This is a genomic window from Serratia sp. AXJ-M (genome assembly GCF_046531865.1).
GTDB lineage: Bacteria > Pseudomonadota > Gammaproteobacteria > Enterobacterales > Enterobacteriaceae > Serratia > Serratia liquefaciens.
The window spans coordinates 4,768,748-5,230,120 of the sequence record NZ_CP059394.1 but is presented as its reverse complement, the minus strand read 5'-3'; the positions used below and the strand labels follow the sequence as shown (position 1 = coordinate 5,230,120).

Genomic DNA, 461,373 nt, shown 5'->3' with positions numbered 1-461,373 from the left:
CGGATTACCGCTGGCCTCATAGATAAGCTGGTGGAACTGGGTATCAACCTGGATCCAGTGCTCGCGGTCAAACTGAACATGCAGTGCCCGCATTTCCGCCATCAGTTCAGCCAACCGCGCAGTTTGCTGCGTGCTGGCGTTGGCTGCCGCCAATGAGCAGGCCTGAGGTTCCAGCGAGGTTCGCAGGATAAGGAAATGCTGCATCACCTGATCGAAGTTCTCTTTGGTCATCCACCAGGTCAGTAAATCCTGATCGAGAAAGTTCCACTGGCTTTGCGGCATGACCCGAGTGCCGATGCGCGGACGGGGGAGCAGCATGCCTTTGGCGGCCAGCATCTTCACCGCTTCACGTACCGCGGTGCGGCTCACGCCAAATTGTTCCCCGAGTTCCATCTCCCCGGGCAGGATACTGCCGGCCTGATAATCGCCTGCCAGAATTTGTTGGCCGAGTTTTTCTGCAAGTAGATAAGAAAGATTGCGTTGGGCGGCCTGTTGTTGAGCATTAAATTGCATGGCTGCGAGTCCTTACTGACATTGTTACTCTTATTTTACTCTACGGATCGCCAGCTTTTGTCGCTGATTTCCGGAAAAAGTGACGAAAACGCTGGCTTGTGCAGCGTTTTGTCGAAAAATACCGCGCTTGAAAAGTTTTTTGCATTTAGGGGTTGCGGCCTTCTGAGAACTCCCTATAATGCGCCTCCACTGACCGGGAACAACGACTCCTCTAACGAGAACCAGTCGCCCAGCCAGAAAGATTCAAGCCGGTGAAAACGCCGTTTCTTAATAAGAAAAAAGCTTGACTCTTCAGGTGAAAAGCGTAATATACGCCACCTCGAGTTAGCAACCTAACTCACTGCTCTTTAACAATTTATCAGACAATCTGTGTGGGCACTCCACAAGACGATATCCAGAACCTTCGGGTTCAAAAAAATATCAAGTCTTGAAGAGTGACCAAGCAATAATTCATTTAGTTGACGTGTTTAACTGATGAATATTACGAAAGTTAATTTTCGAGCATCGCTTCACGAGTTGAAGCAAATCAAGCTTTTAATTGAAGAGTTTGATCATGGCTCAGATTGAACGCTGGCGGCAGGCCTAACACATGCAAGTCGAGCGGTAGCACAGGAGAGCTTGCTCTCTGGGTGACGAGCGGCGGACGGGTGAGTAATGTCTGGGAAACTGCCTGATGGAGGGGGATAACTACTGGAAACGGTAGCTAATACCGCATAACGTCTACGGACCAAAGTGGGGGACCTTCGGGCCTCATGCCATCAGATGTGCCCAGATGGGATTAGCTAGTAGGTGGGGTAATGGCTCACCTAGGCGACGATCCCTAGCTGGTCTGAGAGGATGACCAGCCACACTGGAACTGAGACACGGTCCAGACTCCTACGGGAGGCAGCAGTGGGGAATATTGCACAATGGGCGCAAGCCTGATGCAGCCATGCCGCGTGTGTGAAGAAGGCCTTCGGGTTGTAAAGCACTTTCAGCGAGGAGGAAGGGTTCAGTGTTAATAGCACTGTTCATTGACGTTACTCGCAGAAGAAGCACCGGCTAACTCCGTGCCAGCAGCCGCGGTAATACGGAGGGTGCAAGCGTTAATCGGAATTACTGGGCGTAAAGCGCACGCAGGCGGTTTGTTAAGTCAGATGTGAAATCCCCGCGCTTAACGTGGGAACTGCATTTGAAACTGGCAAGCTAGAGTCTTGTAGAGGGGGGTAGAATTCCAGGTGTAGCGGTGAAATGCGTAGAGATCTGGAGGAATACCGGTGGCGAAGGCGGCCCCCTGGACAAAGACTGACGCTCAGGTGCGAAAGCGTGGGGAGCAAACAGGATTAGATACCCTGGTAGTCCACGCTGTAAACGATGTCGACTTGGAGGTTGTGCCCTTGAGGCGTGGCTTCCGGAGCTAACGCGTTAAGTCGACCGCCTGGGGAGTACGGCCGCAAGGTTAAAACTCAAATGAATTGACGGGGGCCCGCACAAGCGGTGGAGCATGTGGTTTAATTCGATGCAACGCGAAGAACCTTACCTACTCTTGACATCCAGAGAATTCGCTAGAGATAGCTTAGTGCCTTCGGGAACTCTGAGACAGGTGCTGCATGGCTGTCGTCAGCTCGTGTTGTGAAATGTTGGGTTAAGTCCCGCAACGAGCGCAACCCTTATCCTTTGTTGCCAGCGCGTAATGGTGGGAACTCAAAGGAGACTGCCGGTGATAAACCGGAGGAAGGTGGGGATGACGTCAAGTCATCATGGCCCTTACGAGTAGGGCTACACACGTGCTACAATGGCGTATACAAAGAGAAGCGAACTCGCGAGAGCAAGCGGACCTCATAAAGTACGTCGTAGTCCGGATCGGAGTCTGCAACTCGACTCCGTGAAGTCGGAATCGCTAGTAATCGTAGATCAGAATGCTACGGTGAATACGTTCCCGGGCCTTGTACACACCGCCCGTCACACCATGGGAGTGGGTTGCAAAAGAAGTAGGTAGCTTAACCTTCGGGAGGGCGCTTACCACTTTGTGATTCATGACTGGGGTGAAGTCGTAACAAGGTAACCGTAGGGGAACCTGCGGTTGGATCACCTCCTTACCTAATGATATTGATTCGCGTGAAGTGCTCACACAGATTGTCTGATAGAAACGTAATGAGCAAAAGCGCTACCTGTTGATGTAATGAGTCACTGACTCATGCTGATACGAACCGATTAAGACAGTCAGTTTAATCGGATTTTCGTGTCCCCATCGTCTAGAGGCCTAGGACACTGCCCTTTCACGGCTGTAACAGGGGTTCGAATCCCCTTGGGGACGCCAATCCGATAATGAGTGAAAGACATTATCACCGGTTCTTGGAACCGAAAACATCTTAAAGATGACTCTTGCGAGTCGTGTTTAAGATATTGCTCTTTAACAATCTGGAACAAGCTGAAAATTGAAACATGACAGCTGAAACTTATCCCTCCGTAGAAGTATTGGGGTAAGGATTAACCTGTCATAGAGTCTCTCAAATGTAGCAGCGCGATGTGTTCTCTGTTTACAGAAACACCTTCGGGTTGTGAGGTTAAGTGACTAAGCGTACACGGTGGATGCCTAGGCAGTCAGAGGCGATGAAGGGCGTGCTAATCTGCGATAAGCGTCGGTAAGGTGATATGAACCGTAATAACCGGCGATACCCGAATGGGGAAACCCAGTGCAATTCGTTGCACTATCATACGATGAATACATAGTCGTATGAGGCGAACCGGGGGAACTGAAACATCTAAGTACCCCGAGGAAAAGAAATCAACCGAGATTCCCCCAGTAGCGGCGAGCGAACGGGGAGGAGCCCAGAACCTGAATCAGTTCTTGTGTTAGTGGAAGCGTCTGGAAAGTCGCACAGTAAAGGGTGATAGTCCCGTACACTAAAATGCATTAATTGTGAGTTCGATGAGTAGGGCGGGACACGTGACATCCTGTCTGAATATGGGGGGACCATCCTCCAAGGCTAAATACTCCTGACTGACCGATAGTGAACCAGTACCGTGAGGGAAAGGCGAAAAGAACCCCGGCGAGGGGAGTGAAATAGAACCTGAAACCGTGTACGTACAAGCAGTGGGAGCACCTTCGTGGTGTGACTGCGTACCTTTTGTATAATGGGTCAGCGACTTATATTTTGTAGCAAGGTTAACCGTATAGGGGAGCCGTAGGGAAACCGAGTCTTAACTGGGCGAATAGTTGCAAGGTATAGACCCGAAACCCGGTGATCTAGCCATGGGCAGGTTGAAGGTTGGGTAACACTAACTGGAGGACCGAACCGACTAATGTTGAAAAATTAGCGGATGACTTGTGGCTGGGGGTGAAAGGCCAATCAAACCGGGAGATAGCTGGTTCTCCCCGAAAGCTATTTAGGTAGCGCCTCGTGAACTCATCTTCGGGGGTAGAGCACTGTTTCGGCTAGGGGGCCATCCCGGCTTACCAAACCGATGCAAACTCCGAATACCGAAGAATGTTATCACGGGAGACACACGGCGGGTGCTAACGTCCGTCGTGAAGAGGGAAACAACCCAGACCGCCAGCTAAGGTCCCAAAGTCATGGTTAAGTGGGAAACGATGTGGGAAGGCATAGACAGCCAGGATGTTGGCTTAGAAGCAGCCATCATTTAAAGAAAGCGTAATAGCTCACTGGTCGAGTCGGCCTGCGCGGAAGATGTAACGGGGCTAAACCATGCACCGAAGCTGCGGCAGCGACGCTTAGGCGTTGTTGGGTAGGGGAGCGTTCTGTAAGCCGTTGAAGGTGGCCTGTGAGGGTTGCTGGAGGTATCAGAAGTGCGAATGCTGACATAAGTAACGATAAAGCGGGTGAAAAGCCCGCTCGCCGGAAGACCAAGGGTTCCTGTCCAACGTTAATCGGGGCAGGGTGAGTCGACCCCTAAGGCGAGGCCGAAAGGCGTAGTCGATGGGAAACAGGTTAATATTCCTGTACTCGGTGTTACTGCGAAGGGGGGACGGAGAAGGCTAGGCTAGCCGGGCGACGGTTGTCCCGGTTTAAGCGTGTAGGGGGAGTGACCTGGTAAATCCGGTTACTTATCAACCCTGAGGCGTGATGACGATGCACTACGGTGCAGAAGTAGTTGATGCCAAGCTTCCAGGAAAAGCCTCTAAGCATCAGGTAACACAGAATCGTACCCCAAACCGACACAGGTGGTCAGGTAGAGAATACCAAGGCGCTTGAGAGAACTCGGGTGAAGGAACTAGGCAAAATGGTGCCGTAACTTCGGGAGAAGGCACGCTGGCGCGTAGGTGAAGAGACTTGCTCTCGGAGCTGAAGCCAGTCGCAGATACCAGCTGGCTGCAACTGTTTAATAAAAACACAGCACTGTGCAAACACGAAAGTGGACGTATACGGTGTGACGCCTGCCCGGTGCTGGAAGGTTAATTGATGGGGTCAGCCGCAAGGCGAAGCTCTTGATCGAAGCCCCAGTAAACGGCGGCCGTAACTATAACGGTCCTAAGGTAGCGAAATTCCTTGTCGGGTAAGTTCCGACCTGCACGAATGGCGTAATGATGGCCAGGCTGTCTCCACCCGAGACTCAGTGAAATTGAACTCGCTGTGAAGATGCAGTGTACCCGCGGCAAGACGGAAAGACCCCGTGAACCTTTACTATAGCTTGACACTGAACATTGAGCCTTGATGTGTAGGATAGGTGGGAGGCTTTGAAGCGTGGACGCCAGTCTGCGTGGAGCCAACCTTGAAATACCACCCTTTAATGTTTGATGTTCTAACTCGGCCCCATAATCTGGGGTGAGGACAGTGTCTGGTGGGTAGTTTGACTGGGGCGGTCTCCTCCCAAAGAGTAACGGAGGAGCACGAAGGTTAGCTAATCACGGTCGGACATCGTGAGGTTAGTGCAAAGGCATAAGCTAGCTTGACTGCGAGAGTGACGGCTCGAGCAGGTACGAAAGTAGGTCTTAGTGATCCGGTGGTTCTGAATGGAAGGGCCATCGCTCAACGGATAAAAGGTACTCCGGGGATAACAGGCTGATACCGCCCAAGAGTTCATATCGACGGCGGTGTTTGGCACCTCGATGTCGGCTCATCACATCCTGGGGCTGAAGTAGGTCCCAAGGGTATGGCTGTTCGCCATTTAAAGTGGTACGCGAGCTGGGTTTAGAACGTCGTGAGACAGTTCGGTCCCTATCTGCCGTGGGCGTTGGAAGATTGAGAGGGGTTGCTCCTAGTACGAGAGGACCGGAGTGAACGCACCACTGGTGTTCGGGTTGTCATGCCAATGGCACTGCCCGGTAGCTAAGTGCGGAAAAGATAAGCGCTGAAAGCATCTAAGCGCGAAACTTGCCTCGAGATGAGTCTTCCCTGGGCCTTTAAGGTCCCTGAAGGAACGTTTAAGACTAAGACGTTGATAGGCTGGGTGTGTAAGTGCAGCGATGCATTGAGCTAACCAGTACTAATGATCCGTGAGGCTTAACCTTACAACACCAAAGGTGTTTTAGAGAGATTGTAGAGATTTTCAGCGAGTTCCGAGATTGGTTTCAATGGCTGCGGGAGTAGCGGTTGGAATGAAACAGAATTTGCCTGGCGGCAATAGCGCGGTGGTCCCACCTGACCCCATGCCGAACTCAGAAGTGAAACGCCGTAGCGCCGATGGTAGTGTGGGGTCTCCCCATGCGAGAGTAGGACACTGCCAGGCATCAAATAAGCCAAGAGGCCATCCGCAAGGATGGCCTTTTTGCTGTGTGCGAAAGAAAAAAGCGCAGCTAGGCTGCGCTTTTTAACCAGTCCCCGATAAAGTCAGCGATGCACTCTGGGTCATTAAGATCCAACAGTGGGGCATTGCCAGTGATTGATCGATCGCTGGCAATGGCGATCACAAACTCGTCCAGCATATCCTCCAGTGGTTTACCCACCTCTTCACGATAGAGAATGATTTTACTGATGGGCTCATGCTTGAACCCTTCGACTAAAATGATATCCACCTTGCCAGTATCAAAACGACTCGCCAAATATTGCAGATCCAGTGGGGGTTGTTCCGGCGTTTCTGTCATTAATGCCCAGCGGTTATTGCTGGCGACCAACGTTTGGTCGGCACCGGCTTTGCGCAGTTCATAACTGTCTTTGCCGGGGGTATCGACATCCATATCATGGTGAGTATGTTTGATCAGCCCTACGCGGATTTGCCGCTGCTTTAATAAAGGAATCAATTGTTTAAGCAGAGTGGTTTTGCCCGTGCCGCTATAGGCAGCAATGGCCAGTAGAGGGGGTTGGGAAGGGCTATTCATGGATAATTCCTTTTTCTTTTACCCAACGTTGGCAGTCCTCAAGGGTATTAAGATTGTGGAAGGCCGATTGTTGCCCTTTGAACTCCACCTGCTGTGCACGCGCAGCGTCCAGGAACAGCATCAGCTTGCGTTCCCCGCGGGCCAGATAATGCTCCAACGGAGTCGCCAGACTGGTGTGCAATAGCGCTAGCGTTGGGTGAGCCCGTTCCCCATCACTGGCATAGGCGGCTATCGCACTTCCTTTTTGTTGCCAGAGTTTCTCGATAAGCGTTGCAGGAAAGTCAGGAACATCACAGGGGACAAAGGCCACCCACTCGGTCGTTGCGTATTTCAGGCCGGCCAGCATACCGGCGAGCGGGCCTGAAAAGTCAGGGATCAGATCGCCAATTATCGGCAGGCCACTTTCCCTATACCGTGCTTGATTGCGATTGGCGTTGATGGCTATCGGCCCGACCTGCGGCCGTAGCCGGGCAAGCACATACTGATACAGGGGGATGTCGGCAATGGGAACCAGACCTTTATCTTCCCCACCCATGCGAGTGGCACGCCCTCCGGCCAGAATAATGCCGGTAATCTCTTCATGCATATTTCAAATTCCACATTGTGACTAACGCCATGATTGTAGCGCTAAAGCCGGTGTGGCATCAGGATTTACCTTTATTGACAAGCTGCTTCTTTCACTGCGTTGGCAAGCCTGTTACTTTGTGTGTTTATTGATTCTATTGGACAATATTGCGATGAAAACGCACCGCGTAAACGAGCTGATTGAGCTTCTGCACCCGGCCTGGCAGGAAGATCCAGATCTTAATCTGATCCAGTTTTTACAGAAGTTGGCGCAAGAAGCTGGCTTTCAGGGCAATCTGACTGAATTGAGCGATGATATCCTGATCTACCATTTGAAAATGCGCGGCAGCGCCGGCAACGAACAGATCCCTGGTCTGAAAAAGGATTATGAGGAAGATTTCAAAACGGCACTGCTACGCGCCCGTGGTGTGATCAAAGATTAGCATTCGTGCGCCGGGGTGAAGCCGTTGCTCGTGCAGCCCGTCATTAATGCTACTATTTCTCAATCCCGGCATTGTGATGTCGCCCAAACGAAACCGAATGTTGTTATGAACAACTCAGCTTTTAATTTTCAGACCCTGTCGCCCGACCTGATTATGGACGCGCTGGAAGGGGTTGGCCTGCGTGTAGACTCCGGGCTAACGGCGCTTAACAGTTATGAAAACCGCGTCTATCAGTTTATGGACGAGGATCGTAAGCGTTATGTGGTGAAGTTTTATCGGCCAGAGCGTTGGAGCGCGAAACAAATTGGTGAAGAACACCAGTTCTCCCATGATCTTGCTCTGGCGGAGATCCCTGCAGTTGCCCCATTAGTTCTGCAGGGCAATACGCTGCATACGCACAACGGTTTCTTTTTTACGGTTTTTCCCAGCGTTGGCGGGCGGCAGTATGAGATCGACAATCTCGATCAACTGGAGTGGGTTGGCCGTTTTCTGGGGCGCATTCATCAGGTGGGCAGCGAAAGCCTGTTTGTTGAACGTCCGACGATGGGCATCGAGGAGTACCTCACTTTACCACGTCAGGTTTTGGCGGGCTGCGCGCTGTTGCCCAAAGCGCAGCGTGACAGCTTTCTTGCAGCGACTGACAAGCTGATTGAGGCGATCAAACAGCATTGGCATCAGGATTGGCAGCCGCGGCGTTTGCACGGTGACTGCCATCCGGGCAATATCCTGTGGCGTGATGGCCCACTGTTTGTTGATCTTGATGACGCGCGTAACGGACCGGCGATACAGGATCTGTGGATGTTGTTGCACGGTGAGCGTCGCGATCGTTTGATGCAGTTAGATATTTTGTTGGAAGCGTACTCAGAGTTTGCTGAGTTTGATCAAAGTGAGTTGGCGTTGATCGAGCCGCTGCGTGCTATGCGTATGGTTTACTACCTGGCATGGGTTGCTCGCCGCTGGCAAGATCCTGCGTTCCCTAAAAGTTTTCCGTGGATGGCGGAGTCTGATTTTTGGTTGTCTCAGACGGCGGCATTCACCGAACAGGTTAAGCTGTTGCAGGAGCCCCCTCTGCAGCTGATGCCAATGTATTGAAGCTTTAACACAATGGAGAGTTTAGTCTTATGAAGAAAATTTGGTTGGCGCTCGTTGGCATGGTAATGGCATTCAGTGCCTCGGCTGCGCAGTTTAGCGATGGTACCCAGTATGTCACCCTGGACAAGCCAGTGACGGGTGAACCTCAGGTACTGGAGTTCTTCTCCTTCTATTGCCCACACTGCTATCAGTTCGAGCAGGTTTATCACGTTTCCGAAAATGTGAAAAAAGCGCTGCCTGCGGGCACTAAAATGACCAAGTACCACGTTGAGTTCCTGGGGCCGTTGGGTAAGCAACTGACTCAGGCATGGGCTGTTGCAATGGCGCTGGGTGTGGAAGATAAAGTCAGCCCGCTGATGTTCGAAGCGGTGCAGAAAACTCAGACCGTACAAACGCCTGATGATATCCGCAACGTGTTTGTGAAAGCAGGCGTGAGCGCGGCTGATTATGACGGGGCTCTGAACAGCTTCGTAGTTAAATCCCTGGTGGTTCAACAGGAGAAAGCTGCAGAAGATCTGCAACTGCGTGGCGTACCGGCGGTATTTGTTAACGGCAAATACATGGTCAAAAATGACGGCCTGGACACCAGTTCGATGGATGCTTACGTGAAGCAATTCGCCGACGTGGTTAAATTCCTCAGCGAGCAGAAGTAACCGAAATTTAAAGTAAAAAAGCCGGCTTAGCCGGCTTTTTTTTTAACTTCTATTGCCGTTTCAATCTATCCAGCAATCTGTCTTTATCCTGCCACAGCGTGTTCAGCCAAAGCTGGAAACGTCGCTTAAACTGCTTATCGTTAAAGTAATCGCCATGCATGCTTTCCTCGATTGGCAGCAATTCAACCCTTACCACAATGCGTTTTAACCGGCCGCACAGCATATCCATAAAAGGCCGCTCAGTATTATCTGGATAAAGCAGGGTGACGTTTAACACCTTATCGAACTGCTTACCTAATGCACTGAGTGTAAAAGCAATACCGGCAGCTTTAGGGGCTAATAAATTACGGTAGGGCGAACGAGTTTTAATTTTCTTGGCTTCGGTAAAACGCGAGCCCTCTACAAAATTAACGATGGTGGTCGGGCGTTTACGAAACTTCTCGCAGGAACGGCGTGTGGTCTCGATATCATTACCGCGCTTTTCCGGGTGTTTGAGCAAATAGGCGCGCGAATAGCGTTTCATGAAGGGCATATCCAGTGCCCAGCAGGCCAGACCGACAAAAGGGACCCAGGCCAATTGCTGTTTAAGAAAGTACTTATTCATTGGAATATGGTTACGGAACAATACGCACAGCACCACAATATCCGACCAGCTTTCGTGATTACTGATCAGCAGATACCAGTTTTTTCGATCCAGGCCTTCCAACCCTTCTATATCCCAGCGCAGTTGGCCGTTAATACGTAATAGCAGCGATAACCCCAGGCACCAGCACCACATCATAAAGTCGGCGAAGGCGGAGATACGTCGCCATACGGCAGGAAAGGGCACCAGTAACTTAATGACGCCGGCGATCGTAATGGGGATCGAACACAGTACGGTGACCAAAATGGCGAGCAGGCTGGAAACGATAAAAATAACAGGGGATAGCAATCTTGGCATGGTTATAGGCTGACGGTTGGTGAGAACAGCGTTACATGCCAGTATGCATGAACAAAAAATATTTTAGCGACATTATAGGGGGAAAATGCCTGCCAGCAGTAGCTGTTTTAAAGCGGAAAAAATGGGCATTTGCTGCGTTTTCGTGCAACTTGCTCATCTTGTGCTATGGTAATTGAGGCGCCAAATTTGATTAATAGTGCGATTAAAATCTGGCGCAAGTTATATCCACAAATTGTGTAAAAGTCGATAATAACCTTCAGTTAAAATAGCACTGTTTAACGCAGTGATTTCAATAGGATTTTTATTTCTCATTATAACGATAAACTCATCGTTATAATTTGTTGTCTTTTCTATGCACAAAGTTATCCACAGGCAGGATCTTGCGGATCGCTTTGCAGAATCACATGATTTTCGCCCTTAATGCACGCTAAGGTTCGTCTCAGGCGGCCAGCTATGGCATGCTTACCGTCATGTCCGATCACGATAAAGAAACGCTATGGCCCAGATTGCAGAAAACCCATTAATCCTGGTTGACGGTTCCTCGTACCTCTACCGCGCTTATCACGCCTTCCCTCCGCTGACCAACTCTGCGGGTGAACCTACCGGGGCAATGTATGGCGTGCTGAACATGCTGCGCAGTCTATTGCTGCAGTACCAGCCAAGCCATGTTGCGGTGGTGTTTGATGCCAAAGGAAAAACCTTCCGCGATGAGCTGTTCGCAGAATACAAATCGCACCGGCCGCCGATGCCGGACGACCTGCGCGCGCAAATCGAACCGTTGCACAAAATGGTCAAGGCGATGGGGTTGCCGCTGCTGGTCACGCCCGGCGTAGAAGCCGACGATGTGATTGGCACTTTGGCACTGGAGGCAGAAAAAGCCGGCCATGCGGTGCTGATCAGCACCGGCGATAAAGACATGGCGCAGTTGGTCACACCGAACGTCACCCTGATCAACACCATGAACAACACCATCCTTGGTCCACAGGAAGTGTGCGACAAGTACGGCATTCCGCCGGAGCTGATTATCGACTTCCTGGCGTTGATGGGTGATTCCTCGGATAACATCCCTGGCGTACCCGGTGTGGGCGAGAAAACCGCGCAGGCGCTGCTACAGGGGCTTGGGGGGCTGGATGCGCTCTATGCCAACCTCGACAGTATCGCCACGCTCAGCTTCCGCGGCGCCAAGACCATGGCGGCCAAGCTGGAACAGAACAAAGAGGTGGCTTACCTCTCCTACAAGCTGGCGACCATCAAAACCGACGTCGAACTGGATCTTACCTGCGCCGATCTCGAAGTATCAGCGCTGGATGTCGATGTGCTGCAGCAGTTGTTTAAACAATACGAATTTAAACGCTGGCTGGCGGATGTCGAAGCCGGTATTTGGCTGGAAGGTAAAAAGGGTGCCGGCGTGAAAGCTGCCAGTGCGCCAAAGGCGACGGCAGTCGCTGCCGTAACAGACAAAGCACCTGCCGAAGCGACGTTATCGCAAGAAGGTTATGTCACCATCCTGGATGAAGATACTTTCGCGCAGTGGCTGGAAAAGCTGAAAAAAGCCGAGGTATTTGCGTTTGATACCGAAACCGACGGTTTGGACACCCTGACCGCCAATTTGATTGGCCTGTCGTTTGCCATTGCACCGGGCGAAGCCGCCTATTTGCCGGTAGCGCATGACTATCTCGATGCCCCGGCACAGCTGGATCGCGATTATGTGCTGGCCACCTTGAAGCCGCTGCTGGAAGACGAGAAAGCGCTCAAGGTCGGGCAAAATCTGAAGTTCGATATGGGCCTGCTGGCGCGTTACGACATTACCCTGCGCGGCATTGCCTTCGACACCATGCTGGAATCTTATGTGCTGGACAGCGTGGGCGGTCGTCACGATATGGACAGCTTGTCCGATCGTTACCTCGGCCATAAAACCGTGACCTTCGAAGAGATCGCCGGCAAGGGGAAAAAACAGCTCACCTTCAACCAGATTGCACTGGAGCAGGCGGCTCCTTACGCTGCCGAAGATGCCGACGTTACCTTGCAATTGCATTTGGCGATGTGGCCGCAATTGAAGGAAAGCGCCGAGCTGCTGAAAGTATTCAATGAGATTGAAATGCCGCTGTTGCCGGTGTTGTCGCACATCGAACGCACCGGGGTGCTGATTGATCAAAGCATTCTGGCCACGCACTCCATCGAATTGACCAAACGCCTGGCCGAGCTGGAAATTCAGGCCCATGAACTGGCGGAAGAGCCTTTCAATCTGGCGTCAACCAAACAGCTGCAGGCGATCCTCTACGAAAAGCAGAAGCTGCCGGTACTGAAGAAAACACCGGGTGGTGCCCCATCTACTAACGAAGAAGTGTTGGCCGAATTGGCGTTGGATTACCCGTTGCCTAAGGTGATCCTGGAATACCGTGGCTTGGCGAAGCTGAAGACGACCTACACCGACAAGCTGCCGCTGATGATCAATCCGGTCAGTGGCCGGGTGCATACCTCTTATCATCAGGCGGTGACGGCTACTGGACGTCTCTCCTCGAGCGATCCTAACCTGCAGAATATCCCGGTGCGTAACGACGAAGGGCGCCGGATCCGCCAGGCCTTTATTGCTCCTGAGGGTTACCGCATCGTTGCGGCCGACTATTCGCAAATCGAACTGCGCATTATGGCCCATCTGTCACAGGATGAAGGGTTACTGAAGGCCTTTGCGGCCGGTGAAGATATCCACCGTGCCACCGCAGCCGAGGTATTTGGCCTGCCGCTTGATAAAGTGACCCACGAACAGCGTCGCAGCGCCAAGGCAATTAACTTTGGCCTGATTTATGGCATGAGCGCGTTTGGTCTGTCACGCCAATTGGGCATTCCGCGTGGTGAAGCGCAGCGCTACATGGATCTCTACTTCGAGCGCTACCCGGGCGTATTGGAATATATGGAGCGTACCCGCCAGCAGGCTGCCAGTCAGGGCTATGTAAGCACGCTGGACGGCCGCCGTCTCTATCTGCCGGATGTCAGCTCCAGTAATGGCATGCGTCGCAAGGCGGCCGAGCGCGCGGCGATTAACGCCCCTATGCAAGGGACTGCCGCCGATATCATCAAACGTGCGATGATCGAGGTGGACGCCTGGTTGCAAGCTCAGGAAGAGCCGCTGGTGCGTATGATCATGCAGGTACACGATGAATTGGTGTTCGAGGTGCATGAATCGGTGCTGGAAACCTCCAACCAACGCATTCGCGAGCTGATGGAAAATAGCATGACGCTGGCTGTCCCACTGAAAGTGGATGTCGGCGTGGGAGCCAACTGGGACGAAGCCCACTGATTGCGCGGCCGTTCGCTGGCCTCGTTCTTAAAGGATGGGCTAACTGGCGATAACCTAAGCAGTTTTTGTAATTAAGCTACAGGATACGGCGATTGTTTCCCCAACCTCGCCGTTATTACGCGCCAAACTGTGTAAGTAAACTACAAAAAATTCTTTTGCACTGCGAAAAAATCATGTAGAGTTACTGGCGTAGGGTACAGAGGTAAGATGTTCTATCTTTCAGACCTTTTACTTCACGTAATCGGATTTGGCTGAATATTTAGCCGCCCCAGTCAGTATTGACTGGGGCGTTTTTTATTGTAAAAACAAAGCCAAACCATAGGTTCTTCTTATTCGTCCCGCGACCTCTTTCCTTCAGATTTTCCCCCGAAATGGCCCGCTCATCGGATTCTCAATATCAAGTCATCATAAGTATTTGTGATGGATTTCAGTCAGAACTGTAATTAGATAACGAAAATGGCCTGCGCCCGAATAACGTGCATAAAAAAGCCGATGCGTTTCCACATCGGCTGTTGCAGCGCAGCGGCTTTTTATTCGCCGGCGGCTTCATCATCTTCCGGTAGCACTTCCGGCGGGATCTCGTTAAACCAGGTGTTCAGTTTCTGGCTCAGTTTGTCGACGCCCATCTTTTTTGGCGAGGAGAAGGCCTCAACCTGGATATCACCCATAAACGGCACTACCGCTTCACGCACCATATTCAGTTGCGCCTTACGTGCGCCGGATGCCAGTTTGTCCGCTTTGGTCAGCAGAACCAGAACCGGGGTGCCGACATCGACAGCCCATTGGATCATCTGCTGGTCGAGATCTTTCAACGGATGGCGGATGTCCATCAGCACCACCAGGCCTTTCAGGCAGTTGCGCATTTGCAGGTATTCACCCAGCGCCCGCTGCCATTTGCGTTTCATCTCTTCAGGCACTTCGGCGTAGCCATAACCCGGCAGGTCGACCAGGCGAATGCCTTCTTCCACTTCAAACAGGTTGATAAGCTGGGTACGCCCCGGCGTTTTACTGGTACGCGCCAGGCTTTTCTGGTTGGTCAGGGTATTTAACGCGCTGGACTTACCGGCGTTAGAACGGCCGGCGAACGCAACTTCAATACCTTCATCCCCCGGCAGATGGCGAATATCGGGCGCACTGGTGACGAAATGGGTCACATGATAATTGTAATTCTTGCTGGTCAAAATTTTTCGTCTCCGTGAGGATGGCTAACTGGTTGGCGATTATAACTGCATCAGCGCTAAAAATGGTGTGTTTCTCTGTTTTTAAGCGCCGGGCCAGTTGGGTGTGGCAATTTATGTGGGGCAGTCTTGTGAGACATTTGCCATTCGAATAGGGGGTAATGTCGCTTTTATTCGAAAGTTGTTTTTATTCTTTTTTTTATAAAACATGTATTTAATTCTCCGATGCGTATTTTTATCAGCCTATTACAGGGCAGGTGCCTTGAGCCTGACCCGTGATAGCGTAAAGTAAGTTGCAGCACAGGGCTTTGCAGGATTAAGGAACATCCGGGAAGGGTGATAAATCTCAGGGAGAGCACGGGACGTGCTAATGAGTGCTAGGACGAATAACCGAAGGAATGGGTCTATTTGCATCGGAATTTGCAAATAGCACAGGGATGGTGAAGTTACCGCAATTGGGATGCCCGCAGGAAGCAAACTCAGGAAGAGTGGACACGAACGGATTTCGCCATGGATGATTTTCCCTTCAGGATGAAGGAAGTAGTGCGGCAGGGAATGCGCTTATAGCAAAAGGAAAAACCTGGATGTTGAGTGTGCGCACGGAATGCGTAGCAGGAATATCCTTCGAAAGAGGGTGCAAAAAGGCGGCGGGTTTAACCTGCCGCCTTTTTTCTTTGTTCGCTTTCTGCTAGATTCCGCCGCAATCGTATAGCATCTATCTCTATACTGAATCTACATACCTAAGAGCATACGCTATGAACCAGCCATCAAAAGCACCTCGCGCCCCACGCAGCAGCGCGGCGACGTCGAAAACCAAAAAGAAAAGCCGTGTGGAGCTCGATCAGGAAGCCCGTGAGCGCAAGCGTCTGAAAAAGCGCCGTGGTCTTGCTTCCGGTTCTCGCACCCAGGTTGAGTCTGCCAATCAAAAGAACAAGGCCGACGCGCAGACCAAAGATCCGCGCATTGGCAGTAAAGTGCCGGTAGCGCTGGTGGTCGAAGCCAAGCCAAAAACTAAGCCGCAGCCAAAACCTAAGGCCGAAGCCAAACCACGTCTGTCCCCGGAAGAAGAACTGGCGAAGCTGGAAAATGATGAGCGTCTGGACGCACTGCTGGATCGTATTGACGACGGTGAGACGCTGAGCGCAGAAGATCAGAGTTATGTTGACCAGACTCTGGATCGCATTGATGCCCTGATGGAACAACTGGGCATTGAGCTGGGCGACGATGAAGACGACGAAGAAGAAGAGAAAAAGGAAGATATCCTGAAACTGCTGAAAGGCGGTAACCCGAAAGACGTAATTTAACGCGTCATGTGGCTGATCCTGTCAATAGCCCTACTCTTGATGTGTTATCTGCTGTGGTTATTCGGTAAACTATGGCGGCTGTCTAAACGCAAAAAGCGTTTTCGCAGCGCTTCCGCGGCCAGACAGCGTAGACAACTGCCCATCTCCCGGCCCGGTAGGAAAAAATATCGGAAGGAGTGAGCATGTCAGAGCAGGCAATTGTCTGGGATCTGGCCCTGATCCAGAAATATAACTATTCAGGGCCGCGTTACACCTCATACCCCACAGCGCTGGAATTCAACCAGAGCTACGACGAAGCGGCGTTTCAACGCGCCGCGGCGCGTTATCCTGAGCGCCCTTTATCGCTGTACGTGCATATCCCTTTCTGCCACAAGCTCTGCTATTTCTGTGGTTGCAACAAGCTGGTGACGCGTCAAACGCACAAGGCCGATGAATATCTGGCGGTGCTGGCGCAAGAGATTGCTCAACGTGCACCGTTGTTTGCCGGGCGTAAGGTCGGCCAGATGCACTGGGGCGGCGGTACGCCAACCTATCTGAGCAAGGCACAAATCAGCCAGCTGGTAACGATGCTGCGCCAACACTTTGATTTCCTTCCCGATGCCGAAATGTCGATCGAAGTCGATCCGCGTGAGATTGAGCTGGATGTGCTCGATCATTTACGCAGCGAAGGTTTTAATCGCCTGAGCATGGGGGTGCAGGACTTCAATAAAGAGGTGCAGCGGCTGGTGAACCGCGAGCAGGATGAAGCCTTTATCTTTGCCCTGATTGCTCGCGCTAAAGCGCTTGGCTTTAATTCCACCAATATCGATCTAATCTACGGCTTGCCAAAGCAAACGCCGGAGAGCTTTGCCTACACTCTGCAGCGTGTGGCAGAGCTAAGCCCCGATCGCCTGAGCGTATTTAACTATGCCCATATGCCGAACCTGTTTGCTGCCCAGCGCAAAATCAAAGACGCAGATCTGCCGAGCGCGCAGCAGAAACTGGATATCTTGCAGCACACCATAGCCTCCCTGACCGAATCGGGTTATCAGTTTATCGGCATGGATCATTTCGCACGACCGGACGATGAGTTGGCGGTGGCACAGCGCGAAGGAAAACTTCATCGTAACTTCCAGGGGTACACCACCCAGGGCGACAGTGATTTGCTGGGGCTGGGTGTCTCCGCCATCAGCATGCTGGGGGACAGCTATGCGCAGAACCAGAAAGAGCTGAAGGTTTATTACAACAGCGTTGAAGCGCAAGGTCATGCACTGTGGCGAGGCCTGGCGATGACCGAAGACGACTGCTTGCGGCGTGAGGTGATCAAAACGCTGATCTGCAATTTCAAACTGGACTATCTGGCCATAGAACGTCAGTTCGACATCAACTTTGCCGATTATTTTGCCGAGGATTTGCAATTGTTGGCGCCGTTTGAACGCGATGGGCTGGTGGAGCGTGACGAGCAGGGAATTCAGGTTACGCCGCGTGGCCGGTTACTGATCCGCAATATTTGCATGTGCTTTGATATCTACCTGCGTCAACAGGCCCGCACTCAGCAATTCTCTCGGGTTATTTAATGAGTAAAACATCGGCCGCTTTCGCGGCCGTTGTTTTAACTGAAGAAATTAATCAGTGCGGCACACAATACCGCAGCAACGGCTGCCTGCGGCGTGTGGCTGGCGGCAGAACCAAGTTCTGCGCCTTGAGAAATGAATGCGATTAACGAATCCAGCATGGAAGCCTCCAGGGTGTGCGCCCCGATCATACTGCGGCCTCTTCGGCTGTAAAGCCTGAAATAGCCGTTTTTTTGTGCGCTTGATTGTATTTTCTATAATCAATGCCGCAAACTATTCCATTCCCAATTCTTTCAACTTACGCGTTAACGTATTGCGCCCCCACCCCAGCAAACGGGCGGCTTCCTGCTTATGCCCCTGGGTATGACGCAGTGCAGTGGTGAGCAAGGTGCGCTCCATCTCCGGTTGCGCTTCCGACAGCAGGTTTTGATGACCGGAACGCAGCGCGCGGTCTGCCCACTGTGCCAGCAGCGTGGCCCAACTGTCGGGCAGGCTATGCCCGGTCGTTTCCGGCGCAGAGGTTTCAAACAGCTCGCTCGGCAGATCCTGAATCAGCACCTCCTGACCAGCGGCCATCACGGTTAACCAACGGCAGGTGTTCTCCAACTGGCGAACGTTACCTGGCCATGGCAGGCGCGTCAGTGCAGTTTCAGTCTCCGGGTGGAGGTTTTTCGCTTCCACACCCAGCTCCTTTGCCGCCACCTGCAGGAAGTAACGCGCCAGACGCGGAATATCCTCACGGCGTTCACGCAACGGCGGAAGGTGCACGCGGATCACGTTCAGGCGGTGGAACAAATCCTCACGGAATTTACCTTCCTGTACCCGCATTTCCAGGTTCTGGTGGGTGGCGGCGATGATGCGTACGTCAACCTTCACCGGGGCATAACCACCGACCCGATAGAATTGGCCATCTGCCAGCACCCGCAGCAAGCGGGTTTGCACATCCAGCGGCATATCGCCGATTTCATCCAGGAACAAGGTCCCGCCGTCGGCCTGCTCAAAGCGACCCTGACGGATTTGGTTGGCGCCGGTAAAGGCCCCTTTTTCATGCCCGAAAAGTTCGGACTCGATCAGGTCTTTGGGGATCGCCGCCATATTCAGCGCGATAAAAGGCGATTTGGCGCGCGGACTGTGACGGTGCAGGGCATGGGCAACCAGCTCTTTACCGGTACCTGATTCGCCGTTGATCAGTACGCTGATCGACGAACGCGACAGGCGCCCGATGATGCGGAACACGTCCTGCATCGCCGGGGCTTCACCGATGATGTCTGCCACCGGATCGTTGGCCGGTTGGCTGCGTGCAGGCTGCTGCTGCTCCTGATAATGGCTGATGGCGCGTTCTACCAGCGCTACGGCTTCATCGATATCAAAGGGTTTCGGCAGGTAATCGAACGCCCCTTGCTGGTAGGCGCTGACGGCGGCGTCGAGATCCGAATGTGCGGTCATTATGATGACCGGAAGCATCGGATGACGCTGTTTGATCTGCTTGAGCAACGCAAGGCCATCCATACCCGGCATGCGGATGTCAGACAGCAACACGTCAGGAGTTTGCGTGGCCAGGGCTTCGAGCACCGCATTGCCACTGTCGAAGGTCACGCAGCTCACACCGGCTCCAGTGAGCGCACGTTCAAGCACCCAGCGGATGGAGCTATCGTCATCGACGATCCAGACTATCCCTCGTTGCATAGAAAACCTCACTGGCGAATAGGCAGGTAAACCGAGAATTCGGTATGTCCTGGCCAACTGTTAAATTCAATTTTTCCGCAATGCTGATCGATAAGATTACGGGCGATGGATAACCCCAGGCCGGTCCCGCCTTCGCGGCCGCTGACCATCGGGTAAAATAGCGTGTCCTGCAACTGCGCCGGCACACCGGGGCCGTCATCTTCTACGTCGATACGTGCCGCTAACCGGTAGCGGGTGCCGTGCAGGGTGATCTGGAAAGCGGTACGAGTGCGCAGCGTGATGGTGCCGCCCGTTTCTCCCAGCGCCTGCAGCGCATTGCGGGTGATGTTCAGCAATACCTGTTCGATTTGATCCGGGTCGTGCGCCATTTCAGGCAGGCTCGGGTCGTAGTCCCGCACCAGCGTCACGTTATCCGGCTTCTCAAGCGACACCAGTTGGCACACACGCTCTGCCACCTGATGAATGCTTTGGGTTATGTGCTGGCCCGGTCGCTGCGGGCCGAGCAGGCGATCGACCAGGTTGCGCAGGCGATCGGCCTGCTCAATGATCACCTTGGTGTATTCGGTCAGCGACGGATCGGGTAGCGCCTTGGCCAGCAATTGAGCCGCACCGCGCAACCCGCCAAGCGGGTTTTTAATTTCATGCGCCAGGCCTCGGACCAGATCGCGGGCTGCCACCTGCTGGGCGTGCTGAAGTTGTTCCTGGCTCAAACGGCGTTGGTTATCCATTGGCGCCAGCTCGATCAGGATATAGCCATCAGGCAGCGCCTGTGCGGTCAGGGAGAGGATATGCGCACGCCCGTCAACCACCAGGGTCACTTCGTTATCGGTAAAGCCCTGACCGGCATGCAGGCTCTCACGCATCAGATCGACGTTCAGTGAGAAATAACCGAGCAAATCGGGTAACGGTGTACCGAAAAGTTTACGAGAACTTTGTGCCAGCAGTTGTTGTGCTGCCGGATTGGCGTAATGAACCGCCAGCGAGTCATCCAACAGCAGGATACTGTTGATGAGAGAATTGAGGATCTGCCCTGCGTCGGGCAGCTTGCCAGTTGCCATATATGCCCTTTATCTTTCAAGACGCAGCGTTGTTGGCTGCTCTTACTCACACCAGTCACTTGGCAGACCAAGCTCCTGTCGGTTCGCTCGGTTGCCGCCTAGCTGCACCGTGAAATCTCTTGGGCATAGCAGACGACTGCACCTTTTTAGTGCATTTATCCTACTCCATCCGTTATGCACGCGGTATGGAATAGTTTTGCAGAAAATACGGTGGAGAAAAAAACCCATCCGAAGATGGGCTGAAAGTTTCCACGGCAACAAAAAAAGACAACTAAATCTGGGCGCCGCCCGCAGACGGCGCGGTAAAACTTAAACGCTGTAGTACAGTTCGAATTCAACCGGGTGTGGCGTCATGCGAACGCGGTCCATCTCTTCTTTGCGCAGATCGATGTAAGCATCGATAGCGTCGTCAGTGAATACGCCGCCACGGGTCAGGAACTCGCGGTCTTCGCTCAGTGCTGCCAGCGCTTCATCCAGGGAGCCTGCAACTTTTGGAATTTCAGCTTCTTCTTCCGGTGGCAGGTCATACAGGTTTTTGTCCATGGCGTCGCCAGGGTGGATTTTGTTAATCACACCGTCCAGGCCTGCCATCAGCAGGGCCGCGAAGCACAGGTACGGGTTAGCCGCTGGATCCGGGAAACGGGCTTCGATACGGCGCGCTTTCGGGCTGGCAACCACTGGAATACGGATGGAAGCGGAACGGTTACGGGCAGAATAAGCCAGCATGACCGGAGCTTCGTAGCCTGGGACCAGACGCTTGTAAGAGTTGGTGGTCGGGTTGGCCAGGGCGTTGATCGCTTTAGCGTGCTTGATGATACCGCCGATGTAGAACAGGGCAGTCTCAGACAGGCCGCCGTATTTGTCGCCGGCGAACAGGTTAGTCCCATTCTTGGACAGCGACATGTGGCAGTGCATGCCGGAACCGTTATCACCGAACATTGGCTTCGGCATGAAGGTCGCGGTTTTGCCAAATGCGTGAGCCACGTTGTGAACCACGTACTTGTAGATTTGGATTTCGTCGGCTTTCTTGGTCATGGTGTTGAAGCGGGTTGCCACTTCGTTCTGACCTGCGGTTGCCACTTCGTGGTGGTGCGCTTCAACGACCAGGCCCATTTCTTCCATGGTCAGACACATGGTAGAACGGATGTCCTGTGAAGAATCGACCGGAGGAACCGGGAAGTAACCGCCTTTGACTGCCGGACGGTGGCCTTTGTTGCCGCCATCGTATTGGGTGCCGGAGTTCCATGCGCCTTCGATATCGTCGATGGCCACGTGGGAACCGCGGATGCTGCTGCCGAAACGAATGTCGTCAAACAGGAAGAATTCTGGCTCAGGTCCGAACAGAACGGTGTCTGCGATGCCGGAAGAGCGCAGGAAATCTTCTGCACGCTTGGAGATTGAGCGCGGGTCACGATCGTAGCCCTGCATGGTGCCTGGCTCGAGGATGTCGCAGCGAATGATCAGGGTAGATTCTTCGAAGAACGGATCCAGTACCGCAGTGCTGGCGTCTGGCATCAGCACCATGTCAGATTCGTTGATGCCCTTCCAACCGCCGATCGAGGAACCGTCAAACATTTTACCTTCTTCGAAGAAGTCGGCATTTACCTGATGAGCAGGGATGGTGACGTGTTGTTCTTTACCCTTGGTGTCAGTGAAACGCAGGTCTACGAATTTCACTTCATGCTCATTCAGCATCGTCAAAACGTGTTCAGCGGACATACTTAACTCTCCCGGATTTATCATTGTCGTCGTCGTGGAACGAATCTGTGAAACTGGCTTTTTTTGCCTTGAAAAGACTAAAGCGAAAACTGTGCCAACTTTGCTAAAGCGCTTTAATCGCCTTTCTGCTTGGGTTTTGCACAGAATCAGTATGCACCATCAGTGACGTTTTGCACTTAAATGGTGCAATCGGTGCGGGGTGGGGCACTGTAATGGTGCAAAAGTGCACCGGATGCTGCTTTTTGCACCGTGAAAGGGATCACATACTGACCTGTACACAGTTGTTTATAAGAGACTGTTGTGATCTTGTTTAGTCCCTCGCTTAATACGTGTACAATAGCGCGCTATTTCTAATGCCTGAGGCAAAGCTGTGATCGAAAATTTGCGTAACATCGCCATTATTGCCCACGTTGACCATGGTAAGACCACCCTGGTTGATAAGCTGCTGCAACAATCCGGTACTTTCGGAGAGCGTGTAGAAGCCACCGAACGCGTAATGGACTCCAACGATTTGGAGAAAGAGCGTGGGATTACCATCCTCGCAAAAAACACCGCCATTAATTGGAAAGACTACCGCATCAACATCGTGGATACCCCAGGACACGCCGACTTCGGCGGTGAGGTTGAGCGTGTGATGTCAATGGTTGACTCGGTGCTGCTGGTTGTGGATGCAATGGATGGCCCAATGCCGCAAACCCGCTTCGTGACCAAAAAAGCCTTCGCTAATGGTCTGAAGCCGATCGTGGTAATCAACAAGGTTGACCGTCCGGGCGCACGTCCTGATTGGGTTGTTGATCAGGTCTTCGACCTGTTCGTTAACCTCGACGCAACCGACGAGCAGCTCGACTTCCCAATCATCTATGCTTCTGCATTGATGGGGATCGCCGGTACTGACCACAATGAGATGGCGGAAGACATGACCCCGCTGTATCAAGCGATCGTAGACCACGTGTCTGCACCGCAGGTTGAGCTCGAAGCGCCATTCCAGATGCAAATCTCCCAGTTGGACTACAACAACTACCTGGGCGTGATCGGTATCGGCCGTATCAAGCGTGGTAAAGTGAAGCCAAACCAGCAGGTCACCATCATCGATAGCGAAGGTAAAACTCGCAACGGTAAAGTGGGCAAAGTGCTGGGCCACATGGGTCTGGAGCGTATCGAGTCTACCCTGGCTGAAGCGGGCGACATCATCGCTATCACCGGTCTGGGCGAGCTGAACATTTCCGACACCATCTGTGACACCTCTGCAGTGGAAGCACTGCCGGCGCTGTCTGTAGATGAGCCGACCGTAACCATGTTCTTCAACGTCAACACCTCACCTTTCTGTGGTAAAGAAGGTAAGTTTGTGACTTCGCGTCAAATCCTTGAGCGTCTGAACAAGGAACTGGTGCACAACGTGGCACTGCGCGTTGAAGAAACTGAAGATGCTGATGCATTCCGCGTATCTGGCCGTGGTGAACTTCACCTGTCGGTTCTGATCGAAAACATGCGTCGTGAAGGTTTCGAACTGGCGGTATCCCGTCCGAAAGTAATCTTCCGTGAAATCGATGGTCGTAAACAAGAGCCGTTCGAAAACGTGACCTTGGACATCGAAGAACAGCACCAGGGTTCAGTCATGCAAGCCATGGGTGAGCGTAAAGCTGACCTGAAAAACATGGATCCAGACGGTAAAGGCCGTGTGCGTCTCGACTACGTGATCCCAAGCCGCGGCTTGATTGGCTTCCGTAACGAGTTCATGACCATGACTTCCGGTACCGGTCTGCTGTACTCCACCTTCAGCCACTACGACGACGTGCGTCCGGGTGAAGTTGGCCAGCGCCAGAACGGCGTGCTGATCTCTAACGGCCAGGGTAAAGCGGTAGCGTTCGCCCTGTTCGGTCTGCAAGATCGCGGCAAGCTGTTCCTGGGTCACGGTGCGGAAGTGTATGAAGGCCAGATCATCGGTATTCACTCACGTTCCAACGACCTGACCGTGAACTGCCTGACCGGTAAGAAGCTGACCAACATGCGTGCTTCCGGTACTGACGAAGCCACTACCCTGGTTCCGGCTATCAAAATGACTCTGGAGCAAGCTCTGGAATTCATCGATGATGACGAACTGGTAGAAGTCACGCCAACCTCGATCCGTATCCGTAAGCGTCACCTGACGGAAAACGATCGTAAGCGTGCAAGCCGCGGTCCTAAAGAAGCTTAATCGCCGATTTAGTCTGCAACACTTAGGGCGCGCCAGCGCCCTGAGTTTTTTCCTCTGTCTTTTCTCATTTCTGCCGCGTGCTATATGCTTTTCCATTCGCTCTCTATTCAGCCTCTGCTTTTCCCGCTACAGTAAAATCTCACCGGCCCATCAGGAGAGGACTATGCTGTATATCTTTGATTTAGGTAATGTGATCGTCGATATCGATTTCAAACGTGTACTGGGTGTATGGAGCAGTTTGAGCGGTACGCCATTGGCGGTCTTGTCCGAACGTTTTGCTATGGGCGAATTGTTTCAGCAGCACGAGCGCGGTGAAATCAGCGATGAAGACTTTGCCGAAGGGCTGAGTGCCGAAATGGGGATTGCCCTCAGTTTCGAGCAGTTCGCTACCGGTTGGCAGGCGGTGTTTGTCGCCCTGCGTCCAGAAGTGATCGACATCATGAAGCGCCTGCGCAGCGAAGGTCACCGGGTGGTGGTGTTATCGAACACCAACCGCTTGCACTGCAATTACTGGCCGCAGCACTACCCGCAGGTGGCCGAAGCCGCCGATCATCTCTATTTGTCGCAGGATCTTGGCATGCGTAAGCCGGACGCCAATATTTATCTGCACGTACTGGATGCAGAAAATACCTCGCCGGATGACGCGGTGTTCTTTGACGATCACCCGGATAACGTCGCCGCGGCACAGGCGCTTGGCATCAAAACGGTTCACGTGACCGACCGCGACGTAGTACCGGCTTATTTTGCCCAATGACCGCAAAGGGTTAAGCTTAAGGCGTACAAACTGACATCAAGGAGTGGCCATGTCGTTTTTCCGCCGCAAGAAGCTGCCCGCTTCGATCAAACCCAGCGTCACCTTTTTACGACTGCTGATTAAACGCGTCGACAGCGATGGCCTGACCATGTTGGCGGGCCACCTGGCCTACGTATCACTGCTGTCACTGGTACCTCTGGTGACCGTGGTGTTTGCGCTGTTTGCCGCGTTCCCCATGTTCTCCGACATCAGCGTTCAACTGAAAAGCTTTATCTTTTCCAACTTCATGCCGGCCGCCGGCAACGTGATCCAAAGTTATCTGGAGCAGTTTGTCGCCAACTCCAACAAGATGACCGCCGTCGGGACCTGCGGCCTGATAGTCACTGCGCTGTTGCTGATCTCGTCGGTGGACAGCGTGCTCAACACCATCTGGCGCAGCAAGAATCAGCGTCCTATCGTGTTTTCTTTCGCCGTGTACTGGATGGTGCTGACCCTGGGGCCGCTGTTGGTGGGGGCCAGTATGGCGATCAGTTCCTATCTGCTGTCGCTTAACTGGCTGGCGCAGACCGGCGTCAACAGCCTGGTGGATCAGGTGCTGCGTATTTTCCCGCTGATCCTGTCGTGGATATCGTTCTGGCTGCTGTATTGCATCGTGCCGACGGTTAGGGTGCCACCCAAGGATGCGTTGATTGGCGCACTGGTGGCCGGTTTGCTGTTTGAGCTGGGCAAGAAGGGGTTTGCGCTGTATGTCACCATGTTCCCGTCTTATCAGCTGATTTACGGCGTGTTGGCGGTGATCCCCATTTTATTCCTTTGGGTCTACTGGAGCTGGTGTATCGTGTTACTCGGCGCGGAAATCACGGTTACCATTGGGGAATACCGCGACTACCGACAGCAAAAGGCACAACAACAGGAACAGTCATCAGAAGGGCAGTTATGATTGCGTTAATTCAACGGGTATTAAATGCCAGCGTCACGGTGGAAGGCCAGACGGTAGGCAACATAGGCCCCGGTTTGTTAGTGTTATTGGGCGTGGAGCAGGACGATAACGAACAGAAGGCCGAGCGCCTGTGTGAGCGCGTATTGGGCTACCGCATCTTTGGCGATGAGAACGACAAAATGAATCTCAACGTCCAACAGGCAGGGGGCAGTTTGCTGGTGGTCTCGCAATTCACGCTGGTGGCCGACACGCAAAAGGGGATGCGTCCGAGTTTCTCTCGTGGCGCGGTACCGCAAGAGGCCGATCGGTTATACCAATATTTTGTTGGCCAATGCCGCGAACGCGGTATCGAAACCCAAACCGGTGAGTTTGCGGCCGACATGAAAGTCGCGCTGGTGAACGACGGGCCGGTGACGTTTTGGCTTCAAGTCTAAGAATTCTGAGAGAGAAGGCGTCTATGTATCACCTACGAGTACCGGTAACAGAGCAAGAACTGAAAGAGTATTACCAGTTCCGCTGGGAAATGCTGCGCAAGCCGTTGCACCAGCCGGTGGGGTCGGAAAAGGATGCCTACGACGCCATGGCACATCACCAGATGGTGGTGGACGAGAGCGGAAAAATTGTCGCCATTGGGCGGCTGTACATCAATGCCGATAACGAAGCCGCGATTCGTTTTCTGGCGGTAGACCCGACGGTGCAGGACAAAGGCCTGGGGACGCTGGTAGCCATGACGCTGGAATCCGTGGCGCGCCAGGAGGGCGTGAAGCGCGTAGTCTGTAGCGCCCGTGAAGACGCGGTAGATTTCTTTGCCAAGCTGGGTTTCATTAATCAGGGTGAGATCACCGCGCCGCAAACCACGCCGATTCGCCATTTCCTGATGATCAAACCGGTGGCGACGCTGGACGACATCCTGCATCGGCCCGACTGGTGCGGTCAGCTGCAGCAGGCCTGGTACGATCACATTCCGCTCAGCGAGAAGATGGGGGTGCGCATCAGCCAATATACCGGCCAGCGTTTTGTCACCACCATGCCGGAAATTGGCAACCAGAACCCGCACCACACGTTGTTTGCCGGCAGCCTGTTCTCTCTGGCCACCTTGACCGCCTGGGGCCTGATCTGGCTATTGCTGCGTGAGCGCCATCTCGGTGGCACCATCATTTTAGCCGATGCCCATATTCGTTACAGCAAGCCCATCACAGGCCGACCGCGTGCAGTGGCGGATCTCAGCTCGTTGAGCGGCGATCTGGCCCGTTTGGCCCGTGGCCGCCGCGCTCGCGTACAGGCGGAAGTCCATCTGTTCGGTGACGACGACAAAGGTGCGGTATTTGAAGGCACTTATATGGTGTTGCCGGCCGAGCCGGAAGTGCCCCTGGATCAGGGCGGCTGTGAGGCGATAGACAGTTAACACCCAGGCCCTCTCTATGCGGAGAGGGCCTATCCAGGATTAAGGCAGTTGCTGGTTGACCGTTTGGCCATCGGCGGCAGTGGCCTGCAACCTGCCCTGCAATGAAGCCTTAAATGGCCCATCGCTGTTCAACAAACCTTTCAACTGTAATTGCAGATTACCGTCGCCTTCCAGCGGCACCGCTTGCCATCCCCACTGTTGTAGCGTATTCAGCGGTACCGAACGCCCATTCAGCGACAGCGTAAAAGGCTTGCCCGGCAGCTGCTCGACGGTGGCTTTGGCATCCAACAACCCCTGCGGCATAAAGGCGCTGAGCTCGGTGACGTTGATCTGCCCGTCATTGGCGTTCAGCGCCAGCGATGGTCGGCGCACGTCAATTTTGTTGAAGGTAGCTTCACTGCCGTTCAAATTCAGCGTGCCGGACCAGATGCCCCACTGGTGATCGCGCGCCAGCAACAGGTTGCTGCCATAACCGTCCAGTGCGGTGATCTGGAAAGGGAAGGCCGGGTTGATATCGATGATCAGGTTACGGTTGGTGGTCAGTTTATTGACATACACCTCCGCCAGCCAGTTCGGCAGCGGTTGTAACCACAATGCGCGCCAGTCTATAGGCAACGTATATTCCAACGCAGCGACCGCGACCTCATCCAGCTGCAGGCGGTTGTTGGCACGCAGCCAGTTGCCAGAGGTGCGCAATAACCCACCTTCCCAGCGGGTGGTGAACTGCTGAATGGCGATCCCAGCCGGCGAGAGTCGCATATTCATGATCGGATCAATCAGATGGAAACTGCCATTGATCAGGTCGCTGGCGTTAAAGTTCAGCGAACCGTCCTGGCTGCTCCAGTCGCCCTGTTGGAAGGTGACATTTTGCAGTGACAGGTCGAGATCGTTAAATGCCCACTCCTTGCCTTCCAGCCGTGCATCTATCAGATCAAAACGTTTGAGCGTGACGGGGGGCAGAGCGGTAAAACGTTGCCAGAACTGTTCCAGTGTCAGGGGAGTTTGCATGCGCACGCCGCTGAGCCTCAGTCGCTCTACCTGCCAACTGCCGTCGGCGGCGCGAGTGGCTACGCCGGTCAAATCCCCCTGCGCCAGGTCGGCGCCGAAATTGCTGAGCAGCAGCTGATTTTGTTTCAGCTCGCCCTGAACCAGGACCTGAGAGGCCGGGATGCCATTGAGCGTCATCGAGCCAGCGCTGAACTGGAACTGATTGTTATCACCCAGCGGATGGCCGGCTTTGGGTTGCCATGGCGTGATGCCGGCGTTGACCTGCTGCGCGTTGAGCTGCCAGGTTTCATCGTTGGATTGCAGCGCCATATTGCTCAGTTGCAGCACGTCGGCCTGTATTGGCATTGCTGCGTCCTGCTGCTGCAGATTCAGCGTGCCGTCACGCAGCGTGACGCTATGGAAATGACGAGGTTCGGTAATTTGGCGCAGGCTGAGACCGAGGTCCAGACGTTTGGCCACCAGTGATTGAGGCTGATTTTTTTTGGCCAACTGAACGTCTTCCAGGCTGATTTGGCCCGGCTGGTTCCATGAGTGCGAGATTGCCGCCACCGACAGGCGGTAGTCGCTGTTATCGCTGACCCAGCGGCTGACCCAGCCCGCGGCCCAACGGGTTTGCCCTATGACGTACAACAGTGCAACGGCCAGCACGACCAGCAGCAGCAACGTCAGCAACAGTTTTCCGATAAATTTCATCGTCTACATCCGCGTCGGTCAAAAAAGATACCCTGTTTATGCCGCAATTGGCCGGGCATCTCAAGTGCAATGGTCTGATAGGCAATAAAAAACGGCCGCAAGCGGCCGTTTGTCACAAGGCAGTTCGATGGATTATTGTTTCTCGTGTTCCTGCGGGAACAGCAGGTTCAGCACGATGGCAGTGATGCCGCCGGCAGCAATGCCTGAGGAGAGTAATGTTTTCAGCCAGTCCGGTGCGAACTGCAAGATCAACGGTTGCTGGGAAACGCCCATCCCCACGGCCAACGACAGCGCCATGATCATGATTGCACGGCGGTTCAGACGCTCTCGCGACACGATGCGCACACCGGATGCGGCGATGGTGCCGAACATCACCAGGGTGGCGCCGCCCAATACCGGCTCAGGAATGTGTTGTACGAAGCCGGCCACCGCCGGGAACAGCCCCAGCGCGATCAGCATCAGTGCCACCACGAAGCCGACGTAGCGGCTGGCGACGCCGGTCAGTTGGATCACGCCATTGTTTTGACCGAAGCAGGAGTTAGGGAAGGTATTAAACACCGCCGACAGCATGGAGTTCAGGCCGTTGGCCAGTACGCCGCCCTTAAGGCGCTTCATATACAGTGGGCCACTGACAGGTTGTTCCGACACGTCAGAGGTCGCGGTGATATCGCCGATAGTTTCCAGCGAGGTGACCATAAAGATAAGCATCAGCGGCAGCAGCAGATTCCAGTCAAAACCCAGACCGTAATACAGCGGGGTCGGGATGATGATCGCCGCCGTCTCGGGGGTGGGCTGGCTTTCTGGCAGCATGCCCATGGCCCAGGCCAGCAGATAACCCACCGCCATGGCAATCACCAGTGAGGCGACGCGCAGGTAGGGATTGCGCTGACGGTTAAGCAGAATAATGACCAGTAATACCGCGCCGGCCAGCAGCAGATTTTTGGGGGCGCCGAAGGTACCTCCGTTCATCGCAGCATAGCCACCGCCGATGGAAGTCAAACCGACCTGAATCAGAGACAAACCGATAATCATCACCACAATGCCGGAGACCAGCGGGGTGATGATGCGCCGTGCCAAGTGCAACACGCGTGACAGCAGGATCTCGGTGCAGGAGGCAACCATCAGCGTACCGAACAGCGCAGCCATCATGGTGGGAACGTCCGCGCCGCCATTTTTCAGCGCCAGCCCGCCCATGATCAGCGGCGAAACAAAGTTAAAGCTGGTGCCCTGAATAGACAGCAAGCCCGAGCCGACGGGTCCCCAGGTTTTGATTTGTAAAATCGAGGCCAGGCCGGAGGCGAACAGCGACATGCTGATAATGTGCTGAGTGTCCTGCGCCGGCAGACCCAGTGCCTGACAAATCAACAGGGCCGGTGTGATCACGGCAACGAACATCGCCAGCAGGTGCTGACCGGCGGCGAACAGCGTTTGCGGCAGCGGTGGGCGATCTTCCAGGCGATAAATCAGTTCACTGTTGCGGGGAGTGGCGGATGCTTTTTGCGCAGCATCGAACTCGGCGGATGGCTGGGTCATGGTGTGGCATTTCCAGAAACGGCAAAGCAGGCATTTTAATGATTTGGCCCATAAAAGCAAACGGTTGCGCGTTAATGCTTTGTTAGCAGTATCGTCACTTATGTCGCATTTTCGTTCATTTTTTCTTGTGTTATCAGCGTTTTTTACTTCTAATCCTGCACTCATCAAGTTTTAAAAACTAAGCGGTTTTCTCTAACTTATTATTTATTAATTGGATCTTTTCCCTTACATGGAGTAACTGGATGTTTCATCTTGATACTTATGGCACGTTAGTCGCAGCAACATTGGTTCTGCTCCTTGGGGGCAAATGCGTCACCAGCATCCCCCTGTTGAGGAAATACACCATTCCCGCTCCTGTCGCCGGTGGTTTACTGGTGGCACTCCTGTTGTTAGCCCTGAAAAAGTTCGTTAACTGGGAAATCAGCTTCGATATGTCGCTGAAAGACCCGTTAATGTTGGCCTTCTTCGCCACCATCGGTTTGAACGCCAACCTGTCGCGGTTGCGCGCGGGTGGCAAGGCATTAATGGTATTCCTGTTTGTGGTGCTGGGCCTGCTGCTGGTGCAGAACGCTATCGGCATCGGCATGGCGAAAATGCTGGGTCTGGACCCGTTGATGGGCCTGATCGCCGGCTCGATTACCCTGTCCGGCGGTCACGGTACCGGGGCGGCCTGGAGCAAGCTGTTTATCGAACGCTACGGCTTTGAAAACGCCACGGAAGTGGCGATGGCCTGTGCCACCTTCGGTCTGGTTCTGGGTGGCCTGATCGGCGGTCCGGTGGCGCGTTACCTGGTGAAGCACTCTTCCACCCCGGAAGGCTCGCCGGATGACAGCGTCCAGCCAAGCGGTTTTGAAAAACCGGAGAGCGGCCGTTTGATCACCTCGCTGATCATGATTGAAACCATCGCGATGATCGCCATCTGCCTGAGCCTGGGGCAGTTTATCTCCGGCTTGCTGAGCGGTACGGTATTTGAATTACCCAACTTTGTTTGCGTGCTGTTCGTTGGGGTGATCCTCAGCAACACCCTGGCCTTCACCGGGTTCTATACCGTGTTTGAGCGTGCGGTGTCGGTGCTGGGCAACGTTAGCCTGTCGCTGTTCCTGGCGATGGCGTTGATGAGCCTGCGTTTGTGGGAGCTGGCTTCTCTGGCGCTGCCAATGCTGGCGATCCTGGCCGTACAGACGCTGGTGATGGCACTGTACGCAATTTTCGTTACCTACCGGGTGATGGGTAAAAATTACGATGCAGCGGTGTTGGCTGCGGGCCACTGCGGTTTCGGCATGGGGGCCACGCCTACGGCGATCGCCAACATGCAGGCGATTACCGATCGCTTCGGTCCATCGCACCTGGCGTTTCTGGTGGTGCCTATGGTGGGGGCGTTCTTTATCGATATCGCCAACGCGATTGTGATTAAGCTGTATCTGCTGTTGCCGGTGTTTCCGACGATTGGCTGATTAAGCGGTCGTAATAACGAAAAAGGCGCCTATCTGGCGCCTTTTCTCTGCCTGAAAATCAGGCGTTGGAGTAACGTGCTTTCTCCGGTAGCCAGCGTTCAATCAGGGCTCTGGCATGCTCCGGGTACTGCTGGTGTATATGGCGGGCGACGCGTTGTACTTCCGGGATCATCGCCTGATCGCGCAGCAAATCCGCCACTTTGAACTCCGCACTGCCGGTTTGGCGGGTGCCCAACAGTTCACCTGGACCGCGGATCTCCAGATCGCGCTGGGCAATAACGAAACCGTCATTACTGTCGCGCAGCACCTGCAGGCGCTTTTGCGCCGTTTTGCTCAACGGGGTTTTGTACAACAACACGCAGTGAGACGCTACGGCGCCACGACCCACGCGCCCCCGCAACTGATGCAGCTGAGCCAGCCCCAGTCGCTCGGGGTTTTCGATGATCATCAGGCTGGCGTTGGGCACGTCGACCCCCACCTCGATCACCGTCGTCGCCACCAACAACTGCAGCTCACCCTGTTTAAAGGCCTGCATTACCGCCTGTTTCTCTTGTGCTTTCATGCGACCGTGCACCAGCGCCACTTTCAGCTCTGGCAGCGCGGTTTTCAATTCTTCCCAGGTGGCTTCGGCTGCCTGGGCTTCCAGCAGTTCGGATTCTTCGATCAGCGTACAAACCCAGTACGCCTGGCGGCCTTCTTCCATGCAGGCGCTTTTCACCCGCTGAATAATATCGGCGCGCCGGGTGTCTGGAATGGCAACGGTAGTGACGGGCGTTCTGCCCGGTGGCAGTTCGTCGATCACCGAGGTGTCGAGATCGGCATAGGCGGTCATTGCCAGCGTGCGTGGGATTGGCGTGGCGGTCATGATCAACTGATGGGCATGGAAGCCTTGTTCTTCGCCTTTCTCCCACAGTGCCAGCCGCTGGTGTACGCCAAAACGGTGCTGTTCATCGATGATCACCAGCGCCAGACCGGAAAATTGCACCTGTTCCTGGAAGATGGCGTGGGTACCGACCACCATGGAGACCTGCCCGCTGGCAATTGCCTCTTGCTGTGCGATACGCGCCTTGCCTTTTTGCTTGCCAGCCAGCCAGCCAACCTCTAACCCCAGCGGTTCAAACCACTGACGGAAGTTATTGGCGTGCTGTTCGGCCAGCAGTTCCGTTGGGGCCATTAACGCCACCTGCTTGCCGCGAGCGATAGCGCGCAGTGCTGCCAGCGCGGCCACCAGCGTTTTGCCGGAGCCAACGTCGCCTTGCACCAGGCGCATCATCGGGAAGCCTTTTTGCATATCGGCTTCGATATCGGCCACTACGCGATCTTGCGCGCCGGTGGGGGCAAAGGGCAACTGGGCGAGGAATTGCTTTTTAAGCCGGTCGTCGGGCATTAACGGCAGGGCCTGATAGCTCTGCGCACCGGCTCGTACCGCCAGCATGCTGAGGTTATGCGCCAACAGTTCTTCCAGGATCAGGCGTTTTTGCGCCGGATGCTTGCCCTGTTCCAAATCCGCCAATTGGATATCCGGCGGCGGGCGGTGCAGGGTATGCAGCGCCTGTGGCAGGCTCATCAGACCGCCGCTCAGTTCCGGCGGCAGCAGTTCGGCAATAGCGCAGGTATCCAGCAACTCCAGCGCCTGATCGGTCAGCTTGCGCAGCGTGGCCTGGCGTATGCCTTCGGTGGTGGGATAAACCGGTGTCAATGACTCTTGCAGCTCAACTTCGCTGCTTTCCCCTTGAATGCGATATTCAGGGTGAATAATTTCGGCGCCGTGGTTACCGCGTTTGACTTCACCGTAGGCGGTCACGCGACGGCCGGTGGCCAGGCTGTTTTTCATCGCAGCGTTGAAATTGAAGAAACGCAGGGTGAGCAGGCCGGTACCGTCGCTGATCTGGCAGGTTAGCATGCGCCTGCGTCCAAAACTGATGTCGGTACGCAGCACTTCGCCTTCCACCGTGGCAAAAATGCCAGGCTGCAGATCGTTTATCGGGTAGAGGCGGGTGCGGTCTTCATAGCGCAGCGGCAGGTGCAGCAGCAGATCTTGAATGGTTTCCAGACCAATCTTGGCCAGTTTGCCCGCCTGGCTGGCGCCAACCCCGGAAAGCGTAGTGAGTGGGACAGCATCCAGCAGACGGCCTTTCATTTGCGTACCGTCGCCTGCATGGCCGCCCACCATTCGGCATCGGCGACCACCTGGCCCTGTTGATCGATATGAGGACGCGGCAGCTTTTTACGCTTGGCCACGTTGGCCAGCACCGGGTAGCCGCCTTCAAACAGCAGACGTTGTTGCTCTTCTGCGTCGAGCATACTGTGCTCACGGCGATACAGGCCGGCATTTTGCCGCTGGCGTTGCGCTTCGTACAGGATCAAGGCTGAGGCAACCGACACGTTGAGTGACTGCACCATACCGATCATCGGAATAATGATGTCCTGATCGGCAAGCGCCAGCGCTTCTTCGGTAATGCCGGTTTTTTCCTGGCCCAGCAGGACGCAGGTAGGGCGAGTGTAATCCACTTCGCGAAAGTCTACCGCCCGGGCGGAAAGGTTAGTCGCCAGGATCTGCATGCCCTGGCCTTTCAGATGAGTTACGGCGTCGCCGATAGTGCGATGGGTTTGAACATTGACCCAGCTGTTGCTGCCGGCGGCGGAGGAAACCAGGGTTCGCATGCGTGTAGTTGGCCACACGGCATGCACCTGATGCACGCCGACAGCGTCGGCGGTGCGGATAATGGCGGAGACGTTATGCGGTTTGTGAACCTGTTCCAGGCAGACGGTTAAATCCGGCTGCCGGGTGGCCAGCATTTCACAAATCCGCGCATAGCGTTCAGGGCTCATAAGCGCTAATTTCGGTTACGGTTAACTTTAATGACATCCGGCATGATACGGATTTTACGCATAATATTTGCCAGATGGATGCGATCGCGGGTGGTCAAGCGGATAAAGGCGCTATAAACCCGGCCGTCTTTCTCTTCGGTATTCAGGCTTTGAATATTGGACTCAGCCGCATTGATGGCTGCCGTCAGGTTGGCCAGCGCCCCCTGATGGTTAAACATGTCCACTTTGATCTCGGCAATGAATTCCTGCTCGATGTCTTTATCCCACTCTACCGCCATGAACTTTTCAGGTTCTTTCTGGTAGCCGCGGATATTGCGACAGGATTCATGGTGGATCACCAGGCCTTTACCTGGGCTGACGTGGGCGATAATCGGGTCACCCGGAATAGGTCGGCAGCATTTGGCAAAGGTGATCAGCACGCCGTCTGCACCCTTGATCGCCAGATTACGAACGCCGGAAGAGGTGCCCAGATTGGACTGATCGCCCTGCAGGTTTTTCGCGACCACGACGCTCATGGCATTGCCCAGGCCGATTTCAGCCAGCAGATCGTCCAGCGTCGCCAGCTTCATGCGATCCAACTCGTGTTGGATATTTTCCGGCGGGATCTCGGCCAGTTTGCGACTGCCGCCCAACGCATGGTTTAACAAACGGCGGCCGAGACCAACCGAATCATCGCGCTTGAGGTTTTTCAACATCTGGCGAATTTTAGCGCGCGCTTTGGAACTGACGACAAAGTTCAGCCAGGCGGCGTTTGGCCGTGCGCCCGGGGCAGTGATGATTTCGACCGTCTGGCCGCTGGTCAGTGACTGCGACAGCGGGTATGGCTGACGATCAACCCGTGCGCCAACGCAAGCGTGGCCGATATCGGTATGCACCGCGTAGGCGAAATCGACCGGGGTGGCGCCCGCAGGCAATTCAACGATGCGGCCTTCCGGGGTGAAAACGTAAATCTCATCCGGGAACAGATCGGATTTGACGCTCTCAATAAATTCAAACGAGCTACCGGCGCTCTGTTGCAGCTCCAGCAGGCTCTGCATCCAGCGCTGGGCTCGGATTTGCGCGGTGGTGCCGGTTTCGCCCTGTTCTTTTTCTTTATAAGCCCAGTGCGCGGCGACCCCCATTTCGGCCATCTGATCCATATCTTCGGTACGGATCTGCACCTCTACCGGAACGCCATGCGGGCCGATAAGTGAAGTGTGCAGCGATTGATAGCCGTTGGCCTTGGGAATGGCGATATAGTCTTTGACCCTGCCAGGGCGCGGTTTATACAGGCTGTGAGCCTGACCCAGCACGCGGTAGCAGGTATCCACCTCTTTCACGATCACCCGGAACGCATAGATATCCATAATCGAATGGAAGCGCTGTTCTTTCAGGTGCATCTTGAGGTAGATGGAATACAGATGTTTTTCTCGCCCGCTGACGCGGCAGGGGATGCCGGCTTCGGTCAATCGCCCCTCGATTTCGGCGAGAATCTTCTGGATCATCTCTTTACGATTACCGCGTGCGGCTTTCACCACTTCTTTGATTACGCGATAACGGTTCGGATACAACGCCTCGAAACCCAGCTCTTCCAGCTCGGTTTTCAGGTGGTGAATACCCAGACGATGGGCCAGTGGGCTGTAGATTTCCAGGGTTTCACGCGCAATACGCCGCCGTTTGTCGGGGCGCAGCGAACCTAAGGTACGCATGTTGTGCGTGCGGTCGGCCAGTTTAATCAACACGACGCGGATATCCTGCACCATCGCCATGATCATCTTGCGGAAGTTTTCCGCCTGGGCTTCTTTTTTGTCCTGGAATTTCAGCTTGTCGAGCTTGGATACGCCCTCAACCAATTCGGCGACGCTTTTGCCGAACAGCTGTTCCATATCCTGATAGGTGGCCGGGGTGTCTTCGATGACGTCGTGCAGCAGGGCTGCCATCAGCGTCTCATGATCGAGACGCATTTCCGCCAGAATACAGGCCACGGCAACCGGGTGAGTAATGTAGGGCTCACCGCTGGAGCGTGTCTGTCCCTCGTGAGCATCACGTGCAACGAGGTATGCCTGTTTGAGGCGCTTAATCTGCTCCTCAGGCAGGTAACGTTGAATCAGCAGATTCAGGCTTTCAAACAGGTACAAGGCAGGCTCGCAGTCTAATTAATTAACGACGACCTTCAGCAATCGCGGTAACCGCTTGAATTTCTGCGGCTTCCTGCTCTTGCTGCTCCTGACGATCGCGAACATCGAGGATCTGGCTGGTGATCAGGCCTTCTTCGATTTCGCGCAGCGCGATAACGGTGTACTTGTCGTTTTCTTCCGGAACAAGTGCATCTTTACCGCCAGTCTGGATTTGACGTGCCCGACGAGCAGCGACCAACACCAGGTCAAAACGGTTACCAATTTTCTCTACAGCGTCTTGAACAGTTACGCGTGCCATATTTGTGCTACTCCACAGGTGACGAAAAGACTGGGCATAATACTGAAACTGTCTTCAGTCTGCCAATAGTTTGCTGATTAAAGCGTCATGCCGCAGTAATTGGCGGCCTAAACGCAGGCGTTCGGCGCGAATTATGGTTTTCAGATCGGACAGGGCCAGATCGAAATCATCATTCACGATTAAATAGTCATACTCCGCGTAGTGCGTCATTTCCGCCACGGCTTGCGCCATGCGTTTGGCGATCACTTCATCAGAGTCTTGTCCGCGTCCACGAAGGCGACGGCCAAGTTCTTCCTTCGACGGCGGCAAAATAAAGATGCTGCGCGCCTGGGGCATTTTGGCACGAATTTGTTGCGCGCCCTGCCAGTCGATATCCAGGAAAACGTCTACCCCGGTCGACAGCACCTGCTCAATGGCAGCGCGTGAGGTACCGTAATAGTTGCCGAACACTTCGGCGTGCTCAAGAAACGCATCCTGCTCAATCATTCGGCAGAATTCTTCTTTTGAGACGAAGAAATAATGATCGCCATGCTGTTCACCCGGGCGGCTGTCGCGCGTGGTGTGCGAAACCGAAACCTGCGTGTCGTACAGCGGTTGCGTCTTTAACAAAGCCTGAATCAGACTTGATTTCCCTGCGCCACTAGGGGCAGAGACAATATAAAGCGTGCCTTGAGCCATGATGATATTCGTTGATATGCCAATAACAGCGGATGTGTATTTTCTCCGCACAGTATACACGGCTAACGTGCCGGATGCAGCGTTAGCTCGCATTTTGCCCGCCCCTTTATGCTGAAAAAACCTCAAACAGGGTGGTTTGCGCAGCGTATCGCCAAATTTTGACGGTTTTCTGCAATGCGAGCGGGCTTTCTCGAGCCGCTGCGCAGAACGCCACATGGGCCATTGTCGTGCTTTCCTCTTCCGGTTTTACTGCCGGTTATCAGGGAGGTGAAAGATGCGCAAAAGTGTCATGAGAATAGGGATGATGCTGCTGTTCGGTTTGCTGTGCAGTGAGACTGTTCGGGCGCAAGCCTGTCCGGCGTGGCGCCCGGTGCGGATGCAACTGGAGATAACCGCCTTAAAAAACCAGCTTGAACGCTGGGACGTAGCTTATTACCAGCAGGGCAGCAGTTTAATTGAAGATGAAGTCTACGACAGTCTGCGCGAAAAGCTGCGGTTATGGCAGCGTTGCGCCGGGGCAGCGCCGGAGGAGGGGGCTGGCCCGCTTTTACCCGAAGGCAAGGTGCCGCACCCGGTGGCGCATACCGGGTTGCGGAAATTGCCGGATCTTGCCGCCGTCGACCAATGGTTAAAGGGGCGCAGTGATCTCTGGGTTCAACCCAAAGTGGACGGTGTCGCCATCACGCTGGTTTATCACCACGGAAAACTGACGTCGGCGATCAGCCGAGGGAACGGGCTGAAAGGCGAGAACTGGCTGGAAAAAGTGCGGACTATTCCTGCGGTGCCGGTCAGTATTAAGGGGGCCCCGCCAACGTTGATTCTGCAGGGCGAGCTGTTTCTGATGGTGAACGGTCATCAACAAAAGGTCAGCGGCGGCATCAACGCCCGTGCCAAGGTCGCCGGCGCGCTGATGAAAAATAAGCCTTCGCCGCTACTCCAGCAGATCGGGCTGTTTGTCTGGGCCTGGCCGAACGGTCCGCAGGAGATGGCGCAGCGTTTACGCCAGCTTGCTGAAATGGGTTTTCCTCTTGCCCTGACTTTTTCGCAGCCGGTGAAATCCTCGGCGGAGGTGCAACAATGGCGAGAGCATTGGCATAAAACCGCTTTGCCTTTCGTCACCGATGGTGTGGTGATCCATCAGGCACACTCACCCCAGGGGCTCTACTGGCAAGCCAGGCCCGGTGATTGGGCCGTTGCCTGGAAGTATCCGCCCGTGCAGCAAGTGGCGAGGGTCAATGGTATTGATTTCAATATTGGTCGCACCGGAAAAATCGCCGTGGTACTGCGGCTTGAACCCGTCAGGATGGACGATAAATGGGTGACAAGAGTTAACCTCGGCTCGCTACCACGTTGGCGAAAATGGGCGGTTGTGCCCGGAGATCAGGTAACCATCAGCCTGATGGGACACGGCATTCCACATCTCAATAATGTGGTCTGGCGTGGAACGGACCGGTCGCTGCCCAGTGCGCCGTCTGCTGAACGTTACCACGCGTTGAGTTGTTTCAGTTGGCGACCGGATTGCCGTCAGCAGTTTCTTGCCCGACTGGTGTGGTTGAGCGGCCCGCAGGGGTTAAGTTTGCGCGGCGTCAGTGAATCCACCTGGCAGACGCTGATCGATCAGGGGTTAGTGTGGAATTTGCTGGATTGGCTGTTGCTGACGCCGGAACAACTGATGGCCGCGCCCGGGATCGGCGGTAAGCGAGGGCAAAGCATTCACCGGCAATTTCAGCAGGCGCGACAACAACCGTTCGCGCGTTGGCTGCTCGCTTTGGGTATACCGCTCTCCCCGCAGCAAACGATGGCGCTGACAAACTGGCATCAGGTCCAGCAAATGTCCCCCGTGGCGTGGCGGAAAATCGTCGGTATTGGTGCAAAAAGGGCACAACAGATTGCCGATTTTCTCCAGCACCAGCCAGTCCTGGCGCTGGTCAGCACCCTGGGCTCACAAGGGATTGTGGGTTTTGCCGGCGCGCCTTGATGTGATGTTCCTCTTGAAGTCCATCAACAACGGGATTGCCTATGCTGTTATGGTGTCCTTATTAATGATCCGGATGCTGATAGTTAAACACCGGCAGACCCAGCCGAAAGCGCAGAGCAATCAGTCGGGCGCTGAGGCCGGCTACCAAAGTGATGATCACCACCATATTATGTGGCAGGCTGAAGTGTTGCAGACCGATGTACAGCCAGGCGGCGGCGAAGGAGATACCGGCGTAGATTTCTTTCTGGAATACCAAGGGAATGCGGTTGCAGAGCATATCGCGCAGAACGCCGCCGAATACGCCGGTGATCACCGCGGCAATCGCGGCAATGATGGCACCGTGGCCCATGTCCAGCGCGACCTGTGCGCCGATGATTGAAAATACAATCAGCCCAACGGCATCCAACACCAGAAAAAGACGGCGCAGGTGACGCATCAAGGGGGCCAGCCAGGTGGTGACGATCGCGGCAATGGCAACGATAACGATATATTCAGGATGTTTGACCCACCCCAGGGGGAAATGCCCGAGCAACATGTCGCGTACCGAACCGCCACCGATTGCCGTGGCAGAGGCAATAATAATGACGCCAAACATGTCCATTTGGCGGCGGCCGGCAGCCAGTGCGCCAGTCATGGCTTCGGCAGTAATACCGATGATATAAAGAATGCTCAATAACATAAGATATTCACAGGGTGGGCGGGAATGAGTGTCATGGTGGCAGGGTAATAGCCGCGAGGACATAGCACCACTGAGTTTTTCTAACCGATGGAAATTCGGATTACTTTAGTTAATCCATTTTTTGTTTTATTTGCTTATCCATTGCCTTTTGTAACCTTATTTTATTCAAGAAAGCATTAGATATTTCGCATTGGTTTCTATTGCTGACTATGCTTTTTGCATGCGATCCCGAGGCCGCTTGGCGGTGAGGGATCTCTGGCTGATGATGGCGTTTACTGAGGAACATGAAGATAAATGAAAGCTACTTCCCTACTGGCGGCGGCTGCCGCTGTGACCATCCTGTTGAGCGGTTGCGTTGCGCCGGTTCAGAACACCGGGCCGCAAAAATCGGCGACCTGCCAGGTTGGCGATCCTATGATCCAAACTACGCTTTATTTTGGCCTTAATCGCCCTGCGGGGCCAGCGATCGGTGCTGCCGAATGGCAGAGTTTTGTCGATCGGCAAGTGACGCCGCGTTTTAAAGATGGGTTATCGGTATTTGATGCCAAAGGACAGTGGTTGGGTAATGACGGCAAGCTGGCGCGCGAAAACAGCAAAGCGCTGATGCTGATTCATGCGCCGGGCAAGGAAAGTGAAACCCATATTGAGGCATTGCGCAGCAGCTATAAACAACAGTTTGCACAGGATTCCGTGATGCGGGTTGATGCGCCCGTGTGCGTCGCGTTCTGATAAGCTCCCGGCCCGCAGGCCGGGATAGTGTTTACAGTACCAGTCCGGCGATGGCTGCCGAAAGCAGGCTGACCAGCGTGGAACCATAAACCAGCTTCAAACCAAAACGAGAAACCACGTTACCTTGTCGCTCGTTAAGCCCTTTGATTGCCCCGGCGACGATGCCGATAGAGGCAAAGTTGGCGAAAGACACCAGGAATACCGACAGAATGCCCAGGCCGCGCGGTGACAGCTCCGTAGCGATTTTCTTCAGTTCGATCATTGCCACAAACTCATTGGCCACCAGTTTGGTCGCCATAATGCTGCCTGCTCGTAGCGCATCCGGTGCCGGGATACCGATCAGCCAGGCCAGTGGATAGAATACATAGCCCAGGATTTGCTGGAAGCTGATGCCGAACACGGCGGAGAACAGAGCGTTTACCGCTGAAATCAGCGCAATAAAGCCAATCAGCATGGCGGCGATAATCATCGCGATTTTGAAGCCCGCCAGGATGTACTCGCCCAGCATTTCAAAGAAGCTCTGGTCTTCATGCAGCTTGCTCAGTTTCAGTTCGGGTTCATCGTCCAACTGATAAGGGTTGATGATCGACAATATGATAAAGGTACTGAACATATTGAGGATCAGCGCGGCTACCACGTATTGCGCATCGATCATCGACATGTAGGCACCGACGATGGACATGGATACCGTCGACATGGCGGTGGCTGCCATGGTGTACATGCGACGCGGCGAGATATCGCCGATGATGCCCTTGTAGGCGATAAAGTTTTCAGACTGGCCGAGCACCAGCGTGCTGACGGCGTTGAAAGATTCCAGTTTGCCCATGCCGTTAACCTTGGACAGCAGGGTGCCGACCAGACGGATAATCAGCGGCAGAATGCGGAAATGCTGCAAAATACCGATCAGCGCGGAAATAAAGATAATCGGGCATAACACGCCCAGGAAGATAAACGCCAGCCCGTCTTTACTCATGCCACCAAACACAAAGTCGGAACCCTGTGCGGCGTAGGTCAGCAGCGTTTCAAAGAAACCTGCAACGTGCTTGATGACGCTCAGGCCGCTCTCTGAATGCAGGAAGAAATAGGCGAGTGCGCCTTCAATGACTAAAAGCTGAATAATATAACGCAGGCGGATTTTCTTGCGGTCATTACTGACCAGTAGTGCCAGGGCGATGATCACCACCAGGGCAAAAATAAATTGCAGAATTTGCGGCATAAAGAGTCCGTACGGCTAAACGGGCAGGAAAAAACACATTTAGCCACAGCTCTCCCGGCCTTTCATTACATTACGTGATAATTAGAACAAAATACTTTCGGTAAGCCGGGTAAGTTGCCGATTGTCATCCTCTCTTACTTATCGGCAGTTTTTCATAAATAAATTCAACGCGAATTTCACGGCGAGAGTCGCTTGTGAGCCGGATTTTTACGGCAGTACTATACTTCAGCCTTTGCGATGGCTTATAAATCGCAGGGTTATTTTGGGCTTCACGACACATCGCGACATCCGGTTCTATAACGGAGGCTTTATGGCCTTTTTGCTGAGGAGAAGTGTATGAGCCAGATTTCAGGCAAGGTTGTAATTATTACCGGCGCCAGTAGCGGATTGGGCGAGGCGACAGCTCGCCATCTCGCCGCTCGGGGCGCAACGGTGGTATTGGCAGCGCGTCGCAAAACGCGTCTTGATGCATTGGCGAATGAAATCATCTCGGCCGGGGGTAAAGCGCTCGCGGTAGCGGTAGATGTCACTCGCCGTAACGACGTGGAGGCAATGGTCGATGCCGCAATAACGGAATTTGGGCGCGTTGATGTGTTGGTGAATAACGCAGGGTTAATGGCGATAGCCCCGCTGAGCGCCACCCGGGTCGACGAATGGGAACGGATGATCGATATCAACCTCAAAGGCGTGCTGTATGGCATTGCCGCTGCGCTACCGGTGTTTGAGCAACAGCAGAGCGGTCACTTTATCAATGTCGCCTCCGTCGCCGGTCTGAAGGTACTTAGCCCGGGCGGCGCCGTTTACAGCGGCACCAAGTTTGCGGTACGCGCTATCTCCGAAGGCTTGCGTTATGAGGTGGGGGCACATATTCGCACCACCATTATCTGTCCGGGAGCCGTGGATTCCGAACTGAAGCTTGGCACCTCGGACCGGGAAAGCGTGAAGTTCGTTGAGGCGTTTTATCAACAGGCCATCCCGGCGGATTCCGTAGCGCGTGCCATCGCCTATGCCATCGAGCAACCGGCGGAGGTGGATATCAACGAAATTGTTTTGCGGCCAACCCAAGAGCTGTATTAAGCCGCATACCATCGCCGCGCCTTTTCAGGTGCGGTCTTCTGCGCCATAAAAAAAGCCCGCGGGTGCGGGCTTAAACGAATGAAGCAATGTATTACTCGATATTCTGGATCTGTTCGCGCATCTGCTCGATCAACACTTTCAGCTCGATGGCTGAAGTGGTCACTTCGGCATTGATGGACTTGGATGCCAGCGTGTTGGATTCGCGGTTGAACTCCTGCATCATAAAGTCGAGGCGACGGCCCACGGCTTCTTTCTTCTTCAGGATGTTGTGCGTTTCTTTTACGTGAGCTTCCAGGCGATCCAGCTCTTCGGCAACGTCAATACGCTGCGCCATCAGCACCAGCTCCTGCTCCAGGCGGGTGTTTTCCAGCTGCACCTGGGCTTCTTCCAGTTTGCTGACCAGACGCTCACGCTGCCATTGCAGAATGTTGGGCATTTGGGCGCGAACCTTGATTACTTCAGCGCTCACGCCTTCCAGACGCTGTTCGATCAGCGCTTTCAGTGCGGTGCCTTCGCTTTCGCGAGCCACAATGAAGTCATCCAGTGCACCATCCAGCGCTTGCATCAGCTGTGCGCTGATGGCGTCCAGATCCTGCTCTTGAGCAGACATCACGCCAGGCCAACGCAGGACGTCGATAGGATCGATTTCGCCTTCGTCGCTCTGCATTTTTACCCAGTTGGCGGCTTCAACCAGCTGCTTGGCCAGTTTTTCGTTCAGGATCATCGAGCTTTGCGCGCTCGGATCCAGCTCAAAGCGCAGGTTGCACTCCACTTTGCCGCGGGTCAAACGACCACGAATGCGTTCGCGGATCACCGGTTCCAGGCTGCGGAATTGTTCCGGCAGACGGATGTAGGTTTCCAGATAGCGTTGGTTAACGGAACGCAGCTCCCAAGCTGCGCTGCCCCATTCACCCTTGATTTCTCGCCGAGCGTAGGCTGTCATGCTGCGGATCATTGATGCGTACCCGTAATAGGAAAAGATGGAGCGATTATAGCGTTGGACCTTCGGGCAGGATAGGCATTACGTCACGAAGCCCGTATAATGCGCAGCCAATCGTTGATAAGAAGCCGGAGAGAGCCCATGCGTCCTGCAGGCAGAGCACCACAACAAGTTCGCCCACTGACACTGACCCGTCATTATACCAAACACGCAGAAGGCTCAGTGCTGGTTGAGTTTGGCGATACCAAAGTTTTGTGCACCGCCACGGTAGAAGAGGGTGTGCCGCGCTTCCTGAAAGGTCAGGGCCAGGGTTGGATCACCGCTGAGTACGGCATGTTGCCGCGTTCCACCCACAGCCGTAACGCCCGCGAGGCCGCAAAAGGCAAGCAGGGTGGCCGCACGCTGGAGATCCAGCGCCTGATCGCCCGTTCGCTCCGTGCAGCGGTAGATCTGAAAAAACTCGGTGAGTTCACCATCACTCTCGACTGTGACGTATTGCAGGCCGATGGCGGTACCCGTACCGCGTCCATTTCCGGCGCCTGCGTTGCGCTGGCCGATGCGTTGAATGCGCTGGTGGCCAACGGCAAGCTGAAAGCCAACCCGATGAAAGGGCTGGTGGCGGCGGTTTCCGTCGGTATCGTTAACGGCGAAGCGCTGTGCGATTTGGAGTACGTTGAAGACTCTGCAGCAGAAACCGACATGAACGTGGTGATGATGGAAGATGGCCGTATGATCGAGGTGCAGGGCACCGCCGAGGGCGAGCCGTTCAGCCATGATGAACTGTTGGCGTTATTGGCGCTGGCTCGAGGGGGCATCGATACCATCTTCCAGGCGCAGAAAGCGGCGCTGGCAGACTAATTTTTTAAGGCGACTCAAGAGTCGCCTTTTTTACGCCCGGCGATCGGGCGGCAGTATTAACAGATCTAACCGACCAGACGAGGAGAAGCAGTAATGAAAGCCTATCAGCGCCAGTTTATCGAGTTCGCGCTTAACAAGCAGGTATTGAAATTCGGCGAGTTCACCCTGAAATCCGGCCGCACCAGCCCATATTTCTTTAATGCCGGCCTGTTTAATACCGGGCGTGATCTTGCGCTACTCGGGCGTTTCTACGCTGAAGCTCTGATGGATTCCGGTATTGAGTTTGATCTGCTGTTTGGTCCTGCTTACAAAGGTATCCCGATTGCCACCACCACGGCGGTGGCTTTGGCAGAGCACCATGAGCGCGACGTGCCTTACTGCTTTAACCGTAAGGAAGCCAAGACCCATGGCGAAGGTGGCACGCTGGTAGGCAGCCCGCTACAGGGCCGCGTGATGCTGGTGGACGATGTGATCACTGCCGGTACGGCTATCCGTGAATCCATGGAAATCATCGGTGCCAGCGGCGCAACGTTGGCCGGCGTGCTGATTTCACTCGATCGTCAGGAACGAGGTCGTGCGGATATTTCGGCCATTCAAGAAGTTGAGCGTGACTATCACTGCAAGGTGATTTCCATCGTGACGCTGAAGGATTTGATTGTTTATCTCGAAGAAAAGCCAGAAATGGCGGATCACCTGGCGGCGGTGCGCGCCTATCGTGAGCAGTACGGGGTCTAACTCAGTATCTACGTTACCGGGCGCGTAAAATGCGCCCGGTAACGGGTTTATTGCAGCTGTGCCGCCAGCAGTGGCCAGCGGCCATCGAACTCTTGGGTTGGGCGATAGCGGAATTCAGATCGCACGTAGCGCGACAGCATCCCCTCGCAGAACGCCAGCAGCTGGCTTGCCAGCAGCGTTTCGTCCACGATAAAGCCTTTGCCTTCCCGCAGTTTTCGCTCTTTCAGTACCTGACGCAATTGCGCTTCAATGCGTTCAAACAGCTGGTTGATGCGGCCTTGCAGGCGATCCTGTTCAAACATCAGCGCATGGCCGGTCATGATTCGCGTCAGGCCAGGGTTGCGTTCGGCGAACCCCAATACCAGCAGCAAAATCAGGCGCAGACGGTTAAAGGTCTCTTTTTCATCCTGCAAAATCAGGTTGATGCGCGTGATCAGGCTGTCTTCAATAAACTCGATCAGGCTGTCGAACATCCGTGTTTTGCTGGGAAAGTGCCGGTACAGTGCAGCTTCGGAGACTCCGACGTTAGCGGCAAGTTTAGCGGTGGTAATACGCTGGCTACCGTCGCTGGACTCCAGCATCTGGGCTAAGGCCTGCAGTATTTCCTCGCGCCGATTCCTTTTGATATTTTCTTTTTCTGCCATGTCTGATTAGACCCTTGCTAAAACTGCTTAGACTTTCGGAAACCCGGGCACCGGCCGTTGCAGAGAAAGCTCTGTGCGGCTTATGTGATAGCTTTTTTTACGATGCTGGGGTCAGCGGCCTTAACGACCTGTATTCTCCGTGCGCCCTGGTGTGCGCTGTAATCGTAGTCGGCCAAATCTTGCCATGGAGCCGTCCTTCTCTCCGGGGTAGCAAGATTTAAGGCGACAATTCCTTGTCGTCGGTCAGGTATCAGGCAGCGCTTAGTGGCGGCCGGAGTGGCCAAAGCCACCGGCACCGCGTTCGCTGCTGTCGAACTCTTCTACCAGATTGAATTCAGCCTGAACTACCGGCACGAACACCATCTGCGCGATACGTTCACCTGGCTCAATAGTGAAGGATTTCTGACCACGGTTCCAGACGGAAACCATCAGCTGGCCCTGGTAGTCGGAGTCGATCAGGCCGACCAGATTGCCCAGTACCACACCGTGTTTATGGCCCAGACCGGAACGCGGCAGGATCACTGCGGCAAGATCGGTGTCGGCAATATGAATAGCCAGGCCCGTTGGCAGCAGCGTGGTTTCACCCGGCGCCAACTCGACAGCGCTGTCCAGGCAGGCACGTAGATCAAGGCCTGCGGAACCTGGGGTGGCGTAGGTCGGTAAAGGGAAGTCCTTCCCGATACGCGGGTCGAGGATTTTAACGTCGATTTTTTTCATCATAACGGCTGACTATCTCGTCTATTAAACGTTGGCCAAGGAGTGCCTTGTCGCTCAGCGGCAGGCGCTTTTCTCCATTCTGCCAAAAAAGGTGCAAGGCATTGGTGTCACTGTTAAACCCATGCTCTGCAAGCGATACATCGTTAGCGCAAATTAAATCCAGTTTCTTACGCGCCAGTTTTTGTCGCGCGTATTCTTCCACATTCTGGGTTTCGGCAGCAAACCCCACGACAAAAGGCCGATTTTTGGTCATCGCGGCGACGCCGGCAACGATATCGGGGTTTTTTACCATTTTGAGGATGATTTCATCACCCTGTTTTTTTATTTTTTCATCGGAAATCTGCTCGGCGCGGTAATCGGCCACGGCAGCGCAAGATATAAAAATATCCTGTTGGCCGGCGCTTTGCTGGACCGCCTGCTCCATTTCCAATGCGCTGATCACATCTACACGGGTGACCGATGGCGGCGTCGGCAGAGTGACCGGCCCTGCGATCAGCGTGACCTGCGCACCGCGTGCGGCGGCGGCGGCGGCGATGGCAAAGCCCATCTTGCCGGAGCTGTGGTTGCTGATGAAACGAACCGGATCCAGCGCTTCGCGCGTGGGGCCGGCGGTGAGCATAATCTTTAAATGTTTCAGATCTTGCGGTGCGGAGAAATGGCTGTTCGCCAGTTCGACGATTTCCAGCGGATCGAGCATGCGGCCTGGGCCGACGTCGCCACAGGCTTGACTGCCGCTGTCAGGCCCCCAGAGCAGCATACCGCGCGCTTGTAGCGTCTGCAGATTGGCCTGGGTGGCGACGGCGCGGTACATTTGCTGGTTCATGGCGGGTGCGGCAGCGATCGGTGCCGCCGTGGCCAGGCAGACGGTGGTCAGCAGATCGTTGGCCATTCCGGCGGCGACGCGCGCCAGCAGATCGGCGGTAGCCGGCGCCAGAATCACCAGGTCCGCCCATTTGCCGAGCTCAATATGACCCATTGCAGCTTCGGCGGCGGGATCCAGCAGATCGTCCGAGACCGGGTAGCCGGAAACGGCCTGCAGCGTCAGCGGCGTGATAAAGGCTCTCGCCGCGCCTGTCATTATCACACGCACTTCCGCGCCTCTGTCACGCAGGCGGCGTACCAGTTCTGGGCATTTGTATGCGGCGATACCGCCACTGATGCCAAGCACAATATGTTTGCCGGAAAGTCCCGTCATCATGATTGTCCGATTGAATCCGAAAGATGTGCCATTTTAGCATAACCGTCCGACAGGTGAGTGATTCCGCTGCGCCTGCAACGCGTTACATTGTGCTTTGCGCAGCACTTCGCAATGTTATCAAACACCTGTCGTGAGCTGCTTCGCTGCGTGGCATGCTGTGGCGTTTTCGGGAGGGTGTTAATGAGCAGTCAGGTAATCACCCTGTGGCAGGATACATTGGCGCCACGGGAAAAATTGTTGCGTTACGGGGCGTCGGCATTGTCCGATGCGGAGCTGCTGGCCATTTTCCTGCGCACCGGCTTTCCCGGCGTGCACGTTATGCAACTGGCAGAGCAATTATTGGCGCAGTTTGGCTCGCTGTATCACCTGATGTCGGCAGACCATTCGGTTTTTTGCAGTCACAAGGGGCTGGGTAATTCCAGTTATGCCCAACTGCAGGCGATTTCGGAGCTGGCGTTCCGCTTCTTTTCCAGTCATCTGGCACAGGAAAATGCCATGCTCAACCCCAGGATGACCCAGCATTATCTGCAAAGTTTGCTGGCGCACCATGAGCGGGAAGTGTTTTTGGTATTGTTTTTAGACAATCAGCACCGTGTTATTCGCCATCAGGAGATGTTTGCTGGTACCATCAGCAGCGTCGTCGTACACCCGAGAGAAATTGTGCGTGAAGCGTTGAAGGCTAATGCGGCCGCCATTATTCTGGCGCATAATCATCCTTCGGGTAAGGCTGAACCCAGCCACGCCGACCGTTTGATAACTGAGCAAGTGGTTAATGCCTGCCTGTTATTGGAGATCCGAGTGCTCGATCATTTGGTTATAGGTCGGGGTGAATGCGTCTCTTTTGCCGAACGCGGATGGCTTTAAGCGATTTTTTCGCGATCCTTATGGGATCTTTAGCTGTTCGGGACTTGAGCACTTACGCTTCAGAGCGTATACTACGCCACCTTTGAGAATCTTGGGTTTGGCGCAAGAGCCTATCTCAGCAGGTTTCTAACCTGATGTGTGGTTTCTGACCTGATGACGAGAGTCTCCTCAGTATGAAGTTTGCTGAGATGGGCTCTAAAAGCCTGACGAGGCGGCCATACCCTATACGAAGCTCGAGCTGATTTGATTTTTGGAGAATAGACATGTCCCGAGTCTGCCAAGTTACTGGCAAGCGCCCGGTGAGCGGTAACAACCGTTCCCACGCAATGAACGCGACCAAACGCCGTTTTCTGCCGAACCTGCACTCACACCGTTTTTGGGTTGAGGCTGAGAAGCGCTTTGTAACTCTGCGTGTATCTGCTAAAGGTATGCGTGTTATCGATAAGAAGGGTATTGAGACGGTCTTGGCCGATCTGCGTGCCCGTGGTGAGAAGTATTAAGGAACTGAATCATGGCTAAAGGTGTTCGCGAGAAGATCAAGCTGGTTTCTTCTGCTGGTACTGGTCACTTCTATACCACCACGAAGAACAAGCGTACTAAGCCGGAAAAATTGGAACTGAAGAAATTCGATCCAGTTGTCCGTCAACACGTACTGTACAAAGAAGCTAAAATTAAATAATTTTAGTGGATTAATAAAAACCCGGCCTCGGCCGGGTTTTTTGTTTTATAAAGGTAGGAAATCAACGGGAGAGCGCCAGATGCCTGAATTACCAGAAGTTGAAACCAGCCGACGCGGGATTGAACCTTATCTCGTCGGTCACAGCATTCAATATGCGGTGGTGCGGAATGCCCGTCTGCGCTGGCCGGTTTCCGAGCAAATTCTGGCGCTGAGCGACCAACCGGTGCGCAGCGTGCAACGCCGTGCCAAGTATCTGCTGATTGAACTGGACCACGGTTGGATTATCGTTCACCTGGGCATGTCCGGCAGCCTGCGCATGCTGGCTGAGGAAACCGAAGCCGGCAAGCACGACCACGTCGATCTGGTGATCAGCAATGGCATGACACTGCGCTATACCGATCCCCGCCGTTTTGGCGCCTGGTTATGGTGCGAGGATCTGGCGGCCAGCAACGTGCTGGCGCACCTGGGGCCGGAACCGCTAAGCGAAGCCTTTAACGGCGCTTACCTGTACGAAAAGTCACGCAGCAAGCGCACGCTGATCAAACCCTGGTTGATGGATAACAAGTTGGTGGTCGGGGTAGGCAACATCTACGCCAGTGAATCGCTGTTTACCGCCGGGATCTTGCCAGACCGTCCAGCGGGCTCGCTGAGCAAAGCAGAGGCGGAGTTATTGGCGGAGACCATCAAGGCGGTGTTGCTGCGTTCAATCGAACAGGGGGGCACCACGCTGCGCGATTTCCTGCAGTCAGACGGTAAACCGGGTTATTTCGCGCAGGAGTTGCAGGTGTACGGCCGTGCGGGGGAGCCTTGTCGCGCATGCGGCACGCCGATTGAGTCTGCGAAACACGGGCAGCGCAGCACATTTTTCTGCCGTCGCTGCCAGCGCTGATTAGTGTTCGGCGAGCTTTTCGAACAGTGCCTGAGTGACTACGGCCGGCAGGAAAGGTGAGATATCGCCGCCGTGCCGTGCGACTTCCTTCACCAGGGTGGAGGAGATGAACGACCACTCTTCGGAAGGCATCAGAAACACGCTTTCCAATGTCGGCATTAAATGGCGGTTCATGTTCGCCAACTGCAATTCATATTCAAAATCAGAGACCGCACGCAAGCCGCGTACCAGAATATTGGCATTCTGATGGGCGGCAAAGTGTGCCATCAGTTCACTGAACCCCAGCACTTCCACGTTATCCAGATGCGACGTCACCTGGCTGGCCAAGGCTACGCGCTCATCCAGCGTGAACAGCGGCTTTTTGCTCGGGCTGGCGGCGATGGCCAGGATGACGTGATCGAACATCAAAGATGCGCGTGTCACCAAATCCAGGTGGCCGTTAGTCATGGGATCGAAAGTACCGGGATAAATGGCTTTACGGGTCATGATTCACTTCTCTGAATAGTTGCGGCCCAATGCCCAGAGTGCGGCATATTTATTGAAGGTATATTGCGCGTTGACCACGGCTAACAGCAACCCCTGTTTACCGTCCAGGAAGCCGGCACGCAGCAGCCAGGTTTTGCAGAAGGCGCCAAGGGTGTGGGTCAGTATCGACAGATAGCCGCAGCGCTTGCCTGCCTGGTGGCGTTGAATGGCCCACTCTTCGGCATAACGCAGCTGTTTGCGTTGAAAGGCAAAGAAGTCACGGCAGGTCAGGTGCAGCAGATCGCCGCTAAGGGGCACCACTTTCGCCCCGTCAGTATTGAGCGACTCGTGCACCAGATTGTCGTTATAGCGATAACGCCGATTGGCATACAGGCGGTTGACGCGATCGGGATACCAGCCGCTGTGGCGCATAAAGCGCCCCAGGAACAGGTTGCGGCGTGCGCAGCTGTAGACCTTATTCTCATCCGGCGCGGCCAGCGCTTGTTCAATAGACTGGCGCAATTCCGGCGTAACGCGTTCGTCGGCGTCAATCATCAGAATATAGTCGTGGCTGGCGTAACTTTGAGCCAGTTGGCGCTGTTTGCCGAAGCCCTGCCAGTCGGTATGGGTGAATACTTTGGCACCCAGGCTTTTGGCAACGGCGACGCTGTCATCCTGGCTGCCAGAGTCGAGCATGATGATTTCGTCTGCCCAGGCAACGGAGTGCAGGCAATCCGGCAGCAGCCCGGCCTCGTTCTTGGCGATAATCACCACCGACAGGCTTTTACGGTCGCTCATTTAATGGCTCCGAGGCGGCAGGTGCGGTTCCAACAGTTGCAGCAGGCGTTGCAGCGCTCCCTGGTTTTGATACAGCACTTCCACCGCGTGGCGGCCGTAATAGCGACGATAGTCTTCATCGGTGAGCAATGTAGCCACTTCCTTGACCAGCGATTCCTCGTCGGTCACGGTGATCAACCCCTCGGCTTGCGACAGTTTGGCGCAAATGTCCTTGAAGTTGAAGGTATGTGGCCCCATCAGTACCGGAATGGCGTGTGCCGCGGCTTCCAGCGGGTTATGCCCGCCGCGTTCCACCAGGCTGCCGCCAACGAAGGCCAGATCGGCAATGCCGTACAGCAGCATCAGCTCGCCCATGGTATCGCCGATCACCACCTGAGTGCCGCCGGAAGGGATTTCACCGCTGCTGCGAAGGGTGTAACTGAAACCAGCTTTTTGTACCAGATCTTTGGCCGTCGCGAAGCGTTCCGGGTGGCGAGGCACCAGGATCAACAGCAGGTCAGGGTGTTTCTCCAGCAGTTTTCGGTGTGCAGCCAGCAGAATGCTTTCTTCGCCTTCATGGGTGCTGGTGGCGATCCACACCGGGCGACGCGGCGCCCATTGACGGCGTAATGTGACCGCGCGTGCAGCCAGTTCCGGAGTAACGGAAATATCGAATTTCAGGCTACCGGTAACGGTAAGCTGTGAGCGTTTCAGGCCAAGCTCGATAAAGCGCTCGCCATCTTCCTGATTTTGCGCGGCGATCAGCGTAATACGGCGCAGCATATCGCGGACAAAACCGCCGATTTTTTTATAACCGGCGGCTGAGCGGGCAGAGAGACGGGCGTTGGCGATCACCAGCGGAATTTGGCGCTGATGCAATGCGTTAATCAGGTTGGGCCACAGCTCGGTTTCCATGATGATGACCAGCTTGGGATTCACCTGATCCAGGAAACGGCGCATCGAGCCAGGCAGATCGTAAGGCAGATAAACGTGATGAACGTCTTTACCGAAGGCGGACTGCACGCGTTCTGAACCTGTCGGGGTCATCGTGGTCACAGTAATCGGTAAATAGGGGTAGCGGTGGCGTAGCGCGCGGACCAAGGGGATGGCGGCCAGCGTTTCACCCACGGAGACGGAATGCAGCATGATCCCGCCCGGCACGACTTTACCGGCGCAGAAGCCATAGCGTTCTGCCCAGCGTTTACGGTAGGCTGGAGCTTTGCGGCTGCGCAACAGTAAGCGGAGCCAGATCAGGGGTTGGATAAGGTAGAGTAGTACCTGATATAAACGCAGCAACATTCTATCAATTTCATTTATATGGGTTATTCAGAATAGTACCATAACTGGAAGGGAAAGGCGCTAATTTGGTAACCTTGGGTGTCAGTTTCAGACAACAGGCGAGAGATTTCGCTGATAGGCTTGGAATGAAGAATATTTTAATTATTCGCCGTGACAATATTGGCGATCTTGTTTGTACAACCCCGTTGATCGAAGGGGTGAAAATTGCCTATCCGGACGCCAAACTTTATCTGTTAATCAATAAAGTTAGCCAGGATGTCGTTAAAAATAACCCGCATCTGGAAAAAGTCTTTGTCTATAAAAAAGCAAAGCATAAGGCGAAAAATGAAACCACGCTGGGGGTTTATTTCGAACGGCTGATGATTTTTCTTCAGCTGCGTAAAATAAAATTCGACGCGGCCATCCTGGCCAATCCGGTACCCTGCAAGTACAGCCTGCGATTGGCAAAAATGGCCGGGGTCAGCAATATCATTGGTGCAGATTTAGGTACGCCTGATATTCATCATCCTTTCCGCAAGGCGAATTTCAGCGGAAAACATCAGGTAGAACATACCTTCAGCTACCTCTCGGCTATTACCGAACAATCCATCCCTATCCCGCCGGTGCGGGTGTTTCTGACCGCGGAAGAGCGTCAACAGGCAGCGCAGCGGTTGCAAGCCAGCTTACCGTCGGTCGAGCGGATTTGTGCCGTTCATATCAGCAGCCGCAGCCCTAAGCGGCGCTGGCCGATCGAACGCTATGCTGAAATTATCAATCGCTTACTTGCTGAACCCAACACGGGAGTCCTGATTTTTTGGTCGCCTCAGGGCACGCTGACGCCGGATGATATTGGCGATCAGAAACGGGCCGAGCAACTGTTGGCGCTGTGCCAGAACGAGCGTGTGGCGCTGTACCCAACGGCGTCAGTGCGGGAATTACTGGCCGGTTTTGATTTATGCGACAGGGTGCTGTGCAGCGATGGTGGGCAGATGCATCTGGCTGCCGCGTTGAATAAAGATATGGTGGTGTTCTTTGGCGATACGGATAAAGAATCCTGGCATCCCTGGTCCGGCCGCTATCACATTTTGCAGACCGAATCGGGTGACTGTATTGATGTGCCCGTTGATGATGTGTGGGAAAAAATACAGGCGTTCAATTAATTAAAAATAAGGCAGGGTTTCCCCTGCCTTAATTATTTTTTGAGCGATAAATATTGCTGACAAATAGGCTGTAACCCATAGCTCAGCAGCTGTTGGTGATTAATCTCCGGGGGCGAGGCATACATTTCCGCCATTTTTTCCGCCAGCGATTTTTCATTGAGCTCCGCCAATGCGTTTTCCATTCCCGCTTTTTCCAGAATTTCCGCAGGACCGCCCGGGCAACGGGTGCTGACCACCGGCGTATCGCACAGCAGCGCTTCAACCAGTACGTTGCCAAAGCCCTCACTGTCGGAGCTCAGCACCAGCAGGGATGCGTGGCGAATAAACGGGTAGGGATTGGCCTGGAAGCCGAGAAACAGCACGCGCTCGGCAATGCCCAACTGGTTCGCCAGTTGCTTCACCTGTGCGATATGGGATTCGCTGCCGGTGCCGATCAGCGCCAACGGCGCCTGTATACCCGATTGGGCATAGGCTTTCAGCAGGCGATCGTGCCGTTTGTGCGGATGAAAACGCCCAACGTGCACCAGGTAATCTTTGCCCGCCAACTCGCAGGGCTCTGCCGCCTGCTGCTCGATGCTGGCAATGTCGAACGGATTATTGATCACTTCCAGTCTGCTTGGCTGGATCGGCAGGTTCCGCTGTAAATCGTCCCCGACGGCCTTTGATACCGCAACGATATTTCTGCCTTGGTAAACCGCCGCGATTTTTCGCTGTTTCAACCAGCGATCCAGCCCCTTGCGGTGGCCCAGATAAGAGGTTGAAAGGATGCCGTGAATGCAAAACCACAGGCGATCTGACGAGAGCAGTTTGCTGCGGCTGACGATGCGATCGGTTTTATGCAGGTTGGAGAACACCAGATCATAGGCGCCCTGTTGGCGTTCGTTATCTGCGATGGCCTTGTCCAACGCGGCGGCGCGGCGAGACAGTTCGGTCAGTTTACGCCATGGCGAACGGCTGCTGTCCGCCACCACCTGGTAGTGAATGCCGGTAGGAATAGGGTAGTTACAGACATCGCGCAATGAAATCAGACTGACGTCATTGCCCATTTGCTGCATGCCCTGGCACAGCGTCAGCACCACTTTTTCTGCGCCGCCGCCGGGCAGGCCGTCAATAATCATCAGAATACGCATAGTTAATCCAGCAGCCGGTTATAAAGGGATATCAGCTGTTCCGACAGGTGTGCCGGGGTAGCCGACATGATACGTAATCTTGCGGCTTCACCCATGGTGGAACCCTGAGCCTGACGTGGCAACGCGGTGATCGCCTCGATCAGCGCCGGTACGTCGAGGGCATCGGTCACAAACCCATTTTGCCCCTGAGTGATAAACTCGGCACCGCCACAGGTGGTGCTGGTGATCACCGGAAGGCCACAGGACATGGCTTCCAGAATCACATTGGGGAACGGGTCGTACAACGTCGGTAATAACAGCGCATCGGCGGCCTGGTAGAAGGGCAGCGTTTGTTTCTGCACTCCCATAAACCGCACCCGTTCGCTGCAACCGAGCGACTGCGCCAGCGCCTGATAGCGTTTTTCGGCCTTATCCTTGCCTACCACCAGCAGATAGCTGTCGGTGGCTGCGACGGCGCGAATGGCGGCGGCCAGCCCTTTGCGTTCAAAACCTGAGCCGACAAAAATCAGGCAGTGCGCCTGTTGCGGGATCTGGTATTGCTGACGTAGCTGCTGTCGCTGTTCGGCATTGGCGGGCAGAAATTTTTGATTATCAATGGCGTTGTAGATCACCGTAATTTTATCGGCGGGAACGCCGAAATCATCGATGATTTCCTGTTTAATCATTTCGGCGTTGCAGATGACCGCTTTCAGCTCCGGAGCGGCGTACATCGCCCGTTCCGCACACATAACGTAGCGGTGGTAGCGGTTGGAGAACAGCCACTTGCGGCGCCATTCCGGCAGCAGGCGCGCCCGCTGCAATAACCAGCGGCGATGCACGCCATCGCCGGCGCGATAAATATCGCAGCCCGGAATGCGCTCATGGCTTTGCACCAAATCGAAGCGTTCCTTTTGCCACAGGGCTCTGGCCGCGTCGGCAAAGCCGCGTTCACGGCTGATGCGGCCAAATTTCAGCGGATTGCACAGGTGAATGTGCCAGTTCGGGTTGGCATCACCCTGCCATTCGCGGGTGATGACGTTAAGATCCAGGTCCTGCTGTTCCAGCGCCTCCAGGGCGCGTGAGACGAAACGCTCAGCTCCACCGTCCGGGCGGTATTTTTGGCGAACGATCGCCAAACGAAATGCTTTCATGCCAGCGTGCTCCGCGCGGCTGCAATCACCGCGTCTGTAGGAATAAGGTCCAGATAACGTTCATCGGTGCCGGTATCAATGGCGTCTGGATCGGGCAAGGTGCCATAATCACCGGCCCATATCACATGGCCAATGACCTGCCATGGACGCCAGAACACCAGCTTGGAAGGGCCAAACAGCGCGACGCAAGGGGTCTGCAGCGCGGCGGCCATGTGCATAGGAACCGAGTCTACGCCGATAAACAGTTTAGCGTGGTCGATCAGGGCGGCCAGTTGCCGCAGCGTCAGTTGCCCAGCCAGGGACACTACGCCCTGTGGCGGACAGAGCGCCAGAATGCGCGCCACCATTTCGCGTTCCTTTGGATCCGGGCCAGAGGTGATCACCAATGAGTGACCGTCGGCCTGCAACGCGCTGATGGTGGCGGCCATTTTTTCTTCGCTCCAGCATTTGAAGAACCAGCGGGAAGTGGGTTGCACCACAATGTAATCGCCGGTAATGCCCTGTTGCTGCAACAGTTGCTCGCAGGCTTGCCAGTCCTGCGATGGATAGCTCATGGTGACCTGCTGACTGACGCCTGGCAGGCCAAGCGGCTGTAACAGCGACAGGTTTTGTTCAACGGTGTGCAACCGGGCATGATCGCTGACCGGTACCAAATGCGTGTGGCAGTGCCGCCATAAGAAGCCCTGACGCTTGGGGAAATCGAACCCCAGCCGGATACGTGCACCGGTCAGCCGGGCGAGAATAGCGCTGCGCCACTGATCGGCCAGGTTGACCACCAGATCGTAATGCCGGGCCTTAAGCTGTCGGATCAGATTCAGTTCATGACTCAGGTGCGCTTTCGTACCCTGTTTTTTCCATTGACGATCGATCACGAAGATGTTCGACAAGGCCGGATGGCTGACCAGCATTTCCTGGGTTTCTTTATACAGCAGTACGTCGATCTGCGCCTGCGGGTAGTTTTGCTGCAGGGTATTGATGACCGGCGTGATCAGCAACATGTCGCCGTGGTGGCGAAGTTTAACGATCAAAATACGCTGTATCGAGGTATCAGGAGCAAGGGCTGGCGCGTCGTTCATCATGAGTCGCTTTCAGGGAAACCAATCTTTGATTCTAAATGACCCGATCGCATGTGGCTACTGTTGCACGGTTTTCTTGCCGTGAAGAGAAAAAATCGCCTTGGGAAGTGACAAAATGCCTTCAACGTTGTCAAAACCAGGCACTAAAGTCGTTTGCCCTGGCGAAACGCCCTGCGTAACATAATGCATTCTGTTGATATCAGGCCCGATATTTATGACCAAACCGGCATTTCTCATCACCATTGATACCGAAGGCGACAATCTGTGGCAAAACCACGATCGCATTTCGACCGATAACACGCGCTTTTTGCCGCGCTTTCAGGCGCTGTGTGAGAAATATGGCTTTAAGCCGGTGTACCTCACCAACTATGAAATGGCGATGGATGCAGAATATGTCGAGTTCGCTCGCGATGTGATTGCCCGCGGTACCGGCGAAGTGGGAATGCATCTGCATGCCTGGAACAGCCCGCCGCTGACGCCGTTGACCGAAGATGACTGGCGACACAAACCCTATCTGATCGAATACCCGGCCGAGCAAATCCGCGCCAAGGTCGATCACATGACCAAACTGTTGGAAGACAGCTTCCAGACAAAAATGCTCAGCCATCGCGCCGGGCGTTGGGCGTTTAACGAATACTATGCCGCCTTGCTGCTGGAGTATGGTTATCAGGTGGATTGCTCGGTTACGCCGCGCGTTAACTGGCAGTACTCACCGGGCAACCCGCAGGGTAACGGCGGCACTGACTATCGCCATTTCCCATCGCAGGCCTATTTTATCGATCCGGAAAATATCGCCAGAGCGGGTTCCTCATCTCTGCTGGAAGTGCCGATGAGCATTCAATATAAACATTCTGCGCTGATGAATACGCTGAAGCAGGGTTACGATCGGCTGCGTGGCAAACAACGTTCGCCGTCGGTTAACTGGCTGCGCCCAAGCGGCGGCAACCTGGAAAAAATGAAGCTTGTGGCTGAGCGCTGTTTGGCGCAGGGGCATGATTACGTGGAATTTATGCTCCACTCTTCCGAGTTTATGCCGGGGGGCAGCCCAACCTTTAAGACCGAACAGGATATTGAAGTGTTGTACCGTGATTTAGAGCAGCTGTTCGCCTGGCTGCAGCAGCGTACGGTTGGCATGACGCTGGCCGAGTATTATCAACTTAAAGTGAACTGACATGTCGAAAAAATGGAAAATTAAGGTCGCGGATTGGTTTTTGCGACGTTATACCGCAAAGTCCGGCCGTTTCCAGGATAAGGCGACTTTCGACAGTCGGCTTCAATTTGACAATATCGTCATCTATTCCACGACGGCGTTGGGCGACTTTATGTTTAACACGCCTGCGCTGCGGGCGATGCGTGAACGCTATCCGAACGCGCATATTACTCTGGTGGTTCACAAGAAGAATCAGGAGCTGGTGGAAAACGGCCGCTACTACAATCGCGTGGTGTATTGGGACAGCAAAATCAAAAGTCTACGTCCGCTGTTGAAATCGCTGCGCGAACATCAGCCGGATTTGGCGCTGATCCTGCACTCACATCTGCCGTACGACATTATCAGCGCCGTCTTATCCGGGGCTAAATACATTATCCGGGATAACTACAGCTCCGGAATTTGCGGGCTGGAACCTTGGTTGACCAACTATATCTTCCATTACTACGGCCATTTTATTCGCCGCAAGTTGGAGCTGATTTCCATTTTGGGTTGCCGCAGCGACGATCCCACCATGGAAATTCCCGCGCCGTATCAACCGGGCGTCAAAAGCAGCGAGCACTGTACGATAGGCTTTCAGTTGGGCGCGTCTACCGAATCGCGCTGTTGGCCGGTATCGCATTTTGCCCGGTTGGCCGATGAGCTGGTGGCCAGGCATGCCAATGTGCGCATCGTACTGATTGGCGGGCCTTTCGACGAAGGGAAAGCGCAGCAGTTTCTGAGCCAGGTTAGCCCTCAAACCCGGGAGTGTGTAGACAACCGCATCGGCAAAACGGGGCTGCAGACGTTGCTGACGCTGATCGACAGCTTCCATGTGTTGGTTACCGGCGATACCGGCCCACTGCATTTAGCCGTGGCGCTGAAGGTAAAAACCATCAGCCTGTTTGTCACCGCGGATTCGCGTTCTACCGGACCGATTCAGGATCCGGAGCTGCATCGGATCATTCAGGTTTCCCGTACCGGCTATACTATGCCGCTGGAGGCTGAAAGCCCGATGGGCGTGATCCAACCACAGCGTATTTACGCTGAAGTGGTGGATCATTTATCGCTGAATAAAGAGTGAGTTAGCGCTTTTTCAGTTGCCAGCGCATTTTTGACAGCCAGGTGTCCACACGTGCATACCGCATTTGCCGGATCTTTTTTCGCGGTACGCCGCTGTTGCTGCAGACTTCAGCCAGGCGTTTGAAGGCACGTAGTGTTTCCGGTTCATAGTGATAGTAACCGTACAGCGCTTTCGACATCGCTCTGATTTCTGAAAAACAGTTCCCGAGCATCAGAGCCGCCAGCTGGCGCAGTGGCTCGTCATCTCGGTGCTGTTCGACAAAACTCAACATTTTCCCCGTCGCAAAAAGCATGTCCTCAATATCCTTGGATTTGATATTGCGGGTGATCCCCTGACTGTTATCTCGATAGAAATAGAGCACGTGGTCGAGATGAGTAATTTTGCGCGTTTTGAAATATTGAAAAGGCGTGAAAATGACATCTTCATAGCGTCGACCGTCTTCGAATCGGTCACCTTCCAACAATGAGCGTCGATAGACACGGCTCCACAGGTGCCACATTGAGTGGGAAAATAACGGGGTGAGACAGGCCAGGCCCTGGCCAGCAAAGTCATAAGTGCTGCTGCGGATCGCGGTGCCAACAGGCTGTACCGGCGGACTGTCAGCAAACTTCTGATAATTAAAATCGATCAGGTCGTCTTCGTTTGCCAGCAGCAATGGCCGCAGAATGGCCAGATAGTCGCTGCTCAGCAAGTCGTCGCCGTCGAGGAAGGTGACATAGCGCCCGGTAGCCAGCTGCAAGCCGACGTTGCGGGCGTGGGCGATACCGCTATTTTCTTGCGAAATAAAGACCACCTGGGGATGCCGGCGTTCGGCTAACAGTTGGCGCACCAGCGAGGCGGACTTGTCGGTCGAGCCGTCATCAATGATGACCACCTCGATATCATCGCCGATCTGGTTAAACAGCGAGCTCAGGCTGGCAACGACGAAATTTTCGTTGTTGTAAAATGGCACGATAACGCTGAGCAGAGGCGGCGATGAGTTCATGAGGTTAATCCTGAGCGACCGACGTTTTTTTCACTGAAAGCACGCTGGCAACGATCGCCAGGCAAAAAATCGCCGTACCTTCAGTGCTAAAGAATATGACGTCACTGAGCCCATAAACAAACAGGCTGAAGGTCACACCCAGCAACAGTGCATTGCGGTGAGGCTTTAATGAGGAAACAAATAAGCCGATGTACAGCGCCAGTAAAAACAGGGCCCCCCAGACGCCTTTGAGCGAGTAGGTTTCCAGCAGCTCATTGTGCATATGAACATTGATATAAGGCATTACGCCATACAGTTCGGGCTGCTTGGCAACTATAGCTTTGATTTCCTCTCCGCGCTGTTCTGCCGATTGTCCCATCGGGGCCAGGTTTCCGGTACGCACCCCGATTATTTGCATCGTAAGGCGTGACATAATGGAATTGTCGATTTCTGGATTATTCGCTTGCTGCATGTTGGTTTTAAAATCGGCAATACGCTGTTCAATTTGTGGTTTAAAGATGAACCCGCAGGCGACCAACAATAAAGGTACTGAAGCTATCAGCAGGATTTTGTGCTTATGGGAAATCAGGTTTTTTGTCGCCAGTATCGACAGGCCTACCGCGACCGGGTAGACCAGCATCGCCGCCCGGGTGCCGGTCAGCACCAGCGTGGATAAGGTGACCAGAAAGCCGATGATATAGAGCGGAATGCGGTATTTCGTTCGCAGCATCAGAATTGCCTGCAGCATGACCAGATTGATGGCGGTAATCAAATAGGCGGCAACGGTAGCGCGATCGAAGTTAATCTCTACGCGGCCAATATCCAGCCACAAGCCCTGATAAAGGGAATAACCGTTGACCGCAATACCCGTCACCAACGCAATAACAATAAAGGCGCGTTGCATGCAAAGGCGTTCATTTAACGCAATCAGCAGAATAAAGGCGGTGGCGATCTGCAGCTTGCCGGTCGACATGTATGAGCGGTAAATATTGATGTAATCGCCCGGTTGTTTAAAGTGCTGCAACCAGAAAATGCTCCCCATGCCTACGCAGAAAAACAGAACGGGTACGATAAGGTTTTTTTTGTTTTTAAAGTAATACTTCAGGTTTAAACACACGGCGATAAATGAGATATAGCTGGCGACATAAAAAAGATTGCGCCCGGTGTCGGAACCGAAGGGGATAGTACAAAACGCGATAGCGCATCCCAAATAGATCAGATAACTGAAGACAGGGTGCGGTGTGGTTTCTTTGAGTAGTTGCATGGGGCTGGGTTTCCGGCTCGCATTAATGTTAAGCAGTAAATGATTTCAGCGCGTCGTCAAATTCTGTTTTGAACATAGCGTAGCTGAAATGTTCAACCGGGTAACGCTGCGCATTTTGACTCATACTTTGATATGTTTCCGGCACTATCAGCTTTTCCACTGCATCTGCGCACTCAAGATGTGACAGCAGTTTCGGCATGACCAAGGTATCGCTGAGTGGATCATAGACATCGTGAGGGAAATCCACCTTGATACCCGTTAGCCGTTGATGTTCATCAATCGTTACCGAGGGGAGCAAGCCAATACCGCAGTGCCCATCTTTGATCACCTCTGGCTGACCATCGACCTGCGGGAATATGACCGGCACGCCGAAATACAACGCTTCCATACAGGATAAGCCGAAGGGCTCGGTGATCGGCGTACTCATATAGATATGTGTGCGGTTGAAGAAATCCGCAACGTTATCCTGAAAACCGCTGAAGATGACCCGGTCGCCCAGCTCGAGCTTTTCCGCCAAGGCTTCAAATTCTGCCCTGTCGGGTCCCTTGCCTGCAATTTCCAGAGTGACATCATGCCCGCGGCGCAGCAGTTCCTGCATCATCAGTAACGACACGCTGATGCCTTTCAGGCTGACCAGGCGAGAGGCGGTGCCTATTCTGATCGGCTTGCTGAGTGGTTTCAGGCTATCGCTGATACCGGAGGGCGTTTTCAGTCGGTTGATCACCACGTGATTCGGACAGGGCAAATTAAAGCGCAGTTCCATCACCCGTTTTGAGGCAAATGAAGCCGATATCACCCCGTCCAGCATGGCGAGAAAACGCAAGGTTTTGTGATTCTTCGGGTAGCGCCATGAACAACCGTGATCGTAGTAAACCAGCTTACCGCGTTTCGGTTTGGCGGCCAGACCGGGTACCAGATCCCAAACGATGACCACGTCGGCATTGGCCTTTTCGATTTTGCTTTTCAGCAGGTATTTGCGTAAAAACTGCGGGCAGCGCAGTGGCAAAGCGTTCACCAGCCGGTTGGCAAAGGTAACTTTTTGGTCAGGCATTTGCCGGCGGATCTCTTCACCGACCTCGCTACTGATGCAAATCACCTCGTTACTGCCGTCGGTAGTGTCGTTGATATACTGCAGGAACAGGCGTTCGACGCCACCCATCTTCCCTAAATTGATAACGTGCAGCTTTTTCATCCAATAACCTTTTGCAACTCGGCCCAGACTGAACCGGCGGAGAGCGTCGCCATGCTTTTTTCTGGGGAAATCAGAGAATGTTGATTCTGACCGTAACCACCGATCAATCCTGGATCGGTGGGACCAAACAGCGTGATATTCGGCCTGTCTAGCGCGGCGGTCAGGTGGCTAAGGCCGGTATCAACCGAGACCACGCATTTCGCACCGGCCAGCACTTCGGCCACCTGCTGCAGACTGAGCTTGGGTAAAACCTCGACGTGCGGGAAACCTTCCGCCAGACGCAGTGCGCGTTGACGCTCGTGCTCTGCGCCCCACGGTAGTTTGATCTTCAAACCGGTTGGCTCAGTTAACGCGATCAGATCGCGCCAGTGTGTTTCCGGCCAGTGCTTCTCATCGCGGGTGGTAGCATGCAAAAACACCAGATACTGGCCAGCATCGGCCGGCAGATGGCTGAGAAAGCGGGCCGCAATGGCGTAATCGCCGACGCTGTCGGGTTTTTCATAGCCCAGGCTTTTGGCAAACAGCTCGCGCGTACGCTCAACGGCATGTTGCTGTTTGTCGATATCGTAGCGGTGGTTGTAGAACCAGCTGGCGAAGGGCTCACGGGCGCTTTTGCTGTCCTGACCGTGTTTGCTGCCTTTGGCGATGCGAGTGATCAGCGCGGCGCTTTTGATTAACCCCTGGGCGTCGATCACCGCGTCGTAATTTCGCTCCTGCACCACGCGTTTAAAGTCGCAGCGTTGCTGGCGAGTTTCACTGCCAAACCAGTTTTTGCGCCAGCGGCGTATCGCCACTGGGATCACACGGTCCACCGCCGGATGCCAGGTGGGGATTTGGCTGAAGTTTTCCTCAACCACCCAATCAAAGCGAATACCGGGAATGGCCTGCATGGCGTCGGTGAGCGCAGGTAGCGTGTGGAGTACATCTCCCATGGAAGAGGTTTTTACAATCAACACCTGCATGCTTATTCCTCGCTGGCGGCAAGTAACGGCGTCAGCGCGTCCAACACCTGCTGTGGCTGAATATCGATCAGGCTTTGATGGTAACCCTGATCGGCATCGCCTTTGCGTATCTTATGGTAACCGCTAATTAAGCGGATCACTTTGGCCTTGTCGGACAGCGGCGGCGTGAAGTCCGGGCTGCTCGGGCCGTACAAGGCTATCAGCGGTTTATTCAACGCCGCCGCAACGTGCATCAAACCTGAGTCGTTACTGACCACGGCCGAACAGGAGGCCAACAGGATCACCGCTTGCTCCAGCTGAGTTTCCCCAGCCAGGTTCATGCAAAAGCCGCGGGCGTCGTCATCCAGCGCAGCGCGGATCTGTTCGCCCGCCTCGTTATCCTTGGCGGAACCGAACAGGGCGATTTGATAACCCTGATCGATCAGCTTCTGTGCCAGAGCGGCATAGTGATAATGCGGCCAGCGTTTGGCCGGACCGAACTCGGCGCCGGGGCAAAAGCCGATGATCGGCCGATGATCGGTCAGGTTGAAGGCGGCGGTAGTTTCGGCAATCTCTTCGTCGCTGACCTGCAGTTGCGGCCACAGTAGCGGCTGCGGCAGATCTTCTGCGCGTTGAATACGTTGCTTGTCATAGGCTAGCGCGACATAACGCTGCACCATCAGCGGGAAGGCGGCCTTGTCCAGTACGCGAATATCATTCAGCAGGCCATAGCGCATTTCCCCGCGCCAACCAACGCGCCGTGGCACCTGGGCAAAGAAGGGCACCAGCGCAGATTTGAAGGAGTTCGGCAGCACATAAGCGCGATCGTATCCGTTAGCGCGCAGGGCATGCCCGAGACGTCGACGCTCACCGAGTGCCAATGCGCCGTGGCCTAACGGCATCGACAGGGCCTGGTTGACCTCCGGCATACGCGCCAGCAATGGACGGCACCAGGCCGGCGCCATCACATCAATTTCTGCCGTCGGGTGCTCGGCCTTCAGGGTGCGGTAGAGACTTTGCGACATCATCATATCGCCAACCCATGAAGGGCCGATAACCAGTATTTTCATACCCTACGTTTGTTCCTTCAGCTTAGGCGGTGCGGTTCAACCAGGCCATGTACTCTTTCACGCCTTCGGCGACCGTTTTGAACGGTGCGTCATAGCCGGCGGCGCGCAGCTTGGTCAGGTCGGCCTGGGTAAACGCCTGATAACGACCTTTGAGTTTTTCCGGGAACGGGATGTTTTCCACTGCGCCTTTCTGATGGAAGTCGACTACCGCGTCGGCCACCGCCTGGAAGGTTTCCGCACGGCCGGTGCCGCAGTTGAAGATGCCGGAGACGCCGCTTTTCCAGAACCACAGGTTCACTGCCGCTACGTCGCCGACGTAGATGAAATCACGCTTGAAGTTCTGGCTGCCGTCGAACAGTTTCGGGTTCTCGCCGCGGTTGATCTGGCTGTTCAGGTGGAATGCCACGCTGGCCATGCTGCCCTTGTGGCCTTCGCGCGGGCCGTAGACGTTGAAGTAACGGAAGCCGCAGATCTGTGAGTCTGCCTCCGGCAGAATTTCACGCACGTACTGGTCGAACAGGAATTTCGAGTAGCCGTAGACGTTCAGCGGCTCTTCAAACTGGCGCTCTTCGATAAACTCTTCACGACCGCCGTAGGTGGCTGCAGAAGAGGCGTACAGGAACGGAATTTCGCGATCCAGGCAGTAGTGCAGCAGATCTTTAGAGTACTGATAGTTGTTGTCCATCATGTACTTGCCGTCCCACTCGGTGGTGGACGAGCAGGCACCTTCGTGGAAAACCGCGTCGATTTCACCCAGATCGTCACCGGCCACGATATTGGCGATGAAATCTTCTTTGTCGATATAGTCGGCGATGTCGAGATCGACCAGGTTGGCGAATTTGGTGCCATCTTTCAGGTTATCTACCACCAGGATATCGCGATACCCTGTGTCATTCAGCGCTTTAATGATATTGCTGCCGATCATGCCGGCGCCACCAGTGACGATAATCATTGGGTTACCCCTGTTATTCTGCCCGGTGGGACACGGTGTCCCACGCTCAATGCCGCTTATAATAGCATTTCATGCCGCTGCAAACATCGGACGGGCTCTGAATATCCCGTGATGTCGAGCACTGCAGTACTTTGCCGTGATATCTGCTGCAATTTTCATATTCTCTCCCGCTGATTCTCGTCAGTTTGGTTACAAATCAGTAAAATATGTTGAAAACAGCCCAATCCTGGAGATAACCGAATGTCCGCGTCTTTTTATCAGCAGTTGGAACAACAACTTGAGACCACCCGTAGCGAGGGATTGTTCAAAGAAGAGCGCATTATTACTACCGCTCAGCAGGCTGATATCGCCGTAGCCGACGGCAGCCATGTGATCAATTTCTGCGCCAACAACTACCTGGGCCTGGCTAACCACCCGGCGATGATCGCGGCGGCCAAGGCCGGTATGGACAGCCACGGTTTCGGCATGGCGTCGGTGCGCTTTATTTGTGGCACCCAGGATAGCCATAAACAGCTGGAAAAAAAGCTGGCCGATTTCCTCGGGATGGAAGACGCCATCCTGTATTCCTCTTGTTTTGACGCCAACGGGGGTCTGTTCGAAACCCTGCTGGGTCCGGAAGACGCCATTATCTCTGATGCGTTGAACCATGCTTCGATCATCGACGGTGTCCGCTTGTGCAAGGCGAAGCGCTATCGCTACGCCAACAACGATATGACTGAATTGGCCGCACAGCTGAAGCAGGCCAAGGCTGATGGCGCACGGCACATCATGATCGCCACCGACGGCGTGTTCTCCATGGACGGCGTGATCGCCAACCTGAAAGGCGTGTGCGATCTGGCGGACCAATATCAGGCGTTGGTGATGGTGGATGACTCCCACGCGGTTGGTTTCGTTGGCGCCAACGGGCGTGGCACCCACGAGTATTGCGAAGTGATGGGGCGCGTCGACATCATTACCGGTACCTTGGGCAAGGCGTTGGGCGGCGCTTCCGGCGGCTATACCGCGGCGAAGAAAGAGGTTGTGGAGTGGCTGCGTCAGCGGTCGCGCCCTTATCTGTTCTCCAACTCGCTGGCGCCGGCGATTGTTGCAGCGTCGATCAAAGTATTGGAATTGCTGGAAGAGGGCGATGCACTGCGCGATCGCCTGTGGGCCAATGCGAGCCTGTTCCGTGAAAAAATGACCGCGGCGGGCTTTGAGCTGGCCGGGGCCGATCACGCCATCATCCCGGTGATGTTGGGTGAAGCAAAACTGGCGCAGGAATTCGCCAATGCGTTGCTCAAGGAAGGCATCTATGTAACAGGTTTCTTCTATCCGGTGGTGCCGAAAGGCCAGGCACGCATCCGTACCCAGATGTCTGCCGATCATACCCCGGAGCAAATTGAGCGTGCTGTTGCGGCGTTCATTCGTATCGGTAAAGATCTTGGCGTTATTGCATAAGGTAAAACCATGAAAGCATTGTCAAAACTGAAAGCGGAAGAAGGGATTTGGATGACCGATGTGCCTCAGCCGGAGCTGGGTCATAACGACATCATGATTAAAATCCGTAAAACCGCGATCTGCGGTACCGATGTTCATATCTATAACTGGGATGAATGGTCACAGAAAACCATCCCGGTGCCTATGGTCGTCGGCCACGAATACGTGGGTGAAGTGGTTGCCATCGGCCAGGAAGTCAAAGGGTTCAACGTCGGCGACCGCGTTTCAGGCGAAGGCCATATCACCTGCGGCCATTGCCGCAACTGCCGGGGTGGCCGCACGCACCTGTGTCGCAACACCACCGGTGTGGGCGTGAACCGTCCAGGGTCGTTTGCTGAGTATCTGGTGATCCCGGCGTTCAATGCCTTCAAGATCCCGGACAATATCTCCGATGAACTGGCGTCAATCTTCGACCCGTTCGGCAATGCGGTGCACACCGCGCTGTCGTTTGATTTGGTGGGCGAAGACGTGCTGGTTTCCGGCGCCGGCCCGATTGGCATCATGGCCGCAGCGGTATGTAAGCACGTTGGCGCTCGCCACGTGGTGATTACCGACGTTAACGAATACCGTTTGGATCTGGCGCGTAAAATGGGCGTGACCCGTGCGGTGAACGTCAGCAAAGAAAACCTGAACGACGTGATGGCCGAGTTGGGCATGACCGAAGGGTTTGACGTTGGGCTGGAAATGTCCGGTGCGCCACCGGCGTTTCGTTCGTTGCTCAATGCGATGAACCACGGTGGGCGTATTGCCATGCTGGGTATTCCACCGTCGGATATGTCGATCGACTGGAATCAGGTGATCTTCAAAGGGCTGTTTATCAAAGGGATTTACGGTCGTGAGATGTTTGAAACCTGGTATAAGATGGCGGCGCTGATTCAGTCTGGTTTGGATCTGACGCCTATCATTACTCACCGTTTCTCGATCGACCAATTCCAGCAGGGCTTTGATGCCATGCGTTCCGGCCAGTCCGGGAAAGTGATTTTGAGCTGGGATTAACAGTAAAAAGGGCCGGAATTCCGGCCCTGATTTTATGCTTTAGGTTTGTCTGGCGTTGAGTCCGTCCAGCGTTGCCACTGACGTTTAATGAAGGTCACGGCCGGCGACTGGGTCACGCTTTCGCCGATCACACTCATGACCTTGCCCGCGTTGACTTTTTCCTTCGGCAACTTGACCTTACACTGCTTGATCCCGCCATTGAACGGGTTCTTCGGCTGCGGTTTCTGCGGTTTGACCGGTGGTGGAACATAGCTGCCGCCACTACCGCCGCCCTGTGGTTCGTTCAGCAGCGAGCTGGGTTTCACCAGCACGATGTCGCTTGGCAGCGTAGGCAGCATTTGCTGCAGCACTTTCACCGTCGCCGGCCGCGGGTGGCCAATGGCAATAGCGGAACCGTTGCGCCGTGCCAATTCGACCGCCCGGTTGAACTGGCGGCGAATATCGGCTTCGCTGGCCGTATCGTCCAGGAACACCTTACGCTTGATCACCTTCACATGGGTGCCGGCCGCCGCTCGGGTGGCCTGGCTGTTGCCGATGGTCATGCTGTCGAGGAAATAGAGCTGATAGCTGTCGAGCGCCTGCATGACTTTTTGCATGCCGGGCAAGCTGGAGGTCATGGCGCTGCCCATGTGGTTATTCATACCTACCGCATAGGGCACATTATTGACCGCATTGCGGATAATGCGCTGGATCTCTTCGCTGCTCATGGAAGGCTGTAGCGTGTCACGCTCCAGCGGTTGCTTACTGAGCGGCGCCATCGGCATATGGATCAGTACTTCCCGGCCCTGACTGTGGGCGCGGGTGGCCATTAAGCGGGCATGGGGGGCGTTGGGCAGCACTGCAACGGAGATGGCCGTCGGCATTTGCAGCACCGCACCTTCTTCGTGCGGGCGGTAGCCCACGTCATCGATGACGATGGAGAGTTTCCCTGCCTGTGCGGCGCAGACCTGCAGCAGACAGCCAATCAAGACGGCAGTATGGATTTTGTTATAGCGCAAATCTATCTTCCCAACCACGGTAGTGGGTTAACGGCCTGACCCTGGCGACGAATTTCGAAATAGAGCGATGGCGTTCCCTGGCCTCCGCTGGTGCCTACCAGGGCTATCGGTTGGCCGGCGCGCACCTGTGCCCCGACGTTGACCAGTGCACTTTGGTTGTAGCCGTACAGGCTCATGTCACCCTTACCGTGTTCGATGACGACAACCAGGCCATAGCCCTGCAGCCAGTCGGCCAGCAGCACGCGGCCGTCGGCGATAGCTTTCACTTCGCTGCCTTCGGCGGCGGAGATCACCATGCCTTTCCAGCGTAGTTCACCTTGCAGCTGTTCACCGAAACCATGCAATGTGCGGCCGCGGACCGGCCAGATTGCCTGCCCCCCCGGTCTGCCAAGACCGCCGGTACGGGCCATCAGTGAGCGGTCGGCTTCGCTTGGCTTATAGCTGGTGCCGGTTTTCTTCGCCTGCTGTTCTTTGACGCGAACCTGCTCGCGAACCTTGGCGGCCTCACGCGCTTCGCGTTCCGCTCGGGCACGGGCTTCTCGTTCGGCCCGGGCAATCTTGTCGCGCATGCGGGTTTCGTTCTGGCGCAGTTCCACCAGACGCTGCTGATCTTTTTCCAGCGAGGCTTCCAGCGCGGTCAGCGTTTTCTTACGTGCACCGCGTGCCTGCTCCAGCTTCTGCTGCTGCGTTTGTTGTTCGCCTAGCAGCGATTTCTGTTGGCCCTGCTTGGCCACCAGCGTGGTTTTTTGCTTTGCCAGCTCGGCGCGGGTTTGCTTCAGTTCTTCAATGGTTTGCTGACGCGCGTCGTTCAGGTAGCCGAAGTAAGCCAAAATACGCTCGCTACGCTGGCTCTCCTCACCACTGAGGATCAATTGCACGGCGCTGTGCTGGCCCTGGCGGAAGGCGGCATCGAGCTGTTTTGCGAGGATTTCCTGCTGGGTGGATTGCTGCTTTTGCAGCTTGGCGATTGAGGCATTCAGGCCGGAGATATCTTTCCCCAGTTGGCTCAATGTGCTTTGGGTGTCACGCAGCAGGCGGCTGGCCTGCGCGATGGTTTTTTCTTGCTGCTTAAGCTGATCCTGCAATGAGCTGCGCTGTTGCTGCTGCTGCTTAACCGCCTTTTCTTTCTCGGCGATGCTTTGCTGGATGTCTTTGAGCTGGGATTTATTGTCTTCCGCCGCCTGGCTGGCTAACGGCAACAACAAGACGCCAGCGTAAAATACGCTGGCGCACAGGGTGGTTAACTTCCTTGGCGCGGTGCGTTCAGGCAGCGGCTGGCTGCCTGGGTTTGCGCTTCGGGTTACCCTTGATAGTGCAAAAAACGCCTTTTCCCTCATAGGGAAGGATTATTCCACGATGAACAGCGGCTTACCAGTCATCTCTTGCGGGATTTCCATTCCCATCAGCGTCAGCATGGTCGGCGCGATGTCCGAAAGCTTGCCGCCGTTGACTGCGCGGGCAGGCTTGCCGATGTAAATCAGCGGTACCGGAAGGCTGGTGTGGGCGGTGTGCGCCTGACCGGTCGCCGGATCGCGCATTTGCTCGGCATTACCGTGGTCGGCGGTGATCAGCAGTTGCCCGTCGACGGCTTTCACCGCTTCGACGACCTGGGCGATGCAGCCGTCCAGCGTTTCCACCGCTTTCACTGCCGCGTCGTAAACCCCGGTATGACCCACCATATCGCCATTTGGATAGTTGCAGATGATGGCGTCGTACTTGCCGCTGTTAATGGCGGTCAGCAGTTTGTCGGTCAGTTCGGCGGCGCTCATTTCTGGCTGCAGATCGTAGGTCGCGACCTTCGGTGAGTTGATCAGCACACGTTCTTCCCCGGCAAACGGCTCTTCAACGCCGCCATTATAGAAGAAGGTGACGTGGGCGTATTTTTCGGTTTCCGAAATGCGCAGCTGGGTTTTGTCGTGCTTCATTAACCATTCGCCGAAGGTGTTGTTCAACGATGCCGGCGGATAGGCGCAGGGAACTTTGATGTCGGCCGCGTATTCGGTCAGCATCACGAAATCACCAAAGTTGATGACTTTGGCGCGTGGGAAACCGTCGAAATCCGCATTTACGAAGGCACGAACGATCTGGCGTGCGCGATCGGCGCGGAAGTTCATGAAAATCAGTGCGTCGCCGTCGTGCAGTTCGGCCGTGGCCTCCCCGGCAGTCTGGAGAACGGTCGGCTTGACGAACTCGTCGTTCTCGCCGCGCTGGTAAGCGGCCTGCAGGGCAGCAACGGCGTTGTCGGCGACAAAGTCGCCCTTGGCCTGGGTCAGTAAATCATAAGCCAGTTGAACGCGATCCCAGCGGTTGTCGCGGTCCATGGCGTAGTAACGGCCGATCAGCGATGCGATACGCCCGCAGCCGAGGCTGGCAAAGGCATCGCTAAAGCGTTGCAAGGAGGGTTCAGCACTGCGTGGCGGGGTATCGCGACCGTCGAGGAAGGCATGCAGGTAAACGGCTTTGGCACCGCGCTGCGCAGCCAGTTCAATCATGGCCAGAATATGGTCTTCGTGGCTGTGCACGCCGCCCGGCGACAGCAACCCCATGATATGCACTGCTTTGCCGGCCTGCACGGCCTTGTCGACCGCCGCCGTCAGCGTTGGGTTAACGAAGAAATCGCCTTCTTTGATTTCTTTATCCAACCGGGTCAGATCCTGATAAACGATGCGCCCGGCCCCCAGGTTGACGTGGCCGACTTCCGAGTTGCCCATCTGACCGTCAGGCAGGCCGACATCCAGCCCGGATGCGGCGATAAGAGTATGCGGCTGTTGTTGCCACAGGCGATCCATCACCGGCGTTTTGGCGTTCACAATGGCGTTGTCCTGTTGCTCCTCACGGTGGCCGTAGCCGTCCAGGATCACCAGTACCATCGGTTTTTTGTTGCTCGACATTGCATTAACCTCGTTATGAATTTTAAGTTGTGAATAGCCATCTGCCCGATGCCGGAGTGATGGCTATTCACCCTAAAAACCGACCGATTTTACAACGCCGACGGTTAAAAAGAGCCCAGAGAGATCAAAGTTGCGGTCAACAAGGGCGGCTTTTAGGCTGTGGCGCAGAGAATTTCTCAGCGTAGCCCGCAGTTTCTGCACTAGCGCTTGCTTATTGGCTGTATTTGCTGCACTCGGCAGGTATACTCTGGAACCTTGAGTTATTTTTTCCTTAAACTGACGGGAGTTGTTACACCCCATGCTGCAAGAAATTATGCAATTCGTTAGCAAGCATCCCATACTGAGCCTGGCCTGGATCGCCCTGCTGGTTGCGGTGATCGTCATGACCTTCAAGAGCAGTTTCTCCAAGGTGAAAGAGATCACCCGTGGTGAAGCCACCCGACTGATTAATAAAGAAGATGCCGTTGTGGTGGATACCCGCAGCCGTGATGATTTCCGCAGAGGCCACTTGGCCAACGCGATTAACCTGACCGCCAGCGAAATCAAAAGCGGCAACCTGGGCGAGCTGGAAAAACACAAGGCTCAGCCGATCATCGTGGTGTGTGCCAACGGCACCACTTCCCGCGAGCCGGCAGAAAACCTGCACAAGGCGGGTTTCGAAAATGTCACCACGCTGAAGGACGGGATTGCCGGCTGGAGCGGGGAAAACCTGCCATTAGTACGCGGTAAGTAATTGTTTAACGTAGTTGAGGTGGTAATCCATGGCTAACATTGATATCTACACCAAAGCGACCTGCCCGTTCTGCCATCGCGCTAAAGCGCTGCTGAACAGCAAGGGCGCCGCGTTTAACGAAATCGCCATCGATGGCGATAATGAAAAACGCGAAGCGATGATTGCGCGCAGTGGGCGCACCACCGTGCCTCAGATTTTCATCGATGGCCAACATATCGGCGGCTGCGATGATTTATATGAACTCGATGCTCGTGGTGGTCTGGATCCGCTGCTTTAAGCGGGCCGCTACCAGTTACTGAGTGTCAATAAGGACGTTTAACCAAGGGTATTACACACATGTCAGAACAAAACAGCACAGAGATGGCTTTCCAGATTCAGCGCATTTACACCAAGGATATCTCCTTCGAAGCGCCAAAAGCGCCGCAGGTTTTCCAGCAGGAATGGCAGCCAGAAGTTAAACTGGATCTAGATACCGCTTCCAGCCAGTTGGCTGACGAAGTGTATGAGGTTGTACTGCGCGTAACCGTGACGGCGTCTCTGGGCGAAGAAACTGCGTTCCTGTGTGAAGTGCAGCAGGCGGGCATCTTCTCCGTAGCGGGCATCGACGGCACGCAGCTGGCGCATTGCCTGGGCGCATACTGCCCGAACATTCTGTTCCCGTATGCGCGTGAGTGCATCACCAGCCTGGTTTCTCGCGGTACATTCCCGCAGCTGAACCTGGCACCGGTTAACTTTGACGCGCTGTTCATGAACTATCTGCAGCAGCAGGCGGAAGGCGAAGGTGCCGCACCACATCAGGATGCCTGATGAACAGCGTCAATGCTTCAATGACAGTGATCGGTGCCGGCTCGTACGGCACCGCATTAGCTATTACGCTGGCGCGTAACGGCCACTCCGTGGTGCTCTGGGGCCATAACCCCGAGCAGATTCAAAAAATGCAGCACGATCGCTGCAATCAGGCCTTTCTTCCCGACGTCACCTTCCCCGATACGCTGTTGCTTGAAGCCGATTTGGCCCGTGCGCTGGCGGCCAGCCGCGACGTGCTGGTGGTGGTGCCAAGCCATGTATTCGGTGATGTGCTACGCCAGTTGAAACCGCATTTGCGGCCGGATGCCCGTATCGTTTGGGCGACCAAAGGGCTGGAGGCAGAAACCGGTCGGCTGTTGCAGGACGTGGCGCGCGAAGCACTGGGCGAAGCCATTCCGCTGGCGGTGGTCTCCGGACCGACGTTCGCCAAAGAGCTGGCTGCCGGGCTGCCTACCGCCATTGCGTTGGCCTCTACCGATGCGCAGTTCGCCGATGACTTGCAGCAGTTGCTGCACTGCGGAAAAAGTTTCCGCGTCTACAGCAACCCCGATTTTATCGGCGTGCAGTTGGGCGGGGCAGTGAAAAACGTGATTGCCATTGGCGCTGGGATGTCAGACGGTATCGGGTTTGGTGCCAATGCCCGTACCGCATTGATTACCCGCGGCTTGACGGAAATGACACGCCTTGGCTCTGCGCTGGGTGCCGATCCTTCGACCTTCATGGGCATGGCAGGGCTGGGCGATCTGGTGTTAACCTGCACCGATAACCAATCGCGCAACCGCCGCTTCGGTATTATGCTGGGGCAGGGAAAAGGCGTGCAGGAAGCGCAGGACAGTATAGGTCAGGTGGTCGAAGGCTATCGTAATACCAAAGAGGTATTGGCGTTGGCGCAGCGGCACGGCGTTGAAATGCCGATTACCGAACAGATTTACCAGGTGCTGTACTGCCATAAAGATGCCCGCGAGGCTGCACTAAGCCTGTTGGGGCGGACCAGAAAAGACGAAAAACACAACGCTTGACCTATAAAATAGAATGCGGGGCGGCATGCTGACCCCGGCAACTGAATTGGGCTGCCTGATTGCTATGCGATGAGGCAGCCTGTTTTGCAAGGCGGAGAGGAACCTGATGTCGTCAGAAGAGTTAGAGCAGGTCTGGAATAGCATTAAATCAGAGGCGAGAGAGCTGGCTGAGTGTGAACCGATGCTGGCTAGCTTTTATCATGCGACGTTGCTCAAGCACGATAACCTGGGCGGTGCGCTCAGCTATATTCTGGCAAACAAGCTGGCAAATCCCATTATGCCGGCCATTGCGGTGCGTGAAGTGGTGGAAGACGCCTACTTAGCCGACCAGCAAATGATCGCTTCGGCCGCCCGTGACATCCTGGCCGTGCGCCTGCGAGACCCGGCGGTAGATAAATATTCAACGCCGCTGCTGTACCTGAAAGGTTTTCATGCGCTGCAGGCCTACCGTATCGGCCACTGGCTGTGGCTGCAGGGGCGGCAGGCATTGGCGATATATCTGCAGAATCAGATTTCGGTCGCTTTCGGCGTGGACATCCACCCGGCGGCCACGATTGGCTGCGGCATTATGCTTGACCACGCTACTGGTATCGTGATCGGTGAAACTGCCGTAGTAGAAAATAACGTGTCTATTCTGCAGTCGGTTACCCTTGGTGGTACCGGAAAGACCAGCGGCGATCGCCATCCGAAGATCCGTGAGGGCGTAATGATTGGCGCCGGGGCTAAAATTCTCGGCAATATCGAAGTGGGTAAAGGCGCTAAAATCGGTGCTGGCTCGGTGGTGCTGCAGTCTGTACCTGCGCATACGACCGCCGCGGGCGTGCCTGCACGCCTCGTCGGCCGGCCAGAAAGCGATACGCCGTCGATGGATATGGACCAGTACTTCAACGGTACCAATCACGGCTTTGAATACGGTGACGGGATTTAATCCGCTGAGTTGACGAATAAAATCGGGGGAGCTTTGGCTCCCCTGATTTGTTTCTTCGCAGGGTTAACCCTGTTTAGGGAAGTTGGTGATGTCTTTAACCATGTCGTCGATCGCTGCTTTGACGTCTTCCGCTGTTACCGGTGAGCTGTCGTTGCTGACGGTTTTACCATAGGCTTTACGAGCGACTTCCAGCACCGTTTTGCCGGTGTCCTGATCGATCAATTCACCTTCGATATACAGCGTGGTGTTTTGGGTTCTGTGACCGCTGGCCGCCATGGTGCTGGCAACCACAGCCGCGACCGGTACCACCTCATAGAATTTCATATCTTCGTTTTCTGCAGACACTGCGGTGATGGCGAGTTTAGCCACCAGCACGCGTGATCCGGCCGGACTATTGAGTACGGTAAAGCGATCTTGAAGCGCGGTTTTAATCCGCTGAGAAGCGTAAGCCTTTATTTTATTCAGCGTATCTTGGCTAACGCGCGTCGTCGGTTTTTCAGCAGGGAAATAGACTACTGGCTCAAAATACAGGCCGCGGTAGTTGGACTCTTTGTAGCTTGGGTCGATCCAGCGCAGCGTTTTGTGGCCGCTTGGTGATGTGGTTTCCTGCAGTTTGCTGTAGTCAGACAGGAATCCCGAGTACTGATCCGTTTTGGTTACTTTGGACGAACAGCCCGCCAGTAACAGGCCCGCTGCCAAAACCGCCATGGCAACGCCCAAACGTTGTTTTTTCATACGATTTCCTATGATGAATGTCGATTACCCTTACAAAACATAGCTTATTATCCTCCGGGGCAGTGAATGTTTTCGGCGCTCGCCGTGCCCTGTTTCTGCATTCTTTTGACAGTATCGTGATACGCCGCTGGTTTTAGGCACTCAGCGTTCGCGAAAGTGAAAGCAGTGCCTTTTCTGCTTGCTCCCGCGTCGTCTCCAGCGCCATTTGCCACTGCGGCAACAGCGGCCAGAGATCTTGCTGGTTTTCGGCCTGCTGGCACCAGACAAAACGATCGTGCCAATCTCCGAGTGCGCTTTGTGCCGTTTTCAGGCTGGCGACGGTTTCAGGCGTGATGAGGGAGAGTTGAGAATAGGCTTCGGCAACATAACGCAGACGCTTAACCAGCAGGCGCAGTTGGTGCCGATCGTAATGTATGTCGGCCAATGCCAGGCGTAGCTGTTTTACCTGGAGGCGCAGGCGGAGGGCAACACGACGTTTGATGTGTCGGGGTTGAGTTCGGTGAAAGATTTTTGGCCAGGTATGTAGCAGAGTGGGAAAATGGGTCAGCAACGGGTGTGACATCAGCGCGAGTTTGCGGCGGTACAGCTCGGTTTTGCGCGTATTGGCCTGCCATGCCAACTGATGCAGTTCCAGTTCGGCGATCAGCACTTCCAGATCGCGTATCGGCGTAGTGATTTTTCCCAAGTCGGCAGCAGCGCTGCTGAGGCCAGTTACGCCAGGGATACCGCGTAATGGTCGCAGCAGACTTCTGATACGCTGCAGGTTGATGCGTACGTCGTGCAAGGCCTCAACGTCTGAGGGGGCCTGCAAACGCAGCAGCGCCTGATTCAGCGCGCGCTCGAGCCTGCGTATCTGCGCAATAATGCTCTTAGCCAAAGCCATGCGATGTCCCCGGAGAGGAAACCTTTCAGTATTATCGTCTCCGCAGGAGCGGTTGTCATTGATTAAGACTTAATCAGCGCGCCCGCGTAGTCCAACTGCCGCCAGGCTTCGTACACGACTACCGCGACAGCATTGGACAGGTTCATGCTGCGGCTTTGTGCCTGCATGGGGATGCGGATTTTCTGCTGTGCCGGCAAGGCGTCAAGGATCTCGGCGGGCAGACCGCGAGTTTCCGGTCCGAACAACAGGTAGTCGCCAGCCTGGTAGCTGACTGCGCTGTGTGCCGGGGTGCCTTTGGTGGTCAGGGCAAACAGACGCTGCGGATTTTCGCTGGCGATAAAGGCGGCGTAGTCGGCATGACGTCGGATACTGGCGAATTCATGGTAGTCCAGCCCGGCGCGGCGCAGGCGTTTATCATCCCACGGGAAGCCCATTGGCTCTATCAGATGCAGTTGAAAACCGGTATTGGCGCACAGACGGATGATATTGCCGGTATTGGGTGGAATTTCAGGTTCGAATAAAACGATGTTCAGCATGTAAAAAGCCCCTCATGACGAGGGGCGCAGAATAGCAAAATCTTACCGGCCTGTCTTAGGCTATCAGCGTTGGTGGAGCGGTAACCACAGCACCAGACGCAGGCCGCCGAGCGGACTGTCTTCCGCTTTCACCCAGCCACGGTGCTGGTTAACCGCCGCCTCTACGATGGCCAGGCCCAGACCTGTCCCGCCGGATGCGCGATCGCGTGCTTCATCGGTTCGATAGAACGGTCGGAATATTTGCTCGCGATCTTCCGCGCTGACACCGGGACCGTCGTCGTCGACCACAATGGTGATGCCTTGGTTGTCTGCGCTGAACGCCACGGCAATATGGGTGTTCGAATAACGCAGGGCATTACGCACGATATTTTCCAGCGCGCTATCCAGCGCACCGGCGTTACCGTACAGGGTCCACGGGCCGGGAGGGGAGGTGATCTCCAGCTGTTTGCCCATTTGTTCGGCTTCGAAGCTGGCGTCGTCCAGCACGTCGGCCCACAGTTCGTTGGCCAGCAAGCGCTCACGCACCAACTCACTTTTCTGTTGCCCACGCGACAACACCAGTAAATCGTTAATCATCGAGTCCAGGCGCTGTGCTTCGGTTTCGATACGTGCCAGCTCGTGCCCTTCGCCGTGGCGACGGCGCATTAATGCGGTGGCCAGCTGCAAACGGGTCAGCGGCGTGCGCAACTCATGCGAAATATCGGAGATCAGCCGTTGCTGAGCGGTCATCATGCGTTCCAACGCGCTGACCATTTGGTTAAAACTGGCGCCGGTCGCCAGGAACTCTTGTGGCCCGGCCTCCAGCTCAGGATGCTGTTTCAGGTTGCCACGTGCGACATCGTCCGCCGCATTCTTCAGCTTGCGCGCCGGTTTTGCCAGGCTCCAGGCCAGCCATAGCAGCAAGGGGGCGCTGATCAGCATAGTGACGATCAGCAGCAGCAGCGGCCGGTCGAACATCAGGTTGATAAAATCGGATTGTGGGCTGTTGGCAGGGCGGATCAGGTACAGCTGGTAGTTGTCTTCACCATCCCGCACCGAGAAAGGGCCGACCAGTTCGACACGGCCATATTTCTTCTTCTTCGGATGATCGGCGTTATCGGATTGGCCGATAAAATTGCGCACCAACTGCATTTCGTTGCGCTGCATGTTGCCAATCACCCGGCCTTCGCTGGTGACCAGCAGCAGGCGCTGCCCTGGCGGGGCCCATTTTTCAATGGCGCGGAATAAGCGTCGCCACCACATCAGATCGTTGGCCGGATCGTTTTGCAACTCGGCCTCGACGTGTTGTTCCAGCATCAGCCCCTGCCGCTGTTCGCTGTCCAGCAGCGAGGTCATTTGGCGGGAGTCTAACTTGGGCACCATCAACACCAACATCAGCACCAGGGCCAATGTGAACCAGAAAATGGCGAAGATGCGTGCCGTCAAACTGTTGATCATGTTGCAGATACCATTAAGTAACCCCGACCACGCAGCGTTTTGAACCACGGATGACCGTCTTTGCGGTTCGGCAACTTACGTCGCAGGTTGGAGATGTGCATATCGATAGCGCGATCAAAAGGCGTCAGCCGTTTACCCAGTACTTCCTGGCTCAGCAGTTCGCGTGACACCACTTGACCAAGGTGCTGCGCCAGCAGGTACAGCAGGGTAAATTCGGTGCCGGTGAGATCCAGCGTTTGGCCGTCGAAACTGGCTTCCTGGCGACCTGGATTGAGCTGCAGGCCGTCTACGTCCAGCGTTGGTGCGCCGGTATCGACATTCTGCTGTTGTTCGCTCCAGTTGGAACGGCGCAGAATTGCACGGATACGTGCCACCAGTTCGCGATCGTTAAAGGGTTTTGGCAGGTAGTCATCGGCGCCCAGTTCGAGGCCCAATACGCGGTCAAGTTCACTGCCGCGGGCGGTCAGCATGATGACCGGCGTCTGGTGGTGCTGACGCAGCTCTTTCAACGTATCGATACCGTTTTTCTTCGGCATCATGATATCGAGCAGTAGCAGATCGATGGAGCTGTCCAGTAGCGACAACGCCTGTTCGCCATCGTAAGCAACCACGATGGTAAAGCCTTCCATTTCAAGCAGTTCTTTTAACAGCGAGGTCAGCTCGCGGTCGTCGTCAACTAACAGAATTTTATTCATTATGTTTTACCTCCTGACGCAAAATACGTCATCAACTGTTGGCATTCCATGACTTTACGTAGTTTTACATGCACTGACGCATGTTTGCAGGTGCAGCAGTACACTGCTCCTCGTTGATTCGCAAAGTGAGAAAGCACGAGGAGTTGAAATGCGTAAGGTGACCGCATTAGTTATGGCATCAATGCTGGCAATAGGTTCTACCGCTGCGTTCGCTGCCGACACTACATCGGAAACTGCACCGACTCCCGGAAACGATGCGACCACCAGAACACCTGGCCAACACCACATGTTTGACGGTGTCAGCCTGACTGAGCAACAGCGCCAGCAAATGCGCGATTTAATGCGCCAGGCGCGCCACGATCTGCCAGGTGTCAATGTAGCTGAAATGGAAGCCATGCATAAGCTGGTGACCGCAGACAAATTTGATGAAGCCGCCGTGTATGCCCAGGCGGAACAGATGGCCCAGCAGCAGGTTAAGCGTCAGGTCGAAATGGCCCGGGTACGCAACCAAATGTATAACCTGCTGACACCACAGCAAAAAAGCGTTTTAGACCAGAAACATCAGCAGCGCATGCAGCAGATGGAGCAACAGATTTCTGGTTTGCAGCAAACTTCTGCCCAGAAGTTAAGTACGACTGAGTAGTCCCCTGTTTTTTCCTTGCCATAGACACCATCCCTGTCTTCCCCCGCCATGATGGCGGGGTTTTTTTTATCCATCAATTACAGCTTGATAGCCCGCCAGGCAACTCTGCAAGGTTAAACCACAGAGTATGGACCATGACGACGTTTAGCGCCGGTCGCACGGATTGTTTGCATCGATATGGCGACATCCCTTCGCGATATGCACTACGTTGGCGGCGGTTATCTGAAGGGCTTTTTTGCTCATCATTCCGTTATACTGACCCTCTGAACGTTTAACCGGGATGGGTTATGGAACCGCAATATGCGCGTTTGGTTAAATCCGCCGCGTTAGCGGCCACCGTTTTGGCCTCAACGCTGTTACTGATCAAAATTGTCGCCTGGTACCGCACCGGTTCGGTGAGCCTGTTGGCCGCGCTGGTGGATTCGCTGGTGGATATTGCCGCGTCGCTGACCAACCTGCTGGTGGTACGTTACTCACTGCAGCCGGCCGATGAGGAGCACACTTTCGGGCACGGCAAGGCCGAATCGTTGGCGGCGCTGGCGCAAAGCATGTTCATTTCTGGCTCGGCGTTGTTTTTATTTCTGACCGGTTTTCAGCATCTGTACTCACCGGAAACCTTGCGTGACCCTGGCATCGGTATTGCCGTGACGATAGTGGCGTTGGTCAGCACCCTGCTGTTGGTCACCTATCAGCGTTGGGTGGTAAGAAAAACTCGCAGTCAGGCCGTCCGAGCAGATATGCTGCATTATCAGTCAGATGTCATGATGAATGGTGCTATTCTTATAGCGCTTGCGCTAAGCTGGTACGGTTTTCACCGGGCAGATGCGCTGTTTGCACTGGGAATCGGCGTCTACATTCTTTATAGCGCGCTGCGAATGGGCAATGAAGCTGTGCAATCGCTGCTGGACCGGGCATTGCCGGACGACGAGCGCCAGGCGATTATCGACGTGATCTCCTCATGGCCTGGGGTCAAAGGCGCGCATGACCTGCGTACCCGTCAGTCCGGACCGACGCGCTTTATTCAGTTGCACCTGGAGATGGACGATGCGTTACCGCTGATGCAGGCGCATATTCTGGCTGAACAGGTGGAACAGGCGCTGTTGCACCGTTTCCCGGGGGCTGATGTTCTTATCCATCAGGATCCTTGTTCTGTAGTGCCCGCGGGCCGACAGGGGCGTTGGGAGCTATAATTAATGCAGGACAACGGGAACTCGCACAGCGGATAGATAACGGCATTAGCTCCGCGTGCCATGACGCTTTTTTACCGCAATATTGCGTGACTTGAATCAATTCAGCTGGGTGTTTTTGCTATAATATCCAGCAATAAAGCCGTAAAGCTGGTTTTCTGCAGCCGGAGAGGTTTCAAGACAATCGGCGAATACAGAATTCTTAAGAAATTGCATCTACAGTTCAGAGGTAGTCATGATCAAGAAAATCGGTGTACTGACGAGTGGCGGTGATTCGCCGGGTATGAACGCTGCAATCCGCGGCGTTGTGCGTGCTGCACTTTCGGAAGGTCTGGAAGTTTTTGGTATTTACGATGGCTACCTTGGCTTGTACGAAGATCGCATGGAACAATTGGACCGCTATAGCGTGTCCGATATGATCAATCGCGGCGGCACTTTCCTCGGTTCAGCCCGCTTCCCTGAGTTCAGAGACGACAGCGTACGCGCCAAGGCAATTGAGAATCTGAAAAACCGCGGTATTGACGCGCTGGTGGTGATCGGCGGCGACGGTTCCTATATGGGCGCCAAACGCCTGACGGAAGAAGGTTTCCCTTGTATCGGCCTGCCAGGCACCATCGATAACGATGTGGCCGGTACCGACTACACCATCGGCTTCTTCACCGCGCTAGAAACCGTCGTGGAAGCTATTGACCGTCTGCGCGATACCTCATCTTCTCATCAGCGTATTTCCATCGTTGAAGTGATGGGGCGCTACTGTGGCGATCTGACCCTGGCGGCGGCGATTGCCGGTGGTTGTGAATTTATCGTATTGCCTGAAACCGAGTTCAACCGCGAAGACCTGGTCTGCGAAATCAAGGCTGGTATTGCCAAAGGCAAAAAACACGCGATTGTGGCGATCACCGAACACATCTGCGATATCGATGAGTTGGCTCGCCATATCGAACAAGAAACCAAGCGTGAAACCCGCGCGACCGTGCTGGGCCACATTCAGCGCGGCGGCTCGCCGGTAGCTTATGACCGTATTCTGGCTTCCCGCATGGGCGCTTACGCGATTGAGTTGCTGCTGCAGGGCTACGGCGGTCGTTGCGTCGGTATCCAGAACGAGAAGATGGTGCACCACGACATCATCGATGCGATCGAAAACATGAAGCGTCCGTTCAAGGGCGACTGGCTGGATACAGCGAAAAAGCTGTACTGATCCCGCATTAATTCAGCTCGAGAAGCCTCCGCACGCGGAGGCTTTTTTTATGCCCGTGGTAGTTATATTCCATAATCGTCTAGCCCAACATTTTTTATTCTTTAATTGGCGGGAAAGTTTCTGGCAGGCTCTGATGCTAAATCAACCGATTGAGGTTGTGATTAATTTTCCTGGGAGAGCGAGTCGATGCGTATGCGTAAATGGGGTGTAGGTCTGACAATAATGCTGTTGGCGTCCGGCGCCATGGCGAAAGATATCCAATTGCTGAACGTTTCGTACGACCCGACACGCGAGTTCTATCAGGAATATAACACCGCATTCGGTAAATATTGGCAGCAGCAGACCGGCGATAAAGTGACGGTACGTCAGTCACATGGCGGCTCCGGCAAGCAGGCGACCTCGGTGATTAACGGCATTGAAGCCGATGTGGTCACGCTGGCGCTAGCCTATGACGTGGATGCCATTGCCGAACGCGGACGCATCGATAAAGATTGGATCAAACGCCTGCCGGACAACTCGGCACCTTATACCTCGACCATTGTATTTCTGGTGCGTAAAGGCAACCCAAAACAAATTCACGACTGGCCAGATCTGATTAAGCCGGGCGTCTCGGTGATCACCCCGAACCCGAAAACTTCCGGGGGTGCACGCTGGAACTATCTGGCGGCCTGGGGTTACGCACTACACCAGAACAATAACGATCAGGCCAAAGCGCAGGAGTTCGTTAAAAACCTGTATAAGAACGTCGAAGTGCTGGATTCCGGCGCACGCGGTTCAACCAATACCTTCGTTGAGCGTGGTATTGGCGATGTGCTGATCGCCTGGGAAAACGAAGCTTTGCTGGCGGAGAAAGAGCTGGGTAAAGACAAGTTTGAAATTATCACCCCAAGTGAATCGATTTTGGCGGAGCCGACCGTCTCGGTGGTGGATAAAGTGGTTGATAAGCGCGGTACCCGTGATGTGGCGACGGCTTACCTGAAATATCTGTATACGCCGGAAGGACAAACCATCGCGGCGAAAAACTACTACCGTCCGCGTGACGCGGCTGTGGCGGCCAAGTTTGCCGAGCAATTCCCGAAACTGAAGCTGTTCACGGTGGATGATACCTTCGGCGGTTGGACTCAGGCACAGAAGGTACACTTCGCCACCGGCGGTGTGTTCGACGAAATCAGCAAACGCTGATGCCTTGATGACAATAATAAAAAACCCCGGCAAGCCGGGGTTTTTTATTTAGCAGTGACCCGTCCTGAATAGCGTTGACACATTTTACTCACGCACAGAGGAAAATGTGATGAACCAGTATGTTAAACGCACACAACGCGATTATTCTCTATCCTTTAAATTAGCCGTCGTCGAACAGGTCGAAAAAGGCGAGATGACTTACCGTCAGGCGCAAGACCGCTACGGTATTCAGGGCAGCCACACGGTTATGAACTGGCTGCGTAAATACGGTCAGTTTGACTGGCGGACCTCCCCTGCCACCAGAACGTGCGGAGACAACATGCCTAAACTCCCTCTGACGCCCGAACAGCGCATTAAGGAACTCGAACAGCAATTGGCTGAATCCGAGGTTAAAGCCCAGTTCTTCGAAGCCGTCGTCAAAGTGATGAATACCGAGTTCGGTGCCACGCTGACAAAAAAGCAGTTAGCCGCCTTATCGCGCAAACACAAACGCCGCGACTCACAGTAACGCGCGCTTGCCGATGGATGGGTATCAGCCGACAGGCGTGGTATCAGTCCCTGCAACGCGAAGCAGGCAGAGAGGAGCAGGCCCGGCATCTCATCGAACAGGTGATGGCTATCCGCTTGCACCAGCCCCGGTTAGGGGCGCGTAAGCTGCATCACCTGTTGCGACGACGCCCCGAACCAGCGTTGCATGTGGGGCGAGACCGGCTGTTCAGTATCCTGCGTTGTGCACGGTTACTGGTGATGCCCAAACGGGCGTATCACAAGACGACGCAGAGTCATCATCGTTTTTATCGCCATCCCAACTTGCTGAAGGCGGGGGATAATCAGGTAATAGCCAGCCGTCCGGAACAAGTATGGGTGGCAGATATCACCTACCTGCCGCTGAGAACGGGAACGGCGTATGTCAGCCTGATAACGGATGCCTGGTCGAGAAAAATCGTGGGGTATCACGTGCATGACAGTCTGCATACACGACATGTCGCCTGCGCGTTCAAAATGGCGCTGGCCAGCAGACGCTCGGCGCTGCCGTTGGTGCATCACTCGGACAGGGGTATCCAGTACTGCTCGCAAGAATATCAGGCGTTACATCAGAAGTATGGTGTCACTTGCTCGATGACGGACGGGTATGACTGTTATCAGAATGCGCTGGCGGAACGGGTAAACGGGATACTTAAAACGGAATACCTGCTCGGCAGGCCAGAAGACATCGCGCAGGCAAGAAAGATGGTCAGGGAATCGGTGAACATCTACAACACACGGCGGCCGCACCTGTCGCTAAAATATAAAACGCCCGATGAGGTTCATCGGGCGTTATCCGGCTGAAAAGTGTCAACCTATATCAGGACTAGTCACAGCCAGAGAAAGAAATCAGGCTTTTTTAGCAGCGGCAGCGGCTTTGACGATCACAGCGAAAGCATCGGCTTTCAGTGAGGCGCCGCCAACCAGCGCGCCGTCGATGTCCGGCTGGGTGAACAGCTCGGCGGCATTTTTATCGTTCACAGAACCGCCGTACTGGATGATCACTTCTGCAGCTACTGCAGCGTCCTGTTTGGCGATGTGATCGCGGATAAATTTGTGTACTGCCTGAGCCTGCGCAGGGGTGGCGGATTTACCGGTACCGATAGCCCAGATTGGCTCATAAGCGATAACGGCGCCTTTGAAGGCTTCTGCGCCCTGAGTTTTCAGCACGGCGTCGATCTGGCGTGCACAAACTTCTTCGGTTTTACCCGCTTCGTTTTCTGCGTCGGTTTCACCGATGCACAGCACTGGGATCAGGCCGGCTTTTTTCAGCACGGCAAATTTCTCGGCGATCGCTGCATCGGTTTCTTTGTGGTAAGTACGACGCTCGGAGTGGCCGATGATGATGTATTGCGCACCGATATCTTTCAGCATGTCGGCGGAAACTTCACCGGTGAATGCGCCGGACAGGTTCACGTCTACGTTTTGAGCGCCCAGAGCAATGCGGCTGCCGGCCAGTGCGTGTTTCGCCTGGTCCAGGTACATCACAGGCGGTGCGATAGCGACGCCACAGCCGTCTACGCTGCTCAGCTCATTGCGCAGAGCGGCGATCAGTTCGTTAACCATGTGAGTGCTGCCGTTAAGCTTCCAGTTACCCATAACTAATGGATGACGCATGTTTTTTCCTCCAACAAGGGAACGCGAGAGTCGAAATAACCACTGCCGGACCGGCAGTTTACCTGCCCAACAGTATAGAGATGATTAAGCGCGAAGGCTTTGCTTTTTGTCATTAAATAGCCTGCCGTTACGGCTCGGATAACGTCAGCTTAACCGGTTCAACAGCGAAAGTTACTCCTTTATCGCCGTTGTCTGCCACTACATAGCGGATCGCGCCGACCTGCTGTTGGTAAAAGCGCTGGCCTTTGCCTTTTTCCAGCAGGTTGGCCACTTTACTCAGGCTTTTTTCCACCGTCAGCGTCGGTTCAAACTGGCGCATCAACGCGGCCATATAGCTGATGGCAATGGTGCGAGCGGCTTTTTCTTCGTTGCTCTGCTGTAGCGGCAGGTGGGTAATTTGCAGCGTTTTGATTTTTCCGGTGCCTTTTTCCAGCGCGGTTGAGGCATAGAGATTTTCATTTAGCTTGCTGGCAGCGCGCGTCAACAGCGGCGTATCGTCTTCGGTGGTGGCAATAGCGCGGAATTCGCCGATCGGTAGCGTCGGGTTATCGCGATTGTATTTCTCGCGGAACTTCACCACCGTCAGATCAAACGTTGGCGCTCCGGCCAGCAGGTAGGGCGCGGTAGGCGAAGCGTTGGCGGGGGCATCCGGCGGATCGGCCCAGGCGCTGCCGATGCCCAGCAACAGGCAGGCAATGGCGATGGTTTTTCTCAGCATGGTATACACGGCATCAATGACAAAGATGGCTCCGATTAAAGCGAGAACAGAGGGGGGTGTCAAAGATCCCGCGCCATTATCGCTCACTGACAAGAAAGCTGTGCGTTACTCCGCGTAATGCAGGGCAGAAATCTTCGCCCGGCAGCGCCTATGTTACACTGCACGGCAGAATATGGGCAGGCAAACAACGCAGGATTCAATGACAATACAACAGTGGTGTTTTTCGTTTAAGGGCCGAATTGGGCGGCGTGATTTCTGGATTTGGATGGTGCTGTGGGTAGTGCTGATGGCGGTGGCTTTTTCACTCGCCAGCAATAAGCTGGTGGATATCCAAACCATCGCCTTTTTTATCGTTGGGCTGCTGTGGCCAACGGCGGCGGTGCTGGTGAAGCGTTTGCATGACCGCAATAAAGCCGGTTGGTGGGCGTTGTTACTGATTGTGGCTTGGCTGCTGGCGGCGGGTAACTGGCAAATGCTGGCGCCGGTTTGGCAGTGGGGCGTGGGGCGTTTTATCCCGACGCTGATCATTGTGATGATGATGATCGATTTGGGCGCGTTTGTCGGCACGCCCGAGGATAATCGTTTTGGTCCGCCGGCCAAACCCGTCAAGTTCGGCGCGGATTAAAACCAGAGGCTATCAATTACCAATAGTGTTCGCTGGTGATATGGCCCGGTTTGCGGCGCAGGTGCTTGCGCATCTGGCGCTGATCTTTCAGCGTTTGCTGGGTATCGCGCACCATTTGCGGGTTACCGCACAGCATGACGTGGTCAGTTTCGGCATCGAGGGTCAAGCCTACCGCCGCTTCCAGCCGGCCATCCTCAATCAGCGCGGGTACGCGTCCCGTCAGCGAGCCGGGGACTTCTTCACGGCTGACGATGGTTTGAATGCGCAGTTTGCCATTGTAACGCTGTTGCAACTGCTGCATCAGCGGCAGGTAGCTGAGATCGCGCGCAAAGCGTGCGGCATGCACCAGCACCAGGTTTTTGAAGCGCTCCAGGCCTTTGCCTTCCTGCAGAATCGACAGGTAAGGGCCGATGGCGGTACCGGTGGCCAACATCCACAGGGTGTCGCATTCCGGCACCTCGTCCAGCACGAAAAATCCGGCGGCCTCTTTGGTCACCATCACGTCCGAACCCGGCCGTAGCTGATTGAGCCGTGGGCTCAGTTTGCCTTCCGGCACGGTAACCAGGTAAAACTCCAGATTCGGATCGCTGGGGGCGTTGACGTAAGAATAGGCGCGCTGCACGCGTTCGCCGTCAACTTCCAGCGCCAGCTTGGCAAACTGCCCGGCAATAAAGGGATCTATGGGGGCGTCGACGATAATGCTGAACAGCCCGTCGGTCCATTGTTTGACTTGCGTAACCTTGCCATTAACCCAATCAGCCATACTCTAAAGCTCCAATGGTCGAATCAAATAAGCGCAATGTCGTGAGCCGGAAATAGCATGCGCAGTACGCTCTATACGATAGCCGTGGCCAAACAGGCGGTGAAACAGCTGCAGCTCCGAGTTGCACAGGCTGCTGCAGGCGGTGGCCGCTACGCCGATGGGGCAGTGGTTTTCCACCAGCAATGTGCCCTCCGGATGCTCAAGCAGTTCGGCCATATAGCCATCGTGTTGCCGCAGACGCACTAACCGGGCGAGTTTCGCCTGATGACAAGTCTCTTCCGACAGCTCTTCGGCATAGCGCTGATAAAGTTTTTCTTCGCGCGCACTGAGTAACTGTTCAACCGCTTCAGTGCCAAACAGCTGATGGGCGGAATCCAACAACGTCGTCGCCAAAGTATCGTGACCATCGGCGAACCGGCTGTGTCCCTCATGGGTTAGCGACCAGTAGCGCGTCGGACGGCCCACTTTGGTGCGAGCTTCCTCGTAACAAACCAGCTCACGTTTTTCCAGGGATTGCAGATGCTGACGAATGCCCATGGGGGTGATATCCAGATGCTCGGCCAGCATTTTGGCGGAGTGTGGCCCCAGGGTTTTTAACTGCAATAAAATCAACTCTGGTGTCTTCATAATCCAAATCCCTATGGTGTTATTTTATTTCAAGATGATGAAAATAATTATCGATTAAATGCTAAAGCTAAACTACTGAAAATTTACCCTTTTTAACCCTTAAGCGGTAGACGTACAGTTTAATTTACGAGGCTGGTTGCCTTTGCTGCCACTGTGACGCAGATCAATATCTGTCTGAAACTCGCTAAAAAAATCAGATTTGTTAGCTTATGCCGCCATAGAGGGCTGCTCGCCGTTCTGGCTGAAAGTGGGGCCATACCGGGACGCTGTGACGAGTTAAAACGTTAACGAAGATAATGAGAAAAATAGAAAACTTTCACCTGCTGGTGATGCTTATCCTGTTGGTGGCCGTCGGTCAGATGGCACAAACCATTTATGTTCCTGTTATTGCTGATATCGCCAAGGATCTGTCGGTGCGCTCCGGCGCAGTGCAGCGCGTGATGGCGGCGTATCTGATGACCTACGGGTTCTCGCAGCTGATTTACGGCCCGTTGTCGGACCGCATAGGCCGCCGTCCGGTGATCCTGGCCGGGATGATGATCTTCCTGATGGGGGCCCTGGGCGCGCTGTTGTCCAACAGCCTGACGATGCTGGTTGCTGCCAGCGCCATTCAGGGTATGGGCACCGGCGTGGCGGGGGTGATGGCGCGTACCATGCCGCGTGACCTGTATGCCGGCACTTCGCTGCGGTATGCCAATAGCCTGCTTAACATGGGCATCCTGGTGAGTCCGCTGCTGGCGCCGATCATCGGCGGGGCTTTGGCGATGGTCTTTGGTTGGCGCGCCTGTTATGCCTTCCTGTTGGTATTGTGCGCCGGTGTAGCCTTCTCCATGTTCCGCTGGCTGCCGGAAACCCGGCCGCAGCAAACCGAAAAGCGGCGTATGCTGGCAAGTTTCCGCAAGCTGCTGGCTGACGGCACGTTCAGTTGTTATCTGGTCATGCTGATTGGTGCGCTGGCGGGGATCGCCGTATTTGAAGCCAGCTGTGGCGTGTTGATGGGTGGCGTGCTGGGTCTGAGTGGCCTGACCGTCAGTCTGCTGTTTATTCTGCCGATCCCGGCGGCGTTCTTTGGCGCCTGGTATGCTGGTCGCGACGGTAAAACCTTCCATACTCTGGTGTGGCATTCGGTTATCAGCTGCCTGTTGGCGGGTCTGATGATGTGGATCCCGGGCTGGTTTGGGGTGATGAACATCTGGACGCTGATTGTGCCGGCTGCGCTGTTCTTCTTCGGCGCGGGGATGATGTTCCCGTTGGCCACCACCGGTGCGATGGAGCCGTTCCCCTATCTGGCCGGCGCGGCGGGGGCATTGGTCGGTGGTATGCAGAATATGGGGTCTGGCCTGGCGACCTGGCTTTCCGCCATGCTGCCGCAAACCGGGCAGTTCAGCCTCGGTCTGCTGATGTTTGCCATGGCGCTGCTGATATTGCTGTGCTGGTGGCCGCTGTCGAATCGAATGCAGCATCAGGGCCATACCGCATAAAGCGTGTAGGGAGTTTGATGACAAAGTGGTCTGTGGACCCGAGATACTCGGGCCTAGCGCACCGAGGGGCCATTATGGGACACATCCTTGTGTCCCACCCTACGGGCCGACTGGAAGTCGTTCCCATTTGCTCCCGGCAAATGGGTCGGCGGGCAAGCCGCTACGACCCCATCGGCACGCTCTCCCTAATAACGGGCTTTGTCAGCAGTCTGAGGGCGCCAATCGGCGCCCTGTTTCATTACAGCAGGAACTCGTGCAGCGCCGGGTCTTTGCGATCCAGATAATGGGTCGAACGAATGCGGCGGATAGTGCGTGATTTACCGCGGATCAGCAGGGTTTCCGTGGTGGCCATATTTCCCTGGCGGCTGATGCCTTCCAACAGATCGCCCTTGGTGATGCCGGTTGCGGAGAAAATAACGTTGTCGTTGCGCGCCATGTCATCCAACACCAGCACTTTGCCGGCTTCGATGCCCATCGCTTTGCAGCGTGCCAACTCTTCTTCGCCAATACGGCGATTTTCGGCGCTGTCGCCTTTCACCTGATGGCGTGGCAGCAGGCGAGCCTGCATATCGCCATCTAATGCGCGGATCACCGCGGCAGAAATCACCCCTTCAGGCGCGCCGCCGATGCCGTACATCACGTCGACTTCGCTGTCCGGCATACAGGTCAGAATAGAAGCCGCTACGTCACCGTCAGGAATGGCAAATACGCGAACCCCGAGTTGTTGCATCTGGGCGATAACGCCGTCGTGACGCGGCTTGGCCAGAATGACCACGGTCAGTTGAGTCAGCGGTTTGCCCAGGCAGGCCGCCACCTTATTCAGATTTTCCGCCAGCGGCAGGTTAAGATCGATAGCGCCGCGTGCCGCCGGGCCAACCACCAGTTTTTCCATATACATGTCCGGCGCGTGCAGGAAGGTGCCGCGATCGCCGACCGCCAGCACCGCCAATGCATTGGGCTGGCCCATGGCGGTCATGCGGGTACCTTCAATCGGGTCGACCGCGATATCTACCGCATCGCCCTGACCGCTGCCGACCTGCTCGCCGATATACAGCATCGGTGCTTCATCAATCTCGCCTTCACCGATCACGATGCGGCCATCGATATCCACTTTGTTGAGCATAATGCGCATTGCGTTGACCGCGGCGCCGTCGGCGGCATTCTTGTCGCCGCGTCCCAGCCATTTGTAGCCCGCCAGCGCGGCGGCTTCGGTAACACGGGAAAATTCGATGGCTAATTCACGTTTCATGGCAAAACCTGTCTGTGAGAAAGGAAGAAAATATCGGCAAAGTTTATCACAGCGGGCGACGGCGAGGGCGGGGCAAAAAAAACGCGCCGCCCGAAGGCAGCGCGTGATCAGGGTAACAAAGCAAAACAGCGTTAGTCGTGCTCTTCCCACGCTTGTGCGCGGGCAACCGCTTTTTTCCAGCCGCTATAACGGAAGTTACGCTCGGTGGTTTCAATGCTTGGACGGAACTCGCGTTCGATAACCGCCTTGCTCTTCACTTCATCCAGGTCATTCCAGTAGCCGATAGCCAGGCCTGCCAGGAATGCGGCACCCAGCGCAGTCGATTCACGCACTTCAGGGCGCTCGACACGGGTACCGAGGATGTCTGACTGGAACTGCATCAGGAAGTTGTTGGCGACCGCGCCACCGTCCACACGCAGCGATTGCAGACGGGTATTGGAGTCTGCCTGCATGGCATCCAGCACGTCGCGCGTCTGATACGCAATGGATTCCAGCGTTGCACGGATGATGTGGTTGCTGTTCGCGCCGCGGGTCAGGCCGAAGATCGCGCCACGGGCATACGGGTCCCAGTAAGGAGCGCCCAGGCCGGTGAAGGCCGGGACCACATACACGCCATTGCTGTCTTTCACCTTGGTGGCGAAGTACTCGGAGTCGGCCGCATCGCTGATCAGTTTCAGTTCGTCGCGCAACCACTGGATAGAAGCACCGCCGATGAACACAGCACCTTCCAGTGCGTAATTCACTTCGCCGCGTGGGCCGCAGGCGATGGTGGTCAACAGGCCGTGGCTTGAGCGTACCGCTTCTTTACCGGTGTTCATCAGCAGGAAGCAGCCGGTACCGTAGGTGTTTTTCGCCATGCCCGGTTGAACACACAGTTGGCCGTACAGCGCCGCCTGCTGGTCACCGGCGATACCGGCGATAGGAATACGCGTACCGCCTTTACCACCGATGTTGGTCTGGCCATACACTTCAGAAGAAGGACGGACTTTAGGCAGCATGGCGCGTGGGATATCCAGCGCTTCCAGCATGCGGTCATCCCAATCCAGCTCATGGATGTTGAACATCATGGTACGTGAGGCGTTGGTGTAATCGGTCACATGCACCCGCCCTTGGGTCATTTTCCACACCAGCCAGGTATCGACGGTACCGAACAGCAGCTCGCCGCGTTTGGCGCGTTCGCGGGCGCCTTCAACGTTGTCGAGGATCCATTTTACCTTGGTGCCGGAGAAGTACGGGTCAACCACTAGGCCGGTATTGTGACGGATGTACTCTTCCAGGCCGTCACGCTTGAGCTTTTCGCAGATGTCGGCGGTGCGGCGGCATTGCCAGACGATGGCGTTGTAAATCGGTTTGCCGGTCTCTTTTTCCCAGACGATGGTGGTTTCACGCTGGTTGGTGATGCCGATACCGGCGATCTGATCGGAATTGATATCGGCTTTCGCCAGCACTTCCACCAGCGTGGAGCTCTGTGATGACCAGATCTCCATAGGATCATGCTCAACCCAGCCGGCTTTTGGGTAAATCTGCGTGAACTCGCGCTGGGATACCGCAACAATGTTGGCATCGTGGTCGAGCACTACGGCACGTGAACTGGTGGTACCCTGGTCGAGAGCGACAATGTATTTTTTTTCTACAGTCATGATCTTAGTCCTGCTGTTGTTAACCGTTTTAAAACTGTGCCAATCACGCTTTACGCTGCTGGGCCTTGGCGGCGGGTTGCTCTTCGTCTACACAAACGTCACACGGCAGATTGCGGCCAATGAGCATGCGGTAGCCGAAGGCACCCAGGCAGGCACCGATGATTGGACCAAAGATTGGCACCAGGAAGTACGGAATATCACGTGCACCGGTGAAGGCCACTTTGCCCCAGCCGGCCAGATAAGCGAACATTTTCGGGCCGAAGTCACGCGCCGGGTTCAGCGCAAAGCCGGTTAATGGTCCCATAGAGGCGCCGATCACGGCAATCAGAATACCGATCAACAGCGGGGCCAGCGGGCCGCGCGGGATGCCGTTGCCGTCATCGGTCAGTGCCAGGATCAGGCACATCAGGATTGCGGTAATGACCGTTTCAACCAGGAACGCCTGGCCAACGGAAATGTGCGCATTCGGGTAGGTAGAGAAGATGCCGGCCAGGGCCAGGCTTTCGTCGCTGCCGCGTACCATATGATTGGCCGCTTCGAAATCGAAGAACAGGTTGTAGTACAACCCGTAGACCAGGGCTGCTGCACAGAAGGCTCCGGCGATCTGCGCGACAATGTAAGGCAGTACTTTGCGTCCGTCAAAGCAGGCGAACAACCACAGCGCAATGGTCACGGCCGGGTTGAGGTGCGCGCCGGAGATGGCAGCGGTCAGATAGATGGCCATGGCGACGCCCAGGCCCCAAATGATACTGATTTCCCATTGGCCGAAGCTGGCGCCTGCCAGTTTCAGCGCGGCAACGCAGCCTACGCCAAAAAAGATCAACAGACCGGTGCCGAGGAACTCAGCGATGCACTGGCCTTTTAGGGTCGGACTGGTGGTTTGGCTCATAATGTTGTTGTCCTGCAAAACGGCGGTTATAGGTTTATAGGCTCGGAAGGTGTATCGATCCGTCCTAGGGGTACAGTTTTTTTCATCTCGTCCAATTATTAATTGAGGACGTGATGTAAATTTATCGTTAACGAACATAAACGAGAAATAGCGAAATCAAAATGTGTGTGCTTCGTCATAAAATTGAGCGAATTCGCGTCGTTTTGTGTTCTTTCTGCTCCATAAAACTGTGATCTGACCAGTGCTTTTATCCCCGACTGTTAACAAATCAATTTATGACCGAGAGGCATTTTCGGTTTTTGCTGATGGTGGGGGCAGGAAAATTGCAACAGACTGCGCGATGAGCCGGATGTTGCTAGACAGCCGGGGACAGGCTACTTACAATCGTTTTTATCGAAAGAAGCGTTTTATCGAGACAGGCGCGTTATTTTCAATAAAAGCGTGTGTCACTTGGCGCGATGCATATTCGCAGCAGTTGCAACCTGAGTTGCGGCCGTTACCTATAGATGTACGCCTTGCTATCATGAGGGGACTGAAGAATGTCATTTGAAGTATTTGAGAAATTGGAATCAAAAGTTCAGCAGGCGATCGATACCATCACCCTGCTGCAGATGGAAATTGAAGAGCTGAAAGAAAAAAACAATACTCTGTCTCAGGAAGTTCAGGCTGCCTCCGGCAACCAGGAATCGCTGGTACGCGAGAACCAGCAACTGAAAGAAGAGCAGCACGTATGGCAAGACCGCCTGCGCGCGCTGTTGGGCAAAATGGAAGAAGTCTGATTCCGTATTGCACGATCGAAAAGGGCGCCTGAGGCGCCCTTTTTCATGTCGGAAGATTACTCGATATCGAGCGGGTCTTCGGACAGAATAATACCGGTGTTGTCGGCATACAGATGATCGCCGGAGAAGAAGGTCACGCCGCCAAAGTTTACGCGGATGTCGCTTTCGCCGATGCTTTCACTGGCTGCGCCGACCGGAATGGCCGCCATCGCCTGAATGCCGATGTCCAGTTCTTCCAGATCGTCCACCTGGCGTACCGCACCGTAAACCACGATGCCTTCCCATTCGTTCTGGGTAGCCAGGCGCGCCAGTTCTGCGTTGATCAGGGCACGGCGAACCGAACCACCGCCATCAATCACCAGAACACGGCCGCGACCGTTTTCTTCAAGCAGCTCGAATAACAGGCCGTTATCCTCAAAGCATTTCACCGTAGTGATTTGCCCGCCAAATGAAGTACGCCCGCCAAAATTGGAGAATAGAGGTTCAACAACGTTTACCTCTTCATGATAGATGTCGCAAAGTTCGGAAGTATCGTATTTCATAGGATTTTACGTCTGTTTGCCGCTGGAATAACCAGTATATCCCTTTATCCGCCCTGTTGGCAAAATCATCAGTTCGATGGCTAACTGAGCACCACGCCAATCGCGAACAACACATTGGCCAACAGCGCCGCTTTGACCATATGTTCCAGCATCGGGCGCATGCCTGCCGGCGTTGGATCGCGTAACACGCGCAGGCCGTGGCGCACCAGTAACGGGATAGCCAGGACAAACAGCCAGCCCCACGGGCTATGCAGGTTAAGCAGCGTGAACAGCGCGAAGCAGGCTACTGCGCCGATCAGCAGCGCCACGTGGTAATAGCGTGCATTCTGTGGCCCAAGGCGTACCGCCAGCGTATTTTTGCCGTTGGCGCGGTCGCTTTCGATATCGCGCAAATTATTGATGTTCAGCACCGCGGTGGCCAGCAGGCCGCAGGCCGTGGCCGGCAACATCACGATACTGTCGAACGCATGGGTTTGCAGGTAGTAGGTGCCTGCCACGCTCAGCCAGCCAAAGAACACCAGCACCGAAATGTCACCCAGCCCCAGATAGCCATAGGGTTTGGTGCCGACGGTATAGGTAATGGCGGCGACGATAGACAGCCCGCCCAGCACCAGGAAGCCCACCACGTCGCTGGGTTGTTCGCAGGCCACGGCGATCAATGAACAGCCGGCAATCGCGATCAACACTACCGTCACCACCAGCGCGCGCTTCATTTGTGCCTGGGTGATCATGCCTTTCTGCATGCCGCGCAACGGCCCGATGCGATCTTCTTTATCGCTGCCTTTTACCGCATCGCCATAGTCGTTCGCCAGGTTGGAGAGGATTTGCAGCAGGCCAGCAGTCAGGAGTGCCAGCAGCGCCACGCCGGGTTTCAGGCTGCCTTGCCAGGCGGCAATGGCGGAACCGACGACGATCGAGGCAAAGGCCAGCGGCAGGGTGCGCGGTCGTAAACTTTCAAGCCAGGCTCTGGCCGGGGAGGTGGTAGTTGATGAGCTCATTTTTCGCTTCAGAGTTAGTGGCTGTGTCCGTTAGAAATAATTGTGGGAGGCAATGCCTCCCACAGATGACTGACTGGACATGATTGAGCGATTATAGGATAAAACGACTCAAATCTTCATCCGCTACCAGTTCATCCAGATGATTACGTACGTAATCCGCATCAATTGTAATGGATTGACCATTAATTTCACTCGCATCATAGGAAATATCTTCCATCAGACGCTCAAGCACGGTGTGCAAACGACGCGCGCCGATGTTTTCGGTGCTTTCGTTAACCTGCCATGCGGCTTCTGCGATGCGGCGGATGCCATCGGCGGTGAAGTCGATATTGACGCCTTCGGTACCCATCAGCGCTTTGTACTGCTCGGTCAGCGACGCGCTTGGCTCGGTCAGGATGCGCTCGAAATCTTCGGTGGTCAGCGCCTGCAATTCAACGCGGATCGGCAGGCGGCCCTGCAGTTCCGGGATCAAATCTGACGGGCTGGCGGTCTGGAATGCGCCGGAGGCGATAAACAGAATGTGATCGGTTTTCACCATGCCGTGCTTGGTGGAGACGGTACAGCCTTCCACCAGCGGCAGCAGATCGCGCTGAACGCCTTCACGTGACACGTCCGGGCCGGAGCTCTGGCCACCGCGCTTACAGATTTTGTCGATCTCGTCGATAAACACGATGCCGTGCTGTTCAACCGCTTCAATCGCCTGTTCTTTCAGCTCTTCCGGGTTCACCAGTTTGGCCGCTTCTTCTTCCACCAGCAGTTTGAAGGCTTCTTTAATCTTCAGCTTGCGCGGTTTCTGCTTTTGGCCGCCGAGGTTCTGGAACATCGACTGCAGCTGGTTGGTCATCTCTTCCATGCCCGGAGGAGCCATGATCTCCACGCCCATCGGCGCGGCAGCCAGATCGATCTCGATTTCTTTATCGTCCAACTGGCCTTCACGCAGTTTCTTGCGGAATGCCTGACGTGCAGCAGAAGGCTCTTGATGCTCTTCCGCCTGGCCCCAGTTGTTCTTGGCCGGCGGGATCAGCACATCGAGGATACGCTCTTCGGCCAGCTCTTCGGCACGGGTGCGGTTCTTGTCGATTGACTGCAGGCGCACCATTTTGATCGCGGCATCGGTCAGATCGCGGATGATGGAATCCACTTCTTTACCGACGTAGCCCACTTCGGTGAACTTGGTGGCTTCAACCTTGATGAACGGCGCGTTGGCCAGCTTCGCCAGACGGCGGGCGATTTCGGTTTTACCGACGCCGGTCGGGCCGATCATCAGAATGTTCTTTGGTGTGACTTCATGGCGCAGCATCTCGTTGAGCTGCATCCGGCGCCAGCGGTTACGCAGGGCGATGGCAACGGCACGTTTGGCTTTGTTCTGGCCAATGATGTAGCTGTCCAGTTCGCTGACGATCTCGCGCGGGGTCATTTCAGACATAGTATTCGATCCTTACGCTTTGGAAGGCAATTCTTCAATGGTGTGGAAATGGTTGGTGTAAATACAGATGTCGCCGGCGATGTTGAGGGATTTATCAACAATTTCGCGGGCGCTCAGTTCGGTATTTTCCAACATCGCACGAGCGGCTGCCTGGGCGTACGGACCGCCGGAGCCAATCGCAATCAAATCGTTTTCAGGCTGGATCACGTCACCGTTACCGGTGATGATCAGCGATGAGTTTTCATCCGCGACGGCCAGCAGCGCTTCGAGCTTGCGCAGCATGCGGTCGGTACGCCAGTCTTTCGCCAATTCAACGGCTGCTTTCACCAGGTGACCCTGGTGCATTTCCAGCTTGCGCTCGAACAGCTCAAATAGCGTGAAGGCATCCGCGGTGCCACCGGCAAAACCGGCAATCACTTTATCGTTATACAGGCGACGTACTTTCTTGACGTTGCCCTTCATTACCGTATTGCCCAAGGTGGCCTGGCCATCGCCACCGATCACTACCTGGCCGTTGCGGCGTACGCTTACAATTGTTGTCACGAGCAGACCCTCGTTGAAGACGGAAAGAAGCCCTCGCAGCATCTGCTTGCGCAGACACTACGAGGCATATTGAGAGTATAGATGGGGGGGGATTGACGCTTTTCAACCCCCAACGGAGAGGGGAATGCAACTTGACATGCCTACGCCCTTCAGGCGCGACAGGGTTTTGTCCGCAGCAGCCCGGCTGCTGTATGGGCCAAGAACCACGCGATTCCAGCCTCCGCCGGCGGTGATACGGCTTTCGATGCCTTCAAACGCCAGGCGCGCACGTACGGATTCTGCCTGATCGGTGGCGCGGAACGAGCCGCACTGCACCATCCACTTCTGCTTCGATTCTGGCTTGGTTTCCGTTTCCTGCTTGGCCGTTTCCTGTTTCACTTCCGGCTTCGGCTGCGGTTTTGGCTCAGGATGCTTAACCTGCGCAGGCGGCGGTGTGACCGGCTGCGGTTTGGGTTGCGGCTTAGGCTGTTGCTGCACTGGCTGTGTCGTCGCACCGTTGTTAAATGGATTACGCGGCTGAGTCACCTGCGGCTGCTGTTGGACCTGTTGCTGCTGGATTGGCTGCTGTTGCATCTGCTGTTGCTGCTGGCGGTTGTTACGCGCAGCGGCTTGTGAAGGGTCGTTATACGGCACTTCATTGAGCTGCGTCGGGCGCTGTTGCATATCCGCCTGCATTTGATCCAGCAGTTGGCGCTGCTCGGCGGTCAGCTGAGTCTTGGAGTTGGCTTCGCCGCCGGCCGTCGGTTCGGTCGGGGTTTGTACGCCAATCTGGCGATTCTCCAGCTCTTTGATATAACGCCAACGTTCTTCCGGCTTCGGCGGTAGGCCATTGCCCGGACGATTGGTGTGCGCAGGCAGCAGCGGCACGTCATCCGGCTTGTTGTGCGTAATGAAATAGAGGCCACCGACAAATATCACCAGAAGTGCGACGGCCAGCGCCAACACGGTTTTGGAGACCTTCGGAGAACTGCGTTTTTTACGGCTGGGGGTTTTTCGCTTAGCTCCTGCTGCGCGCCCACGGCTTACATAGTCTTTTTGTGCCACTATTATTCCGCTGTGTCCTGATGAGGGGATAAGTCCGTCATGTTACTGAACCCTAAAATGTTTGACTAGCGTTTAGGGGCAGCCGTGCTGCCTCTGATAATCAATTCACTGTCCAAAAGCCGGGAGCCGCTGGCCACGTTCTGTCCGTGCAACTGCTCCAACAGCAACAGCATTGCCTGCTGGCCAATCTGGTAGCGCGGTTGAGCCACCGTGGTTAACGGCGGATCGCAATACTGCGCCAGTTTAATGTCGTCAAAGCCGACGATGGAGAGGTCCTGCGGTACCCGCAGCCCCATTTTTTTCGCCTGCGACAGCACGCCAATCGCCATTACGTCGCTATGGCAGAAGACTGCCGTCGGTGGTTTTGGTTGCGCCATTAGCGCCGCCAGCGCCTGCGCGCCAGCTTCGTAGGTGAAATCACCTCGGGTAATATAGCTGCTTTCGACGCTAATGCCATTACGACGTAGCGCCTGAATGTAACCTTGCAGCCGATAATGGCTCAACGGCATCTGTTCAGGCCCGGCGACACAGGCGATTTGCTTGTGTCCGAGCTGATGTAAATAATGCACGGCCTCGAAGGCGGCGGTCAGGTTATCGATGTGTACCGTCGGCAGTTCCAGCTCCGGGGCAAACTCGTTGGCCATCACCATCGGCGGCAGATTGCGTTGTTCTTCCTTGCTGGCGTCGAACGGCAGGTTGGAGCCGAGCAGCAGCATGCCATCGATTTGCTTGGTGATAATCAAATTGACGAAGGTGCGTTCCTGTTGGTTTTGCTGCGCGCAGTCGCCAATCAGCACCAGATAACCCTGTTGTGCCGCGGTTTGCTCGATCCCCTGGATCACATCGGCGAAAAAGGGATCGCAAATGTCGGGGACGATCACCAGGATGGTGCGGGATTCGTTGCGTTTGATATTACGGGAGAGGGCATGAGGAGAATAGCCTACGGCCAGCACGGCCTGTTCCACTTTCTGACGCGTCGGCGTTGACACCTTTTCCGGATTCATCAACGCACGCGACACGGTTGCCGTTGAAACGCCCGCCATTTCGGCAACGTCTTTCATGGTTGCCATGGATAATTCTTTCTTGTGTTCCAACGCCTTTCTCCTTGCGTTAGCCCCATGCCAACGCGACTACTTCAGTTTGCTCACAAATTCTGGCGTGCGGTGGAGTTGTTATGATTTAGCGCCATCCGCGCTTAAACATTCGGTCACGGTAGTGCAGCGGTGACAAAATTGCCTTCACAGACATTCTAAACAGAATATGTCCTGCCTTTGTTACCTAATTTGCATAAAAAGTGTGACCTGAGGAGGTTTTTTAGCGTTCGCTCGCAATTTCAAGGGTAAACGTTTGCCTGGCAGGAACTGAATCAGACTTTTCTGGGTTCAGCTGTCTATCGGGTCGATGTCCAGCGTCCATTTCACCTTGCGTGCCTGCGGCAGGGTACCGACTAACGGCAGGGTGCTCTTCATCAGCCGTTGTAACACCTGCCGTGAAGGGTGCTGCAACAGTAACTGCCAACGAAAACGGCCGCCGCGTTTTGACTGTAGCGCGGGAACCGGCCCCATCACCCACAGGGAATCGTCCTTCAGCGGGCTGGCTTCCAGCAGATTGCGCAATTGCTGCAGGAATTGCGGAGCCTGTTGGTTGTCGTGATCTTCCGAACGGACAATGATGTGGCTGGTATAGGGTGGCAGGAATACGCTGTTGCGCTCTGCCAGCGTCTGTTTGGCAAAGGCGTCGTAGCCCTGTTGCAACAGAATTTGCAGCAGCGGATGTTCCGGATGATGGGTTTGCAGCAACACTTCGCCGGCTTTACCTGCCCGGCCGGCACGACCGGAAACCTGGGTATACAACTGGGCAAAACGCTCGGCGGAACGGAAGTCGGCCGAGAACAGCGCACCGTCAACATCCAGCAAGGCCACCAGCGTGACATCCGGGAAATGGTGCCCTTTTGCCAGCATCTGGGTACCGATCAAAATACGCGCACCGCCGCGGTGAATATCCGCCAGGTGCTGTTCCAGCGAGCCCTTGCGGCTGGTGGTGTCGCGATCGATGCGGGTGATGGGCGTTTCCGGGAACAGCGGCGCCAGTTCGTTTTCCAACTGTTCGGTGCCGACGCCCACCGACACCAGATGCGTCGAACCGCACTGCGGACACTGGTGCGGTACCGGGCGCTGGCTGTCGCAGTGGTGGCAGCGCAGTTGACGTTGGTTTTGGTGGAAGGTGTAGTAATGATCGCAGCGCTGGCATTCGGCAATCCAGCCGCATTCGTGACACAGCAACGCCGGGGCGTAGCCACGACGGTTAAGGAACAGCATCACCTGGTTACCGGCCTTCAAATGGTGCTGCATGCTTTTCAGCAACGGCTGCGACAACCCTACCTTCAGCGGCAGGCCTTTCAGATCGATCAGGTGCTGAGCCGCCGGTTTGGCGTTGCCCGCACGCTGGGTGAGTTTCAACTGGCGATATTTGCCCAATTGCACGTTGTGCAACGTTTCCAGCGCCGGTGTCGCGGAGCCCATCACCATCGGGATGTTTTCCTCGCGGGCGCGGAACACCGCCAGATCGCGTGCGTGGTAGCGCCAGCCTTCCTGCTGTTTATAAGAGCTGTCGTGCTCTTCGTCGATGATGATCACGCCCAGGCGTGCAAACGGGGTAAACAGCGCCGAGCGGGTGCCGATGACAATCGCCGCTTCGCCGCTGCGGGCGCGCAACCACACCGACAGCCGTTCGCTGTCGTTAAGACCGGAGTGCAGCACCTCTACCGGCGCATTGAAGCGTTCGCGAAAGCGGGCGATGGTTTGCGGCGTCAGGCCGATTTCCGGCACCAGCACCAGCGCCTGTTTGCCGGCAGCCAGAATGTTTTCCAGCACGCTGAGATAGACCTCGGTTTTGCCGGAGCCGGTGACCCCGGCCAGCAGCCAGGCGGCGAACTGAGTATCTTCGCTGCGGATGGCGCCCACGGCGGTTGCCTGCTCGGTGTTCAACCGTAACCGTTCGCCCAGCACTTCAAAGCCGGGCCGCCAGTCTTGCGTTGCTACCGTCTGGGCCCGTAAATCGACCAGCCCCTTGGTGCGCAAGGCCTGCAAAGCGCTCTCGGTTAACGCCAGTTCATTGACCTGGTGGCGATAAACCGGGCGTTGCAGCAATGCCGCCAGCGCCTGCTGTTGTTTGGGGGCGCGCTTCAGGCTTTCCGGCGGCGTGGCGCGGCCCTGTTCGGTCGCGAACCATTGCCACAGCGGGGCCGTTTCCGCCGCTTTCCCCTGACGCAGCAGGATGGGAAGCGCGTGGAACAGCACTTCGCCGATCGGGTAATGGTAATAGTCGCTGGCCCAGCGAAGAATACGCCACAGGCTGGAGGAAAATAAGGAGGCGTCGTCGATCACGCTGTCGATCGGTTTGAGCTTATCCAGCGGCAATTCGCTGGTTTCGCTGCAGCCGGTGACGATACCGATCGCCCGCTGCTTGCCCCAGGGAACGCCTACGCGCGCGCCGACCGCAGGCTGCAGGCCTTGCGGCAGCAGATAGTCGAAGGTGCGGGCGAGGGGTACCGGCAAAGCAACGTGAACAACAGGCATTGAGGTCATCCAGAGTAAAAAAACAGTCCATCAGTTTACACGGCGCATCGGCAAATGTACGGTTCCGATTGCGTGGTACTTTTAATTCTGTATAATTTGCCGCCTTTGGTATAATTCGATACCAAATTTTATTATCAACCACGTGTGGTGTCTGGCGAAACAGGGCTGGATAGCGACACGGCCTTAACTGAGGTTTCCCATGAAACAAGGTATCCACCCAAAATACGAAGAAGTTACTGCTAACTGCTCTTGCGGTAACGTGATCAAAATCCGCTCTACCGTGGGTCACGATCTGAACCTGGACGTTTGTGGCGAATGCCACCCGTTCTACACTGGCAAGCAGCGTGACGTTGCTACCGGTGGCCGCGTTGACCGCTTCAACAAGCGTTTCAGCGTGCCAGGCGCTAAGAAATAAGATTTCTTATCGTCAGATGAAAAAGGCGCCTTCGGCGCCTTTTTTCGTTTCTACCGTCTGCTTTCGCAGACCGGCGCTTAGTATTCCCAGGTATCGGGATCCACACCCAATTCACGCATCAACAGCTTCGCGGCTTCCGGGATTTCATCGCTGCGTTCTTTGCGCAGGTCTTCGTCGTTCGGCAGCGGCTGGCCGGTAAAGGCGTGCAGAAACGCTTCACACAGCAATTCGCTGTTGGTGGCGTGGCGCAGGTTATTGACCTGGCGACGGGTCCGTTCATCGGTGAGGATTTTCAGGACCTTCAGCGGAATGGATACCGTGATCTTTTTGACTTGCTCGCTTTTTTTACCGTGTTCAGCGTAAGGGCTGACATACTCGCCGTTCCACTCAGCCATGGGACACCTTAAATTTGTCAGAAAAATTACAAAATTCTAAAAACCGGCCAATTATGCCCGATCTTCACTGTTCTCACTAAATAAATGTCAATTATACGCGACCAGGGTCACTGAATGCGGACGATCAATAGGTGTCGCCTATGCATTCCGGGTTAACATCGTATCGTTATATCAAACCGGCATAATTTTAGCGGGTATTAGGGCATTGCTCAATCTATACGCAAAGAAGTTTAGATGTCCAGATGTATTGACGTCTATCCTCGCTGCGATTAATCTTTAGGCCTCATTCATCCGAATCCCGAGAGCCGAGCGACCCTATGACGCGTAAACCTGCCACGATTGCCGTACGTAGCGGCCTGAACGATGACGAACAGTACGGCTGCGTTGTTCCGCCGATCCACCTTTCCAGCACCTATAATTTTACCGACTTCAATCAGCCTCGCGCTCATGACTACTCGCGCCGCGGTAACCCGACGCGTGACGTGGTCCAGCGTGCGCTGGCGGAACTGGAAGGCGGTGCCGGTGCGGTGATGACCAGCAGCGGGATGTCGGCGATCCATCTGGTGACCACCGTATTGCTGCAGCCCGGCGATCTGCTGGTGGCGCCGCATGATTGCTACGGCGGCAGCTACCGGTTGTTCGATAGCCTCAGCAAGCGTGGCGCTTACCGCGTGCTGTTTGTCGATCAGGGGAATGAAGAAGCGCTGCAGCAGGCGTTGGCGCAAAAGCCCAAGCTGGTGCTGATTGAAAGTCCAAGTAACCCGCTGCTGCGGGTGGTGGATATTGCGGCGATATGCGATGCGGCACACGCAGTGGGGGCCTTGACGGTGGTGGACAACACCTTCCTCAGCCCGGCGCTGCAGCAACCCATCGGGCTGGGTGCCGATCTGGTGGTGCATTCCTGCACCAAATATCTTAACGGCCATTCCGACGTGGTCGCCGGCGCGGTGATCGCCAAAGATAAAGATCTGGCGGTGGAGCTGGCGTGGTGGGCCAATAATATCGGCGTGACCGGCGGCGCGTTCGACAGCTATTTGTTGCTGCGCGGCATGCGTACCCTGTCGCCGCGTATCAAGGCGGCGCAACAAAACGCCGAAGCTATTGTCAGTTATTTACAGCAGCAACCCTTGGTGAAAAAGCTGTATCATCCTTCTCTGCCACAGAACCCTGGGCACGAGATTGCACGTCGTCAGCAACGCGGTTTTGGCGCGATGCTCAGCTTTGAACTGGACGGTGATGAAGCGCTATTGCGCCGTTTTCTGTCTGCCCTTGAGCTGTTTACTCTGGCAGAATCGTTGGGCGGCGTAGAAAGCCTGATCTCGCATGCAGCGACCATGACCCATGCAGGTATGGCGGCAGAAGCCCGTGCGGCGGCCGGTATTTCCGAGAGCCTGCTGCGTATCTCCGTGGGTATTGAAGACAGTGAAGATTTGATTGCCGATCTGGAACGTGCCTTCCAGGCGGCGGCAACGAGGTAAGCATGAATGCAATTGCGGTAGCAGGGCCGGTGAGCGGGCGTCAACTGCACAAGTTTGGCGGCAGCAGCCTGGCGGACGTGAAGTGTTATCTGCGGGTGGCCGGGATCATGGCCGAATACAGCCAGCCAGGCGACATGATGGTGGTGTCGGCTGCCGGCAGCACCACCAACCAACTGATTAGCTGGTTGAAGCTTAGTCAGAGCGATCGCCTTTCTGCGCATCAGGTTCAGCAGACGCTGCGTCGTTATCACAGCGATTTGATTAGCGGTCTGTTACCGCCGGAAACCGCTGAACCCTTGATCGCCGAGTTTATTCAGGATCTGGAGCGTCTGGCCGTGTTGCTGGACGAAAAGCTCGACGACGTCATCTATGCCGAGGTGGTTGGTCACGGCGAGATCTGGTCGGCGCGCCTGATGGCGGCGGTACTGAACAAACTGGATATGCAGGCGGCCTGGTTGGACGCGCGCGATTTCCTGCGGGCGGAACGTGCTGCCCAGCCGCAGGTTGATGAAGGCCGTTCTTATCCTCTGCTGCAACAATTGCTGGCACAGCATCCGGGCAAACGCCTGGTGGTGACCGGTTTTATTTCACGCAATGACGCCGGTGAAACCGTGCTGTTAGGGCGTAACGGCAGTGACTACTCCGCCACGCAGGTCGGTGCGTTGGCCGGTGCGGAGCGCGTGACCATCTGGAGCGACGTGGCTGGGGTCTACAGCGCCGATCCCCGCAAGGTGAAAGACGCCTGCCTGCTGCCGCTGCTGCGCCTGGACGAAGCCAGTGAACTGGCGCGTTTGGCGGCTCCGGTGCTGCACACCCGTACTTTGCAGCCGGTATCCGGCAGCGATATCGATCTTCAACTGCGTTGCAGTTATCAGCCGGAACAGGGTTCAACGCGTATCGAACGCGTGCTGGCCTCGGGCACCGGTGCGAAGATCGTCACCAGCCATGACGACGTGTGTTTGATTGAGCTGCAGGTTGCCAGTCAGCATGATTTTAAACTGGCGCAGCAAGAGTTGGATTTGGTGCTTAAGCGCGCGCAGATCAAACCGTTGGCGGTAGGGGTTCATCCGGACCGCAGTCTGGTTCAGCTGTGCTACACCTCCGAAGTGGTGAACAGCGTCCTGCACACGCTGCAAAACGCGGGGCTGCCGGGGGAGCTGCAACTGCGCGAAGGCTTGGCGCTGGTGGCGCTGGTAGGTGCCGGCGTTTGTAAAAACCCGCTGCACAGCCATCGCTTCTATCAGCAACTGAAAGACCAGCCGGTAGAGTTTATCTGGCAGGCTGAAGACGGCATCAGCATGGTGGCGGTGCTGCGTCAGGGGCCAACCGCGCTGCTGATTCAGGGCCTGCATCAGACCCTGTTCCGCGCTGAAAAACGTATTGGTCTGGTGCTGTTCGGCAAAGGCAATATCGGCGCACGCTGGCTGGAGCTGTTTGCCCGCGAGCAGAAAAACATCTCCGCCCGCAGCGGCTTCGAATTCAGCCTGGCGGGCGTGGTGGACAGTCGCCGCAGCCTGCTCAATTACGACGGGCTGGACGCCAGCCGCGTATTGGCCTTCTTCGAGGACGAAGCGCAGGAACTGGACGAGGAGTCGTTGTTCTTGTGGATGCGCGCGCACCCGTTTGACGATCTGGTGGTGCTGGACGTGACCGCCAGTGAAAATCTGGCCGAGCAGTATCTGGACTTCGCCAGCTACGGTTTCCATGTGATCAGCGCCAACAAACTGGCGGGAGCGTCGTGCAGCGCCAACTATCGCCAAATTCGCGATGCCTTTGCCAAGACCGGCCGCCACTGGCTGTATAACGCTACCGTCGGTGCCGGTCTGCCGGTCAACCACACGGTACGCGATCTGCGCGACAGTGGTGACAGCATTCTGGCCATTAGCGGCATCTTCTCCGGTACGCTGTCCTGGCTGTTCCTGCAGTTCGACGGCACGGTGCCGTTCACCGACCTGGTGGATCAGGCCTGGCAACAGGGGCTGACAGAACCGGATCCCCGCGTCGATCTCTCCGGTCAGGATGTGATGCGCAAGCTGGTGATCCTGGCGCGCGAAGCGGGCTACGACATTGAGCCGAATCAGGTGCGGGTGGAGTCGCTGGTGCCTGCGGGCGCAGAGCTTGGCTCCGTGGATCAGTTCTTTGAAAATGGTGATGCGTTGAACCAACAGATGTTGCAGCGCTTTGAGGCCGCCAGTGAAATGGGGCTGGTGTTGCGCCATGTTGCGCGTTTCGATGCCAACGGCAAGGCGCGGGTCGGTGTTGAAGCGGTCCGCCCTGAACATCCGCTGGCGTCGTTGCTGCCTTGCGATAACGTATTCGCTATCGAAAGCCGCTGGTATCGTGACAATCCGCTGGTGATCCGTGGACCCGGGGCCGGGCGCGACGTCACTGCCGGCGCGATCCAGTCAGACCTTAACCGTTTGGCGCAGCTGCTTTAATTTTCTTGTGGGCGCGCATCCGTCGCGCCCCTCGTTTTTCCTGCCATAATTCTCTGTGTTGCGAACATGAAATTCCTTCTCTTTACGGGTGAGGATTAATCATCGTATTCCCCTCACTTTCCTGTTGACTCTTTAGCCAACATACGGCATTTTCTATCTAGACGTCTAAACGTATAGACGCTTATCAAAACAAGCAGAACAGCGATCGATAAGAGGCGGGCAGGGTATGAGTTTTTTCCACGCAAACCAGCGGGAAGCGCTGAATCAGAGTCTGGCGGAGTTAAACGGCCAGATTAACGTATCATTTGAATTCTTCCCGCCGCGCACCAGCGAGATGGAAGACACCCTGTGGCAATCCATTGACCGCCTGAGCAGCCTGAAGCCAAAATTTGTTTCCGTGACCTATGGCGCTAACTCCGGCGAGCGCGATCGCACCCACAGCATCATCAAAGGGATTAAGGATCGCACCGGTCTGGATGCGGCCCCACACCTGACCTGCATCGACGCCAGCCCGGCTCAGCTGCGTGAGATTGCGACCGATTACTGGAACAGCGGCATCCGGCATATAGTGGCACTGCGTGGCGACTTGCCACCGGGCAGCGGCAAGCCGGACATGTACGCGACCGATTTGGTGGCCTTGCTGAAGGAGGTTGGCGATTTCGATATCTCGGTTGCCGCTTACCCTGAAGTGCATCCGGAAGCGAAAAGCCCGCAGGCGGACCTGATTAACCTGAAACGTAAAATCGATGCCGGCGCCAACCGGGCGATTACCCAGTTCTTTTTCGATGTGGAAAGCTACCTGCGCTTCCGCGATCGTTGCGTCGCTACCGGCATTGATGTGGAAATCGTCCCGGGCATTCTGCCGGTATCCAACTTCAAGCAGCTGCAGCGTTTTGCCACCATGACCAACGTACGCGTACCGAGCTGGATGACCAGCATGTTTGAAGGGCTGGATGACGACGCGGAAACCCGCAAAATGGTCGGCGCCAATATCGCGATGGATATGGTGAAGATCCTCAGCCGCGAAGGGGTAAAGGATTTCCACTTCTATACGCTCAACCGTGCAGAGATGAGCTACGCCATTTGCCATACGCTGGGTGTGCGTCCGGTCGCGGCCTGATTCACTCTATTCATCATCATCGGGAAGGGCGCTGGGTCAATACAGCGCCCTTTTTGTTGGGCGCAATTTCCTCCAATACCGCTACCGCTGCTGGGCAACCCGTTGAGATGAAGCATCCGTCAGCGGGGGATAAAAAAAAAGGCCCCTGCAAGCAGGAGCCGTGCTTTTGGCGCTTAACCTAGCCGGTATTGCGCATCCCGGCAGCAACGCCGGCAATGGTGACCATCAGCGCCTGCTCAACGCGGGCGTCCGGGTGCTCCTGCTGGCGCGAACGGTGCAGCAGCTCAGCCTGCAGGACGTTCAACGGGTCGGTGTACACGTTACGCAGCGCAATGGATTCGGCGATCCACGGCAGGTCTTCCATCAGGTGCGCGTCATTGGCGATGGTCAGCACCACCTTGATGTCGCTTTCCAACTGATCGCGCAGCTGCTGGCCCAGTGGCCACAGCGATTTGTCTACCAGGCGTTGGTCGTAATATTCCGCCAGCCACAGGTCGGCCTTGGCGAACACCATTTCCAGCATCGCAATACGGGTGGAGAAGAACGGCCAGTCGCGGCACATGGCTTCCAGCTGATCCTGCTTGCCGGCTTTTACCGCTTCCTGCAAACCGGCACCGGCGCCCAGCCAGGCCGGTAACATCAGACGGTTCTGCGTCCAGGCGAAGATCCACGGAATGGCGCGCAGGCTCTCTACGCCGCCGTTTGGCTTGCGCTTGGCAGGGCGGGAGCCCAGCGGCAGTTTGCCCAGCTCCAGTTCCGGCGTGGCGGCGCGGAAATAAGGCACAAAATCCGGGTTTTCGCGCACGTAGCCACGGTACATTTTGCATGAGGTGTCTGACAGCTCATCCATCAGCGTACGCCACTCTTTTTTCGGCTCTGGCGGCGGCAGCAGGTTGGCTTCCAGGATGGCACCGGCATACAGCGCCAGGCTGCTGATGGTGACTTCCGGCAGACCGAATTTGAAGCGGATCATCTCGCCTTGCTCGGTCACGCGCAGGCCGCCTTTCAGGCTGCCCGGCGGTTGCGACAGCAGTGCCGCATGCGCAGGTGCGCCGCCGCGGCCAATCGAACCGCCACGGCCGTGGAACAGAGTCAGCGCTACACCAGCCTTTTCGCAGGTTTTGATCAGTGCGTCTTGAGCGCGGTATTGCGCCCAGGAGGCGGCCATCACCCCGGCGTCTTTCGCCGAGTCGGAATAGCCGATCATCACCATCTGTTTGCCCTGGATAAAGCCGCGGTACCAGTCAATATTCAGCAACTGGGTCATCACGTCGTCGGCGTTATTCAGGTCATCGAGGGTTTCGAACAGCGGCGCGACCGGCAGCGGGAACGGACAACCGGCTTCTTTCAGCAGCAGGTGAACCGCCAGCACGTCCGAAGGCGTGCGCGCCATGGAGATCACGTAGGCGGCAATCGAACCTTCTGGCGCCTCGGCGATCACCCGGCAGGTTTCCAGCACTTCCTGGGTGTCGGCGCTCGGTTCCCACTTCAACGGCACCAGCGGGCGTTTGGAATTCAGTTCACGGATCAGGAACGCCTGCTTGTCGGCTTCTGACCAGCTTTCGTAGTCGCCAAGGCCCAGATAGCGGGTCAGTTCGGCGATGGCTTCGGTGTGGCGCGTGCTTTCCTGGCGAACGTCGATGCGTACCAGTGGCACACCAAAGCAGCGCACGCGACGCAGGGTATCCAGCAATTGACCGTTGGCGATGATGCTCATGCCGCAGGCTTGCAGCGACTGGTAACAGGCGAACAGCGGTTCCCACAGCTGTTCGTTATTCACCAGCAGATCGTGCGGCTTCAGTACGCGCTCGCCTTTCAGGCGGCCTTCCAGATAAGCCTGAGAGCTCATCAACTGGCTGCGTAGCTGCTTCATGATTTCGCGGTACGGCTCTTGAACCTCGTCGCCACCGGCCCGTGCGCGCAGTTCCGGAGTACATTCGGTCATCGACAGTTCGGACACCAGCACCTGAATATCGCGGGTGAACAGATCGCAGGCTTTCCAGCGGCTCAGCAGCAGCACGTGGCGGGTGATCTCGGCCGTGACGTTCGGGTTACCGTCGCGGTCACCGCCCATCCAGGACGTGAAACGCACCGGCACCGCTTCCGCCGGCAGGCTGTAATCAATGGAGTTTTCCAGCTGTTCGTTGAATTCGCGCAGGAAGGCAGGCACCCCTTCCCACAGGCTGTTTTCCACCACCGCAAAGCCCCACTTGGCTTCGTCAACCGGGGACGGACGGTGTTTGCGGATCTCGTCGGTATGCCACGATTGAGCCACCAACTGACGCAGGCGGCGCATGATCTTGTTGCGCTCGTAGTCGGCCAGATCGTTATGGTCGAGCTGGCTGAGGCAGGTGTTCACCTCTACCAGTTTGTGGATCAGGGTGCGGCGGGTGATTTCCGTCGGGTGCGCAGTCAGCACCAGCTCGATAGAAAGTTGAGACACCGCATTCTGCAGCTCTTTGGTGCTGAGCTTTTTGTCTTTCAGCCGTGTGAACAGTTGAGCCAGCGCTTCCGGGTTGCTGGCGGCTTCACCGTTGGGTGAAATGCTGTGGTACTGCTCGGCGGTATTGGTCAGATTGAGAAACTGACTGAAGGCGCGTGCGACCGGCAGCAACTCGTCGTTGGACAGGTTTTGCAAGGTGGAAAGCAGCTCCTGACGGTGCGCTTCATTGCCTGCACGTGAAGATTTGGAAAGCTTACGGATAGTTTCAACGCGATCGAGAATATGCTCGCCCAGCGCTTCTTTGATGGTATCGCCGAGCAATTTGCCGAGCATACTGACATTACTTCGCATTGCCGAATATTGTTCGTTCATATAACCCCTGACCCAGTTCTGTATTTACCCTTCATCTTTCAAGCCACAGCGGTGTTGGCTTCGCGCTCTCACCCCGTTCACTTGGTTGATCCAAGCTCCCGGGGATTCAAGCGTTCGCCGCCTAGCTGCAACTTGAAATCTATTGGGTAGATGATTTTTATCTTGTAAGTAAGTTTCACATGTCAGGCGAAGAGCGCCTGTTTTATCTCGCCACGTTCCTGTCCAATCGTCAATTGACACTATTTTTAGCAAAAAAACATCAAAATCGGCGCATTTTCTGAAATTTAATTACGGCACGCCGGTTATCAGTCTGGCTTATTTCATTGGTTTAATACGTATTTTGAGGTAGGGGAAATGATAAATCATAACCCCTACTTTGTATCAGGTTTATTGACGGCAGAAATGATCGACCAGTTGGCCCAGCAGTTTGCGCGTGGGTTCGATAAAGCCGGTATCGATGTATTCATCCGGCTGATGCGCCTGGTCGATAGAGCCGGGGCCCAGCACCAGGGTCGGACAGACCTGCTGGACGAACGGCGCCTCGGTGCAATAGTTGACCACCTGTGTACGGGTGCCCAGCAGTTTCTCAATCACCGCCACCATCTGATGATCGGTCGGACACTCGTAGCCCGGTACCGAGGCATGCAGTTCTTCAATGCTCAGGCGGCCCGGCCAGCGTTGGCTGATGGGTTCCAGCGTTTGGTGCATCAGTTCGTTGATATTGTCGAGCGTCATGCCCGGCAGCGGACGGATATCCAGATGCAGTTCACAGCAGGCGCAGATGCGGTTAGCGGCATCGCCGCCGCTGATATGGCCGAAGTTCATGGTGGGATAAGGCACGGCGAATGCCGGGTTGTTGTAGCGCTCCTGCAGCGTTTTACGCAGCTCCATCAAACGGCCGATGGTGTCATGCATCAGATCGATGGCGTTCACGCCGCGCGCCGGGTCGCTCGAATGGCCAGATTGGCCGACAATGCGAATGGCGTTGGCCATATGGCCTTTGTGCGCACGCACCGGCTGCAATGAGGTCGGTTCGCCGATAATCGCGAAGTCAGGGCGGATGCTGGTCGAGGCGGCGAAGTAACGTGCGCCGGCCATCGTCGTTTCTTCATCTGCGGTGGCCAAAATGTACAGCGGCTTGGTCAGCTGGCTGGCATCGATGTCACGCACCGCATCCAAAATAAAGGCAAAGAAGCCCTTCATGTCGGCGGTACCCAGTCCATACAGCTTATTGTCGTGCTCGGTCAGGGTGAAAGGATCGCGTGTCCAACGACCTTCATCATAAGGCACGGTATCGGTGTGGCCCGCCAGCAGCAGGCCGCCACTGCCTTCGCCAATGCTTGCCAGCAGGTTGAATTTGTTGCGGCTGTCCGGCACCGGCTGCACGTCGACGCGGAAACCCAAATCGGCAAACCAGCCGGCCAGCAAGTTGATTAACGCTTCATTACTCTGATCGAGGGCACCATCGGTGGCGCTGATCGACGGAGTGGCGATCAACGCCCGGTACAGCTCAATAAATGGAGGTAATTTCATCTTCACTGTTGACAGCCTTTGGTTAGGTTGGTATCAATATTCATGCAATTATTGTGAATAAAAATACAATAAGCTGGAGCGTAAGGGAACCCGATTCCCGGATGATTATAAAAACATCAACGCTCGACCTCGTGGGTGAACGGCGAAACAACGCTGGTGAGCCTGGAAACCTGAGTCGAAAACGACCAAACGCAAGTCAAGAAGGTGAAAGGCCCCATGTTGAATACGCTGATTGTCGGTGCCAGCGGTTATGCCGGAGCGGAGCTCACGGCGTACCTTAATCGTCACCCACACATGAACATAACCGCTTTAGCGGTTTCAGCGCAAAGTGCAGATGCAGGAAAATTGCTTTCCGATTTACACCCTCAGTTAAAAGGTATCGTCGATCTGCCGTTGCAACCACTGGTTGACGTTGCGAAAGCGGCTGAAGGTATCGACGTGGTGTTTTTGGCCACGGCGCATGAGGTCAGCCACGATATCGCGCCGGCATTCCTGGCCGCAGGTTGTGTGGTGTTCGATCTTTCCGGTGCATTCCGCGTAAAAGATACCGCTTTCTACAGCCAGTACTACGGTTTTGAACATCAGCATGCCGAGCTGCTGGAGCAGGCGGTATATGGCCTGGCGGAGTGGCAGAGCGACGAAATCAAACGGGCGCAGCTGATAGCCGTGCCAGGCTGTTACCCAACGGCAGCGCAGCTGGCACTGAAACCGCTGATCGACCAAGGTTTGCTGAACCTCGACCAGTGGCCGGTCATCAACGCCACTAGCGGCGTTAGCGGCGCGGGCCGCAAGGCCAGCGTTACCACCAGCTTCTGTGAGGTGAGCCTGCAGCCGTACGGAATTTTCAACCACCGTCATCATCCGGAAATCGTCGCGCATCTAGGGGCTCCGGTCATCTTTACGCCACATTTGGGTAACTTCCCGCGTGGTATTCTCGAAACCATCACCTGTCGCCTTAAAGCCGGCGTGACCGCGCAGGACGTGGCCGCCGTTTATCACGCTGCCTATGACGACAAACCGCTGGTGCGGCTGTACGACAAAGGCGTGCCGGCGCTGAAGTCAGTGGTTGGGTTGCCGTTTTGCGATATCGGCTTTGCCGTGCAGGGCGAACACCTGATTGCCGTGGCGGTGGAAGACAACCTGTTGAAAGGCGCAGCCGCTCAGGCGGTGCAATGCCTGAATATCCGTTTTGGGTTCCCGGAAACCCAGTCATTACTTTAATAAATCACCAGCGTGGGATGTAAACAGCGATGAACCCGTTAATTATCAAGTTAGGTGGCGTGTTATTAGACAGTGAAGAAGCGCTGGAGCGTTTGTTTACCGCGCTGGACAGCTACCGCCAGCAGCATCAGCGCCCACTGGTTATCGTCCACGGCGGCGGTTGCGTGGTGGACGAACTGATGAAGCAGCTTTCCCTGCCGGTGGTGAAGAAAAATGGGCTGCGGGTTACCCCGGCCGATCAGATCGACATTATCACTGGCGCACTGGCCGGTACGGCCAACAAAACCTTGCTGGCATGGGCGATCAAACACCAGATTAATGCCGTAGGCCTGAGCCTGGCGGACGGCGGCAGCGTCACCGTCACCCCGCTCGATCCGGCGCTTGGCCACGTAGGCAACGCGCAGCCGGGGTCGCCGGCGTTGCTCAATACCCTGCTGGGTGCCGGCTACCTGCCGGTGATCAGCTCTATCGGTATTACCGCCGATGGGAAGTTAATGAATGTAAACGCCGATCAGGCGGCGACCGCGTTGGCCGCCACGCTGGGTGCGGATTTGATCCTGCTGTCGGATGTCAGTGGCATCCTCGACGGAAAAGGGCAGCGCATCGCAGAAATGACGGCGCAAAAAGCGGAACAACTGATTGCCCAGGGCATCATCACTGATGGTATGGTGGTGAAGGTGAATGCGGCGCTCGATGCGGCCCGCACCCTCGGTCGCCCGGTAGATATCGCCAGTTGGCGCCATGCCGATCAGCTTCCTGCACTGTTTAACGGCGTGTCGATTGGCACCCGGATCCTCGCTTAAATTTAGAATTAAAAAGGAAAAGACCATGCAAAACCAAGGCATCAAAAAAATCGTTCTGGCGTACTCTGGCGGCCTGGATACTTCGGCCATCATTCCCTGGCTGAAAGAAAACTACGGCGGCTGCGAAGTGGTGGCGTTCGTGGCAGATATCGGCCAGGAGCGCAGCGATCTGGAAGGCGTGGAGCAAAAAGCCCTGCAATCCGGTGCCTCTGAGTGTCACGTTGTTGATCTGCGTGAAGAATTCATCAGTGATTATGTTTACCCCGTGCTGCAAACCGGTGCTCTGTATGAAGGCAGCTACCTGCTGGGGACCTCAATGGCCCGTCCGATCATCGCCAAGGCGCAGGTTGAGCTGGCGCTGAAGGTCGGTGCTGACGCGCTGTGCCACGGCGCAACCGGTAAAGGTAACGACCAGGTGCGTTTCGAAACCACCTATACCGCACTGGCGCCGCACCTGAAAGTGGTAGCCCCTTGGCGCGAGTGGAACCTGCGTTCCCGTGAAGCGCTGCTGGACTACCTGAAAGAGCGCAACATCCCGACCACGGCGTCGCTGGAAAAAATCTACAGCCGTGACGAAAACGCCTGGCATATCTCTACCGAAGGCGGCGTGCTGGAAAGCCCGTGGAATGCACCGAATAAAGACTGCTGGGTCTGGACCGTCGATCCGCAGGAAGCTCCGGATCAGCCAGAGCAGGTGACTGTCACCGTCGAGAAAGGTCGGGTAGTGGCGGTAAACGGCGAAGCGTTGAGCCCGTACAAATGCCTGGAAACCCTGAACGTGCTGGGCGCCAAACATGGTGTGGGCCGTATCGATATCGTGGAAAACCGTTTGGTGGGTATCAAATCCCGCGGTTGCTACGAAACCCCGGGCGGCACCATCATGGTGGCGGCACTGCGTGGCGTTGAGCAGCTGGTTCTGGATCGCGATAGCTTCAAATGGCGTGAGCAGCTGGGCCTGGAAATGGCTTACGTAGTGTACGATGGCCGTTGGTTCGCGCCGCTGCGTCGTTCACTGCAAGCATCTGCTGAGGCACTGGCCGAAGAAGTGAACGGCGAAGTGGTGCTGCAGCTGTACAAAGGCCAGGTAACGGCAATTCAGAAGAAATCTGCCAATAGCCTGTACTCTGAAGAGTTCGCCACCTTTGGCGAAGACGAAGTTTACGATCACAGCCATGCCGGTGGCTTTATCCGCCTGTTCTCGCTCTCTTCACGCATCCGTGCGCTGAACGAGAAAAAGAACAAGTAACTTTATTGATTATTCGGCGTGACTTGATAAGGGCGCAGCGTGCTGCGCCCTTATTCGCATAAAATTCAGGAGTAAGGTATGGCACTTTGGGGCGGACGGTTCAGTCAGGCGGCAGATCAGCGGTTCAAGCAGTTAAATGATTCTTTGCGCTTCGATTATCGCCTGGCGGAACAGGACATCGTAGGGTCAGTGGCCTGGTCGAAAGCGCTGGTGACCGTCAACGTATTGACGGCGACCGAGCAGCAACAGCTGGAACAGGCGTTGAGCGTGCTGTTGGAAGAGGTACAGGCCGATCCGCAGGCGATTGTCAGCAGCGATGCGGAAGATATTCACAGCTGGGTGGAGCAAAAGCTGATCGACAAGGTCGGCGATCTCGGTAAAAAGCTGCACACCGGCCGTAGCCGTAACGATCAGGTCGCGACCGATCTGAAATTGTGGTGCAAACACCAAATTGGTGAACTGCATCAGGCCATCGTGCAACTGCAACAGGCGCTGGTGGAAACCGCCGAAGCCAACCAGGATGCGGTGATGCCGGGTTATACCCACCTGCAGCGTGCGCAGCCGGTGACCTTCGCGCACTGGTGTCTGGCCTATGTTGAAATGCTGGCGCGTGATGAAAGCCGCCTGCAGGATACGCTGAAACGCCTGGACGTCAGCCCGCTGGGCAGTGGCGCACTGGCCGGTACTGCGTACCCGATCGACCGTGAGCAATTGGCCGGTTGGCTGGGCTTTGCGTCGGCAACCCGTAATAGCCTGGACAGCGTTTCGGATCGTGACCACGTGCTGGAACTGTTGTCTAACGCCTCCATCAGCATGGTGCACCTGTCGCGCTTTGCCGAAGACCTGATCTTCTTCAACAGCGGTGAAGCGGCCTTTGTCGATCTGTCCGACCGCGTGACTTCCGGCTCCTCGCTGATGCCGCAGAAGAAAAACCCGGATGCGCTGGAGCTGATCCGCGGTAAATGCGGGCGTGTACAGGGTGCATTGACGGGCATGATGATGACGCTGAAAGGCCTGCCGCTGGCGTACAACAAAGATATGCAGGAAGACAAGGAAGGGTTGTTCGACGCGTTGGATACCTGGATGGACTGTCTGCAGATGGCGGCGCTGGTGCTGGATGGCATCCAGGTGAAACGTCCGCGTTGTAAGGAAGCGGCAGAGCAGGGCTACGCCAACTCGACCGAACTGGCGGATTATCTGGTCGCCAAAGGCGTGCCATTCCGTGAGGCGCACCATATCGTCGGTGAGGCGGTGGTAGAGGCGATTCGCAAGGGTAAGGCGTTGGAAGCCCTGCCGTTGGCTGATTTGCAGAAATTCAGCGCGGTGATTGGCGACGACGTATACCCAATTCTGGCACTTCAATCATGCCTGGATAAACGTTCCGCCAAGGGCGGTGTTTCTCCTCAGCAGGTCGCCAGTGCGATAGCCGCAGCGAAACAGCGTTTGGCTTGAGTGGCGTAAGGGCAGCCCGGTGCTGCCCTTTATCGATTATCCCGCCAGCCGTGCGCAAAGATAGCGGTTCAGGCTGACACCTTCCTCTATAGCGTTGATCGCCAGACGTCGATGTTGTTCCGGTGTCATACGCAATACCAGTTTGCCGCTGAAAACTCTCTCGGCCAGCGCCTGTGGCGGTGTTTCACCCTGTGCCAACAGGTCATTGATCATCTCACTAACCAGTTTTTCAATACCTTCAAGCGCTGCGCTACGCGTTGCGGCCAGCCACGACAGGGAAGGAAATTCTGTGCAGAGGCCGACATATTCGTTGTCCTCTTCCGACCAGGTGATGCGATAAGTGTAATGCTCATGCTTTTCCATGTTCATCCTCCATTTTGACCAATGCGGCAATGACCTGTTTAACCTGATATACCTTTGCCGTGCCTCCATTTCCGCGTTGTATATTAATCCGGGGATCGCCTTGCCAGGGCATGCGGTAAACGTGATGACTGCCGCCGTTCAAACGCGGTGGGCCGAACCAGCGCGTACAAATTGTTACCAACTCAGTGAATCTGATGCTGTTCTGCCGTTGTTGCAGATCTTCAATGGCACTCCTGATTCCTTTCATGCATGCATCTTATTTTAGTATCATTATTGATATCATTTCAATGTGGCGACATAAAAATGACCTGACATGCGCTGAGCGGCAAGCAGCAAGCGACAAGAGTGGAATTCGAAGCGCAAAAAAAACCGGGCACGAAGGCCCGGTGGGGATAGATAGCAGGGGGAAGAACTACTCGCCCGGACAGCGTTGGCAGCGTTCCGCCTCGGCTTCGCCCAGTTTCAGTTTTGACTGCAAGTCACGCAGTGCGGTACGCAGGCCTTCTTCGATCACCGGGTGATAGAACGGCATGTCCAGCATCTGGTTGATGGTCATTTTCTGCTGATGTGCCCAGGCTAACAGGTGAGCAATGTGCTCGACGTCCGGCCCCATCATTTCTGCGCCGAGGAAACGCCCGGTACCTTGTTCGCCGTAGACGTGCAGGATGCCTTTATTACGCAGCATCACCCGTGAACGGCCCTGATTTTCGAATGACACTTCACCGATTTCGAAACAGCCGCAGGCGCTGAATTTTTCATTCAGCTCGCGGAAGGTGGAACCGACCATGGCAATCTGCGGGTCGGAAAATACCACCGAGATCGCACTGCGGCGCAGGCCCGGGGTCACTTCCGGGAAGCTCCCGGCGTTGGTTCCGGCAATGCGCGCCTGATCGCTGGCTTCGTGCAATAACGGCAGCTGGTTGCTGGCGTCACCGGCGATAAAGATATGCGGCACGTTGGTTTGCATCGTCAGGCGATCGGCCTGAGGCACGCCCCTGGCATCGAGCACCAGACGGGTGTTCTCAAGACCCAGATTATCGACGTTCGGTCGACGACCGGTGGCAGCCAGGACGTAATCCACCATGATCTCCTGCAGTAAGCCGTTCAGACCCTGATAGCGGATAAAGACCTTGTCGCCTTCGCGCTGCATCATGTCCACTTTCACATCGGCATCAAGATAGAACTCTTCGCCCAACGCTTTGGCGGCATAGTTGCGTACCGTACTGTCGGTTAGCGGCCCGACGGCACCACCAACGCCAAATACTTTGGTTTCGACGCCGAGGCGATGCAGCGCCTGACCCAACTCCAGGCCAATTACGCCGGGCCCGAACACGGCCACCGAGTCTGGCAAATCAGTCCAGTTGAACACGTCATCATTGACGATCAAGCGGTCGCCCAGCGCATTCCATGCTGCCGGCCAGCTTGGGCGGGACCCGGTGGCGATAACGATGCGTTGCGCCACAATGCGGGTGTGATCGTCCACCTGCAAAGTATTGTCGTCGATGAAACGGGCGTAACCCTGAATTTTGTCGGTGGCCGGGATTTCGTCGACACCTTCCAGCACGAAGCCGACGAAACGGTCGCGCTCGCGTTTAACACGGTCCATGACTTCACGGCCGTTAATGGTAGTTTTTCCGGCGGGATACACGCCAAAACCCGGTGCCCGCTCGATTTGATGCACCGCCTCGGCGGCGGCAATCAGCAATTTTGATGGCATGCAGCCAACGCGGGCACAGGTGGTGCCATAAGCTCCGCCTTCGATCATCACCACGCTTGGGGTGGCAAGCTTGGCGGCGCGATAGGCGCCCAGACCGGCGGTGCCGCCGCCGATGACCGCGACGTCAACATTCAACTGTTTCATATCCGCTCCTGAAAGCTAAAAAAAGGGCGGGCCGAAGCCCGCCAAAAGTTCACGTTGGCTTTGTTATTACTTATAAATCAGGCTGACAGGAAGTTTTCCAGGTCATCGCTGCCGCCGATATGACGGCCGCCGATGAAGACCTGAGGTACGGTTGCGCGGCCGGTGACGGCGCGCAGGCTGACGGTGGTGGCGTCCTGACCCAGTACGATCTCTTCATACTGGATGCCACGTTCCTGCAGCATTTGTTTGGCTTTGGCGCAGAATGGGCAGCCCGGTTTGGTGAACAGGGAAACCGACTCCTGTACTTTGAATTCCGGCGCCAGGTATTTCAGCATGGTGTCGGCGTCAGACACTTCAAACGGGTCGCCCGGCTTGTTAGGTTCGACGAACATTTTTTCCACCACGCCGTTGCGCACCAGCATGGAATAACGCCATGAGCGCGGGCCAAAACCCAGATCCGCTTTCTCGACCAGCATGTCCATGCCTTTGGTGAACTCGCCGTTGCCGTCTGGAATGAAGGTGATGTTCTCTGCGTGCTGATCGGCCTTCCAGGCGTTCATTACGAAGGTGTCGTTCACTGAAACGCACAGAATGCTGTCAACGCCGTGCTGTTTGAATACGCTGGACAGTTCGTTGTAGCGCGGCAGATGGCTGGAAGAACAGGTTGGGGTAAACGCGCCCGGCAGTGAAAACACGATGACGGTTTTGTCTTTGAACAGGTCGTCGGTGGTGACGTCAATCCATTGGTCGCCCTGACGGGTGTGGAAGGTAACCTGAGGGACTTTTTTGCCTTCTTGACTGGTAAACATGAATTAACCCCTTAATTAGGAAAAATAATTTTTAGCTGTTAGCGCGGTATCGCTTCGTTGGGTGACATTATTGACGTCGGGGCTTGATAGATCTAATCGCTCATTGCTATCTTATCTATCGCCATGAGCTATCGTGGTCTGGAGGGAAACAATGAATATTCGTGATTTAGAGTACCTGGTCGCTTTGGCCGAGCACCGGCATTTCCGCCGTGCCGCCGATTCTTGCCATGTTAGCCAACCCACGCTGAGTGGGCAGATCCGTAAGCTGGAAGACGAACTGGGTGTGATGCTGCTCGAACGTACCAGTCGCAAGGTGTTATTCACCCAGGCGGGCCTGTTGCTGGTGGAACAGGCGCGTACCGTGCTGCGCGAAGTCAAAGTTCTGAAAGAGATGGCCAGCCAGCAAGGTGAAGCCATGTCGGGGCCGCTGCATATCGGCCTGATCCCCACCGTCGGGCCTTATCTGCTGCCGCAGATCATTCCTACGCTGCACAAAACCTTTCCCAAGCTGGAAATGTACCTGCATGAAGCGCAAACCCAACAGCTGCTGGCGCAGCTCGACAGCGGTAAACTTGACTGCGCCATTCTGGCGCTGGTGAAAGAAACCGAAGCCTTTATTGAAGTGCCGCTGTTTGACGAACCGATGAAGCTGGCGGTGTATTCCGATCATCCATGGTCGCAGCGTGACCGCGTGGCGATGCCGGATCTGGCCGGTGAAAAGTTGTTGATGCTGGAAGATGGCCACTGTCTGCGCGATCAGGCGATGGGCTTTTGTTTCCAGGCCGGGGCCGACGAAGATACTCATTTCCGGGCGACCAGCCTGGAAACGCTGCGTAATATGGTTGCAGCCGGCAGTGGGATCACTTTGTTGCCTTCACTGGCGGTACCGCCGCAGCGTGAGCGCGACGGCGTGTGTTACCTGGACTGTTTCAAACCTGAACCCAAGCGCACCATTGCGCTGGTGTACCGCCCCGGCTCCCCATTGCGCAGTCGTTATGAGCAATTGGCCGAGGCGATCCGCGAGCACATGCAAAGCTACATGGGCACCACGTTAAAACAGGCGGTTTAAGCCGTTCAGCGCTGCCACCCGGTAGGCTTCGGCCATGGTCGGATAGTTGAAGGTCGTATTAACGAAGTATTCGATAGTATTGCCTTCACCTTTCTGTTCCATGATCGCCTGGCCGATGTGGATGATCTCTGCCGCACGCTCGCCGAAGCAGTGGATCCCAAGGATCTGCAGGGTGTCGCGATGGAACAGGATCTTCAGGCTGCCGACGTTCATGCCGGCAATCTGCGCGCGGGCCAGATGCTTGAACTGTGCACGACCCACTTCATACGGCACTTTCATCGCCGTCAATTCCTGCTCGGTTTTACCGACGGAGCTGATTTCCGGAATGGTGTAGATACCGGTCGGGATATCTTCAATCAAATGTCCGCTGGCTTCGCCGGAGGAAATCGCCTGTGCGGCAATGCGGCCCTGATCGTAGGCGGCAGATGCCAGACTCGGGTAGCCAATCACGTCACCCACGGCATAAATGTGCGGCAGCGCGGTCTGGTACATGCTGTTCACTTTCAGCAGGCCACGGCTGTCTGACTCCAGACCGACGTTCTCCAGCCCCAGCGAGTCGGTATTACCGGTGCGGCCGTTGGCGTACAGCAGGCAATCTGCCTTCACTTTCTTGCCGGATTTCAGGTGAACAATCACGCCGTCTTCGGTGCCTTCTATCTTCTCGAACTCTTCGTTGTGGCGGATCACCACGCCGTTGTTCCAGAAGTGATATGACAGCGAGTCCGACATTTCCTGATCGAGGAACGCCAGCAGACGATCGCGGGTGTTGATCAGATCCACCTTCACGTTCAAACCGCGGAAGATAGATGCATATTCACAGCCGATCACCCCGGCGCCATAGATGATGACGTGACGCGGTTCGTGGTTCAGTTCGAGAATGGAATCACTGTTATAAATACGCGGATGGTTAAAATCGACGCTCGACGGGTTGTACGGGCGTGAGCCGCAGGCAATAACGATGTGATCGGCGCGGATGGTGTCCTGGGTGCCGTCCATATAGCTGACGCTAACGGTGTTGGCGTCGATAAAGCGCGCATCGCCGGCAAACAGCTTGCACTGGTTGCGCTCATAGAATCCCTGACGCATCCGGGTTTGCTGATTTATGACGTTATCGGCGTGGCGTAAAATGTCAGGGAATGTCGCGCTGAGCGTGCGTGAATTGTTATAAAGCGGGTTCTGGTTGAATTCGATAATGCGGCTAACGGCGTGGCGGAGGGCTTTGGATGGGATGGTGCCCCAATGGGTACATCCACCGCCTACGTTATTGTACCGTTCTATCACGGCCACGCGGGCGCCCTGCTTCACCAACCCCATAGCGGCACCTTCACCACCTGGGCCCGAGCCAATGACTATGGCATCAAATTGATAGTGCTGTTGCATAGGGGAGAGACCTGTCTTATACAAAATTACAACGGTATCTTAACATCATAGCGCTGAGTGCCCAATCACCATTAGGCTTTTTGAGGCAAAGCACAAATGGTGCAGGCTGAAACTGTGACAGGGCGCGTTTGTATAAATGCTGTTGCAATAAAATTTGCTATATTGCCGGGTCTACGGCGTTAGACTGAGAAAATGGATCTTATCTGGATATGCATATGGGCGTCAGAGCACAACAAAAAGAACGGACTCGTCGTTCCCTCATCGAAGCGGCCTTCAGCCAACTGAGCGCTGAACGCAGCTTTGCCAGTCTGAGCCTGCGCGAGGTCTCGCGTGAAGCGGGCATCGCGCCGACGTCATTTTATCGCCACTTCCGTGATGTGGACGAGCTGGGGTTAACCATGGTGGATGAGAGCGGCCTGATGCTGCGTCAACTGATGCGGCAGGCGCGGCAGCGTATCGCCAAGGGGGGCAGCGTGATCCGCACCTCGGTCTCCACCTTTATGGAGTTTATCGGCAATAATCCCAACGCCTTCCGCCTGCTGTTGCGTGAACGTTCCGGGACCTCGGCGGCCTTTCGTGCGGCGGTGGCGCGTGAGATCCAACATTTTATCGCCGAACTGGCGGATTACCTCGAGCTGGAAAACCATATGCCGCGCAGTTTCACCGAAGCGCAGGCGGAAGCTATGGTCACCATCGTTTTCAGCGCCGGTGCTGAAGCGCTGGATATCGACATCGATCAACGGCGTCGGCTTGAGGAGCGCTTAGTGTTGCAACTGCGGATGATTTCCAAAGGCGCTTATTATTGGTATCGCCGCGAACAAGAAAAAACTTCTGTATCCCACGTATAAAAAGGTAGAAAGCGATGGAAAAACCAGGCCGTGAGAATGGCACCTTACTGCTGGCGTTGATTGCCGGCCTTTCAATCAACGGTTCGTTCGCCGCGCTGTTCAGCTCGGTGGTGCCGTTTTCGATTTTCCCGATTATTGCTTTGGTGTTGGCGGTGTATTGCCTGCATCAACGGTATCTGCACCGCGCGATGCCGGATGGCATACCTAAGCTGGCGGCGGCGACCTTCCTGCTGGGGGTGCTGCTGTACAGTGCGATAGTGCGTGCCGAATACCCGCAGATCGGCTCTAACTTCCTGCCGGCGATTATTTCCGTGGCGCTGGTGTTCTGGATTGGCATGAAGCTGAAGGCGCGCAAGGCGCTGGATGAGAATACCCCGGCGTAAGGGGAAAACCAGGGGCGCAGCAAGCGCGGCGCCCCTGTGAGATTAAACGCGTTTTTCCAACAGTACGCCGCATTCCATGTGATGGGTATACGGGAACTGATCGAACAATGCCAGACGGCTGATTTGATGAGTTTCCTGCAACGTCTCCAGATTGGCGCACAGCGTTTCCGGGTTGCATGAGATATACAAAATTCGCGGATAAGCCTGCACCATTTTTACCGTTTCATCATCCAGTCCGCTGCGCGGCGGATCGACAAAAATGGTTTCGCAGTTATAGCTGCTCAGATCGATACCCTTCAAACGATTAAACTCGCGTACTCCGTTCATCGCCTGGGTAAAGTCTTCCGCCGCCATACGGATAATCTGTACGTTGTCGATATGATTGGCGGCAATGTTGTACTGCGCCGCGGCAACGGAAGGCTTGGCGATTTCAGTGGCCAGCACCCGCTCGAAGTTACGCGCCAGCGCCAGGGAGAAGTTGCCGTTGCCGCAATACAGCTCCAGCAGATCGCCTTTAGAGCCGGCGGTCACGTCCAGCGCCCATTCCAGCATCTGTATGTTCATCGCCGCATTCGGCTGGGTGAAGCTGTTTTCCACCTGACGGTAAATCATGTCGCGGCCGGCGACCGGCAGGACTTCATCGACGTAATCCTGATCCAGCATGATTTTCATCTTCGACGCACGACCAATCAACTGCAGGTCAAAGCCCTGGGCGCGGAGATCATCCCGCAGCTTTTCTGCCTGCTGCTGCCAGGCGTCGTCCAGCTTACGGTGATACAGCAGCGAGGCGATGATTTTGCCGCTGCGGGTCGACAGGTAATCAATCTGGAACAGCTTGCGGCGCAAAATAGGATCCGGCTTGATGGCGGCGATCAGTGCGCTCATCAGGCGGTTAATCAATTCGCTGGCGGCAGGAAACTGCTCGACGCGGATGCGTTGCTTGGTCTGCTGGTCAAACATGATGTGGTACATCTCGTCCTCATCATGCCAGATGCGGAATTCTGCGCGCATGCGGTAGTGTTCGACTTGCGAGCGGAACACTTCCGGCTCGGGTGCCGTGAACGGTGACATCAGCGTCTTCAGCCGGGCAGTTTTTTCCGCCAGTTGGTCATCGTAACGTTCAATAGGCAAATTCTCGGGCGTCATGTTTCTTCTCGTCAGGCAAATTTGATCAGCGGGGATTGTAGGGAATCAGTCCGTGAAGTCCAGTTTTGTCGTGTTTATTATTTGTAACATTGATAGCAGTCTAGACATCTATTTACATTGATCGTAGCATTGTCGTCCGGCCTCAAGCAGTGAGTGAAAAGGGAATCCGGTGTGAATCCGGAGCTGACGCGCAGCGGTAAGGGGAAGTCACGGCGATAGCGTTTTACGCAGACACTGTCCATTGCAGGACGGGAAGTCATCGCCCGGTGCTGGTAGCTAAGAGGCCGCCCGCAACTCCCAAGCCCGAAGACCTGCCGGTGTTACGTCGCAATGTCCGTGGCCGTCGCGAAATACCGGCCATGATCCTGCGGCATCCGCCAATTAAGTTTGGATGCTTTTTCATGACAATTACAAAAAATACGCTGCTGGCGGTGGTTTCTTCCGTCACGGCTTTTTCTGGCTGGGCGCAAGACAACACCACAGCGAATAACAGCGAAAATCTGGTGGTTTCCGCCAACCGCTTCCCGCAGCCGGTTTCTTCCGTGCTGGCACCCACTTCCGTCGTCACCCGTGATGAAATCGACCGCTGGCAGGCAAAAAGCCTGACCGATGTGATGCGCCGCCTGCCGGGTGTAGACGTTGGGCAGAACGGTGGCCTGGGGCAAAAAAGCTCGCTGTTCATTCGCGGCACCAATTCCAGTCATGTGCTGGTGCTGATCGACGGTATCCGTCTTAATCAGGCCGGTATCAGCGGCTCTTCCGATCTCAGCCAGATCCCGATTTCGCTGGTGCAGAAAGTTGAATATATTCGTGGCCCACGTTCGGCGGTTTATGGCTCCGATGCCATCGGCGGCGTGGTTAACATTATTACCACCCGCGAAAAGAACGGCACTACGCTTTCCGCCGGTGTGGGGTCTAACGGCTACCAGGCCTATGACGCGTCTACTCAACAACAGCTGGGCGACAGCACGGTTGCCACGGTCGCCGGTAACTACACCTATACCAAAGGTTATGATGTGGTGGCCTACGGCAGCACCGGCATGCAAAGCCAGCAGGATCGCGACGGCTTTATGAGCAAGTCGTTGTACGGCGCTGTTGATCATCAGTTCAACGAGGCTATCAGCGGTTTTGTTCGTGGTTACGGTTACGATAACCGCACGGCTTACGACGCGTATTACTCTTCGCCTACCAGCGCGCTGGTTGATACCCGCAAACTCTATAGTCAAACCTGGGATACCGGCCTGCGTTATAAGGAAGGCATCTACGCGACGCAGTTGATTGGCAGCTACAGCCACAGCAAGGATTATGATTACGATCCTCGTCGCGGCATGTATGACAGCTCAGCCAGCCTGGTGGACTCCGAGCAGTACAACCTGCAATGGGGAAATACTCTTCAGGTAGGTCAGGGTACGGTCAGTTCGGGGATTGACTGGCAGCATCAGCAAATCAAGCCAGACTCCACCACGGTTAACGGTGAAAAAACCCAACGCAACGCCGGTGTTTATCTGACTGCGCAGCAGTTGGTCGGGCCGGTCACTCTGGAAGGGGCGGTTCGCGGCGACGATCATTCCGAATTTGGCTGGCATGGCACTTGGCAAACCAGTGCGGGCTGGGAGTTTATTGAAGGGTACCGTTTCATCGCTTCCTACGGCACGGCATTCAAAGCCCCTAATATGGGTCAGCTGTATGGCAACTTCGGCAATAATACCGATCTAAAACCGGAAGAAAGCAAACAGTGGGAAGGGGGCTTTGAAGGTTTGACCGGGCCGGTAACCTGGCGCGTGTCCGGCTACCGCAACGATATTGATAACCTGATTGATTCCACCGGCGAGACCAACTACGTCTATTACAATGTTGGCAAGGCCACAATTAAAGGTATTGAAGCTACAGCTTCATTCGACACGGGTCCGTTAACCCATCACATTGGTTACGACTATGTCGATCCGCGTAATGCCAAAACCAATGAAGTGCTGCTGCGCCGTGCCAAACAGCAGGTAAAGTATGAGCTGGATTGGCAGGTCTATGATTTTGACTGGGCAGTGACCTATCAATACCTGGGTGAGCGTTATGATAAAGACTACAGCACCTATCCAGAGCAAAGCGTCAAACTTGGCGGTGTCAGCCTGTGGGATCTCGCAGTTTCGTATCCGGTCACATCTCATCTGACAGTTCGTGGTAGAATCGCCAACCTGTTTGATAAAGATTATGAGACGGCTTATGGCTACGCTACTCCAGGAAGAGAATACTACCTCACTGGAAGCTATACCTTCTAACACCCCTGCTACGGCCCGTCCGACGGTGCTGGTATTTGATTCCGGCGTCGGCGGGTTATCGGTGTATCAAGAGGTTCGGCAACTGCTGCCGGACCTCCACTATATATACGCCTTCGATAATGTGGCGTTTCCCTACGGCGAGAAATCCGAAGAGTTTATTGTTGAGCGCGTGCTGGAGATTGTCAGCGCGGTGCAGCAACGGCATCCTCTGGCGATAGTCATCATCGCTTGTAACACGGCCAGTACGGTCTCCCTGCCGGCCCTGCGCGAACGCTTTACCTTCCCGGTTGTCGGCGTGGTGCCTGCCATCAAGCCTGCTGCCCGCCTGACCGCCAATGGTGTGGTGGGCCTGCTGGCTACCCGCGGTACCGTACAGCGTACTTATACCCATGAGCTGATCGCCCGTTTCGCTACCGATTGCAAGATCGAGCTGCTTGGCTCCTCTGAGCTGGTGGAACTGGCAGAAGCCAAGCTGCATGGTGAAGCCGTACCGCTGCCGGCGCTGAAGAAAATTCTCCATCCATGGCTGAGCATGCGCGAGCCACCGGATACCGTGGTACTCGGTTGCACCCATTTCCCTTTATTAGCAGAAGAGCTAATGCAGGTGTTGCCTGAGGGAACCCGACTGATCGATTCCGGCGCGGCGATTGCCCGTCGTACCGCATGGCTGATTTCGACGCAGGAAAATCTGGTGTCGACGCAGGAAGAGAATCTGGCGTATTGCATGGCGTTAAATGAAGATACTGACGCTTTATTGCCCGTCCTACAGGGATATGGCTTTAAATCGTTGAAAAAACTGCCTCTTTAAGGCTGTTTTGGTTAAATGTTCAACGGTCGGAAAAAATATTGAAATTAGGGGTTGCGGCCTTCTGAGAACTCCCTATAATGCGCCTCCACTGACCGGGAACAACGACTCCTCTAACGAGAACCAGTCGCCCAGCCAGGAAGAAGCAAGTCGGTGAAAACACCGTTTCTTAATAAGAAAAAAGCTTGACTCTTCAGCGGGAAAGCGTAATATGCACCTCCCGCGTTACCGAGAAACATCTTAGTAACGAACGCTCTTTAACAATTTATCAGACAATCTGTGTGGGCACTCCACAAGACGATATCCAGAACCTTCGGGTTCAAAAAAATATCAAGTCTTGAAGAGTGACCAAGCAATAATTCATTTAGTTGACGTGTTTAACTGATGAATATTACGAAAGTTAATTTTCGAGCATCGCTTCACGAGTTGAAGCAAATCAAGCTTTTAATTGAAGAGTTTGATCATGGCTCAGATTGAACGCTGGCGGCAGGCCTAACACATGCAAGTCGAGCGGTAGCACAGGAGAGCTTGCTCTCTGGGTGACGAGCGGCGGACGGGTGAGTAATGTCTGGGAAACTGCCTGATGGAGGGGGATAACTACTGGAAACGGTAGCTAATACCGCATAACGTCTACGGACCAAAGTGGGGGACCTTCGGGCCTCATGCCATCAGATGTGCCCAGATGGGATTAGCTAGTAGGTGGGGTAATGGCTCACCTAGGCGACGATCCCTAGCTGGTCTGAGAGGATGACCAGCCACACTGGAACTGAGACACGGTCCAGACTCCTACGGGAGGCAGCAGTGGGGAATATTGCACAATGGGCGCAAGCCTGATGCAGCCATGCCGCGTGTGTGAAGAAGGCCTTCGGGTTGTAAAGCACTTTCAGCGAGGAGGAAGGGTTCAGTGTTAATAGCACTGTGCATTGACGTTACTCGCAGAAGAAGCACCGGCTAACTCCGTGCCAGCAGCCGCGGTAATACGGAGGGTGCAAGCGTTAATCGGAATTACTGGGCGTAAAGCGCACGCAGGCGGTTTGTTAAGTCAGATGTGAAATCCCCGCGCTTAACGTGGGAACTGCATTTGAAACTGGCAAGCTAGAGTCTTGTAGAGGGGGGTAGAATTCCAGGTGTAGCGGTGAAATGCGTAGAGATCTGGAGGAATACCGGTGGCGAAGGCGGCCCCCTGGACAAAGACTGACGCTCAGGTGCGAAAGCGTGGGGAGCAAACAGGATTAGATACCCTGGTAGTCCACGCTGTAAACGATGTCGACTTGGAGGTTGTGCCCTTGAGGCGTGGCTTCCGGAGCTAACGCGTTAAGTCGACCGCCTGGGGAGTACGGCCGCAAGGTTAAAACTCAAATGAATTGACGGGGGCCCGCACAAGCGGTGGAGCATGTGGTTTAATTCGATGCAACGCGAAGAACCTTACCTACTCTTGACATCCAGAGAATTCGCTAGAGATAGCTTAGTGCCTTCGGGAACTCTGAGACAGGTGCTGCATGGCTGTCGTCAGCTCGTGTTGTGAAATGTTGGGTTAAGTCCCGCAACGAGCGCAACCCTTATCCTTTGTTGCCAGCGCGTAATGGCGGGAACTCAAAGGAGACTGCCGGTGATAAACCGGAGGAAGGTGGGGATGACGTCAAGTCATCATGGCCCTTACGAGTAGGGCTACACACGTGCTACAATGGCGTATACAAAGAGAAGCGAACTCGCGAGAGCAAGCGGACCTCATAAAGTACGTCGTAGTCCGGATCGGAGTCTGCAACTCGACTCCGTGAAGTCGGAATCGCTAGTAATCGTAGATCAGAATGCTACGGTGAATACGTTCCCGGGCCTTGTACACACCGCCCGTCACACCATGGGAGTGGGTTGCAAAAGAAGTAGGTAGCTTAACCTTCGGGAGGGCGCTTACCACTTTGTGATTCATGACTGGGGTGAAGTCGTAACAAGGTAACCGTAGGGGAACCTGCGGTTGGATCACCTCCTTACCTAATGATATTGATTCGCGTGAAGTGCTCACACAGATTGTCTGATGAAAAAGTAACGAGCAGAAATACCTTTATAGGCTTGTAGCTCAGGTGGTTAGAGCGCACCCCTGATAAGGGTGAGGTCGGTGGTTCAAGTCCACTCAGGCCTACCACTTCTTGAAGTGGAAAAGGTACTGCACGTGACTGTATGGGGCTATAGCTCAGCTGGGAGAGCGCCTGCCTTGCACGCAGGAGGTCAGCGGTTCGATCCCGCTTAGCTCCACCATATAGTCCTGTATTTCAATACTTCAGAGTGTACTGGCAACAGTATGCTGCGAAGTATTTTGCTCTTTAACAATCTGGAACAAGCTGAAAATTGAAACATGACAGCTGAAACTTATCCCTCCGTAGATGTATTGGGGTAAGGATTAACCTGTCATAGAGTCTCTCAAATGTAGCAGCACGAAAGTGGAAACACCTTCGGGTTGTGAGGTTAAGTGACTAAGCGTACACGGTGGATGCCTAGGCAGTCAGAGGCGATGAAGGGCGTGCTAATCTGCGATAAGCGTCGGTAAGGTGATATGAACCGTAATAACCGGCGATACCCGAATGGGGAAACCCAGTGCAATTCGTTGCACTATCATACGATGAATACATAGTCGTATGAGGCGAACCGGGGGAACTGAAACATCTAAGTACCCCGAGGAAAAGAAATCAACCGAGATTCCCCCAGTAGCGGCGAGCGAACGGGGAGGAGCCCAGAACCTGAATCAGTTCTTGTGTTAGTGGAAGCGTCTGGAAAGTCGCACAGTAAAGGGTGATAGTCCCGTACACTAAAATACATTAATTGTGAGTTCGATGAGTAGGGCGGGACACGTGACATCCTGTCTGAATATGGGGGGACCATCCTCCAAGGCTAAATACTCCTGACTGACCGATAGTGAACCAGTACCGTGAGGGAAAGGCGAAAAGAACCCCGGCGAGGGGAGTGAAATAGAACCTGAAACCGTGTACGTACAAGCAGTGGGAGCACCTTCGTGGTGTGACTGCGTACCTTTTGTATAATGGGTCAGCGACTTATATTTTGTAGCAAGGTTAACCGTATAGGGGAGCCGTAGGGAAACCGAGTCTTAACTGGGCGAATAGTTGCAAGGTATAGACCCGAAACCCGGTGATCTAGCCATGGGCAGGTTGAAGGTTGGGTAACACTAACTGGAGGACCGAACCGACTAATGTTGAAAAATTAGCGGATGACTTGTGGCTGGGGGTGAAAGGCCAATCAAACCGGGAGATAGCTGGTTCTCCCCGAAAGCTATTTAGGTAGCGCCTCGTGAACTCATCTTCGGGGGTAGAGCACTGTTTCGGCTAGGGGGCCATCCCGGCTTACCAAACCGATGCAAACTCCGAATACCGAAGAATGTTATCACGGGAGACACACGGCGGGTGCTAACGTCCGTCGTGAAGAGGGAAACAACCCAGACCGCCAGCTAAGGTCCCAAAGTCATGGTTAAGTGGGAAACGATGTGGGAAGGCATAGACAGCCAGGATGTTGGCTTAGAAGCAGCCATCATTTAAAGAAAGCGTAATAGCTCACTGGTCGAGTCGGCCTGCGCGGAAGATGTAACGGGGCTAAACCATGCACCGAAGCTGCGGCAGCGACGCTTAGGCGTTGTTGGGTAGGGGAGCGTTCTGTAAGCCGTTGAAGGTGGCCTGTGAGGGTTGCTGGAGGTATCAGAAGTGCGAATGCTGACATAAGTAACGATAAAGCGGGTGAAAAACCCGCTCGCCGGAAGACCAAGGGTTCCTGTCCAACGTTAATCGGGGCAGGGTGAGTCGACCCCTAAGGCGAGGCCGAAAGGCGTAGTCGATGGGAAACAGGTTAATATTCCTGTACTCGGTGTTACTGCGAAGGGGGGACGGAGAAGGCTAGGCTAGCCGGGCGACGGTTGTCCCGGTTTAAGCGTGTAGGGGGAGTGACCTGGTAAATCCGGTTACTTATCAACCCTGAGGCGTGATGACGATGCACTACGGTGCAGAAGTAGTTGATGCCAAGCTTCCAGGAAAAGCCTCTAAGCATCAGGTAACACAGAATCGTACCCCAAACCGACACAGGTGGTCAGGTAGAGAATACCAAGGCGCTTGAGAGAACTCGGGTGAAGGAACTAGGCAAAATGGTGCCGTAACTTCGGGAGAAGGCACGCTGGCGCGTAGGTGAAGAGACTTGCTCTCGGAGCTGAAGCCAGTCGCAGATACCAGCTGGCTGCAACTGTTTAATAAAAACACAGCACTGTGCAAACACGAAAGTGGACGTATACGGTGTGACGCCTGCCCGGTGCTGGAAGGTTAATTGATGGGGTCAGCCGCAAGGCGAAGCTCTTGATCGAAGCCCCAGTAAACGGCGGCCGTAACTATAACGGTCCTAAGGTAGCGAAATTCCTTGTCGGGTAAGTTCCGACCTGCACGAATGGCGTAATGATGGCCAGGCTGTCTCCACCCGAGACTCAGTGAAATTGAACTCGCTGTGAAGATGCAGTGTACCCGCGGCAAGACGGAAAGACCCCGTGAACCTTTACTATAGCTTGACACTGAACATTGAGCCTTGATGTGTAGGATAGGTGGGAGGCTTTGAAGCGTGGACGCCAGTCTGCGTGGAGCCAACCTTGAAATACCACCCTTTAATGTTTGATGTTCTAACTCGGCCCCGTAATCTGGGGTGAGGACAGTGTCTGGTGGGTAGTTTGACTGGGGCGGTCTCCTCCCAAAGAGTAACGGAGGAGCACGAAGGTTAGCTAATCACGGTCGGACATCGTGAGGTTAGTGCAAAGGCATAAGCTAGCTTGACTGCGAGAGTGACGGCTCGAGCAGGTACGAAAGTAGGTCTTAGTGATCCGGTGGTTCTGAATGGAAGGGCCATCGCTCAACGGATAAAAGGTACTCCGGGGATAACAGGCTGATACCGCCCAAGAGTTCATATCGACGGCGGTGTTTGGCACCTCGATGTCGGCTCATCACATCCTGGGGCTGAAGTAGGTCCCAAGGGTATGGCTGTTCGCCATTTAAAGTGGTACGCGAGCTGGGTTTAGAACGTCGTGAGACAGTTCGGTCCCTATCTGCCGTGGGCGTTGGAAGATTGAGAGGGGTTGCTCCTAGTACGAGAGGACCGGAGTGAACGCACCACTGGTGTTCGGGTTGTCATGCCAATGGCACTGCCCGGTAGCTAAGTGCGGAAAAGATAAGCGCTGAAAGCATCTAAGCGCGAAACTTGCCTCGAGATGAGTCTTCCCTGGGCCTTTAAGGTCCCTGAAGGAACGTTTAAGACTAAGACGTTGATAGGCTGGGTGTGTAAGTGCAGCGATGCATTGAGCTAACCAGTACTAATGATCCGTGAGGCTTAACCTTACAACACCAAAGGTGTTTTTAGAGAGATTGTAGAGATTTTCAGCGAGTTCCGAGATTGGTTTCAATGGCTACGGGAGTGGCGGTTGGAATGAAACAGAATTTGCCTGGCGGCAATAGCGCGGTGGTCCCACCTGACCCCATGCCGAACTCAGAAGTGAAACGCCGTAGCGCCGATGGTAGTGTGGGGTCTCCCCATGCGAGAGTAGGACACTGCCAGGCATCAAATAAACGTTATCAGCCTGACAACTGGTAATGAGCAGGATCGCCAAGCGCGGTTTTGCCCACATCGAAAGATGTGACGTAAAAGAATCGGTGGAGCGGTAGTTCAGTTGGTTAGAATACCTGCCTGTCACGCAGGGGGTCGCGGGTTCGAGCCCCGTCCGTTCCGCCACTTATTTAAATTATGCCTGCTATCTTAGCGGGCATAATGTTAAGCGAGATTTAGGGGCGTAGCTCAGTTGGTAGAGCACCGGTCTCCAAAACCGGGTGTCGCGAGTTCGAGTCTCTCCGCCCCTGCCATATTAGAAACCCTTTGCGAAAGCGAAGGGTTTTTTTTTGCGTGAAATTTCCCCATCTCCCCTAATTCCCCTGAAAGATCGCTTAAAACTCCCACCGAAATCGTTCCCAATTTAGACATTTTTAGCTGGATCCATGTACAAAATGGTTGTTCTGCCGTGATGTGATGCCGCGCATTATTCCTGCCCGATTTTCGACTACACCTAATGTGTGTCCAACCCTAAGGACACCCACTTCACCAGAAAAAAATGCAGCATACACAACAACGATAATCCCTGCCCGGCGTGGTTCCATGCCAAGGCAACGCGAGGAGAACAACATGGTTAGACGTCTGCTGTTAGCGGCCGCCATTACTGGCGCTTTGGTAGGTACGGGACAGGCGGCACCGCTGGTCGTCGGCTTTTCACAGATTGGTTCCGAATCGGGTTGGCGTTCGGCGGAAACCAAGGTTTCGAAACAGGAAGCGGAAAAGCGGGGTATCACGCTGAAAATCGCCGATGCGCAGCAAAAACAGGAAAACCAAATCAAAGCGGTCAGATCTTTCCTTGCTCAGGGTGTTGACGCCATTTTCATTGCACCGGTTGTCGCCACCGGCTGGACGCCTGTGCTGCAGGAAGCCAAAGAAGCCAAGATCCCGGTATTCCTGCTCGACCGAATGATTGAGGTAAACGACCCTTCGCTGTATACCGCGGCGGTGGCTTCTGACAGCGTGCACGAAGGTAAAGTCGCAGGAGAATGGTTGGTGAAAGAGGTCGCCGGCAAGCCTTGCAACGTAGTCGAGCTACAGGGCACCGTGGGCGCCAGCGTTGCCCTCAACCGTAAGAAAGGTTTTGCTGACGGCATAGCCTCCGCCGCCAACGTTAAGATCATCCGCTCGCAATCTGGTGATTTTACGCGCAGCAAAGGTAAAGAAGTGATGGAAAGCTTCATCAAGGCTGAGCAAAACGGCAAAAATATTTGCGCCGTTTATGCACATAACGACGACATGGCAATCGGCGCCATCCAGGCGATCAAAGAGGCGGGTTTAAAGCCGGGCTCACAGATCAAAATCGTTTCTATCGACGGTGTGCCTGACATATTTAAGGCAATGATGAACGGTGAAGCCAATGCCACGGTCGAGCTAACCCCGAATATGGCCGGGCCGGCGTTTGATGCGCTGCTGGCGATGAAGAAAGACGGTACCCCGCCGCCGAAGTTTATCCAGACCGAGTCCAAGCTGCTGCAACCGGATACGGCTAAACAGGAGTTCGAGCTGAAGAAAAGCATGGGCTATTAATCTACTCACCGGCGGAGCAGCAGATGGCTAACTCTCAGACGACATTATTGACGATTAAGGGATTATCCGTTGAATTTCCTGGCGTAAAAGCGCTGGAGCAGGTTGATGTCACGTTGCAGCGCGGAGAGATCATGGCGCTGCTGGGCGAAAATGGCGCGGGGAAATCCACGCTGATCAAAGCGTTGACCGGGGTTTATCAGCGTTCCGCCGGCGAGGTATTACTGGAAGGCATCGCCATTGCCCCGCAGAGCACCGCGCAGGCGCAGACACTGGGCATTGGTACGGTTTATCAGGAAGTTAACCTGCTGGCGAACATCTCGGTGGCCGCCAACCTGTTCATCGGGCGAGAGCCTACGCGCTTCGGCCTGATCGATCAAAAAAAACTGCTGCGTCAGGCTCAGCAGCTTTTACTGGGGTATGGGCTGCAGTTGGACGTCAGCCAGCCGCTGGGTAATTACTCCATTGCCATCCAGCAGATTATCGCTATCGCGCGGGCCGTCGATCTGTCCGCCAAAGTCTTGATTCTTGATGAGCCAACCGCCAGCCTGGATGCCAAAGAGGTCAGCATGCTGCTGGACATTCTCAGCCAGCTCCGTAGTCAGGGAATGGGAATGATCTTTGTTACCCATTTTCTCGATCAGGTTTACCGCATCAGCGATCGCATCACCGTACTGCGCAACGGCAAGTTAGTGGGAACGAAAGCCACCGGCGACTTACCGCGTATGGAACTGGTACAGATGATGCTCGGCCACGCGTTTGATGAGTCATTACTGAAACGCAGCGAGCATACGCCCTCAAAGGCGCCATCGTTGGTTGAATTCAGCGGTTATGGGCGGCGCGGGATGGTTGAGCCCTTTGATCTGCAGATTCGCCCGGGTGAGATTGTAGGGCTGGCCGGGCTGCTGGGATCGGGGCGTACCGAAACGGCCCAGCTCATATTCGGTATCAAACCGCGCGACAACGGCAGTGTAAAAGTCGAAGGGCGTGCGGTGAACATCCGAACGCCACGTAACGCTGCCAGCCTCGGCTTCGGGTATTGCCCCGAAGATCGTAAGACCGATGGAATCATCGGCGCTGCGACCGTGCGGGAAAATATCATTTTGGCCCTGCAGGCTCAACGCGGCTGGCTAAGGCCGCTCTCGCTGAAAGAGCAAACCCGCATTACTGAAAGCTATATCCAACTGTTGGGCATTCGTACTCCTGGGCCAGAACAGCAAATCCAGTATCTGTCCGGCGGTAATCAGCAGAAGGTGCTGTTGTCACGTTGGCTGGCGACGAAACCCCGTTTTCTGATCCTGGATGAACCGACGCGCGGCATTGACGTTGGTGCGCATGCCGAAATCATTCGCTTGATCGAAAAGCTCTGTGACGAAGGTCTGGCATTGTTGGTGATCTCCTCCGAACTGGAAGAACTGGTGGGTTATGCCGATCGCATCGTTGTGCTTCGAGACCGGAAACACGTAGCGCAGCTTGAACATAACGCCATTACGGTGCCTGCAATCATGCAGGTAATAGCCGCACAACAGGGGGCAGGATGAACCTCAGGAGTTTCTCCATGACCAGTGGGCCGCGTAAAGTCAGGTGGGTCATCCCTGCCGGAGCAACGCAACTGGGGGCGCTGGCGGTGATTTTGCTTATCGACAGTCTGGTCGCCCCGAATTTCTTTTCCCTGCATATTCAAGACGGTCGACTGTTTGGCAGCGTAATCGACATTGTTAATCGCGGCGCACCGGTCGCGTTATTGGCATTGGGCATGACGTTGGTAATCGCCACCGGTGGTATCGACCTTTCGGTGGGAGCGGTGATGGCGATAGCCGGTGCCACGGCGGCAACGCTGACCAGTGCCGGTTATCCGCTGAGCTATGTACTGGCAGCCGCCCTGGCGGTTGGCGCACTGTGTGGCCTGTGGAACGGTTTTTTGGTGGCGGTGCTGCAGATACAGCCGATTGTTGCCACGCTGATGCTGATGGTGGCTGGGCGCGGCATTGCCCAACTGATTACCGAAGGGCAAATCGTCACCTTTGAGCGAGAGGGGTTGGCGTGGCTCGGCAGCGGTACGCTGATGTATTTGCCGATGCCGGCGATCATTGCTGCGGTCATGCTGCTGTTGATCTGGCTGTTAACGCGTAAAACGGCGTTGGGACTGTTTATCGAAGCCGTAGGCATCAATCTGCGTTCCGCGCGTAATGCAGGTGTCAGCACCGGCTGGGTGGTGATGGCGGTGTATGTGATCTGCGGGCTGTGCGCCGCCGTTGCCGGCGTTATCGTCACGGCGGACATCCGTGGCGCTGATGCCAACAATGCCGGGTTGTGGTTGGAGCTGGATGCGATCCTGGCGGTTGTGATTGGCGGCGGTTCACTGTTGGGCGGTCGTTTTAACCTGTTGCTGTCGGTAGTGGGGGCATTAATTATTCAGGGGATGAATACCGGCATTCTGCTGTCCGGCTATCGGCCTGAGTTTAATCTGGTGTTGAAGGCGATTGTAGTGTTGGCGGTGTTGATGGTGCAATCGCCCAGCTTCACGCTGCGCCACCTGCTTGGGAGAAGAAAACCATGATCAAACGTAATCTTCCGCTGCTGATTACCGTCCTGGTGTTCCTTCTGGGCTACACTTTTTGTCTTACGCAGTTTCCCGGCTTTGCCTCAACGCGGGTGTGGTGCGATTTGCTGACCGACAACGCCTTTCTGGGCATCGTCGCGGTCGGCATGACGTTTGTGATCCTTTCCGGCGGTATCGATCTGTCAGTCGGCTCGGTGATCGCCTTCACCGGGGTGCTGCTGGCCAAGTTGATCGGAACTTACGGTATTGCACCGGGTTATGCGTTCATCATCGCGCTGTTGATGGGGGCGTCGTTCGGCGCGCTGATGGGTTGGATCATTGATGTGCTGAAGCTACCGGCGTTTATTATTACGCTGGCCGGAATGTTCTTCGTACGGGGCATGAGTTTTATTGTTTCAGAGGAGTCGATTCCCATCGATCATCCGCTGTATGTGACGCTGGCGAACTATGCCTGGAAAATGCCGGGCGGTGGGCGCTTTACATTGTTGGCGCTGGTGATGCTATTGGTTGTGGCGGTCGGCATGGTGCTGGCGCACCGTACGCGCTTTGGGCATAACGTCTACGCCATCGGCGGTAATCGGGTCTCTGCCGCGCTGATGGGCGTACCGGTACAGCGTACCACCGTGCTGATTTATATGCTCTCAAGCACGCTGGCGGCACTGTCCGGGATCATTTTCTCGCTGTATACCTCGGCAGGTTATGCCTTGGCGGCCAGCGGCGTGGAGTTGGATGCCATTGCTGCCGTCGTGATTGGCGGTACCTTGTTGACCGGTGGCGTGGGCACCGTTTTGGGCACGCTGTTTGGCGTGCTGATCCAGGGATTGATTCAGAGCTACATTACCTTCGACGGCACGCTCAGTTCGTGGTGGACCAAAATCGTTATCGGTATTCTGCTGTTCTGCTTTATCGGCCTTCAGAAGGCGATAAGCGCGTTTTGGCTCAGCAGGCGAACCCAACCCCGGCATCCTCGTTTGAAGCCGTTATAGCGCCTCATGCTGAGGTTTTCAAAGGTATTTTCAGCAGTTGCCGGATCAGCGGCTGCTGGTCGCTATTTTGCAGCCAGACGGCGTACAGCGGGCGGATAATGGCCGGGATCTCGGCGATGGCGGTTAACTGCGGGTAATCATTCTCCCACTGACTGGGCAGGAAGGCGCAGCCACCGGTGGTTTCCAGCAGTTGCCGGGTCAGATGCGCAGAGGTAGTGGTGAGCACCGGAAGAGTGTCGCTCTCCAGCATGCGGCTTTCCTGCTGATGGAAATCAGCCCCCCATTCCAGCTTGATATAGGGCATCGGCGCATGTTGATCGCGCAGGGTGGAAGAGAACAGCCGCAACGAGAAATTCCCCAACAGCTGGCTGGCCAGTTCATCCATCTTTGGCGGCTCGGTGGTGATGAGCAAATCGAGCTGTCTTTCATGCAGCTGTTTTACCAAAGAGTGCCGTAGCGCCACCCTGGCCTCCAGCTGCAACGCCTCACGCTGCTGATAGAGCGACTGCAGCCAGGGGGTCAAATAAGCCTCCCACAATGACGCCGTGGCACCGATGGATAACTCGGTATGTTGCAGTGAACGCACCACCTCTTTTTTCGCCAGTTGCCAGGTCATCATCAGGCTCTCTGCATAGGGCAAAAGCCGCTCTCCAGCAGGCGTCAGGCGGATATTGTTGCGGTGACGGGTGAACAGATTCGCGCCTAATTGGTTTTCTAACTGGCGGATGCGGAAACTGACGGCGGACTGCGTTAAGTACAAGGATTCTGCGGCTCGGCCAAAGTGACGCGTTCTACTGACCTCCAAAAAGGTTTTCAGTAATTCGGTATCCACACCCATCTCCAGTAATTTTTATCGTTAAGATTTAAATGTTTTGTTTTACACAATGTCAAGCCTATCTAATACTCCGCGCCATAAACAGCACGGCCATGAGAGAATTAGGAGCGTGTCAGATGGCGGATAGCTTCACCACGACCAGTCGATTTTTTGATAATAAACATTACCCTCGCGGGTTCTCCCGTCACGGCGATTTCACCATTAAAGAAGCGCAATTGCTAGAGCGTTTCGGGTATGCGTTCAACGAGCTGGATACGGGTAAACGCCAGCCGGCCACTGAAGAAGAACAGTTGTTCGTCGCAGTGTGCCACGGTGAGCGCGAGCCGGTTACCGAGCAGGAAAAAGTATGGGCTAAATATCTGGCGCGCACACGTCGCCCGAAAAAATTCCATACTCTGTCCGGCGGTAAGCCGCAGGCTGATGCGGTGGAAGATTACACCGACAGCGAGGATTGATTTTAATGGGGCCTTTGGGCCCCATTATTATTCAAGGCTGCGGTGCAGCTGCAGTAGCAGGCGATCCATACTGCGGTAGCCAAGCGCTTCACTCAAGTGTCGCTTATCAATAGTCCGATCTCCTGCCAAATCCGCCAGCGTGCGAGCCACTTTCAGGATCCGCTGCCAGGCGCGAACCGATAATCCCAACCTGTTTAACGTCGCTTCAAGAAAATCCGCGTCCGCGTCGTTAAGTCGACAATCCCGTTCGACCTCATGATTGTTCAGCAGGGCATTAATCTTCCCCGCTCGACTGAGCTGCCTTTCACGCGCCAACAGCACTCGTTCCCGTACCTGAGCGCTGTTTTCACCGGCAATGCGCTTTTTGCTAAGCAAGCCTGGTGGCAACAATGGCACCTCAATCGAGAGATCGAAACGATCGAGAAAGGGCCCTGAAAGCCGCCCCAGATAGCGCAGGACCTGCTGTGGCGATACGCGGTTATGCATGCCCTGGTAATGCCCGGTAGGGCTGGGGTTCATGGCGGCGATCAGCTGTACCCGTGCCGGGAAGCAGACTTTGGCGCTGGCGCGTGAAACCACGATCTCGCCGGACTCCAGCGGTTCGCGCAGCGCATCCAGTACCCGCCTTTCGAATTCGGGCAGTTCATCCAGAAACAGGACACCATTGTGCGCCATGGAAATTTCACCCGGCCTCGGCAGCGAACCCCCGCCGACCAGAGCGGCCATCGAGGCGCTATGGTGCGGTGCGCGAAACGGCCGCTGTCGCCACGGCAGCGCTTGCGCAGCATGATGCAGCAGGCTGGCCACCGCGATGCTTTCCAGTGCTTCCTGATCGGTCAGCGGCGGGAGAAGGCCATTCAGGCGGCTGGCCAACATGGTTTTCCCGGTCCCTGGCGGGCCAACCAGCAGCAGGTTGTGGCCACCGGCCGCGGCGATTTCCAGCGCGCGCTTTGCCTGTTCCTGACCCAGAATATCCTGCAGATCGGCCGGTTCGGGCGCGTTGTTCATTGCCGGCGGCGCATGGGCTACCGGTAAATCCTCTTTACCCAACACAAAGGCGCACACCTCCAACAGGTGGTCCGCCACCAGGGTTTTGCTCTGCGTAATTAGCCCCACCTCCGGCCCATTGGCGGCCGCCAAAACCAATTGCCGTCCTGACTCCATGGCGGCCAGCGCGGCGGGGATGGCTCCGCTGACGCCCCGTAGAGCGCCAGATAATGCCAGTTCGCCAAGGAATTCATAGTGAGCCAGCTTATCGGCTGGCAGCTGTTCGGAAGCCGCCAGGATAGCCAGCGCAATCGGTAGATCATAGCGACCGCCTTCCTTGGGCAGATCGGCCGGTGCCAGATTGACGGTAATACGCCGTGCGGGAAAGGTGAAACCGTTATTGATCAAGGCGCTGCGCACTCGATCACGCGCCTCTTTAACCGTAGTTTCCGGCAGGCCGACCATCGTCAGGCCGGGCAGCCCATTGCTGATATGCACTTCCACCGTAACCGAAGGGGCCTGAACACCCAGTGTGGCCCGGGTATAGATCACTGCCAGTGACATATTGCTCTCCTTGCTGAAGGCAACATGATGCGGGATGTGTTGCGACGTCGCGCTTTACCCTTGGAATATTTGCGCGATAAGCCGTAATTAAAATTATTGGTTTCAGATAGATAGCCGTTTTTTGTGCAGGGCTTCGCAAAGGGCGGCAATACCCCTTAACAATTACGCGAACGCTGCAACACATTAGCAGGCTAACCATGTTGCGACCGGAGGGGAAATGGGTGTATTTAACAATTGATTAAAATAAAAATCACCTAGTTAACACAATCCGACCGCCGCTGCATTCTGCTGCGGCAGCCGCTAAACCTCATGACTTCGTACTCTACGGTAGGGATAACATTATGTTTGGTTGGACACCGCTGCAACGCAATGCAGCTATCGCCAGCTTTTCAAGCTGGACGCTTGATGCTTTCGATTTCTTCGTGCTGGTCTTTCTGCTCAGCGATATCGCGCAATCTTTCCATGTCGGTATGGAAGAGGTCACGCTGGCGATCCTGCTGACGCTGGCGGTACGCCCGATTGGTGCGCTGATCTTTGGCCGTGCGGCGGAAAAATATGGCCGCAAACCGATTTTGATGCTGAATATCGTGTTCTTCTCGGTGTTTGAACTGCTGTCCGCGGCGGCACCCTCGTTGACGATATTCCTGCTGCTGCGGGTACTGTACGGCGTGGCGATGGGCGGGATCTGGGGTGTGGCCTCATCGCTGGCGATGGAAACCATTCCCGATCGTTCGCGTGGCCTGATGTCGGGGATTTTCCAGGCCGGCTACCCCTTTGGTTATCTGTTGGCGGCGGTAGTGTATGGCCTGCTGTTTGAAATTATCGGCTGGCGCGGCATGTTCGTGATCGGCGCGGCACCCATTTTATTGCTGCCGTTTATTTACTACTGCGTGCAGGAATCGCCGGTGTGGCTGGCGGCCCGAGAACGCAAGGAAAGCAGCGCATTGCTGCCAGTGCTGAAGAGCCATTGGAAGCTGTGCGGCTACCTGGTGCTGCTGATGGCGGCGTTCAATTTCTTCTCGCACGGCACTCAGGATATGTATCCGGTGTTTTTGAAAGTTCAGCACGGTTTCGACCCTAAAACCGTCAGTATCATTGCCATTAGCTACAATATTGCGTCAATCATTGGTGGCGTTTTCTTTGGGGCACTGTCGGAAAAAATCGGCCGTAAGAAGGCGATCATCATTGCCGCCTTGCTGGCGTTGCCGGTGATCCCGCTGTGGGCGTTTTCCAGCGGTTCGCTGATGCTGGGGATTGGCGCATTCCTGATGCAGTTCATGGTGCAGGGGGCCTGGGGCGTGGTGCCGACTTACCTTACCGAATTGGTGCCGGCCAATACCCGCGCGGTACTGCCGGGGTTTGTTTATCAATTGGGTAATCTGATTGCTTCGGTCAACGCCACGCTGCAAGCGACGATAGCCGAGCATCATGGCCATAATTATGGGCTGGCAATGGCGATTATTGCCGGTACGGTGGCGATCGTGATTGCGTTGTTGGTGTTCTTCGGCAAGGACACGCGCGGTAAAGCGATCTCGGGTGCCGTGAAGTCCTCAGGCGTGCAGGCTAACGTTTGAATACCGGACATTTTGCGCGAGGTATGACCAGATTGCGCCGAATAATAACGCAAAAAAAGTGTTGTCATGCCGCGCGGGACTATGGTAACTCTGTAGGTATTAGTTCGAAACGAGCACAGTGAACAAACCCATTATGAAAGCCTTTGCCCAAGTGATTAGCCTAGTCGTGATTAGCGTGGTGGTGATTATTATCCCACCGTGCGGGGCTGCACTTGGACGAAGAATGGCTTAGAAAACAAGCCGGAATCGCAAGAGAACCCCCGCACCGAAAGGTCCGGGGGTTTTTTATTGGCAAGAGAAAAGTGAAGCGAGGATAAGAATATGAATAACAGAACAAAATCCTGCAGTTGTCGAAGTAAGGCGGGGAAATAACTATGAACGGGGCTCAGTGGGTAGTACAAGCATTGCGTGCACAGGGAGTTGATAAGGTATTCGGCTATCCAGGTGGCGCAATCATGCCGGTCTACGATGCATTGTATGACGGTGGGGTAGAACACCTACTGTGCCGCCACGAACAAGGCGCCGCAATGGCTGCCATTGGTTATGCCCGCGCAACCGGCAAAGTCGGTGTTTGTATCGCCACCTCTGGTCCCGGTGCCACCAATTTGATCACCGGCCTGGCCGATGCGCTGCTGGATTCGGTTCCGGTAGTGGCCATCACCGGCCAGGTGGGTTCCGCGCTGATTGGCACCGATGCCTTTCAGGAGATCGATGTTCTCGGCCTGTCTCTGGCCTGCACCAAACACAGCTTCCTGGTGGAATCACTGGACGCGCTGCCGGGCATCATGGCAGAAGCCTTTGCCATCGCCTGTAGCGGCCGCCCTGGCCCGGTGCTGATCGACATCCCGAAAGACATCCAACTGGCCCACGGCGAGCTGCACCCGCACCTGGTGCCGGTCGTCGAAGAGTTGCATTACCCGGCGGCGGAGGTGGCGCAGGCCGCCGAGTTGCTGGCGCAGGCTCACAAACCGATGTTATACATCGGCGGCGGCGTAGGCATGGCGCAGGCGGTACCGGCACTGCGTGAGTTTATCGCGGTGACTCAAATGCCCAACGTTGTCACGCTGAAAGGGTTGGGCGCGGCGGATGCTGCTCACCCGTATTACCTCGGTATGCTGGGCATGCACGGTACCAAGGGCGCCAACCTGGCGGTGCAGGAGTGCGATCTGCTGATCGCTGTCGGCGCGCGTTTCGACGATCGCGTGACCGGGAAACTGAATGCGTTTGCGCCGCATGCAAAAGTGATCCACATGGATATCGATCCGGCGGAAATGAGCAAATTGCGTCAGGCACACGTCGCGCTGGAGGGCGACTTGAAGGCCTTGCTGCCGGCGTTGCAGCAGCCGCTGAAGATTGCCGCCTGGCAGCAGCGGGTGGTTGAGCTGAAGGAAGCCCACACCTGGCGTTATGATCATCCGGGCCAGCCGATCTACGCGCCGCTGTTGTTGAAACAGCTGTCCGAGCGCAAGCCGGCCAACAGCGTGGTGACTACCGACGTGGGCCAGCACCAGATGTGGAGTGCGCAGCACATGACCTTCGAGCGCCCGGAGAATTTCATCACTTCCAGCGGTCTGGGCACTATGGGGTTCGGCGTGCCGGCCGCGGTTGGCGCCCAGATGGCGCGCCCTGAGGATACGGTGATCTGCGTATCGGGCGACGGTTCCTTCATGATGAACGTACAGGAACTGGGCACCATAAAACGCAAACAGCTGCCGCTGAAAATCGTATTACTGGATAACCAGCGTTTAGGCATGGTTCGCCAGTGGCAGCAGCTGTTTTTTGACGGGCGTTACAGCGAAACCAATCTCTCCGATAACCCCGATTTCCTGATGTTGGCCAACGCCTTTGGCATTCCCGGCCAGCGTATCACCCGTAAAGACCAGGTGGCAGACGCGCTCGACGCCTTATTCAACAGCGAAGGGCCTTACCTGCTGCACGTGTCGATCGATGAACTCGAAAACGTCTGGCCGCTGGTGCCGCCGGGTGCCGGTAACGAAACCATGTTGGAGAAAATCTCATGATGCAGCATCAACTCTCAATCCAGGCCCGTTTTCGCCCTGAAATGTTAGAGCGCGTATTGCGCGTCGTGCGTCATCGTGGCTTTCAGGTTTGTGCTATGAATATGGTTTCGGCGTCAAATACCGACAAGATTAATATTGAATTGACCGTTGCCAGCCAGCGCCCGGTGGATCTACTGTCATCTCAGTTGAGCAAACTGATGGACGTCTCCTGCGTTGAGATCCAACAGCAAACATCACAACAAATAAGCGCCTGATGCGTGAGAAGGATAAAGAACAATGACGAAGAAAGCCGATTACATTTGGTTCAATGGTGAGATGGTTCCCTGGGCTGACGCCAAAGTGCACGTGATGTCGCATGCGCTGCACTACGGCACTTCGGTGTTTGAAGGCGTTCGTTGCTATGACTCCCATAAAGGCCCGGTGGTGTTCCGTCACCGCGAGCATATGCAACGCCTGCACGACTCGGCAAAAATCTACCGCATGCCGGTATCACAAAGCGTTGATGAGCTGATGGAAGCCTGTCGCGCTACGCTGCGTAAAAACAACCTGGTCAGCGCTTATATTCGCCCGCTGGTGTTTGTGGGCGACGTCGGCATGGGGGTTAACCCGCCGGCCGGCTACAAGACAGACGTGATTATCGCGGCGTTTCCTTGGGGCGCGTACCTGGGTGAAGAGGCGCTGGAGCAAGGCATCGATGCGATGGTTTCGTCCTGGCACCGCGTGGCGCCAAATACCATCCCCACCGCGGCCAAAGCCGGTGGTAACTACCTTTCCTCCCTGCTGGTGGGCAGCGAAGCGCGCCGCCACGGTTATCAGGAAGGGATTGCGCTCGACGTGCACGGCTATATTTCCGAAGGGGCAGGCGAGAACCTGTTTGAAGTGAAAGACGGCGTGTTGTTCACCCCGCCGTTCACCTCTTCCGCGCTGCCGGGCATTACCCGCGACGCCATCATCAAACTGGCGAGAGACATGGGCTTCGAAGTGCGTGAGCAGGTGCTGTCCCGCGAATCGCTGTACCTGGCCGACGAAGTGTTCATGTCCGGCACCGCGGCGGAAATCACCCCGGTGCGCAGCGTCGACGGCATCCAGGTCGGCATTGGCAAATGTGGCCCGGTGACCAAACAAATTCAACAGGCGTTCTTTGGCCTGTTTACCGGCAAGACCGAAGACAAATACGGCTGGCTGGATCCGGTAAACCCATAAATAACGACGTTACCTGTTAGGGTAAAACGACAGACAGACAAGAATATCCAGGCGGTTCGTTCGCCGCCTGTAATAAATACATTTGGAGTGAAGAGCATGCCTAAGTACCGTTCCGCCACCACCACCCACGGCCGCAACATGGCGGGTGCCCGCGCATTATGGCGCGCGACCGGAATGACCGACGACGATTTTGGCAAACCCATTATTGCGGTGGTCAACTCTTTTACCCAGTTCGTTCCGGGCCATGTGCATCTGCGTGATTTGGGCAAGCTGGTTGCAGAACAGATCGAAGCCTCAGGCGGCGTTGCCAAAGAGTTCAACACCATTGCGGTGGATGACGGTATCGCCATGGGCCACGGCGGTATGCTCTATTCCTTGCCGTCACGCGAACTGATCGCCGACTCGGTGGAATACATGGTGAATGCCCACTGCGCGGATGCGATGGTGTGCATTTCCAACTGCGACAAAATCACCCCGGGCATGCTGATGGCGTCATTGCGCCTGAACATTCCGGTGATCTTCGTTTCCGGCGGCCCGATGGAGGCCGGTAAAACCAAGCTCTCCAATCAAATCATCAAGCTGGATCTGGTGGACGCAATGATCCAGGGGGCTAACCCGAACGTCAGCGACGCCGACAGCGAACAAATCGAACGCTCCGCCTGCCCGACCTGCGGTTCCTGTTCCGGCATGTTCACCGCCAACTCAATGAACTGTTTGACCGAAGCGCTGGGCCTGTCGCAACCGGGCAACGGCTCGCTGCTGGCGACCCATGCCGACCGTAAGGATCTGTTCCTCAACGCAGGTAAACGCATCGTTGCCCTGACCAAGCGCTATTACGAACAGGACGATGAAAGCGCACTGCCGCGCAGCATCGCCAACAAGGCGGCGTTTGAAAACGCCATGACGCTGGATATCGCCATGGGCGGCTCGACCAACACCGTGCTGCACCTGTTGGCTGCAGCGCAGGAGGGCGAAATTGATTTCACCATGGAAGATATCGACCGCCTGTCACGCAAGGTACCGCACCTGTGTAAAGTGGCGCCAAGCACCCCGAAATACCATATGGAAGACGTGCACCGTGCCGGTGGCGTGCTGGCGATCCTCGGTGAGCTGGATCGCGCAGGCCTGTTGAACCGCGATGTGAACAACATACTGGGCCTGACCCTGCCACAGACGCTGGAGCGGTATGACATCATGCTGACCAAAGATGAGGCGGTGAAAAAAATGTTCCGCGCCGGCCCGGCGGGCATTCGTACCACCCAGGCGTTCTCGCAGGACTGCCGCTGGGATACGCTGGACGACGATCGCGCAGAGGGCTGTATCCGCTCGCTGGAAAATGCGTTCAGCCAGGATGGCGGCTTGGCCGTGCTGTACGGCAACATGGCGCAGGACGGCAGCATCGTTAAGACCGCCGGCGTCGATAAAGACAACCTGACCTTCCGCGGTCCGGCCAAAGTGTACGAAAGCCAGGACTCGGCGGTGGACGCTATCCTCGGCGGCAAAGTGGTTGCCGGTGACGTGGTGGTGATCCGCTACGAAGGGCCGAAAGGCGGGCCGGGCATGCAGGAAATGCTTTACCCAACCACCTACCTGAAATCCATGGGCCTGGGCAAAGCCTGTGCGCTGATCACCGACGGACGTTTTTCCGGCGGCACCTCGGGCCTGTCAATCGGCCACGTTTCACCGGAAGCGGGCAGCGGCGGCCTGATTGCGCTGATCGAAGATGGCGACATGATCGACATCAATATTCCTCAACGCAGCATGGTGCTGGACGTTTCGGACAGCGAACTGGCGGCACGCCGTGAAGTTGAGCTGGCACGTGGCGATCGCGCCTGGACACCGAAAAACCGTGAGCGTCAGGTTTCCTTGGCGCTGCGTGCCTATGCCATGTTGGCAACCAGCGCTGACAAAGGTGCAGTACGCGACAAGAGCAAGCTGGGAGGCTAAGCATCATGGCGGTATCGCAACCCCTACCCGACGCCCCCTGCGGCGCGGAGTATTTGCGAGCGGTGCTCCGCTCGCCGGTATACGAGGTGGCTCAGGTCACTCCGTTACAGGCCATGAGCAAAATTTCTTCGCGCCTCGGCAACACCATTCTGGTGAAGCGCGAAGATCGTCAGCCGGTGCACAGCTTCAAGCTGCGCGGGGCCTATGCCATGATCGCCAGCCTGAACGAAGAGCAGAAAGCGCGCGGCGTGGTAACGGCTTCGGCCGGCAACCATGCGCAGGGCGTGGCCTACTCCGGAAAACGTCTGGGGATCAAAACGCTGATCGTCATGCCGGTGTCCACCGCAGACATCAAAGTGGATGCGGTACGCGGTTTCGGCGGCGAAGTACTGTTGCACGGCGCCAACTTTGATGAAGCCAAGGCCAGGGCAATTGAGCTTTCGCACAAGCAGGGCATGACCTTCGTTCCCCCGTTCGATCACCCAACGGTGATCGCCGGGCAGGGCACGTTGGCGATGGAGCTTCTGCAACAGGACGCGCATCTCGACCGGGTGTTTGTTCCGGTTGGCGGTGGTGGTCTGGCGGCGGGTGTTGCGGTGTTAATCAAACAGCTGATGCCGCAGATCAAAGTGATCGGCGTGGAGGCGGAAGACTCCGCCTGCCTGCGCGCGGCGCTGGATGCCGGGCATCCGGTAGATTTGGCGCGAGTCGGACTGTTTGCCGAAGGCGTGGCGGTGAAGCGCATCGGTGATGAAACCTTCCGCCTGTGCCGGGAATATCTGGACGACGTGATCACCGTCGACAGCGACGCTATCTGCGCGGCGGTCAAAGATTTGTTTGAAGACGTGCGTGCCATTGCCGAACCCTCCGGCGCGCTGGCACTGGCCGGGCTGAAGAAATACGTTCAGCAGCACAACATCCAGGGCGAGCGTCTGGCGCACGTGCTGTCCGGTGCCAACCTGAACTTCCACGGCTTGCGTTATGTATCTGAACGCTGCGAATTGGGCGAACAACGCGAAGCCCTGCTGGCAGTGACCATTCCTGAGCAGAAAGGCAGCTTCCTGAAGTTTTGCCAACTGCTGGGCGGCCGGTCGGTGACCGAGTTCAACTACCGTTACGCCGATGCGGACAACGCGTGCATCTTCGTCGGTGTCCGCCTGACGCGTGGCCATGCCGAACGTCTGGAAATCATCGACGAGCTGAACGCCGACGGTTATCAGGTGGTGGATCTGTCCGATGACGAAATGGCCAAACTGCATGTGCGATACATGGTCGGTGGGCGTCCTTCGAAACCCCTGCGCGAGCGGCTGTACAGCTTTGAGTTCCCGGAGTCGCCGGGCGCGCTGCTGAAGTTCCTGCAAACTCTGGGCACCCATTGGAACATCTCGCTGTTCCATTACCGCAGCCACGGCACCGATTTTGGCCGCGTGTTGGCCGGTTTTGAGCTGTCGCAGACCGAACCTGAGTTTGAGCAGCATTTGCAGGCGCTGGGTTACGACTGCCACGATGAAACCGATAACCCGGCGTTCCGCTTCTTTTTGCAGGGCTGAGGGAACCGACAAGGACGGCGCATGACGGATAAATTTAACGGCTTTAGCCAGCAGGGCCTGAATTTTCTTCAGCAGGTGCGGATCGAGAACGACAAGGAATGGTTTGAAGGCAACCGCGGCGTTTACGATCGTGAGCTGCTGACGCCGTTCCGCTCACTGGTGGCTGAGCTTGCCCCGACGATGCTGGCGATTGATCCGCAGTTTGAAACCCGCCCGGCGATCGGTAAAACGCTGTCGCGTATACACCGCGACACGCGTTTTTCTCATGATAAATCACGTTATCGCAGCCGCATGTGGTTGACGTTCAAACGGCCGAGCAAAGACTGGAAGGATGCCCCGGTTTATTTCTTCGAACTGGGGCCGGACATGTTGCGCTATGGGCTGGGTTATTACAGTGCCAACAAGCAAACCATGGATCTGTTTCGTCATACGCTGCAGCGTCGGCCGCAGCCTTTTCTCGAGGTCGCGGCCTGTTGTCAGCCGCCGTTCGAGCTGGTGGGAGAAAGCTACAAACGCCCGCTGGTTAAAGAGCAGGCGGCAGACATTGCCACCTGGTACAACCGCAAATCTTTTGCGGTGATGGCTACCGACAGCCAGGTGGAGACGTTATTCAACGCCGGGCTGACGCAGACGCTGGCGCAAGCTTTTCAGCAGTTGGAGCCGCTTTACCATTGGTTGATGCAGGTAGAGGCGATGAAACAAGTCGATCCGGCAGATCTCTAAATACCCGTCGTCTTTCAAGCTGCAGCGTTGTTGGCTGCACTAGCTGCAACATGAAATCTTTGGGGTATTTCTATCTCGCATTTCAAATGATCGTGTTTAAAAGCAATGGTGTCGTGTTAAGGATTTTTGACCGTTAATAACAAGCGCCAGAAAGCGTCGATCAGCGGATCGCTGAGGCGTTTTTTCTGCACGCAGACGCCCAGTTCGAACGGTTCGACCATAGAGATATTTTCTAACTGTGAGATGCGGTTACGTACCGGCTCCGGGCTGTTGTCCACCACCACGCCGGGGATCAGTGCGATGCCGCAGCCCAGTGCCACCATGGAAACAATCGCCTCGTGGCCGCCGACGGTGGCGTAAATCAGCGGATTGGCGATGCGCTGGCGACGGAACCACAGCTCGATACGTTTTCGCGACGGGCCATGCTCCGGCAGGATAAACGGAATATTGGCCCAGTCGGGCTGCTCGGCAAATGCCTGGCTGCGCACGGCGCAGGGCAGCGCCGGGGCAATCAATACCAGCGGGATCTCGCCGATTTTGGTGAAGGCTACGCTGGTGGGCAGGGTTTCAGGCCGGCCGGCAATGCCCAGATCGGCTTCGTTGGACTGAACCTTATCGACGGCGTCGGCAGCGTCACCGGTGGTGAGTTTAATTTCCACCAGCGGATGTTGCGCGCGGAAGCGGTCCAGGATCGGCGGCAGGTGGCTGTAGGCGGCGGTGACCGAGCAGAACAGCCGCAGCTCGCCGCTCAGCGAAGGGCCGTGCTGGCCGAGAGAATGCTTCAGTTGCTGGTATTGCAACAGCGTCTGCTGGGCAAAGTCTTTTAGCTGCTCGCCGGCATCGGTGAGCTGCACGGTGCGGTTATCGCGTAAAAACAGCGGCTGCCCGAGGATCTCTTCCAGCCGTTGGATCTGGCGGGAAAGCGTCGACGGACTGACGTGCATCGCCTTGGCGGTGCGGCCAAAATGGTGGCTTTCGGCCAGATGAAGGAACAGCTTTAAATCACGCAAATCCATATCAGTACGCTCGCAGCAAGAGTGTTGCATAAATTGCAATATCACATTCGTAATATATCAATTTAAGCAACGCGTTTCCTGTTATACATTGAGTTTAACGAATCTCCGCACAGACAGGCGGGGAATGAAAATAACATGCAAGACACAACATCTAACTGGAGTACCACCATGGCTAACTATTTCAACACATTGAACCTGCGTCAGCAGTTGGCGCAATTGGGTAAATGCCGTTTTATGGCACGTGAAGAATTCGCTGATGAAGCCGGCTACCTGAAAGGCAAAAAAGTGGTGATTGTCGGCTGTGGCGCACAGGGCCTGAACCAAGGCTTGAACATGCGTGACTCGGGGCTGGATGTGGCTTATGCCCTGCGTAAAGAAGCTATCGACGAAAAGCGTCCTTCATGGCGTAAAGCGACCGAAAACGGCTTTAAAGTAGGGACTTACGAAGACTTGATCCCGCAGGCCGACCTGGTGGTTAACCTGACGCCGGACAAGCAGCACACCTCGGTAGTGCGTGCCGTACAGCCGCTGATGAAAGACGGCGCGGCGCTGGGCTACTCTCACGGCTTCAACATCGTTGAAGTGGGTGAGCAAGTACGTAAAGACATTACCGTGGTGATGGTTGCGCCAAAATGTCCGGGCACCGAAGTGCGTGAAGAATACAAACGTGGTTTCGGCGTACCGACCCTGATTGCGGTTCACCCGGAAAACGACCCTAAAGGTGAAGGCATGGCGATTGCCAAGGCATGGGCTGCCGCGACCGGCGGTCACCGCGCCGGCGTTCTGGAGTCTTCCTTCGTCGCTGAAGTGAAGTCTGACCTGATGGGCGAGCAGACCATTCTGTGCGGCATGCTGCAGGCGGGTTCACTGCTGTGCTTCGATAAACTGGTTGCTGAAGGTACCGACCCGGCTTATGCAGAAAAACTGATCCAGTTCGGTTGGGAAACCATCACCGAAGCGCTGAAGCAGGGCGGTATCACCCTGATGATGGACCGTCTGTCCAACCCGGCTAAACTGCGTGCTTATGCGCTGTCCGAGCAACTGAAAGAGATCATGGCGCCGCTGTTCCAGAAGCACATGGACGACATCATCTCCGGTGCCTTCTCCAGCGGCATGATGGCCGACTGGGCAGAAGATGACGTGAAGCTGCTGAACTGGCGTGAAGAGACCGGCAAGTCGGCGTTCGAAAACGCGCCGCAGTTCGAAGGCAAAATCAGCGAGCAGGAATACTTTGACCACGGCGTACTGATGGTGGCAATGGTGAAAGCCGGTGTTGAGCTGGCGTTTGAAACCATGGTTGACGCAGGTATCATCGAAGAATCCGCTTACTACGAATCACTGCACGAGCTGCCGCTGATCGCCAACACCATTGCGCGTAAGCGTCTGTACGAAATGAACGTGGTTATCTCTGATACCGCCGAGTACGGCAACTACCTGTTTGCCAATGCGGCAGTGCCATTGCTGAAAGAGTTCATGACTACCCTGCAGGCGGGTGATCTGGGCAAATCCGTGGCCGGGACTTCCGTAGATAACGCGCAACTGCGTGACGTGAACGAAGCGGTGCGCAATCACCCAATCGAATCCGTTGGCCGTAAGCTGCGTGGTTATATGACGGATATGAAACGTATCGCGGTAGCAGGCTAAATACCCGTCGTCTTTCAGGCTGTAGCGTTGTTACCTGTACTATCACACCCCAGTCGCTGACTAAGGTAAGCTCCTGGGGATGAGATAGCTTGGCGCCTGGCTACAACCTGAAATCCATAGGGTATTAAGATGGGTTTTCGAGCCCAATAAAAAGGCCAGCATTATTGCTGGCCTCAGATCGCTGACAAAGTCCTATGCAGTTAAAAGCCCTGATCTGAGGACAAATAAAAACAAAGGATTATGTCTTCTGATTTACCCCAAACATCCGAAAACCACGTTTTTCGGGTGTTTGTCATCAGACTAAGGCCAGCATTATTGCTGGCCTTTCGCATTTCTACGGAACCGGATTCATTGCGGCATGGCGGCGAGTGGGATAATGGCGCCACGATGCTGGATCACCGTGCTGGCGGTGAGATGACCGCGCTGAGCCGCCTGCACGGCATCGCCGCCGGTTAAGCGTACCGCCAGGTAACCTGCGCTGAAAGAGTCCCCGGCCGCCGTGGTATCCACTATTTTTTCTTTCGGCAGCCGTACCGCCGGGATTTCAAATTCGGTGCCTTCGGCGCTGAACACCAGGCAGGCCTCTGCCCCGCGTTTGATCACAATCTCCATTACGCCCAACTGCTGTGTGCGCTGCACCACCTGTTCCACCGGCTGTTTGCCCCACAGCAAATCCTCGTCATCCAGCGTCAGGAAGGCGATATCGGTGCAGGCCAGCACCTCGCGATAAGCCTGCTGCGTTTCTTCCCGGTTTTGCCACAGCCGCGGGCGATAGTTGTTATCGAAAATGACTTTGCCACCGTTGGCGCGGCACTGGCGCAGTAATGCCAGCAGCTTGGTGCGGCTGGCCGCGTCGAGGATCGCCACGCTGATGCCGCTAAGGTATAGATAATCGAAGTGGGCCAGTTGTTCGCATAACGTCTCCGCCTGTGGGCTGGCCAGCCAGTAACGGGCGGCGGCGTCATTGCGCCAGTAATAGAAAGTGCGTTCGCCGGCCTCATCGGTTTCGATCACGTACAGGCCCGGCAGCTTGTTTTCCAGCCGTTGAACCAGGCGCGTATTGACCTTCTCCTGTTGCCAGGCGTGCAGCATCTCATCGCTGAAACTGTCGGTGCCGAGCGCGGTAACGTAATGCACCTGCAGCGTGCTTTCTGCCACCTGGCGGGCAACGTAAACGGCGGTGTTTAGCGTATCGCCGCCAAAGCCGCGGCTAAGGTCCGCGCCTTTTTGCGACAGTTCAATCATGCATTCGCCGATCACGGCAAGATTCTGGGTGGTCATAGTCAACGAGCCCTGGCTGAAAGAAGAAGGTGAATGAATGCGAAACCCATCCAGTCTCAAGGCAAGGGGCGAGGGAGTCAACGAAAATAAAACAACGTTTTAATTTAATTATGACGACGATCGGGAAACTGAAAAATTTCCCGATCCGCAGACAAGAGTCCGCCGTTATTTAGCGGCTGCGCGCAGCTCGGTGACGCATTTGCCGCCGATACCCCAGTTGTCGGTTTCTACTTCATCGATGACGACCACGGTGGTGGCCGGATTCTTCCCCAGCGTATCCACCAGCAGTTGTGTCACGCCGGCGATCAGCTGTTTCTTTTGCTCCGCTGTCGCACCTTCACGGGTAATTTTGATATTTACGTAGGGCATGTTTTTTTCCTTGGTTTTTTGTTATCGCTATTCACTGTAGAAGGCTTTTGCCGCCGCTTAAAGTTTTATCGCCTGCTGCCGATAAACCCAGGGAAGCAATCACGCAGACTGAGCGTTTTCATGTCCCTTCGATGGCGATAGTCCCAATGACAACCAAGATGATTTCTGGTCTGCTGGCGCCATTCCTTGCCGTATGCACACATATAAAAGCACAGCATTTTTGGCGGCAATGCCGGCGGCAGTATACTTTTCAGCCGATCTACCGCACCTGTGGCACTCTGCTGGCACTCGAACTGCTGACGGCGGTGTCTCATCCTGACGCACCGGACAAACCGCTGTCGCCGGAGCACTATTTTGCTGCCCTTGACGTGCGCAAGCGCCTGCAGATCATTCAGGAACAGCTGACGTTGCTCCAGCACTGGCAGCCGTTGTTGACCCGTCACTCGTTGATGGTATCGGTCAATATCGACGGCATAGCACTGCAGGCGCTTCAGCGGCACGACGTGTTGCAACGACAGATTGCCAGCATGCCTTATCTGCGCTTCGAGCTGGTGGAGCACGCGGGAATGGCGTTGAACGGCCCGTTGCAGCAAATTGCCGGGGCCGAGCGGCTGTGGTTGGATGACTTCGGTAGCGGGTTGGCGAATTTCTCCGCCGTCAGTACCTGGCGCTATCAATACATCAAGGTGGCGCGTGAATTGTTCACCCTGCTTAAGCAGACGGAGGATGGCATTCAACTGCTCTCCACGCTGGTCAGAATAATGAACCAGCACAGCGAAGGAGTGATTGTTGAAGGGGTGGAAACCGAGCAGGAATGGCTGCTGGTGCAGCGCTCTGGTGCCCTGGCGGCGCAGGGGTACTACCTTTCCCGTCCGGCCCATTTCGACACTCTGCAAACCTTGCCCAGATTGTTTTCCGTGCCGACTGCCTGATCCTCGTCCCCTAAAGCGTGAACTCTGGCCTATCCTCGGCTAGGCTTGATAACAGTTGCTTATCAATTGTTGGCAAGTTTCGCGTTCAGGGAGCCATTATGACAAAAACAGGAAAGGCGTTCACTTGGGTGGGCGGTATTGTGCTGCTGATCATCGTCGCGTTGGTGATCTTTGCGCTGGCCTTCGACTGGAATCGCCTCAAGCCGACCATTAACGACAAGGTGTCTGCCGAGCTGCACCGTCCGTTCGCTATCCGTGGCGACTTGGGTGTGGCCTGGACGCGCGACAAAGATGAAGGCGGTTGGCGTGCCTGGGTGCCATGGCCGCATATTCATGCCGAAGATATCGTGCTGGGTAACCCGGAAAACATCCCGGGCGACACTATGGTCCAGTTGCAGCGTGTCGAAGCCAGCATCTCGCCATTGGCGTTGTTGGGCAAAGAGGTGCTGATCCCGCGTATTTGGCTGAAGCAGCCGAACGCGAGCCTGCGGCGTCTGGCCAATGGCGAGAATAACTGGACCTTTAACCTGGCCGGCGATCCCAATCAGCCCCCGTCCGACTGGACGGTGAACGTTCATGACATCGTATTCGATAAGGGTCAGATTGCTTTTAAAGACGCCACGCTGAAGGCCGATTTCCGCGCTGAGATTGACCCGCTCGGCAAACCTTTGCCGTTCAGCGAAGTGACGGGCAAAAAAGACGCCAGCAAAGCCATCACGCCTGACTATGTTTTCGGTTGGAAGGTGAAGGGGACCTATAACGGTGAGCCGCTGGCGGGCAGCGGCAAGATCGGCGGTATGCTGTCGTTACAAAGTGCCGACTTGCCATTCCCGCTGCAGGCAGATGTGCGTTCCGGCTCAACCCGGGTAGTGGTAGCAGGTACGCTGTCCGACCCGATGAACCTCGGCGGGCTGGACTTGCAGCTTAAATTCTCCGGTGACAGCCTGGGGAATCTGTATGGCCTTACCGGCGTGCTGCTGCCGAATACTCCGCCTTACTCCACCGATGGTCATCTGAGTGCTCGCCTGCACGAGAAAGGCGGAGCCGTATTCCAGTACCAAAAATTCGACGGCAAAATCGGCGACAGCGATATTCACGGTGATTTGACCTATGTCGCCAGCAAACCCCGGCCGAAGCTAAGCGGTGAGGTACTGTCGAAGCAGCTGCGCTTCGCCGATCTGGCGCCGTTGATTGGCGCGGACTCCAACACCGAAAAAGCCGGACGCGGCGAAAAAAGCCGTCAGCCGGCCGGCAAGGTGCTGCCGGTAGAAAAGTTTGAAACCCAAAGCTGGAAGGTGATGGATGCGGACGTCAAATTCACCGCCAAGCGCATTGAGCACGGCAGCTCACTGCCGCTGAGCGACCTCTATACCCATCTGCAGTTGAACAACGGCGCCATCCTGATGGATCCGCTGCGGTTCGGCGTGGCGGGCGGTAACCTCAACGCCACCCTGCGCCTCGACGGCAGCAAGAATCCGATGCAGGGTCGGGTGGATATGCACGCGCGGAAATTCCAGCTCAAGCAGCTGTTGCCGAACGTGGGATCGATGAAACGTAGCCTGGGGCAGCTGAACGGCGATGCCAAGCTCACCGGCACGGGCAACTCGGTGGCGGACTTGCTGGCGACCAGCAGCGGCGATCTGCGGATGGTGATTAACAATGGGGTTATCAGCCGTAGCCTGATGGAAATTCTCGGGCTCAACGTCGGTAACTATCTGGTAGCGCAGCTTTTTGGCGACGACGTCGTGGGCATTAACTGTGCGGCGGCGGACATCGGGATCAGCACCGGCGTGGCGGCACCGCGGCTGTTTGTGTTCGATACCGAGAACGCGATTATCAATATCAGCGGCAATACCAATCTGGCCACGGAGCGGCTGGACCTGTCCATCGATCCGGAAAGTAAGGGGATGCGCGTGCTGACGCTGCGTTCGCCGCTGTATGTGAAAGGCACCTTCGCACATCCGGACGCTGGGGTGAAGGCTGGTCCGCTGATTGCGCGCGGTGCGGCTGCGGTAGCGCTGGGCGTGGTGTTGACGCCGGCAGCGGCATTGTTGGCGCTGGTTTCGCCGAGCGAAGGCGGTGAGGAGAACCAGTGCGGACAAATTCTGCAGCAGATGAAGAAGAAAAAATGACCGTTAATGGCCCGCACTGCGGGCCATTTTTATTGCAGAACCCGGCAGTCGTGATCCTGAATTTCTTCCGCCGAGGCCAGGGTAAACGGCAGCAAACTGCGCTCGGTGGCCAGCAGCAGGAAGTCGCCGCCCGGCAAAGCGGTCATTGCCAGGCCAAAACTGCCCATGCGGCCTTCGGATCGTGGTACCCCTTCTGCCAGCAGGCGGAAAGCCCCCTGTTTTTTCAGATCACTAGCGGTGACCTTACGTACCAGATAGTCGTGCCCCAGCAAGCCGCCGGGCATGGGTTCCCACTGTTCACTGTATTCTGTCGCATATCGCGCCAACTGCGTTTTTACCGCCGGTAACAGGCAGGAGATATGAATATGCAACTGATTCTGCGTTCGGCCATATTGCGAGTTAATCGCCAGCGAAATATCGGCGTCATCAATCTCTTTGCCGTATTTATCCGCCATAAAATGCCGTGCGGCCCAGGCTTGCTCAAAGAAGTTTGGGGTGGTGGCTTCCAGCACCTGCGGGCTTTCAATGCCGGTGATTTTGGCCGTTGGCATCAGTAAATACTGCAGTGGCCCGTTGCGATCCTTAAACACCACAAAACCGGCCTGTGGGTCTACCTGCGCGCAAGGTGCTGGGTTGTTATGCGTTTGTTGGTTGGGCAGGCACTGTTGGCTGACGATACGCCATAGCGCGTTTGAATTGGAGGGTATTAGCCAGAACCAGCCAGCCAGCGCAATGGCGATCACCACCAATGGCACAACGTACCAAAACAGTCTGCGGCGCAGAGACATTATTGATTTCCATTTCTGTCAAAGAGGAAGGGTTCAGCATAGTCCGATTTTATGACAGGAGACAATACGGGAAGTGCGGCCCGCCTGATGGGGGCCGCGTAAGCGGGGTTACAGCGACTTGTCTCGGGTCTCTTTCATCAACAACAGGGCGATCAGCGTCAGGCTGGCCATGGCCGCCAGGTACAGACCGACATAGAACAGGCCGTAGTGCGTTGCCAGCCAGGTGGCGATATAAGGCGCTACCGCAGCCCCGAGGATTGACGCGACGTTATAGGAGAAGGATGCGCCGGTATAGCGCACCTCCGTCGGGAACAGCTCCGGCAGCAGCGCGCCCATCGGGCCGAAGGTCAACCCCATGATGCTCAGGCCGCACAGCAGGAAGCCCATCACCAGAGCCTGGTTTCCGGAACCCAGCATGCTCGGGAACAGGAAAGCGAAGGCGATCATCAGCAGAGTAATGACGATCATGGTCTTGCGACGGCCAAAGGCATCAGCCAGCAGACCGGCAATCGGTACCATAACGCCAAAGCCGATCACCGCCACCATCAGCATCCACAGGAAGCTGTTGCGCGAATAGCCCAAGCCCAGCGGCTGCGGCGTGGTGCCGTAGGTCATCGAGTAGACCGTCATCAGGTAGAACAGCGTATAGGTTGCCAGCATGATGAAGGTGCCGAGGATCGTCACCTTCAGGTGCTTGCTGAGCAGGGTGCCGAGCGGAATTTTCACCTGCTTGCCGGCTTTTGCCACCTTGGCGAATACCGGTGTTTCATGCAGTGACACTCGTACGTACAGCCCGATCAGCACCAGCGCGGCGGACAGAATAAACGGCACGCGCCAGCCCCATTCCATAAACTGCTGGTCAGTCAGCAACCAGGAGAGCAGCAGGAAGGTCCCGTTGGCGAAGAAGAAGCCGATAGGCGCACCCAGCTGCGGGAAGGAACCGTACAGCGCCCGTTTTCTGGCCGGGGCATTCTCGGTGGCCAGCAAGGCTGCGCCGCCCCATTCCCCGCCCAGGCCCAGACCCTGACCGAAGCGCGCCAGCGCCAGCAGGATTGGTGCGAAGATACCAATGGTTTCGTAGCTTGGCAGCAGGCCGATCAGCACGGTGGAAATCCCCATGGTCAGCAGTGAGGCGACCAGGGTCACCTTACGCCCAACGCGATCGCCGAAGTGGCCGAACAGCGCCGAACCAATAGGGCGCGCAACGAAAGCGACGGCGAAAGTGGCCAGCGACTGCAGCGTGGCGGTGGTGGGATCACCCTGTGGGAAGAAGATATGCGGGAAAACGATCACCGCAGCGGTGGCGTAAATGTAAAAATCGAAAAACTCGATAGCGGTCCCGACCAGCGAGGCGACAATCACTTTTCCGCGTGAGTTAACCGGTGTTGACGCGTCGTCGGCGTCCAGAGTTGGTGCGATGGAGGCTTGCATAATATTTCTTATATTTTGAATTTGTAAAAATCCATCTTAGTCACAGCAAAATGCCTTTTCAATGACGAAACTTTGTACAATGCGGCGATTAACCGGTTAAAAAGCTTAATGTTTCATCACTGCGTTTCTGCATAGATTTTAACGTTGCCAAATGAATGATTCGCAGACTGAACATCTGTAAAAGGTGAAAAGAAAAGTTAGGCTGTAGTTTGTTATGCTGATTCTGGCAGGTAAGTTGGTTTCTTATTAGTTTTATATGCTGGTTTAATTGCTTAAATGCAAAATAAAAAACCGGCCACATGAAAGTGGCCGGTATGATTGCGTTGATTTACGGCGCGGATTGTTCTGAGGTTGGCAGGGTTTTATCCTCTTTATATTGCGCGGTGGCGATCCAGGCGGCGCAAAACAGCGTCAGTCTGGCGAAGAAATAGAAAAACGCCATCAGCCCAATCACCGAACCAAAGGCGGCCCCGGAAGGGGATTTAGCCACCTGTGGCAGCGTCATGGTCATCACAAACTTAATCACTTCGAAACCGATAGCGGCAAGCAGCGTGCCCCGCAGCAACGCCTTTTTCTTCGGCTTATGCCGTGGCAGCATCCAGAAGATCCACAAAAACAGCAGGTAGTTGGCAAAGATGGAGATCGACAGCGCAATCAGCGTCATGGCCGGTCGCAGCCATTCTATGCCTTCCAGACCCAGCGCCTGCACGATTGCCGCCTGCGCCGAACCGGCAATGGAGGTCAACGTCAGGGTGATAATCAGCGCCACCACCAGACCGGTCAGCGAGATAAAATCGCGGGTGTATTTGAAATAGATTTTTTCCTGATCCTGCGGATTGCGCTCCCAGACGTCACGCGACTGTGCACGGATCGCCTCTCGCAGGTTGCCCATCCAACTGATCCCCGAATACAGCGCCAGCGCCAGGCCGGTCAGCCCCACGGTGGTACGTTGCTGAATGGCGGTATTGACGGTGTTTTTCAGCGTGCCGGCCAGGGTCGGATCGCTGATGCTGCCGACGATTTTATTGATCAGCCCGGTGAGCAGGTCCGGATTGGATGCCAACACAAAACCGACGGCGGCAAACGACACCATCAGAATCGGGATCAGCGAAAGAAACGAGAAATAGGTGATGGCGGCGCCGAATTGGCTGCCCAGGCGATCGTTAAAGCGCTCGGTGGCGCGCAGCAGGTGAGCGATGCTTGGCCAGGCCTTGATGCGTTCGACCAGGCGTGAAAATCCGGAAATGCGCCGGTCAAGGGTCTGGTGGCCGGTCTTGATGTCGATCAGCGGTTTTTGCGGCGCTTCACTGTTGGGCTGACGGGGGTCTTTATCTGATCCTGTAGGCATTACGTCACGATATCCTTAACGATAAATAGGCTGTCTCAATGTGATTATAGCCAAAAGGCTTGCCGTTTTGGCCGCCGGGGCCGGTAACCGGCTAATTTGTGAGCTTAGCGCGTTCACTCCCCCGGTGAAATGTTGCAGCCTGCCGATGGGTAAAATTCTTATGTCAGCCGCGTTCCAGCGCGGTTTTTTTCATTCTCCGACCTTCAATTTTTATCTGTTTCATCACCAAGAAAGCGTTTACTCATGATGTGGCGCGGCGGTTTACCAGTCGCCGCGCAACTGCAGCCGTAGGGGCTGGAACGGTTTCAACTGTTAACACGAGAGAAAATGGAAGGTCATATGAAATTACTTAATCACCCCACCTGTCGCCCGTTTACCGAAGCGGGCAATTTGACCCAGATATCCGCCTACTATGAGGAGGAACGGCACATCATGTGGATGCTGCTGCGTGCTGAACCGCGCCCTTGCTTCAATCAGGCGTTAATCGAAGACATCATGACGCTGGCGCAGGCAGCAAAAGAGTCTTCATTGCAGTTTGATTTTTGGGTCACCGGATCGCTGGTGCCCAATATGTTCAACGTCGGTGGCGATCTGCAGTTCTTTGCCGAGGCCATTAAAAACCGCAAGCGCGAGGCGATGATGGCTTACGCACGTGCCTGCATTGACTGCGTGCATGCGGCGGCGCGCGGGTTTGATACCGGTGCGGTCAGCATTGCGATGGTGGAGGGCAGCGCCCTGGGGGGCGGCTTCGAAGCGGCGTTGGCACACCATTTCGTGCTGGCACAGAACAACGCGCGGATGGGTTTTCCGGAAATTGCGTTCAACCTGTTCCCCGGCATGGGGGGATATTCGCTGGTGGCACGCAAGGCAGGTATGCGCCTGGCGGAAGAGCTAATCTGGGGGGGCGAGTCGCACACCGCTGAATGGTTTGAAAGCCGTGGCCTGGTCGATCAGTTGTTCCAGCCCGGCGATGCTTATGTGGCGACCCGCACCTTCATCGATACCATCCGGCCCAAATTGAACGGGATGCGCGCCATGCTACGCGCCCGTCAGCGGGTGCTGCAGCTCACGCGTTCGGAGCTGATGGATATTACCGAGGATTGGGTGCATTCGGCCTTCACCATCGAGGAGAAAGATCGTGCCTATATCGAGCGTCTGGTTATGCTACAAGACCGCCACACGCTAAACCTGCGTCGTGCAGGCTAACATTACCTGGCCCGCATCAGGCTGAGGAGGGATGCGGGCAATAAGATTGCAGCCAATGTTCCAACTGGTCCGGGAGCATTGGCCGCGCAAACAGAAATCCTTGTTTCTCATCCACACCGACTTCATCCAGAAACTGATTTTCGCTTTCGGTCTCTACACCTTCGGCAATCACCCGGAACCTGAGCGCTTCGGCCGCCGCGACGATGGCGCGTACCAGCGACTGCGAAACCGGATTGCAATTCACCCCACGCACGAAGCTTTTATCCAGCTTGATGGCATCCAGCGGAATGCGGGCCAACTGGGCCAAAGAAGAGTAGCCGGTGCCAAAATCATCGAGATGCACCTGCGCTCCCAGATCGCGTAACCGCGTGATCACTTCGCGGGCACGTTTTTCATCCTCAATCAGGCTGCTTTCCGTGAGTTCGAAGTCGAGCAGGCAGGGGGCCAGGTGATTGCACTGCAATACCTGAGCGAGATCTTCAACGATGGAATCATCAACCAACTGCCGTGCGGAAAGATTCACTGCCACCCGCAGATTCAAGCCTTGTCGCTGCCACTGTGCGGCCTGTCTGGCGGCGGTTTGCAGCACCCAGCGCCCGAGTGGGCCTATCAGACCGGATTCTTCGGCATAAGAGATAAACTGCAACGGTGGGATCAGGCCGCGCTCGGGTGAATCCCAACGCACCAAAGCTTCTACGCTGCACACCTTGCCGCTGAGCGCCTCGATTTTGGGCTGGTAGTACACCACCAGTTGATCTTGTTCCAACCCCTTTCGCAGGTTGGTATCCAGCCACATGTATTCCGCGACGCGTTTGTTCATTTCCGGCGAGAACACGGTATAGGTGCGTTTGCCGTGCTCTTTGGCGACGTACATGGCGGTATCAGCACTGCGGATCAGGCTGTCGAGATCGTTGCCATGTTCGGGGCATAGCGCAATGCCAATCGAACAGCCGGTATAGACCTCGATAAGGCCGATACGAAAGGGGGTCTTCAAGCGGTCGATAATGCGCTGGGCCAGCCGTTGCAGCATCTCGCGATCGGCCTGCTGGGCAAGCACCAGAAACTCATCGCCCCCCAGACGGGCCAGGGTTTGGTCTGGCGCGAGACAGCCAAGCACCGCCAACGACACCTCCACCAATAAACGGTCGCCGAACATATGGCCGTAGGCGTCATTCACTTTTTTAAAGTTGTCGAGATCGAGATACACCAGACCGACATGATTGCCGTCGCGTGCGGCGATTGCCTGGGTGATTTTGTCCTGAATGGCATTGCGATTGGGCAGGCCGGTAATAATGTCGGTATTGGCCAATACCCGCAGTCGTTCCTGAGCGCGACGCTCTTCGGTGATGTCGGTGCCGGAGCAAATCAGGAACACCTCATTTTTACCGCTGCCGCTGTGGACGAACTTGTTGCGAAACAAGAACAGCCGTTCCCCCTTCACCGTTTTGATCCAACGTTCCACCTCATAGGATGATCCGTTGCGAAAAAAACCGGCGATGTTTCGCCGCGATGCCGCCGCTTCTTCCGGGCTCATAAACAGCTGAAAGACGTTTTTACCAATAACATCATGTTCGTGCAGGCCGGTGTACTCTTCGCTCAGTCGGTTAAAGCGCTGAATACGGCCGTGCTGGTCAACAATCACAATCACCGAATTGGCTTCTGACACCACCTGTTCGGCAAAAGACAGGCCGTGTACCAGGTCGCGGGCGACCGATTGGGTGTCGCTGAAGGCCGAGGCGGTACCCGCCCATTCCTGATTATTGATCCTGCGCCCGACCAGATGCAGATGTATCGGCTCACCCCCCAGCGTGATGGTGATATCAAGGCTGGCGGTAATGCCGGTCAGACGGCGGATTTTGGCTGCCTGCATGGCGCTGAGCGCCACGGCCATATGGGTTTTGCCTTTCACTGCCGACAGCGCCAGGGCATTGCTGTCAAACGCCAACCGCCAATATGGGCTGTTGGTGCCGAAGTGGGCATTAAGAAGCATAGGGCCTTGGTCTGCGAACATGATGATTCCTCAAAATGGCACGACAGCCAGCCTGTGCGATGGGCACAGCAGCAAATTCTGGCTCGGTAGTGGCCGTAGTGCACGTATCTCCATCATATAACACGTTTTTCACGGGCAGAGGATGAAACTATTATATAACCAATAATTAGTTTTGCAGTGTAAACGTCGCGTTGCCGCCGCTGCAGAAGGCTGCGTTGCGCACCGGATCCTGACGATCTCACTGGGGGTGGATACAATCTTAAGTGTAAGTGAGAACCTGCGCTTTCGAGAGATTCGTACGATTGCTGCTTTCGATGCCGTCGTCATCTTGTTGCAGGACGGTTGCAGTGGATAAGCCTAAATTATAATAAAGACGGGCTTTGACAGGAATAACCCCATCGGGGGGAAAGCAAAATCAGGTGATCGTCAGGCCAGGGGAAACCAAAATTTCCAGATAATAAACAACATCTCCATAATTCATTCATTATTGTCGAATAAACCTGTTTCGGGCTTTAATAAATTTACACACCATCGCATTACTATATGTTTATCGGCCTATTATTATCTCCGACGAAAGATGAGCCTGTTCACGTACAGCGCTCCTGATGAAGAATAATTTTAAGGAAATGATCATGCGTAAACTGACCGCTTTATTTGTCGCTTCTACTCTGGCTCTGGGTTCTGCTTCCATGGCTTTCGCTGCAGATACGACAGCGGCACCTGCGACGACAGATGCCACTCCGATGAAAATGATGCACCACAAGGGCGAGGGTAAAGGCGGGCCATTCGCCGGTCTGAACCTGACTGAACAGCAGCGCCAACAAATGCGCGATATCATGAAAGAGTCGCATCAGAAACGCGGTGCGGGCATGAAAGAGGAGCGTCAGGCCTTGCATAGCCTGGTCGCCTCCGACAGCTTCGATGAAGCCAAAGCGAAAGCCCAAATTGACGCCATCAGCAAAACTCAGTCCGAGCATATGCTGGAGCGCGCCAAAGCTGAAAATAAAATGTACAACCTGCTGACCCCAGAGCAGAAAAAACAATACAATGAGAATTATCAGAAACGCGAACAGAAAATGATGGACCACATGAATAACATGAAGTCGAAAATGACGACTGAACAGAAATAATTTCATGCGGTAAGTAAAAAGGGCCAGATTAATTATCTGGCCTTTTTTTTGGATTAAAGAACCTTTCCGTTGATAAGGCCCGTGGAAGAAACTCATTCGGCACGCCAGTAACCGAGCGGAATTGTTCGATCACGATCTGGGCAAAATGCGGATCGTTAATATGATAAGCGGTTTTTACCAACACATCTTTTGCTGGTGGGCAGCACAGTGGTTCCCGGCGCATCGATAAAAGCGGCCAGTGCCTGTGGATCCCGAAACGGCTGCCGCGGCGCGTCCAATGTGGGTACACCGCCACCCGGGATCATGAAGCGCACTTCGCCTGTGCAGGCATTCATTACTGGCGAAAGTCATTATTCCGCAGGCTGAAGAAGATGCGATGAACAGCAAAAAACCGTTAGCATGATAATCCAATTTTCAATGGTCTGCTCCGTGTAAACCAGCATATTTCACTGAGTGAATATTGATAATTCTTATAATTAAAAGAAATAATAAACGCATTTTATGCTTTTTTTTAATGATCGACGGAGGCGAGTTTGTCGGCTTTTGTTATTTGATTTATTTCTATTTATCATTTAATTAGCTTTTCATCTCGCCAGGAGGGGCTCATTCTTCTCGCCCGTTTTCGGTCATTCAAAATCCTTATGTCTTTCCTTCCTTTTTTCTAACAATGACGTTCCCCCGTTAGGCGTTTGCCTTATTGACCCATAAGGCGCGCTTGAGATTGTTGTGCTTTATTTATTTGGTGTTACGAAACTGTTACACAAAAAAACCAATAAAACATTTGCAAACAACAATGGACGGTATCTGGGATGGAAAATAAACGTAGAGGAGTCAAGCCTGTTCAGGCGGCCTTCGGCTGGCCTGAAATTGGCGTTAGCCGCGCCCAGTGGAGCGCGATGCTTTTTTGCCTGGCAACCATCGGTGGGGCGCAGGCTGCGCCCTATGTAGAGAGCGGAAAGCAGGGCGATCCCGCCAGTTGGCGCAGTAAGGAATTTAATGCCGAATGGGGGCTGGGGGCCATCCACGCCGATCAGGCCTACGCCGCCGGTTATACCGGCAAAGGCGTTAAGCTCGGCATTTTCGATCAGCCGGTATATGCCAAACACCCGGAGTTCGGCAGTCAGGACAAAGTGATCAACCTGGTCACGACGGGGATCCGCGAATATACCGATCCCTATATCCCGGTGAAGAAAGGCGATGCATTTCGCTATGACGGCACGCCAAGCGTGGATTCCGACGGCACTCTCGGCTCGCACGGGACCCACGTAGGCGGCATCGCCGCCGGTAACCGCGACGGCGGCGAGATGCACGGTGTGGCGTTTAACGCGCAAATCATCAGTGCGGAGAACGGGGATCCGGGGCCGGAAGACGGCATCATTCTCGGCAACGATGGCGCGGTATATCAGGCCGGTTGGAACGCGTTGATCGCCAGCGGTGCGCGTATCATCAATAACAGCTGGGGTATCGGCATTACCGAGAAATTTGATCAGGGTGGTAAAGATCCAGCCTATCCGCATTTCACCCTGGCCGACGCGCAGAAACAGTTCGACCAAATCAAACAGATCCTCGGTACTAAAGCCGGTGGTGCTTATCAGGGGGCGATCGATGCGGCGCGCAGCGGCATTGTCACCATCTTTGCCGCCGGTAACGATTACAACCTGAATAACCCGGACGCGATGGCCGGTTTGGCCTATTTCGTGCCGGAGATCGCGCCGAATTGGCTGTCGGTCGCCAGCCTGCAGGATCCGAATAACACCGGTGATTACAGCATCAGCAGCTTCTCCTCCCGCTGTGGCTATACCGCCAGCTTCTGTGTTTCCGCTCCGGGCAGCAAGGTGTACAGCTCGATTATCGAAGGCAATAGCGTAGATAACCTGACCACCGGCTATGCCAAATACAGCGGAACCTCAATGGCCGCACCGCACGTGGCAGGCAGCATTGCAGTGCTGATGGAACGCTTCCCCTATATGACCGGCGCACAGGTGGCTTCGGTGCTGAAGACCACCACGGTTGATATGGGCGCGCCGGGCATCGATGCGCTTTACGGCTGGGGGATGATTGATCTGGGCAAAGCGATCCACGGCCCGGGGATGTTTGTCACCGAACAGGATATCCCGGAGGAGTTCCGCGTGAGCGGTGCCTACGGCCCGGAGCAATTTGTGGTGAATCTGCCAGGCATCGGTGCAGTACTGGACAAAGGCAAACCTACCGAGCGTGTGTGTGACGATATTCATTGTGGGTTGGATGTCTGGAGCAACGATATTTCCGGCCATGGCGGCCTGACCAAATTGGGCATCGGCACACTGGTGCTGACCGGCAATAACAGCTACGCAGGGCCAACCCTGGTCAATCAAGGCCTGCTGGCGGTAAATGGTTCGGTGACTTCGGACGTGACGGTGCAAAGCGCCGGCGTGCTGGGCGGTTCCGGTACGCTGGGTTCGTTGACCGCGCGCAGAGGCGGTACCGTGGCGCCGGGCAATTCGATCGGCACGCTGAACGTGACTCGTGACGTCAGCTTCGAACCAGGCTCCCGTTACGCGGTGGAAGTGGCGGCGAACGGCCAGAGCGATCGGATCCAAAGTAACGGATCGGCGACGATCGGCGGCGGTGAGGTGGCGGTGTTGCAAGAAAAAAACGTCAATCTGCTTTCGCAGGGCAACGCAGGCAGTCTGATCGGCCGGCAGTTCAACATTCTCACCGCCCAGCAGGGTATCAGTGGGCAGTTTACCTCCACATCTACCTTCTCTCCCTTCCTGGGGGCCGGACTGACCTATCAGCCAAATCAGGTAACGCTCAACGTCGGCCGTAATGACACCAGTTTCGCCAGCGTGGCAGCAACGCAGAACGAGCGGGCGGTGGCGGCAGCGGCAGATGCGCTGGCGGCGGGTAATCCGGTGTTTGAAAGCATCCTCAACGCCGGTTCGGCGGGGGAAGCGCGGCAGGCGTTCCGCCAACTGTCGGGGCAGATCCACGCGGATATCGCTTCGGCACAGGTCAACGACAGCCGCTACCTGCGCGACGCGCTGAACGGCCGTTTGCGTCAGGCGGAAGGGCTGGCGACCTCGCCGGACATCAAGGCTGACGACGACGGTGGCGCCTGGGCGCAGCTGTTGGGGGCCTGGGACCACGCGTCGGGCGATGCCAATGCTACGGGCTATCAGGCATCCACCTACGGCGTGCTGGTGGGGCTGGACTCGGCGCTGGCGGACGAATGGCGGTTAGGGGTCGCGACCGGTTATACCCGCACCTCGCTGGACGGCGGTTATGGCTCGAATGCTGACAGCGACAACTACCACCTGGCGGTGTACGGCGGCAAACAGTTCGGTGAACTGGCGCTGCGTGCCGGCGGGGGTTACACCTGGCACCGTTTCGATACCTCACGCTCGGTGAACTACGGCATGCAGTCAGATCGCGAAACCGCGAAGTACAGTGCGCGCACCGAGCAGGTGTTCGCCGAAGCGGGATACAGCATAAAAGCGGCCTGGGTGAATCTGGAGCCGTTCGCCAACCTGGCGTACATCAACTTCCAGAACAACGGCATTGCGGAAGACGGTGGGGCAGCGGCGCTGCACGGTGACAAGCAACACACCGACGCGACGGTCTCGACGCTGGGGCTGCGTGCGGACACCGAGTGGCAGGCGAGCAAAACCACCGCGGTGGCGCTGCGCAGCGAGCTGGGTTGGCAGCATCAGTACGGCGATCTGGATCGCGGTACCGGGCTGAAGTTCAACGGCGGCAGCTCACCGTTCGTGGTGAACAGCGTGTCGGCATCGCGTGACGGTGCGGTGCTGAAAGCCAGTGCGGAAGTGGCGGTGAACAAGAACGCCACGCTGTCGCTGGGCTACGGCGGGTTGCTGTCGCAAAACTACCAGGACAACAGCGTTAACGCCGGTTTTACCTGGCATTTCTGATCTTAAAAAACAAACGGAACAACCGTCCCGCTGGGGCGGTTTTTACCAAAAACAACAAGGGATAAGGGAATGAAGCAATCTGCAGGAAACAACAAACCGGCATTGGCGCCGACATGGAAACTGAACGCCCTGTTATGCGCGTTGTTGGCCGCCGGTGGTGCACAGGCCGCGACCTATACCGAAGGGGGGAAGAGCGGCGATCCGGCCAGTTGGCGCAGCAATGAATTCAATGCTAACTGGGGGTTGGGGGCTATCCATGCCGACGAGGCTTACGCGGCAGGTTATACCGGCAAAGGGCAAAAGGTGGGGATCTTCGATACCCCGGTGAACCAGCATCCGGAATTTGCCGGTGACGGCAAGCTGACTAACGTTGTCACCGAAGGCTATCGCGCCTATACCGATCCGCATCGTGAGGGGATTAAGGCCGGCGATCGTTTTTACTTTGACGGTACTTTCCATTTTTACAGTGGTTCACAGGGGCAGTTAAGTAACCACGGTGTCCACGTTGCCGGTATCAGCGGTGCCAACCGTGACGGCACCGGCATGCACGGCGTCGCCTTTGATTCGCAAATCATCAGCGTCGATAACGACAATGACGGCCCGGCCTACGGTGAGTTCCTCGGGCTGGATGGCAGCGTGACCAACGCGGGCTGGCAGGCGATGATCAACAACGGCGTGCGGGTGATCAACAACAGTTGGGGCGTCAGCATTCCGGATTTTCTTTCGGATAATGGCAAGAAACCCGATGCGCTGCATTTCGAGCTGAAGGACGCGCAGGAACAGTTTGATCAGGTGAAACCCTTGCTGGGCAGCCTTGCGGGGGCGGGTTATCAGGGGGCTATCGATGCGGCACGTAAAAATATTCTGGTGCTGTTCGCCGCCGGTAACGACGGTAACTACAACCAACCGGATGTGATCAGCGGCCTGGCCTATTTTGTGCCGGATATTGCGCCTAACTGGCTGTCGGTTGCCAGCGTCGCGCAGGATGACGCCTCCACCAACAGCGTGCCTTACACCATCAGCAGCTTCTCTTCGCGTTGCGGCTATACCGCCAGCTTCTGCGTCTCCTCGCCGGGCAGTAAAATCTACAGCACCGTAGCCAACGGTTCAGATCCGAACCAGTTGGTCTCCGACTATGGCAATAAAAACGGTACCTCAATGGCGACGCCGCACGTGACCGGCGCAGTCGCCGTATTGCTGCAGCGTTTCCCGTACATGACGTCGGCGCAAATTGCCGATGTGCTTAAAACGACCGCGACCGATATGGGGGCTCCGGGCATCGATGCCTTGTATGGCTGGGGGATGATCAATCTGGGCAAGGCGATTAACGGTCCGGGCATGTTCTATACCGTCGATGATATCCCCGAGGAGTTTCGTATTCCGGACCCGACGGGCGTGGCTTATGGCTCGTCGCAATTTGTCGCCAACATTCCTGGCATGGGGGCGATCATCGATGAGGGTACGTTGCATGCCAGAGTCTGCGATGACTACCACTGCTCGCTTGAAGTGTATTCCAATGATATCAACGGCCATGGCGGCCTGACCAAAGAGGGCCAGGGGGCGTTGGTACTGACCGGTAACAACACCTACTCCGGCCCGACGTGGGTCAATACCGGCCTGCTGGCGGTGAATGGCTCGGTGACTTCGGACGTGACGGTACAAAACGCCGGCGTGCTGGGCGGCACCGGTACGCTAGGGTCGTTAACTGCCCGCAGCGGTGGTACCGTGGCACCGGGCAATTCGATCGGCACGCTGAACGTGACTCGTGACGTCCGCTTCGAACCAGGCTCCCGTTACGCGGTGGAAGTGGCGGCGAACGGCCAAAGCGATCGGATCCAAAGTAACGGATCGGCGACGATCGGCGGCGGTGAAGTGACCGTATCGCTGGAAAACAGCAGCAACCTGCTGTCGCAAAACGAGGTTCGCAGCCTGCTGGGTCAGCAGTACAACATTCTGACCGCCCAGCAGGGTATCCGTGGGCAGTTTGATTCCGTGGCGCCGAACTACCTGTTCCTGGGCACCGGGCTGACCTATCAGCCAAATCAGGTAACGCTTAACGTCGGCCGTAATGACACCAGCTTCGCCAGCGTGGCGGCAACGCAGAACGAGCGGGCGGTGGCGGCAGCAGCAGATGCGCTGGCGGCGGGTAATCCGGTGTTTGAAAGCATCCTCAACGCCGGTTCGGCGGGGGAAGCGCGGCAGGCGTTCCGCCAACTGTCGGGGCAGATCCACGCGGATATCGCTTCGGCACAGGTCAACGACAGCCGCTACCTGCGCGACGCGCTGAACGGCCGTTTGCGTCAGGCGGAAGGGCTGGCGACCTCGCCGGACATCAAGGCTGACGACGACGGTGGCGCCTGGGCGCAGCTGTTGGGGGCCTGGGACCACGCGTCGGGCGATGCCAATGCCACGGGCTATCAGGCATCCACCTACGGCGTGCTGGTGGGGCTGGACTCGGCGCTGGCGGACGAATGGCGGTTAGGGGTCGCGACCGGTTATACCCGCACTTCGCTGGACGGCGGTTATGGCTCGAATGCTGATAGCGACAACTACCACCTGGCGGTGTACGGCGGCAAACAGTTCGGTGAACTGGCGCTGCGTGCCGGCGGGGGTTACACCTGGCACCGTTTCGATACCTCACGCTCGGTGAACTACGGCATGCAGTCAGATCGCGAAACCGCGAAGTACAGTGCGCGCACCGAGCAGGTGTTCGCCGAAGCGGGATACAGCATAAAAGCGGCCTGGGTGAATCTGGAGCCGTTTGCCAACCTGGCGTACATCAACTTCCAGAACAACGGCATCGCGGAAGACGGTGGGGCAGCGGCGCTGCACGGTGACAAACAACACACCGACGCGACGGTCTCGACGCTGGGGCTGCGTGCGGACACCGAGTGGCAGGCGAGCAAAACCACCGCGGTGGCGCTGCGCAGCGAGCTGGGTTGGCAGCATCAGTACGGCGATCTGGATCGCGGTACCGGGCTGAAGTTCAACGGCGGTAGCTCACCGTTCGTGGTGAACAGCGTGTCGGCGTCGCGTGACGGTGCGGTGCTGAAAGCCAGTGCGGAAGTGGCGGTCAACAAGAACGCCACGCTGTCGCTGGGCTACGGCGGGCTGCTGTCGCAAAACTACCAGGACAACAGCGTCAACGCCGGTTTTATCTGGAAGTTCTGATCCAACACATTTCACTTTCGGGATTTAAACCCACAGGGCCAGCTTGCTGGCCCTATTTTTTTGCATGGTTTCCCCGCAGGCGGCGGTGTGGAGCGGCAGGGTTAAGGTAAAAATAAGGCAAGAAAAAACCGAGACCCTTGCGGATCTCGGTTCAAATGCGGGTAAAACAGATTAGCGCTACGGCTCAAGTTTCGGTGAGGGTCTGTTGCATACATTCTCTCAGTACAGCAACCGAAATGAGCTTTCCCTGGTGTTATTGTGATTATTGGTGATGCGATTTCACTATTGTTATATTTTTATTGTGGTGTTGCTGTGTGTCTCTTCTGATACCATGTTTGACTATATAATGTGGTATGTCAAGCAATGTTTAGATAATACATTGTACCATATACCAGTTTTAGATCGCTTTTTTGCACGGCAAGTATGAAAACGACTGAAAAAACAGCAAAAAAAATCGAAGGAAAAAATGGATAACAATCATCAGAAATTCGATTCACAGTCGATTGCAAACCGGGTCAGGGAACTGTTTGTACATTATGGGATTGGTAAGCGGCAGCATGCCAAGGAGCTCAGCCGTATTCTGGATCTGAGTTTTTCGCATGCGCATCGCAAGCTGAAAGGGCAAAGTCCCTGGACTCTGGAGCAGATTAACGACGTCGCGGCGGCATTAGGGGAAACGCCGGCTGCGATCGTAGATACCGGTGCTGAACATGACGTCTCCGCGCAAACTATTGCACGTGATGCCATCTTTTACGTGGGCGGGGTGGAATTAGCCTGCGTCGGTTATATCGGCCATGAGCTGATTGGCGGGCGGATTGCGGAATATGTCGCACTGCAGCAGGCTGGGCAATGGGGCATTTATCGCGCGGATGATGCACCGCAGGGGCAACGCTATTGTGTGGAACTGATAGAGGTTCGCCCCGCCGCCGTCGAAGACGAGCGTTTGAGCATTGCGGTGCTCGATGATTCGCATCTGGCGGCCGATGAGCTGACCAAATACCTAAACGGGCGCGGTTTCCATGCCGTGGCATTCTACGACGTCAGCAGCTTTTGTCAGGCACTGCAGCAAAGCCTGTTCGATGGTTACGTGGTCGACTGGTTGATTGGTCAGGAAACGGCAGATCGCTGTATTGAAACCATCCGCGCGTCGGATAACCCAGACGCGCCGGTTTTAGTGCTTACCGGTCAGTTGGGTACCGACCAGAGGGAGTCTGAAATCGCCAGGGCGATGCGTGACTATGATGTGCTGGGCCCTTATGAAAAACCCGTGCGGCTTCACGTTATCGAAGCCGCACTGTTGCGGTGCTTCAACCTTTAGTAGCGAGCAGTGAAGCCAGTGCGGATGACAGGGCGTCCAGCCGAACCGGTTTCATTAAATAGTTGTCGAACAGCGCCCGCTGTTCGACAGACAGTTGCTCAGGGGTGTAGGCGCTGATGCCGATAATCGGGATATGGCGGTTGGGGCCACGTTGGTCACGCAGTTTTTTAGCCAGTGCGGCCCCATCGATTCCCGGCATTTGCAGATCCAGCAGCAACGCGTCGTAAGGACGCCGTAGCAGTTTTTGCAGCGCTCTTTCAGACGAGTTGCACAGCTCATGCTGATAGCCGAGCTTGTCCAGCAGCGCCGAGAAGGCGTCACTCACCGATTTATTGTCATCGACGACCAAGATATGCTGCTGTTTCTGCGGCAAACTTTGCTGGTGGAGCGGTGTTTCACCCAACTCCTCCTCGTGACTGACTTCTACCGGAATGCTGACGATAAAGGTGCTGCCTTTTTTGATTTCGCTGTAGACGGTAATGGTGCCGTTGAGCAGCGTCACCAGCCCGTGCACAATCGCCAACCCCATGCCGACGCCCCCATACTGGCGGGTATGTGATTGATCAAGCTGGGTGAAGGGCCGGAATATCTGATCCAGCATTCCCTTTTCGATACCAATCCCGGTATCGGTGACCTCAATAATCAGCGAACTGCCGGTAGCCTGGCTGCGCAAGCAACTATGCAGCGTGATGGTGCCGCTTTCGGTGTATTTGAACGCATTGGTCAGCAGATTGACGATAATTTGCCGGATGCGCAGCGGATCGGAATGTATCTGCAGATGGCCGCATTCCACTTCACACAGCAAAGTGACCTGATCTTTCTGGCGCAGCGTTTTGATTTCATTCGCCGTTTCTTCAACCAGCCGCTGGGCATCGAAGGGAGCGATACGCAGTTCCATCATACCGCTGTCGAGATGGGCGTAATCGGTCAGGTCTTTCATCTGACTTTCAATTTGCTGTGCGGCGGTTTCCAGCCTTTGGAAAGTATCCGCGTGCTCGGCCGATACCTGGGTATTCACCAGCACATCAATGGCGGACATGATGCTCTGTAGCGAGGTGCGTAGCTCGTGACCGATGGCGCCAAGAAAGGCATTTTTGGTGCGGGTGGCTTTTTCCGCCTCAATGGCCTTGGCCTGCTGGCGGATAGTCAGGCGCTGCTGACGCAGCACAATCAGCGTGATGGCGATCAGCGCGATCACTGAAAACATCACGATCACCAGACCATAGAAAATGATGTGTCGTTTCTCGATATAGTCTTCGTAGGCAGCGGTGCGCTGCTTCACTTCGGCATGATCGGTCAGGTTAGCCATCTCAATCGCATAGGGCTTGATTTGCTTCATCGCCTGCGAAATCAGAGAGAAATCAATTTTCGGGCTGTTCAGCAAATTATCAATCTGATCCATTTTCTCGCGCATGTGCGTGACCACTTCGGGATAACCCGGTTCGGCATACAGCGGCTGGGTGGATTCGGAGACCGTTTCCAGCACGTAAAAACGCGAATAAAGGATTTCAAATTTGAGCCGAAGGTCTTCGCTATCCACCTGCGGTGCGTTTTTCAACTGTTCGACCAGCGTGTCGAATTCCGCCAGCTTGATCGAGAATTTGGCGATCGACCAGGAGTAATTTTCCTGCGTGCCGGCGATAGCATACAACCCTTTTTTCGACAGGGTCGCGCTGTAGTAATACAGCGTCACCGTAGAGGCAACCAGAAACAGTGCGGCAAAGATAGCCGGGATCGCCAGCCTGCTGCCGCTTTTAAACCCTGTGAGCTTCATTTGATTACGATCCTGTCCACTTGCCAGATGAAGCGCGAGTTGTAGAGCGGAGAATTTAACTCAGGCCCGGCGGCATCCCTCGGGTAAACCAAAAACAGCGGGCCGAAGTTTCTGATCTTCAGCATGACGCCGTCCATTTTGTAAGCCAAAATCATGTTGTATTTTTCGACATCTGACAGCGGCACGTCGATGTAATAATCGTTCAGCGCATAAAATGTCAGCGTGCTGCCTTTGGCGCCGACGCGCGCCAAAATGTCCGCCACGCCAATCCCTTCGAACTTTCTTTGCGGCGTCCAGGAGGTAGAGGTGGTGATGCTGCGCACCGGCATTGCCAACAGTTGTTTATCGGTAAACAGATAGCTTTTCTTTACCGGATCGGTGGTGTTTTCGATGTTTCCCGCGACTTCCAGGGTGAAACTTAGCGCGCTGGTTTGAAGGATGGCCAGCGCAAAAAATGCCCACAGCGTGTTTTTAAACAGATTGAACAGCATCAATGTTCTCCAGAGTCGCGGATGCTTGCATGAGCCTTGCCCATATATCAGGCAAAATAATGGCAGAAAATGAAGGTTTGTGTCGAAGTAAAGGGTAAAGAGGACCAAAAGAAAAGGCCAGGGGGTTAACCTGGCCTGAGTTTTAGCGGGTGCCCAAGCTTAGCGCATGGTCACAAACTCTTCTGCGGCGGTCGGGTGGATCGCCACGGTGTTGTCGAAGTCTTTCTTGGTTGCACCCATTTTAATGGCTACGGCAAAGCCCTGCAGGATCTCGTCCATGCCGAAACCGATGCCGTGCAAGCCGACGATTTTCTCTTCTTTACCCACGCAGACCAGCTTCATGCGGCACGGTTGACGGTGCTGCGTTACGGCGCTGTACATGGCGGTGAAGGAAGATTTGTACACTTTCACGTTGTCCGCACCGAATTTCTCAATCGCTTCCGGTTCGGTCAGGCCAATGGTGCCGATCGGCGGGTGGCTGAACACCACGGTGGCGATGTTGCTGTAATCCAGGTGCTCTTCCGGCTTGTTGTTGAACAGGCGTTCGGACAGGCGACGGCCTGCGGCTACGGCAACCGGAGTCAGTTCGACGGCGCCGGTGTTGTCGCCTACGGCGTAAATCCCTTTTACGTTGGTGTTTTGGTATTTATCGACGTCGATGTAGCCTTTTTCGTTGGTTTTCACCCCGGTAACGGCCAGGTTCAGGTTATCGGTCGCCGGTTCGCGGCCAATCGCCCACACCAGGCTGTCGACGGTGAATTCCTTGCCGTTTTCCAACTGTAACGTCAGGCTGCCGTCGGCGTTTTTGACGATGGCTTTTGGCACGGATTCCGTGTGCAGGCTTGGCCCTTCGGTGTTCATCACTTCCACCAGGGTCTCGACAACCATCGGGTCGAAAGTCCGCAGTGGCGCGTGTTTACGCACGAACAGGTGGGTTTCAGCCCCCAGCGCGTTCAGCACGCCGGCGATTTCTACAGCGATATAACCAGCACCCACCACCGCAACGCGTTTTGGCATGGCGTCCAGATCGAAGAAACCGTCTGAATCGATGCCGTATTCTGCACCCGGAATGTCAGGGTGGCTTGGACGGCCGCCGGTGGCGATCAGGATATGGTCGGCAGTGATTTTTTCACCGTTCACTTCCACCGTGTGGGCGTCGACAAAGCGCGCGAAGCCTTTGATCACGTCGACTTTGTTTTTACCCAGCACGTTGTCGTAGGAATTATGAATGCGGTCGATATAAGCGGTGCGGTTGGCGACCAGCTTCTTCCAGTCAAACGCGTTGACGGTGGTATCGAAACCGTAATCCGGGCCGTACAGGTGGATGGCCTCGGCGATTTGCGCCGCATGCCACATAACTTTTTTCGGTACACAACCCACGTTTACGCAGGTGCCGCCCAGTTCTTTGGCTTCAATCAGTGCGCATTTCTGGCCGTACATGGCTGCCCGGTTGATCGATGCGATGCCGCCGCTGCCGCCGCCAATTGCTAGATAATCGTAATGTTTGGTCATCTGGGATTTCCATGAATTGTGTGAATCGAAGAGCGTAAGAGTTTAACGCCTGATGCAGGTTTGTCGCAAAGATTGCGTCAATGGCTGTGATAGGTGGGGTAAAGGCGCGGCAGGCCGCGCCCCGGAAGCTTATTCCGGCACTACCCAGTTCACCAAATGGTGGCCATTGCCTGACGGCACCAGGATTTTGTGCAGCCATGGCAGCACATTTTTCATCTGCTGTTCCAGCTTCCACGGCGGGTTAATCACAATCATGCCTGAGGCGGTCATGCCGCGCTGGTCGCTGTCGGGTCTTACCGCCAGTTCGATCTGCAGAATATTGCGGATGCCGGTGGCTTCCAGGTCTTTCAGCATGCGCTTGATTTGCTGGCGCATCACCACCGGGTACCACAGCGCGTAGGTGCCGGTGGCAAAGCGCTTGTAGCCTTCCTGCAGGCCTTTTACCACGTCCTGGTAATCGGTTTTCATTTCGTACGGCGGGTCCATCAGGATCAGCCCGCGGCGCGACAGCGGCGGCAGTTGGGATTTCAACTGCTGGTAGCCATCGGCGCGTTGCACCTTGGCACGCTCGTCCTTCTGGAACTCACTGCGCAGCAACGGGAAGTCGCTCGGGTGCAGTTCGGTCAGGTGAATTTTATCCTGCGGACGCAGCAGCTGACGGGCAATCAGTGGCGAGCCAGGGTAGTAACGCAGCCTTTCGGTGCGGTTAAAGTTGTGCACTACGCTCATGTAGGCTGCCAGCTCTTGCGGCAGGTCATCACGTTGCCACAGCAGACCGATGCCTTCCAGGTATTCCCCGGTGCGCTCGGCGTGTTCACCGCTCAGCTGATAGCGACCTGCGCCGGAGTGGGTATCCAGGTACAGGAACGGCTTCTCTTTTTCTTTCAGCGATTCGATGATCAGGCTTTGAACGGTGTGCTTAAGCACGTCGGCGTGGTTGCCGGCGTGGAAACTGTGGCGGTAACTTAACATGGCTTGTGGTAATTCCTTGTGCTCCCGACGGAGCCTGCTGAACAGAATAAAGGCTTATATTCTGCACAGTATAAACTGTCTGGGCGGGAAAAAGTGAAATGCGTGACCTCAGCCCTTCAATCAAGGAGAAAGGCGATGACTAAAGCGGCCATTTTGGCTAAATACCCTGGCGCGTCTCGCTGGGCGTTCGGCGACAGCCCCATGCTGGCGGACGAGCTGTTGCAACGGGTGCTCGAGGGGCAAAAAACCGCCACCTGCTGTTCTTATCTTGCATATCGGCAAGAGCAAGAGCCGATGCTCGGGGATTACAACGTCGTGCTTGACGGTCGCGGCGAACCGGCCTGCGTCATCAGGATCCTGTCATTGAAGCTGACTCGCTATTGCGACGTTACGGCCGAGATGGCGGCACAGGAAGGTGAGGGGGATAAGAGCCTGGCGTTCTGGCGGCAGGGGCACCAGGATTTTTTTACGCGTGAAGGCACGTTCTCGCCCCAGATGTGGCTGGTGTTTCAACAGTTTGAGCTGGTTGAAGTTTTACAGTGATATCGACGGGGCCTCCAGGGCGTTGACCACCTGCTCACGCAACCAGCCATGGGCCGGATCCAGGTGCGAGCGTTCATGCCACACCATTACCATGTCATAGCCGGGTATTGCCAAGGGGGCCGGCCAGGTGCGCAGGTCGCCAAGCAGTTCGCCCAGCATGCGTGAAGGCAGCATCGCGACCATATCGGATCTCGCCAGCAGTGCGGGGATGAACAAGAAGTGCGGTAGCGACATCACTACACGCCGCGCTAATCCCTGCGCTTCCAACAGCGTGTCAATCAGGGTGCGAAAACCGCCGCCGTCTTGCGAAACCATCACGAACTCCAACTGACAAAACTGCTCCAGCGAAGGGGGGCTTTGCAACAACGGATGGTCACGGCGGCTTACCAGCAGGTACTCCTCGCGAAACAACTGCCGGTGGCGCAGCTCGGCGGGGGCTTCTTCCCGGGACAAAAAACCGAGGTCGATCACGCCGTCCGCCAGATCGCGACTCATGTGTTTCGGCGATGCTTCGCGGATCGCCAGGCGGGATTGGGGTGCTGCCTGCCGCAGTTTGGGCAGCATCGGCAACAGGATGGCATATTCGGCGGCGTCGGCGGCGGCCAGTTGCCAGGTCATTTCAGCCAGCAGCGGATCAAAGGGGTGTTCCGGCGCCAGCAGGCGGCCGAGGTCGGCCAGCGTCTGGCGCAGAGGCGTCAACAGGCTTAGCGCGCGCGCCGTGGGCAACATCCCTCGCGGGCCGGGCAGCAGCAGGGGATCATGGTAAATCTCGCGCAGTTTGGCCAGTTGAATGCTGACCGACGGCTGACTCAGATTGAGGCGTGCCGCCGCCCGCGTCACGTTGCGTTCGCTGAGCAGCGCTTCCAGCGTGACCAGCAAGTTGAGATCGACCCGCTTTAAATTGTTGATAACTATTCCTCGTATTAAATCTATCAATTTCAACTATAGCGCCAATCCTCCTACCGTGGAACGGACGTCGGAAAAGCCGGCGAAACCATAACGGATGAAGGAAGAGACGATGAAACTGAGCGAGTACGTTAGCTACGACGCGCTGGGGTTGGCAGCATTGGTACAGGCGGGTGAAGTCAGTGCACAAGAGCTGCAGCAAACGGCGAGGGCTGCGGTTGAGGCGGTAAACCCGGCGATCAACGCGGTGGTGGAGCATTGGCCACAACCTCTGTGGGAGAGGCGCGGCCCGCTGTCAGGCGTTCCCTTTCTGATCAAGGATATCGCCATCAGCATGGCCGGCAAGCGTCTTGAATTGGGAAGCCGGTTGGCGCAGGGGCAGATTGCCGCGGAAGACAGTTATCTGATGCGCAATATCCATCGCGCGGGGCTGGTGACCTTTGGCCGAACCACCACGCCGGAGATGGCGTTCAGCACCACCACCGAAGCGGTGCTTTACGGTGCTACGCGCAATCCCTGGAACCTTGATTTCAGCGCGGGAGGTTCCAGCGGCGGTGCTGGCGCGGCGGTTGCTGCCGGGGTCGTGCCTATGGCGCATGCCACTGATGCTGCAGGCTCTATTCGCGTGCCTGCTTCGTCCAATGGGTTGTTCGGCCTTAAACCGACGCGCGGCCGGGTATCACATGGTCCGGCGATGGATGAAGTGTTCAACGGCTTTGGCGTTCAATTGGGGCTGAGTCGCACGGTACGCGACAGTGCCGCTTTACTGGATGCGCTACAACATCCCCATCCCGGCGAACCTTATTACACGGCACCGCAGCCAGAAAGCTGGCTGTCACAGGTCACCCGCGAGCCTGGTCGGTTGCGTATTGGCATGATGACTCAGGCGTGGAATGGCGGGAAAACTGCACCGCAAATCGTTCAGGCCACCAACGACACCGCAGTGCTGCTGAGCGAGCTGGGCCATCAGGTCACTGAGGCGGAGATGCCGATCGGCGTCAGCTGGCAGGAACTGGTATTCGCCAATGCGCAGATCTGGTGCGCCAATCTGGTCGGTTGGGTTGAGGGGTTGAGCCAAACCACCGGACGCGCGATTTCAACCGACATGCTGGAGCCGGAAACGCTGGCCTGTTACCGCTACGGGTTGGCCGCCAGGGCGGTGGATATGGTTGCGGCGCTTGAGGTGCGTAACCGGGTGACTCGTGCCGTGGGCACCTATTTCCAGCAGTACGATCTGTTGTTGACCCCGACCATACCTGGCTTGCCCTGGCGCATTGGTCGCTACGGTACCGGAACGGCGGATATGAGTGGCCTGGAGTGGACCGCGCATTTATTCGATCATTCACCGTTCACGCCGGTGTTTAATGTGGCAGGCGTGCCGGCGATGTCGGTGCCGCTGGCGCATGATGCGCAGCATAATCTGCCGATAGGCATGCAATTTGTTGCCGGTTTTGGCCGCGAAGCTCAACTGCTGCGGTTGGCAGGGCAGCTGGAACGGGCAGCGCCGTGGCATCAACGGCGTCCGGCTGTTTGGGCGGGAAATGCAGGGGAATAGCAGTCAAAAGGCAAAATATCCGCTATGTTGCTGAAAGGCTTTTTACGGCGAGCTCTAGGCTCGCCGTCCCATTAAGGAGGAGACGATGAGCTGCATCTTTTGCGAAATGGTGGCGGGCAGAGTGCCGTGCCATAAAATTTGGGAAGACGAGAGTCATATGGCGTTCCTTTCCATTTATCCGAATACCGAGGGTTTCAGCGTAGTGATCCCCAAGGCGCACTATGAGAGCTATGCCTTTGCGTTGCCGGACGAGGTACTCAGCGAGCTGATGTTGGCGACCAAGCGGGTAGCGCAGTTGCTCGACCGGGCGTTTGACGACGTGGGCCGCTGCGGCATGGTGTTCGAAGGTTTTGGCGTCGACCATGTGCATGCCAAGCTGATCCCGATGCACGGTACCGCTGCGCTGGAACAGTGGCAGCCTATCGAATCGACCTCGGCGAAATTCTTCGACCGCTATGAGGGTTACCTTTCGTCCCACGACGCGGCGCGCGCTGACGACGAGCATCTGGCCGTGCTGGCCGCGAAGATCCGTCAGAGTGCGGTTTAAGGCACTATCTATCAACGCCGGGCCATTGATTTTCCTGCCGCTTGGCACCATGTTAGATATTCATACGCATTTTAAGGCCTGCCCGTCGTGGCGGGCCCCAACGCTAATCAGGACTGCCCTATGACAAATCCGTTGCTGACTCCGTTTTCCCTGCCGCCGTTTTCCGCCATTCGCCCAGAAGATATCGTGCCTGCGGTGCAATCCGCCTTGGACGACTGTCGCGCTGCGGTAGAGCGCGTTGTCGCGCAACCGGGGCCATTTACCTGGGATAACCTGTGTCAGCCGCTGGCGGAGTCTGACGATCGCCTGTCGCGCATCTGGTCGCCGGTCGGCCATCTGAACTCGGTGAAAAACAGCCCGGAACTGCGTGCCGCCTATGAGCAGGCGCTGCCGTTGCTGTCTGAGTACGGCACCTGGGTAGGGCAACACGAAGGGCTATACCAGGCTTACCGTAGCCTGAAAGAAGGCGAAGCCTTCAATCAACTGACGGTACCGCAGCGCAAGTCGGTAGAAAACGCGCTGCGTGATTTCGAACTGTCGGGCATTGGGCTGTCGCCGGAAAAACAGCGTCGCTATGGCGAGATTGTCGCTCGCCTTTCCGAACTGGGTTCCACTTACAGCAACAACGTGCTCGACGCCACCATGGGCTGGAGCAAGTTGATCACCGATCAAGCCGAACTGAGCGGCCTGCCGGAAAGCGCGCTGGCTCAGGCTCAGGCGATGGCGCAGGCCAAAGAGCAGGAAGGCTGGTTGCTGACGCTGGATATGCCAAGCTATCTGCCGGTGCTGACCTATGGCGATAACCGCGCGCTGCGTGAAGAAATGTATCGTGCTTTCGCTACCCGCGCCTCCGATCAGGGGCCAAATGCCGGCAAATGGGACAACAGTGAAGTGATGGCGGAAACGCTGGCGTTGCGTCACGAATTGGCCCAGTTGCTGGGCTTTGACAGCTACGCCGACAAGTCGCTGGCGACCAAAATGGCTGAAAACCCGGAGCAGGTACTGGGTTTCCTGAGTGATTTGGCCAAACGCGCCCGTCCGCAGGCCGAGCAGGAACTGGCGCAGCTGCGTGCCTTTGCCAAACAGCATTACGGTGTGGATGAGCTGGAAGCCTGGGACATCACCTATTACGGCGAAAAACAAAAACAGCACCTGTTCTCGATCAGCGACGAGCAACTGCGCCCCTACTTCCCGGAACAGCGTGTGGTACAAGGCCTGTTCGAAGTGGTGAAACGCATTTATGGCATCACTGCCAAAGAGCGTAAGGATGTGGATACCTGGCATCCAGAAGTGCGCTTCTTTGATCTGTTCGACGCTAACGGTGAGCTGCGCGGCAGCTTCTACCTCGACCTGTATGCCCGCGAAAACAAGCGCGGCGGGGCCTGGATGGATGACTGTGTCGGTAGCCTGCGCAAGGCCAACGGCGAGCTGCAAAAACCGGTCGCCTATCTGACCTGTAACTTCAACCGCCCGCTGGGCGACAAGCCGGCGCTGTTCACCCATAACGAAGTGACCACGCTGTTCCACGAGTTCGGCCACGGTCTGCACCATATGCTGACCCAAATCGACACCGCCGGTGTTTCCGGTATTAGCGGTGTGCCATGGGATGCGGTCGAACTGCCGAGCCAGTTTATGGAAAACTGGTGCTGGGAGCCGGAAGCGCTGGCGTTTATCTCCGGCCATTATCAAAGCGGTGAGCCGCTGCCGAAGGAGATGCTGGACAAGTTGCTGGCCGCCAAAAACTACCAGGCTGCGCTGTTCATCCTGCGTCAGTTGGAGTTTGGCCTGTTCGACTTCCGCATGCACGCCGAATACAGCCCGGAGAAAGGTGCGCAGATCCTGCCGACGTTGGCAGAAGTGAAAAAAATGGTGGCGGTTGTGCCTTCTCCAAGCTGGGGCCGTTTCCCGCACGCTTTCAGCCACATCTTTGCCGGCGGTTACGCGGCGGGTTACTACAGCTACCTGTGGGCAGAAGTGTTGTCGGCAGATGCCTATTCGCGCTTTGAAGAAGAGGGGATTTTCAACGCCGAAACCGGTAAATCCTTCCTCGACAACATCCTGTCGCGTGGCGGTTCCGAAGAGCCGATGGAACTGTTCAAACGCTTCCGTGGCCGTGAGCCGCAGCTGGATGCTATGCTGCGCCATTACGGCATTAAAGGATAACCCCACCGGTGAGCGTGTGTTTATTGTGTGAAGAAGGCGCCGATCCCGGCGCCTTGTCTATTCTGGCGGAACGCTGGCAGTTGGTTTCGGACGACGACGCGACGATGGCGCTGGTGCTGACGCCGCAACGTCTGGAGTTGCGTAAGCGTGACGAACCCAAGCTGGGGGCGATCTACGTCGATTTCATTTCCGGCACTATGGCGCACCGACGCCGCTTTGGCGGCGGGCGTGGCGAAGCGGTGGCGAAAGCGGTCGGCATCAAGGGCAGCTATCGGCCAAACGTGGTGGATGCTACGGCAGGGCTGGGGCGCGATGCCTTTGTGCTGGCATCGCTGGGCTGCCGGGTGAGGATGCTGGAGCGTAATCCGGTGGTGGCTGCCTTGCTGGACGATGGACTGCAACGCGGCTATCAGGATGCGGAAATCGGCCCATGGCTGCGCGAGCGCATGACTCTGCTGCATGCCTCCAGTCTGACGGCGTTAGCCGAGCTCGACTCACCCCCCGAGGTGGTGTACCTGGATCCTATGTACCCGCACAAGCAGAAAAGCGCGCTGGTGAAGAAAGAGATGCGGGTGTTCCAGTCGCTGGTGGGCAGCGACGACGATGCCGATGGTCTGCTGGAGCCGGCACGCCGTCTGGCGACCAAGCGCGTGGTGGTTAAACGGCCGGATTACGCTCCACCATTGGCTAACGTGCCCGCGCATGCGGCCTCGACCACCAAGAGTCACCGTTTCGATATTTATATGCCCTATCCCCTTCATACTTGAGGCTGTATCTGTGTTGGCTGCATTACTCGGCCCGGCCACGGGCCTCGCCCCTTAACGGGGCCAACGCAAACGTTGTTCAAATCTGTTCCCGACAGATTTGTTGTGCGCCCCAGTCACTTACTTGAGTAAGCTCCTGGGGACTGACAAACTTGCCGCCTTGATACAACGCCAATTATTTAGGGCATAGAGGGCGAAATAGGGAGGTATTCATTGATCCACCTCCCAATTTTATTTTTTACCTTGCAAAGATACTGGCAAGCTTGTGTTCCAGATCGCATGATTCCTGTTCGTTCCCCTCCCTATAATTAGATGATAATGAAGAAGACACTCCTTGCTGTTTTGCTTTGCCTGGGTACCTCTGCAATGGCTTCTGAACCAGTCAATATCACCATCCTCGGCACGTCCGATCTGCACGGTACCTTTGTGCCCTGGGATTATTCGACCGACACCGAAAACCTGGCCGGCAGCCTGAGCCAAATCGCCACTCAGGTGCAACAGGTACGCGCGAAGCAGCCCAACGTGATCCTGGTCGATGCCGGCGACACCATCCAGGGCAACTTTGTCGAGACTTTTAAAAACGACAAAACCAGCCCGATGATCCTCGGGTTTAACGCGCTGGACTATGACGTCTGGGTGATGGGTAACCATGAGTTCGATTTCGGCCTCAAACCGCTTTCCACCTCACTGAACCAGTTCAAGGGCACGGCATTGGCCGGCAATATTCTGTGGGAGAGCGGCAAACCCTACCTGCCGGCGTATAAAATCATTGAACGTCAGGGAGTGAAAATCGGCATTATTGGCATGGATACGCCGATGACCGCAGAGTTCGCCAAAGGCACCGACCGGGTGAAAGGGCTGAACTTTACCGATCCGGTACAGGCGGTGAAGCAGGTCATTCAGCAAATTCAGGGTGAAGTGGACGCTATCGTGCTGGTGGCGCACATGGGCATCGACAACGAGAACCAGCGCCCTGGCACCGGCGTTGGCGATATCGCTCGTGCGAACCCGGAACTGGCGGCGATCGTCGCCGGGCACATGCACGTAAAAGTCGATAAAGAAGTGATTAACGGCGTGATCGTTACCGAACCGGACAAATATGGCCGTGCGCTGTCGCGCATCGATTTGCAGTTTGAGCAGCACAACGGCAAGTACGTGCTGATCAACAAAGACAGCTATACCTATCCAATCAAAGGCATCGCGTCGGATAAAAAGCTGGAAGAGATTTATCAGCCTTATCACAAGATTTTGCGCGCCAACGCCAACCGGCCGATTGCCCAGCTCAGCGGCCAGGATCTGGTGCCGCCGGATGCGGTGAAGGGGATCCCGCAGGTACACGTGCAGGATACCGGCATCAGCAAACTGTATCAGGAAGCCAGCCGTTACTATGCGCCGAAGGCGCAGGTGATCGCGCTGCAGATTGATAATGACCGGCCGAAATTAAACGTCGGCACCATCACGGCCAAAGATATCGCCTTCAATTATCAATATGCCGGCGGCGAGATCACCGTGTACCAACTCAGTGGCAAAGAGCTGAAGAAGTACATGGAATGGTCGGCGGGCTACTTCAATCAGCTGCAGGACGGCGATGTCACCTACAGCTTCAACCCGCAGCGCCGCGCGTCCAAGTATTCCACCAATGATTTCTTCGATGGCGTGACCTATAAAATCGACCTGCGCCAACCGGTCGGGCAGCGCATCCGTGATTTGCGCATGGCCGACGGCACGCCGGTGACTGACAGCACGCCGATCCGTCTGGGCATGAACAGCTATCGCATGGGGCACCTGACGCAAAAAGGCGGCGCACTGGAAGGTATGCAGTTCCCGGTATTGTCGGACAGCAAGGCTGAATATGGCGAAGAGGCCGGAACCATCCGCAACCTGACTATCCGTTATCTGACCGAAGTGAAAAAAGGCCAGTATCAGGGACAGGCGGTGCAGCGCTGGCAGTTGGTTGGGTTGGAAGGCTACGAACGTGAGCGTAAAATCGTCGAAAAACTGCTGAACGACGGCAAAATCAGCGTACCTACCAGTGAAGATGGGCGCTACGGTAATGTCGCGTCGTTCAACGTGAAGCCACTGCTGATCGGCGAGCCGAAGGCCCGTCAGCAGCAACAGGCGGCATTGAAGGCAGAATTGGCCGCCGCCAGCGATCCGGTGGCAAAAAAACGCCTGAGCGATCGGTTAGTGATTCTCGAGGCGATTAACAAAGCCTGATAGAGATAATGGGCTCGGCGTAGGTATGCTGAGCCCTACCAACAACACCCGTGGATTACTTCCCCTGCAGCAAGCGCTTGCCGACGTCACCGCCTGGGTGTACCGCCAGCAACGTTTCTTTGTCGTAGCCACTGCGTTCCATCAGGCAGGCACAGGCCGCGTCGAAGATTGCCAATACCAGCACGATAGACGTCGTTGCCAGCATATTCAGTGGATCTATCTCATTTTCTACCCCGGTGCGGATCACCAACCGTGCTGCTTTGGCGATCGCCGAATCCGGATTTTCCGTCACGCCGATCAGCGGCACACCCTTGGCCTGCAGCGTTGGCAGCAGGCGGGTCAATTCGTCGGAATTTCCGCCGCGCGAAATCAGAATCATCAAATCGTCGCTGCGCAAAAAGCCCAGATCGCCGTGGGCTGCATCGGTGGCGTTCAGGTAGATGGCTGGCCGTTCCACGCAGGCCAGCATATGGGCTATCTTGCGTGCCGCAATACCGGAAGTCCCGACGCCGGTAACCACGATTTTCCCCCGGCACTCGGCCAATGCCGTCAGCAACCGTTGCCAGCTTTGTGCGTCGATGCGCTGGCTCAGCTGTGCCAGTTCCCGGCTGTAGATTGCCCAGGCTTCAGTGGCCCGCTGCCATTCCTGCTGCATCAGGCTTCCTCCTGCATCAGTTGGCGGTATTTCATGTGGTCGTTATACAGCTCATGGAACACGCGGTATTTACGGTCGTAATAGCGTTTGATTTTGTTGGTCTGTGGCGTCACGGTTTTACCTATGCGACTCATGGCGCTCATGGCTTCCGGCAGCGTGTCGTATACCCCGGCCGCCACCGTGCCCATCATCGCTCCCCCCAACAGCATCGCCTCGCTCTCTTCCGGTAACAGCATGGCGCAGCCGGTGGCATTGGCATGTTCCTGCACGAAAATCGGGTTTTTGGTACCGCCGCCGCTGGCCATGATGGTGTCGATGCTGTAGCCACTTTGGTTCATGGTTTCAATAATATGGCGGGTACCCAGCGCAATCGCCTGGATGGTCGCCAGATAATGCAAGGCCATATCTTCCGGGGTACGCGACAGCTTCAGCCCGGTCAGAGTACCGGTCAGCGTCGGGTTGGCACGTGGTGAACGGTTGCCGTGGAAATACGGCAGCATATGAATATCCTGGGTGAGGAAGGCAATCTCCTCCGGCTCACCTGCCATGCGGCGCAGCAGGGCATTCAGCACTTCATAAATCGTCTGTCCCTGGGTTTTTGCCTGTGCCAGCAGCTCCGGGTAACAAGGATGCGACTGGATCACGTGGTCAATCAGCGCACCGGTGGCGGACTGGCCGCCCTCGTTCAGCCAGTATTCCGGCAGGATCGCCGAGTAATACGGCCCCCATACGCCGCCAATAAAACGCGCGGTACGGGACATCGCCATATGGCCGGTGGAAGTACCGCCAATCAGCGCAACGCGGCGGTTAAAATCTGCCACTTCACCGGAAACCCCGGTAGCGCCAAGCGTGCCTAGCGTCCCGGCGTGGGCGTCAATGATCGAGACGCTGACCGCCGTGCCGGCAATCAGGCCCATTTCACTGGCGGCACGCTGGGTGAGGCCGTGGCCGAGCGGTTCGCCCATCATTTTGACGTCGCTGCCGATCTTGGCGGCATCGTGCTCCAGCACGTCTTCCAATCCAATCTGTTTGAAATAGCTTTTGTCCCAGCGCTGTTCATGGCCGAGATAGGTCCATTTGCACACCGTCGAACACAGTGAACGGGTGGCGTCCTGGGTGGCCCGCCAGGTGAGGAAGTCCGGCAGGTCAAACAGGTAACCGGCATTGGCCCAGGTGGTCGGCATATGCTGTTTCAACCACAGCATTTTGGGGGTCTGCATTTCCGGCGAAATGATGCCGCCGACGAAATCCAGCACCCGGTGTTTGGTGGCGTTGATGCGTTCGGCCTGGGTGATGGCCCGGTGATCCATCCACACGATGATGTTCTGCTCGGTGCGGCCGGACGGGCTGACGGTCAGCGGTTGGCCCTCTTTGTCCAACACCACCAGAGAACAGGTGGCGTCAAAACCCAGTCCTTTAACCTGAATCGGGTTGATGTCGGCCTGGTTGACCGCATCGCGCACCGCGTTGCACACCGCCTGCCAGATATTGTCCGAAGACTGCTCAACGAAGTCCGCTTTCGGACGATACAGGTCGATGGTTCGGCTGGCCTGCCCGACCATGTGACCGTTGAGATCGAATACCCCTGCGCGCGCACTTCCGGTGCCTACATCTACGCCAATAAAATAGCTCGCCATTGTTTTTCTCCAGTCAGGCTTTTCGATTCTGTAATGCGATAAACAGGATCAGCACACCGCCCCACAGGGCCATGGTCAGATAGCTGCTGACGCCCAGCAGGTTGAGGCCGCTTTCCAGCATTTGCAGCACAATCAGCGCCAGCACCAGACCCAGCACCCGGCCAAACCCACCGTCCGGGTTAATGCCGCCCAGCACCGAGGCCAAAATGGTCACCAGCAGATAGGATTCGCCGTAACCGGCCTTGGCCGAGTTGAATTTGGCCATCATCAGCAGCGCCGCACCCCAGCCGAGCAGGGCGGACAAAATATAGACCGCAATCTGTACCCGGGCGGTGTTTACGCCGCTAAAACGGGTGGCTTGCTCGTTGGAGCCAATCAGATACAGGCTGCGTCCGAGCGTGGTGTGCTCCAGCAATAGCCACAGGCCAACGGATACCAGCAGGAACAGCAGCAGCGCTACCGGAATGCCGAGCAGACTACCGTTGCCGAGATACTGAATCGCCGCCGGGAAGCCGGAGATCACCGCGCCGTTGGACAGCAGAATATTCAGGCCGGTGATCAGCGTCATGGTGCCGAGCGAAGCGAGGATGGGCGAAACGCCAATCCAGGCGACCAGCACGCCGTTAAGCGCGCCAATGGCGACGGCGACCAGCAGCCCGGCCAGCAGTGCCAGCGCCAGAAACAGCGGTTGGTCCGGGTGGCTGACGATAATGGCTGCCATCACCAGCGAGCAGGCGTTGGCACCGGCGATAATCGACAGATTGATGCCGCCGGTCAGCATGGTGATGCCCATACCGAGCGCCAGCATGCCGAGGATCGGAAGCTGCGAGGCGATCGACTGGAAATTGCCGAGGCTGAAGAAGCGCGATCCGAGCAGCCCGGCGAACAGCAGCGCCACGGCGATAATGATCGCGCTCTGCAGGCGGATGATCCGATCGTTGGGGATCAGACGGGTTAACTGGATCATGTCATAGCTCCTTGGCCAGCTTGCGTTTTTCATTCCAGGCGGTGCTGCTGATGCTGATCAAAATGATCGCGCCGCTGAACACCTGGTGCCAATAGGCCGACACGCTGAGCAGCGTCAGGCCGTTTTGCAGGAAGGCCAACAGCACCACGCCCAGCAGCGTGCCGGTCAAGGAGCCGCGCCCACCGGTCATGCTGGTGCCGCCCAGCACCACCGCAGCCAGCACCGTCAGCTCAAAACCGAGCAGGGAGTTGGGGGCTACCGACTGGGTTATCTGCGCCTGCACCACCGCGGCGATACCCGCCAGAATGCCCATGTAGCCGTAAACGTAGAAGTGCAGCCGCAGCAGGTTCAGCCCCAGGCGTGACGCCGCATCGCGGTTGCCGCCCATGGCGAAAATTTGGCGGCCGAGGCGAGTAAAGTTCATCAGCACACCGGTGACGATAATCACCGCCAGCAGGCACAGCAGCGGCAGCGTCAGGCCGTAGTCATAACCGTCGGCCCCCTGGAATGAGAACCAGCTGATGCCATCCATAAACCAGTCGGGGAAACCGTACAGCCAGGTGCCGTTGGTGGCGTAAACCAGTAAGCCGTAGAACAGGTTCAGCGTGGCGATGGTGATGATGATCGCCGGCACCTTCAGCCAGTAGACCAGAAAACCGTTCACCAGCCCGAGCAGCAGGCCGACGCCCATTGCCAGTGCGAACGCCAGCGGGAAGCCGCCACCGTGTTGAATGACCCAACTGGCCATCACGTACTGCGCGATGGCGGTGATCGCCGGGAATGAAATGTCGATGCCGCCGGCTATCAGCACCACGAACAGGCCGCAGGCGAGAATGCCGAGAATGGCGTAGCTGGTGGCGACATCCGTCAGGTTACCCAGCGTCAGAAACTCGCTGGTGCTGACGCTCAGGCCTATTGCCAGCAACAACACCAGCAGGCCCAGGTAAAACTCGTGCCGGCCGGCCAGGCGGGCCAATAATGACTTATCCATTCACCACCTCGGCGATCTGTTGTTCGGTGCTGTGGTGCGGCGAAAACTCGGCGATCAGCTCGCCCTTGCGCATCACCATCACCCGATGGCTGTTGTAATAGGCTTCCGGGATTTCGTCGCAGATCATCAGCACCGCCATGCCGAGCGCGGCCAGATCTTTGGCGATCTGGTAGATCCCCTCTTTGTTGGCGATGTCCACTCCGACGGTAGGCGAATCAAGGATCAGGATCTTCGGCTGCGTTGCCACCCACTTGGCGATGGCGATACGTTGCGCATTGCCGCCCGACAGGGTTTTTACCGGCAGCGCGCTGTCGGAAACCTTGATGTTCAGATCGCGAATCAGCCGGTTAACCAGCTCGGTCGCTTTGGCATGGTCCAGCAGCCCGAGCGAGGTGTGCAGTTGATCGAAGACCGTGACGATGGTGTTGTCGTAGATCGACTGCTCCATGATCAGCCCTTGCGTAAGACGATCCTCCGACACATAGCCGATACCCTGGCGCACCGCTTCACGGTTGTTGTGCAGTTGGACCGGATGGCCGTCGATGCGAATTTCTCCGCTGTCGGGACGGGTCATGCCGAACAGGCTGAGGCACAGCTCGGTACGGCCCGCGCCAAGCAGCCCGACGATCGAGACGATCTCGCCGCCGTGCAGTGAAAGATTGATGTCCTGGTATTTTCCGCGTCGGCTGAGATTGCGAACCTCGAGCAGCGGTGCGCTGTCGGTGGACGCCAGCGCCGGCAGTTGGCTGTAATGGAAGCGTTGGCCGGTCATCAGGAACGCCAGTTCATGGCTGTCCAACTGGCTGGCGGGATAAGTGCCGACCAGCTTGCCGTCGCGCATCACGCTGATGCGGTCGGCGACCTCCATCACTTCATCCAGTCGGTGGCTGACGAACACCACGCAGATGCCCGCCGCTTTCAGTTCGTTGACCACCCGCAGCAGGCCGTCGACCTCTTGCCGCGTCAGCGAAGCGGTTGGCTCATCCATGATCACCAGCCGTGCGTCGGCGGCAATGGCACGGCATATGGCCACCAGTTGGCGATCGGCAATCGACAGTTTTTCGACTTTCTTGTCGGGATCGATACGCACGCCGACGCGCGCCATGGCATCCAGCGCCGTCTGGCGCATCACCTGCTTGCGCACCCAGAAATGGCCGCCGGGCAGGTAGCGGTGAATGGCGATATTTTCCGCCACGGTCAGGTTGGGGAATAACGACAGATCCTGATAAATTACCTGAATACCGTAATAGCCGGACAGCTGCGGCGTCAGAGAATGAAAAAGTTTACCCTCAAGCGAAATATTGGCGCCTTTTTCCGGCTGATAAACGCCGGAAATAATTTTAATGATGGTGCTTTTTCCGCAGCCATTTTGCCCGGCCAGGCAATGCACTTCGCCAATATTTAGCGTCAGGTTGATCTGGTCCAAGGCCAGCACGCCTGGGAATCTCTTACTGATATTTTCCAGGGTGATAAATGCGGTGGATGTGGTCATAGCGTTAACCTGTGCAGGTTTTTATTATGGTAGTGACTGAAACTCGGGGCGCACTATATTGCGCCCTTCGTTGTTTCATGACTTTCCCGGTGTGGCGTAATATTACTGAAAATTAAAATCCTAGCGATTTGGCATTATCTTTGGTGACTTCAAGAATTTTATTAAACCGAATCACTTTTTTATCCATGTCGACGTCGGCTTTACCCAAACCTTCGATCGACAAATCTTTGGTCACTTCTTTGCCCTGCAAGAGTTGATCGGCCACCGTCACCAGGGCATAACCGGCGTCTTTCGGGTCCCACAACAGGGCTTTCTTGATGTCGCCGCGTGCCAGGTAAGGCGCGGCCTGTGCCGGCATGGCAATACCGACTACGGCGATCTTGTCCTTGGCGCGTTTCTTGGCGACTGCCTGGCCGGCACCGATCGGGCCGAGGGAGCCGAAGCCGATAATGCCTTTCATCTGCGGATAGGTTTTCATCAAATCCAGCGTGGTGGCGTAGGACTTGTCGATGCTTTCCGCCACCGGCAGGCGCGAAGTGACTTCGAACATGTCCGGATATTTGGCTTTCTGGTACTTGATGGCGGAATCCGCCCAGGCGTTGTGCAACGGCACGGTCAGCGAGCCGACATAAATGGCATAGCCGCCTTTGCCGCCCATGTCTTTCGCCAGCTCATCGACGTTGGCCTGCGCATACTTCTCGCTGTCGATGGTTTCAATGTCCCACTGGCCAATCTGCTGGTCCGGGGATTCATGCGTCAGCACCACGATGCCTTTCTCGCGCGCCTTCTTCAGCACCGGCTCCAGCACCTTGGCGTCGTTAGGCACCACGATGATGGCGTTGACGTTCTTGGCGATCAGGTCTTCAATCACTTTCACCTGTGCGGCCGGGTCTGGGGTGGACGGCCCGGTCTGGTAGGCATTGACGTCGAGCTTTTTGGCCGCGTCGTTAACGCCGACTTCCATACGGTTGAACCAGGGAATGCCGGTCACTTTGGCAACCACGGCAATCTCGTACTTTTCAGCAGCAAAGGCAGGTGTTGTCGATAACATGCACGCAGAAACCACACATGCATTTAATAATGCGAGGTTAAATTTCATTCGCTGTACCTTTTTTATCTGTAGGGGTGGCTGTTTTTCCACCTGAGCAGATTACAAAGGAATGGAAGAGGGGACGTAACGAGAGTTGGGAAATTGTGATCTGTGCACATTGGAGTAAAAATATGACGGTTTTAATGTTAATTAATTGTTTAATAATTCAGTGGTGGTAATTTTACCACGAAAAATCATCATAAAATTAACAATAAAAACCATAATTATTTACATATATAAAACAAATGAGGCGGGGCAATCGGGTTTTGCAGGGGTAAAAATGCCGGACTGAGCGCCGGCATTGAAGCATTTTAGCAATGTGTGAACAAGATCACCTTATGAACCTGTTACAACACGCCCTGCGCCAGCATGGCGTCGGCTACCTTGACGAATCCGGCGATATTGGCGCCGTGTACGTAGTGGGTTTGCTTACCCTCGCCGCCGTATTCCACGCAGGCGTGATGAATATCCGCCATGATATGTTGTAAACGTACATCCACTTTCTCGGCGCGCCAGCCGATGCGCGCGGCGTTCTGCGCCATCTCCAGCCCGGAGGTAGCAACCCCACCGGCGTTGGCCGCCTTGCCCGGCGCAAACAGCACCCCGGCGTCCAGGAATGCATCGGTCGCCTGAATGGTGGTCGGCATATTTGCGCCTTCCGCCACAGCTTTGACCCCGTTGCGGATCAGCGTCTGTGCGGCAGCCAAATCCAGCTCGTTTTGGGTGGCGCACGGCAGGGCGATATCCACCGGCACGTTCCAGGGCTGCTGGCCGGCCAGATAGGTCAGGCCACGTTCGCGGGCATAATCTTCCACGCGACCATAGCGCTGATTCTTGATCTCCACCAAATGGGCCAGTTTTTCGGTGGTAAAGCCGGCTTCATCGACCAGAGTACCGCCAGAGTCTGATACGGTGATCACACGCGCATCCAGCTCCAGTGCCTTCTCAATGGTGTATTGCGCCACGTTACCTGAACCAGAAACCGCAACCCGCATGCCTTCAAAACCCAGCCCGTGACGTTGCAGCATGGCGTCGGTGAAATAGACCAGCCCATAGCCGGTGGCCTCTGGACGGATCAGGCTACCGCCGAATGAAAGCCCCTTGCCGGTGAACACGCAGGCGGTGTTGTTGGACAGCTTTTTCATCATGCCGCTCATAAAGCCGACCTCACGACCGCCAACGCCGATATCGCCGGCGGGCACGTCGGTATCCGGCCCGAGGTGACGGTACAGTTCCGTCATCAGCGCCTGGCAGAAACGCATGATCTCCGCCTGGCTTTTCCCCTTGGGATCAAAGTCCGAACCGCCTTTTCCGCCGCCCATCGGCAGGGTGGTCAGGGCGTTTTTAAACGTCTGTTCGAAGCCGAGGAACTTCAGAATCGACAAATTGACCGAAGGATGAAAGCGCATGCCGCCTTTATAAGGCCCGATGGCTGAGTTGAACTGCACGCGCCAGGCGCGGTTAACCTGCACCTGGCCGCGATCGTCGACCCAACTGACGCGGAACTGGATGGTACGCTCGGGCTCTACCAAACGCTCCAGCAGCGCATATTCGCGATAGCGCGGATTACGCTCGATAAAAGGCCACAGCGAAGTGAAGACTTCCCTGACCGCCTGTAGAAATTCCGGCTGATGGGGATTATGTTGTTGAAGCGAGGACAAGAAAGACTCTACCGATACGGTATTTTCCATGGATAACTCCTTTATACCCGTCGTCTTTCAAGCTGCAGCGTTGTTGCCCGGCTACAGCCCGAAATTCATAGGGTAATACTATTAATTTCCCCCATTATTTTTATAAATATTGGTATGGATAAAACCTGGGGGAGGATGTTGTGTCTTTAGCGACTATATCACTGGAGGGCGGTTGATTATCAAGCGATTATTGATGTCGGCGGAATGAAAAACGCCCGCAATCGCGGGCGTTGGGCAAGTCTGTTTAGCGGCGCCGACTTAATCTTCGGCTTTTTCGTCTTCGTCACGCAGCGGCACAATCAGCATGTCGATGTGCACGGTGTTGATCAACTGACGTGCGGAGGACATCAGCTTGCTCCAGAAATCCTGATGGTGGCCGCACAGGACCAGGTCCATATCGTATTTCTTGATGGCATCAACCAATACCTGCGCCAAATCGCCGCTGCCGCTCAGGGTTTCGGTGATCGGATAGCCGGCATTCTGCGACAGTTCGGTCAATGCGTGGTGAGTTTCTTCGGAAATGCGTTTTTGCATATCGCCGAGATTAACGTCGATCAGGCCGGTATACAGGTCGGAATAGTTAACATCTACGTGGATCAGGGAAACTTTGGCGTTGTACGGACGCGCCATAGATACGGCTTTCTCCACCAGGATTTTACTTTCCGGGGATAGGTCTACCGCAATCAAAATGTGTTTGTAAGCCATGAGAATACTCCTTCCATATAATGCCGATTAAAAGGTTAGCAGGCATTTAGCGTACCAGCCTGGCGCTTCAGGTTTCATTTTATCATTCAGATAACACAATGATATGTTGAGGCGATCACACTGCACCGCATCAAAAAACTCTCTTTATCTTCCTACCGTCAGTTTTACACCCGCTGGGCAGAAAAGCCTATCGCCCATGATGCGGTTGCTGGGTTGACCGATTGAAATATAAGCATTCTTAAACAGAGTATAGCCCCAAATGCCCTTTAGGGCAGTGGAAAACTCCGGCGGCCTCAGGCAGGGCAGTTATCAGTTATAACCAATAGATGGATGACAAATGGATGGCTTGCGGTAAATTTTATCTACTGCTCAGGCCAGTTTGCGTTTCATTAACCTACAATAATGACTATAGGCCTTATCATTTCTCCTCTGTATCAAACCTGCGCGTGTGCATCTGCATGGCGATGGGGTGTTTCCAGAGGCGGTGGGTTATGCGCGGCCTGTGCTGTGCAAAGGGGATCGGAGCGGTAAGCTCCAGCAGTAATGGGTGATAGAGGTAGGGCAGTTGGACCCGGCGGAGCGCCGTGGATAACAACGCCTTGAGGAGGCAATCATGATCAGTACCGTCGCGCTGTTTTGGGCTCTGTGTGTGGTGTGTGTGTTAAACATGGTGCGGTATTACTCTTCTCTGCGCGCGCTGTTGGTGGTTCTGCGCGGCTGTGACCCGCTGCTGTATCAATATGTCGACGGCGGTGGTTTCTTTACCGCTCATGGCCAGCCGAGCAAGCAGATACGGCTGGTGCGCTATATCTTCTCGCAGCGTTATGTCGAGCACCATGATCCGGAGTTTATTCGCCGCTGTGAGCGTGTGCGCGGGCAGTTTATGCTGACCTCAGCCCTGTGCGGACTGGTGGTGATCAGCCTGGTTGCGCTGATGATTTGGTATTGAATCCGACCGATTCTTTCTGCAACAGACAAAGAAAAAGGCGGCCACCAGGGCCGCCTTTCTCATCAGGCAAACTGCTTAGATCACCTTAAGCGCCAACCAGTACAGCGAACCGGAAAGCAGAATCGAGATTGGCAGGGTTAACAACCAGGCCAACAGGATGTTCTTCACGGTTTTGCTTTGCACACCGCCGCCGTCCACGATCATCGTCCCGGCTACCGCCGAAGAGAGTACGTGGGTGGTGGAAACCGGCATGCCGGTATAGCTGGCAACGCCAATCGACAAGGCTGCGGTCATCTGAGCTGACACGCCCTGAGAGTAGGTCATGCCCTTCTTACCGATTTTCTCGCCGATGGTGGTGGCGACGCGACGCCAGCCGACCATGGTGCCGAGTGACAACGCCAGAGCAACCGAGACGATAATCCAGATCGGTGCATACTCAACGGTTTGCAGCAGATCCTGACGCAGGTTTTTCAGGAAACGTTGGTCCTGGGCCGAGGTTTCCGGCAGCTTGGCGATCTTGTCTGCGGTATCCGTTACGCACATCAGCAGGCGGCGCAGATGACTACGCTGTTCTACCGTCAGTTGATCGTAACTTTGCAGATTGTTCAGCAAGCCCTGGGTCAGCTCAATCGCCGGCATGGCGCGCGCGCTGTCACAGTGGAACTCGATAGGTTTATCCGGCGAGACGTCCTCATCCGGGCTTGGCACCAGTGGGGTCAGAGTGACCACGTGCGCCAAGGCGTCGCTGTGCTGCTGGTAATATTGCTGCAGGTGGGTCACGGCATCACGCGTACGGGTGATGTCATAGCCGGTTGCATTCATATTGACCACGAAGCCGGCCGGCGCAACGCCGATCAGCACCAGCATGATCAAGCCGATGCCTTTCTGACCATCGTTGGCGCCGTGCGAGAAGCTAACGCCGATAGCAGACAGGATCAGTGCGATACGGGTCCAGAACGGCGGCTTGCGTTTGCCGTCGACCTTTTCACGTTCCGCAGGGGTCATGTGCATACGCTGGCGTTTCTTGGTGCCACTCCAATAGCGGCGCAAGGCAAACACCATCAACCCGGCGACCATCATGCCGACCAGCGGCGAGATGAGCAATGACAGGAAAATACCGATCATTTTCGGGACGTTAAGCGCATCCACCACCGAAGTGTGGGTCATCAGTGCGTTGGTTAAACCCACACCGATAATTGCGCCAATCAGCGTATGAGAGCTGGAGGCCGGCAGACCGAAATACCAGGTGCCGAGGTTCCAGATGATAGCCGCCAGCAGCATGGAGAACACCATGGCTAATCCGTGCGCTGAACTGACGTTCAACAACAGATCGGTTGGCAGCAGATGAACAATGGCGTAAGCAACACTCAAACCGCCGAGCATAACGCCAAGAAAGTTGAACAAGCCAGCCATCACAACCGCAAGTTGCGAACGCATGGCACGGGTATAAATTACAGTAGCAACCGCATTGGCCGTGTCATGAAAACCGTTAATGGCTTCATAAAACAACACGAACAACAATGCGAGAATTAACATCAGGCCGGTATGGAAATCCAGGCCAGCGAACAAATGCAGCATAAGCGTTACGCCAGTTTGTGGACATGAACGCCGCGCATTATCAGTGACAACCGGGGCCGGGGAAAAGGAAAATATGACGTTTTTTTGATTTCGATATGACGAAATGATGGCGTTGGTATGACAAATACATGAAATATCAGCGCGTTATGCTGAATATCTCGCTGTAATATTTTCTTACTATGGCGTTGAGGGCGGCATGGCTTTACAATCTGCCGCCGTAAAGTTGTCGGTTACCGGTAGCGATACGGCGTAAAATAGCGGCCTTTTGTCGCGATTGTGGTTTTTATTCAGAGAGGCGCAGGTGGAACAGTTTGATGTCGTGGTAATAGGTGCGGGCGCAGCGGGCATGTTTTGCGCGGCGCAGGCAGGGCAACTCGGCTGCCGGGTGCTGCTGCTCGACAACGGCAAAAAACCGGGGCGCAAAATCCTGATGTCCGGCGGCGGACGCTGTAACTTTACCAACATGTACACGGAGCCTGCCGCTTATCTGTCGAATAACCCGCATTTCTGCAAATCTGCGCTGGCACGCTACACCCAGTGGGACTTTATCGATCTGATCAACCGTCATGGCATCGCCTACCACGAGAAGACCCTGGGGCAACTGTTTTGCGACGACTCGGCGCAGCAGGTGGTCGAACTCCTGGTGAAAGAGTGCGAGCAGGGTCAGGTGACGACACGCCTGCGCAGCGAAGTGCTGGGCGTAGAAAAAATCGCAGAAGGCTTCGAACTGGCGCTGAATGGTGAGAAAGTGAGCGCTCGCTCACTTGTGGTGGCCAGCGGTGGATTGTCGATGCCGGGCCTGGGCGCGACGCCGTTCGGCTATAAGCTGGCGGAGCAGTTTGGCCTGAAGGTATTGCCGACGCGCGCCGCGCTGGTGCCTTTTACGCTGCATAAACCGCTGTTGGAGCATTTGCAGACCCTGTCTGGCGTCTCTGTGCCGGCAGTGATCACCGCAGAAAACGGCGTCAGCTTCCGCGAAAGCATATTGTTTACCCATCGTGGCCTGTCCGGGCCGGCGGTATTGCAACTTTCCAGCTACTGGCAGCCCGGTGAGTTTGTGAGTGTTAACTTACTTCCTACGCTTGATCTGGCGGGCTTCCTCAATGAGCAACGTCAGGCACACCCTAATCAAAGCCTGAAAAATACCCTGGCGCTGCACCTGCCGAAGCGGTTGGTGGAATGTTTGCAGACCTTGGGCCAACTGCCGGAAGCGACATTAAAGCAACTGAACCCGACGCAGCAGACAGCGTTGGTGGAAACCTTGCAGAATTGGCGCGTACAACCCAACGGTACCGAAGGCTACCGCACGGCGGAAGTGACGCTCGGCGGCGTCGACACCAAAGAGCTGTCCTCCAAGACCATGGAGGCCGCCAAGGTGCCGGGCCTGTACTTTATTGGCGAAGTGGTGGATGTGACAGGGTGGCTGGGGGGATATAACTTCCAGTGGGCCTGGAGTTCTGCCTGGGCTTGCGCTCAGGCGCTGGCGGCTCAAAAGCAATAATTTCCGCCGGGGTGATGTAAAAGCCGGCATTTGCTGCGTCGGGCGGAACCGACGCAGCGAATAAAATTATGGTTTAAGACCGATAAATAAATCATGCGTACCGCACGAAACAGAGTAATCCGTCGATATTCAATTTATTGTATTTAGCGGTATTTAAATTATTTGTAAATCAAGTTTTTTGGTATTATTTTTAGTTTAATTATTCTATCTAAATTTATTTAATTAATGGTGGATAACCTGGTTTTTATTATTTACAGCGAGTGAAAAACCTCATCTATAATTATTTTTCATGTTTTCGAGTGAGAAATTATTATGAATGGCGTTTTCTTTGTTCGGCAAATACCTATTACCCCAGAACTTCAGGTTACAGAATTAAAAAACCACGCCAATGGTTTCCTGCGCTATAACAATATCAACGATCTGGCACACAGTGGTCCAGAAGCCCTGACCTGGTTCCTGAACCGCGCCAATACGCTGTTTAAAAGCAATTATCCTTCTGCGCTGCCCACTGCCTCATTGCAATTGTCGTATTTGTCGGTTTTTTGCCGTGCGGAACATGAAGCGGATAGCCAGGCATTACCTGTTTACGATTTCCTCAAAATCGATATTCAACCCACAGGAAAAAGCGGCTACGGCGTGATGTTCTCTTCGCAGATGCGCGAGTATTATCGCGATCGGCTTGAAAATGGCATGGATACGTCGGAAATTCCGGTCGATCAGGCGTTCTTCAACTCTATTTTCAAGCAAGACTCGCCCAAGACCGGCGTACTGGAAAGCTATCCGGTGATCATGATCCCCCGTAGCGCAAATGAGCAAGCTCCTTCGCTTACGCATACCTATCTCAGCAGCCTGGGGCTGGATTCCCGGCATGTCCAGCCGCCTGCATCGGCTTATCCTTTCCGGTTTTACTTCAAACAGGATCTTGCCACGCAGGATCCCGAAGTCATCGCGGCAATCTCAGCCTGCGGGCAGGCGATGTTTGAAATCGTACGCCCGCACCTTTATCCGTTGGATCAGCAGGATATGCCGCGTTTTGACATGGCGCACCTGACGGACATCAAGTGGGAGCAGCACAATACGGCGCGCAGGTGGGTGGCTGAGCATCAGCCCTGCGTCGAGGCGCTGATGGCGCTGCACGGTATCAGGCAATAGGGTTAAGCCGGCGGCGGGAACCAATCATTCAATACTGCGGAATATCCTTGCGACGCTACGCCGCTGGGCCTTTCAGCTCCACGCGATTGCCGTCTGGATCGGTGAAATAGAGAGACGGCCCGTCGCCCTCTGCGCCAAATCGGGATTCGGGGGGATCAACGCTGATCCCCTGCGATCGCAAATATGCTAACAGTTCGCCCTCGTTGAAAGGTTCGATGCGCAAACAGAAGTGATCGACATTCTGCTGGCGAGCATCGGGATGCTGGCCGCCTTTTTTCCCCAGCACGCCGTCGACGTCGACCAGATCAAGCATGGAAACGCCGACGCGCAGATGCACCAGCCCCAGATCGGGACGCCGTCTGGCGATTTCACATCCCAGTATCTGGGTATAAAATTGAAGGCTTTTTTCCAGGTCGGTGACGCGCAGTACCAGGTGATCGATTTTCTTCAGGCTGAATGGGCGCACGCTGATGTCCTCAGATCGACGGATAATTAATCAGTATAATATACCCGTCGCCTTTCACGTTGCAGCGTCGTTACCTGCACTAAGTTACGTGGCCCTACCTGAATTTGTCAGTGCCCGTCATTGCCGGCAAGGGTTGCCACTATGGCTTCCAGCGCAGCATGCGGCGCGGCTGCGAGTGTAGAACCCGCCTGCGCATTTTCCGCCAGCAGCCGCTGCAGCCCGACCAGCCAGTCGTAGATATAGAAGGCGGCATTTTTCGCCGGCGTGGGCGCCAGTTTGGTCAAGCGTTGCTGATTGCCCCAGTCGACCGCGGGCTGCGGTGGTGGGGTAAAGATTGGCTGGCCGGGATTGATGCGGCTGGCAGGGCGTAAAGCCGCCTCACGCTGCTGGAAGCCCAGCCAGGCAACGAAATCGCTCAATACCGTCAGCGCCTGGCTGACCTGACGATCCTCCCCCTGTTCCGGCAGGGTGCCTGCGGCCAATGCGTGCTCCAGCGTTGCGTCAATCTCCAGGCGGCAGGCGGCGTTAATCAGCGCATCGACCAGCAGTTCCAGCTGCGGTTTTTCGACGCCCAACAGGGTCAGCAGTTGGGCATTGTCCGGCAGGCAACGCAGATGGTTAACCCAGTCGGCGAATACCTTTTGGGCAAAGGAAGAACGCCCATGTTCCACCGAGCCGGTCGCGGCGCTATCTTCCTCACCAAACAGGTCGATCTCCACGTCGAACGGCGGTGCGGCGACAGTCGGTGCCGGTGAAGCATGCTGTTGCTGCACGAAGAGTTGGCGCAGCCTGTCGCGCTGCGGCAACAGCCATTCCAGCAATTCACCATGCGCCCCAGCCTGCGCCTGCAAGGCTCGCAGCAGTTGTTGGCTGCGCTGTTGCACACGCTGCGGATCCGCTGCGGCAAGCCAGTTGCCGAGCAGGCTTTCACTCAGCTCACGCCGCAATTCTTGTTGCAGTTCCTGAATGCGCGCTTGTTTCAATGCCGGGCGCGCCTGCGCCATCAGATAGTCCGTCATGCGGCGGCAGTCGCGTTCATCCATGGCCAGCAGGGTGGCCCAACTGTCGCCGGGCTCACCGACGTAGCGCTGAACGGCGTCGTCGGGGCGGGCTTTCCCTTCGCGCGACGCGTCGAACGGCGTGATTGCCCAGATTAAACCGGGCTTACGACGGCTGCGTACCGCAGCACTTTCCCCCTGGGTGCGTTTAACCCAGTAGGCCAGCGCATGGCCGGTTCGACTGGCCTCCTGTGGCGTGCCGGCGGCATCGCTGACCAGCAACAGACTGGCCTGCAGATTATCGGCGTAGTGGGTCAGCAGATTGGCGCGTTTGGCCTGTTGCATACGCCATGTCAGATCGCCGTCTGAACGACGGAGACTGGCGGGAATGTCGAGAAGCTCAGCGTCGACGGGCAGCCCAGCGGGCAGAGGTGATGTCACTTCGGCAGCTAACCACGCCAGATCGGCCTGCGCGACGTCCACGACGGCGCCGTTTTCTGTCAGTACGGAAAGTTTCACCTCGGCTGGCGTGGTGACCGCGTGGGCATGCTGAATACCCGTATCGGGATCCAAAGCTTGCAGAGCGGCCTGTACGCGTTCACTGCAGCCCAGCGTCTGGAGGCTATGCGCCAACTGACGATAGAGCATGGTCAGCGCCGGGTCTTCACCCCACAGCGGTGCGAACAGGCGGGCCCGGTCGTCAATGCTCAGATAGGGGGCCAATGAGACGGCCTGCGGCCAGAAGTGGCGGTCCAGCGCCTGTTGCCATTTGCCGCCGTGGTGACGAAGAGTGTCCCACAGCGCCACGATGGCATTGCTGTCCATGCCGTCAATCGCCATGGGCTGGCGATGGCGTTCCAATGTATTCAGGTGTGCGGCAATGGCTCGTGCGTCTCCATCCGGGCGAAAGCCGTTCATCAATGCTGCACTGGCCGTTATGGCGAGCAACTGCGCGTTATCCAGCAAGGTGATGCTCACCGGATAAGCTGGAGATGCTACGACGGCGGGCGCGCAGTAGCGTACTGCCAGCGGGCAATCCTCTGAAAGCAGCGCGGCGCCGGGGGCCAATGCCGCCAAGAGGTGGGCTTTGGCAGCCGCGTTATGACCATAAAGGCCGATGGCGACGCGGTGAGGTGTGGCGGTGTCCAACTTCCGCGCCTGATTGTAGCTGCGGCGCAAACGGATCGTCAGGTTATCGGCTTCCCGGTCCAGGCGAGCGGACTGTTGCCGTGCGCCGGCGACCCAGTCAATGGCCTGGATAATTCCGTTGCTGAGGCGGTTTATCGGGTCTGAAGTGATAGGTTTCATCGTTGATAAATGCTCCCGCTGTCGATCCAGTAATGGGTTGCACCAGAGGCGCTGGCAGCCAAGGTATTGAGTTTAAGCTGTAGCTGATGTGCGTGAACCGGGCTGCCGTCGGCCAGCATGGCCTGGGCAATTTTAACGCCCTCGGCACCTTGCGCTTCACTGCCGGTAATGGCCAACCGCAGGCTGATGACCGCATCGCCTGCCAGCTTGCGTGCCAACAGGGGATCGGTGATGGTCAGCGTATATAACGGCGATGCTGGCCAGCGCGGGTTGTCTAACTGACGGAACCCAAGGCGCAAAGGACCGCGCAACTGGAAGCAGCCGGCGGGATCCAGCGCAAAATCGGCGCGATCCAGATCGATATCGCGATAGTAGACGTTATCGTCCGCCAGCATGTTATTGCCGTCCAGCATGCCCAGATGGCGAACGGTGGAATAGGGCTGGAAATCCCCAACGTTGAAGTAAAAACTCTCCAGGCGCAGGTCGATGGCCAGCAGGCACAGCATCGCTCCCACGGCGGCGGTGGATTTGGGGTTATCGATACGCCCACGCTTGTTAAACGGATACCAACTGCGGGTGTGATAGCCTTCGAGCGGCAAGATGCGGCTGGCGGGCAGCGGCTGCAGATGGCGCAGCAGGGCCTGGACGCCGGGGAAACGTGCCGGGCGGCCGGTCAGCAGCAACACATCGCAGGCGTACAGCGCCACCACTTCACACAGCAGCCGCAGGCAGCGGCCAATGCCGATCCGGTCAGACAAGAAGGCGCTGTGCAAGTCACCCAGGCGGACGACCAGCGGCGTGTGCAAAATATCGAAAGAAGAAGTGCCGGTTTCGCGCTGGATCTCGCCGTTGATAAACGCCAGCACTTGCGGGGTTGGGGCTTGAGGTAACAGATCGCCCAGGCTGGCGGCCACTTCGGCCTGGGCATCCAGCGGGTCGTAATCCTCATAGGCTGCCAACAACGCACGCCCGACAGGCATGAAAATCTGTAGCGCGGCCTGTTGGCGCAGGGTGGAAAATCCGTCCATGCGGCCTTCATTGCCGAAAAGCTTATCCATCACGGCCACCGGGGCCGCGACCCCAGCGTCCTCGATAGCCTGCTGCACGGCGGGCAAGATAAACAGCTGGATCACGTCCAGCAAAATATCGTCACCGGCGACTTTAAAGCCTTCGCGGAACAGCAGGCGAGGGTTGATCTTGATGTTATTGCCTACGCCATCGTCCAGCCTGTACTGGGTGATTGCCAGATCGGTGGTGCCGCCGCCGATATCGATGGAGGCGATACGCAGCGTTTTTCCTGCCGGTTCATCGGCTGCCAAAGGGCGATCCGGCCGGGCCATGCTGGCAAAAAAGGCGTCGGTACGGCCGGCAAAGTTCACCTGGGTTTCGTTGTACAGATAAACCATCTGGCCGCAGGTCGCCTCGTCCCATTCCATGTGCACCTGCGGAACGGGGAAGCGGGTTTGCTTGCCGTCGAACGGTGCGTCCAGCGGGTGCCAGCCCATGGCTTTCCACACTAGGCCAATCGCCTCCTGCATACGGCGGCGGAAAATTTCCCGTTCCGGTTTCGGCATCGCCGAAGGCAATGTCAGGATGAGAGTTCGCAGGCGGCGCGGGGCGGTGGCATTCGGCATTTTTTCCCGTTGGGCGACGCTGTTGATTTGCATCAGCGCCTGCGCCAGCAACTCGGTCAGCATCAGCGTCATAACCGCGCTGCGGCTGTAATGGGCGGCGAATACCGGTAGCCGTTCCGCTAACGGCAGCGCAGAAAGCGGAACGCCTTCATCGTTTAACAGGGTGGTCAAGGGAGCGGCGGTGGCCATCGGCTCCTGCTTGCCGTTAAAACGCCAGCCAGGCGCATAGCGTTCTTCGTCCCACAGGTAGCGGCGGGGGCTGGAAATACCGGTGGTGCCTTCACTGCCCTGCCGTTGTTGCGCCAGCTGTGCGGCCTCGCGGCCCACGCGGGTGATGGAAGGCCAGACAAAGGCGTCGTCGCGCCCGCTCTGGAACGAGAGGCCGGGTTTGCCGAACGAGACCTGCGAAAACTCGACCCGGCTTTCGAACAGTTCGTTGTACACGCAGTGCGGCGCGCTGAGCGAGCGTAGCTGCAGTTCATAGGTCTGCTTCAGGCCGTTGCTTTCTTCCGGATGGTCTTCGACCAGCACGCCGCAGGTGTGGGAGTTGCCGACGTCCAGAATCACGTCCACGTTGACCGCGGGCTGCTGCAGCGTAGCCGCGATGATCTTTATCTGCGGCACCGCCAGTTGGTCGCCGAGCATGTTCAACACGTTAAGGTAGTGCGCCTGATATTCGAAAGTTTTCAACCCGGTGTAGATCTGAGCTTCGGCACGTTGTTCCAGCGTGGTGGCGCCTTCGGTAAAGACTTCGCGCAGCCAGCCGTCCACCCAGGTCAGATCGAGAAACTCGCCCAGATCGTGATTGCGGTGGGCCAGCGCGAAGCTTAGTCCGGTGTCGAGATCGCTTTCGCTCGGGGCTAACGCCTCCAGGCCTGGCGTCGCGATACGGGTATCGAATGCCAGCACCACCCGCAGCGAGTTGCCGTCCTGATCGGGGGTGTCCAACTGAAGGATCTGCATGCGTGCCCAGTTGTCCGGCCCGGCCAGAAACGCCCCGGAAGGGGTGTAGCGAAAGAACGGCAGTGGCAGCCAGGTCTTATCCAACAGCCGCAAAGATTGCTGCAGGGGATAACTGAATTCAGGGCGCACCACTTCATCGACCTGCCCCGGCTGCGCGGGCAGCAGGTATTTGCCGCTGTCGGCATGCCACTGCAGGCGTAAAAGTGGGCCACTCGCCGTCTGGCGGACAAACTTGCCCGGAAAATCGGCATCCAAAACCGGCGTCAGGGCAAAGTCCAGAAATTGGATGCCGCTGTCCTGAATCAGCGTAATGGCGTTTTTATAGTCCGTAAGGGGGGCCAGCATCATTTACTCTCGCGCTTTAACGTCATGGGATAAACCGTGTCCGCAGCGTAACGGCCGGTGCATTCCGCCGGGCCGGTCTCATTTTGCCTGCAGACGATTTCCGGCAGTGGGTAGCGGCTGCCGTCGCTGCAACGCGCTTTGGTGCGGCTGTTGATCACCAGATTGCCTGACTGCATCAGCCCGGCCTCTATCGGCGCCCGGCAGGTGATGGCATCGCCGTAGGTGATGCTGGCGGTGCCTTTGCCGTTATTGAGACGGTATTGCAGGCTGGGCCGTTTGCCGGTCAGCGGATCTTTCAACGCCACCGTCGCGCGCCATCTGCCGTTGAGAAAACGGGTGGAGCCGGCCTTGACCGCTTCGGCTGGCAGTACCAGCGAATTTTTGTCCGCCGGCGGCAACACCACCGGGACGGGCGGCGGCGGCATTAGCGTGGCGTGCGCCAATGGCAGATGCAGCTTGGGGATCGGCTTGGCGACACCGACAGGCGAAGGTGGTGGTGCCAGCACCGCCGGAGATGTGGCTGGTGGGGGATTCGTTTGGCTCAGCCAACCCGCCAGCAAGGCCATGATCGCTATCACTGGCGCCATCCACACATAGCGGCGCCACGGCCGGCGCACCGGCGCGGGGATAATTTCTGGCGTCAGGGCTGCGGGTTCCGCAGCAGGTTGAGGCTCGGGGGCCACCTCTACGCGCGGACTGGCGGCAATTGGCGTCGGTTTTTCTGCCGGCTCTTCGGCTGGGCGCAGGCAGGCCAGCGGATCGTCCTGACACTGTGCCTGTGGCCTGATAAAGCCCCAAAAGGTCAGCACCGGTTTATCGTCGACCAGATAAACATGGTTGGGATCGGGTATTTGCATCGCCTTGCTTAACAAGGCGCCGAAAAGGCGTTGGCTGGGATGGTCGGTCGTCTGTGTCTCGGCGATCAGGGCGTTGAAGGTTGCCAGGCTGCGCTCCAACAGGTGCACCGCCTGAGCGCGTTGAGCCTCGTTCGCCGCCAGCCAGGAGGTGACTTTTCCTGGGAAAGGCGAGTACCAGTCAATGTGAGTGCCCGCCTCGTTAGGTTGCGGGATAGCCAGACAATCAGCGGCCGGCTGCTGTTGACGAATGCGCAGAGTTTCCCGCAGCTGCAACGCGCAGGCGTAAACCGGCTGTCCATTCTCGCCCAATGCAAGCACATCATCCAAACGGCCACTGCGTAAAAAGGGTTTTCCCACTGCCAAGCACCTTGTCCTGTTACCGATAAACGCATAAACGGTCATGGTAACCCGCGAACTAAAGCGGCAAACGGCCAAGGACAGGCGTAAAAAGGCACCTCTTGCTTTAATGGGCGAGGCAGAAAACGCATAGAGCCTGTTTATCGTGGCAATACCGCAGCCTGTTTCCTGATGCCGTGAGGCGAAAACCGACTCATAGGCTAAGCTGGCTTGAAGAGAGTTTTTCATTAGGTGACCCGCATGCAGATCATTCTGGCCCCGACCAATCTGGGGCTGCGCCCTCTGTGGCCCGGCCATATCCCCGGTACCTGGCGAGCGCCACAGGCGCTGATGGCACAGGGGTTGACTCAACGGCTGGCGGCGGAGGCCATCCATGAGTTAGTGTCGCCGACCTATTCGCCGCTGGCCCCCTCGGGCACCCGCATACGGAATGGCCATGCCATTCGCGCTTTCAATTTAGAGCTGGCTGCAGAGGTGGCCGCGGTGCAAGCGCGTGGTGACTTCCCGCTGGTGATTGGCGGTGACTGCTCAATTTTGTTGGGCGCGCTGGCGGGGGCGCGCCGCGCAGGGCCACTTTCGCTGGTGCACATTGATGGGCACAGCGACTTTCGTCATCCCGGCAACTACGATCCTCAGCAGATGTTGGGCGCGGTGGCGGGGATGGATCTGGCATTGGCAACCGGCCGCGGGGAGGCATTGTTGACCGAATGGCCCGATGTGGCAGGGCCGCTGGTACCGGATCGCCAGGTTTTACAATTGGGTGAGCGAGAGTGCCGCGACGTGGATTTCGCCTGGCCGGATATCAATCAGACTGCCATCACGCGTATCGATGTTTTTGCCGCCAACCTGATGGGCAGGGCGGAAATTATACGGCATATCGACCAGATGCTGGCCGCCGAGCCAGAGTGGCGATTTTGGTTGCACCTTGATGTGGACGTGCTGGATCAGACCGTGATGCCGGCGGTGGATTCCCCCGGCAGCCCCGGTATCGATCGTCTTTGGCTGGAAAATATCGGGGCTAAGCTGCTGCAAAATCCGCTGTGCTGCGGCATGACGGTATCGGTATTCGACCCGGATCTGGATCCCGACGGCCGCTACGCGGCATTGATCGTGGAAATGCTCGCGGCGATGTTCCATCGGCACAAACCTTAAGTCAGGCCTTGTGTGTCGACAGCAGGATGCTGGTTTCGGTGCTGGAAATGCCGGCAATGCGCCGAATTCGCCCCAGAATTTTGTCGAAGTTCTCCAGGCTATCGGTGCGGATCTCCACCAAAATATCCCACTTGCCGTTGGTGGTGTGCAGGGTAAACACCGCGGGCTCGCCGCGCAGCTGTTGCAACACGCTTTGCGCCTTGGTGCCTTCGACCGCCACGGACATCCAGGCGCGGATGCGGTTATGTTCCACCCCCGGTTTTACACGGATGGTGTAGCCGGTAATGATCCCTTGCGCCTCCAGAGCCTCAATTCTTTTTTGCACCGTAGCGCGTGATACCCGGACCTTATTGGCCAGTTCGGTCACCGAGCTACGGGCATTTTCGCGCAGCAGCGCGAGGATTTGGCGGTCGGTATCGTTCATGGTGTCAAAGTGTCGGTTCGAAGTGGCGATTTGTAAAAATATAGAGCAATTTAGCCAGTTATCACACTGTTTGGCGTCAAATTGATTTTCCATAATAGGGCGGCGTCGCTATCCCGAACCCTGTGAGAAACATCATGCAAACCACCCAATCCGTTTTAATGGTGCGGCCATTCGGCTTCGCCGCCAATCAAGAAACCCGGCACAGCAACTTCTTTCAAAAAATCACGGAACATAATGAAAATCAGGCAACGTTGGCATTAACTGCCTTCAATGATTACGTCGACGCACTGACGCAAGCCGGTATTGACGTTACGGTGATAGAGGATACTGGCGGGCAGGAAACGCCGGATGCGTTATTTCCCAATAACTGGATTGCTCTGCTGGGGGACGGCAGCCTGTTCATCTTTCCGATGGAAGCGAAGAACCGACGACGGGAGCGCCGCCAGGACATTATCGCGCAGCTCGCCAATGACTTTGTGGTTGAACGGCAAATTGATCTTTCCGCCCACGAACTGGCGGGGCGCTTTCTGGAGGGTACCGGATCGCTGATCCTGGATCACCGGCATAAGCTGGCATACGCCTGCCGGTCTTCACGCAGTTCGCCGGAGGTAGGCCGCGAATTTGAACGACACTCCGGCTACCAGATTGTCTGGTTCGAGGCTGCGGACCGCCATAATCGGCCCATCTATCACACCAACGTGATGCTGAGCGTCGGTGCGGAATATGCCATTGTTTGCCTTGAAAGCATCCGCAATGAAACGCAAAAAAGTGCGCTGATCGCCTCGCTCACACGCAGCGGAAAAACCATTATCGATGTCAGTTTTGCCCAGATGGAGGCCTTTGCGTGCAACGTGCTGGAGCTGCGCGCCAAAGACGGCCACCCGGTTTACGCCATGTCCACCCGGGCCTGGGCTCATTTCACCCCGAAGCAGCAAACGCTGATCGGCAGCTATGCGCGCCTGGCGCTTGGACCTATTGATATCATTGAGGATCTGGGCGGCGGCGGGGCGCGGTGCATGCTGGCGGAAATTTTCCTGCAGCGTAAATTCGCACCGGCCTGACTGCGCCGGCCACTCAGTTCAATCCCAATTGATTCAGCAGCATCTTGTTCAATTCAATGCTTTTGTGGACGTTCAGCTTGCGCATCGCCGAGCGCTTATGGGCGCTGATGGTCTTCTGGCTGCGCTGCAGCATACCGGCGATGGTACAGGCGGACATGCCGGAGCTCATCAGCTTCAGCACCTTCTTTTCGCAGCTGCTCAGGGCGGCAATACGGCACTGTCGGCATTTCCAGATGCCGCTGGCGTGCAGGGCGACCCAGGGCTGCTGGCAGAAGCGCTCCAGCGCCAGCTGCAGTTTTGCGCGAACGACGGCATCATCATCGCGCCGATTAATGCTAAACAGCGCCGGATGCTTGTGCTCGTAGTGAGCATCTCGGTCGTTGAGGATCAGCACGGTCATTTGCCGATGGCGCGGCGTCTGATAAGGGCTCTGGTAGCAGCGGGCACAGCCGCAGCTGTCTTCCAGCGTGCGGAAGACGATTTCTATCGGCTCCATATTTAGCAAATCGGCCGAGGCGCCGCGGCTGCTTGCATTCAGGTTATGGAGGTAATCCTCTACCAGCAGGCGCAGTCCGAGCTGATAAAAGTTATCGCTGCCCAACAGGGTGAACCGGATATTAAGCATAGTTACTCCTCAAAGCGCGCATCGTGCGGAAACAGTCGCTTGGCCTGGCGTTGCAGATCGGCGGCTCGCTGGGGCTGTTGCAGTAGCCGGCTGACCGCCATCAAATTGATGTAAATATTGGCGTCTGGCCGCACGCGGATTTCGTTTTCAGCCCATTGCTGGTAGCTCAGCAACGTAGCCATATCGCGGGTTTGCGGGTATTGCAGTAGCTGTCGCAACTGCATGTCATAGTCGTAACGGACCTGCCAGGGCGTCGGTGTGATGACCTGGCTCATAGGGCCGAATTGCCGCAGGCCGCTTTTTTCTACAGCGGTAATGATCAGCGCGCTGTGCAGGCCGTTAAGCAGATACGGCACCATCAATGCAGCGATGCCCGCAGTGGTCAGCCGCAGCGGGAGCTGCGAATGGGAGGGCAGCCGCAAACGGCGTCGGAGGTCACTAACGCGCAGAATCACCAGCAGCAGCACCGCGTGGGCGGCGGAGAGATAAAGCGGGTATTCCACCATCATGTGCAGCAGGATCGGCAACGCCGCCAGCCAGGGCGCGGGCCGTAGCGGAACGGGGCGGCTGTGCCGCAGCAAACGGCATAGCCCCCAGACGATCAGGGTGATACCGCTCAGGCTCAGCAGACCGCCTTCGACGCCCCACAGCAATATCTCGTTGTGCGGGTGGCTGATGGCAACGCTTTCCATACCGCTGCTGTGAGTGGTGTAAAAATGATGCAGAAAATCGTGCTGAAAATGGCCGTAACCCCAACCTAACCAGGGACGCTCGGCGATCATGTCTAGCGCCTCTTGCCAGTAGGTAAGTCGGTAAAAAATCGGTTCCGGCAGCATAAGCGCCCGCGTAGCGCCATTTAGCATCACCAGCAACAGCCCGGCGCTTACCCCGGCCATCAACAACAGCAGGGCGATGCCGGCGCGTCGGCGGTTAAGGCGGTACAACATCCACAGTTGGAGCGGAGACAGCAGCAGGGCCGCCAGCAGTCCGACGCGGGAGGCGATAACGATCAGCAACAGCGGTGCCAGTAGCAGCATGGCGGCGGCCAGCCATTGCAAACTGCGCGACAAAGGGCGACGGGCGCTCAGCAGATACAGCGCCAACGCCAGGCCGGTAGCCATAAAGCTGGCCATCAGGTTCCACTGCTGGAAGATGCCGTAAGGGCGGTTTTTCAGGGTGTTGTAGCCCATCCAGTTGCCCGGCTGCAGCAAACTGTATTGCACCAGGCCCAGCAAGGCTTCGATAACCGTCGCTGCCAGCAGCAGCATCAATAGCCTGCGCCGCCACCGGCGATCGAGCGGGATTTGCAGCAGCGCAAAGTAGGCCAGAACGCCCAGCACCAATCCCATCAGGCGCGGCAAGGCTTCGCTTAACCAGGGCTGTTGAGCCCACAATAGCGGCAGGAGTAAAATCAGGCTGCCGGACGCCAGCAGGTTAAAGAAGCCGGAGGTGGCCAGCGGCGGACGGCTGAACAGCATCGCACCTATGATCAACAGGGCGATGAAGATCCCGCCGACCAGATTCCACGGTAGATAGAATCCGCTGCCGCCGCGATTGGGCCAGTAAATGTGCATGGCGATCAGGCAATAAAATGCCGCCAGCCCGAATAACCAGGCTGCTTTAGATTTGGACATCATGACGTGTTCCTGCGGCGCCGACTTACTGATAAGCCAGTACGAAATTGGCTACCGAGCTGAACTCACCCTCGGTAATGGTTTTATTCTGTATCGCGCTGGGATGGCCCTGCACATAGGCGGTGAAATTCAGAATATTGGCACCGTCCTGCAACGTCACCGCGCTGGTGGCCTGGTTCAAATCAATGTCCGCGCCCTTGCTGTCAAACAGGGCGATCGCGGCACCGTTGGCGCCGTTATTGATCGCCAGCTTGCCCGGCAGTTCGCTGTCCTCGTTCCCGCTGAAGGTGACATTGACGGTTTTAAACACCGCCGTTTTACAGTCGGTCAACTTGATGTTGAACGGCACCGGGTTGCTATGGCCGTAGCGGTACAGGGTTTTGACGATCACCGTGTCCATTTCCACCACCTGATCGGCCGATTGCGGTTCGATATTGCAGGGGCGACTCACCACGGTGCCGTGGAACTGCAGCGGTGAGCCGACCAGCTCGGTATCCGCCAGCGTCGGCAGTGCCGAAAAGAGTAGCGGCGTGCAACTGAGCATCGCTAAAGCGCGTAAACGCATCGTCTGTTTCTCCCTGAATTACTCGAAGGCCGCCACAATGGTGGCAGAGGCGTTGAATTCCCCTTCCGCGATTTCTTTACCGCCGTTGGCCAATGGTGCGGCAACCAGGTTCCAGCTACCGCCGTTACCGATATTTGGCACCGGGTAAAACTCATTCGGGATCACCAACTGGCCGTTATGTTTGATCTCGATACCGAGGTCGGTTTTATCGGTTTTAAATGCGTTATTGGTGAAGGGCGCCGGGGTGCCGGAGACCGCCAGTTTGATGTTCAGCGTACCGTCTTCGAAGCTGCCGCCTTCGCATTGGAAGCGCACCGGGATACTTTGTGGGTAGCTGGCGCCGTTCAGATTGCTGCCGCCGATTTCACCGAACTCGACGTTGATCAGTTGGCCTTCGTTCACCACGCATTTATCCGGCACGTAGAGAATGGCGGACTGAATAAACACCTGCGCCATCGGATTGGGGCCGAAACCTGCGTCGGTTGACCCCAAACGGCCATACATCTCGATGATCTGCCGGTCATTGATCTGTACGCCGTTAATAATTTTTTTGCGTACCCGGAAGGTGACCCGACCTTTGGATCCACTTTCGTAGTTATTGATTTGTGCATATGGCGGATTGCAAGAGTGGTTGGTGTATTCATTTGAGACGTTATAAAACGGCACGGTGACATAGGCTTTTTTATTGCCGGCGATCCAAACCTCGGCTTTTAGGTCCAGATAGTCATTCAGTTTCAAATAGCCGTTGCCGTAGTCGGAGGCGGGCAATGCCGAATCCGACTTATAAAAGTGCGGGCTACGAGGGATCGGCGTATCGCAATAGGCCTTGCCGGTATATTGGCCACCTAACGAATAGGGAAACTCTTTGGTAAAACCGACCTTGTTGGTGATATTGCTTTCATTCAGGTCGATATAAAACGGCTTTGCCCCGCCGTCCGGCGTGACGTAGCCGTTGGCCCACACGGCTGGAGCCGTCAGCGCCAGTGCCAGCGGCAGGCAGGAGTTAAGGTAGGTTTTTTTCATCACGTTTGTGAACCTCACAGGTAAATCACCTGAATGTGCGCCACGCCGGAAAAACCGGCCGCCATCACCGCTCGCTGCGTGGATTCCACGCTGGCGCTGAACCACAGCGTATTGCTGCCGGGCTGCAGAATGTAAGGCCGGCTCTGCTGGTTGAGCGATAGTGCATGGCCCTGCTGATCCTTCAAACGCAGGCCGATGCCCTGTACGCCGCCGTTCAGTTTCAGCAGATCGGGGTTGTTGATATCGCTTTCGCCGAGAAACACCAGCGTGGCGGCCTGTTCACCCTGCAAATAGAGCTGCCCGGCATCGCCGTTACGTTGCCCTGCCGGGTTATCCGCCAAGGCTTTGGCCCCCAGCAGGCAGTTGCGGAACGAGAGGCGAAAACGTACCGGCGCACTCTGATCGCCGGCGTTTTGAAAATCGCGCGCGTTAACATCACCCAAATCAATCGACTGATCCTGGCTGTCCGGCGTCAGGCTGCACGGGGAGCTGAGCAGGCCGCCATGAAAGCTGACGGTGCCGGTGGTGCCTTGGATCACGCCCAGTGGCGTTGCCGCCGTCGCGCTGCCGCTAACCAGCAGCGCGGCGATCAGCAGGGGCCGCAGGCGGCCGCCGGTGAATTCAGCCATGCGGAATCTCCTTATTTTTTGGTCTCGGGCACGGCGTTGCATACGCTGCCGTTACAGGCAAAGCGCAGCTCCGGGTGACCGCCGTAGTCATTGATATAGGTGATGACAAAGCTGTTGAGGCCGTTGTCGCGCACCTTAATGGTTTCGCTCGATTTCGGTTTCAGCATCACCGGCTGGAAGTCGCCCAGCGCGCCGCCGCCCTGTTTCTGCGTTTGGCGGGTCATGCCGGTCAGGGTGATGTAAAACGGCGTAGGGTTTTCAACGGTGAAACCGCCGGTGCTTTTGCGAAATACCAGCTTCTCCTGCCACACTTCGCCTTTTGGCGCGACGATGGCCTTTGGCCGATAAAACAGTTTGATCTGGGTTTGCAGTGCCAACTGCATCACGTTGGTTTTACTGCTTTTCGGCGGAATTTCACGCAGGTTGAAATAGAACACCGACTCGCGATCTTGCGGCAGACGATCGGCCTCCGGCGTCTTGGTGATGCGCACCACGCTGCGTTCATTGGCTTCAACCCGCTGCAACGGCGGTAACACCACCAGCGGCGAAGTGATTTTCTGGTGCTGCTCGTTTTCCAGCCAGGACTGCGCCAGGAAAGGCAGTTCCTTGTTTTCGTTGACGATATTCAGGCTGATTGATTTCGCGTCGCTGAGGTAAACGGCGCGAGTACGATCCAGCGATATTGCTGCGTTGGCGGCCGGTACTGCAGCGGTCAAAGCCAGGCCCAGCGCGGCCATTTTTGCTAACGGAACGTTGTTCATAATCATCAATTCTCTGCGTTACGGATTACAGTTTGGCGCACGGCAGCAGTAGCTGGTCCAGCGGCTTGGCGGCGCCCGGTATAACAATGCGGCACTGGCGTTGGCCTTCCCAGGCGACGTCCAGCTGCTCTTGCGGCTGCACGCCGGTCAGGTAGACCGAGCCGCCGTCGTTCACGACCGCTACCTCACGGCCTTTTTCGCTCAGCACCGTGGCGCCGAACGGCGGTTCGCTGCCATCGGCAAGCTTGATGGTGGCCAGCAGCTTGCTGCCTTTCACCACCTCAAAGTGGCGGTAGCCGATGGCGCCCTCGGTCAGCGTGCCTTGCACCACCGCTCGGGTGGCCTCCACGTCGTCCGCCAGGGTATTGACGTCGATGCGGGTGTCGGTGTTGTAGTAGCTGGTGATATCGGAGATCACCGCCAGGCCGAAGCGGTTGCTGTAGGCGCGGCCGTTGTTGATCGGCACCCCGGCGATGCCGTCGGTGTCCAGCATCATCCGGCTGCCACCGTTGCTGGAGTTCTGGTGGGCGGCGATGCCGTGTCGGGTAGCGGTAATGCCGCTGCGGAAGGTCCCGCCGATCGACGAATAGCTGTCCTGCTGGTAAGAGGCGCTGGCGTTGAGCGATCCGAACGAGGCGTTATGGCTGTAGTAGCCGCGGGCCAGCGATTTGCCGGACTGGTTAAAGCCGCCGCTGACCTGCCAGGTGTTGTTCGGGTCGGTATAATCGTTGTAAGACGCCATCTGCGTCACGTCGCTGTTGCTGGTTTGCAGTGAGTAACCGAGCCGGCGGCGATCGCCGATCGGCACGCTGAAGTTCAGCATCACGCTGTCATCGGTGCGGCCGTGATAGGTGGTACGGTAGGCCGACAGCGATGCGGTCACGTTGCTGACATTGCCGACGTTGAACAGCTTGCTGGCGGATAACCCGTAGCGATCCTGCGCCCTGGCATCCCAATAGGTTTGGTGCGAATAGGTCAGGTAAGCGGTGATCGCCTTGGCGCTGTCTTCCGCCATAAAGGTTTTGCTGGCGGTAATGGTGTACAGCTCTTTTTGGCGGCCGTTGTAGCGTTCGTCATAGTCGTTGTAGCGCTCTTGCAGATACTGCGACATGTTCATGAACTTGCGCTGTGAGAAGCGGTAGCCGGCGAAGGTGATCTGGCTGTTCAGCTCATCGAAGCGCTTGGCGTAGTTGACCTTGAACGACATGCCGCTGGCGGTAGGCTCATTGGGCAAACGGGCGATGGACTGCGTCACGTCCACCGACATGGCGCCGAACACGTTAAGATCGCGACCCAGGCCGAGCGCCCAGGCGTTGTAATCGCCGCCGAGCAGGGCGCCGCCGTACAGCGACCAGGCGCTGGTCAGCCCCCAGGAGAAGTCGCTGGCGGAAAACAGTGGCCCTTGCGTGCGGTGATCGTATGCCGAAGGTTTCCCCACCGCGACGTTGTAGCGGACATAGCCGGGGCGCGTCAGGTAAGGGATGGTGGCGGTGTCGACCTGGAAAGTGGAGACGCTGCCGTCTTGTTCTTCCACCTTCACGTCTAACCGGCCACGTACCGAACTGTTGAGATCCTGAATGGCAAACGGCCCGGCGGGCACGGTGGTTTCGTACAGCGTACGGCCTTCTTGCGAGACGGTGATCTTGGCGTTGCTCTTGGCAATGCCGCGTACTTCCGGCGCATAACCCTGCAGGTTTGGCGGCAGCATGCGCTCGTCGCTGGCCAGATTCAGACCGGTAAAGCGGTAAGAATCAAAGACCCCCGAGTCGAGAAAGATTTCACCGAGCGTCAGCTTGGCAGCCTGCATCGGCAGCGCGCGGTAGGCGTAGATCTGGTTCCAGTCGAAGTTGTTATCGCGCTCGCCGGCCTGCTGATTGTAATTGGCCTGATAGTCGGCGCGCAGACGCCAGGCGCCCAGGTTAGCCCCCACCGTCCCGTAGCTGCTGAGATTTTCGGCGGTGTTGTTATTGTGGCTCTGCTTGCCGACCTGGCCGCTGATGCTGTAGTCCAGCAGCAGTCCGGGAATGCCGTCGTCCCACTGCTCCGGCGGTGTCCAGTCCGGATCGGAATATTTCATCCAGGCCTGCGGGATGGTGATGGCCAAGACGCCGCCGCCGATGCGGTCGGAGATGGTTGCCCCTTTGATGCCGCTGATATCGGCGCAGCTGTTGTCGTGCCACAGAGTGATTTTTTTGAGGACGTCTTCTTTCAGCGCCATTTTCTCGACCAGATCCGGCGGCAGGCAGACGCGAGAGCGATCCTTTTTATCCGGCGACGGATAATATTGAATGCTGCGCTGCGGCAAGGTTTTCTGGTTGATTTTGATATCCAGCAAATAGGCGCCGGGCATGACGTAATCGGCGTCGGAAAAACGCGATAAATCCACTTTGCTGCGATCGCCAATATCCAATACGTCGGTATTGAATTCCGTGGCGGAAAAAGCCGAATGCACCCAGAGGAAAGATAGAATGACGGTAAGGGGTATTTTTTTCCGTGTCAGTAATGACGTCATAGAATAATCACTCATGGCAAATCCGCGCCCAATAGCAGGTCATCCTGTACGACCTGAATACGTAATACGTGATGTCATTCAGTGCCTGACGGCGGCACCCGCCTAACGAGGCGTTACTTACAGATAAGACAGGGTGAATTTCGCCAGTGAGCTGAATCCGCCGGCCCTGGCCCTGTCGGGATGAATGCGTAACTGAGCGCCAAAGCGCAGCGTGTTGTCGCCGGCGACAATCTGGTAATCCGCGGTGGTACTGCCCAGCGGTATCTGAACGCCGTTGGCGGTCAGTAGCTCAATAGCCACGCCCTGGGCTTCGCCATAAACCCCCAAGAGATCGGGATCTCGGCTGTCGGCGATGCCGTTGAAAGTGACGGTGGCCGCGCGGTAGATAAAGTCGGGTTTCACGATGCTGGCCAATTCGCAGTTCACCAGCTTGATCTCAAAGTTGCGGCGGCTGCCGATCAGTACCGGCTGCGTATCCAATGCCGCATCGGTCATCGAGATCAGGCCGAAATCAACGGTCTGGTCCAGGCTTTCGCTGGCAATCCCGCAGGGGGTTTCGACGATTTCGCCACCCAGGTTGAGTGTGCCGTGGCCCTGATTTTTCGCCGTCGCCTCTGCGCTGCAAAGGCTGAGCGCGATAAGCAGTACGCCCGAAATCCGGTTTGTCATGCTGGCGTCTCCCTGTAGCCGTTGGTCCCGTTACCCAATGTCCGTGCAGGTAAAACGGGGACACCAAAGTAGCGTCCCCGAGGGGGGATTACAGGTAAGCCAGTGTGAAGTTTGCAACGCTGGTGAATTCGCCTGGGACCACGGCGCCAGAAGCGCTGCTGCCTTGCAGATAAGCGGCGAATTTCAGAGAGTTATTACCTTCGGTCAGACCCTGACCATCGGTTGCGGTGCCCAGTTCAACGTCTTTGGAATGCAGGTTGTCATAGATTCTGATGCCAGCGCCGGTTGCGGTGCCGCTCAGTGCCAGCAGTTTGCTGTTATCTGGATCCGGCGTACCGGTGAAGGTCACCTGGACGTTCTTCATGGTCGCAATAGAGCAATCTTTCAGTTCGATGCTGAATGGCTCAGAGCTGGATTTGCCTTCTTTAGCCAGCAGACGGCTGCTGATTTGGCCCATAGGGACAGTTTGATCAACAGATTCCGGTGCTACGCTGCATGGCGCATCAATAATTTCACCGGTAAAAGTGACTTTACCGCTGCCCTGGTTAGATGCGGCGTGAGCAACAGATGCAGAAGCGAAAGCAATCACGGTTGCCAGCATTAATTTATTCAGTTTCATTTCTCAAGTTCCTGTAGAGAGTATTTAAATAAAAAGAACAGCACATCTAAATCCCCCACAACAGCGGCAACGTCATGTCGCCGACGCCGTAGTTGGAGCCAGATCCTTTTGCTCTGGGCAATACGCCACCCTCCGTTATTCATGAGTGAATAACGAAATATTTTGGAAGTCGTACAAGCGAAATCCATAAAAGAAAAATAGGTATATCACCATAGCGTCTTGCTGGGATTATTCTTGCAAATAATAGGTGCGGTTGGAAATAGCTTTTATTAAGTTAAGTCAAATACAGAATATAAAACCAAAAGGAAAAAGAAATATATATAATTGAAAATCAATAGATCGTATACAAATATTATCCAGAATAAATGACTATATAAATAGCAATATGCGAGATATTAGATCGCCAGAATTAGTGTTCGCACTACAATTAGCAATATTGTTTTGATAATATCGCCCTCAGACAGCAGATGATGAATTCTGCGCGTTAATCGCGGGTAAAAAGATAACTCTTTGTTTTTATGGGTAAACACGTCGGTAATACTGGCCTGGGATGTGACTTTCATTCATTGTGGCTACGATAATTTCTTTTTGAGTTTTAACAAAAACATAACAATACAGATGTGTATCGGATTATTACCAATGCCCGACTGTTATTGTGCGTTTTTGTTATTTAACTCGTTAGGATTAATCAGAAGCAGTCAGATAAAGCAGGGCTTCGCGACATAATAATGACCTAAGTGATAATTAAGGGATGATAAACGGAATGATTACCATAATTAATGATTCAACTCGCCGTTCCGCCGTCGCTACGGCGCTGATGATAATGTCCTGTTTACTGCTGTCCGGTTGCGTAGGAAAAAATGGCACCGGCACGGTTGCCATGAAAAAAGTTTCACAGAGTAATCCTAAGGAAAACACTGATGAGCAACGGATCGCGCTTTGTCAGCAACGGGTCAACTCACTTAAGAATATTAATCCGCAAAGCTACCAGAAACGGATTGCTTATTTTAACGGGCTGTTGTCCAACGCCTCGGGATATGCCGGCATTCGCAGTAATGTCGATGAAAGCACCCGTAAAGCCATAGATGCGCTTTATAAATATAAAACCGAGAAATTCTGCGCCGACGTTGAGCATGAGCTGATGTCCGATCTGTCGAGCCGGGTGGAGAGCCTGTAATCATGAGAAGGTATGCGGAAGGAGCCGCTGCTTTGCTGCTGTTGTTGGTAGGGGGCGCTGCATCGGCGGCAGAGACTGCACCTGGCAAGGATGACGGCATTCCCGCATTGCTGAAATTTGCCGAGCAACAGCAGGCGGTGCCGGTGGTGGAAAGTGCACCTGCAGCGCCTCAGCCGGTGACTGCCAAGCCCAAACCCGTCGCTGTTACGCGCGGAGACAACGCCCGTCTGACTGCGCTGAATCAGGCCCTGCAACGGCAAGCCGAAACCATCCGCCAATTGGAACAGCAGCTGGCGGCTCAGGCTCAACCGGCGGCGCCAGCCCCCAAGGCAACACCCAAACCGGACCCGATTGATATCCGGCCGCTGGTGGCCGCGTTAAAAGGGATCCGTAAGGCCATCGCCACGCCGCCAGACTTGATCGCCATGGCGGCGGCTCTGGCACGACAGCAGCGGATCGTCACGCAGCAAGAGCAGCAGTTGCAGCAGCTCAACCGTCAGCTAGCCGCGCAGCGACAACCGCCGGAGCTGGCCAGCGATGCCGATAAGCAGGCCTACGCCGCCGGGGTTTCGCTGGGGCGTGACATTCTGCATTTACAGGAAGAGAACCGCCGCTTGGGAATTGAAGCCGATCGCCCGCGCTTGCTGGCGGGCATTGCCGATACGCTGGCGGGGCAGCAACGGTTGGATGATGCCGCCATCGACAGCGCGCTAAAGGCCGCAGACGCTGCCTTGCAGCAGGCCCAACAGCAGCGACAGCAGGCGATACGGGGGGAGGGTAAAACCTACCTCGCCGATTTCGCCAAGCAGCCTGGCGTGCAAAAAGATGCGCTCGGTTTTTATTACCGTGTGGACTATGCCGGCAGCGGGCAGATAAACGCCAATGACAACGTCGATATCGTGGTACGCGAGAGCTTGCCCAATGGGCAAGTGATCAAGGATATGGACTTGGCCGGCACCACTATCTCTTTGCCTTTGTCGCAATATCCACCGCTGTTTCGCGCCGCCATCGGCAAATTGAACAAGCATGGGTCCATGACGCTGGTGGTGCCGCCAGTTCTGGCATACGGCGACAAAGGAAGCCCGCCCGCAATCCCCCCGGGCGCCACGATGATTTACACCTTGCGCGTGGCCGACGTGCTGCCGCAGGACAGGAGCAGGCAAAAGTAACCCAAGGAGTACGCGATGGCCAAGGCGCCGATAACATATGAAATCAGGAAGTCACATATGCTAAACGTGTTACGAAAACTCTGTATGGAGCGTGCGTCGGGTGCAGGGGAACATCACCCTCCGGCACCGGAACACTGGCCTAAAACCAGGGAGCTGGCTGACAAATGCGGTGAAAATATTTACACCACGCGCACGCTGTTATTGGCATTGGAAAAAGAGGGTAAAGTTCGTTGTACTCATCGCAGCATCAATAATTCGTTACGCTGGTATATTTGTGCATCACCCAAAAAAATGTAATTCCTTTCCTGTTTCGTCATTTTGACTACCCTTCACAGCGGATCAACACAGGGCTGACGGAGCGAAAAGCGCCTCAGCCCGACTCCTTTGTTACGACTAATGACCAGCCATTGGCAGTGCAATTTTTGAGGCCGTATACTGAGGGTCTGGGTGCAAATATTTTCATGATGGATGCGTGCTTATAATGAAGGAAAGCAAAGAAATACTGTTATTGGATGATATTCATTATCAAATAGACGAGCAGGTTATTTTAGATTCCGTGTCTTTCGGTCTGAATCAGGGCGAATTTAAACTGATTACCGGCCCGTCTGGCTGCGGAAAAAGTACCCTGCTAAAAATCGTATCTTCCTTGATCGACCCAACCCGTGGAAAAATTATCTTTGCCGGTAAGGCCATTACCGATATACCGCCGGAAGAGTACCGTCAACAGGTGTCATACTGTTTTCAAACCCCTTCGCTGTTTGGCGACAGCGTGTATGACAATATCGCGTTGCCCTACCAGATTCGCAAACAAAAACCGGACAGGAAAAAGATGCAGGCCGACCTGGTACGCTTTGGGCTAGCGGAAAATATGCTGGATAAAAGCGTTAACGAATTATCGGGCGGCGAGAAGCAGCGAATTTCGTTGATCCGTAACCTGCAGTTTATGCCCAAGGTTCTGTTATTGGATGAGATCACCAGTGCGCTGGATGAAGATAATAAACGCAACGTTAATGAAATTATTCATCAACTGGTCGCGCAGCATGGCGTCGCGGTGTTGTGGGTTACGCATGATAAAGATGAAATCAAACATGCGGATGATGTGATTACTTTGAGTGCGCATGGCGCTCGGGCACAGGAGACGACCAATGAACCAGCATAACATCAGCAATGAATCTTTGGCTTTGTCGATGGTATTGGTGATTATTGCTATTTTAATCAGCCATAAAGAAAAGCTGGCGCTGGAAAAAGACATTATCTGGAGTATTTGCCGGGCGGTGGTGCAGTTGATCATTGTCGGCTACGTGCTGAAATACATTTTTGATGTAAATAACGCCATTCTGACGGTGCTGATGGTGCTGTTTATCTGCTTTAACGCCGCCTACAACGCGCAAAAGCGCAGTAAATATATCGATCACGCATTTATGACGTCGTTTATTGCCATAACCACCGGCGCGGTATTAACGTTGGCGGTGCTGGTACTGACCGGTTCGATTGAGTTTACCCCAATGCAGGTGATCCCGATTTCCGGCATGGTGGCCGGCAATGCGATGGTGGCAGTTGGCCTGTGCTACAACAACCTGGGGCAGCGTTTCAAAAGCGATCAGCAGAAGATTCAGGAGATGCTGAGCCTGGGCGCCTCGCCGAAGTTTGCTTCGGCGGCGCTGATCCGCGACAGTATCCGTGCTTCGTTGATCCCTACGGTGGACTCTGCCAAAACCGTGGGGTTGGTCAGCCTGCCGGGTATGATGTCGGGTCTGATCTTCGCCGGTATCGATCCGGTCAAAGCGATTAAGTACCAGATTATGGTGACTTTCATGCTGTTGTCGACCGCCAGCCTGTCGACCATCATCGCCTGCTACCTGGCTTACCGTAAGTTCTACAACGAGCGCCATCAGCTGGTGGTCAGCACGTTGAAATAATCTGGGGAAAATAAGGGTAGGGGCGTCCGGTTAAATCAGGGGCGAGCATGCTCGCCCCTTTGCGGCCGCTACCTTTGCAGCAGAGCGATGCTCTGACGGATTTCACGTTCTATATCCGCTGCCGTCCAGCTGTCCAGTTGCGACGAAAACGGCTCGAAGGCGTAAATGCCGGTGTAGCCCAGGCGCTCCAGATCCTGCACCTGCTTTTTGCTCTCCAGCCGATCTTTGTCACTCAGCATGATGCGTTCTTCGTCGCTTAATGCGCTTTTAGCACGCAGATCTTCCACCCCGGAAAGGTGCACCAGCCCAATGCCGTCGATCTGAATTTGCGCATCAAATTCAGGCTGCGTTACGTCGCTTAAATAGTGGTGGAAGGTATCCAGCACGATTTTGTACGGCGCGCCAGAATCCCGGATCAGGGACTGCGTCAGCAGCGATGAGCGCAGTGAGCTGATACCGAACCCCAACGGCTCCACATAGCCCTGTACACCGTATTGCCTGAACAGCGGAGCCAGCAGCTTAAGGGCCGCCAGCGTGTCGGTTTTTTTCTGCTCTTCGCTGCGGTTATCGCCCGTGCTGCAATGCGGGCACAGTACCAGCGCCTTGCTGCGGATTGCCTGAGCTTGTGACAACAGCGCCTCGGCGTTTTTCAGCAACGCGGCTTGATCGTCCAGCAGGTTAAACATGCCGAGCGCGTTAATGGTGACGATTTCGATACCGTATTTTTCTGCCAACGCATTTAATTGATCGTTGCTCAGGTTATCGGTCACCTTGCCGCTCGGCATATCGTTGCGCAGCTCTACTTTGTTGAGCCCGCACTTTTTCACCAGGCTGAAAAACTGTTCCAAATCGAGGTTTGGCGCGATCTTGCGGTTGATGCAAAAACGGTCTGGCGCAATGGTCATGATGCATTACTCCTGAATGAGTTGATAAAGCCTGATATTTGCCGAGCTACAGCGGCGTGCGTTGTATTTCGGGTTGAGGTTGGCGATAGCGTTTTGCCATGACCACGTCCTCCATTTTTTCCAGCGATACCCCTCGCGTTTCAGGAATATAGCGGCCGATAAACCAGTAACTGAACAGGCAGCAGACGGCGAACACCCACATCGGGAAGGCACCGTGGAAGCTTGAGAACAGATAAGGGTTATCGTTGATCATCGGGAAGGTCTGAGACACGACAAAGTTGGCCAGCCACATGCAGCCGACGGCGATGCTCATGCCCTGAGAGCGCATGCGATTGGGGAAGATTTCTGACACCAGGACCCAGGCGCCCACGCCCCACGAGAGCGCATAGAACACCATAAAGAACAGCATGCCAAACAGCGCGAAGTAGCCGGTGGCCTCGGTATAGAGCGCATAGGAGGTGATCAGCAGGCCGGCGATGACGCCCAGCGTACCCCAACGCATCAGCGGGATGCGGCCCATGCGATCCATCAACATGGCACCGATGACGGAACCGACCAGCTGCATCACGCCGATCCAGATGGTTTGGAACAGCGCTTCCTGCGCGTTTACGGTGACGGTTTTCAGCACCACCGGCGCGTAATACATCATTACGTTAACCCCGGTGACCTGCTGCAGCATGGCGATCATGCAGCCAACGAACAGAATGAAGCGTACCCGTTTATCGGCATAGCTGAGTTTTTTCTGGCTGGCTTGTTGATCCTGTTTTATCGAGTCTTTGATTTCCTGCAGCACTTTTTTCGCATGTTCGGCGTTGGACACTTTGGTCAGCATCGCCAGCGCCTGATCGTCCCGGCCGACCATCACGCTCCAGCGTGGCGACTCTGGAATGATAAATACCAAAATGCAAAACAGGATGCAGGGCAGCACGCCGGAGGCGAACATCCAGCGCCAGCCCATCTCCACCAGCCAGGCTTCACTGGCGATGCTGGCGATTTTGAAGTTAACGTAGAAGATCACGATTTGGCCGAACACAATGGCGAATTGCTGCATGCTGAGCGCACGGCCGCGCATGTCTTTGGGTGAGACTTCCGACATGTACATCGGCGAAACGGTCGCGGCGATACCCACCGCCAAACCGCCGATAATGCGGTAAATCACAAACCAGGTGAAAGTTGGCGCCAGTGAAGAACCCACCGCCGAAATGGTGAACAGCACTGCCGCCAGCATCAGGGCCTTCTTACGACCGTATCGCCCGGCCAGTGGCCCGGCGGCAAAGGCACCGACCACGCAGCCGATCACCACGTTGGAAACGGCCCAGCCGGTTTCGGCGGGACTGAGATTAAAATAGGTTTTCAGGGATTCGATCGCGCCGGAGATCACGGCGGTGTCGTAGCCGAACAAAATGCCGCCAAGTGCCGCAATGCCGCATATTCGCAGTATGTACCCGGTATTATGCTTACGCTGAGATGACATGTGTTGCTCCGATTTTTTTCCTGGCTTCCACCCGCGCTGTTGGTTGTAGGGAAGAGGAGGCGGAAGGGGTTGGACCCTGCCTGTCATTAAGGCGGTGATAGTCGAATTAACGCTTCGGTAAACAAGAACATTTATTTCATAATTAGTGAATAATGAAATATTGATTTTTAGATCCAGTTCAAAAAAAACCGCAAATGCCCCACAAGCGTTACCGCGCGATCCTTTAGCGTCTGGCCGGGTCGTCTTTCCCCGTGGGCTGCCTGTTTCTGTATAAAAGTCAGGGCTAATTCCCTGCCGTTGGCGCGTGAACACAGGGACCGCTTTTTTTCCTGCATGTAATGGCCTTGCACGGTGATGTGGCAAAACTGCGACCTTCCGCACTAAAAACAAATTTTCTAAAATAATTTATTTGAAACTTTTTTTTCAATGAAATAGAGTTTGCTTCATCCGGTCAGGATTTAGCCTGCTTGCGGGCAGTCTCCGGCAAGCGGTGTGATGAAAACGCTACGGCCGCAGACGGTCAGGCGACAGCGGACTTAAAAGAGGGTGAGACATGAAAACCGTGGGTAACTTTATTGGCGGGCAGGTGTGCCTGAGCAGCAGCAATCAAACCGTCGACGTGCATAATCCGGCTTCCGGGCAGGTTGAACGCCGCGTGACGCAGAGCACTGCCGCCGAGGTGAAGCAGGCCATTGACGTGGCCCACCAGGCATTTGCCGACTGGTCGCGCACCACACCGCTGCGCCGTGCGCGCATCATGTTCAATTTTAAGGCGCTGCTGGAACAGCATCGCGACGAGCTGGCGGCGCTGATTGTCAGCGAGCATGGCAAGGTGTATTCCGATGCGCTGGGCGAACTGACCCGCGGCATCGAAGTGGTGGAATTTGCCTGCGGCATTCCACATCTGATCAAGGGCGAATATTCTGCGGACGTCGGCAGCGGCGTTGACAGCTTCTCGCTGATGCAGCCGTTGGGCGTGGTCGCGGGTATCACTCCCTTCAACTTCCCGGCGATGGTGCCGATGTGGATGTTCCCTATCGCGCTGGCCTGCGGCAATACCTTTGTGCTCAAGCCCCCGGCGCTGGTGCCTTCGGCCTCGGTTCGCATGGCCGAACTGCTGAAAGAAGCCGGGCTGCCGGACGGCGTATTCAACGTGGTGCATTGCGCAAACGAAGAAGCCGCGCAGCTGTGCACCGATCCCCACATTCAGGCGGTGAGCTTTGTCGGCTCCTCTGCGGTGGCTGAACATATCTATACTACCGCCAGTGCCCACGGCAAGCGGGTGCAGGCCTTCGGCGCGGCGAAAAACCAGGCCATCATCATGCCTGACGCCGATCTGGACGCGACGGTCAATGCCCTGATGGGCGGCGCATTCGGCTCGGCCGGCGAGCGTTGCATGGCGTTGCCGGTGGCGGTGGTCGTCGGCGACGACACGGCCGATAAACTGATTGCCAGACTGAAGCCGCTGATCGCTCAGCTGCGCGTTGGTCCAGGGCTTAAACAGGGTGGCGAAGAAAACGAGATGGGGCCGCTGGTATCCTCGGCGCACCAGAAGAAAGTCCTGGGTTATATCGATCTGGGCGTGGAAGAGGGCGCTACCCTGGTGGCCGATGGCCGCAACTATCAGGTGGCGGGTTACCCGGACGGCTACTACGTTGGCGGTACCCTGTTTGACCACGTTACGCCGGAGATGCGTATCTATCGCGAAGAGATCTTCGGGCCGGTGTTGGGCATTGTCCGCGTGCCGGACTACCAGACCGCCATCGATACGGTGAATAGCCATGAATTTGGTAACGGCAGCGCTATCTTTACCAGTAACGGTCACTATGCGCGCCAGTTCGTGCAGGAAGTGCAGGCCGGCATGGTGGGGGTCAACGTCCCGGTGCCTGTCCCGATGGCGTTCCACAGCTTTGGTGGCTGGAAGCGCTCGGTGTTCGGTGCATTAAACGTTCACGGTACCGACGGCGTGCGTTTCTACACCCGGATGAAAACCGCCACCGCCCGCTGGCCAACCGGGCAGCAAACGGTGTCTGAATACAGTATGCCGACGCTGGGTTAAGGCACTATACCCGTCGTCTTTCAAGCCGCATCTGTGTTGGCTGCGTGTATTTGGCCCAGTCACCCTGTAGGGGGCGAATAAATTCGCCCCGATTAATGCGGGCGCGGCATGCAGCACCCCTACGATGATGCAACGCCAATTATTTGGGGTCTATTCATACTTAATTGGGAGAATTACCATGTCTTCATTGCTCGCCAAATGTCAGCAGCCAAATGCCGAGGGGCGCATCCAGCACGTCACCCCGGAGAATGCCGACTGGCGCTTTGTCGGGTTTGACGTCTATCGTCTCGAAGCCGGTCAGTCGCTGCAGTTGGAAAGCGGCGACAAAGAACTGTGCCTGGTGCTGGTCGCCGGTATCGCTTCTGTCGCTACCCTGCGAGCGGAATACCCGAGCATCGGTAAACGGATGAGCCCGTTTGAGCGCACCCCGCCTTATGCGGTGTATGTGCCGCATCACGATCGAATTGAAGTGCGCGCGGAAAGTGCGTTGGAGTTGGCGGTTTGCAGCGCGCCGGGCCACGGGCACCTGCCATCGCGGCTGATCACTCCGGCAGACGTGGGCGTAGAGCGGCGCGGTAAAGGGCGCAATCAGCGTCTGGTACACAATATCTTGCCGGACAGCGCGCCGGCCGACAGCCTGTTGGTGGTGGAAGTGTACACGGATGAGGGCAATACCAGCTCTTACCCTAGCCACAAACACGATCAGGAAGATTCGCCGGATGAAACCTATCTGGAAGAGACTTACTATCACCGGATCCAGCCTGAACAGGGCTTTTGCATGCAACGGGTCTATACCGACGACAGGTCGCTGGACGAGTGCATGGCGGTCTATAACCGCGACGTGGTCAAGGTGCCGCGCGGCTACCACCCGGTGGCAACGCTGGCCGGTTACGACAACTACTATCTCAACGTGATGGCCGGGCCGGTGCGCCTGTGGAAATTCACCTGGGAAAAAGACCACGCCTGGATTAATAGCGACGGATACCCAGCGGCGAAATAATTCGCATCAGGCCCGGCTAGCCGGGCCTTGTTGATCCTGCCCGTATTACTCTTCTTTGGCGTTATTCAGCGCCAGCGATACCGCCAGGGTTTGCGCCAGACACATAGAGGCGACCTGGGAGCGGAAACCGTCCACCTGCGCTTCGCGCACCACAAAGCACACGTCGCTGAAGGCGGCCAGCGGGCTGACCTGGCTGTCGGTAATGGCAATCTGCTGTGCGCCACGCTTGGCGCCCAACTCCACCAGCTCCAACGCTTCCTGCGCATACGGCGAATAGCTGATGGCGATCACAACGTCATTGGGTTTCACCATGCTGAGTTGCTCGGTAAACATGCCGCCCAAACCGTCGATCAGAAAGGCTCGGCGCTCCAGATGACGCAAGGCATAGGTGAGGTACGAGGCGACGCTGAATGAGCGACGCAGACCGATCACGTAGATATTCTCGGCGTTGTTCAGCAACTCAACCGCGCGATCCAACTGCTCGGGGCTGGTTTGCATCGCCAGCTGTTGCAGGGCCTGAGCATTGACCATGGTGAAAACGTTAAGAATTTCCGCCGGCTTTTCCGGCGCAACGTTATCGTCGGTAGAGGTCTGGCGAAACAGGCGAGCGCGTTCGGTGTAGTTGACCGTTTCTTCCATCAGGTGCTGGCGAAAAACCTGTTTCATTTCGTTGAAACCGCTGAAGCCAAACGCGTTGGCAAAGCGGATCAGGGTCGACGGCGGGACGCTGGCCTGTGCGGCGATGGAGGCGACGGTATCGAAAGCAATGCTGTTACTGTTATCCAAAATGTAACGCGCCACCTGTTTCAAACGCTTGCTCAGCGTTTCATAACGGTGGCGGATCTCGTCCTGTAACAGCGAAAGTTGAGTTGGGTTGTTCATCCATTCGGCTCGCAGTGTGGGCTAAGGCGTATTGGCCTGACGCCTGAATTATTGACAGCTCATTCTAACAGATGGAGCGGAAGTTTCATTTCACCAAAAAGCGATTTATTCGATTGCAAGTTGCGTTACTTCACAGAAAACCGGCAAAAAAATCCCCTTAAAGCGGCGAAAATCGTTTAAGGGGAGGGTTTGTCGATTAAGACGAGTGAGAGGTTGGGCGGTATTGGCGCCAGAAGCCAATCAGCGTCAGGTATTTTTGTTTCACCTGCTCGATTAAGCCGGCGTCATCCAGTTCGCCCTGCAACCAGCGGCGTGAAGGCTGGCCGAAGATGGTGCGGCCGACGGCAAAACCTTTTACCCAACGGGCGTCTGCCGCCGCGGCGAAACCGGCCTTCAGCGTTTCTTCCGGTGAGTCCAGCCCCAGTATCAATACGCCACGGCAGAATGGATCGTTCGCCTCTATCAAAGCCCCCACCCGCTGCCAATTTTCTGCGCTCAGCGGCGGCAATTTCCACCAGTCGGGCTTGATGCCCCGCGTGTAAAAATATTGCAACATCTCCAGATAGTAGCTTTCGGCCTTGTCGGCGTTGCTTTCCGGCAGGATCACCTCCAGCAACAGTTCGTGGCCGGACTTGCAGCAACCGCGATACACGTCGCCAATCAGTTCATCCTGCTCGCGACGCAGCTCGGCGGCGTCATGCGGATGGTAAAACACCAGGCACTTCACCACGTGCTCCTGCGGCCAGTCGATCAGCTGCGAGCCAATATTGCCGTGCTCCAGTCGTAGCGGGCGTGAACTGGGCAGCTCGATCGGTCGGCCAATCCACCAGCCCTGGCCGGTGATGCTGTTCAGCGCCGCCTGCCCATAGGTGGTATCGGCCAGAATGCCGCTGTTGCCCTGCAACCCGGCAACCTCGGCGGCCTGTTGCGCCGCGGTCAGCAGCAGGGTTTTCAGTTTGGGAATGCGTTCCTCGCTGACGTTGGCTTCTCGCGCCATATCCGCCAGCTGTTTGCGGTGGTCGAAAGCGAACACGCACAGCTCCGGCCACTGCTGTTTGCGGGTAGTGACCCGGTGCAGATGGTTAAGCCGCGCATCGCGATCCGGACGTTTCACTTCCTGTTCGCGCTGCAGGTAGTCATCCAGTTCCTGCTTGGTTGGCATCGCCGGCGCACAGCCGTGACGCGAAACCACCAGTGCGCCGCAGGCATTGGCATAGCGGCAAGCCTGATCCCAACCTTCATCGTTCAGGTAACCGCGCAGCAGGCCGGACATAAAGGCATCGCCCGCACCCAGTACGTTCAGTACCTCAACCCTTACGCCGGAGTGCAGTTTGACCTGTTGCCAGCTTGTCGGGATCTCCGCTTCAAATACCGAACAGCCCTGGGCGCCGCGTTTGCAAACCAGCGTGGCCCGGGTCGCCTTGCGCACGTTTTTCAACGCGGTCAGGGTATCGGTGCTGCCGCCAGCAATATGAAACTCTTCTTCGGTGCCGACGATCAGATCAAAGTGATGTAGCACTTCTTGCAGTTCGCGGGTCACTTTTTCTGACTCGACGAAACGGGTTTCACCGTCGCCCAGCGATGTCAGGCCCCACAGCACCGGCCGATAATCGATATCCAACGCGGTGCGCAGACCGTGGCGTCGGGCGTATTCCAGCGCCTTTAACACTGCCGCGCGGGTGTTCGGATGCGACAGGTGGGTGCCAGTAATGGCCAATGCCCGTGACGATGCAATGTAGGCCTCGTCGATATCGTCCGGCGTCAACGCCATATCGGCGCAGTTTTCGCGATAGAAAATCAGCGGGAAGGTTTCCTGATCTTTAATGCCGAGGATCACCAGGCCGGTCAGGCGCTGGGGGTCGGTAATCAGGCTTTGGGTGTCGGCCCCGACGCGCTGCAGTTCTTCGCGCAGGAAACGGCCCATATGTTCGTCGCCGACGCGGGCCAGCATGCCGGACTTCAGACCCTGAATGGCCGTGCCGTAAGCCACATTGCCGGAAGAGCCGCCGAGATATTTTGAGAATGTGCTGGCATCTTCCAGGCGTGCGCCGATTTGCTGTGCATAGAAATCGACGGCGATACGCCCGAGACAAATGACATCAAGCTGTTTTTCTTGTGTAGCCATACCCGTTTCCTTCTGTATTAAGCGAAACCCCGACTGCGAAGCATTTTTGGAGTATGAGGAATAAAAATTTCAATTTCAAGATTGAATGAAATTTACACCCCAAAAATGTGATGCATTTAAAACCCCCGTTGCTACAACGGTAAAGGGCATCGAAACCCCCGCCCGCCCTGAGGTGAAAACGCCGAGGGGCGGCAAGGGTATCCTTGGTGTCACAGGCTGATGGTGCCAAGGGTTGCTGTGAGTTCAGGCGGTGTTGAGCGGACGCCTCAACGGATGAAAGGGTGGCTAAGTCAGTGAATTCTAAAGGCATGGATGAAACGGGGTTTTCATCATTATGGGATCTTTATCGCAAAATGAAATGTTTCTTCTGTAATGTGATTTTATGAAAAATATATTTGTTTATAATCCCAACACGTTTCAGGTTGTCGGCTTAAGCAGGGTACAGCGCTTGCTGACGGCGAGTATCACACAGCTTATCTGGTTCGGCATGCAGCTGGTGCCGGCGCGGGCGAGACTAATCTAAAAGGGTGAGTAAATGGGCAAGATCCGGTTAACCATGGCACAGGCACTCGTCAGGTTCCTCGACAACCAGTACCTGTTGGTCGACGGCGTGGAAACCAAATTCGTCAAAGGCATCTTTGCGATTTTCGGCCACGGCAACGTCCTCGGTCTGGGGCAGGCGCTGGAGCAGGACAGCGGTGAGCTGGTGGTGCATCAGGGGCGTAACGAGCAGGGTATGGCCCACGCAGCGACCGGCTTCGCCAAGCAGAAGCTGCGTCAGCAGATCTATGCCTGCACCTCTTCCGTCGGGCCCGGCGCCGCCAATATGATCACCGCCGCCGCGACCGCCACCGCCAACCGCATTCCTTTATTGCTGCTGCCGGGCGATGTTTACGCCTCGCGCCAGCCGGACCCGGTGCTGCAGCAGATTGAACAGTCTTACGATCTCAGCATCAGCACCAATGACGCTTTCCGTGCGGTGAGCAAGTACTGGGACCGCATAGTGCGTCCTGAACAGCTGATGAGCGCCTGCATCAATGCGATGCGCGTGCTGACCGATCCGGCGGAAACCGGCGCGGTGACGCTGTGCCTGCCGCAGGACGTGCAGGGCGAAGCCTATGACTACCCGGACTATTTCTTCCAAAAGCGTGTGCATCGGCTCGATCGCCGCCCGGCGACCGCCGGCATGCTGGAGGATGCGTTGGCGCTGCTGACCGCTAAACGTCGCCCGCTGCTGGTGTGCGGTGGCGGGGTGAAATACTCGCAGGCCGGCCAGGCACTGCGTGACTTCGCCGAGCGTTTCCACATCCCGTTTGCCGAAACTCAGGCGGGCAAAGGCACGGTGCCTAGCAGCCATGAATTCAACCTGGGGGGCATCGGTGAAACCGGCTGCCTGGCGGCGAATACGCTGGCACGTCAGGCCGATCTGGTGATTGGCGTGGGCACCCGTTATACCGACTTCACCACTTCGTCAAAATGGCTGTTCCAGGATCCGGACGTCGATTTCCTCAATATCAACGTCAGCGCTTTTGACGCCGGCAAGCTCGACGGCGTGCAGGTGTTGGCCGATGCCCGCGAAGCGCTGTCCGCACTGAGCGAACGGCTGGCACAGGCAGATTATCGAGCCGGCTGGGGTAATGCCATTGCCGACGCACGCAGCGCGCAACAGCAGGAAACCGCCCGGGTTTATGCGGTGGAATACACCGGAGAAGGTTTTGTTCCTGAAATTGACGATCACCTCGATCGTGACCGCGTGTTTGCCGAATTTATCGAAAAGACCGACTCCTTGTTAACCCAAAGCCGGGTGCTGGGGGTACTGAACCAGCATCTGCCGCAGGACAGCGTGATCGTCGCCGCCGCGGGCAGCCTGCCGGGTGATTTGCAACGGGTGTGGCACAACCACGGCGAACAGGGTTATCACGTGGAATACGGCTACTCCTGTATGGGCTACGAGGTCAATGCCGCGCTGGGGGTCAAGCTGGCTGAGCCGAACCGCGAGGTGTATGCGATGGTCGGCGACGGCGCCTTTATGATGCTGCATTCCGAACTGGTCACCTCGATTCAGGAAGGCTGCAAAATCAACGTGGTGCTGCTCGACAACATGACCAACGGCTGCATCAATAACCTGCAGATGGAACACGGCATGGACAGCTACACCACCGAGTTCCGCTTCCGCAACCCGCAGGGCGGCAAGCTCGACGGCAATTTGGTGCCGGTCAACTTTGCCATGCTGGCTGCGGCCTACGGTTGCAAAACCTACAGCGTGACCACCGAGCAGCAGCTGATCGAAGCGCTGGCTGATGCCCGTCGGCAAACCGTGTCGACCCTGCTGGACATCAAGGTGCTGCCAAAAACCATGGTGCACAAATATCTCAGCTGGTGGCGCGTGGGCGGTGCCCAGGTTGCCGACAGCGAAAAAATCGTCGCCGTGGCCCGCAAGCTGCAGGAAAACATCGATAAGGCCCGCGACTACTGATCAGGATCCCGTTTGATTACCCAGACCTTGCGTCTGCCGCAACTATTTGAAGAGGATAACGAAAATGACATTGAACATTGGGGTTATTGGCACCGGCGCAATCGGTCGGGATCACATTCGCCGCTGCAGCAAAGTGTTGCAGGGCAGCCGTATCGTGGCGGTCAACGACATCAATCGCGACAGCGCCGCCAAGGTGGTGAGCGACCTGAAGCTGGACGCCAGGGTGTATGACAACGGCCACGATCTGGTCAATGCGGCGGACGTGCAGGCGGTGCTGGTCACTTCCTGGGGCCCGAGTCACGAAGAGTTTGTGTTGGCCGCGATTGCCGCCGGTAAGCCGGTATTCTGTGAAAAGCCGCTGGCGGTCACCGCTCAGGGCTGCAAAAACATCGTCGAGGCCGAAGCGAAACACGGTAAACGTCTGGTGCAGGTGGGCTTTATGCGCCCTTACGATCAGGGTTACCGCGCATTAAAACAGGTGCTGACCAGCGGGCAAATTGGCGAACCGCTGATGCTGCACTGCGCACACCGCAACCCGACCGTCGGCGAAGCTTACACCACGGATATGGCGATCACCGACACCCTGATCCACGAGATTGACGTGCTGCGCTGGCTGCTGGATGACGACTATGTCTCGGTGCAGGTCGTGTTCCCGCGTAAAAGCCCCAAGGCGTTCCCGCACCTGAAAGATCCGCAAATTGTGCTGTTCGAAACCGCCAAAGGCACGCGCATCGACGTCGAAATTTTCGTTAACTGCCAATACGGCTATGACATCCAGTGTGAGGTGGTGGGTGAAACCGGCATTGCCAAGCTGCCAGAGCCGTCTTCGGTGCAGATGCGCAGCGGCGCCCGACTGTCTACCGAAATTCTGACCGACTGGAAAGACCGCTTTATCGATGCTTATGACGTCGAGCTGCAAGGCTTTATCAATGACGTCTTGGCCGGCAAGCTGACCGGGCCTTCCGCCTGGGATGGTTATGCCGCTTCTGTCACTGCCGACGCCTGCGTGGCCGCGCAACTCAGCGGTGAAATTGTGCCGGTGACCTTGCCGCCGCGCCCGGCTTTTTACGGCAACTGATGGGTTGAGCGCCGCACTTACGTTTAAAGAGGAATGACCATGAAGATCGCTTTTGATGTGGATGTCATCAGGGACCTTGGCATCACTAAAATGGTTGAGCAGGTGGCGGACTGGGGCTATCAGTATATTGAGCAGTCGCCACACCCGCAGATCAATCCGTTCTACAAGCATCCGAAAGCCGGGCGCGAAGTGATGGCGGAATACAAAAATGCGCTGAAGGCCACCGGCGTGGAGATTTCCTCGTTTATCGTGGTGTATCGCTGGTCCGGTCCGGGGGAAGATCGCCGCCAGGCGGCGGTCAAAAACTGGCGCCGGATGATTGAAATCGCAGTGGAAATGGGCGTACAGGTGATCAATACCGAGCTGGCGGGTAACCCCAATGAGCCGGAGATCTGTGAAGAGCTGTGGTATCGCTCAATGGAGGAGCTGCTGCCGATTATCGAGCGTGAAGGCATCCGCATGGAAATCCAATCGCACCCGTGGGATTTCTGCGAGCTGAGCAACGAAACCGCCGATATCGTCAAGTCGTTACGCAGCGATCACGTGAAGTATCTCTACAGCGTGCCGCACACCTTCTACTACGACAAAGGTCAGGGCGACGTGGCCGGCATGCTGAAATATGCCGGTGACGATCTCTCGCACGTGTTGATCGCCGACACCATGAACCATACCAAGCACTGCCGCTATATCGTCAACCCGCCGGGTGTAGACGCCGCCGTGCACCAGCATATGGGTATCGGCGAAGGGGAAGTGGATTTCGATGCCCTGTTCCAGACGTTGCGCGATATGGAGTTTGCCAATCGTAATTTTAAGGTGGGCGGCGAATCCATTATCTGCACCTCGCTGTTTGGCTATCCGGAACGAATGAAAACTCAGGCGGTAGCGACCCGAGAGCGCATCGAAAAAGAGCTGTTGGGTAAATAAATTTCTCGGCTGCGTGGGTGTGAAATCACCGGCGTGCTGCTCCTATGATTGAGGCTGAAAATGAATAAAGACAACGTAAAACTGGCCATCGCCCCGATTGGCTGGACCAACGACGACATGCCCGACCTGGGCAAAGAGAACACTTTCCAGCAGTGCGTCAGCGAAATGGCGCTGGCCGGGTTTACCGGCAGTGAAGTGGGCAGCAAGTATCCGCGCGATCCGGCGGTGCTCAAGCCGATGCTGGATATCCGCGGCATTCAAATCTGCAACGCCTGGTTCAGCACCTTCTTTGCCGATGGTCTGAAAGAAAAAACCATTGATGAATTTATTAACCATATGAATTTCCTGCATGCGATGGGCGCCAAGGTGATTGGCTGCTCAGAACAGAGCAAAAGCATTCAGGGCACCACCAAAGGGGTGTTCGAAGAAAAGCCGTATTTCAACGATGAAGAGTGGCAGCGAGTGGCCGATGGCTACAATGAGCTGGCCAAGATTGCTGCCGGTAAGGGCATGCAGGTTTGTCTGCACCACCATATGGGTACCGGCATTCAAACTACCGCCGAGATCGACCGTTACATGAGCATGGTGAACGACGACGTCTACCTGCTGTTTGATACTGGCCATGCTTACTATTCAGAAGGCAGCCAGCAGGCGATGATGGCGATACTGGAAAAATACCTGCCGCGTATTAACCATGTGCATCTGAAAGATGTGCGTGACGACGTGGTGGCCGAGGTAAAGGCCAACAAACTCAGCTTCCTCGACGGCGTGAAGAAAGGCACCTTTACCGTGCCGGGTGATGGGGTGATCGACTTCCGTCCGGTGTTTAAACTGCTGGATGAGCGCGGTTACAAAGGGTGGATGGTGGTGGAGGCCGAGCAGGATCCGGCGCTGGCCAACCCGTTTGAGTATGCGGTGAAGGCGCGCCGTTATATTAAAGAGACCGCCGGCATTTAATTCGCAGGCGATCGGCAAGGGGCGCTCGAGTCATCGATGCGCCCTTTTTTATTGGCAACGTCAGGCGAGGGTTTTCCAGGTGGTTACCTGTCCGCCGGGCCATGGGGTCGCCGCATAGACACCACGGGCGATGGCACGTGCCAGGGTGTCCGCCGCCAGTGCACCTATCTGCAGCACCGCCAGCTCTCGGCTGCCTTGTACCTCACGCTGCCCGGTGGATAAGGCAAACACCACATCGCCGTCGAACGGGCTGTGTAGCGGGCGGATGGCGCGTGCCATGCCGTCCTGCGCCATCATCGCCACGCGTTTCAGCTCCACCCGGGTCAACGCCAGATCGGTGGCGATGCAAGCCAGGGTGGTGTTCTTCCTGCCGCCCGTCGGTTCTTCTGGCATCCAGTCTTCGCCCTGGCCATGCAACTGCGCCAGCGCTGCGGCACCGCCGTTGCCAAACTCGCCGTCGATTTCATAAGGCGTCGCCCAGAAGGCACGGGTCCCGGGGGCGACGACCGATCCCAGGCTATTGACCGCCACCAGTGCGCCGACGGTAGCGCCATTGGTCGCCACGATCGACGCCGAACCCAGCCCGCCTTTCAGCTTGCCCATGCCGGTCATGGCACCATAGCCGGCACCCACGGTGCCGAGCGGAAAGTCGTGGCCGGCTTTGCCGGCGGCCTCTATCCCCAATTGGCGATAGGGCGGGTCGAGCTGCCAGTTTTTATCGCCGGCGTTGCTTAGATCATACAGGCAGGCGGTAGGTACGATGGGAGAGACCGGTACGCCCGGTGCCGGACGCAGGGCGTAACCACGCCCCTGTTGCCCCAGCCAGGCTGCGACGCCATCTGCCGCCGCCAGGCCATACACCGAACCGCCGCTCAGCACCAGTGCATCAAGGGTTTGTACCAGATTGTCTTCCCCCAGCGCATCGGTTTCGCGGGTTGCCGGGCCGCCACCGCGCACATCGACGGCGGCGATCGCCGGGCTATCCGGCAGGATCACCGTGGTGCCGGTACGCACCCGGCTGTCCTGAGCGACCCCGACCTTCAGGCCGGGCACGTCGGTAATCAGGTTACGGGCGCCGGTTCGAACGGCGGGAGAACTTGGCATTGCGGCCCCCAGGAAGGTGGTGGGAGAGAGGATGCCGATAGCACCCGTTACGCAGGCCAGCGTTTGCACGAAGGTGCGACGGCTGACGGTGAAGGGGCGGTTTGCCGCCCCTGGTTCACTTTTTATCTCACTCATGAGGCTGATTTTTTCTGCTGTTCACTGCGAAAGCGAGCCATATGGTAAGAATCTACCAGTACGCCGTCGCGCATGGCGTAAGCGCGGCTGGTCCCTTCGATTTCAAAACCGAACTTGCGGTATAGCGCGATGGCTGCCTGATTATCGGTAAATACCGTCAGCTCGATGCGTTCGATGTCTGCCCACTTGTCGCACAGGTCAATCATCGCCTTCATCAGGCTGCTGCCGACGCCTTTGCCGTGGTGGTGGTCATCGACGCCGATGCCAAAAGTTGCCACGTGGCGGCGGCGTACACGCTGATTCAGCATCACGCTTAACTGGCCGACAATCTGTCCGTCGATGCAGGCCACCAGGCTATGCGTGCCCGGTTCGAGGTTGGCGAGGCGTTTGTGCCATAGTTCGACCGACGGTAGCGGAAGATGTAGCGTGTCACGGTAAGCCTTCGGCTGAGAATAGAGTTGATGCAGGGCCTGTGCATCTGCCGTTTCCACGTGACGAACTACGATTTCACTCATTACGCTGCTCCTTTGGCTTACCGGTTGAATAACCTCTGAATTTATCGGTTTATTGTGTCGAGTCAATATTATTCCGGATTGGTTAAAAAAACGCTTTACAGGTGCGAATGATAATGATTATTATTGCGATGCGTTCCGGGGAGAGTATCAACCTTTGATACCCTCGCTGCGAAGGCACGACATTGCTCACATTGCTTCCAAGTATTACTTAGCCAGCTCGGGTGCTGGCTTTTTTTTTGCCTGTTTTCAGCTCACCCGCCTTCAACAAATTCCCTGCCAATGGCTTCGCAACTCCATCTAAATTTTTGAACAGAGGGATGAGTTTTTTACGCTTTCATATTCTGCTGCCAGGACTAGACTGTAAAAAACATTGAGGAGAGTTGAATATGATTTATCTACGTAAGGCAGAAGATCGCGGTCATGCCAATCATGGTTGGCTGGATAGCTGGCACACCTTCTCCTTTGCCAACTATTACGATGCCGATTTTATGGGCTTCTCGGCGCTGCGGGTGATCAACGAAGACGTGATCGACGCAGGGCAGGGTTTTGGCACCCACCCGCATAAAGACATGGAAATCCTGACCTACGTGCTGAGCGGCACGGTAGAACATCAGGACAGCATGGGCAATAAAGAGCAGATCCAGGCCGGTGAGTTTCAGATCATGAGTGCCGGCACCGGGGTGCGTCACTCCGAGTACAACGGCAATAACGATCGTCCGTTGCACCTGTACCAGATTTGGATCATTCCCGATCGGGTCGGGCTGGAGCCGCGCTATGAGCAACGCATGTTTGATGCGCCACAGGGCCGCCAACTGGTGTTGTCGCCGGATGCGCGCGACGGTTCACTGAAAGTGTTCCAGGACATGACGCTGTCCCGCTGGGCATTGAAGCAAGACGAACAGGCAGAATGCCCGATTGAAGCCGGTCGTCGCGTGTGGATCCAGGTGGTGCGTGGCAAGGTGGTGGTCAATGGCCAGCAGGCCGGCACCAGCGATGCGTTCGCGGTGTGGGATGAAACTGCGCTGTCGATTCATGCCGATGAAGACAGTGAAATCCTGCTGTTCGATCTGCCGCCGGTCTGATAAAGCGGTAAATACTGAGGGCTCACACAGTGAGCCCTTTTTGCGTTGTGACGTCCGATAACCAACAATATCGGCAGCGGTTTTTTTTTGCTAAAATGAGCGCCCATTCACGGTTAGCCAGTTCATTGATAATGAAGAAAAAACGGCCGGTACTTCAAGATGTCGCAGACAAGGTTGGCGTTACCAAGATGACGGTGAGCCGTTATCTGCGTAATCCCGAGCAGGTTTCTGCCATCTTGCAGCAAAAAATTGCCGTCGCGCTGGATGAGCTGGGCTACATTCCCAACCGTGCGCCGGATATCCTTTCCAACTCCACCAGTCGCGCCATTGGCGTATTGCTGCCGTCGTTGACCAATCAGGTGTTCGCCGAAGTGCTGCGCGGCATCGAGAGCGTCACCGATGCGCACAATTATCAGACCATGCTGGCGCACTACGGCTATTTGCCGGAGCGCGAAGAACAGCGCCTGACCTCGCTGCTGTCTTACAACATTGATGGGCTGATCCTGTCTGAACGGCACCATACGCCGCGCACCATGAAGATGATTGAGGTGGCAGGGATCCCGGTTGTCGAACTGATGGACTGCGTTTCACCGTGCATTGACCTGGCCGTGGGGTTCAACAACTTTGAGGCGGCACGCCAGATGACCCAGCAAATCATCGCGCACGGTCATCGCCACGTGGTGTATTTCGGGGCGCGTCAGGATGAACGTACCATTATCAAGCAACAGGGCTATGAACAGGCGATGCGTGAATCCGGTCTCGAGCCGTACAGCGTCATGACCGCGCGTTCGTCGTCCTATTCCGCCGGTGGCGAACTGCTGCGTCAGGCGCAGCGCGATTATCCGCAGATCGACAGTATTTTCTGCACCAACGATGACCTGGCGATTGGCGCGACCTTTGAGTGCCAGCGCCAAGGGCTGTCGATCCCCAAAGATATGGCGATTGCCGGTTTTCACGGCCACGATATCGGTCAGGTGATGGTGCCAAAACTGGCGAGCGTCCTGACGCCGCGTGAACGCATGGGGCAGATCGGGGCTGAACGCCTGTTGGCGCGTTTGCGGGGCGAAACGGTCAGCCCGCGCATGGTGGACGTCGGTTTTACCGTGATCCCCGGCGGCAGCATCTGATCGCTTTTAACTCTTTGTTTCATCAATTTTAATTTGAAAATCGCGCCGCCCGGCGCGTTTTGCTAGTCATCTGTAAGCCCACCGCGCGTTACCCCCATAAGTTTGATCTCTATCCCAGAACGCGAATTTTAGCCCGTTACCCGGTTCCGACACTGCTGTTGTTACCGGTATCATGATACCGGTAACAACGAGGTCAATGACCTTGTGGCGGCGCGATAGGGTCGCTACAGGGAGAAATAGAACCCTTGACTCAGCACCACCTACAGCTCGTCTTCTAACACCGGGAAGAGCCTAAAAATACAACAAACGCGCGCTTTACGGCCTATCGTAAAGAGAGTCTGCGATAAAAAGGTTGGAGAAAAATTATGCCATTAGTGATTGTTGCAGGCGGCGTCGCGCTGCTGTTGCTGCTGATGATCCGCTTTAAGCTGAACGGCTTTATCTCTCTGGTTCTGGTTGCTCTGGCGGTGGGTATCGCTCAGGGTATGCCAGTCGATAAAGTGATCGGCTCCATCAAGGCCGGCGTGGGCGGCACCCTGGGCAGCCTGGCGCTGATCATGGGCTTCGGCGCCATGCTCGGCAAGCTGCTGGCGGACTGCGGCGGCGCCCAGCGCATCGCCACTACGCTTATCGAGAAGTTCGGTCAAAAATACATTCAATGGGCGGTGGTACTGACCGGTTTTACCGTCGGTTTTGCGCTGTTCTATGAAGTTGGCTTCGTGCTGCTGCTGCCGCTGGTCTTCAGTATCGCCGCGTCTGCACGCGTGCCGCTGCTGTATGTCGGCGTGCCGATGGCGGCTGCGCTGTCGGTGACCCACGGTTTCCTGCCGCCGCACCCTGGCCCAACGGCGATCGCCACCATCTTCCATGCCGATATGGGTAAAACCCTGCTGTACGGCACGCTGCTGGCCATTCCGACGGTGATCCTGGCCGGTCCTGTCTATGCCCGTTTCCTGAAAGGCATCGACAAGCCGGTTCCTGAAGGCCTGTATAACCCAAAAATCTTCACCGAAGAAGAAATGCCAAGCTTTGGCATCAGCGTTGCCACCTCGTTGGTGCCGGTGATCCTGATGGCGCTGCGTGCGGTAGCGGAAATGGTGCTGCCGAAGGGCCATAGCCTGCTGCGCTTTGCCGAGTTCTTCGGCGATCCGGTGATGGCGACGTTGATTGCGGTACTGATCGCTATCTTCACCTTTGGCTTGAACCGCGGCCGTACTATGGATGAAGTGATGGGTACCATCACCGACTCCATCAAAATTATCGCCATGATGCTGTTGATCATCGGCGGTGGCGGCGCGTTCAAGCAGGTACTGGTCGACAGCGGCGTGGAGAAATACATTGCCGCCCTGATGGAAGGCAGCAACGTCTCACCTATTCTGATGGCCTGGTCGATTGCGGCTGCGCTGCGTCTGGCGCTGGGTTCCGCTACCGTGGCGGCGATCACCGCCGGCGGCATCGTGGCCCCGTTGATCGCCACTACCGGCGTCAGCCCGGAGCTGATGGTGATCGCGGTCGGTTCAGGCAGCGTGATTTTCTCTCACGTCAACGATCCGGGGTTCTGGCTGTTCAAGGAGTATTTCAACCTGAGCATCATGGAAACCATCAAGTCCTGGTCGGTGCTGGAAACCATCATTTCCGTCTGCGGCCTGGTAGGGTGTTTGCTGCTGGCGACGGTGGTTTAATATTCCTGTCGTTTTTCAGGTTGGCGCAGCGTTGACTGCCACTTGAAATGCAAAGGGAATAGCGAGGTTATCCGGCACCCCGTGGGGGTGTCGGACATTCTTTTGAGTTTGGGGCGCATTTGATGGCGCAGGCGGCGTAACCCGTTGCCAGAACGTACATCTGACTCCGTAAGGGCATGACATTATGAGTAATCCACAGCACCACGTATTTATTTTGATGGGCGTTTCAGGCAGCGGAAAATCTGCCGTCGCCAGCGCCGTTGCCCATGAAGCTCATGCCGCGATGCTGGACGGAGACTACCTGCACCCGCGCGCCAACATCAACAAAATGGCCGCCGGGCATGCGCTGGACGATAACGATCGCGCCCCGTGGCTGGCCGCATTGAATGACGCTATCTTTGCCATGGAACGCACCAATGACGTCTCTCTGCTGGTGTGTTCGGCGCTGAAAAAAAGCTATCGCGACCGCCTGCGTGAAGGCAACCGCAACCTGCATTTCATCTATCTGAAGGGTGACAAGGCGGTGATTGAAGAGCGCCTGAAGCAGCGCAAAGGGCATTTCTTCAAGCCGCAGATGCTGGTTTCCCAATTTGCCACCCTGGAAGAGCCGGGCGCGCAGGAGCCGGATGTGCAGGCGATTGATATCGATCAGCCGCTGGATGGCGTAGTCGCCGATACGCTTGCCTATATTCGGCATGTTGCAGCCCAGTAATCCGGGCTGCCACCCTTAGCCGGCGCCGCACAGGCGCCCGTTTATTCACTACAGCTTCATGTAAGCCCGCACGCCGTCCAGGAACATCTGGGTCGACAGCATCACCAGAATCAGCCCCATCAGCCTTTCCAGCGCGCTCACGCCTTTACTGCCCAGCAGGCGCAGGAACAAGTCCGACATCAGCAAAATAGCGGCAGAAATCCCCCAGGCAATCAGCAGCGCCACAACCAGATGTGAAATCTGGTTCGGATACTGGTGCGAGAGCAGCATCAGCGCCGCCAGAATCGAAGGCCCGGCGACCAGTGGGATGGCGAGCGGGACCAGGAAGGGTTCTTCCCCGGCGGAAAGCCCGCTGCTGTTGCCTTCCTGCGTAGGGAAAATCATTTTGATGGCGATCAGAAACAAAATAATCCCGCCGGAAATGGACACGGTTTCGGTTCGCAGGTTGAGGAACGCCAGAATTTTCTCGCCGGCGAACAGGAATATCAGCATTAACAACAGGGCGATCAGCAATTCGCGGATCACCACCACCCGGCGTCGGCGCGGTTCCAGATGTTTGAGTACCGACATGAAAATCGGCAAGTTGCCTAGCGGATCCATGATTAAAAACAGCAACACCGTGACGGAAATCATCTCTGTCATCATTACCTCTGCATCTGAAAAACGTGTCGGCCATCCCGACCCACGCACTAACCCATCCCCGATGGCTTGAAAGACAACGGGGTATATAAGAAGGATTGCTGAGAATCGTTCAGCTATCGAATAAATTCACTTTGCGCCTGCGCTGACATTTTGTAAGGTGGAGAGATAGTGCACACAACTTATAGCAGTCATCCTCCAAGGCAGGACAGTCATATGAAAAACGTTGGTTTCATCGGTTGGCGCGGAATGGTCGGCTCCGTACTCATGCAACGCATGACGGAAGAGCGCGATTTCGACGCCATTCGCCCGGTCTTTTTCTCCACTTCGCAGCACGGTTCTGCGGCGCCGGCATTCGGCGGCCAGCAGGGCACGCTGCAAGATGCTTACGATGTTGATGCGCTGAGCGCGCTCGACATCATTATTACCTGCCAGGGCGGCGATTATACCAACGAAATTTACCCGAAGCTGCGTGAAACCGGTTGGCAAGGCTACTGGATTGATGCCGCTTCTTCACTGCGCATGCAGGATGACGCGATTATCATTCTGGACCCGGTCAACCGCGACGTGATTCAGCAGGGCTTGGACAAAGGCATCAAGACCTTTGTCGGCGGCAACTGCACCGTCAGCCTGATGCTGATGTCGCTGGGCGGCCTGTTCGCCAACAACCTGGTCGAGTGGGCATCCGTTGCGACCTATCAGGCCGCTTCCGGCGGCGGCGCGCGTCACATGCGTGAGCTGCTGACTCAAATGGGCATGCTGCATGCCGACGTGGCGAAAGAGCTGCAGGATCCGGCATCGGCCATTTTGGACATCGAACGTAAAGTCACTGCGGCCACCCGCAGCGGCAAACTGCCAACCGATAACTTTGGCGTGCCGCTGGCCGGCAGCCTGATCCCATGGATCGACAAGCAGCTCGATAACGGCCAGAGCCGCGAAGAGTGGAAAGGCCAGGCGGAAACCAACAAAATCCTCAACAGCAGCAGCGTGATCCCGGTTGATGGCCTGTGCGTGCGCGTTGGCGCGTTGCGTTGCCATAGCCAGGCATTCACCCTGAAACTGAAAAAAGACGTTTCGCTGCCGGAAATCGAGCAGATGCTGGCGACCCACAATGATTGGGTGCGGGTGATCCCTAACGACCGTGAACTGACCATGCGTGAACTGACGCCGGCTGCGGTTACCGGGACGCTGAATACGCCAGTCGGTCGTCTGCGTAAGCTGAATATGGGGCCGGAATACCTGTCTGCGTTCACCGTGGGTGACCAGTTGCTGTGGGGTGCGGCTGAACCGCTGCGCCGCATGCTGCGTATCCTGCTGTAACCTGAACTGTACTTCCCGAGGGCTGAGCTCTTTCAGCCCTCAAAAGCCTTATTTTCTTCCTTTTTCTCCGTTTCGGCGCGCTATGGACTAAGTCGCTGCAAAGGGGAGAAAGCACACAAGCCATCGGCACTCCACCATGCGGGCAGCAGCGCAAAGACGCTGTCAGGCTGGCAGTTTTCTTAATGAAGCTTTTTCCTGGTAATGCGGCAATGTTTTTAACTGACATTAGCTATGCTTAAAGGGCTGGCGGATAAATTTTCGCCAGCACCAAAAATAAGCATAAAGAGCGGTATTCGGGTCGGTAGGGTGAAAATTGATCAATAACCGACTGTAATCACGCTTTAGAAACCGAATGAATTGCATGATAACCAAAACGGCTATGGATTAAGCGTTACGCCCTGTGGATCTCAAGGTACAGCCAACGCCGCTGTAACCTGAAAGGCGATGGGCTGCGTGGCCTCTTATAAATCATGCTCTTAATCTTAGGAAGAAGACTATGCCTGTACTTCCCGATCGTGACGTGATTGATCAACTTTTCTCCGGCAACTCTGCCGATCCTTTTTCCCTGCTTGGCATGCATGCGGTCGATAACGGCCTGCAGGTGCGTGCGCTGTTGCCTGACGCCAGCGAAGTCTGGCTGCGGGATCAGCAAACCGGCCGCCGATTGGTGCAGCTGAACTGTGATGATGAGCGGGGTTTTTTCAGCGCCACGGTGCCGCGCCGTAAAACGCCGTTCAGCTATCAGTTCGATGTGCGCTGGCACGATCACCAACAGATCGTCGACGATCCCTACCGCTTCGGCACCCTGCTGCAGGATATCGACAGTTGGCTGTTGGCTGAAGGGACCCATTTGCGTCCTTATGAACGTTTGGGCGCTCATCTCGCCACGCTCGATGACGTCGAAGGCGTCAGTTTTGCCGTCTGGGCACCCAACGCCCAGCGAGTCTCGGTGGTGGGGGAATTCAACTTTTGGGACGGACGCCGCCATCCGATGCGCCTGCGTCGTGAAAATGGCATTTGGGAGCTGTTTCTGCCGGGCGTGAAGGCCGGGCAGTTGTACAAATATGAAATCATCGACTGCTACGGCAACACCCAGCTCAAGGCCGATCCTTACGCATTTGAAGCGCAGATGCGACCGGACACCGCGTCGTTGGTCACTCCGTTGCCTGAGGTGGTAGAAAACACCCCGCAACGTCAGCGGGCCAATGATTTTGACCGCCCGATTTCTATCTACGAAGTGCATCTTGGCTCGTGGCGCCGCCACACCGACGATAATTTCTGGCTCAGCTACGGCGAACTGGCCGTGCAGCTGATTGATTACGTCAAGGACATGGGATTCACCCATATCGAGCTGCTGCCGATTAACGAGCACCCGTTTGACGGCAGTTGGGGTTATCAGCCTTTAGGTCTGTACGCGCCGACCCGACGTTTCGGCACTCCGGCCGACTTTAAGGCGTTTGTGGCTGCGGCGCATCGGGCCGGCATTAACGTGATCCTCGACTGGGTGCCGGGGCATTTTCCCAGCGACGCCTATGGCCTGGCGAACTTCGACGGCACCGCGCTGTATGAATACGCCGATCCGCGCGAAGGCTTTCATCAGGACTGGAATACCCTGATCTATAACTATGGCCGCAACGAGGTGCGTAATTATCTGGCAGGTAATGCCCTTTACTGGCTGGAGCGTTATGGCATAGATGCGCTGCGCGTCGATGCGGTAGCCTCGATGATCTACCGTGATTACAGCCGCGCTGACGGCGAATGGGTGCCGAATTACTACGGCGGTAACGAGAATCTGGAGGCCATCGCCTTCCTGCGTTATACCAACCACACCGTCGGCAAGGAGCGCCCCGGCGCGGTGACGCTGGCGGAAGAATCCACCGATTACCCTGGGGTGACGCTGCCGCCGGAATCCAATGGCCTGGGGTTCCATTACAAATGGAACCTGGGGTGGATGCACGACACGCTTAACTACATGAAATGCGACCCGGTGCACCGTAAATATCATCACAATCAGATGACTTTCGGCATGTTGTACGCCTACACCGAGAACTTTGTACTGCCGATTTCCCATGACGAAGTGGTGCATGGCAAGAAATCGGTGCTCGACCGCATGCCCGGCGATGCCTGGCAGAAGTTTGCCAACCTGCGCGCCTACTACGGCTTTATGTGGGCGCATCCGGGCAAGAAGCTGCTGTTTATGGGCTGCGAATTTGCCCAGGGGCGCGAATGGAACTTCGACAGCAGCCTCGACTGGCACCTGCTGGAAGGGTTGGACGGCTGGCACCACGGCGTGCAACGGCTGGTGCGCGATCTCAACCATTGCTATCAACAGCAGGCGCCGTTGTATGAGCGCGACTATCGCCCTGACGGCTTTGAGTGGCTGGTGGTGGACGACCACGACAACTCGGTGTTCGCCTTTGCCCGTTACGATTCGCAGGGCAATGAGCTGATTGCCGTCAGCAACTTCACTCCGGTACCGCGCCATCATTATCGCATCGGCATTTCGCGTGCCGGCGAATACCGGGAAATCCTCAATACCGACTCGCATCATTATCACGGCAGCAATACCGGCAATCAGGGCCGCGTGGTGTCTGAACCGATAGGCAACCACGGCCGCGAGCATTCGATCAGCGTGACCGTACCGCCATTGGCGACTATCTACCTGCTGCGGGAGGCGCAATGACTGAGCTGACGCCCGGCATCGCCGCGCCTCTCGGGGCGCACTATGACGGTAACGGCATCAACTTTAGCCTGTATTCCGCCCGAGCCACGGGGGTGGAGCTGTGCCTGTTTGACGAACAGCAGCAGGAGGTTCGGCTGCCACTGACGGCGCGCAGCGGTGATATCTGGCACGGCTACCTGCCGGGCGGTAAACCGGGGCAGCGTTACGGTTTCCGGGTGCATGGTCCGTTTGATCCTGCGCAGGGGCTGCGTTTTAACCCCAACAAACTGCTGTTGGATCCCGCCGCGCGCGCGGTAGAGGGACCGGTTGCAGATGATCCCTATCTGCATGGCGGCTATGACCGGCCGGATCAGCATGACAGCGCCGAACTGATGCCCAAGTGCGTGGTGATTGACGAAGCTTACGATTGGCAGGATGACCGCCCGCCGGCCACGCCCTGGGGCAAAACGGTGATCTACGAAGCGCATGTGCGCGGCCTGACCTTGCAGCATCCGGAAATCCCACCGGTGTTGCGCGGTAGCTTCGCCGCGCTCGGTCACCCGGTGATGATTGCCTATTTCAAGCGGCTCGGCATCACTGCGCTGGAGTTGTTGCCGGTGCAGCAGCACAGTTCTGAACCGCGTCTGCAGCGGCTCGGACTGATTAATTACTGGGGCTATAACGTACTTGCGCCCTTTGCGCCGGATAACCGTTATTCCAGCCTGCGCACTGATACGACGCCGCTGCGCGAGTTTCGCGATGCGGTAAAAGCGCTGCATAAGGCCGGTATTGAGGTGATCCTCGACGTGGTGTTCAACCACAGCGCCGAGCTGGATACCGATGGGCCGACGTTGTCGCTGCGCGGTATCGATAACCCGGGCTATTACTGGCTCACCCCCGACGGCGACTACGTGAACGATACCGGCTGCGGTAACACGCTGCGATTGGATCAGCCACAGGGCGTGGCCTGGGTGATGGACTGTCTGCGTTTTTGGGTGGGCGAATGCCACGTTGATGGCTTCCGCTTCGATCTGGGCAGCGTACTTGGCCGTACGCCTGCGTTCGACCGCGATGCGCCGTTGTTCCAGGCGATACTGGCGGACGACCTGCTTTCTCGCTGCAAGCTGATCGCCGAGCCGTGGGATATCGGGCCTGGCGGTTACCAGGTGGGCCAATTCCCGGGGCGCTTCGCCGAGTGGAACGACCATTACCGGGACGATATACGTCGTTTCTGGCTGCAGGACGGCATATCGTTGGGGCAGTTCGCCCAACGTTTCGCCGCTTCCAGTGATCTGTTTAACCAACGCGGGCGTGCGCCGTACGCCAGCATCAACATGCTGACCGCTCATGACGGGTTCACCCTGCAGGACTTGGTCAGTTTTAACCGCAAGCACAACCAACTGAACGGTGAAGGTAACCGTGACGGCAGTGATCGTAACTTTAGCAATAACCACGGTGTTGAAGGCCCGATTGCCGACGATGCCATTTTGCAACGCCGCAGGGCCAGCCGACGAGCGCTGCTCGCCACGTTGTTGCTGTCCCAGGGGACGCCGATGCTGCTGGCCGGCGACGAGCATGGACACAGCCAGCAGGGCAACAACAATGCCTATTGTCAGGACAACGCTATCACCTGGCTCGACTGGGCCACGGCAGATGACGCTCTCACCGATTACACCGCAGCACTGATCCGTTTACGCCAACAAATCCCTGCCTTGCAGCAAGACCGCTGGTGGCAGGAGGGTGACGGCAGCGTGCAGTGGCTGAACGCGCAGGGGCAACCCCTCGACGCGCAAGAGTGGGAGCAGGGTGAACTGCGGTTGCAGATCTGTCTGTCGCAACGCTGGCTGGTGGTCGTGAACGCCACGCAGCAGGCGGTGGAGATGACGTTGCCCGTCGGCGATTGGCAGCTTGTCGCTCCCTTTACTCAGGAAGATTCGCGGGCGGTTTTACCCGCCTGGCACCAGGCTGCGCACTCGATTTGCGTGCTGGTAAAGAAAAAATAAAAGGAGTCAGCTATGGTTAGGTTTGAAAATAAAGACCCCCTGATGTTGGCACGCCAACTGCCGATTAAGTCCGTCGCCCTGATCCTGGCCGGTGGCCGCGGTTCGCGTTTGAAAGATTTAACCTCAACCCGGGCCAAGCCGGCCGTCCACTTTGGCGGTAAATTCCGCATTATCGATTTTGCCCTGTCGAACTGTCTGAATTCGGGCATCCGCCGCATCGGCGTGATCACCCAATACCAGTCCCATACTCTGGTGCAGCATATCCAGCGCGGTTGGTCGTTCCTCAACGAAGAGATGAACGAGTTTGTCGATCTGTTGCCGGCCCAGCAACGCCTCAGTACCGAGCACTGGTACAAGGGCACGGCGGATGCGGTGTACCAGAACCTGGATATCATTCGCCGTTACGACGCCGAATATGTGGTGATCCTGGCGGGCGATCACATCTACAAGATGGATTACTCGCGCATGCTGATCGACCACGTGGAGAAGGGCGCGCAATGCACCGTTGCCTGCTTGCCGGTACCCCGTGAGGAAGCCAGCGAGTTCGGCGTGATGGAAGTGGACGAAAACGATCTGATCCTCGAATTCCTGGAAAAACCCAGCAACCCGCCGCCGATGCCGGGCAACCCGGATATGTCGCTGGCCAGCATGGGGATCTACATCTTTAACGCTGACTACCTGTTCCAACTACTGGAAGAGGACATGTCGACGCCGGGCTCCACCCACGATTTCGGCAAGGATCTGATCCCGAAAATCACCGCCCAGAAAGCGGCTTGGGCGCACCCGTTCACGCTGTCCTGCGTGACCTCCAACCCCGATCTGCCGCCGTACTGGCGTGATGTGGGTACGCTCGAGGCCTACTGGCGCGCCAACCTCGATCTGGCTTCGGTGACACCAGAGCTGGATATGTATGACCGTGCCTGGCCGATCCGCACTCATATGGAACCGCTGCCGCCAGCCAAATTCGTACAGGATCGTTCCGGTAGCCACGGTATGACCATGAACTCGCTGGTGTCCGGCGGTTGCATCGTCTCCGGTTCGGTGGTGGTGCATTCGGTGCTATTCCCGCGGGTGCGGGTGAACTCGTTCTGCACCATCGACTCTACCGTATTGCTGCCGGACGTTAACGTCGGCCGTTCCTGCCGTCTGCGGCGCTGCATTATCGACCGTGCCTGTCATATTCCCGAGGGCATGGTGATTGGCGAAAACGCCGACGAGGACAGCAAACGCTTTTATCGCTCGGAAGGTGGCATTGTGCTGGTTACGCGCGAAATGTTGTCAAAGTTGTGAGTTAAGGTAGTCGGCAGCAAAAACTGCCGCCTGCCGCTATATATACCCAAATAATTCGAGTTGCTTGTAGGCGGTAACTGAGTGAATCCCCAGGAGTTTACTCAAGTAAGTGACTGGGGTGAGTGACAAATCTGCCGGGAGCAGATTTGAACGCTGCTTGCAGCAGCCCCGTAAGGGGTGAGGCCCAAGGATGGGCCGAATAGTTCAGCCAACACCCAAGCAGCTTGAAGTATGACGGGTATAACGGACTGATGGCTTGCACAACGCGGGATTAACAACAGCGGCAAGCCTGCTTTTCCAGAGTAATTTTGCCGATTCTCAGGAGTGATAATGCAGGTTTTACACGTATGTTCTGAAATGTTCCCCCTGTTGAAAACCGGCGGGCTCGCAGACGTGGTTGGCGCATTACCGGCGGCTCAGATCGCCGAGGGCGGCGATGTTCGGGTGTTATTGCCCGCTTTTCCTGACGTGCGTAATGGCATACCGGACTCGGTGCTGGTGGCAGAAATCGATTCTTTCGCCGGCCGGGTCGGCTTGCGTTACGGCACCTACCACGGCGTGGGCATTTACCTGATTGATGCCCCCTGGCTGTACGAGCGGCCGGGGAGCCCGTATCACGACCAATCAATGAATGCCTATTCCGACAACCACCGACGCTTTGCCCTGCTGGGCTGGATGGCCTGTGAGCTGGCCAAGGGGCTGGATCGGTACTGGCGCCCGCAGATAGTGCATGCACATGACTGGCATGCGGGGCTGGCCTGTGCCTATCTGGCCGCCAATGGCCATCCGGCACGTTCCATCTTCACCGTGCACAACCTGGCCTATCAGGGGCTGTTCTCCGCCCATCACGTGGCAGAGCTGTGGTTACCGCCTTCGTTCTACAACGTCTATGGCCTGGAGTTTTACGGCCAGATGTCATTCCTGAAGGCGGGTTTGTACTACGCCGACCATATCACCGCCGTCAGCCCGACCTACGCGCGTGAAATCACCCGGCCGGAGTTTGGCTATGGTATGGAGGGGCTGCTGCAGGAACGCCAGCATCAGGGGCGCTTGAGCGGCATTCTTAACGGCGTAGATGACAAAATTTGGGACCCGTCCCACGATCCGCGGCTGACCGCCCGTTACGACGCTGACGATCTGAAGAACAAGGTCAAGAACAAGCTACACCTGCAAAAAGCCATGGGCCTTAAGGTGGATGAGTCGCTGCCGGTGTTTGCGGTAGTGAGCCGCCTGACCAGTCAGAAAGGGCTGGATCTGGTGCTGGAAGCCCTGCCTGCGCTGCTGGAGCAGGGCGGCCAACTGGCGCTGCTGGGGGCCGGCGATGCGGTGCTGCAACAGGCGTTTCTCGCCGCTGCCGCCGACTATCCGGAGCAGGTTGGCGTACAGATTGGTTACCACGAAGCTTTCTCGCACCGCATTATCGGCGGGGCCGATGTGATCATGGTGCCGAGCCGCTTTGAACCCTGCGGGCTGACTCAACTCTATGGCTTGAAATACGGCACGCTGCCGCTGGTGCGCCGCACCGGGGGGCTGGCGGACACGGTGGTGGACTGCGCGTTGGAGAATCTGGCCGACGGCAGCGCCAGCGGATTTGTGTTTGATGATTGTGACGCCACCGCACTGGGCAACGCCATTCGGCGCGCCATGGTGCTGTGGAGCAGGCCGAAGCATTGGCGTCACGTCCAGCGCCACGCCATGAGCGTGGATTTTGGCTGGCAGGTCGCGGCAAAGGAATATTTGTCGCTTTATTCCCGTCATATTTGACGCTGCCTCTGTGTTGGCTGCACTCACTTACCCGAATCACTTACCAGTGTAAGCTCATCGGGATAAGTTTTTTTGCCGCCTTGATGCAGCGCCAATTATTTTGGGTATATCAACACCTATTGTAATGCTCTATGAATTTCACGTTGCAGCCAGGTGGCCAGCTTACTCATCCCCAGGCGCTTACTTTAGTAAGTAACTGGGTGAGCAAGTGCAGGTAACAACGCTGCGGCTTGAAAGGCGACGGGCAGCCACAAACTTGGGATCGAAAAGCTATGACTTCACCGATTAGTTACACCTCACCCACGGTCAGTGTTGAAGCGCTGAAACACTCCATCGCCTATAAGTTAATGTTTATCGTCGGCAAGGATCCGGCTATCGCCAACCAGCATGACTGGCTGAATGCCGTGCTGTTTGCGGTGCGTGACCGTATGGTGGAGCGCTGGTTACGTTCTAACCGTGCGCAACTTTCGCAGGATGTGCGCCAGGTTTATTACCTGTCGATGGAGTTTCTGATTGGCCGGACGCTGTCCAACGCCTTGTTGTCGATGGGGATTTATCAGGATATCGACGACGCGTTGAATGAGATGGGGCTGAGCCTGGGCGAGCTGCTGGAGGAGGAGAACGATCCAGGGCTGGGCAACGGCGGGCTGGGGCGATTGGCCGCCTGCTTCCTGGATTCGCTGGCGACGCTGGCGCTGCCGGGTCGGGGCTACGGCATTCGTTACGAATACGGCATGTTCAAACAGAATATCGTAAACGGCCAACAGATGGAGTCACCGGACTATTGGCTGGAATACGGCAATCCGTGGGAGTTCCCGCGTCATAACACCCGCTATAAGGTGCGCTTTGGCGGACGGATCCAGCAGGAAGGCGCCAAGGCGCGCTGGGTGGAAACCGAAGAGGTAGTCGCCACCGCTTACGATCAGGTGATCCCCGGTTTTGATACCGACGCCACCAATACGCTGCGGCTGTGGAGCGCGCAGGCCAGTAATGAAATCAACCTGGGTAAATTCAATCAGGGCGATTACTTTGCGGCGGTTGAGGATAAAAACCATTCTGAAAACGTATCACGCGTGCTCTATCCCGATGACTCGACGTATTCTGGGCGTGAGCTTCGCCTGCGGCAGGAGTATTTCCTGGTGTCGGCCACGGTGCAGGATATCCTCAACCGCCATTGGACGATGCATAAAAGCTTCGACAACCTGGCAGACAAGATTGCCATTCACCTCAATGATACCCACCCGGTGTTATCTATCCCTGAGCTGATGCACCGGCTAATCGACGAACATAAGTTCAGCTGGCTGGATGCCTGGGCGGTGGTCGAGCAGGTGTTTTCTTACACCAACCACACGTTGATGAGTGAAGCGCTGGAAACCTGGCCGCTGGACATGATTGGTCGGATCCTGCCGCGTCACCTGCAGCTGATTTTCGAGATTAACGATCACTTCCTCAAACAGGTGCAGGAAGTGGCGCCGGGCGACAATGAGCTGCTGGCGCGGGTGTCTATCATTGATGAAACCAATGGTCGCCGGGTGCGTATGGCGTGGCTGGCGGTCGTGGCGAGCCACAAGGTTAACGGCGTTTCAGCGCTGCACTCCGAACTGATGGTGCAATCGCTGTTTGCCGATTTCGCCCGTATTTTCCCTGATCGCTTCTGCAATAAAACCAACGGCGTCACCCCACGCCGCTGGCTGGGGCTGGCTAACCGACCGCTGTCTGACGTGCTGGACGACAGCATCGGTCAGACCTGGCGTACCGATCTCAGCCAACTGAGCGAGATCAAGGCCAATATCGATTACCCCAGCTTCCTGAAGGCGGTGCAAAGCGCCAAACGGCAGAACAAGGAGCGACTGGCGACCTACATCGCCAAAACGTTGAATGTGGTGGTCAACCCGGACGCGCTGTTCGACGTACAGATTAAGCGTATCCACGAGTACAAACGGCAGCTGCTTAACGTACTGCACGTGATCACGCTGTATAACCGCCTGCTGCAGGATCCGGAAACCGAACGAGTGCCGCGCGTGGTGATCTTTGCCGGCAAGGCGGCTTCGGCTTATTACGCTGCCAAACAAATCATCCGCTTGATCAACGACGTCGCCAAGGTGATCAACAACGATCCGCGAGTGCATACGCAGCTGAAAGTGGTGTTCATTCCAAACTACAGCGTCAGCCTGGCGCAAATGATCATTCCGGCGGCGGACCTGTCCGAACAGATCTCGCTGGCAGGCACCGAGGCGTCCGGCACCAGTAACATGAAATTTGCGCTGAATGGCGCGCTGACTATCGGCACGCTGGATGGGGCTAACGTTGAAATGCTGGAACACGTTGGGGCGGAGAACATCTTCATCTTCGGCAACACCGCCGAGCAGGTGGAGGAGCTACGCCGCAACGGTTACAACCCGCATCTGTACTATGAGCAGGATCCGGAGCTGCATCAGGCGCTGACCCAGATTGCCACCGGCGTTTACAGCCCTGAAGAACCTAAGCGCTACAGCAACCTGTTTGATTCACTGGTAAATCTGGGCGATCACTATCAACTGCTGGCAGATTACCGCAGCTATGTGGATACGCAGGACAAGGTGGATGAGGTGTATCGCAATCAGGACGACTGGACGCGTCGGGCGGTGCTGAATATCGCCAATATGGGCTACTTCTCTTCCGACCGCACCATCCAGGAGTATGCGGACGAAATCTGGCACATCAAACCCATCAAGCTGTAATGTAAAAAAGGGCCGGATATCCGGCCCTTTTAACGTTTAGCGGTTTACGATGCCAGAGACAGCGTTTTCGCTTTCGCGTGTTCTGCCAGCCAGGCCTTGACTCGTGCCTGCTGCGTTTCGTCCAGCCACATGCCCAACTTGGTGCGGCGCCAGATAGCGTCATCCAGCTCTACCACCCATTCTTTTTCGATCAGGTAGCGCAGCTCGGCTTCATGCAGGCCGTGACCGAAATCTTCGCCCAGATCGTTGAGGCTGTTGGCACCGGCCAGGATCAGCTCACTGTGGCTGCCGTAGGTGCGTGCAAAACGACGCGCCAGTGATTCAGGCAGCCAGCTGTGCTCGCGGCGCAGTTTTGCGGCGTAGCTGTCGCGATCGCCACCGATGTCGCCGCCTGGCAGCGAACCGTTTTTGGTCCACGCCGGGCCGCAGCCAGGGTAGTAGTGCGACAGTTTTTCCATCGCATGCTCAGCCAGCTTGCGATAGGTGGTCAGTTTACCGCCGAACACCGACAGCAGCGGCGCTTTGCCCTGTTCGTCATGCACGTCCAGCGTGTAGTCGCGGGTGACCGCCTGCGGCGAGTCCGATTCGTCGTCGCACAGTGGGCGCACGCCGGAGTAAGTCCAGACGATATCGTCACGGCCCAGCTGTTTCTTGAAGTGGTCGTTATACACTTTCAGCAGGTAGTTGATTTCGTTATCGTCAATCTTCACGTCTTTCGGATCGCCGTGGTATTCCACGTCGGTGGTGCCGATGATGGAGAACTCGTCATTCCATGGGATCACGAAGACGATACGGTGGTCTTCGTTTTGCAGAATATAGGACTGCGGCTGATCGTGTACGCGCGGCACCACGATGTGGCTGCCTTTGATCAGGCGGATACCGTAAGGTGATTTCAGCTTCAGGCCGTCGTCGAAGAAGTGTTTCACCCATGGGCCAGTGGCGTTCACCAGGCCTTTGGCGCGCCAGGTAAAGGTTTTGCCGCTGTCGACGTCGACCGCTTCTACCATCCACAGGCCATTCTCACGCCATGCGCGGGTGACCTTGGTGCGGGTACGCACTTCGCCACCGCGTTTTTCCACTTCCTGGGCGTTCAACACCACCAGGCGAGCATCGTCGACCCAGCAGTCGGAATATTCGAAACCGCGCTTCAATTCAGGTTTCAGCACCGATTCTGGTCCAAAGCGCAAACCCTTGCTGCCTGGCAGGCTGGTGCGTTTGCCCAGGTGATCGTACAGGAACAGACCGATACGGATCATCCAGGCCGGACGCAGGTGCGGCTGGTGCGGCAGACGGAAACGCATTGGGAAGGCAATGTGCGGTGCCAATTTCAGCAGCACTTCACGCTCTGCCAGCGCTTCGCTGACCAAACGGAATTCGTAGTGTTCCAGGTAGCGCAGGCCACCGTGGATCAGTTTGGAACTGGCGGAAGACGTAGCACAGGCCAAGTCTTGCGCTTCCAGCAGCAGTACGGACAGGCCGCGCCCGGCAGCATCCGCCGCGATGCCGGCACCGTTGATGCCGCCACCGATAACGATCAAGTCTTTGGTTTCCACGTCAACTTCCTCCAGATGTTCGAAATAGCTCTTTCATGTTCGTTTTCGCTCATGATTGTAATCAAAAACCAACAAACAAGCCAAGACTTAACCAAACAAAAACATTTAGGCGTGATAGAGGTAACAGTTTGGTGATAGTAGTTATACAAAAAGAAGGGGTATTCGGATGGCAATGACCGGGGCCAGCAGGCTGAACCCCGGAGAAAACGGCAGGAATAACGGAGGTAAAAGCGGTACCGCAGGGTTAAACGTGACGGAGAGGGCTTAGCACAGTTCGAGCTGTACGTCGTACTGCTCGATGATTTTCATCACGCTTGGCGGTGGCAGTTGGTCGGTAAACAGATAGTCGATCAGGTTCATGTTACCGAGGTTGACCATCGCGTTACGGCCGAATTTGGAGTGGTCGGTCACCAGCATCACGCAGCGTGAGTTTTCGATAATTGCGCGTTTGGTGCGCACTTCGTGATAGTCGAATTCGAGCAGCGAGCCGTCCATATCGATGCCGCTGATACCGAGAATGCCGTAATCGAGACGGAACTGGGAGATAAAGTCCAGCGTGGCCTCGCCCATGATGCCGCCGTCGCGGGTGCGCACTTCGCCGCCGGCCAGGATCAAACGGAAATCTTCTTTGGCGGTCAGCAGGGTGGCGACGTTCAGGTTATTGGTCACCACACGCAGGTTCTTGTGGTTCATCAGTGCATGGGCGACCGCTTCCGGCGTGGTGCCGATGTCGATAAACAGCGTGGCACCGTCCGGGATTTGGCTGGCGACGCGTTGGGCAATACGCGCTTTCTGTTCCGACCACATCACTTTACGATCGTTATACGCGGCATTCACCGAGCTAGAGGGCAGCGCGGCGCCACCGTGATGACGTTGGATTTTGTTCTGATCGGCCAGGTCATTCAAATCACGGCGAATCGTTTGCGGGCTGACGTCAAAATGTTCGACCAGTTCTTCCGTGCTGACATACCCCTGCAGGCGCACCAGCTCGATAATTGCGTCATGACGCTGTGTTTGCTTCACGATAATCCCCTAAAACGCCCGGCTTGTACCTGGCTGTTATTGTTCGTTGTGCGCGCGATGACGCGTGTCCCAAAATGCCATCAATAACCCTAACACTAAACCGGCTACGTGTGCCGCGTTAGCGATCGACATTCCTAAAATATCGAAATATCCGGCCACCAGCCACAGAACCGAAAACACCATCAGGCCGCGTGGCAGCATCAGACCGCGTTCCGGTGCACGTTCGCCGCTAAGCCAACAGTAACCCATCAGCGCATAGACTACGCCGGACAGGCCACCGAACAAGGCACCGCTGAACAGCGACTGCGCCCAACCACTGAAAAAGGCCGAGACCACCGCCAGCACGAACAGCTTGCCGGCGCCGAGGCGTTTTTCCATCGGGCCGCCGAGATACCACCACCACATCAGGTTAAAGGTGATGTGCAGCAGCGAGAAATGCAGGAAAGCATGGCTGACCCAGCGCCACAGTTGCGTGTACTGCTCGCTGTTCTGTGGCCAGGACAGCCAGTACATTACCGCGTCGTCGCCCAGTATCTGCATCAGGATATAGACCACAATGCACAGCGCCATCACGCTCAGCGTCAGCGGGCCGGCCTTGCTGCGCAAGGTGTGCAGATAAGAATAGCCCTGGTAGTGCAGCTCGGCGTCGGTCTTGCCGGCCTGCCAACTGGCGGCCCGGTAGCGGCTGTTGAGTGGATCGATCAGAAACTGCTGCAGCTCATGTTGTACCTGCTCCAGATGGCTGTCGTCAGCCAGCCAGATCTCTGCCGCTTCGCCGCTGTTGTGCACCCGTAGCTCGATGCCCTGTGTCGCCATATAGTCGACAAAGGCCTGCGCCAGGCGGGGGTTGGATACGGCGATTACTCTAACCATGGCTTTTCCGTCTAAGTGAATGATTTTAGCCGCCGGTTTACCCCGATGGCGTTGACGGCCGATTATACCGTCGAAATCCTGAGCGCAGGCAGCAGATCTGCGAAAAACCCGCAAAAACACTCACTAAAAGCGCGAAAAAGGAACCCGCCGCAGACGGCGGGGGGAGGATTATGCGGAGGTTTCAACGTCCTGAGGATATTGGCGTGCCCAGGCCTCGAAGCCGCCGTCAATGCTGTACACCGCGTCAAACCCCTGATGCAGCAGGTATTGCGCCGCGCTGCGGCTGCTGTTGCCGTGGTAGCACATCACCATCACCGGACGATCAAAGTCGTTTTGCTGCATAAAGGTCTGCAGGCTGGCGTTGGTCAGGTGGAAGGCGCCTGGCGTGTGCCCGGCTTCAAAACTCTGGGGATCGCGGATGTCGACCAGCGCGGCGCTGTCGTCTTTCCAACGGCTGTGCGCCTGCTCAACGTTGATCGCTTCAAACTGTTCCATAACTGCCAACTGCCTCGTAATAAGAATATGCCGCCATTGTAGTCAATTTCGCGGCAATTAAGACCAGATGAAAATTGTGGTTTATTACACCAGTTGTACTGCTGCTATATAGAACACTATCAGGAAAAGGGCGCCCTTTTCCTGACTCATTAAACTCCCGTTTCGACCGTCATCTTTTCGTAGCGATCGTTGAGGAGCTCTATCTCCGCCGTCACCTTGAACCCTAGCTTGCGATAGAGTGCTTTCAGATGAGGTTTTTTCGTATCTGCCAGAAGGCCGACTTTATTGAGCCCTTGTCGCCCGGCTTCCTCAACAACACGGCTAATCAGAGATTTTGCTATCCCTCGTCCTCTGCACTCCGGCAGGACGGCCAGGGAATCTATATATATTTCATCGGGGTCTGATTCATTTTCCATTTCAGCTCGATGCTCTGTTATGGCTGTGAACCCTGACTCGTCTTCTCCTTTGAAATACAGGATACAGCCAAGTATTTTTTCCTGGTCCCGAGCCACGAAGACGTTTTTATAGCCAAAATAGACATCATGGCGGCCGAAGTTCACTTCGTACTGAAACAGGGCTTCGTTGATATCGTCTTTGCCAGACAGGGCCAGTACCGCATCTTTATCCGCCAGTGCGATAAGCCTTACCACCTCTCCCGCATCAGTTTTTTTAGCGTTGCCAATAATGACATCTTCCATAATCGATGAGTCCTTTCTGTATTCGTCAGGCGCCGTACCCCATCATCTTCAGCAGTTGCTGCGCCTGCTGTACCGCTTCCTGGCGATGGGCTACGCCCAACTTCTGGTACAGGTTACGGATATGGGTTTTGATGGTGGTAGCCGCCACGTCCAGTTCGCCGGCAATTTGATCGTTGCTGTAGCCGGAATAAATCAGCCCCAGAACCTGCCATTCGCGCTGCGTCAGCGGGCTGGTGCGGATCAGTTCCGGTACCTGTGGATGAGTTAGCAGCTTATCGACGAAGTTCTCGTCAAAATGCGCGAACTTATGCCGGTGATGTTGATTGATGTCGCGCAGAATACGTTGGGCGCGATGATTTTCCAACTCCGGCAGCGTATTAAGCTGAATCAATTGGCGCAGTTGCTGCGCCATCGCTTCGCCTTCAATGACGAAATGGCTGATAAATCCGGTACGGCTGGCCAGTGAAAGCGCCTCCATCAGGACCTTTTGCGCGTCGCTTTTACGCTCCATCTGCCAGTAAAGCTGGTTGCTGAGCAACAGGTTACGGTTCAGATCGCTGACCAGGCGCAGGCGGCGGGCATTGTCGTTGAGCTCGTCGAGCACCACTTCGGCCTCTTCATACTGGCCCAGCATGATCTGTACCCGGGCAATGTTGCGCCACTGGCCTTGCATAAAGTGGTTGTCCGCCATGCCGGGTTTTTCGGTCTGGCGCAGCCATTGGGCCGCGGCTGCGGTGTCGCCGGTCATCTGCCAGTGGATCACCCGCGGTTTGTCGGCATTGGTCAGCCAGTCGCGGTGGTATTGAGAGCCGTGCAGCAGGACTTCACAACGTTGCATGTGCGCATTGGCGTTATCCAGATCGCCACGCGCCAGCGAGCACTTGGCCAACATGGCCATGCACTGCAGCTGCTGTTGAGGCTGATAGTTGGCCAGGATTTTCAGGCCTTCGCGGGCGGCGTCTTCCGCTTCGTCCAGCCGCGACCAGGACCACAGGATTTGTGAACGGATACGCAGCAGGAACTCGTGCATTGGCAGCTGTTCCAGATGCTGTTCGCGCACCAGCTCAAAAGCTTTGTCCTGCGTTTCGTAGGCGGCCTGCAGGAACCCCTGCGCAATCAGAATTTCGCTCTGCTGCAGCAGCGCCCAAAGCGCGTAGTGGTAAGCCTGATGGCGTCGGGCCATCTGCTCGGTCTGCTGCATCATCGGCAGTGCGCGAGCCAGCTCGCCCTTGCAGTGATGGACTTCGCCGGTGACCGAGGTGGCGACGATGCGGCTGTAATAGCTGGAAAGCGGCAGGAATTTCAGCGCTTCGGTGGCCAGGCGTTCGGCCTCTTCCGGCTTGCCGGCGTTGATTGCCACCTGCGCGCGCAGGGCATCAAATTCGGCGTGCAGGGTGCGATCGACGTCAATTTTATGCTCGCGCATTGCCTGTTCGGCGCGCTCCAGCAGGGTATTCACTTCGATATAGCGGTGCTGGCTCTGCGCCAGCCAGGCCTGCAGCAGTGCAAGCTTGGGGTTTTGGATCAGCTTTTCGTAAGGAAGCGCGTTCAGACACTCTTCCAGCAGGGCCAGCTCACTGTGGTGGAACAGCGACCAGGCATGCTGCAACAGGATATCGCGCAGCATGCTGACGTCGCTGGCCGCCAGCGCGTGGTGGATTGCCTCCGCCGGATACCCCAGCGCCAGCCAACCTTCGGCGGCGGCCCGGTGCAGGCCCGGCAGCTCCAGCGCCAATTCCCATTGGCAACGCTGACGCAGGAAGGTGGCGAATAACGGGTGGAAACAGAACCACTCGCCGCTGTCGTCCATGCGGTGGATAAATAAGCCCTGACGCTCCAGCTCTTCCAGCCGTTGCTGGCCGTTGTCTTCGCCGGTCAGGCGGACGATCAGCGCATCGTTCATGGAACGCAGCACCGAACAACGCAGCAGGAAGGCGCGCGCCTCGGCATCGACGTGATCCAGCACTTCGTCCACCAGATAATCCGACAGGTGGCTGGCATTAAGCCCCGCCAGGCGTTTGGCCGACTGCTGGGCGGAAGAAGTGGATTGACGGGCGGATAACGCAATGAGCTGCAGCGCGGTGGCCCAACCTTCGACTTCATCGCACAGCCGGCTGCTGTCATGCTGTTCCATGGGGGCCGTCAGGCGGCAGTCAAAGAACTGTTTGGCTTCGAGATGGGTAAACGCCAGCTGTTGCGTGCCCATTTCCAAAAGTTGGTCACGCACGCGCAGATTGGCAATGCCCAACGGCGGCAAGGTGCGGGACAGCAGGATCAGCGTCAGATTTTCCGGCTGGTGGCGCAGGAAAAAGCGCATGGCTTCATGAATCACGTCATTGGTGATCAGGTGGTAGTCGTCAATCACCAGATACAGTGGCTGATGCCAGTCGGAAAGCTCGATAAACACCTGGGCGAACAGTGCCGACAGGCTGGCGTACTGATGCTTTTGACTCAGTGCTTCGCTTTTGACGCAGTGGCCGCCGCTGGCGTGTTGCAAGGCGGCGATCAGGTAGCTGGCGAAGCGCTCGGGTTGGTTGTCGCTTTCATCCAGCGAGTACCAGCCCAGATCTGATTTACCGGCCGCCCACTGTGCGACCAGCGTCGTTTTCCCGTATCCCGCAGGGCAATTGACCAATGTCAGGCGATAGTTGGCCGTGCTGGCTAATTTGGCCAGCAGGCGATCGCGGATCACGGTATTTTGCAGCCGTACCGGACGGCTCAGTTTCGATGGGATCAGCATAGTATTCCAGAGTGAAAATCGCGGTTTCCGTAGCCGTTGGCCTGCCCGTTGGCGTTCATTGCAGCGCGACGCCTGCCGGGATCGGAGTAGGGTTAATTATTTTATGGCTCGTAATTAATCCCCCTCCTAACTTCTGACAACGTTAAACGTATTGCAACAAGGTTCCGCATTGGCTTGGAGTTATATTGCTATTGATCACACTTTTTTACGTTTACAGCTAAAGCCCTGTGGAACCGTGGTGTTTTAGCGCGCTTGAGTGACGCAGGTACAAGAAAGCATTTATGGGCGCGCAGGCGACTGTAGCCTCTGCGATAACTGTGCTAACGTCATTGAACAAGTTTTCGCCTGGTTCTCAGTGCTCGCCGCGTCCGTCGGTGGGCTTTTTTGCATGATGCAAGGGAGTCAAAAAGTGCCTGAGATCACAATTTTAGCTACGCCCCAATCCTCCTCCCCAGCTAATCCCCAGGCGGGATGATGCCTTCACTCTTTCTCCCCGGCACGATAACGCTAATTTGACCCACTTACTGGATAGAGAGTTCTTTATGTCCCAGCCTACGCTTAAAAAGGATGCTTTCCTGGCGGCACTGACCCGTCAGTGGCAAAAGTTTGGCCTCAGTTCTGCACAACAAATGACTCAGCACCAATGGTGGGAGGCGGTAAGCGCGGCGTTGGCCGAGCAGTTGGCTGCGCAGCCTGCACCGCGCAAAAGCAGTAAGCCGCTGCGCCACGTGAACTACATTTCGATGGAGTTTCTGATTGGTCGCCTGACGGCCAACAACCTGATTAACCTGGGCTGGTATGACACCGTCGAGCAGGCATTGGCGGAGCAGGACATCAAGCTGGCGGATCTGCTGGAGCAGGAAACCGATCCGGCGTTGGGCAATGGTGGGCTGGGGCGTTTGGCGGCCTGTTTCCTGGATTCGATGGCAACGGTGGAACAACCGGCCACCGGCTACGGGTTGAATTACCAATACGGGCTGTTCCGCCAGTCGTTTAGCGACGGCCAGCAGCAGGAAGCGCCGGATAACTGGCAGCGCGAAAGCTATCCGTGGTTCCGCCACAACGCCGCGCTGTCGGTGGATGTGGGCATCGGCGGGAAACTGGAGAAATTGGCCGATGGCCGTGAACTGTGGCGTCCGGCATTTACCCTGCGCGGCGAGGCCTGGGATCTGCCGGTATTGGGCTTCCGCAATGGCGTGACTCAACCGCTGCGCCTGTGGCAGGCGACGCATCAGCATCCGTTTAATCTGAGTGATTTCAACGACGGTAAATTCCTGCAGGCGGAGAAGCAGGGCGTTGAAGCGGCCAAGCTGACCAAGGTGCTGTATCCGAATGACAACCACCAGGCAGGCAAGCGCCTGCGCCTGATGCAACAATACTTCCAGTGCGCCTGTTCGGTGGCGGATATCCTGCGTAAGCACCATCTGGCAGGCCGCAAAATTGAAGATCTGCCGAAGTACGAAGTGATCCAGCTTAACGACACTCACCCGACCATCGCCATTCCGGAAATGCTGCGCATTCTGTTGGATGAGCATCAGTTGGAGTGGGATGCCGCCTGGGCCATCACCAGCAAGACCTTCGCCTACACCAACCATACCCTGATGCCGGAAGCGCTGGAGTGCTGGGATGAGAAACTGGTACGCAGCCTGCTGCCGCGCCACTTCTCCATCATCAAGCAGATCAACGCCAACTTCAAAAAGCTGGTGGACAAGCACTGGCCGGGTGACGACGCGGTGTGGGCCAAGTTGGCAGTACACCATAACAAGCAGGTCCGCATGGCTAACCTGTGCGTGGTCAGCGGCTTTGCGGTCAACGGTGTGGCGCAATTGCACTCCGATCTGGTGGTGAAAGATCTGTTCCCGGAATATCACCAACTGTGGCCGAACAAATTCCACAACGTCACCAACGGCATCACGCCGCGCCGCTGGCTGAAGCAATGTAACCCGGCGTTGTCTGGGCTGATTGATGAAACGCTGAAGGTAGAGTGGGCTAACGATCTTGACGCGCTGAAGGGGTTGGAGAAGTACGCCGATGACGCGGCGTTCCGTCAGCGTTATCAGCAAATCAAGCGCGATAATAAAGTCGTATTGGCCAATTACGTGCACGACGTCATGGGGTTGAAACTGAATCCGGACGCGATTTTCGACGTGCAGATCAAGCGCCTGCACGAATACAAACGCCAGCACCTTAACCTGCTGCATATCCTGTCGCTGTATCGTCAACTGCGTGATAACCCGCAGCTGGATATCGTGCCGCGCGTGTTCCTGTTTGGCGCCAAAGCGGCTCCGGGCTATTACCTGGCGAAAAACATCATTTATGCGATCAACCAGGCGGCGTCGAAGATCAACAACGATCCGCTGGTGAAGGATCGCCTGAAAGTGGCGTTTATTCCTGACTACCGCGTTTCCGTCGCTGAGCTGATGATCCCGGCCGCGGATATCTCCGAGCAGATCTCCACCGCCGGCAAAGAAGCTTCAGGGACCGGCAATATGAAGCTGGCGTTAAACGGCGCGCTGACCGTCGGCACGCTGGATGGCGCTAACGTGGAAATCGCCGAGCAGGTGGGCGAAGACAACATCTTTATCTTCGGCAATACCGTGGATCAGGTGAAGGCGCTGCTGGCGAAAGGCTACGATCCGCTCAGCTACCGCAAGAAAGACAAACATCTGAAAGCGATTCTGGACGAATTGGCGAGCGGTGCATTCAGCAACGGTGACAAGCATGCTTTCGACATGATGCTGCACAGCCTGCTGGAAGGCGGCGACCCTTATTTGGTGCTGGCGGACTTTGCTTCTTACTGTAAAGCTCAACAGCAGGTAGACGAACTCTATCGTGACCGTGATGAATGGACGCGTCGTACTATTCTTAACACCGCACGCGTTGGGATGTTCAGCTCGGATCGCTCGATCCGCGACTACCAGCAGCGTATCTGGCAAGCCAAGCGTTAAGGAGAGCGAATGGATCGCAAGGTCATCGATCAGGCGGCAGCTCAGGCGGGTATCGCTGCCGATTATATTAACGCCCATGGTCAACAGCAGGCGATCGCTGAAGACACCAAGCGCAGGCTGCTGGACGCCATGGGCCGAAGCGCGTCACCGCAGGAGCCTGCGGTGACGCCGCTGCCGGCGGTGAAGGTGTTTTATCAGGGCGCGCCGGTGGCATTGCCGCTGGCGGGCAGCGGTGAGTATCAGTGGACGCTGCTGCGCGAAGACGGCGGCCGGCAGCAAGGCCGTGCCAGCGCACGCAAAACGTTCACCCTGCCGGCTGAATTGCCAACGGGCTATCATCAACTGACGCTGACACAGGGTGAGCAGCAGTGGCAGTGCCGGTTGATTGTGGCGCCGAAACGCTGCTTCGAACCGGATGCCTTGTTGACCGGCAAGAAGCTGTGGGGCGCTTGCGTCCAGCTTTACACTCTTCGCTCCGATCGCAACTGGGGCATCGGTGACTTTGGCGACTTGCGCCAGATGGTGGAGCAGGTCGGTGAACGGGGCGGCGCTTTTGTCGGGCTGAATCCGATTCACTCGCTGTACCCGGCTAACCCGGAAAGCGCCAGTCCGTATAGCCCGTCGTCGCGACGCTGGTTGAACGTCATCTATATTGACGTGAACGCGGTGGAGGATTTCCAGCGCAACGAAGCCGCTCAGCAATGGTGGCTGAAACCGGCAACGCAAAAAAAGTTGGCCGAGGCCCGTGCCAGCGATCGGGTGGATTACGGCAAGGTGACGCAGCTTAAGCTGGCGGCGTTGCAACTGGCATTCCCGCTGTTCCAGGCGCGTAAAGCCGCTGACTCTCAACGTCAGGCATTCGAGCAGTTTGTTATCGACGGCGGCGAAAGTTTGTATCAGCAGGCGGCATTCGACGCGCTGCATGCTCATCTTGCGGCTGCGGATGACAGCCTGTGGGGCTGGCCGGCCTGGCCGGAAGAATATCAGCAGGGTGATAGCGCTGCGGTAAAGCAATTTTGTCAGCAGCAGCAAGAACAGGTGCAATTTTACCTGTGGCTGCAGTGGTTGGCTGCCAGTCAGTTCGCCGATTGTTTCCGCCAAAGTCAGCAACAGCAGATGCCGATTGGCCTGTATCGCGATCTGGCGGTCGGCGTGGCGGAAGGGGGCGCGGAAACCTGGTGCGAACGCGAGCTGTATTGTCTGAAGGCCTCGGTTGGCGCACCGCCGGACATTCTCGGGCCACTGGGGCAAAACTGGGGGCTGCCGCCGATGGATCCGCATGTGATGGCGGCGCGCGGCTATCAGCCGTTTATCGATCTGCTGCGCGCCAATATGACCAGCTGTGGTGCGCTGCGTATTGATCATGTGATGGCGTTACTGCGTTTATGGTGGATCCCTTACGGTGAAACCGCCGTTCACGGCGCCTACGTGAAATACCCGGTCGATGACCTGCTGGCGGTGCTGGCGCTGGAAAGTCAACGTCACCGCTGCATGGTGATTGGCGAGGACCTCGGTACCGTTCCGGTGGAAATCGTCGGCAAGCTGCGCGACAGCGGCGTTTATTCCTACAAGGTGCTGTACTTCGAACGCGACGGCGAGAACCACTTCCGCGCCCCGCAGGCCTATCCGGTTCAGGCGATGGCGACCATCACCACGCACGACCTGCCGACGCTGCGCGGCTATTGGCAAAGTGGCGATCTGAAGCTCGGCAACAAGCTGGGGCTGTATCCGGATGCGGAGATCCTGAAAGAGCTGTTCGCCGATCGCGAACGTGCCAAACAGGGGCTACTGGATGGCTTGCATCACTATGGCTGTGTGCCGCAGAAAGTGGGCAAAAAGGCGGCGTTGTTGAATATGAGCCCGCTGCTTAATCGTGGTTTGCAGCGCTATGTCGCCGACAGCGCCAGCGCCTTGCTGGGTCTGCAGCCGGAAGACTGGTTGGATATGGCGGATCCGGTCAATATTCCCGGCACCAGCGATCAGTACCCAAACTGGCGGCGAAAACTGACCAAAACGCTGGAGGAGATGTTTGCCGATCAGCAGGTCAATCGCCTGCTGAAGGATTTGGACAAGCGGCGGCGCAAGGTCTCGGTGGGGTAACAGAGAGCCATTGTGGTATTAAAGACGTGGCATGAGAACTTTAGCTCTCATGCAAATGGTAGATACCCAAATTAATTGGAGTTGCAGCTAGGCGGCAAGTGCGAGCATCCCCAGGAGCTTACTCAGGTAAGTGACTGGGGTAAGTGCACGCAGCCAACAACGCTGCAACTTCAAGTAAGAAGGGTATCAGTAGTAAGAGTGCTCGCCGCGCTGGTGCTCGGTCAAATCGCGCACGCCTTTCAGTTCAGGGAACTTCTGCAGCAGCTCTTTCTCGATGCCTTCCTTCAGGGTCACATCGACCATTGAACAACCGTTACAACCGCCGCCAAACTGCAGGATAGCCAGGCTATCGTCGGTGATTTCCATCAGGGTCACACGGCCGCCGTGGCCAGCCAGCTGTGGGTTGATCTGCGACTGCAGCACGTATTCAACACGCTCCATCAGCGGCGCATTGTCGTCTACCTTGCGCATTTTGGCGTTTGGCGCTTTCAGCGTCAGCTGCGAGCCCAGTTGGTCGGTGACGAAGTCGATTTCGGCATCTTCCAGATACGGTTTGCTCAGCTCGTCGATATAGGCGGACAGCTTTTCGAACTTCAGCTCGGTATCTGTCGCTTCAACGGCGTCCGGCGGGCAATAAGAGACACCGCATTCGGCCGTAGGCGTACCCGGGTTGATCACGAATACGCGGATTTGGGTGCCTTCCTCTTGGTTTGCCAGCAGTTTGGCAAAGTGTTCCTGTGCAGTATCTGTTATACGAATCATGGCATTAGCTCGTTAGTTCAAATAGTTGACTTTAATACTAGGTTATAATACGCCCATTGCCCTGGTACTACAACGTGCGGCAAACGCACCAGATCTGGATCGATGCGGCTCCCTGCTGCTGCAACAACTTGGCGATTTCCATGACCGTACTGCCGGTCGTCACCACATCATCCAGCAGCGCGACGTGTCGGCCCGCCATGGCTTCATGGCAACGAAACGCACCACGCAAATTGCGCCGCCGCGCGCGGGCCGATAGCCGTTGCTGCGGAGCCGTTTTACGCACCCGGCTCAGGGCGGCGGGGCGGTAATCGCACCCTAACCAGTGGGCCAGCGGCCGTGCCAGCAGATCGCTCTGATTATAGCCGCGCCGCCAGCAACGTTTTGCCTGTAAGGGTACCGCTAAAATGATATCGGGTCTGTTCAGATATTGCTCTCGATGCGCCTGTTGCCAGTTCAGCAGGATTAGCCGCGCCAGCAGCGGGGCCAGTTCCGGCGTGTGCTGAAACTTGAACTTTTTTATCAACTGGCGCAGCGGCGCGGCGTAGTCATTGACGAACACCAGCGCCTGCCAGGGGGGCGGCTGTTGCAGGCAGCGGCCACAGGGCAATCTGGCATCGCCGGCGGGCAGGCCGCAGCGCGGGCAGCACAAAGGTTTGGCGGGCATGTGACGCAGGCAGTAGCTGCAGATCCCCTGACCATAAAGACGCAGCGACTGTCGGCATAGCCAACAGCGGCTATGGATTGATAGCATAACCGTCCTCCCTGACGGATGAGAATGAAAGGACAATAACGGATGAGTGCGTTGTACTGGCAAACAATAGGTGAAGGCGATCGCGATCTTGTGCTGCTCCACGGCTGGGGGCTGAATGCCGAAGTGTGGCATTGCATGATTGAGCGGCTGACGCCGCATTTCCGCCTGCATCTGGTCGACCTGCCGGGCTATGGCCGTAGCCAGGGGTTTGGCCCTATGTCACTTGAACAGATGGCGGAAACCGTGATGGCCGCGGCACCGACGCAGGCCTGGTGGCTGGGCTGGTCGCTGGGCGGGCTGGTGGCCAGCCAGATTGCGCTGTTGCAGCCGCAACGGGTGAGCGGGTTGATCACCGTGGCTTCATCACCCTGTTTTGCCGCTCAGGATGACTGGCCGGGGATCCGTCCGGAGGTGTTGAGCGGTTTCCAGCATCAGCTGGGGCAGGATTTTCAGCGTACCGTAGAGCGTTTTCTGGCATTGCAGACGCTGGGAACGGAAAGCGCGCGGCAAGATGCCCGCCTGCTGAAATCGGTGGTGCTTAACCAACCGATGCCAAGCGTTGAGGTATTAAACGGTGGGCTGGAAATACTGCGAACGGCCGATTTGCGCCAGCCACTGGCCAAGCTGCCGTTGCCGCTGTTGCGGGTTTACGGTTATCTGGACGGTTTGGTGCCGCGTAAGGTGGCAGAACTGCTTGATGCCAAGTGGCCAAACTCGCCATCAATCATCATTGCAAAAGCAGCTCATGCACCATTCATTTCCCACCCTGATGAATTTGCAGAAATTATTGGCACTTTTGTGGCAGAAAATGGGATCTGACCCAAAATCGCACAATAAAGCGCTAAAAAAAGAGCCGCTTAGTGGATAAAAAATAAACCTGTTCAATACTTAGGTGGGTAACTGCGTTGGCTGCACAATGAAAAAACGCGTGCGTATTTTCATTCGGCGTTTCGTCTCTGGGAAAACGGTCTCGTCAGGGAAAGCAACGAGGTCCGAAGATGTCACGGCAGCCAGTGTTATCGCGCATTTACTCTGGACGGCTTTCATAACAAATAAATTATCCCTTGAGAGGTATGGTAATGAAATCTTTGAAAATGATTGTTGCAGCGTTAGTTGTGGGTTCCGTGTCTTTCAGCACCCTGGCGGCAACCTTGCTGACCAAGGAAGACCTGGATAAGAATCCGGGTAAATATGAGAAGATCGGTACGGTAACTACCACCGCACAAACCACATCGCCGATGGATGCAAAAGAAGAACTGTCCAAACTGGCTGATGAAAAAGGCGGACAATATTACGTGATCCTGGCAGGCCGTGAGCACGGCAAGTTCAGTGCTATCGCCGAAGTGTACAAAGACAAGCAATAATCAAGAAGGGGGCGCGCCTCGTGCCGCGCCCCACCTCTCAGTGTTTTAACCGATATATCACCGTACTGCTGCACGCTTTGCCTTCCGGACAGCTTTTGCAGCTGCCGCTCAGGCAGGCGCTGTTATCCTGCTCGATGCGCTCCACTTTCCCCATTGCGACCAAACGCTCCAGCATTGCCTGCACCAGCGGCAGCGGAGCCGCCAGCTGACGGCTAAGCTGAAGCGCTTGCACGCTACCGTGCAGCGCCAATGCGTCGCGGATCTGCAGCAGGCCGGCCATCAGTGGCAGTTGCCCTTGGCGCCCTGACAGCAGGTTGCCTGGGTGGCGTTGCTCAGGCGTACCGTGACCCGACTACGTGCCCGGCGCAGGCCGAACAGAATCAGCAGATTGAACAACACCACGATGGCGATCGCCGCCAGACTGTACTGCGGATGCTGGCTGAAGGTGGCAATCTGATAAAACAGCGTGGCCAGCGAGTAGGCCACGTTCAGCCCCCAGAGAATGGAGAAGGTCATCCAGCCGCGGCTGGATTCGCGGGCAATTGCCCCCATCACCGAGACGCAAGGGACGTACAGCAAAACAAAGATCAGGTAGCTGTAGGCGGAAACCCCGGAGCCGAATTTGCTGCTCATAACGCCCATTGAGCCGACGTCCATTTCCCCATCGCCCTTGCTGGCCTCAATCGGGTTGGACAGTACGCTCAGGCTGAAGGTGTCTTTCAGCCCTTGCCAGGTGGTGTCCAATGCGCCACCCAGTTCATCCAGCAGGTTAAAGTTGGCGGCATCAAATTCGGTGCTGTTGATATGTTCGGCGGTGTACAGGGTATTTAGCGTACCGACCACCACTTCTTTCGCCATGGCCCCGGTCACCAGGCCGACGGTAGCCTGCCAGTTGTCACTGTGCACGCCCATCGGTTTAAGCAGCGGCGTCAATACTTTGGACACCGACGCCAGCGCCGAGTCATTAATGTTATCTACCGGCTTGCCGCTGAACGAAAAGCTGTTCAGGCCGCCAATAAAGATGCTGGCAACCACAATCACCTTACCGGCACGCAGCACAAAGCCTTTCAGGCGCTGCCAGGTTTGCAGCAGCAGGCTTTTCAGGTGTGGCACGTGGTAAACCGGCAGCTCCATCACGAAGGGGGAAGCTTCACCGCGCATGATGGTGTACTTCAATACCAGACCGGTGAGGATTGCCACCACAATACCCAGCATATACAAAGAGAACACCACGCCTGCGCCGTCCTGGCCAAAGAAAGCAGCGGCAAACACGGCGAAGATCGCCAGCCGAGCCCCGCAGGACATGAAGGGCGCCATCATGATGGTAATCAGGCGTTCGCGCTGCGCATCCAGCGTACGTGCGCCCATGATCGAAGGCACGTTACAGCCGAAGCCGACGATCAGCGGCACGAAAGACTTGCCGGGCAACCCGAGCGCCTGCATCAGGCGGTCCATCACGAACGCCGCACGCGCCATATAGCCGGAGTCTTCGAGGAACGACAGGAACAGGTACATCATGCCGATTTGCGGCACCAGCGGCAGCACGGTGTTGATACCACCACCGACCCCCTGCGCCAGGAAAATGGTCAACCATTCAGGGAAGTGCAGGGTATAGCCCAGCCATTGAATACCCTGAATAAAGATTGCCGCCGACCCGATATCGAAGATCGGCTGCAGTGCGCCGCCGAGGTTGATGGCCAGCAGGAACATCAAATACATCACCAGCAGGAAGATGGGCACCCCTAACCAGCGGTTGAGGATCACTTTATCCAGCGCTTCGGTCAGACGGTTCGGCATGGCCTGTTGTGAATTGCTCACGGCATCGCACAGGGTGGCGATTGACTGATAACGCGCATCGGCAATCACCAATGCAGGATCTTCCTGCTGTTGCCGCTGCAGCGCCTGTTTGGCCGCCGGCAGCAAGGCCGCCGCAGGGCCGGCAAGCTGGTGGCTGTAGATATCGCCTTCCAGCATCTGCAGCGCCAGCCAGCGACGTTGTTCGCTTGGCAGGGTCTGCGGCATGGCGTCGCTCAGCGTGGTCATTTCCTTGAGCAGCAGCGGCGGGTAGTTCACCAGCGCTTTTAATTCGTTGAACTGATGGTTGTCGATCATCTGCTTCAGCACGCCAATGCCGTCGGCTTTGGTGGACACCATCGGCACCACCGGACAGCCGAGACGCGCCGACAGTGCCGCGATATCGATATTAATTTTTTGGCTTTTGGCGATATCCAACATATTCAGCGCGACAATGCAGGGGATGCCCAGCTCCAGCAGTTGCAGCGTCAGGTATAGATTGCGTTCCAGATTGGAAGCATCGACCACGTTGATCAGCAAATCGGCATCGCCGCTCAGAATGTAGTGGCAGGCAATTTGTTCGTCGAGTGAGGTTTGCTCCGAGATGGTGGTCAGGGAGTAGGTGCCGGGCAGATCGACCAGTTTGACCTGTGATTGCGGCGTGGTGAACAGGCCTTCTTTGCGTTCTACCGTCACGCCCGCCCAGTTACCGACCCGCTGGCGTGCCCCGGTCAGCTGGTTGAACAGCGTAGTTTTACCGGAGTTGGGGTTGCCTATTAAGCCAATAGTGAGTTTTTTCATAATTTAGCGTGATATCAGTCAATGGAAGTTGGGCCAGGCAAGATGCATGGCCAAAGCAAGGCGGCTCAGGACTAGCCGTCGAGCAGGATCAGGGCCAGATCTTTCCTGCGCAGCACCAGGCTGACGCGGCGGGTTTTTATTTCTATGGGGTCACCCAATGGCGCGACGCGTACTACTTCAAAAGACGAGCCCGGCAGCATGCCGAGGGATAAAAGTTTTTGGCGATAAGCCGGGCCGATTTCATTGGCGAAGCCGGCGATCTTATAAGACCGTTTAGGCAGAAGATGCATGTAACCTTCTCTAAGCCCAGGCTATTGGGCTGGTGATGATAAAAGAACGTTCCAATGGCAGTCCCGAGATAAAAACCACGGGCTGCCGACGCTTTCAATCCATGAGGCAATGCAGTGAACACGCAAAATAATAATAGTGAGAATAATTATCGTATTCAATACAAAAAATAGGGGTATTGGTAACCAAAGGTTGTGGCGATCACATTTAGAGAATGCAATTGCCTGGCAGCGCTATTTTTATCACCCAGCCTGGTGGGGTGCAAATGCGAATGGTGAGTTAAATCAGTTACGTATTTGTAGTGAATTTTTCCGGTTTGAAAAAAGTAGTGACAGATTCGACAGCTTTGATTCGGTGACGTCAATATCGGTATTTATTAGGCAACATATTGCCGGCTGAATACGAGCGCTAAGCATTTGTGTTTCGCTGAGAAATACCGGAATGAGAATTTAATGTTAATAGAGATGTTAATAAATGGCTCTTTAGCGTGGCTTTCAGGCTTAAAACCGGAATTATCAGGGCTGTCGGCGGCAGCGAATAAAAATGCGGGTTTATTGAGGCGGGTCAAAAAATGATGAGGGTATTTAGCGGAAAAGGGAGGGGTTAACCCCCTCCCTGTGCCTCATGCGTTTTCTGCTGGCCGCCTGACTACGACTTTCTGCCAAAGGCCGCCGCCAGTGCGTCACCCATGGCGCTGTTGCCTGCCGAGGTGTTAGCGCCACGCGGTTTGGACTTATTGGCCTGCGGTCGCGAGGTGTTGTCCTTGGCCGGCGCTGAATTGCCACCGCGCCGTGGGGAACCTTCACCCGGTTGCTCGTCCAGACGCATGCTCAATGCAATGCGTTTACGTTGCAGGTCCACTTCCATCACCTTCACTTTGACGATGTCACCGGCTTTCACCACGGTGTGCGGATCTTCGACAAACTTGTCCGCCAGCGAGGAGATATGCACCAGCCCATCCTGATGCACGCCGATATCAACAAAGGCACCGAAGTTGGTGACGTTGGTGACCGAACCTTCCAGGATCATTCCCGGCTGCAGGTCGTTGAGGGTTTCCACCCCTTCGGCAAAGGTTGCGGTTTTGAATTCCGGACGCGGATCGCGGCCCGGCTTCTCCAGCTCCTTCAGGATGTCGGTCACCGTCGGCACACCGAACTTCTCGTCGGTAAAGTCGCTGGCCTTCAGGCTGCGCACCGCCGCCGGGTTACCCATCAGATCCTGCAGAGCCTGACGAGTTGCGGCCAGAATGCGTTCGACTACCGGGTAGGTTTCCGGGTGAACGGTCGAGGCGTCCAGTGGGTTGTCGCCGTGGTTGATACGCAAGAAGCCGGCGCACTGTTCAAAGGCTTTCGGCCCCAAGCGACTGACTTTCAGCAGCTGTTCGCGGTTGCTGAAGCGGCCATTTTCGTCACGCCAGGTGACGATATTCTGCGCCATCATGCGCGTCAGGCCGGCTACGCGGGTCAGCAGCGGCACCGAGGCGGTATTCAGATCCACACCGACGGCGTTCACGCAGTCTTCGACCACGGAGTCGAGTTTTTTCGCCAGTTGGCTTTGGCTGACGTCATGCTGATACTGGCCGACGCCGATGGATTTCGGATCGATTTTGACCAGCTCGGCCAGCGGATCCTGCAGACGACGTGCGATGGATACCGCACCGCGCAGCGAGACGTCGAGGTTAGGGAATTCCAGCGCCGCCAGTTCGGAAGCGGAGTACACCGAAGCGCCGGCTTCGCTGACGATCACCTTTTGTGCTTTGACTTCGCTGAACTGCTGTTGCAGGTCGAGGTAAAAACGTTCGGTCTCGCGCGATGCGGTGCCGTTGCCGATGGCGACCAGCTCCACTTTATGCTTGATGCACAGTGCGGCGACGATGGCGGCGGCTTTAGCAGCCTGACCGGTGTGCGGGTACACGGTGTCGGTGGCGACCAGCTTGCCGGTAGCATCGACTACCGCCACTTTGACCCCGGTACGCAGGCCCGGATCCAGCCCCATGGTGGCGCGCATACCGGCCGGGGCCGCCATCAGCAGGTCATGCATGTTACGGGCAAAGACGTTGATCGCTTCATCTTCCGCGCGTTCGCGCACCGTGCTCATCAGCTCGGTTTCCAGATGCAGCAGCACCTTGATACGCCAGGTCCAGTTGACCACCGCTTTGCGCCAGGCGTCCGCCGGAGCATCATTCAGGCGCAGATCCAGGTGGCTGATGATGATCTGCTCCGCCTGGCTTTCGCGTGGGGCTTCTTCAAACTGCGGATCGGCATTCAGCGCCAGCTGCAGTACGCCTTCGTTACGGCCGCGGAACATGGCCAACGCACGGTGCGATGGCACCTGGGCAATGGGTTCATGATGATCGAAATAGTCGCGGAACTTGGCCCCGGCTTCTTCCTTGCCTTCCACTACTTTGGACACCAGGTGCGCATGTTTCCACAGGTAGTTACGGACCTTGGCCAGTAATGCGGCGTCTTCGGCGAAGCGCTCCATCAGGATATAACGCGCGCCGTCGAGGGCGGCTTTTACGTCCGCTACGCCCTTGTCTGCATTAACGTAACCTTCGGCCAACTGTTCCGGTTGTTGCTGAGGATCCTGCCACAGCGTGTCCGCCAGAGGCTCCAGACCGGCTTCAATCGCGATCTGGCCACGGGTGCGGCGCTTCGGTTTGTAAGGCAGGTAGAGGTCTTCGAGTTCGGTTTTGCTTTGCGTGGCGGTGATCGCCGTCGCCAGCTGTTCGGTCAGTTTGCCCTGCTCGTCGATCGATTTAAGGATGGTCTGACGGCGGTCTTCCAGTTCACGCAGATAACCCAGGCGGGTTTCCAGCTGGCGCAGTTGGGTATCGTCCAGACCCCCGGTGACTTCCTTACGATAGCGTGCAATAAAGGGCACGGTATTACCTTCATCCAGCAGACGGATGGCGGAGTCAACTTGCTCCGGCCGGGCCTGCAGTTCTGTTGCAATAATGCGGCTCAGTGGGTCATTCATAAGTCTGGTATCTGTTGAGAACGGTTGGTAAACAGGGGGACAGTTATACGGATTGCGCGGGGAAAATGCCAGTGGAGCGGGCCGCCACTCGACAGTCATAGCGCGTAAAGCGGCCTGTACTGCGGCGGCGGGCGGTCGCTCGGAAAAAACTGAAATCTTATTTTACGTACTCGATCTCATTCACATACCACAGGGCATCGCCGACTGGCGTATTAACGGTGGCGGTATCACCCACTTCTTTTTTAAGCAGCGCGCGGGCCATGGGCGAATCGATGGAGATGTAGTCTCGGCGGCCAAAAATCTCGTCATAGCCGACGATGCGAAAGCGTTTAGTGTCGCCGTCCTCGTTTTCCACTACCACCCAGGCACCGAAAAACACTTTGCCTTCCTGCTGCGGGGAGTAATCGACAATCTTTAATTGCTCGAGGCATTTGGTCAGGTAGCGTACGCGGCGATCGATTTCCCGCAGCCGTTTTTTGTTGTACTGATAATCGGCATTTTCACTTCTGTCGCCGAGGCTGGCTGCCCAGGTCACTTTTTTGGTGACCTCTGGCCGATCTTCGCGCCAGAGAAAGTCTAATTCCTGCTTTAGCTTGTCGTAACCTTCGCGGGTTATCAGCTGCGTTCTCATCGTGGTTCCGCCTTTAGGGACATATCAAAGGGAAGGACGTCATTACGTTGGCAAAGTGTCGCACAAACTTGCATCGGGCTGTAGGCTGCTGTTGCACAATCCAATGAGCGTTAATCATCGGCCACGCGCAAAATTGCCGGTGCTGGCGTTTCTTATCGCCCCGCCTGAGTTACACTGCCGAATCAGCCGTCGGGTATGCCGCCAGCCAAAAGACGCAGTGCTTCTAAATTTAACCTATGCGCATCGGGATTTTGGTGAATCGTCGCGGGCATTTTGATGAAAATTGTTGATAAATGGGCAAAAGAATAAGCTTTGTAACAATTTCGTCTAGAATATATACCATTAAACGCTGTCCGAAATGACAGGGTTTTTTAACAATATTCACGTCAGGCAATAAAGCCTTTGGGAGTAATACAATGCAAGAGAATCATAAGATTCTGGTCGTCGATGATGACATGCGCCTGCGTGCGCTTTTAGAGCGTTATTTAACCGAACAGGGTTTTCAGGTTCGCAGCGTAGCCAACGCTGAGCAAATGGATCGCTTGCTGACTCGTGAATCATTCCACCTGATGGTGCTTGACCTGATGTTGCCGGGCGAAGATGGTCTTTCCATCTGCCGCCGTCTGCGCAGCCAAAGCAACCCTATGCCGATCATTATGGTGACCGCCAAAGGTGAAGAAGTCGACCGTATCGTTGGCCTGGAAATCGGCGCTGACGATTACATCCCAAAACCCTTCAACCCGCGTGAATTGCTGGCCCGCATCCGTGCGGTGTTGCGCCGTCAGGCCAATGAACTGCCGGGCGCTCCTTCACAGGAAGAGGCGGTGATCGCCTTTGGTAAATTCAAACTGAACCTCGGCACCCGCGAAATGTTCCGCGAAGACGAGCCTATGCCGTTGACCAGCGGCGAATTCGCAGTGCTGAAGGCGCTGGTGAGCCATCCTCGCGAACCGCTTTCGCGCGATAAGCTGATGAACCTGGCCCGCGGCCGTGAATACAGCGCCATGGAACGCTCCATCGACGTGCAAATTTCTCGTTTGCGTCGCATGGTTGAGGAAGATCCTGCGCATCCACGCTACATCCAGACCGTTTGGGGTCTTGGCTACGTCTTCGTCCCGGACGGCAGCAAGGCATGAGACGATTGCGCTTTTCACCGCGTAGCTCGTTTGCCCGAACCCTGCTATTGATCGTCACCTTGCTGTTCGTCAGCCTGGTGACGACCTATCTGGTGGTGCTGAACTTCGCCATCCTGCCCAGCCTGCAGCAGTTCAATAAGGTGTTGGCCTACGAAGTTCGTATGCTGATGACCGACCGGCTGCAGCTGGAGGATGGTACTTTGCTGGAAGTACCGCCGGCGTTCCGTCGCGAAATCTATCGCGAACTGGGCATTTCTCTCTACACCAATTCTGCGGCGGAAGAGAGCGGTCTGCGCTGGGCGCAGCACTACCAATTCCTCAGCCAGCAAATGGCGCAGCAGCTCGGCGGGCCCACCGACGTGCGGGTGGAAGTAAACAAAAACTCACCGGTGGTGTGGCTGAAAACCTGGCTGCAACCGGATATCTGGGTGCGTGTTCCGCTGACTGAAATTCACCAGGGCGATTTCTCGCCGCTGTTCCGCTATACCCTGGCGATTATGCTGTTGGCCATAGGTGGCGCCTGGCTGTTTATCCGTATTCAGAACCGCCCGCTGGTGGAGCTTGAGCATGCCGCTTTGCAGGTGGGCAAGGGCATCATTCCACCGCCGCTGCGTGAGTATGGCGCATCGGAAGTCCGTTCGGTAACGCGGGCCTTTAATCAGATGGCGTCGGGCGTCAAGCAGCTGGCGGACGACCGCACATTGCTGATGGCCGGGGTGAGCCACGACCTGCGTACGCCACTGACGCGTATCCGTCTGGCGACCGAGATGATGAGTGCCGAAGACGGCTACCTGGCGGAGTCGATCAATAAAGATATTGAAGAGTGCAACGACATCATTGAGCAGTTTATTGATTATCTGCGCACCGGCCAGGAGATGCAGACAGAAATCAGCGATTTGAATAGCATTCTTGGCGAAGTGGTGGCTGCCGAGAGTGGCTATGAGCGGGTGATTGAAACCGCTTTGGCGCCGGGCGAACTGATGATGAATGTGCATCCGTTGTCGATCAAGCGTGCGGCAGTGAATATGGTGGTGAATGCGGCGCGTTACGGCAACGGTTGGATCAAAGTCAGCAGCGGCCGTGAGCTGCAGCGCGGCTGGTTCCAGGTGGAAGACGACGGCCCGGGCATTAAACCGGAAGAGCTGAAGCATCTGTTGCAGCCATTTGTTCGTGGTGACAGCGCGCGCAGTACCAGCGGGACCGGGTTGGGCCTGGCTATCGTACAGCGTATTATCGATGGGCATCATGGCGCACTGGATATCGGCACCAGCGAACGCGGTGGGCTGTTGATTCGGGCTTATATTCCGTTACCGATGGAGAAAAAAGAGTCGGGCAATGGGCATCAGAACCCGAAGGACAGCGCGTAATCTTTTTATCTGGGGGCCGCAGTTTGCGCCCCCGTCAGGACTTCCTGCTCATCACGTAGTATTCCGCTGCCTCTTCATGCAGACGCCGGCCCGTCGTGGCCTGCCAGGGATCGATTAACTCAATGCCGCAATGGATAAAGTTTTGGGTATTGCGCGTGGCCAGGGTGGCACCGTAATGCAGGCAGGTGGCGGCGATTTGAGTATCGACGATGCCCATTAACCTGCCCTGACGCTGATTTTTCTCCATAAGTTCCGCGTATTGCAGCGCGCAGAGTGTATCAAATGGCAGGGTTTGCTCATCAAATCTAATCTGCACTGCCTCCGCCAGCTTGTGTTTGAATTCGCGCTGCCGTTTCCCATCAGGCATACAGGCAACGCCACTGAACAACTCGGCGAGAACTATCGCACTCAGATAAAGCTCATCATTGTCTTTTTCATTCAGCCATCTGATGACGTTATAGTGCGGGTTGGGGCGCAACGTTTCTGAAACCACGTTGGTATCGAGAATAATCATAATTGGTCATCGTCGTCGTCAAAGGTGACAATACGCGGCGGCGTGGCATCGCGCGGTGGGATCTCCAGTTCAACCCCGCCCAACTCGGCAAAGTGTTGATGCATCCAGGTGCCTAACCCATAACGCGGCGGTTTTTTCAATAATGCCTGTTTCAAAATCATGCGAGCTTCCTCCTCCATGGAATGGCCATTTTTTGCTGCCGAGACGCGCAGCAACTCCTTTACTTCGTCGTCCAGATTTCTGACGGTTATGGTAGCCATTGAAACCTCCGTTGCTATCAATGATTGCACTGCATTATTATCTCGTTGTGCCGATCAAAAAAACAACCGATAAAAATAAAAAAAGGCGTGATATCCACGCCTTAGCTGAAGCTGTAAAAGGAAGGTATTACAGTTTTGGACCGGCGCTGACCAGCGCTGCACCCGCTGGAGTGTCGGTGTATTTGTCAAAGTTGGTGACAAAACGCTCGGCCAGATCCTGTGCCTTCTCTTGCCATTGCTCAATGCTGGCGTAAGTGGCGCGCGGATCCAGGATATCCGGGTTGACGCCCGGCAGTGAGGTTGGCATCGCCAGATCGAAGATAGGCAGGGTAATGGTTTCTGCCTTATCGATTTCACCGCTGAGGATCGCATCGATAATACCGCGAGTATCTTTGATCGAAATGCGTTTACCGGTGCCGTTCCAGCCGGTGTTGACCAGGTAGGCCTGGGCACCCGCAGCCTGCATGCGCTTCACCAGGACTTCTGCGTATTGCGTTGGGTGCAGCGACAGGAAGGCTGCGCCGAAGCAGGCGGAGAAGGTTGGGGTCGGCTCGGTCACGCCGCGCTCGGTACCGGCCAGCTTGGCGGTAAAGCCGGACAGGAAGTGGTACTGGGTCTGGTTGGCGGTCAGGCGAGAAACCGGTGGCAACACGCCGAAGGCGTCCGCAGTCAGGAAAATCACCTTGGTGGCGTGGCCGGCCTTGGAAACTGGCTTGACGATATTCTGGATGTGATAGATCGGGTAGGAAACACGGGTGTTTTCGGTTTTCGAGCCGTCGTTGAAATCAATCGTACCGTCGGCCAGCACCGTGACGTTTTCCAGCAGCGCATCGCGTTTGATGGCGTGATAGATATCCGGCTCGGCTTCTTCGGACAGCTTGATGGTTTTGGCGTAGCAACCGCCTTCGAAGTTGAACACGCCGTCGTCATCCCAGCCGTGTTCGTCATCGCCAATCAGCTGGCGTTTTGGATCGGTAGACAGGGTGGTTTTGCCGGTGCCGGACAGGCCGAAGAACACCGCCACGTCACCTTTTTCACCCACGTTAGCCGAGCAGTGCATGGAAGCGATGCCTTTCAGCGGCAGCAGGTAGTTCATCATGGAGAACATACCCTTTTTCATTTCGCCGCCGTACCAGGTGCCGCCAATCAGCTGCATGCGTTCGGTCAGGTTGAAAGCGACAAAGTTTTCCGAGTTCAGGCCCTGTTGCTGCCAGTTCGGGTTAGTGCATTTGGCGCCGTTCATCACCACGAAGTCCGGTTCGAAATCCTGCAGTTCTTCTTCCGTCGGGCGAATGAACATGTTTTTGACGAAGTGCGCCTGCCAGGCCACCTCGGTGATAAAGCGGACTTTCAAGCGTGAGTCGGCGTTGGCGCCGCAGAAGGTATCCACCACAAACAGGCGTTTGCCGGAGAGCTGCGTGGTGACCAGCTGTTTCAGGTCAGCCCAAATTTCCGGACTGAGGGGTTTGTTGTCGTTTTTGCCTTTACCCTGATCGGCCCACCAGACGGTGTCACGGGTGATGTCGTCACGGACGATGTACTTATCTTTCGGGGAACGGCCGGTAAAAATACCGGTGTCGACGGATACAGCACCCAGCTTGGTTACGACCCCACGCTCATAACCTTCCAGAGATGGGTCTGTTTCTTCCTTGAACAGCAAGTCATAACTCGGGTTGTGAACGATTTCGCCGACGTTATGAATCCCATAAGCGGCCAGATCCTGAGGGGTTATACCTTTAACACGCATGTCACTACTCCTTGGTCACAGAATTTCTGGCGCCAATTGTAGGGATTCAGCAGCGAGTAACCGCGATAGGTATCAAATATTTAACGTTTTAGTCGGTTTTTCGTTACGATCTGAGAGATAGCACACGGAAAAAAGCAAACGTGCAAACGAGGTGAATGAGCGGGCGCAGGGCGCGCCCGCCGATATGGGGTGCTACTTAGTGCAACTGATCGCTGTCACCGGTGTTACCGGTGTACAAGGCGGCAACGTCTACGGCGTCAAACACATAGTGATTGCCGCAGTAATCGCAGTGCATATCGATATTGCCATCCTGCTCCAGCATTTGGGCCACTTCGTCGGTTGGCAAGGTGACCAACGCATCAGCGCAGCGCTGACGTGAACAGGTGCAACGGAAGATCACGTCCTGTGGTTCATACAGAGTGACTTCTTCCTGGTGATACAGGCGATACAGCACTTCATTGGCCGGCAGGCTGAACAGCTCTTCGCTTTTCACCGTGTTGGTCAGTTGTACCAGATGATCGAAATCATCGGCATTGCCGTCCTGTGCCGGCAGCACCTGCAGCAACATACCGCCCGCGGCCGGTTGGCCTTCGAACTCGCCGGTGCGAATGAACAGACGGGTTGGCAGCTGTTCGGACTGGCGGAAGTAAGCCTCAAGGCATTCGGCCAGCGTTTCGCCTTCCAGTGCCACTACGCCCTGATAGCGCTCGCCTTCGGTTGGCGCGATGGTGATCACCATGACGCCGTTGCCGATCAACTGATGCAGCGTGCTGTCATCGGCGATTTCGCTCTGTACGCGCGCTACGCCACGCATTTCCTGGCGGTTGTTGCCGTTAATCACGGCCAGCTTCAGCGGGCCATCACCCTGTAATTGTACGGTGATATCGCCGTCGAACTTCAAGGTTGCGGTCAGCAGGCTGGTGGCCACCAGCAGTTCACCCAGCAGTTTTTTAACCGGCGCCGGATAATCATGGTTGTTCAGGACCTGCTGATAGGTTTCGCTGACGGTAACCAGCTCACCGCGCACCGCGTAGTTTTCAAACAGGTAACGGTGCAATTGGTCATGGTTAGACATAGTTTTCTCTCATTGCGGCGAGGGGTTATTCCTGCTCACCAAATTTAAATTTAATCAGGTCGCGCCGCTCTTTCTTGTCCGGACGGCGGTCCGGATGCGGCATGGTCAGCGCATTCATCTTGCGTGCGAGCGCCACTTTCTCTCGATTGGCGATGCTGGCTTCGGTTTCCTGATACATTTGCTGCGCCTCGTCGGCGCCGCGCCGTTGGCTGGCCAGAGCCAGAACGATCACCGTGCGTTCATCGTTACCCTGACGCAGCTTGATCTCGGCATTGAGCTCGACATTCTTGCTCGGCTTACCGCGCTGTCCGTTATAGTGCACCTTGCCGCCGTCGATCATGTCCCGCGCCAACGCGCGGGTTTTGTAGAAACGAGCCGCCCAAAGCCACTTATCCAGCCGGACCGCGTCGTCCCGTGTTTCCTTATCTTTCATTGCTCCCCCTTGGCTAACGCCGGTATCAACAGGCGGTAGTCGCGCATTGCCGGGTAGTGTCGAAAGGTTTTCTCCGCCATGCTGGAGTCCGGATTCTGCACGCCCAGGCAATAGCGAATACCGAAGGTGCGGGCAGCATCCAGAATAGGTTCACCGTCGTCGACGAACAGGGTGCGTTGCGGATCAAATCCGGTGTGTTGCTGCACGGCCTGCCACAAACGCTGATCTTCTTTCGGATAACCAAATGTGTGGGTAGAAAGTAATAAATCAAGGTGGCGATCCAAACCGGTATGCTCAATTTTTACCGCCAGGCTGTGCGGATGGGCGTTGGTCAACAGGATAGTCCGGTGACCTGCGGCTCGCAATGCCTGCAAAAAGGGCTCGGTATCCTCACGCAGGCGGGCTCGGCTGCCAACCTCAGTGGTCATGCGGTAAATATCAAGATCCAGCCGTTCGCTCCAGTAGTCGAAGCAGTACCAGTTCATGGTGTGCTGCACCGCCAAATATTCCTGGTGAATGATTTTACGCGCTTCGTCGAAGGGAATAGCACGCTGCTCGCTCAGGGCTTGTGGCACCAGGCTGAGCCAAAAGTGGCTGTCGAACTCCAGATCGAGCAGGGTGCCGTCCATATCCAGCAGCACGGTATCAATTTCACGCCAGTCAAACTCGGGAACCATGAAAACTCCATAGGCGAACCGTCGGGGGTCCGCAGGATAAGGGGAATAGCGTTAGCGTAGCATAAGCGGATGACAGGAAGCAGGCCTGCAGGCCTGCGAACGACTCAGGGCATTGGCCGCAATGACATCGGGGAGAGCTGCGGGTTAAAGCAGCTTTCGTAATAGCGCTGGATATCGGCGGTTCGGTGCTGGTTGATGCGGCGGCGCTGCACCAGTCGCCAGGTGTTGTAGCCCAGAACGACGGCGACCGTCAGCAGCAGCAGGCTGGTACCGAGATAGCGCCACAGGGTGATGATATCCGGCTCGCTGTGCAGCGCAATATGGCGTGTGCCGTTGGCATCGACGCTGATACTGGTGATCACGCCCTGAGCTTCAAACGGCGTATGCAACAGCATGCTGGCCAGACGTTGCAGTTCATTCCATTGATCGAGCGCGTTGTACTCGTTTAAGGGGACCGCAGGCTGTGGGTGATTGACCAGCTGTTTGCCTTCATCGCTGCTGATCAGGAACCCGCCAGGTGGAGGGCTGTTGAGCGCGGCGGCGGCCTGCCGGGTTTCGCTGTAGACAAACGACGATGCGGCAACCTTGGTCAGGCTTTCCAGCGATTCGGCACTCACCGGGCGCAGCAACACGTTGACCCCCTGCAAAGCGCCCGACTTGGCCCGTTTTACCAGGGTTGCCCAGTTTTTAACGTTACCCAGGTTCACCAGGGCGTTTTTCAGCCGAACGCAGTCGTTGTCCGCCTGGCACAGATCCTGCGTTTTCAGCACGATATCGGAAAAATCGTCCAGCAGGATCATGCCGGATTTCTCAATCGCGCTGGCCAGCTGCGGGTTGAGTTTCTGATCGGTACCGTCGGGATGCAACTGAGTATTGACCGTCGCCAGCAACGCTGAAGCTTTGTCGATGACGTCTGATTCCGGCTGCGGCAGGGGGGCTGCGTTGTTCCAGTAAATGCCTGAGCAGTCGAAAGGCATAAAGTTGGAGGTGTGCGAACCGCTGACCGGTGGCGGCACATAACACATACCGTTGCCTTGAGCTTTCAGGGTATCGCCGATGCGCAAGGTGGCGCCTTCGAGAGCCTGAACGTTGGTCACTTCGATTTTTTGCGCGCCCTGCAGCCAGGCCATGCTCAGCTTAAGCGGCAGGCTTAGCGGAATATAGGTCAGCAGCAGCACCAGCACCAAAAACGAACTGGCCATCAGCACCGCGTTTCTGCCCCACTGCTGCAACGGGAAGTTTTTCACCTCATCATGCAGAGAAAGGAAGCGTCCCTGGCGCAACACCTGGCGGTTAAGGTAGATATCCACGTCGGTGGTCTTGCCCAGATCCTGGGTGATATAAGGCTGCCAGTGCGGCGGATAAATAAGATCGATGATGCCGAGAGAGATATTGCTGATCTGCCCCTGATTAGATTCGCCAAACAGCCCCCAACGCTTGGGGGTGCCACGCAGGCAGTGCACTTCTTTCAGTTCGCGTGATGTCGGCCGACGGAACAGATTCCAGCAACCCCAGGCGATCATCAGCACGGCGACCACTATCATCCAGGGAATGACCACCACCGGGCTTATCAGGCTGAAGAACAGCAGCAGCAGGGCAGCCGAGATAACGGCGGCTTCCTTGATGCCGTTCGGGCGAGTTAGCGCATGTTCTTCCGGCGTTTCCTTGCGGATATTCACCAGCTCGACATGCTCGCTCTCTTCCTTGCGAATGGAGGCATTTTGGCTCGGGGCTGCTTTCACCACCGGCGGTTGCGGCCGATCGTGAATATGGTCTTTCAGCGAATGCCCGTTGAGGGAGATAACCAGCGGTAACGTCTGGGTTCTGATCACTTCCACATGGTTATCGGCGCTGATGTACTGTTCCCAGAACGGTGGCAGATGCACCTCTTCGGCGTCCAGATAATAGCGCCACTTGTTGGGTTCATCGCTGGCCAGCCCATAGCGGGTAATGGCGTGGGTAATGGGGTAGACGTTATCGCTTTGCGGGGTCAGCGCCAGCTTGGCGGAAGGCAATGAGCCGTTACCGGGCAACAGTTTGTTGCTCAGCTTATTTTGCTGGCCGAGATAATGCTCGACGGCGGTGCGCTCTTCGCCGGTCAGTTTACGGTGTGTGGGTTTGATAAAGGGCAACGCGCGCGTGAGCAGCGGCTGATTGCGGGCTTTAAACCAGAGATACAGGCCAGCGGCAATCAGGCAGGCAAGCACTAAGGCCAATATCAACACTATTGTGCTCATGCTATCCCCATCTTGGACCCGTGAACCTCACCAACCTGATGAATCGTGGCGCATTATACGCAGTCAAATCACCAAGAGACACCCTGAACAGTGACGGGAGGAAAGATTCTCCGCCGGGATCTCATTTATTGATAATAACTGCCCGTTTTATCGCCATGTCTTACCTGCGTGATGATAGCAATCGGGCTCTTCTATCGGTATCGGCATTATCTTATTTTAATGCACTCTTTTTTACCCGAGAAAGACAGAAAATCGGCAGGTGCTGGCTACAGTTGTTAAAAAAAAGTAAATTACTGCTTGTGCTCGTTGCGGCAAAGGTTCTCATTAACGCACAATGTGATCAAGATCGGTTTTGGTCAGCGTTTGAGCGCAAGTGAACTGCGCGTCACGCCAATCATTATTCTGGTTATCTGCGTCATCACGCCTGATGTTGTGGCCTGCCGCCGGATAACTCATTTGAGGCAATCATGGATAAACACCTGCAAAAACCTAAAATTCTGAAAGTTGAAACGGTCGCACGTTCGCGTTTATTTAACGTTGAGTCCGTCGATCTGGAGTTCAGTAACGGTGTACGGCGGGTGTATGAGCGGATGCGGCCCTCGGACCGTGAGGCCGTGATGATTGTGCCGGTGATTGGCGATGACTTGCTGCTGATCCGTGAATATGCGGTGGGTACCGAATCTTATGAGCTGGGGTTCCCCAAGGGGTTGATCGATCCCGGTGAGGGTGTGTTGGAGGCGGCCAACCGTGAACTGATGGAAGAGGTGGGGTTTGGCGCCAAACGTTTTGATTTCCTCAGCAAGCTGACGATGGCCCCTTCGTACTTTTCCAGCAAAATGAATATCGTGCTGGCGCACGATCTCTACCCGCAGAGTCTGGAAGGGGATGAGCCGGAGCCCTTGCCGCAGGTACGCTGGCCGATTGCCGATATGATGGCGTTGCTGGCCGAACCGGATTTCCGTGAGGCTCGCAATGTCAGTGCGCTGTTCCTGACCGAGGCATTTTTACGCGGTTCACGTTAATCGTTGATTGCTAGATAAAAAAAGGGCCAGATTTCTCTGGCCCTTTTTTGTTAGAACAGCTCGTGGCTCTCGCCGCCGGGATCCGTCAACGTCGTGCCGGTATCTCGCGATGGGTAGTCCGTTGGCTGAGTCCCTTCGATGAAGTACTCGGAGCGACTGCCGCCGCCGCCGCCAGAAAGCTTGCCGCTGCTCTTGTCGATGGTGACGCTGATGATGCCGGGTGGTGGAGTGACCTTCTGCTCCGGAATGCCTTCCAGCGCGGTTTTCATAAAGTCGTCCCATGCCGGCTGTGCACTCTTCGCACCGCCTTCGCCGCCGGAAACCTGATCCGGTATCGCGCCTGAAGCCGTAGCACGGCCAAGGTCACGGCGATGGTCATCAAAGCCAATCCATACCGAGGTCACGGTATCCGGGCCATAGCCGGAGAACCAGGCATCTTTCGAGCTGTTGGTGGTCCCGGTTTTGCCGCCGATATCACGACGCTTCAGGTCACGGCCAGCACGCCATGCGGTGCCCATCCAGCCCGGTTCGCCGAAAATGTTACTGTTCAGCGCGTCATGCATCAGGAACGCCAGCGGGGTGCTGATCACGTGTGGCGCATACTGCTGATCGCCATCCTGGAGCACCTGAGCCGGAGTCACCTGCTCCAGTTGCGGCATCGGCACGCTGCCATTCTTGCCTTCCTGCGACGTAGCGACATTTTCAATATTGTCTTCAGAAAGTACGGCGGAACGGTGGGTATCACCGTAGATCACCGGCAGGTTACAGCTGCTGCAGACAATCTTCGGCTTGGTTTCGAACACCGTGTTGCCGCTATCGTCTTCAATCTTGGTGATAAAGTACGGATCCACCAGGTAACCGCCGTTGGCCAGAACCGCATAGCCGCGCACCAGTTGCATAGGGGTGAACGACGCGGAGCCTAACGCCAGCGATTCGGTGTGCACGATGTTCTGTGCCGGGAAGCCGAAACGCTGCAGGTATTCTGCCGCATAGTCGACGCCCATCGCACGCATCGCACGCACCATCACTACGTTCTTCGACTGTCCCAGACCCTGACGCAGACGAATTGGCCCATCGTAGGTTGGCGGTGAGTTTTTCGGTCGCCAGTCGGTACCGGCGCCCGGATCCCAACGGGTGATCGGCAGGTCATTCAGGATGGTTGCCAGGGTCAGGCCCTTGTCCATCGCGGCGGTGTACAGGAAAGGTTTGATATTGGAACCGACCTGACGCAGCGCCTGGGTAACGCGGTTGAACTTGCTCTGGTTGAAGTCGAACCCGCCGACCAGCGCCTTCACGGCCCCGTCATTCGGATTGATCGACACCAGGGCCGAGTTGACGTCCGGCACCTGTGACAGCCACCAATTTTCGCCCACCTTACGTACCCAGACTTGCTGACCGGCCTGCACTACGTCGGTGACGCGTTTCGGCGTTGGGCCCTGCTGAGTATCTGATTTGTAAGGACGCGCCCAACGCATGGTCGCCATCGGTAGCGCAATGTGGCTGCCGTCAGCCATCATCGCCGTCGCTTCTTCGGCGTTGGCCGAGACAATCACCGCCGGAGACAGCGGGCCGTAGTTCGGCAGATTCTTCAACGAATCGACGATCTGTTTTTGATCCCACGCCGCTTCACCAACTTTCCACAGCACGTTGGACGGGCCGCGGTAACCGTGGCGCATATCGTAGGCCAGCACGTTGTTGCGTACCGACTCCTGCGCCGCCAGCTGCAGCTTTTTGGTGATGGTGGTGTAGACCTTGTAACCGTCGGTATAGGCGTTGTCGCCATAACGCTTGATCATCTCCTGGCGCACCATCTCGGAGAGATACGGGGCGGAGAAGCTGATTTCCGGTGCATGGTAGTTGGCCACCAGTTCTTCGCTACGGGCCTGATCGTACTGCGCCTGAGTGATGTAATGCTCATCCATCATGCGCGACAGCACCACGTTGCGGCGCGCGACGGCGCGATCGTGGGAGTAAAGCGGGTTGAAGGTAGACGGTGCTTTCGGCAAGCCGGCGATGGTCGCCATTTCGCTTAAGGTGAGCTGGCTAACGTCTTTACCGAAATAAACCTGAGCCGCGGCACCCACGCCATAGGCGCGATACCCCAGATAGATTTTGTTCAGGTACAGCTCGAGAATTTCGTCTTTGCTCAGCATCTGTTCGATGCGAATCGCCAGGAAAGCTTCCTTGATTTTTCGCATCAGGGTGCGTTCCGGGCTTAAGAAGAAGTTTCTCGCCAACTGCTGGGTAATGGTACTCGCCCCCTGGGACGCATGGCCGGAGACCAGCGCAATAGAGGCGGCACGGAAGATACCGACCGGGTCGACGCCATGATGCTCATAGAAGCGGCTGTCTTCGGTGGCGATAAACGCATGCACCATAACCGGTGGAATTTGGTTCAGCTTCAGCGGAATACGGCGTTTCTCACCGTATTGGGCGATCAGTTCGCCGTCGGCGCTGTAAACCTGCATCGGTATTTGCAGCCGCACATCTTTCAGCGTCGCAACGTCAGGCAACTGCGGCTCGACATATTTGTACAAGCCAAAGATCGAGGCTGCCCCCAACACGATGCAACACACTGCAAGGATTAGTAAATACTTTACGAACTTCACCTGAGATTTCCCATTTTCATGTCATTTGGGCAGTTTATAAACAACCGCGCGGTAGTATAAAGGCAAGCCTGCAACATGGATATGTTCTTTTATCATCTGACGATATGGAGGTCGGGCGAAATATGTTCACTCAAGCATGGCAGGTGGGGCTGGATATACAAAGTCACTGCATTCGCGCCCTGGCGGTACAGCGCCGCCGCAACGGTTGGCAACTGCGTCACTGGTGGCAACAAAGGCTACCGCAACCGGTGTTGCGAGAAGGCTGCCTCGAACACCCCGAGCTGCTGATTCAGGCGCTGCGACAATGGCGAATTCAGTTACCAAGACATATTTCCTTACGCATTGCTTTGCCCGCGCAGCGGGTTTTACAGCAGCAGATGCCGCTGCCGGACGCCAGGCTGAAAGAGCCGGCTCGCGGTGAATACATCACCAACCAGGGATTAAAACAGTTCCCGCTGGACAGCCAGTCGCTGGCTCTGGATTACCGTCCATCACCGGCAGACGCTGCCACTTTGCTGCTTACCGCTGCGCGACAGCAGGAGCTGGAACAGTGGCTGCATTGCTTGCACCAAGCCAATTTGCAGCCGCAGGCGGTGGATATTACCCCTTGCGCGCTTCGCACGATGGCGACAGCGGCAGGCGTGTCGCCCGAAACCGGTTTGCTGCATCGCCTCGAGCTGGAGTGGTTATGGGTTGCATCACCTTCTAGGTCCTTTGCCTATGGGGTTGTCCCAATGGTGGAGGCCACAGAGGCGGGTCAGGCGCTGGCGGCAATGCATGCCGCCTGCCCGCCACTTGCTACGCAGCAAATTTACTATAGCAGCGTGCTGGATGAGCTGCCTCCGCCAGGATGTTTGTCCTGGTCTCCGTTTAGCGCTTTTAGTCAGCTGCGTCCACCGCAGCCCCTTATACCGGCGGCATTTGTATTAGCCGGGGGGTTGGCGCTGCGCACAGAGGACAACTAGCTGATGTATCAGGTTAATCTTTTGCCCTGGCGCACTCGAGCTCAGCGTCGGCGCGCCACTTTCTGGTTGCGCCTGTTGGTGTTGCAACTGGCGCTGGCTGCGGCGGTGCTGACGGGGGTTTTGGGATTGTTAAACCGTCAGCAGGATCAAGAGTATCTGGCACTTTTGACGCTGGTCGGGCAGCAGACGGAATTGACGGAACGTTTTCAGCAACGGCAACGGGCAATGGCTCGCCTGGCACGCTTAACCGCGCAGGTGGAGCAACAGGGCAGAAATGGGGTGCACAACCGACGTTACCTTCAATTGCTGCAACAGCTGTCGCCCCTGTTGCCCGCAGCGTTGTGGCTTATCGCATTGGATACTAATGCACAAAATATCCGTCTGCGGGGCCTGAGCCGCCGTTATGAGGCGGTGACTCAGTTTGAGCAACGGCTAGTTGCGTTGCCGTTGTTGCAGCACGGCCGCCTGACTGAGGTGGTGCAGCGTCAGGATGGTTTGTTTTCATTTACCCTGACGGCACAGTGGGGGCGGGATGAATAAGCCTCTACCGCGCTGGCTAACGAGATGCTTGCACCTGCCGGGGTGGAAGCTGTTGCTGATGCAGTGGCTGGCGTTGAGCGGCCCGATCCTGCTGTTCGGCCTTCTGCTGCTACAGGACAAATGGCAGCAACTGGGGCAGACCCAGGTGGAGCGGCAACGCCTAACGCAACAAATGTCTCCGCTGTGGGCAGAATTGGCCCGGATGCCGACAATGGAGGCTCTCAATCAACAACTGCAACAGATTAAGCCCTCACCGGTGGCTAATGAAGCGTTGCTGGACGTATTGCAGCGAGTGGGGGCCGGGCTGCAACGCTGGCAGCAGCAGGAAAATGCCTCGCGGCAAGCCCTACGGCTGCATCTTGAGTACGGCAGCTTATTAAGGCTGCTGGAAAAATTGCCTACCAGGCTACGCATCGATCAGATGACTGTTGAAACGCAGACGGAGGGGGTGTCGGTGCATTTCACTTTCCAGGATGTGGCTGAGGCTGCGCGGGTTGCCCCCTATGAATAAAAACCTTGGGTTCTGGCTGTTGTTGCTACCGATGGCGCTGCTGGCGCAGCCACGGGATCCTTTTCGACCGCTGCCTTCCCCCGACTGTCCTGCTGCGGCAGAGTCGCCGGTGAATTGGCGCTTAAAAGGTACCCTCGGACACGAGAGGCTGCGTTTTGCCTGGATAGTTACGCCGGGCGGAAAGTGGTTGCGAGTCAAACCCAGCCAAACGCTACTGGCTGGGCGTTGGCAGGTTGAGCAGATACTGGAGCGGCAAGTGACGTTAAGCGCGGTTCAGAGTAATCCGGCCTGTTCGGTTGCCGAGGATAGGGTGGTGTTGGCGTTGGGAAAGCATAAGGAAGAAAAATGAAAGGATGTCGTTGGCTTGCAGCTTTGCTGTGGGGGAGTGCGTTCGCAAACATAGCACAGGAGCCTGACCCCATTTCTCTGGAGTTTCAGGATGCGCCTGTGGCTGTGGTATTGCAGGCGCTGGCGGATCATCAGCAGCTTAATGTTGTCACCGCCGCAGGCGTGGGGGGAAACCTGACGCTGCGGTTGGATAAGGTACCCTGGCGGCAGGCGCTGGCCGTGATTTTACGCGTGGGGAAACTGACTATGACGCTGGAGGGCAACGTGATGATGGTGTTTCCCGAACCAAGCGAACAGGAAAAGCAACGACAACAGCTGGCTTTAGCGCAAAAACAGCCATTACACAGCGTGACCCTGCCGCTGAATCATGCCGATGCGACGGAGATTGCTGAAAATCTGAATGCTCAGGACGGTACCTTGTTGAGTGAGCGGGGCAGCCTGGTGGCGGACAAACGCACCAATGCCGTGCTGCTCCGCGATACCGCACCGATAGTGGCGTTATTGACGCAGCGGATCGCGGAGATGGATGTGCCATTGGCGCAGGTGCAGTTAGCGGCGCATATCGTCACTATTAACAGCGAAAGCTTGCGGGAGCTTGGTGTGCGTTGGGGGCTGGCGCCGGACGAGCGGCCAGCAAAGTCATGGCAATTGGATGGCTTCAACGTGGCGTTGCCGTTGGAGCGTAGCGCCGTCAGCGCCGGTTTTCATCTGGCACGAATCGGTGGCCGTTTGCTCGATCTGGAACTGATGGCGCTGGAACAGGAGAACCGGGTGGAAATTATCGCCAGCCCACGCCTGCTGACCGCCAATCTGCAGACCGCCAGTATCAAGCAAGGGACGGAAATTCCCTATGAGGTGAACAGCGGTGCCAGCGGGGCGACATCGATAGAATTTAAAGAGGCGGTGCTGGGCATGGAGGTGACGCCAAAAATTTTGCCGAATGGCCGTATTACCCTGACGTTGCAAATCAGTCAGAACATGCCGGGGCGCTCCATCAGCCGCGCGACAGGCGAGACGCTGGCGATAGATAAGCAGGAGATCAAAACCCAGGTGACGGTGAAAGATGGCGAAACCATTGTTTTGGGCGGCGTATTTCAGCGCCATAGCGCCCAGGGGGCAGATAAGGTGCCCGGTATTGGCGATGTGCCACTGCTGGGATCTTTGTTCAAACAGAGCAGCAAGCAGCATAAACGGCGTGAGCTGGTGATATTCATTACTCCGACATTGATTAAGGCCTGAGCGGCAATGTGTCAGGTTCGTGGGAAATCACCTAAAGTTGATGAGCAGATGCACTTTTTTATCGCCTTGGGGGCATCTGCGTTTGACGCTGCGACCGATTTAGCTTACAAGGGTTACCGAATTGAGCACCGAGGTTTTTTTGTTAGCGCCAAGACGCCGTTAAAAACGTATGGTTTCCCTCCTGCGGCGTGGATTGCGATTTATTCGGTTGCCAAACTACCAAGAGTGTTGAGATAATTTTCCGTCTGATCTCGCACTATCGTTCATGAGGTTTCAGTTTAGGTCCCGCCGCTGATTTGATTGGCGGGGCGGGTTAACATTAACGAATTGTCTTAGTAATACCGAAAAACATGGCAGAGAAACGCAATATCTTTCTGGTTGGGCCTATGGGTGCCGGCAAAAGCACTATTGGCCGTCAGTTAGCTCAGCAACTCAATATGGAGTTTTTCGACTCCGATCAAGAAATTGAGCGACGTACCGGAGCTGACGTGGGCTGGGTATTCGACGTGGAAGGTGAAGAAGGTTTCCGCGATCGTGAAGAAAAAGTCATTAATGAACTGACGGAAAAGCAAGGCATCGTGCTGGCTACCGGCGGCGGTTCGGTTAAATCGCGTGAAACGCGTAACCGTCTGTCGGCGCGTGGCGTAGTGGTGTACCTGGAAACCACTATCGAGAAGCAATTGGCCCGAACCCAGCGCGACAAAAAGCGTCCGCTGCTGCAGGTTGATTCTCCTCCGCGTGAAGTGCTTGAAGCGCTGGCGAAAGAGCGCAATCCGTTATACGAAGAAATTGCAGATGTCACCATCCGCACCGACGATCAAAGCGCCAAAGTGGTTGCCAACCAGATTATCAACATGCTGGAAAGCAACTGATTGCGGTTTCCGTGTTCGCCACGGCAAATGCGGAAAGACTGATTGTGTTCCCCGCAGTAGCGGGGATAAACCACACTGAGAACTGAGCGCGACATGGAGAGAATTACCGTAACGCTTGGGGAGCGCAGCTACCCGATTACCATAGCCGCCGGATTGTTCAACGATCCGGCTTCTTTTATGCCGCTGAAGGCGGGTGAGCAGGTTATGCTGGTCACCAACCAAACCCTGGCGCCACTCTATCTGGACCACGTCCGGAAGGTGCTGGAACAGGCTGGCGTCATGGTGGATCAGGTGATTTTACCTGATGGCGAACAGTACAAATCTCTTGCCGTGCTCGAGCAGGTGTTCTCGGCGCTGTTGGAAAAACCGCACGGTCGCGATACCACGCTGATTGCCCTTGGCGGCGGCGTGGTAGGCGATCTAACCGGTTTTGCCGCCGCGTGTTATCAGCGCGGAGTCCGCTTTATTCAGGTCCCTACCACTCTGCTGTCGCAGGTGGACTCTTCCGTTGGCGGTAAAACCGCCGTCAATCATCCGCTCGGTAAAAACATGATCGGTGCCTTCTATCAACCCGCTTCAGTGGTGGTTGATCTGGATTGCCTGAAAACCTTGCCGGCGCGTGAGCTCTCCTCTGGTTTGGCTGAAGTGATCAAGTACGGGATTATTCTCGATCGCGATTTCTTTGTCTGGCTGGAAAACAATATTGATGCTCTGGTGGCGTTGGACATGCAGGCTTTGGCCTATTGCATCCGCCGTTGCTGTGAACTTAAGGCTGAGGTCGTTGCCGCTGACGAACGCGAAAGCGGTCTGCGTGCGCTGCTGAATCTGGGCCATACTTACGGCCATGCTATCGAAGCCGAAATGGGCTATGGTGTATGGTTGCACGGTGAGGCCGTCGCTGCCGGCATGGTGATGGCGGCAGAAACCGCGCACCGTCTCGGTCAGTTCTCCGCCGAAGATATTGAACGTATCAAAGCACTGTTATTACGCGCTGGCTTGCCGGTGTGTGGTCCGCAGGAAATGGCACCGGAATCTTATTTGCCACATATGATGCGCGATAAGAAAGTACTGGCCGGTGAACTGCGTCTGGTACTGCCGACGGCCATTGGCCAGGCGGAAGTCCGCGGCGGAGTTGGGCATGAAATGGTGCTTGCTTCCATCGCAGCTTGCCTTCCTGCAGGGAATGCCTAAGTAAATCGGACGAAGTAACAGTGGCTTAGCCGCCGTTTACATCTATATTAATTATATGCAAAGCAGGCATGGCGTCGCTTTGACATCATCGGGTTAATCTGCCCGTGCCACGGTAGATCTACAGTGGTGGGCTTTTGCCTCTAGTTGGAGGGTTTCAGATGGATGAGTTTAAACCGGAAGACGATCTCAGACCTGATAGCAGCGATCGTCGTCCTGCACGTTCGCGCAAACCGGCTCCGGGACCGCGTTTTGCCGTTTCGCGTCAGCATTTAATGATTGGTATCGGTATTTTGGTGCTGTTATTGCTGATTGTCGGCATTGGCTCGGCGCTAAAAGCGCCAACCAAGCATGAAGCGGCCCAGGAAGGCGCGCAAAATGGCGCGGCCAAAGACATTAACCTGTCCGGTTCTTCGTCGCTGACGGCCGGTAATTCCGGCGTTCCGGGTGGTACTACCGACACCAATGACAATAACGGTGTGAGCAGCAGTTCGCAGCCGCAAACCGTCAGCGTTCCACCGATCGCCAGCACCCCGACGGAAGCGCAACCGCAGCAGCCGCAGGGCGGCGCGCAGCAACGGGTCGATTTGCCGGGCAATATGTCGGACGCGCTGTCGGCCCAGCAGGGGCAGATTGATACCGCGACGCAGGGCATGACGGGGCCGGCTTCGACCCTGCCGACGGCTCCTGCGACTCTGATGAATGGCGCAACGGCGAAAGAAACCGTACGCCCGGTTCAGGGAACGGCGCCACAGCAACACAAAACGCCGGCAAAAACCGTCAGCAAGCCGACGGCTACGACCTCGCAGCACAAAGCGCCAACCACGGTGTATACACCGGCGCCGACCTCTTCCGCCAAAGCGGGAGCGGCAAGTGCCAAGGCGGGAGCCGTAAGCGGCAACGCGGGTTCGCTGCAATCTGCACCGGCAGGCCATTACACTCTGCAACTGAGCAGTGCCTCGCGTTCCGATACGCTCAATGCCTACGCCAAGCAGCAGAAACTGCAGCATTATCTGGTGTACGCAACCCAGCGTGACGGTAAACCTTGGTATGTGCTGGTGAGTGGCAACTATGCCTCTTCGGCAGAAGCGAAGCGCGCAATCGCGACGCTGCCGGCGGATGTTCAGGCGAAAAAACCATGGGTTCGACCTGTACGCCAGGTACAGCAAGAACTGAAAAAGTAACCCGGTAGATTTCAAGCTGCAGTCAGACGGCAAGAGCAGGGGTTTCAGACATTAAGGGGCGCAGCATGCTGCGCCCATGTTAATCGGGGTGCGCCAGTTAACCCGCGACAGATGACTGAAGTTGCCTGGAAACAGGCACAAATAACCGTGCGTGGCCAACGATGCTGCGGCTTGAAGTATTAAGGGTATCAATCACTTAAATTTGTGCGCTGATGTGCTGTCTGAAACAGAGTACAATCCGCCGCTCTGAATTGTATAATAAGTAGCTAATTGACGGCATGAAGAAAAACCGCGCTTTTTTAAAATGGGCTGGTGGAAAATACCCGCTGGTGGACGAGATTCGTCGTCATCTGCCAGCAGGCGACTGCTTAATCGAGCCCTTCGTGGGTGCGGGTTCAGTCTTTCTGAACACGGAATACGATGCCTATATTCTCGCCGACATCAACAGCGATCTTATTAACCTGTATAACATCGTTAAGCTGCGTACGGATGACTTCGTGCGTGATGCCCGCCTTCTTTTCACCGATGAATTCAATAAGTCGGATCAGTTTTACCTGCTGCGCGAACAGTTCAATACTAGTGCCGATCCTTATCGCCGCGCGCTGCTGTTTCTTTATCTGAACCGCCACTGCTATAACGGTCTGTGCCGATATAACCTGCGTGGCGAGTTCAACGTTCCCTTTGGACGTTACAAGAAACCGTACTTCCCGGAAGAAGAGCTGTACTGGTTCGCCGAAAAATCCCGCAACGCCACTTTTGTCTGCGAGCATTACCGGGATACCATGGCAAAAGCCGAGCGTGGTACCGTGGTGTATTGCGATCCGCCGTATGCGCCATTATCGGCGACGGCGAATTTTACCGCCTACCACACCAACAGCTTCAGCATGGCCGATCAACAAAGCCTGGCGTTGATGGCACATCAGCTTTCAGTAGAAAGCCAGGTGCCGGTATTGATTTCCAACCACGATACCGAACTGACGCGTGACTGGTATCAGCACGCCTCGCTGTTTGTTGTGAAAGCGCGTCGCACCATCAGCCGCAATATTCTCGGCCGCAGCAAAGTGAATGAACTTTTGGCGCTTTATCGTTAAACCGGGGTTACGCCCCGGCGTATAACAAATTCGAACCCTACGTTTGGAGATAGCGGATGAAAAAATTTTTGATTGCCCCGTCCATTTTGTCGGCAGATTTTGCTCGCCTGGGTGAAGACACAGCCAACGTGCTGGCCGCAGGTGCCGACGTAGTGCACTTCGACGTGATGGATAACCACTACGTTCCCAATCTGACCATCGGGCCGATGGTTTGTCAGGCGCTGCGTAACTACGGCATCACCGCACCGATTGACGTGCATCTGATGGTGAAGCCGGTAGACCGCATAGTGCCGGACTTCGCCGCAGCGGGTGCCAGTTACATCTCTTTCCATCCGGAAGCCTCCGAACACGTCGATCGCACCATTCAATTGATTAAAGAGCACGGCTGTAAAGCCGGCTTGGTATTCAACCCGGCGACGCCGCTGAGCTATCTCGATTACGTGATGGACAAAATCGACGTGATCCTGCTGATGTCGGTCAACCCTGGCTTTGGCGGCCAGTCGTTTATCCACGGCACTTTGGATAAGCTGCGCCAGGTGCGCAAGCTGATCGACGAAAGCGGTCGCGATATCCGTTTGGAAGTGGATGGCGGCGTGAAAGTCGACAACATCGCCGAAATCGCCGCAGCCGGTGCAGACATGTTTGTCGCCGGTTCAGCCATCTTCGGCAAGCCGGACTATCGCCGGGTGATTGATGATATGCGTAGCGAACTGGCGAAGGTGACGCATGGCTGATTTTAGTGCCATCCGCGCTCTGGCCTTTGATCTCGATGGCACGCTGGTAGACAGCGCGCCGGGATTGGCGGCCGCTATTGATATGGCGCTGGCGGAAATGGGTCTGCCGCAGGCCGGCGAAGACCGGGTCAGCACCTGGATTGGCAATGGCGCAGACGTGCTGGTACAACGCGCGCTGCGCTGGGCTGAGGTGGAAGCCACCCCGGAACACTGCCAACAACTGCGCGAACGTTTTGATCACTTCTATGCGCAAACCGTGGACAGCGGCAGCCGTCTGTTTCCGCAGGTGAAGGAAACGCTGGCCCAATTAGCTGCGCAAGGGTATCCCATGGCGCTGGTGACCAACAAACCGACGCCGTTTGTCGCACCACTGTTGGCCGCATTGGGCATTCTCGATGACTTTTCGCTGATTATCGGCGGCGATGACGTGGTGGAAAAGAAACCGCACCCGGCACCGCTGTATCTGGTCCTCGGCAAATTGGGCCTGCGCACCAACGAGTTGCTGTTTGTGGGCGATTCCCGCAACGATATTCAGGCGGCGCAGGCGGCTGGCTGCCCTAGCGCCGCGCTGACCTATGGTTATAACTACGGCGAGGCGATTGCCCTGAGCCATCCCGACCGCGTGTTGGAGCGCTTTGCCGATTTGTTGCCCGCTCTTGGGCTGTCATCTTTAGAGAATCAGGAAATTTAAACATGAGTAAGCCCATCGTATTTAGCGGCGCACAGCCGTCCGGTGAACTGACCATTGGCAACTACATGGGTGCCCTGCGTCAGTGGGAGAAAATGCAGGACGATTATGACTGCATCTACTGCATCGTTGATTTGCATGCGATCACCGTACGTCAGGACGCAGAAAAACTGCGCAAAGCTACGCTGGACACGCTGGCGCTGTATCTGGCCTGCGGCATCGATCCGCAAAAGAGCACCATCTTCGTACAGTCTCACGTGCCGGAGCATACGCAACTGAGCTGGGTGTTGAACTGCTATACCTATTTCGGCGAACTGAGCCGCATGACCCAGTTCAAAGACAAATCCGCACGCTATGCGGAAAACATCAACGCCGGCCTGTTCAGCTACCCGGTGCTGATGGCGGCGGATATCCTGCTGTACCAGACCAACCAGGTTCCGGTCGGTGAAGACCAGAAGCAACATCTGGAACTGAGCCGTGACATTGGTCAGCGTTTCAATGCGCTGTACGGTGACGTGTTCAAAGTCCCTGAGCCGTTTATTCCTAAGTCCGGCGCTCGCGTGATGTCGCTGCAAGAGCCGACCAAGAAAATGTCCAAGTCGGACGATAACCGCAACAACGTGATTGGCCTGCTGGAAGATCCGAAAGCGGTGAGCAAGAAAATCAAACGTGCGATGACTGACTCCGAAGAGCCGCCGGTAGTGCGTTACGACGTGGCGAACAAGGCAGGGGTATCAAACCTGCTGGATATTCTCGCCGGTGTGACCGGCAAGAGCATCGCTCAGTTGGAAGCCGAGTTTGAAGGCCAGATGTACGGCCACCTGAAAGGTGCGGTAGCCGAAGCGGTATCAGGCATGCTGGGTGAGCTGCAGGAGCGTTACCACCGTTTCCGCAATGACGAGGCCTTGCTGCAGCAGGTGATGCGTGACGGTGCGGCCAAGGCTCGTGCGCGTGCACAGGAAACGTTGGCCAAGGTTTACCAGGCGGTTGGCTTCGTGTCGCCACAGTGATCCTCGCCATAAAAGAAAAGCGGCCATTGGCCGCTTTTTTTACGTCTGAATCAAGCCATTTGCGCCAGTGGCTGTGGTGATTCCTGGCTGGAGAACCAGTTCAGCTTGCTGCGCAGGCTCACCACGCTGCCGACGATGATCAAACTTGGGCTGGCAGCTCGCATGGCCAGGGTTCCCAGCTGGTTCAGTTCCCCTTCGATCACCCTTTGACGACAAGAGGTGCCGTTTTCTACCAGCGCCACCGGGGTGGAGGCCGGCATACCGTGCGCGATCAGTTGGCGTTGGATCTCTGCCGCCTGCGTCAGGCCCATGTAAAACACCAACGTTTGCTGCCCGGCGGCCAGCGTTGACCAGTTTAACCCGCCATCGCGCTTGGCGTGCCCCGTCACCAGGCGTACGCTTTGCGCATGGTCGCGATGGGTGAGGGGAATACCGCTGTAGGCTGAGCAACCGGAAGCCGCGGTAATGCCCGGCACCACCGAGAACGGAATATTGGCGTCGGCCAACGTTTCCAACTCTTCGCCGCCGCGGCCAAAGATGAATGGGTCACCGCCTTTCAGTCGTACCACGCGCTTACCTTGTTGCGCCTGCTCGAGCAGGATTTGGTTAATCTGATCTTGCGGCACGCAATGGTTGCCGGCACGTTTGCCGACGAAAATGCGCTCGGCATCGCGACGCACCAGCGTCATGACCTCATCGGAGACCAGGCGGTCATAAACCACCACGTCAGCCTGCTGGATCTGCTGCAAACCTTTCAGGGTCAACAGGCCAGCGTCACCCGGTCCGGCACCCACCAGTACCACTTCACCGCATTGTTGCTGTTGATGGCTAAACAGCTCCTCGATCTGCCGATCCGCCAGCGGTTGGTCATCATTGGCCAAAGACTGCGCCAGGCGGTCGTGGGCAAACAGTTTTTCCCAAAAACGACGGCGTGTGCCGATGTCAGAGAAGTGTTTTTTTACCCGTTGGCGCAATGAGCCGCCCAGTTGTGCCAGCTTGCCAAGGTGCTGAGGCAGCATGGCCTCCAGTTTTTCTCGTAACAGCCGCGCCAGCACCGGCGCTTTACCGCCGGAAGACACCGCGACCATAATCGGCGAGCGATCGATAATCGATGGCATGATAAAGCTGGCGCGCTTGGGATCATCCACGACGTTGCAGAACACCCGTTGCTGGTTGGCGCATTGATACACCAACGCGTTGACTTCCACGCGATCGGTGGCGGCGATCACCAGCCACTTTTCCGCCAGCAATGCCGCGCTGAACTCGCCTTCTGCCAGCGTGACCCGGCCAAGCGCGGCCCATTCGTGAAATTGCGGGCTGAAGCTGCAGGCGTTGACGGTCAACGCCGCGCCGGCATCCAGCAGCAAACGGGCTTTGCGTTCGGCAATCTCGCCGCCACCGACCAGCAGGCAGGCTTTGTGTTGCAGTTGGCAGAAAATCGGCAGGTAATCCATCGGCAATCCTCGGGGCAATCAGCAGTGGGGCGCAAAGCGCCCCGGAATATTATGCGGCTTGACGCGTTACGGCTTTTTCAGCCTGCGGCCGTTCGGCACGCGGTGTGGCGTACCAGTAGCCCAGGCCCATCAGCACCGAGCCGGACAGGATATTACCCAGCGTCACCCACAGCAGGTTATGGCCGATGCCACTCAGGGTATAGGCTTCGCTGTGATGGCCGAACCAGGAAAGGGCGAACAGCGTCATATTGGCAACCGAGTGTTCATAGCCGGAAGCGATAAAGGCCAGCAGACACCACCAGATGGCGATGAACTTGGCGGCACCTTCCACGCGGATCGCCATCCAAATCGCCAGGCAGACCAGCCAGTTACACAGCACACCCTTGAAGAACAGCACTTCCGCCGGTGCGGTGGTTTTTGCCAACGCCGCGGTGTGTACCAGACTGGTGTCCACCGGCAACAGGCTGCCGCCGCCGTAATAGTACATCAGCGCCACCAGCACCGAGCCCAACAGGTTGCCTAACCAGGTCTGCGGCAAGACCGCCCACATTTGGCCCTGCGTGATGGTGCCGGCCTTGACGCCGAGCGTCAGGAACATGGTGTGGCCGGTGAACAGTTCGGAACCGGCGATGATCACCAGCGTCAGCGCGATGCCGAAGGTGGCCCCCATCACCAGCGGACGCAGGGAGGGATCGACCAGATTGCCGAGGGTGAAGATCAAAATGATGCCGAGGCCGACGTAGGCCCCGGCCATTGCCGAGCTGATCCAAAAGCCCAGCGGGCTGTGTTTTGCCAGCCGGACGATGCGCGCCGCATTGGCGGCGCATTTGTTGATGGTATCGGTGAACATGCTGCTTCCCCTGAGGTTAAAGTAGAAATATCAGGCCGCGACCTGCACCATGCCGTCCAAAACCCGGCTGGCGAAATGCGCGACGGAGCGGCTGTCATCTTCCAGACAGTAACCGTCGTGCAGGCGGAAATGTTGTTTTTTTAACGGGCTGGCGACCCACAGCTCACCCTGATGTTCGGCGATCAGCCCGCGTGATAACACGCTGGCCTGGGCGAAGGGATCAATATTGCTGATGGCAAAGACCTGATCGTCGGCGTAGGGGCGGAAGATGGCCACCTGTTGGTCGCCAATCAGGGCACACACGCCGGTACCTGGCAGGATATCGCTGATAGGGCAAAGGGTTGTCCACTGGCTCATGCGTTGTTCTCCTCGGTTTCCAACAGGGTGACGGGAATGCGTTCATCCGGACGGGCCGGGCGGTGCTGCTCGCGTTCGGCGACCACCTGGACGTTCGGATCGCGCTGGCTACTGTTGATAAAGTGGGCGAAGCGGACCTGAGATTCGGGGTGCTCAACGGTTTCTTTCCACTCGCAGATCACCGCATCGCGCAGGCGGGCGATTTCGGCTTCCAGTTGAGCGTTGATGCCCAGTTTGTCGTCAATGATCACTTTGCGCAGGTAATCGATGCCGCCTTCCAGGCTTTCCAGCCATACCGAGGTGCGCTGCAGCTTATCGGCGGTGCGGATATAGAACATCATAAAGCGATCGAGGTAGTGCTCCAGCGTCACGCTGTCGAGGTCAGCCGCCAGCAGATCGGCGTGGCGCGGCTTCATGCCGCCGTTACCGCAGACGTACAGGTTCCAGCCGTTTTCGGTGGCGATAATGCCGACGTCCTTGCCCTGCGCCTCGGCGCATTCACGGGTGCAACCGGAAACGCCAAACTTCATTTTGTGCGGGGTGCGAATGCCTTTGTAGCGGTGTTCCAGCTTGACGCCAAACCCGACGCTGTCGCCGACGCCATAGCGGCACCAGGTGCTGCCAACGCAGGTTTTCGACATGCGCAGCGCCTTGGCGTAGGCGTGGCCGGTTTCAAAACCGGCGGCAATCAGTTTGCTCCAAATGGCCGGCAGGTCGTCTTTTTGCGCGCCGAACATGCCGATGCGCTGAGAGCCGGTCATCTTGGTGTACAGATTATATTCCTTGGCGATCTGGCCGACCGCCATCAAACCGTCCGGCGTGATTTCACCGCCGGCGGAGCGTGGGATCACCGAATAAGTGCCGTCTTTCTGGATATTGCCGAGGAAGTTGTCGTTAGTGTCCTGCAGCGGCGTATGTTGCGGTTTGAGCACGTACTCATTCCAGCAGGAGGCCAGCAGTGAGCCAACGGTAGGTTTACACACTTCGCAGCCGTAACCCTTGCCGTATTTGGCCAGCAGTTCGTCGAAGGATTTGATGCCTTCGACGCGGATCAGGTGGTAGAGCTCCTGGCGTGAATAAGCAAAGTGCTCGCACAGGTGATGGTTGACTTCGATGCCCTGTTTGGTCAGTTCGGCATTCAGCACCTGGGTGATCAGAGGAATACAGCCACCGCAGCCGGTACCGGCCTTGGTTTCAGACTTGATGGCGGCGACGGTGTGGCAGCCCATGCTGACCGCCTTGATGATATCGCCTTTGCTGACGTCGAAGCAGGAGCAGATTTGCGCGGTTTCCGGCAGTGACTCGACGCCAATCGCCGGCTTGCTGCCTGCGTGCGACGGCAGGATCAGACCGTCCGGGTTTTCCGGCAGTTCGATGGCGTTTAACGCCAGCTGCAGCAGGTTGCCGTAGTCACTGGTGTCGCCCACCAGCACTGCGCCGAGCAGGGTCTTGTTGTCTGCGCTGACGACGATACGTTTATAAATTTCTTTGCTTTCATCCAGATAAACGTAGCTGCGCGCCCCTTCGGTGCGGCCATGGGCATCACCGATGCCGCCGACGTCTACACCCAGCAATTTCAGCTTGGCGCTCATGTCTGCGCCCAGGAAGGTGTTTTCGCGCCCCAGCAGATGGTCAGCCGTTACCTGTGCCATTTTATAGCCCGGTGCAACCAGGCCGAAGGTGCGATCGCGCCATGAGGCGCATTCGCCGATGGCGTAAACGTCCGGATCTGAAGTTTGGCAACTGTCGTTAATCACGATACCGCCCCGGCGTGCGGTGGCTAGCCCACACTGATGGGCCAGTTTGTCCTGGGCACGGATACCGGTGGAGAAGACGATAAAGTCGACTTCCAGTGCGGTGCCGTCGGCGAACTGCATGGTCTTGCGCGCCTGCTCCCCGCCGTTGACGATTTCCTGGGTATTTTTGCCGGTATGGACTTTGACGCCCATGCGTTCGATTTTACGACGTAGCTGATCGCCGCCCATCGGATCCAGCTGTTCTGCCATCAGTACCGGCGCAAACTCAATGACGTGGGTTTCTACGCCCAGGCTTTTCAGCGCGCCTGCGGCCTCCAGACCGAGCAGGCCGCCACCGACTACGGCACCGCGTTTGCTGCGGCGTGCGCAGGCTTCGATGGCGTTGAGATCTTCAATGGTGCGGTAGACGAAACAGTCTTGGCTGTCTGAACCCTTGATCGGTGGGATCCACGGGTAAGAGCCGGTGGCCATGATCAGCTTGTCGTAGTACACCGTGCGGCCGGTGTTGGAGTGAATAACTTTTTCACTGCGGTTGATGGTGATGGCCCGCTCGCCGACCAGCACTTTTACGCCCTGTTTTTCGTAAAAGCCTTCGCGAACCAGCGAGAGCTCTTCGGCGGTGTGGTGGGAGAAATAAGAAGACAGGTGCACGCGGTCGTAGGCGATGCGCGGTTCTTCACAAAATACGGTGATGTCGAACTGGTCTTTGTCTGCTTTTTCCAACAGATCTTCGATAAACCGGTGGCCGACCATGCCGTTACCGATGACAGCAAGTTTGACTCTGCTCATTATTGCCTCAAAATTCTGATTTCCTAGCGTTACCTTATTCCTCCCTACGGGCAATTTATTGATGCAAATCAATCGCCCCTCCATATACCTCTTATGTGGTATATGGATGATTTTTATCGATATTTGATAAGTTGCGGTTTTTATTCACCTTTAGCTGAAACGAGCCAGTTAATGCGAATTCTACTTATTTGGGAGTAAGGGGTGGGGTAATAACCGCAAGGGCGCTTTGTCAGTCTGATCCGCTGCCAGTATGATGAATAAAACAGGCTGGAACAGCAGAGGTGAAGCGTGGCCAAGAGTCCATTGAAGTTTATCGATAACCTGCGTTTAAGCGGGCATGAAGGGCTGTGGCAACTGGCCATTGAACAGGGGCGCATCGCTCATATCGTGCCGCAGCCGGAAGGGCAGGAGTGGCGCAACGACGTGCTGGATGCGCAGGGCGGGCTGGCGCAGCCGGCATTTGTCGAGCCGCATATCCATCTGGATACCACCCAAACCGCCGGGCAACCGGCCTGGAACCAGTCAGGTACCCTGTTTGAAGGCATTGAACGCTGGGCGGAACGCAAGGCACTGCTGACCCATGAGGACGTCAAGCAACGCGCCTGGCAGACGCTGAAATGGCAGATCGCCAACGGCGTGCAGTACGTGCGTACCCATGTTGACGTCTCGGACCCGACCCTGACGGCGCTACGTGCGATGCTGGAAGTGAAGCAGGAAGTGGCCCCCTGGGTTACGCTGCAAATCGTCGCCTTCCCGCAGGAGGGCATCATGTCTTATCCCAACGGCGAAGCCCTGTTGGAAGAGGCGCTGCGGTTGGGTGCCGATGTGGTAGGGGCCATTCCGCACTTTGAATTCACCCGGGAATACGGCGTGGAGTCGCTGCACAAGGCGTTTGCTCTGGCGCAGAAATACGATCGGCTGGTGGATGTTCACTGCGATGAGATTGACGACGAACAGTCGCGATTTGTCGAGACCGTAGCGGCGCTGGCGCTGAAGCTGGACATGGGTGCCAGGGTGACCGCCAGCCATACCACGGCGATGCACTCTTACAATGGCGCTTATGCTTCACGGCTGTTCCGCCTGCTGAAAATGTCAGGCATCAACTTTGTTGCTAACCCGCTGGTGAATATCCACCTGCAGGGGCGCTTCGACAGCTACCCGAAGCGGCGCGGCATCACCCGGGTGAAAGAGATGCTGGAGGCGAATATCAACGTCTGCTTTGGTCATGACGATGTGTTCGACCCCTGGTACCCGCTGGGGACCGCCAACATGCTGCAGGTGCTGCATATGGGGCTGCATGTGTGCCAACTGATGGGATACGGCCAGATCGACGACGGGCTGAAACTGATCACCAGCCACAGTGCCCGGACGTTGAACCTGACCGATTACGGCCTGGCGGCAGGGAACAGTGCCAACCTGGTGATTCTGCCGGCGGAAAGCGGTTTTGACGCGGTGCGTCGACAGACGCCGGTGCGCTATTCGATACGGCAGGGGGCGGTGATTGCCGAGACTCAGCCAGCCGAAACCACGCTGTATCTGGCACAGGATGAGAAGGTGGATTTCCGGCGTTAAGGCACCGGTTGCAGCATAAAAAAAGGGCGCCAAGGCGCCCTTTTTACATCACGTCGGCAGGTTAGTGCGTCACGTGACCGTGGCTGCGGTGCTTGGTCACGAAACCGAGCAGCAGACACATGACGAATACCGCCAGGTACAGGCCGTTAGCGGTAGTCAGCGCTGCATGCGCGCCGCCTTTCGCTACGATCGGGCCGGTGACCACGAAGGTCAGCATGGTGCCGATGGTGCCGCAGGTCAGGATGAAGTTAACCAGTTTCGGTGAAGAAACCTTGGTCTGCAGCGAGCCCAGAGTGATCAACGTGGTGTAGATCGCGCTGGAGACGAAGCCCAGAGCCATAATGTAGTAGCCCAGGTGTTCCGGATTGTCGGTGCTGACGAACATGTACATCGCACCGGTCGCCAAAGCGGCCAGAATGGTGACGATGCGCTGCAAATCGAAGAAGCGCAGAATAAAGCTGAACACCCACATGCCCACCATGTATGAGGTCCAGAAATCGCTCACCAGTTTACCGGCCTGGCTGATATCCATACCGAATGACTTGGTGGCGTATTCCGGCACCCACTGGATGAAACCAAGCTGGCCGAGGATGTAGCACAGTGCGGCGATCGACAGGAACAGCACGCCGATACCCCATTTTTCTTTCGCTACCGGCTGGCCGGCGTCGGCGCCTTTGTTGCCCAGCACCGGGAACTCGGAGAACAGGGTCAGCACAAAGATACCTACATACAGCAGGCCGATGCAGGCGTACACCCAGTACCAGCCGATCTGACGAGCCAGCAGCATTGCGGCAACAATCGGGAAGATCATCCCGGCCATGCTGAAGAAGGAGTCAGTGAACAGCAGGCGCGAACCGCGTTGGCGGCCGGCGTACATATGGGTGATCAAGAAGGTGCCTATCGACATGGTGATACCGCTGACCACGCCAAGGACGAACATGCACAACGAGAACATGGTCAGGCTTTTGCCGACCATCAACCCGGCGACAGCCAGCACCATCAGCACAAAGCCGAACATCAATTGACGTTTCAGCGGGATGATTTCCATCAGCCAGGCATTGAGGAAGATCGAAATCAAAATACCGGCGTTAAGAAAGGTAAAGGTATTGCTCATGCTGGAAACCGGCAGATTAAAGTACTCTGCAATGTTCCCCATCACCATCCCTGTGACGATAACTAAAGCACCGGTCAGCGCGTAAGAAAAATAGCTGATCCAGGTAAGCCGTAGACGGTTGCTGTCATTCATTATATAGGCCTGATTATGTCTGTTAGGATTATTCCCGTCGCCTTTCAAACCGCAGCGTTGTTACCTGCACTAACTCCCCCCAGTCACTTACCTAAGTAAGCTCCAGGGGATGAGTAAGTTGGGCGTCTAGCTGCAATTTGAAATTCATAGGGTATAACGCTGGATTAAGGCCGCTGGCTTTTCCTGGCAAAAGCAGAAAAAAGTCCCGATCAGGCCACCAGGGAGCGGATCCTAGCACAGACAACGGGAGTTTTTGTGATGGCTGTCGATTTTTTGATGCAATGAATGAGCGGTGGTGAAATATTTTTGTGATCTGTTAGCTCACCGTCACGATGGAATCTCGACTGATGACGATCGGTGAGAAGCTGACCTCTGGCGTGGTCGGATCAATCAGCCGCCTTGCCGCGTATTGCGCCATTTCGGTAATCGGGAAATGTACGCTGGTCAGCGCCGGTCGAACGAAAGGTGCACGTTCGCCGCTGTCGTAACAGATCAGCGAGATATCTTGCGGAACCCGTAGGCGATGTTCGTTGATTGCCAGCAGCGCGCCGATGGCCATTTCTTCGTTGCAGCAATAGATAGCGGTAGGCGTGGTTTTCATTTGCAACAGCAGATCGGCGCAGCGATAGCCGCTTTCCAAATCGTACAGCCCTTCGACGCAGGCAACCGGTTTGATGTGCGCAGCCTGCATTGCCTGTTCAAATCCCTGCAGGCGCAAGTGGCTGGAGGGGCGATCGCGGGGGCCGCTGATGCAGGCGATGTGTCGGTGGCCGGCATCAATCAACTGTTGGGTCGCCATGCGGCTGGCGCGCGGATGATCGAAAGTGACGCAGCGGTCTTCCAGACCGGGCACCAGACGATCGAGCAAGATAAAAGGGCGTTGCTCTGTTGCCAACTGACGCAGTTGGTCGTCGCTGAGGAAGCGGACATGGAGGATCACACCGTCGCAACGCAGACTGAACAGCCGTTGAATCGCCTGCCATTCGTTTTCGGCGCTGTTGCGGCCCTGGGTCACCAGTAACTGTTTGCCATGGGATTCTGCTTCGGTTTGCACGAAGTCCATCAGCGCGCCGAAGAAGCCGCCGCGATATGAGGTCGTGACCAGCCCGAGGGTATTGCTGTGGCTGGAGGCCAGTGCGCGTGCTGCAGGGTTGGGGGTGTAACCGAGCTGGGCCACCGCGCGTTCCACTTTCTCGCGGGTCTGCCCTTTAACGTTGGTGTCGCCATTCACTACGCGGGACACGGTGGCGCGGGACACGCCCGCCAAGGCTGCGACATCTTCCAGTGTCACCATCATCCGACTCCTGATTACGACAAAAATGGGGTCGACGTATCGACCCCCTACAGATTAGTTATAGCAATGTATCAGCAACCGCGGCTGGCCCGGTGGTTATTTAAACTGTGGCAGATAAGGCGCATTCACCGCCAACACTTCATCCAGCAGCGGCTGGGCCACATTGGCATTACCGACCAGCGGATTGGTCACCAACGCCAGCAGACCACTACGGCGATCGCCATGCACTGCGGCTTCGATAGTCAGACGCTCGTAGGCTTTCACCTGTTGAGTCAGCGCATGCATGGAATCCGGCAGCGTGCCGAAGGTCAGCGGATGGGCACCCTGAGCATCGACAATACAGTTGGTTTCTATCACAGCATCGTCCGGTAAACCGCGAATGGCACCACGGTTTGCAGTATTGACGACTAATTGCGTGCCGAGATTATTATGGATCGCACGAATTAGCTCCAGCGCGACTTCCGAATAATATGATCCGCCGCGGAAACTTAATTGTTCCGGTTTGCTGTCGAGGTGTGGATCGGCATACAGCTCAAACAGCTCTTTCTCTACTTTCATCACCTGCTCGGCACGGGTGCCGCGCTCGGCCGCCGCGGCAATTTCTTCGGCCAGCATCTCTTTGGTTTGGTAGAAATAGCGGTGGTACGGGCAAGGGATTGCCCCTACGGCGCGCAGGAAGTCCGGCTGCCAAGGCTCTTCCTTGATGTTGTTCATGGTCAACGCGGCACCATCGCACAGCATGTCGATCACCTTACCGGTGACGTCTTGCCCCTTTTGCAGCACCTGATGAACCCAGACCATATGGTTCAGCCCGGCAAATTGCAGCTGTATTTCTTGAGAAGGGCTTTTCAGCATGTTGGCAATCATATGGTGCATGCTGATCGGTACGTTACACAGCCCGATGATTTTCGCTTTGGTGTAACGTGAGACCGCTTCGGTAACGATGCCGGCCGGGTTGGTGAAGTTGATGATCCAGGCATCCGGCGCCAGTTTTTCCACTCTGCGGGCGATATCCAGCATCACCGGTATGGTGCGCAGCGCCTTGGCAAAGCCGCCGACGCCGGTGGTTTCCTGGCCTATCAGATCGTATTTCAGCCCCAAGCGCTCGTCGGCGGCGCGTGCCGGCAACTGGCCGACGCGGAACTGGGTCAGGACGAAGTTCGCGTCCCGAATAGCCTCATCCAGCTCGAAATGCACGCTGACTTTGACCTGCTCCAGGCCATGGCGTGCCAGCATGCGTTCGGTCAGCGCGGCAATGATCTCTACCTTTTCGCGGCCGGGTTCAACATCTACCAGCGCCAGTTCGGTCACCGGCAGTTCTTCGATACGTTGGATCAGCCCATCAACCAATTCTGGCGTGTAACTGCTGCCGCCGCCGATCACGGCGATTTTCAAGGCGCTCATGTGCGAACCTCCATCTGGGCCTGGCGGCGGTAGAGTTCAATCATGTCATCCGCCAGATCCTGGATCACCATGGCGTTCATCAGATGATCCTGGGCATGAACGGTAATCAGGTTGATGGCCAGTTTGCCGCAGCCTTCATCCATGCCGATCAGTTGGGTCTGGATAAGATGCGCCTTTTTCACCGACTGTTTGGACTCGGCCATGTGCTTGGCTGAGGCGGTAAAGTCACCGGCACGTGCCTGCTGCAAGGCCATCAACGCACTGCTGCGGGCACCACCGGAGAACACCAGCAGCTCCATGATGGTGCTTTCAAAATCGGGGCTGATTTCAGTCATCAATTCACTCACATTATTTCTCCTGTTATTGCGCGGCGGCAATGCCGGCGGATATTCGTTACTTTCGCTGTCATTCTTAAAATGAGAGCGCTCTCATTTCTTTAGATTAACCGGAACAGGAAATGAAACCGGGAGTTGTGTCGCAAAAAGCGAGCAAGGCGTAAAAAGGGCAAAAAATGCGTGATGCAGTTGGCAAAAAGGTCTAAGGCGATCATACTTTTGGCAGTAAAATTCGGGGCTGGCTGAGATAAGTCCCACAATTGCGTAAATATAGGTAAATGGCTGGCACTCGCAGGTTCAGCTCTTTAGAATCAAAGCGCTTTTCCGTTGTTTGTCTCTTAGAGAAAGGACCCGTTAATGTTCAAACGTACTTTAGTGACCCTCGTTGCGCTGTGTTCCCTGACAGCAATGGCACCCGCTGCGCTCGCTGCCGGTGAAACTCATGTCATGCTGACCACCTCAGCAGGGAATATCGAATTGGCGCTCGACAGTCAGAAGGCTCCGGTTTCCACCAAGAACTTCATCGACTACGTGAACAGCGGCTACTACAACAACACTATTTTCCACCGCGTGATCCCGGGCTTTATGGTTCAGGGCGGCGGCTTTACTGCCGATATGCAGCAAAAATCCACCCAGGCACCGATCAAGAACGAAGCGGATAATGGCCTGCGTAACCTGCGTGGCACTATTTCGATGGCGCGTACCGCCGATAAAGACAGTGCTACCAGCCAGTTCTTCCTGAACGTGGCGGATAACGCCTTCCTGGATCACGGCCAGCGCGATTTCGGTTACGCGGTGTTTGGCAAGGTGGTTAAAGGCATGGACGTGGTAGATAAAATTTCCCAGGCGCCGACCGGCAACGTGGGGCCATACCAAAACGTTCCAAGTAAACCTATCGTCATTCTGTCAGCGAAAGTGCTGCCATAATGATTTTGCGCCGGCCCCCGGTGGGCCGGCTGCATTGCTTTCCCCGGAAGCCTTGCCTGCATCACTGTTTTTTTCCCCGTCGCATGCTTTAATCGCCAGCTTATAATCAGACCGGAAACCCGGCGTTCTGCATCTGTTTTGTTAAGGGATGAGCTGCTGCCATGTTTGAATTTAGCCAGGTTCTGCTGCTGTTACAGCAGATGTGCGTCTACCTTGTCATTGCTTATTTACTGAGTAAAACCCCGTTATTCATTCCGCTGACACAGGTGACTATCCGCCTGCCGCACAAGCTATTGTGCTATGTCATTTTCTCGGTGTTTTGCATCATGGGCACCTATTTCGGGCTGCATGTCGAAGGATCGATTGCCAACACTCGCGCGATCGGCGCCGTGCTGGGCGGCCTGTTGGGGGGGCCTTCGGTAGGGTTCCTGGTGGGTTTGACCGGGGGCTTGCATCGCTACACGCTGGGCGGCATGACCGACATCGCCTGTGCGGTCTCTACCGTGGCGGAAGGGTTGGTGGGCGGGCTGGTGCACAGCATCGCCATGCGCCGGCGGCGTATCGACCTACTGTTTAACCCCTTGTTTGTCGCCGGGGTGGCATTGGTGACCGAAGTGCTGCAAATGGCGATTATCCTGGCGATTGCACGGCCGTTTGACGAGGCGCTGCGGCTGGTGGAACACATTGCTTTGCCAATGCTGATTGCTAACACGCTGGGGGCGGCGATGTTTATGCAGATCCTGTTGGACAGGCGGGCGATGTTCGAGAAATACACCGGCGCGTTCTCCGCCAAGGCACTGAAAATTGCCGAACGTACTGAAGGCATCTTGCGCCAGGGGTTCGATCAGGAAAACAGCATGCGGGTGGCGCGGGTGCTCTATCAGGAGTTGGGGATTGGTGCGGTCGCGATAACCGACCGTGAGAAGCTGTTGGCGTTTATCGGTATCGGCGACGATCACCACCTGCCGGGCACGCCGATCTCATCAAAGCATTCGCACCGCGCGATCGACAACAACGAAGTGGTTTACGCCGACGGCAATGAGCTTTCCTACAGCTGCTCGATCAACGCCAACTGCAAACTGGGTTCGACGCTGGTGATCCCGTTGCGTGGTGAGAACCAGCGGGTGATTGGCACCATCAAGCTCTACGAGCCGAAGAGCCGTTTGTTCAGCACCATCAACCGCACGCTGGGTGAAGGTATCGCCAACCTGTTATCCGCACAGATCATGGCCGGCCAGTATGAGCGCCACACGCAGCTGCTGGCGCAGTCGGAAATCAAATTGCTGCATGCGCAGGTCAATCCGCATTTCCTGTTCAACGCCCTGAATACGCTGGTGGCGGTGATCCGTCGTGATGGGGACCGGGCCTGTGAGCTGGTGCAGTACCTTTCGACCTTTTTCCGCAAAAACCTCAAGCGTTCGGACGACGAAGTCAGCCTGGCAGACGAACTTGAGCACGTTAACGCCTACCTGCAGATCGAACAGGCGCGTTTTGCCGATCGACTGGAGATTGCGGTATCGCTGCCGGAAGAGCTGTTGGCGGTACGTCTGCCGGCCTTTTCACTGCAACCAATCGTTGAGAATGCCATCAAGCACGGCACTTCGCAGTTGCTGGGCATCGGGCGTATAGATATTGGCGCTCGGCTCGAAGACGGCTGTCTGTTATTGCAGGTGACCGACAATGCGGGTCTATACCAACCTTTGCCGAACAACAGCGGGTTGGGAATGAACCTGGTAGATAAACGTATTCGCGTACGCTACGGCGACGGCTATGGCGTACGGGTGGCCTGTGAGCCACAAACATTCACCCGCATTACGCTCAATGTACCCTTGGCGAGGGCTGCCTGATGTTAAACGTACTGATTGTCGATGATGAACCGTCTGCGCGCGATAACCTGCGACATTTGCTGGAAGCGGAAGAGGGCATCAGCATTGTCGGCGAATGCGCCAATGCGATAGAAGCCATCAGCGGGATCCATCGCCTGCAGCCGGACGTGGTGTTTCTGGATATTCAGATGCCGCGCATTACCGGGTTGGAGATGGTAGGCATGCTCGACCCTAATCGCATGCCGCATATCGTGTTCCTGACCGCCTATGACGAATACGCGGTGCAGGCCTTTGAAGAGCATGCGTTTGATTACCTGTTGAAACCGGCGGAGCCGAAGCGGCTGAGCAAAACGCTGCAGCGCCTGCAGCAACAGCGCGGGCAGCAAAACATCGCCGCGCTGGACGAAAGCGCCGGCTACCTGAAATACATCCCTTGTACCGGCCACAGTCGCATCTATTTGCTGCGCTTTGACGAGGTAGTAGCGATACGTTCGCGACTGAGTGGCGTATTTGTGGTGCGTAATGACGGCATGGAATGTTTTACCGAGCTGACGCTGCGAACGCTTGAGCTGCGGACACCGCTGGTACGCTGCCACCGTCAGTATTTGGTCAATCTGGAGCAGGTGCGTGAAATTCGCTTCGATGAGGGCGGCGCTGCGGAAATGATCATGCCGGTTGGGGAGCCAGTCCCGGTCAGCCGCCGCTATCTGAAAGCCTTGAAAGAGGAGCTGGGGCTGCGGGGGTGATGAATCCTTTGGCCAGTGCCGGCGGGAATGTACGACTGCCAAAATAATAAGAAGGTCATTTTTTACTTCATAAATCAGTAGGTAAAAATGATGAATGACCCATTCACGTGTACCTGAAACCCGGCCCACTTTGCCACTTGATGGGTTTCGGGATAGTTGGCTTGCCGCCGCAGAAATCAAAGCATCAATCTCTGCGGCAGCTATCGGGTTCTTTGACGCAAGATAGTCATAAATTGCCATACGGTCAGCAATTGCGGGATCCGTCCACTTTAGCTTCACGATATTTCCTTATCGTTTTACCGCATTGATTTTGCCCTGCGCTCGGCGAAATAAGCCTCAACGTCCTCATTATCAACCACTCTTCCTTCCTGGAGCGCTTTTCGGCTTAAATCGACCTTCTCCTGCAACCACTGTTCATACTCTTTTTGCTGCGATTGTCGACTGACAAAATCTCGCATGAAATCGCGTAAAAGCTGAGATGCCGTTCGATCCGCTGCTTTGGCCGCACTGGCAAAAGCTATTTTTAACTCGTCATCCACGCGGATAACCACGGTAGATTCAGACATGGTAAATACCTCGTATATACAACGTACTGCTTACTATATCACCGGTGTTTTATTGTTCAAGTGGGTTATGGCATGGCTGCAATGGGCTAAGCGGAATCCTAAATTTACCTGTCCAGTTGGCGGGTTAAGGGGCCGATTTTTGTTTGTCCTTGACGGGGTTAAGTCCCCCTTATAGCTTTATTGACATCAACAGGCGCTTTTTGCGTCGCGTCCAAGGAAAAGAAAATGAGTGAAGCACGGATTATCGCCAAAGCGATGAAAGACGGGAAACCGGTACAGGATTTGGTTATCCTGCCGGCATTGGCGAACCGCCATGGTCTGATCACCGGAGCGACCGGGACAGGTAAAACCGTGACGCTGCAAAAAATGGCCGAGCAGTTTTCGCGCATTGGTGTGCCGGTCTTTTTGTCTGACGTAAAGGGAGACCTGTCGGGTATTGGTACCGAAGCCGTGCCTTCCGAGAAGCTGCAGGCGCGTTTGGCGGCAATTGGCGTCACTGACTGGCAGCCGCAGGCCTGCACGATTATTCCGTGGGACATTTATGGTGAGAAGGGTCACCCGATCCGCGCTACCGTTTCCGATCTGGGGCCGTTGCTGCTGGCCCGCTTGCTGGATCTGAATGAAGTTCAAAGCGGCGTACTGCAACTGGTGTTCAAAATAGCCGACGACAATGCGCTGCTGCTGTTGGATATGAAAGATCTGCGCGCCATGGTGCAGTACGTTGGGGACAACGCCAAACAGTTCCAAACCCAATATGGCAATATCTCTTCGGCTTCGGTCGGCGCTATCCAGCGCGGATTGCTGACGCTGGAAGAGCAGGGGGCAAACCAGTTCTTCGGCGAGCCGATGCTGGATATCAATGATCTGATGAAAACCGACGCCAACGGCCACGGCATCATCAACCTGCTGGCAGCGGACAAGCTGATTAATCAGCCGAAACTCTATTCGGTGTTCCTGCTGTGGCTGCTGGCCGAGCTGTTCGAACACCTGCCGGAAGTGGGCGATCCGGAGCAGCCGAAGCTGGTGTTCTTCTTCGACGAAGCTCACCTGCTGTTCAACGACGCACCGGCGGCGCTGCTGACGAAAATCGAACAGGTGGTACGCCTGATCCGTTCCAAAGGTGTCGGCATCTACTTTGTTACCCAAAACCCGCTCGACATTCCGGACAGCGTGCTCGGTCAGTTAGGCAACCGCGTGCAGCACGCGCTGCGCGCCTTTACCCCTCGCGATCAGAAAGCGGTGAAAGCCGCGGCGCAAACCATGCGCGCCAATCCGGCCTTCGATGCGGAAACGGCGATCACCGAACTGGGCGTCGGCGAGGCGCTGGTTTCTTTCCTCGACGAAAAAGGGCGGCCAAACGTGGTGGAACGGGCGATGGTGATCGCGCCGGAATCCAAGATGGGCATGCTGGGGGCGGAAGGGCTGAACAGTGCGATCAATAAATCGCCGCTGTACGGTCGTTATGAGGATATGGTGGACCGCGAGTCCGCCTACGAGAAGCTGTCTGCGGAAGGTTTCGCCACCGTCGGTGCACCGCAAGCGGGCCAACCGGCGCAGCAACCCCAGGCGCAGCAGCAGGCGGGTGGCGGCCTGATGGGCGGCCTGAACGATATTCTGTTCGGCTCTACCGGCCCACGCGGCGGCAAGCGCGACGGCATAGTTCAAACCGCCGCCAAGAGCATGGCACGCGATCTCGGTCGACAGATCCTGCGCGGCGTGCTGGGCTCGATCATGGGCGGTCGCAAGAAGTAAGCTGAAATTATCGGTAGCGGCAGTATCGTGAGGGCGTTGTATACTGCGCCCGTGTAAATCGGGGCGGCATATTCGCCCCTGCGATTGCGATGATGTCTGTTGGAAACACTATGCTGCTGTTGATCGATAACTACGACTCTTTTACTTATAACCTTTACCAGTACTTCTGCGAATTGGGCACCGAGGTGCTGGTGAAGCGTAACGACGAGCTGCAACTGGCCGATATCGAAAGGCTGGCGCCGCAGCGTCTGGTGATCTCTCCTGGGCCCTGTACCCCGAATGAAGCCGGTATCTCATTAGCCGCCATCCAACATTTTACCGGCAAGCTGCCGATCCTCGGCGTTTGTCTGGGGCACCAGGCGCTGGGGCAGGCATTCGGTGCCAAGGTGGTGCGCGCCCGCGAGGTGATGCACGGCAAGACCTCGGCGATCCGCCATCTCGACAGCGGTGTTTTTCGTGGGTTGAACAACCCGCTGACCGTTACCCGTTACCATTCGTTGGTGCTTGAAGCTGCTACTTTACCGGACTGTTTTGAAGTTACCGCCTGGAGTGAGCGCGACGGCGTACGCGATGAGATCATGGGCATCCGCCACCGGCAGTTGGCGCTGGAAGGGGTACAGTTCCACCCAGAAAGCATCCTCAGCGAACAGGGGCATCAGCTGTTGGATAATTTCCTTAAAAGTTAATTGCTTAGATTTTTTTTAGTCGCCAAGGTGATTTGCGTTTGCCCTTTAATGGTTTTTTATGCATATTTTGTGATTGTATTTTCATTTAATTGCCATTAAAAAACTGAGTTACTTTCAGGGTGGACCCCATAATGACCGAAAAATCTGCAGTAACCCGCAGCACCTTTGATCAGGTTATCCTGCCTGTTTATGCACCTGCTCAGTTTGTCCCGGTCAGGGGCAAAGGCAGCCGCGTGTGGGACCAGCAAGGGAAAGAGTACATCGATTTCTCCGGCGGTATTGCGGTGACGGCGTTGGGGCACTGCCACCCGGCGTTGGTTGAGGCGCTGAAACAGCAGGGCGAAACCCTGTGGCATACCAGCAACGTGTTCACCAACGAACCGGCGCTGCGCCTGGCGACCAAGCTAATTAACGCCACCTTTGCCGATCGGGTGTTTTTCGCCAATTCCGGCGCAGAGGCTAACGAAGCTGCCTTCAAACTGGCGCGTCATTATGCGATTACCCGCCACAGTCCGTACAAAACCAAAATCATCGCGTTCTATAACGCGTTTCACGGCCGCACGCTGTTTACCGTCTCCGTCGGCGGACAGGCCAAATATTCCGACGGCTTTGGGCCGAAACCGGCTGATATCGTACACGTGCCGTTCAACGATCTGGCCGCGGTGAAAGCGGTGATGGACGACCATACCTGCGCGGTGGTAATGGAGCCGATCCAGGGTGAGGGGGGGATTACCCCGGTAGACGCCGACTTCCTCAAGGGCGTACGCGAACTGTGCGACCAGCATCAGGCGCTGCTGGTATTCGACGAAGTGCAAAGTGGTATGGGGCGCAGTGGCAAACTGTTCGCCTATATGCACTATGGTGTGACGCCAGACATCCTGACCACCGCCAAGGCGCTTGGCGGTGGCTTCCCGGTTAGCGCGATGCTGACCACCGAAGAGATTGCCTCGGTGATGCAGGTGGGTACCCATGGCACTACCTACGGCGGCAACCCGTTGGCCTGCGCGGTGGCGGAGGCGGCGCTGGACGTGATCAATACGCCGGAAGTGCTCAGTGGCATTGAACTGCGTCATGGACTGTACGTGCAGGCGTTAAAACAGATTGGCGAGAAATATGGTGTTTTCAGCGACATTCGCGGCATGGGCCTGTTGATAGGTGCCGAATTGACGAAAAATTACCACGGCAAGGCGCGTGATTTCCTGACTGCCGCCGCTGCACGCGGGTTGATGATCCTCAATGCCGGGCCAAACGTGATTCGTTTTGCGCCTTCGCTGGTGGTAGCAACCGAGGATATTGACGAAGGGATGGCGCTGTTTGAACTGGCCGTGCAGGACGTGATTGGCGCTTAATGCATAAGGGCACCGAGGGGCGGTCTCCCTAATAACAAGCTTTGTCAGCAGTCTGAGGGCGCCGGCGGCGCCCTTATTGATCGCGCAGTTTGCGTTTCAGCCAGATACCATGGTGCGGACGCTGGCGCCAGGCCAGTGACGAGATGGTGTGCATGACGCTCAGGTGGGACAAAATCCGCCGCAGATGGCGTTCCATTTCAGTCACCGGCATATCCGGCTGCAAATCCGGTGGCTGCATAATGCCGTTGCCACTGCTCGGCCCGTCGTATTCAAGCCGCTGCTGACAGCTTTGCAGCGCGATTTCACAAGACTGCAGATACTCCTCCGCCAGCTTTGGCGTCAGCATATAGTGCTCGCGCGCCAGAATGGTCATCGCATTCAGGTGTTCGACAATAAACTGGCTGTGCGTAACCCACAGGCGCATATCTGCCAGGTAGCTCGATTCAAATCCCGGCTCCTGCATCGCCTGATTGAGTGAGGTGAATAGCGCGTTATGCGCCTGATTGACCTGCATGCGGGCATAAGCCAGCGCGCTGGGATCGGGTTCTTGCTCTTCCAGCAACAGGCGCAGCGCCTGCTGATCGTTTTCCAACGCCTGATGGGCGTTCTTGCGTAGCAGACCGCTTTGCCACTGTGGCCACAGCCAGATGGTGCTGCCGAACACCAGTACGCAGCCGATCAGCGTGTCGATCAGGCGCGGCACCAGGAAGTGGGTGCCGTTCAGTGCCAACAGTTGCAGGGTGTAAACCGCCGTCACCGTAAAGCCAATTACCGCCAGCCCGTAATTTTTACGTGAAACCAGATAGGCCAGCAGCGTGATCACCAGCATCACGCCCAGCGTCTCAGCCTCGGGCAGCTGCAGTTGCAGTAATCCGGCGGCAATCACTAACCCAACCAGGGTGCCGAGCGCACGGTGCTGGATGCGCACCCGGGTGGCGTTGTAGCCGTTTTGGCTCACCAGCATGATGGTCAGCAAGATCCAGTAAGGTTTTGGCAGATTGAATATCATCCCCAGGCTGCTGCCCGCCGCCAAGGTGACTCCCAGCCGCGCCGCATTGCGCAGGGCGTTGGATTTGAACGACAGGTAACTGACCAGCGCGGGCCAGAATGGCAGACGGTTTTGATTGGCCATCAGATCGCGTCGGTAGAGTGGGTGCTGGGTGCGCAGCAGGCGGGCGATGCGGCTGAAGTGGTAATAACAGAATTGGCCAACCGGGTTGTCCGGGTGCTGCGCCGCCACTTTTTCCAGGGCTGCCAACTCATGGTCCATGTTGAAACGCTGAGAATGCTGATGATAGAGGATATCGTGCGCTACCGTGCGCAGCCGATTGGCAATCACCTGTGCATTGCGGCGGATAATGGCTTCGGCCTGGCTCTGCTCTACCAGTTTTTGGACTTCTTCCGGCAGATGCAGGCTGACGGTGATGTGTTCCTGCAAATCCAGCGCGACCTGAAAGGTGCGTTGCAGGCGCTTTTGTTCGAGATTGCTGGCATGGGGCAGAAAATTAAGCTGCTGATACAGCAAGGTGATCAGGTCCATGACCTTTTGCTGGCGAACCAGCAGCGGTGGTAAGGCAGTCTGTGGGTCGGTGTGCTGGGTCAACAGCGAATATTTGGCTTCGAAGTAGTCCGCCAGCTCCAGATAGAGCTGGTTGAGCGACTCGCGCATCGGTTGCTCTTTCCACAGCTTGAACCAGAACCAGGTAAACAAACCGTACCAGGCTGTGCCCACAATATATAACACCGGCGCGTGCCAAAGCGGCACCGTACCGGCCATGCTGAGAGAGAATATGGCGGCAACCAGCGCGGCGGGCAGCAGGCGGGCGTGCAGTGGGCTGATTTCGCCGCTGACGCCAAGCAACAGTGCCAGGCCGAGCATCAATGCGGGCAGCGGCACTTGCCACAGCAGTGCCTGTTGCAGCAGCAGGCTGCTAAGCGCAAAGAGCGAACCGCCGACGATCAGGCGTTTAAAGAAGCGTTTGTGGGGCGTGTCCAGCCCGGCGATGTTGCAGCAGGCGGGAACCAGGGAAAATAGCAGGCCGTATTGCAGTTGGCCGATCAACAGCCCGAGCAGAACCGGCAGGCACAGCACCAGCGTTTGTCGCAGTGCATAGTTGACTTCCGGATGATAAATCAGTCGGCGCCACATGATAAATCGGGGCATAAAAAAACGGCGCGAATTATCGCGCCGTTTTTTCAGTGATTAACGGGTGCCGTAAACGACAATAGTTTTGCCGTGAGCGGAGATCAGGTTTTGATCTTCCAGCATTTTCAGAATACGACCCACGGTTTCACGAGAGCAACCGACGATCTGGCCAATTTCCTGACGGGTGATTTTAATCTGCATGCCATCCGGATGGGTCATGGCATCAGGCTGTTTCGCCAGGTTCAGCAGGGTTTGCGCGATGCGGCCCGTAACGTCCAGGAAGGCGAGGTTACCCACTTTCTCAGAGGTTATCTGCAGGCGGTTTGCCATCTGGGCAGACAGGCGCATCAGGATGTCCGGGTTTACCTGAATCAGCTGGCGGAATTTCTTGTAGGAAATTTCAGCCACTTCACAGGCGGTCTTCGCCCTAACCCAGGCGCTACGCTCCTGACCTTCTTCAAACAATCCAAGCTCGCCGATGAAATCCCCCTGGTTAAGGTAGGACAGGATCATCTCTTTACCTTCTTCATCCTTAATCAGCACCGCGACGGAGCCTTTGACGATGTAGTAAAGCGTTTCGGCTTTTTCACCTTGGTGAATCAGCGTACTTTTGGATGGATATTTGTGGATATGGCAATGAGACAGGAACCATTCGAGAGTAGGGTCTGTTTGCGGTTTGCCGAGAACCATTCGCTGTTATCCTCTGTTGTTATCGCTGCCTTGTGTCACAGGGGTCAGAGTTCCCTGTAAAACGTGCTGTCGCCGTTGTTTTAATGGTGGCTATCAGCAGGTTTTGAGGCGTGTCATAAATATACGCTGTCGCTCTAGCATATTAACTTGCCGGGAGAGCTGCAAGCTACATTCTGTTAACATACCGGTAAAGGAGCCTTTCCCTGGGAGTTTCCCTGAAATCAGTGTCCCGGAAAGATTTATTGCGGCTCTGTTTGTAGCACAGAGTGAGGCGGGTGTCTCGTGTTGTCTCGCTTCAGCATGATTAGCATCAGGTTCCGTTGCCAGTTTCTATGCGAAAGCGTACTCTGATTTTAAGAAATTAACCGGAGTGACCAGCATGCAGGCAAGAGTTAAGTGGGTGGAAGGGTTGACGTTTCTGGGTGAATCCGCGTCTGGCCATCAGGTATTGATGGACGGCAACGCTGGTGATAAAGCGCCCAGTCCGATGGAAATGGTGCTGATGTCTGTAGGGGGCTGCAGTGCTATCGACGTGGTGTCGATCCTGCAAAAAGGACGCAACGACGTACGTGATTGCGAGGTGAAACTGACCTCTGAACGCCGCGAAGAAGCGCCACGGTTGTTTACCCATATCAACCTGCATTTTATCGTGACCGGCAAAGATTTGAGCGACAAGATCGTGGAACGTGCGGTCAACCTGTCAGCTGAGAAGTACTGTTCGGTTTCACTGATGCTGAGCAAAGCCGCCAGCGTGACCCACAGTTTTGAAATCCGCGACCTGGCGTAACGGATAAAGGGGCGCGGTTGTACCGCGCCCCGTAGATTACTCGATTTTTTTTCCTTCCAGCAGTCGCTGCACCAGCGGCGCCATGATCAGTTCCATCGCCAGCCCCATTTTGCCACCCGGCACCACCAGCGTATTGATATGCGAGATAAAAGATCCCTGCAGCATTGCCAGCAGATAAGGGAAGTCGATCTGGTCCAGCCCGCGGAAGTGGATGACCACAAAGCTCTCGTCCAGCGAAGGGATAGCCTTAGCGGCGAACGGGTTGGAGGTGTCTACCGTCGGCACCCGTTGGAAGTTGATATGGGTACGTGAAAACTGCGGCGTGATGTAGTTGATGTAGTCTTCCATCGAACGAACCACCGAATCCATTACCGCTTCGCGGGAGTGACCGCGTTCACCGGTATCGCGGATCAGCTTCTGGATCCATTCCAGGTTCACGATGGGTACTACGCCGACCAGCAGATCGACGTGTTTGGCCACGTCGATGTGTTCAGTCACGACGCCACCGTGGAGCCCTTCGTAGAACAGCACGTCGGTCGGCGCCGGCAAAGCTTCCCATGGGGTGAAAGTGCCGGGAACCTGATTATAGGGTACCGCTTCATCGTAGGTATGAAGATACTTGCGTGAGCGACCGGTGCCGTTTTTGCCGTAGTCGAGAAAGCTTTGTTGCAGCAGGCCGAAGTCATTGGCTTCGGGGCCGAAATAGCTGATATGGCGGCCGAGATCGCGCGCTTTGCGGATCGCCGCGTCCATTTCCGGCCGGGTGTAGCGGTGGAAACTGTCGCCTTCCAGCTCGGCGGCGCGGATGTTCAACTGCTGAAAGATTTTACGGAACGCCACGCTGGTGGTGGTGGTGCCGGCCCCGCTGGAGCCGGTCACTGCGATAACGGGATGTTTGGCGGACATGGTGGTAGGTCACTCCGTGTTAAATGCGCAGGCGTCAGATATGATTATTGGTCTGTTTGACGCCCTTTCGCCAAGGGCAAAATTCCGCGCGTTGGTTTGCAATAACCCATTGTTACCTGATTTTTTCCGTCAGTCATAGAACCGATCGCCACTAAATTTCTTCCTGCCCGGCGCGGAACTGGCCGCGTGGCATGATGTTGACGGTCTCATGCAGTTCTGACCAAACCAGCAGCACCTCGCCGTTTTTCAACTGGCGGCGCACGTCTTCCACTTTCTGTTCCAGCGAGCGTTCGTGCTCGCCGTAGTCGGTGCCTTCGCGTAACACAAAGGACTCGATCAGGCTGTTTAGGGTCTCAGTTTCCAGTTCTTTCCAGGGGATAATCACGTGGTTGTGTCCAGATAAGGGGAAAGCCAGGATGGAATACGGTATTCCAGCCACATTTGGGGGTGTTTCAAGGTGCCGCCGACAAAACCGACGTGGCCGCCAAACTCGGTCAACTGATACTCAATGTTGTGCGGCAGCGTGGTGACCTCGGGGATCACTTCGTCGGTCATAAAGGGATCGTCTTTGGCATGGATGATCAATAACGGCGTCTGGATCGCCGGCAACAGCGGCAGGGCGCTGCAACGGCGATAATAATCACTGGCGTCGCTGAAGCCGTGAATGCGCGAGGTAATGGCGTCATCAAAGTCGCGGATCCGGCGCAACGCTTTGAGCTGCGGCAGCTTGAGCGGCAACGTGTCAGGGTAGTGCAGCAGCTTGCGGGTGGCATTTTGTTTGAGTTGCCCAAGCAGATAGCGCTGATAAACGCGCGAAAAGCCTTGTTCCATACGCCACGAACAGGGCTCCAGCATCAGCGGTGCTGAAACCACGACAGCCGCCTGCAGCAGACTGTCCGCCCCCTGCTGTGCCAGGTAGCAGGCCAGCATGTTGCCGCCGAGCGAGACCCCGACCGCGGCGGTGGGGGCTTCGCCGTAGGTTGCGCGCAGCCACCTCAGAAAGAAACGCGCATCTTCCGTTTCTCCGGAGTGATAGATGCGCTGCTTGCGGTTCGGCACGCCGCTGCAGCCGCGAAAATGCATCACCACGCCAAGCCAGCCTTTTTCACGCCAGGCGCTGAGCTGACCGTGAGCGTAGGGGCTGTAGAAATTGCCTTCCAGTCCGTGGAACAGTACCACGCGCGGCTTGCCGGCAGCCTGAGCCGGATCTTCGCTCCAGGCGAGATCGACAAAGTCGCCGTCGGGCAATTCCAGCCGTTGCCAATGTGGTTTTAGCTGCACGCGGCGGCGCACCAGCCTTGGCAGCAGCGTCTGCAGATGCGGATTACTGGCCCCGGTCAAAGGGCGAAAGGATTCATGCATAACCTGAGTAAAAATCTTATTGGCGGCTATTGTGGGATTAATAGTGCGCTGTTAGCTTCACTATCCTGAACTGACAATAATACTGCAAAAAATCACCCTGGGTGAGGAGCACCCACCTCATGGAACCGAGTTTATTTCTTTCGATGTTAGGCTTCCTGTGGGTCGCCGCAATCACGCCAGGCCCTAATAATATGTTGCTGACCACCTCCGGCGCCAATTTTGGTTTTATGCGCTCGCTGCTGTTGATGATAGGCATCATGCTGGGGATGCAAAGTATTTTGCTGCTGGTGGCGTTCGGGGTCGGCAGCCTGATCCTGGTTTATCCTGCGCTGCACCTGGTGCTGAAAATCCTCGGCAGCCTGTACCTGTTATGGCTGGCGTGGAAAGTGGCCACTGCCGCCTATGAAAAGCTGGAGACCGACGTGGCGCCGCCCAAACCGATACGCTTGTATCAGGGCTGGCTGTTGCAGTTCCTTAATCCCAAGGCCTGGCTGATGGCGCTGGGGGCGGTGGCCAGTTTTAGCCTGGCAGGCGACAGGTACAACACGTCGATTGTGGCGATCTCGCTGGGCATTTTGGTGGTGAATATCGTTGCCGGGGTGATTTGGCTCGGCTTCGGCACGGTGATTGGCCGCCTGTTACGCAGCAAAAAGGCCTGGATCATCTTTAATCTGTCTATGGGGCTGCTGACGGCGGCCTGTGTGTTACTCATCTGGCATTAAGGAGTTGCGGATGGCAGAAAATTACTTCCACGTAGTGGCCTTCACCGGCGAAGGGCTTCGCGGCAATCCGGCCGGCGTATGCCTGCTGAAACAGCCGTTGTCGACCGCCGAGATGCAAGCGATCGCCAATGAGCTGAGCCTGCCTGAAACCAGCTTCGTCTGGGACGATGGCGATATGTCGGCCATTCGCTGGTTTACTCCCCATCGTGAGGTGGATCTGTGCGGCCACGGCACGCTGGCGGCGGCGCACGTGATGTTCAGCGCGGTCAATCCGGCGTTGCAGGATATCCGTTTCCGTTCGGCAAGCGGTGATTTGTACGTTAAGCGCGACGCCGAAGATGGCGAACGCTTGATCCTGGATTTTCCGTCCCGACCGCCGCAAAAAATCGCGACGCCTGCCGGGCTGAGCGCGCTATTGGGCGTTGAACCGCAGGAAGTGTGGCAAGCCAATGCGCTGCTGGTGGTGCTGGAAAACGAAGCGCAGGTGCGAGCGTTGCAGCCGGATATCCCGGCGTTGATTACTTTGGCCGGGCGCGCGGTGATCACCAGCGCACCGGGCGAAACGGTGGATTTCGTTTCGCGCTATTTCACGCTGGACGGCGGTGAGGATCCGGTTACCGGCTCTGCACACTGCACGTTGATGCCTTACTGGAGCGCCCGTCTCGGCCGCCATCAATTACACGCGCGGCAGATTTCGGCGCGCGGCGGTGAGCTGTTCTGCGAACTGAAAGGCGACCGTACCCTGATAGGCGGCTATGCGCAGATTTTTTTGCGTGGCGAACTGAGCCTGTAAGCAGATGGGGTTCGTTTCAACCAGCCACCGCCCGTGACTTTTTATCTTAATGTGAGAACACTGACGCGGGCCCCTAAAAGATTCCCTGGAGGGATTCCGCCACATCGGGATGATTTGATTAAATATTCCCATAAGTAATAACGCAGAGTTTTTTATTCTTTTATAGCTCGCCAACGCTCGGATAAAACTGTCAGTAATTGAACAGACTTTTATCAACGGAGCGATCATGGCGAGCAAACTCTTTTCTCTACGCAGTGCGGCGCTGCTGGTGTTGTCACTCAGCGCGGCCAGCGCCTATGCGGTGGACGTGACCGTGGCCTACCAGACATCGGCGGAACCCGCCAAGGTGGCGCAGGCGGAAAACAGCTTCGCCAAACAGTCCGGCGCTACCGTTGACTGGCGCAAATTCGACAGTGGCTCCAGCGTGCTGCGCGCATTGGCTTCCGGGGATGTCCAGATTGGCAACATCGGTTCCAGCCCATTGGCGGTGGCCGCCAGCCAAAAACTGCCTATCGAAGTGTTTTTGATCGCCTCCCAGCTCGGCAGTTCCGAAGCGCTGGTGGTGAAAAAAGAGATTAAAAGCCCGCAGGATCTGATCGGTAAGCGCATCGCCGTACCCTTTATCTCAACCACGCACTACAGCCTGTTGGCTTCTCTGAAGCACTGGGGTATCAAGCCAGAGCAGGTCAAAATCCTCAATCTGCAACCGCCGGCCATCGCCGCGGCCTGGCAGCGCGGTGATATCGATGGCGCCTATGTTTGGGCTCCGGTGGTCAATGAGTTGGCCAAACAGGGCAAGGTGCTGACGGATTCCGCCCAGGTCGGACAATGGGGCGCCCCGACGCTCGACGTTTGGGTAGTGCGCAAGGACTTTGCCGAGAAGCATCCTGAAGTGGTGACGGCCTTTGCCGCCAGCGCACTGAACGCCCAAAAAGCCTATTTGGCGCAGCCGGAACAGTGGCTGAAGGACAAGGGCAACCTCAGCACGCTGTCCCGGTTGAGCGGCGTGCCGGAAGAGCAGATACCGGTGCTGGTGCAGGGCAATACTTACCTGCCGGTCGCCGAACAGATCACCCAGCTTGGTCAGCCGGTGGACAAAGCCATTCATGACACCGCCGAGTTCCTCAAACAGCAGGGCAAAATTCCCCAGGTCGACAGCGATTACAGTGCCTATGTCACCGATCGCTTTGTGAAACAGGTGCAGGCTGCGCCGCAGTCGTAAGGGAGCAGAATGCTAAACGTTAACCATCTTTCAGCAGAGTACCAGGGGCGTCCTGCGCTGCGCGACGTCTCGTTCCAGATTGACGCTGGACAACTGGTGGTGGTGCTTGGCCCTTCGGGCTGCGGCAAAACCACGCTGCTGAATTTGATCGCCGGGTTTATCGAGCCTTCAGCTGGCAGCATCACGCTTGACGAAGTTCCCGTAAAAGGCCCCGGGGCCGAGCGGGGCGTGGTGTTCCAGCATGAAGGTTTACTGCCGTGGCGTAACGTGGTGGATAACGTCGAATTTGGCTTGCAGCTGGCCGGAGTCGGCAAGCCGCAGCGTCGTGAAGTGGCGCTGCAGATGCTGCAGCGCGTCGGTTTGGCCGGTTATGATCAGCACTTTATCTGGCAGCTTTCCGGTGGTATGCGCCAGCGCGTGGGCATAGCTCGCGCACTGGCGGCCAATCCGCGTTTGCTGTTGCTGGATGAGCCGTTCGGTGCATTGGATGCTTTTACCCGTGAACAAATGCAGGAACTGCTGCTGACCATCTGGCGGGATACCGGCAAGCAGGTGTTGTTGATTACCCACGATATTGAAGAGGCGGTGTTCCTTGCCAGTGAGCTGCTGCTGCTGTCGCCGGGACCGGGGCAGGTGGTGGAGCGTCTGGCGCTGAATTTCGGCCAACGCTATGCCGACGGTGAGCCTTGCCGTTCGATCAAGTCTGATCCTGAATTTATCGCCCAGCGCGAATACGTGCTGGGTAAAGTCTTCCAACAGCGTGAGGCCTTGTTATGAGCCTGCATTCTGCCCTTAAAGAGGTTGCCCAGCCGAAGGCTGCGGCACCGCGGCGCTTTAGCGTGCCACGCAACGTCTGGTTGAGCAGCGCCACCCTGTTGGTGGTGCTGGCTATTTGGTGGGGCGTAACCGCGTTGAACCTGATCAGCCCGTTGTTCTTGCCGGCGCCGCAGCAGGTGCTGCATCAGTTGATCACCATAGCCAGCCCGCAGGGTTTTATGGACGCCACGCTATGGCAGCATCTGGCCGCCAGCCTGGGGCGCATCCTGGTTGCGTTGCTGGCCGCGGTGATTATCGGGGTGCCGGTGGGTATTGCCATGGGGCTGAACGATACGGTACGCGGCATTCTCGATCCGCTGATTGAAATTTATCGTCCGGTGCCGCCGCTGGCCTATTTACCGCTGATGGTGATTTGGTTCGGCATCGGTGAAACTTCGAAAATCCTGCTGATTTATCTGGCGATTTTCGCCCCGGTGACGCTGTCCGCCGTGGCGGGAGTGCGTAGCGTGGCTCAGGTTCGGGTGCGCGCGGCGCGCGCGCTGGGCGCCAACCGCTGGCAGGTGCTGCGTTTTGTGGTGCTGCCGAGCGCCTTGCCGGAGATTTTAACCGGTATCCGTATTGGGCTGGGGGTCGGCTGGTCGACGCTGGTCGCAGCAGAACTGATTGCCGCCACGCGCGGTCTGGGATTTATGGTGCAATCCGCCGGAGAGTTTTTGGCCACCGATGTGGTGCTGGCCGGTATTGGCGTGATTGCGATTATTGCATTTGGGCTGGAGCTGGGGCTGCGTGCCTTGCAGCGCCGATTAACCCCGTGGCATGGAGTACAGCAATGAACGAACGTTTGAGTATCACCCCGTTGGGGCCTTATATCGGTGCGCTGGTGGAAAATGTTGATTTGGCGCGCCCGCTGGGCGACGGTCAATTCGAGCAGCTCTACCACGCGTTGCTCAAACATCAGGTGCTGTTCTTGCGCAATCAGCCGATCACGCCGTTGCAACAGCGTAATTTGGCCGGCCGCTTTGGCGATCTGCACATCCATCCGGTTTACCCGCAAGCCGCCGATGTGAAAGAGATTATCGTGCTGGATACCCATGACAATAATCCGCCTGACAACGATAACTGGCATACCGACGTGACCTTTATCGAAAACCCACCGTTGGGGGCGATTTTGGCCGCGAAAACACTGCCAACCACCGGCGGTGATACGCTGTGGGCCAGCGGTATCGCAGCTTATGAAGCCTTGTCTGCCCCTTTTAAGCAGTTGTTGGCGGGCCTGCAGGCGGAGCATGACTTCACCAAATCATTCCCGGAATACAAGCACCGTGGCAGCGAAGAGGAACATCAGCGCTGGCAGTTGGCGGTACAGAAAAACCCACCGCTATTGCACCCGGTGGTACGTACCCACCCGGTCAGCGGCCGGCAGGCGCTGTTCGTCAACGAAGGTTTCACGACCAGAATTGTTGATTTGGCACCGAAGGAAAGTGACGCGCTGCTGAACTTCCTGTTTGCTCACATTACCAAGCCGGAGTTCCAGGTGCGCTGGCGCTGGCAGGAAAATGACATCGCCATTTGGGATAACCGCGTGACGCAACATTACGCCAACGCGGATTATCTGCCACAGCGGCGCATTATGCACCGTGCGACCATCTTGGGGGATAAACCCTTTTACAAGGGGTGACAGACCGCCCCGTAGTCCTTAGGATTCGAACTCTTGCGTAAAGCGTTCCAACTGCTCCTGCGCATCCAGCCAGGTCATTTCCGTTTCTTCCAAGGCGGACTTGGCCTGACTTTGTTGCTGTAGGCAGAGAGTCAGATCGGCCTTGCGGCTGATGTCGTACAGCGCGGAGTCCGCCAGCTTCTCTTCTACCGCCGCCAGTTCGGCGCCCAGTTTTTCCATCTGTTGTTCCAGCTTGGCAATTTGCTTGCGCAGTGGCTGAGTCTGGCTGCGGAACTCGGCTTCGCGACGCTTCTGGTCTTTACGTGCCTGCGCACTGTTGCCGTTGTTCTCTTTTTCCGGGGCGTCCTGCTGGTTTTCCTGACGTTGCAGGTCGCTCAGCCATTGCTGATAGTCGTCCAGATCGCCTTCGAACACTTCCACCTGGCCATCATGCACCAGATAGAGATCGTCCGTGGTAGAGCGCAACAGGTGACGGTCGTGCGAGACCACCACCAACGCACCCTCGAAATCGATCAGCGCTTCGGTCAGCGCCTGACGCATGTCCAGATCCAGGTGGTTGGTCGGTTCATCGAGCAGCAGCAGGTTGGGGCGCTGCCAGACGATCAGCGCCAATACCAGCCGCGCTTTCTCACCGCCAGAGAACCGCTCTGTGGCTTCAGTGACCTTATCGCCCTGGAAACCAAAGCCGCCAAGGTAATCGCGCAGCTGTTGTTCCAGCACACGCGGGGCGATGCGGCTCAGGTGTTGCAACGGTGACTCGTCGGCCCGCAGGAATTCCAACTGATGCTGGGCGAAGTAACCCAGTTTAATGCCCTTCGCCAGGCCAATTTCACCGCTCAACGGTTCAAGCGAGCCGGCCAGCATTTTGATCAGGGTCGATTTGCCGGCACCGTTACGGCCCAGTAAGCCAATGCGTGAGCCAGGCACCAGATTCAGCTTGATCGAGTTCAGGATCACCTTGTCGCCGTAGCCGGCACTGACCTTCTCCATACGCAGCAGCGGGTTTGGCAAGCTTTCCGGCTGGCGGAAGCTGAAGCTGAACGGGTTATCCACGTGGGCCGGGGCGATCAGTTCCATGCGTTCGAGCATCTTGATGCGGCTCTGCGCCTGCTTGGCCTTGGTGGCCTGCGCGCGGAAGCGGTCAATATAGCTTTGCAGATGCGCCACTTTCTCTTGCTGGTTCAGGTACAGCGACTGCTGCTGGGCCAGCTTGGTCGAACGCTGACGTTCGAACGAGGAGTAGTTGCCGGTGTATTCGTTGATGGTTTCTTGTTCGATATGCAGAATTTTATCGACGATCGGATCCAGGAAGTCGCGGTCATGCGAAATCAGCACCAGCGTGCCAGGGTAGCCTTTCAACCAGCGCTCCAGCCAGATCACCGCGTCCAAATCCAGGTGGTTGGTCGGTTCGTCGAGCAGCAGCAGATCAGAACGGCACACCAGCGCCTGCGCCAGGTTCAGGCGCATACGCCAGCCGCCCGAGAAGGCTCTGACTGGATTTAGCAGCTGTTCGTTGGAGAACCCCAGGCCGTGCAGCAGGCTGGCGGCGCGGGAGCGTATGGTCCAGGCGTCGATGGCATCCAGCTTGCCGTGCAGCGTGGCGATGGCGTGGCCGTCGTTTTTGTCGTTTGCCAGCTGCAGGTCGGCTTCAAGCTGGCGGAATTCGCGGTCGCCGTCGATAACATACTCAAGTGCCGGCACGTCGAGCGCCGGCGTTTCCTGATTTACCCAGGCCAGGGCCCAGTTGCTTGGAAAGGTGTAGCTGCCGCCGTCTGCGGCCATCTCACCCTTCAGCAAGGCCAGCAGCGTAGATTTGCCACAGCCGTTTTTACCCACCAGGCCGACCTTCTGACCTGGATTAACCGTCGCCGTGGCGTTGTCCAGCAGGACGCGGGTGCCGCGTCGGATTTGTAGCGAGGAGAATACAATCATAAAGCGCCGTATGTTCAGAGTATGTTAAATTGAATGGATTCTAAGTTAACAGGACACAGACTGTCCTATTATTAGTCTTTGCGGAGCATGGTAACGGAAAACCGCTACCCTGACGACGCTTTGGAGGGGAATGATGTCGCAGCCGCCCAAGGTCTTGCTGCTGTATGCCCATCCGGAATCCCAGGACTCGGTCGCGAATCGGGTTTTGCTTCGACCGGCACAGCAGTTGGAACATGTCACCGTGCACGATTTATACGCGCACTATCCTGATTTTTTTATCGATATTCACCACGAACAACAACTGCTGCGTGAACATCAGGTCATTGTTTTTCAACATCCTCTCTATACCTACAGTTGTCCGGCCCTGTTGAAAGAGTGGCTGGACCGCGTGCTGTCGCGTGGTTTTGCCAGCGGCATGGGCGGCAATGCGCTGGCGGGAAAGTATTGGCGTTCGGTGATCACCACCGGGGAACCGGAGGGGGCCTATCGTACCGGCGGTTATAACCGCTACCCGATGGAAGATATTCTGCGGCCGTTTGAGTTGACCGCCGCCATGTGTCATATGCACTGGCTGACGCCGATGCTGGTGTATTGGGCGCGCCGTCAAAAGCCGGAAGTGCTGGAAAACCATGCCACGGCGTATGGCGACTGGCTGCGTAACCCGTTGCCGCACGGAGGAAGGTAAACATGGAAGGCTCAACGTTACTGACCGCAATTTTACTGTTTCTGTTCGCCGCCGTGGTCACGGTGCCAATTGCCCGACGCCTGGGGATTGGCGCGGTGCTGGGTTACCTGATTGCCGGTATTGCCATTGGCCCCTGGGGATTGGGTTTCATTCGCGACGTCGACGAGATCCTGCACTTTTCCGAATTGGGCGTGGTGTTCCTGATGTTTATCATCGGGCTGGAACTGAATCCGAGCAAGCTGTGGGAACTCAGGCGCTCAATCTTTGGCGTCGGCGCCGGGCAAGTGCTGATCACCGCCGCCGTGCTGGGCGCGCTGCTTTATCTGACGCATTTTGCCTGGCAGGCCGCCGTGATTGGCGGTATCGGGTTGGCGATGTCCTCAACCGCGATGGCGCTGCAACTGATGCGCGAGAAGGGCATGAACCGCAACGAAGGCGGCCAGTTGGGGTTCTCGGTGCTGCTGTTCCAGGATATGGCGGTGATCCCGGCGTTGGCGCTGATCCCGATCCTGGCCGGAGCCGGCGGCAGCAGCGATGATTGGGCACAAATTGCACTCAAGGTGGCAGCATTCGGCGGCATGCTGATCGGCGGACGGTTCTTGCTGCGTCCGCTGTTTCGCTATATCGCCTCTTCCGGAGTTCGCGAAATCTTCACCGCTGCCGCCCTGCTGGTGGTGCTGGGGGCGGCGATGTTTATGGATGCCCTTGGTCTTTCTATGGCGCTAGGGACCTTTATCGCCGGCGTGCTGCTGGCCGAAAGCGAATATCGCCACGAGCTGGAAATCTCCATCGAGCCTTTCAAAGGGCTGCTGCTGGGGCTGTTTTTTATCTCGGTGGGCATGGCGCTGAATATCGGCGTACTCTATACCCATCTGGCCGAAGTGCTGCTGGGCGTGGTGTTATTGGTGGCGATTAAGTCAGGGGTGCTGTACTCGCTGTCGCGCATTTTCGGCCTGCGCAGCTCAGTGCGCTTGCAGTTTGCCGGCGTGCTCAGTCAGGGCGGAGAGTTTGCCTTCGTGCTGTTTTCGGCGGCGGGGGCGCAGAAGGTGTTGCAGCCCGATCAGCTTGCGCTGTTGCTGGTGGTGGTGACCCTGTCGATGATGACTACGCCGCTGCTGATGCAGATTATCGATCGCATCCTGGTGCGCCGTTATAACGCCCGGGATGAGGACGAAGAGACCCCGTATGTGGAAGACGACGATCCGCAGGTGATCATCGTGGGCTTCGGACGTTTTGGTCAGGTGATCGGCCGCCTGCTGATGGCCAACAAGATGCGCATTACCGTCCTGGAGCGCGATGTCAGCGCCGTCGGCGTACTGCGGCGCTATGGTTATAAGGTGTATTACGGTGACGCCACCGAGCTGGAACTGCTGCGTGCGGCCGGCGCTGCGAAGGCAAAGTCGATTGTGATCACCTGTAATGAGCCGGAAGACACCATGGAAATTGTCCGCCTGTGCCAGCAGCATTTTCCCGAGCTGAGTATTTTGGCGCGGGCGCGCGGCCGTGTGGAAGCGCATGAGTTGTTGCAGGCAGGGGTCAAGCAGTTCAGTCGCGAAACTTTTTCCAGTGCGCTGGAACTGGGGCGCAAGGCACTGATGGAACTGGGCATGCATCCTCATCAGGCCTATCGCGCACAGCAGCACTTCCGTCGATTGGATATGCGGATGTTGCGTGAGCTGATGCCGCCGCATCACGGTGATGTGGCGCAAATTTCCCGCGTGAAGGAAGCGCGGCGCGAGCTGGAAGAACTTTTCCACCGGGAAATGCAAAAAGAGAGTCGCCAGTTCGACGGCTGGGATGAATACGAATAATTTGGAGCACTGAGATGTCTGCAACACGGAAAAGATTTATCGCCGGGGCGGTCTGCCCAAGCTGTAAGGCTATGGATACGCTGGCCGTTTGGCGTGAAGACCAGGTCGAAGTGGTGGAGTGCGTCAAGTGCGGCCATCATCAGCGGCAGACCGAACAGCAGGTGGAAAAGCACGTCCGGCCGCAGGAGCAGGTGATCGGTATTTTCCATCCGGAATAGCGTTATCGAGCGCGTTTTTTTATGCTGGAGGGTACAGCGGGGCAGATTTCCGATACAATCTGTCCGGTAAAGGCGCGGCCTCATGACGGCTGCGTCCAAGTATCCAACGGTAGGAGATATCATGAAAGTAGCAAAAGACTTGGTGGTCAGCCTGGCTTATCAAGTACGTACAGAAGACGGTGTGTTGGTTGATGAGTCTCCGGTGAGTGCGCCGCTGGACTATCTGCACGGGCATGGTTCTCTGATCGCAGGTCTGGAAAAAGCACTCGAAGGCCACGAAGCGGGCGATCGTTTTGACGTTAACGTTGGCGCTAACGATGCGTACGGCAACTACGACGAAAACCTGGTGCAGCGCGTGCCGAAAGACGTCTTTATGGGCGTTGACGAGTTGGAAGTTGGCATGCGTTTCCTGGCTGACACCGATCAGGGCCCAGTGCCGGTCGAAATCACCGAAGTGGACGGCGATCACGTAGTGGTTGACGGTAACCACATGCTGGCTGGTCAGAACCTGAACTTCAACGTAGAAGTTGTCGCGATCCGCGAAGCTACCGCTGAAGAATTGGCGCACGGCCACGTACACGGCGAGCACGACCATCACCACGAACACGGTGAAGGTTGCTGCGGCGGCCATGGCCACGATCACGACCATGACCACGCGCATGATCACGGTCAGGCCAAGAAAGGCGGTTGTGGTAACGGCGGTTGCGGCTGCCACTAATCGCGGCGCAGTAACGGCAAAAAAAAGGGCGGCCCTCAGGCTGCCCTTTTTTATGGCTTATCAATAATGTGGCGGCGGCGTTTCTTCCGACTGCGACGCGATCATCGACGTTTGAGTCGATCGCAGCTTGTCGGTCAGCACGCGCAGGTGATCCTGCAATTTCAGCATTTCAAGCTGGTGTTTCACCACGGTCTGATTGAGCTCTTCAATAGTGACTTCCTGAAAGGCCTGACGACTTTCCAGTTCTTCAAGCCGCAGTAACAGGCTTTGGATATCGGCGTTGTGCATGATGCTACCTCTGACGCGGTTAAATCCTGAATCTGACGCTATGGTAACAGCTGCCGACGGCTTTGCGCTGCGCTATTTCACCCCGCTGTGTGCGGGGGCAGACGGAAAACGCGGGTGCACTGTGTAAAGTGCTGAAAAATAGAGCGCTCGGTGTGGCGGTTTTTGTTACTGTGGATACCACGGGCGCAGGAAAAATCTGACTTATCATACGGGTAGCACATTAAACGAAACTTCTGTTTAAAGCTGGAGTCACACTTTGACTCGATTGGTTACCTGTGTGACTGTTTTGTTTTGTTTCGGACAGCTATAGTAGCCCGGTTATCTTACTTAATGATTGTTTGGGGCACCGCTTCAGACACTGGAGAAATGGATGAAATCTTTGTTTAAAGTCACGCTTCTGGCAACCACCATGGCTTTTGCTTTGAATGCGACCCAGGTCATGGCTGCCGATGCAGCTAAACCGGCAGAAGCAGCTAAAGCCGCAGACGCAGCACCAAGCACCGGCAAGTTCAAGAACGATGACGAGCAAGCGGCTTACGCACTGGGCGCATCCCTGGGCCGTTACATGGACAACTCGCTGAAAGAGCAAGAAAAACTGGGTATCAAACTGGACAAAGACCAGCTGATCTCAGGCGTTCAGGACGCTTTCGCCAACAAGAGCAAGCTGAACGACGCAGATATCGAAAAAACTCTGCAGAGCTTTGAAGCGCGCGTGAAGGCTTCCGCTCAGGCGAAGATGGAGCAGGACGCGAAAGATAACGAAGCGAAAGGCACCAAGTACCGCGATACCTTCGCGAAAGAAAAAGGCGTGAAGAAAACCGAGTCCGGCCTGCTGTATCAGGTAGAGAAGCCAGGTACCGGTTCTGCGCCTAAAGACAGCGATACCGTTGTAGTAAACTACAAAGGCACCCTGACTGACGGCACCGAGTTTGATAACTCCTACACCCGTGGTGAGCCACTGTCATTCCGTCTGGACGGAGTGATCCCAGGTTGGACTGAAGGCCTGAAACACATCAAGAAAGGCGGCAAAATCAAGCTGGTTATCCCACCGGCGCTGGCCTACGGTAAAACTGGCGTTCCGGGCATCCCGGCCAACTCCACACTGGTGTTCGACGTTGAACTGCTGGATGTGAAAGCCGCTCCTAAAGCGGATGCCAAGGCTGAGAAGCCGGCTGACGCAGCGGCAGACGCCAAAGCGCAATAAGCCTGTCTGAGTCCCCACACCGCCGTGAGCTTCCCTCGCGGCGGTGTTCATTTTAATCCGCCAAATCAGCGCTAACTTTCGCTTCCTGCCCACTGATCGCTTGACGCCTGCCGGGCATCGGGCTTAACGTCAATACCACGCGCAAACGCAAGGACTTTACTCTGGCTGTTTTGCTAGACTAATAATCCGGACTTATGAGTCATGCGCCTGCTCCTTAGGGCGTGTACCTAAAACTGTTCCTGGTCATCTCGGCCTGCGGACGCTCGTCGTGCTGTTTCAGACTGATATCAGCCAGCCCATCCCGCGTAACTTCAAGGGTGTGCCGCCTGTGGAAAGGAACCCGCACGAGCAGTTTTAGCTGCGCCCCCTGGCACAGGCGATCTTTGAGGGTGGTATTTTCGATGTCTAATTCGCTTTTATCCAGCGAAGCCAGCGAACTTGATTTGCTGAATGAACGTCCGTTTACTCAGACGGATCATGAAATCCTGAAGTCTTACGAAGCGGTTGTTGACGGCCTGGCGATGTTGATCGGCGGGCACTGTGAAATCGTGCTGCATGCTTTGGAAGATTTGAAATGTTCGGCGGTACGGATTGCGAACGGTGAGCATACCGGGCGGCAGATCGGTTCGCCGATCACTGACCTCGCGCTGCGTATGTTGCATGACATGGCCGGCGATGACAGCAGCGTGTCCAAGGCCTATTTTACCCGTGCCAAGAGCGGCGTCCTGATGAAGTCGGTGACTATCGCCATCCGCAATCGCGAGCAGCGGGTGATCGGTTTGTTGTGTATCAACATGAACCTCGACGTGCCTTTCTCCCAGGTGATGCAGACCTTTATGCCGCCGGAAACTCAGGATGTGGCACCCTCGGTCAACTTTGCGTCTTCCGTTGACGATCTGGTGGCGCAGACGCTGGAGTTTACCATTGAGGAAGTTAATGCCGATCGTAATGTCTCCAACAATGCCAAAAACCGCCAGGTAGTGCTGAATCTCTATGAGAAGGGCATTTTTGATATCAAGGACGCCATTAATCAGGTGGCGGATCGTCTGAATATCTCAAAACACACCGTGTATCTGTACATCCGCCAGTTCAAAAGCGGCGATCTGTTGGGAACTGAGCGCGGATGCTGAATTACTGCCTTTTGGTCACCGGTCCGGCTTACGGCACTCAACAGGCCAGCAGCGCCTATCAGTTCGCGCAGGCTTTGCTGGTCAAGGGACACCGCCTCTCCAGCGTGTTTTTTTACCGTGAAGGGGTGTTGAACGCCAATCAACTGACTGCACCGGCCAGCGATGAATTCGATTTGGTACGGGGTTGGGTGCAGTTGGCACAGCAGCATGGCATTGAGCTCAACGTTTGCGTGGCTGCGGCGCTGCGGCGCGGTGTGACCGATGAGCAGGAAGCCGCACAGCAAGGATTGCCCTGCGCCAATCTTCAGCCGGGTTTTACCCTTAGCGGGCTGGGCGCGCTGGCGGAGGCTTCGCTGAGCTGTGACCGCCTGGTGCAGTTCTGAGAGAGTTTATGAAACGAGTCGCTTTTGTTTTTACCCAGAGTCCACACGGCAGCGCCAGCGGCAGGGAAGGTCTGGATGCGTTGTTAGCCACTTCGGCGCTGAGCGAAGATCTGGGCGTGTTTTTTATCGGTGACGGCGTGTTGCAGATTATGCCGGGGCAGCAACCGGAAAAAATTCTGGCGCGCAATTACATTGCCACCTTTGGCGTGTTGCCGCTGTATGACGTTGAACAGTGTTATCTTTGCCAGGCATCGCTACAGGAACGCGGCCTGAGCCAGGTGACCGACTGGGTGCTGGACGCCGAGATTTTGGCACCGGATGCGCTGAGTCGCCAACTGGCCAGCTATGACGTGGTGATGACATTTTAGGAAATCCTGATGCTGTATACCCTTAGCCGTTCCCCCACTCAATGTGATTTGCCCGCGCTGCTGCGTTTGACCGCACCGGGCGATGACCTGTTGCTGTTGCAGGATGGCGTGCTGGCCGGCCTGGCCGGTAGCGTGCACCTTGAATTGCTGCTCAATGCCCCCATATCCCTTTATGCGCTGCAGAACGACCTGGATGCCAGAGGGGTGTCTGGTCATTTTTCACACAAAATCACTGTCATCGGCTATAATCACTTCGTTGAATTAACCGAAAAACATCGCAGCCAAATGGCCTGGTGATGAGAGTGATGTTGTATATTTCTTGACACCTCTACTACTCAGCCATAAAATTCTGCGTCCTCGTACTTTGCCAGTAGTGCATACGAGGGGATTTATCACGTGTTTACGAAGCAAAAACCAGGAGCTTTTTAATGGCAACAATTAATCAGCTGGTACGCAAACCACGCTCTGTGAAGGCTGCTAAAAGCAACGTTCCAGCGCTGGAAGCCTGCCCGCAGAAACGTGGCGTATGTACTCGCGTATATACCACCACTCCTAAGAAACCAAACTCCGCACTGCGTAAAGTATGCCGTGTGCGTTTGACTAACGGTTTTGAAGTTACCTCCTACATCGGCGGTGAAGGTCATAACCTGCAGGAACACTCCGTGATCCTGATCCGTGGCGGTCGTGTAAAAGACTTGCCAGGTGTGCGTTACCACACCGTTCGTGGTGCACTTGACTGCTCCGGTGTTAAAGACCGTAAGCAAGCTCGTTCCAAGTACGGCGTGAAGAAGCCAAAGGCTTAATGGTTCTCCGTTAAGTAAGGCCAAACATTTTCACTTTAATGTCAAAATAAACTCGTAGAGTTTTGGACAATCCTGAATTAACAACGGAGTATTTCCATGCCACGTCGTCGCGTAATCGGCCAACGTAAAATCCTGCCAGATCCTAAGTTCGGATCCGAACTGTTGGCCAAATTTGTAAACATCCTGATGGTAGATGGTAAAAAATCTACTGCAGAAGCAATCGTCTATACCGCGCTGGAGACCCTGGCTCAGCGTTCTGGTAAAGATTACCTGGAAGCTTTCGAAGTAGCCCTCGACAACGTTCGCCCGACTGTAGAAGTTAAGTCTCGCCGCGTTGGTGGTTCTACTTATCAGGTGCCAGTTGAAGTTCGCCCGGTCCGTCGTAATGCTCTGGCAATGCGTTGGATCGTTGATGCTGCTCGTAAACGCGGTGATAAATCCATGGCTCTGCGCCTGGCGAACGAGCTTTCTGATGCAGTTGAGAACAAAGGTTCTGCTGTTAAGAAGCGTGAAGACGTTCACCGTATGGCCGAAGCTAACAAGGCGTTCGCCCACTACCGCTGGTAATTGCCACGCAGTAGTTATGCTAACCAAGCGGGCGCTTCAAGAAGCCAACCCGCTTGGGTTAACCGAACTTGAACGCCTAAGGCAATAGAGGAATCAAATGGCTCGTACAACACCCATTGAGCGCTACCGTAATATCGGTATCAGCGCCCACATCGACGCCGGTAAGACGACCACTACCGAACGTATTCTGTTCTACACCGGTGTAAACCACAAAATCGGTGAAGTTCATGACGGCGCTGCCACCATGGACTGGATGGAACAGGAGCAGGAGCGTGGTATTACCATCACTTCTGCAGCGACTACTGCTTTCTGGTCTGGTATGGCCAAGCAGTTTGAGCCGCACCGCGTAAACATCATCGACACCCCAGGACACGTTGACTTCACCATCGAAGTAGAACGTTCCATGCGTGTTCTTGATGGCGCTGTAATGGTTTACTGTGCTGTAGGTGGTGTTCAGCCTCAGTCTGAAACTGTATGGCGTCAGGCTAACAAATACAAAGTTCCACGCATCGCGTTCGTTAACAAAATGGACCGCATGGGTGCTAACTTCCTGAAAGTTGTTGGTCAGATCAAATCTCGTCTGGGCGCGAATCCAGTGCCATTGCAGCTGGCTATCGGCGCAGAAGAGAAATTCACCGGTGTTGTTGACCTGGTGAAAATGAAAGCGATCAACTGGAACGAAGCTGATGCTGGCGTGACCTTCGAATACGAAGACATCCCTGCTGACATGCAAGAGCTGGCTGAAGAATGGCGCCAGAACCTGGTTGAATCTGCAGCTGAAGCTTCAGATGAGCTGATGGACAAGTACCTGGGCGGCGAAGAGCTGACCGAGGAAGAAATCAAGACTGCTCTGCGTCAGCGCGTGCTGAACAACGAAATCATCTTGGTTACCTGTGGTTCTGCCTTTAAAAACAAAGGCGTGCAGGCGATGCTGGATGCGGTAATTGATTACCTGCCATCCCCAATTGACGTCCCTGCAATCAACGGTATCCTGGACGACGGTAAAGATACTCCGGCTGAGCGTCACGCTAGCGATGAAGAGCCGTTTGCTGCTCTGGCATTTAAAATTGCTACCGACCCATTCGTGGGTAACCTGACCTTCTTCCGCGTGTACTCCGGTATCGTTAACTCCGGTGACACCGTTCTGAACTCAGTGAAGGCTGCTCGTGAGCGTCTGGGCCGTATCGTTCAGATGCACGCTAACAAGCGTGAAGAGATCAAAGAAGTTCGTGCGGGCGACATCGCTGCAGCAATCGGTCTGAAAGACGTGACTACCGGTGACACTCTGTGTGATCCAAACCACGTGATCATTCTGGAGCGTATGGAGTTCCCTGAGCCGGTAATCTCCGTTGCAGTTGAACCAAAAACCAAAGCTGACCAAGAAAAAATGGGTCTGGCTCTGGGCCGTCTGGCGAAGGAAGACCCATCATTCCGCGTATGGACTGACGAAGAATCAGGTCAGACTATCATCGCAGGTATGGGTGAACTTCACCTGGATATCCTGGTTGACCGCATGAAGCGTGAATTCAACGTTGAAGCTAACGTGGGTAAACCTCAGGTTGCTTACCGTGAAGCGATTCGCGCGAAAGTTACCGATATCGAAGGTAAACACGCCAAGCAGTCTGGTGGTCGTGGTCAGTATGGTCACGTTGTGATCGACATGTACCCACTGGAGCCGGGCTCAAATCCGAAAGGTTATGAGTTCATCAATGACATTAAAGGTGGTGTGATCCCAACGGAATACATCCCTGCCATTGATAAAGGCCTCCAGGAGCAGCTTAAGTCTGGTCCACTGGCTGGTTATCCGGTAGTTGATCTCGGTGTGCGTCTGCATTTCGGTTCTTTCCACGATGTTGACTCCTCCGAATTGGCGTTTAAACTGGCCGCTTCTATCGCCTTTAAAGATGGCTTTAAGAAAGCAAAACCTGTTTTGCTTGAGCCTATCATGAAGGTTGAAGTTGAAACGCCGGAAGAGAACACTGGTGACGTCATCGGTGACCTTAGCCGTCGTCGTGGTCAACTGAAAGGTCAGGAATCCAACGCTACTGGCGTTCAGATTCACGCTGAAGTTCCGTTGTCCGAGATGTTCGGATACGCAACTCAACTGCGTTCTCTGACCAAAGGCCGTGCTTCTTACTCCATGGAGTTCCTGAAGTACGATGATGCGCCGAACAACGTCGCTCAGGCCGTTATTGAAGCCCGTGGTAAATAAGCTTTCGGGTTTAACACATTGATCAGTGCTCTCTCCATGAGTGGAGAGCATAAGAGTAAGGAATATAGCCGTGTCTAAAGAAAAATTTGAACGTTCCAAACCGCACGTTAACGTTGGTACTATCGGCCACGTTGACCACGGTAAAACTACCCTGACTGCAGCAATCACCACCGTTCTGGCTAAAACCTACGGCGGTTCTGCACGTGCTTTCGACCAGATCGATAACGCGCCAGAAGAAAAAGCTCGTGGTATCACCATCAACACTTCTCACGTTGAGTATGACACCCCGACTCGTCACTACGCGCACGTTGACTGCCCAGGGCACGCCGACTACGTTAAAAACATGATCACCGGTGCTGCTCAGATGGACGGCGCTATCCTGGTTGTTGCTGCGACTGACGGCCCAATGCCTCAGACCCGTGAGCACATCCTGCTGGGTCGTCAGGTTGGCGTTCCTTTCATCATCGTATTCATGAACAAATGCGACATGGTTGATGATGAAGAGCTGCTGGAACTGGTAGAAATGGAAGTTCGTGAACTTCTGTCTGCTTACGACTTCCCTGGTGATGACCTGCCAGTTGTTCGTGGTTCAGCGCTGAAAGCACTGGAAGGCGAAGCTGAGTGGGAAGCTAAAATCATCGAGCTGGCTGGTTACCTGGATTCTTACATCCCAGAACCAGAGCGTGCTATCGACAAGCCGTTCCTGCTGCCAATCGAAGACGTCTTCTCCATCTCCGGTCGTGGTACCGTTGTTACCGGTCGTGTTGAGCGCGGTATCGTTAAAGTTGGCGAAGAAGTTGAAATCGTTGGTATCAAAGACACCGTTAAGTCTACCTGTACTGGCGTTGAAATGTTCCGCAAACTGCTGGACGAAGGCCGTGCTGGTGAGAACGTTGGTGTTCTGCTGCGTGGTATCAAGCGTGAAGACATCGAACGTGGCCAGGTACTGGCTAAACCAGGTTCAATCAAGCCACACACCAAGTTCGACTCAGAAGTGTACATCCTGAGCAAAGAAGAAGGTGGTCGTCATACTCCATTCTTCAAAGGCTACCGTCCACAGTTCTACTTCCGTACAACTGACGTGACCGGTACCATCGAACTGCCAGAAGGCGTTGAAATGGTAATGCCAGGTGACAACGTGAACATGGTTGTTACCCTGATCCACCCAATCGCGATGGACGACGGCCTGCGTTTCGCAATCCGTGAAGGCGGCCGTACTGTTGGCGCTGGTGTTGTTGCTAAAGTTATCGCTTAATCGCGAATAATTTTTCGACACAAAAGAGGGCACTTCGGTGCCCTTTTTTTATGCAATTTGCTCAAATCTTAATTGAAATAAAAAGCATTCCTATTTAGACTTACAGAATTGGTTAAGAAGTGAGTCTCTTATGTACGTATGTCTGTGTAATGCCGTGACTGACAAAGCGATCCGTAAAGCCGTGCGTCAGCACAACCCGCATACCATGAAACAACTGCGTGAACTTGTGCCGATTGGTACCGATTGCGGAAAGTGCATTCGTCAGGCAAGACAGATTATGGTGGAGGAAAGCGGAACCATTATCCCAATGCACGAAGTTGCCTAACTAAAGGTAAGGTTATTTTTTGACTCTTGGCTTACAGCTTCTACACTTTTAGAACTGGCCAGGAGGATTTACCTATGAAAGGCGATAAAAAGATCATTGCTCACCTCAACAAACTGCTCGGTAACGAGCTGGTTGCCATCAATCAATATTTCCTGCACGCCCGAATGTTCAAGAACTGGGGGCTAACACGCCTCAATGAAAAGGAATACCACGAGTCGATCGATGAAATGAAGCATGCCGATCGCTATATCGAGCGTATCCTGTTTCTGGAAGGCCTTCCGAATTTGCAGGATCTCGGCAAGCTGAACATTGGCGAAGATATCGAAGAAATGTTGCGTTCGGACCTGGCCCTGGAATTGGATGGCGCCAAGAATCTGCGTGAAGGCATCGCCTATGCTGATTCTATCCATGACTATGTCAGCCGTGACCTGATGATAGAAATTCTGGCCGACGAAGAAGAACATATCGACTGGCTGGAAACCGAACTGGATTTGATCGCGCGTCTGGGTATTCAGAACTATGCCCAAGCTCAGTTGTAGGCAGTAAATACCTTTTACAACGATGTTCTCCTGCCGGCATGAGTTTCTCCGGCAGGGCAGGGGAGCAGCGACAAAGCCTTGCCTAATCCCGACGAATTTCCCCCTCGGTTTTCACCCGTTAGTTACCCGCCGGTAAAAAATGCCGATATCCTGAGCATATTTCCATCTGTGCCTTGCTTCTCGCTCTGTTTTGCGTATAATGCGCGGGCTTACCTAATCTTGGTAAGCCTGATTTTAGCGAATCAGTCGATAGGCAGGACTTTCTGCTCTTCGAACAATACTCCCGATATGGGGGTTATATGTTGACGATTACACTCCCCCATCAATCGAAATGGGTGTGAGGAGTAATTATTTACGTTTATAAATAATTGGAGCTCTGGTCTCATGCAGAACCAAAGAATCCGTATCCGCCTGAAAGCGTTTGATCATCGTCTTATCGATCAATCAACCGCGGAAATCGTCGAGACTGCAAAGCGCACTGGTGCGCAAGTCCGTGGTCCGATCCCGCTGCCAACTCGCAAAGAGCGCTTTACCGTTCTGATCTCTCCGCACGTTAACAAAGACGCGCGTGATCAGTACGAGATTCGCACTCACAAGCGTCTGGTTGACATCGTTGAGCCAACCGAGAAAACCGTTGATGCTCTGATGCGTCTGGATCTGGCTGCCGGTGTAGACGTGCAGATCAGCCTGGGTTAATCAGGTCATTGAGCGATTGAGAGGTTGAAACAATGATTGGTTTAGTCGGTAAAAAAGTGGGCATGACTCGTATCTTCACTGAAGATGGCGTTTCTATCCCAGTAACCGTGATTGAAATTGAAGCGAACCGCGTGACTCAGGTTAAAGACCTGGAAAACGACGGGTACCGTGCCGTTCAGGTTACCACTGGTAGCAAAAAAGCTAACCGTGTGACCAAACCGGAAGCGGGCCATTTCGCTAAAGCTGGCGTTGAAGCTGGCCGTGGTCTGTGGGAATTCCGCCTTGCAGAAGGTGAAGAGTTCACTGCAGGTCAAAACATCAGCGTAGAAATCTTCGCTGAAGTTAAAAAAGTCGATGTTACCGGTACTTCTAAAGGTAAAGGTTTTGCTGGCACAGTTAAGCGCTGGAACTTCCGTACCCAAGACGCTACCCACGGTAACTCCTTGTCTCACCGCGTTCCGGGTTCTATCGGTCAGAACCAGACTCCGGGCAAAGTGTTCAAAGGCAAGAAAATGGCTGGCCACCTGGGTGACGAGCGTGTAACCGTTCAAAGCCTGGACGTAGTACGTGTTGACGCTGAGCGCAACCTGCTGCTGGTTAAGGGTGCTGTACCGGGCGCAACCGGTGGCAACCTGATCGTTAAACCAGCTGTGAAGGCGTAAGGGGATAGCAATGGAATTAGTATTGAAAGACGCGCAAAGCGCGCTGACTGTTTCCGAAACTACCTTCGGTCGTGATTTCAACGAAGCGCTGGTACACCAGGTTGTTGTTGCTTATGCAGCAGGTGCCCGTCAAGGTACCCGTGCTCAGAAGACCCGCGCTGAAGTGACTGGTTCCGGTAAAAAACCGTGGCGCCAGAAAGGTACCGGCCGTGCGCGTTCAGGTTCTGTAAAGAGCCCGATCTGGCGTTCAGGTGGCGTGACCTTTGCTGCTAAGCCTCAGGACCACAGTCAGAAAGTAAACAAAAAGATGTACCGCGGCGCGCTGAAAAGCATCCTGTCCGAACTGGTACGTCAAGATCGTCTGATCGTTGTCGAGAAGTTCTCTGTAGAAGCGCCTAAAACTAAGCTGCTGGCACAGAAACTGAAAGATATGGCTCTGGAAGATGTGCTGATCGTGACCGGTGAACTGGATGAGAATCTGTTCCTGGCTGCTCGCAACCTGTACAAGGTTGACGTGCGCGATGTAGCAGGTATCGACCCGGTTAGCCTGATCGCCTTCGACAAAGTGGTTATGACTGCTGATGCTGTGAAGCAAGTTGAGGAGATGCTGGCATGATCCGTGAAGAACGTTTGCTGAAAGTGCTGCGTGCACCGCACGTATCTGAAAAAGCATCCGCTGCGATGGAAAAAAGCAACACCATCGTACTCAAAGTTGCCAAAGACGCGACCAAAGCAGAAATCAAAGCTGCAGTGCAGAAACTGTTTGAAGTCGAAGTCGAAGACGTGAACACCCTGGTAGTTAAAGGGAAAGTGAAACGTCACGGTCAGCGTGTTGGTCGTCGTAGCGACTGGAAAAAAGCTTACGTCACCCTGAAAGAAGGCCAGAACCTGGACTTCATCGGCGGCGCAGAGTAAGTCGGAGGAGTAAGAACAATGGCAATTGTTAAATGTAAACCTACATCTCCGGGTCGTCGCCACGTTGTTAAAGTGGTTAACCCTGAGCTGCACAAGGGTAAACCTTATGCCCCGCTGCTTGAGAAACTGAGCAAAAGCGGTGGTCGTAACAACAATGGCCGTATCACCACCCGTCATATCGGTGGTGGCCACAAGCAACATTATCGTCTGGTTGACTTCAAACGCAACAAAGACGGTGTGGCTGCAGTGGTTGAGCGTCTGGAGTACGATCCGAACCGTTCCGCGAACATCGCGCTGGTTCTGTACAAAGACGGCGAACGCCGTTACATCCTGGCGCCGAAAGGCCTGAAAGCTGGTGACCAGATCCAATCTGGCGTTGATGCTGCAATCAAGGTAGGTAACACCCTGCCAATGCGCAACATCCCAGTGGGTTCAACGGTTCACAACGTAGAAATGAAACCAGGTAAAGGCGGCCAGATGGCTCGTTCTGCTGGTGCCTACGTTCAGATCGTTGCACGTGATGGTTCCTACGTAACTCTGCGTCTGCGCTCAGGCGAAATGCGTAAAGTTCCAGTTGATTGCCGCGCCACCCTGGGTGAAGTCGGTAACGCTGAACATATGCTTCGCGTTCTGGGTAAAGCAGGTGCTGCACGTTGGCGTGGTGTTCGTCCTACCGTTCGCGGTACGGCGATGAACCCGGTAGATCACCCGCACGGTGGTGGTGAAGGTCGTAACTTTGGTAAGCACCCGGTAACCCCGTGGGGCGTTCAGACCAAAGGTAAGAAGACCCGTAGCAACAAGCGTACTGATAAGTTCATCGTACGTCGCCGTAGCAAAAAATAATTAGAGGATAAGCCATGCCACGTTCTCTCAAGAAAGGTCCTTTTATTGACCTGCACTTGCTGAAGAAGGTAGAGAAAGCGGTGGAAAGCGGTGACAAGAAGCCTTTGCGCACTTGGTCCCGTCGTTCAACGATCTTTCCTAACATGATCGGTTTGACCATCGCTGTCCATAATGGTCGTCAGCACGTACCAGTGTTCGTTTCCGATGAAATGGTCGGTCACAAACTGGGTGAATTCGCGCCGACTCGTACTTATCGCGGCCATGCGGCTGATAAAAAAGCTAAAAAGCGCTAAGGTAGGAGGAAGAGATGGAAACTATCGCTAAACATCGCCACGCTCGTTCTTCTGCTCAGAAGGTTCGCCTTGTTGCAGACCTGATCCGCGGTAAGAAAGTGTCGCAAGCTCTGGAAACTCTGACCTACACCAACAAGAAAGCTGCTGGTCTGGTTAAGAAAGTGCTGGAGTCTGCCATTGCTAACGCAGAACACAACGATGGCGCTGACATCGATGATCTGAAAGTCACGAAAATCTTCGTAGACGAAGGCCCAAGCATGAAGCGCATTATGCCGCGTGCAAAAGGTCGTGCAGATCGCATCCTGAAGCGCACCAGCCACATTACTGTGGTTGTGTCCGATCGCTGAGACTCTGGAGACTAGCAATGGGTCAGAAAGTACATCCTAATGGTATTCGCCTGGGTATTGTCAAACCTTGGAACTCTACTTGGTATGCGAATACCAAAGAATTCGCTGACAACCTGGACAGCGACTTTAAAGTTCGTCAATTCCTGATTAAGGAACTGGCGAAAGCTTCCGTTTCTCGCATCGTTATCGAGCGTCCTGCGAAGAGCATCCGTGTGACTATTCACACTGCTCGTCCAGGCATCGTTATCGGCAAGAAAGGCGAAGATGTCGAAAAACTGCGTAAGGTCGTAGCGGATATCGCTGGCGTTCCTGCGCAAATTAACATCGCCGAAGTCCGTAAACCGGAACTTGACGCTAAATTGGTTGCTGACAGCATCACTTCACAGCTGGAACGTCGCGTTATGTTCCGTCGTGCTATGAAGCGTGCTGTACAGAACGCAATGCGTCTTGGCGCTAAAGGTATCAAAGTTGAAGTAAGCGGCCGTCTTGGCGGTGCTGAAATCGCGCGTACCGAATGGTACCGTGAAGGTCGTGTTCCGTTGCACACACTGCGTGCGGATATCGATTACAACACATCTGAAGCGCACACCACTTATGGTGTAATCGGCGTTAAGGTATGGATCTTCAAAGGTGAGATCCTGGGTGGTATGGCTGCAGTTGAACAACCGGAACCGGCTGCTCAACCTAAAAAGCAGCAGCGTAAAGGCCGCAAGTAAGGAGAGTCGCTGATGTTACAACCAAAGCGTACAAAATTCCGTAAGATGCACAAAGGCCGCAACCGTGGTCTGGCGCAGGGTACGGATGTTAGCTTCGGCACTTTCGGTCTGAAAGCTGTTGGCCGTGGCCGTCTGACTGCTCGTCAAATCGAAGCAGCTCGTCGTGCAATGACTCGTGCAGTTAAGCGTCAAGGTAAAATTTGGATCCGTGTATTCCCGGACAAACCAATTACCGAGAAGCCGCTCGAAGTGCGTATGGGTAAAGGTAAGGGTAACGTGGAGTATTGGGTTGCCCTGATCCAACCTGGGAAAGTCCTGTACGAAATGGACGGTGTACCAGAAGAGGTCGCCCGTGAGGCATTCAAGCTGGCTGCAGCTAAATTGCCGATCAAAACCACCTTTGTAACTAAGACGGTGATGTAATGAAAGCACAAGAGCTGCGTGAAAAAAGCGTTGAAGAGCTGAACACTGAGCTGCTCAACCTGCTGCGTGAGCAATTTAACTTGCGCATGCAGGCGGCAAGTGGCCAGCTGCAACAAACTCACCTGTTGAAACAAGTGCGTCGTAATGTCGCACGCGTTAAGACTTTACTGACTGAAAAGGCGGGTGTGTAAATGACTGATATTATCCGTACTCTGCAGGGTCGTGTTGTTAGTGACAAAATGGAGAAATCCATGGTTGTTGCTATCGAGCGCACGGTGAAGCACCCGATCTACGGGAAATTCATCAAGCGTACGACCAAGCTGCACGTACATGACGAGAACAACGAATGTGGTATCGGTGACGTGGTAGAAATCCGCGAATGCCGTCCACTGTCTAAGACTAAGTCTTGGACGTTGGTTCGCGTTGTAGAGAAAGCGATTCTGTAATAGAGTAGCTGGCTCTAACTTAATAAACGGCTCAGAAAATGAGCCGTTTATTTTTTCTACCCATACTCTGGAAGCGGTGTTATAATGCTGCGCCCTCGGTTATGGGGCTTTTCAACGACCTAGTAATAGGTCCTAAAGTTGTAGTTGACATTAGCGGAGCACTAACATGATCCAAGAACAGACTATGCTGAACGTGGCCGACAACTCCGGTGCACGTCGCGTAATGTGTATCAAGGTTCTAGGTGGCTCGCACCGTCGCTACGCAGGCATCGGCGACGTCATCAAAATTACCATCAAGGAAGCAATTCCTCGCGGTAAGGTGAAGAAAGGCGATGTGCTGAAGGCGGTAGTGGTGCGCACCAAGAAGGGTGTACGTCGCCCGGACGGTTCTGTCATTCGCTTCGATGGTAATGCATGCGTTATTTTGAACAATAACAGCGAGCAACCTATCGGTACGCGTATTTTTGGGCCGGTAACTCGTGAACTGCGTAATGAGAAGTTCATGAAAATTATCTCTCTGGCACCAGAAGTACTCTAAGGAGCGAACCATGGCAGCGAAAATCCGTCGTGATGACGAAGTTATCGTGCTTACCGGGAAAGACAAAGGTAAACGCGGTAAAGTAAAAAATGTCCTGTCTGCTGGCAAGGTCATTGTTGAAGGTATCAACCTGGTTAAGAAACATCAGAAGCCGGTTCCGGCCCTGAACCAACCAGGTGGCATTGTTGAAAAAGAAGCTGCAATTCAGGTTTCTAACATTGCTCTCTTCAACACGGCTACCGGTAAGGCTGACCGTGTAGGCTTTAGATTCGAAGACGGCAAAAAAGTCCGTTTCTTCAAGTCTAACAGCGAAACTATCAAGTAATTTGGAGTAATACGATGGCGAAACTGCATGATTACTACAAAGACGAAGTAGTTAAAAAACTCATGACTGAGTTTAGCTACGCTTCTGTCATGCAAGTCCCTCGGGTCGAGAAGATCACCCTGAATATGGGTGTTGGTGAAGCGATCGCTGACAAGAAACTGCTGGATAACGCAGCAGCTGATCTGGCAGCAATCTCCGGTCAAAAACCGTTCATCACCAAAGCCCGCAAATCTGTTGCAGGCTTCAAAATCCGCCAGGGCTATCCGATCGGCTGTAAAGTAACTCTGCGTGGCGAGCGCATGTGGGAGTTCTTTGAGCGTCTGATTTCCATTGCTGTTCCACGTATCCGTGACTTCCGTGGCTTGTCCGCTAAGTCATTCGATGGCCGTGGTAACTACAGCATGGGTGTGCGTGAGCAAATCATCTTCCCAGAAATCGACTACGACAAAGTCGATCGCGTTCGTGGCTTGGATATTACCATTACCACTACTGCGAAATCTGATGATGAAGGCCGCGCGCTGTTGGCTGCTTTTAACTTCCCGTTCCGTAAGTAAGGCAGGGTTACTGATGGCTAAGCAATCAATGAAAGCACGCGAAGTCGTTCGCGTGAAACTGGCTGAAAAGTACCGCGCAAAACGCGAGGAACTGAAAGCTATCATTTCTGGTGTGAACTCGTCCGACGAAGAACGTTGGGATGCTGTTCTCAAGCTGCAAACTCTGCCGCGTGATTCCAGCCCGTCTCGTCAGCGTAAGCGCTGCCGCCAAACTGGCCGTCCACATGGTTATGTGGGCAAATTCGGGTTGAGCCGTATCAAGTTACGTGAAGCCGCTATGCGCGGTGAAGTACCTGGCTTGAAAAAGGCTAGCTGGTAATTACCAATTGAATCACGGGAGTAAAGACAGATGAGCATGCAAGATCCGATCGCGGATATGCTGACCCGTATCCGTAACGGTCAAGCCGCGAACAAAGTTGCGGTCACCATGCCTTCCTCCAAGCTGAAAGTGGCAATTGCCAACCTGCTGAAGGAAGAAGGTTTTATTGAAGATTTCAAAATCGAAGGCGACGCCAAGCCTGTTCTGGAACTGGTACTGAAGTACTTCCAGGGCAAGGCAGTGGTAGAAAGCATTCAGCGAATCAGCCGTCCAGGTCTGCGCATCTATAAGAAAAAAGATGAGCTGCCAAAAGTTATGGCCGGTTTGGGTATCGCTGTTGTTTCTACCTCTAAAGGTGTTATGACCGATCGTGCAGCTCGCCAAGCAGGTCTTGGTGGCGAGATTATCTGCTACGTAGCTTAATTCGGGAGGAAAGAATGTCTCGTGTTGCAAAAGCACCCGTCGTCATTCCTGCCGGCGTAGAGGTAAAACTCAACGGTCAGGTTATTTCGATTAAGGGTAAGAACGGCGAGCTGACTCGTACTGTCCACGACGCCGTTGAAGTGAAGCAAGAAGCTAACGCACTGACTTTCGCTCCGCGCGAAGGTTTTGCTAACGCCTGGGCCCAAGCGGGTACTACGCGCGCTCTGCTGAACGCAATGGTAGTTGGTGTTACCGAAGGCTTCACCAAGAAGCTTCAACTGGTAGGTGTTGGTTATCGTGCTGCTGTTAAAGGCAACGTGGTGAATTTAGCCTTAGGCTTCTCTCACCCAGTCGATCACCAGCTGCCAGCAGGTATTACTGCTGAATGCCCAAGCCAAACTGAAATCGTGCTGAAAGGCGCTGATAAACAAGTTATTGGCCAGGTTGCTGCAGATCTGCGTGCCTACCGCCGTCCTGAGCCTTACAAAGGCAAGGGTGTCCGTTACGCCGACGAAGTCGTGCGTACCAAAGAGGCTAAGAAGAAGTAAGGTAACACTATGGATAAGAAATCTGCTCGTATCCGTCGTGCGACCCGCGCACGCCGTAAGCTCAAAGAACTGGGTGCAACCCGCCTGGTGGTACATCGTACCCCGCGTCACATTTACGCACAGGTAATTGCTCCAAATGGTTCTGAAGTACTGGTAGCCGCTTCTACTTTAGAAAAAGCTATCACTGAGCAACTGAAGTATTCCGGTAATAAAGACGCAGCAGCTGCCGTAGGTAAAACTCTGGCTGAGCGCGCGTTGGAAAAAGGGATCTCTAAAGTTTCCTTTGACCGTTCCGGTTTCCAATATCATGGTCGAGTCCAGGCACTGGCAGATGCTGCCCGTGAAGCTGGCCTTCAGTTCTAAGGAAGAGGTTTAAGATGGCTCACATCGAAAAACAAGCTGGCGAACTGCAGGAAAAGCTGATCGCGGTAAACCGCGTATCTAAAACCGTAAAAGGTGGCCGTATTTTCAGCTTTACCGCACTGACAGTAGTTGGTGATGGTAACGGTCGCGTTGGTTTTGGCTACGGCAAAGCACGCGAAGTTCCGGCAGCGATCCAGAAAGCGATGGAAAAAGCCCGTCGCAACATGATGAATGTCGCGCTGAACAGCGGCACCCTGCAGCACCCTGTTAAAGGTGCTCATACGGGTTCCCGTGTGTTCATGCAGCCGGCTTCCGAAGGTACCGGTATTATTGCCGGTGGTGCAATGCGCGCCGTCCTGGAAGTCGCTGGGGTGCACAACGTATTGGCTAAAGCTTATGGTTCCACCAACCCGATCAACGTGGTTCGTGCAACTATTGATGCTTTGGCAAATATGAAGTCCCCTGAAATGGTCGCTGCCAAGCGTGGTAAATCCGTTGCAGACATTCTGGGGTAATTGACCATGGCTAAGACTATCAAAGTAACACAAGTTCGCAGCTCCATTGGCCGTCTGCCGAAGCATAAAGCTACACTGCTCGGTCTGGGTCTGCGTCGTATTGGTCACACCGTAGAGCGCGAGGATACTCCTGCTGTACGCGGTATGATCAACCTGGTTTCCTACATGGTTAAAGTTGAGGAGTAACAGATGCGTTTAAATACTCTGTCTCCGGCTGAAGGTGCCAAGCATGCGCCGAAGCGTGTAGGTCGTGGTATTGGTTCTGGCCTGGGTAAAACCGCTGGTCGTGGTCACAAAGGTCAGAACTCACGTTCTGGCGGTGGCGTACGTCGTGGTTTTGAAGGTGGTCAGATGCCTTTATATCGTCGTTTGCCGAAATTCGGCTTCACCTCGCGCAAAGCTATGATCACGGCAGAAGTTCGTCTGTCTGAACTGGCTCTTGTTGAAGGCGACGTAATCGACCTGAACACGCTGAAAGCCGCTAACGTTGTTGGTACCCAGATCGAATTCGCGAAAGTTATGCTTTCTGGCGAAATCGCTCGTCCGGTTACCCTGCGTGGTCTGCGTGTCACCAAAGGCGCTCGTGCTGCTATCGAAGCTGCTGGCGGTAAAATTGAGGAATAAGTAGCAGATGGCTAAGCAACCAGGATTAGATTTTCAAAGTGCTAAAGGCGGGCTCGGCGAGCTGAAGCGCAGACTTTTGTTTGTCATCGGCGCGCTGATTGTCTTCCGTATCGGCTCTTTTATTCCGATTCCTGGTATCGATGCCACTGTGCTTGCCAAATTGCTTGAGCAGCAGAGAGGCACTATCATTGAAATGTTTAACATGTTCTCTGGTGGTGCCCTCAGCCGTGCTTCTATCTTTGCTCTGGGGATCATGCCGTATATTTCGGCATCGATCATTATCCAGCTGTTAACGGTGGTTCATCCAGCGTTAGCAGAAATCAAGAAAGAAGGGGAGGCTGGCCGTCGCAAGATTAGCCAGTACACCCGCTACGGTACGCTGGTGTTGGCCATATTCCAGTCGATCGGTATTGCTACCGGTCTGCCGAATATGCCTGGTATGCAGGGTCTGGTGTTAAACCCAGGCTTTGCATTCTACTTTACTGCTGTAGTGAGTCTGGTTACCGGGACAATGTTCCTGATGTGGCTGGGCGAACAGATTACTGAGCGCGGTATCGGCAACGGTATTTCGATCATTATCTTTGCAGGTATTGTAGCGGGACTTCCGCCGGCAGTGGCCCATACTATTGAGCAAGCCCGGCAAGGCGACCTGCACTTCCTCCTGTTGCTGTTGGTTGCAGTATTAGTGTTTGCAGTAACCTTCTTCGTTGTTTTCATAGAACGTGGTCAACGTCGTATCGTCGTTAACTATGCGAAACGTCAACAAGGTCGTCGTGTTTATGCAGCACAGAGCACACACTTACCGTTGAAAGTGAATATGGCAGGGGTAATCCCGGCAATCTTCGCTTCCAGCATTATTCTGTTCCCGGCCACGATTGCATCATGGTTTGGGGGCGGTACCGGTTGGAACTGGCTGACAACGATTTCGCTGTATTTGCAGCCAGGGCAACCGCTTTATGTGTTACTCTATGCGTCTGCAATCATCTTCTTCTGTTTCTTTTACACGGCGTTGGTTTTCAACCCGCGTGAGACAGCAGATAACCTGAAGAAGTCCGGTGCCTTCGTACCAGGAATTCGTCCGGGAGAGCAAACGGCGAAGTACATCGATAAAGTAATGACGCGTTTAACCCTGGTGGGCGCGATGTACATTACTTTCATCTGCCTGATCCCGGAGTTCATGCGTGATGCAATGAAAGTACCATTCTACTTTGGTGGTACCTCGCTACTGATCGTGGTTGTCGTCATCATGGACTTTATGGCTCAAGTGCAAACTCTGATGATGTCAAGTCAGTACGAGTCTGCATTGAAGAAAGCAAACCTGAAAGGCTATAACCGCTAATCAGGTGCGTTTGAGAAGTTACGGAGAGTAAAAATGAAAGTTCGTGCTTCCGTCAAGAAATTATGTCGTAACTGCAAAATCGTTAAGCGTAACGGTGTCGTTCGTGTGATTTGCAGCGCCGAGCCGAAGCATAAACAGCGTCAAGGCTGATTATCTCGCATATTTTTCTTGCAAAGTTGGGTTGAGCTGGCTAGATTAGCCAGCCAATCTTTTGTATGTAGCTGCAACATTATTTGAGTATCCTGAAAACGGGCTTTTCAGAATGGTGTTGCCGTATAAAATAGTAGGAGTGCATAGTGGCCCGTATAGCAGGCATTAACATTCCTGATCATAAACATACCGTAATCGCCTTAACGTCGATCTTCGGAATCGGTAAAACCCGCTCACAGTCTATCTGTGCAGCTACGGGTATTGCTGAACATGTTAAGATCAGTGAGCTGTCTGAAGAGCAAATTGAACAGCTGCGTGAAGCAGTCGCCAAATTCACTGTAGAAGGTGATTTGCGTCGTGAAGTTACCCTGAGCATCAAGCGTCTGATGGATCTTGGTACATACCGTGGTTTGCGTCATCGTCGTGGTCTGCCAGTTCGCGGTCAGCGTACGAAGACCAACGCACGTACCCGTAAGGGTCCGCGTAAACCGATCAAGAAATAATCAGGGTGATTGAATAATGGCAAAGGCACCTGTTCGTACACGTAAGCGTGTAAGAAAGCAAGTCTCTGACGGCGTGGCTCATGTCCATGCTTCTTTCAACAACACCATTGTGACTATTACCGATCGTCAGGGTAACGCATTGGGTTGGGCAACTGCCGGTGGTTCTGGTTTCCGTGGTTCTCGTAAGTCAACTCCGTTTGCAGCTCAGGTTGCAGCCGAGCGTTGTGCTGACGCAGTAAAAGAATACGGTATCAAGAACCTGGAAGTTATGGTTAAGGGACCGGGTCCGGGTCGCGAATCAACTATTCGTGCACTGAACGCCGCAGGTTTCCGCATCACTAACATTACTGATGTGACTCCTATCCCTCACAACGGTTGTCGTCCGCCGAAAAAGCGTCGCGTATAACGCTGCTTTTAGGTTAGTTGGAGAAAGAAAATGGCAAGATATTTGGGTCCTAAGCTCAAGCTTAGCCGCCGTGAGGGCACAGACTTGTTCCTGAAGTCTGGCGTTCGCGCGATCGATACCAAGTGTAAAATTGAGCAACCGCCTGGTCAACACGGTGCGCGTAAACCGCGTCTGTCTGACTATGGTGTACAGTTACGTGAGAAGCAAAAAGTTCGCCGTATGTACGGTGTTCTGGAGCGTCAATTCCGTAACTATTACAAAGAAGCAGCACGCCTGAAGGGCAACACCGGTGCAAACCTGTTGCAACTGCTGGAAGGTCGTCTGGACAACGTTGTTTACCGTATGGGCTTCGGCGCTACTCGTGCAGAGTCACGTCAGTTGGTTAGCCACAAAGCAATTATGGTAAATGGTCGCGTTGTTAACATCGCTTCTTATCAGGTATCTCCGAATGACGTAGTCAGCATCCGCGAGAAAGCTAAAAAGCAATCTCGTGTTAAAGCTTCTCTGGAGCTGGCTGAGCAGCGTGAAAAGCCGACTTGGCTTGAAGTTGATGCTGCTAAGATGGAAGGCGTGTTCAAGCGTATGCCTGAACGTACCGATCTGTCTGCGGACATTAACGAACACCTGATCGTCGAGCTTTACTCCAAGTAAGGCTTAGTACCAAAGAGAGGACACAATGCAGGGTTCTGTGACAGAGTTTCTAAAACCGCGCCTGGTAGATATCGAGCAAGTCAGTTCGACGCACGCCAAGGTGACCCTTGAGCCTTTAGAGCGTGGCTTTGGCCATACTCTTGGCAACGCACTGCGCCGTATTCTGCTTTCATCTATGCCGGGTTGCGCGGTGACCGAGGTTGAGATTGATGGTGTACTGCACGAGTACAGCACCAAAGAAGGCGTACAGGAAGATATCCTGGAGATCCTGCTCAACCTGAAAGGGCTGGCGGTGAGAGTTCAAGGCAAAGATGAAGTTATTCTTACCCTGAATAAATCTGGCATTGGCCCTGTGACCGCTGCCGACATTACCCATGATGGTGATGTCGAAATCGTCAAGCCTCAGCACGTGATCTGCCACCTGACCGATGAAAACGCTGCTATCAGCATGCGTATCAAAGTTCAACGTGGTCGTGGTTATGTGCCGGCTTCTGCCCGAATTCATTCGGAAGAAGATGAGCGCCCGATCGGTCGTCTGTTGGTTGACGCATGCTATAGCCCTGTAGAGCGTATTGCCTACAATGTTGAAGCAGCGCGTGTAGAACAGCGTACTGACCTGGACAAGCTGGTAATCGAAATGGAAACCAATGGCACGATCGATCCTGAAGAGGCGATCCGCCGTGCGGCAACCATCCTGGCCGAACAACTTGAAGCCTTCGTTGACTTGCGTGATGTACGTCAACCGGAAGTTAAAGAAGAAAAACCAGAGTTCGATCCGATCCTGCTGCGCCCTGTTGACGATCTGGAATTGACTGTCCGCTCTGCTAACTGCCTTAAGGCAGAAGCTATCCACTACATCGGTGATCTGGTACAGCGTACCGAGGTTGAGTTGCTGAAAACGCCGAACCTGGGTAAAAAATCTCTTACTGAGATTAAAGACGTGCTGGCCTCCCGTGGACTTTCTCTGGGCATGCGCCTGGAAAATTGGCCACCGGCAAGCATTGCTGACGAGTAACCGGATCACAGGTTAAGGTTTTACTGAGAAGGATAAGGTCATGCGCCATCGTAAGAGTGGTCGTCAACTGAACCGTAACAGCAGCCATCGCCAGGCTATGTTCCGTAACATGGCCGGCTCTTTGGTTCGTCATGAGATCATCAAGACGACCTTGCCAAAAGCGAAAGAGCTGCGTCGCGTTGTTGAGCCGCTGATTACTCTTGCCAAGACCGACAGCGTAGCTAATCGTCGTCTGGCATTCGCCCGTACTCGTGATAACGAGATCGTGGCAAAACTGTTTAACGAGCTGGGCCCGCGTTTCGCGAGCCGTGCCGGTGGTTACACTCGCATTCTGAAGTGTGGCTTCCGCGCAGGCGACAACGCGCCGATGGCATACATCGAGCTGGTTGATCGTGCTGAGTCTCAAGCAGAAGTAGCAACTGCAGAGTAATCTGTAGACGCGTAAAAAAACCGGGCTTGCCCGGTTTTTTTACGTCCATAATCAGCCAAACGTGCGTTCTTTCCCCGCCAGGCTTAAGATCCCCCTCCCTATCCGCTATGCTAACGCTATTCATTAGTCAGTTGAGAGAGTATGTTATGTGGCTACTTGATCAGTGGGCGGAGCGCCATATTCTTGATGCGCAGGCGAAAGGTGAGTTAGATAACTTGCCCGGCCAGGGGCAGCCTCTAGAGTTGGATGATGACAGTGCCGTGCCCGCTGAATTGCGAACAGGTTTTCGCCTGCTAAAAAATGCTGGCTATCTACCTGCTGAGCTCGAAGATCGTAAAGAGGCTTTGAACATTGCCCGTTTGCTACAGGGAATTGATAGCGAACATCCAGACTATGCCGAACTTGGCAAGCGAATGGCCCTGTTGGAACATCGTCTTCGTCAGGCTGGAATGAGCACAGATTTTTTACACGGTGAATATCAGAGAGCATTGAGCAGCAAATTTTCGCCGGAGGAAGAGTGATGTTTAAGATAGGGCAACTGGCAAAACTTGCCGATGTGACGCCGGATACCGTGCGTTATTACGAGAAGCAGGGAATGATGGATCATAACATTCGTACCGAAGGCGGCTATCGCTTGTACAGCGATCAAGACCTGCAGCGGTTGCGCTTTATCCGTTATGCCAAGCAGCTCGGTTTTACGTTGGAAACCATTGCTGAACTGCTGTCGATCCGTGTCGATCCTGAGCATCATACCTGCCAGGAATCGAAGTCGATCGTCGATGCGCGTCTGAGCGAAGTCGAGAACAAGCTTAAGGAATTAACGCGGATGCGTGAGTCGCTAAAGCGCCTTAGTGATGCCTGCTGCGGAAGCGCACATACCAGCAATTATTGCTCGATTCTGGAAGCGCTGGAACAGGGCGCCAGCGATGAAAAAGTGAAAAAGGGTGCCTGACAGGCTTGCCGGCCCTTTAATTTTTATACTGCTGGCAGTATTATCTTCTCGTTTTATAACCATAGACAAACAAGGTGAATTACCATGACTCAATACCGACATACTAAAGGTAAGATCCAGGACAATGCCATTGAGGCACTGTTGCATGATCCACTATTTCGCCAACGGGTAGAGAAAAATACCAAAGGGAAAGGCAGCTACCGGCGTAAAGACAAACACGCAAAAGGCGGTAATTGGGAGGCCAGTGGCAAACTATCAAATGATAATTTACCACTGGCCTTCTGGTTTTAAGGCATTAAAAAAGCCATCTGATTTAGATGGCTTTTTATTAGCGCAGGATTAACTGATTTACAGTTTTGGTTGCTGCTGATGACTGAGTAAATCGCGAATTTCAGTCAGAAGCTTCTCTTCTGCAGTTGGCACAGGTGGTGCGGCTGGCGCTTCTTCCTGTTTGCGACGTACTTTGTTCATTAACTTAATTGCCAGGAAAATAGCAAAGGCAACAATAACAAAATCAAAAACGGTTTGAATGAATGAACCGTAGTTCATCACTACTGCAGGCACTGCGCCCTGAGCTTCGCGTAACACCAGGTGGAACTGTTTGAAGTCAACGCCGCCGATCAGTAAACCCAGCGGTGGCATGATGATATCTGCAACGAAAGACGATACGATCTTGCCGAATGCTGCACCGATAATCACACCGACTGCCAAATCAACCACGTTGCCACGCATGGCAAACTCACGAAACTCTTTCATCATACTCATAGAACGCACCCCTTGCAGAATTAATAACTCAAGTTTAACAAAGCAATTTCCCTTTGCCACAATAAGCAGAGAAAAGTTTTTATCTCTTCTTACCCACGGCAACGAATATCAACCTGATTATAGACCATGGGACAATTAATTCGTTCTACAGGAAGAATGGACTTGGTTGGAACAAACGTTCAACGTCAGGAACGAACTTTTTATCGGTAATAAACATAATGACGTGATCGCCCTGTTCGATTTTGCTGCTGCCGTTGGCGATAATTACGTCATCACCGCGGACAATGGCGCCAATGGTCGTGCCCGGCGGTAATTTAATATCTTCAACGATACGCCCAACTACTTTTGAGGTGCTCTCGTCACCGTGTGCAATAGCTTCAATGGCCTCTGCCACGCCGCGCCGTAGCGATGAAACACTGACGATATCTGCTTTACGTACGTGGCCCAGCAACGCTGAGATCGTGGCTTGCTGAGGGGAAATGGCAATGTCGATGACGCTGCCCTGCACCAGGTCAACATAGGCACGACGCTGAATTAACACCATCACCTTTTTGGCGCCCATGCGTTTGGCGAGCATGGCAGACATGATGTTGGCTTCGTCATCATTGGTGATAGCGATAAAAACATCTACCTGATCAACATGTTCTTCCGCCAATAACTCCTGGTCAGAGGCATCACCATAGAACACGATGGTGTCATGCAGCTGTTCGGCCAGCTCCGTGGCGCGTTGCTGATTACGTTCGATCAGCTTCACGTTGTAGGATTTCTCCAAGCGCTGCGCCAGGCCTGCACCAACGTTACCGCCGCCGACAATCATGATGCGTTTATAAGGTTTTTCCAGCCGTTGTAGCTCACTCATTACCGCGCGGATATGCTGTGAAGCCGCAACAAAGAACACTTCGTCTCCGGCTTCGATAATTGTAGAGCCCTGTGGGCGGATCGGCCGATCCTGACGGAATATAGCGGCAACGCGGGTATCGATATGCGGCATATGCTCACGCATAGAAGACAGGGCATTACCCACCAACGGGCCGCCGTAATAGGCTTTTACTGCAGCGATGCTGACTTTGCCTTCTGCAAAGTTCACCACCTGTAATGCTCCAGGGTATTCAATTAATTTATAGATGTAATCGATAACCAGCTGTTCAGGCGAGATCAAATGGTCGATGGGCACCGCTTCAGGTTGAAACAGTTTCTCTGATTCGCGGATATATTCAGGCGCGCGGATACGGGCGATTCGGTTCGGCGTATTAAACAGCGAATAGGCAATCTGACAGGCAATCATGTTGGTTTCGTCAGAGTTAGTGACCGCAACCAGCATGTCGGCATCTTCTGCGCCTGCTTCTCGCAGTACGCGTGGATGGGAACCGTAGCCCTGAACAACCCGCAGGTCGAACTTATCCTGCAGCTGACGCAGACGGCCAGAGTCGGTATCCACGACGGTAATGTCGTTGTTTTCGCCCACCAGGTTTTCCGCCAGTGTTCCACCAACCTGACCGGCACCAAGAATAATTATTTTCATTCGCTTCTCTGCTTCACACTGAAACCGCTGAAGGTTTTCTGAAAGGGCGCAACAGCCGCGCCCTGAATACTGAATAGCTACATTTTAATCAGCTTAGCGTAAAAGAAGCCATCTCCATCCTCCGGATGGGGAAGATTCTGTCGGCCAGGCTGCTGTTCATCGCCGGTTTCAACCATACGGGCTTCGGTATGGCGCTGGAGGAAGGCGGTAATCTGCTCCGCGTTCTCTGCCGGCAAAATTGAGCAGGTAGCGTATACCATCACACCGCCCTTTTTGAGATGTGGCCAAATGGCTTCGATAATCTCGGCCTGCAGCGCAGCCAGTTCAGCGATGTCACTATCGCGACGCAACCATTTGATATCCGGATGACGGCGGATCACACCCGTGGCAGAGCACGGTGCATCCAGCAAAATACGATCGAATTGCTTATCACCACACCAGTCTTGCGGTGTACGTCCATCGCCTTGCTTGACCTCGGCGTGTAAACGCAGGCGTTGCAGGTTTTCTTTGACTCGACTCAGGCGTTGCTCATCGATATCGACCGCCATGACATGAGCTTTGGGCGCAGCTTCCAGAATATGCGTGGTTTTGCCGCCGGGAGCGGCACACAAATCGAGGATCTGTTCTCCGTCTTGCGGATCCAGCAGATCGACACAACCCTGAGCGGAAGCATCCTGCACGGTAACCCAGCCGTCGGCAAATCCCGGCAGGTCGGTAACGGCGCATGGCGCCAGCAGGCGTATTGCATCGCGATATTCGGTATGGGGTTCGGCTGCAATACCCGCCTGCGCCATCAGCTGCAAATAATCTTCACGGGTGTGATGAAGTCGGCTGACACGTAGCCACATCGGGGGCTTCTGATTATTGGCATCGACGATTTGTTCCCACTGCGCGGGGTAGGCTTGCTGGATACGTTTCAAAAGCCAGCTTGGATGCAGATAGCGGCTGTCATTATTGGCGGCGCGTTGCAGCAACTCTTCCTGCTGTCGTTGGAACTGGCGCAATACACCGTTGATCAGCCCTTTAAGCTGCGGCCGTTTCAGCGCGACGGCGCCTTCTACCGTTTCCGCCAGCACTGCATGAGCTGGGATGCGGGTATACAGCAGTTGGTAGAGGCCGACCATCAGCAGATAGTGCAGCGTGCGCTGTTTGCCGGTCATTGGCTTGGCCATCAATTGCTGAATACACCATTCCAACTGTGGCAGCACGCGCAGGGTGCCGAAGCATAACTCCTGCAGCAGAGCGCGGTCTTTGTCAGAAATGGATTTTTGCAGTGGCGGCAAGACAGTACTGAGAGACTGGCCCTGATCCAGCACCTGGCCGATGGCTTTGGCTGCGATGCTTCGGAGATTGTAGTTGTTTTTCATAGGCTAAAGCGGGTAGCGATCGGCATTAAGAAAGAAACAGCCCGGCGATTATCGGCCGGGCAGTGAGGGCGGCTTATAACCGGTTACCCGGTGTAAACCATTCACGACGTGAGTTCAGCAGATCCTGTGCCGACATGGGTTTTTTGCCCGCTGGCTGCAGCTGAGTCAGGTTAAGGATACCCTCGGCGGTAGCAACCTGAATGCCGTGTTTGTCGGCATGAACGACGGTGCCGGGTTCCGCATTGGCGTTTTGTTCCAACACCGTGGCTTGCCACACTTTTACCGGCTGATCGTCAATGGTGAAATAGCTGACTGGCCACGGGTTAAAGGCGCGGATGCAGCGTTCTAGCTGCACGGCTGACAAGCTCCAGTCGAGGCGAGCTTCTTCTTTGCTCAGCTTCTCGGCGTAGGTGACCAGCGATTCATCCTGCACTTCACGTTTGGCAGAACCTTCAGCCATTTGCTGCAGCGTGGTCAACATGCCCTGCGGGCCGAGCTGCGCCAGTTTGTCATACAGACTGGCACTGGTGTCATCGGCTTCAATCGGGCAGGCGATTTTGTACATCATATCGCCGGTGTCAAGACCTACGTCCATTTGCATGATGGTGACGCCAGTTTCGTTATCGCCGGCCCAGAGTGAACGCTGGATCGGCGCGGCGCCACGCCAGCGTGGCAGCAGGGAACCGTGGACGTTGATGCAGCCAAGTCGCGGCATATCCAGCACCGCTTTCGGCAAGATCAGCCCATAAGCCACGACGACCATCACATCGGCGTTGAGATCGGCCACCAGGTGCTGGTTTTCTTCCGGGCGCAGTGATTTTGGCTGAAATACCGGTAACTGATGCTGCTCGGCCAAAACCTTGACCGGGCTTGGCGTCAGCTTGTTACCGCGGCCGGCAGGGCGGTCAGGCTGAGTGAAAACCCCGACAATCTGGTGCCCAGATGACAACAGCGCGTCAAGGTGACGCGCTGCGAAGTCTGGAGTTCCGGCGAAAATAATCCGTAAAGAGTCAGACACGTTGATTTCCTGATCGGTTAGGCGCGCGCGTTAAACTTGGCCAGTTTTTCCAGTTTCTGGCGGATACGCTGGCGCTTGAGTGGCGACAGGTAATCGACGAACAGTTTGCCAACCAGGTGATCCATCTCGTGCTGAATACAGATGGCCAGCAGATCGTCGGCTTCCAGCTCAAAAGGCTTGCCGTCGCGATCCAGCGCTCTGATTTTCACGTTAGCGGCGCGCGGAACTAAAGCACGCTGCTCAGGAATGGAAAGGCAACCTTCCTCGATCCCGGTTTCGCCGCTTTTTTCCAGCAGCTCCGGGTTGATCAGCACCAGGCGCTGATCGCGGTTTTCAGAAACGTCAATGACGATAATGCGCTGATGGATATCCACCTGTGTCGCAGCCAGGCCAATGCCTTCCTCTGCGTACATGGTTTCAAACATATCATCCACGATGCGCTGGATATTCGCATTGACTTCTTTTACCGGGGCCGCAACTTTGCGCAGCCGGTCGTCTGGGTAATGTAATACCTGCAATACTGACATATATCTTGAGATCTGTATCCGAGTGATAAACGAGGTTTAGCTTCTATTCTAGACATTTCCCGGCCTGATTGACAGCATTGCGCACCAATTGCTCGAATTGGTAATACCACCATTTTTTGCGAGGGAACAGGCGATGCAGGCACAGGAAATCGGCTTACGGATGCGCGGAGTCACTGGGCTTGGCACAGCGCAGGCCAGCCAGATAATACGGCAGTTGGTCTGGGCCGGTGGAGAACCTTCCCGCTTGCTGCATGACCTGGGGCTGAATGCCCGACAGCAGGCGCAGTTTCGCCAGGCGGATCCGCGTTATCTGGCTGCCACGCTTGCCTGGCTGGAACAGCCAGACCATTTTCTGTGGATCTACGGTGAGAGCGGCTATCCAGAGCGGTTGCTTCATATCGACGATGCCCCTTTGCTGCTGCTGGTCAAAGGCAACCCGGAAGCGGTGCAGCAGCCGCAAATCGCCATGGTCGGCAGCCGCCAGTTTAGCCACTACGGTGAGCACTGGGGCAATTACTTTACCACCGGTCTGGTTCACTGTGGGTTTACCATCACCAGCGGGTTGGCTCTTGGCATTGATAGCGTCTGCCATCGCGCAGCACTTGCGGCGGGAGGACATACGGTGGCCGTTCTGGGCAGTGGGCTGGCCAATATCTATCCGCGCCGACATCGCCGTCTGGCCGAAGAGATCGCTGATAGTGGCGGGGCTTTGCTCTCAGAATATTTGGTCACCGATTTGCCGATGCCAGACCATTTCCCACGCCGTAACCGCATCATCAGTGGGTTAAGTCTGGGCGTGGTGGTAGTTGAAGCCTCTCTGCGCAGCGGAACGCTGATTACTGCCCGCTGTGCGCTTGATCAGGGACGTGAGGTTTTCGCTTTACCCGGTGCGCTGGGTAACCCAATGAGTGAGGGTACACACTGGCTGATCCAACAGGGTGCTTATCTGGTTACCGGGCCGAAAGAGATCGCGGAACAGCTGGGAAGCGGTCTGCATTGGCTGTCGTTGAACGAAAATACAACTATTTGTGCGTCAGAAGCCGAAGTTGAATTGCCATTTGCCGATGTGTTGGCTAACGTAGGAGATGAGGTGACACCTGTTGACGTCGTCGCTGAACGTGCCGGCCAACCTGTGCCAGAGGTAGTAATCAAATTACTCGATCTGGAGTTAGCAGGGTGGATCGCAGCTGTACCCGGCGGCTATGTCCGAATAAGGAGGGCAGGCCATGTTCGACGTACTGATGTACTTGTTTGAAACTTATATCCACAATGAACCAGAGATGCGCGTCGATCAGGATCAACTGACTGATGATCTCGCTCAGGCGGGGTTTGATCGGGATGATATCTACAACGCGTTGAATTGGCTTGAAAAACTCGCTGACCTGCAGGAAGGCGAAAATGCGCCGTATTTTATGGATGCCGATCCGCTGGCCATGCGGATTTACACCGAAGAAGAAGGCGTGCGTTTGGATGCCAGTTGCCGTGGTTTCCTCCTGTTCCTGGAGCAGATTCAGGTATTGAACCTCGAAACCCGTGAAATGGTTATCGATCGTGTTATGGCTTTGGATAATACGGAATTCGATCTCGAAGATCTGAAATGGGTAGTGCTGATGGTGCTGTTTAATATCCCTGGGTACGAAAGCGCCTATCAGCAAATGGAAGAACTGTTGTTTGAAGTAAACGAAGGTTATCTGCACTGAGCCGATAACATCTATAGAAGAAGTTATGACAAAAGCCGCGATTTTTGCCGCCAGGCAAAATGAACCCTGTCCGGAATGTGGGGCCGAATTGGTGATCCGCAGTGGTCGCCACGGCCCTTTTCTCGGCTGTTCCCGTTATCCTGAGTGCCAACATATTCGACCGCTAAAAGCGCAGGCCGATGGGCACATCGTCAAGATGTTGGACGGGCAGGAATGCCCCAAATGCCAGGCGACGCTGGCATTGCGCCAGGGCCGTTACGGTATGTTTATCGGTTGCAGCAACTATCCGGAGTGCGATCACACCGAAGTCATCGATAAACCGGACGAAACCAGCATCAGCTGCCCGCAGTGTGGTCAGGGCAAACTGCTGCAGCGTAAATCACGCTATGGTAAGGTTTTCCACGCCTGCGATCGCTACCCTGAATGTCAGTTTGTCCTCAATTTTAAACCCGTCGCCGGTGAGTGCGAGTACTGCCACTACCCGCTGCTGATGGAAAAGCGTTCGGCAAAAGGCCCAGTCCTTTGCTGTGCCAGTAAGCTTTGCGGAAAACCCGTAGCAACCACAGAATAATGACGCCATGAACTCAGATACCACCCCTCTCTTTACACCCATTATTGACGCGCTGCATCTTCAGCAGGTTATCGCTTACCCTACAGAAGCCGTATTTGGCTTAGGGTGCGATCCTGACAGTGAACAAGCGGTAAATGCATTGCTGGCCCTCAAACAGCGGCCTTGGGAAAAGGGACTGATCCTGATCGCTGCCGATTATGCGCAGTTAGCACCTTATATAGATGACAGTGCACTCAGCGAGCGGCAGCGGGCTGCCATTTTTGCCAGTTGGCCCGGTCCGGTCACCTGGGTGATACCTGCTCGTCCGGAAACGTCGCGCTTGTTGACCGGCCGTTTCAACTCTCTGGCGGTACGTGTCAGCGATCATCCACTGGTTCAGCAGCTTTGCCGAGGATTCGGGAAACCGCTGGTCTCGACCAGCGCCAACCTCAGTGGGCAAGAGCCTTGCCGCAGCGCCGATGAAGTGCTGAAGCAGTTTGGCGCCGCTTTCCCGGTGTTAGCCGGCAGCGTTGGTGGCCGCCTTAATCCTTCAGAAATCAGAGATGCCCTGACCGGCGAACAGATCCGTCAAGGCTAGAGGTAATGTGAATGGAGAAGTTTGCGGTATTCGGTAATCCTATCAGCCACAGTAAATCACCGCGCATTCATGCGTTGTTTGCCGCTCAAACTGGCATAGAACATCCCTATGGTACGGTGTTGGCACCGCTGGACGGTTTCGAAACGGCGCTGCAAGCGTTCATTCACGCTGGTGGTCAGGGGGCGAACGTCACAGTACCTTTTAAAGAGCATGCCTACGAGGCTGCGTCTGAATTGAGCGAGCGTGCCTCGTTGGCCGGAGCGGTCAATACGCTCAAGGTGCTGCCGGACGGTGGGTTGCTGGGTGACAATACGGACGGGATCGGCCTGCTGACCGATCTGGAACGCCAAGGGCTGATCAAACCAAAGGATCGCATTTTGCTGGTGGGGGCGGGGGGCGCAGCACGGGGCGTGATCTTGCCGCTGTTGTCTTTTGGTTGTGAGATGACGATCACCAACCGCACTTTCAGTCGTGCGCAAATGCTGGCAGAAAGTTTTCAGCATCTCGGTGAAATCACCGCCTTGCCTCTGGATCAACTCGATCAACAACAGTTTGATTTAGTGATCAACGCTACGGCGTCCGGGATCAGCGGCGAGATCCCGGCATTGCCGGTTGGCACTATCACTGGCAACACGCGCTGTTATGACATGTTTTATCAGCAGGGGTTAACGCCGTTTCTGACCTGGGCACAGCAACAGGGTGCTACAGAATATGCTGACGGATTAGGGATGCTGGTGGGGCAGGCCGCGCATGCGTTCCTGTTGTGGCACGGCGTGATGCCGGAGATAGAGCCAGTACTGCGCCAACTGCGCCACGAGTTGGCGGTATAACTTGTGCCCGTTCTCTTGCCAGGGAACGGGCGCTTGTCAGATGTCTTCAGACAAATATTCGTCTTTCCAACGTACATAGTTAGTAGAAGAGTAGAGCAGCCCTTCCAACTCAGCTGCAGTCAATGGCCTAATCTGACGTGCCGGACTTCCCATATAAAGATAACCGCTCGCCAGACGTTTACCCGGAGCCACCAGGCTGCCGGCACCAATCATCACATCATCTTCTATTACTGCACCATCCAGCAGGATCGATCCCATCCCTACCAATACCCGGTTGCCTATGGCGCAACCGTGCAGCATGGCTTTGTGGCCTACGGTCACGTCTTCCCCGATCAACAGCGGGTAACCTTCTGGGTTATGTTCGGACTTATGAGTCACGTGCAGCACGCTGCCATCCTGAATATTACTGCGCGGACCGATCTTTACCGCGTTGACATCGCCGCGGATGGCAACCAGCGGCCAGATACTGACGTCATCGGCCAGCTCAACGTTGCCGATCACCACGCTGGAAGGGTCGATCATTACGCGTTGACCCAGTTTTGGAGAGTAATGAAGATAAGAACGCACTGCATCGGACATGGTAATAGCCTCACGTCGGGATCATATTTACCGGCAATACTAGACGTTGGCGGTGGAATTACAACCAACTGAAGCTACGGATCTTAAGGAAAATGGCGCTGATCGCGCAAGATCCGCCCGAAAGGGCTGAAAAGTGCGCAAACGGAAAGAAAAGATCAAAAAAGGGGTTGTGCAAAAAACTCGGATCCCTATAATGCGCCTCCATCGACACGGAACATGTGAACAACTTCACAGAGTCTCCGGGGTTCGAAGAGAAAAAATCCTGAAATTTAGGGGTTGACTCTGAAAGAGGAAAGCGTATTATACGCCACCTCGAGATAGCAAGCTACGGCGGCTAACTCACTGCTCTTTAACAATTTATCAGACAATCTGTGTGGGCACTCCACAAGACGATATCCAGAACCTTCGGGTTCAAAAAAATATCAAGTCTTGAAGAGTGACCAAGCAGTAATTCATTTAGTTGAATTATTACGAAAGTTAATTTTCGAGCATCGCTTCACGAGTTGAAGCAAATCAAGCTTTTAATTGAAGAGTTTGATCATGGCTCAGATTGAACGCTGGCGGCAGGCCTAACACATGCAAGTCGAGCGGTAGCACAGGGAGCTTGCTCCTGGGTGACGAGCGGCGGACGGGTGAGTAATGTCTGGGAAACTGCCTGATGGAGGGGGATAACTACTGGAAACGGTAGCTAATACCGCATAACGTCTACGGACCAAAGTGGGGGACCTTCGGGCCTCATGCCATCAGATGTGCCCAGATGGGATTAGCTAGTAGGTGGGGTAATGGCTCACCTAGGCGACGATCCCTAGCTGGTCTGAGAGGATGACCAGCCACACTGGAACTGAGACACGGTCCAGACTCCTACGGGAGGCAGCAGTGGGGAATATTGCACAATGGGCGCAAGCCTGATGCAGCCATGCCGCGTGTGTGAAGAAGGCCTTCGGGTTGTAAAGCACTTTCAGCGAGGAGGAAGGGTAGTGTGTTAATAGCACATTGCATTGACGTTACTCGCAGAAGAAGCACCGGCTAACTCCGTGCCAGCAGCCGCGGTAATACGGAGGGTGCAAGCGTTAATCGGAATTACTGGGCGTAAAGCGCACGCAGGCGGTTTGTTAAGTCAGATGTGAAATCCCCGCGCTTAACGTGGGAACTGCATTTGAAACTGGCAAGCTAGAGTCTTGTAGAGGGGGGTAGAATTCCAGGTGTAGCGGTGAAATGCGTAGAGATCTGGAGGAATACCGGTGGCGAAGGCGGCCCCCTGGACAAAGACTGACGCTCAGGTGCGAAAGCGTGGGGAGCAAACAGGATTAGATACCCTGGTAGTCCACGCTGTAAACGATGTCGACTTGGAGGTTGTGCCCTTGAGGCGTGGCTTCCGGAGCTAACGCGTTAAGTCGACCGCCTGGGGAGTACGGCCGCAAGGTTAAAACTCAAATGAATTGACGGGGGCCCGCACAAGCGGTGGAGCATGTGGTTTAATTCGATGCAACGCGAAGAACCTTACCTACTCTTGACATCCAGAGAATTCGCTAGAGATAGCTTAGTGCCTTCGGGAACTCTGAGACAGGTGCTGCATGGCTGTCGTCAGCTCGTGTTGTGAAATGTTGGGTTAAGTCCCGCAACGAGCGCAACCCTTATCCTTTGTTGCCAGCGCGTAATGGCGGGAACTCAAAGGAGACTGCCGGTGATAAACCGGAGGAAGGTGGGGATGACGTCAAGTCATCATGGCCCTTACGAGTAGGGCTACACACGTGCTACAATGGCGTATACAAAGAGAAGCGAACTCGCGAGAGCAAGCGGACCTCATAAAGTACGTCGTAGTCCGGATCGGAGTCTGCAACTCGACTCCGTGAAGTCGGAATCGCTAGTAATCGTAGATCAGAATGCTACGGTGAATACGTTCCCGGGCCTTGTACACACCGCCCGTCACACCATGGGAGTGGGTTGCAAAAGAAGTAGGTAGCTTAACCTTCGGGAGGGCGCTTACCACTTTGTGATTCATGACTGGGGTGAAGTCGTAACAAGGTAACCGTAGGGGAACCTGCGGTTGGATCACCTCCTTACCTAATGATATTGATTCGCGTGAAGTGCTCACACAGATTGTCTGATAGAAACGTAATGAGCAAAAGCGCTACCTGTTGATGTAATGAGTCACTGACTCATGCTGATACGAACCGATTAAGACAGTCAGTTTAATCGGATTTTCGTGTCCCCATCGTCTAGAGGCCTAGGACACTGCCCTTTCACGGCTGTAACAGGGGTTCGAATCCCCTTGGGGACGCCATCCGATAATGAGTGAAAGACATTATCACCGGTTCTTGAAACCGAAAACATCTTAAAGATGACTCTTGCGAGTCGTGTTTAAGATATTGCTCTTTAACAATCTGGAACAAGCTGAAAATTGAAACATGACAGCTGAAACTTATCCCTCCGTAGAAGTATTGGGGTAAGGATTAACCTGTCATAGAGTCTCTCAAATATAGCAGCACGAAAGTGGAAACACCTTCGGGTTGTGAGGTTAAGTGACTAAGCGTACACGGTGGATGCCTAGGCAGTCAGAGGCGATGAAGGGCGTGCTAATCTGCGATAAGCGTCGGTAAGGTGATATGAACCGTAATAACCGGCGATACCCGAATGGGGAAACCCAGTGCAATTCGTTGCACTATCATACGATGAATACATAGTCGTATGAGGCGAACCGGGGGAACTGAAACATCTAAGTACCCCGAGGAAAAGAAATCAACCGAGATTCCCCCAGTAGCGGCGAGCGAACGGGGAGGAGCCCAGAACCTGAATCAGTTCTTGTGTTAGTGGAAGCGTCTGGAAAGTCGCACAGTAAAGGGTGATAGTCCCGTACACTAAAATGCATTAATTGTGAGTTCGATGAGTAGGGCGGGACACGTGACATCCTGTCTGAATATGGGGGGACCATCCTCCAAGGCTAAATACTCCTGACTGACCGATAGTGAACCAGTACCGTGAGGGAAAGGCGAAAAGAACCCCGGCGAGGGGAGTGAAATAGAACCTGAAACCGTGTACGTACAAGCAGTGGGAGCACCTTCGTGGTGTGACTGCGTACCTTTTGTATAATGGGTCAGCGACTTATATTTTGTAGCAAGGTTAACCGTATAGGGGAGCCGTAGGGAAACCGAGTCTTAACTGGGCGAATAGTTGCAAGGTATAGACCCGAAACCCGGTGATCTAGCCATGGGCAGGTTGAAGGTTGGGTAACACTAACTGGAGGACCGAACCGACTAATGTTGAAAAATTAGCGGATGACTTGTGGCTGGGGGTGAAAGGCCAATCAAACCGGGAGATAGCTGGTTCTCCCCGAAAGCTATTTAGGTAGCGCCTCGTGAACTCATCTTCGGGGGTAGAGCACTGTTTCGGCTAGGGGGCCATCCCGGCTTACCAAACCGATGCAAACTCCGAATACCGAAGAATGTTATCACGGGAGACACACGGCGGGTGCTAACGTCCGTCGTGAAGAGGGAAACAACCCAGACCGCCAGCTAAGGTCCCAAAGTCATGGTTAAGTGGGAAACGATGTGGGAAGGCATAGACAGCCAGGATGTTGGCTTAGAAGCAGCCATCATTTAAAGAAAGCGTAATAGCTCACTGGTCGAGTCGGCCTGCGCGGAAGATGTAACGGGGCTAAACCATGCACCGAAGCTGCGGCAGCGACGCTTAGGCGTTGTTGGGTAGGGGAGCGTTCTGTAAGCCGTTGAAGGTGGCCTGTGAGGGTTGCTGGAGGTATCAGAAGTGCGAATGCTGACATAAGTAACGATAAAGCGGGTGAAAAACCCGCTCGCCGGAAGACCAAGGGTTCCTGTCCAACGTTAATCGGGGCAGGGTGAGTCGACCCCTAAGGCGAGGCCGAAAGGCGTAGTCGATGGGAAACAGGTTAATATTCCTGTACTCAGTGTTACTGCGAAGGGGGGACGGAGAAGGCTAGGCTAGCCGGGCGACGGTTGTCCCGGTTTAAGCGTGTAGGGGGAGTGACCTGGTAAATCCGGTTACTTACTAACCCTGAGGCGTGATGACGATGCACTACGGTGCAGAAGTAGTTGATGCCAAGCTTCCAGGAAAAGCCTCTAAGCATCAGGTAACACAGAATCGTACCCCAAACCGACACAGGTGGTCAGGTAGAGAATACCAAGGCGCTTGAGAGAACTCGGGTGAAGGAACTAGGCAAAATGGTGCCGTAACTTCGGGAGAAGGCACGCTGGCGCGTAGGTGAAGAGACTTGCTCTCGGAGCTGAAGCCAGTCGCAGATACCAGCTGGCTGCAACTGTTTAATAAAAACACAGCACTGTGCAAACACGAAAGTGGACGTATACGGTGTGACGCCTGCCCGGTGCTGGAAGGTTAATTGATGGGGTCAGCCGCAAGGCGAAGCTCTTGATCGAAGCCCCAGTAAACGGCGGCCGTAACTATAACGGTCCTAAGGTAGCGAAATTCCTTGTCGGGTAAGTTCCGACCTGCACGAATGGCGTAATGATGGCCAGGCTGTCTCCACCCGAGACTCAGTGAAATTGAACTCGCTGTGAAGATGCAGTGTACCCGCGGCAAGACGGAAAGACCCCGTGAACCTTTACTATAGCTTGACACTGAACATTGAGCCTTGATGTGTAGGATAGGTGGGAGGCTTTGAAGCGTGGACGCCAGTCTGCGTGGAGCCAACCTTGAAATACCACCCTTTAATGTTTGATGTTCTAACTCGGCCCCGTGATCCGGGGTGAGGACAGTGTCTGGTGGGTAGTTTGACTGGGGCGGTCTCCTCCCAAAGAGTAACGGAGGAGCACGAAGGTTAGCTAATCACGGTCGGACATCGTGAGGTTAGTGCAAAGGCATAAGCTAGCTTGACTGCGAGAGTGACGGCTCGAGCAGGTACGAAAGTAGGTCTTAGTGATCCGGTGGTTCTGAATGGAAGGGCCATCGCTCAACGGATAAAAGGTACTCCGGGGATAACAGGCTGATACCGCCCAAGAGTTCATATCGACGGCGGTGTTTGGCACCTCGATGTCGGCTCATCACATCCTGGGGCTGAAGTAGGTCCCAAGGGTATGGCTGTTCGCCATTTAAAGTGGTACGCGAGCTGGGTTTAGAACGTCGTGAGACAGTTCGGTCCCTATCTGCCGTGGGCGTTGGAAGATTGAGAGGGGTTGCTCCTAGTACGAGAGGACCGGAGTGAACGCACCACTGGTGTTCGGGTTGTCATGCCAATGGCACTGCCCGGTAGCTAAGTGCGGAAAAGATAAGCGCTGAAAGCATCTAAGCGCGAAACTTGCCTCGAGATGAGTCTTCCCTGGGCCTTTAAGGTCCCTGAAGGAACGTTTAAGACTAAGACGTTGATAGGCTGGGTGTGTAAGTGCAGCGATGCATTGAGCTAACCAGTACTAATGATCCGTGAGGCTTAACCTTACAACACCAAAGGTGTTTTTAGAGAGATTGTAGAGATTTTCAGCGAGTTCCGAGATTGGTTTCAATGGCTACGGGAGTGGCGGTTGGAATGAAACAGAATTTGCCTGGCGGCAATAGCGCGGTGGTCCCACCTGACCCCATGCCGAACTCAGAAGTGAAACGCCGTAGCGCCGATGGTAGTGTGGGGTCTCCCCATGCGAGAGTAGGACACTGCCAGGCATCAAATTAGTGTGCTGATATGGCTCAGTTGGTAGAGCGCACCCTTGGTAAGGGTGAGGTCCCCAGTTCGACTCTGGGTATCAGCACCACTTTATTTAAAGTGGGTTTAGAAGTTCGGCAAAAAGAATTAAAAGAATTTGCTTGGCGGCAATAGCGCGGTGGTCCCACCTGACCCCATGCCGAACTCAGAAGTGAAACGCCGTAGCGCCGATGGTAGTGTGGGGTCTCCCCATGCGAGAGTAGGACACTGCCAAGCATCAAATAAAGCAACAAGCCCTACGTGAAAGCGTAGGGCTTTTTGTTTTATCTGCTGTATGTCGTTCTGCTCGAGCATGGGCATGCGAAAAGCCCGTCGGGAACGGGCTTTAACGCCGCTTGCGGCGGCCCCGAAGGGGTGAGTCTCAGGATGAGACGAATCGTGTAGGACACTGCCAGGCATCAATTATGCCAAGAGGCCATCCGCAAGGATGGCCTTTTTGCTTTTTAGCGTCCAAAAATACGTTCAACCTCCCGTCATCGCCGCGATGAAACATTTTCACCTTTCCGTTGAACACTCGACATCACGGTAAAAAACCGCTATCTTCGGGCATCTAGAAGTCTAAACGTTTAAACGGATGTGTGGGGATTAAGCAATGCCGATTCGTGTTCCTGATGAGTTACCTGCAGTAAGTTTCTTGCGCAATGAGAATGTCTTTGTGATGACATCCTCACGGGCAAAAACACAGGAAATCAGGCCGTTGAAAGTGCTGATCCTTAACCTGATGCCAAAGAAGATCGAGACGGAAAACCAGTTTTTACGTCTGCTTTCTAACTCGTCTTTGCAAATCGATATCCAGTTGCTGCGTATCGACAGCCGCGAGTCGAAGAACACGCCGGCGGAGCATCTGAACAACTTTTATTGTGATTTTGAAGACATCCAGGATCAGAACTTTGATGGTCTGATCGTGACGGGGGCCCCGCTAGGGTTGGTTGATTTCTGCGACGTTGCTTACTGGCCGCAGATTGAACGCGTAATAGATTGGGCCAAGAATCACGTGACCTCCACGTTATTTGTCTGTTGGGCCGTGCAGGCCGCTTTGAATATCCTGTATGGCATCCCGAAGATGACGCGTGAAGTGAAACTCTCTGGCGTTTACCAGCATCAAACCTTGCAGCAGCATGCCTTGCTGACGCGTGGTTTTGATGAGACTTTCCTGGCACCCCATTCGCGCTATGCGGATTTCCCTACCGAGATTATTCGGCAGTACACGGATCTGGATATCCTGGCCGAGTCGGAGCAAACCGGGGCCTATTTGTTCGCCAGCAAGGATAAACGGCTGGCGTTCGTGACTGGGCACCCAGAGTATGATGCGCTGACGCTCGCCGGTGAGTACTGTCGCGATAACGAAGCAGGTCTCAACCCGGTAGTGCCGCTCAATTACTTCCCCGACGATAACCCCGAACTTACCCCCAAAGCGACCTGGCGCAGCCATGGCCACCTGTTGTTCGCCAACTGGCTTAACTACTACGTTTACCAGATCACACCTTACGATCTGCGTCATATGAACCCGACCCTGGAATAACATTTTTTGCTTTAACCGGCGGCTGAATCGAGGCCGCCGGCACTCCTCTCCCAGCGCTTTACCCCTAATTTATCTGCCATTCTTACTAAAACTCATTATCTAACAAACACTTGATATAACTACCGACAGGGAATGGAACCGGTTTCCTTACCCTCTGACATTGTTATTTTTAATAACCAATTGATAATAAAAGGTTAATAAAATATTTAATAATAAAATGGAAATCGTTTTTGATTTTTATTTTTAGTTGAGTATTCTTAGATCCAGCGAGATGAGATCTGACCAGTTGAGGATCATTTTATTCATCCTGATCCGCACTGATTTCTGATGAAGATGTGCCCGCCTGACTTGCAGCGGCGGTGCACAATGATGCGAAGGAGCAAGACAATGACGCAACAGATAGCAGGCACGGAGTTAACGTTTACGCAGGGTTTTACCGCTGCTGAACGGCAGGTGTTGACGGATGACGCGGTCGAATTCCTGGCGGATCTGGTGAGTAACTTTACTCCGCAGCGCAATAAGCTTTTGGCTGCGCGTGCCTGTTGGCAGCAGAAGATCGATCAGGGCGAACTCCCAGACTTTATTTCGGAAACTGATTCCATTCGAAATGGAGAGTGGAAGATCCGCGGCATACCCGAGGATCTGCGCGACCGTCGGGTCGAAATCACCGGGCCGGTTGAACGCAAAATGGTGATCAATGCCTTGAATGCCAATGTGAAGGTGTTTATGGCGGATTTCGAAGATTCACTGGCGCCGAGCTGGGACAAAGTGATCGATGGGCAAATCAACCTGCATGATGCAGTGAATGGCACCATTTCTTACACCAATGAAGCCGGCAAGATTTATCAGTTGAAGCCTAATCCAGCGGTATTGATAGCGCGCGTACGTGGGCTGCATTTGCCGGAGAAACACGTGCAGTGGCAGGGCGAAGCGATCCCTGGCGGTCTGTTCGATTTCGCACTGTATTTCTTCCACAACTACCGTCAATTGCTGGCAAAAGGCAGCGGCCCTTATTTCTACCTGCCGAAAACCCAATCCTGGCAGGAAGCCGCCTGGTGGAGTGAGGTATTCAGCTTTGCCGAGGATCGTTTCTCCCTGCCGCGCGGCACCATCAAGGCCACGGTATTGATCGAAACGTTGCCGGCGGTATTCCAGATGGACGAGATCCTTTACCACCTGCGCGATCATATCGTCGGGTTGAACTGCGGCCGTTGGGATTACATCTTCAGCTATATCAAAACGCTGAAAAACCACGCTGACCGGGTCTTGCCGGATCGCCAGTCGGTCACGATGGACAAGTCGTTCCTCAGTGCTTACTCCCGGTTGCTGATCAAGACCTGCCACAAGCGAGGCGCTTTTGCCATGGGGGGCATGGCCGCGTTTATCCCTAGCAAAGACGCCGAGAAAAATGCCTGGGTATTGAACAAGGTACGGGCGGATAAAGAGCTGGAGGCCAATAACGGCCATGACGGCACCTGGGTGGCGCATCCGGGGTTGGCAGATACCGTCATGGAAGTGTTCAGCAAAGTGCTCGGCGAACGCCGTAATCAGCTGGAAGTCCTGCGTGAAAACGATGCGCCGATCAGCGCCGCGCAACTGCTGGAACCCTGTGATGGCGAACGGACCGAAGCCGGCATGCGCGCCAATATTCGCGTGGCGGTGCAATACATCGAGGCCTGGATCTCCGGCAATGGCTGCGTACCAATTTACGGCTTGATGGAAGATGCGGCGACGGCGGAAATATCCCGTACCTCAATCTGGCAGTGGATCCATCACCAAAAGAGCCTGAGCGATGGCCAGTTGGTCACCAAGGCGCTGTTCCGCCAGATGCTGAAAGAAGAGATGTTGGTGGTACGTGAAGAATTGGGTGAGGCGCGCTTTAACGCTGGCCGTTTCGAAGAAGCTGCGCGCCTGATGGAACGTATCACTACGCAAGACGAATTAATCGATTTTCTGACCTTACCCGGCTATGAGCTTCTGGCCTGAACCTGTTCCTGACCATTAACCCTACATTATTGAAAAGGATAAAAATTATGTCTACCTCTCGTGCTCAACAGATTCAACAACTGGAACAGGAATGGAAATCGGCTCGCTGGGAAGGCATCACGCGCCCATACAGCGCTGAAGACGTGATTAATTTGCGCGGCTCGGTCAATCCGGTCTGCACGCTGGCACAAAACGGTGCCGCCAAGCTGTGGGAACTGCTGTACGGTAAATCACGCAAAGGCTATGTCAACAGCCTGGGTGCGCTGACTGGCGGGCAGGCATTGCAGCAGGCCAAAGCCGGTATTGAGGCGATTTATCTGTCTGGCTGGCAGGTCGCTGCGGATGCCAACACCGCGTCTGCCATGTATCCGGACCAGTCGCTGTACCCGGTTGATTCCGTGCCGGCGGTGGTTAAACGTATCAACAATACTTTCCGCCGTGCCGATCAGATCCAGTGGGCCAATAAAATTGAACCGGGCAGTAAGGGTTACACCGACTACTTCCTGCCAATTGTCGCCGATGCCGAAGCCGGTTTTGGCGGCGTGCTGAATGCCTTTGAGCTGATGAAAGCCATGATTGAGGCCGGCGCTGCCGGGGTGCATTTCGAAGACCAATTGGCGGCGGTGAAAAAGTGCGGCCATATGGGCGGTAAAGTGCTGGTGCCAACTCAGGAAGCGATTCAGAAGCTGGTAGCCGCCCGTTTGGCTGCAGACGTGCTCGGTGTGCCAACGCTGGTCATCGCACGTACCGACGCCGATGCGGCCGATTTGCTGACGTCAGACTGCGATCCATACGACAGCGAGTTTGTCTCCGGCGAACGTACAGCGGAAGGTTTCTTCCGTACCCATGCCGGCATTGAACAAGCGATCAGCCGTGGCCTGGCGTATTGCCCTTACGCCGACCTGGTGTGGTGCGAAACCTCCACGCCGGATCTGCAGGCAGCCAAGCGTTTCGCTGATGCCATTCACGCCAAATTCCCAGGCAAACTGCTGGCATACAACTGTTCACCGTCGTTCAACTGGAAAAAGAACCTGGACGATCAGACGATTGCCCGCTTCCAGGAAGAACTGTCGGCGATGGGATACAAGTACCAGTTCATCACGCTGGCGGGCATCCACAGCATGTGGTTCAACATGTTTGACCTGGCGCACGCTTATGCACAGGGCGAGGGCATGAAGCACTACGTCGAGAAGGTACAGAAACCGGAATTCGATGCCGTTTCACGCGGTTACACCTTCGCATCGCACCAGCAGGAAGTGGGTACCGGCTATTTCGACAAGGTCACTACCATCATTCAGGGCGGTGCTTCTTCGGTAACGGCACTGACCGGTTCGACGGAAGAACAGCAGTTCTGAGGCGGCAACGCTGAAAAAACCTAACCCAGAGCCTGCATATGCGGGCTCTATTTTCTGGCGGGAGGTAAGGATGGCGGCGAAACTGGAGCTGTTGATCGCACAGACGATACTGCAGGGTTTTGATGCGCAATATGGCCGCTTCCTTGAGGTGACTGCCGGTGCGCAGCAGCGTTTTGAGCGAGCAGACTGGCCGGCGGTGCAACAGGCGATGAAAAAGCGTATTCACCTGTATGACCATCACGTCGGTTTGGTGGTGGAGCAACTGAAGTGCATCACGGGGCAAAAGTCCTTTGATGCGGATTTCCCCAGCCGGGTGAAGGCGGTGTACACCGACCTGTTGCCGGAGTACCCACGCTTTGAGATCGCCGAAAGCTTCTTTAATTCGGTTTACTGCCGCCTGTTCAAACACCGGGATCTAACGCCGGAAAAGCTGTTTGTTTTCAGCTCCCAACCTGAGGGACGCTTTCGCGATATCCCGCGTCCGCTGTCGCGCAATTTCACTGCTAGCGGTGATGTATCGGCGATGCTGTACAACCTGCTGACGGATTTACCTCTGCGGCTACCTTGGGAAAACTTGTCGCGTGATATTGATTACATCACGCTGGCGTTGCAACAGAGCTTTAGCGCGCAGCAGCTGGCTGGGGCGACGTTCCAGATTGCCAATGAGCTCTTTTACCGTAACAAGGCTGCCTGGCTGGTAGGTAAGTTGCGGGTGGCGGATACGGTCTATCCTTTCCTGCTGCCGATCCATCACAGCGATTCCGGTGCCTTGTTTATCGATACCTGCCTGACCAGTAAGGCCGAGGCCAGTATCGTCTTCGGTTTCGCACGTTCTTACTTTATGGTTTACGCACCGCTTCCGGCAGCGATGGTCGAGTGGCTGCGAGAAATACTGCCGGGCAAAACCACCGCCGAACTGTATATGGCGATTGGCTGCCAGAAGCACGGTAAAACGGAATGTTACCGTGAATACCTGACGTTTATGGCTGGCTCGCAGGAGCAGTTCATCATCGCGCCGGGGGTGAAAGGCATGGTGATGCTGGTGTTTACCCTGCCGTCGTTCGATCGGGTGTTCAAGGTGATCAAAGACGAGTTCGCACCGCAAAAAGAGGTGACGCAGGCGCAGGTGATGGCCTGTTACCAGTTGGTGAAAGAACACGACCGCGTGGGGCGCATGGCGGATACCCAAGAGTACGAGAATTTTGTCGTCGACAAGGCGCGCCTCAGCCCGGAGCTTTTGGCTGAATTGCAGCGTGAAGTGCCGGACAAGCTGGAGGATCTGGGCGATCGCATCGTGATCAAGCACCTGTATATGGAACGGCGCATGACGCCGCTGAACCTGTATCTGGAGCAGGCCAATGAGCAGCAGATGCGCGACGCTATCGAAGAGTATGGCAATGCGATCAAACAACTGGCCGCCGCCAATATTTTCCCCGGCGACATGCTATTCAAGAACTTCGGCGTGACCCGGCACGGGCGGGTGGTGTTCTACGATTACGATGAAATTTGCTATATGACCGAGGTGAACTTCCGCGATATTCCGCCGCCGCGTTACCCGGAAGATGAACTGGCCAGCGAGCCGTGGTACAGCGTGTCGGCGAACGATGTATTCCCGGAGGAGTTCAGGCATTTTCTGTGTGGCGATCGGCGCATTCGGCAGGTGTTTGAAGAGTTGCACAGCGACCTGTTCGAAGCCGATTACTGGCGCGGGCTGCAGCAGCGCATTCGCGACGGGCATGTGGAGGATGTCTTCGCTTACCGCAAGAAACGGCGTTTTAGCCAGCGCAGCGGGGTGGCACTGCCTGCTACCTCGGCAGCGACGTAAGGGCGCGGCACGCCGCGCCCGATAGCATTAAGCTTTTGCACCCGCAACGGCGGCACGCGCCAATTCGGTGATGCGTGCGTAGTCGCCGCTTTCCAGCGCATCCGCCGGCACCAGCCAGGAGCCGCCGATGCACAGCACGCTTTTCAGCACCAGATAGTCACGGTAGTTGCTCGGTGAAATTCCGCCGGTCGGGCAGAAACGTACCTGCGGGAACGGGCCGCCGATCGCCTGCAGTGCTTTCACGCCGCCGTTGGCTTCCGCCGGGAAGAATTTAAACTCACGCAGCCCATGATCCATGCCCAACATCAGTTCAGACACGGTGCTGATACCCGGAATTAACGGGATTGAACCGGCCGTGGCCGCTTGCAGCAGATCGGCAGTCAGGCCCGGGCTGATGGCGAATTGCGCCCCGGCATCGGTCACTTCCTGCAACTGCTGCGGGTTGATGACGGTACCGGCGCCGATGATGGCATCAGGCACTTCTTTGGCAATAGCACGGATCGCGTCCATTGCGCAGGCGGTGCGCAGGGTGACTTCCAATACCCGGACGCCACCAGCCACCAGGGCTTTCGCCAGCGGGATCGCGTGTTCCAATTTGTTGATGACGATCACCGGGACTACCGGGCCGGCCATCAGGATCTGCTCTGCGCTGGTTTTCCAATTGTTCATTAAGGGTTCTCTCCAGTTATAGCCGTCGCCTTCGGGCTGCCCGGCCATGCTATCGGTTAAAATTTAATGCAGCAGGCGCCCTGTTCGGCACCGGAAAGCTGGCTGCGTAATGCGCCGAACAGTTCACGGCCGCAGCCGATATGTTCGGCGCTCAGGTCCGGTTGGTATGGCGCTCGCTGGGCCAGAATGTCGGCATCGACCAGTAAAGCCAATTCACCGGTGCGGCCGTTTACGCGGATCACATCGCCGTCCTGCACCTTGGCCAGCATGCCGCCGGTATAGGCTTCCGGGGTCACGTGGATAGCGGAAGGGACCTTGCCGGAGGCGCCTGACAGGCGGCCATCGGTGACCAGCGCGACTTTAAATCCGCGGTCCATCAGCACGCCCAGCGGTGGCATCAGCTTGTGCAGTTCGGGCATGCCATTGGCCTGCGGCCCCTGGAAGCGAACCACCACCACGCAATCGCGATCCAGCTTGCCGGCTTCAAATGCCGGCACGATGTCATGCTGGCTGTCAAATATCACCGCCGGCGCTTCGATAATCTGATTGTCGGCCGGCACCGCCGAGGTTTTCATCACCGCGCGACCGAGGTTGCCTGCCAAAACCTTGGTGCCGCCGTGATGTTCGAAAGGCTCCGCCACGCTGGCGATAACCTGGGTATCGAGCGAGCTTTCCGCGCCCTCGCGCCAGGCCAACTGACCGTTATCCAGCCACGGCTCCTGGGTATAACGCGTCAGGCCAAAACCGGCCACGGTGTGTACGTCTTCGTGCAGCAGGCCGTGCTTTAGCAGTTCGCGCACCACCAGGGCGACGCCGCCAGATGCCTGGAACTGATTGATGTCCGCCGGGCCGTTCGGGTAGATACGGCACAGCAGCGGTACGGCGTCCGACAGTTCGGAGAAGTCGTCCCAGTTGATGATGATGCCGGCGGCGCGCGCCATCGCCACCATATGCATGGTCAGATTGGTGGAGCCGCCGGTGGCCAGCAGCGCAACGATGCCGTTAACCACCACCTTTTCATCCACCAGTTTGCCGATTGGCAGATAGTTGCCGGCGGTTTCGGTCAGGCGAGTGACCTGGCGTGCGGCAGCGTCGGTCAACGCATCGCGCAAAGGGGTGTCCGGGTGAACGAAGGAGGATCCCGGCAGGTGCAACCCCATCACTTCCATTACCATCTGGTTGGTGTTGGCGGTGCCGTAGAAGGTGCAGGTGCCGATGCCGTGATAAGAAGCGGCTTCGGCCTCCAACAGCGCCAGTCGATCGGCCTTGCCTTCGGCGTACAGCTGACGCACGCGCACTTTCTCTTTGTTCGGTAAGCCGCTGCTCATCGGGCCGGCAGGCACAAACAGCGACGGCAGATGGCCAAAGGACAGGGCGGACATCACCAGACCCGGCACGATTTTGTCGCAGATGCCGAGGAACAGCGCGCCGTCAAACATATTGTGTGACAGACCGATGGCTGAGGACATGGCGATCACGTCGCGGCTCATCAGCGACAGCTCCATACCATCCTGCCCCTGGGTCACGCCATCACACATCGCCGGTACGCCTCCGGCTACCTGACCGACCGCGCCCACGGCATGCAACGCCTGTTTCAGCCGCTGGGGATAGTTTTCGTAGGGCTGGTGGGCAGACAACATATCGTTATAAGCGCTGATGATGGCGATATCACTGCGCACCATGTTTTTCAGTGCGGTTTTGTCGTCCGGCTGACAGGCGGCAAAACCGTGCGCCAGATTACCGCAGGCCAGCTGTGCACGGTGCACGGTTTGGGAACGCGCCGCTTCAATGCGTGCCAGATAGGCGGCGCGGCTCTGTTTGGAACGGTCGATGATGCGTTGCGTGACACGGGATAGGGTGGGATTAAGCATACCTTCCTCACATGGCTATTGTTATAGACGCCGCCTGTGGCGGTGCCCCCGGTGGAATATTGCAGCCCTGATGTGCAAAGGCCGGGGGCGGTGTTATGTCGTTATCGTGATTTAAAACAGGGTGAAAGCGATCATGCCGATGATGCCACCCACGCTGCCAAGGATAGTTTCCATCACCGTCCAGGTTTTTAGCGTTTGCAGCTCATTGGCGCCGGTAAACTTGCCGAACAGCCAGAAACCGGCATCGTTGACGTGGCTGAGCACGATAGACCCCCCGGCAATACAGATAGCCAGCGCGGCCAGCTGCCCACCGCCGAGCCCCAACTGGCTGGTCACCGGCAGCACCAGGCCAACGGTGGTCAGGCAGGCAACGGTGGCGGAGCCTTGGATCACGCGTACCATAGCGGATAATGCAAAGGCGGCTACGGCGATCGGCAAACCGGTGCCAATCATGGCGTCACCCAGTGCCGGACCTACGCCGGAATCCACCAGGATTTGTTTGAATACGCCGCCTGCACCGGTCATCAGCAGGATGATCCCGGCGGGCTGCACTGCAGCCGAACAGATGGCCAGCGTTTGTTCGTTGGTCATGCCGCGCGGTTTTGCCAGCCCATAAATCACGATCAGGCAGGCGATTAAAATGGCGGTGAACGGATGGCCAATAAACTCCAGCCACTGCTGCAGCTGAGAACCTGGCGTGACCAGACGTGCACCAATGGTTTTCATGCCGACCAGCACCAGTGGGCAGAGTACCAGCGCCAGGCTAAAGCCAAATGACGGCAGGTTGCCTTTGTTGAGTGTCGGTTCGTTTTCGTCTGCCGGCATTGGCCAGTTAACGAAGCGGCTAATAAAGCTGCCGTACAATGGGCCTGCAATCAGCATGCCGAGGACGGCGGCGACCAGGCCGATGGCGATCATCCAGCCGAAGTCGGCTTTCATTTGCGCCGCCAGCAGCATTGGGACCGGCCCCGGCAGCAGGAAGGAAGCCGCAGCGGCGACGCCGGCGAACAAGGGAATGGCCAGCTTGACGATATTGCCGTCGGTGCGACGTGCGACGGCAAACACGATGCCGATCAGCAGTACCACCGCCACGTCAAAGAACAGCGGCAGGGCGCAGATCAACCCGGCGATACCGAGCGCGTAATGGGCTTTACTTTGGCCGAAACGTTTCAGCAAGTGTGCCGCAATTTGATCGAGTGCGCCGACCTCATGCAGTATCTTGCCGAACATGGCGCCCAGCGCCACGACGATCGCCAGGAAACCCAGCGTATCGCCCATGCCTTTTTGCATGGTATCGGCGATGCGGTCCAACGGCATGCCGGAAAAAATACCGGCAGCGATAGACACCAACATTAACGCGATGAAGGCATGCATGCGTGCCTTCATCACCAGAAACAGCAGTAATAGAACCGAGCCGACTGCAGTACCGACCAGCGTTACAGTATTCACGCGCACACGTCCTGTGGCAGGAAACTCTGGATATGTCGCACGGTATCGGCGATGACGGCTTCCAGCGGCTGGTTGATATCTACGGACATAACGTCGCTTTCGTCCGCGCCCGGTTGCTCCAGCGCCGCAAACTGCGTTACCAACATCTGTGGCTTGAAGAAGTGGCCGTTACGCGCAGCCAGGCGGGCTTCGATCACCGGAAAATCGCCGTGCAGGTAGATGAACGACAGATTGCCGTTACCGGCGCGCAGGCGATCGCGGTAGTGCTTTTTCAGCGCCGAACAGACAATGACCGAAACAGTATTGGTGCGTTGCATCGCAAAGGCAGCATCGTTGAGGGCAGCCAACCATGGGGCGCGATCGTCATCGTTCAGCGGTTCACCGGCGGCCATTTTCAGGATATTGCTGCGCGGGTGCAGAAAGTCACCGTCAAGAAACCCGGCAGACAGTTGGCGGGCCGCTGCGGCGGCCACGGCAGACTTGCCGCTGCCGGAAACGCCCATAATGACGTAAATACGGTTTTGATTATTGGTCATGGCTTAGCTCCAAAACGACAAGTGGCGTTACCTTGCATTATTTGTTACCGGTAACATGTTATCGGTAACATTGTCGAAGGAAGTTTCGCCGGTTGCAATCGGCTTCCGTTGGCAAAGTCATTATTTGTGATCGGCTTCAACTATTTCAGGCTGTCATCCAGACATGAAACCTCGTTGAAGTTGAGCAGTGAGCATGCGTCACGATGGGGATAATCGTCATGGAGAAAGGCTTGCGCAGCGACACTCTCTGCGCAAACCTGGGCATTTTTACGATGATGATTTTCGTCTGATGCGCCGGGTAATCAGCGCTGACGTTTATTTACTGCCTTGTTTTTGCGCTAACAGACGATCGACTTCCAGCTTGGCTTCGCGGAATTGTTTTTGATATTCGGGGCTGGCCTGGAGGCGAGCGAAAGCGCCGGCAGCAAGGAAACGACCCGCGTTGACATCACTTTCCCAATGTACGCCGCAGATCAGGCGACTACGACCAAACTCATAGCCTTTTTTCATTAACGGGGTTGCCAGCTGTGGCTCCATGGCGGTTAACGTCATGGCCCACATCATCCCGGTGACGGCATGACCGGAGGGATAAGAGCCGCCGTCGTTACTTAACGCGCTATGTTCCTTGGGCGTGCAACTATCGATACGTAATGCCGAGTAGGGCCGAATCCGGCTAAACGCTTTTTTGGTGTCATTGGAGGCGTAACCTGCATCGGTAAAAACACGGCTGAGGAGCAGGTGCAAATGAGGCGTATTTTTACGTGAAATAGTGATGCCCAGCGCCGGTGAAAATGCGCTGCCAATATGGTTGAAGGAGAGCTTGGCATCTTCGATCGCCAACTGGCCGCGTGGCGTATCGCGCAGCTGTCGTAATTCATGGAACGTTTCAATATCGCTTTTTGCTGCTGCGGAATGCTCTTTTGGCGGCGGCGGCAGAATTTTTGCGCCGTCAGGATAATCTGCCGGTGTCAGATAACCATTAATCCAACCTTTGATATAAGGGGAAAAACCCACGTTCGGGTAACCGATATCGCTATAATCGGTGCGCCAGGTTTCAGCAGGATCGTTATTGGGTGCGGTATCGTTGTTTGCGTGGGCCGCCGATAAAAATGCCGTAGAACCCAACAGTAATGCTAATACTGCAAAGCACTTTGAGCGGGTTGTGTTTTGATTATTCTCTATTTTCATTATTATTTCCCTGTGTTTTTATTGCGACTTTAGTCAGACATTCCGTTTAAAATATTCGGTTAATTAACGACGAACAACCCTAAAAAATACAAAATGTTCAGTAAAATACCGCATATTATGGTCGCCACTACCGGGGCGGCAATTTTCAATATAGGACGCCCCAGCGCTTCATTAAGGAAGTACAGGGCAGCTGTGATGCTAAAGCCGGTATAGCCCGCCATCTTGATAGAGGCGAAAATAGCGCCGATCAGCAAAGCAAATTCCATCAGCATGTTCATCGCATTGCGGATACTGTCTGAGGCATTACGAACCGAGGGATAGCTGCTTAACCAACGGCCGATAGTCCGCAACAACAGCACTTCCAACGTGATGGTCAGGGCACCTAAAATGGCCGCTAACCAGGGCGAGGGGGCCAGATAACCGACGGTAAAGACGAAGGTAAAACCGGCGACGGCGTACACCCCAGTGGCTAGCGCGGTGGTGGCGATGAGCGGAATAAAGCCCAAACCACGCATAAACTCAGCCAGCGCAGCTTGATTGACCAACGCAGCGGATTCTTCCGGAGATACGCCGGGGGCCCAGGCTTTTGCCAGCGTATAGATCGAAACCTCAGACCCTCCAAACAGCTTAAGGCTGGCAACCGTCGAGATTAGCGCACCGGTAATGGCGAGCAGCGGCAGATTCTTGATAATGCGAGAGGTTCTCTCCTCGAAAACAGAGGTGCCATGGTTTACTTCATGATGCTTGCGCTGTGAGATATCACGAAATATCGCAATCCCCAGCAGCATCACCATACCGACGAATATCTCAATCGACTCTGGAAAGAGTGAAGGATAAAAGCGCACGACAATGACGCGCGACATCAGTACGGCGACGGCGGCCAGCAGGCTATGGCGCCAGCCGAATTGATAGAAAATAGCCACCAGTGGGAACAGCGCGAAGGCCGAAATCACCGGGCTGGAAAGCTCGCCCAGTGAACCGAGGATATCCACGGGAAGCGCGGTCAGCAGGGTATTGATCGGCACCAAACTGGTCAGCACCAATACTCCCCAGGCCATGCCCAAAGCGAAAGCCAGGTAGCTGTTAAAGGCCAGTACGCCGATGATGTCGGTGGGTAAAAACAGCAACCAACTGTTCAACAGCCCGGTTGAGAGGGTAAAGGAGATCCCGACGGATGCGACGAAGCCGATGCTCAAACCAAATGCAATGCTGCCGGCTTCACGGCGATTCATATTCCCTTCGACCAATTGCGGCAGAATCGGACGAATACCGTCGTGAAATACGGCAACGGAACGATGAGAAAGCAGCGAGGTCATTCCCGTTAGCAAAGCGACAATAACAATATGCAAATACTGCTCCATGGATACCCCCTTAATTCAAATGACCCATCAGCATCGGGATGGCATGTTCAACATGTTCCACCGAAAGGCCAAAGGCCACTTTGCCTTCGTTGACCCATTTTATTATTTGTTCTTCTTTTGCCTGTATTCCCGGTTTGGCAATGGTGCAGCAGCGGTTATAACCGATAATCGCAATAGCGATGGATAACGCTGCACCGGCGCCGGTATTACAGGCGCCAATAAAGTAATCCAGTTCGCCACTTTTGACTTTACTGGCCGCTTCCATGTCATTTTGAATAAAGCACTCAAATTTACCGGGGGCGGCTGATTCGATAGCTTGTTTAATTTGCTCGCGTTGTAAACCTGCAATACCGATCTTTTTCATTATTCTTGTCCTCTGAAGAAAGTGTTTGGATTGGTGCACAGCATATGGTCAATATCTTGTTGTGGTATCCCAGCTTGCAGCAGCATGGGGACGAATCTATCAATGAGATAACTGAATCCCAGCCCGCCATTTGCGGCCAGGTGGGAACGTCGGGTGATATCCATGGAAAGCATTACCTGGCTCAATAGTCCGCGTTGAGAAAGTGCCAGCAATGTCGCCACGCGCTTTTCGTCCGGGTAGTAATCGTTTTTGCCGATAGTGTCGAATTGAATAAAAGCGCCGGTTTCAGTAATCCTCAGCAAGGTGTCCAACTGATCGCGTAAATCGCAGTGGCCAATAACAATACGTTCGGCGGATACACCATGGCGCATTAATAGCTGCAACTGCTCCAATCCCATGGTGCTGAAACTGGTATGCGTAGAGATGGGTTTTCCGGTGGCTAAATGTGCCAGGGCAGCAGCATGGAATACTTTCTCTTCCGTTGGGGTAATGGTGCCTTCGCTGCTGCCAATTTCTGCAATTACGCTGGCGCGAAGCGTTGTGCCGTCAATGCCGTGCTCAATCTCGTCGATCATTTCTTGCGCCAACTGCTGCGCGCTGCGCTGAGCAACATGTGGCGGATAGAAATCCTGTTGGTAGTAACCGGTTGATGCCAGGATGTTTATGCCGGTTTCTTGCATCAAATCCAGCATAAATTGAGGATTACGCCCCATATAGCGGTTCGTGACCTCAACCAGGTTCAATACGCCTTTATTGACCAGCGTTTTCATTTCATCCACGAGGAGTGCGTAACAATCCAATCGGCAATCAATATTCTGTTTGAACGGCGACAGATCAATATGCAGATGTTCGTGCGCATAGGTATAGCCACGTCGATCAAATTGCGATGAAGGATTCATGGTTGTCCCTTATTCATTTGCGGGAAGAACGAATGGCCGTTTTGAGGTGCCGGAGCGCCAAATGCGTCGCAGACCGTAGCCCCGACATCAGCCAGGGTTGAGCGTTCGCCCAAATAGACGCCTTGAACGCCGGGGCGCCAGAAGAGTAATGGCACTTTTTCTCGGGTATGGCGCGAGTGACCAATCGTCGGGTCATTTCCATGGTCGGCCATCACCACCAGGGCGTCATCTTGACCGAGTCGAGCCAGTAATTGCGCCAGGTAACCGTCAACGACTTGTAATCGCTCAGCGTAGCGATCGCTGTTTTCGGCATGGCCGGCCAGATCTGTTTCCTGGATATTGGTGCAGATAAAGGCCTGTCCCGGCAGTTCGACCGCCTGCAAGGTCAATTGCATGATCTCTTCCGAATCTGAAATACCCTGATAATTTGTTCCGTGAGGATTGATGACGATATCTGCGACTTTGCCGATTAACACCGTGGGCACGCCTGATGAGTGCAAACTGGCGGCGGTTTGCTGGCTTGCATCGACGCCATAACCGAGATGGACAACGGTAAAGCCATGGCCATAGACGCCTGACTTGGGGGCATTGATCCCGACATAGCGCTTTGCGCGGGTTTCGGCGGCATTGTGCAAAGCGGCATTACTGCCAATGTTGCCGCCAAAGACAATCACCCGGCCGACGTGAACCTGGCTGCGAACGATGTCACCAATGGTGCGAACGGTGGCGAAATCAATGGCATCCAAATTGGCAGTCACATTATAAACCTGGCCGGGATCGGTCTCGAGGTTATCGCCGATGGCGACGCATCCGTTAATTCGCAGGTAGCATAAACCATCCTCGACCGCGACACGTTCAACCTGGTACCCGGCCTTATTGAGCGCCGAAGCCACCTGTTCCCTGACCTGAGAAAAGGGCATCAATAACGGGATGTCAGGGCGAGTGCCCATGATTTCCTGATGCCCCATAAAGGAGTCGGCCCCCTGATGCTGCAAATTTGCGTTGCCGTAGTTTGCCGCCGGATTGGGGTGCATGACATTGTCTGGCTGATATCCCAAAGCGTTAATCAGGCCCAGCTTCTCTAATGCCGGCAGCCGTAGCAGGCCGTATTTTTGCAAGATGTGGCCGCAGGTATTGGCCCCAATATCAAGAGGGCGCTGGTGGGCGACATCGTCCATGGCGCCGATACCGAAGCCATCTAAAACAATAACCACAAATTTTTTCACCGGGCATCTCCTGAATGGCTGAGTCTGTTACCTTGGCTGTCGAATACCCCGGCAAGCTGCGGGGCACCCCGCGAAATACCGCACACCATGGCGACGTCGCTGCGGGTAACGAAAATTTGTGTGCGAAAACACATGATGACTACGCTACCAATAGGGAAGGTCCCGCGTAGCCCCAGGTAATAATCAATACTGTGGTCCTCCGGCGGCACCACTTCGGTTTGGCTCATCTGACCATCAGGGGTGAACACCAGCGCGTGTTGGACGTGGCTGCGGCGATAGTGCCCGCCGCCATAACAAAAACTGAGCTCTTTATAATGATGAGATATTTCAGTCAGATATAGCATTGCCAGGCGTTCTGGCTCAGTACCAAAAACGTTCGCCGGGAAGGTTCCTGTGAATGCGTGCCCCGGCTCAATGTGGGTCACGCCAAGCTGTGCGAGCATCGGCAACGACGAGCAGCTATTGGCGGAGGGGGCATTGATTTGGCATATCTGGAAGCCGGCCTGACGCAGGCGAGCCACAGCTTCAATCAGGGTGGCAAAGTTGGGGGTTGTCTGTGGGATATCGCCGGCCTTGTGGCTAAGCAGGCAAGGGAAATGGGTGACGCCGACCACCTGTACATGCCCCAGCTGTGCTATTTGTCTGGCGGCGGCCACGACATCATCAAGCAGAAAGCCGCCCTCTTGCCCAGGGTAGAGGAGGTCGCCTTCCTGATAGACTTTCAGCAATAAAGATTGCGTGATGCCTATTTTTTTTGCCTGTTCAGCGACGCTGCGGGCTTTTTCAACCGAAAAGACGGTGATCGCTTCTGGCCGCTGCTTCAGAATGGCGGCGATCTCACCGTCAGGGATCTGGACAAGATGCCCTGCGTGGCACAAGGGAACGCGATGCTGCATTAGCTGCTGCGCTTCTTTGAAATCGACAGCGGCGGCGCCCGGAAAACCCTGATTGATAATGCGTTGGCATAACCAAGGGTTACGGCCAAATTGTTTGCTCATGACATAAGGCGTCAGGTGATGCTGCTGAGCGATTTGCAATATGTGTCGGGCGTTTTCCTCTACGGTATCAACATCGATCACGTAGCTATCCGGGCGAAGGATTCGCTGTTGCCACAGTGATACGGCAGTGCCGATCAGCGCAGGATTCTGACGTTGTAATGCAGTAATAAACATCGTTCCCTTTACTCCTGGTTTGTCATCCTTGTGGAAAATATTCATTTATTTGAATATTTAAGAGAAATTATTCATGGCGATTATGCTTTGCTCAAGCTGTACCAATTGACCAGCAGGTAGCCTTCTTCATCGGGGTGGAGTTCGAGGGTAAAGTTTTTCATCAGGGCATTATTGAGCTCGCGCAACACTTCCAATTTCCCTGCTTCCGCTATTTCCGCCAATATTTCGTTGTCCAACGGTGAGACGGTTTGCTGCTGCCGGCAACGCATTAGTGCATTGGCCATGTGTGCGATCGCCAACCAGCCTTGCTCTGCGGGTAAGGGGCATTGGCAATGCTGTTGCAGTTGTTCGACGACGGCCAGCATTCCCTGATAAATGTCTTCATCAATCACTTTGGCTTGTCGCAGCGTGTTCAGGCCCTGGTGTATCATTTTATATCCTCATTTTTTTGAATATATAAATGAAATGGTAAGTGAGCGCATAACGGACGACAACGGGGAAGCGATTATTACTTGAACAAGATCACAAATTATAATGAGGCGCCATACCCGACGCCTGCCAAACTCATACCAGATTTACTGGTCATAAGGCGTACTGTAGCCGCCAAAATCATAGACATACTGCAATATGGCCGTTTTGTTCTCATCAGCATGATTTTCATGCTTGACCAACAGGGCGATAACGCCTTCCGCCCCACGTAAATGAGCGCCGGCCAGTAAGCCGGATAAAGTGAGGGTTACCTCATCAGGACGGCCACCGGGTGGGGCTAATTTGGGCTGGCATTCACTCCAGCATAGCGTACTCCCCAGATAATCATTCAGGGTTTTGCCATGGTCGGCTAACTGCAAAACAATATTTTGGTATTTATTGTCGAAATGGTCGAGGGCAATAAATTCTTGCTTATCTGGATCGATAACATCGGTGAAAGAATTGATGCCATGTTTGCCGGTAAATGTCCCCTTCCAGGTATTCACGTCGGTAACATGGATTTTCCCGCCCGGAAGATCCATTATTTTTTCTCGCACTCCATTGGACCAATTGCTGACGTCGACATCTGAATAGTACATGGGGAGCTGTTCATTATCATAATGGGAGTAATAACCAAGATCCCAAAGGTCATGCTCACTGAATTGATAACCGACAAAACCCAGATAATTCATCACAGCATACTGCATCTGGCGAAACATCTCAGGATCGCTGGAGCCACGCGTATAGAGTTTATCAATGCCAAGCTTAATGAAATAGCCTTTTATTGACGTGGTGCTGTGCAGGGGAACGCCATTTTTATCGCGAATTACGCGACCTGGATACTCAACTTGTTGATAGGTTACTGCTTTGTCATCTTCGTAATGCTTGTCATAATAGTCGGCATCTTTAGGATCAATAGAGCATTCAAAGGTTCTTATTGCCGTTAGAAAATCAGTGTAGTCACCGTGATTATATTTATCTTCGCGTTTCATTTTCACATTCCTTATCTCTATTCCTGACACATTGGATATGATTCCGGAACAAACTAACGCGGTTATTTTATACCTCTTTAAAGGTATTAATATGGCATGAAGGGTTTTATTATCGGAAAGCTGTAAATAACGGCTGGCATTAATTATATACAAAGCCTAATCAGTAAAAAGGTTCTTCCTTTCCCGAAACGACATTTTTCTGGTGTTGCAGCAGTTGCTTCTTGTCAACCTGACGTGCCACAAGACGCTGAATGAGAGCGTCATCGCTGCGAATAAGCAGCACGGCTTCAGAGGCTTGAATATAGGAAGGGTGACCTTGCAAGGGGATCGCGCCCAGGGTGTCACTGGCAAAGTTCTGCACCAGGTTCCAGATAGCTGAATCAATATTGCCTTTTTCTATTTGGTTTAAACAGTCGTGATAAGGCGTATCGACATATTCGATCTCTTGCCCCTGGAAATAGAGTTCGGACAATTGACGTTGATCTGGCGAGCGAGGATCCAGGCCCACACGACGGATGCTGTTTTCTTCGCCACGGCGGTAAACCATCTGGTGGCCTGAAACATAGGATCCCGCGCCTAACTCCAGCGCAATACGGGCTTTGCCCTCCTGTAAGACCTGTCTGGCGGCCAGATGGGATACGACGGCCATATCGTAGATACCATCCAGCAGGCATTCGATACGTACGCTGGCTCCGCGCATATGCGCGTAGTAAAGCGGTATTTGCCCAAACTGTATTTTCAGACCGCTGGCTAAGCCCTCATAAAGTTTGGTGTAGGGCAGTGGCATCGCACAAACAATATTGCCAATATCGGCCTGGGTAAGGAGCGCCTGATAGTTTAACTGTTTTAATTGCGTCCCGTTGCGGCCGCGCCGTTCCAACTGAATGCAGCCACTGCTTTCCAGCGATTTAAGTGCGTTTTGCACAATGCCGACGGAAAGGCCAAAACTTTCAGAGAGTTCATCGATAGTGCGTAACCGGTTCATCGGCTTCTCATCCAGCAAATATCTGGCGAGTTGGATAAGCGCAATACCTTCTTTCTTAATGAATTTATCTCTCATTGGCGGCTCGTTGGGGGCGATAAAACGTCTAATATTCGATTATTTGAAGGTTTAATGCAACGGCATTGCTCCACTTTAACGTACGCCACCGTATTCCAGGCTGATCTCTTTTGCGGCATGGATCACCAAGGCGCCCAGCTCAATCACGCGGTTGTCGGTGATGCGCGATACGGGGCCGGAAATCGAAATGGCAGCGAAGGCTTCGCGGTGCTCGTCAAAAATGCAGGCCGCCACGCAGCGCAGACCCAGCGCATGCTCTTCATCGTCAAACGAGAAACCCTGCTTGCGGATCTGCGCCAGCCCTTCCTTCAGGTTGTGCGGCGTCAGCGTATGCTGGGTATAGGTTTGCATGCCCTTTTTATGCAGCAATTTGGTGACCTGATCGTCCGGCAGGGTGGACAGAAAGGCTTTGCCGGCACCGGAGGCGTGCATCGGCAGTTTGCCGCCGATGGGCGCAGACATGCGCATCAGCGCGGTGCATTGCACCTGGTCGATAATTATCGCCTGGTACTCGCTGGTATCCAGTACCGCCAGGTTAACCGTTTCGCCAGACTCTTCCATCAGGCGACGCAGCGTGGGGTGCACCATCGCCAGCAGATTACGGCTTTGCAGAAAACTGCTGCCCACCACAAAGGCGTGTGAACCTATAGTCCACAGACCCAGATCGCCGACCTGACGCACGAACCCTTGCTGTTGCATGGTGGAAAGCAGACGGTGAGTGGTGGAGTTCGGTAACCCCGCCTGTTGGGCCAGATCGGTCAGCGCCACGTTACCCTGGGCTTCGGCAATGTATTCCAATAATTTCAGGCCACGGGTCAGCGACTGTACCTGACCGGTTGCCGCACTGGCGCTTGGAGATGCAGCGCGGGGCTTCTTGCCACGTTTGGCGGGAACGGGGGTGACCATGATTCACATTCCTTTTTCCGTATGATGGAATTCATTTTCGTTTTTTACGTGTGAAATGCAAGCCGTCAATCAGCTCATCGGATGTGTTGCCAGACAACCTGAAAAACTCTCAATAACCGCTCGCCCCTTTAGCGGCACAACCTGTGCTAGGATGACCGATACCCGTCGTCTTTCAAGCCGCAGCGTTGTTGCCTGCACGTGTTCACCCCAGTCACTTACCTTAGTAAGCTCCAGGGGATGAACAGGCTGGGCGCCTAGCCGCAACTTGAAATCCCTAGGGTATGGGTGATGGTGACATAGTGACCCGGTAATTTTACATAGGGGTCAATATAGCAGTGGCTTGAAAGATAAAGGGGATAGGGGTGGTGAATCGAGTAGAACAACTGCGCCGGCAGTTAGCGCAGCGAATTTTAGTGTTGGACGGCGGCATGGGCACCATGATCCAAAGCTACCGTCTGGAAGAGAGCGACTTTCGCGGTGAGCGTTTTGCCGACTGGCAAAGCGATCTGAAAGGCAATAACGACCTGCTGGTGCTGACCAAGCCCGAGGTCATTACCGCCATTCACTACGGCTATCTGGAAGCGGGAGCCGACATCCTCGAAACCAATACCTTCAACTCCACCTCCATCGCCATGGCCGACTACCATATGGAGTCGCTGTCCGCCGAGATTAACTATCAGGCCGCCTGCCTGGCACGTGCCTGCGCAGACGAATGGACTGCGCGTACCCCAGAGCAGCCGCGCTATGTGGCCGGGGTGCTGGGGCCGACCAACCGCACCGCCTCTATTTCGCCGAACGTCAACGATCCGGCTTTTCGTAACGTTTCTTTCGACGAACTGGTGGAAGCCTACCGCGAGTCGACGCGTGCGCTGGTGGAGGGCGGTGTCGATCTGATCATGATCGAAACCATCTTCGATACCCTGAACGCCAAGGCCGCCGCCTTCGCGGTGGAAACCGAATTCGAAGCCTTGGGCGTTTCGCTGCCGATCATGATTTCCGGCACCATCACCGATGCTTCCGGCCGAACCCTGTCCGGTCAAACCACCGAAGCCTTCTATAACTCGATGCGCCACGTCAAACCGCTGAGCTTTGGCCTGAACTGTGCGCTGGGGCCGGATGAACTGCGTCAATACGTTGCCGAACTGTCGCGTATATCGGAAAGCTACGTCACTGCACACCCCAATGCCGGTTTACCTAATGCGTTCGGTGAATACGATCTGGATGCGCAAGAGATGGCGAGGCAGGTTGGGGAGTGGGCGCAAGCCGGCTTCCTGAATATCATCGGTGGCTGCTGCGGTACCACGCCGGAGCACATTGCTGCCATGGCCAAGGCCGTGGCGGGCGTGCCACCGCGCAAACTGCCGGAGATCTCGGTGGCCTGCCGTCTGGCGGGGCTGGAGCCGCTAAACATCGATGCCAAAACGTTGTTCGTCAACGTGGGTGAGCGTACCAACGTGACCGGCTCGGCACGCTTTAAGCGGCTGATCAAAGAAGAGAAATACAGCGAAGCGTTGGCGGTTGCTCGCCAGCAGGTGGAAAGCGGCGCCCAGATTATCGACATCAACATGGATGAGGGGATGCTCGACGCGGAAGCGGCGATGGTGCGTTTTCTCAACCTGATCGCCGGTGAGCCGGATATCGCCCGGGTGCCGATCATGATCGACTCCTCCAAATGGTCGGTGATCGAAAAAGGCCTGAAGTGCATTCAGGGCAAAGGCATCGTTAACTCCATCTCGATGAAAGAGGGCGAAGAGGCCTTTATTCATCATGCCAAGCTGGTGCGTCGTTACGGTGCCGCGGTGGTGGTGATGGCGTTTGACGAAGTGGGCCAGGCCGACACGCGCGAGCGCAAATTCGAGATTTGCCGCCGTGCCTATAAAATTCTGACCGAGCGCGTCGGCTTCCCGCCGGAAGACATTATTTTCGACCCGAATATTTTCGCCGTTGCTACCGGTATTGAAGAGCATAACAACTACGCCGTCGACTTTATCGAAGCCTGTGCCGACATCAAAACTCACCTGCCGCACGCGATGATTTCCGGCGGCGTGTCCAACGTGTCGTTTTCATTCCGCGGCAACGATCCTGTACGCGAAGCGATCCACGCGGTGTTCCTGTATCACGCGATCCGCAACGGCATGGACATGGGGATCGTTAACGCCGGGCAGTTGGCGATCTACGACGATCTGACGGCTGAGCTGCGCGATGCGGTGGAAGACGTGATCCTCAACCGTCGTGACGACGGGACCGAACGGCTGCTGGAACTGGCGGAGAAATACCGCGGCAGCAAAGACAACGAAGTGGCGGTGCAGCAGGCGGAATGGCGCGGCTGGCCGGTCGAAAAACGACTGGAATACTCGCTGGTAAAAGGCATCACCGAGTTTATCGAGCTCGATACCGAAGAGGCCCGACAGAGGGCGGATCGCCCGATCGAAGTGATCGAAGGGCCACTGATGGCGGGCATGAACGTCGTCGGCGATCTGTTCGGCGAAGGTAAGATGTTCCTGCCGCAGGTGGTGAAATCCGCCCGCGTGATGAAACAGGCGGTGGCCTATCTGGAGCCGTACATTGAGGCCAGCAAGCAAAAGGGCTCAACGGCAGGCAAAATCCTGCTGGCGACGGTGAAGGGCGACGTGCACGACATTGGCAAGAATATCGTTGGCGTGGTGCTGCAGTGCAACAACTATGAAATTGTCGATCTGGGCGTGATGGTGCCGACGGAGAAAATCCTGAAAACCGCGCGCGAGCAAAATGTGGATATTATCGGCCTGTCCGGACTGATCACCCCGTCGTTGGACGAGATGGTCAACGTGGCGAAAGAGATGGAGCGTCAGGGCTTTACCCTGCCGCTGCTGATCGGCGGCGCTACCACCTCCAAGGCCCATACTGCGGTGAAGATTGAGCAGAATTACAGCGGCTCAACCACCTACGTACAAAATGCCTCGCGTACCGTGGGCGTGGTGTCGGCATTGCTTTCCGACGCTCAGCGCGACGATTTTGTGGCGCGAACCCGTAAAGAATACGAAACCGTCCGCATTCAGCACGCACGTAAGAAACCGCGAACTCCGCCGGTTGACCTGCAGAAAGCGCGCGCGAATGCCATGGTGCTGGACTGGGAAAATTATCAGCCACCGGTACCGAAGCAACTGGGCGTTTACCCGGTCGAAGCCAGTATCGAGACGCTGCGGCATTACATCGACTGGACGCCGTTCTTTATGACCTGGTCGCTGGCGGGCAAATACCCGCGCATTCTGGAAGATGAAGTGGTGGGGGAAGAAGCCAAGCGGCTGTTTGCTGACGCCAACCAGATGCTGGATATGCTGGCCGCTAACGGCAGCCTCAACCCGCGCGGCGTTTATGGCCTGTTCCCGGCTAACCGGGTCGGTGACGATGTCGAAGTTTATCGCGACGAAAATCGCGATGAGGTGCTGGTGGTCAGCCGCCATCTGCGCCAGCAGACCGAAAAAACCGACTTCCCGAACTACTGCCTGGCCGACTTCGTCGCGCCGAAAAGCAGCGGTAAGGCCGACTACTTCGGGGCTTTCGCAGTGACCGGTGGGTTGGAAGAGGATGAACTGGCGGCGGCCTATGACGCGCAGCACGATGATTACAATAAAATCATGGTGAAGGCGCTGTCCGACCGTTTGGCGGAGGCTTTCGCCGAGTACCTGCATGAACAGGTGCGCAAGGTGCACTGGGGCTTTGCCAGCGACGAGAACCTGAGTAACGAAGAGCTGATCCGCGAAAATTACCAGGGCATTCGTCCGGCGCCGGGGTATCCGGCCTGTCCGGAGCACACCGAGAAAGCGGAGATCTGGCGACTGCTGGACGTTAACCGTCATACCGGCATGGAATTGACTGAGTCCTTCGCCATGTGGCCGGGGGCGGCGGTATCCGGTTGGTACTTCAGCCACCCGCAAAGCAAATATTTCGCGGTGGCGCAGATCCAGCGCGATCAGGTTGAAGATTATGCGGCGCGCAAAGGCATGAGCGTCGGCGAGGTTGAGCGCTGGTTAGCGCCTAATCTCGGTTACGACGCCGACTGATCCTTTCTTGATGGGCGCAGCAATGCGCCCATGTCATTACAACGCTTCGACGTCAATGTGCAGCGCGTCGTATCGCCAGTATTCCAAATCGCAGTCAATCACCCGATCGTGCTGATCGCGGTTAACCCGGGTAATAAATAACGCCGGGCTGCCGTAGGTGACCTTCAGCATGGCTGCCGCTTCCTGCGACAGCAGGGTTGGCAGCATATCGAAACGTACCCGCCCGTAGCGAATGCCGTAGCGTTCGGCATACAGCCCGGTCAGCGACTGGGTTAAATCTGCCTCCAGAATGCCGGCAAAGTAGGCCGGGTTGAGGTAGTGCTCACAATACAGCACCGCGCGGCCATCGATGTAGCGCAACCGACGAATGCGATAGACCTCGCTACCGGACGGTAAAGCCAGTTTTTGGCTCAGATCTTCGCGCAGCGGCACGGTGGCGCTGTCGATCACTTCGGTATGGGCATCACGCCCTTGCTGTTGCGCCATGGCGTGGAAGTGGCTGCGCTGCAGAGGGTTGTAAATCAGCCGCGGCGGCGAGATAAACCAGCCGCGCCTCACCTGACGGTAGATCACACCCTGCGCCTCCAACTGACCGAGCGCTTCCTGCAGCGTAATACGGGTGGTGGAAAACTGTTCGCTCAGAGCACGTTCCGAAGGCAATTTGCCGTCGGCGCTGAACTCCCCCACGGCGATCCGGGCGTTCAGCGTCTGGCAGATGGTCGCCACGGTTGTCGATACTTCACTCATGCAACAGATGCCCCATTTTAGTGCGTTTATCCCCGCTAAAGGTAGACCAGCGAAGGGCTGACGAACACGCCAAATGCGATAAAACCGCTGCTTTTTTAGACTGACATATAATTATCACATTCGTCCGTTAGATTGGCTTGGTTCTTGCTGGACTAGTCCAGTCACTCCCACACTACCACCCGGAGCATCAGTTATGAAACGTTTGTGCGCTTCTGTGTTAACCAGTGCCATTGTCCTGACCAGTCAAATGAGCTGGGCAGCCGATTCCGATCTGGCGGCGCTGGAACAGGCTGCCAAGAAGGAAGGGGAAGTCAACAGCGTCGGCATGCCGGACAGCTGGGCTAACTGGAAAGATACCTGGCAGGATCTGCTGAGCAAGTACGGCCTGAAGCATGTCGATACCGACATGAGCTCGGCGCAGGAAATTGCCAAGTTTGATGCAGAAAAGAGCAATGCTACGGCGGATATTGGTGACGTGGGCGCGGCATTCGGCCCTATCGCGGTACAAAAAGGGGTGACCCAGCCGTATAAACCTTCCACCTGGGAACAGGTACCTGACTGGGCCAAAGACAAGGACGGCCACTGGGCACTGGCCTATACCGGCACCATCGCCTTCATTATCAATAAAAAACAGGTGAAAGAGATCCCCCACAGCTGGGCAGATCTGTTGAAGGGCACTTATCAGGTCACTATTGGTGACGTCGGCACCGCTTCACAGGCGGCCAGCGGCGTGCTGGCGGCAACCTACGCGATGGGCGGGAACGAAAAGAACCTGAAGCCGGGCCTGGAATTCTTCGGCAAGCTGGCCAAGGCCGGGCGCCTGAGCCTGAGCAACCCGGTGATCGCCTCGCTGGAAAAGGGCGAAGTGCAGGTGGGGGTGGTTTGGGACTTTAACGGTTTGAACTACCGCGACCAGATCGACAAAACCCGCTTTGAAGTGCTGATCCCCTCTGACGGATCTATCACTTCCGGTTATACCACCATTATCAACAAATACGCCAAACACCCGAATGCCGCCAAGCTGGCACGCGAATACATTTTCTCAGACGCAGGCCAAATCAACCTGGCGCGCGGCTATGCGCGTCCAATCCGAGCGGAACACCTGACGTTGCCAGACGATGTCAAAGCCAAGCTGCTGCCGGCAGAACAGTATAAGAATGCTCACCCGATCGCCGATCCGGCGGCCTGGGAGCAAAGTGCCAAAACGCTGCCGCGCCAGTGGCAGGAAAACGTCATTATGTTTATGCAGCAGTGAGTTAAACCATCATGAAAACTATCCTCGTGCTGCTGGACGGTCTGAATTATCAGGTGGCACACGACGCCATGGGCTATCTGCAGGCCGAATGTGCGGCAGGGCGCGGACGGTTGTATCAGTTGGAGAGCGAGTTGCCCTCGCTCTCCAGACCGCTGTACGAATGCATCCTCACCGGTGTGCCGCCGGTGGAGAGTGGCGTGGTGCATAACCAGGTGTCACGCCTCTCGCATCAGCAAAGCGTGTTTCACTACGCTCGTGCCGCGGGCTTGACTACCGCGGCAGCGGCCTATCATTGGTTCAGTGAGCTGTACAATCGTACCCCGTTCGACCCCGCGCGCGATCGCCATACCGACGATGCCGAGCTGCCGATCCAGCACGGCCATTTTTATTACGACGACCGTTACCCGGATTCTCACCTGTTTGACGATGCGGAAAGCTTGCGCCGCCGTCATCAACCCGATTTCTTACTGATCCACCCGATGAACATTGACGACACAGGGCACCGCTTTGGCCTGTCATCGCCGCAGTACCGCAATGCGGCGCGCAACGCCGACGGCGTACTGTCGCGCTATTTGGCCGACTGGCTGAATGCGGGTTATCAGGTGATGGTCACCGCCGATCACGGTATGAATGACGATCGCAGCCACGGCGGCGTGTTGCCGGAAGAGCGACAGGTGCCGCTGTTTGTCTTCGGTGACGCCTTCAGCCAGAGCGACGCTAATCCGCAGCAAACCGACCTGTGTGGCACCCTGTGCGAAGTGCTGCAGATACCGCACGACAAGCCGCGTTGCCGTGCGCTGTTGGCCTAAGGGTGAGCCATGAAAGCTAAGTGGATTGCCGCGCTGTGCCTGCTGCCGTTTATCCTGCTGTTCGGCGCGTTTCAAATTGCGCCGCTGGTGTGGATTGCCGTCAGCAGCTTTTTCAGCCAGACCAGCGGCTGGGGGCTGGGCAACTATGTTGACGTACTGACCTCGCCGTTCTATTTGCAGGCGTTTCAGTTCTCGCTGGAGATCTCTCTTTGGTCGAGCGTTTATGGGCTGCTGATTGCGTTAGTAGGCAGTTACTCACTGCGCCGGCTCGGTCAGACAAGGTTTCATGATTTTGTGATGTCGTTTACCAACATGACCAGCAATTTCGCCGGGGTCCCCTTGGCGTTTGCCTTTGTCATTCTGCTGGGATTGAACGGCTGCCTGACGCTGCTGCTGCGCAAATATGGCCTGATGGAAAGCTTCAACCTGTATTCCAAAACCGGACTGATCGTACTTTATACCTACTTCCAGATCCCGCTGGGCGTGCTGCTGCTGTACCCGGCGTTTGACGCGCTGCGCGAGGACTGGCGCGAATCGGCATCGCTGCTTGGCGCCAGTCCGTGGCGCTACTGGCGGCATATTGGCTTGCCGGTGCTGGCGCCGGCGTTGATGGGCACCTTTGTCATCCTGCTGGCCAACGCACTGGGGGCTTATGCCACGGTGTATGCGTTGACCACCGGCAATTTCAACGTGATACCGATCCGCATATCGGCGCTGGTCGCGGGGGATATCTCACTCGACCCTAACCTGGCCAGCGCGCTGGCTATGCTGCTGGTGGTGATGATGGCGTTTATTACTCTGATCCATCAATGGCTGTTGCGCAGGAGCTACCTCAATGCGCGCTCATAATGTTGCGGAGGGCGGCCATGTCGCGCTTTGAAACCGGCTATCACCGCGTAGTAAGCGGTCTGCTGTTGCTGATCCTGCTGTTGCCGCTGGCGGCGACGCTGATTTATGCGCTGGCCACCCAGTGGGGCGCGACTATTCTGCCGGACGGTTTTACCCTGAAATGGTTGGTGGCCCTATGGAGCGATCCCCGCTTCCTGCTGGCGCTGTGGCACTCGCTGCTGATCTGCTTTGGCACCCTGGTGCTGGCGGTGGTGGTGATTTTGCCAACGATGTTTGTGATTGCTTACTATTTTCCCAAACTGGATGCGGTAATGAACGTGCTGATCCTGCTGCCATTTGCCGTGCCGCCGGTAGTGTCGGCGGTCGGGTTGATGCAGCTGTTCGCCGCCGATCCGCTGCCGTTGCTGGGCACGCCGTGGATCCTGATCGGCTGCTATTTTTCCATTACGCTGCCGTTTATTTACCGTGCCATCAGCAACAACATGCAGGCGATCAACCTGCGCGACCTGATGGACGCCGCACATCTGCTGGGCGCCAGTACCTGGCAGGCGGCGCTGCTGGTGGTGCTGCCGAACCTGCGTAAGGGCGGGATGATTGCGGTACTGCTGTCGTTCTCTTTCCTGATTGGCGAATTCGTCTTCGCCAACCTGCTGGTGGGCAGCCAATACGAAACGCTGCAGGTTTACCTCTACAACATGCGTAACGGCAGCGGCCATTTCACCAGCGCACTGGTCATTTCTTATTTCGCCGTGGTGCTGATTGTCACCTGGTTGGCGAATTTGCTGAATAAAAATAAGGGCTAACCGCATGGCTTACCTCAATGTCACCCGCCTCAATAAACACTATGGCCAGACCCAGGTGTTTCAGGATATCGACTTCACCGCCGAGGAGGGCGAGTTTGTCACGCTGCTCGGGCCGAGCGGCTGCGGTAAATCGACGTTGCTGCGCTGTCTGGCGGGGCTTACCCCGGTCGACAGCGGACAGATCCTGCTGCAGGGCCAGGATCTGGTGCCGCTCCCCCCGCAAAAGCGCGGTATCGGCATGGTGTTCCAGAGCTATGCGTTATTCCCGAACATGACCGTTGAGGGCAACGTCGCGTTCGGGCTGAAAATGCAAAAGCTGGCGGCCGGTCAGATCCAGCAGCGGGTGCAAGAGGTGCTGGCGTTGGTGGAGCTGACTGAGCTGGCGAAACGCTATCCGCATCAGTTGTCCGGTGGACAGTGCCAACGGGTGGCGCTGGCACGTTCGCTGGTGACCCGTCCGCGGCTGCTGTTGCTCGACGAGCCCCTTTCGGCACTCGACGCGCGTATTCGTAAGCACCTGCGCGAACAGATCCGTCGGATCCAGCGTGAACTGAACCTGACGGCCATCTTCGTTACCCACGATCAGGAAGAAGCGCTGACGCTGTCGGATCGCATTGTCTTGATGAACAAAGGACAAATCGTACAAAGCGGTGACGCGGAAACTCTGTATACCCAGCCGGCCGACGTCTTCGCCGCCGGGTTCATCGGCAACTACAACCTGTTGAGTGCGGAACAGGCGACGACTTTGACCGGCAGCCCTTACCACGGTAAGGTAGCTGTTCGACCAGAGTCCATTACCCTGGTGCCTGCCGGGCAGGGGATTGCCGCGGTGATCCTTAACCACAGCCTGTTGGGCAACGTGGTGCGCTATCGGGTACAGGCCCGCGGTGTGGAGCTGCTGGTCGACGTGCTCAACCGTTCGGTCGAAGATTTGCGGCCCGACGGCAGTGAAATTGGACTACACTTAGAAACTGTTACATTACGGGAAGTTGCATGACATCGCTGCGGCATTCAATGATAACTCCAGGGTAATTCCTGCCGTTGCGTTAACCCTCCAATAGCGGTCTGCAGCCTGTTGCCGCTGTCCTGCCTTTATGCACGCCTGGCAGGCAGGATAGCCTGCTGTGTCTTGCCGGGCGTGAAGGGAGCGTTCCTTCCGTGTTGACCCTTCTTCATCTGCTTTCTTCCGTTGCCCTTTTGGTGTGGGGTACCCACATCGTGCGCACCGGAATTATGCGGGTTTACGGCGCTAATTTGCGCCGGGTATTGAGCGACAGCGTAGAGAAAAAACCGCTGGCGTTCGTCTCCGGTATCGGCGTGACCGCGCTGGTGCAAAGCAGTAACGCCACGGCGTTGCTGGTGACCTCTTTCGTCGCGCAAGGGCTGGTGGGACTGACGCCCGCACTGGTGATCATGCTCGGCGCCGATGTCGGTACCGCGCTGATGGCGCGAATACTGACCTTTGACCTCTCCTGGCTGTCACCGCTGCTGATCCTGGTCGGCGTCTTCCTGTTTCTCAGCCGCAAGCAAACCCGTGTAGGGCAAATGGGGCGCGTGTGTATCGGCCTCGGGCTGATCGTACTGGCGCTGGAGCTGATTGTTGCCGCCGCGACGCCAATCACCCAGGCGGCGGGTGTGAAAGTGTTGTTCTCGTCACTGACCGGTGATGTGATGCTGGATGCCCTGACCGGTGCGCTGTTCGCCATTGTCAGCTATTCCAGCCTGGCGGCCGTACTGTTGACTGCCACTCTGACCGCCTCCGGGGTGATCTCGCTGAAGGTGGCGCTGTGCCTGGTGATCGGTGCCAATCTTGGCAGCGGTCTGTTGGCGATGATCAACACCAGCGGCCAGAATGCCGCCGGTCGTCGGGTGGCGCTCGGCAGCCTGTTGTTCAAGCTGATGGGCTGTGTGCTGGTGCTGCCGTTTGTCTCTTATCTGGCGGACGTGATGACTCGGTTGCCTGGCGGCAACGAAGAGTTGGTTATCTACTTCCACGTGTTCTACAACCTGATCCGTTGCCTGGTGCTGATCCCGTTGGCCGGGCCGATGGCGCGCCTGTGTGAAACGCTGATTGCCGACGTGGCGGCGGACGATCCCCGATTGCGACCGCGGCACCTTGATGCCAGTGCACTGGATACCCCGACGCTGGCATTGGCCAACGCGGCACGTGAAACCCTGCGTATGGGCGACGTGGTGGAGCACATGATGATTCTGCAGCGCGAAGTGCTGCACGGTAAGCAGGGGCAGGATAAAGAGGTTCGCCGGCTGGATGATGACGTCGACGTGCTTTATACCGCCATCAAGCTGTATCTGGCGCAGATCCAGAAAGAGGATTTAGGCGAGGAAGACTCTCGGCGCTGGGCGGAAATCATCGAGATGGCGCTGAATCTGGAACAGGCGGGTGACATTATCGAGCGCATGGCCGGGGACGTGGGGGCGAAATCACACGCGGCGCGGCGAGCATTCTCCACCGAAGGGCTGGCCGAACTGGATGCGTTGCATGAGCGGCTGATAGGCAATCTGCGTCTGGGACTGTCGGTGTTCTTGTCCGGTGACCTTACCAGCGCCAAACGGCTGCGGCGCTCCAAGCATCGGTTCCGGATTTTGGATCGTCGTTACGCCCATGCGCACGTTGATCGCTTACATCAGCAGAACGTTCAAAGTATTGAAACCAGCTCTCTGCACCTGGGGCTGTTGGGGGATATGAAACGCCTGAACTCACTGTTCTGTGCGGTGGCATATAACGTGCTGGATCAAGATGAAAAGGATGATGAGCGTGAGTGGGAGGATACGCCCAGCACGCTGTAAGTCATGCCCCCGGCGTGGCCGGGGGCAGTACCTCAGTTATTTACCCGAAAAGACCCCCGCTTTGGCATCGGCGGCCTGGTTATTGATATAACCGCCGACCGGTGTCTCCAGGTTCACCACGCTTTTACCGGCGATGCCCAGCAGTGCGCCTGCCGAGGCAGCGGCATCGAGATGACCGCCACCCTGATAGCGGTTGCCCGCCACGTCCTGCTGTTCCAGTTTACCGTTACCCAGCGTCACTTCACCTTGCTGGCTGCGGATCTCGCCGCCAGTGAGACGAGTGGTGCCCTGAACGTTGAGCGCAACGTCATTTTTCCCATTGATGGCCGACTGCACGCCTACCGCATCGTTATTGACTACGTCGGCCTTGACCTTGAACTGGCCTTGCAGCCCGGCAGGACCGGTCAGGCTCTCTTTGGATTTGTTGCCCAGGAAGCGAGCGCCGCGATCCCACAGTGGCCCCTTTTCTTTTTCGCCGACCAGCGTTTCCGGCAGGGTGACCTTACCCTCGGCCTTGCTGAAGCTGACCGCGCCGGTGGTGTCCTGCTTCGGATCGAGGCGACGAGCTACGCTGTTGTACTTGTCGGTGGTGGCGTCAGCGACCTTGTTGATGCCGCCCTCCAGCTTCTCCTTCACCTTACCCGCGTAGTGCGGGGTACCCACTTTCGACAGTTTGCTGGTTATGCTGCTGGCCGGGTCGTTGGTGTGGCTCAGACCGACATCCACATCGACCTTCACGCTGCTTTCGCTGTCTTTGCGACTTTCGACGCGCAGATCGCCACCGATGTTGCCTTGCACGCTGTCGGCATCGATTCGGGCGCCGGCCAACTGGGTGTCTTTACCACTGTTGATCGTGACTTCTCCTGCGCTAATCAGGCTGTTGCCCTGAGTGGTTTTTTGCAGGTTATCGACACCGACTTTCACACCGGCGCCCAGGGTATGGGTGTCGCTGCCGCTGGTGGTATCCACCTTGCCGTTGGCGTCCTTATTGAAGGATTGGCCGCCTTTGGCGTTAGCCTTCAGCCCCAGGTTCCAGTTGTTTTTCTGCTCCTGGTTTTGCACCGACTCCAGCACCACGCCGCCGTTCTCGGCGTTCAGGCCAACGCTGCTGCCCTTGACCTCGGTTCCCTGCAGATGCAGAGCATGCGCGTCGTTGCCTTTGGCGGTAATGGTTACCGCGCCGCCGCTGGTGATTTTGCCACCTTGCTGGGTCGTCGAGGTCTCATCTACCTTGGCAATGTCAAACGCGCCGCCGAGAGAAAGGCCGCCCGCGCTCTTTTTGTCGTTATCGGTGCTGTTGCCGCCGATATCGATATTGCCGGAGAGCGTATCGTCCTTGCGGGTCTGCTGCGATTGGGCTGCCTGAAGCGCGACCTTTTCTCCCGCTTTCAGCGAAACGTCGCCCTGGCTGGTGACATTACTGCCTTGCAGCGTCAGCCCACGGCCGGCATCCAGCTCTACGCCCTGTTTGCCGCCGATGTTGCTGACTTGCGCGCTGCTGCCGTCACTCTTCCCGTTGCTGTAGCCGCCACCCAGTCCAAGGCCGAAGCTTTTGGTTTCCGGTGTGGTGCCGCCTTTGGCCGACACTTTGACATTGAAGCCGTTGTGGCTTTCATGGCTGGTATCGGTGGCCTGGTCGAAACGGATGTTGCCGTCTTCCGCTTTTACCTTCGCCTTGCCGTCGCCGGCCTCCAACGAAGTACCCTGATACACCGCGTCTTGCTTGACCTTGATGTCGATGCCATTGGCGGCGGTGATGCTACCGGTCACGGCCTGGCTGCCGGTGCTTTCGCTGTGCTTATTGCCGCCTTCGCCTTTGGCATCGACGGTCAGATCGCTGCCGGTGGTGGTATAAACGCGCACGCTGGCGCCGCCGCGGGTTTCGCTGCTGCTTTCCTGCTGGCTGTTTTTCGCCGCTTCACTGTGGTGGCTATCGGCTGTCAGCGCTACGCTCCCTTGAGTCGCCTGATACTGTGTTCCAGTATCCTGCAATTTCCCGCTGGCTTTTACGTCGATGGATCCGGCGGTAATCTTGCTGACTACGGCTTGGGAGCTGCTATTGCTCTTTTCGCTGCTGCCGCCATTGGCGCCAATATCCAGCCCGATATTCGGTGCGCCGATGCCGCCGATCTCGTTAATCACGCCGTTGGCGTCCAGCTTGGCGACTTTCCCTACCGCACGTTCTACCGGGCGGGTGACGGCGCTGTAATCGACGTTGGCACCGATGTCTACGCCGACGTCGGTTTTAGTGGTGTTGCTGCTTTCGCTGTTGACGGCGGCCAGGTGATCAACGCTGTTGGCATTCTCCTGATATTTGCCGCCAACCTGGTGCTGCGCACCTTGCTGGGTCAGTTTGTCTTTGGCATTAATCGTCAGATTGCCCGCGATATCGCTGCCGGAAGTCACCGCCTTGCTGCTTTGTGAGTGCGTCTTGCTGTTCTCGTAACCGCCTTCGATGCCGGAGCCAACTTTATCTATGCCGCCGGTGTAGTAGACTCCGCCGCCGATTTTGGTTTTTTCGGTATCGCTGGTGGTCTTGTTGTCGGCTGCCAGGAAGGCCACGTTGTCGCCGCTGACGCTGGCGTCACCCTGGGTGGTCACCAGTTTGGATCCGCTGAAGGTCACGTCCTTGTCTGCTTTCAGCGCGACGCTGCCGCCGCTCAGCGTTGATGACTGTTGTTCGCTGCGGGTGGTTTTCTCGCTGTCACTGGTATGCTCAATACGTAAACCGGCACGGTATTGCTTGTCGCTTTTCTCGTTGGCATAGCCGTTGATGGCAAGGGCAGTTTTTTGCTCATCAATGTGCTGCTGCTGTTCTCCGCTGCTGACATTGATATTACCGCCGGCATTGACTTCCAGCTTACCGGTGCTGGTCACCTTGCTGCCCACCACGTCGGTATCCTTTTTGCTGACCAACTGCAGGTTGGTATCGGAAACCAATTCGCTGGCGGTGGACTGTTGGTGGCTGTTATTGGACTTTTGCGAGCTGCTGGTGATATTGAAGACGGTGCCGGTACGGGCATCCACCTTGTCAACCGTGGTGCTGAGGGCGTTATCGATGCGCAGACCGCCGTCGGTGGCGGCGACAAAACCGCCTTTGGCGCCCTTCACGGTGCTGCCGGTAATGGTCACGCCCTGTTTGCCGTTCAGCCACAGGGTGCCGTCGGCCGTCACCTGAGAAGCGTTGCTGACTTCGCGACGGTTGCTGTTGTCCTGGTTGTTGCCGCCGCCGATACCGCCCCATGAGGTTTTATTGTCGCGAACGGTTTTCTCATTGGCGGTTTTTTGTACGCCGATATTGATTTGGTCGTTGGCATCCACCTTGAGGTCGCCTGACGCGTACACTTTGGTTCCCTGGCCTACGACGCGATTACCGGCTTTTATCGCCAAATCACCGCCGGAGAAGACGCTGCTGGACTTCAGGCTTTCGGTTTCATTGCTGTTGCTCCAGCTGCCGGTACGCAGGCTGGAGGTATGGTTGCGCTGATTACCGCGCTCGCTGGTTTTTTCTCGCTCGATCAATCCGCTGAGCTGCACGTCGCGCTTGGCGTCGATGTTCAATGCATTGCCCGCCGAAACCTTGGCGCCACGCAGCGTCACATCCTGCTCGGTGGCGATCAGCGTGGCATTTTTCGTGGCCTCAATGTTGCTGGTGGCCTGTTGAAGCTGCTCATTCTCACGGGTGACGTTGTATTTCCAACTGTAGAACCACTGCTCATCGGTGTGGCCCTGAGTCTGCTTCAGTTGCCGACCGTCGAGCGTCAGGCTGGCGCCTTGCAGCGTGATCTCTTCGCCACGAACGTCGGTGGCGGTCAGGTGGTTGCTGTTATCGGCCACCAGGCTGATATTTTTGCCTTTCAGCTCGGTGCGGGCCAGTTGCTGACCGGTGCTGCGGTCGTTGATGTAGATCCCGCCGCGGTAGTTTTGGTAATTCTCGCCGCTATTGCGGTTGCTGCTGCTGTCGTTGACCTGGCTGTCGGTGCGGATGTTGTAAGCTTTCACCCGGATTTCATCACTGCCATCCAGCTTGCCCGCCAGCTTTACGCCGCTGCCGGTGACGGTATGGATGATATTGATGCGCCCTGCCTGCATGCTGCCAAGATAGTAGCTGTCCGTGGTGCCTAATAACTGGTCCCAGACTGTGAGCTCAGGTTGTTCGCTGCTGAGCACCTGTGCATCGCGCGATACGCGATTGTTGCCGCTGATGGCGTTGATCGCCGAGATCATTTTATCGCTTTTTTTATCGTACAGCGGTGCGACGATAACCTCGCCGCGGCTGTTGATTCTCGGCGCGATCAAATCCAGCACGCCGCTGGCGTTCAGCCGGCCATCAAGGCTCAGGGTGTTGCGATTGCCCAACGTGCTGTAGCCCTGCAGCATGCCGTTTTCCACCAGGGGGTTACCCACCACCAGCGACGAGCGGCTGGTATTGATAAAGCCGCAGCCGTCGCAACTGATGCCGTTCGGGTTAGCCAGCACGTAGTCGGCCGCCATGCCGAAGATTTCTTGCTGTCCGTGCAACAGCGACGGGTTGCGGCTGATCACTTCATTGAGGATCACGCTGGCCGCCTGGTTGTTCAGGTTCGGGTTGGCAGCCAGTTGGCCGGCCAACTGAGACCGCCCGGCATCGAGCGAGTTATTCAGCACCGCGCCGGGTTGGTTGACGTTGAAATCCTGATACTGGTTATGTGACAGCCCGTGGTCGTTAGGCGTCACGATATTGACCACCTGCGCGCCGTTACCGGCAGTTGAAACACCGGGCCCGTTAGCGCCGTTGGCCGCTACGATCTCGCCGGCGTACGCGCTGCCGAGGGAAGCGAGAATGATCGCCAGTGAAGCGGCTAACTTGCCCGCTCCCGAGAGCCTGAAGTTATTATTTTTCATCCATGTATCTCCATATATCGCTGTGGTAGTGCAAAAAAACGCAAACTAAAAGGTGTACGAAAAGCGTGCCAGTACCTGTATCGGATCGTCGGGCATTGAGTGGCTGGACAGTAGCCAACCGCGGCTGGCTTCAACGTCGAACATGGCGCGTTGGTAACGCAGGGTGACACCGGCGCTCAACCCCGCGCTGCTTTGCCAACCGGAAGGTCGGTTATCGCGAGGCAGCACCCGGCCGACGTCGCCGCCGATACGTGGAGTGAGGCTGCTCTGGCCCAGGGTGAAGCTGCGGGAAAGGGTGTTTTGCAGATACCAGCCGTTATCACCGGACAGCGTGCTGCGGCTGAAACCCCGGATCGCACTGCGGTCCGTCAAGCTGAGCCATTCCACGCCAGGCAGGCGATCGCGGCTGTATTGCCCGTACAGCAAGTTGCTCAACTGGTAAGTGGCACCGGCAAGCTGGAGGCGTTGGTTGAGGTTGACGAACAGCTTGCCCTTGGTGAATTGGGCATCGGGCAGGCCGGCCCCCTTTTGACGGTCGGCGCCAAACCAGGGCAACCCTTGCTCCACGCTGAGGTTGGCGCTGATCAGCCCGGTAGGCAGGATCTGCAGATGGTTAACGCCCAGCTCAAACAAGCTGAGCGTTGGGCTGCCGAGGCCAATACGTACGGTTTCGAAATAGTTAGTGATGCGCTTATGGGTCAGTTGCCCGTTCAGGGTATTGATCTGGTCGCGATCGCGATAAAACACATAGTCGCCGCGCAGACCGTACTGTTGGGTCTGGCCGTGCAGTTTGTAGCTGTTGAACACCAACTGCTGGTGGTTCAGGTATTGCGAGTAGCTGGCAAAGCCGCTGAAGGTGAAAGCGCCGTAGGGCAGGGAATAGAGCAGGGTATAGGCGCGATTATAGCGTTGCGCCGGGTTGTCCAGCGTGCCGGCAACGTTCAGGCTGGCGAAGTCCGACAGGCCGAAAGGGCTGTCCAGCGTTGCTGTGCTGCGTGCCAGCCACTGGCCGGTATTCTTCTGGCCGTAATTATCCACAGTGGCGGACAGCAACCAGGGTTTAGTATGTTGATTATGCAGCCGAATAATGGAGGCGCCCACTTTGCTGCCCGGCAATATATCCAATCGGGTTTTATTCGATTGCAAACGATTGGCCTGATCTAATCCCTGATCGAGCTGGGTTAATTTTAATGGCTGACCTTCCAATCCAGGGAATAATAATTGGCTGTTAACCCAACGATCGCCCCCCTCTATTTTTTCGATAAATCCTTCTGTGACACGCAGGCCTAATTCACCCTCGGCATTGGGGCGAATAAATTGCACGCGTGCGGTGATATAACCTTTATCCAGGTATAAGCGGGTCAATTCACGCGTCAGGCGATTGATGTCGTTGCTGCTGATGCAGTGCTCTGGCAGTGCACTCAGCGTTGCCAAATCTTTCGCCGACAGCAGCGTTATCCCCTGCAGATACACGCCGCCGATCGGCAGGCATTGAGCCGAAAGTGGCAGTGCCGGTGCAGCGGGTTCGGGGTCTTCCAGCAACTGTTGCTGTTTAAGCTGCTGGTAGCGCCGCTGCTCTATTTGTTGATTCACTTCACGCGTACCGTCTTGCAAAGCGCGACGCGATTCGCTCATCGGTGAGAACCCCCCCATTTCCGGCAGGGTGGCGGCGGGGAGTGCGGTGCTAAACAGCAGCGCCAGGGCGGCGGTTTTTCTGATCATTGTAATCCATTATGAGAAGCCGCTGGGGCGGCCTGCTCAATCCATGAGGTCAATAAACGGACGGCCAACGGCCGGCCCGGAATCGCGAGCGACAATCACATTGCGGGGTTCTTATTCACCAGTGGAAAATAAGAAGGTGGGTTTTATTTTTCTAAATAATAATTAGGCTGCTTGTTTATATTTTTAATAATTACCCTTCAATTACTCATAATGAGGTAATTAAAAAAGTAAATTAATTGGACTTTTCCGCTCTCGTCGTTATAGGCGGTTATCGGCAGCTCTGGGAAAAATCTGAATTTTTATTTTGTGCGGGGATAATAGAGGATGGGGATAATTCTGACAATCCGACCAGTGGGAAATACGAAATTTCGTAGGAGAGTCCGGGGCGCAAATGTGAACTGCACCCCGAGGTGAAATTATTTTTTAGTGATTGGTCGGCCGGACCAGTAACCCGCCAACAGGGATCCGGACAGGTTATGCCACACTGAGAACAGGGCACCCGGCAACGCGGCCAGCGGTGAGAAGTAGATTTTACCCAGCGTCGCGGCCAGCCCGGAGTTCTGCATGCCGACTTCAATTGCCAGCGTACGGCAGGTCGATTCGTCGAAGCCGAACAGCTTGCCGCCCCAGTAACCACTCAGCAACCCGATGCCGTTGTGCAGGATCACCGCCACGATCACCACTAGCCCGACCGAGGCGATATGGCTCTGGCTGCCGGCAACCACGGCGCTGATGATCGCCAAAATGCAGATCATCGACAACGCCGGCAGGATCGGCTCAATGCGTTTGACGGTTTTGGTAAAGGTGTGATGGACGATCAAACCCAGACCAATAGGGATCACCACGATCTGCAGAATGCTCAGCAACATCCCCATGACGTCGACGCTGATCTCGGTATCGACGTACAGGCGGGTCAGCAGCGGCGTCGCGAAGACGCCCACCAGCGTGGAGACTGCCGAAATGGTCACTGACAGCGCCACATCCCCTTTGGCCAGATAGATCATGACGTTGGACGCGGTACCGCTGGCAACGCTGCCAACCAGCACCATGCCGGCGGAAAGATCCGGGGGCATATGGAACAGCATTGCCAGCAGCCAGGCCGCCAGCGGCATGATCAGGTAATGCAAAAAGATCCCCGCGGCAACCGGGCCCGGGCGGGACAGTACGCGTTTAAAGTCATCGAGCCGCAGCGTGACGCCCATGGCGAACATGATCAGCATCAGCAGCGGGCTGACGTAGGGGCCGATCCCGGTAAAGGTGGTGGGCGTGCTGTAGGCGGCGACGGCGAGCAGTACCGCCCACAGAGGGAATAATCGGGTAAATTTTGCCAGCATGAGTGAGGTTTTCCTTAGCCAAATAACAACGATGGGGTGGTGTTGTGTTTTTTGCGGGTTCGGTGAACTGAACCCCTACGGTTATGGACTGCTTTTTTAGAGGTAGAGGCGCGGCGTGCCGCGCCTGCAAAGGTGACGGTAGCTTATTCGAACAGGTTGTGGTGCAGGGTGCGAACGACTTGTTCGGCGTCATCGCCCGGTACCAGGAAGCACAGGTTGTAGCTGCTGGCGCCGTAACAGATCATGCGGATATTGAACGGGTCGAGCACGCCGAACACTTCTTTGCCCACGCCGCAGGCCTGGGAAAGCTTGTTGCCGATCAAGGCGACCAACGCCAGGTTTTCTTCCACTTCTACCCGGCACAGTGACGACAGTTCGGTCAGCAATGAAGTGGTCAGCAGGCTGCCGCCGGTGGAGGTTGAACCCGTGGTATCCATGGTCAGCGCTACGCTAACTTCGGAGGTCGTGATCAAGTCCACCGAGATATTGTGGCGCGCCAAAATGCTGAACACCTCGGCCAGGAAACCGCGTGCGTGCAGCATGTTGAGGCTGTGCAGCGTCAGCAGGGTTTGTTTGCGGCGCAGCGCCAGCGCACGGAATAGCGGTGGGTTCTCGGTGGTGTTGCACACCAGAGTACCGCCGGCGGACGGATCTTTGCTGGAGCCGACGAACACCGGGATATCGCTGCGAACGGCCGGTAACAGGGTGGCCGGGTGCAAGACTTTTGCGCCAAAGGTGGCCATTTCAGCGGCTTCTTCGAAGGCGATTTTATCGATGCGTTTTGCCGCCGGAACTACGCGTGGGTCGGTGGTGTAGATGCCCGGCACGTCGGTCCAGATATCGACCCGGCTGACGCTCAGCGCTTCACCCAGCAGGGCGGCGGTGTAATCGCTGCCGCCGCGACCCAGCGTGGTGGTGCGGCCTTTCGGCTCGCTGCCGATAAAGCCCTGGGTAACTACCAGGGCTTCCTGCAGGCGTGGCTTGAGCAGCGACTGGGCCAGTTGGTTCAGCGCTACGCTGTCCGGCGTTGCGCGACCGAAATGATCGTCGGTGTGCATCACTTTACGTACGTCAAACCACTCCGCCTGCACATCACGACTGCGCAGGATCTCAACGAACAGCAGGGTAGACATCAGTTCGCCGTGGCTGACCAGTTCGTCGGTCAGCGCCGTGGAGGTGGCCAAGGAGGCTGCTTCGGACAGCATGGCAATATTTTCCAGCATGCGGTCGATTTCGTCGCGCACTACCGCCGGATTATCGAGGCGATCGAGAATGGCGTATTGAATGCGGCGGATTTCGTCGAGCTGATAGTGACGCTTGTCGGCGTCGCTGCCTTCGGCCAGAGCCACCAGCAGGTTGGTGACGCCCGCAGAAGCGGACAATACCACCAGACGTACGTTCGGATTGGCGAGAACGACGTCGGCGCTGCGGTTCATGGCTTCATAGTCGGCAACGCTGGTGCCGCCGAATTTGGCGACAACGGTGGCATTCTGGGGTGCTGCTTGGTTCATGTAAAAACCTCGTGTCAGGGTGGCCCTCTTCAGAGAGCACTTTTTTCATAGCCTTGGCACAAGGGGGGAGCGATAAACGGGAGCAGACGTAGAAGTGAAAGCTACGATACACCCAGAAGCGCCCCACCTTGTTGATTGCCCTTACGGACAATTCTGGTGACAACCCAGGGGATTCAGCCCCTGTAGTCGATACGATGAATGCCGCGCATCACCTTACCTCGGCGTCGCTCCCCCTCAAGCGTCGTCATTGGAAAACGGCTCCTCTGACACTCTACCTGGGCGACGCGCCTCTTCTGGCTTGCACACCGGGTGCGCAAGTAGGCTGTTAGGAATAGCCCGATATCGTGCCGCTGTCAACGTCCGGAAGTTGAGGGATTTTCATCTTGTACCAGTGCAATCAGCGTACAGGGCATTGCCGGGACAAAACCGGCGCCGATCGGCTGCAGCGTGCCGTCTTCCCGCTGGCTGAAAAGCGGAATAACACCATGATTTTTCTCTATATATTCCAACCAGCCAAAGTTCTCGTTCAGCTTGGTGGCTTTGATGGTGGCGCCCTGGGCAATCAGGCTGCTTAGCCGACCGTAGGTGGCCTCTTGATTGAACAGGATCTCATGCCGGCGGAAGCGCGAACTTTCCGCACTGTTGCCGCGGCCTTTCAACGGGGCGCCGGAGCGGATGGCGAACACCTGTCCTTCGCCAAAAATATGGCCGAAGTGATAGACCGCCAACGCATTTTGGTGGCGGTTGGGAGAGAGCGCCAGTACTTGTGCGGTGTCGCTGAGATCGAGATAGTTTTCGGCATGCTCAGAGTAAGCATGGCCATAATAGGCGGGGATGCCGTCCATACGCGCCTGGCGATAATATTCCCAACTGCTGTCGGTGACGAGCACCGGAATATTCAACTTCATCAGCGCCTGTGCCAGCATACGTGCGACGCTATTGGCGCCGACAATCAGCACCCCACGTGGTTTTTGCTGCTGTACCCGCAGCCAACGCGCCATCATGCCGCTGGTCAGGCTTTGCAGTACCACGGTGCCGATGATCACGGCGAACACCACGGTCACCAGCCGATCGGCTCCCGGATAACCGCTGCGCTGCAGCGTCAGGGCAAACAGCGAACTGACCGCCGCGGCGACGATGCCACGCGGAGCGATCCAGCATAGCAGCAGGCGATCGCGCCAGTGCAGGGAAGAGCGCCAGGTTGATACCGCAATACACAGCGGGCGGGCGACGAACTGCACCACCAGCAACAGGCCCAATAATGGCCAGCCCATGTTCCACAAGGCCTGAATGTCGAGCCGCGCCGCCAAAATGATAAACAGTGCTGAAATCAGGATCGCCGACAGCTCTTCCTTGAACGCCAGAATGTCGCTGGTATCCACATCGCGCATATTGGCCAGCCAAATGCCCATTACGGTAACGGTCAGCAGGCCGGATTCATCGGCAATGGCGTTGGACACGCCAAAGGCGGTGAGCATGATCGCCAGTACCGCCAGGTTTTGCAGGTAGCGCGGCAGCCAGACGCGGCGCAGCGCCAGGCCCAGCAAATAGCCGAACAGCGCGCCAGCCACCAGGCCGACGGCGGCGGTAATGCCCAGCGTCCAGAACAGATGGGTGTAAGATTCTGAATGCTGTTTCAGTACGATAAATTCGAACACCAGCAGGGTAAAAATGGCGCCGACCGGATCGATGACGATGCCTTCCCAGCGCAGTACCTGGTTGATATTGGCATTCGGTCGCACCACGCGCATCAACGGGGCGATCACCGTTGGGCCGGTGACCACCGTGACCGCGCCGATCAGTGCCGCCAACTCCGGTGGAAAGTCCAGCAACCACCAGCAGGCCACGCCGATCACCAGGAAGGTCATCAGCATGCCAATGGTTACCAGGTTACGTACCACGCCGCCGAGGCCGCGTATTTCCTCGACCCGTAGCGTTAGCGCCCCTTCAAACAGAATAATGGCGACCGACAGCGACACCAGCGGGAACAGCAAATCGCCGAACAATGCGTCCGGCTGAACCCAATGCACCACAGGCCCCAGCACGATGCCAAATACCAGCAACGGCAGAATGGCCGGCAGGCGTAACACCCAGGCTAGCCACTGCGCCAGCAATGAGCTCAAGCCAATAACCACCAACATCAATGGGGCAGATAATTCCATAGTCATGTCCTTCGTCGTTCACACCGCAGCCTGGCTGGCCGCGCATCCTTAGCCTAATTACGTCATTGACGTGGTGATAACCTGACACAGTTTAGTGACAGTTAAGCAACCCTGATAACAGGCTGTTATCCAAAAGTATAGGGGAAGTGCTGAAACGATGCGGCGGCAATTGACAGTTAGCGCCTATCGCAAGAAAAGAGATCATAATCACGGTCGAACAGGCTACAATCGGTCAACCACGTCACATTTATTCTCAAGCCTAAGAGTGTTGCTATGAAAAATATCAATCCTAGTCAAACCGCTGCTTGGCAAGCCCTGCAGCAACATTTTGAACAGATGAAAGACGTACAGATCAGCGATCTGTTTGCTCAGGACAAAGAGCGTTTCTCCAAGTTTTCCGCCACCTTCAACGATCAGATGCTGGTGGACTACTCTAAAAACCGCATCACCGCGGAAACCCTGGAGAAGCTGCAGGCACTGGCGAAAGAAACCGATCTGCAAAGCGCGATCAAATCCATGTTCGCCGGCGAGAAAATCAACCGTACTGAAGACCGTGCGGTGCTGCATATTGCCCTGCGTAACCGCAGCAACAGCCCAATCATCGTTGATGGCAAAGATGTGATGCCGGAAGTGAATGCGGTGCTGGCCAAAATGAAACAGTTCTGTGACCGCGTGATTGGCGGTGACTGGAAAGGCTATACCGGCAAAGCAATTACTGACGTGGTAAATATCGGTATTGGCGGTTCAGATCTCGGCCCTTATATGGCTACCGAGGCACTGCGCCCGTACAAAAATCACCTGAACATGCACTTCGTCTCCAACGTTGACGGCACCCATATCGCCGAAACGCTCAAACCGCTGAACCCGGAAACCACCCTGTTCCTGGTGGCGTCCAAAACCTTCACCACCCAGGAAACCATGACCAACGCCCACAGCGCGCGCGACTGGTTCCTGAGCACCGCCGGTGACCAAAAACACGTGGCGAAACACTTCGCGGCGCTGTCCACCAACGGCAAGGCCGTCGGCGAGTTCGGCATCGACACCGCTAACATGTTCGAGTTTTGGGACTGGGTTGGCGGCCGTTATTCCCTGTGGTCGGCGATTGGCCTGTCTATCGCCCTGTCAGTGGGTTACGAGAATTTTGAACAGTTGCTGAGCGGCGCGCACGCGATGGACAAACACTTCGCGCAAACGCCGGCAGAGCAAAACCTGCCGGTGCTGCTGGCGTTGATCGGTATCTGGTACAACAACTTCTTCGGTGCAGAAACCGAAGCTATCCTGCCGTACGACCAGTACATGCACCGTTTTGCCGCTTACTTCCAGCAGGGCAACATGGAATCCAACGGTAAATATGTCGATCGCAACGGCAATCCGGTGGACTACCAGACCGGCCCAATCATCTGGGGCGAGCCGGGCACCAACGGGCAGCACGCGTTTTACCAACTGATCCACCAGGGGACCAAGCTGGTGCCTTGTGACTTTATCGCGCCGGCCATCAGCCATAATCCGCTGAGCGACCACCATGCAAAACTGCTGTCGAACTTCTTCGCGCAGACCGAAGCCCTGGCGTTCGGTAAATCGCTGGAAGTGGTAGAACAAGAATTTGCAGCCCAAGGCAAAACGCCGGACGAGGTTAAGCACGTAGCGCCGTTCAAGGTATTTGAAGGCAACCGCCCAACCAACTCCATCCTGCTGCGTGAGATTACGCCGTTCAGCCTGGGCAGCCTGATTGCCCTGTATGAACACAAGATCTTCACCCAGGGCGCGATCCTCAACATCTTCACCTTCGACCAGTGGGGCGTGGAGCTGGGCAAACAGCTGGCTAACCGTATCCTGCCGGAACTGGCGGGTGATGAAGCGGTCAGCAGCCACGACAGTTCAACCAATGCACTGATCAATCGCTTCAAGGCATGGCGTTAATTAGCGTCTGAATGAATGCCAATAAAAAACCCGCCTTGGCGGGTTTTTTTACGTCTGAAGGAATTACAGATTGATAGGCACTTCGAAACTGATGCCTGCGCCTACGTCATCGGCGGTGCTGGCGTTGTTGTCGGTGTACCACAGGCTGGTATCAAACTTGACCTGAGAGTCGAAGTTGTATCCCCAGCCTAACTGAATGCCTTTCAGCGTGTCGGATTTCGGGAATGCATGGTTAATTGGCTGGCTGTTCGGGTTCACTTTGGCGTACACCAGGCGGGTGCTCCAGCGTTGGCCATCGTCCAACACCATCTCTACGCGGCCGGACAGCATTTGCCCGTCGCCGCCCATGGCGTGGCCCAGTGGGTAGCCTTGCTGGTAGTAGCCATCTTTATAAACGTAGTGGCGATAGATGACATTTTTTGTCTTACCATCAGAGCGAGTATCAGAACCTTCAATATGCCAGTTGATGGTGGTCGGGCCCCACTCGGGATGACCTTCCAGCCCTAACAAATAAGCATTATGCGATGGCAACATACCGGCTTCGTCTTCACCGGTGAGCTGGCCGTAGAAGCTGACTGGCAATCCAATCAACGGCTGCATTTTTAGCTTGAAATCGAAACCGGCAAGCTGGTTGCCTGGGTCGTTGCCCTGGCCGGAATCATCATTATCATTACCTGCAAACGCGTCCCAGAAGGAGCTCCAGGACTGTGGTCGTCCGCTGCCGCCCCACTGCATGATGCGTGAAGCACCCAGTTCAAGGAAGTTGGTCGGCATCATGGTAAAGCGGCCGCCAATCAGTTTGGTATCAGGCACGGCGGTGTACTGCGACAGCTGACCCGCCGTCAGTTGGTACTGCCAACGGCCAATCCAGGATAGCCAAGGGGTTTCAAACGGCGATTGGTCGGCGCGCTGCAGCATAAAGCCGGCAACCGGGCGTGCGGCGTCGGAACGGATCAGGCTGCCGTCGTAACCAGGGCCCCACCACTGGGATACCTCACCGAAGGACAGCCACTGGTTCCAGATTTTCACTGCACCATAGGAGCCGTTGAGGTTGAATTTGGAACCGTCGCTGACGCGTTGATCGCCTTCGACTGAACCCTGGAGACGCACGTCCCAGAATTCGCCGTTGGCGCCGGCGCCAACGGTCAGGCTTTGGTCAGCATATTGGCTTTGACCGAATCCCTGAGGAGTACCCGGCTTGTCGGTGGCGGCGTAACCGCTGACGCGGATATTGGCTTTCAGTTCGCCGACGCGGCGTTGAACGCGGTCGATGACATTTTTCTCGGTATTGGTTACCGGTTTGGCCTGAGAAATGACCGAGCTGATCTCTTCCTGGCTCAGTGGCCAGGTGGACAGGCTGACGTTGATGACGCCGCGATCGGACAACCAGGCAAGGTCGTTGCGCAGGTCATTATCAGGGGTTACCAATCCGCTGGCATGGCCGGTTAATGCACAGGTAAACAGGCCTGCGGCGACCAGTCCGTTAAGCTTAGCGCGCATAAATATTCCCTTGTTAATTCGAGTTGTTTGTTTTATGTAAAGATCTATGACCCATCATAGTTGACATTTCAATTTGCTACAAATATATCCATATGAAACATTTAAATATAACTAATTGAATAATATTTGTTTTTTCTCTGTTTCGTGCAGATGTTAATTTTTAAGATAATGCCTATGTTAGGATGCGCGGATAATTTCAATAAGTTTTATGGGGAATAACTATGGCAAAAACCTCCCGCTCCGTGATGGTGGCCAAAGGGCTGCAACGGGTGCTGAACGTTGGGCTGTTGCTGTTGGCAGCGATCCTGATCGTTTTTTTGGTGAAAGAAACCATTCATTTGGCGAAAGTTTTATTTGTCAACAACGAGGAATCCACGTCTTATCTCTTGATTGAAGGGATTGTGATTTACTTTCTCTACTTTGAGTTTATCGCGTTGATTGTTAAGTATTTTGAATCTGGCTATCACTTTCCGCTGCGCTACTTTATTTATATCGGCATCACCGCAATTATCCGTTTGATCATTGTGGATCATGAAAACCCAATCGATACGCTAATTTATTCCGCCGCGATATTGTTACTGGTGGTGACGCTCTACCTGGCCAATACCGACCGTTTAAAACGCGAATAGCAGAAATAAAAATGGCGGCCCGATAGGGCCGCCGAAGACACAGGTATCGATCGGAAATAACTGAAGTACATCAAGCGCAGTAGGGCCCCACCCGTGAGTGAAGCCCGAGAAAACCTAACCTTTCACCCCTCCAGCCGTCAGGCCTCCTACCAGCCAGCGCTGCGCCAGCAAGAATACGGCGGTAATCGGGATCGCCGACAGCACAGCCGCAGCGGCAAAGTCGCCCCATAAGTAGTTTTGCGGATTCAGATATTGCTGCATACCCACTGCCAACGTGTAGCTGTTAACGTCACGCAGCAATAGCGAGGCGACCGGCACTTCGGTGATGGCCGCGATAAACGACAGAATAAACACTACCGCCAGGATCGGTACCGACAGCGGTAACAGCACCAGGCGGAACGCCTGCCAAGGGCTGGCACCGTCCAACGCAGCCGCCTCCTCCAGCGAGTTATCGATGGTTTCGAAATAGCCTTTGATCGTCCAGACGTGCAGTGCGATCCCGCCCATGTAAGCGAAGATCACGCCGCCGTGGGTGTTCAGGCCGATAAACGGAATGTATTGGCCCAGACGATCGAACAAGGCGTACAACGCCACCAGCGACAGCACCGCCGGGAACATCTGGAAAATCAGCATGCTTTTCAGCAGCGTGCTCTTGCCGCGAAAACGCATACGGGCAAAGGCGTAGGCGCAGGTGGTGGACAGCGTGACGATGCCGATCGCCGTGATCACCGCGATCTTGATTGAGTTCCACAGCCACAGCAGCACCGGGAACGGCGGCGGGGTAACGCTGCCGTCGGCGTGGGTCACGCTCATGCCGAGCGCCAACCGCCAGTGGTCCCAGGAAATCTGTTCCGGTATCAGGCTGCCGGTGGCGAAGTTGCCGGAACGCAGCGAGATGGTCACCACCATCAGCAGCGGGAACATGATCAGGGCGATAAAGCACAGCATCAGAATATGGGTCATCCACAGGCGCAGGCGCTGGGACTTGGGTTGGACCATGGCCATTATTTTTCTCCCTAGTCGAAGTTCATCTTGCTGGCTTTCAGATTCAGGATCGCCAGAGCGCCTACCAGCAGGAAGATCAGCGTGGCAATGGCGGCTGCCAGTCCGAAGTCCTGCCCGCCGCCGCCCTCGAAGGCGATGCGGTAGGTATAGCTGACCAGCAGGTCGGTATAACCGGCCGGCGTGGTGGTGCCAATCATGTCCGGCCCGCCGTTGGTCAGCAGTTGAATCAGGACAAAGTTATTAAAGTTGAAGGCGAAACTGGCGATCATCAACGGCGTCAGCGGTTTGATCAGCAGCGGCAGCGTGATGCGGAAGAAGTTCTGCATCGGGGTGGCGCCGTCCATTGCCGAGGCCTCGTACAGATCGTCGGGTATTGCCTTCAGCAGCCCCATGCACAGGATCATCATGTAGGGATAACCCAACCAGGTGTTGACGATCAAAATCATGCTTTTGGCGGTGATAGGGTCGCTGAACCAGGCCGGTTTGATGCCAAACAGATGGCTAAGCATCATGTTGATTTCACCGAAGCTTTGGTTGAACAACCCTTTGAAAATCAGTATCGAAATAAACGACGGTACCGCGTAGGGCAGTATCAGCATCACGCGATAAACCGCTTTGCCTTTCAGCGCTTCCCACTGCACCACGCAGGCCAGCACCATACCCACCGCCACGGTGAGGATCACGGTCATGACCGAGAACACGATGGTCCAGATAAAGATCGACACGAACGGCTTCTTGATGCCTTCGTCCTGCAGCACGCGCAGGAAGTTTTTCCATCCGATGGTGACGGTATAGCCTGGGCTCAGGGTCTCTTTGGCCCAGTTGCCCTCGGCATTCACCGCCTGATAGAAGCCAATGTCAGGGTTTGGGCGGTATTGAGTATGGGTCTGTTGGTCGGTCAGCGTATTGCTGTCCTTGTCCAGCGCGTAGAGCGGGGTGGTGCCGGAAAATTGGCGCAGGGAACTCATGCGCAGCTCGCCGCCGTCCGGAAGTAATGCCACCAGTTGGCTCAGCGCCTGACGATTTTGCGTGATCACTCGCAGCGTGGCGCGTTCGCCGGCCGGTTCTGCGCTTTCCTCCGTCAGTTTCAGCGTTTGCGGCGCACTGGCGTCAAAGCTGAACGGTTCGGAAATCAGTTTTTGGTCACTGTCAGGGTGGGTTAACTGCAGGCGCCAACGTTGATTTTCTGCCGGATACAGCCCGAAGGTGAAGGTTTTGCCGGTTTGGAACTGGCGCTGCATCAGCACCGACTGAGCGCGTTCAAAGGTGAGCTGGTTGGTGCTGCTGTAGTTGGTAAAGGCGATGGCAATGGTGCAAATCAGCGGAAACAGGACAAACAGCCCCATGCCGGCGATGCCCGGATAAACGTAGCGCCAGGCGTAAGCACGGCGATTGGCGAAGACGTAAAGCCCGGCGCTGACCAGTATCAGCGTCAGAATGGCAAACAGGTATTCACCCTGTGCATACATCAACACAATCAGATAGCAGGTAACCAGGCTGAACAGGCCGATGACCAGCCATTTCAGTACGTCACTCTGCCACCACTTCGACTTTTTGCGCGCAGGCGACCCGGCGTGAACTAATTGCATAGGGCGTTCCTTTCTGTGAAGCCACAGCGGGGCGCTTCTCCCCTTCATACTTGAAGCGACACCTTTGTTGGCTGCGTCCGCTCACCCCGGTCACATAGCTGTCTATGCTCCCAGGGATGTGCGTACTTACCGTCGCGGTGTAACTCCAATTATTTTGGGGATGCTAATCCCGCACAACGTTGTGTGTTACTTGGTGATACGGGTCTGTACATCATCCAACGCGGCTTTCACCGTCTGGCGGCCGCTGACGGCGTTGATTACCGCGCTGCGTTCGGCGTACCAGAAGGCGCTCATCTGCGGGATATTAGGCATGATTTCGCCGTTTTGTGAGTTTTCCATGGTGGCGGCGATTTTCGGATCCTTCGCCAGTTGCTCCTGGTAGGACTTCAGGGCCACCGCACCGAGCGGTTTGTCCTTGTTGACGTCGGCCAGGCCTTCGTTGGTCAACAGATAGTTTTCCAGGAATTCTGTAGCCAGCTCTTTGTTCGGGCTGGCGGCGTTGATCCCGGCGGTCAGTACGCCAACGAAAGGTTTGGACGGCTTGCCTTTAAAGGTCGGCAGCAGGGTTACGCCGTAGTTGATTTTGCTTTGCTCGATGTTTGACCAGGCCCATGGACCGTTGATGGTCATGGCGGTTTGGCCCTTATTGAAGGCGGCTTCGGCAATGGAGTAATCGGTATCGGCGTTGATCTGCTTGTTTTTCACCAGATCGACGATGAACTGCAGACCGGCCTGCGAACCGGCGTTGGCGACGCCAACGTCCTTGATGTTGTATTTGCCATTTTCATACTTGAAGGCATAACCGCCATCGGCGGCGATAATCGGCCAGGTGAAGTAGGGTTCTTGCAGGTTCCACATGATGGCGCTTTTGCCTTTGGCGCGCAGTTCTTTGTCCAGCGCCGGGATCTCTTCCCAGGTTTTTGGCGCCTGTTTGATCAGGTCTTTGTTGTAAATCAGCGACAGAGCTTCCACGGCGATCGGGTAGCCGATCAGCTTGCCGTCGTAGCGCACAGCGTCCCAGGTGAACGGGAACAGCTTGTCCTGGAAGGCTTTGGAAGGATGGATTTCCGCCAGCAGGCCGGACTGCGCGTAGCCGCCAAAGCGGTCATGGGCCCAGAAGATGATGTCCGGGCCGTCGCCGGTGGCGGCAACCTGCGGGTACTTCTCTTCCAGCTTGTCCGGGTGTTCGATGGTCACTTTGATGCCGGTGTCTTTCTCAAACTTTTTGCCGACCTCGGCCAGGCCGTTATAGCCTTTATCGCCGTTGATCCAGATAACCAGTTTCCCTTCCTCGATCTTGGCGAAGGCGGAAGAGGAAAGCACCAGGGTGGTCAGAGCCGAAAGCACCAGTGTGCGGGCGGTGGTATAGCTGCGAGTCATAATCCAATCCTTCTTTTTTGTGGGCACGTAAGTCAAGGAGAGAGGTTTCGCGGTAATAGTGGGTCACAAAGCGACACATTCTCATCCTCCCCCCCTCTACGCCCCACGCCTGCGTAGTGTGATCCAGTTAACATTGCTCCCTATTCTGTGGTGTCAGACACAAAATAGGGGGACGATTTTTGCCAGGCAGATCACAGATTTGTCTTAAGCGTGGAACTTCTCGTCCCCGCGGTCGTTCTCTCATCCTCCCATCTCCTCCCCCATGAAAAATCCTGTTACGGATGATTACCCTTTGTGGGGTTTACCGCACTATCGGCCACATTGATTTTATCGCCACGTGCAGCAGGGAACCGGATTTATGTCGCCAATGCCTACCGTCACTCAGCCAACCCTGTACCGGATCCACCCGGTCAGTTTCCGTGATGGAAACGGGGATGGCGTGGGTGATGCTCACGGCATGATTGCGGCGCTGCCCTACCTGAACCAGCTGTCGATAGACGGCCTGGTCCTGCCGCAGCCATTGGCGGAGCAAGAGGGGGCGGCGGTCGCCGCGCAGGGTCTGGCGCTGTGGTATTGCGACGGGCCCCATCACATTCGTCGCGCCGCCGCGTCGCAGCAGTACCTTCGTAGCCCATTGGCGCTGGAGGTCGTGCCCTTCAGCGTAGAGAAACTGATTGAGGTGTTGAATGCTCGCCGCGCCACTCTGGCAGACAGCCTGTGGAGCACCGGTGATGCGGATCAGCCGCGAGTCGTTAGCCATTGGGGCCAGGGTAATCTGCGTTCGGCTGATGCCTTTTTGACGCTGCTGGCGATGTTGCCTGCGCCCATCTGCCTGTATCAGGGCGAAGAATTAGGTCTGCCACACGCCGCCGGCCTGCAGGATCCGCTGGGTGCGCAAACGCCGATGCCCTGGCATGAAGCGCCGGAACAGGTGACCAACGGTGAGATCCACTGGTACCAACAGGTGGCCATCGAACATCGCGCGCTGGCCATCAGCCGCCAGCAGCAGGACAACCAATCCACTTTGCATTACTGCCAATCTCTGTTGGCGCTGCGCCGCTTGCCGGTGATCCAGCAGGGCCAACTGAGCGTGGTCAGCCAGCATAACGGCGTGGTTCGTTTACTTATTACCCATCAGGATCAATGCCTTGAAGCGCTGATTAACCTGCAGCCTTATACTCAGGCGGCCGCGCCGTCTGAGGCGACCTTGCCATTGGCATGGCAGCACGGTGCGCAGCAAGAGGGTCATCAATGGGTTTTGGCGGGTTTTGCGTCCGCCATTTTTACACGAAATGTTAACTGCGAAAGCAGGGGAGTAACGCATGGCTAGCGTCACATTGCGCAGCGTTTATAAGGCCTTCGGCGAAGCTGTGATTTCCAAAGACGTCAATCTGACGATAGATGACGGTGAGTTTGTGGTGTTTGTCGGGCCGTCGGGCTGCGGCAAATCGACACTGCTGCGCATGATTGCCGGGCTGGAGGACATCACCTCTGGCGACCTGATGATCGGCGATAAACGCATGAATGAGGTGCCGCCTTCCGAGCGCGGCATTGGCATGGTGTTTCAGTCCTATGCGCTGTATCCGCACCTGTCGGTGGCCGACAACATGTCGTTCGGCCTGAAGCTGGCCGGTGCCAAGAAAGCGGAAATCAGCCAGCGGGTCAATCAGGTGTCGGAAGTGCTGCAACTGGCTCACCTGCTCGACAGGCGGCCAAAAGCGCTGTCCGGCGGGCAGCGTCAGCGGGTGGCGATCGGCCGTACGCTGGTGGCGGAACCGGACGTGTTCTTGCTCGACGAGCCGTTGTCGAACCTCGACGCCGCGCTGCGGGTGCAGATGCGCATTGAGATTTCGCGTCTGCACAAGCGCCTGCAGCGCACCATGATTTACGTGACGCACGATCAGGTGGAAGCGATGACGCTGGCCGACAAGATCGTGGTGTTGGATGCCGGGCGTGTCGCCCAGGTCGGCAAGCCGCTGGAGCTGTATCACTATCCGGCCAACCGCTTTGTCGCCGGCTTTATCGGCTCGCCGAAAATGAACTTCCTGCCGGTCAAAGTGACCGCCGCAGAGCCGCAACAGGTCCAGGTCGAGCTGCCTAACCGCCAGTTGGTGTGGTTGCCGGTGGAAGGCTCCGACGTTCAGCCCGGTACCAACATGTCTCTGGGCATTCGCCCGGAGCATCTGCTGCCCAGTGATGCCTCTGAAGTACTGCTTACGGGTGACGTACAGGTGGTGGAGCAACTCGGTAACGAGACGCAAATCCACATCCAAATCCCGGCAATTCGTCAAAACCTGGTTTACCGCCAGAACGACGTGGTGCTGGTAGAAGAAGGTGCAACATTCGCCATAGGCTTGCCGCCTCACCGTTGCCATCTGTTCCGTGAGGACGGTACGGCATGTAAACGGCTGCACCAGGAGCCGGGCGTTTAAAGCATCACAGTCTGTATAACAGGAGAATAATGATGACTACTCTGCGCAAACTTCCTCTGGCACTGGCAATCGCCGCTGGTGTGCTTACCACTCAGGCGATGGCCGTTGATTTTAAAGGCTACGCCCGTTCCGGCATCGGCTGGACCGGCAGTGGTGGCGAGCAACAGTGCTTCCAGGCTACCGGTGCCGGCAGCAAGTACCGTCTCGGCAACGAATGCGAGACCTACGCCGAGCTGAAACTGGGACAGGAAGTGTGGAAAGAAGGCGATAAAAGCTTCTACTTCGATACCAACCTGGCTTACTCCGTTTCACAACGTTCCGACTGGGAAGACGTGACGCCAGGCTTCCGTGAAGTGAATGTGCAGGGTAAAAACCTGATTGAATGGTTGCCGGGTGCCAACATGTGGGCCGGTAAGCGTTTCTATCAGCGTCATGATGTTCACATGATTGACTTCTACTACTGGGATATCTCCGGTCCGGGCGCCGGTCTGGAAAATATTGATTTGGGCTTCGGCAAACTGTCTGCTGCCGTAACCCGTAACTCAGAATCCGGCGGCTCTTACGGTTACCTGGATAACGAGTGGGATCAACGTCCTACCGTCAACGACACCTTCGACGTGCGTTTGGCCGGCCTGGAGCTAAACCCGGGCGGTACCCTGGAGTTGGGTGTGGACTACGGTCGCGCCAATACTCAGGACGGATACCATTTGGCTGACGGCGCCAGCAAAGACGGCTGGATGTTCACCGCGGAACATACCCAGAGCATCCTGACCGGCTACAACAAGTTTGTGGTGCAGTACGCCACCGACTCCATGACTTCGCAGAACAACGGCCGCAACCAGGGCTCAACCATCGACAACAACGGCAAGATGATCCGCGTGCTGGACCACGGTGCCATCGACTTCAACGATCAATGGGCGCTGATGTACGTCGGTATGTTCCAGGATGTCGATCGTGACAACAATAACGGCACCACCTGGTACACCGTGGGCGTACGTCCAATGTACAAATGGACGCCGATCATGAGCACCCTGCTGGAAGCCGGTTACGACAACGTGAAATCCCAGCGCACCGGCGATCGCAACGGTCAGTACAAAGTGACCCTGGCGCAACAGTGGCAGGCGGGCAACAGCATCTGGTCACGTCCGGCTATCCGCGTATTCGCGACCTACGCCAAGTGGGATGAGAAGTGGGGCTACGCCAATAACGACTCCGGCGCCGGTTACACCTCGGGCACTGCGTACAACGACACCAGCTTACATACCTTCAGCCGCGGCAATGACGACGAAGTCACCTTCGGTGCCCAGATGGAAATCTGGTGGTAATGAGATAACGGGGAGGGCCAGGTGCTCTCCCCAGCCTGTATTCGCCGGCGTCGTCTCTCTTGCCTGAGCTGCGCCGGATATCATGGGGTATAACAATGAAAAAGAATCTGCTGTCACTTTGCCTGTCACTGGCTCTGACCCTTGGCACACCGCTGGTGGTCAATGCCGATACGCCGGCCAATGTTTCCATCGCGCCGGCCATTAGCGCCAGCACGCTGCAAAGCCTGCCGTGGCAACCGCTGATGCCGCCGGTCAGCCAGGACATCAAACTGGATAATGTCAGCCCGCAAATCAACCAGGGCGACATTCAGGGCGCTATTGCCGCTTATACGCTGCCGGCCGATCGCGGTTCGCTGGAAGTCACGCTGAGCAGCATCAGCAAGAACAACTCACTTTACGCGCCGAGCGTGTTGGTGCTGGATGAGCACCTGCGCCCTGCGGCCTATTACCCGAGCAGCTACTTCCCGTATCAACCACCGGGTGCGATGTCATCCGATCGGCTGGAGGGCACGCTGAAACTGACCCCGGCACTCGGTCAGAAACAAATTTATCTGCTGGTGTACACCACCCGTCAGGATCTGGCGAAAACCACGCAACTGACCAACCCGGCCAAGGCTTATGCACAGGGCGTGGGCAACGCGGTGCCGGATATTCCGGATCCGATCGCCCGGCATAGCACCAGCGGTACTATCAAACTGAAGGTCACGGCAGAGCAGGGCAGCGGCAATATCATGATCGGCATGCTGCAGCCGGCACCGGCGGCGACGCCAGTGGTGGTGGGATCAACGGCCGCCGTCGCAGCAGCACCGGCCCCGGCGCCGACTCAACCGGCGGAACCCATGTTGAATGATACCGAAGCTTACTTTAACAACGGCATCAAACAGGCGGTGAAGGCGGGCGATATCGATAAAGCGCTGAAACTGATGAATGAGGCTGAAAAACTGGGTTCCACCACAGCACGTGAAACCTTTATTGGTAGCGTGAAAGGCAAGGGGTAGTACCCGACGCTGTCGATGCTGGCTCGATGATTGGTGCGCCCCGGCGCACCTTTTTTCATCCGTGGGCCAGGGTGGTGCCGATCAACGCCAGCAGGCGGGCATTATCCACTTGCTGCATCACCCGCAACGGCTTGCCTTCGGGCTCCGGCATGCCGACCGTCAGGCGCAGGCCTCCAGGACGCCAGCGGCGAGAACTGCCGCGCGTCATAGCGCCTTCCAGTGCGACATCTACATAATATTCCTCCGTGGTCACCAACTGTGGCTCAAGCAACCAGGCAATCACCAGCGCATCGTGGATCCAGCAACCCGGCAGATGGCGGGTATGGCGGGAATAGTCGATCCAGGGTTGAGTGGTGGTTCGCAGATAGCGACACAGCGGCGTGTCCGGTTGGGTCATCTGCGCCAGGCTTTCCTGAGTCAACATGGTTTGCGTAGTAACGTCCAGTGGGGCGAGCGTAATATTGGCACCGCTGGTCAGCACCTGCCGTGCGGCTTCCGGATCCAGACCAAAATTGGTGTCCTTGATGTAGCCTTCCAGGTTGAAGACTCCGCCCATGATCACAATTTCCTTCACCGCTTGTGCCATCTGCGGGTACAGCTGCAGAGCATGGGCGACGTTGGTCAGGGGGCCGATTGCCGCCAGGGTGATCTCGCCGGGGTTATTGCAGATCAACTCGCCGATCGCCACGGCGGCGTTCGGCGTTGGCGTGGTCGCGGCCTGTGGGTAAGGCGTATTGCGCCACAGTGCCGCCAGATCAGGATCGGCAATCGCGCGGTCGAGGTGGGCGCGCCAGGGTTCTGGCGGTTCGCTCAGCGCGCGCGCCGCGCCGACGGCAATCGGCACCTGATAGCCGGTTTGTTGCAGCAAATGTTGTGCCACGGCAAAGCCAACGTCACGTGGCGTATTGCCCGCAACAATGCTGATCAACTCCAGTGAGAGTCGCGGGCGGGCCGCCAGTGCCAATGCCAGCGCCAGCCCGTCATCAACGTTGGCGCCGGGAATGCCGTTGCCGGGATCGCAATCAATAATCAAACGCATAGCGGTTACCTGAATCAATAAACTAACAGCCGCACGATCGGCGGATATGCAGTTGGAAAGCGAATTCGTGCAGCTCTGGCTGTGCAGCACCGGCGGCCAGCATGGCGATGGCTCGCTTGGCCATGGCGTCAATCGGTTGTTCGACCGCACTGAGCGGTGGCACGCTGAACTCGGACTGCTGGGTGCCGTTAAAACAAATGATCGCCAGATCGTCCGGCACGCGAAGCCGGTGTTCTGCCAGTGCCGACAGGCAACCGAGCGCCTGTTGTTCGTTAGAGGTGAATATGGCCCGCGGCCGCGGGGCTTGCAGCATTTTCTGGCTGGCCTGATAGCCCCCCTGACGGGTATAGGGCGCTTCGAATATCCACTCTTCGCGTGGCGCAATGCCCGCTTCCTTCAGTGCATCACGCCAGCCGTTAAGGCGGTCCTGCGCGTTGAGCATGGTCAAGGGGCCCACAAAAATGCCGATGTCCTGATAGCCGTGCTGCAACAGATGGCGAGTTGCCTGACAGGCCGCATCACGCTCGTCGACGCGAATGGCGCAGACGCCGGCATGGCTGTCTATGGTGTCAATCATTACGCATGGCGTGCCGGATGCGCGGATCAGATCGAACCAGGGATGGCGATCGACGCTGGTGTACAGCAGACCGTCAACCTGACGGCGCAGCAGATGATTAATCAGGTCGTGCTCGCGCTGGCGGTCGTCACCGGCGTCACCCAACAGCAGTACCCGACCGTGGCTGAAAGCCTCTCGCTGCAACGCCTGGGCCAGGGTGGCAAAAAACGGGTTGGAGATATCGGGTACCACCAACCCGTAGGTCAGGGTGTTGCCTGAAGCCAGTGCCCGGGCGATATCGTTTGGTCGGTAACCGGTTTTTTCGATCGCCTCCAGCACCCGCAGACGGGTGGCTTCCGCCACCGGGCGCGGTCCGTTGTTGATCACGTAGCTGACGACCGCAACCGAGGTGCCTGCTACGCGGGCGACGTCGGCACGGGTGATGCGTCGCGCAGATTGATTATCCAAGTTGGGTTCCTGTGCGCCCTGATTACGCCGCGTCCTGCGGCAGGTTTAGATCGCGGCCGCGTGTTTCCGGTGCAAAGAAGGTGGTGATTAAGCCAATGGCCGCCATTACAACAAAATAGCAGGCGACAGGCCACCAGTGACCGAAGCCGGACAGCAACGCGGTGGCGATCAGCGGAGCGGTACCGCCGGAAAGGATCGATCCCAGCTCCTTGGCGAACGCCATTTTTGAATAGCGATTTTTGACGCCGAACAGTTCCACGCCATAGGCCGCCTGCACCCCAAAAATGCCGAGTGACGCAATGCACATGCCGACCACAATCACTGAAATGACGGTTGCCGGTTCGCGGCTGTCGAGCAGCCAGAACGCCGGGAAGGCATACAACACCAGCAACAGACAGAACCAGCGGTAAGTGATGCGACGGCCGAAGCGATCGGAAAGCCAACCGGCCAGGGGGATCACCAGGAAACCGCACAGTGAGGCGATCATCACCGCCAGCGCGGGCACCGATTTGTCCACCATCAGCACTTTGGCGACGTAACCGACGATAAAGCCCTGACACAGATAGGAGGGGCCATTCTCGCCAATGCGCAGGCCAAGCATGATCCAAAAAGCTTTGGTGCGCTGCAAGTAACTGCGGTTGTCCGGCTCGGTGGGGGTATTTTCCAGCATCCGCTGGTGGTTTTGCTGCAGCTCGCGTTCAAACACCGGCGTTTCGCGTACGTGGCGGCGCAGGTACAGTGCTCCTGCGGCGATCAGGATGCTGGCAAGGAACGGAATACGCCATCCCCAGGCGATAAGATCCGCTTTGTCCAACTGCAACACTAACAACCACACCAGCGACGCCAGCAGGGTGCCGCTGTTGGAACCGATGGCGATGATCGACGCGACCAGACCGCGTCGTTTTGCCGGCGCGTATTCTGCCAGCATCACCGCGCCGCCGGAGAGCTCCGCTCCGGCACCGAAACCTTGCGCAAAACGCAGGATCACCAGACAGACAGGCGCCCAAACGCCAATTTGTGCGTAGGAGGGGATCAGCCCGATCAGCGTGGTAGAAACGCCCATCAACGCGACCGTGGTGAGCAGTACCACGCGGCGGCCTTTGCGATCGCCAATCCAGCCAAAGACCAACGCACCGATTGGACGGGCGACAAAGCCGACGGAGTAAGTGGCAAAGCTGGCCAACAGCGCCACTATCGGTGTGGCTTCGGGAAAGAACACGTCGCCGAACACCATACCGGCCGCCAGGCCATACAGTGCGAAATCGACATATTCCATCGCGGTGCCGAGCCAGCAGGAAAAAGTGGCACGCCAGAATTGGCCGCGCCCTTCTTTGGTGGCCAGGCGTTCGTCGGCCGCCAGCGTATCGCCGGCGGCCTGTTGGTGTGCAAGCGTTGTTTCGCTCATGGCATTGATATCCTCTTTTCGTCATGCGCCATAAATGGCGCCGTTAAAGATGGTTTCCCTGGTGTCGGCAAGAAGGTTTGCTGACAAAGTGTTGGACTGATGGCGATTCAACGCTGCGGCACAAGAGTATCTACGCGCGTAGATAAAACAATGTGGCAGAGGCGAAAGTTTGCAGGCGATCACAGAATCCCCATCGCTCCGGTGGACGAAGGTAAAGAAAACAGATGGCAGAAAGATGACATTGCGCCGCTTTTTTGGGCGTTATTATGCTGCGCGTGACGCCACGAATCAGCCTGCCGCTTTTGAATTTCTGCGTTACAATGGTCGACTGTTAACAGTTTGTCTGGTCTGGCGCGGCCGCAGGGCGCGGCGTCAGGCATGGAGTAGAGCAATGTCTGGCAATAAGGATTCCATCCTGCCGCCGTTGGAGTGGTTATCCGCACAACAATCTCCGCCACCGGCCGCCGTCAGTGATTGGCTGATGGAGTTAGGATCCATGACCCGCCGCTTTGAACGTCACTGCGGGCGCGTGCACGTTGAGCCGCAGCGCGAGTGTTTTATCACCCGCGATCAACTGGGCGAAGAAGCCGACCATCTTCCTGAGAGCCCACGATACTGGCTGCGTGAAATCGTGCTGTTGGGCGACAACCAGCCCTGGCTGCTGGGGCGTACGGTGATCCCGCAGGAAACTCTGACCGGCCCGGATTTGGCGCTGGTGGATTTGGGCACATTGCCGTTGGGGCGCTATCTTTTTAGCAGCGACGAGTTAACTCGCGATTACATCCATATCGGTCGGCAAGATGCGCTGTGGGCACGCCGTTCCCGCCTGCGGCTGGCGGGTAAACCGCTGTTGCTGACCGAACTGTTTCTACCGGCTTCGCCGCTGTACGCCGCGGGCAGTACTGACCCCGAATGATGAGGAGAGGAAATACCTTGGAGGGAAGCGTGATTCAAAGTAAATGGCAGGCTTATAGCCATCTGATGCGCATCGATAAACCTATTGGCACCTTGCTGTTGCTGTGGCCGACGCTGTGGGCGCTGTGGCTGGCGGGGAAGGGCGTGCCGTCGTTGTCTATCCTGCTGGTGTTTGTGGTCGGGGTTTTCCTGATGCGTGCCGCCGGCTGTGTGGTGAATGATTATGCCGATCGCGCCGTCGATGGCCATGTGAAGCGTACCGCCGGACGCCCAATGCCCAGCGGCCGGGTGAGCGAAAAAGAGGCCAAGATCCTGTTTGTGGTGCTGGTGCTGATTTCGTTCGCGCTGGTGCTGACGCTGAATGCGATGACCATCTGGCTGTCTCTGGCGGCGTTGGCGCTGGCATGGGCCTATCCGTTTATGAAGCGGGTCACTCATTTGCCGCAGTTCGTATTGGGCGCCGCGTTTGGTTGGGGCATTCCGATGGCCTACGCCGCCGTCAGCGAATCGCTGCCGCTGAGCTGCTGGCTGCTGCTGCTGGCCAATATCTGCTGGACAGTGGCTTACGATACGCTGTATGCCATGGTCGATCGCGACGATGATCTCAAGATTGGTGTGAAATCCACCGCCATTTTGTTTGGCCGTTACGACAAACTGATCGTCGGCCTGCTGCAGTTCGCCACCTTGCTGCTGATGCTGTGGGTGGGCTATCTGGCGCAGTTGAGCGGCGCGTTTTATTGGTCGCTGTTGCTGGCGGGAGCCCTGTTTATCCATCAGCAAAAACAAATTGCCGGTCGTGAACGGGATGCCTGCTTCAAAGCGTTCCTGGATAACAACTACGTCGGGCTGGTACTGTTTATCGGTATTGCGCTGAGTTACTGGCAAAGTTGACCACGTTCGGACAGTAAAAAAGGCACCCTGGGGTGCCTTTTTGTTTTTTTATCAACGTATTACTGGTCTTTCTCTTCCGGTTCAATCGCTTCCGGCAGAGCGTTGGTTTCCGCCGGCATGCTGACGCTTTCAATGGTCAGTTTGATTTCCGGGGTAATCAGGTCGCTCAGCATGTTGTACACCTCTAGGGTGTGCTCACGCACCGCATCGCCAATATCATTGATGTAGCCTTCTTCACGCAACGTAGCCACCAGAGTGGAGAATACCGCCTTGTCGAAGAACTCCGGTGCGTTGATGCCGTGCAGCACGGACAAACGCTGCGCCATGATACGGCTCTCTTTCTCCAGCGCACCGCGGTTAATGCTCGGGTTGGCGCTGAGGATAGACATGGTGATGGCGTAGCGCTGCAAGGTTTCACGGACACCGGCGGCCAGCAGCTGCAACGGACGGATACGTGCTGGATTCAGTACCAGATCGTCGCCTTTATCGCAGATCAATTGCTGACGGATCATTTCCTCGATCAGCGGTTGCAGCACTTCCGGCAGTTGTTCCTTGTCGTTGTGCAGGAACAGCTCGGCTTTCAGCATCGGGTAAATCAAACCAATCTGGCGCAGCAGTTCAGCGCGAGATACCCGGCGATGGTGCATCACGATAGTGGCAATCAGAGACGGCAGAACCAGCAGGTGATGGATATTGTTGCGGTAATAGGTCATCAGCACCGCCTGCTCGCGCGGCAGAATGATGATATCGCCGATGTTATCCTTCTCCACCTCGAACTTGTTCATGTTCAGCGCGTGATCCAGCAACTCATCCGGCGTTTGAGTCGGCACGGTAACGTCATCGGCATAAGGCACGTTGCGCATCAGTTGCAGATAGCATTCCAACTGTTCAAGCAACTGCTCGCGGGTTAACGAGCGCTGGCGAGAAGCCAGTAACGCCGTGGAACACAGGTTCATGGCGTTGGCCGCTGCGGCATTGTTGATGCGCACCATAATCTTGGCCGCCAGATCGTTGACCGTCGGCGTCAGCCAGCTTGGGCGCTGGGATTCGATCGGGTCAATCGATTCGCGCCACTGCGGCACATTCTGGTTCAGGTAGGTGGTCAACGGCAGGGGATCGCCGAAGTTCACGTAGCCTTGGCCGAGATTACGCAGTTTGCGCAAGCCGCGCAGCATCTGCAGCAGGCTCTCTTTTTCCTTGGTGGCGCCACGCAGCTCTTTGGCGTAGGTACCCACTTCCATCACGTGCTCGTAACCGATGTAGATCGGCACCAGCGTGATAGGGCGGGCCCCGCCGCGCAGCATCGCCTGAATGGTCATCGACAGGGTGCCGGTCTTCGGCTCCAGCAAACGCCCGGTACGGGAACGCCCGCCTTCGACAAAGTACTCGACCGAGTAACCGCGGGTAAACAGCTCGCCGAGGTATTCACGGAACACCGTCGAGTACAGCTTGTTGCCTTTGAAGGTCCGGCGGATAAAGAACGCGCCCAGGCGGCGGAAGATCGGCCCGGCCGGCCAGAAGTTGAGGTTAATACCGGCAGCAATGTGCGGCGGCACCAGGCCCTGGTGGTACAACACATAGGACAACAGCAGATAGTCCATGTGGCTGCGGTGACAGGGCACATACACGATCTCGTGGCCGTCCTGCGCCAGCTGACGCACGCGTTCGGCGTTGGTGACGTTGATGCCCTGATACAAGCGGTTCCAGGTCCAGCTCAGCACACGGTCGGAAAGGCGCACCGTCTCGTAAGAAAAGTCGGCGGCAATCTCTTCCATCAATGCAATGGCATTTTGCTGGGCTTTTTCGTGGGAGATTTTTTTACTGCGCGCTTCGTCTTCGACCGCTTTTTCGATCGCTTTGGACGCCAACAGCTTGTTGAACAGGTCCTGACGGGCCGGCAGGCTTGGGCCTACGGCGGCCAGACGCTGACGCGAGAAGTGCATCCGGGCTACGCGAGCCAGCTTTTGCGCGATGATCTTGTCCGTACCGTGCTCGGTCGCCATGCGGCGCAGCGAAACGGTATTGGAGAAGCGCACAAAGCTATCGCGGCCGAGCCACAGCACGGCGAAGAATTTCTGCACGCCATTTAGCAAGCGCAGATGCGGTGTGCCGTGGCCTTCGCGCCCCGGAGAGCGGCCAAACATCACCGAAACCGGCAGCATCTGAATATCGAGATCCGGGTTACTGCGGTGCAGATCCAGATAGTCGTGGAACAGTTTTACCGACTCTTCTTTCGGCGTGTAGTAGCGGAATACGCGCGGGCCGTCGTGAATAAACACGTGGCTGGGCAGCACGGTGCCGTCTATTTCCAGCGGTTCGAGAGGATCGGGCAAATCCTGCGCCAGGCACTGGGTGCGCAGCGTCAGTAAATCCGCCTTGGAATTATAAGGTAAAACATACAAAATCGGCCGTGAGGGATCCAACCCTAACTCCGTGACCGGATCTGAAGGGATAACCTTACTTCTTACCAACAATTTGAGTGGTAAATTCAATAGTTTATAATAAATTTTACGCCAACCTGACATAACAACGTGAAGCCTCTTGTTAGCAATGCGCCGCAAGCATACCAGAAACCGGGTAGCAGATCTGTGGTGTTGGAAAACCGGGAGCCGTGAGCGCTTCCTGGCCTAAACTGTTTAATTATGACTTACCTCTGCGAAAGGCACTAAAAACATGACGAACCAAGCAACCGGCCTGACCCGTATTATTAAAGCCGCCGGCTACTCTTATAAAGGTTTTTCCGCTGCCTGGCAGCACGAAGCGGCGTTCCGCCAGGAGTTGGTGGTGACCGTCCTGGCTATCATACTGGCGATTTGGCTGGACGTGGGTGCGATAGCGCGCATTTTACTGATTGGGTCGGTGGTGCTGGTGATGATTGTCGAGATGCTCAACAGCGCGATTGAGGCGATTGTTGACCGGGTGGGGACCGAGTATCACGAGCTGTCCGGCCGGGCCAAGGATATGGGGTCGGCGGCAGTTTTGCTGGCGGTTATTTTGGCGCTGTTTGTTTGGGGCGCGGTGCTGTGGCAGCACTTTGTCTGAGCAGAGCAAGCTCGTTGCGATCCGGGTCGCTAATCCCTGATTTTTATTCATTCTTCGGTTCCCAAGCCGCACTTACCTGTATATACTCACAGCAAGACTGTATAAACAAACAGGGGGCGGAATGAAAGCACTAACTACCAGACAGCAAGAGGTCTATGATCTGATTCGCGATCATATTTCGTCCACTGGCATGCCGCCGACGCGTGCCGAGATCGCCATGCGTCTGGGGTTCCGTTCGCCAAATGCCGCAGAAGAACATCTGAAAGCGCTGGCGCGTAAAGGCGTCATCGAAATTGTCTCCGGCGCTTCGCGCGGCATTCGGTTGCTGATGGAAGATGAAGAGGGTTTACCGCTGATTGGCCGTGTGGCTGCCGGTGAGCCGCTGCTGGCACAGCAGCATATCGAAGGTCACTACAAGGTGGATCCTTCCCTGTTCAAACCGAGCGCGGATTTCCTGCTGCGGGTTAACGGTATGTCGATGCGTGATATCGGTATTCTGGACGGTGACCTGCTGGCGGTGCATAAAACTCAGGACGTGCGTAATGGCCAGGTGGTTGTGGCGCGCATCGAAGATGAAGTTACGGTCAAGCGGCTGAAAAAGCACGGTAACGTGGTTGAGCTGCTACCGGAAAACAGTGAGTTCCAGCCGATTGTGGTTGATCTGCGTCAGCAGAACTTCACCATTGAAGGCTTGGCGGTCGGCGTGATCCGCAACGGCGACTGGGTTTAACCCATAAGCCTGCACGCTGCCCTTTGATTTAAATCGCCCCAGCTCTGGGGCGATGTCATTTCTGATCGATTAAAACCGCATTGCCACGGGAACATTTCACTATGCGCCTGCTCTCCGCCTTCACCAGCGATACCGATAAAGCCTTGTGGCGCCTGGCGCTGCCAATGATTTTCTCCAATATCACCGTGCCGTTGCTTGGGCTGGTGGATACCGCAGTGATCGGTCACCTCGACAGCCCTGTTTATCTGGGCGGTGTGGCGGTGGGAGCGATGGCGACCAGCTTCCTGTTCATGCTGTTGTTGTTCCTGCGTATGAGCACCACCGGTCTGACTGCGCAGGCTCTGGGCGCACAAAACCCACAGGGATTGGCGCGCGCCTTTATGCAACCGCTGCTGCTGGCGGCGTTGGCCGGTGTGGCCATTGTCTTGCTGCGCCATCCGCTGATCGAACTGGCGCTGAAAATCGTCGGTGGCGACGAGGCGGTGCTGGAGCAGGCCCGATTATTCCTCGAGATCCGCTGGCTGAGCGCACCGGCGGCATTGGCGAACATGGTTATCCTGGGCTGGCTGCTTGGCGTGCAATACGTACGTGCGCCGGTGATCCTGCTGATTGTCGGCAACTTATTGAATATTGTACTGGATATCTGGCTGGTGATGGGGCTGGGCTGGAACGTGCAAGGTGCGGCGACGGCAACCGCTATTTCTGAGTATGCCACGCTGCTGCTGGGCTTATGGCTGTCCTGGCGGGTCATGCGCCTACGTGGCATTTCCATGCCGATGCTGCGCACTGCCTGGCGTGGCAACCTGCGGCGTTTACTGGCGCTGAATCGCGACATTATGCTGCGTTCCCTGCTGCTGCAGCTGTGTTTCGCTTCTTTGACCATCTTCGGTGCCCGGCTTGGCGGCGAAGTGGTGGCGGTGAATGCGGTGCTGATGAACTTACTGACCTTTACCGCCTATGCGCTCGACGGTTTTGCCTACGCGGTTGAAGCGCATTCTGGCCATGCCTATGGCGCGCGTGACGATAGCCAACTGCGCAAGGTGTGGCGTGCGGCCTGCCGACAAGCCTGTCTGGTCGCGTTGGCCTTTGGCCTGGTTTATGCCGTTGCCGGTCAGCATATTATCGCCGCCTTGACCTCGTTACCGGAACTGCGTGCGCTGGCCGGCCACTATCTGCCGTGGCAGGTGGTGCTGCCATTGGTGGGCGTATGGTGCTATTTGCTGGACGGCATGTTTATTGGCGCCACCCGAGGAGCAGAAATGCGCAACAGCATGGCAGTGGCAGCGGCCGGCTATGGTTTGACGCTGCTGACCGTACCCGCCTTGGGCAATCATGGTTTATGGCTGGCGCTGGCGGTCTTTCTTTCTCTGCGCGGCATCGCGCTCGGCTGGATTTGGCACCGCCACAGGCTGCGCGGTACCTGGTTTGCCGCGGATCCAACGGCTCACAATGAGACGTTATCATAAAATTAACTAATGTTTTGTATTCATATTGAGTTACATATTATCGCGTCGATTTAGTCCCGCTTACTGACTGTTATTTCGGGTGTTTTACTGAATTTTGTTGTTTTGTTGAATTTTTATTCTGGTTTTTTGTTATTTATCGATATCTGTTGCTATAGTTAATCATGTGGCTGGCGGAATGAATTGGAATGATATTCCCTTCATTTTAGGTCAATTGACCATGATTATTACTCAGTTAAGCCCAGCGACAAGTTTTTAAAACTGACTAATCACAGGTAACGGAGAGGTTATGAACAAAGATCAAGCCGACGGTAACTGGAAGCAGTTTAAAGGGAAAGTGAAGGAAAAATGGGGCAAGCTGACCGATGATGATTTGACGGTCATTGAAGGGAAACGCGAACAGCTTGTCGGTAAAATTCAGGAACGCTACGGCTACCAGAAAGAGGCGGCCGAGAAAGAAGTGAAATCCTGGGAAGACCACAACAAGTATCGCTGGTAGTGCGATAGGCCGCAGCGGATTGCGGCCGTAAACTATGCTGATGGCCAGGCGTTTCAATCCCCTTGACGCTATGGCCGAAGGTACAGAGAGGTACCTGATACCCTCTTATTTCTTCTTGATAGCGATGCTGTGATCGTGTTCGCCGCAATCATGTTTGCTATCGCAGGCTTCTACCTCAACGCAACCCTCACACAGGCCATGGGCTTCTACCACGCTGTGACGCAGGGCAAATCCTGACTCTTTAGCCAGCTTTTGCAGCGTCTCTTCGATCCCTTCGGTTGTGCGCTCAGTCACCTGGCCGCAGCGATCGCAAATGAACAGTGCGGAAGTATGCATCGGCTGTTCGAAATGATGGCACAACACATAGCTGTTCGCCGATTCCACGCGATGAATAAAGCCTTGTTCCAAAAGGAAATCCAATGCACGGTAAACCGTGGGGGGTTTGGCCTGGGGTTCGGCTACGCGCAGCAAATCCAGCAGGTCGTAAGCGCTGATGGCACCGGGCTGTTGTGCCATCAGGCGTAACACTTCCAGCCGCTGCGGTGTCAGCCGCACATTGCGTTGCTGGCAGAGTTGTTCAGCCTGCGCCAGCAGCTTTTCCTGGGTGCTTGAGTTCATGGCAAATTTCCCGGTACGTAAAAAAGCCGATTTTACCATGCTTCAGCCAAATCGCCGAGAGTCGGCCACTTTTCTGCCAGTATGGCGCATTAAACGTCCGGTTTAGCGCCCGTTGTTAGCCAGAAATGTGATGGTATTCACGATGTTCCGTGCCGTTCTCGCAGGTTATGGCTTCGCGTAGGCTCTTAGGCAGTCAGCGAACGCTGTAATTGACTGGCCAATCTGACCATTTCCACTGCTGGATTATGGCCAATCAGCATGAAACTGTGTCTGCTATCGGACCAATAGACCACATTCATTCCCAGGCGTTGTTCGCTCTCTGCGGGCTGCGACTTGCCCGGTTGCTGGATAATACACAGTGCCAATACACCGTACCGCGCATCCAACCAGGTCAATTGAGCAATACGGCGATCGTCGTACGCCAGCACACGGGCGTTTTTTAGTTCGGCCCCTTGCAACGTCAGCTGCGACAGAGGAAGCGCGATGCTCAGCCGATCACCGGTGTGCTGTAGTTGACTGGCAATCTGCGCTGCGGAGCCTTCAAAACCCATCAGCGTTTCCGGGGTGTACAACGCCATATATTGAGCGACCAGGCTCCGCCAGTTGTCATCCGGTTGGCTGAGCTGCAGATAGGCGCGATCGCCTGCGATGCCCAGTGCCAGAAAAGCGACGGCGGCGGCAATCAGGCCACGGCGGCTGATAGCGTGCGGTGGCGAGGGGACGATAAGTGGCAATTTTGACTGCAATCTTTGCACCGGCGCTTCATCAAGCAAAGGCGCAAAGGCTTGCTTAAAGGGCAAGCTGCTGCGCTCCAGCAACGACAAGCGTTCTGCCAACGCCGGTTCGCCGGCCAGACGCTGTTCCAGCCGGTGGCGTTGCTGTGGGTCCAACTGATTATCCAGATAGGCGACCAGCAGTTCATCCGTTGCGTAGGCTGAACTCATGATTGTTCTCCTTTTACCTGCGGGGTACGGGTTTGCAGCAGGCTGTCGTTCGCCAACCGCAGCCGTGCCGCCGCCAGACGGCTCATGATGGTGCCAATGGGCACACCCAGCACCTCAGCGGCTTCCCGGTAAGAAAGTTCCTCCACGTACACCAGAAACAACGTATTGCGCTGCGCCTCCGGCAGTTGATTAACCCGTTGCATCACCTCATTGGCCCAAATCGGCTGCTCGCCGTTTTCCGCACCGGCCAGTTCGTCAACGTCGACAAAGCCCTGTCCCTGGCGAATGTGCTGAGAGCGGACCTCGTTCAACCAGATGGAGTGAAGAATGGAAAATAACCAGCGGTCCATACGCGTTCCCACGGCAAACTGTGCGGCGCGTTCCAACGCCCGCACGCAGGTGGCCTGAACCAAGTCGTCGGCTACGTCCCGCCGGTGGGTCAGCACCAAGCCATAGCGCCACAGGCGGGAGAGATATTGGCCGATTTCGTTGCGGATCGCGTCGCTGCTGATGTTTGCCTCCGGGTTTTACGATTCAGGGTGATGATCGATAGCCGCCGCCAGATCTCGGTACTCTTCACAACCGGTACCGCACAGCGATTGAATAACCTTAAGCTGCTCCTTCGCCAGGTCCTGACGCCCTTTGATCATATAAGCCTCACCCAGGTATTCGCGGACTTTGGGGTATTTCGGATCGAGCGCCACTGATTTTAAATAGTAGCCGATCCCTTCGTCGGTGCGGCCGAGCTTGCGGGTGGCATAGCCGCGGTAATTCAGCGCCACGGCAGTGTTGGGATCTTTGAGGGTATTCAGCACATCCAGCGCTTCCTGATAGCGGCCGCTTTTGGCCAGCGCATAGGCATAGTTCGTGCGATCGTTGTCGCTGACCATGCTGCTTTTATCCACCATGCAGGTTTTGGTTTTCGTATCGTATATCTGGCCTTTGGGGCAGGTTGGCGTGGTTTGACCGCTGCCATCGCCGCCCATCGCCAGAGCGGTACAGGAAAACAGCAGTGAACCGGCAATGACTGGCAGCAGCAGGCGTTTAACGAAACTGTTCATGGTTATTTCCTCATCATGAAGGACGCAGAACTGCGGCCTTACAGAGAGAACACCTGACAGCCTCTTTTTATTCGCTTTTGCCGGTGCTTTTTTATCGGCGACACAGCGGTTTTCCCAACGCCGCCGATTGTCGTTATAATAGCCGTTTGCGGCAGCATGCCGTTCGTTGAACCCCAGACAGAATCAGGTAGCCAGTAGCCCAGCATGACGACAGACAATAACGCCCCAAAATACGCCGCCAATCGTTTTTCCATCGCGCCGATGCTCGACTGGACCGATCGTCATTGCCGTTACTTCCACCGCTTGTTGACCAAGGAAACCTTGCTGTACACCGAGATGGTGACTACCGGCGCGATTATCCACGGTAAGGGCGACTATCTGGCCTACAGCGAAGAAGAACATCCTGTGGCGCTGCAACTGGGCGGCAGCGATCCGGCTGCGCTGGCGCACTGCGCCAAACTGGCTGAGCAGCGCGGCTATGACGAGATCAACCTCAACGTCGGTTGCCCGTCGGATAGGGTACAGAACGGCATGTTCGGTGCCTGCCTGATGGGGCAGGCAACGCTGGTTGCCGACTGCATCAAGGCGATGCGCGACGTGGTGTCGATCCCGGTGACGGTGAAAACCCGCATTGGTATTGACGATCAGGACAGCTACGAGTTTCTGTGCGATTTCATCGCCACCGTCGCCGGGCGCGGTGAATGTGACATGTTTACCATTCATGCCCGCAAGGCATGGCTGTCGGGCCTGAGTCCGAAAGAAAACCGCGAAGTGCCGCCGCTGGATTATCCGCGCGTGTACCAGTTAAAAAGGGATTTCCCGACGCTCACTCTGGCGATTAACGGGGGGGTGAAAACGCTGGAAGAGGCGAAACAGCATCTGCAGCATCTGGATGGCGTGATGATGGGGCGCGAAGCCTACCAGAACCCGGGCATTCTGGCGCGGGTCGACAGTGAACTGTTTGGCTGCCAAAGCGAAGTTATGGACAGCATAGCGATTATCGAATCGTTGTATCCGTACATTGAACGCGAGCTGTCGAATGGCACTTATTTGGGCCATATCACCCGCCATATCCTTGGGTTGTTCCAGGGCGTGCCCGGTGCCCGTCAGTGGCGCCGTCACCTGAGTGAGAATGCCCATAAGCCAGGGGCCGATGCACGAGTGGTTGAGCAGGCGCTGGATTTGGTTCGCCTACCGCGCACCGAGATGGCGTAATAGAGATAAAATTCTGACTAACAGTTAGTGTTTTTGACCAGGTATGTTGCGTGATGCGGCATGCCTTTTTTTTCAATTTCAATAACTTAGTCCTCTCACCATTTTGGCACGCTTCTTGTAATACCTTCGCAGATACTTTGTTTTGCGAAGGAGCAAAATCATGTTGGAACTCTTCTTTCTGGTCGGCTTTGTCGTCATGCTGATGGTGACGGGCATTTCGTTGCTGGGCGTATTCGCGGCGTTGCTGGTGGCCGCGGCATTCATGCTGATTGGCGGGCTGTTTGCGATGGTGATTAAGCTGTTGCCGTGGCTGATTTTGGCGGTGGTTGGCGTTTGGATCTACCGTTCAATGCAGAAGCCTTCAATACGCCGCTATTAATTTTTTGTCGAATAATCAGTCGGTCACGCTGAAAATCGAGCAACAGATGCGTTCTTAATGCGGCAGCGATCACAGCTTGACGTTTAAACGGCCGGTGCGGCGCATTAGCCATTTTTTTTGCGCCTCGGGGCTGTTAGGATGTTTGCCGATGCAGCGATGCGACCGATTTCATCACCGCAAGAGACAATAATAATACGAGCGTTGCTCAAGCAACCCACTGTCTCTGGCGGACTCTGCTCTACCCCTACAAACGCAGTAACAAAAAGGGCTCCTTACGGAGCCCTTTTTGTTACTGATAATCCAGCAATATTAAGATCTTGGCCAGTTGTCGCTTTCAAGTTGCAACGTACGTTCAATGGTCATGTTCAGTTCGCATGAAGCCGCATCCAGCGCATCGCCGGAGCCATGCGGTGCTGCCACCAGCGCCTGGCATTGGCTGTCTTTGAACTTCAGCCAGTTACGCTGTGCCTCACGCCAGGCTTTTGGGGCTGCCTTAAACTTGAGCGCTTCCTTATAGGACTTGTTCAGGCGTGCATCCCAGAGCTTGAACTCTGTTTCAATGCAGGCAGCCATACTTGGTGTATTGAGATCTGGTTTGCTCATACATTGCGTATAGGCGGCAGAGTAAGGGTATTTCATCAATGCGTCTTTTTCTGCGTTTGGCGTCGCTGCCTGCGCTGCGGTGGCCAACGCTGGAGCTGCGGCGAAAACCAGCGCTGTAACCAGCATTTTTATTTTCATTTCAGAGCTATTTCCCTATTGAACAACGTGAATTGCCGGAAGATCATATTCCACTCTTCGCCTTTAGACGATGTACCACCGCACGTTATACCTAATTTTACCGATCTTTTTTCCAACTCAACGACCAGGGATCAGCAGGCTTGAGCCGCTGGTATTACGGCTTTCCAGCACCTGATGCGCACGTTGTGCGTCAGCCAGCGCAAACTTCTGCTCTTCCTTCACGTCGACCTTGATGGCCCCGCTGCCGATCAATGAAAACAGCTCATTGCTGGCAAATTGCAGCTCCGCGCGGCTGGTGATGTAGCCATTGAGGGAAGGGCGGGTGACATACAGAGAGCCTTTCTGGTTAAGCAATGCCAGATCGACACCGGTAACCGGGCCGGAGGCGTTGCCAAAACTCACCATCAGCCCGCGTCGCCTCAGGCTATTGAGCGAGGCTTGCCAGGTGCTTTGGCCCACAGAGTCGTACACCACGCCGACTTTTTCGCCCTGGGTCAGTTCGGCGACGCGCTGGGCGATGTCTTCCTTATGGTAATTGATGGTGGCCCAGGCGCCGGCACGCTTCGCCAGCTCGGCTTTTTCGTCGGAACCGACGCTGCCGATTAACCTCGCCCCGAGCGCTTTGGCCCACTGGCAGGCAATCAACCCGACACCGCCTGCGGCAGCATGGAACAGGAATACTTCACCCGGCTGCACCTCATGGGTTTGACGCAGCAGGTAATGCACCGTCAGCCCCTTCAGGAATGAGGCTGCCCCTTGCTCGAAACTCAGATTGTGCGGCAGGATGGCCACTTTTTCCTGCGCGACGTTGTGCACTTCGCTGTAAGCACCGAGCGTTGACTGGGCGTAAACCACGCGGTCACCCGGCTTCAGCGCGCTGACTCCTGCGCCGATCTTGGTGACCACGCCGGCCGCCTCGGTGCCCAACCCGCTTGGCAGGCTGGCGGGCGGGTATAACCCGCTGCGTATGTAGGTGTCGATATAGTTGATGCCGATCGCCTTGTTCTCGATCTGCACCTCACCGGCTGCCGGGTCTGGTGGGGTAAAATCAACGTATTGCAACACTTCAGGGCCGCCGGTGGCGGAGAATTGAATGCGCTTGGCCATATCAGTACCTCGTGTGGGTGTCTGATTTCACCCTACGCGTTTTAGTATTGGCGATCCAGTTTGTCCGCGCGCGGATTGATACCTTTTTTGCATCGGTTATGCCGCAGGAATCACAGATAAAAATCACGTATACTCTCGCGTCAGGATCCTTCATTCGCAACCGGATTAAGAATACGCTTCATGGCAGGAAAAAAACCAACCAACAAAACAAACGCAGACGAAGCCAGAGAACGTCCACGCGATCGCCAGATGGAAGGGCTGAAGATGCCGCCACATTCGCTGGAGGCTGAGCAGTCAGTGTTGGGCGGTTTGATGCTGGATAACGAACGCTGGGATAACGTGGCGGAACGCGTGGTCTCCAATGATTTCTTCAGCCGCCCGCACCGCCTGATCTTTACCGAGATGCAGCGCCTGCTGGAGATGAGTCGGCCTATCGATTTGATCACCCTGTCCGAATCGCTGGAACAGCGGGGCGAACTGGACTCTGTCGGCGGCTTCGCCTATCTGGCCGAATTATCGAAAAACACCCCAAGCGCTGCCAACATCGGCGCTTATGCGGATATCGTGCGTGAACGTGCGGTAGTGCGTGAGATGATCTCGGTGGCCAATGAGATCGCTGACGCCGGCTACGATCCGCAGGGGCGCAGCAGTGAAGATCTGCTCGATTTAGCCGAATCGCGGGTATTCCAAATCGCGGAAAACCGTGCCAGCAAAGATGAGGGTCCAAAAGGGATCGAGCGTATCCTGGAAGATACCGTTGCGCGTATTGAGCAGCTCTATCAGCAGCCGCACGATGGCGTGACCGGGGTGGATACCGGCTATCAGGATCTCAATAAGAAAACCGCCGGTTTGCAAAAATCGGATCTGATCATCGTCGCCGCCCGTCCTGCAATGGGTAAAACCACCTTTGCCATGAACCTGTGCGAACACGCCGCGATGACGCAGGACAAGCCCGTGCTGATTTTCAGCCTGGAAATGCCCTGCAACCAGATCATGATGCGTATGCTGGCCTCGCTGTCACGTGTGGATCAGACCCGTATTCGTACCGGCCAGCTCGATGACGAGGACTGGGCGCGAATTTCCAGCACCATGGGTATCCTGCTGGAGAAGCGCAATATGTACATTGACGACTCCTCTGGCCTGACGCCAACCGAAGTGCGCTCCCGTGCGCGGCGTATTTTCCGTGAACATGACGGCATCAGCCTGATCATGATCGACTACCTGCAGTTGATGCGCGTGCCGTCGCTCTCCGACAACCGAACGTTGGAAATTGCCGAGATCTCCCGCTCGTTAAAAGCCCTGGCGAAAGAGCTGCAGGTACCGGTGGTGGCACTGTCGCAGCTGAACCGAAGCCTGGAGCAGCGTGCCGACAAGCGCCCGGTCAACTCCGACCTGCGTGAGTCCGGCTCCATCGAGCAGGACGCCGACCTGATTATGTTCATCTACCGTGATGAGGTTTATCACGAGAACAGCGATCTGAAAGGGATTGCCGAAATTATTCTGGGTAAGCAGCGTAACGGCCCAATCGGTACCGTACGCCTTACCTTTAACGGCCAGTGGTCGCGCTTCGATAACTATGCGGGGCCACAGTATGATGACGAATAATCAGCTAAGGAACTGAAATGAAAGCGGCAACCGCTGTAATCGACCGCCGCGCTCTGCGACATAATCTGCAACAGGTGCGCCGTCAGGCGCCGCAAAGTCGCCTGATTGCCGTTGTGAAAGCAAACGCTTATGGACATGGCCTGCTGGAAACAGCCCACACCCTGCAAGATGCCGATTGTTACGGCGTGGCCCGCATTGGCGAGGCGTTGAAGCTGCGCTCCGGCGGCATCGTCAAACCCATCCTGATGCTCGAGGGCTTCTTCTCGGCCGAGGATCTGCCGGTGCTGGTGGCCAATAACATCGAAACCGCCGTACACAGTATCGAACAGCTTGAAGCGCTGGAGCAGGCCACGCTGGCGCGTCCGGTGCCGGTGTGGATGAAGCTGGATACCGGCATGCATCGTCTGGGGGTCCGCCCTGAGCATGCCGAGGCGTTTTATCAGCGTCTCAGCGCCTGCCGCAATGTGGTGCAGCCGGTGAATATCATGAGCCACTTCAGCCGTGCCGATGAGCCGGGTTCCGATGCCACGCTCAAACAAATGCAGTGCTTTGAACAGTTTGCCCGTGGTAAACCGGGCCAGCGTTCTATTGCCGCCTCCGGCGGTACCCTGCTGTGGCCAGATGCGCATAACGACTGGGTTCGCCCAGGCATTATCCTGTATGGCGTCTCGCCGATGGAGGACGCCAACGGCAGCCAGTTTGATCTGCAGCCGGCGATGACGCTCAAGTCCAACCTGATCGCGGTGCGTGAGCACAAGGCCGGCGAGTCCGTAGGCTACGGCGGCACCTGGGTCAGTGAAGGTGATACTCGCTTGGGCGTGGTGGCGATGGGCTACGGCGACGGTTACCCGCGCAGCGCGCCTTCCGGTACGCCGGTGTGGCTCAACGGCCGTGAAGTGCCGATCGTGGGCCGGGTGTCGATGGACATGATGTCGGTCGATCTGGGGCCGAACGCGACCGACAAGGTCGGGGATGAGGTGGTGCTGTGGGGGCAGGAGTTACCGGTCGAACGCATCGCCGAATGCACCGGCATCAGTGCTTATGAACTGATTACCAAACTGACGCAGCGCGTGGCGATGGAATATATCGGCGAATAAGTCCATTGAGGGGCCGCCAGGCAGCGGCCCCGTTATATTGAGTTACTTCTTCACTGCCAACCACTGATCGATAATGCTTTGATACTCGCCGGTCGCCTTGGCCAGGTGCAGCCACTGATCCACATACAGCTTCCAGCTCAAATCGTCACGCGGCAGCATGTAAGCCTTTTCGCCATACTGCATCGGCTTTTTCGGGTTGACCGCGCACAGCTTCGGATAGCGTTTTTGCTGATACTGCGCCTCGGAAGCGTCGGTAATCATCACATCGGCTTTCTTGTCGACCAACTGCTGGAAAATCCCCAAATTATCATGGGTCAACGTCAGTTTGGCCTTGGGCAGATAGGCGTGGACAAAGGCCTCGTTGGTGCCGCCTGCCGGCTCAAGCAGGCGCACGGACGGTTTATTGATCTGGTCAATGGTGCGGTATTTCTTCACGTCGGTGCAGCGCACTAACGGGATCTTGCCGTCGGTATCCAACGGGTCGGCGAAGAACACCTGCTTTTGACGTTGCAGCGTGACTGAGATGCCGCCCATGGCGATATCACATTTGCCGGCGACAAAGTCCGGTGTCAGGGTTTTCCAACTGGTTTTCACCCATTTCACCTTGGCGCCGAGGCTTTTTGCCAGCGATTCCGCCATGGCGATATCAATGCCTTCGTAGCTGCCGTCTTCTTTTTGGAAGGTATAGGGTTTGTAATCGCCGGTGGTGCACACTTCCAGCGTGCCTTGTTGTATCACCTTATCCAAATGCGATTGTGCGCTGGCGCTTCCGGCGGCAACCAGCAGTGCGAGAGGGAGAAATCTTTTCATCGGCGTCCTTATTATACATTCGTGGTTTTATGCGCTATTTAACCGCTCATTGTTGCTGACTTGCGCGAGTTACCCGTTTTTTATGCCATTTGCAGGCGGAAACGTCCGGCATTGCTGCTGTGCGCTTCACAACCTCGGCGCGGGAAGGGTATCCACAGTCAAAAAACTGATAGGCTGTAACGTCAACATTTATTAACACAGTTTACAGGTGGCTATGTACAACATTGACGATTTTGATATGAAAATCCTGACGCTGTTACAGGCCAATGGCCGTCTGACCAATCAGGAGCTGAGCGATCTGGTGGGGCTGTCGGCATCCCAGTGTTCGCGGCGGCGTATCAGCCTGGAACAGGCGCAACTGATCCGCGGTTACCACGCGCGACTGGCACCGGAGGCCGTCGGGCTAGGGTTGGTTGGCCTGATAGAAGTGAGCCTGACCCACCATGCTCAGGAGCAGATCGACAGTTTCCATCAGATGCTGGAAGAAGTGGACGCCATTCTTGACGCTTACAAAACCACCGGCGATGCTGATTATCTGCTGAAGGTTGCGGTGGCGGACCTGCCGGCACTGGACGATTTGATCAGCCAGACGCTGTCCCGCCACAAAAGCGTGGCGCATATCAAAACGGCGGTGGTGCTCAACCGAATCAAGGAAAATGGTTTGTTGCCGGTTGCGAGATAAAGCTCAAACTGAACGGCCTTTTCCGTCTATATTAGGAGCGTAACGCTGTGCCTACTCACCATAATCCAGGAGAATAATCCGTGTTCCAGAATGTTGATGCCTACGCAGGTGACCCGATCCTGTCGCTGATGGAAAAATTCAAAAAAGACTCACGTGCGCACAAGGTTAACCTGAGTATCGGCCTTTACTATGATGAGCAGGGCATTATCCCGCAGATGAAAGCGGTTGCTGCGGCAGAAGCGCAACTGAACAGTGTGGATCAGGGGGCATCGGTGTACCTGCCGATGGAAGGTCTGCTGCCTTACCGCACGGCGATCCAACATTTGCTGTTCGGTGCCGAACACCCGATGCTGCAGCAAGGGCGCATCGCCACCATTCAAACCGTGGGCGGTTCCGGCGCGCTGAAAGTCGGTGCCGACTTCCTGAAAAGCTACTTCCCGGATTCGCAGGTGTGGGTCAGCGATCCGACCTGGGAAAACCACGTTGCCATCTTTGGCGGCGCTGGGTTCAAAGTGAACACCTATCCGTACTTCGACAGCGAAAGCCTGGGCGTGAAATTTGACGCCATGCTGAGCGCGTTGAAACAGCTGCCGAAGCACAGCATCGCATTGCTGCACCCGTGCTGCCATAACCCGACAGGTTCCGACCTGACCCACACTCAGTGGGATGAAGTGGTCAAAGTGATCGCCGAGCGGGAACTGATCCCGTTCCTCGATATCGCTTATCAGGGCTTCGGCGGCGGCATTGCCGATGATGCCTACGCTATCCGCACTATTGCTGCGGCCGGTTTGCCATGCCTGGTGAGCAATTCCTTCTCGAAAATTTTCTCGCTGTACGGCGAACGCGTCGGCGGCCTGTCGGTGGTGTGTGAAAGCGAAGAAGCGGCCGGACGCGTGTTGGGGCAACTGAAGGCCACGGTGCGTCGTAACTACTCCAGCCCGCCGAACTTCGGTGCGCAGGTGGTGGCGAAGGTGCTGAACGACGCGCAGCTGAAAGCCCAGTGGTTGGCCGAAGTGGAAACCATGCGCACCCGTATTCTCGAGATGCGCAAGACGCTGGTGGAAGCGCTGAAAATCGCCCTGCCGCAACGGAACTTCGACTATCTGCTCGCACAGCGCGGCATGTTCAGCTACACCGGCTTTAGCGCTGCACAGGTTGATCGCCTGCGTGAAGAATTCGGCGTGTACCTGATCCACAGCGGACGCGTTTGCATGGCTGGCCTGAACCACCACAACGTGCATCAGGTAGCCGAGGCGTTTGCCGCCGTGCAGTAAAAGCTGTTAGGGTAAACTGACGTTAGCCAGGGAGCGATAGCGATATCGCTCCTTTTTTGTTGTCGGTTTGCCGCCAGAGTTGCCGCAAACTGGAGAGAGAATATACTGATTGAGGGGCGCTCACTTATGTGGCATCAGCAAACGCTAATCCTCAGCGCAAAAGCGCGTGGTTTTCATCTGGTTACCGAAGAGATTACTGACCAGCTAACCCACTTACACCGCCTGCAAACTGGCCTGCTGCATCTGTTATTGCAGCATACCTCGGCCTCGCTGACGCTGAACGAGAATTGCGATCCTACGGTGCGAGCCGACATGGAGCAGCATTTCCTGCGTCAGGTGCCAGAGAACGCACCCTATCAGCATGACTACGAAGGGCCGGACGACATGCCGGCGCACATCAAATCCTCTCTGTTGGGCACGTCGTTGACGCTGCCTGTCGGTCACGGGCGGCTGATGCTGGGCACATGGCAGGGAATTTGGCTGGGGGAGCACCGCATCCACGGCGGTTCACGCCGGGTTGTGGCCACGTTACAGGGGGAATAACCCAATGAATAACACAGCACTGCTGGAATACTGCATGGCGAAGCCGGGCGCGGAACAGAGCGACCAGAACCAGTGGCAGGCCAGCCAAATCAAGGTCGGCGACGTTATGTTCGCCATGGTGTGCGAGGTACAGGGGCGACCTGCTTTGGCGGTAAAATCCAGCCCGGAACTGGCGGAAAGCCTACGGGAGCATCACCCGGAGATCGTCCCCTGCGTCGGACTGAACAAGGCACACTGGAATACGGTCTTTCTTGATGGCAATCTGCCGAACTCGCAGTTCTATACGTTGATCGACAGTTCCTATCAGCTGGTGCTGGAAGGGTTACCCGACCATGTGCGCCAGGAATTGCGCGCCTAGCCATAGATAACGGCAGGTGTAGCGCCTGCCTGAGTCCTTCGTTTATTTCTTCTGTTTTCCCTCCAAACTGTGATCGCGATTCGATATTGGGAACGTTCCCGTTTTATTGTTGATGAGGAAAGACTAGGCTTTTTAATCAATAAGCCGAAATACCAAAGGATGCCGCGAGATGGCGATGAGTGAAGAAAAACGCAAAATGATTGCCGGTGAATTGTACGACGCCGGCGACGAACTGTTGCGCAGCGAGCGCAAGCGCGCACGCCAATTGATCCACCGTTACAACCATTCGTCACCGGATGAGGGCGACCTGCGTAAACAGGGATTGGCAGAATTGTTGGGCCAGTATCAGGGGGGCACTATCGAGCCGACGTTTCGCTGCGATTACGGCTACAACATCTATCTGGGGAAGAATTTCTACGCCAATTTTGACTGCGTGATCCTCGACGTATGCGAAGTGCATATCGGCGATAACTGCCTGCTGGCGCCTGGAGTGCATATTTATACCGCCACCCATCCGCTGGATGCGGAAACCCGCGTGGGCGGGGCGGAGTTCGGCAAGCCGGTGCGCATTGGCAATAATGTGTGGATTGGCGGTCGTGCGGTGATTAATCCCGGCGTTACGCTGGGGGATAACGTGGTGGTGGCGTCCGGTGCGGTGGTGACCAAGGACGTGCCTGCGAACTGCGTGGTCGGCGGCAATCCGGCGCGAGTGATAAAGCAGCTGTAAGAAAATCGGGCGCCGCTGTGGGCGCCCGAGAGGCTTAGGCTCGCAAAGAGTCGATATCCACCACGAAGCGATATTTCACGTCGCTTTTCAGCATCCGCTCGAAGGCTTCATTGATTTGCTGCATCGGGATCAGTTCGATATCCGAGGTAATGCCGTGCTGGCCGCAGAAATCCAGCATCTCCTGGGTTTCTGCAATGCCGCCAATCAGTGAACCGGCGATGCGACGACGCTTCATGATCAGGTTAAACACCTGCGGTGACGGATGGTCGTGCTCCGGTGCGCCAACCAGCGTCAGGGTGCCGTCACGGCGTAGCAGATTGAGGAACGGGTTCAGATCGTGCTGGGCCGCCACCGTGTTAAGAATAAAATCGAAACTGTTGGTGTGCTGCGCCATCTCTTCCGGATTGCGTGAGATCACCACTTCGTGAGCGCCGAGGCGTTTGGCATCTTCGACTTTGGACGCTGAAGTCGTGAACAGCACCACATGCGCTCCCATCGCCCGGGCCAGTTTAACGCCCATGTGCCCCAGCCCGCCGAGACCGACGATGCCCACCTTTTTACCCGGACCGGCGCCCCATTGACGCAGCGGGGAATAGGTGGTGATACCGGCGCACAGCAAGGGGGCGACACCGGCAGGATCGAGGTTTTCCGGTACGCGAAGTACAAAGTCCTGATCTACTACCATATCGGTGGAGTAGCCGCCGTAGGTGGTGGCGCCGGTTTGTCGATCCTCACCGTTATAGGTGCCGGTAAACCCATTTTCACAATATTGCTCCAGACCCTCGTCACAGCTCGGACAGCTGCGGCAGGAGTCCACCATACAGCCCACGCCGACCAAATCGCCGACCTGATAGCGTGACACATGGTTGCCGACGGCGCTCACGCGCCCCACAATTTCGTGGCCGGGAACCACCGGAAAAAGGGTGTTGTTCCATTCGTTGCGGGCCTGGTGTAAATCCGAATGGCAGACGCCA

At 55.7% G+C, this 461,373-nt stretch carries 409 protein-coding genes, 7 tRNA genes, 10 rRNA genes, 2 pseudogenes and 2 riboswitches (2 of these 430 only partly in view); of the genes and pseudogenes, 239 read left to right on the top strand and 189 right to left on the bottom strand.

What is annotated here, in order from left to right; translation table 11 throughout:
* Window positions 1-513: the 5' portion of a FadR/GntR family transcriptional regulator gene (locus tag H0S68_RS24345; RefSeq protein ID WP_020837687.1), read on the bottom strand. Its footprint begins 177 nt before the window's first position; only the first 513 of its 690 coding nucleotides appear in the window; it begins with the start codon at window positions 511-513; its stop codon lies off the left edge, out of view.
* Window positions 514-1,048: 535 nt separating this feature from the next.
* Between H0S68_RS24345 and H0S68_RS24340 the strand changes: the two genes are divergently transcribed.
* The 4 genes from H0S68_RS24340 to rrf (H0S68_RS24325) all read left to right on the top strand — a co-directional run bounded on the left by H0S68_RS24340 (window position 1,049) and on the right by rrf (H0S68_RS24325) (window position 6,183).
* A 16S ribosomal RNA gene (locus tag H0S68_RS24340) occupies window positions 1,049-2,591 on the top strand.
* 145 nt (window positions 2,592-2,736) lie between these two features.
* A tRNA-Glu gene (locus tag H0S68_RS24335) sits at window positions 2,737-2,812 on the top strand.
* Between the two features lie 245 nt (window positions 2,813-3,057).
* Window positions 3,058-5,965 (top strand): 23S ribosomal RNA (locus tag H0S68_RS24330).
* 102 nt (window positions 5,966-6,067) lie between these two features.
* A 5S ribosomal RNA gene (gene rrf, locus H0S68_RS24325) occupies window positions 6,068-6,183 on the top strand.
* The 16S, 23S and 5S rRNA genes sit together here with 1 tRNA gene alongside, the layout of an rRNA operon.
* 67 nt (window positions 6,184-6,250) lie before the next feature.
* Here the strand turns inward: rrf (H0S68_RS24325) and mobB are convergent.
* Complete coding sequence (gene mobB, locus H0S68_RS24320) at window positions 6,251-6,772, bottom strand: molybdopterin-guanine dinucleotide biosynthesis protein MobB (protein ID WP_122080483.1); 522 nt, start codon at window positions 6,770-6,772, stop codon at window positions 6,251-6,253.
* Window positions 6,765-7,358: a molybdenum cofactor guanylyltransferase MobA gene (gene mobA, locus H0S68_RS24315; RefSeq protein ID WP_410529063.1), complete on the bottom strand. Its 594-nt coding sequence runs from the start codon at window positions 7,356-7,358 to the stop codon at window positions 6,765-6,767. The genes mobB and mobA overlap by 8 nt, the downstream gene beginning before the upstream one ends.
* 151 nt (window positions 7,359-7,509) lie before the next feature.
* Here mobA and H0S68_RS24310 point away from each other — a divergent pair, with 151 nt between their 5' ends.
* The 3 genes from H0S68_RS24310 to dsbA all read left to right on the top strand — a co-directional run bounded on the left by H0S68_RS24310 (window position 7,510) and on the right by dsbA (window position 9,524).
* Entirely contained in the window at window positions 7,510-7,779 is a 270-nt protein-coding gene (locus H0S68_RS24310; protein WP_046375106.1) for a YihD family protein, read from the top strand.
* A gap of 105 nt (window positions 7,780-7,884) precedes the next feature.
* A complete protein-coding gene (locus H0S68_RS24305) occupies window positions 7,885-8,871 on the top strand; it encodes a serine/threonine protein kinase (RefSeq protein WP_020837682.1) in 987 nt (328 codons plus the stop codon).
* Window positions 8,872-8,900: 29 nt separating this feature from the next.
* On the top strand, window positions 8,901-9,524 hold the full coding sequence (gene dsbA / locus H0S68_RS24300; RefSeq protein ID WP_020837681.1) for a thiol:disulfide interchange protein DsbA: 624 nt from the start codon (window positions 8,901-8,903) through the stop codon (window positions 9,522-9,524).
* A 49-nt stretch (window positions 9,525-9,573) separates the two neighbouring features.
* Here dsbA and H0S68_RS24295 read toward each other — a convergent pair whose 3' ends face one another.
* A complete protein-coding gene (locus tag H0S68_RS24295) occupies window positions 9,574-10,464 on the bottom strand; it encodes an acyltransferase (RefSeq protein WP_048762436.1) in 891 nt (296 codons plus the stop codon).
* Between the two features lie 496 nt (window positions 10,465-10,960).
* Between H0S68_RS24295 and polA the strand changes: the two genes are divergently transcribed.
* On the top strand, window positions 10,961-13,762 hold the full coding sequence (gene polA, locus H0S68_RS24290; protein ID WP_410529062.1) for a DNA polymerase I: 2,802 nt from the start codon (window positions 10,961-10,963) through the stop codon (window positions 13,760-13,762).
* Window positions 13,763-14,292: 530 nt separating this feature from the next.
* Here the strand turns inward: polA and yihA are convergent.
* Entirely contained in the window at window positions 14,293-14,943 is a 651-nt protein-coding gene (gene yihA / locus H0S68_RS24285; RefSeq protein WP_046374857.1) for a ribosome biogenesis GTP-binding protein YihA/YsxC, read from the bottom strand.
* 752 nt (window positions 14,944-15,695) lie between these two features.
* On the opposite strand from yihA, the gene yihI reads away from it, so the two are divergent.
* Both yihI and hemN read left to right on the top strand, forming a co-directional pair.
* Window positions 15,696-16,244, top strand: coding sequence for a Der GTPase-activating protein YihI (yihI, locus tag H0S68_RS24280; protein WP_261110665.1), 549 nt, complete (start codon window positions 15,696-15,698; stop codon window positions 16,242-16,244).
* A 182-nt stretch (window positions 16,245-16,426) separates the two neighbouring features.
* Window positions 16,427-17,800 carry an oxygen-independent coproporphyrinogen III oxidase gene (hemN, locus tag H0S68_RS24275; protein WP_128865457.1) on the top strand — a complete coding sequence of 458 codons (1,374 nt, stop codon included), beginning with the start codon at window positions 16,427-16,429 and terminating at the stop codon, window positions 17,798-17,800.
* A 35-nt stretch (window positions 17,801-17,835) separates the two neighbouring features.
* Here the strand turns inward: hemN and H0S68_RS24270 are convergent, their stop codons facing one another.
* From H0S68_RS24270 to glnA, 4 genes are all read right to left on the bottom strand, one after another.
* Window positions 17,836-17,958 (bottom strand): YshB family small membrane protein, encoded by a 123-nt coding sequence (locus tag H0S68_RS24270; RefSeq protein WP_139285489.1) that lies wholly within the window; start codon window positions 17,956-17,958, stop codon window positions 17,836-17,838.
* 112 nt (window positions 17,959-18,070) lie between these two features.
* Window positions 18,071-19,483, bottom strand: a complete 1,413-nt coding sequence (gene glnG, locus H0S68_RS24265) for a nitrogen regulation protein NR(I) (RefSeq protein WP_041415118.1) — start codon at window positions 19,481-19,483, stop codon at window positions 18,071-18,073.
* Between the two features lie 8 nt (window positions 19,484-19,491).
* Window positions 19,492-20,541 carry a nitrogen regulation protein NR(II) gene (glnL, locus tag H0S68_RS24260; RefSeq protein ID WP_020837668.1) on the bottom strand — a complete coding sequence of 350 codons (1,050 nt, stop codon included), beginning with the start codon at window positions 20,539-20,541 and terminating at the stop codon, window positions 19,492-19,494.
* A gap of 309 nt (window positions 20,542-20,850) precedes the next feature.
* Window positions 20,851-22,260, bottom strand: coding sequence for a glutamate--ammonia ligase (gene glnA, locus H0S68_RS24255; protein ID WP_020837667.1), 1,410 nt, complete (start codon window positions 22,258-22,260; stop codon window positions 20,851-20,853).
* A gap of 370 nt (window positions 22,261-22,630) precedes the next feature.
* On the opposite strand from glnA, the gene typA reads away from it, so the two are divergent.
* The 5 genes from typA (at window position 22,631) to fabY (ending at window position 27,553) form a co-directional block, all read left to right on the top strand.
* Window positions 22,631-24,454, top strand: coding sequence for a ribosome-dependent GTPase TypA (gene typA / locus H0S68_RS24250; protein ID WP_020837665.1), 1,824 nt, complete (start codon window positions 22,631-22,633; stop codon window positions 24,452-24,454).
* 163 nt (window positions 24,455-24,617) lie between these two features.
* The gene (gene yihX, locus H0S68_RS24245) at window positions 24,618-25,208 is read left to right on the top strand and encodes a glucose-1-phosphatase (protein WP_020837663.1); all 591 of its coding nucleotides are present in this window, start codon (window positions 24,618-24,620) and stop codon (window positions 25,206-25,208) included.
* 49 nt (window positions 25,209-25,257) lie between these two features.
* Window positions 25,258-26,148: a virulence factor BrkB family protein gene (locus H0S68_RS24240; RefSeq protein ID WP_020837662.1), complete on the top strand. Its 891-nt coding sequence runs from the start codon at window positions 25,258-25,260 to the stop codon at window positions 26,146-26,148.
* Window positions 26,145-26,582, top strand: coding sequence for a D-aminoacyl-tRNA deacylase (gene dtd / locus H0S68_RS24235; protein WP_020837661.1), 438 nt, complete (start codon window positions 26,145-26,147; stop codon window positions 26,580-26,582). The genes H0S68_RS24240 and dtd overlap by 4 nt, the downstream gene beginning before the upstream one ends.
* 23 nt (window positions 26,583-26,605) lie before the next feature.
* Complete coding sequence (gene fabY / locus H0S68_RS24230; protein WP_020837659.1) at window positions 26,606-27,553, top strand: fatty acid biosynthesis protein FabY; 948 nt, start codon at window positions 26,606-26,608, stop codon at window positions 27,551-27,553.
* A 39-nt stretch (window positions 27,554-27,592) separates the two neighbouring features.
* Here fabY and H0S68_RS24225 read toward each other — a convergent pair whose 3' ends face one another.
* Both H0S68_RS24225 and H0S68_RS24220 read right to left on the bottom strand, forming a co-directional pair.
* A complete protein-coding gene (locus H0S68_RS24225; RefSeq protein ID WP_259220116.1) occupies window positions 27,593-29,254 on the bottom strand; it encodes an AsmA family protein in 1,662 nt (553 codons plus the stop codon).
* 132 nt (window positions 29,255-29,386) lie between these two features.
* Window positions 29,387-30,787: a nucleobase:cation symporter-2 family protein gene (locus H0S68_RS24220; protein ID WP_187962075.1), complete on the bottom strand. Its 1,401-nt coding sequence runs from the start codon at window positions 30,785-30,787 to the stop codon at window positions 29,387-29,389.
* A gap of 242 nt (window positions 30,788-31,029) precedes the next feature.
* Here H0S68_RS24220 and gltS point away from each other — a divergent pair, with 242 nt between their 5' ends.
* Window positions 31,030-32,241: a sodium/glutamate symporter gene (gene gltS, locus H0S68_RS24215; protein WP_182823593.1), complete on the top strand. Its 1,212-nt coding sequence runs from the start codon at window positions 31,030-31,032 to the stop codon at window positions 32,239-32,241.
* A 58-nt stretch (window positions 32,242-32,299) separates the two neighbouring features.
* Here gltS and recG read toward each other — a convergent pair whose 3' ends face one another.
* Genes recG through gmk form a run of 5 tightly spaced genes read right to left on the bottom strand, consistent with a single transcriptional unit; the run spans window position 32,300 to window position 38,166 of the window.
* Complete coding sequence (gene recG / locus H0S68_RS24210; RefSeq protein WP_410529061.1) at window positions 32,300-34,381, bottom strand: ATP-dependent DNA helicase RecG; 2,082 nt, start codon at window positions 34,379-34,381, stop codon at window positions 32,300-32,302.
* Window positions 34,378-35,073, bottom strand: a complete 696-nt coding sequence (gene trmH / locus H0S68_RS24205) for a tRNA (guanosine(18)-2'-O)-methyltransferase TrmH (RefSeq protein WP_020837654.1) — start codon at window positions 35,071-35,073, stop codon at window positions 34,378-34,380. The genes recG and trmH overlap by 4 nt, the downstream gene beginning before the upstream one ends.
* Before the next feature lie 5 nt (window positions 35,074-35,078).
* Entirely contained in the window at window positions 35,079-37,190 is a 2,112-nt protein-coding gene (spoT, locus tag H0S68_RS24200; RefSeq protein ID WP_020837653.1) for a bifunctional GTP diphosphokinase/guanosine-3',5'-bis pyrophosphate 3'-pyrophosphohydrolase, read from the bottom strand.
* A 22-nt stretch (window positions 37,191-37,212) separates the two neighbouring features.
* Window positions 37,213-37,488, bottom strand: a complete 276-nt coding sequence (gene rpoZ / locus H0S68_RS24195; protein WP_004953385.1) for a DNA-directed RNA polymerase subunit omega — start codon at window positions 37,486-37,488, stop codon at window positions 37,213-37,215.
* A gap of 54 nt (window positions 37,489-37,542) precedes the next feature.
* Window positions 37,543-38,166, bottom strand: coding sequence for a guanylate kinase (gmk, locus tag H0S68_RS24190; RefSeq protein ID WP_041415115.1), 624 nt, complete (start codon window positions 38,164-38,166; stop codon window positions 37,543-37,545).
* Between the two features lie 274 nt (window positions 38,167-38,440).
* Between gmk and ligB the strand changes: the two genes are divergently transcribed.
* Complete coding sequence (ligB, locus tag H0S68_RS24185; RefSeq protein ID WP_410529060.1) at window positions 38,441-40,144, top strand: NAD-dependent DNA ligase LigB; 1,704 nt, start codon at window positions 38,441-38,443, stop codon at window positions 40,142-40,144.
* Between the two features lie 61 nt (window positions 40,145-40,205).
* Here ligB and H0S68_RS24180 read toward each other — a convergent pair whose 3' ends face one another.
* Entirely contained in the window at window positions 40,206-40,823 is a 618-nt protein-coding gene (locus tag H0S68_RS24180) for a trimeric intracellular cation channel family protein (protein WP_020837649.1), read from the bottom strand.
* Window positions 40,824-41,117: 294 nt separating this feature from the next.
* On the opposite strand from H0S68_RS24180, the gene H0S68_RS24175 reads away from it, so the two are divergent.
* Entirely contained in the window at window positions 41,118-41,552 is a 435-nt protein-coding gene (locus tag H0S68_RS24175; protein WP_261136775.1) for a DUF3574 domain-containing protein, read from the top strand.
* A 31-nt stretch (window positions 41,553-41,583) separates the two neighbouring features.
* Here H0S68_RS24175 and H0S68_RS24170 read toward each other — a convergent pair whose 3' ends face one another.
* The gene (locus H0S68_RS24170) at window positions 41,584-42,768 is read right to left on the bottom strand and encodes a NupC/NupG family nucleoside CNT transporter (RefSeq protein ID WP_020837645.1); all 1,185 of its coding nucleotides are present in this window, start codon (window positions 42,766-42,768) and stop codon (window positions 41,584-41,586) included.
* Between the two features lie 336 nt (window positions 42,769-43,104).
* Here H0S68_RS24170 and H0S68_RS24165 point away from each other — a divergent pair, with 336 nt between their 5' ends.
* Window positions 43,105-43,845 (top strand): SDR family oxidoreductase, encoded by a 741-nt coding sequence (locus H0S68_RS24165; RefSeq protein WP_128865461.1) that lies wholly within the window; start codon window positions 43,105-43,107, stop codon window positions 43,843-43,845.
* Window positions 43,846-43,936: 91 nt separating this feature from the next.
* Here the strand turns inward: H0S68_RS24165 and H0S68_RS24160 are convergent, their stop codons facing one another.
* Window positions 43,937-44,800 carry a YicC/YloC family endoribonuclease gene (locus H0S68_RS24160; protein ID WP_020837642.1) on the bottom strand — a complete coding sequence of 288 codons (864 nt, stop codon included), beginning with the start codon at window positions 44,798-44,800 and terminating at the stop codon, window positions 43,937-43,939.
* Between the two features lie 126 nt (window positions 44,801-44,926).
* Here H0S68_RS24160 and rph point away from each other — a divergent pair, with 126 nt between their 5' ends.
* Window positions 44,927-45,643: a ribonuclease PH gene (rph, locus tag H0S68_RS24155; protein WP_012147518.1), complete on the top strand. Its 717-nt coding sequence runs from the start codon at window positions 44,927-44,929 to the stop codon at window positions 45,641-45,643.
* A 93-nt stretch (window positions 45,644-45,736) separates the two neighbouring features.
* Entirely contained in the window at window positions 45,737-46,378 is a 642-nt protein-coding gene (pyrE, locus tag H0S68_RS24150) for an orotate phosphoribosyltransferase (protein WP_020837639.1), read from the top strand.
* 47 nt (window positions 46,379-46,425) lie between these two features.
* Here the strand turns inward: pyrE and slmA are convergent, their stop codons facing one another.
* The 3 genes from slmA to coaBC form a co-directional block, all read right to left on the bottom strand.
* Window positions 46,426-47,022, bottom strand: coding sequence for a nucleoid occlusion factor SlmA (gene slmA, locus H0S68_RS24145; RefSeq protein ID WP_020837638.1), 597 nt, complete (start codon window positions 47,020-47,022; stop codon window positions 46,426-46,428).
* A gap of 261 nt (window positions 47,023-47,283) precedes the next feature.
* Window positions 47,284-47,742, bottom strand: a complete 459-nt coding sequence (dut, locus tag H0S68_RS24140) for a dUTP diphosphatase (protein ID WP_046374864.1) — start codon at window positions 47,740-47,742, stop codon at window positions 47,284-47,286.
* Window positions 47,720-48,937, bottom strand: a complete 1,218-nt coding sequence (coaBC, locus tag H0S68_RS24135; RefSeq protein ID WP_170868566.1) for a bifunctional phosphopantothenoylcysteine decarboxylase/phosphopantothenate--cysteine ligase CoaBC — start codon at window positions 48,935-48,937, stop codon at window positions 47,720-47,722. Before coaBC ends, dut begins: the two co-directional genes overlap by 23 nt.
* Before the next feature lie 180 nt (window positions 48,938-49,117).
* Between coaBC and radC the strand changes: the two genes are divergently transcribed.
* From radC to mutM, 4 genes are all read left to right on the top strand, one after another.
* Window positions 49,118-49,801, top strand: a complete 684-nt coding sequence (gene radC / locus H0S68_RS24130; RefSeq protein WP_020837632.1) for a RadC family protein — start codon at window positions 49,118-49,120, stop codon at window positions 49,799-49,801.
* 263 nt (window positions 49,802-50,064) lie between these two features.
* The gene (gene rpmB, locus H0S68_RS24125; RefSeq protein ID WP_004931195.1) at window positions 50,065-50,301 is read left to right on the top strand and encodes a 50S ribosomal protein L28; all 237 of its coding nucleotides are present in this window, start codon (window positions 50,065-50,067) and stop codon (window positions 50,299-50,301) included.
* A gap of 11 nt (window positions 50,302-50,312) precedes the next feature.
* Window positions 50,313-50,480 carry a 50S ribosomal protein L33 gene (gene rpmG / locus H0S68_RS24120; RefSeq protein ID WP_002208990.1) on the top strand — a complete coding sequence of 56 codons (168 nt, stop codon included), beginning with the start codon at window positions 50,313-50,315 and terminating at the stop codon, window positions 50,478-50,480.
* A 79-nt stretch (window positions 50,481-50,559) separates the two neighbouring features.
* On the top strand, window positions 50,560-51,369 hold the full coding sequence (gene mutM / locus H0S68_RS24115; RefSeq protein ID WP_122080471.1) for a bifunctional DNA-formamidopyrimidine glycosylase/DNA-(apurinic or apyrimidinic site) lyase: 810 nt from the start codon (window positions 50,560-50,562) through the stop codon (window positions 51,367-51,369).
* On the opposite strand, the gene coaD is transcribed toward mutM, so the two are convergent.
* The 3 genes from coaD to waaA are packed head-to-tail and all read right to left on the bottom strand — an operon-like array spanning window position 51,370 to window position 53,910.
* Entirely contained in the window at window positions 51,370-51,855 is a 486-nt protein-coding gene (coaD, locus tag H0S68_RS24110; RefSeq protein WP_020837609.1) for a pantetheine-phosphate adenylyltransferase, read from the bottom strand.
* A 3-nt stretch (window positions 51,856-51,858) separates the two neighbouring features.
* Window positions 51,859-52,632: a glycosyltransferase family 2 protein gene (locus H0S68_RS24105; RefSeq protein WP_410529059.1), complete on the bottom strand. Its 774-nt coding sequence runs from the start codon at window positions 52,630-52,632 to the stop codon at window positions 51,859-51,861.
* Complete coding sequence (gene waaA, locus H0S68_RS24100; protein ID WP_048762411.1) at window positions 52,633-53,910, bottom strand: lipid IV(A) 3-deoxy-D-manno-octulosonic acid transferase; 1,278 nt, start codon at window positions 53,908-53,910, stop codon at window positions 52,633-52,635.
* A 125-nt stretch (window positions 53,911-54,035) separates the two neighbouring features.
* On the opposite strand from waaA, the gene H0S68_RS24095 reads away from it, so the two are divergent.
* Window positions 54,036-55,049 carry a glycosyltransferase family 9 protein gene (locus H0S68_RS24095; protein WP_020837605.1) on the top strand — a complete coding sequence of 338 codons (1,014 nt, stop codon included), beginning with the start codon at window positions 54,036-54,038 and terminating at the stop codon, window positions 55,047-55,049.
* A 32-nt stretch (window positions 55,050-55,081) separates the two neighbouring features.
* Here H0S68_RS24095 and H0S68_RS24090 read toward each other — a convergent pair whose 3' ends face one another.
* The 3 genes from H0S68_RS24090 to rfaQ are packed head-to-tail and all read right to left on the bottom strand — an operon-like array spanning window position 55,082 to window position 58,388.
* Entirely contained in the window at window positions 55,082-56,179 is a 1,098-nt protein-coding gene (locus H0S68_RS24090; protein WP_122080468.1) for a glycosyltransferase, read from the bottom strand.
* A 2-nt stretch (window positions 56,180-56,181) separates the two neighbouring features.
* Window positions 56,182-57,309, bottom strand: a complete 1,128-nt coding sequence (locus tag H0S68_RS24085; RefSeq protein ID WP_122080467.1) for a glycosyltransferase family 4 protein — start codon at window positions 57,307-57,309, stop codon at window positions 56,182-56,184.
* Window positions 57,306-58,388: a putative lipopolysaccharide heptosyltransferase III gene (rfaQ, locus tag H0S68_RS24080; RefSeq protein WP_410529058.1), complete on the bottom strand. Its 1,083-nt coding sequence runs from the start codon at window positions 58,386-58,388 to the stop codon at window positions 57,306-57,308. The genes H0S68_RS24085 and rfaQ overlap by 4 nt, the downstream gene beginning before the upstream one ends.
* A gap of 211 nt (window positions 58,389-58,599) precedes the next feature.
* On the opposite strand from rfaQ, the gene H0S68_RS24075 reads away from it, so the two are divergent.
* Window positions 58,600-59,556, top strand: coding sequence for a polysaccharide deacetylase family protein (locus tag H0S68_RS24075; RefSeq protein WP_128865462.1), 957 nt, complete (start codon window positions 58,600-58,602; stop codon window positions 59,554-59,556).
* Between the two features lies 1 nt (window position 59,557).
* Window positions 59,558-60,655: a glycosyltransferase family 9 protein gene (locus tag H0S68_RS24070; protein ID WP_128865463.1), complete on the top strand. Its 1,098-nt coding sequence runs from the start codon at window positions 59,558-59,560 to the stop codon at window positions 60,653-60,655.
* Window position 60,656: 1 nt separating this feature from the next.
* On the opposite strand, the gene H0S68_RS24065 is transcribed toward H0S68_RS24070, so the two are convergent.
* The 6 genes from H0S68_RS24065 to rfaD are packed head-to-tail and all read right to left on the bottom strand — an operon-like array spanning window position 60,657 to window position 67,038.
* On the bottom strand, window positions 60,657-61,640 hold the full coding sequence (locus H0S68_RS24065; protein WP_409325476.1) for a glycosyltransferase family 2 protein: 984 nt from the start codon (window positions 61,638-61,640) through the stop codon (window positions 60,657-60,659).
* A gap of 4 nt (window positions 61,641-61,644) precedes the next feature.
* Complete coding sequence (locus H0S68_RS24060; RefSeq protein WP_217331901.1) at window positions 61,645-62,883, bottom strand: O-antigen ligase family protein; 1,239 nt, start codon at window positions 62,881-62,883, stop codon at window positions 61,645-61,647.
* 28 nt (window positions 62,884-62,911) lie between these two features.
* The gene (locus H0S68_RS24055; RefSeq protein ID WP_201895897.1) at window positions 62,912-64,075 is read right to left on the bottom strand and encodes a glycosyltransferase; all 1,164 of its coding nucleotides are present in this window, start codon (window positions 64,073-64,075) and stop codon (window positions 62,912-62,914) included.
* Entirely contained in the window at window positions 64,072-65,037 is a 966-nt protein-coding gene (gene rfaC / locus H0S68_RS24050) for a lipopolysaccharide heptosyltransferase RfaC (RefSeq protein WP_130016864.1), read from the bottom strand. The genes H0S68_RS24055 and rfaC overlap by 4 nt, the downstream gene beginning before the upstream one ends.
* A gap of 2 nt (window positions 65,038-65,039) precedes the next feature.
* A complete protein-coding gene (rfaF, locus tag H0S68_RS24045) occupies window positions 65,040-66,086 on the bottom strand; it encodes an ADP-heptose--LPS heptosyltransferase RfaF (protein ID WP_020837591.1) in 1,047 nt (348 codons plus the stop codon).
* 22 nt (window positions 66,087-66,108) lie between these two features.
* A complete protein-coding gene (gene rfaD, locus H0S68_RS24040; RefSeq protein ID WP_020837590.1) occupies window positions 66,109-67,038 on the bottom strand; it encodes an ADP-glyceromanno-heptose 6-epimerase in 930 nt (309 codons plus the stop codon).
* Window positions 67,039-67,278: 240 nt separating this feature from the next.
* On the opposite strand from rfaD, the gene kbl reads away from it, so the two are divergent.
* The gene (kbl, locus tag H0S68_RS24035) at window positions 67,279-68,475 is read left to right on the top strand and encodes a glycine C-acetyltransferase (RefSeq protein ID WP_046374879.1); all 1,197 of its coding nucleotides are present in this window, start codon (window positions 67,279-67,281) and stop codon (window positions 68,473-68,475) included.
* A gap of 9 nt (window positions 68,476-68,484) precedes the next feature.
* Window positions 68,485-69,510, top strand: a complete 1,026-nt coding sequence (tdh, locus tag H0S68_RS24030; protein WP_044554904.1) for an L-threonine 3-dehydrogenase — start codon at window positions 68,485-68,487, stop codon at window positions 69,508-69,510.
* A 32-nt stretch (window positions 69,511-69,542) separates the two neighbouring features.
* On the opposite strand, the gene H0S68_RS24025 is transcribed toward tdh, so the two are convergent.
* Genes H0S68_RS24025 through gpmM form a run of 3 tightly spaced genes read right to left on the bottom strand, consistent with a single transcriptional unit; the run spans window position 69,543 to window position 73,399 of the window.
* A complete protein-coding gene (locus H0S68_RS24025; RefSeq protein ID WP_130016867.1) occupies window positions 69,543-70,508 on the bottom strand; it encodes a divergent polysaccharide deacetylase family protein in 966 nt (321 codons plus the stop codon).
* A 2-nt stretch (window positions 70,509-70,510) separates the two neighbouring features.
* Entirely contained in the window at window positions 70,511-71,845 is a 1,335-nt protein-coding gene (gene envC / locus H0S68_RS24020) for a murein hydrolase activator EnvC (protein ID WP_116691556.1), read from the bottom strand.
* Window positions 71,846-71,854: 9 nt separating this feature from the next.
* Complete coding sequence (gene gpmM / locus H0S68_RS24015; protein ID WP_392454895.1) at window positions 71,855-73,399, bottom strand: 2,3-bisphosphoglycerate-independent phosphoglycerate mutase; 1,545 nt, start codon at window positions 73,397-73,399, stop codon at window positions 71,855-71,857.
* 298 nt (window positions 73,400-73,697) lie between these two features.
* On the opposite strand from gpmM, the gene H0S68_RS24010 reads away from it, so the two are divergent.
* From H0S68_RS24010 to cysE, 5 genes are all read left to right on the top strand, one after another.
* Window positions 73,698-74,132 carry a rhodanese-like domain-containing protein gene (locus H0S68_RS24010; RefSeq protein WP_400827928.1) on the top strand — a complete coding sequence of 145 codons (435 nt, stop codon included), beginning with the start codon at window positions 73,698-73,700 and terminating at the stop codon, window positions 74,130-74,132.
* Between the two features lie 28 nt (window positions 74,133-74,160).
* Complete coding sequence (gene grxC / locus H0S68_RS24005) at window positions 74,161-74,409, top strand: glutaredoxin 3 (protein ID WP_012147490.1); 249 nt, start codon at window positions 74,161-74,163, stop codon at window positions 74,407-74,409.
* A 59-nt stretch (window positions 74,410-74,468) separates the two neighbouring features.
* Window positions 74,469-74,939, top strand: coding sequence for a protein-export chaperone SecB (gene secB, locus H0S68_RS24000; protein ID WP_020837579.1), 471 nt, complete (start codon window positions 74,469-74,471; stop codon window positions 74,937-74,939).
* Complete coding sequence (gene gpsA / locus H0S68_RS23995; RefSeq protein WP_020837578.1) at window positions 74,939-75,958, top strand: NAD(P)H-dependent glycerol-3-phosphate dehydrogenase; 1,020 nt, start codon at window positions 74,939-74,941, stop codon at window positions 75,956-75,958. The genes secB and gpsA overlap by 1 nt, the downstream gene beginning before the upstream one ends.
* A gap of 106 nt (window positions 75,959-76,064) precedes the next feature.
* Complete coding sequence (cysE, locus tag H0S68_RS23990) at window positions 76,065-76,886, top strand: serine O-acetyltransferase (protein WP_046374883.1); 822 nt, start codon at window positions 76,065-76,067, stop codon at window positions 76,884-76,886.
* A 63-nt stretch (window positions 76,887-76,949) separates the two neighbouring features.
* Here cysE and H0S68_RS23985 read toward each other — a convergent pair whose 3' ends face one another.
* From H0S68_RS23985 to cpxR, 5 genes are all read right to left on the bottom strand, one after another.
* Entirely contained in the window at window positions 76,950-77,621 is a 672-nt protein-coding gene (locus tag H0S68_RS23985) for a DUF3313 domain-containing protein (protein WP_020837576.1), read from the bottom strand.
* A 133-nt stretch (window positions 77,622-77,754) separates the two neighbouring features.
* On the bottom strand, window positions 77,755-78,504 hold the full coding sequence (locus H0S68_RS23980; RefSeq protein WP_259220105.1) for a CHAD domain-containing protein: 750 nt from the start codon (window positions 78,502-78,504) through the stop codon (window positions 77,755-77,757).
* Window positions 78,505-78,566: 62 nt separating this feature from the next.
* Window positions 78,567-79,040 carry a tRNA (uridine(34)/cytosine(34)/5-carboxymethylaminomethyluridine(34)-2'-O)-methyltransferase TrmL gene (trmL, locus tag H0S68_RS23975; protein ID WP_020837573.1) on the bottom strand — a complete coding sequence of 158 codons (474 nt, stop codon included), beginning with the start codon at window positions 79,038-79,040 and terminating at the stop codon, window positions 78,567-78,569.
* Between the two features lie 63 nt (window positions 79,041-79,103).
* A complete protein-coding gene (gene cpxA / locus H0S68_RS23970) occupies window positions 79,104-80,477 on the bottom strand; it encodes an envelope stress sensor histidine kinase CpxA (RefSeq protein WP_020837572.1) in 1,374 nt (457 codons plus the stop codon).
* Window positions 80,474-81,172 carry an envelope stress response regulator transcription factor CpxR gene (gene cpxR / locus H0S68_RS23965; RefSeq protein WP_004953234.1) on the bottom strand — a complete coding sequence of 233 codons (699 nt, stop codon included), beginning with the start codon at window positions 81,170-81,172 and terminating at the stop codon, window positions 80,474-80,476. The genes cpxA and cpxR overlap by 4 nt, the downstream gene beginning before the upstream one ends.
* A 148-nt stretch (window positions 81,173-81,320) precedes the next feature.
* Here cpxR and cpxP point away from each other — a divergent pair, with 148 nt between their 5' ends.
* The 5 genes and pseudogenes from cpxP (at window position 81,321) to H0S68_RS23940 (ending at window position 86,737) form a co-directional block, all read left to right on the top strand.
* Window positions 81,321-81,815 carry a cell-envelope stress modulator CpxP gene (gene cpxP, locus H0S68_RS23960; RefSeq protein WP_041415106.1) on the top strand — a complete coding sequence of 165 codons (495 nt, stop codon included), beginning with the start codon at window positions 81,321-81,323 and terminating at the stop codon, window positions 81,813-81,815.
* Between the two features lie 287 nt (window positions 81,816-82,102).
* On the top strand, window positions 82,103-83,005 hold the full coding sequence (gene fieF / locus H0S68_RS23955) for a CDF family cation-efflux transporter FieF (RefSeq protein ID WP_020837568.1): 903 nt from the start codon (window positions 82,103-82,105) through the stop codon (window positions 83,003-83,005).
* 232 nt (window positions 83,006-83,237) lie between these two features.
* Entirely contained in the window at window positions 83,238-84,200 is a 963-nt protein-coding gene (gene pfkA / locus H0S68_RS23950; RefSeq protein ID WP_020837567.1) for a 6-phosphofructokinase, read from the top strand.
* Between the two features lie 192 nt (window positions 84,201-84,392).
* On the top strand, window positions 84,393-85,382 hold the full coding sequence (locus H0S68_RS23945) for a sulfate ABC transporter substrate-binding protein (RefSeq protein ID WP_046375108.1): 990 nt from the start codon (window positions 84,393-84,395) through the stop codon (window positions 85,380-85,382).
* Window positions 85,383-85,491: 109 nt separating this feature from the next.
* Window positions 85,492-86,737: pseudogene (locus H0S68_RS23940) on the top strand (IS3 family transposase).
* A 19-nt stretch (window positions 86,738-86,756) separates the two neighbouring features.
* Here the strand turns inward: H0S68_RS23940 and tpiA are convergent.
* Complete coding sequence (gene tpiA / locus H0S68_RS23935; protein WP_041415104.1) at window positions 86,757-87,524, bottom strand: triose-phosphate isomerase; 768 nt, start codon at window positions 87,522-87,524, stop codon at window positions 86,757-86,759.
* Window positions 87,525-87,651: 127 nt separating this feature from the next.
* Entirely contained in the window at window positions 87,652-88,242 is a 591-nt protein-coding gene (locus tag H0S68_RS23930; protein WP_130016870.1) for a DUF1454 family protein, read from the bottom strand.
* Between the two features lie 199 nt (window positions 88,243-88,441).
* On the opposite strand from H0S68_RS23930, the gene H0S68_RS23925 reads away from it, so the two are divergent.
* Window positions 88,442-88,867, top strand: coding sequence for a DUF805 domain-containing protein (locus tag H0S68_RS23925; RefSeq protein ID WP_041415101.1), 426 nt, complete (start codon window positions 88,442-88,444; stop codon window positions 88,865-88,867).
* Between the two features lie 16 nt (window positions 88,868-88,883).
* Here the strand turns inward: H0S68_RS23925 and fpr are convergent, their stop codons facing one another.
* Together fpr and H0S68_RS23915 are read right to left on the bottom strand one after the other, a co-directional pair.
* Complete coding sequence (gene fpr / locus H0S68_RS23920; RefSeq protein WP_020837557.1) at window positions 88,884-89,630, bottom strand: ferredoxin--NADP(+) reductase; 747 nt, start codon at window positions 89,628-89,630, stop codon at window positions 88,884-88,886.
* 3 nt (window positions 89,631-89,633) lie between these two features.
* The gene (locus H0S68_RS23915) at window positions 89,634-90,257 is read right to left on the bottom strand and encodes a helix-turn-helix transcriptional regulator (RefSeq protein ID WP_128865471.1); all 624 of its coding nucleotides are present in this window, start codon (window positions 90,255-90,257) and stop codon (window positions 89,634-89,636) included.
* Between the two features lie 296 nt (window positions 90,258-90,553).
* On the opposite strand from H0S68_RS23915, the gene emrD reads away from it, so the two are divergent.
* A complete protein-coding gene (gene emrD / locus H0S68_RS23910) occupies window positions 90,554-91,738 on the top strand; it encodes a multidrug efflux MFS transporter EmrD (RefSeq protein ID WP_128865472.1) in 1,185 nt (394 codons plus the stop codon).
* Window positions 91,739-91,976: 238 nt separating this feature from the next.
* On the opposite strand, the gene glpX is transcribed toward emrD, so the two are convergent.
* From glpX to H0S68_RS23895, 3 genes are all read right to left on the bottom strand, one after another.
* The gene (gene glpX, locus H0S68_RS23905; RefSeq protein ID WP_020837550.1) at window positions 91,977-92,987 is read right to left on the bottom strand and encodes a class II fructose-bisphosphatase; all 1,011 of its coding nucleotides are present in this window, start codon (window positions 92,985-92,987) and stop codon (window positions 91,977-91,979) included.
* Window positions 92,988-93,118: 131 nt separating this feature from the next.
* Entirely contained in the window at window positions 93,119-94,627 is a 1,509-nt protein-coding gene (gene glpK / locus H0S68_RS23900; protein ID WP_020837549.1) for a glycerol kinase GlpK, read from the bottom strand.
* A 43-nt stretch (window positions 94,628-94,670) separates the two neighbouring features.
* Complete coding sequence (locus H0S68_RS23895; protein ID WP_020837548.1) at window positions 94,671-95,516, bottom strand: MIP/aquaporin family protein; 846 nt, start codon at window positions 95,514-95,516, stop codon at window positions 94,671-94,673.
* A gap of 539 nt (window positions 95,517-96,055) precedes the next feature.
* Between H0S68_RS23895 and zapB the strand changes: the two genes are divergently transcribed.
* Complete coding sequence (gene zapB / locus H0S68_RS23890) at window positions 96,056-96,295, top strand: septal ring assembly protein ZapB (RefSeq protein WP_020837547.1); 240 nt, start codon at window positions 96,056-96,058, stop codon at window positions 96,293-96,295.
* A gap of 56 nt (window positions 96,296-96,351) precedes the next feature.
* Here the strand turns inward: zapB and rraA are convergent, their stop codons facing one another.
* The 7 genes from rraA to priA all read right to left on the bottom strand — a co-directional run bounded on the left by rraA (window position 96,352) and on the right by priA (window position 104,426).
* Window positions 96,352-96,837: a ribonuclease E activity regulator RraA gene (gene rraA, locus H0S68_RS23885; RefSeq protein WP_020837546.1), complete on the bottom strand. Its 486-nt coding sequence runs from the start codon at window positions 96,835-96,837 to the stop codon at window positions 96,352-96,354.
* A gap of 80 nt (window positions 96,838-96,917) precedes the next feature.
* Window positions 96,918-97,835 (bottom strand): 1,4-dihydroxy-2-naphthoate polyprenyltransferase, encoded by a 918-nt coding sequence (locus H0S68_RS23880; protein WP_020837544.1) that lies wholly within the window; start codon window positions 97,833-97,835, stop codon window positions 96,918-96,920.
* A gap of 91 nt (window positions 97,836-97,926) precedes the next feature.
* Complete coding sequence (hslU, locus tag H0S68_RS23875) at window positions 97,927-99,261, bottom strand: HslU--HslV peptidase ATPase subunit (protein WP_020837542.1); 1,335 nt, start codon at window positions 99,259-99,261, stop codon at window positions 97,927-97,929.
* A 12-nt stretch (window positions 99,262-99,273) separates the two neighbouring features.
* Window positions 99,274-99,804: an ATP-dependent protease subunit HslV gene (gene hslV, locus H0S68_RS23870; RefSeq protein ID WP_012147466.1), complete on the bottom strand. Its 531-nt coding sequence runs from the start codon at window positions 99,802-99,804 to the stop codon at window positions 99,274-99,276.
* Between the two features lie 102 nt (window positions 99,805-99,906).
* Entirely contained in the window at window positions 99,907-100,848 is a 942-nt protein-coding gene (ftsN, locus tag H0S68_RS23865) for a cell division protein FtsN (protein ID WP_020837536.1), read from the bottom strand.
* Between the two features lie 65 nt (window positions 100,849-100,913).
* Entirely contained in the window at window positions 100,914-101,942 is a 1,029-nt protein-coding gene (cytR, locus tag H0S68_RS23860; protein ID WP_020837535.1) for a DNA-binding transcriptional regulator CytR, read from the bottom strand.
* A gap of 288 nt (window positions 101,943-102,230) precedes the next feature.
* Window positions 102,231-104,426 carry a primosomal protein N' gene (gene priA, locus H0S68_RS23855; protein ID WP_020837534.1) on the bottom strand — a complete coding sequence of 732 codons (2,196 nt, stop codon included), beginning with the start codon at window positions 104,424-104,426 and terminating at the stop codon, window positions 102,231-102,233.
* Between the two features lie 199 nt (window positions 104,427-104,625).
* Between priA and rpmE the strand changes: the two genes are divergently transcribed.
* The gene (gene rpmE, locus H0S68_RS23850; RefSeq protein WP_012147462.1) at window positions 104,626-104,841 is read left to right on the top strand and encodes a 50S ribosomal protein L31; all 216 of its coding nucleotides are present in this window, start codon (window positions 104,626-104,628) and stop codon (window positions 104,839-104,841) included.
* A 77-nt stretch (window positions 104,842-104,918) separates the two neighbouring features.
* Here rpmE and metJ read toward each other — a convergent pair whose 3' ends face one another.
* Window positions 104,919-105,236, bottom strand: coding sequence for a met regulon transcriptional regulator MetJ (gene metJ / locus H0S68_RS23845; RefSeq protein ID WP_012147461.1), 318 nt, complete (start codon window positions 105,234-105,236; stop codon window positions 104,919-104,921).
* A 317-nt stretch (window positions 105,237-105,553) separates the two neighbouring features.
* Here metJ and metB point away from each other — a divergent pair, with 317 nt between their 5' ends.
* From metB to metF, 3 genes are all read left to right on the top strand, one after another.
* Complete coding sequence (gene metB, locus H0S68_RS23840) at window positions 105,554-106,714, top strand: cystathionine gamma-synthase (protein ID WP_020837533.1); 1,161 nt, start codon at window positions 105,554-105,556, stop codon at window positions 106,712-106,714.
* A 2-nt stretch (window positions 106,715-106,716) separates the two neighbouring features.
* A complete protein-coding gene (locus tag H0S68_RS23835; RefSeq protein WP_020837532.1) occupies window positions 106,717-109,152 on the top strand; it encodes a bifunctional aspartate kinase/homoserine dehydrogenase II in 2,436 nt (811 codons plus the stop codon).
* Window positions 109,153-109,378: 226 nt separating this feature from the next.
* Window positions 109,379-110,272 (top strand): methylenetetrahydrofolate reductase, encoded by an 894-nt coding sequence (gene metF / locus H0S68_RS23830; protein ID WP_020837531.1) that lies wholly within the window; start codon window positions 109,379-109,381, stop codon window positions 110,270-110,272.
* Between the two features lie 178 nt (window positions 110,273-110,450).
* Here metF and ppc read toward each other — a convergent pair whose 3' ends face one another.
* Both ppc and argE read right to left on the bottom strand, forming a co-directional pair.
* Window positions 110,451-113,087: a phosphoenolpyruvate carboxylase gene (gene ppc, locus H0S68_RS23825; protein ID WP_046374890.1), complete on the bottom strand. Its 2,637-nt coding sequence runs from the start codon at window positions 113,085-113,087 to the stop codon at window positions 110,451-110,453.
* Between the two features lie 387 nt (window positions 113,088-113,474).
* A complete protein-coding gene (gene argE, locus H0S68_RS23820; protein ID WP_164171170.1) occupies window positions 113,475-114,620 on the bottom strand; it encodes an acetylornithine deacetylase in 1,146 nt (381 codons plus the stop codon).
* A gap of 216 nt (window positions 114,621-114,836) precedes the next feature.
* On the opposite strand from argE, the gene argC reads away from it, so the two are divergent.
* The 4 genes from argC to argH all read left to right on the top strand — a co-directional run bounded on the left by argC (window position 114,837) and on the right by argH (window position 119,342).
* Window positions 114,837-115,841: an N-acetyl-gamma-glutamyl-phosphate reductase gene (argC, locus tag H0S68_RS23815; RefSeq protein WP_122080448.1), complete on the top strand. Its 1,005-nt coding sequence runs from the start codon at window positions 114,837-114,839 to the stop codon at window positions 115,839-115,841.
* A 29-nt stretch (window positions 115,842-115,870) separates the two neighbouring features.
* Window positions 115,871-116,644, top strand: a complete 774-nt coding sequence (argB, locus tag H0S68_RS23810) for an acetylglutamate kinase (protein WP_020837527.1) — start codon at window positions 115,871-115,873, stop codon at window positions 116,642-116,644.
* A 25-nt stretch (window positions 116,645-116,669) separates the two neighbouring features.
* A complete protein-coding gene (locus H0S68_RS23805) occupies window positions 116,670-117,890 on the top strand; it encodes an argininosuccinate synthase (RefSeq protein WP_020837526.1) in 1,221 nt (406 codons plus the stop codon).
* A 78-nt stretch (window positions 117,891-117,968) separates the two neighbouring features.
* Window positions 117,969-119,342 (top strand): argininosuccinate lyase, encoded by a 1,374-nt coding sequence (argH, locus tag H0S68_RS23800; RefSeq protein ID WP_201895905.1) that lies wholly within the window; start codon window positions 117,969-117,971, stop codon window positions 119,340-119,342.
* Between the two features lie 36 nt (window positions 119,343-119,378).
* On the opposite strand, the gene H0S68_RS23795 is transcribed toward argH, so the two are convergent.
* The 4 genes from H0S68_RS23795 to H0S68_RS23780 form a co-directional block, all read right to left on the bottom strand.
* Window positions 119,379-119,705, bottom strand: a complete 327-nt coding sequence (locus tag H0S68_RS23795) for a type II toxin-antitoxin system HicB family antitoxin (RefSeq protein WP_410529057.1) — start codon at window positions 119,703-119,705, stop codon at window positions 119,379-119,381.
* Window positions 119,692-119,952 carry a toxin HicA gene (locus H0S68_RS23790; protein WP_122080447.1) on the bottom strand — a complete coding sequence of 87 codons (261 nt, stop codon included), beginning with the start codon at window positions 119,950-119,952 and terminating at the stop codon, window positions 119,692-119,694. The genes H0S68_RS23795 and H0S68_RS23790 overlap by 14 nt, the downstream gene beginning before the upstream one ends.
* A 165-nt stretch (window positions 119,953-120,117) precedes the next feature.
* A complete protein-coding gene (locus H0S68_RS23785) occupies window positions 120,118-121,566 on the bottom strand; it encodes a dihydrolipoyl dehydrogenase (RefSeq protein ID WP_410529056.1) in 1,449 nt (482 codons plus the stop codon).
* A gap of 77 nt (window positions 121,567-121,643) precedes the next feature.
* The gene (locus H0S68_RS23780) at window positions 121,644-122,375 is read right to left on the bottom strand and encodes a glutathione peroxidase (protein WP_048762356.1); all 732 of its coding nucleotides are present in this window, start codon (window positions 122,373-122,375) and stop codon (window positions 121,644-121,646) included.
* A 151-nt stretch (window positions 122,376-122,526) separates the two neighbouring features.
* On the opposite strand from H0S68_RS23780, the gene oxyR reads away from it, so the two are divergent.
* Window positions 122,527-123,444 (top strand): DNA-binding transcriptional regulator OxyR, encoded by a 918-nt coding sequence (gene oxyR / locus H0S68_RS23775; RefSeq protein ID WP_020837516.1) that lies wholly within the window; start codon window positions 122,527-122,529, stop codon window positions 123,442-123,444.
* On the opposite strand, the gene sthA is transcribed toward oxyR, so the two are convergent.
* On the bottom strand, window positions 123,427-124,824 hold the full coding sequence (gene sthA / locus H0S68_RS23770) for a Si-specific NAD(P)(+) transhydrogenase (RefSeq protein ID WP_020837515.1): 1,398 nt from the start codon (window positions 124,822-124,824) through the stop codon (window positions 123,427-123,429). The genes oxyR and sthA overlap by 18 nt on opposite strands.
* A 215-nt stretch (window positions 124,825-125,039) precedes the next feature.
* Here sthA and fabR point away from each other — a divergent pair, with 215 nt between their 5' ends.
* Both fabR and H0S68_RS23760 read left to right on the top strand, forming a co-directional pair.
* Window positions 125,040-125,672, top strand: coding sequence for an HTH-type transcriptional repressor FabR (fabR, locus tag H0S68_RS23765; protein ID WP_020837514.1), 633 nt, complete (start codon window positions 125,040-125,042; stop codon window positions 125,670-125,672).
* Between the two features lie 14 nt (window positions 125,673-125,686).
* Window positions 125,687-126,055, top strand: coding sequence for a YijD family membrane protein (locus tag H0S68_RS23760; protein WP_020837513.1), 369 nt, complete (start codon window positions 125,687-125,689; stop codon window positions 126,053-126,055).
* Window positions 126,056-126,097: 42 nt separating this feature from the next.
* Here H0S68_RS23760 and trmA read toward each other — a convergent pair whose 3' ends face one another.
* Window positions 126,098-127,201, bottom strand: coding sequence for a tRNA (uridine(54)-C5)-methyltransferase TrmA (trmA, locus tag H0S68_RS23755; RefSeq protein WP_020837512.1), 1,104 nt, complete (start codon window positions 127,199-127,201; stop codon window positions 126,098-126,100).
* A 120-nt stretch (window positions 127,202-127,321) separates the two neighbouring features.
* Window positions 127,322-127,535: riboswitch (cobalamin riboswitch) on the top strand.
* Between the two features lie 67 nt (window positions 127,536-127,602).
* Between trmA and btuB the strand changes: the two genes are divergently transcribed.
* The 13 genes from btuB (at window position 127,603) to yjfF (ending at window position 140,983) form a co-directional block, all read left to right on the top strand.
* Complete coding sequence (gene btuB, locus H0S68_RS23750) at window positions 127,603-129,474, top strand: TonB-dependent vitamin B12 receptor BtuB (protein ID WP_115060808.1); 1,872 nt, start codon at window positions 127,603-127,605, stop codon at window positions 129,472-129,474.
* A complete protein-coding gene (murI, locus tag H0S68_RS23745) occupies window positions 129,419-130,282 on the top strand; it encodes a glutamate racemase (RefSeq protein ID WP_044554936.1) in 864 nt (287 codons plus the stop codon). Before btuB ends, murI begins: the two co-directional genes overlap by 56 nt.
* A 442-nt stretch (window positions 130,283-130,724) precedes the next feature.
* Window positions 130,725-132,267: ribosomal RNA gene (locus H0S68_RS23740) — 16S ribosomal RNA — on the top strand.
* A gap of 75 nt (window positions 132,268-132,342) precedes the next feature.
* Window positions 132,343-132,419 (top strand) — tRNA-Ile (locus H0S68_RS23735).
* A 37-nt stretch (window positions 132,420-132,456) separates the two neighbouring features.
* Window positions 132,457-132,532 (top strand) — tRNA-Ala (locus tag H0S68_RS23730).
* Window positions 132,533-132,737: 205 nt separating this feature from the next.
* A 23S ribosomal RNA gene (locus tag H0S68_RS23725) occupies window positions 132,738-135,645 on the top strand.
* Window positions 135,646-135,748: 103 nt separating this feature from the next.
* Window positions 135,749-135,864, top strand: a 5S ribosomal RNA gene (rrf, locus tag H0S68_RS23720).
* A 95-nt stretch (window positions 135,865-135,959) separates the two neighbouring features.
* Window positions 135,960-136,036 (top strand) — tRNA-Asp (locus H0S68_RS23715).
* Between the two features lie 52 nt (window positions 136,037-136,088).
* Window positions 136,089-136,164: transfer RNA gene (locus H0S68_RS23710), tRNA-Trp, on the top strand.
* Between the two features lie 316 nt (window positions 136,165-136,480).
* Window positions 136,481-137,437 (top strand): galactofuranose ABC transporter, galactofuranose-binding protein YtfQ, encoded by a 957-nt coding sequence (gene ytfQ / locus H0S68_RS23705; RefSeq protein ID WP_410529055.1) that lies wholly within the window; start codon window positions 136,481-136,483, stop codon window positions 137,435-137,437.
* 23 nt (window positions 137,438-137,460) lie between these two features.
* A complete protein-coding gene (ytfR, locus tag H0S68_RS23700) occupies window positions 137,461-138,975 on the top strand; it encodes a galactofuranose ABC transporter, ATP-binding protein YtfR (protein ID WP_410529054.1) in 1,515 nt (504 codons plus the stop codon).
* 17 nt (window positions 138,976-138,992) lie between these two features.
* Window positions 138,993-139,994: a galactofuranose ABC transporter, ATP-binding protein YtfT gene (gene ytfT, locus H0S68_RS23695; RefSeq protein WP_020837503.1), complete on the top strand. Its 1,002-nt coding sequence runs from the start codon at window positions 138,993-138,995 to the stop codon at window positions 139,992-139,994.
* Window positions 139,991-140,983: a galactofuranose ABC transporter, permease protein YjfF gene (yjfF, locus tag H0S68_RS23690; RefSeq protein WP_410529053.1), complete on the top strand. Its 993-nt coding sequence runs from the start codon at window positions 139,991-139,993 to the stop codon at window positions 140,981-140,983. The genes ytfT and yjfF overlap by 4 nt, the downstream gene beginning before the upstream one ends.
* Window positions 140,984-140,987: 4 nt before the next feature.
* On the opposite strand, the gene hdfR is transcribed toward yjfF, so the two are convergent.
* On the bottom strand, window positions 140,988-141,815 hold the full coding sequence (hdfR, locus tag H0S68_RS23685) for an HTH-type transcriptional regulator HdfR (protein ID WP_041415741.1): 828 nt from the start codon (window positions 141,813-141,815) through the stop codon (window positions 140,988-140,990).
* 119 nt (window positions 141,816-141,934) lie between these two features.
* Between hdfR and H0S68_RS23680 the strand changes: the two genes are divergently transcribed.
* On the top strand, window positions 141,935-142,273 hold the full coding sequence (locus tag H0S68_RS23680; protein ID WP_020837497.1) for a DUF413 domain-containing protein: 339 nt from the start codon (window positions 141,935-141,937) through the stop codon (window positions 142,271-142,273).
* A gap of 27 nt (window positions 142,274-142,300) precedes the next feature.
* Here the strand turns inward: H0S68_RS23680 and H0S68_RS23675 are convergent, their stop codons facing one another.
* Window positions 142,301-143,824, bottom strand: coding sequence for a YifB family Mg chelatase-like AAA ATPase (locus H0S68_RS23675; protein ID WP_410529052.1), 1,524 nt, complete (start codon window positions 143,822-143,824; stop codon window positions 142,301-142,303).
* 341 nt (window positions 143,825-144,165) lie between these two features.
* Between H0S68_RS23675 and H0S68_RS23670 the strand changes: the two genes are divergently transcribed.
* From H0S68_RS23670 to H0S68_RS23635, 8 genes are all read left to right on the top strand, one after another.
* On the top strand, window positions 144,166-145,398 hold the full coding sequence (locus tag H0S68_RS23670; protein ID WP_020837491.1) for an MFS transporter: 1,233 nt from the start codon (window positions 144,166-144,168) through the stop codon (window positions 145,396-145,398).
* Between the two features lie 133 nt (window positions 145,399-145,531).
* Window positions 145,532-145,630 (top strand): ilv operon leader peptide, encoded by a 99-nt coding sequence (gene ilvL, locus H0S68_RS23665; RefSeq protein ID WP_015962288.1) that lies wholly within the window; start codon window positions 145,532-145,534, stop codon window positions 145,628-145,630.
* A gap of 142 nt (window positions 145,631-145,772) precedes the next feature.
* Window positions 145,773-147,419 (top strand): acetolactate synthase 2 catalytic subunit, encoded by a 1,647-nt coding sequence (gene ilvG / locus H0S68_RS23660; protein ID WP_020837490.1) that lies wholly within the window; start codon window positions 145,773-145,775, stop codon window positions 147,417-147,419.
* Window positions 147,416-147,673, top strand: a complete 258-nt coding sequence (gene ilvM, locus H0S68_RS23655; protein ID WP_020837489.1) for an acetolactate synthase 2 small subunit — start codon at window positions 147,416-147,418, stop codon at window positions 147,671-147,673. Before ilvG ends, ilvM begins: the two co-directional genes overlap by 4 nt.
* A 22-nt stretch (window positions 147,674-147,695) precedes the next feature.
* On the top strand, window positions 147,696-148,622 hold the full coding sequence (gene ilvE / locus H0S68_RS23650) for a branched-chain-amino-acid transaminase (RefSeq protein WP_410529051.1): 927 nt from the start codon (window positions 147,696-147,698) through the stop codon (window positions 148,620-148,622).
* Between the two features lie 96 nt (window positions 148,623-148,718).
* Window positions 148,719-150,569, top strand: a complete 1,851-nt coding sequence (gene ilvD / locus H0S68_RS23645) for a dihydroxy-acid dehydratase (RefSeq protein ID WP_048762615.1) — start codon at window positions 148,719-148,721, stop codon at window positions 150,567-150,569.
* A 5-nt stretch (window positions 150,570-150,574) separates the two neighbouring features.
* Entirely contained in the window at window positions 150,575-152,119 is a 1,545-nt protein-coding gene (gene ilvA, locus H0S68_RS23640) for a threonine ammonia-lyase, biosynthetic (protein WP_041415091.1), read from the top strand.
* A gap of 21 nt (window positions 152,120-152,140) precedes the next feature.
* Window positions 152,141-152,842: a DUF2461 domain-containing protein gene (locus H0S68_RS23635; protein ID WP_020837483.1), complete on the top strand. Its 702-nt coding sequence runs from the start codon at window positions 152,141-152,143 to the stop codon at window positions 152,840-152,842.
* A 116-nt stretch (window positions 152,843-152,958) separates the two neighbouring features.
* On the opposite strand, the gene ilvY is transcribed toward H0S68_RS23635, so the two are convergent.
* The gene (gene ilvY / locus H0S68_RS23630; RefSeq protein WP_020837481.1) at window positions 152,959-153,858 is read right to left on the bottom strand and encodes an HTH-type transcriptional activator IlvY; all 900 of its coding nucleotides are present in this window, start codon (window positions 153,856-153,858) and stop codon (window positions 152,959-152,961) included.
* A gap of 168 nt (window positions 153,859-154,026) precedes the next feature.
* On the opposite strand from ilvY, the gene ilvC reads away from it, so the two are divergent.
* Complete coding sequence (gene ilvC, locus H0S68_RS23625; RefSeq protein ID WP_046374902.1) at window positions 154,027-155,502, top strand: ketol-acid reductoisomerase; 1,476 nt, start codon at window positions 154,027-154,029, stop codon at window positions 155,500-155,502.
* 348 nt (window positions 155,503-155,850) lie between these two features.
* Here the strand turns inward: ilvC and H0S68_RS23620 are convergent, their stop codons facing one another.
* Window positions 155,851-156,783, bottom strand: coding sequence for a sugar kinase (locus H0S68_RS23620; RefSeq protein WP_128865710.1), 933 nt, complete (start codon window positions 156,781-156,783; stop codon window positions 155,851-155,853).
* Between the two features lie 165 nt (window positions 156,784-156,948).
* A complete protein-coding gene (locus tag H0S68_RS23615; protein ID WP_020837477.1) occupies window positions 156,949-157,152 on the bottom strand; it encodes a 2-hydroxymuconate tautomerase family protein in 204 nt (67 codons plus the stop codon).
* A 146-nt stretch (window positions 157,153-157,298) separates the two neighbouring features.
* Between H0S68_RS23615 and pdeH the strand changes: the two genes are divergently transcribed.
* Both pdeH and H0S68_RS23605 read left to right on the top strand, forming a co-directional pair.
* Window positions 157,299-158,084, top strand: a complete 786-nt coding sequence (gene pdeH / locus H0S68_RS23610; RefSeq protein WP_410529050.1) for a cyclic-guanylate-specific phosphodiesterase — start codon at window positions 157,299-157,301, stop codon at window positions 158,082-158,084.
* Window positions 158,085-158,182: 98 nt separating this feature from the next.
* On the top strand, window positions 158,183-160,216 hold the full coding sequence (locus H0S68_RS23605; protein ID WP_217331861.1) for an AsmA family protein: 2,034 nt from the start codon (window positions 158,183-158,185) through the stop codon (window positions 160,214-160,216).
* 29 nt (window positions 160,217-160,245) lie between these two features.
* On the opposite strand, the gene H0S68_RS23600 is transcribed toward H0S68_RS23605, so the two are convergent.
* The 3 genes from H0S68_RS23600 to yhjD form a co-directional block, all read right to left on the bottom strand.
* A complete protein-coding gene (locus H0S68_RS23600) occupies window positions 160,246-161,004 on the bottom strand; it encodes a CDP-diacylglycerol diphosphatase (protein ID WP_142816230.1) in 759 nt (252 codons plus the stop codon).
* 108 nt (window positions 161,005-161,112) lie between these two features.
* Entirely contained in the window at window positions 161,113-162,435 is a 1,323-nt protein-coding gene (locus tag H0S68_RS23595; protein WP_020837472.1) for an MFS transporter, read from the bottom strand.
* 328 nt (window positions 162,436-162,763) lie between these two features.
* Window positions 162,764-163,783 carry an inner membrane protein YhjD gene (yhjD, locus tag H0S68_RS23590; protein WP_020837471.1) on the bottom strand — a complete coding sequence of 340 codons (1,020 nt, stop codon included), beginning with the start codon at window positions 163,781-163,783 and terminating at the stop codon, window positions 162,764-162,766.
* 339 nt (window positions 163,784-164,122) lie between these two features.
* Between yhjD and H0S68_RS23585 the strand changes: the two genes are divergently transcribed.
* Window positions 164,123-164,989, top strand: coding sequence for a crotonase/enoyl-CoA hydratase family protein (locus H0S68_RS23585; protein WP_020837470.1), 867 nt, complete (start codon window positions 164,123-164,125; stop codon window positions 164,987-164,989).
* A gap of 16 nt (window positions 164,990-165,005) precedes the next feature.
* Here H0S68_RS23585 and pdeR read toward each other — a convergent pair whose 3' ends face one another.
* Window positions 165,006-167,000, bottom strand: a complete 1,995-nt coding sequence (gene pdeR, locus H0S68_RS23580; protein WP_046374906.1) for a cyclic di-GMP phosphodiesterase — start codon at window positions 166,998-167,000, stop codon at window positions 165,006-165,008.
* 611 nt (window positions 167,001-167,611) lie between these two features.
* On the opposite strand from pdeR, the gene spy reads away from it, so the two are divergent.
* The 4 genes from spy to H0S68_RS23560 all read left to right on the top strand — a co-directional run bounded on the left by spy (window position 167,612) and on the right by H0S68_RS23560 (window position 176,509).
* Window positions 167,612-168,109, top strand: a complete 498-nt coding sequence (spy, locus tag H0S68_RS23575) for an ATP-independent periplasmic protein-refolding chaperone Spy (RefSeq protein WP_020837467.1) — start codon at window positions 167,612-167,614, stop codon at window positions 168,107-168,109.
* Between the two features lie 896 nt (window positions 168,110-169,005).
* Window positions 169,006-172,020, top strand: a complete 3,015-nt coding sequence (locus tag H0S68_RS23570; protein ID WP_410176461.1) for an autotransporter outer membrane beta-barrel domain-containing protein — start codon at window positions 169,006-169,008, stop codon at window positions 172,018-172,020.
* Window positions 172,021-172,089: 69 nt separating this feature from the next.
* Window positions 172,090-175,191, top strand: a complete 3,102-nt coding sequence (locus H0S68_RS23565) for an autotransporter outer membrane beta-barrel domain-containing protein (RefSeq protein ID WP_410529049.1) — start codon at window positions 172,090-172,092, stop codon at window positions 175,189-175,191.
* A 466-nt stretch (window positions 175,192-175,657) separates the two neighbouring features.
* On the top strand, window positions 175,658-176,509 hold the full coding sequence (locus H0S68_RS23560) for a helix-turn-helix domain-containing protein (RefSeq protein ID WP_410529048.1): 852 nt from the start codon (window positions 175,658-175,660) through the stop codon (window positions 176,507-176,509).
* Here H0S68_RS23560 and H0S68_RS23555 read toward each other — a convergent pair.
* The 4 genes from H0S68_RS23555 to H0S68_RS23540 form a co-directional block, all read right to left on the bottom strand.
* Complete coding sequence (locus H0S68_RS23555) at window positions 176,499-178,283, bottom strand: hybrid sensor histidine kinase/response regulator (RefSeq protein WP_337048029.1); 1,785 nt, start codon at window positions 178,281-178,283, stop codon at window positions 176,499-176,501. The genes H0S68_RS23560 and H0S68_RS23555 overlap by 11 nt on opposite strands.
* Window positions 178,280-178,774: a molybdopterin-dependent oxidoreductase gene (locus H0S68_RS23550; protein WP_020837458.1), complete on the bottom strand. Its 495-nt coding sequence runs from the start codon at window positions 178,772-178,774 to the stop codon at window positions 178,280-178,282. The genes H0S68_RS23555 and H0S68_RS23550 overlap by 4 nt, the downstream gene beginning before the upstream one ends.
* 159 nt (window positions 178,775-178,933) lie before the next feature.
* Window positions 178,934-180,286 (bottom strand): glutathione-disulfide reductase, encoded by a 1,353-nt coding sequence (gene gorA, locus H0S68_RS23545; RefSeq protein WP_046374911.1) that lies wholly within the window; start codon window positions 180,284-180,286, stop codon window positions 178,934-178,936.
* Between the two features lie 129 nt (window positions 180,287-180,415).
* Window positions 180,416-181,258 carry a 23S rRNA (adenine(2030)-N(6))-methyltransferase RlmJ gene (locus H0S68_RS23540; RefSeq protein WP_410529047.1) on the bottom strand — a complete coding sequence of 281 codons (843 nt, stop codon included), beginning with the start codon at window positions 181,256-181,258 and terminating at the stop codon, window positions 180,416-180,418.
* 135 nt (window positions 181,259-181,393) lie between these two features.
* Here H0S68_RS23540 and H0S68_RS23535 point away from each other — a divergent pair, with 135 nt between their 5' ends.
* Complete coding sequence (locus H0S68_RS23535) at window positions 181,394-181,801, top strand: ASCH domain-containing protein (protein WP_259219582.1); 408 nt, start codon at window positions 181,394-181,396, stop codon at window positions 181,799-181,801.
* Here the strand turns inward: H0S68_RS23535 and H0S68_RS23530 are convergent.
* Window positions 181,793-182,710 (bottom strand): LysR family transcriptional regulator, encoded by a 918-nt coding sequence (locus H0S68_RS23530; protein ID WP_410529478.1) that lies wholly within the window; start codon window positions 182,708-182,710, stop codon window positions 181,793-181,795. The genes H0S68_RS23535 and H0S68_RS23530 overlap by 9 nt on opposite strands.
* Before the next feature lie 109 nt (window positions 182,711-182,819).
* Between H0S68_RS23530 and H0S68_RS23525 the strand changes: the two genes are divergently transcribed.
* The 5 genes from H0S68_RS23525 (at window position 182,820) to H0S68_RS23505 (ending at window position 189,953) form a co-directional block, all read left to right on the top strand.
* The gene (locus H0S68_RS23525) at window positions 182,820-184,262 is read left to right on the top strand and encodes an amidase (RefSeq protein WP_410529046.1); all 1,443 of its coding nucleotides are present in this window, start codon (window positions 182,820-182,822) and stop codon (window positions 184,260-184,262) included.
* Between the two features lie 85 nt (window positions 184,263-184,347).
* Window positions 184,348-184,809, top strand: a complete 462-nt coding sequence (locus H0S68_RS23520) for an HIT family protein (RefSeq protein WP_046374935.1) — start codon at window positions 184,348-184,350, stop codon at window positions 184,807-184,809.
* A 120-nt stretch (window positions 184,810-184,929) separates the two neighbouring features.
* A complete protein-coding gene (gene prlC, locus H0S68_RS23515; protein WP_046374936.1) occupies window positions 184,930-186,972 on the top strand; it encodes an oligopeptidase A in 2,043 nt (680 codons plus the stop codon).
* 8 nt (window positions 186,973-186,980) lie between these two features.
* Entirely contained in the window at window positions 186,981-187,739 is a 759-nt protein-coding gene (gene rsmJ, locus H0S68_RS23510) for a 16S rRNA (guanine(1516)-N(2))-methyltransferase RsmJ (RefSeq protein WP_128865301.1), read from the top strand.
* 315 nt (window positions 187,740-188,054) lie between these two features.
* Window positions 188,055-189,953 (top strand): bifunctional metallophosphatase/5'-nucleotidase, encoded by a 1,899-nt coding sequence (locus tag H0S68_RS23505; protein ID WP_409325361.1) that lies wholly within the window; start codon window positions 188,055-188,057, stop codon window positions 189,951-189,953.
* A gap of 55 nt (window positions 189,954-190,008) precedes the next feature.
* Here the strand turns inward: H0S68_RS23505 and H0S68_RS23500 are convergent, their stop codons facing one another.
* The 8 genes from H0S68_RS23500 to uspA all read right to left on the bottom strand — a co-directional run bounded on the left by H0S68_RS23500 (window position 190,009) and on the right by uspA (window position 199,181).
* Complete coding sequence (locus H0S68_RS23500; protein ID WP_020837445.1) at window positions 190,009-190,608, bottom strand: SIS domain-containing protein; 600 nt, start codon at window positions 190,606-190,608, stop codon at window positions 190,009-190,011.
* The gene (locus tag H0S68_RS23495; protein WP_020837444.1) at window positions 190,608-192,245 is read right to left on the bottom strand and encodes an FGGY-family carbohydrate kinase; all 1,638 of its coding nucleotides are present in this window, start codon (window positions 192,243-192,245) and stop codon (window positions 190,608-190,610) included. The genes H0S68_RS23500 and H0S68_RS23495 overlap by 1 nt, the downstream gene beginning before the upstream one ends.
* 13 nt (window positions 192,246-192,258) lie before the next feature.
* Window positions 192,259-193,212 (bottom strand): ABC transporter permease, encoded by a 954-nt coding sequence (locus H0S68_RS23490; RefSeq protein ID WP_020837442.1) that lies wholly within the window; start codon window positions 193,210-193,212, stop codon window positions 192,259-192,261.
* A gap of 1 nt (window position 193,213) precedes the next feature.
* Window positions 193,214-194,203, bottom strand: coding sequence for an ABC transporter permease (locus H0S68_RS23485; RefSeq protein ID WP_046374939.1), 990 nt, complete (start codon window positions 194,201-194,203; stop codon window positions 193,214-193,216).
* Window positions 194,196-195,695: a sugar ABC transporter ATP-binding protein gene (locus tag H0S68_RS23480; RefSeq protein WP_400827787.1), complete on the bottom strand. Its 1,500-nt coding sequence runs from the start codon at window positions 195,693-195,695 to the stop codon at window positions 194,196-194,198. Before H0S68_RS23480 ends, H0S68_RS23485 begins: the two co-directional genes overlap by 8 nt.
* 112 nt (window positions 195,696-195,807) lie before the next feature.
* Window positions 195,808-196,794, bottom strand: a complete 987-nt coding sequence (locus H0S68_RS23475; protein WP_020837439.1) for an autoinducer 2 ABC transporter substrate-binding protein — start codon at window positions 196,792-196,794, stop codon at window positions 195,808-195,810.
* 338 nt (window positions 196,795-197,132) lie between these two features.
* Entirely contained in the window at window positions 197,133-198,476 is a 1,344-nt protein-coding gene (gene gdhA, locus H0S68_RS23470) for an NADP-specific glutamate dehydrogenase (RefSeq protein WP_020837438.1), read from the bottom strand.
* Window positions 198,477-198,734: 258 nt separating this feature from the next.
* Window positions 198,735-199,181 (bottom strand): universal stress protein UspA, encoded by a 447-nt coding sequence (uspA, locus tag H0S68_RS23465; protein ID WP_012147365.1) that lies wholly within the window; start codon window positions 199,179-199,181, stop codon window positions 198,735-198,737.
* 613 nt (window positions 199,182-199,794) lie between these two features.
* Here uspA and uspB point away from each other — a divergent pair.
* The gene (gene uspB / locus H0S68_RS23460; RefSeq protein ID WP_020837437.1) at window positions 199,795-200,130 is read left to right on the top strand and encodes a universal stress protein UspB; all 336 of its coding nucleotides are present in this window, start codon (window positions 199,795-199,797) and stop codon (window positions 200,128-200,130) included.
* 75 nt (window positions 200,131-200,205) lie between these two features.
* Here uspB and pitA read toward each other — a convergent pair whose 3' ends face one another.
* The gene (pitA, locus tag H0S68_RS23455; RefSeq protein ID WP_020837436.1) at window positions 200,206-201,708 is read right to left on the bottom strand and encodes an inorganic phosphate transporter PitA; all 1,503 of its coding nucleotides are present in this window, start codon (window positions 201,706-201,708) and stop codon (window positions 200,206-200,208) included.
* 301 nt (window positions 201,709-202,009) lie between these two features.
* On the opposite strand from pitA, the gene H0S68_RS23450 reads away from it, so the two are divergent.
* Both H0S68_RS23450 and H0S68_RS23445 read left to right on the top strand, forming a co-directional pair.
* Window positions 202,010-203,209, top strand: a complete 1,200-nt coding sequence (locus H0S68_RS23450) for an NAD(P)/FAD-dependent oxidoreductase (protein ID WP_149573931.1) — start codon at window positions 202,010-202,012, stop codon at window positions 203,207-203,209.
* A 312-nt stretch (window positions 203,210-203,521) separates the two neighbouring features.
* Window positions 203,522-204,361, top strand: coding sequence for a putative oxygenase MesX (locus tag H0S68_RS23445; RefSeq protein WP_198640125.1), 840 nt, complete (start codon window positions 203,522-203,524; stop codon window positions 204,359-204,361).
* Between the two features lie 55 nt (window positions 204,362-204,416).
* Here H0S68_RS23445 and H0S68_RS23440 read toward each other — a convergent pair whose 3' ends face one another.
* The 4 genes from H0S68_RS23440 to H0S68_RS23425 all read right to left on the bottom strand — a co-directional run bounded on the left by H0S68_RS23440 (window position 204,417) and on the right by H0S68_RS23425 (window position 211,289).
* The gene (locus tag H0S68_RS23440; RefSeq protein ID WP_020837432.1) at window positions 204,417-204,827 is read right to left on the bottom strand and encodes a VOC family protein; all 411 of its coding nucleotides are present in this window, start codon (window positions 204,825-204,827) and stop codon (window positions 204,417-204,419) included.
* 107 nt (window positions 204,828-204,934) lie between these two features.
* Window positions 204,935-207,133 carry a virulence factor SrfC family protein gene (locus H0S68_RS23435; RefSeq protein WP_410529045.1) on the bottom strand — a complete coding sequence of 733 codons (2,199 nt, stop codon included), beginning with the start codon at window positions 207,131-207,133 and terminating at the stop codon, window positions 204,935-204,937.
* The gene (locus H0S68_RS23430; protein WP_262256225.1) at window positions 207,130-210,075 is read right to left on the bottom strand and encodes a virulence factor SrfB; all 2,946 of its coding nucleotides are present in this window, start codon (window positions 210,073-210,075) and stop codon (window positions 207,130-207,132) included. Before H0S68_RS23430 ends, H0S68_RS23435 begins: the two co-directional genes overlap by 4 nt.
* Window positions 210,075-211,289 (bottom strand): SrfA family protein, encoded by a 1,215-nt coding sequence (locus H0S68_RS23425; RefSeq protein ID WP_262256214.1) that lies wholly within the window; start codon window positions 211,287-211,289, stop codon window positions 210,075-210,077. The genes H0S68_RS23430 and H0S68_RS23425 overlap by 1 nt, the downstream gene beginning before the upstream one ends.
* A gap of 240 nt (window positions 211,290-211,529) precedes the next feature.
* Here H0S68_RS23425 and H0S68_RS23420 point away from each other — a divergent pair, with 240 nt between their 5' ends.
* Complete coding sequence (locus H0S68_RS23420; protein WP_262256213.1) at window positions 211,530-212,441, top strand: arginase family protein; 912 nt, start codon at window positions 211,530-211,532, stop codon at window positions 212,439-212,441.
* A 1-nt stretch (window position 212,442) separates the two neighbouring features.
* Here the strand turns inward: H0S68_RS23420 and H0S68_RS23415 are convergent, their stop codons facing one another.
* Window positions 212,443-212,958, bottom strand: a complete 516-nt coding sequence (locus tag H0S68_RS23415) for an Lrp/AsnC family transcriptional regulator (protein ID WP_020837427.1) — start codon at window positions 212,956-212,958, stop codon at window positions 212,443-212,445.
* Between the two features lie 41 nt (window positions 212,959-212,999).
* On the opposite strand from H0S68_RS23415, the gene ctlX reads away from it, so the two are divergent.
* Entirely contained in the window at window positions 213,000-213,926 is a 927-nt protein-coding gene (ctlX, locus tag H0S68_RS23410) for a citrulline utilization hydrolase CtlX (protein WP_128865293.1), read from the top strand.
* Between the two features lie 13 nt (window positions 213,927-213,939).
* Here ctlX and H0S68_RS23405 read toward each other — a convergent pair whose 3' ends face one another.
* The 9 genes from H0S68_RS23405 to H0S68_RS23365 form a co-directional block, all read right to left on the bottom strand.
* Window positions 213,940-214,551 carry a helix-turn-helix transcriptional regulator gene (locus tag H0S68_RS23405; protein WP_122080418.1) on the bottom strand — a complete coding sequence of 204 codons (612 nt, stop codon included), beginning with the start codon at window positions 214,549-214,551 and terminating at the stop codon, window positions 213,940-213,942.
* A gap of 2 nt (window positions 214,552-214,553) precedes the next feature.
* Window positions 214,554-216,188, bottom strand: coding sequence for a PglL family O-oligosaccharyltransferase (locus tag H0S68_RS23400; RefSeq protein WP_187962036.1), 1,635 nt, complete (start codon window positions 216,186-216,188; stop codon window positions 214,554-214,556).
* A 22-nt stretch (window positions 216,189-216,210) separates the two neighbouring features.
* Window positions 216,211-216,750 carry a fimbrial protein gene (locus H0S68_RS23395; RefSeq protein ID WP_020837420.1) on the bottom strand — a complete coding sequence of 180 codons (540 nt, stop codon included), beginning with the start codon at window positions 216,748-216,750 and terminating at the stop codon, window positions 216,211-216,213.
* An 18-nt stretch (window positions 216,751-216,768) separates the two neighbouring features.
* The gene (locus H0S68_RS23390) at window positions 216,769-217,773 is read right to left on the bottom strand and encodes a fimbrial protein (RefSeq protein WP_048760453.1); all 1,005 of its coding nucleotides are present in this window, start codon (window positions 217,771-217,773) and stop codon (window positions 216,769-216,771) included.
* 14 nt (window positions 217,774-217,787) lie between these two features.
* Window positions 217,788-218,402 carry a fimbrial protein gene (locus H0S68_RS23385; protein ID WP_116691625.1) on the bottom strand — a complete coding sequence of 205 codons (615 nt, stop codon included), beginning with the start codon at window positions 218,400-218,402 and terminating at the stop codon, window positions 217,788-217,790.
* An 11-nt stretch (window positions 218,403-218,413) separates the two neighbouring features.
* A complete protein-coding gene (locus H0S68_RS23380; RefSeq protein ID WP_020837416.1) occupies window positions 218,414-219,169 on the bottom strand; it encodes a molecular chaperone in 756 nt (251 codons plus the stop codon).
* 19 nt (window positions 219,170-219,188) lie between these two features.
* The gene (locus H0S68_RS23375) at window positions 219,189-221,690 is read right to left on the bottom strand and encodes a fimbria/pilus outer membrane usher protein (RefSeq protein ID WP_162302920.1); all 2,502 of its coding nucleotides are present in this window, start codon (window positions 221,688-221,690) and stop codon (window positions 219,189-219,191) included.
* Window positions 221,691-221,792: 102 nt separating this feature from the next.
* Window positions 221,793-222,344, bottom strand: a complete 552-nt coding sequence (locus H0S68_RS23370) for a fimbrial protein (RefSeq protein WP_048760457.1) — start codon at window positions 222,342-222,344, stop codon at window positions 221,793-221,795.
* An 88-nt stretch (window positions 222,345-222,432) separates the two neighbouring features.
* A complete protein-coding gene (locus tag H0S68_RS23365) occupies window positions 222,433-222,963 on the bottom strand; it encodes a fimbrial protein (RefSeq protein ID WP_020837413.1) in 531 nt (176 codons plus the stop codon).
* Window positions 222,964-223,726: 763 nt separating this feature from the next.
* Between H0S68_RS23365 and H0S68_RS23360 the strand changes: the two genes are divergently transcribed.
* The 5 genes from H0S68_RS23360 (at window position 223,727) to fetB (ending at window position 227,228) form a co-directional block, all read left to right on the top strand.
* Window positions 223,727-224,140 carry a hypothetical protein gene (locus H0S68_RS23360; RefSeq protein ID WP_020837412.1) on the top strand — a complete coding sequence of 138 codons (414 nt, stop codon included), beginning with the start codon at window positions 223,727-223,729 and terminating at the stop codon, window positions 224,138-224,140.
* A 2-nt stretch (window positions 224,141-224,142) separates the two neighbouring features.
* Entirely contained in the window at window positions 224,143-225,309 is a 1,167-nt protein-coding gene (locus H0S68_RS23355; protein ID WP_410529044.1) for an FKBP-type peptidyl-prolyl cis-trans isomerase N-terminal domain-containing protein, read from the top strand.
* A gap of 15 nt (window positions 225,310-225,324) precedes the next feature.
* Window positions 225,325-225,606 (top strand): FaeA/PapI family transcriptional regulator, encoded by a 282-nt coding sequence (locus H0S68_RS23350; RefSeq protein WP_041415077.1) that lies wholly within the window; start codon window positions 225,325-225,327, stop codon window positions 225,604-225,606.
* A 184-nt stretch (window positions 225,607-225,790) separates the two neighbouring features.
* On the top strand, window positions 225,791-226,468 hold the full coding sequence (gene fetA / locus H0S68_RS23345; RefSeq protein WP_020837409.1) for an iron efflux ABC transporter ATP-binding subunit FetA: 678 nt from the start codon (window positions 225,791-225,793) through the stop codon (window positions 226,466-226,468).
* On the top strand, window positions 226,455-227,228 hold the full coding sequence (gene fetB / locus H0S68_RS23340) for an iron efflux ABC transporter permease subunit FetB (protein ID WP_020837408.1): 774 nt from the start codon (window positions 226,455-226,457) through the stop codon (window positions 227,226-227,228). The genes fetA and fetB overlap by 14 nt, the downstream gene beginning before the upstream one ends.
* 68 nt (window positions 227,229-227,296) lie before the next feature.
* Here the strand turns inward: fetB and H0S68_RS23335 are convergent, their stop codons facing one another.
* Window positions 227,297-228,133, bottom strand: coding sequence for a TIM barrel protein (locus H0S68_RS23335; protein ID WP_410529043.1), 837 nt, complete (start codon window positions 228,131-228,133; stop codon window positions 227,297-227,299).
* 46 nt (window positions 228,134-228,179) lie between these two features.
* Window positions 228,180-229,607 (bottom strand): sugar porter family MFS transporter, encoded by a 1,428-nt coding sequence (locus tag H0S68_RS23330; protein WP_046372444.1) that lies wholly within the window; start codon window positions 229,605-229,607, stop codon window positions 228,180-228,182.
* 553 nt (window positions 229,608-230,160) lie between these two features.
* Between H0S68_RS23330 and H0S68_RS23325 the strand changes: the two genes are divergently transcribed.
* Entirely contained in the window at window positions 230,161-231,666 is a 1,506-nt protein-coding gene (locus tag H0S68_RS23325; RefSeq protein ID WP_020837402.1) for a CoA-acylating methylmalonate-semialdehyde dehydrogenase, read from the top strand.
* Between the two features lie 178 nt (window positions 231,667-231,844).
* Window positions 231,845-232,666 carry a 5-deoxy-glucuronate isomerase gene (gene iolB / locus H0S68_RS23320; RefSeq protein WP_020837401.1) on the top strand — a complete coding sequence of 274 codons (822 nt, stop codon included), beginning with the start codon at window positions 231,845-231,847 and terminating at the stop codon, window positions 232,664-232,666.
* A 45-nt stretch (window positions 232,667-232,711) separates the two neighbouring features.
* On the opposite strand, the gene H0S68_RS23315 is transcribed toward iolB, so the two are convergent.
* On the bottom strand, window positions 232,712-233,548 hold the full coding sequence (locus H0S68_RS23315; RefSeq protein ID WP_020837400.1) for a MurR/RpiR family transcriptional regulator: 837 nt from the start codon (window positions 233,546-233,548) through the stop codon (window positions 232,712-232,714).
* Between the two features lie 196 nt (window positions 233,549-233,744).
* Window positions 233,745-235,673 carry a bifunctional 5-dehydro-2-deoxygluconokinase/5-dehydro-2-deoxyphosphogluconate aldolase gene (locus H0S68_RS23310; RefSeq protein ID WP_410529042.1) on the bottom strand — a complete coding sequence of 643 codons (1,929 nt, stop codon included), beginning with the start codon at window positions 235,671-235,673 and terminating at the stop codon, window positions 233,745-233,747.
* A 535-nt stretch (window positions 235,674-236,208) separates the two neighbouring features.
* On the opposite strand from H0S68_RS23310, the gene iolD reads away from it, so the two are divergent.
* The 4 genes from iolD to iolE all read left to right on the top strand — a co-directional run bounded on the left by iolD (window position 236,209) and on the right by iolE (window position 241,108).
* Window positions 236,209-238,149, top strand: a complete 1,941-nt coding sequence (gene iolD, locus H0S68_RS23305) for a 3D-(3,5/4)-trihydroxycyclohexane-1,2-dione acylhydrolase (decyclizing) (RefSeq protein ID WP_122080409.1) — start codon at window positions 236,209-236,211, stop codon at window positions 238,147-238,149.
* Window positions 238,150-238,213: 64 nt separating this feature from the next.
* Window positions 238,214-239,227 carry a Gfo/Idh/MocA family protein gene (locus H0S68_RS23300; protein WP_410529041.1) on the top strand — a complete coding sequence of 338 codons (1,014 nt, stop codon included), beginning with the start codon at window positions 238,214-238,216 and terminating at the stop codon, window positions 239,225-239,227.
* Window positions 239,228-239,266: 39 nt separating this feature from the next.
* Complete coding sequence (locus tag H0S68_RS23295; protein ID WP_044554812.1) at window positions 239,267-240,151, top strand: sugar phosphate isomerase/epimerase family protein; 885 nt, start codon at window positions 239,267-239,269, stop codon at window positions 240,149-240,151.
* A gap of 60 nt (window positions 240,152-240,211) precedes the next feature.
* Window positions 240,212-241,108 (top strand): myo-inosose-2 dehydratase, encoded by an 897-nt coding sequence (iolE, locus tag H0S68_RS23290; RefSeq protein ID WP_410529040.1) that lies wholly within the window; start codon window positions 240,212-240,214, stop codon window positions 241,106-241,108.
* A 60-nt stretch (window positions 241,109-241,168) separates the two neighbouring features.
* On the opposite strand, the gene H0S68_RS23285 is transcribed toward iolE, so the two are convergent.
* On the bottom strand, window positions 241,169-242,347 hold the full coding sequence (locus tag H0S68_RS23285) for a P1 family peptidase (protein WP_130016898.1): 1,179 nt from the start codon (window positions 242,345-242,347) through the stop codon (window positions 241,169-241,171).
* Window positions 242,344-242,862, bottom strand: coding sequence for a GNAT family N-acetyltransferase (locus H0S68_RS23280; RefSeq protein WP_217331878.1), 519 nt, complete (start codon window positions 242,860-242,862; stop codon window positions 242,344-242,346). Before H0S68_RS23280 ends, H0S68_RS23285 begins: the two co-directional genes overlap by 4 nt.
* A gap of 386 nt (window positions 242,863-243,248) precedes the next feature.
* Here H0S68_RS23280 and H0S68_RS23275 point away from each other — a divergent pair, with 386 nt between their 5' ends.
* From H0S68_RS23275 to gntK (H0S68_RS23260), 4 genes are all read left to right on the top strand, one after another.
* Window positions 243,249-243,944, top strand: coding sequence for a pirin family protein (locus tag H0S68_RS23275; protein WP_020837391.1), 696 nt, complete (start codon window positions 243,249-243,251; stop codon window positions 243,942-243,944).
* Between the two features lie 131 nt (window positions 243,945-244,075).
* Window positions 244,076-245,071: a gluconate operon transcriptional repressor GntR gene (gntR, locus tag H0S68_RS23270; RefSeq protein WP_020837390.1), complete on the top strand. Its 996-nt coding sequence runs from the start codon at window positions 244,076-244,078 to the stop codon at window positions 245,069-245,071.
* Window positions 245,072-245,436: 365 nt separating this feature from the next.
* Window positions 245,437-246,753, top strand: a complete 1,317-nt coding sequence (gntT, locus tag H0S68_RS23265; RefSeq protein WP_046372451.1) for a gluconate transporter — start codon at window positions 245,437-245,439, stop codon at window positions 246,751-246,753.
* Window positions 246,754-246,937: 184 nt separating this feature from the next.
* A complete protein-coding gene (gene gntK / locus H0S68_RS23260) occupies window positions 246,938-247,465 on the top strand; it encodes a gluconokinase (RefSeq protein WP_020837388.1) in 528 nt (175 codons plus the stop codon).
* Window positions 247,466-247,513: 48 nt separating this feature from the next.
* On the opposite strand, the gene H0S68_RS23255 is transcribed toward gntK (H0S68_RS23260), so the two are convergent.
* Window positions 247,514-248,107, bottom strand: coding sequence for a YhgN family NAAT transporter (locus tag H0S68_RS23255; protein ID WP_041415736.1), 594 nt, complete (start codon window positions 248,105-248,107; stop codon window positions 247,514-247,516).
* Window positions 248,108-248,320: 213 nt separating this feature from the next.
* Here H0S68_RS23255 and asd point away from each other — a divergent pair, with 213 nt between their 5' ends.
* The 6 genes from asd to glgP all read left to right on the top strand — a co-directional run bounded on the left by asd (window position 248,321) and on the right by glgP (window position 259,863).
* Window positions 248,321-249,424, top strand: coding sequence for an aspartate-semialdehyde dehydrogenase (gene asd / locus H0S68_RS23250; protein ID WP_020837386.1), 1,104 nt, complete (start codon window positions 248,321-248,323; stop codon window positions 249,422-249,424).
* 496 nt (window positions 249,425-249,920) lie between these two features.
* Window positions 249,921-252,107: a 1,4-alpha-glucan branching protein GlgB gene (gene glgB / locus H0S68_RS23245; RefSeq protein WP_410529039.1), complete on the top strand. Its 2,187-nt coding sequence runs from the start codon at window positions 249,921-249,923 to the stop codon at window positions 252,105-252,107.
* A complete protein-coding gene (gene glgX, locus H0S68_RS23240) occupies window positions 252,104-254,089 on the top strand; it encodes a glycogen debranching protein GlgX (protein ID WP_128865285.1) in 1,986 nt (661 codons plus the stop codon). Before glgB ends, glgX begins: the two co-directional genes overlap by 4 nt.
* A 12-nt stretch (window positions 254,090-254,101) precedes the next feature.
* Window positions 254,102-255,379, top strand: coding sequence for a glucose-1-phosphate adenylyltransferase (gene glgC / locus H0S68_RS23235; protein ID WP_020837383.1), 1,278 nt, complete (start codon window positions 254,102-254,104; stop codon window positions 255,377-255,379).
* Between the two features lie 330 nt (window positions 255,380-255,709).
* Window positions 255,710-257,143, top strand: a complete 1,434-nt coding sequence (glgA, locus tag H0S68_RS23230; RefSeq protein ID WP_020837382.1) for a glycogen synthase GlgA — start codon at window positions 255,710-255,712, stop codon at window positions 257,141-257,143.
* Window positions 257,144-257,415: 272 nt separating this feature from the next.
* Window positions 257,416-259,863, top strand: coding sequence for a glycogen phosphorylase (gene glgP, locus H0S68_RS23225; RefSeq protein WP_046372455.1), 2,448 nt, complete (start codon window positions 257,416-257,418; stop codon window positions 259,861-259,863).
* 44 nt (window positions 259,864-259,907) lie between these two features.
* On the opposite strand, the gene glpD is transcribed toward glgP, so the two are convergent.
* From glpD to malT, 6 genes are all read right to left on the bottom strand, one after another.
* Complete coding sequence (gene glpD, locus H0S68_RS23220) at window positions 259,908-261,416, bottom strand: glycerol-3-phosphate dehydrogenase (RefSeq protein WP_046372456.1); 1,509 nt, start codon at window positions 261,414-261,416, stop codon at window positions 259,908-259,910.
* A 264-nt stretch (window positions 261,417-261,680) separates the two neighbouring features.
* Complete coding sequence (locus tag H0S68_RS23215) at window positions 261,681-262,439, bottom strand: DeoR/GlpR family transcriptional regulator (protein ID WP_020837378.1); 759 nt, start codon at window positions 262,437-262,439, stop codon at window positions 261,681-261,683.
* Between the two features lie 36 nt (window positions 262,440-262,475).
* The gene (glpG, locus tag H0S68_RS23210; protein WP_020837376.1) at window positions 262,476-263,312 is read right to left on the bottom strand and encodes a rhomboid family intramembrane serine protease GlpG; all 837 of its coding nucleotides are present in this window, start codon (window positions 263,310-263,312) and stop codon (window positions 262,476-262,478) included.
* 168 nt (window positions 263,313-263,480) lie between these two features.
* The gene (gene glpE / locus H0S68_RS23205) at window positions 263,481-263,807 is read right to left on the bottom strand and encodes a thiosulfate sulfurtransferase GlpE (protein WP_020837374.1); all 327 of its coding nucleotides are present in this window, start codon (window positions 263,805-263,807) and stop codon (window positions 263,481-263,483) included.
* Window positions 263,808-263,956: 149 nt separating this feature from the next.
* Window positions 263,957-264,505, bottom strand: a complete 549-nt coding sequence (locus H0S68_RS23200) for a GNAT family N-acetyltransferase (RefSeq protein WP_020837372.1) — start codon at window positions 264,503-264,505, stop codon at window positions 263,957-263,959.
* A gap of 25 nt (window positions 264,506-264,530) precedes the next feature.
* Window positions 264,531-267,245: an HTH-type transcriptional regulator MalT gene (gene malT / locus H0S68_RS23195; protein ID WP_048760492.1), complete on the bottom strand. Its 2,715-nt coding sequence runs from the start codon at window positions 267,243-267,245 to the stop codon at window positions 264,531-264,533.
* A 542-nt stretch (window positions 267,246-267,787) separates the two neighbouring features.
* Between malT and malP the strand changes: the two genes are divergently transcribed.
* A complete protein-coding gene (gene malP, locus H0S68_RS23190; protein WP_020837369.1) occupies window positions 267,788-270,193 on the top strand; it encodes a maltodextrin phosphorylase in 2,406 nt (801 codons plus the stop codon).
* A 9-nt stretch (window positions 270,194-270,202) separates the two neighbouring features.
* Complete coding sequence (gene malQ, locus H0S68_RS23185) at window positions 270,203-272,293, top strand: 4-alpha-glucanotransferase (RefSeq protein ID WP_020837368.1); 2,091 nt, start codon at window positions 270,203-270,205, stop codon at window positions 272,291-272,293.
* A 186-nt stretch (window positions 272,294-272,479) separates the two neighbouring features.
* Here malQ and nfuA read toward each other — a convergent pair whose 3' ends face one another.
* Window positions 272,480-273,055, bottom strand: coding sequence for a Fe-S biogenesis protein NfuA (gene nfuA / locus H0S68_RS23180; RefSeq protein WP_006328556.1), 576 nt, complete (start codon window positions 273,053-273,055; stop codon window positions 272,480-272,482).
* Between the two features lie 67 nt (window positions 273,056-273,122).
* Window positions 273,123-273,806: a DNA utilization protein GntX gene (gene gntX / locus H0S68_RS23175; RefSeq protein WP_149573917.1), complete on the bottom strand. Its 684-nt coding sequence runs from the start codon at window positions 273,804-273,806 to the stop codon at window positions 273,123-273,125.
* Between the two features lie 42 nt (window positions 273,807-273,848).
* On the opposite strand from gntX, the gene bioH reads away from it, so the two are divergent.
* Window positions 273,849-274,625: a pimeloyl-ACP methyl ester esterase BioH gene (gene bioH, locus H0S68_RS23170; protein ID WP_198640137.1), complete on the top strand. Its 777-nt coding sequence runs from the start codon at window positions 273,849-273,851 to the stop codon at window positions 274,623-274,625.
* 260 nt (window positions 274,626-274,885) lie between these two features.
* A complete protein-coding gene (locus H0S68_RS23165; protein ID WP_046372469.1) occupies window positions 274,886-275,170 on the top strand; it encodes a YdgH/BhsA/McbA-like domain containing protein in 285 nt (94 codons plus the stop codon).
* A gap of 37 nt (window positions 275,171-275,207) precedes the next feature.
* On the opposite strand, the gene H0S68_RS23160 is transcribed toward H0S68_RS23165, so the two are convergent.
* The 5 genes from H0S68_RS23160 to greB all read right to left on the bottom strand — a co-directional run bounded on the left by H0S68_RS23160 (window position 275,208) and on the right by greB (window position 281,663).
* Window positions 275,208-275,450: a FeoC-like transcriptional regulator gene (locus H0S68_RS23160; protein ID WP_044554790.1), complete on the bottom strand. Its 243-nt coding sequence runs from the start codon at window positions 275,448-275,450 to the stop codon at window positions 275,208-275,210.
* Window positions 275,450-277,765, bottom strand: a complete 2,316-nt coding sequence (feoB, locus tag H0S68_RS23155) for a Fe(2+) transporter permease subunit FeoB (protein WP_129982636.1) — start codon at window positions 277,763-277,765, stop codon at window positions 275,450-275,452. The genes H0S68_RS23160 and feoB overlap by 1 nt, the downstream gene beginning before the upstream one ends.
* A gap of 71 nt (window positions 277,766-277,836) precedes the next feature.
* Window positions 277,837-278,055 carry a ferrous iron transporter A gene (gene feoA / locus H0S68_RS23150; protein WP_020837362.1) on the bottom strand — a complete coding sequence of 73 codons (219 nt, stop codon included), beginning with the start codon at window positions 278,053-278,055 and terminating at the stop codon, window positions 277,837-277,839.
* 646 nt (window positions 278,056-278,701) lie between these two features.
* Window positions 278,702-281,032, bottom strand: a complete 2,331-nt coding sequence (locus H0S68_RS23145) for a Tex family protein (RefSeq protein ID WP_201895926.1) — start codon at window positions 281,030-281,032, stop codon at window positions 278,702-278,704.
* Window positions 281,033-281,189: 157 nt separating this feature from the next.
* Window positions 281,190-281,663: a transcription elongation factor GreB gene (gene greB / locus H0S68_RS23140; protein WP_201895927.1), complete on the bottom strand. Its 474-nt coding sequence runs from the start codon at window positions 281,661-281,663 to the stop codon at window positions 281,190-281,192.
* 416 nt (window positions 281,664-282,079) lie between these two features.
* Between greB and ompR the strand changes: the two genes are divergently transcribed.
* Window positions 282,080-282,799 carry a two-component system response regulator OmpR gene (gene ompR, locus H0S68_RS23135; protein ID WP_004709363.1) on the top strand — a complete coding sequence of 240 codons (720 nt, stop codon included), beginning with the start codon at window positions 282,080-282,082 and terminating at the stop codon, window positions 282,797-282,799.
* Entirely contained in the window at window positions 282,796-284,166 is a 1,371-nt protein-coding gene (gene envZ / locus H0S68_RS23130; protein ID WP_046372472.1) for a two-component system sensor histidine kinase EnvZ, read from the top strand. The genes ompR and envZ overlap by 4 nt, the downstream gene beginning before the upstream one ends.
* A gap of 34 nt (window positions 284,167-284,200) precedes the next feature.
* Here envZ and H0S68_RS23125 read toward each other — a convergent pair whose 3' ends face one another.
* The 7 genes from H0S68_RS23125 to H0S68_RS23095 all read right to left on the bottom strand — a co-directional run bounded on the left by H0S68_RS23125 (window position 284,201) and on the right by H0S68_RS23095 (window position 291,109).
* A complete protein-coding gene (locus H0S68_RS23125) occupies window positions 284,201-284,680 on the bottom strand; it encodes a type II toxin-antitoxin system VapC family toxin (RefSeq protein ID WP_046372473.1) in 480 nt (159 codons plus the stop codon).
* A complete protein-coding gene (locus H0S68_RS23120) occupies window positions 284,677-284,940 on the bottom strand; it encodes a FitA-like ribbon-helix-helix domain-containing protein (protein ID WP_046372474.1) in 264 nt (87 codons plus the stop codon). The genes H0S68_RS23125 and H0S68_RS23120 overlap by 4 nt, the downstream gene beginning before the upstream one ends.
* A gap of 127 nt (window positions 284,941-285,067) precedes the next feature.
* Window positions 285,068-286,687 (bottom strand): phosphoenolpyruvate carboxykinase (ATP), encoded by a 1,620-nt coding sequence (pckA, locus tag H0S68_RS23115; protein WP_020837351.1) that lies wholly within the window; start codon window positions 286,685-286,687, stop codon window positions 285,068-285,070.
* 196 nt (window positions 286,688-286,883) lie between these two features.
* Window positions 286,884-287,762: an Hsp33 family molecular chaperone HslO gene (gene hslO, locus H0S68_RS23110; RefSeq protein WP_020837350.1), complete on the bottom strand. Its 879-nt coding sequence runs from the start codon at window positions 287,760-287,762 to the stop codon at window positions 286,884-286,886.
* Window positions 287,763-287,787: 25 nt separating this feature from the next.
* The gene (gene hslR / locus H0S68_RS23105; protein ID WP_020837348.1) at window positions 287,788-288,195 is read right to left on the bottom strand and encodes a ribosome-associated heat shock protein Hsp15; all 408 of its coding nucleotides are present in this window, start codon (window positions 288,193-288,195) and stop codon (window positions 287,788-287,790) included.
* Complete coding sequence (yrfG, locus tag H0S68_RS23100) at window positions 288,192-288,872, bottom strand: GMP/IMP nucleotidase (RefSeq protein ID WP_046372475.1); 681 nt, start codon at window positions 288,870-288,872, stop codon at window positions 288,192-288,194. The genes hslR and yrfG overlap by 4 nt, the downstream gene beginning before the upstream one ends.
* A gap of 104 nt (window positions 288,873-288,976) precedes the next feature.
* Window positions 288,977-291,109 carry an intracellular growth attenuator family protein gene (locus H0S68_RS23095; RefSeq protein WP_198640138.1) on the bottom strand — a complete coding sequence of 711 codons (2,133 nt, stop codon included), beginning with the start codon at window positions 291,107-291,109 and terminating at the stop codon, window positions 288,977-288,979.
* Window positions 291,110-291,576: 467 nt separating this feature from the next.
* On the opposite strand from H0S68_RS23095, the gene nudE reads away from it, so the two are divergent.
* Window positions 291,577-292,131 (top strand): ADP compounds hydrolase NudE, encoded by a 555-nt coding sequence (nudE, locus tag H0S68_RS23090; protein WP_006319109.1) that lies wholly within the window; start codon window positions 291,577-291,579, stop codon window positions 292,129-292,131.
* Between the two features lie 50 nt (window positions 292,132-292,181).
* On the opposite strand, the gene mrcA is transcribed toward nudE, so the two are convergent.
* Complete coding sequence (gene mrcA / locus H0S68_RS23085) at window positions 292,182-294,740, bottom strand: peptidoglycan glycosyltransferase/peptidoglycan DD-transpeptidase MrcA (RefSeq protein WP_041415065.1); 2,559 nt, start codon at window positions 294,738-294,740, stop codon at window positions 292,182-292,184.
* Window positions 294,741-294,862: 122 nt separating this feature from the next.
* Between mrcA and pilM the strand changes: the two genes are divergently transcribed.
* The 13 genes from pilM to trpS all read left to right on the top strand — a co-directional run bounded on the left by pilM (window position 294,863) and on the right by trpS (window position 305,110).
* A complete protein-coding gene (pilM, locus tag H0S68_RS23080) occupies window positions 294,863-295,705 on the top strand; it encodes a type IV pilus biogenesis protein PilM (protein WP_201895929.1) in 843 nt (280 codons plus the stop codon).
* Window positions 295,706-295,708: 3 nt separating this feature from the next.
* On the top strand, window positions 295,709-296,245 hold the full coding sequence (locus tag H0S68_RS23075; RefSeq protein ID WP_201895930.1) for a PilN domain-containing protein: 537 nt from the start codon (window positions 295,709-295,711) through the stop codon (window positions 296,243-296,245).
* Window positions 296,238-296,756: a hypothetical protein gene (locus tag H0S68_RS23070; RefSeq protein WP_201895931.1), complete on the top strand. Its 519-nt coding sequence runs from the start codon at window positions 296,238-296,240 to the stop codon at window positions 296,754-296,756. The genes H0S68_RS23075 and H0S68_RS23070 overlap by 8 nt, the downstream gene beginning before the upstream one ends.
* Window positions 296,749-297,105: a HofP DNA utilization family protein gene (locus H0S68_RS23065; protein ID WP_116691646.1), complete on the top strand. Its 357-nt coding sequence runs from the start codon at window positions 296,749-296,751 to the stop codon at window positions 297,103-297,105. The genes H0S68_RS23070 and H0S68_RS23065 overlap by 8 nt, the downstream gene beginning before the upstream one ends.
* Window positions 297,102-298,343 carry a DNA uptake porin HofQ gene (hofQ, locus tag H0S68_RS23060; protein ID WP_201895932.1) on the top strand — a complete coding sequence of 414 codons (1,242 nt, stop codon included), beginning with the start codon at window positions 297,102-297,104 and terminating at the stop codon, window positions 298,341-298,343. The genes H0S68_RS23065 and hofQ overlap by 4 nt, the downstream gene beginning before the upstream one ends.
* A 6-nt stretch (window positions 298,344-298,349) precedes the next feature.
* Complete coding sequence (locus tag H0S68_RS23055) at window positions 298,350-298,580, top strand: hypothetical protein (RefSeq protein ID WP_020837331.1); 231 nt, start codon at window positions 298,350-298,352, stop codon at window positions 298,578-298,580.
* A 113-nt stretch (window positions 298,581-298,693) separates the two neighbouring features.
* Window positions 298,694-299,215 (top strand): shikimate kinase AroK, encoded by a 522-nt coding sequence (gene aroK / locus H0S68_RS23050; RefSeq protein ID WP_004391482.1) that lies wholly within the window; start codon window positions 298,694-298,696, stop codon window positions 299,213-299,215.
* A 93-nt stretch (window positions 299,216-299,308) separates the two neighbouring features.
* Window positions 299,309-300,406: a 3-dehydroquinate synthase gene (gene aroB / locus H0S68_RS23045; RefSeq protein ID WP_020837329.1), complete on the top strand. Its 1,098-nt coding sequence runs from the start codon at window positions 299,309-299,311 to the stop codon at window positions 300,404-300,406.
* A gap of 158 nt (window positions 300,407-300,564) precedes the next feature.
* Complete coding sequence (locus H0S68_RS23040; RefSeq protein ID WP_128865272.1) at window positions 300,565-301,587, top strand: SPOR domain-containing protein; 1,023 nt, start codon at window positions 300,565-300,567, stop codon at window positions 301,585-301,587.
* Between the two features lie 278 nt (window positions 301,588-301,865).
* A complete protein-coding gene (gene dam / locus H0S68_RS23035; RefSeq protein WP_128865271.1) occupies window positions 301,866-302,678 on the top strand; it encodes an adenine-specific DNA-methyltransferase in 813 nt (270 codons plus the stop codon).
* 56 nt (window positions 302,679-302,734) lie between these two features.
* Window positions 302,735-303,412, top strand: coding sequence for a ribulose-phosphate 3-epimerase (rpe, locus tag H0S68_RS23030; protein WP_020837326.1), 678 nt, complete (start codon window positions 302,735-302,737; stop codon window positions 303,410-303,412).
* Window positions 303,405-304,103 (top strand): phosphoglycolate phosphatase, encoded by a 699-nt coding sequence (locus tag H0S68_RS23025; RefSeq protein ID WP_046372482.1) that lies wholly within the window; start codon window positions 303,405-303,407, stop codon window positions 304,101-304,103. The genes rpe and H0S68_RS23025 overlap by 8 nt, the downstream gene beginning before the upstream one ends.
* Before the next feature lie 2 nt (window positions 304,104-304,105).
* A complete protein-coding gene (gene trpS / locus H0S68_RS23020; protein WP_020837324.1) occupies window positions 304,106-305,110 on the top strand; it encodes a tryptophan--tRNA ligase in 1,005 nt (334 codons plus the stop codon).
* Between the two features lie 50 nt (window positions 305,111-305,160).
* Here trpS and cysG read toward each other — a convergent pair whose 3' ends face one another.
* The 4 genes from cysG to nirB are packed head-to-tail and all read right to left on the bottom strand — an operon-like array spanning window position 305,161 to window position 310,317.
* Window positions 305,161-306,564: a siroheme synthase CysG gene (gene cysG / locus H0S68_RS23015; protein WP_410529038.1), complete on the bottom strand. Its 1,404-nt coding sequence runs from the start codon at window positions 306,562-306,564 to the stop codon at window positions 305,161-305,163.
* Between the two features lie 49 nt (window positions 306,565-306,613).
* Window positions 306,614-307,414, bottom strand: coding sequence for a nitrite transporter NirC (gene nirC / locus H0S68_RS23010; RefSeq protein ID WP_046372484.1), 801 nt, complete (start codon window positions 307,412-307,414; stop codon window positions 306,614-306,616).
* Between the two features lie 30 nt (window positions 307,415-307,444).
* Window positions 307,445-307,771 (bottom strand): nitrite reductase small subunit NirD, encoded by a 327-nt coding sequence (gene nirD / locus H0S68_RS23005; RefSeq protein WP_020837321.1) that lies wholly within the window; start codon window positions 307,769-307,771, stop codon window positions 307,445-307,447.
* Window positions 307,768-310,317: a nitrite reductase large subunit NirB gene (gene nirB, locus H0S68_RS23000; RefSeq protein ID WP_020837319.1), complete on the bottom strand. Its 2,550-nt coding sequence runs from the start codon at window positions 310,315-310,317 to the stop codon at window positions 307,768-307,770. The genes nirD and nirB overlap by 4 nt, the downstream gene beginning before the upstream one ends.
* A 303-nt stretch (window positions 310,318-310,620) precedes the next feature.
* Between nirB and H0S68_RS22995 the strand changes: the two genes are divergently transcribed.
* Entirely contained in the window at window positions 310,621-311,889 is a 1,269-nt protein-coding gene (locus H0S68_RS22995) for a cytosine deaminase (RefSeq protein WP_020837317.1), read from the top strand.
* A 61-nt stretch (window positions 311,890-311,950) separates the two neighbouring features.
* Here H0S68_RS22995 and tsgA read toward each other — a convergent pair whose 3' ends face one another.
* From tsgA to H0S68_RS22975, 4 genes are all read right to left on the bottom strand, one after another.
* On the bottom strand, window positions 311,951-313,135 hold the full coding sequence (gene tsgA / locus H0S68_RS22990) for an MFS transporter TsgA (protein WP_020837315.1): 1,185 nt from the start codon (window positions 313,133-313,135) through the stop codon (window positions 311,951-311,953).
* Window positions 313,136-313,451: 316 nt separating this feature from the next.
* Complete coding sequence (locus H0S68_RS22985) at window positions 313,452-314,429, bottom strand: LacI family DNA-binding transcriptional regulator (protein ID WP_115061143.1); 978 nt, start codon at window positions 314,427-314,429, stop codon at window positions 313,452-313,454.
* Between the two features lie 96 nt (window positions 314,430-314,525).
* Complete coding sequence (locus tag H0S68_RS22980) at window positions 314,526-315,833, bottom strand: 6-phospho-beta-glucosidase (protein WP_046372486.1); 1,308 nt, start codon at window positions 315,831-315,833, stop codon at window positions 314,526-314,528.
* Window positions 315,830-316,168: a PTS lactose/cellobiose transporter subunit IIA gene (locus tag H0S68_RS22975; RefSeq protein ID WP_128865305.1), complete on the bottom strand. Its 339-nt coding sequence runs from the start codon at window positions 316,166-316,168 to the stop codon at window positions 315,830-315,832. Before H0S68_RS22975 ends, H0S68_RS22980 begins: the two co-directional genes overlap by 4 nt.
* Window positions 316,169-316,525: 357 nt before the next feature.
* Here H0S68_RS22975 and ppiA point away from each other — a divergent pair, with 357 nt between their 5' ends.
* The 3 genes from ppiA to btsR all read left to right on the top strand — a co-directional run bounded on the left by ppiA (window position 316,526) and on the right by btsR (window position 319,667).
* Window positions 316,526-317,095, top strand: a complete 570-nt coding sequence (gene ppiA / locus H0S68_RS22970; RefSeq protein WP_020837308.1) for a peptidylprolyl isomerase A — start codon at window positions 316,526-316,528, stop codon at window positions 317,093-317,095.
* A gap of 161 nt (window positions 317,096-317,256) precedes the next feature.
* Window positions 317,257-318,942 (top strand): sensor histidine kinase, encoded by a 1,686-nt coding sequence (locus tag H0S68_RS22965; protein ID WP_046372487.1) that lies wholly within the window; start codon window positions 317,257-317,259, stop codon window positions 318,940-318,942.
* A complete protein-coding gene (gene btsR / locus H0S68_RS22960; protein ID WP_020837306.1) occupies window positions 318,942-319,667 on the top strand; it encodes a two-component system response regulator BtsR in 726 nt (241 codons plus the stop codon). Before H0S68_RS22965 ends, btsR begins: the two co-directional genes overlap by 1 nt.
* 72 nt (window positions 319,668-319,739) lie before the next feature.
* Here btsR and H0S68_RS22955 read toward each other — a convergent pair.
* Window positions 319,740-319,907 (bottom strand): annotated as a pseudogene (locus H0S68_RS22955) (type II toxin-antitoxin system RelE/ParE family toxin); the annotation flags it as partial.
* 56 nt (window positions 319,908-319,963) lie between these two features.
* On the bottom strand, window positions 319,964-320,233 hold the full coding sequence (locus H0S68_RS22950) for a hypothetical protein (protein WP_020837302.1): 270 nt from the start codon (window positions 320,231-320,233) through the stop codon (window positions 319,964-319,966).
* Between the two features lie 225 nt (window positions 320,234-320,458).
* On the opposite strand from H0S68_RS22950, the gene H0S68_RS22945 reads away from it, so the two are divergent.
* The 3 genes from H0S68_RS22945 (at window position 320,459) to H0S68_RS22935 (ending at window position 324,020) form a co-directional block, all read left to right on the top strand.
* Window positions 320,459-321,985, top strand: coding sequence for a helicase HerA-like domain-containing protein (locus H0S68_RS22945; RefSeq protein ID WP_048760525.1), 1,527 nt, complete (start codon window positions 320,459-320,461; stop codon window positions 321,983-321,985).
* Window positions 321,986-322,095: 110 nt separating this feature from the next.
* Window positions 322,096-322,671 carry an aminodeoxychorismate synthase component II gene (locus tag H0S68_RS22940; protein ID WP_410529037.1) on the top strand — a complete coding sequence of 192 codons (576 nt, stop codon included), beginning with the start codon at window positions 322,096-322,098 and terminating at the stop codon, window positions 322,669-322,671.
* A gap of 131 nt (window positions 322,672-322,802) precedes the next feature.
* Entirely contained in the window at window positions 322,803-324,020 is a 1,218-nt protein-coding gene (locus H0S68_RS22935) for an aspartate aminotransferase family protein (RefSeq protein ID WP_115060714.1), read from the top strand.
* A 73-nt stretch (window positions 324,021-324,093) separates the two neighbouring features.
* Here the strand turns inward: H0S68_RS22935 and H0S68_RS22930 are convergent, their stop codons facing one another.
* Both H0S68_RS22930 and crp read right to left on the bottom strand, forming a co-directional pair.
* Complete coding sequence (locus H0S68_RS22930; protein ID WP_041415732.1) at window positions 324,094-326,169, bottom strand: YccS/YhfK family putative transporter; 2,076 nt, start codon at window positions 326,167-326,169, stop codon at window positions 324,094-324,096.
* Between the two features lie 54 nt (window positions 326,170-326,223).
* A complete protein-coding gene (gene crp, locus H0S68_RS22925; protein ID WP_004718520.1) occupies window positions 326,224-326,856 on the bottom strand; it encodes a cAMP-activated global transcriptional regulator CRP in 633 nt (210 codons plus the stop codon).
* Between the two features lie 379 nt (window positions 326,857-327,235).
* On the opposite strand from crp, the gene H0S68_RS22920 reads away from it, so the two are divergent.
* Window positions 327,236-327,643, top strand: a complete 408-nt coding sequence (locus tag H0S68_RS22920) for an OsmC family protein (RefSeq protein ID WP_020837287.1) — start codon at window positions 327,236-327,238, stop codon at window positions 327,641-327,643.
* 36 nt (window positions 327,644-327,679) lie between these two features.
* On the opposite strand, the gene H0S68_RS22915 is transcribed toward H0S68_RS22920, so the two are convergent.
* The 3 genes from H0S68_RS22915 to H0S68_RS22905 all read right to left on the bottom strand — a co-directional run bounded on the left by H0S68_RS22915 (window position 327,680) and on the right by H0S68_RS22905 (window position 329,911).
* On the bottom strand, window positions 327,680-328,549 hold the full coding sequence (locus H0S68_RS22915; protein WP_020837286.1) for a phosphoribulokinase: 870 nt from the start codon (window positions 328,547-328,549) through the stop codon (window positions 327,680-327,682).
* A 151-nt stretch (window positions 328,550-328,700) separates the two neighbouring features.
* Window positions 328,701-328,934, bottom strand: a complete 234-nt coding sequence (locus H0S68_RS22910; RefSeq protein ID WP_020837285.1) for a YheU family protein — start codon at window positions 328,932-328,934, stop codon at window positions 328,701-328,703.
* Window positions 328,931-329,911: a hydrolase gene (locus H0S68_RS22905; RefSeq protein WP_020837284.1), complete on the bottom strand. Its 981-nt coding sequence runs from the start codon at window positions 329,909-329,911 to the stop codon at window positions 328,931-328,933. The genes H0S68_RS22910 and H0S68_RS22905 overlap by 4 nt, the downstream gene beginning before the upstream one ends.
* A 119-nt stretch (window positions 329,912-330,030) precedes the next feature.
* On the opposite strand from H0S68_RS22905, the gene H0S68_RS22900 reads away from it, so the two are divergent.
* The 6 genes from H0S68_RS22900 (at window position 330,031) to tauD (ending at window position 335,103) form a co-directional block, all read left to right on the top strand.
* Window positions 330,031-330,633, top strand: coding sequence for a LysE family translocator (locus H0S68_RS22900; protein WP_020837282.1), 603 nt, complete (start codon window positions 330,031-330,033; stop codon window positions 330,631-330,633).
* Window positions 330,634-330,643: 10 nt separating this feature from the next.
* Window positions 330,644-331,426: a PhzF family phenazine biosynthesis protein gene (locus tag H0S68_RS22895; protein ID WP_201895937.1), complete on the top strand. Its 783-nt coding sequence runs from the start codon at window positions 330,644-330,646 to the stop codon at window positions 331,424-331,426.
* Window positions 331,427-331,652: 226 nt separating this feature from the next.
* Entirely contained in the window at window positions 331,653-332,648 is a 996-nt protein-coding gene (gene tauA / locus H0S68_RS22890) for a taurine ABC transporter substrate-binding protein (protein ID WP_122080377.1), read from the top strand.
* A gap of 9 nt (window positions 332,649-332,657) precedes the next feature.
* On the top strand, window positions 332,658-333,425 hold the full coding sequence (tauB, locus tag H0S68_RS22885) for a taurine ABC transporter ATP-binding subunit (RefSeq protein ID WP_020837273.1): 768 nt from the start codon (window positions 332,658-332,660) through the stop codon (window positions 333,423-333,425).
* Entirely contained in the window at window positions 333,422-334,258 is an 837-nt protein-coding gene (gene tauC, locus H0S68_RS22880) for a taurine ABC transporter permease TauC (RefSeq protein ID WP_115060703.1), read from the top strand. Before tauB ends, tauC begins: the two co-directional genes overlap by 4 nt.
* Complete coding sequence (gene tauD / locus H0S68_RS22875; protein WP_020837270.1) at window positions 334,255-335,103, top strand: taurine dioxygenase; 849 nt, start codon at window positions 334,255-334,257, stop codon at window positions 335,101-335,103. The genes tauC and tauD overlap by 4 nt, the downstream gene beginning before the upstream one ends.
* A gap of 18 nt (window positions 335,104-335,121) precedes the next feature.
* Here tauD and H0S68_RS22870 read toward each other — a convergent pair whose 3' ends face one another.
* Window positions 335,122-337,035: an ABC transporter ATP-binding protein gene (locus H0S68_RS22870; RefSeq protein ID WP_020837266.1), complete on the bottom strand. Its 1,914-nt coding sequence runs from the start codon at window positions 337,033-337,035 to the stop codon at window positions 335,122-335,124.
* 133 nt (window positions 337,036-337,168) lie between these two features.
* Between H0S68_RS22870 and kefG the strand changes: the two genes are divergently transcribed.
* From kefG to slyD, 4 genes are all read left to right on the top strand, one after another.
* Window positions 337,169-337,720: a glutathione-regulated potassium-efflux system ancillary protein KefG gene (gene kefG, locus H0S68_RS22865; RefSeq protein ID WP_041415731.1), complete on the top strand. Its 552-nt coding sequence runs from the start codon at window positions 337,169-337,171 to the stop codon at window positions 337,718-337,720.
* Between the two features lie 2 nt (window positions 337,721-337,722).
* Window positions 337,723-339,531 (top strand): glutathione-regulated potassium-efflux system protein KefB, encoded by a 1,809-nt coding sequence (gene kefB / locus H0S68_RS22860; RefSeq protein ID WP_048760541.1) that lies wholly within the window; start codon window positions 337,723-337,725, stop codon window positions 339,529-339,531.
* Window positions 339,532-339,545: 14 nt separating this feature from the next.
* Window positions 339,546-339,749 (top strand): YheV family putative zinc ribbon protein, encoded by a 204-nt coding sequence (locus H0S68_RS22855; protein ID WP_004951224.1) that lies wholly within the window; start codon window positions 339,546-339,548, stop codon window positions 339,747-339,749.
* 121 nt (window positions 339,750-339,870) lie between these two features.
* The gene (gene slyD, locus H0S68_RS22850) at window positions 339,871-340,467 is read left to right on the top strand and encodes a peptidylprolyl isomerase (protein ID WP_020837261.1); all 597 of its coding nucleotides are present in this window, start codon (window positions 339,871-339,873) and stop codon (window positions 340,465-340,467) included.
* A gap of 60 nt (window positions 340,468-340,527) precedes the next feature.
* Here slyD and H0S68_RS22845 read toward each other — a convergent pair whose 3' ends face one another.
* Complete coding sequence (locus tag H0S68_RS22845) at window positions 340,528-340,755, bottom strand: SlyX family protein (protein WP_020837259.1); 228 nt, start codon at window positions 340,753-340,755, stop codon at window positions 340,528-340,530.
* 370 nt (window positions 340,756-341,125) lie between these two features.
* Here H0S68_RS22845 and fkpA point away from each other — a divergent pair, with 370 nt between their 5' ends.
* From fkpA to H0S68_RS22635, 42 genes are all read left to right on the top strand, one after another.
* The gene (gene fkpA, locus H0S68_RS22840; RefSeq protein WP_020837258.1) at window positions 341,126-341,959 is read left to right on the top strand and encodes an FKBP-type peptidyl-prolyl cis-trans isomerase; all 834 of its coding nucleotides are present in this window, start codon (window positions 341,126-341,128) and stop codon (window positions 341,957-341,959) included.
* Between the two features lie 401 nt (window positions 341,960-342,360).
* The gene (locus H0S68_RS22835; RefSeq protein WP_020837257.1) at window positions 342,361-343,089 is read left to right on the top strand and encodes a transcriptional regulator; all 729 of its coding nucleotides are present in this window, start codon (window positions 342,361-342,363) and stop codon (window positions 343,087-343,089) included.
* Entirely contained in the window at window positions 343,083-343,472 is a 390-nt protein-coding gene (gene tusD, locus H0S68_RS22830; protein ID WP_401424200.1) for a sulfurtransferase complex subunit TusD, read from the top strand. The genes H0S68_RS22835 and tusD overlap by 7 nt, the downstream gene beginning before the upstream one ends.
* Before the next feature lie 8 nt (window positions 343,473-343,480).
* Window positions 343,481-343,840 carry a sulfurtransferase complex subunit TusC gene (gene tusC, locus H0S68_RS22825; RefSeq protein ID WP_020837255.1) on the top strand — a complete coding sequence of 120 codons (360 nt, stop codon included), beginning with the start codon at window positions 343,481-343,483 and terminating at the stop codon, window positions 343,838-343,840.
* Between the two features lie 9 nt (window positions 343,841-343,849).
* A complete protein-coding gene (gene tusB / locus H0S68_RS22820) occupies window positions 343,850-344,137 on the top strand; it encodes a sulfurtransferase complex subunit TusB (RefSeq protein ID WP_122080370.1) in 288 nt (95 codons plus the stop codon).
* A 131-nt stretch (window positions 344,138-344,268) separates the two neighbouring features.
* Complete coding sequence (gene rpsL / locus H0S68_RS22815) at window positions 344,269-344,643, top strand: 30S ribosomal protein S12 (protein ID WP_004930426.1); 375 nt, start codon at window positions 344,269-344,271, stop codon at window positions 344,641-344,643.
* 96 nt (window positions 344,644-344,739) lie between these two features.
* Window positions 344,740-345,210, top strand: coding sequence for a 30S ribosomal protein S7 (rpsG, locus tag H0S68_RS22810; RefSeq protein WP_020837252.1), 471 nt, complete (start codon window positions 344,740-344,742; stop codon window positions 345,208-345,210).
* A gap of 97 nt (window positions 345,211-345,307) precedes the next feature.
* Window positions 345,308-347,422 carry an elongation factor G gene (gene fusA / locus H0S68_RS22805; protein ID WP_020837250.1) on the top strand — a complete coding sequence of 705 codons (2,115 nt, stop codon included), beginning with the start codon at window positions 345,308-345,310 and terminating at the stop codon, window positions 347,420-347,422.
* Window positions 347,423-347,492: 70 nt separating this feature from the next.
* Window positions 347,493-348,677 (top strand): elongation factor Tu, encoded by a 1,185-nt coding sequence (gene tuf / locus H0S68_RS22800; RefSeq protein ID WP_020828747.1) that lies wholly within the window; start codon window positions 347,493-347,495, stop codon window positions 348,675-348,677.
* A 130-nt stretch (window positions 348,678-348,807) separates the two neighbouring features.
* On the top strand, window positions 348,808-349,002 hold the full coding sequence (bfd, locus tag H0S68_RS22795; RefSeq protein ID WP_013814795.1) for a bacterioferritin-associated ferredoxin: 195 nt from the start codon (window positions 348,808-348,810) through the stop codon (window positions 349,000-349,002).
* A gap of 74 nt (window positions 349,003-349,076) precedes the next feature.
* Window positions 349,077-349,541 (top strand): bacterioferritin, encoded by a 465-nt coding sequence (bfr, locus tag H0S68_RS22790; RefSeq protein ID WP_044554945.1) that lies wholly within the window; start codon window positions 349,077-349,079, stop codon window positions 349,539-349,541.
* Window positions 349,542-349,925: 384 nt separating this feature from the next.
* Window positions 349,926-350,237: a 30S ribosomal protein S10 gene (rpsJ, locus tag H0S68_RS22785; protein ID WP_001181005.1), complete on the top strand. Its 312-nt coding sequence runs from the start codon at window positions 349,926-349,928 to the stop codon at window positions 350,235-350,237.
* A gap of 32 nt (window positions 350,238-350,269) precedes the next feature.
* The gene (rplC, locus tag H0S68_RS22780; RefSeq protein ID WP_020837245.1) at window positions 350,270-350,899 is read left to right on the top strand and encodes a 50S ribosomal protein L3; all 630 of its coding nucleotides are present in this window, start codon (window positions 350,270-350,272) and stop codon (window positions 350,897-350,899) included.
* A 10-nt stretch (window positions 350,900-350,909) separates the two neighbouring features.
* Window positions 350,910-351,515, top strand: a complete 606-nt coding sequence (gene rplD, locus H0S68_RS22775) for a 50S ribosomal protein L4 (RefSeq protein ID WP_004929779.1) — start codon at window positions 350,910-350,912, stop codon at window positions 351,513-351,515.
* Window positions 351,512-351,814, top strand: coding sequence for a 50S ribosomal protein L23 (gene rplW, locus H0S68_RS22770; protein WP_004951179.1), 303 nt, complete (start codon window positions 351,512-351,514; stop codon window positions 351,812-351,814). Before rplD ends, rplW begins: the two co-directional genes overlap by 4 nt.
* Window positions 351,815-351,832: 18 nt before the next feature.
* Window positions 351,833-352,657, top strand: a complete 825-nt coding sequence (rplB, locus tag H0S68_RS22765; protein WP_020837243.1) for a 50S ribosomal protein L2 — start codon at window positions 351,833-351,835, stop codon at window positions 352,655-352,657.
* Window positions 352,658-352,671: 14 nt separating this feature from the next.
* The gene (gene rpsS, locus H0S68_RS22760; RefSeq protein ID WP_004929772.1) at window positions 352,672-352,950 is read left to right on the top strand and encodes a 30S ribosomal protein S19; all 279 of its coding nucleotides are present in this window, start codon (window positions 352,672-352,674) and stop codon (window positions 352,948-352,950) included.
* A 14-nt stretch (window positions 352,951-352,964) separates the two neighbouring features.
* Window positions 352,965-353,297, top strand: a complete 333-nt coding sequence (gene rplV / locus H0S68_RS22755; protein WP_002223844.1) for a 50S ribosomal protein L22 — start codon at window positions 352,965-352,967, stop codon at window positions 353,295-353,297.
* Window positions 353,298-353,314: 17 nt separating this feature from the next.
* Window positions 353,315-354,013, top strand: a complete 699-nt coding sequence (gene rpsC, locus H0S68_RS22750) for a 30S ribosomal protein S3 (protein ID WP_004951172.1) — start codon at window positions 353,315-353,317, stop codon at window positions 354,011-354,013.
* A gap of 12 nt (window positions 354,014-354,025) precedes the next feature.
* Window positions 354,026-354,436 (top strand): 50S ribosomal protein L16, encoded by a 411-nt coding sequence (gene rplP / locus H0S68_RS22745; protein ID WP_004951171.1) that lies wholly within the window; start codon window positions 354,026-354,028, stop codon window positions 354,434-354,436.
* A complete protein-coding gene (gene rpmC / locus H0S68_RS22740) occupies window positions 354,436-354,627 on the top strand; it encodes a 50S ribosomal protein L29 (protein ID WP_004951169.1) in 192 nt (63 codons plus the stop codon). Before rplP ends, rpmC begins: the two co-directional genes overlap by 1 nt.
* Entirely contained in the window at window positions 354,628-354,882 is a 255-nt protein-coding gene (rpsQ, locus tag H0S68_RS22735; protein WP_020837241.1) for a 30S ribosomal protein S17, read from the top strand.
* A 166-nt stretch (window positions 354,883-355,048) separates the two neighbouring features.
* Window positions 355,049-355,420: a 50S ribosomal protein L14 gene (gene rplN, locus H0S68_RS22730; protein ID WP_020837240.1), complete on the top strand. Its 372-nt coding sequence runs from the start codon at window positions 355,049-355,051 to the stop codon at window positions 355,418-355,420.
* A 10-nt stretch (window positions 355,421-355,430) separates the two neighbouring features.
* Window positions 355,431-355,745, top strand: coding sequence for a 50S ribosomal protein L24 (rplX, locus tag H0S68_RS22725; RefSeq protein ID WP_020837239.1), 315 nt, complete (start codon window positions 355,431-355,433; stop codon window positions 355,743-355,745).
* Between the two features lie 14 nt (window positions 355,746-355,759).
* Entirely contained in the window at window positions 355,760-356,299 is a 540-nt protein-coding gene (rplE, locus tag H0S68_RS22720) for a 50S ribosomal protein L5 (RefSeq protein ID WP_020837238.1), read from the top strand.
* A gap of 13 nt (window positions 356,300-356,312) precedes the next feature.
* Window positions 356,313-356,618, top strand: coding sequence for a 30S ribosomal protein S14 (gene rpsN / locus H0S68_RS22715; protein ID WP_041415050.1), 306 nt, complete (start codon window positions 356,313-356,315; stop codon window positions 356,616-356,618).
* 30 nt (window positions 356,619-356,648) lie between these two features.
* The gene (rpsH, locus tag H0S68_RS22710; RefSeq protein ID WP_020837236.1) at window positions 356,649-357,041 is read left to right on the top strand and encodes a 30S ribosomal protein S8; all 393 of its coding nucleotides are present in this window, start codon (window positions 356,649-356,651) and stop codon (window positions 357,039-357,041) included.
* 14 nt (window positions 357,042-357,055) lie between these two features.
* On the top strand, window positions 357,056-357,589 hold the full coding sequence (gene rplF / locus H0S68_RS22705; protein WP_020837235.1) for a 50S ribosomal protein L6: 534 nt from the start codon (window positions 357,056-357,058) through the stop codon (window positions 357,587-357,589).
* A gap of 9 nt (window positions 357,590-357,598) precedes the next feature.
* Entirely contained in the window at window positions 357,599-357,952 is a 354-nt protein-coding gene (rplR, locus tag H0S68_RS22700; RefSeq protein ID WP_020837234.1) for a 50S ribosomal protein L18, read from the top strand.
* Between the two features lie 14 nt (window positions 357,953-357,966).
* Window positions 357,967-358,467 (top strand): 30S ribosomal protein S5, encoded by a 501-nt coding sequence (rpsE, locus tag H0S68_RS22695; protein ID WP_004956164.1) that lies wholly within the window; start codon window positions 357,967-357,969, stop codon window positions 358,465-358,467.
* Window positions 358,468-358,473: 6 nt separating this feature from the next.
* On the top strand, window positions 358,474-358,653 hold the full coding sequence (gene rpmD / locus H0S68_RS22690) for a 50S ribosomal protein L30 (RefSeq protein WP_004956161.1): 180 nt from the start codon (window positions 358,474-358,476) through the stop codon (window positions 358,651-358,653).
* Window positions 358,654-358,656: 3 nt separating this feature from the next.
* The gene (rplO, locus tag H0S68_RS22685) at window positions 358,657-359,091 is read left to right on the top strand and encodes a 50S ribosomal protein L15 (RefSeq protein WP_020837232.1); all 435 of its coding nucleotides are present in this window, start codon (window positions 358,657-358,659) and stop codon (window positions 359,089-359,091) included.
* A 7-nt stretch (window positions 359,092-359,098) separates the two neighbouring features.
* A complete protein-coding gene (gene secY, locus H0S68_RS22680) occupies window positions 359,099-360,430 on the top strand; it encodes a preprotein translocase subunit SecY (RefSeq protein ID WP_004929740.1) in 1,332 nt (443 codons plus the stop codon).
* A 33-nt stretch (window positions 360,431-360,463) separates the two neighbouring features.
* Window positions 360,464-360,580, top strand: a complete 117-nt coding sequence (gene rpmJ, locus H0S68_RS22675) for a 50S ribosomal protein L36 (RefSeq protein ID WP_002227352.1) — start codon at window positions 360,464-360,466, stop codon at window positions 360,578-360,580.
* Between the two features lie 146 nt (window positions 360,581-360,726).
* Window positions 360,727-361,083, top strand: a complete 357-nt coding sequence (rpsM, locus tag H0S68_RS22670; RefSeq protein WP_020837231.1) for a 30S ribosomal protein S13 — start codon at window positions 360,727-360,729, stop codon at window positions 361,081-361,083.
* Between the two features lie 16 nt (window positions 361,084-361,099).
* Window positions 361,100-361,489 carry a 30S ribosomal protein S11 gene (gene rpsK / locus H0S68_RS22665; RefSeq protein WP_004951128.1) on the top strand — a complete coding sequence of 130 codons (390 nt, stop codon included), beginning with the start codon at window positions 361,100-361,102 and terminating at the stop codon, window positions 361,487-361,489.
* Window positions 361,490-361,519: 30 nt separating this feature from the next.
* Window positions 361,520-362,140 carry a 30S ribosomal protein S4 gene (rpsD, locus tag H0S68_RS22660; RefSeq protein WP_004951125.1) on the top strand — a complete coding sequence of 207 codons (621 nt, stop codon included), beginning with the start codon at window positions 361,520-361,522 and terminating at the stop codon, window positions 362,138-362,140.
* 25 nt (window positions 362,141-362,165) lie between these two features.
* Window positions 362,166-363,155, top strand: a complete 990-nt coding sequence (locus H0S68_RS22655) for a DNA-directed RNA polymerase subunit alpha (protein ID WP_002919219.1) — start codon at window positions 362,166-362,168, stop codon at window positions 363,153-363,155.
* Between the two features lie 40 nt (window positions 363,156-363,195).
* A complete protein-coding gene (gene rplQ, locus H0S68_RS22650; protein ID WP_004929726.1) occupies window positions 363,196-363,585 on the top strand; it encodes a 50S ribosomal protein L17 in 390 nt (129 codons plus the stop codon).
* A 146-nt stretch (window positions 363,586-363,731) separates the two neighbouring features.
* The gene (locus H0S68_RS22645) at window positions 363,732-364,106 is read left to right on the top strand and encodes a DUF1992 domain-containing protein (RefSeq protein WP_041415730.1); all 375 of its coding nucleotides are present in this window, start codon (window positions 363,732-363,734) and stop codon (window positions 364,104-364,106) included.
* Window positions 364,106-364,537, top strand: a complete 432-nt coding sequence (gene zntR / locus H0S68_RS22640; protein ID WP_020837229.1) for a Zn(2+)-responsive transcriptional regulator — start codon at window positions 364,106-364,108, stop codon at window positions 364,535-364,537. The genes H0S68_RS22645 and zntR overlap by 1 nt, the downstream gene beginning before the upstream one ends.
* An 84-nt stretch (window positions 364,538-364,621) precedes the next feature.
* The gene (locus H0S68_RS22635) at window positions 364,622-364,828 is read left to right on the top strand and encodes an alternative ribosome-rescue factor A (protein ID WP_020837228.1); all 207 of its coding nucleotides are present in this window, start codon (window positions 364,622-364,624) and stop codon (window positions 364,826-364,828) included.
* A 57-nt stretch (window positions 364,829-364,885) separates the two neighbouring features.
* Here the strand turns inward: H0S68_RS22635 and mscL are convergent, their stop codons facing one another.
* The 5 genes from mscL to def form a co-directional block, all read right to left on the bottom strand.
* Entirely contained in the window at window positions 364,886-365,302 is a 417-nt protein-coding gene (gene mscL, locus H0S68_RS22630) for a large-conductance mechanosensitive channel protein MscL (protein ID WP_020837227.1), read from the bottom strand.
* Window positions 365,303-365,447: 145 nt separating this feature from the next.
* The gene (gene trkA / locus H0S68_RS22625; RefSeq protein ID WP_020837226.1) at window positions 365,448-366,824 is read right to left on the bottom strand and encodes a Trk system potassium transporter TrkA; all 1,377 of its coding nucleotides are present in this window, start codon (window positions 366,822-366,824) and stop codon (window positions 365,448-365,450) included.
* Window positions 366,825-366,901: 77 nt separating this feature from the next.
* Window positions 366,902-368,191: a 16S rRNA (cytosine(967)-C(5))-methyltransferase RsmB gene (gene rsmB / locus H0S68_RS22620; protein WP_410529036.1), complete on the bottom strand. Its 1,290-nt coding sequence runs from the start codon at window positions 368,189-368,191 to the stop codon at window positions 366,902-366,904.
* A gap of 73 nt (window positions 368,192-368,264) precedes the next feature.
* Window positions 368,265-369,209, bottom strand: coding sequence for a methionyl-tRNA formyltransferase (fmt, locus tag H0S68_RS22615; protein ID WP_259219773.1), 945 nt, complete (start codon window positions 369,207-369,209; stop codon window positions 368,265-368,267).
* A gap of 17 nt (window positions 369,210-369,226) precedes the next feature.
* Entirely contained in the window at window positions 369,227-369,736 is a 510-nt protein-coding gene (def, locus tag H0S68_RS22610; RefSeq protein WP_020837223.1) for a peptide deformylase, read from the bottom strand.
* 133 nt (window positions 369,737-369,869) lie between these two features.
* On the opposite strand from def, the gene dprA reads away from it, so the two are divergent.
* From dprA to aroE, 5 genes are read left to right on the top strand one after another with little or no spacing between them, the layout of a single operon-like run.
* Window positions 369,870-370,991 carry a DNA-protecting protein DprA gene (gene dprA / locus H0S68_RS22605; protein ID WP_201895939.1) on the top strand — a complete coding sequence of 374 codons (1,122 nt, stop codon included), beginning with the start codon at window positions 369,870-369,872 and terminating at the stop codon, window positions 370,989-370,991.
* Window positions 370,963-371,436, top strand: coding sequence for a DUF494 family protein Smg (gene smg / locus H0S68_RS22600; RefSeq protein WP_046372501.1), 474 nt, complete (start codon window positions 370,963-370,965; stop codon window positions 371,434-371,436). Before dprA ends, smg begins: the two co-directional genes overlap by 29 nt.
* A gap of 25 nt (window positions 371,437-371,461) precedes the next feature.
* Window positions 371,462-372,007 (top strand): type I DNA topoisomerase, encoded by a 546-nt coding sequence (locus tag H0S68_RS22595; RefSeq protein ID WP_020837220.1) that lies wholly within the window; start codon window positions 371,462-371,464, stop codon window positions 372,005-372,007.
* A 7-nt stretch (window positions 372,008-372,014) separates the two neighbouring features.
* A complete protein-coding gene (gene tsaC, locus H0S68_RS22590; protein ID WP_201895940.1) occupies window positions 372,015-372,584 on the top strand; it encodes an L-threonylcarbamoyladenylate synthase type 1 TsaC in 570 nt (189 codons plus the stop codon).
* An 11-nt stretch (window positions 372,585-372,595) separates the two neighbouring features.
* On the top strand, window positions 372,596-373,414 hold the full coding sequence (gene aroE / locus H0S68_RS22585; protein ID WP_201895941.1) for a shikimate dehydrogenase: 819 nt from the start codon (window positions 372,596-372,598) through the stop codon (window positions 373,412-373,414).
* Between the two features lie 36 nt (window positions 373,415-373,450).
* Here aroE and H0S68_RS22580 read toward each other — a convergent pair whose 3' ends face one another.
* Window positions 373,451-373,993 (bottom strand): gamma carbonic anhydrase family protein, encoded by a 543-nt coding sequence (locus tag H0S68_RS22580; protein ID WP_020837217.1) that lies wholly within the window; start codon window positions 373,991-373,993, stop codon window positions 373,451-373,453.
* Between the two features lie 522 nt (window positions 373,994-374,515).
* Here H0S68_RS22580 and H0S68_RS22575 point away from each other — a divergent pair.
* The 10 genes from H0S68_RS22575 (at window position 374,516) to aceK (ending at window position 386,364) form a co-directional block, all read left to right on the top strand.
* A 16S ribosomal RNA gene (locus H0S68_RS22575) occupies window positions 374,516-376,056 on the top strand.
* A gap of 145 nt (window positions 376,057-376,201) precedes the next feature.
* Window positions 376,202-376,277 (top strand) — tRNA-Glu (locus H0S68_RS22570).
* Between the two features lie 232 nt (window positions 376,278-376,509).
* Window positions 376,510-379,417, top strand: a 23S ribosomal RNA gene (locus H0S68_RS22565).
* Window positions 379,418-379,520: 103 nt separating this feature from the next.
* Window positions 379,521-379,636: ribosomal RNA gene (gene rrf / locus H0S68_RS22560) — 5S ribosomal RNA — on the top strand.
* Window positions 379,637-379,649: 13 nt separating this feature from the next.
* Window positions 379,650-379,725 (top strand) — tRNA-Thr (locus H0S68_RS22555).
* 51 nt (window positions 379,726-379,776) lie between these two features.
* Window positions 379,777-379,892 (top strand): 5S ribosomal RNA (gene rrf / locus H0S68_RS22550).
* 376 nt (window positions 379,893-380,268) lie between these two features.
* A complete protein-coding gene (metA, locus tag H0S68_RS22545) occupies window positions 380,269-381,198 on the top strand; it encodes a homoserine O-succinyltransferase MetA (protein WP_041415044.1) in 930 nt (309 codons plus the stop codon).
* A gap of 387 nt (window positions 381,199-381,585) precedes the next feature.
* Complete coding sequence (gene aceB, locus H0S68_RS22540) at window positions 381,586-383,184, top strand: malate synthase A (protein WP_129941604.1); 1,599 nt, start codon at window positions 381,586-381,588, stop codon at window positions 383,182-383,184.
* A 47-nt stretch (window positions 383,185-383,231) separates the two neighbouring features.
* Complete coding sequence (aceA, locus tag H0S68_RS22535) at window positions 383,232-384,539, top strand: isocitrate lyase (protein ID WP_410529035.1); 1,308 nt, start codon at window positions 383,232-383,234, stop codon at window positions 384,537-384,539.
* Between the two features lie 70 nt (window positions 384,540-384,609).
* Window positions 384,610-386,364 carry a bifunctional isocitrate dehydrogenase kinase/phosphatase gene (gene aceK, locus H0S68_RS22530; protein ID WP_048759983.1) on the top strand — a complete coding sequence of 585 codons (1,755 nt, stop codon included), beginning with the start codon at window positions 384,610-384,612 and terminating at the stop codon, window positions 386,362-386,364.
* A gap of 27 nt (window positions 386,365-386,391) precedes the next feature.
* Here aceK and H0S68_RS22525 read toward each other — a convergent pair whose 3' ends face one another.
* The 14 genes from H0S68_RS22525 to iclR all read right to left on the bottom strand — a co-directional run bounded on the left by H0S68_RS22525 (window position 386,392) and on the right by iclR (window position 400,525).
* Entirely contained in the window at window positions 386,392-387,033 is a 642-nt protein-coding gene (locus H0S68_RS22525; RefSeq protein WP_410529034.1) for a bifunctional 4-hydroxy-2-oxoglutarate aldolase/2-dehydro-3-deoxy-phosphogluconate aldolase, read from the bottom strand.
* Between the two features lie 56 nt (window positions 387,034-387,089).
* Window positions 387,090-388,904 (bottom strand): phosphogluconate dehydratase, encoded by a 1,815-nt coding sequence (gene edd, locus H0S68_RS22520; RefSeq protein ID WP_410529033.1) that lies wholly within the window; start codon window positions 388,902-388,904, stop codon window positions 387,090-387,092.
* A gap of 111 nt (window positions 388,905-389,015) precedes the next feature.
* A complete protein-coding gene (gene gntU / locus H0S68_RS22515) occupies window positions 389,016-390,353 on the bottom strand; it encodes a gluconate transporter (protein ID WP_410529032.1) in 1,338 nt (445 codons plus the stop codon).
* Window positions 390,350-390,889 (bottom strand): gluconokinase, encoded by a 540-nt coding sequence (gene gntK, locus H0S68_RS22510; protein WP_020837209.1) that lies wholly within the window; start codon window positions 390,887-390,889, stop codon window positions 390,350-390,352. Before gntK (H0S68_RS22510) ends, gntU begins: the two co-directional genes overlap by 4 nt.
* A gap of 315 nt (window positions 390,890-391,204) precedes the next feature.
* Window positions 391,205-392,077 (bottom strand): acid phosphatase, encoded by an 873-nt coding sequence (locus H0S68_RS22505; protein ID WP_020837208.1) that lies wholly within the window; start codon window positions 392,075-392,077, stop codon window positions 391,205-391,207.
* A gap of 59 nt (window positions 392,078-392,136) precedes the next feature.
* Window positions 392,137-393,438, bottom strand: coding sequence for a YhfT family protein (locus H0S68_RS22500; protein WP_128864481.1), 1,302 nt, complete (start codon window positions 393,436-393,438; stop codon window positions 392,137-392,139).
* Between the two features lie 10 nt (window positions 393,439-393,448).
* Window positions 393,449-393,802: a DUF2620 domain-containing protein gene (locus tag H0S68_RS22495; protein ID WP_020837206.1), complete on the bottom strand. Its 354-nt coding sequence runs from the start codon at window positions 393,800-393,802 to the stop codon at window positions 393,449-393,451.
* A complete protein-coding gene (locus H0S68_RS22490) occupies window positions 393,802-394,701 on the bottom strand; it encodes a phosphotriesterase-related protein (RefSeq protein WP_130015880.1) in 900 nt (299 codons plus the stop codon). The genes H0S68_RS22495 and H0S68_RS22490 overlap by 1 nt, the downstream gene beginning before the upstream one ends.
* On the bottom strand, window positions 394,698-395,927 hold the full coding sequence (locus H0S68_RS22485) for a phosphopentomutase (RefSeq protein WP_201895945.1): 1,230 nt from the start codon (window positions 395,925-395,927) through the stop codon (window positions 394,698-394,700). The genes H0S68_RS22490 and H0S68_RS22485 overlap by 4 nt, the downstream gene beginning before the upstream one ends.
* Complete coding sequence (locus H0S68_RS22480; protein WP_020837203.1) at window positions 395,924-397,099, bottom strand: YhfX family PLP-dependent enzyme; 1,176 nt, start codon at window positions 397,097-397,099, stop codon at window positions 395,924-395,926. Before H0S68_RS22480 ends, H0S68_RS22485 begins: the two co-directional genes overlap by 4 nt.
* Before the next feature lie 80 nt (window positions 397,100-397,179).
* Complete coding sequence (locus H0S68_RS22475) at window positions 397,180-397,530, bottom strand: hypothetical protein (protein WP_020837202.1); 351 nt, start codon at window positions 397,528-397,530, stop codon at window positions 397,180-397,182.
* 144 nt (window positions 397,531-397,674) lie between these two features.
* Window positions 397,675-398,559, bottom strand: a complete 885-nt coding sequence (locus H0S68_RS22470) for a hypothetical protein (RefSeq protein WP_410529031.1) — start codon at window positions 398,557-398,559, stop codon at window positions 397,675-397,677.
* Between the two features lie 160 nt (window positions 398,560-398,719).
* Window positions 398,720-399,619: a GntR family transcriptional regulator YhfZ gene (gene yhfZ, locus H0S68_RS22465; protein WP_142816277.1), complete on the bottom strand. Its 900-nt coding sequence runs from the start codon at window positions 399,617-399,619 to the stop codon at window positions 398,720-398,722.
* A 75-nt stretch (window positions 399,620-399,694) separates the two neighbouring features.
* Window positions 399,695-400,525: a glyoxylate bypass operon transcriptional repressor IclR gene (gene iclR / locus H0S68_RS22460; RefSeq protein ID WP_020837199.1), complete on the bottom strand. Its 831-nt coding sequence runs from the start codon at window positions 400,523-400,525 to the stop codon at window positions 399,695-399,697.
* Between the two features lie 362 nt (window positions 400,526-400,887).
* Between iclR and metH the strand changes: the two genes are divergently transcribed.
* Entirely contained in the window at window positions 400,888-404,568 is a 3,681-nt protein-coding gene (metH, locus tag H0S68_RS22455; RefSeq protein WP_410529030.1) for a methionine synthase, read from the top strand.
* 36 nt (window positions 404,569-404,604) lie between these two features.
* Here the strand turns inward: metH and H0S68_RS22450 are convergent, their stop codons facing one another.
* A complete protein-coding gene (locus tag H0S68_RS22450; protein WP_201895949.1) occupies window positions 404,605-405,315 on the bottom strand; it encodes a UTRA domain-containing protein in 711 nt (236 codons plus the stop codon).
* 193 nt (window positions 405,316-405,508) lie between these two features.
* Here H0S68_RS22450 and H0S68_RS22445 point away from each other — a divergent pair, with 193 nt between their 5' ends.
* From H0S68_RS22445 to H0S68_RS22420, 6 genes are all read left to right on the top strand, one after another.
* Window positions 405,509-406,570: an ABC transporter substrate-binding protein gene (locus tag H0S68_RS22445; protein WP_020837196.1), complete on the top strand. Its 1,062-nt coding sequence runs from the start codon at window positions 405,509-405,511 to the stop codon at window positions 406,568-406,570.
* Between the two features lie 11 nt (window positions 406,571-406,581).
* A complete protein-coding gene (locus H0S68_RS22440; RefSeq protein WP_020837195.1) occupies window positions 406,582-407,379 on the top strand; it encodes an alkaline phosphatase family protein in 798 nt (265 codons plus the stop codon).
* 9 nt (window positions 407,380-407,388) lie between these two features.
* A complete protein-coding gene (locus tag H0S68_RS22435) occupies window positions 407,389-408,228 on the top strand; it encodes an ABC transporter permease (RefSeq protein ID WP_020837194.1) in 840 nt (279 codons plus the stop codon).
* Between the two features lie 17 nt (window positions 408,229-408,245).
* The gene (locus H0S68_RS22430) at window positions 408,246-409,031 is read left to right on the top strand and encodes an ABC transporter permease (protein WP_020837193.1); all 786 of its coding nucleotides are present in this window, start codon (window positions 408,246-408,248) and stop codon (window positions 409,029-409,031) included.
* Window positions 409,032-409,035: 4 nt separating this feature from the next.
* A complete protein-coding gene (locus H0S68_RS22425) occupies window positions 409,036-410,028 on the top strand; it encodes an ABC transporter ATP-binding protein (protein WP_044553834.1) in 993 nt (330 codons plus the stop codon).
* Window positions 410,029-410,189: 161 nt separating this feature from the next.
* On the top strand, window positions 410,190-411,839 hold the full coding sequence (locus tag H0S68_RS22420) for a Na/Pi cotransporter family protein (RefSeq protein WP_041415041.1): 1,650 nt from the start codon (window positions 410,190-410,192) through the stop codon (window positions 411,837-411,839).
* Window positions 411,840-411,875: 36 nt separating this feature from the next.
* On the opposite strand, the gene H0S68_RS22415 is transcribed toward H0S68_RS22420, so the two are convergent.
* The 5 genes from H0S68_RS22415 to H0S68_RS22395 form a co-directional block, all read right to left on the bottom strand.
* Window positions 411,876-416,723 carry a hemagglutinin repeat-containing protein gene (locus H0S68_RS22415; protein WP_410529029.1) on the bottom strand — a complete coding sequence of 1,616 codons (4,848 nt, stop codon included), beginning with the start codon at window positions 416,721-416,723 and terminating at the stop codon, window positions 411,876-411,878.
* A 45-nt stretch (window positions 416,724-416,768) separates the two neighbouring features.
* Window positions 416,769-418,445 (bottom strand): ShlB/FhaC/HecB family hemolysin secretion/activation protein, encoded by a 1,677-nt coding sequence (locus H0S68_RS22410; protein ID WP_130015872.1) that lies wholly within the window; start codon window positions 418,443-418,445, stop codon window positions 416,769-416,771.
* Between the two features lie 416 nt (window positions 418,446-418,861).
* Window positions 418,862-419,779 (bottom strand): ketopantoate/pantoate/pantothenate transporter PanS, encoded by a 918-nt coding sequence (gene panS, locus H0S68_RS22405; RefSeq protein ID WP_020837188.1) that lies wholly within the window; start codon window positions 419,777-419,779, stop codon window positions 418,862-418,864.
* Between the two features lie 143 nt (window positions 419,780-419,922).
* Window positions 419,923-421,290, bottom strand: coding sequence for a lysine-sensitive aspartokinase 3 (gene lysC, locus H0S68_RS22400; RefSeq protein WP_020837187.1), 1,368 nt, complete (start codon window positions 421,288-421,290; stop codon window positions 419,923-419,925).
* Between the two features lie 108 nt (window positions 421,291-421,398).
* A riboswitch (Lysine riboswitch) is annotated at window positions 421,399-421,591 on the bottom strand.
* A 52-nt stretch (window positions 421,592-421,643) separates the two neighbouring features.
* On the bottom strand, window positions 421,644-423,452 hold the full coding sequence (locus tag H0S68_RS22395) for a cation:proton antiporter (RefSeq protein ID WP_020837186.1): 1,809 nt from the start codon (window positions 423,450-423,452) through the stop codon (window positions 421,644-421,646).
* Window positions 423,453-423,725: 273 nt separating this feature from the next.
* Between H0S68_RS22395 and pgi the strand changes: the two genes are divergently transcribed.
* Complete coding sequence (gene pgi, locus H0S68_RS22390) at window positions 423,726-425,372, top strand: glucose-6-phosphate isomerase (protein WP_020837185.1); 1,647 nt, start codon at window positions 423,726-423,728, stop codon at window positions 425,370-425,372.
* A gap of 63 nt (window positions 425,373-425,435) precedes the next feature.
* On the opposite strand, the gene H0S68_RS22385 is transcribed toward pgi, so the two are convergent.
* Window positions 425,436-426,872, bottom strand: coding sequence for a capsule assembly Wzi family protein (locus H0S68_RS22385; RefSeq protein ID WP_130015870.1), 1,437 nt, complete (start codon window positions 426,870-426,872; stop codon window positions 425,436-425,438).
* 221 nt (window positions 426,873-427,093) lie between these two features.
* Here H0S68_RS22385 and psiE point away from each other — a divergent pair, with 221 nt between their 5' ends.
* The gene (gene psiE, locus H0S68_RS22380) at window positions 427,094-427,501 is read left to right on the top strand and encodes a phosphate-starvation-inducible protein PsiE (RefSeq protein WP_020837183.1); all 408 of its coding nucleotides are present in this window, start codon (window positions 427,094-427,096) and stop codon (window positions 427,499-427,501) included.
* A gap of 114 nt (window positions 427,502-427,615) precedes the next feature.
* Here psiE and malG read toward each other — a convergent pair whose 3' ends face one another.
* The 3 genes from malG to malE all read right to left on the bottom strand — a co-directional run bounded on the left by malG (window position 427,616) and on the right by malE (window position 431,475).
* The gene (malG, locus tag H0S68_RS22375) at window positions 427,616-428,506 is read right to left on the bottom strand and encodes a maltose ABC transporter permease MalG (protein ID WP_020837182.1); all 891 of its coding nucleotides are present in this window, start codon (window positions 428,504-428,506) and stop codon (window positions 427,616-427,618) included.
* Between the two features lie 11 nt (window positions 428,507-428,517).
* Complete coding sequence (gene malF, locus H0S68_RS22370; protein WP_128864493.1) at window positions 428,518-430,095, bottom strand: maltose ABC transporter permease MalF; 1,578 nt, start codon at window positions 430,093-430,095, stop codon at window positions 428,518-428,520.
* A gap of 186 nt (window positions 430,096-430,281) precedes the next feature.
* Window positions 430,282-431,475, bottom strand: coding sequence for a maltose/maltodextrin ABC transporter substrate-binding protein MalE (gene malE, locus H0S68_RS22365; protein WP_128864494.1), 1,194 nt, complete (start codon window positions 431,473-431,475; stop codon window positions 430,282-430,284).
* 358 nt (window positions 431,476-431,833) lie between these two features.
* Between malE and H0S68_RS22360 the strand changes: the two genes are divergently transcribed.
* From H0S68_RS22360 to malM, 4 genes are all read left to right on the top strand, one after another.
* Entirely contained in the window at window positions 431,834-432,805 is a 972-nt protein-coding gene (locus H0S68_RS22360) for an alpha-amylase family glycosyl hydrolase (protein ID WP_410529028.1), read from the top strand.
* Complete coding sequence (malK, locus tag H0S68_RS22355; RefSeq protein WP_122080342.1) at window positions 432,798-433,907, top strand: maltose/maltodextrin ABC transporter ATP-binding protein MalK; 1,110 nt, start codon at window positions 432,798-432,800, stop codon at window positions 433,905-433,907. The genes H0S68_RS22360 and malK overlap by 8 nt, the downstream gene beginning before the upstream one ends.
* Window positions 433,908-433,939: 32 nt before the next feature.
* The gene (locus H0S68_RS22350; protein WP_046372520.1) at window positions 433,940-435,232 is read left to right on the top strand and encodes a maltoporin; all 1,293 of its coding nucleotides are present in this window, start codon (window positions 433,940-433,942) and stop codon (window positions 435,230-435,232) included.
* Window positions 435,233-435,327: 95 nt separating this feature from the next.
* Window positions 435,328-436,230 carry a maltose operon protein MalM gene (gene malM / locus H0S68_RS22345; RefSeq protein ID WP_048759954.1) on the top strand — a complete coding sequence of 301 codons (903 nt, stop codon included), beginning with the start codon at window positions 435,328-435,330 and terminating at the stop codon, window positions 436,228-436,230.
* A gap of 55 nt (window positions 436,231-436,285) precedes the next feature.
* Here malM and H0S68_RS22340 read toward each other — a convergent pair whose 3' ends face one another.
* From H0S68_RS22340 to H0S68_RS22330, 3 genes are read right to left on the bottom strand one after another with little or no spacing between them, the layout of a single operon-like run.
* Complete coding sequence (locus H0S68_RS22340; protein ID WP_115060668.1) at window positions 436,286-437,269, bottom strand: nucleoside hydrolase; 984 nt, start codon at window positions 437,267-437,269, stop codon at window positions 436,286-436,288.
* 22 nt (window positions 437,270-437,291) lie between these two features.
* Window positions 437,292-438,293, bottom strand: coding sequence for a LacI family DNA-binding transcriptional regulator (locus H0S68_RS22335; RefSeq protein WP_122080339.1), 1,002 nt, complete (start codon window positions 438,291-438,293; stop codon window positions 437,292-437,294).
* A gap of 22 nt (window positions 438,294-438,315) precedes the next feature.
* Window positions 438,316-439,698, bottom strand: a complete 1,383-nt coding sequence (locus H0S68_RS22330) for an MFS transporter (RefSeq protein WP_044553806.1) — start codon at window positions 439,696-439,698, stop codon at window positions 438,316-438,318.
* 391 nt (window positions 439,699-440,089) lie between these two features.
* Here H0S68_RS22330 and ubiC point away from each other — a divergent pair, with 391 nt between their 5' ends.
* The gene (ubiC, locus tag H0S68_RS22325; RefSeq protein ID WP_122080338.1) at window positions 440,090-440,614 is read left to right on the top strand and encodes a chorismate lyase; all 525 of its coding nucleotides are present in this window, start codon (window positions 440,090-440,092) and stop codon (window positions 440,612-440,614) included.
* Window positions 440,611-441,504 carry a 4-hydroxybenzoate octaprenyltransferase gene (gene ubiA / locus H0S68_RS22320; protein ID WP_041415038.1) on the top strand — a complete coding sequence of 298 codons (894 nt, stop codon included), beginning with the start codon at window positions 440,611-440,613 and terminating at the stop codon, window positions 441,502-441,504. The genes ubiC and ubiA overlap by 4 nt, the downstream gene beginning before the upstream one ends.
* Before the next feature lie 59 nt (window positions 441,505-441,563).
* Here the strand turns inward: ubiA and plsB are convergent, their stop codons facing one another.
* A complete protein-coding gene (gene plsB, locus H0S68_RS22315; protein ID WP_115060665.1) occupies window positions 441,564-444,029 on the bottom strand; it encodes a glycerol-3-phosphate 1-O-acyltransferase PlsB in 2,466 nt (821 codons plus the stop codon).
* Window positions 444,030-444,177: 148 nt separating this feature from the next.
* Here plsB and H0S68_RS22310 point away from each other — a divergent pair, with 148 nt between their 5' ends.
* The 4 genes from H0S68_RS22310 to H0S68_RS22295 all read left to right on the top strand — a co-directional run bounded on the left by H0S68_RS22310 (window position 444,178) and on the right by H0S68_RS22295 (window position 447,238).
* Window positions 444,178-444,546, top strand: coding sequence for a diacylglycerol kinase (locus H0S68_RS22310; RefSeq protein ID WP_128864499.1), 369 nt, complete (start codon window positions 444,178-444,180; stop codon window positions 444,544-444,546).
* Between the two features lie 121 nt (window positions 444,547-444,667).
* Window positions 444,668-445,276 (top strand): transcriptional repressor LexA, encoded by a 609-nt coding sequence (lexA, locus tag H0S68_RS22305; protein WP_037416119.1) that lies wholly within the window; start codon window positions 444,668-444,670, stop codon window positions 445,274-445,276.
* A gap of 101 nt (window positions 445,277-445,377) precedes the next feature.
* The gene (gene dinF, locus H0S68_RS22300) at window positions 445,378-446,742 is read left to right on the top strand and encodes an MATE family efflux transporter DinF (protein ID WP_128864501.1); all 1,365 of its coding nucleotides are present in this window, start codon (window positions 445,378-445,380) and stop codon (window positions 446,740-446,742) included.
* Between the two features lie 286 nt (window positions 446,743-447,028).
* On the top strand, window positions 447,029-447,238 hold the full coding sequence (locus tag H0S68_RS22295) for a CsbD family protein (protein WP_017894203.1): 210 nt from the start codon (window positions 447,029-447,031) through the stop codon (window positions 447,236-447,238).
* A gap of 105 nt (window positions 447,239-447,343) precedes the next feature.
* Here the strand turns inward: H0S68_RS22295 and zur are convergent, their stop codons facing one another.
* The 4 genes from zur to H0S68_RS22275 all read right to left on the bottom strand — a co-directional run bounded on the left by zur (window position 447,344) and on the right by H0S68_RS22275 (window position 449,861).
* Window positions 447,344-447,856, bottom strand: coding sequence for a zinc uptake transcriptional repressor Zur (gene zur / locus H0S68_RS22290; RefSeq protein WP_041415728.1), 513 nt, complete (start codon window positions 447,854-447,856; stop codon window positions 447,344-447,346).
* A 185-nt stretch (window positions 447,857-448,041) separates the two neighbouring features.
* Window positions 448,042-448,800, bottom strand: coding sequence for an anti-sigma factor family protein (locus H0S68_RS22285; protein WP_129941615.1), 759 nt, complete (start codon window positions 448,798-448,800; stop codon window positions 448,042-448,044).
* Complete coding sequence (locus H0S68_RS22280) at window positions 448,797-449,246, bottom strand: RNA polymerase sigma factor (protein WP_236591419.1); 450 nt, start codon at window positions 449,244-449,246, stop codon at window positions 448,797-448,799. Before H0S68_RS22280 ends, H0S68_RS22285 begins: the two co-directional genes overlap by 4 nt.
* A gap of 81 nt (window positions 449,247-449,327) precedes the next feature.
* A complete protein-coding gene (locus tag H0S68_RS22275; protein WP_020837164.1) occupies window positions 449,328-449,861 on the bottom strand; it encodes a tetratricopeptide repeat protein in 534 nt (177 codons plus the stop codon).
* A 204-nt stretch (window positions 449,862-450,065) separates the two neighbouring features.
* Here H0S68_RS22275 and dusA point away from each other — a divergent pair, with 204 nt between their 5' ends.
* Together dusA and pspG are read left to right on the top strand one after the other, a co-directional pair.
* Window positions 450,066-451,076 carry a tRNA dihydrouridine(20/20a) synthase DusA gene (gene dusA / locus H0S68_RS22270; protein WP_128864504.1) on the top strand — a complete coding sequence of 337 codons (1,011 nt, stop codon included), beginning with the start codon at window positions 450,066-450,068 and terminating at the stop codon, window positions 451,074-451,076.
* 160 nt (window positions 451,077-451,236) lie between these two features.
* The gene (pspG, locus tag H0S68_RS22265; protein ID WP_020837162.1) at window positions 451,237-451,455 is read left to right on the top strand and encodes an envelope stress response protein PspG; all 219 of its coding nucleotides are present in this window, start codon (window positions 451,237-451,239) and stop codon (window positions 451,453-451,455) included.
* A gap of 309 nt (window positions 451,456-451,764) precedes the next feature.
* Here pspG and H0S68_RS22260 read toward each other — a convergent pair whose 3' ends face one another.
* Together H0S68_RS22260 and H0S68_RS22255 are read right to left on the bottom strand one after the other, a co-directional pair.
* Window positions 451,765-452,196 (bottom strand): lysozyme inhibitor LprI family protein, encoded by a 432-nt coding sequence (locus tag H0S68_RS22260; protein ID WP_041415033.1) that lies wholly within the window; start codon window positions 452,194-452,196, stop codon window positions 451,765-451,767.
* 117 nt (window positions 452,197-452,313) lie between these two features.
* Window positions 452,314-453,303, bottom strand: coding sequence for a quinone oxidoreductase (locus tag H0S68_RS22255; RefSeq protein WP_400827852.1), 990 nt, complete (start codon window positions 453,301-453,303; stop codon window positions 452,314-452,316).
* A gap of 180 nt (window positions 453,304-453,483) precedes the next feature.
* Here H0S68_RS22255 and dnaB point away from each other — a divergent pair, with 180 nt between their 5' ends.
* Both dnaB and alr read left to right on the top strand, forming a co-directional pair.
* Window positions 453,484-454,908 (top strand): replicative DNA helicase, encoded by a 1,425-nt coding sequence (gene dnaB, locus H0S68_RS22250; protein ID WP_020837159.1) that lies wholly within the window; start codon window positions 453,484-453,486, stop codon window positions 454,906-454,908.
* Window positions 454,909-454,925: 17 nt separating this feature from the next.
* Window positions 454,926-456,005 carry an alanine racemase gene (gene alr / locus H0S68_RS22245; protein ID WP_048759934.1) on the top strand — a complete coding sequence of 360 codons (1,080 nt, stop codon included), beginning with the start codon at window positions 454,926-454,928 and terminating at the stop codon, window positions 456,003-456,005.
* A 42-nt stretch (window positions 456,006-456,047) separates the two neighbouring features.
* On the opposite strand, the gene H0S68_RS22240 is transcribed toward alr, so the two are convergent.
* Window positions 456,048-456,815, bottom strand: a complete 768-nt coding sequence (locus H0S68_RS22240) for a transporter substrate-binding domain-containing protein (protein WP_048759931.1) — start codon at window positions 456,813-456,815, stop codon at window positions 456,048-456,050.
* Window positions 456,816-457,029: 214 nt separating this feature from the next.
* Here H0S68_RS22240 and H0S68_RS22235 point away from each other — a divergent pair, with 214 nt between their 5' ends.
* The 5 genes from H0S68_RS22235 (at window position 457,030) to maa (ending at window position 460,399) form a co-directional block, all read left to right on the top strand.
* Window positions 457,030-457,497: an Lrp/AsnC family transcriptional regulator gene (locus tag H0S68_RS22235; protein ID WP_020837156.1), complete on the top strand. Its 468-nt coding sequence runs from the start codon at window positions 457,030-457,032 to the stop codon at window positions 457,495-457,497.
* 80 nt (window positions 457,498-457,577) lie between these two features.
* On the top strand, window positions 457,578-458,771 hold the full coding sequence (locus H0S68_RS22230) for an amino acid aminotransferase (protein ID WP_261287010.1): 1,194 nt from the start codon (window positions 457,578-457,580) through the stop codon (window positions 458,769-458,771).
* A gap of 126 nt (window positions 458,772-458,897) precedes the next feature.
* Window positions 458,898-459,314 carry a secondary thiamine-phosphate synthase enzyme YjbQ gene (locus H0S68_RS22225; RefSeq protein ID WP_017894193.1) on the top strand — a complete coding sequence of 139 codons (417 nt, stop codon included), beginning with the start codon at window positions 458,898-458,900 and terminating at the stop codon, window positions 459,312-459,314.
* A 4-nt stretch (window positions 459,315-459,318) separates the two neighbouring features.
* Complete coding sequence (locus H0S68_RS22220) at window positions 459,319-459,672, top strand: MmcQ/YjbR family DNA-binding protein (RefSeq protein WP_020837154.1); 354 nt, start codon at window positions 459,319-459,321, stop codon at window positions 459,670-459,672.
* Between the two features lie 169 nt (window positions 459,673-459,841).
* On the top strand, window positions 459,842-460,399 hold the full coding sequence (gene maa / locus H0S68_RS22215; protein ID WP_044553781.1) for a maltose O-acetyltransferase: 558 nt from the start codon (window positions 459,842-459,844) through the stop codon (window positions 460,397-460,399).
* Between the two features lie 34 nt (window positions 460,400-460,433).
* On the opposite strand, the gene H0S68_RS22210 is transcribed toward maa, so the two are convergent.
* Window positions 460,434-461,373, bottom strand: the 3' portion of a protein-coding gene (locus H0S68_RS22210; RefSeq protein WP_020837152.1) for an NAD(P)-dependent alcohol dehydrogenase. Its footprint extends 113 nt past the window's final position; 940 of the gene's 1,053 nt are visible here — the last part of the coding sequence; its start codon lies beyond the right edge, outside the window — the gene reads right to left on this strand; the stop codon is at window positions 460,434-460,436.

Coding starts and splice junctions, on each gene's coding strand:
- mobB (WP_122080483.1), bottom strand. CDS start 6,772: ATGAATAGCCCTTCCCAACCCCCTCTACTGGCCATTGCTGCCTATAGC.
- mobA (WP_410529063.1), bottom strand. CDS start 7,358: ATGCATGAAGAGATTACCGGCATTATTCTGGCCGGAGGGCGTGCCACT.
- H0S68_RS24310 (WP_046375106.1), top strand. CDS start 7,510: ATGAAAACGCACCGCGTAAACGAGCTGATTGAGCTTCTGCACCCGGCC.
- H0S68_RS24305 (WP_020837682.1), top strand. CDS start 7,885: ATGAACAACTCAGCTTTTAATTTTCAGACCCTGTCGCCCGACCTGATT.
- dsbA (WP_020837681.1), top strand. CDS start 8,901: ATGAAGAAAATTTGGTTGGCGCTCGTTGGCATGGTAATGGCATTCAGT.
- H0S68_RS24295 (WP_048762436.1), bottom strand. CDS start 10,464: ATGCCAAGATTGCTATCCCCTGTTATTTTTATCGTTTCCAGCCTGCTC.
- polA (WP_410529062.1), top strand. CDS start 10,961: ATGGCCCAGATTGCAGAAAACCCATTAATCCTGGTTGACGGTTCCTCG.
- yihI (WP_261110665.1), top strand. CDS start 15,696: ATGAACCAGCCATCAAAAGCACCTCGCGCCCCACGCAGCAGCGCGGCG.
- hemN (WP_128865457.1), top strand. CDS start 16,427: ATGTCAGAGCAGGCAATTGTCTGGGATCTGGCCCTGATCCAGAAATAT.
- H0S68_RS24270 (WP_139285489.1), bottom strand. CDS start 17,958: ATGCTGGATTCGTTAATCGCATTCATTTCTCAAGGCGCAGAACTTGGT.
- glnG (WP_041415118.1), bottom strand. CDS start 19,483: ATGCAACGAGGGATAGTCTGGATCGTCGATGACGATAGCTCCATCCGC.
- glnL (WP_020837668.1), bottom strand. CDS start 20,541: ATGGCAACTGGCAAGCTGCCCGACGCAGGGCAGATCCTCAATTCTCTC.
- glnA (WP_020837667.1), bottom strand. CDS start 22,260: ATGTCCGCTGAACACGTTTTGACGATGCTGAATGAGCATGAAGTGAAA.
- yihX (WP_020837663.1), top strand. CDS start 24,618: ATGCTGTATATCTTTGATTTAGGTAATGTGATCGTCGATATCGATTTC.
- H0S68_RS24240 (WP_020837662.1), top strand. CDS start 25,258: ATGTCGTTTTTCCGCCGCAAGAAGCTGCCCGCTTCGATCAAACCCAGC.
- dtd (WP_020837661.1), top strand. CDS start 26,145: ATGATTGCGTTAATTCAACGGGTATTAAATGCCAGCGTCACGGTGGAA.
- fabY (WP_020837659.1), top strand. CDS start 26,606: ATGTATCACCTACGAGTACCGGTAACAGAGCAAGAACTGAAAGAGTAT.
- H0S68_RS24225 (WP_259220116.1), bottom strand. CDS start 29,254: ATGAAATTTATCGGAAAACTGTTGCTGACGTTGCTGCTGCTGGTCGTG.
- H0S68_RS24220 (WP_187962075.1), bottom strand. CDS start 30,787: ATGACCCAGCCATCCGCCGAGTTCGATGCTGCGCAAAAAGCATCCGCC.
- gltS (WP_182823593.1), top strand. CDS start 31,030: ATGTTTCATCTTGATACTTATGGCACGTTAGTCGCAGCAACATTGGTT.
- recG (WP_410529061.1), bottom strand. CDS start 34,381: ATGAAAGGCCGTCTGCTGGATGCTGTCCCACTCACTACGCTTTCCGGG.
- trmH (WP_020837654.1), bottom strand. CDS start 35,073: ATGAGCCCTGAACGCTATGCGCGGATTTGTGAAATGCTGGCCACCCGG.
- rpoZ (WP_004953385.1), bottom strand. CDS start 37,488: ATGGCACGCGTAACTGTTCAAGACGCTGTAGAGAAAATTGGTAACCGT.
- gmk (WP_041415115.1), bottom strand. CDS start 38,166: ATGGCTCAAGGCACGCTTTATATTGTCTCTGCCCCTAGTGGCGCAGGG.
- ligB (WP_410529060.1), top strand. CDS start 38,441: ATGCGCAAAAGTGTCATGAGAATAGGGATGATGCTGCTGTTCGGTTTG.
- H0S68_RS24180 (WP_020837649.1), bottom strand. CDS start 40,823: ATGTTATTGAGCATTCTTTATATCATCGGTATTACTGCCGAAGCCATG.
- H0S68_RS24175 (WP_261136775.1), top strand. CDS start 41,118: ATGAAAGCTACTTCCCTACTGGCGGCGGCTGCCGCTGTGACCATCCTG.
- H0S68_RS24170 (WP_020837645.1), bottom strand. CDS start 42,768: ATGCCGCAAATTCTGCAATTTATTTTTGCCCTGGTGGTGATCATCGCC.
- H0S68_RS24165 (WP_128865461.1), top strand. CDS start 43,105: ATGAGCCAGATTTCAGGCAAGGTTGTAATTATTACCGGCGCCAGTAGC.
- H0S68_RS24160 (WP_020837642.1), bottom strand. CDS start 44,800: ATGATCCGCAGCATGACAGCCTACGCTCGGCGAGAAATCAAGGGTGAA.
- rph (WP_012147518.1), top strand. CDS start 44,927: ATGCGTCCTGCAGGCAGAGCACCACAACAAGTTCGCCCACTGACACTG.
- pyrE (WP_020837639.1), top strand. CDS start 45,737: ATGAAAGCCTATCAGCGCCAGTTTATCGAGTTCGCGCTTAACAAGCAG.
- slmA (WP_020837638.1), bottom strand. CDS start 47,022: ATGGCAGAAAAAGAAAATATCAAAAGGAATCGGCGCGAGGAAATACTG.
- dut (WP_046374864.1), bottom strand. CDS start 47,742: ATGATGAAAAAAATCGACGTTAAAATCCTCGACCCGCGTATCGGGAAG.
- coaBC (WP_170868566.1), bottom strand. CDS start 48,937: ATGATGACGGGACTTTCCGGCAAACATATTGTGCTTGGCATCAGTGGC.
- radC (WP_020837632.1), top strand. CDS start 49,118: ATGAGCAGTCAGGTAATCACCCTGTGGCAGGATACATTGGCGCCACGG.
- rpmB (WP_004931195.1), top strand. CDS start 50,065: ATGTCCCGAGTCTGCCAAGTTACTGGCAAGCGCCCGGTGAGCGGTAAC.
- rpmG (WP_002208990.1), top strand. CDS start 50,313: ATGGCTAAAGGTGTTCGCGAGAAGATCAAGCTGGTTTCTTCTGCTGGT.
- mutM (WP_122080471.1), top strand. CDS start 50,560: ATGCCTGAATTACCAGAAGTTGAAACCAGCCGACGCGGGATTGAACCT.
- coaD (WP_020837609.1), bottom strand. CDS start 51,855: ATGACCCGTAAAGCCATTTATCCCGGTACTTTCGATCCCATGACTAAC.
- H0S68_RS24105 (WP_410529059.1), bottom strand. CDS start 52,632: ATGAGCGACCGTAAAAGCCTGTCGGTGGTGATTATCGCCAAGAACGAG.
- waaA (WP_048762411.1), bottom strand. CDS start 53,910: ATGTTGCTGCGTTTATATCAGGTACTACTCTACCTTATCCAACCCCTG.
- H0S68_RS24095 (WP_020837605.1), top strand. CDS start 54,036: ATGAAGAATATTTTAATTATTCGCCGTGACAATATTGGCGATCTTGTT.
- H0S68_RS24090 (WP_122080468.1), bottom strand. CDS start 56,179: ATGCGTATTCTGATGATTATTGACGGCCTGCCCGGCGGCGGCGCAGAA.
- H0S68_RS24085 (WP_122080467.1), bottom strand. CDS start 57,309: ATGAAAGCATTTCGTTTGGCGATCGTTCGCCAAAAATACCGCCCGGAC.
- rfaQ (WP_410529058.1), bottom strand. CDS start 58,388: ATGATGAACGACGCGCCAGCCCTTGCTCCTGATACCTCGATACAGCGT.
- H0S68_RS24075 (WP_128865462.1), top strand. CDS start 58,600: ATGACCAAACCGGCATTTCTCATCACCATTGATACCGAAGGCGACAAT.
- H0S68_RS24070 (WP_128865463.1), top strand. CDS start 59,558: ATGTCGAAAAAATGGAAAATTAAGGTCGCGGATTGGTTTTTGCGACGT.
- H0S68_RS24065 (WP_409325476.1), bottom strand. CDS start 61,640: ATGAACTCATCGCCGCCTCTGCTCAGCGTTATCGTGCCATTTTACAAC.
- H0S68_RS24060 (WP_217331901.1), bottom strand. CDS start 62,883: ATGCAACTACTCAAAGAAACCACACCGCACCCTGTCTTCAGTTATCTG.
- H0S68_RS24055 (WP_201895897.1), bottom strand. CDS start 64,075: ATGAAAAAGCTGCACGTTATCAATTTAGGGAAGATGGGTGGCGTCGAA.
- rfaC (WP_130016864.1), bottom strand. CDS start 65,037: ATGCAGGTGTTGATTGTAAAAACCTCTTCCATGGGAGATGTACTCCAC.
- rfaF (WP_020837591.1), bottom strand. CDS start 66,086: ATGAAAATACTGGTTATCGGCCCTTCATGGGTTGGCGATATGATGATG.
- rfaD (WP_020837590.1), bottom strand. CDS start 67,038: ATGATTATCGTCACTGGTGGCGCCGGCATGATCGGCAGCAATATCATT.
- kbl (WP_046374879.1), top strand. CDS start 67,279: ATGTCCGCGTCTTTTTATCAGCAGTTGGAACAACAACTTGAGACCACC.
- tdh (WP_044554904.1), top strand. CDS start 68,485: ATGAAAGCATTGTCAAAACTGAAAGCGGAAGAAGGGATTTGGATGACC.
- envC (WP_116691556.1), bottom strand. CDS start 71,845: ATGAGGGAAAAGGCGTTTTTTGCACTATCAAGGGTAACCCGAAGCGCA.
- gpmM (WP_392454895.1), bottom strand. CDS start 73,399: ATGTCGAGCAACAAAAAACCGATGGTACTGGTGATCCTGGACGGCTAC.
- H0S68_RS24010 (WP_400827928.1), top strand. CDS start 73,698: ATGCTGCAAGAAATTATGCAATTCGTTAGCAAGCATCCCATACTGAGC.
- grxC (WP_012147490.1), top strand. CDS start 74,161: ATGGCTAACATTGATATCTACACCAAAGCGACCTGCCCGTTCTGCCAT.
- secB (WP_020837579.1), top strand. CDS start 74,469: ATGTCAGAACAAAACAGCACAGAGATGGCTTTCCAGATTCAGCGCATT.
- gpsA (WP_020837578.1), top strand. CDS start 74,939: ATGAACAGCGTCAATGCTTCAATGACAGTGATCGGTGCCGGCTCGTAC.
- cysE (WP_046374883.1), top strand. CDS start 76,065: ATGTCGTCAGAAGAGTTAGAGCAGGTCTGGAATAGCATTAAATCAGAG.
- H0S68_RS23985 (WP_020837576.1), bottom strand. CDS start 77,621: ATGAAAAAACAACGTTTGGGCGTTGCCATGGCGGTTTTGGCAGCGGGC.
- H0S68_RS23980 (WP_259220105.1), bottom strand. CDS start 78,504: ATGGCTTTGGCTAAGAGCATTATTGCGCAGATACGCAGGCTCGAGCGC.
- trmL (WP_020837573.1), bottom strand. CDS start 79,040: ATGCTGAACATCGTTTTATTCGAACCTGAAATTCCACCCAATACCGGC.
- cpxA (WP_020837572.1), bottom strand. CDS start 80,477: ATGATCAACAGTTTGACGGCACGCATCTTCGCCATTTTCTGGTTCACA.
- cpxR (WP_004953234.1), bottom strand. CDS start 81,172: ATGAATAAAATTCTGTTAGTTGACGACGACCGCGAGCTGACCTCGCTG.
- cpxP (WP_041415106.1), top strand. CDS start 81,321: ATGCGTAAGGTGACCGCATTAGTTATGGCATCAATGCTGGCAATAGGT.
- fieF (WP_020837568.1), top strand. CDS start 82,103: ATGGAACCGCAATATGCGCGTTTGGTTAAATCCGCCGCGTTAGCGGCC.
- pfkA (WP_020837567.1), top strand. CDS start 83,238: ATGATCAAGAAAATCGGTGTACTGACGAGTGGCGGTGATTCGCCGGGT.
- H0S68_RS23945 (WP_046375108.1), top strand. CDS start 84,393: ATGCGTAAATGGGGTGTAGGTCTGACAATAATGCTGTTGGCGTCCGGC.
- tpiA (WP_041415104.1), bottom strand. CDS start 87,524: ATGCGTCATCCATTAGTTATGGGTAACTGGAAGCTTAACGGCAGCACT.
- H0S68_RS23930 (WP_130016870.1), bottom strand. CDS start 88,242: ATGCTGAGAAAAACCATCGCCATTGCCTGCCTGTTGCTGGGCATCGGC.
- H0S68_RS23925 (WP_041415101.1), top strand. CDS start 88,442: ATGACAATACAACAGTGGTGTTTTTCGTTTAAGGGCCGAATTGGGCGG.
- fpr (WP_020837557.1), bottom strand. CDS start 89,630: ATGGCTGATTGGGTTAATGGCAAGGTTACGCAAGTCAAACAATGGACC.
- H0S68_RS23915 (WP_128865471.1), bottom strand. CDS start 90,257: ATGAAGACACCAGAGTTGATTTTATTGCAGTTAAAAACCCTGGGGCCA.
- emrD (WP_128865472.1), top strand. CDS start 90,554: ATGAGAAAAATAGAAAACTTTCACCTGCTGGTGATGCTTATCCTGTTG.
- glpX (WP_020837550.1), bottom strand. CDS start 92,987: ATGAAACGTGAATTAGCCATCGAATTTTCCCGTGTTACCGAAGCCGCC.
- glpK (WP_020837549.1), bottom strand. CDS start 94,627: ATGACTGTAGAAAAAAAATACATTGTCGCTCTCGACCAGGGTACCACC.
- H0S68_RS23895 (WP_020837548.1), bottom strand. CDS start 95,516: ATGAGCCAAACCACCAGTCCGACCCTAAAAGGCCAGTGCATCGCTGAG.
- zapB (WP_020837547.1), top strand. CDS start 96,056: ATGTCATTTGAAGTATTTGAGAAATTGGAATCAAAAGTTCAGCAGGCG.
- rraA (WP_020837546.1), bottom strand. CDS start 96,837: ATGAAATACGATACTTCCGAACTTTGCGACATCTATCATGAAGAGGTA.
- H0S68_RS23880 (WP_020837544.1), bottom strand. CDS start 97,835: ATGAGCTCATCAACTACCACCTCCCCGGCCAGAGCCTGGCTTGAAAGT.
- hslU (WP_020837542.1), bottom strand. CDS start 99,261: ATGTCTGAAATGACCCCGCGCGAGATCGTCAGCGAACTGGACAGCTAC.
- priA (WP_020837534.1), bottom strand. CDS start 104,426: ATGCCTGTTGTTCACGTTGCTTTGCCGGTACCCCTCGCCCGCACCTTC.
- rpmE (WP_012147462.1), top strand. CDS start 104,626: ATGAAACAAGGTATCCACCCAAAATACGAAGAAGTTACTGCTAACTGC.
- metJ (WP_012147461.1), bottom strand. CDS start 105,236: ATGGCTGAGTGGAACGGCGAGTATGTCAGCCCTTACGCTGAACACGGT.
- metB (WP_020837533.1), top strand. CDS start 105,554: ATGACGCGTAAACCTGCCACGATTGCCGTACGTAGCGGCCTGAACGAT.
- H0S68_RS23835 (WP_020837532.1), top strand. CDS start 106,717: ATGAATGCAATTGCGGTAGCAGGGCCGGTGAGCGGGCGTCAACTGCAC.
- metF (WP_020837531.1), top strand. CDS start 109,379: ATGAGTTTTTTCCACGCAAACCAGCGGGAAGCGCTGAATCAGAGTCTG.
- ppc (WP_046374890.1), bottom strand. CDS start 113,087: ATGAACGAACAATATTCGGCAATGCGAAGTAATGTCAGTATGCTCGGC.
- argE (WP_164171170.1), bottom strand. CDS start 114,620: ATGAAATTACCTCCATTTATTGAGCTGTACCGGGCGTTGATCGCCACT.
- argC (WP_122080448.1), top strand. CDS start 114,837: ATGTTGAATACGCTGATTGTCGGTGCCAGCGGTTATGCCGGAGCGGAG.
- argB (WP_020837527.1), top strand. CDS start 115,871: ATGAACCCGTTAATTATCAAGTTAGGTGGCGTGTTATTAGACAGTGAA.
- H0S68_RS23805 (WP_020837526.1), top strand. CDS start 116,670: ATGCAAAACCAAGGCATCAAAAAAATCGTTCTGGCGTACTCTGGCGGC.
- argH (WP_201895905.1), top strand. CDS start 117,969: ATGGCACTTTGGGGCGGACGGTTCAGTCAGGCGGCAGATCAGCGGTTC.
- H0S68_RS23795 (WP_410529057.1), bottom strand. CDS start 119,705: ATGGAAAAGCATGAGCATTACACTTATCGCATCACCTGGTCGGAAGAG.
- H0S68_RS23790 (WP_122080447.1), bottom strand. CDS start 119,952: ATGAAAGGAATCAGGAGTGCCATTGAAGATCTGCAACAACGGCAGAAC.
- H0S68_RS23785 (WP_410529056.1), bottom strand. CDS start 121,566: ATGAAACAGTTGAATGTTGACGTCGCGGTCATCGGCGGCGGCACCGCC.
- H0S68_RS23780 (WP_048762356.1), bottom strand. CDS start 122,375: ATGTTTACCAGTCAAGAAGGCAAAAAAGTCCCTCAGGTTACCTTCCAC.
- oxyR (WP_020837516.1), top strand. CDS start 122,527: ATGAATATTCGTGATTTAGAGTACCTGGTCGCTTTGGCCGAGCACCGG.
- sthA (WP_020837515.1), bottom strand. CDS start 124,824: ATGCAACAGCACTATCAATTTGATGCCATAGTCATTGGCTCGGGCCCA.
- fabR (WP_020837514.1), top strand. CDS start 125,040: ATGGGCGTCAGAGCACAACAAAAAGAACGGACTCGTCGTTCCCTCATC.
- H0S68_RS23760 (WP_020837513.1), top strand. CDS start 125,687: ATGGAAAAACCAGGCCGTGAGAATGGCACCTTACTGCTGGCGTTGATT.
- trmA (WP_020837512.1), bottom strand. CDS start 127,201: ATGACGCCCGAGAATTTGCCTATTGAACGTTACGATGACCAACTGGCG.
- btuB (WP_115060808.1), top strand. CDS start 127,603: ATGACAATTACAAAAAATACGCTGCTGGCGGTGGTTTCTTCCGTCACG.
- murI (WP_044554936.1), top strand. CDS start 129,419: ATGGCTACGCTACTCCAGGAAGAGAATACTACCTCACTGGAAGCTATA.
- ytfQ (WP_410529055.1), top strand. CDS start 136,481: ATGGTTAGACGTCTGCTGTTAGCGGCCGCCATTACTGGCGCTTTGGTA.
- ytfR (WP_410529054.1), top strand. CDS start 137,461: ATGGCTAACTCTCAGACGACATTATTGACGATTAAGGGATTATCCGTT.
- ytfT (WP_020837503.1), top strand. CDS start 138,993: ATGACCAGTGGGCCGCGTAAAGTCAGGTGGGTCATCCCTGCCGGAGCA.
- yjfF (WP_410529053.1), top strand. CDS start 139,991: ATGATCAAACGTAATCTTCCGCTGCTGATTACCGTCCTGGTGTTCCTT.
- H0S68_RS23680 (WP_020837497.1), top strand. CDS start 141,935: ATGGCGGATAGCTTCACCACGACCAGTCGATTTTTTGATAATAAACAT.
- H0S68_RS23675 (WP_410529052.1), bottom strand. CDS start 143,824: ATGTCACTGGCAGTGATCTATACCCGGGCCACACTGGGTGTTCAGGCC.
- H0S68_RS23670 (WP_020837491.1), top strand. CDS start 144,166: ATGTTTGGTTGGACACCGCTGCAACGCAATGCAGCTATCGCCAGCTTT.
- ilvL (WP_015962288.1), top strand. CDS start 145,532: ATGAAAGCCTTTGCCCAAGTGATTAGCCTAGTCGTGATTAGCGTGGTG.
- ilvG (WP_020837490.1), top strand. CDS start 145,773: ATGAACGGGGCTCAGTGGGTAGTACAAGCATTGCGTGCACAGGGAGTT.
- ilvM (WP_020837489.1), top strand. CDS start 147,416: ATGATGCAGCATCAACTCTCAATCCAGGCCCGTTTTCGCCCTGAAATG.
- ilvE (WP_410529051.1), top strand. CDS start 147,696: ATGACGAAGAAAGCCGATTACATTTGGTTCAATGGTGAGATGGTTCCC.
- ilvD (WP_048762615.1), top strand. CDS start 148,719: ATGCCTAAGTACCGTTCCGCCACCACCACCCACGGCCGCAACATGGCG.
- ilvA (WP_041415091.1), top strand. CDS start 150,575: ATGGCGGTATCGCAACCCCTACCCGACGCCCCCTGCGGCGCGGAGTAT.
- H0S68_RS23635 (WP_020837483.1), top strand. CDS start 152,141: ATGACGGATAAATTTAACGGCTTTAGCCAGCAGGGCCTGAATTTTCTT.
- ilvY (WP_020837481.1), bottom strand. CDS start 153,858: ATGGATTTGCGTGATTTAAAGCTGTTCCTTCATCTGGCCGAAAGCCAC.
- ilvC (WP_046374902.1), top strand. CDS start 154,027: ATGGCTAACTATTTCAACACATTGAACCTGCGTCAGCAGTTGGCGCAA.
- H0S68_RS23620 (WP_128865710.1), bottom strand. CDS start 156,783: ATGACCACCCAGAATCTTGCCGTGATCGGCGAATGCATGATTGAACTG.
- H0S68_RS23615 (WP_020837477.1), bottom strand. CDS start 157,152: ATGCCCTACGTAAATATCAAAATTACCCGTGAAGGTGCGACAGCGGAG.
- pdeH (WP_410529050.1), top strand. CDS start 157,299: ATGACAACCAAGATGATTTCTGGTCTGCTGGCGCCATTCCTTGCCGTA.
- H0S68_RS23605 (WP_217331861.1), top strand. CDS start 158,183: ATGACAAAAACAGGAAAGGCGTTCACTTGGGTGGGCGGTATTGTGCTG.
- H0S68_RS23600 (WP_142816230.1), bottom strand. CDS start 161,004: ATGTCTCTGCGCCGCAGACTGTTTTGGTACGTTGTGCCATTGGTGGTG.
- H0S68_RS23595 (WP_020837472.1), bottom strand. CDS start 162,435: ATGCAAGCCTCCATCGCACCAACTCTGGACGCCGACGACGCGTCAACA.
- yhjD (WP_020837471.1), bottom strand. CDS start 163,783: ATGCCTACAGGATCAGATAAAGACCCCCGTCAGCCCAACAGTGAAGCG.
- H0S68_RS23585 (WP_020837470.1), top strand. CDS start 164,123: ATGAAATTACTTAATCACCCCACCTGTCGCCCGTTTACCGAAGCGGGC.
- pdeR (WP_046374906.1), bottom strand. CDS start 167,000: ATGTTCGCAGACCAAGGCCCTATGCTTCTTAATGCCCACTTCGGCACC.
- spy (WP_020837467.1), top strand. CDS start 167,612: ATGCGTAAACTGACCGCTTTATTTGTCGCTTCTACTCTGGCTCTGGGT.
- H0S68_RS23570 (WP_410176461.1), top strand. CDS start 169,006: ATGCTTTTTTGCCTGGCAACCATCGGTGGGGCGCAGGCTGCGCCCTAT.
- H0S68_RS23565 (WP_410529049.1), top strand. CDS start 172,090: ATGAAGCAATCTGCAGGAAACAACAAACCGGCATTGGCGCCGACATGG.
- H0S68_RS23560 (WP_410529048.1), top strand. CDS start 175,658: ATGGATAACAATCATCAGAAATTCGATTCACAGTCGATTGCAAACCGG.
- H0S68_RS23555 (WP_337048029.1), bottom strand. CDS start 178,283: ATGAAGCTCACAGGGTTTAAAAGCGGCAGCAGGCTGGCGATCCCGGCT.
- H0S68_RS23550 (WP_020837458.1), bottom strand. CDS start 178,774: ATGCTGTTCAATCTGTTTAAAAACACGCTGTGGGCATTTTTTGCGCTG.
- gorA (WP_046374911.1), bottom strand. CDS start 180,286: ATGACCAAACATTACGATTATCTAGCAATTGGCGGCGGCAGCGGCGGC.
- H0S68_RS23540 (WP_410529047.1), bottom strand. CDS start 181,258: ATGTTAAGTTACCGCCACAGTTTCCACGCCGGCAACCACGCCGACGTG.
- H0S68_RS23535 (WP_259219582.1), top strand. CDS start 181,394: ATGACTAAAGCGGCCATTTTGGCTAAATACCCTGGCGCGTCTCGCTGG.
- H0S68_RS23525 (WP_410529046.1), top strand. CDS start 182,820: ATGAAACTGAGCGAGTACGTTAGCTACGACGCGCTGGGGTTGGCAGCA.
- H0S68_RS23520 (WP_046374935.1), top strand. CDS start 184,348: ATGAGCTGCATCTTTTGCGAAATGGTGGCGGGCAGAGTGCCGTGCCAT.
- prlC (WP_046374936.1), top strand. CDS start 184,930: ATGACAAATCCGTTGCTGACTCCGTTTTCCCTGCCGCCGTTTTCCGCC.
- H0S68_RS23505 (WP_409325361.1), top strand. CDS start 188,055: ATGAAGAAGACACTCCTTGCTGTTTTGCTTTGCCTGGGTACCTCTGCA.
- H0S68_RS23500 (WP_020837445.1), bottom strand. CDS start 190,608: ATGCAGCAGGAATGGCAGCGGGCCACTGAAGCCTGGGCAATCTACAGC.
- H0S68_RS23495 (WP_020837444.1), bottom strand. CDS start 192,245: ATGGCGAGCTATTTTATTGGCGTAGATGTAGGCACCGGAAGTGCGCGC.
- H0S68_RS23490 (WP_020837442.1), bottom strand. CDS start 193,212: ATGATCCAGTTAACCCGTCTGATCCCCAACGATCGGATCATCCGCCTG.
- H0S68_RS23485 (WP_046374939.1), bottom strand. CDS start 194,203: ATGGATAAGTCATTATTGGCCCGCCTGGCCGGCCGGCACGAGTTTTAC.
- H0S68_RS23480 (WP_400827787.1), bottom strand. CDS start 195,695: ATGACCACATCCACCGCATTTATCACCCTGGAAAATATCAGTAAGAGA.
- H0S68_RS23475 (WP_020837439.1), bottom strand. CDS start 196,794: ATGAAATTTAACCTCGCATTATTAAATGCATGTGTGGTTTCTGCGTGC.
- gdhA (WP_020837438.1), bottom strand. CDS start 198,476: ATGGAAAATACCGTATCGGTAGAGTCTTTCTTGTCCTCGCTTCAACAA.
- uspA (WP_012147365.1), bottom strand. CDS start 199,181: ATGGCTTACAAACACATTTTGATTGCGGTAGACCTATCCCCGGAAAGT.
- uspB (WP_020837437.1), top strand. CDS start 199,795: ATGATCAGTACCGTCGCGCTGTTTTGGGCTCTGTGTGTGGTGTGTGTG.
- pitA (WP_020837436.1), bottom strand. CDS start 201,708: ATGCTGCATTTGTTCGCTGGCCTGGATTTCCATACCGGCCTGATGTTA.
- H0S68_RS23445 (WP_198640125.1), top strand. CDS start 203,522: ATGAATGGCGTTTTCTTTGTTCGGCAAATACCTATTACCCCAGAACTT.
- H0S68_RS23435 (WP_410529045.1), bottom strand. CDS start 207,133: ATGAAACCTATCACTTCAGACCCGATAAACCGCCTCAGCAACGGAATT.
- H0S68_RS23430 (WP_262256225.1), bottom strand. CDS start 210,075: ATGCTGGCCCCCCTTACGGACTATAAAAACGCCATTACGCTGATTCAG.
- H0S68_RS23420 (WP_262256213.1), top strand. CDS start 211,530: ATGCAGATCATTCTGGCCCCGACCAATCTGGGGCTGCGCCCTCTGTGG.
- H0S68_RS23415 (WP_020837427.1), bottom strand. CDS start 212,958: ATGGAAAATCAATTTGACGCCAAACAGTGTGATAACTGGCTAAATTGC.
- ctlX (WP_128865293.1), top strand. CDS start 213,000: ATGCAAACCACCCAATCCGTTTTAATGGTGCGGCCATTCGGCTTCGCC.
- H0S68_RS23405 (WP_122080418.1), bottom strand. CDS start 214,551: ATGCTTAATATCCGGTTCACCCTGTTGGGCAGCGATAACTTTTATCAG.
- H0S68_RS23400 (WP_187962036.1), bottom strand. CDS start 216,188: ATGATGTCCAAATCTAAAGCAGCCTGGTTATTCGGGCTGGCGGCATTT.
- H0S68_RS23395 (WP_020837420.1), bottom strand. CDS start 216,750: ATGCGTTTACGCGCTTTAGCGATGCTCAGTTGCACGCCGCTACTCTTT.
- H0S68_RS23390 (WP_048760453.1), bottom strand. CDS start 217,773: ATGAAAAAAACCTACCTTAACTCCTGCCTGCCGCTGGCACTGGCGCTG.
- H0S68_RS23385 (WP_116691625.1), bottom strand. CDS start 218,402: ATGGCTGAATTCACCGGCGGCCGCCTGCGGCCCCTGCTGATCGCCGCG.
- H0S68_RS23380 (WP_020837416.1), bottom strand. CDS start 219,169: ATGATTATGAACAACGTTCCGTTAGCAAAAATGGCCGCGCTGGGCCTG.
- H0S68_RS23375 (WP_162302920.1), bottom strand. CDS start 221,690: ATGAGTGATTATTCTATGACGTCATTACTGACACGGAAAAAAATACCC.
- H0S68_RS23370 (WP_048760457.1), bottom strand. CDS start 222,344: ATGACAAACCGGATTTCGGGCGTACTGCTTATCGCGCTCAGCCTTTGC.
- H0S68_RS23365 (WP_020837413.1), bottom strand. CDS start 222,963: ATGAAACTGAATAAATTAATGCTGGCAACCGTGATTGCTTTCGCTTCT.
- H0S68_RS23360 (WP_020837412.1), top strand. CDS start 223,727: ATGATTACCATAATTAATGATTCAACTCGCCGTTCCGCCGTCGCTACG.
- H0S68_RS23355 (WP_410529044.1), top strand. CDS start 224,143: ATGAGAAGGTATGCGGAAGGAGCCGCTGCTTTGCTGCTGTTGTTGGTA.
- H0S68_RS23350 (WP_041415077.1), top strand. CDS start 225,325: ATGGCCAAGGCGCCGATAACATATGAAATCAGGAAGTCACATATGCTA.
- fetA (WP_020837409.1), top strand. CDS start 225,791: ATGAAGGAAAGCAAAGAAATACTGTTATTGGATGATATTCATTATCAA.
- fetB (WP_020837408.1), top strand. CDS start 226,455: ATGAACCAGCATAACATCAGCAATGAATCTTTGGCTTTGTCGATGGTA.
- H0S68_RS23335 (WP_410529043.1), bottom strand. CDS start 228,133: ATGACCATTGCGCCAGACCGTTTTTGCATCAACCGCAAGATCGCGCCA.
- H0S68_RS23330 (WP_046372444.1), bottom strand. CDS start 229,607: ATGTCATCTCAGCGTAAGCATAATACCGGGTACATACTGCGAATATGC.
- H0S68_RS23325 (WP_020837402.1), top strand. CDS start 230,161: ATGAAAACCGTGGGTAACTTTATTGGCGGGCAGGTGTGCCTGAGCAGC.
- iolB (WP_020837401.1), top strand. CDS start 231,845: ATGTCTTCATTGCTCGCCAAATGTCAGCAGCCAAATGCCGAGGGGCGC.
- H0S68_RS23315 (WP_020837400.1), bottom strand. CDS start 233,548: ATGAACAACCCAACTCAACTTTCGCTGTTACAGGACGAGATCCGCCAC.
- H0S68_RS23310 (WP_410529042.1), bottom strand. CDS start 235,673: ATGGCTACACAAGAAAAACAGCTTGATGTCATTTGTCTCGGGCGTATC.
- iolD (WP_122080409.1), top strand. CDS start 236,209: ATGGGCAAGATCCGGTTAACCATGGCACAGGCACTCGTCAGGTTCCTC.
- H0S68_RS23300 (WP_410529041.1), top strand. CDS start 238,214: ATGACATTGAACATTGGGGTTATTGGCACCGGCGCAATCGGTCGGGAT.
- H0S68_RS23295 (WP_044554812.1), top strand. CDS start 239,267: ATGAAGATCGCTTTTGATGTGGATGTCATCAGGGACCTTGGCATCACT.
- iolE (WP_410529040.1), top strand. CDS start 240,212: ATGAATAAAGACAACGTAAAACTGGCCATCGCCCCGATTGGCTGGACC.
- H0S68_RS23285 (WP_130016898.1), bottom strand. CDS start 242,347: ATGAGTGAGATAAAAAGTGAACCAGGGGCGGCAAACCGCCCCTTCACC.
- H0S68_RS23280 (WP_217331878.1), bottom strand. CDS start 242,862: ATGAGTGAAATCGTAGTTCGTCACGTGGAAACGGCAGATGCACAGGCC.
- H0S68_RS23275 (WP_020837391.1), top strand. CDS start 243,249: ATGATTTATCTACGTAAGGCAGAAGATCGCGGTCATGCCAATCATGGT.
- gntR (WP_020837390.1), top strand. CDS start 244,076: ATGAAGAAAAAACGGCCGGTACTTCAAGATGTCGCAGACAAGGTTGGC.
- gntT (WP_046372451.1), top strand. CDS start 245,437: ATGCCATTAGTGATTGTTGCAGGCGGCGTCGCGCTGCTGTTGCTGCTG.
- gntK (WP_020837388.1), top strand. CDS start 246,938: ATGAGTAATCCACAGCACCACGTATTTATTTTGATGGGCGTTTCAGGC.
- H0S68_RS23255 (WP_041415736.1), bottom strand. CDS start 248,107: ATGACAGAGATGATTTCCGTCACGGTGTTGCTGTTTTTAATCATGGAT.
- asd (WP_020837386.1), top strand. CDS start 248,321: ATGAAAAACGTTGGTTTCATCGGTTGGCGCGGAATGGTCGGCTCCGTA.
- glgB (WP_410529039.1), top strand. CDS start 249,921: ATGCCTGTACTTCCCGATCGTGACGTGATTGATCAACTTTTCTCCGGC.
- glgX (WP_128865285.1), top strand. CDS start 252,104: ATGACTGAGCTGACGCCCGGCATCGCCGCGCCTCTCGGGGCGCACTAT.
- glgC (WP_020837383.1), top strand. CDS start 254,102: ATGGTTAGGTTTGAAAATAAAGACCCCCTGATGTTGGCACGCCAACTG.
- glgA (WP_020837382.1), top strand. CDS start 255,710: ATGCAGGTTTTACACGTATGTTCTGAAATGTTCCCCCTGTTGAAAACC.
- glgP (WP_046372455.1), top strand. CDS start 257,416: ATGACTTCACCGATTAGTTACACCTCACCCACGGTCAGTGTTGAAGCG.
- glpG (WP_020837376.1), bottom strand. CDS start 263,312: ATGGTTAGAGTAATCGCCGTATCCAACCCCCGCCTGGCGCAGGCCTTT.
- glpE (WP_020837374.1), bottom strand. CDS start 263,807: ATGGAACAGTTTGAAGCGATCAACGTTGAGCAGGCGCACAGCCGTTGG.
- H0S68_RS23200 (WP_020837372.1), bottom strand. CDS start 264,505: ATGGAAGATGTCATTATTGGCAACGCTAAAAAAACTGATGCGGGAGAG.
- malT (WP_048760492.1), bottom strand. CDS start 267,245: ATGCTGATCCCATCGAAACTGAGCCGTCCGGTACGGCTGCAAAATACC.
- malP (WP_020837369.1), top strand. CDS start 267,788: ATGTCCCAGCCTACGCTTAAAAAGGATGCTTTCCTGGCGGCACTGACC.
- malQ (WP_020837368.1), top strand. CDS start 270,203: ATGGATCGCAAGGTCATCGATCAGGCGGCAGCTCAGGCGGGTATCGCT.
- nfuA (WP_006328556.1), bottom strand. CDS start 273,055: ATGATTCGTATAACAGATACTGCACAGGAACACTTTGCCAAACTGCTG.
- gntX (WP_149573917.1), bottom strand. CDS start 273,806: ATGCTATCAATCCATAGCCGCTGTTGGCTATGCCGACAGTCGCTGCGT.
- bioH (WP_198640137.1), top strand. CDS start 273,849: ATGAGTGCGTTGTACTGGCAAACAATAGGTGAAGGCGATCGCGATCTT.
- H0S68_RS23165 (WP_046372469.1), top strand. CDS start 274,886: ATGAAATCTTTGAAAATGATTGTTGCAGCGTTAGTTGTGGGTTCCGTG.
- H0S68_RS23160 (WP_044554790.1), bottom strand. CDS start 275,450: ATGGCCGGCCTGCTGCAGATCCGCGACGCATTGGCGCTGCACGGTAGC.
- feoB (WP_129982636.1), bottom strand. CDS start 277,765: ATGAAAAAACTCACTATTGGCTTAATAGGCAACCCCAACTCCGGTAAA.
- feoA (WP_020837362.1), bottom strand. CDS start 278,055: ATGCATCTTCTGCCTAAACGGTCTTATAAGATCGCCGGCTTCGCCAAT.
- H0S68_RS23145 (WP_201895926.1), bottom strand. CDS start 281,032: ATGAATGACCCACTGAGCCGCATTATTGCAACAGAACTGCAGGCCCGG.
- greB (WP_201895927.1), bottom strand. CDS start 281,663: ATGAGAACGCAGCTGATAACCCGCGAAGGTTACGACAAGCTAAAGCAG.
- ompR (WP_004709363.1), top strand. CDS start 282,080: ATGCAAGAGAATCATAAGATTCTGGTCGTCGATGATGACATGCGCCTG.
- envZ (WP_046372472.1), top strand. CDS start 282,796: ATGAGACGATTGCGCTTTTCACCGCGTAGCTCGTTTGCCCGAACCCTG.
- H0S68_RS23125 (WP_046372473.1), bottom strand. CDS start 284,680: ATGATTATTCTCGATACCAACGTGGTTTCAGAAACGTTGCGCCCCAAC.
- H0S68_RS23120 (WP_046372474.1), bottom strand. CDS start 284,940: ATGGCTACCATAACCGTCAGAAATCTGGACGACGAAGTAAAGGAGTTG.
- pckA (WP_020837351.1), bottom strand. CDS start 286,687: ATGCGTGTTAAAGGTATAACCCCTCAGGATCTGGCCGCTTATGGGATT.
- hslO (WP_020837350.1), bottom strand. CDS start 287,762: ATGTCTAACCATGACCAATTGCACCGTTACCTGTTTGAAAACTACGCG.
- hslR (WP_020837348.1), bottom strand. CDS start 288,195: ATGAAAGATAAGGAAACACGGGACGACGCGGTCCGGCTGGATAAGTGG.
- yrfG (WP_046372475.1), bottom strand. CDS start 288,872: ATGGTTCCCGAGTTTGACTGGCGTGAAATTGATACCGTGCTGCTGGAT.
- H0S68_RS23095 (WP_198640138.1), bottom strand. CDS start 291,109: ATGAGCACAATAGTGTTGATATTGGCCTTAGTGCTTGCCTGCCTGATT.
- nudE (WP_006319109.1), top strand. CDS start 291,577: ATGGATAAACACCTGCAAAAACCTAAAATTCTGAAAGTTGAAACGGTC.
- pilM (WP_201895929.1), top strand. CDS start 294,863: ATGTTCACTCAAGCATGGCAGGTGGGGCTGGATATACAAAGTCACTGC.
- H0S68_RS23075 (WP_201895930.1), top strand. CDS start 295,709: ATGTATCAGGTTAATCTTTTGCCCTGGCGCACTCGAGCTCAGCGTCGG.
- H0S68_RS23070 (WP_201895931.1), top strand. CDS start 296,238: ATGAATAAGCCTCTACCGCGCTGGCTAACGAGATGCTTGCACCTGCCG.
- H0S68_RS23065 (WP_116691646.1), top strand. CDS start 296,749: ATGAATAAAAACCTTGGGTTCTGGCTGTTGTTGCTACCGATGGCGCTG.
- hofQ (WP_201895932.1), top strand. CDS start 297,102: ATGAAAGGATGTCGTTGGCTTGCAGCTTTGCTGTGGGGGAGTGCGTTC.
- H0S68_RS23055 (WP_020837331.1), top strand. CDS start 298,350: ATGTGTCAGGTTCGTGGGAAATCACCTAAAGTTGATGAGCAGATGCAC.
- aroK (WP_004391482.1), top strand. CDS start 298,694: ATGGCAGAGAAACGCAATATCTTTCTGGTTGGGCCTATGGGTGCCGGC.
- aroB (WP_020837329.1), top strand. CDS start 299,309: ATGGAGAGAATTACCGTAACGCTTGGGGAGCGCAGCTACCCGATTACC.
- H0S68_RS23040 (WP_128865272.1), top strand. CDS start 300,565: ATGGATGAGTTTAAACCGGAAGACGATCTCAGACCTGATAGCAGCGAT.
- dam (WP_128865271.1), top strand. CDS start 301,866: ATGAAGAAAAACCGCGCTTTTTTAAAATGGGCTGGTGGAAAATACCCG.
- rpe (WP_020837326.1), top strand. CDS start 302,735: ATGAAAAAATTTTTGATTGCCCCGTCCATTTTGTCGGCAGATTTTGCT.
- H0S68_RS23025 (WP_046372482.1), top strand. CDS start 303,405: ATGGCTGATTTTAGTGCCATCCGCGCTCTGGCCTTTGATCTCGATGGC.
- trpS (WP_020837324.1), top strand. CDS start 304,106: ATGAGTAAGCCCATCGTATTTAGCGGCGCACAGCCGTCCGGTGAACTG.
- cysG (WP_410529038.1), bottom strand. CDS start 306,564: ATGGATTACCTGCCGATTTTCTGCCAACTGCAACACAAAGCCTGCCTG.
- nirC (WP_046372484.1), bottom strand. CDS start 307,414: ATGTTCACCGATACCATCAACAAATGCGCCGCCAATGCGGCGCGCATC.
- nirD (WP_020837321.1), bottom strand. CDS start 307,771: ATGAGCCAGTGGACAACCCTTTGCCCTATCAGCGATATCCTGCCAGGT.
- nirB (WP_020837319.1), bottom strand. CDS start 310,317: ATGAGCAGAGTCAAACTTGCTGTCATCGGTAACGGCATGGTCGGCCAC.
- tsgA (WP_020837315.1), bottom strand. CDS start 313,135: ATGAATGACAGCAACCGTCTACGGCTTACCTGGATCAGCTATTTTTCT.
- H0S68_RS22985 (WP_115061143.1), bottom strand. CDS start 314,429: ATGGTGACACTGGAAGATGTCGCAGCCTTGGCGGGCGTGTCCCGCGCC.
- H0S68_RS22980 (WP_046372486.1), bottom strand. CDS start 315,833: ATGAGCGCCTTGAAAATCGCCGTGATCGGCGGCGGCAGCAGTTACACG.
- H0S68_RS22975 (WP_128865305.1), bottom strand. CDS start 316,168: ATGACTGAAATCAGCCCCGATTTTGAAAGCACCATCATGGAGCTGCTG.
- ppiA (WP_020837308.1), top strand. CDS start 316,526: ATGTTCAAACGTACTTTAGTGACCCTCGTTGCGCTGTGTTCCCTGACA.
- H0S68_RS22965 (WP_046372487.1), top strand. CDS start 317,257: ATGTTTGAATTTAGCCAGGTTCTGCTGCTGTTACAGCAGATGTGCGTC.
- btsR (WP_020837306.1), top strand. CDS start 318,942: ATGTTAAACGTACTGATTGTCGATGATGAACCGTCTGCGCGCGATAAC.
- H0S68_RS22950 (WP_020837302.1), bottom strand. CDS start 320,233: ATGTCTGAATCTACCGTGGTTATCCGCGTGGATGACGAGTTAAAAATA.
- H0S68_RS22945 (WP_048760525.1), top strand. CDS start 320,459: ATGAGTGAAGCACGGATTATCGCCAAAGCGATGAAAGACGGGAAACCG.
- H0S68_RS22940 (WP_410529037.1), top strand. CDS start 322,096: ATGCTGCTGTTGATCGATAACTACGACTCTTTTACTTATAACCTTTAC.
- H0S68_RS22935 (WP_115060714.1), top strand. CDS start 322,803: ATGACCGAAAAATCTGCAGTAACCCGCAGCACCTTTGATCAGGTTATC.
- H0S68_RS22930 (WP_041415732.1), bottom strand. CDS start 326,169: ATGTGGCGCCGACTGATTTATCATCCGGAAGTCAACTATGCACTGCGA.
- crp (WP_004718520.1), bottom strand. CDS start 326,856: ATGGTTCTCGGCAAACCGCAAACAGACCCTACTCTCGAATGGTTCCTG.
- H0S68_RS22920 (WP_020837287.1), top strand. CDS start 327,236: ATGCAGGCAAGAGTTAAGTGGGTGGAAGGGTTGACGTTTCTGGGTGAA.
- H0S68_RS22915 (WP_020837286.1), bottom strand. CDS start 328,549: ATGTCCGCCAAACATCCCGTTATCGCAGTGACCGGCTCCAGCGGGGCC.
- H0S68_RS22905 (WP_020837284.1), bottom strand. CDS start 329,911: ATGCATGAATCCTTTCGCCCTTTGACCGGGGCCAGTAATCCGCATCTG.
- H0S68_RS22900 (WP_020837282.1), top strand. CDS start 330,031: ATGGAACCGAGTTTATTTCTTTCGATGTTAGGCTTCCTGTGGGTCGCC.
- H0S68_RS22895 (WP_201895937.1), top strand. CDS start 330,644: ATGGCAGAAAATTACTTCCACGTAGTGGCCTTCACCGGCGAAGGGCTT.
- tauA (WP_122080377.1), top strand. CDS start 331,653: ATGGCGAGCAAACTCTTTTCTCTACGCAGTGCGGCGCTGCTGGTGTTG.
- tauB (WP_020837273.1), top strand. CDS start 332,658: ATGCTAAACGTTAACCATCTTTCAGCAGAGTACCAGGGGCGTCCTGCG.
- tauC (WP_115060703.1), top strand. CDS start 333,422: ATGAGCCTGCATTCTGCCCTTAAAGAGGTTGCCCAGCCGAAGGCTGCG.
- tauD (WP_020837270.1), top strand. CDS start 334,255: ATGAACGAACGTTTGAGTATCACCCCGTTGGGGCCTTATATCGGTGCG.
- H0S68_RS22870 (WP_020837266.1), bottom strand. CDS start 337,035: ATGATTGTATTCTCCTCGCTACAAATCCGACGCGGCACCCGCGTCCTG.
- kefG (WP_041415731.1), top strand. CDS start 337,169: ATGTCGCAGCCGCCCAAGGTCTTGCTGCTGTATGCCCATCCGGAATCC.
- kefB (WP_048760541.1), top strand. CDS start 337,723: ATGGAAGGCTCAACGTTACTGACCGCAATTTTACTGTTTCTGTTCGCC.
- H0S68_RS22855 (WP_004951224.1), top strand. CDS start 339,546: ATGTCTGCAACACGGAAAAGATTTATCGCCGGGGCGGTCTGCCCAAGC.
- slyD (WP_020837261.1), top strand. CDS start 339,871: ATGAAAGTAGCAAAAGACTTGGTGGTCAGCCTGGCTTATCAAGTACGT.
- H0S68_RS22845 (WP_020837259.1), bottom strand. CDS start 340,755: ATGCACAACGCCGATATCCAAAGCCTGTTACTGCGGCTTGAAGAACTG.
- fkpA (WP_020837258.1), top strand. CDS start 341,126: ATGAAATCTTTGTTTAAAGTCACGCTTCTGGCAACCACCATGGCTTTT.
- H0S68_RS22835 (WP_020837257.1), top strand. CDS start 342,361: ATGTCTAATTCGCTTTTATCCAGCGAAGCCAGCGAACTTGATTTGCTG.
- tusD (WP_401424200.1), top strand. CDS start 343,083: ATGCTGAATTACTGCCTTTTGGTCACCGGTCCGGCTTACGGCACTCAA.
- tusC (WP_020837255.1), top strand. CDS start 343,481: ATGAAACGAGTCGCTTTTGTTTTTACCCAGAGTCCACACGGCAGCGCC.
- tusB (WP_122080370.1), top strand. CDS start 343,850: ATGCTGTATACCCTTAGCCGTTCCCCCACTCAATGTGATTTGCCCGCG.
- rpsL (WP_004930426.1), top strand. CDS start 344,269: ATGGCAACAATTAATCAGCTGGTACGCAAACCACGCTCTGTGAAGGCT.
- rpsG (WP_020837252.1), top strand. CDS start 344,740: ATGCCACGTCGTCGCGTAATCGGCCAACGTAAAATCCTGCCAGATCCT.
- fusA (WP_020837250.1), top strand. CDS start 345,308: ATGGCTCGTACAACACCCATTGAGCGCTACCGTAATATCGGTATCAGC.
- bfd (WP_013814795.1), top strand. CDS start 348,808: ATGTACGTATGTCTGTGTAATGCCGTGACTGACAAAGCGATCCGTAAA.
- bfr (WP_044554945.1), top strand. CDS start 349,077: ATGAAAGGCGATAAAAAGATCATTGCTCACCTCAACAAACTGCTCGGT.
- rpsJ (WP_001181005.1), top strand. CDS start 349,926: ATGCAGAACCAAAGAATCCGTATCCGCCTGAAAGCGTTTGATCATCGT.
- rplC (WP_020837245.1), top strand. CDS start 350,270: ATGATTGGTTTAGTCGGTAAAAAAGTGGGCATGACTCGTATCTTCACT.
- rplD (WP_004929779.1), top strand. CDS start 350,910: ATGGAATTAGTATTGAAAGACGCGCAAAGCGCGCTGACTGTTTCCGAA.
- rplW (WP_004951179.1), top strand. CDS start 351,512: ATGATCCGTGAAGAACGTTTGCTGAAAGTGCTGCGTGCACCGCACGTA.
- rplB (WP_020837243.1), top strand. CDS start 351,833: ATGGCAATTGTTAAATGTAAACCTACATCTCCGGGTCGTCGCCACGTT.
- rpsS (WP_004929772.1), top strand. CDS start 352,672: ATGCCACGTTCTCTCAAGAAAGGTCCTTTTATTGACCTGCACTTGCTG.
- rplV (WP_002223844.1), top strand. CDS start 352,965: ATGGAAACTATCGCTAAACATCGCCACGCTCGTTCTTCTGCTCAGAAG.
- rpsC (WP_004951172.1), top strand. CDS start 353,315: ATGGGTCAGAAAGTACATCCTAATGGTATTCGCCTGGGTATTGTCAAA.
- rplP (WP_004951171.1), top strand. CDS start 354,026: ATGTTACAACCAAAGCGTACAAAATTCCGTAAGATGCACAAAGGCCGC.
- rpmC (WP_004951169.1), top strand. CDS start 354,436: ATGAAAGCACAAGAGCTGCGTGAAAAAAGCGTTGAAGAGCTGAACACT.
- rpsQ (WP_020837241.1), top strand. CDS start 354,628: ATGACTGATATTATCCGTACTCTGCAGGGTCGTGTTGTTAGTGACAAA.
- rplN (WP_020837240.1), top strand. CDS start 355,049: ATGATCCAAGAACAGACTATGCTGAACGTGGCCGACAACTCCGGTGCA.
- rplX (WP_020837239.1), top strand. CDS start 355,431: ATGGCAGCGAAAATCCGTCGTGATGACGAAGTTATCGTGCTTACCGGG.
- rplE (WP_020837238.1), top strand. CDS start 355,760: ATGGCGAAACTGCATGATTACTACAAAGACGAAGTAGTTAAAAAACTC.
- rpsN (WP_041415050.1), top strand. CDS start 356,313: ATGGCTAAGCAATCAATGAAAGCACGCGAAGTCGTTCGCGTGAAACTG.
- rpsH (WP_020837236.1), top strand. CDS start 356,649: ATGAGCATGCAAGATCCGATCGCGGATATGCTGACCCGTATCCGTAAC.
- rplF (WP_020837235.1), top strand. CDS start 357,056: ATGTCTCGTGTTGCAAAAGCACCCGTCGTCATTCCTGCCGGCGTAGAG.
- rplR (WP_020837234.1), top strand. CDS start 357,599: ATGGATAAGAAATCTGCTCGTATCCGTCGTGCGACCCGCGCACGCCGT.
- rpsE (WP_004956164.1), top strand. CDS start 357,967: ATGGCTCACATCGAAAAACAAGCTGGCGAACTGCAGGAAAAGCTGATC.
- rpmD (WP_004956161.1), top strand. CDS start 358,474: ATGGCTAAGACTATCAAAGTAACACAAGTTCGCAGCTCCATTGGCCGT.
- rplO (WP_020837232.1), top strand. CDS start 358,657: ATGCGTTTAAATACTCTGTCTCCGGCTGAAGGTGCCAAGCATGCGCCG.
- secY (WP_004929740.1), top strand. CDS start 359,099: ATGGCTAAGCAACCAGGATTAGATTTTCAAAGTGCTAAAGGCGGGCTC.
- rpmJ (WP_002227352.1), top strand. CDS start 360,464: ATGAAAGTTCGTGCTTCCGTCAAGAAATTATGTCGTAACTGCAAAATC.
- rpsK (WP_004951128.1), top strand. CDS start 361,100: ATGGCAAAGGCACCTGTTCGTACACGTAAGCGTGTAAGAAAGCAAGTC.
- rpsD (WP_004951125.1), top strand. CDS start 361,520: ATGGCAAGATATTTGGGTCCTAAGCTCAAGCTTAGCCGCCGTGAGGGC.
- H0S68_RS22655 (WP_002919219.1), top strand. CDS start 362,166: ATGCAGGGTTCTGTGACAGAGTTTCTAAAACCGCGCCTGGTAGATATC.
- rplQ (WP_004929726.1), top strand. CDS start 363,196: ATGCGCCATCGTAAGAGTGGTCGTCAACTGAACCGTAACAGCAGCCAT.
- H0S68_RS22645 (WP_041415730.1), top strand. CDS start 363,732: ATGTGGCTACTTGATCAGTGGGCGGAGCGCCATATTCTTGATGCGCAG.
- zntR (WP_020837229.1), top strand. CDS start 364,106: ATGTTTAAGATAGGGCAACTGGCAAAACTTGCCGATGTGACGCCGGAT.
- H0S68_RS22635 (WP_020837228.1), top strand. CDS start 364,622: ATGACTCAATACCGACATACTAAAGGTAAGATCCAGGACAATGCCATT.
- mscL (WP_020837227.1), bottom strand. CDS start 365,302: ATGAGTATGATGAAAGAGTTTCGTGAGTTTGCCATGCGTGGCAACGTG.
- trkA (WP_020837226.1), bottom strand. CDS start 366,824: ATGAAAATAATTATTCTTGGTGCCGGTCAGGTTGGTGGAACACTGGCG.
- rsmB (WP_410529036.1), bottom strand. CDS start 368,191: ATGAAAAACAACTACAATCTCCGAAGCATCGCAGCCAAAGCCATCGGC.
- def (WP_020837223.1), bottom strand. CDS start 369,736: ATGTCAGTATTGCAGGTATTACATTACCCAGACGACCGGCTGCGCAAA.
- dprA (WP_201895939.1), top strand. CDS start 369,870: ATGCAGGCACAGGAAATCGGCTTACGGATGCGCGGAGTCACTGGGCTT.
- smg (WP_046372501.1), top strand. CDS start 370,963: ATGTTCGACGTACTGATGTACTTGTTTGAAACTTATATCCACAATGAA.
- H0S68_RS22595 (WP_020837220.1), top strand. CDS start 371,462: ATGACAAAAGCCGCGATTTTTGCCGCCAGGCAAAATGAACCCTGTCCG.
- tsaC (WP_201895940.1), top strand. CDS start 372,015: ATGAACTCAGATACCACCCCTCTCTTTACACCCATTATTGACGCGCTG.
- aroE (WP_201895941.1), top strand. CDS start 372,596: ATGGAGAAGTTTGCGGTATTCGGTAATCCTATCAGCCACAGTAAATCA.
- H0S68_RS22580 (WP_020837217.1), bottom strand. CDS start 373,993: ATGTCCGATGCAGTGCGTTCTTATCTTCATTACTCTCCAAAACTGGGT.
- metA (WP_041415044.1), top strand. CDS start 380,269: ATGCCGATTCGTGTTCCTGATGAGTTACCTGCAGTAAGTTTCTTGCGC.
- aceB (WP_129941604.1), top strand. CDS start 381,586: ATGACGCAACAGATAGCAGGCACGGAGTTAACGTTTACGCAGGGTTTT.
- aceA (WP_410529035.1), top strand. CDS start 383,232: ATGTCTACCTCTCGTGCTCAACAGATTCAACAACTGGAACAGGAATGG.
- aceK (WP_048759983.1), top strand. CDS start 384,610: ATGGCGGCGAAACTGGAGCTGTTGATCGCACAGACGATACTGCAGGGT.
- H0S68_RS22525 (WP_410529034.1), bottom strand. CDS start 387,033: ATGAACAATTGGAAAACCAGCGCAGAGCAGATCCTGATGGCCGGCCCG.
- edd (WP_410529033.1), bottom strand. CDS start 388,904: ATGCTTAATCCCACCCTATCCCGTGTCACGCAACGCATCATCGACCGT.
- gntK (WP_020837209.1), bottom strand. CDS start 390,889: ATGACCAATAATCAAAACCGTATTTACGTCATTATGGGCGTTTCCGGC.
- H0S68_RS22505 (WP_020837208.1), bottom strand. CDS start 392,077: ATGAAAATAGAGAATAATCAAAACACAACCCGCTCAAAGTGCTTTGCA.
- H0S68_RS22500 (WP_128864481.1), bottom strand. CDS start 393,438: ATGGAGCAGTATTTGCATATTGTTATTGTCGCTTTGCTAACGGGAATG.
- H0S68_RS22495 (WP_020837206.1), bottom strand. CDS start 393,802: ATGAAAAAGATCGGTATTGCAGGTTTACAACGCGAGCAAATTAAACAA.
- H0S68_RS22490 (WP_130015880.1), bottom strand. CDS start 394,701: ATGAATCCTTCATCGCAATTTGATCGACGTGGCTATACCTATGCGCAC.
- H0S68_RS22480 (WP_020837203.1), bottom strand. CDS start 397,099: ATGTTTATTACTGCATTACAACGTCAGAATCCTGCGCTGATCGGCACT.
- H0S68_RS22475 (WP_020837202.1), bottom strand. CDS start 397,530: ATGATACACCAGGGCCTGAACACGCTGCGACAAGCCAAAGTGATTGAT.
- H0S68_RS22470 (WP_410529031.1), bottom strand. CDS start 398,559: ATGAAACGCGAAGATAAATATAATCACGGTGACTACACTGATTTTCTA.
- yhfZ (WP_142816277.1), bottom strand. CDS start 399,619: ATGAGAGATAAATTCATTAAGAAAGAAGGTATTGCGCTTATCCAACTC.
- iclR (WP_020837199.1), bottom strand. CDS start 400,525: ATGGTCACCCCCGTTCCCGCCAAACGTGGCAAGAAGCCCCGCGCTGCA.
- H0S68_RS22450 (WP_201895949.1), bottom strand. CDS start 405,315: ATGAGTGAAGTATCGACAACCGTGGCGACCATCTGCCAGACGCTGAAC.
- H0S68_RS22445 (WP_020837196.1), top strand. CDS start 405,509: ATGAAACGTTTGTGCGCTTCTGTGTTAACCAGTGCCATTGTCCTGACC.
- H0S68_RS22440 (WP_020837195.1), top strand. CDS start 406,582: ATGAAAACTATCCTCGTGCTGCTGGACGGTCTGAATTATCAGGTGGCA.
- H0S68_RS22435 (WP_020837194.1), top strand. CDS start 407,389: ATGAAAGCTAAGTGGATTGCCGCGCTGTGCCTGCTGCCGTTTATCCTG.
- H0S68_RS22430 (WP_020837193.1), top strand. CDS start 408,246: ATGTCGCGCTTTGAAACCGGCTATCACCGCGTAGTAAGCGGTCTGCTG.
- H0S68_RS22425 (WP_044553834.1), top strand. CDS start 409,036: ATGGCTTACCTCAATGTCACCCGCCTCAATAAACACTATGGCCAGACC.
- H0S68_RS22415 (WP_410529029.1), bottom strand. CDS start 416,723: ATGAAAAATAATAACTTCAGGCTCTCGGGAGCGGGCAAGTTAGCCGCT.
- H0S68_RS22410 (WP_130015872.1), bottom strand. CDS start 418,445: ATGATCAGAAAAACCGCCGCCCTGGCGCTGCTGTTTAGCACCGCACTC.
- panS (WP_020837188.1), bottom strand. CDS start 419,779: ATGCTGGCAAAATTTACCCGATTATTCCCTCTGTGGGCGGTACTGCTC.
- lysC (WP_020837187.1), bottom strand. CDS start 421,290: ATGAACCAAGCAGCACCCCAGAATGCCACCGTTGTCGCCAAATTCGGC.
- H0S68_RS22395 (WP_020837186.1), bottom strand. CDS start 423,452: ATGGAATTATCTGCCCCATTGATGTTGGTGGTTATTGGCTTGAGCTCA.
- pgi (WP_020837185.1), top strand. CDS start 423,726: ATGAAAAATATCAATCCTAGTCAAACCGCTGCTTGGCAAGCCCTGCAG.
- H0S68_RS22385 (WP_130015870.1), bottom strand. CDS start 426,872: ATGCGCGCTAAGCTTAACGGACTGGTCGCCGCAGGCCTGTTTACCTGT.
- psiE (WP_020837183.1), top strand. CDS start 427,094: ATGGCAAAAACCTCCCGCTCCGTGATGGTGGCCAAAGGGCTGCAACGG.
- malG (WP_020837182.1), bottom strand. CDS start 428,506: ATGGCCATGGTCCAACCCAAGTCCCAGCGCCTGCGCCTGTGGATGACC.
- malF (WP_128864493.1), bottom strand. CDS start 430,095: ATGCAATTAGTTCACGCCGGGTCGCCTGCGCGCAAAAAGTCGAAGTGG.
- malE (WP_128864494.1), bottom strand. CDS start 431,475: ATGACTCGCAGCTATACCACCGCCCGCACACTGGTGCTTTCGGCTCTG.
- H0S68_RS22360 (WP_410529028.1), top strand. CDS start 431,834: ATGTCGCCAATGCCTACCGTCACTCAGCCAACCCTGTACCGGATCCAC.
- malK (WP_122080342.1), top strand. CDS start 432,798: ATGGCTAGCGTCACATTGCGCAGCGTTTATAAGGCCTTCGGCGAAGCT.
- H0S68_RS22350 (WP_046372520.1), top strand. CDS start 433,940: ATGACTACTCTGCGCAAACTTCCTCTGGCACTGGCAATCGCCGCTGGT.
- malM (WP_048759954.1), top strand. CDS start 435,328: ATGAAAAAGAATCTGCTGTCACTTTGCCTGTCACTGGCTCTGACCCTT.
- H0S68_RS22340 (WP_115060668.1), bottom strand. CDS start 437,269: ATGCGTTTGATTATTGATTGCGATCCCGGCAACGGCATTCCCGGCGCC.
- H0S68_RS22330 (WP_044553806.1), bottom strand. CDS start 439,698: ATGAGCGAAACAACGCTTGCACACCAACAGGCCGCCGGCGATACGCTG.
- ubiC (WP_122080338.1), top strand. CDS start 440,090: ATGTCTGGCAATAAGGATTCCATCCTGCCGCCGTTGGAGTGGTTATCC.
- ubiA (WP_041415038.1), top strand. CDS start 440,611: ATGATGAGGAGAGGAAATACCTTGGAGGGAAGCGTGATTCAAAGTAAA.
- plsB (WP_115060665.1), bottom strand. CDS start 444,029: ATGTCAGGTTGGCGTAAAATTTATTATAAACTATTGAATTTACCACTC.
- H0S68_RS22310 (WP_128864499.1), top strand. CDS start 444,178: ATGACGAACCAAGCAACCGGCCTGACCCGTATTATTAAAGCCGCCGGC.
- lexA (WP_037416119.1), top strand. CDS start 444,668: ATGAAAGCACTAACTACCAGACAGCAAGAGGTCTATGATCTGATTCGC.
- dinF (WP_128864501.1), top strand. CDS start 445,378: ATGCGCCTGCTCTCCGCCTTCACCAGCGATACCGATAAAGCCTTGTGG.
- H0S68_RS22295 (WP_017894203.1), top strand. CDS start 447,029: ATGAACAAAGATCAAGCCGACGGTAACTGGAAGCAGTTTAAAGGGAAA.
- zur (WP_041415728.1), bottom strand. CDS start 447,856: ATGAACTCAAGCACCCAGGAAAAGCTGCTGGCGCAGGCTGAACAACTC.
- H0S68_RS22285 (WP_129941615.1), bottom strand. CDS start 448,800: ATGAGTTCAGCCTACGCAACGGATGAACTGCTGGTCGCCTATCTGGAT.
- H0S68_RS22275 (WP_020837164.1), bottom strand. CDS start 449,861: ATGAACAGTTTCGTTAAACGCCTGCTGCTGCCAGTCATTGCCGGTTCA.
- dusA (WP_128864504.1), top strand. CDS start 450,066: ATGACGACAGACAATAACGCCCCAAAATACGCCGCCAATCGTTTTTCC.
- pspG (WP_020837162.1), top strand. CDS start 451,237: ATGTTGGAACTCTTCTTTCTGGTCGGCTTTGTCGTCATGCTGATGGTG.
- H0S68_RS22260 (WP_041415033.1), bottom strand. CDS start 452,196: ATGAAAATAAAAATGCTGGTTACAGCGCTGGTTTTCGCCGCAGCTCCA.
- H0S68_RS22255 (WP_400827852.1), bottom strand. CDS start 453,303: ATGGCCAAGCGCATTCAATTCTCCGCCACCGGCGGCCCTGAAGTGTTG.
- dnaB (WP_020837159.1), top strand. CDS start 453,484: ATGGCAGGAAAAAAACCAACCAACAAAACAAACGCAGACGAAGCCAGA.
- alr (WP_048759934.1), top strand. CDS start 454,926: ATGAAAGCGGCAACCGCTGTAATCGACCGCCGCGCTCTGCGACATAAT.
- H0S68_RS22240 (WP_048759931.1), bottom strand. CDS start 456,815: ATGAAAAGATTTCTCCCTCTCGCACTGCTGGTTGCCGCCGGAAGCGCC.
- H0S68_RS22235 (WP_020837156.1), top strand. CDS start 457,030: ATGTACAACATTGACGATTTTGATATGAAAATCCTGACGCTGTTACAG.
- H0S68_RS22225 (WP_017894193.1), top strand. CDS start 458,898: ATGTGGCATCAGCAAACGCTAATCCTCAGCGCAAAAGCGCGTGGTTTT.
- H0S68_RS22220 (WP_020837154.1), top strand. CDS start 459,319: ATGAATAACACAGCACTGCTGGAATACTGCATGGCGAAGCCGGGCGCG.
- maa (WP_044553781.1), top strand. CDS start 459,842: ATGGCGATGAGTGAAGAAAAACGCAAAATGATTGCCGGTGAATTGTAC.